Source organism: Enterobacter sp. C3_dUdeg (assembly GCF_057536195.1).
The window spans coordinates 57,672-508,304 of the sequence record NZ_BAAKFX010000002.1; the positions used below are offsets into that span (position 1 = coordinate 57,672).

Sequence of the window (450,633 nt, forward strand, 5' to 3'; positions counted from 1 at the left end):
CTATCTGTATCGTGAAATTTTTGAAGAGCTGTTCCCGGTACCGAGTGCCGCGGAGTGCGTACCGGGTGGCCCGTCCGTCGCCTGCTCTTCTGCCAAAGCGATTGAATGGGATGAATCTTTCAAATCCATGAACGATCCGTCAGGACGCGCGGTAGGCGTTCACCAGTCAGCCTACAAATAATCACTCAGATCGCAATCAGGCCCCTCAGGGGCCTGATTTTTTTGCCTCACATTTCACCGTCTAAATCTGATTAATAACCAATAATTGCCGAATATTCGGCCACGCTGTTCGCAACCTAACCAAACAGTCACATTCCGGCTATTTTCGTTGAAAAAGGTGTTGACGCTGCAAGGGTCTATACGCATAATGCGCCCCGCAACGCCGATAAGGTAACGCGAAAAAAGATGGCTACGTAGCTCAGTTGGTTAGAGCACATCACTCATAATGATGGGGTCACAGGTTCGAATCCCGTCGTAGCCACCAAATTCAGATTGTCGATTTTTCGGTAATCAAGACAAATTGTTGGGGTATCGCCAAGCGGTAAGGCACCGGATTCTGATTCCGGCATTCCGAGGTTCGAATCCTCGTACCCCAGCCAATTTAAAAAGTCGTTAAGCAGTTTGTTTAACGCAATTGGGGTGTCGCCAAGCGGTAAGGCTCTGGTTTCTGATACCAGCATTCCGGGGTTCGAATCCCTGCACCCCAGCCACTTAAGTAACAAAAAAGCCCGCTCTGCGGGCTTTTTTGTTTTTGTTGTTCAGGATGGTGCGGCCTGATGCCCTTACCCTGACCCTCTCCCACTGGGAGAGGGGAAAAAGATTAGAGTCCCAGCGCGTATTTCAGCGCCTGACGCTTCAGACCACCGGCACGTTCCGCTGCCATCAATCCAATATTACGCAGAATGCGCACCGGGGCTAAGTCATTGCTGAACCCGGCATAAAACAGATCCATCCCCGACTGCATAATAAAGTTATCCGCCATGCGTCGCGTCTGGTAACGCTTCAGGATCTGATGGCTGGCCCAGTTTTCCGCGTGCCCGCGGGCGCTGCTCAGCACATCCAGTAACGCATCGACATCACGGTACCCCAGGTTCACGCCCTGCCCGGCCAGCGGATGAATGGTGTGTGCCGCATCGCCCACCAGCGCCAGCCCTTCACGGGCATACTGCAAAGCATGGCGGCGCGTGAGCGGAAATGCACCTGCAGCGACCGGCGTCACGTTGCCCAGACGGCTCGGGAAATGCAGGCGGATTTCCCGCTGCAATTGTTCCATTGTAAGCCCCTGCAGCTGGCGAATGCGTGCCGGTTTGTCGTACCAGACCAGCGATGCCCAGTTATCAAACAGCGGTAAAAAGGCATGCGGGCCATTCGGCGTAAAGTGCTGCCACGTGCTTTCACCCGGCGCATGCTCGCACTCGACGGTAATCAGCATGCAGGACTGCTCATACTGCCAGGCATGAACGCCAATTCCCGCCATCTGTCTGACCTGCGAGTTAGCGCCGTCCGCTCCGACGACGAGCTTCACGGCCAGTTCATCGCCGCTGTCGAGCGTCAGCAAATACCCGCTCTCGTGAGGATGCAGTGCCTTAATCGACGCCGGAACGCGCAGCGTCACCTTCGGATGCGCCTCCAGCGCCAGCCAGAGCGCCTGCTGGAGCACATTGTTTTCCACCATATAACCCAGGCGCGGCAGCTTCAGCTCAGCGGCATCAAACGCGACGTGGGCATTTTCCCACTCCCAGGTTTCAAGACGGCTGTAAGGATGGGCGCGCATCGCCAGCACCGCCTCCCAGACGCCCAGCCCGCGCAGCAGATCGACGGACGCCGCGCTGATCGCGGATATGCGCACATCCGGTTTGCTCGCGGGATCGAAGGCCGGCGGAGCAGCCTGTTCAATTACCGTTACCTCAAATCCCTGCTGCGCCAGCCCCAGCGCCAGCGCGCCGCCGACCATACCGCCGCCGACAACGGCAACTTCGGTGTGTAGGAGTGTCATGGTCAATTTTCCTTATTGGAGAATCCCTTAAGTTTACCGGATTTTTGCGGTCCTGAGACACATAACCTTCATACTGGTCACAACCCCACCAAAGCATTACAATACGCGGCTTGCAATCCTGAGCTGAGCAAGTCGATGACTAAAAAACTCCATATAAAAACCTGGGGCTGTCAGATGAACGAATACGATTCATCCAAGATGGCCGATCTGCTGGATTCAACCCACGGATACCAGCTGACTGAAAATGCGAAAGAAGCGGACGTGCTGCTGCTGAACACCTGTTCGATTCGTGAAAAAGCGCAGGAAAAAGTCTTTCACGTGTTAGGCCGCTGGAAGCTACTCAAACGAAAAAATCCGGATCTGATCATCGGGGTGGGTGGCTGCGTCGCATCGCAGGAAGGTAAGCTGATCCGCCAGAGAGCCCCGTATGTGGATATCGTCTTTGGCCCTCAGACCCTGCACCGCCTGCCGGAGATGATCAATCAGGTTCGAGGCAACCGTAGCCCGGTCGTTGACGTCAGCTTCCCGGAAATCGAAAAGTTTGACCGTCTGCCGGAGCCGCGCGCCGATGGCCCGACCGCCTTCGTCTCCATCATGGAAGGCTGCAACAAATATTGCACTTACTGCGTGGTGCCTTACACCCGTGGTGAAGAAGTCAGCCGTCCGGCAGACGATATTCTGTTTGAAATTGCGCAGCTTGCCGCACAGGGCGTTCGCGAAGTGAACCTGCTGGGCCAGAACGTGAACGCCTGGCGCGGGGAAAACTACGACGGCACCACCGGCAGCTTTGCCGAACTGCTGCGTCTGGTGGCCGCGATTGACGGTATCGACCGCATTCGCTTTACCACCAGCCATCCAATGGAGTTTACCGACGACATCATTGACGTGTATCGCGATACGCCAGAGCTGGTGAGCTTCCTGCACCTGCCGATTCAGTGTGGATCTGACCGCGTGTTGAACCTGATGGGCCGCCCGCATACGGTGCTGGAGTACAAGTCCACCATTCGCAAGCTGCGTGAAGCGCGTCCGGATATCCAGATCAGCTCCGACTTTATCGTCGGCTTCCCTGGCGAAACCGCTGATGACTTCGAGCGCACCATGAAGCTCATCGGTGAAGTGAATTTTGACGTCAGCTACAGCTTCATCTTCTCTGCGCGTCCTGGAACACCTGCGGCCGATATGGTTGACGATGTGCCGGAAGAAGAGAAAAAGCAGCGTCTGTATATTCTGCAGGAGCGTATTAACCAGCAGGCCAACGCGTGGAGCCGCCGTATGCTCGGCACCGTTCAGCGCATTCTGGTGGAAGGCACCTCCCGCAAGAGCATTATGGAACTCTCCGGTCGTACCGAAAACAACCGCGTGGTGAACTTTGAAGGCACCCCGGATATGATCGGTAAATTCGTGGACGTCGAGATTGTCGAAGTGCTGACCAACTCGCTGCGCGCGAAGCTGGTACGCACCGAGGACGAAATGGGCCTGCGTATTGCCGAGTCACCGGAATCCGTAATCTCTCGTACCCGTAAAGAAAACGATTCTGGCGTGGGGATTTACCAGCCTTAATCCTCCTGGCCTGCCTTTCCGGCAGGCCTTGTATTTCCTCTCATCGTCCCCAATATCTTCCGCAACGCTTGCGCCTTTATTCTGTGGCGTGAATAATTTCGGTAATGACCGTTTTATTACGTCCTATAGCAATGGGTCAGTTAACCAATTAAAGAGGAACAGTTTGAATATAGATACGCGTGAAATTAGCCTTGAGCCAGCAGACAACGCTCGCCTGCTGAGCCTGTGCGGGCCGTTTGATGACAACATCAAACAACTGGAGCGACGTCTGGGTATCGAAATCAATCGTCGCGATAATCATTTCAAACTTACCGGACGCCCTATCTGCGTCAACGCCGCTGCGGACATTCTGCGTAGCCTGTATGTGGATACATCACCCATGCGCGGCGAAATTCAGGATATCGAACCGGAACAAATTCACCTCGCCATTAAAGAGGCGCGCGTGCTTGAGCAAAGCGCGGAAAGCGTGCCGGACTACGGCAAGGCCATTAACATCAAGACCAAACGTGGCGTTATTAAGCCGCGTACGCCAAACCAGGCGCAGTACATCGCCAATATCCTCGACCACGACATCACCTTCGGGGTGGGCCCTGCGGGTACGGGTAAAACCTATCTGGCCGTTGCCGCTGCGGTAGATGCGCTGGAACGCCAGGAGATCCGTCGTATTCTGCTGACCCGTCCGGCCGTTGAAGCGGGCGAAAAGCTGGGCTTCCTGCCGGGCGATCTGAGCCAGAAGGTCGACCCGTATCTGCGCCCGTTATACGATGCGCTGTTCGAGATGCTCGGCTTTGAGAAGGTTGAGAAGCTCATTGAGCGTAACGTTATCGAAGTGGCCCCGCTCGCCTACATGCGCGGTCGTACGCTGAACGATGCGTTCATCATTCTCGATGAGAGCCAGAACACCACCATCGAACAGATGAAGATGTTCCTGACGCGTATCGGCTTTAACTCGAAAGCGGTCATTACCGGTGACGTCACCCAGATCGACCTGCCGCGCAGCACCAAATCCGGCCTGCGCCACGCCATTGAGGTGCTGGCCGAGGTCGACGAAATCAGCTTTAACTTCTTCCACAGTGAAGACGTGGTACGCCACCCGGTGGTCGCGCGTATCGTTAACGCCTATGAAGCCTGGGAAGAGGCGGATCAGAAGCGTAAGGCCGAACTGGCCGCAGAACGTAAGCGCGAAGCGCAGGAGCAAGAACAGAAATGAGTCAGGTGATCCTCGATTTACAGCTGGCCTGTGAAGACAATTCCGGCATGCCAGATGAGGCACAGTTTCAGAAATGGCTGGATGCCGTTATTCCTCAGTTTCAGGAAGAATCAGAAGTCACGATTCGCCTGGTGGATGAAGCGGAAAGCCATGAGCTTAACCTGACCTATCGCGGGAAAGATAAGCCGACCAACGTGCTCTCATTCCCGTTCGAAGCGCCGCCGGGCATTGAGATGCCGCTGCTGGGCGATCTGATCATCTGCCGTCAGGTGGTTGAACAGGAAGCCAAAGAACAGCAAAAGCCGCTTGAGGCCCACTGGGCGCATATGGTGGTACACGGCAGCCTGCACCTGCTGGGCTACGATCACATTGAAGATGACGAAGCGGAAGAGATGGAGTCCCTCGAGACAGAGATAATGCTTGCTCTGGGCTATGAGGATCCGTACATTGCCGAGAAAGAATAGTCCGTCACCTGACGGACTCACATGCCGCCACGAAAGGATATCGCGTGGCGGTAAACGTTGAACTAACAAGAGAACCCTTAACAAACGCCATGAGCGACGACAATTCACACAGTAGCGACACGACAACCAGTAAAAAGGGATTTTTCTCCCTCATTCTGAACCAGCTTTTCCACGGCGAACCCAAAAACCGTGATGAACTGCTGGAGCTGATTCGTGATTCCGGGCAGAACGACCTTATCGACGAAGATACGCGCGAAATGCTCGAAGGGGTTATGGACATCGCCGACCAGCGCGTTCGCGATATCATGATCCCCCGCTCGCAGATGATCACCCTGAAACGTAACCAGACCCTGGACGAGTGCCTCGATGTGATCATCGAATCCGCCCACTCGCGTTTCCCGGTCATCAGCGAAGACAAAGATCACATCGAAGGGATTTTGATGGCCAAAGATCTGCTGCCGTTTATGCGCAGCGATGCCGAAGCCTTCAGCATGGAAAAAGTGTTACGCCAGGCCGTGGTTGTGCCGGAGAGTAAACGTGTGGATCGGATGCTGAAAGAGTTTCGCTCTCAGCGTTACCACATGGCGATTGTTATTGATGAGTTTGGTGGCGTTTCCGGTCTGGTCACGATCGAGGATATTCTTGAGCTGATCGTGGGCGAAATCGAAGACGAGTACGACGAAGAAGAAGATATCGACTTCCGGCAGCTTAGCCGCCACACCTGGACCGTGCGCGCGCTGGCCTCGATTGAGGACTTTAACGACGCCTTCGGTACCCACTTCAGCGATGAAGAGGTCGATACCATTGGCGGGCTGGTGATGCAGGCCTTTGGCCACCTCCCGGCGCGCGGTGAGACCGTTGACATCGACGGTTACCAGTTCAAAGTGGCAATGGCCGACAGCCGACGTATTATACAGGTTCACGTCAGAACGCCGGACGACTCACCGGTGCCAAAACTGGAAGATTAATGTAAATGGCATTTGCCCCACTGCTTGAACGCCAGCTCATCCGTTTGCTGCTGGCGCTGTTACTTGGAGCCAGCGGTACGCTGGCTTTTTCTCCTTACGATATCTGGCCCGCCGCCATTCTCTCCCTGATGGGGCTTCAGGGCCTGACCCTGAATCGTCGTCCGGTACAGGCTGCGGCTATCGGTTACTTCTGGGGACTGGGGCTGTTTGGCTCAGGCATCAACTGGGTCTATGTCAGCATCGCCCAATTTGGCGGTATGCCTGGCCCGGTTAACGTCTTCCTGGTGGTATTGCTCGCCGCGTATCTCTCGCTCTATACCGGTCTGTTCGCCGGCATCCTTTCTCGCCTGTGGCCAAAAACCACCTGGCTGCGCGTCGCCATTGCCGCGCCGGTGGTCTGGCAGATAACCGAGTTCCTGCGCGGCTGGGTGCTGACGGGCTTCCCGTGGCTGCAGTTCGGCTACAGCCAGATTGACGGCCCCCTGAAGGGCCTGGCACCGGTAATGGGCGTTGAGGCCATCAACTTCCTGCTGATGGTGGTCAGCGGCCTGCTGGTCCTGGCGCTGGTCCAGCGCTGCTGGAAACCGCTGGCTGTGGCACTGGTGCTGTTTGCCCTGCCCTTCCCGCTGCGCTATATCCAGTGGTTCACGCCCGAGCCAGAGCGCGCCATGCAGGTTTCCATGGTGCAGGGGAATATTCCGCAGTCTATGAAGTGGGATGAGAAAGAGCTGCTGAATACGCTGAAGATCTACGCCAACGCCACCGAAGAGGTGATGGGTAAATCCCAGCTGATTATCTGGCCGGAATCTGCGATCCCCGATCTGGAAATTAACCAGCAGCCGTTCCTCAACATGATGAACGACCTGCTGCTGGCGCGCGGCAGCACGCTGATCACTGGGATTGTCGATGCGCGTCTGAATCAGCAGAACCGCTACGACACCTACAACAGCATCATTACGCTCGGGAAAGATAGCGAGTACAGCTACCACTCCACTGACCGGTACAACAAGAACCACCTGGTGCCGTTTGGTGAATTTGTCCCGCTGGAGTCGATTCTGCGCCCGCTGGCCCCGTTCTTTGACCTGCCGATGTCCTCTTTCAGCCGCGGCCCGTACGTACAGCCTCAGCTGCACGCGCACGGCCTGGCCCTGACGGCGGCCATCTGCTACGAAATCATTCTCGGCGAGCAGGTACGCGATAACTTCCGCCCGGATACTGACTATCTGCTGACCATCTCCAACGACGCCTGGTTTGGTAAGTCAATCGGCCCGTGGCAGCACTTCCAGATGGCACGTATGCGCTCTCTGGAGCTGGCGCGTCCGCTGCTGCGCAGCACCAACAACGGCATCACCGCCGTGATTGGTCCGCAGGGCGAGATTCAGGCGATGATCCCGCAGTTTACTCGCGAGGTACTGACCACTAAAGTCACGCCAACCACCGGGCTGACGCCATACGCGCGCACCGGCAACTGGCCGCTGTGGATACTGACCGTGCTGTTCGGCTTTGGCGCGGTGCTGATGAGCCTGCGTCAGCGTCGGAAATAACCTTCCCTTCTGTTGCCGGGTGGCGTAGCCGCCACCCGACAATTTTCTCCAGAGTCCCATCCTGGCACGCCTATTGCTTTGTTTATTCAGGTAAACGCAGTTTGGCTTAACGTGCAACTTTGTCGCACCAGCGTAGATCATCGGTAGCACCGAAACGGTGCAACGGGAGATATTTGCCTCTGAATGGTGCGGCGCGCTTCGCAAAAATAAACAATAACGCAGCAAAATCTTTACATTAAGCCAGACTAAATGTTAACAAGCTTGCATAACACTGCACTCGCACTGCGCGAGATATAACAACATCACAATGGGTATCAATGCGTCGCTGGCGCTGATAAAAAAGGAGTTGGGTATGCAATTACGTAAACTGGCCACAGCAATGCTGGTTATGGGAATGTCTGCAGGCGTGGTTCACGCTGAAGATGCTCCGGCAGCAGGCAGCACTCTCGACAAGATTGCCAAAAACGGCGTCATCGTGGTCGGCCACCGTGAATCTTCAGTCCCGTTCTCTTACTACGACAACACGCAAAAAGTCGTGGGCTATTCACAGGATTACTCCAACGCCATCGTTGAAGCTGTGAAGAAAAAGCTGAACAAACCTGACCTGCAGGTGAAGCTGATCCCAATCACTTCACAGAACCGTATTCCACTGCTACAAAACGGCACCTTTGACTTCGAGTGTGGCTCCACCACCAACAACCTCGAGCGTCAGAAACAGGCTGCCTTCTCTGACACCATCTTTGTCGTGGGCACCCGTCTGCTGACGAAGAAAGGCGGTGAGATCAAAGACTTCGCTGATCTGAAAGGCAAAGCGGTTGTTGTGACCTCCGGTACCACGTCAGAAGTGCTGCTGCACAAGCTGAACGACGAGAAGAAAATGGATATGCGCATCATCAGCGCGAAAGACCATGGCGACTCCTTCCGTACCCTGGAAAGCGGTCGTGCCGTTGCGTTTATGATGGATGACGCCCTGCTGGCGGGCGAACGTGCGAAAGCGAAGAAACCAGACAACTGGGATATCGTCGGTACCGCGCAGTCCAAAGAAGCCTACGGCTGTATGCTGCGTAAAGACGATCCGCAGTTCAAAAAGCTGATCGATGACACCATCGCTCAGGTGCAGACCTCCGGCGAAGCGGAAAAATGGTTCGACAAATGGTTCAAGAACCCGATTCCACCAAAAAACCTGAACATGAATTTTGAACTGTCTGACGACATGAAGGCGCTGTTCAAATCTCCAAATGACAAGGCTCTTAACTAATTAGAACAACAGGGGCGGGATCTCCTGCCCTCTCGATTGTCGGGAAGCATGGACAGACTATACGTTGAGTGGTCGTTCCCCACTCAGCGCGAAAAATGAGCTTCTCACCAATCTTCGAGGGTAGCGCTGCTACCCTTTTTTTTCTGGAGTTTATTATGTCAATAGACTGGAACTGGGGCATATTCCTGCAACAAGCCCCGTTCGGCAACACCACCTATCTTGGCTGGCTGTGGAGCGGCTTTCAGGTCACCGTGGCACTATCGATAACGGCGTGGATTATCGCGTTTCTTGTCGGTTCTCTGTTCGGTATTCTGCGCACCGTCCCTAACCGTTTTCTTTCAACGCTTGGCACCCTGTATGTGGAACTGTTCCGTAACGTTCCGCTGATCGTGCAATTCTTTACCTGGTATCTGGTCATCCCGGAACTGCTGCCGGAAAATATTGGCATGTGGTTCAAGTCGGAGCTGGATCCGAACGTGCAGTTCTTTGTCTCCTCCATGATGTGTCTGGGGCTGTTTACCGCTGCGCGCGTTTGCGAGCAGGTGCGTGCCGCCATTCAGTCATTGCCGCGCGGACAAAAAAACGCGGGCCTGGCAATGGGCCTGACGCTGCCCCAAACCTACCGCTACGTGCTGCTGCCTAACGCCTACCGCGTTATCGTTCCACCGATGACCTCCGAGATGATGAACCTGGTGAAAAACTCGGCCATCGCCTCGACTATCGGCCTGGTCGACATGGCCGCGCAGGCGGGCAAGCTGCTGGATTATTCCGCTCACGCGTGGGAATCCTTCACCGCGATCACGCTCGCGTATGTTCTGATTAACGCTTTCATCATGCTGGTGATGAACCTGGTTGAACGCAAAATCCGCCTGCCGGGTAATCTGGGGGGCAAATAATGTACGAATTTGACTGGAGTTCTATCGTTCCATCCATGCCTTACCTGCTTGATGGCCTGGTGATTACCTTAAAAATCACCGTTATTGCCATCATCATTGGTATCGTCTGGGGCACCCTGCTGGCCGTCATGCGCCTGTCGAGCTTTAAGCCGCTCGCCTGGTTTGCGACCGCCTACGTTAACGTGTTCCGCTCCATCCCGCTGGTGATGGTGCTGCTGTGGTTTTACCTGATTGTGCCCGGCTTCCTGCAGAACGTGTTGGGGCTGTCGCCGAAAACCGATATCCGTCTGATCTCCGCCATGGTGGCGTTCTCAATGTTCGAGGCCGCTTACTACTCGGAGATTATCCGAGCGGGCATTCAGAGTATCTCCCGCGGGCAATCCAGCGCCGCGCTGGCGCTGGGAATGACGCACTGGCAGTCCATGCAGCTCATTATTCTGCCGCAGGCGTTTCGCGCCATGGTTCCGCTCCTGCTGACCCAGGGCATCGTGCTGTTCCAGGATACCTCGCTGGTCTACGTTCTGAGTCTGGCAGACTTCTTCCGTACCGCGTCAACCATCGGTGAACGTGATGGTACGCAGGTCGAGATGGTGCTCTTTGCGGGTGCGGTCTATTTTGTGATTAGTTTAAGCGCGTCGCTGTTGGTCAGCTGGCTGAAGAAAAGGACGGTATAATGATTTCCCTGAAAAATGTTTCTAAATGGTATGGGCACTTTCAGGTGCTGACCGACTGCTCCACCGAAGTCAAAAAAGGCGACGTAGTGGTGGTATGCGGGCCGTCCGGCTCCGGTAAATCGACGCTGATTAAAACCGTCAACGGACTGGAGCCGGTGCAGCAGGGTGAGATCGTTGTCAACGGCACCAAAGTCAACGATAAGAAAACCAACCTCGCCCAGCTTCGCTCTCACGTTGGCATGGTGTTCCAGCATTTTGAGCTGTTCCCTCACCTCTCCATTATTGAGAACCTGACGCTGGCGCAGGTAAAAGTGCTTAAGCGTGATAAAAAAGCGTCGCGCGAGAAAGGTCTGAAGCTCCTGGAACGCGTTGGGCTTTCGGCGCATGCCGATAAGTTCCCGGCACAGCTTTCTGGCGGCCAACAGCAGCGTGTGGCGATCGCCCGCGCGCTGTGCATGGATCCGGTGGCAATGCTGTTTGATGAGCCAACGTCGGCGCTCGATCCAGAGATGATCAATGAAGTGCTGGACGTAATGGTCGAGCTGGCGCACGAAGGGATGACCATGATGGTGGTGACCCACGAAATGGGCTTTGCCCGTAAAGTGGCCAACCGCGTAATCTTTATGGACGAAGGGAAAATTGTCGAAGACTCACCGAAAGAAGAGTTCTTCGCTAACCCGAAATCAGAGCGTGCGAAAGATTTCCTCGCGAAAATCCTGCACTAACCTTCCCGGTGCGCAATCTGCGGATTGCGCACTGCTTCACGCTTTCACTCAGTTCCTCTCGTCGGCGTCACATTGCAGCGTTAACCTTGTCACAAAATAACGCTACGTATGGAGAACGCTATGGCACAGCCTATTATTCTCGACTGCGATCCGGGTCATGACGACGCGATCGCGCTCGTCCTCGCTCTTGCCTCCCCTGAACTCGAGGTAAAAGCCGTCACCTCGTCCGCCGGAAACCAGACGCCGGACAAAACCCTGCGCAACGTGCTGCGCATGCTCACGCTGCTCAAACGCACCGACATTCCTGTCGCCGGCGGGGCCGTGAAGCCGCTGATGCGCGAGCTGATTATTGCCGACAACGTTCATGGTGAAAGCGGGCTGGACGGTCCGGCACTGCCGGAGCCGGGTTTCACGCCGCAAAACTGTACCGCCGTGGAGCTGATGGCGAAGGTTCTACGTGAGAGTGCAGAACCGGTAACGCTGGTGGCAACCGGACCGCAAACCAACGTTGCGCTGCTGCTGAACAGCCATCCTGAGCTGCATAATAAAATTGCCCGAATTGTGATTATGGGCGGGGCCATGGGGCTGGGGAACTGGACGCCTGCGGCGGAGTTCAACATCTTTGTCGACCCGGAAGCCGCGGAAATCGTCTTCCAGTCCGGCTTACCAATTGTAATGGCGGGACTGGACGTTACCCACCGCGCGCAGATTATGGCGGACGATATTGAGCGATTCCGCTCCGTGGGTAATACGGTCGCGACAACCGTGGCCGAGCTGCTCGACTTCTTTATGGAGTATCACAAAGCCGAGAAGTGGGGATTCCACGGCGCGCCGCTGCATGACCCGTGCACCATTGCCTGGCTACTGAAGCCGGAGATGTTCACCACGGTGGACAGATGGGTTGGTGTTGAGACGCAGGGAAAATACACCCAGGGAATGACGGTGGTGGATTACTACTCGCTGACGGGGAATAAACCGAATACCACGGTGATGGTGGACATCGACCGCGAGGCGTTTGTGGATTTGCTGGCGGAGAGACTTGCTTACTATAGTGCGGCCTGATGCACTCCCCCACGGGGAGAAGGAGCAGACACTAAAAACGGCAACGTGGTTGCCGTTTTGCTTTTATTTATGGCTCAAACGGCCGACGCTGGAACTGATCGTGGCCGCATTTCGGACACAGCGGCAGGACATCCGGCGTATATACCGCAATATGATGGTGGCAATTCTCACATACCAGATTTCCCAAGCCGACCACCTCACCACTGTGATACACACCGTGATGGTTCAAATCCTGAAAGACCTCGCGCCACTCCAGCTGCGTTATATCCGTGATGTCGGCCAGCTCTTGCCACAGGCTCTCTTTAATCACCCGCATAAAAACGCTGTCCGTGACCTCCTCCTGGCTCTCCTGGTAGCTGCGCGCGAACTCTTCCAGATCGCGACGCACGGCGCGCGTCACCTCTTCCACTTCGGTTCGCGTTAACTCACCCGTTTGCGTCACGCGGGCACGCGCCTGCTCCACCAGCGCGTCGATATCTCGCTCGCCGTTACGCAGCCGTTCCGTCAGTGTCGCCACCAGTTCGCGGTAAAATTGAGCAACCTTGTTCATCATTTTGCCTCCCGGGTAAGTAACTATTTCTAATAATAGACCTTATTTCATCGCCGCTTTGTCAGGTGAAGCACAGACCCGGTAAATTCCTGCAAAGCGCATTTGTGCGAAAGGCTGTTTTGACGCGGGCGTTTGGGCTATGCTATGCGGATCTGAATTACCACATCCATTGGCTACATTTGTAGCTGTATTGAAAACAGGACCACTGGCTGCCATGCAAGAGCAATACCGCCCGGAAGAGATAGAATCAAAAGTCCAGCAACACTGGGACGAGAAGCGCACCTTTGAAGTAACCGAAGACGAGAGCAAAGAGAAGTATTACTGCCTGTCGATGCTTCCCTATCCTTCTGGTCGACTACACATGGGCCATGTGCGTAACTACACCATCGGCGATGTGATTGCACGCTACCAGCGCATGCTGGGTAAAAACGTTCTGCAGCCTATCGGCTGGGATGCGTTCGGTCTGCCTGCGGAAGGCGCGGCGGTCAAAAACAACACCGCACCGGCGCCGTGGACGTACGACAATATCGCGTACATGAAAAACCAGCTCAAGATGCTGGGCTTTGGCTATGACTGGAGCCGCGAGCTGGCAACCTGTACCCCGGAATACTATCGCTGGGAGCAGAAGTTCTTCACCGAGCTGTATAAAAAAGGCCTGGTGTATAAGAAAACCTCTGCCGTTAACTGGTGTCCGAATGACCAGACCGTTCTCGCAAACGAACAGGTTATCGACGGCTGCTGCTGGCGCTGCGACACCAAAGTTGAGCGTAAAGAGATCCCACAGTGGTTTATCAAAATCACCGCTTACGCTGATGAGCTGCTGAACGATCTGGATAACCTCGACCACTGGCCAGATACCGTTAAGACCATGCAGCGCAACTGGATCGGCCGTTCTGAAGGCGTGGAGATTACCTTCAACGTTGAGAACTATGACCAGACCCTGACTGTCTACACCACCCGCCCGGACACCTTCATGGGCGCGACCTACCTGGCCGTAGCCGCAGGTCACCCGCTGGCGCAGAAAGCGGCAGAGAACAACCCGGAGCTGGCCACCTTCATCGACGAGTGCCGCAACACCAAAGTGGCCGAAGCCGACATGGCGACGATGGAGAAAAAAGGCGTCGCGACAGGCTTCTATGCGAAGCATCCGCTGACTGGCGAAGCGATCCCTGTCTGGGCAGCGAACTTCGTGCTGATGGAGTACGGTACAGGCGCGGTAATGGCCGTTCCGGGCCACGATCAGCGCGACTACGAGTTTGCCACCAAATACAGCCTGCCGATTAAAGCCGTTATTCTGGCCGCCGATGGTTCTGAACCCGACCTGTCCGAACAAGCGCTGACCGAAAAAGGCACCCTGTTCAACTCTGGTGAATTCAGCGGCCTGAGCTTCGAAGAGGGCTTCAACGCCATCGCCGATAAGCTGGCCTCTCTGGGCGTGGGCGAGCGTAAAGTTAACTTCCGTCTGCGCGACTGGGGCGTGTCCCGTCAGCGTTACTGGGGCGCGCCAATCCCAATGGTGACGCTGGAAGATGGCACCGTGATGCCAACGCCGGAAGATCAGCTCCCGGTGATCCTGCCGGAAGACGTGGTCATGGACGGTATCACCAGCCCGATCAAAGCCGATCCTGAGTGGGCAAAAACCACCGTCAACGGTCAGCCTGCGCTGCGTGAAACCGACACCTTTGACACCTTTATGGAGTCATCCTGGTACTATGCGCGCTACACCTGCCCGCAGTATCAGGACGGTATGCTCGATTCCGATGCGGCAAACTACTGGCTGCCGGTTGATATCTATATCGGCGGCATCGAACACGCCATCATGCACCTGCTCTACTTCCGCTTCTTCCACAAACTGATGCGCGATGCAGGCATGGTGAACTCTGACGAACCAGCAAAACAGCTGCTGTGTCAGGGCATGGTACTGGCAGATGCGTTCTATTACGTCGGTGCTAACGGCGAGCGTAACTGGGTTTCTCCGGTTGATGCGATCGTCGAGCGCGACGAGAAAGGCCGTATCGTTAAGGCGAAAGACGCCGAAGGTCATGAACTGGTCTATACCGGCATGAGCAAGATGTCTAAGTCGAAAAACAACGGCATCGATCCGCAGGTAATGGTTGAGCGTTACGGTGCGGACACCGTGCGTCTGTTCATGATGTTTGCCTCTCCGGCCGACATGACCCTGGAATGGCAGGAGTCTGGCGTGGAAGGGGCGAACCGCTTCCTGAAACGCGTCTGGAAACTGGTTTACGAACACACTGCACTGGGCGATGCCCCGGCGCTGAACGCCGCCGCACTGACTGAAGATCAGCAGGCGCTGCGTCGCGATGTTCATAAAACGATTGCGAAAGTGACCGATGATATTGGTCGTCGTCAGACCTTCAATACCGCAATTGCGGCTATTATGGAACTGATGAACAAGCTGGCGAAGGCTCCGCAGGACGGCGAGCAGGATCGTGCCTTAATGCGTGAAGCGCTGCTGGCCGTCGTTCGCATGCTGAACCCGTTCACTCCGCACGTCAGCTTCACCCTGTGGCAGGAGCTGAAAGGCGAAGGCGATATTGACAACGCGCCGTGGCCGCAGGCTGACGAAGCCGCGATGGTGGAAAACACGACGCTGGTTGTGGTCCAGGTAAACGGCAAAGTCCGCGGTAAAATTACCGTGGCGGTCGATGCAACCGAAGAACAGGTTCGCGAGCGCGCGGGCCAGGAACCTCTGGTCGCAAAATATCTTGAGGGCGTTACCGTACGTAAAGTGATCTACGTACCGGGTAAACTGCTCAATCTGGTCGTTGGCTAAGCGCGGGAGGAAACGTGCGACAACTGGCAACAATACTCTTATCACTGGCGGTGCTTGTCACCGCTGGCTGTGGCTGGCACCTGCGCAATACCACGGCAGTGCCTGCTGAGATGAAAACGATGATTTTCGACTCATCGGATCCGAATGGTCCACTCAGCCGGGCAGTTCGTAATCAGCTGCGTCTGAACGGCGTTGAGCTTGTTGAGAAACAAACGCTGCGCCAGGATGTACCGTCTCTGCGTATCATCGGAGGAGGTCTGTCGAGAGATACGGCCTCTATCTTCCAGGACGGTCGTACAGCTGAATATCAGATGGTGCTGACGGTCAACGCAGCGGTCCTGATCCCGGGTAAAGACATCTATCCGATCAGCACGAAAGTGTTCCGTTCGTTCTTCGATAACCCGCAGACGGCATTGGCAAAAGATGCCGAACAGCAGATTATCATCAACGAAATGTACGACAAGGCGGCGGAACAGCTGATCCGTAAACTGCCAGGTATTGCAGCGTCTACCCGACAAGGCTCTGACATTGTTGAAAAACCAGTTGCCGGCACGCTTCCTGCTGCTAACTCTCTGGGTAAATGATGATCAGGCTGTATCCTGAACAACTCCGCGCGCAGCTCAAAGAAGGGCTGCGCGCGGCGTATCTGCTTCTTGGAAACGATCCGTTATTGCTTCAGGAAAGCCTGGATGCCGTGCGGCATGAAGCCGCCTCTCAGGGCTTCGATGAACACCACACTGTCCAGTTGGATAACAGCACCGACTGGAATGCCCTCTTCTCACTCTGTCAGGCGATGAGCCTTTTTGCGTCGCGCCAGACTATTCAGATCCTGCTGCCGGAAAACGGCCCTAACGCGGCCATCAATGAACAGCTGGCCACGCTGGTCAGCCTGCTTCACAGCGATCTGCTGCTGATTGTGCGCGGCAACAAGCTCACCAAAGCGCAGGAAAATGCGGCGTGGTTCACCCAACTCGCAGCCCACGCGGTGCAGGTCACCTGTCAGACACCTGAACAGGCGCATCTGCCCAAATGGGTGGCAGCGAGAGCGAAGCAGAACAACCTTCAGCTGGATGATGCGGCGAACCAACTGCTCTGCTACTGCTATGAAGGTAACCTGCTGGCCCTGGCGCAGGCGCTGGACAGACTCTCCCTGCTCTGGCCGGATGGCAAGCTGACCTTACCGCGCGTCGAGCAGGCTGTTAACGACGCGGCGCACTTCACGCCGTTCCACTGGGTGGACGCGCTGCTGTCGGCGAAAAGCAAACGCGCCCTGCATATTTTGCAACAGCTGCGTCTCGAAGGGAGCGAACCGGTTATTCTGCTGCGTACGCTGCAGCGCGAATTATTGCTGCTGATTACGCTCAAGCGTCAGTCGGCCCATACGCCGCTGCGTTCGCTGTTTGATAAACACCGCGTGTGGCAAAATCGCCGGGCTTTGATCACCGAGGCCGTCAACCGCCTGAGTCATGAACAGCTTCGTCAGGCAGTGCAGCTTCTGATGCGCGCTGAGCTCACGTTAAAGCAAGATTATGGCCAGTCGGTCTGGGCGGAGCTGGAAAGTCTTTCTCTCCTGCTCTGCCACAAGGCGCTGGCAGACGTTTTTATTGATGGATAGCATGCATTCTTTACAGGCCTTATATGGCGGCACCTTCGACCCGGTACATTACGGGCACCTGAAGCCAGTTGAAATTCTGGCAAATCTGATCGGCCTTCAGCGCGTCACCATCATGCCCAACAATGTCCCGCCCCATCGTCCACAACCCGAGGCGACCAGCGAGCAGCGAAAAGAGATGCTTGCCCTTGCCATCGCAGATAAACCGCTATTCCGACTTGACGAGCGTGAGCTGCGTCGCGACACGCCCTCCTGGACGTCTCAGACGCTTCAGGAGTGGCGCGCCGAACAAGGGCCAGACCAGCCGCTTGCCTTTATCATCGGCCAGGATTCTCTGCTGAATTTCCCTACGTGGCATCAGTATGAAACCATCCTGGAGAACAGCCACCTGCTCGTCTGCCGCCGTCCCGGCTATCCGCTGACCATGCGCGAAGAGCAGTACCAGCAGTGGCTGGAAGACCACCTCACCGATAATGTTGAAGATCTTCACAACCAGCCTGCCGGGAAGATCTATCTGGCGGAAACGCCGTGGTTTGATATCTCTGCAACCCTCATTCGCGAGCGTTTACAGCAGGGTTTAGCGTGTGACGATCTGCTGCCATCTCCGGTGCTGGCCTATATCCATGCGCACGGTTTGTATCAGAAAAGCGCAGATGAATAGCCGGAGAGCATAAAAAGCGGCTTATTGTTTATCCCGCCTTGACAGGGTAAGCCATACTGTTATTCTCCGCTGCCAGACTTTCCCGCCGATCATTGCTTTACAGAAATTGTTTTACAAAAATGGCAATGCAATCTCAGGCGGAGGGTGGGATGATACCCGCCTTCAAAAGCCCGGCCGGAGACATTTGTCCCGACGCAGGCGTGAGTTCAGGTATACTGTCTGGCTACGAATTCAAAGTTTTACAATCTCATTCACCCCAGGGGGAAAACTTGCAGGGTAAAGCACTCCAGGATTTTGTTATTGACAAAATTGATGACCTGAAAGGTCAGGACATCATCGCTATCGACGTTAAGGGTAAATCCAGTATTACCGACTGCATGATCATCTGCACCGGTACATCGACGCGTCATGTTGTTTCAATTGCCGATCACGTGGTTCAGGAATCGCGTGCAGCAGGGCTGTTGCCGCTGGGTGTTGAAGGTGAAGCGACGGCTGACTGGGTGGTAGTCGACCTCGGCGATGTGATTGTCCACGTCATGCAGGACGAGAGCCGTCGCCTGTATGAGCTGGAAAAACTCTGGGGTTAATGCGTGAAGTTGCAGCTGGTCGCCGTCGGCACCAAAATGCCGGACTGGGTACAAACCGGTTTTACTGAATATTTGCGTCGTTTTCCAAAAGACATGCCGTTCGAACTGGTGGAAATTCCCGCCGGGAAGCGCGGCAAGAACGCGGATATCAAACGTATTCTCGATAAAGAGGGCGAACTGATGCTGGCTGCCGCTGGCAAAAACCGCATCGTCACCCTCGATATTCCAGGTAAACCCTGGGATACGCCGCAGCTGGCACAAGAACTGGAGCGCTGGAAGCAGGATGGCCGTGACGTCAGTCTGTTGATTGGCGGACCAGAAGGGTTATCCCCTGCCTGCAAAGCAGCGGCTGAACAAAGTTGGTCCCTCTCCGCGCTGACGCTTCCCCACCCGCTCGTTCGGGTACTGGTGGCAGAAAGCCTGTATCGCGCGTGGAGCATTACTACCAACCACCCCTATCACCGCGAGTAATGACTGACCAGGGTAGATTAAGCAGCGGATGAAACTACAGAATTCTTTTCGCGACTATACGGCTGAGTCCGCGCTGTTTGTGCGCCGGGCGCTGGTCGCCTTTACCGGGATTTTGCTGCTTACCGGCGTGCTGATCGCCAACCTCTATAATCTGCAAATTGTCCGCTTTACCGACTACCAGACGCGTTCAAACGAAAACCGCATTAAGCTGGTGCCTATCGCACCCAGCCGCGGCATTATTTACGATCGTAACGGCACCCCGCTGGCGTTGAACCGAACCATCTATCAAATCGAGATGATGCCGGAAAAAGTCGATAATGTTCAGGATACGCTGGAAGCGCTGAAAAGCGTTGTCGACCTTAACGATGACGATATCGCGGCCTTCAAAAAGGAGCGCGCCCGCTCTCACCGCTTCACCTCGATTCCGGTTAAAACCAATTTGACGGAAGTCCAGGTGGCCCGCTTTGCGGTGAATCAGTACCGTTTCCCCGGCGTGGAAGTGAAGGGATATAAGCGGCGCTACTATCCCTACGGCTCCGCGCTGACGCATGTGATTGGCTACGTTTCCAAGATTAATGACAAAGACGTCGACCGCCTTGATAAAGACGGCAAGCTGGCCAACTACGCTGCAACGCACGATATCGGTAAGCTTGGGATCGAACGTTACTACGAAGACGTTCTGCACGGGCAAACCGGCTATGAAGAGGTTGAGGTTAACAACCGAGGCCGCGTGATCCGTCAGCTAAAAGAAGTGCCGCCTCAGGCGGGGCATGACGTCTATCTGACGCTCGACCTCAAGCTTCAGCAGTATATCGAAACCCTGCTGGCGGGCAGCCGTGCAGCCGTTGTGGTCACCGATCCTCGTACCGGCGGCATCCTGGCAATGGTCTCCATGCCTAGCTATGACCCGAACCTCTTTGTTGACGGCATTTCCAGTAAAGACTATTCCGGTCTGCTGAATGACCCGAACACGCCGCTGGTCAACCGCGCGACGCAAGGGGTTTACCCGCCGGCATCCACGGTTAAACCGTACGTGGCGGTCTCTGCGCTGAGTGCCGGCGTCATCAACCGTAATACCAGCCTGTTTGACCCGGGCTGGTGGCAGCTGCCGGGTTCAGATAAGCGCTATCGTGACTGGAAAAAATGGGGCCACGGTCATCTCAACGTCACCAAATCGCTGGAAGAATCTGCGGATACCTTCTTCTATCAGGTGGCGTATGACATGGGTATCGACCGCCTGTCAGAGTGGATGAGCAAATTCGGCTACGGGCATTACACCGGCGTGGACCTTTCAGAAGAACGTTCTGGCAACATGCCAACGCGTGAATGGAAGCTGAAGCGCTTTAAAAAACCGTGGTATCAGGGTGACACCATTCCGGTAGGTATCGGTCAGGGCTACTGGACGGCAACGCCGCTTCAGATGAACAAAGCCATGATGATCCTCATCAATGACGGCGTGGTAAAAGTGCCGCATCTGCTACAGAGCACGGTTGAAGACGGCAAAAAAGTACCGTGGAACCAGCCGCACGAGGCCCCGGTGGGTGACATCCATTCCGGCTTCTGGGAAATTGCGAAAGACGGTATGTACGGCGTGGCAAACCGCCCGAACGGTACCGCGCATAAGTACTTCACCGGTACGCCGTACAAAGTGGCCGCGAAATCCGGTACTGCGCAGGTGTTTGGTCTGAAAGCCAACGAAACCTATAACGCGCACCGCATTGCTGAACGTCTGCGTGACCATAAGCTGATGACGGCGTTTGCCCCTTATGATAACCCTCAGGTCGCGGTGGCGATGATTCTGGAGAACGGCGGTGCCGGGCCAGCAGTAGGGACCATCATGCGCCAGATCCTTGACCACATTATGCTGGGTGATAACAACACCGAACTGCCGGCTGAAAACCCGGCCGCCGCTGCGGCGGAGGACCAATAATCATGACGGATAATCCAAATAAAAAATCGCTGTGGGATAAAATCCACATCGACCCAGCCATGCTGCTGATCCTGCTGGCTCTGCTGGTGTACAGCGCCCTGGTTATCTGGAGCGCCAGCGGCCAGGACATCGGCATGATGGAGCGCAAAATCGGCCAGATCGCCATGGGTCTGATCATCATGGTGGTGATGGCGCAAATCCCGCCGCGCGTCTACGAAGGCTGGGCGCCCTATCTCTACATCTTCTGTATTATTTTGCTGGTTGCGGTAGATGCGTTTGGCGCCATTTCAAAAGGGGCGCAGCGCTGGCTGGATCTGGGCGTTGTCCGCTTCCAACCCTCGGAAATTGCCAAAATCGCCGTTCCATTGATGGTGGCACGCTTTATCAACCGCGACGTCTGTCCGCCGTCGCTGAAAAACACCGCCATCGCGCTGGTGCTGATTTTTCTGCCGACGCTGCTGGTTGCGGCGCAGCCTGACCTCGGTACCTCAATTCTTATCGCCCTTTCCGGCCTGTTTGTCCTTTTCCTGTCGGGACTGAGCTGGCGCCTGATTGGTATCGCGGTGGTGCTGATTGCAGCGTTCATTCCTATCCTCTGGTTCTTCCTGATGCATGATTACCAGCGCCAGCGCGTCATGATGCTGCTCGATCCGGAAACCGATCCGCTGGGCGCGGGCTATCATATTATTCAGTCCAAGATTGCGATTGGCTCCGGCGGCCTGCGCGGTAAAGGCTGGCTGCACGGCACGCAGTCACAGCTGGAATTTTTACCGGAACGCCACACCGACTTTATCTTCGCCGTACTGGCGGAAGAGCTGGGGCTGGTTGGCATCTTAATATTGCTGGCGCTGTACGTACTGCTGATCATGCGGGGATTGTGGATTGCAGCACGCGCACAAACCACTTTTGGTCGCGTCATGGCCGGCGGGTTGATGCTGATTTTATTCGTTTATGTCTTCGTAAATATTGGTATGGTGAGTGGTATTCTGCCGGTGGTAGGCGTACCGCTGCCGCTGGTGAGTTACGGAGGCTCGGCACTGATCGTGTTGATGGCCGGGTTTGGTATCGTGATGTCGATCCATACCCACAGAAAAATGTTGTCAAAAAGCGTATAAAAATAAGGGGATCGGAATGCGTAAGCAGTGGCTGGGGATCTGCATCGCGGCAAGTTTACTTGCGGCCTGCACAAGTGATGATGGTCAGCAACAGGCAACCGTCGCGCCGCCGCAGCCTGCGGTGTGTAATGGCCCGATCGTTGAAATTAGCGGTGCCGATCCCGTTTATGAACCGCTGAATGCCAGTGCCAATCAGGATTACCAGCGCGACGGCAAAAGCTATAAAATTGTTCAGGATCCTTCCCGTTTCAGTCAGGCGGGCTTTGCCGCCATTTATGATGCCGAGCCAGGCAGTAACCTGACGGCTTCCGGGGAAGTGTTCGACCCAATGCAGCTGACGGCAGCACACCCGACGCTGCCGATCCCGAGCTACGCCCGTATCACCAACCTGGCGAATGGCCGTATGATCGTCGTGCGGATCAACGACCGTGGTCCTTACGGAAATGACCGGGTGATTTCCCTGTCGCGCGCGTCTGCCGATCGCCTGAACACCTCGAACAACACCAAAGTCCGTATTGACCCGATTATCGTCGCACAGGATGGTTCGCTCTCCGGGCCGGGTACCGCGTGTACGACGGTGGCAAAACAGACCTATGCCCTTCCTGACCGCCCAAATCTTGACGGCGGAATGGGAAGCGTCTCGTCTCCGGCAGAGCCTGCTCAGCCGGGGGGAGAAATACGCCCGATCAGCAATGACACGCTGCAAAGCGAGGATTCTACCGGCGCGCCGGTAAAGAGTAGTGGCTTTCTTGGCGCACCGACGACCTTAGCCTCGGGCGTGCTGGAAGGCAGTGAGCCGACTCCAGCCCCTGCTCCCGTTGCGGCACCAGTAACCCAGCCGGCTCCCGTAACGGCGCCTGCAGCCACGCAAAGTGCGGTGGTAGCGGCTCCAGCAGCGGCCAGCGGCAGCTATGTGGTTCAGGTAGGCGCAGTAAGCGATCAGGCCCGGGCCAGGCAGTATCAACAGCGTCTGAGCCAGCAGTTTGGCGTACCGGGACGCGTTGAGCAGAACGGCGCGGTCTGGCGCATTCAGATGGGGCCGTTTGCCAGCAAATCGCAGGCCGCGTCCCTGCAGCAGCGTCTGCAGAATGAAGCTCAACTTCAGTCATTTATCGCTGTTGCGAAATAATTAACCGGCGGTATCCGAATTGTCAGTTAGTGTAAAACACATTCACAAACTCATGCTTAAAGTCGGATGCCTGCCTGAATAGCATTTGCTATAGTAAGGCACTTTTTTTAATTCCATCACGGATGTCGTAGTTCTGACCATGAAGACCACTTTTTCTGCTCGTTTTGTGCAGCGCATGGCGCTGACCACGGCCCTTTGCGCTGCTGCGCTCTCTGCAGCTCACGCCGATGACCTGAATATCAAGACCATGATCCCTGGCGTTCCGCAAATCGACGCGGAATCCTACATCCTGATCGATTACAACTCTGGCAAAGTGCTGGCAGAACAGAATGCCGATGCCCGCCGTGACCCGGCCAGTCTGACCAAAATGATGACCAGCTACGTTATCGGCCAGGCGATGAAAGCAGGTAAATTCAAAGAATCGGATCTGGTCACCATCGGTAACGATGCGTGGGCAACCGGGAACCCTGTTTTCAAAGGTTCCTCTCTGATGTTCCTGAAGCCGGGTATGCAGGTTCCTGTTTCCCAGCTGATTCGCGGTATCAACCTGCAGTCTGGTAACGATGCCTGCGTGGCGATGGCCGACTTCGCCGCCGGGAGCCAGGATGCCTTCGTGGGCCTGATGAACAGCTACGTTAACGCACTGGGTCTGAAAAACAGCCATTTCCAGACCGTACACGGCCTGGATGCAGACGGTCAGTACAGCTCTGCACGTGACATGGCCCTGATTGGCCAGGCGCTGATCCGCGATGTACCGAATGAATACTCTATCTATAAAGAGAAAGAGTTCACCTTCAACGGTATTCGTCAGACCAACCGTAACGGCCTGCTGTGGGATAACAGCCTGAACGTTGACGGCATCAAAACTGGCCACACCGACAAAGCGGGCTACAACCTGGTGGCCTCTGCCACTGAAGGTCAGATGCGTCTGATCTCTGCCGTGATGGGCGGCCGTACCTTTAAAGGTCGTGAAACAGAAAGCAAGAAACTGCTGACCTGGGGCTTCCGATTCTTCGAAACCGTGAACCCACTGAAAGCAGGCAAAGAGTTTGCGTCTGAACCCGTCTGGTTCGGCGACAACGACCGTGCTTCACTCGGCGTTGATAAAGACCTCTACCTGACCATTCCACGCGGTCGCATGAAGGATCTGAAGGCCAGCTACGTGCTGAACAGCACCGAGCTGCATGCCCCGCTGCAGAAAAACCAGGTTGTGGGTACGATCAACTTCCAGCTGGATGGAAAAACGATCGATCAGCGTCCGCTGGTTGTCCTGCAAGAAATTCCTGAAGGCAATTTCTTCGGCAAAATCATTGATTACATTAAATTGATGTTCCACCACTGGTTTGGTTAAAAATTGAACACTTGAAAGTGTGATTTTGATCCCCATATACTAAGTATCCTGATAACTCCCACCTGACGTGGGAGTTATTATTTTTTGACGTTACGCCGGAGCTGACATGAAAACCAAACTTAACGAACTGCTTGAATTCCCAACCTCATTTACCTACAAAGTAATGGGTCTGGCGAAACCTGAGCTGGTTGATCAGGTGGTTGAAGTGGTACAGCGCCATGCGCCGGGTGACTACTCTCCGTCAGTAAAACCAAGCAGCAAGGGCAACTACCACTCGGTTTCTATTACCATCACTGCGACACACATTGAGCAGGTGGAAACGCTGTACGAAGAGCTCGGCAATATCGAAATTGTTCGTATGGTGCTGTAGTCCCTTTGCGGTTACCCGGTTTGCCGGGTAACCCCTCTCCCCCGCTGTGATATACTCCTCCACACCTTTTGTCCCTCGTCTTCGGAGACGCAGTTTTGTATCAGGATAAAATTCTGGTCCGTCACCTCGGGCTGCAACCTTATGAGCCTGTCTCCCAGGCTATGCATGACTTCACCGATTCACGCGATGACAGCACCCCAGATGAGATCTGGCTGGTCGAACACCTGCCGGTATTTACGCAGGGCCAGGCGGGTAAAGCAGAGCATTTGTTAATGACGGGAGATATCCCGGTTATTCAGAGCGATCGCGGCGGTCAGGTCACTTATCATGGGCCCGGTCAGCAGGTGATGTACGTCCTGCTCAATCTGAAGCGCAGAAAGCTGGGCGTGCGTGAACTGGTTACCTTACTGGAACAAACTGTCGTCAACACGCTGGCGGAATATGGTATTGACGCGCATCCACGCGCCGATGCGCCGGGCGTCTACGTTGGGGAAATGAAGATCTGCTCACTGGGGCTGCGTATTCGTAAAGGTTGCTCATTCCATGGCCTGGCCTTGAATATTAATATGGACCTTGCGCCCTTCCAGCGCATTAACCCCTGCGGCTACGCCGGCATGGAAATGACGCAAATGCGTCAGTGGGTTGAAACCGCTACGCCAGAACATATTCGTCCCGTGCTTTTAAAGCAGATGTTAGCGCTACTTAACAATCCCCCATACGAATATATCCCTGCTTAATACATCATACAACATGGCTCGATAATTTGGCGGGCCACTGTTTATTTACAGCTTTTGCACTTTACAATAATCCACAGATTCTATATTTTCGAAGCGCCCGAATATTACCGCCACATATTATTTAGCCTCCAGCAAGCATGGCAAACACGGCATAAGTAAGGTGAGCAATTATCACACAACCGTTTGCCCTTGATAAACAAGTGAAACAAAACCAACACTTTACGAATCTCTACAAGCATAATAAATAAATTCAACTATCATTCATATTGTGAATGTATACGGAGTGAAAGCGTGGAGTATAATAATTTACCAGCCAAACGACTGAATGAACCCGGTGGCGAAGACAAGCCGCAAATTTTTCGGACTTTACGTAATATTGATCTCAATTTACTGACTATTTTTGAGGCGGTATATGTCCATAAGGGTATCGTTAACGCTGCGAAAATTCTTAATCTCACGCCATCAGCAATAAGCCAGTCAATCCAAAAGCTACGCGCTATATTTCCCGACCCGTTATTTATCCGTAAGGGCCAGGGGGTAACGCCGACGGCTTATGCCACGCATCTCCACGAGTACATCAGCCAGGGGCTGGAGTCGATTCTGGGCGCACTGGATTTAACCGGGAGCTATGATAAGCAGAGAACCATCACCATCGGCTGTTCCCCTTCTGTCGGGGTGCTGGTGATGCCGGCGATCTTCCAGGCCGTAAAAGAGCATGCTCCGCAGCTCCTGCTTCGCAATGTGCCTCTCAATGAACCTGACATTCAGCTTGCCCAGTTCCAGACGGACCTGATTATTGAAAGCGGCAGCTTCAGTGCCAGAGCGCTGGGGCAAAATGTGCTTTATGCGGATAACCTGGTACTGGTTTGCCGCCAGCAGCATCCTGCTCTTAGCGAGCCGTTAACCATCGAAAACCTGCGCAACTACGATCACTCGTCTTTCATGACCGAAGGGCAATCTAATCATGCACTTCGTCAGCGTATTGATGAAATTTTCCCGGAACGTCAGATCAGCTTCAGCAGTTACAATATGTTTACCACCGCATCCCTGATCGGCAGCAGCGATATGCTGTGCGTTATGCCATCACGCCTGTACAGCCTGCTACAAAAATGCTGGCCGCTGGAAAGCATCCCGCTCAGCCAGCTTAATGCGGAATCTATCGAGATTTCACTGCATTACAACAAGCTGAGTTTGCGCGATCCGGTCCTGGAAAACGTCATCCGCATCATCCGTCAGGCCTTCTGACAGGTTTAGCCAGCACAAGCCCCTGCAACCCGCAGGGCAAAAGGCACAAAACAACAACTATTTTACAAATTGGCGATCTGGCAGGCTGCTTTAACGACCGTTTCAATGATATACTGCCTGTCGTTCGTTCAAAAATAGTTGATAAATACAACATTCCCTTGAATTGAAACGCTTTCCTTCGATATTCGCAACTGGAACACGCACGCTATGAGTAAACCCATTGTGATGGAACGCGGTGTTAAATACCGCGATGCCGATAAAATGGCCCTTATCCCGGTAAAAAACGTGGCTACAGAGCGCGAGGCGCTGTTAAGAAAACCGGAATGGATGAAAATCAAACTTCCGGCCGACTCTTCGCGTATCCAGGGGATCAAAGCGGCGATGCGCAAGAATGGTCTTCACTCCGTGTGTGAAGAAGCGTCTTGTCCGAACCTTGCTGAATGTTTCAATCACGGTACCGCGACGTTTATGATTCTGGGTGCTATCTGTACCCGCCGCTGCCCATTCTGCGATGTTGCTCATGGCCGTCCAGTCGCGCCTGATGCTAACGAACCCCAGAAACTGGCGCAGACCATCGCCGACATGGCGCTGCGTTATGTGGTTATCACATCCGTTGACCGTGACGACCTGCGTGATGGTGGTGCTCAGCACTTCGCCGACTGTATTACGGCCATTCGCGAGAAAAGCCCTAACATCAAAATCGAGACGCTGGTGCCTGACTTCCGCGGCCGTATGGACCGCGCGCTGGATATCCTGACCGCGACGCCGCCAGATGTGTTTAACCACAACCTGGAGAACGTGCCGCGTCTTTACCGTCAGGTCCGTCCGGGCGCTGACTATAACTGGTCCCTGAAATTGCTGGAGCGTTTCAAAGAAGCGCATCCGCATATTCCGACCAAGTCTGGTCTGATGGTGGGTCTGGGTGAAACCAATGATGAAATCATCGAGGTGATGCGCGATCTTCGCCGCCACGGTGTGACCATGCTGACCCTGGGACAGTATCTGCAGCCAAGCCGTCACCACCTGCCGGTGCAGCGCTACGTGAGCCCGGACGAGTTCGATGAAATGAAAGCCGAAGCGATGGCGATGGGCTTCACCCACGCTGCCTGCGGCCCATTCGTTCGCTCCTCATACCATGCCGATATGCAGGCTAAAGGCGAAGAAGTTAAATAATGCTGTAATATTCATTTACAGTAATACAAAAAAACCGGCCTCATGAGCCGGTTTTTTTTCGCAAGCCCTCAGGCGTTGCTGTCACTCTTTGTGAGAAAGCTTGTCTGCCGGGACGTTATCCTCGGCGCTTTTCTTCGCCGCTGCATCATCATCGTTCATCGCTTTCTTAAAGCCTTTGATGGCAGCCCCCAGGTCACCACCCAGCGTGCGTAACTTCTTGGTACCAAACAGCAGGACGACCAGTGCGGCAACCACCAGCAGTTTGGTAATACTAATCTCACCCATAGATACCTTCTTTACTTAAAACAGGCTGCATTCAGCGCCAAAACCTGACTGTATTAACGGTCATTTTGCGCGTGCACACAATAGCAATCTGTAACAAGGTGAATCAAGCATTGTTGAAAAAAACATCACAATAATTGTGGTGGCGCAAACCGACGATTGCGAAGAACGGGTAATTGCTGACGCGCAAGCGCGATTCTTTCTGAGTTTATCTCCGCCACCAGTAAATGCGGGGCTTCAGCGGCGGCGGCGATCGTCACCCCCAGCGGATCAACCACCCTGCTTTGCCCGATGTTTTTCGTGCCACATTCCCCTGCGGCAACGACATAGCAGGTTGTATCCAGCGCGCGTGCCGCAAGCAGCGTTGCCCAGTGATGCTCTTTTAACGGCCCTTTGACCCACGCGGCAGGCAGTACCAGCACGTCAGCCCCCTGCAGCGCCAGATGGAGCGCCAGCTCGGGAAAACGCAGGTCATAGCAGGTCATCAGTCCGATCTTAAATCCGTCAATCTCCAGCAGCGGAGGGATATTGTCTCCGGGGTCAACGCGTCGCGACTCCTGGATGCTGAACGCATCATAGAGGTGAAGCTTGGCGTAATGTGCCACGATGGCCCCGTCACGAATCGCCACGAGCGTATTCACCGCGCGACCCGGCGTGGAAGGAACATGGATCGTTAAGATCGTCGTCATCGTATTGCCCGCGCTCTGGGCAAGCAGCTGCTGCACAAATTCGCCGTCCAGCGGCTGCGCGGACTTCACGGATAAATCCGGGTCATTTTCATCCCTGGCCAGCAGCGCCTCGGGGAGAACCAGCAGCGACGCGCCTTTCTGCCGGGCCTGCATCATCAGGTTGACGCATGTTCTCGCATTCTCATGCCAGTCAGGCGTGACGGCAAACTGCCCTACCGCTACATACATATTTGTCCCCTCATCATAAACGGCGTTAAACTCGCTACTCTTACACATCAAATAGCAGGTATTTAGCGTGTTACAACTACTTTTAGCCGTTTTTATTGGTGGGGGAACGGGTAGCGTTGCGCGATGGTTTCTGAGTATGCGGTTTAACCCCCTGCATCAGGCGATTCCTATGGGGACACTTGCCGCAAACCTGATTGGTGCCTTTATCATTGGTATGGGGCTGGCCTGGTTTAACCGAATGACGCACATCGACCCAATGTGGAAGGTGTTGATTACCACCGGATTCTGCGGCGGTTTGACCACCTTCTCAACCTTTTCTGCGGAGACGGTTTTTCTCTTTCAGGAAGGCCGTGTCGGCTGGGCGCTGATGAATATGGCTATCAATATGCTCGGCTCCTTTGCGATGACGGGGATCGCATTTTGGCTATTTTCTTCCGCAAGCGCGCATTAACAGCCGAACCGTTAATGTTGGCTTAATTTTTCTCTGTCACTCTGGATGCAGTACTGAACGAGGGTGACAGAATGAAACAGAGTCTGATGAGCGCAGGAATGGTGTTGTTGAGCGTGCTGATCGTTGCCAGCTTCCTGAAAATGTATCTGCTTGGCTGATTCAAAACGAAAAAAACCCGCTCAGTGAGCGGGTTTTGAAATTCTTGCTGACGCGTCTGAATTACAGAGCGATTACGTTAGCAGCAGAAGGGCCTTTGGCACCGTTAGTGATTTCGAACTCTACACGCTGACCTTCAGCCAGAGTTTTGAAACCATTAGACTGGATTGCAGAGAAGTGTACGAACACGTCTTTGCTGCCATCTTCAGGAGTAATGAAACCGAATCCTTTGGACTCATTAAACCACTTAACGTTACCTTTAATCTTAGACATCAAAATTACCTTTACATTAAAAAACGACACAAATGCTGTGTCGGTTATCAGTACATCAATTGTGGGACCTTTTGTCCAGCGGATCTTTGATAAAAAGTGACTAAAGTCGCGTTAATTTTCACTGACAGATTTTTATCGCTTATGAATCAACGCCTGCGCGTTTTTTCACCAGCATGTAACGTTTTGTCAGTTAAAACTGAAAACGCATCCAGGCGAAGTAAACGTTACCGTTGTTGTACGTACCCGGAATGTAGGTCATCTGGAACGTTGCGGGGCCATAGCCAATAGAGGCCAAAGGCAGCAGCACCGGGATTGGAATGTATTTCCAGTTGTCACGTGCAGTAACCCCGGCGGTATAGCCCAAACCGACGTGGAAGTTCTCGTCCGCTAGCGGGCGCCAGGTTTTTTCCCAACCATACCCCCCAATCGGCTCCCATTTATTAAACGAGTCTTTGAAGGCCATCAGATAGATGCCATGCCAGTTTCCCTTTTCATCCCAGCGCGACTGGCCAAAACCCGCGCCCCACGGACGCTCGTTGTATTTATCGGTTTTCTCTTTGTCATAAGCAAAACGCGCATGCCACGTTATTGCCGGGACATAGAGATCATAATGTTCAGGTGCCGTCCATGTCTGGGAAACATTATCCGTAAAGGTTGAGAACCAGCCTTTATCCGTCGCGTTGCCTTCTGCCTGAGCAACAGAACAAAACGTTAACTGCCCAAAAATAAACAACAAAATAGAGAAAAATGTATTACGTACAATCACAATGCAATTACCATTCTTAGTATTCGAGGCAAAGTTTACCATAAAGTAGTTGAATCAAAGCTTAACGACATCGGCGTTATTCCTAATTATTCAGCTTCTTTTCGGGAATATTCTTAAGGAAAGGCGGCGATGCGTTCAAAATAAACCCAAAAGGGGTGTGACTTTACCCATTTAATGTTCTGAATCAGTGACATGTAAAACCACACAAAACATTAACAATTTGTTATCATTATTAGGACATGTTGCGCTATTTCTGACGGTCAAGACCCTCATGACATAAATGTATGGGCCATGGCAAAAAGACGGTTGTTCTGTTCTTTAGTCGTCTGTTTATTGATTTTAATCAGCAAGAACAGGCCAATTATTCGGCACATTTTCATCCTTCTTTTTTTTGATTTTTTGTGCTCCATTGCAGCAGAGATACAGGGGAAATCATGCTTACGTTATTCGAACTCCTTATTGGAGTCGTCGTCATTGTCGGCGTCGCACGCTACATCATTAAAGGCTACTCGGCCACGGGCGTATTATTTGTCGGCGGTCTAACGCTGCTGATTATCAGCGCAATAATGGGGCACCAGGTGTTACCTGCCAGCGCGACCAGCACCGGTTACACGGCTACAGATATTGTTGAATACATTAAAATATTGCTCATGAGCCGCGGCGGTGACCTGGGTATGATGATCATGATGCTGTGCGGTTTTGCAGCCTACATGACCCATATCGGCGCCAACGACATGGTCGTTAAGCTTGCCTCTAAACCCCTGCAATACATCAACTCGCCGTATCTGCTGATGGTCGCCGCCTATTTCCTCGCCTGCCTGATGTCACTGGCCGTTTCGTCGGCTACCGGGCTTGGCGTACTGCTCATGGCGACGCTGTTCCCGGTCATGGTGAACGTCGGTATCAGCCGTGGCGCGGCCGCGGCAATTTGCGCGTCTCCGGCAGCGATTATTCTCTCCCCGACCTCCGGCGACGTTGTGCTGGCGGCAAAGGCGGCGGAGATGTCTCTCATCGACTTCGCCTTTAAAACCACGTTACCGATCTCGATTGTTGCCATCGTGGGCATGGGGATCGCGCATTTCTTCTGGCAGCGCTATCTCGATAAGAAAGAAAACATCAGCCATGAAATGATGGACGTGAGTGAAATCACCACGACCGCTCCCGCGTTCTATGCCATTCTGCCGTTCACCCCGATCGTCGGAGTGCTAATTTTTGACGGAAAATGGGGTCCACAGCTGCACATCATCACCATTCTGGTTATCTGCATGCTGCTGGCCGCCGTGCTGGAGTTTGTGCGCGGTTTTAACACGCAAAAAGTCTTCTCGGGTCTGGAAGTTGCGTATCGCGGTATGGCGGATGCCTTCGCTGGCGTGGTTATCCTGCTGGTTGCAGCGGGCGTTTTTGCCCAGGGTCTGAGCACGATCGGCTTTATCCAGAGCCTGATTTCTATCGCCACCTCGTTCGGCTCCGCCAGTATTATCCTGATGCTGGTTCTGGTGGTGCTCACCATGCTGGCGGCGATGACCACCGGTTCCGGTAATGCGCCTTTCTACGCTTTCGTTGAGATGATCCCGAAACTGGCTCACTCCTCCGGTATTAACCCGGCCTACCTTTCCATTCCCATGCTGCAGGCGTCAAACCTGGGCCGTACCATTTCGCCGGTGTCGGGTGTGGTCGTCGCCGTTGCCGGGATGGCGAAAATCTCGCCATTCGAAGTCGTCAAACGCACCTCAGTGCCCGTTATAGTTGGTCTGATTATCGTGATTATCGCCACGGAAGTGCTGGTACCCGGCGCAGCCTAAGCTAAATTAGGGATATCCAAAAAGCGCCTGCGGGCGCTTTTTGTGCTTTAATAACTTCCAGAAATTAATCGTGCTCATTCGATCAGGAAATCATATGTTCAGGAAGGATATCGTCATCCCGTCTGGCGCAATGGCGCTTGCTCTCTGTCTCTTCTCCGCACAGGCGGAACCGCTGAAGGCAACACAGTATGGCGATTTCGATCGCTATGTGCTGGCTCTGTCCTGGCAAACCGGGTTTTGCCAGAGCATGGTCGAACGCAACCGCAATGAACCTGACGAATGTCGCCTGCAAAAAGAGCGCGATAATAAAGCCGATTTTCTGACCGTCCACGGGCTATGGCCTGGCCTGCCAAAATCTATTGCCGCACGCGGCGTGGATGAACGTCGGTGGATGCGTTTTGGCTGCGCCACGCGCCCCATTCCGAACATGCCGGAAGTGAAGGCCAGCCGCAAATGCGATGCCGCCGAAACCGGACTGTCGCTTTCCGCAGCCGCAAAGCTCAACGACGTGATGCCGGGCGCGGGCGGTAATTCCTGCCTGGAACGTTATGAATATGCCAAACATGGCGTCTGCTTTGGTTTCGATCCGGATGCCTATTTCGGCACGATGGTGCGGATGAATCAGGAAGTTAAAGACAGCGCGGTCGGTAAATTCCTCGCCGATAATTACGGGAAAACCGTCAATCGCAGCGACTTTGACGGTGCCGTTGCCAAAAGCTGGGGAAAAGAAAACATCAAAGCGATTAAGCTCACCTGCAACGGCAATCCGGCGTATCTGACCGAGATGCAGGTTTCGCTGAAGGCGGACACCATTAACAACCCGCTTTCTGCGGCGTCATTTGCCCCGCAGCCACATCCGGGTAACTGCGGAAAACAGTTCGTGATTGATAAAGCCGGCTACTGATCCGCGCCCGGGCGCACCATATCAAACCGGTTTTCGTCACTGATGCCATAATACGCCGTCGGCCCACCCGCACGCAGGATGGGCTGCGCTTTCGCCGTCTGGTAAATCCCCTCTTCCAGCAGCGTTTCGGCAATATGGATACCGACCACCTCCCCCAGCACCAGCCAGGTATCGACCGGTGTGCCGTCAGCACCGGTAAGCTGAATGCACTGCGACAGGCGGCACTCAAAGTTCACCGGGCTTTCTGCGACGCGGGGCGCGTTAACCAGCTGGCTCGCCGCTGGCGTAAGTCCGGCAAAGCTGAATTCATCCCGATCGTGCGGAAGCATCGCAGAGGTTTGGTTCATCGCCTGCGCGAGATCGCGCGTCGCCAGGTTCCAGACAAATTCCTTTGTTTCGGTAATATTACGCACGCTGTCCTTCCAGCCGTTGCTGGAAAAGCCGATGATCGGCGGGCGATAGTTAAAGCAGTTAAAGAAGCTATACGGTGCGAGGTTGAGCTGACCGGCCTTGTCGCATGAGGAGATCCAGCCGATCGGACGTGGACCAATAATGGCGTTCAGCGGATCGTGCGGCAGGCCGTGCCCCTGAGACGGTTGGTAGAAGTACATAGTTCTCTCTCGTTGATGGGCGGACGCGAATAGCGCTTCGCGCAAAGCCCGGGTTCAGGACACTCAGCGTAGCGTATTCCGCCCGGAATGAAGACTGAATAAATTTCAGCGAAAATTCATATGGACCATGAATGTGACCTTCATCACTTCAAACTTGCGCGCTCAGCCAGTATCATCGAGAGAGTTAAACCCTCGCTGCCAGACGGCGAGGGTTTTCTTTTGGATTGGTTTCTGCGTTACGCGCAGCATTAACGACATGGAGTAAAAATGTCCAGACCTACAATTATCATCAACGAGCTCGACGCAGAACGTATCGACAGGCTGCTGGAAAAAGCGGAGTTTGCCTCACTTCCCGTGGCCGACGCCCTGAATGAGGAGCTCGACCGGGCGCAGATGTGCACGCCTGAGACGATGCCGCATGACGTGGTCACCATGAACAGCCAGGTAAAATTCCGCAACCTCACCACCGGTGAAGAGCTGACCCGCACGCTGGTTTACCCGGCTCAGATGACCGACAGCAGCGCACAGCTTTCTGTTCTTGCGCCTGTGGGTGCCGCACTGCTGGGCCTGCGCACGGGCGATACCATCCACTGGGAGTTGCCGGGCGGCGCCTCTGCCCATCTTGAAGTGCTGGCGTTGCTCTACCAGCCAGAAGCCGCGGGCGATTACCTGCGTTAACCACTTCTGAACAAGCGCCCCGCTTTGCACAGAGGATGCAGCCGCATCCTCTTTCCGTAAATTCACCCCATTTTCTTATATCGCGCAAAAAGCCCTTAATCCACGCTTAATCTGTTTTGGTGCCGTGGGGACGGTCATGAGTGAGATACTGGTTATCACACTTATTTTTCTGATTATTGCGGCGATTATCGTCATGGCCGTGCTTTATCTTGAACGCCACAGCTAGGCGAGTACTCATGCAACCCCACCCGGGAAAGCGTTCACCAGGCCCTTAACTTTTTGCTCTGCGGCCTCGGGCGTTTCTGCACCAGGGACCAGAATCACCTTCCGGCACTCCTCCTCCCGTTTTTCGAATACCTTATAGGCGCGTTCCGCATCGGCAAGGGGGAGATAATGGGTCACAATCTCTTCCGGAGTAAGCAGCCCTTTTTCGATCAGCGGCAGCAGTTCACCCAGCCAGGCATGGACGTGCGTCTGGCCCATCTTAAACGTCAGCCCCTTATCAAAGGCATCGCCAAACAGGAAGCCATGAATAAACCCGGCGTACACGCCGGGTACGCTAACCACGCCACCGCGTCGAACGGCAGCAATGCACTGCCGCAGCGCTTTGCCGCTGCTACCTTCAATTTTAAGATTGCTGAGGATCGTTTCGGTGGTGCTGCCTTTCGCTTCGAACCCTACCGCATCAATCACGGCGTCAACGCCGCGCTGGCCAGCGGTTTGCTCGATGATTTTTTCCGCCGCGTCGTTATCATCATCAAAGTTGATGGGGATTGCGCCGTAACGCGCCTCGGCAAATCGCAAACGGTACGGGTGGTGATCGATAACAAAGATCTGCTCAGCGCCTAACAGCCGCGCACAGGCAATAGTCAGTAGCCCCACCGGCCCGGCGCCGAAAACCGCAACGCTTGAGCCTTTTTCAATCTGCGCATTTTTTGCCGCCTGCCAGGCCGTGGGCAAAATATCGGAAAGGAACAGCGCCTTATCATCGGAGAGGAGTTGCGGGACCTTAAACGGCCCGACGTTGCCTTTTGGCACGCGGACATATTCCGCCTGTCCCCCCGGCACGCCGCCGTAGAGATGGCTGTAGCCAAACAGCGCGGCCGGCGCGGGGATTTGCTTTTTGTTCAGCGCGGCGCCCTGCCCGGCATTGGTATTCTCACAGGCCGCGTATTGCTGCAGACGGCAGAAGAAACAGTCTCCGCAGGCAATGACAAAGGGGATCACCACGCGATCGCCTTTTTGCAAATTCTTCACCTCTGCGCCGCACTCGACGATTTCCCCCATAAACTCATGGCCAAAAATGTCGCCGTGCTGCACCTTCGGGATCTTTCCGCGATAGAGATGCAAATCGGAGCCGCAGATAGCCGTGGCCGTGACGCGCAGAATGATATCGTCGGGCTGTTCGATAATGGGATCGGGGACATTCTCGACGCGTACATGGTGCGGACCGTGATACGTAAGTGCTTTCATGCGACCTCCGAAAGGTTCCAGGTAAGTGTATAAGGGTAGCTACCCCTGAAGGTCTGCCCTGGAATACGGGGCTTTTGAGATTTATCCTGGTGAGATAAGAAAACTGACGGGGCGCTTACAGAAACCATTTTTATTTTATGGTTGAATGAATTCAGCGTTTATAAACAAGGAGAAACGGGTATGTATCAGAGAATCATTATGCCGGTTGATGTTTTTGAGATGGAGCTGAGCGACAAGGCCGTACGCCATGCGGAGTTCCTGGCGCAGCAGGACGGTGTTATCCATCTTTTGCACGTACTGCCGGGCTCCGCCAGCCTGAGCCTGCACCGCTTTGCCGCCGACGTGCGTCGCTTCGAGGAGCATTTGCAGCATGAAGCGGAAACTCGCCTGCAAACCATGGTCAGCCACTTCAGCATCGACCCTTCGCGCATCAAAACGCACGTCAGATTCGGCAGCGTTCGCGATGCGGTAAACGAACTGGCGAACGAGCTAAAAGCAGACGTGGTGGTCATCGGTTCGCGCAACCCTTCCATTACCACGCATCTGCTGGGCTCTAACGCCTCCAGCGTGATCCGCCACACCCATATACCGGTGATGGTCGTAAGATAAAAAAAGAGGCCACCTTTCGGTGGCCTCTCGCTATTGCAGGTGTAGCCTTACTTTCTTCTGTTATGCGGTTTTGGTGCGAATCAGGTAGTCAAAGGAACTCAGAGACGCCTTCGCCCCTTCGCCCGTGGCGATAATGATCTGTTTGTACGGCACGGTGGTGCAGTCGCCCGCCGCAAACACGCCTTTCACGCTGGTTTCACATTTCGCATCGATGATGATTTCGCCCATGCGGTTGCGCTCAATCGCGCCTTCCAACCAGGTGGTATTTGGCAGCAGACCAATCTGCACGAAGATCCCTGACAGCTGAACGCTGTGCACGTCGCCGCTCACGCGGTCGCGGTATTCCAGGCCGGTCACTTTGCTGCCGTCGCCCTTCACTTCCGTGGTCTGCGCGTTCAGTACTATGTCGACGTTTTTCAGGCTGCGAACTTTATCCTGCAGAACCTGGTCGGCCTTCATCTCTGGAGCGAACTCCAGAAGGGTAACGTGCTCAACAATCCCCGCCAGGTCGATAGCCGCTTCCACGCCGGAGTTACCGCCGCCGATCACCGCCACGCGTTTACCTTTAAACAGCGGGCCGTCGCAGTGCGGACAGTAGGTCACGCCTTTGGTACGGTACCGATCTTCGCCCGGAACGTTCATGTTGCGCCATTTCGCGCCGGTGGCAATGATAATGCTGCGCGCTTTCAGCACCGCGCCGGACGCGGTTTCAATCTGGTGTAAGCCACCCTCGACCGCTGCCGGAACGAGCTTGCTGGCGCTCTGGCTGTCGATCACGTCTACGTCATAGTCGCTAACGTGCGCCTTCAGCGCCCCCGCCAGCTTCTGGCCTTCGGTCTTCGGCACGGAGATGTAGTTTTCGATGTCCACGGTATCGAGCACCTGGCCGCCAAAACGTTCGCCCATCAGGCCGGTACGAATACCTTTACGCGCAGAGTACACCGCTGCCGCCGCGCCCGCAGGGCCGGAACCGACGATAAGCACGTCGTAAGCATCGCGTTTGTTCAGCTCTTCCGCCGCACGTTTTTCAGCACCGGTATCCACTTTGGCTACGATTTCGGTCAGCGTCATACGGCCCTGGCCGAACTCTTTGCCGTTCATGTAGACCGCCGGAACGCCCATCACGTTGCGATCGGTGATTTCATTCTGGAAGGTACCGCCGTCAATCGCCGTGTGCTTGATGCGCGGGTTCAGAACCGACATCAGGTTCAGCGCCTGCACCACGTCCGGGCAGTTGTGGCAGGAGAGCGAGTAATAGGTTTCAAATTCGAAATCACCGTCGATATCGCGGATCTGCTCCAGCAGCGCCTGCGCTTCTTTTGACGGATGACCACCGGTCCACAGCAGCGCCAGCACCAGTGAGGTAAATTCGTGACCCAGCGGCGAGCCGGCAAAGCGCGGTCCCTGGTCGGATCCTGGGTTGGTAATCAGGAAAGAGGGCTTACGGACCGGCAGCGCGTTGTCTTCTTTGAAGGTCACTTTCGGCGACAGCTCGGCGATCTCCGCCAGCAGTTCCTTGATCTCTGCCGATTTGGCGCTGTCGTCCAGCGTGGCAATCAGCTCAACGGGTTTGGTCAGTTTCTCAAGGTAGGCCTTGAGCTGGGTTTTCATGTTAGTGTCGAGCATTGTTCTTCCCTCTCTTAAGACGTCATCATGCAAGCTGCCTTATACGGGCGGCCTGAATGCAACTTGCATCATGGTGCTGGAATGAAATGGGCGCGGGTGCGCCCATTAATTACCGAATGGGCAAAACTTAGATTTTACCAACCAGATCTAAGGATGGAGCCAGCGTCGCTTCGCCTTCTTTCCATTTCGCTGGGCATACTTCGCCTGGGTGAGAAGCCACGTACTGAGCGGCTTTCACTTTACGCAGCAGGTCAGAAGCATCACGGCCGATACCTTCAGCGGTAACTTCGATAGCCTGGATAATGCCCTGCGGGTCAACAACGAAGGTGGCGCGGTCAGCCAGGCCTTCATCTTCACGCATGTTGTCGAAGTTACGGGTCAGGGCGCCAGTCGGGTCGCCGATCATCGCGTATTTGATTTTCGCGATGGTTTCGGAGCTGCTGTGCCATGCTTTGTGGGTGAAGTGGGTATCGGTAGAGACGGAGTAAACATCTACGCCCAGCTTCTGCAGTTCATCGTAATGGTCTGCAACGTCACCCAGTTCAGTCGGGCAAACGAAGGTAAAGTCAGCCGGATAGAAGAAGAAGACGCTCCAGCGGCCTTCGGTATCTTTCTCGGTAACTTCGATGAACTCACCGTTTTTGAACGCCTGGTTTTTGAAAGGTTTAATTTTGGTGTTAATCAAAGACATCTGTACTTCCTCCGTGTTTTCGTTGAGGTGTAAGGTAACCAACTTTATTCATCGGGGCTAATGCGTATGCTTTATCAAATCAATCAGCCAAACCTTACAACGTCGACAAGACAACAAGGTGAACCTTTTACAGGAAAGCCTGAAAGTAAAAAGGCCGCCTCAACGGGCGGCCCTGATACCTGAATTCCCCGCAGGTACATTCAGTGCCAGCCGAAACTGGCGTTGCGTTGCGCTCTACAACCCTTTATATCAAGGCGGTAACAGCCGTTTGATTACACCACCCGCGCAGGGATTGAGCAATCCATAAGAGAGGCATTCCTGCCTATGGCTGTGATAGGTTGTGCCGAACATCATTACGGTGCGTTATAAATTTATTTTTATTATAAAACTATCGCAATATATAAATGACAGTTGTTATTTAAAATCATTGCTCCCTTTCTTAAGATAAAATTGTCTTAATCGCTTTTGAAGCGCTATTTCAATAATCTGCCACCGTGATATATTAAGATGATTTTAATTTAAAACTAAGAGAGCTAACCTATAGAGTTATAAATGGTTAGCCTTAAACTATTGTTATCAGTTATATGATAACCACAGCAAACGCAGTACCCTCAGGACGAAACATGGCAAACCTGTATGACCTTAAAAAATTCGATCTTAATCTGTTAGTCATTTTCGAGTGCATTTACCAGCACCTTAGTATCAGTAAAGCCGCCGAGACGCTGTATATCACACCCTCTGCCGTGAGCCAGTCACTGCAGCGTCTGAGAGGACAACTCAACGATCCTCTGTTTATCCGTTCCGGTAAAGGGATCACGCCCACGACCGTCGGCGTCAATCTGCATCATCATCTGGAACAGAACCTGAACCAGCTGGAGCAGACTATCAATATCATGCACAGCAGCGGGTTGAAGAAGAACTTTGTCATTTATTGCCCGCATTTTATGAGTACGAAAGCAACGCTTGACCCTATAAAGCTGCTGATGGAAAATCATAACTATTCAATTGAATTACATGATGTTTTTCTTTCGTCTGATTCTGCAGAAGATCTCTTAGCCTACAGAAGAGCCGACCTGATATTTTCGTTTTCTTCTTCTACCAATCATTCTGTCGCCTGTAGCGTCTACCATAAACTTCCTTTCGTCCTCGTTTGTCGGGAGGGCCATCCCCGTCTCAGTGAAAATCCCACGCGTGAAGAGATTCTGAATGAAAACTTCACCGCCTACCTGAACGATGAAAACAGCTTCAAAGACTATCAGGAAAAGGCCGAAAACCTGTTAACCGAAAGAAATATCGTCTATCGCAGCGACTCTTTTATATCCCTTCTGTCGGTGATTGGTTCGTCCGACCTCATAGGATTAGTGCCCGCGCCGGCCTTCGAACAATATGGGCCAGCCCTCAACCTGCGAAAAGTGGAAACTGACATTCAATTCCCCAGCATTGATATTTACATGATGTACAATCGTTCCGCGCTCAATAGCTCGGCATTCGCGAGTTTTATTGAAGAAATATCCTTACCGTGAGATATTGCTGTGGTTCTCGCACAAAATGGGAACCACACCGTTAAAACATACACCACCGTTATAGAATTACGCGGCATAACCGTTACATATCCAATTAATTATTGACTGATATAATCCTCTTATTAGTATTGACGCTACAGTCAGGTATTTATTCCTCAGGATGAGAATAAGCATGTCAATTTATAAATACCCTTTAAATCAGGATGTTCTTACCGCTGCTCGGGAGCGAATAAAATGGACGCTCGAAAACTTACCCAGAATCTGTGTTTCTTTTTCAGGAGGTAAAGACTCCACCGTCATGCTGCATCTGGTTGCCCAGCAGGCGCGACTGATGAACATCAAAATAGATGTGCTCTTTATCGACTGGGAAGCGCAGTTTTCCCATACCATTATCCATGTGGAACATATGCGCGAGTTGTACAGCGATGTCATCGACCATTTCTGGTGGGTCGCGCTCCCCCTGACAACGCAAAATTCACTGTCGCAATTCCAGCCGGAATGGCAATGCTGGGAACCCGGCACACAATGGGTCCGCAAGCCTCCTGACGATGCGATAACCGATCCCACTTTTTTTCCCTTCTACCAGCCAGGCATGACGTTTGAAACCTTTGTCCGCGGTTTCTCCGACTGGTTCTCTCGCAATCGCCCGGCGGCGGTACTGATTGGCATCCGCGCCGATGAGTCATACAACCGTTTTCTGGCTGTCGCGTCGGCGCGTAAACAGCGGTTTGCCGACGATAAACCCTGGACAACCGTCGCACCGGGAGGACATGCCTGGTATATCTACCCTCTCTACGACTGGAAAACCGCCGATATATGGACCTGGTTCGCCAAATCAGGGGGTTGCTATAACCCACTCTATGACCTGATGTTTCAGGCCGGCGTGCCGCTACGCTACATGCGGATTTGTGAACCCTTTGGTCCGGAGCAGCGCCAGGGATTATGGCTCTACCACGTTGTTGAGCCCGATCGCTGGGCGGCCATGTGTGAGCGCGTGAGCGGTGCGCGCAGCGGGGGGATGTACGCCGGACACGATAACCATTTTTATGGTCACCGAAAAATTCTGAAACCCGAACACCTGTGCTGGCGCGAATATGCCATGCTGCTCCTCGACAGCATGCCGCAAAATACGGCTGAGCATTACCGCAATAAAATCGCCATTTATCTGCACTGGTATCAGAAGAGAGGCACAGAGGAGATTCCCGATACGCAGGACGGTGATATCGGTGCCAAAGATGTTCCCTCATGGCGCCGTATTTGTAAGGTTCTCCTGAATAACGACTACTGGTGCAGGGCGCTATCGTTCAGCCCAAATAAACCCAAACATTATCAGCGCTACAGCGACAGAGTGAAGGCGAAACGCAAGGAGTGGGGCATATTATGCGAAAAAAACTAATCAACGAGATGGAAACGTACCTTCAGTCACTTCCCGAAGAGGAACGCATTAACGCCATAAATGCCTTTCGTGAAGCGATCCATAAACACAGTCCGTTTCGTGCACAACCGATAGACTGCGTCCTCTGGATCAGACAGGACGCTATTACCGCTAACGACTACAACCCCAATAATGTTGCCCCGCCAGAAAAACGGCTGCTCAGTAAGTCGCTGGAACTCGATGGATTCACCCAACCTATCGTTGTGACAGAAAGTGAACCGCAACACTATGAAATTGTGGATGGTTTTCATCGCCATGAAATCGGTACAAATCGGGCGGCACTGAAGCACCAGCTCAAGGGTTATCTCCCTGTGACCTTCCTGCGCCAGGACCGACAGGATAAACATGACCGTATGGCTGCCACTATTCGTCACAACCGGGCGCGGGGTCGACACCAGATTAACGCTATGTCGGAGATCGTTCGCGAGCTGGTGCAGCTTGGCTGGAATGACGAGAGAATAAGCAAGGAGCTGGGAATGGACGGCGATGAAGTCTTGCGCCTCAAGCAAATCAACGGTCTGCTGGAGTTGTTTGCAGACCGTCGTTACTCAGAAGCCTGGACGGTGAAATAATCAGAGCGTGTTCAGGCGCTCTGCCGCCGCCAGCAGCGTCGATTCCTGCTTCGCAAAGCAAAGACGAATCAGCTTATGCGGGAAGGGATCGGCGCAGAATACCGACAGCGGAATGGCGGCTACGCCCACCTCTTTCGTCAGCCACTGGCAGAAACTCACGTCGTCCAGATCCGATATCGCGCTGTAGTCGGCGAGCAGGAAATAGGTCCCTTCTGAGGGCAAAATTTCCAGACGACTTTTGCTGAGCGCCGTCACAAACAGATCCCGACGTTCACGATAGAAGTGCGGCAGCTCGCGATAGTGCTCCGGCTCGGCGCGCAGCATATCCGCCAGCGCCAGCTGAGCCGGCGTGTTCACGGCAAAGGTCAGGTACTGGTGCACCTTGCGCAGCTCGGCGCTGATAGCCGCCGGTGCGACGCAGTAGCCCACTTTCCAGCCGGTCATATGGTAAGTCTTACCGAATGACGAGACGGCGATAGCACGCTCGCGAAGCTGTGGATGGGCCAGCACGCTGGCGTGTCCTTCTTCTGCAAAGCAGATGTGCTCGTAGACTTCATCGCTCAGCACGTAAATTTCACGTTCCGCAATCGCCTGCCACAGCGCGGCGAAATCGGCCTTTTGCCACACCGTCGCCGACGGGTTGTGCGGGGTATTCAGGATCACCAGGCGGGTTTTGTCGCTCAGCAGCGCAGCAAACGCCTGCCAGTCAGGGCGAAAATGCGGCGGCTGGAGCGCCACGCGTTTCACCACGCCGCCGGAGAGTTCAACCGCAGGCGCATAGCTGTCGTAGCTCGGATCAAAGCAGATAACTTCATCGCCCGTACGCACCAGCGCGGTGATGGCCGCATAGAGCGCTTCGGTCGCCCCTGCCGTCACCGTAATGTCGCTGTTCGCATCGGGCTTATGGCCGTACAGCTCCGCCGTTTTATCCGCAATGGCTTCCCGCAGCGCCTGCACGCCCGTCATCGGCGCATACTGATTCGCCCCCTGCGCCACGTGGTACGCCAGGCGCTCCCGCAGATAGGTCGGGCCGTCGAAATCCGGGAATCCCTGAGAAAGGTTAATGGCGTTGTGCTGCTGCGCCAGAGCGCTCATCTGCGTAAAGATGGTAGTACCGAGATTGGGAAGTTTACTCTGAGGAATCAATGCGTTATTGCTCATTGTGTCGTGCCTGCTTGTAATACTTATGTTGCTGCCACTATAACACGATGTTAGTCTTTGGCAATCAAGACGCTTAGACGTCTAAACCATATGAATATTCCTGGCCGCGAGGGTAAAAGGAAATGACAGACAACCTGCAACTCACACATCTTGTCGACGCCTGCCGCTGGATTGGCGCCAAAGGCTGGGCACCCGCCACCGGCGGCAACATGTCGGTGCGTCAGGACGAGCGCCTCTGCTGGCTCAGCGAATCCGGCAAAGACAAAGGCAGCCTGACAACGGCGGATTTTCTGCAGGTTGAAATCGCCACCAACCGCGCGCCGTCTGGCCGCAGGCCGTCGGCGGAAACCGGTCTTCACACGCTGATTTATCGCCTGTTCCCGGAAGCCAACGCCGTCCTGCACGTTCATACCGTCAACGCCACGGTGCTGTCGCGTCTGGTCAAAGAAGCCGAGCTCAACATCAGCGGCTTTGAGATGCAAAAATCCCTCACCGGGCAGACCACGCATCTGGATACGGTGGCTATCCCGGTCTTTGATAACGACCAGGATATTGACGCCCTCGCCTCCCGAATCGCCCATTACGCACAGGAACGCCCGCTTAATTATGGTTTTCTTCTGCGCGGTCATGGCTTAACCTGCTGGGGATGCGACGTGGCCGAGGCCCGCCGTCATCTGGAAGGACTAGAATTCTTATTTGAATGCGAAATGCGTTTACGACAACTGGAGAGAGTATGATTCGCGCGATTGTGACGGATATTGAAGGGACCACCAGCGATATCCGTTTTGTCCATGACGTTTTGTTCCCCTACGCGCGTGAGCGGCTGGCGGCCTTCGTGACCGCGCAGCAGTACGCCGAGCCGGTCAAATCCATTCTGGACAACCTGCGTGATGAAATCGGTCACCCGCACGCCAGCGTCAGCGAGCTTATCGACGCCCTGTTTGCCTTTATGGATGAAGACCGCAAATCCACGGCGCTCAAAGCCCTGCAGGGGATCATCTGGCATGACGGCTACGTGAACGGCGACTTTACCGGCCACCTCTACCCGGACGTACTGCCTGCGCTGGAAAAGTGGAAAGCGCAAGGGATTGATCTCTATGTTTATTCCTCTGGCTCCGTCGCCGCGCAGAAACTGTTATTTGGCTACAGCGACGAAGGTGATATTACTCATCTGTTCAGCGGCTATTTTGATACCCACATCGGCGCCAAGCGCGAGGTGCAGTCCTATCAGAACATTGCGGCACAAACGGGCATCGCCCCGTCGCAGATCCTGTTCCTGTCCGATATTCATCAGGAGCTGGACGCGGCTGAACAGGCAGGTTTTCGCACACTGCAGCTGATTCGCGGTGATGATGACGGCGCAAGCCATCACCATCAGGTCCACCAGTTTGACGAGATTAATCCGGAGCAGATCCCTTCATGAGCGCATTGACCATTTATTCCGATAAAGACGCCAGTCAACACCAGTGGCACAGCACCGACGCCGCCGAGATCGCCCAGCAGCTCAATGCCAAAGGCGTGCGGTTTGAACGCTGGGCGGCGGATCGCGATTTAGGACACGATCCCGCGCCCGAAGCCGTGATCGCGGCGTATCAGCATGCGATCGACAAGCTGGTGGCGGAAAAAGGCTACCAAAGCTGGGACGTGATCAGCCTGCGCGCCGACAACCCGCAGAAAGAGGCGCTGCGCGCGAAGTTCCTGAACGAACACACCCACGGCGAAGACGAAGTGCGCTTCTTCGTGGAAGGCGCGGGGCTGTTCTGCCTGCACATTGGCGATGAGGTGTATCAGGTGCTGTGCGAGAAAAACGACCTGATTTCCGTACCCGCGGGCACGCCGCACTGGTTTGATATGGGCTCAGAGCCGAACTTTACCGCCATTCGTATTTTCGACAACCCGGAAGGCTGGGTGGCGCAGTTTACGGGCGATGCCATCGCGGATGCGTATCCACGGTTGGCATAGGTAAAAGCAAAACGGCAGCTAGAGCTGCCGTTTTTAGTGTTTGCTCCCTCTCCCTATGGGAGAGGGTCGGGGTGAGGGCATCAGGCCGCTCGAGCTTCAACGCTCCAGTCCTTTCACATAACCCACCAGCTGATCCAGCACAATCCCCCACCCTTCGTGGAAGCCCATCTGCTCATGCTGCTCGCGGATTTCCTTCGTCGGATGACGCGCAATCGCCGTGTAGCGGGTCTTGCCCTCGCCCACATCCTCCAGCAGCAGGATCGCCGTCATAAACGGCTTTTCGGCCGGTTTCCAGCCTTCGGTATAGCCGTCGGTAAAGACCAGCTTTTTACCCGGGTCGATTTCAAGAAATACGCCCCGGTTATCCATCCGCTGACCGTCCACCTCAAACACGGTGTTGAACCGCCCGCCCACGCGGAGATCGAGATCGCATTCGGTCACCTTATGGGGAGCAGGAATGAAGAAGTTTTTGATGTGTTCCGGCGTGGTCCAGCACAGCCACAGCAGGTCGCGCGGTGCATCCACCACGCGCTCCAGTTTTAAGTCAGTTTCAGGATCCAGCGTCACGATATTGTCCTCTCAAGGGAACCCCTTAAAGGATAGCCGGACTCAGGCGAATTTCCCGTTTGCCACCGCTTCCGGCGTGACTACGCCCGTATCCAGCACCCAGCCGCTGATCAGCGAGGCAGGGGTGACGTCAAACGCCGGGTTATAGACCTGCGCGTTTTCCGGCGCCCACTGCACCGCGCCAAAGCTTCCGGCCACGCCCGTCACCTCGCTGGCGGCGCGCTGCTCAATCGGGATCGCGTCCCCGTTCGGGCAGTCCGGATCGAGGGTCGTTTGCGGGGCGGCAACGTAGAACGGAATGCCGTGGAACTTCGCCAGCACCGCCAGGGAATAGGTGCCGATCTTGTTCGCCACGTCCCCGTTGGCGGCAATGCGGTCTGCGCCCACCCACACGGCGTCCACCAGCCCTTTTGCCATCAGGCTGGCGGCCATGGAATCGGTAATCAGCTGATACGGCACGCCCAGCTCGCCAAGCTCCCACGCGGTCAATCTGCCGCCCTGCAGCAGCGGACGGGTTTCATCCACCCAGACGTTGCTGACGTTACCCTCCTGATGCGCGCGGGCAATCACGCCCAATGCGGTGCCAACGCCCGCCGTTGCCAGCCCGCCGGTGTTGCAGTGGGTCAGCAGACGGCTGCCGGGCTTCACCAGCGCGCTGCCGGCTTTGGCAATCGCGTCGCAAAGCCGTTTGTCTTCGTCAATCAGGCGCAGCGCTTCGGCCACCAGCGCCGGTACAAAATCTTCCTGCCACAGGGCGAGCTTCATGCGGTCAAGATTGTTCATGAGGTTCACCGCCGTCGGGCGGGAGGCGCGCAGGGTTTCCAGCGCCGCCGCCAGCTCGTCGCGGCTTTTGCCGTTTTCCGCCAGCAGCGCCAGCAGCAGGCTTGCAGAGAGACCAATTAGCGGCGCGCCGCGCACGCGCAGGGCGTGGATATGCCCGACCAGCGCCTCTACCGTCGAGGCATCCAGCCAGCGTTTCTCCTGCGGAAGCGCCTGCTGATCGAGAATAAAGAGCTGATTATCCGCCACCCGCAGGCTGGTCGTCTGTAATGTCTGCATGTCGTTAATTCCCTGTTGCGTTGTTGTAGCACATTGTGTCAGGATGAAATCCAGATGTATAGACGTCTACATGTCTTAATTAGAAAACTCGTGAGGAGCAGGCCATGTCGCAATACCGTACCTTTACCGCTCAGGACGCCGTGGAGTATGCCAGGCAGTTTGGCGGACTTGACGATCCTTCATCGCTGGTAGAGGCGCAGGAAGTAGGCGACGGCAACCTCAATCTGGTATTCAAAATTTTCGACGGCGCGGGCGTGAGCCGCATCGTCGTTAAGCAGGCGCTGCCCTACGTCCGCTGCGTCGGCGAGTCCTGGCCGCTGACGCTGGACCGCGCCCGCCTTGAAGCGCAAACGCTGGTCGAGCACTACCAGCACAGCCCGCAGCACACCGTGAAAATCCACCACTTCGACCCGGAGCTGGCGGTGATGGTGATGGAAGACCTCTCCAGCCATCGCATCTGGCGCGGCGAGCTGATTAAAAACATTTACTACCCGCAGGCGGCCCGTCAGCTGGGCGAATACCTCGCGCACGCGCTGTTCCACACCAGCGATTTCTACCTGCACCCGCACGCGAAAAAAGCGCAGGTGGCGAAATTCATCAACCCGGAGATGTGCGAGATCACCGAAGATCTGTTCTTCAACGATCCGTACCAGATCCACGAACGCAACAGCTACCCGGCCGAGCTGGAAAATGACGTAGCGGCCCTGCGCGACGACGCTCAGCTTAAAATTGCCGTGGCCTCCCTGAAGCACCGCTTCTTCTCGCACGCCGAAGCGCTCCTGCACGGCGATATTCACAGCGGCTCGATTTTTGTGGCTGACGGCAGCCTGAAGGCCATCGACGCCGAATTCGGCTACTTTGGCCCGATTGGCTTTGACGTCGGTACCGCCATCGGCAACCTGCTGCTGAACTTCTGCGGCCTGCCGGGGCATCTGGGCATTCGCGATGCCGCCGCCGCGCGCGAGCAGCGCCTGACCGATATTCAGGAGCTGTGGAACACCTTCGCGGAACGCTTCCAGGCGCTGGCAAACGAGAAAACGCGCGACGCCGCGCTCGGCGCGCCGGGCTATGCCTCCGCGTTCCTGAAAAAGGTCTGGCATGACGCCATCGGCTTCTGCGGCACCGAGCTCATTCGCCGCAGCGTCGGGCTTTCCCACGTCGCGGATATCGACACCATCCAGGACGAGGCGATGCGCCACGAGTGCCTGCGCCACGCGATAACGCTCGGTAAAGCGCTGATTGTCATTGCCGACCGCATCGACAGCGCCGAAGATCTGGTGGCACGGGTGCGTCAGTACAGCTGATTACATTTGGTTTTCTCCCTCTCCCTGTGGGAGAGGGCCGGGGTGAGGGCATCAAACCGCACTCATCCCAGAAACTCAATCACCGACAGCCCGCCGTTATAATCCGTGCTGTAAATTATCCCCTGCGCATCCACAAACACGTCGCACGACTGGATCACCTGCGGGCGATTCGGCCTCGTGTCCATCATTCTCTCCGGCGCGGCGGGCACCAGCGCACCGGTTTCCACCGGTCGATACGGATTGGAAATGTCATATGCGCGCACGCCCGCGTTCTGATAGGTCGCAAAAATCAGCGTCGAGCTGATAAAGCTCCCCGGCCGGTTCTCGTGCAGATTATGCGGCCCGAAGTGCGCCCCTTTCGCCACGTAGTCGGTTTCATCCGGCTGCGGGAAGGTCGAGATGCTGACCGGGTTCGACGGCTCGCGGATATCAAACAGCCAGATCAGCTTTTCGCCGTCCTCCTGGTTATCGAGCACCGCTTCGTCCAGCACCACCAGCAAATCGCGGTCCGGCAGCGGCAGCGCGGTGTGCGTCCCGCCGCCAAACGGCGGACTCCAGTTGCGGTGGCTAATCAGCTTCGGCCGGGTGCGGTCCTTCACGTCCAGCAGCGTCAGGCCGCCGTCGCGCCAGCTGCCGTAGGCGGTATCGCCCGCGATAATCGCGTGATGCAGCGCGTAGCGTTTCCCTTCCGGCCAGTTCGGCTTCTCCCCTTCGGCCTGGTTCATCCCCGGCAGCCACCAGCGCCCCGCCACTTCAGGCTTACGCGGATCGGCCAGATCGATGGTCAGGAAAATGTAGTCGGTAAAGCCGTCGATCAGCGCTGACACATACGCCCAGCGGCCGCCGACGTACCAGATGCGGTGGATGCCGATGCCGCTCAGCGACAGAAAGCCGATTTCGCGCGGCCTGTCGGGCGTGGAGATATCAAACACCCGCAGCCCGGCGCTCCAGCCTTTGTCCTGCACATCGCTGACGGTCTCCCCCACCTGGCGTGTGTAGTAGACCTTCTCGTCGGCAAAGCGGGCATCGGCAAACAGATCCCGGGCGTTAATCACCAGCAGCAGGTCGTCATGCGCCTGCAGATGCACGTTCCAGGTGCCGGGCGGCGCGGGCACGTAGCCCGCCGCTTTCGGGTTTTTCGGGTCGCGCACGTCGACAATCGAAAATCCCTGCGACACCATATGGCCGATATAGGCGAAACCGCGATGGACCATCAGCTGCACGCCGTCCGGGCGACCGCCCTGATCGCTATGGCCAATCAGCCGCATATTGCGGCTGTATTCTGGAAGGGGTACTTGCGTCACCGTTAGCTCCTTTGGGTTTTCCCCCTCTCCCTGCGGGAGAGGGCCGGGGTGAGGGCATCAGGCCGCACCTGACGCCACCCGGCCTGGTTTTATTTATTCTTCGCTTCCAGCGTCGCAAACCACGGCGCGATAAAATCTTCCGTCTGGCCCCAGCCCGGAATGATTTTCCCCAGCGACGCCACGTTCACCGGGCCCGGCTGGGCGGTCAGCAGCGCCTGAGGAATGGCCGCCGCTTTGAAATCGTAGGTCGCAGGCGTCGCTTCCCCGGCAATCTTGTTCGCCACCAGACGCACGTTAGTTGCGCCAATCAGCTTCGGATCCACCGCCACGCTCACCTTCCACGCGCTGCCCGGCTCGCGCATCAGCTGCAGATCCTGGTTAGAGATGTCGATGCTGTAGAGCTTAATCTCGGTGCGGCCGTTCTCTTTCAGCGCCTTATACGCGCCCTGGCTGAAGGCGTCCCAGGTTCCCCAGATGGCGTCAATTTTGCCTTTCGGGTATTTCGCCAGGATCGCGCCCACCTTGTTGGCGGTATCGCCCTGCACGTCAGAGGACACGGCGCCGATAGACTCCAGCTCTTTGATGTCCGGATACTGCTTTTGCAGCTCTTTATAGGCCGCCTGACGACGCTCCATCGGCGGGAAGCCCGCCACCCACAGCTTGACGATATTGGCCTTGCCGTTGAAATCTTTCGCCAGCTGGCCGAAGGAGAGGTTCGTCAGGGAGGCATCGTCCTGCTGGGTGACGGTCACGCCAGGGATCTCGCCGTTAACCGCCGTATCAAAGACGGAGACTTTGATCCCGGCATCCACCGCTTTCTTCACCAGCGCGGTGGAGTACGGATCGCGCCCCTGAGAGAGAATAATCCCGTCGTACTTCTGGCTGATGGCCTGGTTCACAAAGTCCTGGAATTTGGCGTCGTCCCCGTTGCTTAAAAAGGTGCTGACCTTAAAGCCGAGCTTTTTCCCTTCCTGAATTGCGCCAGCAATAAACTGCGTGGTGTTGTCGTCTGAGCCGAGGTTACGGATCACCGCGATGCGGATCGGGCCGTCATGGTTCGCAATGGCTGCCGGAAGCGGCGCGGGCGTGGCCGCGAAGCCTGGCAGAGCCGTGAGCAACCCAAGTGCCACCAAAGAGAGTGCAATCTTTTTCATTTTTTTATCCCGTTGTGTTGTCAGCGTTTTTGTATGTAGGTAATCGCCAGCGCTACCGCGAGCACCAGCCCTTTTATAATGTCCATGGCGTAATACGGTACGGAGAGCATCACCAGCCCGTTCGACAGCACGCCGAGAATGACCGCCCCAACCAGGGTTCCCAGCGCGTTCGGCTTGCCGGATCCGGCCAGCGAGAAGCCAATCCACGCCGCCGCCACCGCATCCATCAGGTATCCGCCGCCCGCATTCACCTGCGACGAGCCGATGCGTGAAGCCAGCAAAATCCCGCCCAGACCCGCCAGCAGCGAGGCAATCACGTAGGCCGCCACCTTGTAGCGCGTGGTGCGAATGCCGGAGAGGCGCGCCGCTTCGGGGTTGCCGCCGATGGCGTACATGCGTCGGCCATGCGTAGTGAGCGACAGGCCAAGCTGCGCCAGCACGGTCACCACCAGCATGACGATCACGATGGTCGGCACCTGCCCCAGCAGGCTGAACGCCGCCGGAATGGTCCCTTCCGCCATGTCGCCGCTCGGCAGCACCATGTTCTCGGTAATCGACCCGCCGTAGCTGTAGGTCATCGCCACGCCCTGGATCACAAACAGGCTGGCAAGCGTCGCCAGCATGTCCGGAATGCGCAGGATGACAATGAGAAAAGCGTTAAACAGCCCCACCAGCGTGCAGAGCGCGAGGGTGATCAGAATCGACTCGGTGGTGCCAAAGCCGTGCCAGACGAAAAGGGAAATCACCAGCGCGTTCGCCAGCGAGGCGGTGGATCCCACGGAGAGATCGAACCCGCCGATGGTCAACGAGATCGACACGCCAATGGCAATCACCGTCACGATGGCAATCGAGCGCAGAATATTGATGATGTTGTTCGGATCGAGGAAGCTGTCCGACGCCAGGCCAAAGACGGCCACCAGCGCGACGACGGTTAACAGCATGCCCCACCTGTAGAGAAAATCGAAAATCTGCTGGCGGCCAGACGCCGCCGCGTTCACTGAAAGGGCCTTGCTCACGACGCCGTTCCTCCGGTTGAATAATAAAGTAGTGTCTCTTCGCGGGCCTCGGCCCCGGCGATTTCCGCCACGATGCGCCCGTCCCACAGCACGCAGATGCGGTCGCACAGCCCGACCAGTTCGGCAAATTCGCCCGAGGCGTAAATCACCCCTTTGCCCTCGCGCGCCAGGCCGTCAATCAGCTGGAACAGATCGGTTTTGGCCTTCACGTCCACGCCTTTGGTCGGCTCGTCGAATATCAGCACGCTGGCGTCATTGCGCAGCCATTTACCGATGGCGACCTTCTGCTGGTTGCCGCCGGAGAGACGGCGCAGCACCTGCCCCGGCCCACGCGCGCGCACGCCGACGCGGGCGATGACCTCTTCCGCCCAGCGCCACGCCTGACGATGGCCAAACAGGCTCCAGCGCGAAAAGCTGTTATCGGCGCACACGGCAAGGTTCATGCTCACCGGCTCGTCGATAAAAATGCCCTCTTTCCGCCGCTCCTCCGGCACCAGCGCCAGACCGCGCAGCACGGAGTCGGCCGGGTCGCGCGGCTGCCAGGATTGATGATTCAGCTCACCGCGCGTCACGCGGCTTTTGCTGGCGCCAAACAGCGCCTTGCAGAGTTCGGTTTTTCCCGCCCCCGCCAGCCCGGCAATCCCGAGAATTTCGCCTTTGCGCAGGTGCAGGGAGATATCTTTCAGCAGCGCGTCGTCGTGAAGCCCCTCAACGCGTAACAGCGTTTCGTCGCCGTGCGGCGGCCGCGCGGGCGGATAGATATCGCTCAGCACGTGGCCGAGCATCTTCTCGACGATCGCTTCGCCGCTAAGATCGGCCATCGGGCCGGACTCGATCAGCTTGCCGTCGCGCAGCACCGTCAGGGTGTCGCAGATGGCCTTCAGCTCGTGAATGCGGTGAGAGATAAACACCACGCCGATGCCCTGCTGCTTTAAACGTCTCACTACCGCAAACAGGCGCTCGCTCTCATGCGCGTCCAGCGGCGCGGTGGGTTCATCAAGAATCAAAAAACGGCAGTGATGGGACAGCGCCCGCGCCAGCAAAATCTGCTGCTTTTCGGCCAGCGAACAGCCGTCGATGGAACGGCGAACGTCCAGCGTCACGTCGAGCTGCGCCAGCGCCTGTCTCGCCTGCTGGCGGATAGCGCGCCAGCTGAAGCGATGCCCCGGCTGCGCCAGCTGGTCGAGCATGATGTTTTCGGCAATGCTTAACCCCGGGATCAGCGCCACGTCCACCTCCTGCTGAACGAGGTGGATCCCCAGCCGTTTGGCATCGAGCGGTTCGCGGATGCTCACCGGCTGGTTGTTGATGCTGATCTCACCCTCATAGTGGTCGTGCGTCCCGCACAGCACCGCCATCAGGGTCGATTTTCCCGCGCCGTTGGCACCGGTCAGCGCGTGTACGGATCCGCCGGTTAAGGTGAAATTCACGCGCGACAGCGCCTGAAAGCCGGAAAAGGCCAGGCTGATACCGCGCATCTCAAGGCGACTGGAAACCATCCGCGTAAATCCTTCATTACTCTTCTGATTTATCGAATTTTTCACAGCTCTGGTTGACTGACAACGACGGAAAAGGCATAAGTTAAAGCGAAATATTATTAGCCATCCGGATGTCCAGACATAACATCGGGTTAGCGCTTCCGCAAAAAGGACACCATCATGAGCAACACCGATATCCGCGTCGTGCCTGGCCCGGCGAACTACTTCTCTCATCCCGGAAGCCTTGCGCAGCTGGATAACTTCTTTACCCCGGAACAGCTTTCCCGCGCGGTGTGGATTTACGGCGAGCGCGCTATCGAAGGCGCGCGCCCTTTCCTGCCGGCGAGCTTTAACGCGCCGGGAGCGAAACGCCTGCTGTTTAAAGGCCACTGCAGCGAGCGCGACGTCACCCATCTGGTGAATGAATCCGGCAGTGACGCCAGCGTGGTGATTGGCGTCGGCGGCGGCGCGGTGATGGATACCGTCAAGGCCGTGGCGCGCCGCTTAGGGGTACCGTTTGTGGGCATCCCCACCATTGCCGCCACCTGTGCGGCGTGGACCCCGCTTTCCGTCTGGTACAACGATGCCGGTCAGGCGCTGCATTTTGAGATCTTCGACGACGCCAACTTCCTGGTGCTGGTGGAGCCGCAGATAGTCCTTAACGCCCCGGCGGAGTACCTGCTGGCGGGCATCGGCGATACGCTGGCGAAGTGGTACGAAGCGGTGGTATTGGCACCTGAGCCTGAGAACCTGCCGCTGACGGTGCGGCTGGGCATCAACGGTGCGCTGGCGATCCGCGACGTGCTGCTGGCGCGCAGCGAAGAGGCGCTGGCCGACCAGCAGCGCGGCGAACAGACGCAGGCGTTCCGGGACGTGGTCGATGCAATCATCGCCGGCGGCGGGATGGTCGGCGGCCTGGGCGAACGCTATACGCGCGTGGCGGCGGCGCATGCGGTACACAACGGCTTAACCGTGCTGCCGCAGACGGAGAAATACCTGCACGGCACCAAGGTTGCCTACGGGATTCTGGTGCAGAGCGCCCTGCTCGGTCAGGACGACGTGCTGGCGCAGCTGGTCGCGGCGTACCAGCGTTTTAACCTGCCGACCACGCTTCGCGAGCTGGACGTCGACATCACTAACCGCGACGAGCTGGATAAGGTCATTGCCCACACCCTGCGCCCGGTGGAGTCGATTCACTATTTACCTGTTACGTTAACGCCTGACGTTCTGCGCGCCGCGTTTGAGAAAGTGGAATCCTTCAGCCGTTGATCGCGCCGACAGGCTATACCTAATGATGATTCTTACCACTCTCGTAACGAGGTCATCATGCAGATCGATTTAACAGGTAAAAAGGCGCTGGTTACCGGTGCCAGCCGCGGATTGGGTCGTGCGATTGCCCTGTCGCTGGCGCGCGCCGGTGCGGATGTGATTATTACGTATGAAAAATCTGCCGATAAAGCCCAGGCGGTCGCCGATGAGATTAAGGCGCTGGGACGACACAGCGAAGCCGTACAGGCCGACAGCGCCAGCGCGCAGGCGATTCAGGATGCCGTCACCCATGCGGCGCGTTCTCTTGGCGGGCTGGACATTCTGGTCAACAACGCCGGGATCGCGCGCGGCGGCCCGCTGGAGTCCATGACGCTGGCGGACATTGACGCCCTTATCAACGTCAACATCCGCGGCGTGGTGATCGCCATTCAGGAAGCGCTGGTGCACATGTCCGACGGCGGGCGCATTATCAACATCGGCAGCTGTCTGGCAAACCGCGTGGCGCAGCCGGGCATTGCCGTTTACTCGATGACCAAATCGGCGCTGAATTCCCTCACCCGCGGGCTGGCCCGTGATTTAGGGCCGCGCGGCATTACCGTTAACCTGGTACATCCCGGGCCCACCAACAGCGATATGAACCCGGAAGACGGGGAACAGGCTGACTCTCAGCGTCAGCTTATTGCTTTGGGTCATTACGGTCAGCCGGAAGACGTCGCGGCGGCGGTCACGTTTCTTGCCAGTCCGGCGGCCGGGCAGATCTCCGGTACCGGCCTGGACGTGGACGGCGGTTTGAACGCCTGATCGCAATCTCACTGCAAGCCTCTGTCGTCCGACAGAGGCGTTTCCGAGCGCCCTCGACGGTTTGCGTTTTGCCGCTTTCTCCGGTTATTTCCCCGCTCTACAGTACCCCATTAGAAATTCGGAATTTATCTAATAGCCTTATTATTTCCTTATACTTTGTGTGGACGTACAGTGGAGGTACGGATGAAGATTGTCTGGTCAAAGAATGCAAAGAAAGAGTTTTCCAAAATCGATGGCCGATATCAGCGAAGAATCAAAGCAAAACTTGCTGAGCTGGACGATCGCTCAGCTCCCCGGCCCGATATCAAAAAAATATCGGCAACAGAAAATCATTTCCGGCTACGCGTTGGCGATTACCGCATTCTGATTACACTTCGGGACGATCCCGATAACCATTGTTATGTTTTGGCCGTCAAGCGCAGAACATCAACGACCTACCTTCACGAGGAGAAAGCCCCCTATGGCTGTTCAGCTAATTAAGGACAATGACGGAAAAGCGCAGTACGCCGTAATTCCCTATGATGAATACTTTCGTATGTGCTTACAGATGGCAGAAATCGACGACGAAACCGATGATGATCTAGAGGATATTGAAGTCGAACACGATTGTTATGATGACGTAGGATTACCTGGTGAAGTGTGCGACGTCATGCATAACGAGAACGTCAGCCTGCAGGCCGCGTGGCGTATCCTGCGCGGCATGTCCCAGCAGGAGGTGGCTGAGAAACTCGGCATCACCCAGTCCGCCGTGTCACAGCTTGAGGCCCTCGACTCCCGTCCGCAAAAGCGCACCCGTGAAAAGCTGGCTGCTATCTACGGCTGCAAGCAGGAACAGATCAGCCTCTATTTACCGAAAGAGGGTTAACAGCACTTCGCCCCGCTCTTGCCGCCGTAGCGGGCGTCCTGGCGGTCGCGGAAAAATTCTTCGTAGGTCATGGGCGTCTGGTCCGGATGGTTGACGCGCATATGCTCGACGTAGTTGTCGTAGTCCGGCACGCCAATCATCATTTTGGCGGCCTGGCCCAGGTACTTACCTGCTTTGGATAGAGTGTCGAACATAACCAGTTTCTCGTTTGTTTCCGGCCCTCTCCCGGAGGGAGAGGGCGGAGAAGAAATGTAGGCCGGGTAAGGCGAAGCCGCCACCCGGCACACAGGTTAGTGCGCCCCTTTCGCCTGGGTCACAATCTCTTCCAGGTTTTCAGGCATCGGCTCGTACGGTGTTTCTTTCGCCGTTGGCTGATCGTTTTTCAACGCCGCCAGCGCGGTCTTGAGAGAATACAACGCCAGCACCACGACCACCACCATAAAGAAGATGGTCAGCCCGGCATCCAGACGGTTGTTAAACACCAGCTGGGACAGCTGCGACTCGGTGTACTGCGCCGGGATCTTGCCGCTGTCGATCATCGCCTGGAACTTGTTGGCGATCGCCAGGAAGCCCACCTTGTTGTCCGGGCTGAAGGCTTTCTGCCAGCCCGCCGTCAGGGTACAGATCAGCAGCCACGCGGTTGGCACCAGTGCCACCCACGCGTAACGCTGGCGCTTCATCTTGAACAGCACCACCGCGCAGAGCATCAGCGCCATGCCTGCCAGCATCTGGTTGGCGATACCAAACAGCGGCCACAGGGTGTTAATCCCGCCGAGCGGATCGACCACGCCCTGGTGCAGGAAGTAGCCCCACGCCAGCACGCACAGCGCCGTCGCCAGCAGGTTAGCCGGGAGCGAATCGGTACGCTTCAGGTTCGGGGAGATCACCCCCAGCAGGTCCTGCAGCATAAAGCGCGCCGCACGAGTTCCCGCATCCACCGCCGTCAGGATAAACAGCGCCTCGAACAGGATGGCGAAGTGATACCAGAACGACACGTCCATCAGCCCGCCCAGCGCGCCGTGAAGAATATACGCCATGCCGACCGCCAGCGTCGGCGCCCCGCCCGCACGGGAGATAATCGACTGCTCGCCCACTTCACTGGCGATGCTCGTCAACGTATCAGGGGTAATCGCAAAGCCCCAGCCGCTCACCACCTGCGCGGCGGACGCCACCACGTCAACGGTGCCAGCCGGTGCCAGTACCGCCATCGGGCTGTTCATCGCGAAATACACGCCCGGGTCGATGATACAGGCCGAGACCAGCGCCATGATGGCGACAAAGGATTCCATCAGCATGCCGCCGTAGCCGATCAGGCAGGCCTGATTTTCATTCGCCAGCATCTTCGGCGTGGTTCCGGATGCGATCAGCGCGTGGAAGCCCGACACCGCGCCGCAGGCGATGGTGATAAACAGGAACGGGAACAGGTTACCGGTCCAGACCGGGCCGGTACCGTCGATGAATTTGGTTAACGCAGGCATGGTCAGGGTCGGACGCATAATCAGAATGCCGATCGCCAGCCCGACGATGGTGCCGATTTTCAGGAACGTAGAGAGATAGTCACGCGGAGCCAGCAGCAGCCATACCGGCAGCACCGCCGCCACAAAGCCATAGCCCACCAGCATCCAGGTCAGCTGCACGCCGGTAAAGTCGAAGAACGGCGCCCAGGTCGGGCTTTCCGCCACCCAGCCGCCGGAGATAATGGCGAACACCAGGAATACCAGGCCAATTACCGACACCTCACCAATGCGGCCCGGGCGCAGGTAGCGAATATAAATCCCCATAAACAGCGCCAGCGGAATGGTGAAGGCAACGGTATAGGTCCCCCACGGGCTGTGGGTCAGCGCTTTCACCACGATCATCGCCAGCACCGCGAGGATGATCACCATGATCATAAAGGTCGCCACCAGCGCAATTACCCCGGCGGTTGCCCCCATCTCCTCTTTCACCAACTCACCCAGCGAACGCCCGTCGCGGCGGGTCGAGACGAACAGCACCATAAAGTCCTGCACCGCGCCCGCCAGCACCACGCCCGCGAGGATCCAGATCATCCCCGGCAGGTAGCCCATCTGCGCCGCCAGCACCGGCCCCACCAGCGGACCCGCTCCGGCAATCGCCGCAAAATGGTGACCGAACAGCACTTTTTTGTCGGTCGGCACGTAGTCCAGCCCGTCGTTATGGCGGACGGCAGGCGTCATACGCGTCGCGTCAACGCCCAGAACGTTCTTCGCGATATAGCGGCCATAAAAACGGTACGCGATCAGATAAATGCAGACGGAGGCGACGACGATCCAGAGCGCATTGATCTGTTCCCCCCGGTTGAGGGCGATATAGCCCAGGGCAAAGGCTCCCACAACGGAGAGCCCTGCCCATGTAAGGTATTTCCCTGAGTTGTTCATAGTTGTTGTCCGTTGTTGTGAAACAGTGAGATGTTACATTTTGTTTCTAGAACAACCGGAAAAATTTAACAACTTTGAAACGCAATAATGCGTGGTCAAACCAGAGATTTACACCACAGTGTTAAGCCGATCACTTTGATCTGCCTGGCTTAGCCCAACACCATCGTACTCAACCGACAGGTACAGCACCGCCGCCCCTGCTCGTCGAATACCACAATCTCCCAGCTCTGGCTCGAACGCCCCAGATGCAGCGGCTGGCAAACGCCGCGCACTTTGCCGTGAGAGACCGCACGATGGTGCGTGGCGTTAAGCTCCGTCCCCACCACGCTCTGCCCGTCACGGGTCATCAGAAAGCCGGCCATCGACCCCAGGGTTTCCGCCAGCGCCGCCGACGCGCCGCCGTGCAGCAGGCCAAACGGCTGATGGGTACGCGCATCCACCGGCATCTCCGCTTCCAGCGTGTCGTCGCCGAGGCGGGTATAGACGATACCGAGATGCGCCACCAGGGTGTTCAGGCTGGTCGCGTTCAGCTCCTCGAGCGGTAAATGACGTTTCCAGATCATCTTACGCCCCCAGCGTGGAGCCGCCGTCCACCACGATATCCTGCAGGGTGATATGGCTGGCGGCATCGGAAGCAAGGAACAGCACCGTGCTGGCAATCTCCTGCGGGCGAGCGATTTTGCCCAGCGGAATGCCGAGCTTGAACTGCTCGCCAAAACCGCGAATACGCTGCTGCTCCGCGTCGTCTCTTTTCCACAGCGTGCGCTGCATATCGGTATCCGTTGAGCCCGGCGACACCAGGTTACAGCGCACGCCGCTGCCCGCCAGCTCCAGCCCGACGGTCAGGGCCAGGCTTTTCAGCGCCGCCTTCGACGCGCCGTAGGCGCTCATGCCGATGCGCGGCGTGTGTGCCGCGTCGGACGCCACGGTGACTATCGCCCCGCCCTGCTGACGGCGGAACTGGCCCATCGTCTGCTGGAACAGGTTGAACGCGCCGCCGACGTTGACCGCAAAGGTCTGCTGCCAGTCCTCCTGCGAGAGCTGGTCCGTCGCCCCCATGCGCAGAATGCCCGCCGCGTTGACCAGCACGTCCAGCCGTTCAAGCGACGCCAGCGCGCGCCCGCACACCTCATGCACCTGCGCGGCATCCGCCACGTCCAGGGTTTCAGTGGCGAACGGATAATCCCCCAGCGGAAACGCCAGATCGAAGCCGGTCACACGTGCGCCCGCCTCCACAAACGCCAGCGCCGTCGCGTAGCCAATCCCCTTACCCGCGCCCGTCACCCAGACGGTTTTACCGGTGAAATCCAGACCCATCACTTCACCTCGCGGGACAGCAGCGCCCACCATGCGTCGATGGTTGGATTTTTGGCCAGCATCACGAAGTCGATATCGCCGTGCACTTTGCGCCAGCGGGCGGCCAGCGCCATCATGCGCACCGAGTCCAGACCGTAGTCGATCAGGTTTTCGTCATCCATCGGCTCGTCGGACTCGTCCAGCAGCGGCAGGATCAGCTCACGCAGCGCGGCTTTGGTCGCCGGAACGGACGGCAGCAGCTCGTCGGTCATCACCACGCGGCCCGAGCGTCCGGCCACGTAGTTGAGCGACATCAGGTGCTCGTCGCGGGTGAAATCCGCCAGCGCGTCGGCGATAAAGAACGGCTTGATGTCGCGCATAAAGGCATCGGTGGCGGTGGTCATGCAGCCGATGTGGGCGTACACGCCGGTAATCAGCAGCTGGTTTCGTCCCGTCTCTTTCAGCATCTGCTCCAGCGGCGAGCGGTGAAACGCGCTGTAGCGCCACTTCACCAGCACCGTGTCCGCTTCGTCCGGGGTCAGTTCGCGGACAATGCGCTGCTGCTCCGGCGAGCGGGTCAGGCCCGGCCCCCACATGTCGTTCAGCAGGGCGCGGTCTTCGTCGCTCTGCTCTTTCGGCTGAGCGGTGTAGTACACGGGAATATTGTGCGCTTTGCAGTAAGCGCGCAGTCGGGCGATATTCGCCACCACCTGCTGCATCATCGCGCTGTTTTCGCCCCAGAAGTTCAGGAAATACTCCTGCATATCGTGGATCAGCAGCGCGGCACGTTCAGGCTCAAACGCCCAGTTCACTTTACTGGTCGGCAGCTCTGCGGCGGTCGGCAGCGCGTAAGCGGTTAATTTTGGAATGGCCATACTCTGTTCCTCAGCCCCGGGCGCGTTCAGCAAGCCACAGGCGCAACTGTTTCTTATCGACTTTGCCGACCGGCGTCAGCGGTAGCGCATCCACGCTCTCCACGCGGTCCGGCAGCTTGAATTCGGCAACGCCCTGCTCGCGCAGGAAGCGGCGCACTTCAACCGCGCGCAGCGGCTGTTTCACCACCAGATACGCGCAGCTTTTTTCGCCCAGCAGGCTGTCCTCCATGCTCACCAGCGCGGCGTGGATCACCGCCTCGTGGCGCAGCAGTAGGTTCTCAATCTCTTCGGCGGCGATCTTCTCCCCGCCGCGGTTGATCTGATCCTTCTCTCGCCCCTGCACGGTGATGTAGCCCTGCTCGTCGATGGCGATCAGATCGCCGGAGCAGTAAAAGCCGTCGGCGTCAAAGGCGCTGGCGTTGTGTTCCGGGCTGTTGAAATAGCCGCGGAAGGTGTAAGGCCCGCGCGTCATCAGACGCCCGACCTCACCGCGCGGCAGCGGGTTACCGTGCTCGTCCGCCACCCACACTTCGTCGTCCGGGCTCATCGGGCGGCCCTGAGTGTTGATGATGCGCTCCGGCAAGTCGTCGAGCGCGGTGTAGTTCACCAGCCCTTCCGCCATGCCGAACACCTGCTGAAGCTGGCAGCCGATTTCCGCCGGAATGCGCGCCGCGAGCGTGGCGGAGAGGCGTGCGCCACCCACCTGCAGCAGCCTGAGGGACTTAAGCTGCGCGTTGCCCGCGCCGTCGGTAATCGCCTGCAGCCAGAGGCTCACCGCCGGAGGAACCAGCGAGGTGACGTTAATCTGATGCCGTTCAATCAGCGGGAAGCAGAGCGTGGCGCTCGGATCGTTCGCCAGCACCACGCAGCCGCCGGCGGTGAAGATGCCTAACGATCCCGGCGAGCTCATGGCGTAGTTATGCGCCGCGGGCAGCGCGTTCAGGTAACGGGTGTATGCATTGATTCCGCAGATCTCGTTGCTGCGGCGAATGCTGTAGTCGTAGTCGTTATGCGTGCGCGGGATCAGCTTCGGCGTGCCGGTGCTGCCGCCGGAAAGCTGGAAAAATGCCACTTCGTCAGCGGGCGTCGGGTTCGGAATGAAGTTATCCGCCGGACGCGCAATCGCCGCTTCCAGGGCGTGTTCGCCCTTATCGCCGCGCAGCAGTACAAGGCGTACCGAGCGATGCGCATCCACAAAGGCGTTGAGGAAATCATCGCCCGCAAACAGCGCGTGGTCGCGATCGCCAATCAGCACGGCGGGTTTGATCTGCTCTGCGTAGGCGTTCAGCTCGCTGCGCTGATGGCTAAAGAGCGCGTTAACCGGCGCGACGCCAATTTGCAGCAGCGCAAAGAAAGTGACGTAGAACTCGGCCACGTTGCCAAGCTGCACCAGCGCGGTCTCGCCGCGCTGCAGCCCGCGCGCCTGAAGAGCGGACGCCAGGTTGTTCACCGCCTGATTAAACGCGCGGTAGGTGATGTGCCGCTCGCCGTCGACAATCGCCACGGCATCGCTTTCAGCGCGATCCGTCAGGATGTGGGTCAGCGGCAGATCCTGCCAGTAGCCTTTTTCGCGGTAGCGGCGGGCGAATTCCTCAGGCCAGCGGGTAAAGGGAATGGTCATGAGCGATCCTTAGTGCAAGCCAAACACGTTGAGCATGGTGGAGAGCTTCACGCCCGTTTCGCGCCATTCGCCCACCGGCGAAGAGGCAGGCACAATGCCCGCGCCGGCAAACAGGCGAACGCTATTTTCGCGAAGACGCGCGCAGCGGATGGTCACCACCCACTCGCCGTTGCCTTCGCTGTCGCACCAGCCGACGATGCCGCCGAACAGCTCGCGGTCGAACGGCTCCAGCTCGGCGATCAGCTCTTTTGCCGCCTCATGCGGGAAGCCGCTCAGCGCCGGGGTCGGGTGCAGCAGGCAGGCCAGAGTCAGGGCGTTTTCGTTTTCACGCGCGTCACCTTCAACCGGCGTCGCCAGATGCCACAGCGTCGGCGTGGTGATGAGCTGCGGGGAAGACGGCATGCTCAGGTGGTGGCTGCGCGGTGCCAGAATGGCCTTCATCGCCTGAGTCACCAGGTCGTGCTCGTGGCGGTCTTTTTCGGAGGCCAGCAGCTTATTGCCCGCTTCGCGATCCAGCACATCGTCCGGCTGACGGCGCGCGGAGCCTGCCAGCGGCAGCGAGCTAAAGTGCGCGCCCTCTTTACGCAGCAGCAGTTCGGGGCTGGCGCCGAGCAGCACGCCGCCGTCTTCCAGCGGCACGTGGAAGTTAAAGCTCGCCGGGTTCTGGGCGATCAGCCGCTCCATCAGCGCACCGCTGTCCATGTGTTTGTCGGTCGCGATATCAATCAGACGCGACAGCACCACCTTGTTCACCTGCGGCGTGGCGGTAAGCGACGCGGCGCGCGCGACCATCTCTTCGAACACGGGCTGCGGCGGGATCTCGGTGCGTTGTTCCACCTTCAGCGCCTGCGAGCCGGAAAAATAGCGTGCGGACTGCTGACGTGCCGGACGGGAAAAGGTCTGCCAGCGCTGCGGAATAAACAGAGAAGATGGCTTGCGGGTATCGAACGGAATAGCCCCTACCATCACCGGATGAGCGATACCGTTAGCTTTCGCATTCCGGAAGGCCTGGGCTAATTTTTGCTGGAATTGCCCGGCCGGATCGTCACCGCCGACGGCGGGTTCACTGAAGCGGGTAAAACAGCCTGAGGTAGTAAAACTGCGGTAAGGCGACATAAAGAAAAAGCTGTCTGATTGCAGCGTGGTCGCGGTGTGCTGAACTTCCTCAGCCAGGGACGTGTCCATTTCATCCTCCTCAAAATGATAAAAGAAGCAATAATGATTATCATTTATATTTTCGTCGGCTAACCTAATCCCACATCGCTGCGCTGTCAACCGTCGGACAAATAACTTATGCGACAAAAGCTTGCATCCCTTCGCATCAACCATGAAAATGAGAAGCATTATCTTCAACGAAAACAGGATGTCGCGCTATGAAATTCCCTGCCCTATTCCGTAATACCCTGCTTTTATCTGGACTTTTAGTTTTAGGACTTGCCTCAGCCGCTGCCGCCGACTGGCCGCGTCAGGTGACCGACAGCCGAGGCGTTCACACGCTTGAGAGCAAACCGACGCGCATTGTCTCCACCAGCGTGACCTTAACTGGCTCCCTGCTGGCGATTGACGCGCCGGTCGTTGCCAGCGGCGCGACCACGCCGAACAACCGCATGGCGGATGCGCAGGGCTTTTTGCGTCAGTGGGGCGATATTGCGAAACAGCGCAAGGTTGCGCGGCTGTACATTGGCGAGCCAAGCGCCGAAGCGGTCGCCGCGCAAATGCCGGATCTGATTTTGATCAGCGCTACCGGCGGGGATTCCGCGCTGGCGCTGTACGATCAGCTCTCCGCCATCGCCCCAACGCTTATCATCAACTACGACGACAAGAGCTGGCAGGAACTGCTGACGCAGCTGGGCACCCTCACCGGGCAGGAAAAACAGGCCGCAGAGCGCATTGCCGCGTTTGATAAACAGCTCGCGCAGGTAAAACAGCAGATGAAGCTGCCGCCGCAGCCGGTGAACGCCATCGTCTACACCGCCGCCGCGCACAGCGCCAACCTGTGGACTGCGGAATCGGCGCAAGGCAAGCTGCTGCAACAGCTGGGCTTTACGCTAGCGGATCTACCCGCCGGGCTGCACACCTCAAAAAGCCAGGGCAAACGCCACGACATCATCCAGCTGGGCGGTGAAAACCTGGCGACGGGGCTGAACGGCGAAGGGCTGTTTGTGTTTGCCGGCGATCGGAAAGACGTGGATGCGATTTACGCCAACCCGCTGCTGGCGCATTTGCCGTCGGTGAAAAACAAACGGGTCTGGGCATTGGGAACCGAGACGTTCCGCCTGGATTACTACAGCGCGATGTTGGTGTTAGACAGATTGAATACGTTGTTTAAGTAGGCATTTTCCTCCCTCTCCCTGTGGGAGAGGGCATCAGGCCGCACCGTCGTTCAACACACTCTCCTGCCTGAACCGCCGCAATTCCACCAGCGCCACTAACAAAATCACGCCAATAATAGCCAGTACAAACCCGCCGCAGCTCGCCGAGGCCACCGGAGTCATCATCGCCCCCAGCCCGCCGAGGATCGCCGCACCAATCGCATCCCCCGTGACGTTCTGCGCCGTCCACAGGCCGTTAATGCGCCCGAGCATCCCTTCCGGCGTCTGGGTCTGGATCAGGGTGTACTGCAGCAGCGAACTGATGGCGCTCAGCCAGCCGAAAATCACCAGACACAGCACCCCGAGCGCCCACACCGGCATCAGGCTGAAGAACCCGATGGCGATAAACGACGCCAGCGTGGCAAGCAGCATAATCAGCCCCGGACGCGCGCCCTGCGCCAGGTTGCCGCTGGTCAGCGCCCCGCACGCCGCGCCGAGCGGAATGGCGGCGTAGAGAATGCCAATCTCCGAGGCGCTCATCTGCCACTCTCCCGCCAGCGCCGGGTAGAGCACGCGCACGGCGCTCGCCATGGTCAGCAGGCCGCCGAGCAGCGCAATCCCGCCAATCAGCGGGTTGCTGAACAGGAAACGAATCGCGGCCATCAGCGATTTCAGCGGATGCTCGCGCGGCTGCGGCGGAGGCGGCAGCAGCGGCAGGCGCAGCAGCGTCAGCGTGGTGATGAAGGTTCCCGCCGCCGCCAGCCCGTAGTTCCACGCCACGTTGCCGGTCGCCAGCAGCAGGCCGCCCACCATCGGCGAAATCACCGAGCCCAGACGCACGGTGAGCATGGTAATCGCCCCCGCCTGCATCAGGTTCTCGCGCCCGACCAGCGCGGGCGTCGCCGCCAGCAGCGCCGTCACGCCCAGCGAGGCGAAGAAACCGTCCCACAGCCCCAGGGCATAAATCGCGATCAGCGACGGCTCCGGCAGCATCGCGTTCAGACACAGCCCAATAAAGCCCACGCCGCAGGTGCCGCGCGCCAGCAGGATCAGCTTTTTACGCTCGTAGCGGTCCGCCAGCACGCCGCCGACCATCAGGCCGATGAACATCGCCCCGCCGGTTAAGGTGACGGATAACCCCACCAGCCAGCTGGAGTGCGTCATGGTCTGGATCTGGACCGGCACGGCGACGCCGAGCAGCCCGAGGGACAAAATGGAGATAAAGCGAGCGATAAAAACGGCGCGATACGCCGGGTGCGTTTTAAGCAGGCTGAGATTGAGCAGCCAGGATTTTTGATTCATGACAAAGCCTTGAGTCTATTTCTACCCATTCCATGGGCGCACATGCTAACATAGCCAAATAAGATAGATAACGATAATCACTATCATTATCAAATCATGGATGTTGCTATGTCGTTTTCCTCTTCTTCGGTGCGCGCCGTTGCCGTGCCCGTTTTATTGCTGCTGTTGATCCTTGCGACTGCACTCAGCCTGCTGGTCGGCGCGAAGCCGCTGCCCGCGTCCGTTATCGTTGATGCGCTCTCCGGCACCTGCCAGAGCGCCGACTGCGTCATCGTGCTCGACGCACGACTCCCCCGCACGCTTGCCGGACTGCTGGCCGGTAGCGCGCTGGGCCTTGCCGGCGCCCTGATGCAAACCCTTACCCGTAACCCGCTGGCAGATCCCGGTATTCTCGGCGTTAACTCCGGCGCCAGCTTTGCCATCGTGCTCGGCGCAGCGCTGTTTGGGTTGACCTCGCCCTCCGAACAGCTGGTGATGGCCTTCTGCGGCGCGCTGGCCGCCTCGCTGGTGGTCGCCTTTACCGGCAGCCAGGGCGGCGGGCAGCTGAGTCCGGTACGCCTGACGCTTGCGGGCGTGGCGCTCGCGGCGGTGCTGGAAGGCTTGTCCAACGGTATCGCCCTGCTCAACCCGGACGTCTACGACCAGCTGCGCTTCTGGCAGGCCGGCTCGCTGGATATCCGCACCCTCGAAACCCTAAAAGTGGTGGCGATCCCGGTCATTATCGCCGCCGCCGTGGCGCTGTTTTTAAGCCGGTCACTCAACAGCCTGAGCCTCGGCAGCGACACCGCGACCGCCCTCGGCAACCGGGTGGCGCGCACGCAGCTGATTGGACTTCTGGCGATCACGGTTCTGTGCGGCAGCGCGACCGCGGTAGTCGGCCCGATTGCCTTTATTGGCCTGATGATGCCGCACATGGCGCGCTGGCTGGTGGGCGCGGATCACCGCTGGTCGCTGCCGGTGACGCTGCTTGCCACCCCTGCCCTGCTGCTGTTTGCCGATGTGCTGGGCCGCCTGCTGGTGCCCGGCGAGCTGCGCGTCTCGGTGGTCAGCGCCTTTATCGGCGCGCCGGTGCTGATCTTCCTGGTTCGCCATAAACGCGGAGGTGGCGCATGATGGCCCCGTCCCGTCGTTTACTCACCAGCATCTGCCTGCTGACTATCGTCATTCTGCTGCTGGCGGTCTGGAGCCTGCGCAGCGGCGCGGTGACGCTTGATGTTGTCCAGGTCTTTGACGCCCTGCTCGGCAGCGCGCCGCGCAACATCACCATGGTGGTGACGGAATGGCGCCTCCCGCGCGTAGCGATGGCGATTCTGGTCGGCGCGGCGCTCGGCGTGAGCGGTGCGATATTCCAGTCGCTGATGCGCAACCCGCTCGGCAGCCCGGACGTGATGGGCCTTAACACCGGGGCCTGGAGCGGCGTGCTGGTGGCGATGGTGCTGTTTGGTCAGCACCTGACGGCCATTACCTTTACGGCGATGGCGGGCGGCATTCTGACGTCATTACTGATCTGGGCGCTGGCCTGGCGCAACGGTATCGACACCTTTCGCCTGATCATCATCGGGATCGGCATCCGCGCCATGCTGATGGCCTTTAACACCTGGCTTTTACTGCAGGCCTCGCTGGAAACCGCGCTCTCCGCCGGGCTGTGGTACGCCGGATCGCTCAACGGCCTGACATGGGGCAAAACCTGGCCCGCCGCGCCGCTGATTTTGCTGATGTTTATCGGCGCGCTGCTGCTGGTGCGGCGCATGCGTCTGCTGGAGATGGGCGACGACACCGCCTGCGCGCTGGGCGTGCGCGTCGAGCGCTCGCGCCTGATGCTGATGCTGGTCGCCGTACTGCTGACCGCCGCCTCCACCGCGATTGCCGGGCCAATCTCGTTTATCGCCCTCGTGGCACCGCACATCGCCCGTCGTCTTAGCGGCACGGCGCGCTGGGGATTAACCCAGGCGGCGCTGTGCGGCGCGCTGCTGCTATTGGCCGCCGATCTCTGCGCCCAGCGGCTGTTTATGCCTTATCAACTGCCGGTGGGCGTGGTGACCGTCAGCCTCGGCGGGATTTACCTCATCGTCTTGCTCGTTCAGGAGTCACGCAGGAAATGACTGATTCAACCACCCGCTTGCGCGGCGAAAACTTAACCCTCGGCTACGGCAAAAAAATCATTGCCCGTGACTTATCCGTCGCCATTCCGGACGGCCATTTCACCGCGATTATCGGCCCGAACGGCTGCGGCAAATCGACCCTGCTGCGCACCCTGAGCCGCCTGATGACGCCGGCTGAAGGCAGCGTGTTCCTCGACGGGGAGCAGATCCAGCGCTTCGCCAGCAAAGAGGTGGCACGGCGCATCGGTCTGCTGGCGCAAAACGCCACCACGCCGGGAGACATCACGGTGCAGGAGCTGGTCTCGCGCGGGCGCTACCCGCATCAGCCGCTGTTTACCCGCTGGCGTAAAGAGGATGACGAGGCGGTGAACCGCGCGATGCTGGCGACGGGCATCACCGATCTCGCCCAGCAGAGCGTGGACACCCTCTCCGGCGGGCAGCGTCAGCGGGCGTGGATCGCGATGGTGCTGGCACAGGAAACGTCGATCATGCTGCTGGACGAGCCGACAACCTGGCTCGACATCAGCCATCAGATTGACCTGCTGGAGCTGCTGAGCGAGCTGAACCGCACTCAGGGGTATACCCTGGCGGCGGTGCTGCACGACTTAAACCAGGCGTGCCGCTATGCGACGCATCTGATTGCGCTTCGCGACGGTGAGATCGTGGCGCAGGGTGCGCCGAAGGAGATTGTGACGCCGGAGCTGATCGAGCGGATCTACGGCATGCGCTGCATGATTATTGACGATCCGGTGGCGGGTACGCCGCTGGTGGTGCCGCTGGGGAAGCGTGCGGGCTGATGCCCTCACCCCGGCCCTCTCCCACAGGGAGAGGGAGCACCCCCTCCCCTCGCCCTGTGGGAGAGGCGCTTTTGACGTTACCCCAATATCTCCCTCAACACCGGCCCTATCTTCTCAAACGCCTGCGGTGAAATGATATCCACGTGGGCGCAGTCCTGGCTGTACACCTCAAGCTCCGCCACCCACGGCGCCCAGGCGACCTGCGGATCCATCGTTCGCGTGCGCTCGGCGACAAACAGCGTCGCTTTGCCGTCAAAGCGCGCGCTGCGCGCCGTGGTGAGCAGCCGCACCGCGTCGGCGTAGTTGCCCTCGATAGCGTTAAACAGCTCGCTGGAGCCCTGACCCTGCTGGGCGGCAATAAACGCCTGACGCTCGCGCTCGATTTCCGCCAGCACCTCGGGGTCGAGGCCGTTGGCCTCTTTCTCCGACCAGTTCTGGGTTTCCGGCGGCCAGGTGTCCAGCAGGCCGAGGAAGGCCACCGCTTCACCCTGCTCGCGCAGACGGGCGGCAATACCCTGCGCCAGCGTGCCGCCGAGGGAATAGCCGAACAGGTAATACGGCCCCTGCGGCTGCTGTTTACGCAGCGTAGCCAGGTGATGCTCAATCACCCCATCCAGATCCGCACGCTGCTGCATTGGACCGTCCGGACGCGGCGACTGAATGCCGACGATGGACCAGCGCGGGCTGAGGTAGCGTGCCAGGACGCTAAACTGCCAGGCAAAGCCGGACGCCGGGTGGAAACAGAACAGCGTCGGGCCGTCGCTTTCGCGCAGCGGAAGAAGGGTTTCATACCCCAGTCGCTGCGCCTGCTCGTCGCTCATCTGCGAGTCCAGCAGCGCGCTGAGCTTGCTCACCGTCGAGGCGACCATTATCTGCCCCGGCGTGACCCTGCGGCCAAACGTGCGGCTGAGCTGTGCCGCCAGGCGCATCGCCAGCAGCGAGTGTCCGCCGAGGGCAAAGAAATCGGCGTCGATATCGTTCACCTCGCAGCCCAGCAGGACAGAAAACGCCTGCGCGACGGCGATTTCGGATTCGTTTTCCGGCACGCGTCCGGAGGTTTTACTCGTCAGCTCCGGCAGCGGCAGCGCCTTGCGATCCAGCTTGCCGTTCGCGCTGAGCGGCAGCGCGCTGATTTGCAGCAGCACCACCGGCACCATGTGCGGCGGCAGCTGTGCTTTTAGTGCTTCCATCAGCGCGTCGCGATCCAGCGGTAAGCCGGATTCGGAAACCACATACCCCACCAGCTGGCGGGCATCGCCGCCGGTGGCTGCCGCCTGGTTGAACACGCAGGCGTGCGCCACGGCCTGGGCCACGTCCGGCAGCGACAGCATCGCCCGGTCGATTTCGCCCAGCTCGATGCGCTGTCCGCGGATTTTTAACTGGTCATCGCTGCGGCCGAGATATTCCACCGCGCCGTTGTCCAGCCAGCGGGCAACGTCGCCGGTACGGTACATCCGCTCGCCCGGGGCGAACGGGTCGGCAATAAAGCGGCTGGCGGTGAGCTCCGGACGGCCCAGATACCCCTGCGCCAGCTGAATCCCGGTGAGATAAAGGTCCCCCGCCACGCCAAACGGCACCGGGCGCATCATCGCATCCAGAATGCGCAGCCCCGTGTTCCACACCGGGAAGCCGATCGGCACGCTGTTGCCTTGCACCGCCGCCAGCTCGGGGCCAAACGCCGGATACCAGCTGACGTCAACCGCCGCTTCGGTTGGGCCATACAGGTTGTGCAGCGGCGCACGGGTGAGCTGCTCCCACTCGCGGCACAGCCCGGTCGGCAGCGCTTCGCCGCTGCAGAACACCTGCTTAAGCGTTCTGCAGCAGTCGACGTTTTCCGGCGTCAGCGAGGCGACAAACGCCGCCAGCATCGACGGCACGAAGTGGGTAGTAGTCACGCCGTACTGCGCGAAGAAGCTCTGCATCGCCTGCGGATCGCGGTGCGCGTCCGGCTCGGCCATCACCAGCTTCGCCCCGGCGATAAACGGCCACCAGAACTCCCACACCGACACGTCAAAGCTGCACGGCGTTTTCTGCGCCACCACGTCCGTCGCGTCCAGCGGGTAGTGGTCCTGCATCCACTTCAGGCGGTTAACGATGGCGGTATGGCCAACCATCACCCCTTTCGGACGCCCCGTCGAACCGGAGGTAAAGATGATGTACGCCGTCTGCTCCGGCTTCGCCAGTCGCAGCGGTTTTACATCCGCAGCCGGTAAAAGGGTGTTGTAACTAAAGGCAGTAATCGGCAGATCGCTAAAGCGCGGAAGCTGCTCGTCGGTGGTAATGAGCAGGGATGGCTTCGCGTCTTCCAGCATCATCCGCAGGCGGTCGTCCGGGTAGCCGGTGTCGAGCGGCAGCCACGCGGCGCCGGCCTCGACGATGCCGTGCAGCGCCAGCGTCAGGAACACCGAGCGCGGCAGGGCCACCGCCACGCTGTCGCCCGGCTTCACGCCGCGCGCGCGCAGCAGGTTTGCCAGCGCCACCACCTGCTCGCGCATCTGGCGGTAGCTGAGCTCAATATGCGCGTCCGCCAGCGCGGGGGCGTCCGGCGTTTTGCTCGCCTGCTCCGCCACCAGATCCGCCAGCGTGGTGGCCGGCAGCGCCAGCCCGGTATCGTTGATGCGCGCAAGCCTCTGGTATTCCTGCTCTGAAACGGTTTCCACTTCGCCGCAGCGCAGGTCCGGGTTGGCCGCAAACTGCATCAGCATCGCGTTCAGGCGCGCGACGTGACGGGAAAGCGTCGCCTCATCGTAACGCTGCTTACTGGCGAGGATCTCAATACTCAATCCGCCCTGTTCGTCCGGGAACAGCGCCAGCTCAAGGTCGTTCACCGGGCCTGTGGCCAGCGTGTGGGTGATGGCCTCCACGCCGTCGATATCCAGCTGATAATCAAACACCTTCACGTTCAGCACCGGGCCAAACAGGGCTTCTTCGCCTGCGGCACGCCCGCTGTCGCGCACGATCTGCTCGGCGTCGTAGCGCTGGTGGCGGCGCATTTTTTTCAGCTGGTTGGCCAGGCGTAGCGCCAGCTCCGGCAGGCTCTCCTGCGGGTTGATATTCACCGCCAGCGGCAGGACGTTGAGCACCGGCCCGGTCGCGGTCAGCGCGGCGGAGCCCATGCGTCGCATAAAGATAAACCCGGCGGCGTAGTCCAGCCTTCCGGTCAGGCGGCCCAGCCACAGCGCCACCAGCGCAATAGCCAGATCGGTACGCTGCGCCTGCCCTGCCGCCTGCGCAAGCTGGCTAAAGGCGCGACCGTCGGCGGCGATTTTGAGGCGCAGAATATCGGTAGTGGCGGCGCGTCCCGGCAGCGGCGCGGAAGAGAGCGAGACCGGAGAAGGAAGCTGCCTGCGCTGCTCCGCCCAGAAGGCGCCGTCGCGCTGATACGCCTCGCTGTCGCGATAGCGCTGATACTCTTCCACCACTTCGGCAAATGGCGTAAACGGGGAGTCAGGAGTCGATTCATCCTTTTTCCACGCGGCGTAAATCGCGGCGATCTGGCTGGTAATGGCCGGGAAGCTGAAGCCATCCACCACCAGATGGTGATAGCGCTGATACCAGTACCAGTGGCTTTCACCCACCTGAATCAGCTGGTGAAACGCCAGCGGCTGACCGCTGTCGACGCGCAGGTTTTGATTGAGATCGGCCTCCATCAGCGCCACGGCATCTTCGTGAGAGGCAACGCGAACGATGGACGGCTCCGGCAGAATGAGGGTGTCATCTACCCACTGCCACACCTCGCCGTTATCCTCGGCAAAACGCATTCGCAGGGTATCGGCCTCCATCATGCCCTCAGCGATGGCTTTTGCCAGCAATGGCGCGTCGATATCGCCTTTCAGTTCGGTGTAGTGCGCCACGCTCCAGGCGTTTGGCAGGGAGGACAGCTGCTCCGCCATCCAGATACCCGGCTGGGCGGCGACGAGGGGAAGACGGTTCATGGGTTCCCCCCCGCAAAATGAGACGGTTCAAGCGTGCGCCAGTGCCCGGCCAGCCACTGCTGGCACGCCTCCTGAGACTGCGCTTCGCACACCACGCGCCACCCCGCCGGCAGTTCGCACTGCTGCGGCCACAGGCTGTACTGCCCACGGTCGTTTTGCAAAATGGCGAACTGTCCCTGCGGATTATCGAAAGGATTGCTGAATTCCATACAGACTCCGTTATTGAATGAGCGGCTGCCAGAGGGTCATCAGCCCCTGCGTCAGCCCACCGCGCCAGCAAAGCGCATCGTGTCCGCCGTCAACCTGACGCCAGGTAACCTGCTGCTGCGCGTGTAGTTCGGCGTAAATAGCCTGATTGGCATTGAAAATCAGCGGCTCGTTGCGCCCGGCCTCGAGGACGATACGCAGCCCGCTCGCGGTCAGCTCACCGGCTCTGAGCTGTTCGATGAGGCGCCCTTCCTGCTGCCCACCGCGGTGCGGCCACCAGTACGAGCCGGACTGGCTCAGCACGCAGCCAAACCGCTGCGGCCAGCTGAGGCCAGCATAAAGCGAAGAGAGTCCGCCAAAGCTCTGGCCCGCCACCACGGTACGGTCGGCGCGGTCGCTAAATGGCGCAATATTATTTACAAGAGGGAGAAGTTCTTCCTGTACCGCCAGCCAGAAATCGGGGTTACAGGGCAATTCGCGGTTGCGGTGTTCCATGTCGATCGCATCGATTAATACGTAGACCGCAGGGGGCAGTTGGCGCCCGGTGGTGAGCGACGTCAGCGCAGGCCAGACGGGCATGCTTTCGGCCCAGAACTGCCCGTCGAGCAGCACCGCCAGCGGGCGCTCGGGGCCGTCGTCCCCGGGGGTAAAAATCCACACGCGGCGACGGTTGTTGAGACGCTCGCTGTTCCACTCAATGCAGACCGGCGGCTGATACGGCGTATCGGGACGGTCCCAGCCGGGCTGAACCGGCGCGTCCGGCATCTCCAGCGCCGAAACGGCATGACCGCGCCCGCCGCGCCAGCTCTGCCGATTCAGCGGGTCGGAAACCGCGTGCGGCAGCAGCTTGCGCCAGCCTTCGCGCAGCGCCATGCGGCCCGGCAGTTCGCCTTCAAACACGGTATCGGCAAAATCGTTTTCATTTACAGAAGGGATAAAACAGTAGCTCCCGCGCCACTCGGGGCTGAATTCGCCCTGCCACTGCCAGACGTCGGTATCAGGAATGCGCTCGAGGGACTGCGGGCGGGCATTTTGATGGTGATCGGTCACGCCGGTAACGTAGAGCCAGACGCGTTTGACCAATGAGGTTTTCTGCGTTCCTGCCGGATCCCGCCACCAGAAGGTGACGCGACACTTCTCCTTCTGACGTTCCCATTCAGGTCCGTTTTTCGACTGCCACCACGCTTCACTTCCGGTTGTTAACGTCGTCACCCTTATAACCCCATGTTTCACAGTCTTTTTTGTTTCAGAGCAAATTTTATTGATAATATTATTGATAACTATTTGCATTTGCAATAGCGTAATGCCCGCGCTGTGGGAAGCGCGCTCATTAAATAATCATAAAAGCGGGACGTACAATGAATAAGAAGATTCACTCTCTGGCCTTGCTGGTCAATTTAGGGATTTATGGTGTCGCGTTGCCCGCCATGGCAGACGACAACACCGCCTCTGCGCAGCACGAAGATACGATGGTGATCACCGCCGCCGAGCAGAATTTACAGGCGCCGGGCGTGTCGACCATCACCGCCGACGAGATCCGCAAAAACCCGCCCGCGCGCGACGTGGCGGAAATCATCCGCACCATGCCGGGCGTTAACCTGACCGGGAACTCCACCAGCGGCCAGCGCGGCAACAACCGTCAGATTGACATTCGCGGCATGGGTCCGGAAAACACCCTGATCCTGATCGACGGCAAGCCGGTCACCAGCCGCAACTCTATTCGTCTGGGCTGGCGCGGCGAGCGCGACACCCGCGGCGATACCGGCTGGGTGCCGCCGGAGATGATCGAGCGCATTGAAGTGATCCGCGGTCCGGCCGCCGCGCGCTACGGCAACGGCGCGGCAGGCGGCGTGGTGAACATCATCACCAAAAAATTCGACGACCAGTGGCACGGATCCTGGAACACCTACCTGAACGCGCCAGAACATAAGGACGAAGGTTCCACCAGGCGCACCAACTTCAGCCTGAGCGGCCCCCTGGGCGGCGACTTCAGCTTCCGCATGTTCGGTAACCTCGATAAAACCCAGGCCGACGCGTGGGACATCAACCAGGGTCATCAGTCCGATCGTACCGGTGCCTACGCCAACACCCTGCCGGCTGGCCGCGAGGGCGTGGAAAACAAAGACATCAACGGCGTGGTGCGCTGGGACTTCGCGCCCATGCAGTCACTGGAGTTCGAAGCGGGCTACAGCCGCCAGAACAACCTCTACGCGGGCGACACGCAGAACACGAACAACGACAGCGCGCAGGTGAAGAAGAATTACGGCAAAGAGACTAACCGTATCTACCGCCAGAACTTCGCGGTGACCTGGAACGGCGGCTGGGATAACGGCATCACAACCAGCAGCTGGGCGCAGTACGAACACACCCGCAACTCCCGCCTGGGCGAAGGTCTGGCGGGCGGGACGGAAGGGTTATTCAACAGCAATAAATTCACCGACACCGACCTGGCCGACGTGATGCTGCACAGCGAGATCAACCTGCCGATTGATTTCCTCGTCAACCAGAACCTGACGTTGGGCACCGAGTGGAACCAGCAGCGCATGAAGGACTCCACCTCCTTTACGCAAACCCTGCAGGGCGGCACCGTTCCGGGCATGAGCAACGACCGCAGCCCGTACACCTCGGCGGAGATTTTCTCCCTGTTCGCCGAAAACAACATGGAGCTGACCGACAGCACCATGCTAACCCCTGCCCTGCGCTTCGATCACCACACTATCGTCGGCAACAACTGGAGCCCGTCCCTGAACCTGTCGCAAGGTCTGGGCGATGACTTCACGCTGAAGATGGGGATCGCGCGCGCCTATAAAGCGCCGAGCCTGTACCAGACCAACCCGAACTACCTGCTCTACAGCAAAGGCCAGGGCTGCTACGCCAGCTCGGACGGCGTGGGCTGCTACATGATGGGCAACGACGACCTGAAAGCGGAAACCAGCATCAACAAAGAGATTGGTCTGGAGTGGAAACGTGACGGCTGGCTGGCGGGCGTGACCTGGTTCCGCAACGACTATCGCGACAAGATTGAAGCGGGCTATGCGCCGATCGGTCACACCTCTTCCGGCAAAGTGCAGACGGATATCTACCAGTGGGAAAACGTTCCGAAAGCGGTCGTCGAAGGGCTGGAAGGCTCCCTGAACGTGCCGGTCAGCGACACAATCAACTGGACCAACAACATCACCTGGATGCTGCAGAGCAAGAACAAGGAGACCGGTGACCGTCTGTCGATCATTCCGGAGTACACGCTGAACTCGACCCTGAGCTGGCAGGTTCATCAGGACGTGTCGCTCCAGTCGACCTTTACCTGGTACGGCAAGCAGCAGCCGAAGAAGTACAACTACAAAGGTCAGCCGGTGACCGGGTCTGAGAAAGACGAAATCAGTCCGTACAGCATCGTTGGCCTGAGCGCGACCTGGGACATGACCAAAAACGTCAGCCTGACCGGCGGCGTGGATAACGTCTTCGACAAACGCCAGTGGCGCGCGGGTAATGCCCAGACCACGGGCAACGCCACCACCGGTGCGTATATGTACGGTGCGGGAGCGTATACGTATAATGAGCCGGGTCGCACCTGGTACATGAGCGTGAATACGCGTTTCTGATTCAGGCAGTAACTCCCCCCTCTCCCCGTGGGAGAGGGCCGGGGTGAGGGCATCAGGCCGCACAATTCTGAAGGGAAAAACATGCACACAACCCACACCACGTTCATTATTGCCGGCCACACCGTCCACAACGTCACCTTCGACCCCACCACCTTCACCGACGCCGACCTTCTCTGGCTCCCCCACTACGCTGAGCTTTTAAACGCCGGACGCAAACGCAAAGCCGAGCATCTTGCAGGCCGCATCGCCGCCGCGCATGCGCTCGGCGCGATAAATGAACGCGCGACCCCCGGCATCGGCCCCAGCGGCGAACCGCTCTGGCCGGAAGGAGTTTCGGGGAGCATTACCCACAGCGGCGCGCAGGCGATGGCGGTTGTCGTCCGTCATCAAGATGCGCTCGTAGGTATTGATTGCGAAGCCATTCTTCCAGACCACGAAGCCCGCGAAATCCAGGACGGCATCGTTGATGCGCAGGAAGCGATGTACCTGACGCACTCGGGCTACCCTTTTGCGCTGGCGCTGACGCTGGCTTTTAGCGCCAAGGAGAGTCTGTTTAAGGCGCTCTTTCCACAGGTGAAAACTTATATAGGTTTTGACTGCGCTCGTATTATGACACTCGATGAAAGAACACTTACGCTGGCCCTGACCCGCCCACAGGCTGAGTTTAAAGAAAATACGCTATTTACAGTTCACTGGTTACTTGATGGTAATCAAGTCATCACTTTGCTGTAACGCGCGTCAGGCATCGAAAATCTTTATTCAGCCACTCTTTCACTTCTTTTATTTCTCGCAATGCAAAAAACACTTTTTAGGAATATATCAATCTTCTTTTCCATTTCTGCAGGAGTAGGATAAAAACCCAATAACGATAAAATTTAAATGGATTTATAATGCCGGTAAATGAACGCATTATTCCCACCTCAGGAACCCCGATTAACCCAGGCGGTATCCGACAACTCACCATCGGTGAGATAGCCCTCGCGAAGACGCTTTACGGTTACAGTATCCATTATCATCTGGTGTGGGTGCACAGGGAAGGTTATCTTCCTTTTAATCTCCAGCCTGTCGATATAGCGATGAGTCCCAATGGTGAAATGTGGTACAGAGAGGAAACGTATTCACCAGATTTTTCGTTAGAGAAAAGCCTCCGAAAAAAGCATCGATTCATGCATGAAATGATGCACGTCTGGCAGACACAAAAAGGAATGTTTGTCAGAACCAGGGGATTATTTTCTGGCATTGCTGATTATTCATACAGCTTAGATAAAGCAGATCTAATGCATTATGGTTTAGAGCAACAGGCATCAATAGTAAGTGACTATTGGTTATTGAAATTCCATGGATTAACAAACAATGAGCATTTGTTTGAATATCGTGATTTTAACCGGAATGAGACTATTTATTACCTTCTTCAGAAATACCAAGCGATTTTGAGAGGTTTTCCTGGATGAAAAAAATAATTACCTTGCTTAGTTTATGCATTTTACTGACGGGCTGTCCAGGAGGCAAACGTGCGCCACATCCCAGAGCCACGTACATCAATGGAGATTATCTTTGTTTTAGCGTAAATAAAAAAGACAAACTTAATTACTATACAATTTACTCTAGTGAAGGTAGCGATATAACTATCGTGATGGGCTCCGGAAGAGAACATTTGAATCTTAACTACCCTGATAATTGCATAGATATCAATTGGAAATATGGATATACCTACATAATTAACTATGGACTGAATGGTGAAGATTATGAACATGAGTTTTTTATCGATAACGACGGGCAACTAACTAATCTGGGAGGATTATAATGTCACTACCCGCTTACCTTTTTCTCTACGATGAGCACGGAATGTTCATACAGGGCGACTGTATGATGCCAGGTCGAGAAGGTGCTATAGAAATCATGAACAGCAGTTACGGCATAAAACAAGCCGTCGATAGCCATACCGGAAATATGACCGGAACAAGACAGCATGGTCCGGTTACTCTGCATAAGCAATTAGATAAAGTGAGTCCTTATCTTGCCGTTGTCGCTTGCGAAGGAAGACGCCTGCAAAAAGCAATTATCAAATATTATGAAATTGTTGAAGCGGGAGCGGAAACAGAGATCTACACCATCACACTTGATAGCGTGGTAATCTCATCTCTGGATTTCACGCATGTATACTATCCGGGCAGCTCTGCGCCTAACATGCATGAAGTTGTAGGCCTGCGATTCCGTGGTATTCAATGGAACTATGTGAAAGGAAATATCAGATATGACGATGCATGGATAAAACCTGCGCAGAAAGAAAAAACCAGCACATAACTATCCTGATTCATCTCATTAATAAACATTAATGTATGTGGCTGCGCAGAAATGCGATCCTGGCATTCCCAGGATCGCCGTGATATTTACCGCTACCCTTTTCCACTTTCGTTCACTGGCAAATCCCCCGTATCAATTAACGCTCCCGGAAACGTCTCCAGCCACTTCATCAGCTTCAGCTTATTTGTATACGTTGCGTTGACGCCTTCCAGACAACCCCACAGCTCACGGGAATTTTGCGGCGTAATCACAATACAATCCGGCATCACGCGGATCTTCACGGCTATTCCTGCTTTAAACCCTGCGCGGGTTAACCACGCGCCGGTTAACGGCAGATAGTTGCGCTCCATCCGAGTATAAAGTTCCACACAGGCGGAACCCGCCTCTCCTCTTTCATGAAGATACGCAGAGTGAACCGGCTCGTCATGCAACGCCCGGATGCGTTTTTTGCGTAGCTTCTCGCGATTTTCTTGCTGAATCTCTAGATCTGCATTTTCTGTTTGGGCAATAGCCCGCTCTGGCATAGAATTCTTCGCAGCCATAATCAACTCCCTTTTAGTTGTTTGTGGTTAGCGGTATGGAGGTGGTCGCACACCTTTGTACCGCGATTCCTTTTTGTTGCCTTTTTACATATCTTTCCAGATCTCAGTGCTGGGTTAATTTCGGCCATTATACTTCCATGTATAAATACACAGGGAATTAAAATAAGGGGAATTTGATAAATGCGAGGTAACTCGAGGAATAATAATCTTGAGGTGAAAATCTTTTTAAATATTATGTAAATAAATTAGTCAATACAATACCATTCATGAATGATATAGTTAGATGCGTTAAGAGGGCAAAAATCGCCCTCTTGCGTTAGACTAACGATACTTTTGAGAGAAATTAGACTTAACAACACGACTTATGTAGCTATTGAGTCCATGACCAGCATGAGCTAATTGCTGCATCTTTGCCACTACAGCGAGCCCGGGCTTGCTGGTATCGTAAACATATTTCCATCCATCTCTGAAGTGAACAGTGATTGAATCGTTAGTTGTTTCATAAAAAACGACTCCAGAATCGCCACCCTTGTTTGCATAAACTGGCAATTTGTTACCCTCATTTAATTGCAGTGAAATTTACTGCCAGTCAGTTATATGCTTTATGCTAATGATATTTATTGTAGTTGATCGCACTTTCTGTTTTTTAATGCTTTAAGCAAGAAGCGTTCATTAATTATTCAAAAAGCCCCTTCCGGATAACCATTTAAAAACTCCAATTAATTGTGAGATTTCCCACAAAAAAAACAAATTCATTCCCAGAAAAATGAGTTATGCCATCAATATAAATTATTGATATAAATACACCAATACAAACTCTTCACACATTTTCAAAAATAACGGGGCCAAAGTTTAAACACTCAGCCCCCGCTACCTAACCTTTATGATGCTCATCTAGACATCAAACATCCGGGAACATCACGCTATTTCCCGGCGCTTCCCTGTGCAGATGGATAAAGTTCAGGTGCCGTTCATACTGGTCCAGAATGTCCGTAATCACCTGCTCCTTGCTGTAGTCCATCAAATCATTCCCCTGGCTCCCTTCCAGCAGGAAGGTTTCCAGCCGGTAGTAGGTCGATTTCCCGCTGCGCGCCCGGTAGGTAAACCCGGGTACCGAATACTGCTGCGGCCAGATCTGATAAACAAAGTTCTGCTCGTCGCCCATGTGCACCAGCAGATCCAGGTGCCCCAGGGTCTCGCCCTCCTCCGGCGGCAGGTTTTTCAGCTCCACGTACGCACCGCGCAGCTTCAGCTCCTGCGCGACCTCTTCCATCGCCGGGAAGCAGACCGTCTCCATCATCTGTTTGGTGTAGCGCGTGCCCGGGTAGTTCATCAGGCGCGAGAGACGTTTCTTCCAGCTCAGCCTGTCCTGCGCGCCCATCGGACGCGGCGCGGTGTCGCGGCTGGCGCTGACGCGGCGGTAGTCTTCCACCTTGAGCGATTTATACAGCCCGGCCATCACGAAGAAGATGACGAAGCTGAACGGCAGGCCCATGATCACCGTGGTGTTCTGCAACGCCGAAATGCCGTTGGTCATCAGCATGCCGAGCGTCAGCAGGCCGATGGCGACGGACCAGAAGATGCGCAGCCAGTTCGGCGCGTCGCTGTTGATATCTTTGAGCTTCGAGGTGAAGTTGCCCAGCACCAGCGCGCCGGAATCCGCCGAGGTGACGTAAAACAGCAGGCCGGTGATGGTCGCCACGGAGGCGCTAAAGGTGAACGCCGGGTACTGCGCCAGCAGGCTGTAGAAGCCGCGCTCCGGGTGCGCCATCGCTTCCTGCGCGAAGGTCGCATTGCCGTGGATGATCTCGTGCAGTGCGCTGTTGCCGAAGATAGACAGCCACAGCAGGGTAAAGGTGAACGGGATAATCAGCGTGCCCATCACGAACTGGCGGATGGTGCGGCCACGCGAAATACGCGCCAGGAACAGGCCGACAAACGGCGACCACGCCACCCACCACGCCCAGAAGAACAGCGTCCAATTGTTCATCCACTCCACCGGACGGTCAAAGGCGAAGCTGTTCAGCGTCATGCCCATAAAGCGATTCACGTAGTCGCCCACATTGAGCACTAGGGCATTGAGCAGGAACGAGGTATCGCCCATAAACAGCACGAACAGGATCAGGCCCAGCGCAAGCGCCACGTTCAGCTCGGAGAGCACGCGGATGCCTTTATCGACGCCCGACGTCACCGAAATGGTGGCGATAATGACGGAGAGCGCGATCAGCGCCGCTTTGGCCGCCATCGAATCCGGGATATCAAACAGCACGCTCAGCCCGTAGTTGAGCTGCACCACGCCAATCCCGAGCGTCGTCGCAATACCAAAGATGGTGCCGATCACCGCCGCGATATCGACGCTGTGGCCAATCGGCCCGTTAATCTTTTTACCGAAGATCGGGTACAGCGCGGAGCGGATGGTGAGAGGCAAATTATAACGATAGCTAAAGTATCCGAGCGCCATGCCCATCAGTGCGTACATCGACCAGCCCGTCAGGCCGTAGTGGAACAGCGTCCAGACCATCGCCTGGCGCGCAGCCTCCATCGTCTGCCCCGCCCCTTCCGGCGGCTGCATATACTGCGTGACCGGTTCGGCCACGGAGAAGAACATCAGGTCAATGCCGATGCCGGCGGCAAACAGCATCGCGGCCCAGCTCAGCAGGCTGAATTCGGGCTTGGACTGCTCAGGCCCGAGCTTCACGGAACCAAAGCGCGAGCAGGCAATGCAGACCACGAAGACGATATAGAGCGTCGCGGCCAGCAGATAGTACCAGCCGAAGGTCTTCGACACCCAGTTCAGGGTGCGCCCAATCCACTCGGCAGAAAAATCACGAAAGAAGATGGTCGTCAGGGAAAACAACAAAATCAGCCCGGCGGACGTATAAAAAACGACCGGGTTGATTTTGTCTTTTTCTCTGTCTTGTGAAAGGTCTGTCATCCAGTATCCCCACTGTTTTTGTAACTATTAAAATCCAAATCCGCAACAATTAAGACACATTTTATATTGAACGTCCAATCAAAAACCGCTTTAATGTATTACCAACGCTGATGAATGGAGTGGCAAAAATGCCCAAAGTGGGGATGCAGCCGATCCGGCGCAGGCAGCTTATCGACGCCACGCTGGAAGCAATAAATGAAGTGGGAATGCATGACGCGACGATCGCGCAGATCGCCCGTCGGGCGGGCGTTTCCACGGGGATCATCAGTCACTACTTCAAAGACAAAAACGGTCTGCTGGAAGCGACCATGCGCGACATCACCGGCCAGCTGCGCGACGCGGTTTTGAGCCGCTTACGCGCCCTGCCGGACGGCAGCGCGGAGCAGCGCCTGCAGGCAATTGTCGGCGGCAATTTTGATGAAACCCAGACCAGCGGCGCGGCAATGAAGGCCTGGCTGGCCTTCTGGGCGAGCAGTATGCACCAGCCGATGCTCTACCGCCTGCAGCAGGTGAGCAGCCGTCGTTTATTGTCAAACCTGGTGTACGAGTTCCGCCGTGAGCTGCCGCGCGAACAGGCCGAAGAGGCGGGCTACGGCCTGGCGGCGCTGATCGACGGGCTGTGGCTACGCGCCGCGCTGAGCGGCAAGCCGCTGGATAAAACCCTGGCGCAATCGCTCACCAGCCACTTCATCAGCCAGCATTTACCGACCGAATAACCGAGGAGAATTTATGTCCCGAATGGCAGAACAGCAGCTTTATATCAATGGTGGTTATACCTCCGCCACCAGCGGTCGCACCTTCGAGACCATCAACCCGGCCAACGGTGAAGTTCTGGCGAGCGTACAGGCCGCCGGACGCGAAGACGTCGATCGCGCCGTCGAAAGCGCAAAACGCGGGCAAAAAATCTGGGCGGCGATGACCGCCATGGAGCGCTCGCGCGTTCTGCGTCGCGCCGTCGATATCCTGCGCGAGCGCAACGATGAGCTGGCGAAGCTGGAAACCCTCGACACCGGTAAAGCGTATTCCGAAACCTCCACCGTCGATATCGTCACCGGCGCGGACGTGCTGGAGTACTACGCGGGGCTGATCCCGGCGCTGGAAGGCAGCCAGATCCCGCTGCGTGAGACCTCGTTCGTCTACACCCGCCGCGAGCCGCTGGGCGTAGTGGCGGGCATCGGCGCGTGGAACTACCCGATCCAGATCGCCCTGTGGAAATCCGCCCCGGCGCTGGCGGTGGGCAACGCGATGATCTTCAAGCCTAGCGAGGTGACGCCGCTCACCGCCCTGAAGCTCGCAGAAATCTACACCGAAGCGGGCCTGCCGGACGGCGTGTTTAACGTCCTGCCGGGCGTGGGCGCGGAGACCGGCCAGTACCTGACCGAGCATCCGGGCATCGCGAAAGTCTCCTTCACCGGCGGCGTTGCCAGCGGCAAAAAGGTGATGGCCAACTCGGCGGCCTCGTCCCTGAAAGAGGTGACGATGGAGCTGGGCGGTAAATCTCCGCTGATCGTTTTCGACGACGCCGATCTGGATCTCGCGGCAGACATCGCCATGATGGCGAACTTCTTCAGCTCCGGCCAGGTGTGCACCAACGGCACCCGCGTGTTCGTACCCGCGAAATTCAAGGCCGCGTTTGAGCAGAAAATCGTTGAGCGCGTGGGCCGCATCCGCGCGGGCGATCTCTTCGATGAACGCACCAACTTCGGCCCGATGGTCAGCTTCCCGCACCGCGACAGCGTGCTGCGCTACATCGCCAAAGGCAAAGAGGAAGGTGCGCGCGTGCTGTGCGGCGGCGACGTGCTGAAGGGCGAAGGCTTCGACAACGGCGCGTGGGTCGCCCCGACCGTCTTCACCGACTGCACCGACGAGATGACCATCGTGCGCGAAGAGATCTTCGGCCCGGTGATGTCCATCCTCACCTATGAAAGCGAAGAAGAAGCCATTCGCCGCGCCAACGACACCGACTACGGCCTGGCGGCGGGCATCGTCACTGCCGACCTGAACCGCGCGCACGGCGCCATTCATCAGCTCGAAGCGGGCATCTGCTGGATCAACACCTGGGGTGAATCCGCCGCAGAGATGCCGGTCGGCGGCTATAAACACTCCGGCATTGGCCGCGAGAACGGCGTGATGACGCTGCAGAGCTACACCCAGGTGAAGTCCATCCAGGTTGAGATGGGTAAATTCCAGTCCATATTTTAACCGGGAGGTTTATTTGCAATTTGACTACATCATTATCGGGGCCGGCTCTGCCGGCAACGTACTGGCAACGCGACTGACTGAAGATCCGAATACCACCGTTCTGCTGCTTGAGGCGGGCGGGCCGGATTACCGCTTTGACTTCCGCACCCAAATGCCCGCCGCGCTGGCGTTCCCGCTGCAGGGCAAGCGCTACAACTGGGCGTATGAAACCGAGCCAGAGCCGTACATGAACAACCGCCGCATGGAGTGCGGGCGCGGCAAAGGGCTGGGCGGCTCGTCGCTGATCAACGGCATGTGCTACATCCGCGGTAACGCGATGGACCTCGACAACTGGGCGAAAGAATCTGGCCTTGAGCACTGGAGCTACCTCAACTGCCTGCCCTACTACCGCAAGGCGGAGACGCGCGACGTGGGGCCGAACGACTACCACGGCGGCGACGGTCCGGTGAGCGTCACCACCTCGAAGCCGGGCGTGAACCCGCTGTTTGAGGCAATGGTGGAAGCCGGCGTGCAGGCGGGCTACCCGCGCACAGACGATCTCAACGGCTATCAGCAGGAAGGCTTCGGCCCGATGGACCGCACGGTCACGCCGCAGGGTCGACGCGCCAGCACCGCGCGCGGCTATCTTGACCAGGCCAAAAAGCGCCCGAACCTGACCATCCGCACCCACGCCATGACCGATCGCATTATCTTTGACGGAAAACGCGCGGTAGGCGTCGAGTGGCTGGAAGGCGAAAGCACTATCCCAACCAGAGCGACGGCGAACAAAGAGGTGCTGCTGTGCGCGGGGGCCATTGCCTCCCCGCAGATCCTCCAGCGCTCCGGCGTGGGCAACGCGGAGCTGCTGAAGCAGTTCGATATTCCGCTGGCACACGACCTGCCCGGCGTGGGCGAAAACCTGCAGGATCACCTGGAGATGTACCTCCAGTACGAATGCAAAGAGCCGGTCTCCCTTTACCCTGCCCTGCAGTGGTGGAACCAGCCGAAGATTGGCGCCGAGTGGCTGTTTGGCGGCACCGGCGTGGGCGCGAGCAACCATTTCGAAGCGGGCGGTTTTATCCGCAGCCGTGAAGAGTTCGAATGGCCAAACATTCAGTACCACTTCCTGCCGGTAGCGATTAACTATAACGGTTCGAACGCGGTAAAAGAGCACGGCTTCCAGTGCCACGTCGGCTCCATGCGCTCCCCGAGCCGCGGCCACGTGCGCATCAAGTCGCGCGATCCGCACCAGCATCCGGCGATTCTGTTCAACTATATGTCACACGAGCAGGACTGGCAGGAGTTCCGCGACGCAATCCGCATCACCCGCGAGATCATGCACCAGCCCGCGCTGGACAAATATCGCGGCCGCGAAATCAGCCCGGGCGTCGAATGCCAGACCGACGAGCAGCTCGACGAGTTCGTGCGTAACCACGCTGAAACCGCCTTCCACCCGTGCGGCACCTGCAAGATGGGTTACGACGAGATGGCGGTGGTCGACGGCGAAGGCCGCGTTCACGGACTGGAAGGGCTGCGCGTGGTGGATGCGTCGATCATGCCGCAGATCATCACCGGCAACCTGAACGCCACCACTATTATGATTGGCGAGAAGATTGCCGACGCCATCCGCGGGCGCGAGCCGCTGGCGAAGAGCACGGCGGCGTATTATGTGGCGAACGGGGCGCCGGTTCGACGCTAAAAATATTTCTCCTTACACTGGCCCTCTCCCCATAGGCTGAGGGATCCCCAGTAATTTTTAAGCAGCAGCAATAACGTTGTTTAAGAACGACTTAAGCCTTTCAGCGATGCCCTGGTCCGGCTGTAAATCGCTGAGGCGTTTGCCTTCCGGCCGGGGCGAGGCGCATGGATGCGCCGAGAGGGCGGGCTTTACAGGGACGTTACCTCCGCCCGTTCCCGATAAGCCGGAAGGAATAAGCCGAAGGGACCGCGAAGCGGCGATTTACCGCCGGGAGCCCGGGTCGCCAGGGTGGTGGCGACTGAGCCACCCTGGCACGTTCACCAGTCATGTTGTTACAGAGTAGCAAGGAACATAAAGTGAACGGAATGACCACTACAGCCTTATGTTCCCCTCACCCTAACCCTCTCCCCGAAGGGGAGAGGGGACTGTTCCGTGCTGGCATTACTTTGTGGTGCCCCCTCAGCCCATAGGGGAGAGGGGATTAACCTACCCCGCCCAAAATTTATTTTCATTTGCCTGCATCCAGTTTCCCCCCTGCCCTCGTATGTGAGTATGTGAGCAACGCCTTTGCTCCTTAATCCGAGGATAAATGATGAAAAAGCTACTCAGTGTTGCATTCGTATCCAGCGCTTTACTCTTCTGTGCAGGCGCATCAGCGGCCATGACGTCTGGCTCCGTGATGGTGGGCGGAGCGGAAATGTTCCCGAGCAAAAACATTGTTGAAAACGCCGTGAACTCTAAAGATCACACCACGCTGGTGGCGGCGGTTAAAGCGGCCGGGCTGGTGGATACGCTGCAGAGCAAAGGGCCATTCACCGTCTTTGCGCCCACCGATGCGGCGTTTGCGAAATTGCCTGCGGGTACGGTCGACAATATGGTGAAGCCGGAAAATAAAGCTCTGCTCACCAGTATTCTGACCTATCACGTGGTCGCCGGTAATTACGATATGAAAGCGCTGGAGCAGAAAATTAAACAGGGCGGCGGCCACGCGGAGCTGAAAACCGTTAACGGTCAACCGCTGTGGATCATGAGTAACGGCCCGCACAATATTCAGCTCAAGGATGGTAAAGGCAACGTGGCGAATATCAGCACCTACGACGTCCATCAGAAAAATGGCGTGATCGATGTGATCGATACCGTCCTGATGCCTAAGTAGTTGTCTATACTTCGGAAGTGTGACGTTGCCTTCCGGGAAAAACATGGATAACGCGCTGGCTGAACAGCAGTTGAAATTAATGCAGGCGGTCGCAAACGGCGATCGCCGCGCATTTGAACAGCTTTACCGACTCACATCGCCTCACCTGTTTGCCGTCGCGCTGCGCATGCTACGCCATCGCGCCTGGGCAGAAGAAATCCTTCACGACTGTTTTGTCACCGTCTGGAGTAAAGCCGACACCTATAACGCCGCCCTGAGCTCTCCGATGACCTGGCTTACGCATATTGTTCGCAACCGCTGCATTGACTGGCTGCGCAGCGGGCAAACCCGGGCTGCCGCCCGCGAGGAGTCGTATTCCGAAGAGAGTCTGCTGAGCGAAAACGATGAGCAAAACAACTGGTACGACGACGCGCAGGCAGCACGGCTCAGGCATTGTCTGGATCATCTGAGTCAGGAACAGCGCCAGAGCATTACGCTCGCCTACTATCAGGGCATGTCCCACAGCGACATTGCCGACTGGCTCCAGCAGCCCGTGGGCTCGGTAAAAAGCTGGATCCGCCGCGCGATGGATCATCTTCGGGAGTGCGTGGGCCTATGAATGACAGCGAAAAACGCGATGACATGCTGGCTGCAGAATATGCCCTCGGCACCCTGCGCGGAGGGGCGCGGCTTCAGTTCCAGAAGAGGCTTGCCGCTGAGCCCGGTCTGGCTGCCCGCGTGGCGTACTGGCAGGAAATGTTCAGCACGCTCGACAGTCATCTCGCGCCCGTTCACCCACCCGAGACGGTGTGGAAGAGAATCGCCCTCGATCTGCCACCGAAAAAGCCTTTGCGCCAAAGCCGGCCCTATCTCGGCTGGATGGTCGCGGCCGGCCTCGCCGCCGTTACCGTCGTGACCTGGTATTCCACCCGCACGCCGGAACTCGCACCGCTGATGGTGCTCAACGATGCCCAACAGCACGGGCAATGGATCGTCAGTGCGGACAGCCGCCGCCAGTATCTGAGCATCACCCCTCTCAGACCGAACGCTGTCGCGGCGCAAAACAGCCTGCAGCTTTGGCTTATTCCTGCCGGGAAGGCCCCGATATCCCTTGGGCTGCTGCAAAGTGATATACCGACTGATGTTGCCCTCAGGAACAACACCCTTACCCCTGACGCGATGATAGCCATAAGCCTTGAACCTAAAGGGGGATCACCCACCGGTCAACCCACCGGCCCCGTGCTGTACAGTGGCAAGATTTAATCCTCCGGCCTTGTTCGCAGGGCCGCGGGGGTCACCAAATTTTATTCTGTTCATATGATTGTTACATATAAGAATTAAATATTAAGCTTGCAATTAATTTAATTATTAAAAAACGTCATTGACATTTTCTTCCGCACTCCATTAAGTTTTAAGCGAGCATTATTTCATTCCAGATACAGAATATATCAAAAAACGAGCGTTTAAGAATTTTTCATAATTCTTAAACCGCTCCCTTATTTTTATTTATTTTAATCACACAACAGTGAGATAAGATCATGAATAATAGTGCAAACAAAGTTGTTGTTATCACCGGTGCCAGCAGCGGTATTGGTGAGGCCATTGCCCTTCATCTGGCAAATAAACCGTTTTCACTGGTGCTGGTTGCCCGTCGTCTGGAGAGAATTAACGCCCTGGTGGATCGCATTATTCAGCAGGGCGGCCAGGCGATTGCCGTGAAGGCGGACGTGACCCGACAGGAGGAGGTTCAGCGCGCGATTGACGCTGCCGTTGCCGCATACCAGCGCGTCGACGTGCTGATCAACAACGCGGGCTTTATGGCGATTGCCCCCCTCAGCGAGCTGAAAACCGACGAGTGGGACCGGATGATCGATACCAATATCAAAGGCGTGCTGTACGGTATCGCAGCGGCATTTCCGGTATTCCAGCGCCAGGGGAGCGGACACTTTATTAACGTGGCCTCCGTGGCGGGTATCAAGGTCCTTGCCCCCGGCGGCGTGGTGTACAGCGCCACGAAATTCGCCGTCCGCGCCCTGAGTGAAGGCTTACGTCAGGAAGCGGGGAAAACCGTTCGGACGACCCTTATTTCCCCCGGCGCCGTTGAAAGCGAGCTGCAGTTTGGCAGCTCTGATGCCCCGAGCAAACAGTTCCTGCATGAATTTTATAAGCAGGCTATTCCGGCAGAGTCGATTGCCAGAGCCGTATTATTTGCTATCGAACAGCCTGGCGACGTTGATGTAAATGAAATAATTGTCCGTCCTACGCAGGAAGAATTTTAGCATGAGTTAAATAACGCTGAACGAGGTGTCATTATGATTAAATCATTAACGTCCCTGTCAGAATTAAATATGCGATCGGGTGCCGATATTCTCCTTGAAGTGCTGGAGAGTGAAGGTGTGGAATATATTTATGGCAATCCCGGCACCACCGAACTCCCGCTCATTGATGCCCTTCTTCGCCATGAAAATATTCACTATATTCTGGCACTCCAGGAGAGCAGCGTGGTCGCCATTGCCGACGGCTACGCGAAAGCCTCCGGCAAGACCGGTTTTATCAATTTGCATACCGCCAGCGGTCTCGGACACGGGATGGGGAATCTCATTAACTCGCGGATCATGAAAACGCCGCTGGTTGTCACCGTCGGGCAACAGGATACCCGCCACTACGTGCGCGACCCGCTCCTGTATGATGACATAGTCTCCATTGGGTCGCCGGTGGTGAAATGGGCGCAGGAGGTCACCAGCGCCGACCAGCTACCGGTTCTTGTGCGCCGGGCCTTTCATGCCGCCAGCTACCCTCCCGCGGGTCCGGTGCTGCTATCCCTGCCAATGAACGTCATGGAAGAGCTCAGCGACGCCGGGATACAAACGGCCTCTAAAGTGAACTACCACACCGTGGCGGGCTCGCTGGACGAGCTGGCGCAGGCGCTAAGCGAAGTCACCCCCGGCAGGATCATGATTGTGGCGGGGGATGAAGTTCACTCCAGCGGCTCGACGCAGGAGATTGTCCAGCTTGCTGAAGCCCTGGGCGCCCACGTCTACGGCTCCTCCTGGCCGCTGAATTTACCCTTCCCCACGCAGCACGCGCTCTGGCGAGGCAATATGCCCACCACCGCAAAGGAAATCGCCAGCGTCGTTAATGCCTACGATGCGGTGTTTATCATTGGCGGCAGAAGCCTGATTACCATTTTGTATAGCGAGGGCGAGGCCATTCCGGAAACCTGCGCGGTGTATCAGCTCTCGGCGGATATGAACGAGCTGGGACGCACCTACGCCACCCGCCTCTCGGTGATGGGGGATATCACACTCTCCCTGAAGGAACTGTTGCCGAAGCTTGAGCAGCGCCGGGTGGCAAGCAAATTGACGCATCAGCGGCTGCTCAAAGCGGCACGCGCTGAACGTGAAAAAGAGTGGCAACTGCAGGAAGAGCGTCTGGCAGCCGAGCGGCTGCGCCCGGCGATTTCGCCGATGGTCGCGGCCTACGAGGTGATAAAGTCCGCTCCACCGGGCATAACGATTGTCGACGAAGCGATTGCAACGGCCAGACACGTTCGCCGGTTTATCTCCGACCAGCAGCACCCGCGCTACTACTTTATGCGCGGCGGCGGTCTGGGCTGGGGAATGCCTGCAGCAGTAGGTCACTCGCTGGGGCTGGGGCGCGAGCCGGTTGTTTGTCTGGTTGGCGACGGCGCCTCCCTGTACTCGCCGCAGGCGCTCTGGACGGCGGCGCACGAAAATCTGCCCGTCACCTTTATCGTGATGAATAACCTGGAGTACAACATCCTGAAAAACTTCATGAAAGGACAGCCGGGCTACAGTTCGACAAAGCTGGGTCGTTTTATCGGGATGGATCTGATTAACCCGCAAATTGATTTCCAGTCGCTGGGCACCGCGATGGGTATCCGCTGCTGCCGGGTGACCCAGGCCGCGGATATCGCCACGGCGGTGACGCAGGGGCTACAGTCAGGAAAAACCAATTTGATTGAAATTGCCATTTCCGCAGATTGATCGACCGTTTCAGATGTACCCTACATAAAACACTTATAACCGAAACGCCTCAAGCCGCTTAATCTGCCGCCCTTCTCCGTCAAAATTCTCCGCCGCCAGCCAGGCGCGCAGTTCGGCATCGCGCTGCGGCCACTCGCCGTCAATAATAGAAAGCATATCGCTGTCGCGGTTGCGCCCTTTGCGCACCAGCTTCTGGCGCAGGCGTCCTTCCCAGACAAACCCCAGCCGCTCCGCCGCATTTCGTGACGCAACGTTCATGGAATCGCACTTCCACTCGACGCGCCGGTAGCCGTGCTCAAACGCATTTTTCAGCAGCAGCCACACCGTTTCGGTGCCCATCCGGGTTCCTTTCATCCTGCGCGACCAGGTCACGTGCCCGATCTCCACCGACCCCAGCAGCCGCTCGTTAGCCATATAGCTCACCAGCCCCACCGCGCGTTCGGTGCGTAAATCAATGACGGCAAACGGCACCAGCTCATCGTCCATCACCTTACCCACGATCCAGTGCACGGTGGCTTCCACGCTCGCTGGCTGCGTGCTGGCAAGCCACGTCCAGTCGCTGTCGTCGCCCAGCGCATAGGCCTCGTAGAGATCGGCCGCGTGGCGATCGGCATCCAGCGGCTCCAGGCGGCAATACTGGCCGAACAGCGGCGTGCGGGTTAATACGCGCGCGCCTCTCCAGTCGGGAACGATATCGTTAACGGTTTGACCATGTTGATTGATTTCGGGCACGGCGGTGACTCCCTGAAAGGTAAGGAGTTTGTTATAGCAGGTTAAAAAGCGGGCGAAAAGCAGCGTATTTTAATAGCCCGAACGCATGCGATATTCCTGGAAGGCATAAGCAAAGCTGAATTTCGACTTTGCGGAATGTCAGAGTCGCCCTAACGTAGCGGAGCATAAAACAATCACAATATATTCTTCTCAGGGATCGCTATGACGAAAAAACTGTTGCCGTTACTGGTGCTGGCTGCGCTCTCAGGCGCTGTCCACGCCGCTACACCGCCCACCACGCTGGTTGTTGCCCAGGGGCTGGATGACATCGTGAGCCTCGACCCGGCCGAAGCCAACGAGCTTTCCAGCATCCAGACCGTGCCGAGCCTGTATCAGCGTCTGGTACAGCCGGACCGCGATAACCCGGAAAAAATCACCCCGATTCTGGCAGACAGCTGGGAAGCGGACGCGGCAGCCAAAACCCTGACGATTAAGCTTAAGCCCGATGCCAGATTCGCCTCCGGTAACCCGCTGCGCCCGGAAGACGTGATTTTCTCGTACACCCGCGCCGTGACGCTCAACAAATCCCCGGCCTTTATCCTCAACGTGCTGGGCTGGGACGCGAGCAACATCGCCAGCCAGCTGAAAAAGGTGGACGACCATACCCTCCAGCTTCACTGGACGGCGGACGTTAGCCCGTCGGTGGCGCTGAATATTCTCTCAACGCCGATTGCCTCCATCGTCGATGAAAAGCAGGTTGCGGCGAACGTGAAGGATAACGACTTCGGTAACGCCTGGCTGAAAATGCACTCGGCGGGCAGCGGCGCGTTCAAAATGCGCGTCTATCAGCCGCATCAGGCTATCGTGCTGGAAGCTAACGAATCGGCGCCCGGCGGCGCGCCGAAGCTCAAAAGCATCATCATTAAAAACGTCCCCGATCCGGCCTCACGCCGCCTGCTGATCCAGCAGGGTGATGCGGACGTGGCGCGCGATCTCGGTGCAGATCAGATAAGCGCCCTGGACGGCAAGCCGGGCGTGAAGGTACTGAGCATTCCGTCCGCCGAGCAAAATTACCTGGTGTTTAACACCGGCAACAGCGCCAACCCGCTGCTGAACAACCCGGCGTTCTGGGAAGCCTCGCGCTGGCTGGTCGATTATGAAGGCATCACCAAAAATCTGCTGAAAGGCCAGTACTTTGTTCATCAGAGCTTCCTGCCGGTCGGCCTGCCGGGCGCGCTGGAAGACAACCCGTTTAAATTTGACCCGGCAAAAGCGAAAGCCATTCTCGCCAAAGCGGGCATTAAAGACGCGCACTTCACGCTGGACGTGGAGAACAAGCCGCCGTTTATCACCCTCGCCCAGTCGATGCAGGCGAGCTTTGCTCAGGGCGGCGTGAAGGTCGATCTGCTGCCTGCCGCCGGGAGCCAGGTCTATGCCCGCGTGCGCGCAAAGCAGCATCAGGCGGCGATTCGTCTGTGGATCCCGGACTACTTCGACGCGCACTCAAACGCCAGCGCCTTTGCGTGGAACGACGGCAAATCCAGCACCGTGGCCGGGCTTAACGGCTGGAAAATTCCCGAGCTGAACAAAGCCACGCTGGCGGCGGTAGCCGAGCCGGATCCGGCGAAGCGTCTGGATCTCTACAAAAAGATGCAGGAACAGCTGCAGCAGAATTCGCCGTACGTGTTCGTCGATCAGGGGAAAACCCAGATCGTGGTGCGCGATAACGTGAAGGGGTATCAGCAGGGGCTGAACGCGGATATGGTCTGGTACGATCGCGTCACGAAGTAGCCCTTCTCCCTCTCCCGTGGGAGAGGGTTGGGGTGAGGGCAACATCGTGCAACAGAGCCACCTGTTCCCCCTCACCCCCGCCCTCTCCCACAGGGAGAGGGGGTCGTCCGTGCATATTTTCAGGATAACGATTTTCCCATGCCACATCTTTCCACCCGCGTTCTCCAGGGGCTGCTGACCCTGCTGCTCACGCTCTTCGGGCTGCTGCTCGTCACGTTTGCGCTCTCGGCGTTTTCACCGGTCGATCGCGTGCTGCAGATCGTGGGCGATCACGCCAGCCAGTCAACCTACGATCAGGTTCGCCATCAGCTTGGGCTGGATCGGCCTCTGCCCGTGCAGTTCTGGCACTACCTGCAAAACCTTGCCCACGGTGATTTAGGCACCGCCAGCGCCACCGGGCAGCCGGTGCTGCAGGATCTGCTGCACGCGTTCCCCGCCACGCTGGAGCTGGCCACGCTGGCGTTAATCATCGGCGCCGTGCTCGGCGTGATTGCCGGGGTGCTGTGCGCCCGCTACGCCGGTTCGCCGCTCGATCTCGCCATCAGAACGCTCACCCTGCTCGGCAACTCGGTACCGATTTTCTGGCTCGGCCTGCTGATGCTGGCCCTGTTCTACGCGAAGCTGCAGTGGAGCGCGGGTCCCGGCAGGCTGGATGATATCTGGCAGTTCACCGTCGAGCCGCGTACCGGCTTTGCGCTGGTGGATACCTGGCTTTCCGGCGATCGCGAGGCGTTCCGCAACGCCCTCAGCCACCTGGTGCTGCCGGTGCTGCTGCTGGCCTATTATTCGCTGGCGAGCATCACGCGCCTGACGCGTTCCGCCTGCCTGAGCGAAATGAACAAAGAGTACATCCTGCTTGCCCGCGCCAAGGGCGCCGGGGAGATGACCATCCTGCTGCGCCACGTGCTGCCGAACATTCGCGGCACCCTGCTGACGGTGATCGCCCTCGCCTACACCAGCATGCTGGAAGGCGCGGTACTGACTGAAACCGTCTTCTCCTGGCCGGGGATCGGGCGCTACCTCACCACCGTCCTGTTCGCCGGAGACACCACCGCCGTCATGGGCGGCACGCTGCTGATTGGCGTCTGCTTTGTGCTGATCAATAACCTTACCGACCTGCTTGTGCGGGCGACCGATCCCAGGGTGCGCTGATGCCGTTTTATCTTTTCTTACGCCGCCTGCGCCGCTCCCCCGCCGCGTTTTGCGGGCTGGCTGCCATCGCGCTGCTGGTGGTTATCGCCCTGTTCGCGCCGTGGCTCGCGCCGCTTGACCCGAACTGGCAGGACGCCGCCGCACGCCTGCAGGCACCGAACAGCCAGCACTGGCTGGGCACCGACAGCTACGGGCGCGATCTGCTTTCACGCCTGATTTACGGCACCCGTCCGGCGCTCGGGCTGGTGGCATTAGTTACCGTAATCACCCTGCCCACCGGGCTGCTGGTGGGGATTTTGTCCGGCTACTACGGCGGCTGGCTGGAGCGCATCCTGATGCGTTTTACCGACGTGGTAATGTCGATGCCGCGCCTGATCCTCGCCTTCGCGTTTGTGGCGATGCTTGGCCCCGGGCTGGTCAACGGCGCGCTGGCGCTGGCCTTAACCACCTGGCCGGCCTACGCGCGTCAGGCGCGGAGTGAAATTCAGCGTCTGCGCCACAGCGATTATCTGGCCGCCGCCGAGATGATGGGCATTCGCGGCCCGCGCCTGCTGGTCGGCCATATTCTGCCCCTGTGCCTGCCGTCCGCGATTGTGCGGCTGGCGCTGGATCTGGCGGGGATTATTCTGGCGGCCGCCGGTCTGGGCTTCCTCGGCCTTGGCGCGCGTCCGCCGATGGCCGAATGGGGCGCGATGATCGCCGACGGCATGCAGGTGATTTTCGACCAGTGGTGGATTGCCGCCATTCCGGGCGGAGCGATTCTGTTTGCCAGCCTCGCCTTTAACCTGCTGGGCGACGGCCTGCGCGACGTACTGGAGCCACAGCATGACTGAACACCGCGTCATCGTCGATGCGCTGAATATCGACTACCCCGCCGCGCGCGTGGTCAACAACCTCAGCTTCACGCTAGGCAACGAGCGGCTGGCGCTGGTGGGGGAATCCGGCTCGGGCAAATCAATGTCCGCCCGCGCCCTGATGGGGCTGGTGCGTAAGCCCGGCATCGTGAGCGCGAACCGGCTTAACGTGCTCGGCAACGACCTACTGAGCATGAATAACCGCCGCTGGCAGGCGCTGCGCGGCAACGGGATTGCGATGGTCCTGCAGGACCCGCGCTACGCGCTGAATCCGGCGAAAAACGTCGCCGCTCAGCTCGATGAAGCGCTGACCCTGCACCAGCGCCTGCCCCGCGCCGAGCGCCTGGGGCGCATTCACGACATCATCCGCGCCGTCGGGCTCAACGAACACGTCCTCCAGCGCTACCCCGGCGAGCTCTCCGGGGGCATGGGCCAGCGGGTGATGATCGCCATTGCGCTGATCAACAACCCGCAGGTGCTGATTGCCGACGAACCCACCTCCGCGCTGGACGCCCGCCTGCGCAACCAGATCCTCGAACTGCTGGTGCAGCAGAGCGAAGAGCGCCGGATGGCGATGCTGTTAATCAGCCACGATCTGCCGCTGGTGGCGGAACACTGCGACCGCGTGCTGGTGATGTATCAGGGCGAGAAGGTCGATGAGATGGCGGCGAACCGGCTTCCGCAGGCGACGCACCCGTATACGCGAACCCTGTGGACCTGCCGACCCAATGCGCAAACGTTCGGCCAGATGCTGCCGACGCTGGACCGCACGCAGCCGTGGAAGGAGGCCGATAATGGCGCTCGTTGAAGTTAAGGATCTCCAGGTGAGATTCGGGGAGAAAACGGCGGTGTCCGCCGCCAGCTTTGCCATTGAAAAAGGCGAAACCTTCAGCCTGATAGGCGAATCCGGCTGCGGGAAATCAACTATTCTGCGCGTGCTGGCGGGATTGCAGCGCGAGTGGAACGGGCGCATTTCGATCCTGGGAGACGCGCTACGGCCAGGACGGCGTTTTGAAGGCGAGCTTCGCCGCAACGTGCAGATGGTGTTTCAGGATCCGTGGGCGTCGCTGCACCCGAACCACACCGTTGCGCGCACCCTGTCGGAGCCGTTAAACATCCACGGCGAAACGCAGATTGCCGAAAAGGTAGCGGATGCGCTGCAGCAGGTGGGGCTTTCCGCCGACGCGGGCAAGCGTTATCCGCACCAGCTTTCCGGCGGGCAGCGTCAGCGCGTGGCCATTGCCCGCGCGCTGCTGCTGCGCCCGCAGCTTCTGCTGCTGGACGAGCCGACTTCGGCGCTGGATATGTCCGTGCAGGCGGAAATTCTGAACCTGCTCAACCGCCTGAAAGCCGAGCACGGCATGACCTACCTGCTGGTGAGCCACGATGCGGACGTGATTGCCCATATGTCCGACCGGGCGGCATTTATGGCGCACGGGGAGATCCAGAAAGTGTTTGACCGTGAAGCGATGTTGCGGGGTGAGCACAGGATGGGGTAAATGCGCGCGGCGGTGCCCGGTGGCGCTGCGCTTACCGGGCCTACGTTTCGTGCCGCGTTGATGGTTTTTCGTAGGCCGGGTAAGGCGTCGCCGCCACCCGGCAAAACGTTACTTAAGCAGCTTCACCGTGGCATCAATGTCGATCTCATCTTCGGTGAAGATCAGCGTCGTGTTCTGGAAAGTGGTGATCGCCAGCTTCTTCACCGTGCGCATTTCGCCCGGCTTTTTCTCGGATTTAGGCTTGATGCTGTTCATCAGCAGCCCAACCGACAGCACCGCGTTCTCTTTGTCGATTTTGGTATCAGCCGGCTCTTCTTCGTTAAACACCACGAAGGATTTGATGGAGGAGAGCTTCACGCGCTCGCCGGCAATAAAGAGATGTTTGCTTTCGGGGATCACCTTCACCGCGTAGGCGGAAAGGCCTTTGTTGTTGGTGGTTGGCTCAAAGGTCACCGCGGCATCTTTCTTAATCAGATCGGGGTTCGCGACCTTAATCACATGAAAATAGCGGTTGTCGCCGTTTTCATCTTTGATAAATCCAAAGCCTTTATCTTTAAACCACGTTGTGATTGTACCGTTCATCGCTGTTACCGCCTGTCAGATCGTAATGACTAAAGTTTTGCAGCGCGCAGTGTAATGCACAATGACGGAGGAGACAAAAAAAAGCCCCTGCACGGGTGCAGGGGAAAACTCATGTCAGAGCTTTTACCCTAAATAATTCGAGTTGCATGAAGGCGGCGACGCAGCGAATCCCCGGGAGCGTACATCAGTACGTGACTGGGGTGAGCGAGGAAAGCCAACGCACAGGCAACTTGAAGTATGACGGGTATATTAGTATTTAGTTGAACACCATCCCTCCATCGATTAAGAGCGACTGGCCGGTCATGTAGTCGGAATCCGGGCCTGCCAGGTATGAGACGCAGGCGGCGACATCTTCCGGCTCGGACAGGCGGCCAAGCGTAATGCGTTTGGCAAAGGTTTCGGTCCCGTAGCCGAGCGGTTTACCCGCCGCCTCGGAGACCTGACGGTCGATTTCCGCCCACATCGGCGTTTTGACGATGCCAGGACAGTAGGCGTTAACGGTGATCCCCAGCGGCGCGAGATCCCGTGCCGCGGTCTGGGTTAAGCCGCGCACCGCGAACTTGCTGGAACTGTAGACCGCCAGTTCCGGGTTGCCGGTGTGTCCCGCCTGGGAGCAGGCGTTGATGATCTTGCCGCCGTGTCCCTCTTTGCGGAAGGCGTCAATCGCGGCCTGGATCCCCCAGATCACCCCTTTCACGTTGATGTTGTAGACCTTGTCGACAATGTCCGGCGTGATGGATTCGATGGGGGTAGACGGCGCAATCCCGGCGTTATTCACGATCACGTTAAAGCCGCCCAGCGCGGTGCGCGCTTTCTCCACCGCCGCAAATACCTGTTCGCGGTCAGAGACATCGACCTTCACGGCGACGGCGTTGCCGCCGTTACGGATGATTTCATCGGCGACGGCTCTTGCCGTCTCGACGTTATAGTCGGCGATGGCGACGGCAAAGCCATCTTTCACCAGGCGAAGCGCGATCGCTTTACCAATCCCCTGGCCTGAGCCTGTTACGAGAGCAACTTTTTGCATTTCTCTGTCCTTATATTGAGTCACAAAATCTGGCTGAGATGGAGCTGACCCATCAGCAGCGGGTTATCGCTGTAGTCGACGGGAATGGCCACCACGGCCGGGCCATCCACATCCATCGCCGCACGCAGCGTCGGCTCAAGCGCCTCGGCGCTCTCCACGGCAAAGCCTTTCGCACCGAAGGCGTCGGCATACGCTTTGAAATCGACCGGGCCGAACTCGACGCCGGAAAGGCGCTGGTATTTTTTCTCTTCCTGAATCGCCACCATGTTGTAGGCGTTATCCACCCAGATGATATGCAGCACGTTGGCGTTGAGGCGCACCGCGGTTTCCAGCTCCATGCTCGACTGCAGGAAGCCGCCGTCGCCGGAGACTGAAACCACCTTGCGGCCCGGGTTCACCAGCCACGCGCCAATCGCCCACGGCAGCGCGACGCCCATGGTCTGCTGACCGTTGGAGATCATCACCTGACGCGCCCGGAAGCTGTAGAGGTAGCGGGCGATCCAGATGTGGAAGCTGCCCATGTCCACGGTGAGCGTCACGTCGTTATTCACGATGTCCTGCATGGCGCGAACGATGCGCAGCGGGTGCAGGGCAAACTGGTTGAGCGAGGCGCCGCGGCGGTCGAGCAGATCGCGCTGATGCTGGCGATCGACCAGAATTTCGGAGGCCCGTTGGCTCAGCTCGAGCTTACGGTCGATCCGGTTAGCAAGCAGGTTCAGCGTTTCGGCGATGTCCCCCACCAGCTCCAGATCTGGGACGTAGTTACGCTCTTCATAAGCGGGCAGCACGTCGATGTGCACCAGCGTCGCGTCGCCGCTGTTCCACATGGACGGCTCGTACTCCACCGGGCTGTAGCCGATGCAGATAATCAGGTCCGCCAGATGCAGCAGCCGGTCGCCCGCCTGGTTATTGAACAGGCCGACGCGTCCGGCGAAGCGGGTGAAGTGTTCCTGGTTTACCGCCCCGGCGGCCTGATAGGTGCTGGTCACCGGAATGCGGCTTTTCTCCAGCAGCTTGCGCAGCGCGGCGCTGTTCGCGGGCTGGCTGGCCATCAGGCCGAGTAAAATGACCGGATTTTTGGCGTTTTCGATAAGCTTCGCCACGTCGTTAATCGCTGACTCCGGTGCCGGGCCCATCAGCGCCGGGCCGCTGGCGGGTAAAATCGCCCCCGTCGCGGGCTGGTCGACAATATCCTGCGGCAGGCTGACGAACGCGCCCCCCGGCCTGCCGTGCTCGGCGGCGCGAAACGCGTTCGATACCACCTCGGCAATCGCGTCCGGCGAACTGACCTCCACGGCGTATTTAGTGACAGGGCTGAACATGGCGACGGTGTCCATACTCTGGTGCACCAGCTTGGCTTTATCCGCCCGCTTCACCGCCCCGCCCAACGCCACCACCGGGTCGCCTTCGCTGTTGGCGGTGGCGATGCCGGTGATCAGGTTAGAACAGCCCGGCCCGGAGGTGACCAGCGCCACCCCGGCCTTGCCGGTCAGCCGCCCGACCGCCGCCGCCATAAACGCCGCGTTGGCCTCGTGGCGTACCGGGATGATCTCGATGGAGGAGTCCAGCAGGGAGTCAAAGACCTTGTCGATTTTCGCACCCGGGATCCCGAACACCTGCTTCACGCCCTGCGCTTCCAGCTGGCCGACAACCATATCGGCGCCGTGCGCCCACTGACGTGACTGTTTCTCACTGTTCACGGTAGTTCTCCTGTTAGTTTTCGACGGAACGGATCGCTGCATCAAGATTGCTGGGGTGAAGGTTGGCCTGTAAGAACGCGCTGTCGGCGGGCAGATCAATCATCAGCTTGTGAATTTCACCGAAGGTGAGCACGCCGCTCTCCAGCTGATAGTCGAGCAGATGGCCCCCGCCCTGACGGTCGTCGGTGATGAAATGCTCGTGATAGCCGGCCACGTTAATACCCTGCATATGCTGCGGCGTGCGGAACCCGACCAGCACCCCTTCGCGCTGGTTAAAGCGGAACACCGGCTGGTCGTCCAGCACGTCGGTCATCGCGCGGTACGGCGGCTTCTGGCGCGGTACCGTGCGGGTATGGGCGTGGCGGAAGTTGCCGTCAATGCGCAGCGCGCAGAACAGGTTGTCGGAGGGGATCTGCTGGTCGATGACGTCGTGGATCTGCTGACGGCTGACCGGTGCATCGAAGGTTTTGCGGTACTGCGGCTGGAACCAGGTCATCACCGCGAACGGCGTTTTCTGTTCTGGCTTCGCGGCCCGGGCGCTGCCGTCGGCGCGCAGCTGGTACACCTGGCTGCTGAAGGCAATCATTTCACCGTCCAGCTCGTTGAAGGTACCCAGACCAAAATCGCCGTGTGCCAGCAGATCGGCGATGGTGGTCTCTCCTTCGTACACGCCGCTTAGCAGGGCGCTCATTAGCGATGTCTGATAGATCACGCTGTCAGGATGCTTGGCGGAGAACCCCCGCAGGGTCTCGCACAGGCTGGCCTCACAGTCGCAGGCAGATGAATGCATCATCGTGCTCGTCCTCTTCAACTTTATTTAGAAAGGTTAAATAAATGTTGACCCGATTCAGCAGAGAGTTCCAATATAGAAACCATGCTGGTTTGAGACGTTTTAGATATGGAACTTCGTTATCTGCGGTATTTTGTCGCGGTTGCACGCGAGCGACACTTCACCAGGGCGGCCGAAGCGCTGGGTATTTCACAGCCTCCTCTGAGTCAGCAGATCAAACGGCTCGAAGAGGAAGTGGGCACGCCGCTGTTCAGACGCCTGACGCGGGGCGTGGAGTTGACCGAGGCGGGAGAAGCCTTCTACGAGGACGCCTGCAAAATTCTGGCGCTGAGCGATGCCGCGCTGGAAAAAGCCCGCGGCATCGCGCGCGGGCTGAACGGCAACCTGTCGATTGGCATCACCAGCTCCGACGCTTTTCATCCCAAAATTTTCGCGCTGATCCGCCAGTTTCAGGTGCAGAACATGGCGGTGCAGGTTCACCAGGTGGAAGCCAATATGTCGTCGCTGACGACAATGCTGGCGGAGGGTGAACTGGATATCGCCTTCGTGCGCCTGCCGTGCGAGAGCAGCAAGGCGTTCGAGTTAAAAATCCTCGACCGGGAGCCGATGGTGGTGGCGCTGCATCGCGATCATCCGCTGGCGGCGTGCGATTCGCTGGCGTTAGAGCAGCTTCGGGATACGCCGGTGGTGCTGTTCCCGCAGGAGGTCGCGCCGGGGCTGTACGAACGGGTTCACGGCTGCTGCGAGCGGGCCGGAATTGACGTGCAGCACGCGCTGCAGTCGTCGCAGCTTTCCTCCTCCCTGAGCATGGTTTCCGCAGGCGGCGGGTTCGCGCTGGTGCCGAAATCCATGGCGGCCATTTCACCGCCGAATGTCACCTATCACGCGCTGAGCTCGCCGGAGCTTTATACCGATATCGCGCTCTGCTGGCGGCGCTTTGAACGCTCGCGGACGGTGAAGCGGTTTTTGATGATGATGAGCGAGGGGTGACGGCAATAGAGGGGTTTTGGTTTTTGCAGGCCGGGTAAGGCGTAGCCGCCTCCCGGCAATGCCCTTCTGGAAGCCGCCTCGCAAACTTTCAAGAAACCTTATGTAATTCAGGGTGATCCCTTTCCTTCCCTTTTTCGCCGCCGTAAAGTGCCTGCGTTGCGGCACATCCGTAACCGGGCGTAGGAACCCGTTAGCATAACATGACGTTTTTTTGGACAAAGAGGATGCTAAATGGCGACTACCCCTGGATTTTCTTACGCGCTTTCTGAGGAAAGCGCAGTTCATCACCTCATCAACACTTCAATTTCCGATTCTGCGGATCTCTTCGAACTGGTCGATGCCTGCACTGCGTATGTCAGCGTGCTGGTGGAAACTGACGACGCGGTGACGTTTGCCACGCTCTGTAAGAGATTGCTGGTTGCGCTTAAGCGACTGCGGGAGTGCTGTGACTCGGAACTTCCGCCGTACCTGGTTGAACAGTTGATTGCGGGTGAAAAGATAACCTCGTGTGTACCGGACTGCTGGCAGGAGACGACGCTGCAGGTGGATTATGCCGTAGCGTTAACGCTGGCGGTTATGGGCGGAACGTTGCCTGCGAGCGTGGCGAAAGAACTCACCGGGCTGCTGCATGATATGGTCTGGTTGCTGGCGGAATTTGTAAAGGAGCCTTATATTTCGGCACATTGAGGTGGGTGATAGGTGGCCGGAATCCTGCTGGTTAGAAGCAGGATTTCGACCTTACGCTAACGTTGAATGTCTGCTAAAAGCGAGGAGCGGACATCTTAAGTAAGTTGTTTTTTTATGCTACTACCTCTATATAGCAATGTTATATGGCTACATTTATACAGAAGTAAGGATTAGTCTTTTCCCGGGCCATAATTGAATTTTGTACCTTTACCAATGGCGTAAAACTGTCCGCCAGCTACGTAATGGACAGTACGTAATTCATCTGGAGCATCATCAAAAATCCAGTGCCCATTTCTGAAAACGCGGTCATCACTCCATGCTCCGACAATTTCCCCCATGAACAAGTTGTGCTGCTTTTCATTTTCTTCATTGGGTATGACCTTACATACTAACCAGCCAGCGCAACCTTCAACTAAAGGCAGATCAAACTCTTTTTGATAAAATAGTGGAATTTTACTGTTTTTATCGGGTGTGTCGGAATAACTGTGGCCTCCAGCATATAAGACCATATCCATCTGATTTACTACTGGGATCTGTACAACGTAATATCCGCTTTTTTCTACAAGCCCGCGAGTAAATGCCTGTGGACCTATAAAAGCCATCACTTTGTTATTGCCTACTAATCCCACCCAGGCCGCTGCCATGACATTTTCAATGCCATCATTTTTAGCCGATATCATCGTCGTTGGCCCGATCTGTAATAGCCGATAGGCTTTGTTTAACTCTACTGGTTGAATTGACATAATTTACTCTTTTGAGTTCTGATAAAAAGTAAGACAGGTTACTTATTTTATTGTTCGATTATATGACTGGAATAGTTGCAAATTAATTGCTATTATCAAAATATATTAATGCAAATTTCACAACAATCATGAACAAACTTGATGCTCTAAAATTTTTCATCATCGCCTCTGAGACCTTGAACTTCCGCGAAGCAGCAATCAAGCTGTCGGTTTCACCATCAGTAGTAAGCCGAACAGTCGCTGAGTTGGAGAAACAACTTGGTGAACCTCTATTCAAACGCAATACGCGTTCGATCTTTCTCACCAGTTTCGGTGAACTATTTTTACCCCAAGCGAAACGACTGCTGGAGGATTCAGAAAAACTATTTCAGACGGCAAAAGATGATAATGAAATGAAGGGCATTGTTCGTATCACATTACTTCGACTTCCAAATCATGAACAAATCTTGTATGAACTATTGACTGCACTACGTCCCTATCCTGAGTTATTTATCGACTGGCGTTTAGATATGATGAAACTTGATACTATCGAGCATCGTATTGATATAGGTATACGCGTAGGGCGAGAACCTAATCCAAACTTTATCATTAAAAATATTGGGCAAGTTGAACATATTTTAGTCGCATCCCCTGAACTCATTGCGCGCCTGGGGGCACCTACTGATTTAGAAGATCTTCGACAGCGTTATCCATTTAGTGGTTTAATTAATCCTGAGACGGGAAAATCATTTGAGTTTATGAGTGACGCAGTAAATACTTTTGTCCCTCGTCATATTGAATTTTATACTACAGATCCATATGCCGAAATTCAGGCCGCATTGGCCGGAAAAATGGTTGTACAGTCAAGCGACTTTATCTGTAGAGAGTACTTAGCAAGCGGCCAACTTGTTCCCCCACTGCCAGAATTGCGACAGGAGAAATGGCAATTTTATTTATACCGGCCTTACCAGCTGATTACTCCAAAAAGGGTGACGGTCGTTTTCTCGCTATTAGAAAAGATATTACGCAAATATTTCGAATCAAATTAACATTCTCCTCCACGTCCGCTTCTGGCACAAAGCGGACATTTTTTTCACAGTCACCTCATACAGTGTTCACACTCATTAAATGACCGCCGTCAGCACGAGCATTTGAAAACTGTACTCCATCACTTTTTCCATATTATCAACCCACCAACTATCACCTATTATATTTCCAATATGGAAACACGGGGCAAGGATGCACGTAGTCTCAAGAGCGCCTTTCGACGCGACTACCAGACAATTTCCTAATCAAGCACAAGCCCTGGACGATCTTTACCGAGTACTAAAGAGGAACACTACCCGTCACCGGACGATATGCGAAAGCGATTCCCCAGCCTGGACAGGATGAAATACCGGGTGAAATGGTGGGTCATTGATGTTGGCAGCGGGCATTTAAGAGTGATGTTTTTTGCTGATTTTGAGCGAGGAAAGATTTTCATCAAACACATCAGCACACACGCAGAATATGACAAGCTCACGGACCTCTACCGGAGAACGAAAGAATGAATTATGCAGCAGCCATCAAAGCGGCAAAGGATCTGACAAACGCGCTCCCTTTCCTGGGCTCAAGCCCGTCGCGGCATGATTACGAGGATGCGCTGACGTTGGTGAAGATGCTCACCACTAAAATCGATAAATACGAAAACAAGTCTCCGGTGTTTGCAAAATTTAACGCGCGTGTTGCCAGCATTCCGTCAGGCGTTGCGTTATTGCGAACGCTGATGGATCAGTACCAACGTTAACGCTGGATCATATGCGTGCGCTGGCGAAGGGTTTTGGTTTGCCGGTGAGTGCGTTTGTGGGGAAGTGATCGAGAGCAGGCGCTTTGTACCCAATCCGCGATAATGCGTCGTTTACATACAAGAACAAAGAGCTATTTATGAAAACAATTGAAGAACTACGAAACGAGCTTCTAAAAATAGGTGAGCAACTAGGGGGAGGCACAAGGCCAAACCATTACTTCTTTATCCCTGACCAACCCGATGGGGTTGCAACTCCCTATCTTGAAATTCATGGCAAAGAATATCATTTTATCGTCAGTGAAAGAGGCCTTGAAATACAGCGGAAAGTAACGCTCAGTGACGATGAAATTCTGTATTGGTTTGTGGAGAGTGCCGTGGCGGGGCTCGCCTCAACGTATGCAGCAAGCCATTCATCTGAACGAGAATTTAGAGAGGTTTATTTCAGAAGACAATACAGTTTAATGCTCTCTATCAAACCTGAATGGGCAACAAGAAAGCGCAAAGAAATCACTGAGCTCCTCCATTCGCAAAGAAGCGAACGTGGTTAACCCAACCGGCTCGTTACATTTACTTCCCTGTTGCCCTCTCTTTTCCTGGTAATTGCCTGCGACACACCATCTGTTACTCTGGCAGGACGCAAGGGATGACAAGGAAGAGAGATGCTTAACCCAGGATTCGTTACCCGCAAAGCGCTTGCTCAGTGGCAGGATGTTCCCGCTTTTCTCCCCCAGTTCCAGTTTCATGAAAAACACCTGACGGTCATTCACACTAGCCGCCCTGAAAATATTCTGCCGATGATTGCCAGCTTTGACGTCCGGCAAGATGCCGTGATTCGGCGGTTAATGTCATTGCGTCAAATACCGCAAAAATTTCTGCGCAACCAGAAGCCACAGTCGATCGGCAACTTTGGTTTGCACAGTTTTACCCTTTTGAAGAACTCTGCATCTGAGCTCTGCTATGGCTTAAGAGGGCAATTCTGGCGTACCGATTTCGGTCTGGAAAACGTGCCGGATGCCAGTGCTTTTCAGACCCCAGCCGAGCCGGGCAGCGCGAAACTGTTGCTGCGCTACAAGGTAACGGAGCTGGCGCCCGGCAAACATGAGCTCTCTACGGAAACATTCATCTATTGTCCGAACAGACGCACTCGACTAAAAATGTCGGCTTACTGGCTGATAATACGGGCGGGAAGCGGCTGGATCCGTAAAAGGACGCTGAAGGCTGTTAAATCGAATATTGAAGGACGGGAGTCATAAGATGCTGGCTTATATCACAATAGGTACAAACAACTTTCAGCGCTCCGTGAATTTTTATGACGCTGTTTTTAACGTTCTGGGCTACTCGCGTCTGCCGGCATGGACTGAAAGCTGGGCAATGTGGGGAGATGAAAATAATCCCGGCGAGGGGTTCAGCTTCTGTCTTTGTCCTCCTTTTGACCAGCAGCCCGCGACGGCGGGAAACGGGACAATGTTCGCATTCAGTGCAGATAATGCGGATCTTGTCAGACGGTTCCATGCAGCTGGCCTCCTTGCGGGAGGAACGGATGAAGGCGAGCCTGGTACGCGAAGCGCGTACGGCCCCGACTTTTATGTTGCCTATCTGCGCGATCCTGACGGGCATAAGCTCGCATGCGTTTATCAGCATTACTCTCCTGAAGCCGATAAGTTTGTAGGCGGGGAATAGTCGCTTCAATCCTTATCTATCGCCCCACCGCCACGCTCGCCGACAGCCCTGCCACCAGCTCAACGCCCTCCGGTAACCTGTCGATATGAATGCGCACCGGCACGCGCTGCGCCAGGCGCACCCAGCTAAAGGTGGGCTCGACGTCGGGCAGGCCCAGCCCGCCCGCCTCATCGTTGCTGTCCCCGATCCCATGCCCGATGCTCTCCACATGGCCCGTGATGACCGGCTCGTACCCCATCAGCACCACCTGCGCGGCATCCCCGACGCGAATATGGCGCAGCTTGGTCTCCTCAAAGTACCCGACCACCCAGAAGCTATGGGCATCAACGATGGCGACCTTCGTCTCCCCCGCCGTCGCGTAGTCTCCGGGGCGAAGCCGCAGGTGCGTGACGTACCCCGAGACCGGCGCGCGCACGGTGGCGTGCGCCAGATTCAGCTCTGCCAGATCCAGCGCGGCCAGCGCGCCGTGATAATTGGCCGCCGCGACGTTCGCCGCGCTGCCGGTTTGCTGTAAATCCTCGCTCGAGATGGCGTTTTTAATCAGCGTGCGTCGGTGGGCCGCGTCCTGGCGCATCAGCATCTCATGGCGTTTCGACTCGACGTCCGCCTGCGCGCTGACCACCGCCAGCTTAAGCCAGCGCGGATCGATGGTGTAAAGCACATCGCCCCGGTTCACCCACTGATTGTCCCGCACGGCCACGCTGATGACCGGCCCGGAGACGTCCGGCGCAATCTGCACCACGTCCGCCCGCACGCGGCCGTCGCGGGTCCACGGCGTTTGTGCATAGTGTTTCCACATCATAAAGGCCAGAAGCATGGCCGCCGCGACCGCGATTAAGGTCAGCGCATAGCGAGCCAGTAAAGAGAGCAGTGATTTCATGACAATAACCCCAACGCGGTCAGACCCTGCATCAGCAGGAAAAAAGTGACAATCCAGGTTGAAACATCCATCAGCGGGCGAAACGGCAAGCGCCGGTAGAGCCTGCTGAGCGAGAAAAGCGCGACGAGGCCCAGCGTGCAGACCAGCGCCGCGAGGGCGACCATCAGCAGCCCCGGAATAAAAACCCCGCCGATATTGAGATCGTTAACCATGGTCTGGCTCCCGTAATGCGCAGTGCAGATCCACCAGCCTGAAGACCAACTGGCGCGTATGTTCATCTGCTGCAGGCAGTTGGCGCTCGATAAGGGCAGCGATGCGTTCGCGCAAGGCGTTGCGGTCCGCGGCGTTTAACCGATGAAAAAGCGCGTCAACCTCCCTGCCGGGCGGTGCGTCACTTCGGCGTAAATGCATGACCGCCAGCCCCAGACGCAGCGCGTGCAGCAGCCGATCGAGCGCCTGCTCCGGCGCGCGCGCGCTGCGCTGCAGGCGCGGCAGCAACAGGGCGGTTCGGTCCATCATCAGGTTGATCCAGTGCGTTTCATCAACCCGCAGCGTGCCCTTCACGCTGCGGCGAATGTCGCGCCGGCAGAGGTTCAGCAGACGCGCGATGGCGCCGTCCGCCTGCACGGTTTGCAGCAGGCTCATGCTGACGACGGCAAAGCCGGTCGCGGCAAAGAGCGCGATGGCGGTGTTGGCCGCGACGGCGAAGTCTCCGCTGTAGTGCGCCCCCAGCTCGCACAGAATGGGCAGCGTCAGGGTGATGCCCATCGCCATAAACGTGGTGGGCGGGCGCGCCTGAAGCGACCCGGCCAGCAGATACGCCGGGGCAAGCACCGCCACCAGCACCGGGAAATCGCTTACCTGCGGCAGCAGCGCAAAGCTGTAGAACAGGCTAATGACCACGCCCCAGAATGAGCCAATGATGTATTTCACGATGTGCGGCGCCGGGGTGTCGAAGCTGCCAAACAGCGTGCAGCAGACGCCGAGTATCGAAACCGCCGTACCGCCATCCGGCCACGCCGAGAAGATCCAGACCAGACAGCCGCTCAGGATGATGCCGAAAGCCCCCAGCGCCGTGCGGGCGGCAGTTAGGGGATCGCGATGGAAAACGTAGCCTTTCGCCGCGCGGGTTTGCACCTCCCCAAACACGGGTTTTGCACGGTGGATGGCCCCGGAAAGACGTTCGCACTGCTGCAGAAGCGCGATCGCCTCCGAGAGGTAGCGGATAAAACTGACCTGCAGCGCGTCGTCAAACGTCTGCGCCTGCGCGGCATACCGATCGATGAGAAGCGCACAGCGGAGCCGCAGCGACTCTGCCGTACTGCCGGCATCAGCGCCTTCAGCGGTAAGCCAGGCCTGAACGTCGCCCATCAACGCCTGCACGTCGGCGGGCAGGGTTCCGCTCGCTGGCAGGCGATCGTGTAGTTCACAGTTGACGATAACCAGCCGCGCCAGCCGGTCGTGGATCGCTTTTCTGGCCTGCCGCACCGGGGCTGAAAGGGCAAAGTCATACGGAATATGGTGGCTGATGCCCTGCAGGAACTGCAGCGCCAGAGCCAGATGCAGGGGGCCGGAAGCCGCGTCGGGTTTGCCTGATAGGGTGTCCGCCACCCGCCCGCGCGCGGCCTGTAGCGTCTGGGATAATTTAGCGTTGAACTGGCCCGATACGCGCGCGGGCAGCACGTAGCGGTGGATCAGCGCCGCGCAGAAAATCCCAATCGAGATCTCCTGCACGCGGACAATGGCGACGTTAAAGATGCCGCCGGGATCGGACACCGCAGGAAAACCAATCAGGCTCGCGGTGTAGCCCGCCAGCACAAACGCGTAAGCCCGGGGCGTGCGTTCCAGCAGGGAGAGCCACAGGCAGAATACGATCCAGCCCGTCAGCACCACGCTGCACAGGACTGGCGTATTTGCGAAGGCAGGTACAATCACAACGGTCGCGCTGGCACCCGCCACGGTGCCGGCCAGCCGGTAGAGGCTTCTGCTCAGCGATGCGCCGACCGACGTCTGCGACACGATGTAAACCGTAATAATGGCCCACGAGGGACGCTCAAGACCGATCGACAGCGCGAGGTAATAAGCCAGCATCGCCGCGGCAAAGCTCTTCGCAGAGTAGATCAGCGCGCCCGCATCGTTTCGCAGCGCGGCGGGGAGACGCACGGGATGAGAGAAAATGTTTTTCATGCCGGAATTATTACCGGCTTGCAGATCCGCTTAAATACTCTATTCTGTCAAAAAATACCTAAATGTTGCCAGAATCGTGAAGCCTCAACCCGCTACTACGCTGTATGACCCCGACTCTACCGCCAGCCCGGCGTTGGCGCGTCATCTGGACTTCGTGGACTACGCCGCGGAAGTGCCGGTGCATACCCACCGCAAGGGCCAGCTGATTATTGCCCGATACGGCGCGGTCAGCTGTTACGCGGAAAATGACATCTGGATCGTGCCGCCGGACTGCGCCGTCTGGATCCCCGGCGGGATCCCGCACAGCGCCAAAGCGACCTGGAACGCGCATCTTAACTATCTGTTTATTGAGCCCGGCGCGGCGGCGCTGCCGGAGAGATGCTGCACCCTGGCGATCTCGCCGCTGATTAAGGAGCTGGTCGATCGTCTGACGCGCGAGGGCGTGGATTATCCCCCCGACGGCCACGTCGCCAGATTGACCCGGGTCACGCTTGACGAGCTCGCCAGCATGCCGCAGCAGAAGCTAAGCCTGCCGGTCTCAACCGATCCGAAAATTCGCGCCATGGCGGACGCGCTGGTCAGCCGTCCTGAGGACAGAAGCACCCTGAAGGACTGGGCGAAACGGCTCGCCCTCAGCGAGCGATCGTTTGCCCGCCTGATGCAGCGCGAAACCGGGCTGAGCTTCGGGCGCTGGCGGCAGCAGCTGCATTTGATTATTGCCCTGCGGGAGCTGGCCAGCGGCGTGCCCGTCCAGAACGTGGCGGCAACGCTCGGGTATGAATCGGTGAATGCGTTTATCACCATGTTCCGAAAAGCGATGGGCAGCACGCCCGCCAACTACTTTGCCGAACGGAAAAACAGCGGCCGTTAGCCCGGCCCCTCGCTCCCCGCCGCCAGCAGCGGCACCACCACGTCGCTGATGGGCACCGCAATCCCGTGCTTGCGGCCGTAGCGCTGGATCACGCCGTTGCGGATATCCCACTCCATCGGGCGATTGGCCTGACGGTCGGCCAGGATCGAGGTGCCCAGGTCTTCAGGCGCACGCTGAAAGTTTGCCAGGATCTCCTGCGCCACGTCATCGTCCAGCTTCGCCCCTTCGGCGCGGGCGACGGTAAGCCCCTCGCGCAGGTAGGCCAGCGCAAGCTCGCTGATATCCTCGCGCCTGAACATCCCGGCGCGGCGGTTAGAAAGCACCATCAGCCCGGCGACCGCGTTTTGCAGCAGCTTGCGCCAGGCGACGGAGGCGAAATCTGTCGAGAGTTCAACCGCGCAGCGCGTACCGCGAAGCGCCTCCACCACCCGCTGCGCCTGCGGCACGTCCGGCAGCGTCAGGCGCGGTTTGGCGCGCAGCCAGACGGAGGCATCCGGCTCGCGCTGGGCCGGGAACCAGACCACCGACGGCAGCACCGTCGCGCCGTTAACCCACGGCTCAAGCTGGGCTTTTTGCTCCACGCCGTTTTGCAGGGCGCAGACCACGGTGTTTTCATCGCACAGCGCGCGCAGCCACCCGGCGCTGTCGGCGTTCTGGGTAGTTTTCACTGCGATGAAAACCAGAGCCACTGGCTGCCTGATGACGGCCGGATCGGTTAATACCGGACCGGGTACCACGGTTTCACCCTCGTCGTGGCGCAGGCGTAATTCCGGGTGCGCGGTGCGTCCGCACAGCAGCGGCGTGCGGCCAACGTCATGCAGCACCGCGGCGATGGTGGTACCAATTGCGCCAGGCCCAATCAGCGCAATCACTGGATTGTCAGACATGGTTAACTCCCCTTTTCGCTAAGCCTGCTAACAGTTATACCACCCTGAAAAGTGAGCGCCACGTCGTTGTCTATACTCAACACACTACAGACAACGGAGTGCGCCATGCCTTTACCCGATTTTAAGTCCTCTGAACCTTTCACCCTCGGCATCGAACTCGAACTGCAGGTGGTTAACCCGCCGGGCTACGATCTGAGCCAGGACTCCTCCGCGCTCATCGCCGCCGTCAAAGACGACATCAAAGGCGGCGAGGTCAAACACGATATCACCGAAAGCATGCTCGAAATCGCCACCGGCGTGTGCCAGAACATCGATCAGGCGGCGGCGCAGTTCTCGGTGATGCAGCAGAGCATCCTGCGCGCGGCGGCGGAGCAGCATATCCAGATCTGCGGTGGCGGGACGCACCCGTTCCAGAAGTGGCAGCGTCAGGAGGTGTGCGACGACGAGCGCTATAACGTCACGCTGGAGCGCTTTGGCTACCTGATTTTGCAGGCGACGGTGTTCGGCCAGCACGTGCACGTCGGCTGCAGGACCGGGGACGACGCGATTTACCTGCTGCACGGCCTGTCGCGATTCGTGCCGCACTTTATCGCCCTGGCGGCCGCCTCGCCGTATATGCAGGGCACGGACACGAAGTTCTCCTCGTCGCGGCTCAACATCTTCTCGGGATTTCCGGATAACGGCCAGATGCCGTGGGTCAACAGCTGGCAGGAGTTCGAGGGGCTGTTCCGCCGCCTGAGTTCCACCAGCATGATCGACAGCATTAAGGATCTGCACTGGGATATTCGCCCCAGCCCGCACTTCGGCACCGTCGAGGTCCGGGTGATGGATACGCCGCTGACGCTCGGCCACGCCATTAACATCGCCGGGCTTATCCAGGCGACGTCGCACTGGCTGCTGACTACGCGGCCCTATAAGCATCAGGAAAAAGATTTTCTGCTGTACCGCTTTAACCGTTTTCAGGCCTGTCGCTACGGGCTGGAGGGGATCCTGACGGATGTGCATACCGGCGAGCACAAAACCTTGGCGGAAGACATTGCGTGGCTGCTGGAGCAGGTTGCGCCGTCGGCCGAGAAGCTCGGCGCGACGAGCGCAATCAATGAAATTGCCCTGCTGTTAAAGCAGGGCAAGAGCGAGGCGCAGCGCATGCGGGAGTTTATCGCCGACGGCGGCTCGCTGATTTCTCTGGTTCAGAAGCACTGCGAGCTGTGGGCGACGAGTCCGTAAGGCCGTGCCCCCACTCCCGCAGGCGCTGGAACAGCACGAACAGCGCGGGGATAAACACAATCCCCACCACGGTCGCCACCAGCATGCCGCTGAAGACCGTGGTGCCGATGATGCGGCGGCTCTGGGCCCCCGCCCCGGTCGCCAGCATCATCGGCAAAACGCCGATAATGAACGACACGGCGGTCATCATCACCGCGCGGAAGCGGCGCGAGGCCCCTTCCCGCGCGGCATCGACAATCGCCATTCCGTCCATACGCCGCGCGCGGGCGAACTCGACGATAAGAATCGCGTTCTTGGCCGCTAACGCGATCAGCAATACCAGACCAATCTGCACGTACACGTCGTTGGCGTAGCCCGCCAGCCACAGCCAGACCAGCGCCCCACCGAGGGCGAACAGCACCGAGAGCATCACGCTCGCCGGGAGCGTCCAGCTCTCGTACTGGGCGACGAGGAACAGCCACGCCATCACCACCGCCGCCAGCACGATCCACATCGCCTGATTGCCGGTCTGCTGCTCCTGGTACGACATGCCGCTCCAGGCGTAGTCGTAGCCGGCTGGCAGGCTCTGCGCCAGAATCTCGCCCATCGCCGCCATGGCGGTGCTGCTGCTCACTCCAGCCGCTGCCGAGCCGCTCACCGACACGGACGGGAACTGGTTGTACTGCTGCAGGAACGGCGCCCCGACGGTCGGCGTGATGGTGACGAGGTTGCTCAGGCGCACCCGCTCGCCGCTGTTGCTGCGCACGAACAGCTCGCCGATCTGCTCGGCGCGCTCGCGCCACTGCATCTCGTTCTGCATCACCACGTGGTAGACGCGGTTGTTGATGCTGAAATCCCCGGCGCGGGTGCCGCCAAAGGCGGTTTGCAGGCTGCTAAAGATGCGCGATACCGGCACGTCGAGGCGGGCGGCGCGCTCGCGGTCAACGGTCAGCGTCAGCTGCGGCACGTTGCTGCTCCAGGTGGTGAACACGCGGCTCAGCTGCGGGTGCTGGTTGGCTTTCATCAGCACCTCGCGGGTGACGCGCTCCAGCTCCGCCGGGCTCTGCCCCGCCTGAGACTGGATACGCAGGTCGAAGCCCGAGGCGTTGCCCAGCCCCGGCAGCGTCGGCGGCGCGAAGGTCATGATGGTCGCCTCCGGCAGGGCCAGCAGCTGGCGCTGAAGGGTACCCATCACCTCATCCAGCGGCGGACGCTCGCTCCAGTCTTTGAGCATGATGGAGATAAACCCGCCGTTGGAGGCGCTGGTGCCGTTGAGGATGTTAAACCCGGAGACCTGAATCACGTCTTCCACCGCCGGATTTTGGGCGATCAGCTCCCGCGCGGTGGTCATCACCGCTTCGGTGCGCTCCAGCGAAGCCGCTTCCGGCAGCTGAACGCTGGCGAAGAAGTAGCCCTGGTCCTCCTGCGGCAGGAAGCCTTTTGGCATCGACGTAAAGCTGAACGCCACCACGGCCGCCGCGCCTGCGGTGGCCAGCAGCGCCAGCCACGGGCGAAGGTTGAAGACAGTCACGATGCGGGTGTAGACGCCACGCGTGGCCTCCAGCCCCCGGTTGAACCCACGGAAAATCGCCGCGGGCTGCACCGGGCGCGGACGCAGGAGCATCGCGCACAGGGCGGGCGTCAGGGTCAGCGCCACGAGGCTTGAGAGCGTGACGGCGGTGGAGAGCGTCACCGCAAACTGGCGGTACAGCTCGCCGACAATCCCCGGCAGGAGCGCTACCGGCACAAACACCGCCAGCAGCACCAGCGTCGTGGCGATGACCGGCCCGGCGATCTGGCGCAGCGCCAGCGCGGTCGCCGCCGTGCGGCTCTGCCCTTCCGCCATCAGCGTTTCGACGCTCTCCACCACCACGATGGCGTCATCCACCACCATGGTCAGCGCCAGAATAATGGCGAACAGGCTGAGCGTGTTGGCGGAGTAGCCGAGCGTGTAGAGCACCGCGAAGGTGCCCACCAGCGATACCGGAATGGCGAGCGCGACAATCAGCGTCGCGCGCCAGCTTTGCAGGAACAGGGACACCACGACCACCACCGCCAGCATCGTCAGCGCCAGCGAGACGCCGATCTCTTTAATGGTGGCGGCCACAAAGGAGGTGGTGTCGAATTTCACCTCGTAGACCAGATCGTCCGGGAAGCGTGTGGACAACCGTTCCAGCTCCGCGCGCACCGCGTCGGCCACGCGCAGGGCGTTGGCGGACGGCGTCGGGTAGATGCCGAGATAGGCGGAGTCGTGCCCGTTCAGCTGCGCGCCGGAGCTGTAGCTGCGCGAGCCGAGCTCAATGGTGGCGACGTCCTTCAGTCGCACCAGCTGGCCCATCTCGCCCGCGCGGATGATAATGTCGGCAAAGTCTTCGGCCTGGCTTAAGCGCCCCAGGCCGTTGATGGTCAGGGTCTGCTGCTGGCCGTTAAACACCGGCGGCGTGCCGACCTGGCCTGCCGCACCCTGCACGTTCTGCTCGCGCAGCGCCTGCGCCACGTCGTCGGTGGTGACGTTCAGGGCATTCATGCGGTCCGGACGCAGCCAGATGCGCATGCTGTAGTCGCGCGCGCCAAACATCTGCACCTGCCCGACGCCCGGCAGGCGAGACAGCGCCTCGCGCACCTGGGTGCTGGCGTAGTTGCTCACAAACAGCGGCGTGTGGGTGTTGTCCGGTGAGTAAAGACTTACCCCCATCATCAGGTTGGTGGCGCGCTTGCGCACCTGCACGCCGTTTTGCTGCGCCTCGGTCGGGAGCTGCGCCACGGCCTGCGCCACGCGGTTCTGTACGTCGATGGCGGCGAGGTCCGGATCGGTGCCCGCCGCGAAGGTGATGTTCAGGCTGTACGAGCCTTCGTCCGAGCTGGTGGACTCCATGTAGAGCATGTGATCCACGCCGTTCAGCTGGGTCTCCAGCGGCGTGGCGATAGCCTCCGCCACGTCAGCCGAGCTGGCGCCCGGCCAGCTGGCAGACACATTCACCACCGGCGGCGCGATCTGCGGGTACTGCTCCACCGGGATAATCCTCAGCGCAATGGCCCCCGCCAGGGTGATGACCAGCGCAATCACCATCGCGAAGCGCGGGCGTTTGATGAAAAACGTCAGCATGATGGCTCCTTAATTCAGTATCTGGACGGCCGTGCCTGGCTGCACGCGCTGCGCGCCGTCAGTAATCGCTCGCTCACCGGACTTCACGCCGGATGAAATCCGGAACTGCTGGCCGATCTGTCCGGCGACCTTCAGCGGCCGCATTTCGGCTTTTCCGTCGGCGTTAACCACCCAGGCAAAGAACCCGTCGCCGTTCTGCTGGACCGCCGCGGCGGGCAGGGTCAGAACCGGCTGCTCGCTGGCCGGGCGCAGCGTCACGTTCACGCTGCCGCCGGGCAGCAGCTGATGGCGCGGGTTGGCAAACTCGGCGCGCAGCATCACGCTGGCGGTGCGCGGATCGATGCGGTTGTCCACGGACGTCAGCTCGCCGCTGACGCGCTGGCCGTTGCTGTCTATGAACGCCTGCCAGGCCTGCTTCATGGCGCTGATATCCGCATGCTGTCCGGCTTTGGTGGCAAACGCGCCCTCTTCCAGCGCAAAGGCGATGCGGATGGGATCGAGCTGCACCACCTCCACCAGCACGCCGCTGGCAGGGTTGACCAGGCTGCCGACGTGGAACTGGCTGTGCCCCACGCGACCGTCGATCGGCGAGGTAATGCGGGTGTAGTTCAGGGTGACATTACGGGTTTCGAGCCGGGCTTTGGCCTGCTCCAGCGCGGCGCTGGCGACGTCCCTTTGCATGCGGGCGTTGTCCACGTCGTGACGGCTGATGGCGTTGCTGCTGCCCAGGCTTTCAAAGCGGGACAGCTGCTGCTGCGCCTGGCGCAGCGTGGCTTCGGCGCTTCTCACCTCAGCCTGCGCCAGACGCAGGGCGGCGCGCGGCTCGGCGTCGTCCAGCTCGAACAGCAGGTCGCCTTTTTTCACGTACTGCCCGTCGCGGAAGTGGATTTTGGCGATCGCGCCTTCGGTACGCGCGCGCAGCTCAACGGTGTGGATGGCTTCGATGCGGCCCGGGATCTGGCGCTCGGCGGCGTGGGCGGTCTGCTCCACGGTGGCGACACGAACGGGGATGGCGGCAGCGAATACGGGTTGCAGGGTGCAGGCGAGGAGCGCGAACAGGAGTGGGAGTTTCATTAAGAGGTACCTTAGATGTGTTCCCCTCACCCCGGCCCTCTCCCACAGGGAGAGGGAGGTCAGAGTCCCCTCTCCCCGTGGGAGAGGGTTAGGGTGAGGGCAAAAGGTTATGCAGCCTTACGGAATCTGCGGGTCAGTCGCTTCTCGATTTCGACGACGAAGAACATCACGCCCGCTACCGCCAGGGTCACAAACCAGTAGCGCAGCGGCAGGGCTTCGGTGCCGAACAGCATCTGCATCAACGGCAGGTAGATAATCGCCGCCTGGAGCAGGAACAGCACGCCCGTCACCAGCCAGATCCCTTTGTTCGCCAGCAGGCCGCGGTTCAGGGAGAACCCTTCGGTGTTGCGGCAGTTAATCATGTACACCCACTGGGCGCAGACCAGCATCTGCAGCAGCACGGTGCGGATGAACTCCGCGCTGTGGCCGCGCGGGGCCAGCCAGGCTTCCAGCGCAAAGGCGGCGATGGCAATCATGGTGCCGACGAAGGCCACGCGCCAGACGGCGTAGGCGTCCATCACGTGCTGCCCGGTCTGACGCGGCGGACGACGCATGATGTTGCGCTCGGCGGCTTCGAAGGCCAGGCCGAAGGAGAGCGTGGCGGAAGTGGCCATGTTCATCCACAGGATCAGCACCGGCGTCAGCGGAATGATGTTCCCCGCCAGCAGCGCAATTACAATCAGCAGCCCCTGCGCGAGGTTGGTCGGCATGATGAACAGAATCGTCTTCTTCAGGTTGTCGTAAACGCGACGCCCCTCTTTCACCGCGCTGGCGATGGTGGCGAAGTTGTCGTCCGTCAGGACCATGTCCGCCGCCTCTTTGGTCACTTCCGTGCCCTTGATGCCCATCGCGATGCCGACGTCAGCCTGACGCAGCGCCGGGGCGTCGTTCACGCCGTCGCCGGTCATGCCGACGATTTCACCCTTGTCCTGCAGCGCTTTCACCAGGCGCAGCTTATGCTCCGGGCTGGTACGGGCGAAGATGTCATACTTCACCGCCGCTTCCGCCAGCGCGGCGTCGTCCATCTTCTCCAGCTCGTAGCCGGTGACCGCTTGCTCGCTGTTGGCGATCCCCAGCATCTGGCCGATGCTCATCGCCGTCTGCGGGTGATCCCCGGTGATCATCTTCACGCGGATCCCCGCCTGCTGGCAGGCGTTAATCGCATCAATGGCTTCCGGACGCGGCGGATCCATCATCCCGGCGATGCCGAGGAAGATCAGGCCGTGGCTCAGGTCGTCATGGGTCAGTTCCTGCTCGCCGTTCGCTGGCTTAAACGCCGCGGCGACCATGCGCAGCCCCTGACGCGCATAACGCTCCATCTCGGTTTCCCAGTACGCGCGGTTGAAGGCTTCCGCACCGTTGCGGGTCTGCTGCTGCGCGCACAGGGCGAAAATGACGTCCGGCGCGCCGGTGATCAGGATCTGCTCCTCACCGCCAATCTGGTAGTGGGTGCTCATGTACTTGTACTGCGAGTCGAACGGGATTTTGTTAACCAGCGTGGTCATGACCGACTCAAGGCTGGCCTTCGCCGCCAGCACCTTCAGCGCGCCCTCGGTCGGCCCACCGGTGATGCCCCACAGGCCGCGCTCGTCCTGAATCAGCTGGCTGTCGTTGCACAGGTCGATGGTGCGCAGGTACTGTTCCAGCACGGTGCCCGGCTGGATGTGGACCGGCTCGTCGCTGCCTTCCAGATAGATGTTGCCTACCGGCTCGTAGCTGTTGCCGTCCACGCGGTAGCAGGCGTCAGCGGTGATAATGGCTTTAACCGTCATCTCGTTCATGGTCAGGGTGCCGGTTTTATCCGAACAGACCACGGTCATCGCGCCGAGCGTTTCCACCGTCGGCAGCTTGCGGATAATCGCCCGCTTGCGCGCCATCGCCTGCACGCCCAGCGAGAGGATGATGGAGATAATCGCCGGCAGACCTTCCGGCACGGAGGCCACCGCCAGGCTAATCAGGGAGAGCAGCAGTTCGCCCATCGGGATCTCGCGGAACACCAGGCTGAAGACAAACAGCGCGGCCATCATCGCCAGAATAATCGCGAAGATCGCTTTACCCAGCTTGTCCATCTGAACCAGCAGCGGCGTGCGGTGCTTTTCGATACCCGCCATCATCTGGTTGATGTGGCCGAGTTCCGTATCCTTACCGGTCGCGGTGACCACGCCGACGCCGCCGCCCGCGCTTACGGTCGTCCCGGAGAAGACCATATTGGTGCGATCGCCCAGCGGCAGTTCGCCGCTCAGCGGATTAATATGTTTATCCACCACGGTGGATTCACCGGTCAGAATCGCCTCTTCCACGCGTAAATTATGCGCTTCGATTAAACGCATATCCGCCGGAATACGATCTCCCGCGCGTAATACAATAATATCGCCCGGGACTATTTCAGTTGTGGGTAGAGTTTCGTGATTGCCGTTACGAATAACGCGCGCCTCGCTGGAGAGCATATTGCGAATACTCTTCAGGGATTTTTCCGCGTTGCTTTCCTGAATATGGCCAATTAAAGCATTGATTACCGCCACGCCCAGAATAACCAGCGTATCAACCCAGTGGCCCATTACTGCCGTTAATACGGCGGCGGCCAGCAGGACATAAATCAGCACATCATTAAAATGGGCCAGGAAACGCAGCCAGGCGGGTTTGCCTTTTTTCTCCGGCAGCGCGTTCGGCCCTGTTTTTTGCAGACGCGCCTGCGCCTCTGCACGATCCAGACCGCTGGCCTGGCTCTGCGTGTGGGTGAGCACCTGCTCTACGGTCTGCTGGTATGCCAGCCCGCCGGAAGGCGGCACGTTTGAGGACAATTTTTTTTCGGTCATCGTATTTTTCCTTCAATATCCGGTGAACAGAAGCCTGAATTCCTTTCTGGCTAAATAAATTCATTTTTAAGTCTTGCGGGTAAAATTGATCTACCGCAATATAATGACTTCTCGGTTATTCAAAACTGATTAAAACTATTTCGATGGCCTGATTTTTACAAAATATTTCTAAACCAACACTAAACGAGGGGGAACCATGTGGGGTATTTATCGCGGACGCCGACTGGTGTTATACGTTATCGCGGCCATTGTTATTGCCACGTTAATTGGTTATAGCACCTATACATTTGTAAAATTATTTTCCTGACAAAGACATTTATTTACATAACGCGATATTAATATAAATGCCGGGTCGTATTTTGTTATTTATTCCCCAAATAATATCTTCGTTTTATTCAATAACGTCTTAGTCGCTGATATTGCTTTACGTTACAGGATGCCGGACAATGACATTTTTAACTGACGATTAACATTACGATGAAACACCCGTTAGAATCGCTGCTTACGGCAGGCGGCATTTTATTGCTGGCCCTGCTCTCCTGTCTGCTATTGCCCGCGCCGTCGCTGGGTCTGGTGCTGGCGCAGAAGCTGGTTCAGACCTTTCACATGGTCGATCTGAACCAGCTTTACACCATTTTGTTCTGCGTGTGGTTTTTACTGCTGGGTGCCATCGAATTCTTCGTGCTGCGTTTCGTCTGGCGCCGCTGGTTTTCACTGGCGTCGTAAGCCAATAAAAAAGCCGGGTGGCGACTTCGCCTTACCCGGCCTGTGATGGCAATTTTTGTGACCCGCCAGGGCGGAAAACAGCTCAGTGCGTCTGACTGTGGTTCTCCTTGCGGTACGCCCCAGGCGGCTGGTTGAACGTGCGGGTGAAGATACGGGTAAACGTCTGCTGCGAGTCAAACCCGTAACGCAGGCAGATGTCGTACACCCGAGCGTCGGATTCACGCAGATCGCGCGCCGCCAGCAGCAGCTTGCGCTCACGGATATAACGCCCCAGGCTCTCCCCTTTGTACTGCATAAACAACCGCTGCAGGTGCCACTTCGAGTAGCCCGCGTGGCGGGCAATCTCTTCTATACGTAATGGCTGGTGCAGATTGTCGTCGATCCATTCGACGATAGTGTCGATGACTTGAGCGGAAATGGTCATGCTGCTGTCCCCCTCTGCTTCTCGCTTAAACATTATTCCCACCACGCGCGAAAGGTTTGCGTGGCGTCATTCACCCGGACGGGCTCGCCCAGCGCCGGTGTCAGTAGCCGATAGTTTTTATCCTTGCTGGCTTTAGCCAGCTGGATCAGCGGATCGTTCCACGTATGTTTCGCCAGCACGAAGCGTCCGTTATGCCCGGGCACTACGGCTTTCGCGTTCAGATCCACCGAGGCCTGCGCCGTTTCCTCCGGCAGCATGTGGATGTACTTCCAGTCCTGGTCGTACTGGCCGTTTTCCATGATGGCAACATCCACGCCATCAAACTGCTCGCCGATGGCCTTAAAGTGCGGGCCGTAGCCGGAATCCCCGCTGTAATAAACCTTCCGATCTGGCGTGACGAACATAAAGCTGCCCCACAGGGTTCGATCGCGCTTGATGCCGCGCCCGGAGAAGTGACGCGCCGGCAGAACATGCACCGTCAGTTCATCGCTGATGCGTACCGACTGGTTCCAGTCGCGTTCGTCAATAATCTCAGGCTTCATCCCCCAGTAGCGCAGATGGGATCCCACGCCCAGCGGCGTCACCACGCGCTTCACCTTCGGCAGTAGCGCCCGGATGGTGGCGTAATCCAGATGATCGTAGTGATCGTGCGAGATAATCAGCAGGTCGATTTCCGGCATGCTTTCAGCGCGCCACGGATATTCCCCGGCAAAGGCTTTATTCAGGAACGAGAACGGCGCGGCATAGTTGCCGAGCACCGGGTCGATCAGGATGCGTTTGCCCGCGAGCTGCAGGTACCACGAGGAGTGGCCGAGCCACACCAGGGTGTCCTGCTCCAGCGGCAGGCTCGCAAGATCGGTTTTCACCAGCGGCAGCGGCTGGGCCGGGCGCGCGTTTTCGGTTTTTTTGGTCAGAAAATCCCACGTCGCGACCAGCATGTTTTTGTCGCCGTTATAGCCCGGCGTCGGCAGCGTATTGTGGAATTTCCCGTCGCGATACTGGGGAGAGGCCTCCACTTCAGTGAGCTGCTCACCCTGCGGCGGCTGGCCGAATCCGGCATTCAGAACAAACGGTAAACTCGCAGCTGAAGCAATAATCATGATTAACACCACGCAGATGAAGAGAGGTTTTTTCATATCCAGACCCGAAAACGCGCCCCATCCGATAGTTTGCGCGGGGTAAACTTGATTATGAGTGAGTAAGCACTCATTATAGATATGATGATAAAGTCGTCAAGACGTTTTCGATCTTTGACATTCCGCGTTGCAGCGTGTCAAAGCACGTGTTTCAATCAGGGTTTTTATAATTGACAGGGGGAAAAATTTAGTGGCACGTCCGAAGAGTGAAGATAAAAAACAGGCCTTACTGGAAGCCGCAACGGTAGCGTTTGCACAGTCAGGTATTGCCGCCTCAACGTCGTTAATCGCCCGTAACGCGGGCGTCGCCGAAGGGACCCTGTTTCGCTACTTTCCCACTAAAGACGATCTGCTGAATGCCCTCTATCTGCACCTGAAGCAGGATCTCTGCCAGGCCATGCTGGCAAACCTCGATCGCACCATCACGCTGCCCAAAGAACATACCCGCAATATCTGGAACAGCTACGTGGACTGGGGTATTCGTAACCCCGTTTCTCATGCGGCTATCCGCCAGATTGGCGTCAGTGAAAAGCTGAGCGCCGAAACCGAACAGGCGGTGAAAGAGATGTTCCCGGAACTCCATGAACTGTGCCGCCGCTCGGTGCGTCAGGTGTTTATGTCAGATGAATTTAAAACCTTTGGCGATGCGCTTTTCTTATCGCTGGCCGAATCCACGATGGAATTTGCCACTCGCGACCCTTCCCGCGCCGTTGATTTTAAAGCGCTCGGTTTTGAAGTGATGTGGCGCGGGCTGGCCCAGGAAGAGAGCGATGGACAGTAAATCCTTGCAGGAGCACGCAATGCGCGTGGCCCTTGAGTTGCCCTTCACCGAACACTGCTGGCCGTTTGGGCCGGAGTTTGACGTGTTTAAAGTGGGCGGAAAGATTTTCATGATCGCCGCGGTCGCGCACGGGCGACCGCACGTCAGCCTGAAGTCAGACCCGGAGAAATCGCTCTTAAATCAGCAGATCTATCGCGGGATCGAGCCGGGCTACCATCTGAGTAAAAAGCACTGGATTTCCCTTTACGGCACCGACGACGTGACGCCGGAACTGGTTACCGACCTCATCCGTGACTCCTGGAATCTGGTAGTGGATAAGCTGCCGAAAAAAGACCAGAAGTGGATCCGTCCGGTCTGATTGTTCGTCTGAGACGAACAGATTAAGCGCTCGAATTGCACTTATCTTTTTCCGCGTCCCGCTGTAATCTGCTTTCCTTTCGCGCCCGCGAGCGGGCGAATTTCATCACCAGGAGTTGTTATGGATATCATTTCTGTCGCCCTGAAACGCCACTCGACCAAGGCGTTCGACCCAAGCAAAAAACTGACCGCGGAAGAAGCGGAAAAAATCAAAACCCTGCTGCAGTACAGCCCGTCCAGCACCAACTCCCAGCCGTGGCACTTCATTGTGGCCAGCACCGAGGAAGGAAAAGCGCGCGTGGCGAAATCCGCCGCGGGCACCTATGTGTTCAACGAACGCAAAATGCTGGATGCTTCTCACGTGGTGGTGTTCTGCGCGAAAACCGCGCTGGATGACGCCTGGCTGGAGCGCGTCGTGGATCAGGAAGAGGCCGATGGCCGTTTCAACACGCCGGAAGCCAAAGCCGCAAACCACAAGGGCCGCACCTTCTTCGCCGACATGCACCGCGTGGATCTGAAAGATGACGACCAGTGGATGGCGAAGCAGGTTTACCTGAACGTCGGCAACTTCCTGCTGGGCGTAGGCGCGATGGGCCTGGACGCGGTACCGATTGAAGGTTTCGACGCCGCTATTCTCGACGAAGAGTTTGGCCTGAAAGAGAAAGGCTTTACCAGCCTGGTGGTAGTACCGGTTGGGCACCACAGCGTGGAAGATTTCAACGCCACGCTGCCGAAGTCTCGCCTGCCGCTGAGCACGATTGTAACTGAGTGCTGATCTTCTCTGGCACGCTGGGTTCCGGCGTGCCTGTTTTCAATACCGCATACTCCCGTTGTGTATAAATGCATCCGTTAGCAGGCAAATTATTTGTAACAGCATAGAAATACCTATATCGGAAATTTCGCATACAATTTAATAATTAATAATTACGTTCTTCTATGTGATATCAACCAGTTATAGCCTCTCACCATCCCAATCAATAATCCTCAAAAATATATCCATTTATTTTTTGTCACGCTCACGTTAATTAGTCCCTTCTGGTACCGCATTAATTAATGCACATTTTGTATGAATTGTTACATGTCTATTTTTGGAATCGAGGTTCTGCATGTTTTTATGTGCGTCCATTTCGCATGAAGAGAAATGGGAACACTTTTTCAAGGAATTACAAGGATAGATATATGAAAAATAAAAGTGCAGTGAGCACAAAGGCTAATTCAAAGGTATTGCACGCCAAACTGGCGCCGACCTGCTTTGCGACCATGCTTGCGCTGGGCATGATTATGCCAGCTCAGGCTGCCATCGTGGCAGGTAATACCGATAAACCGGCCATTCATACGGATGCAAGTGGCGCAACCATCGTTGATATCAACAAGGCGAGCGCGGGTGGGGTTTCCCATAACGTTTATTCCGAATTTAACGTCGACAGCAACGGCGTGATCCTGAATAACAGCGGCACAGCAACCAACACCCAATTAGCAGGCCAGATCAATGGCAACGCGAATATGGCCGGCGGCAGCGCTAAAGTGATCCTGAACGAAGTGCGTTCATCCGATCCGAGCCAGCTGAACGGCATGGTCGAAGTGGCGGGCCAGTCCGCGCAGGTGATTATCGCCAACCCATCAGGCATTACCTGTGACGGCTGCGGCTTTATCAATACCAACCACGCTACGCTGACCACCGGTACTGCCACCTACGATAACAAGGGTAATGTTAGCGGTCTGGATGTGAGCAAAGGTCAGGTGACCATCACCGGTAAAGGGATGGATACTCGTTCTACGCAGTACACCGACATTATTGCCCGTTCAGTGAAGGTCAATGCGAAACTTCAGGCTAACGAACTGAATATCGTCACGGGTAATAACCACATTGATAAATATGGCCGTGTGCAGAAGAAGTATGACAGCAGCAATGCCCCAGACGTAGCGCTGGATGTGTCTGCGCTGGGCTCCATGTACGCGAATAAAATCTATATGGAAGGCACTGACGCCGGCGTTGGCGTGCATATCGATCGTTCTGACCTGACGGCATCCGACACGCTGTCAATCAACGTTGAGGGTGTGGTCGAAAACAACGGCGGACGTATCAGCGGTAAAAATTCAGTTACCGTGATGGGAAGTGATGTCCTGAACCATAACGGTCAGATTACCTCTGAGGGTATGGTGTTCGTTACCGCAGACAACACGCTGGACAACACTAACGGCGTCATTAAAGCTGCGATGGTGAATGTTTCCGGCAAAAATACCGTTAACAGCCATGGTTCCATTCAGGGCAGCCAGAATACCTTTATTACCGCTGACTCGCTGGACAACAGCGACGGTGAAATTCTCAGCAATGGCGATTTGACGATCGGCCGCGCCTCCTGGAATTACAACGCGCAAGGCGTGAATAACACCCATGGCCGCATTGTTGCTAAGGGTGCCCTCAGCGTTGACGCTGCCAGCCTGAACAACTCCGCTGGCCGCGTAGAAACCAACGGTGCGATGAGCGTCAATGTCGACACGCTGACAAACGACAACGGTCTCATTTCCGCCGGGAACGGCTGGAACATGATTAGCGCCTCCATGCTGAACAACGATAACGGTGTGATTCAGTCTCTGGGATCTGACAGCCAGCTTCAGGTGAGCGGCAACAACATGCTCTCTAACCGCAATGGATCAATCCACAGTGACGGCTCTGTTTCAATCAATGGCGCGCTGGATAATATGTCCGGCACCATCGCAGCCGAAAAAGACCTCTTTATGTACGGCACGTCCTACTATTCTGACCTTGCCAGTAAGATGGAAGCAGGCGGCAATATCGACATGACCGTGACCGGTACGTTCCAGAACGCCGGAACCCTTAAAGCGGGTCAGGATATGATGTTAACCATCGGTTCTAATGGCTGGAATAACTATGGCGGCCCGGCGCAAAACAGCGGTTCCATCGCGGCTGGCGGTCGCCTGGCGCTGCAGATGAACAGCAGTCAGTTCGACAACAGCGGCGACATTACCGCTAATCAGATGGATCTTCAGCTGGCAGACCTGTCCAACAGCGGCTCGATCGTCAGCAAGAATGATATCAACCTGAACACCACTAGCCTGGAAAACCGGGGCAACGGTACGCTCGTCGCAGACCATAACATCAACATTACCGCCTCTTATCTGATGACCGATGCAGGCAGCCAGATCAACGCGGGTTCTGATGCCATGCTGTTTGTCATGAACAATCTGGACAACAGCGGTGACATCCGCGCGGCGCATGACATTAATCTCGACGTAATGGGCAGCTACGGCTGGTCTCAAAGCACCGCGTATAACTACGGCACGATTGTGGCGGGTAATACCCTGAACGCACAGATGGACCGCGTAACCCTCATCAACGGCGGTACGCTGTCTGCTGATAACGGTATTACCCTGGTCAGCAACTACCTGACCAACAGCGGTAACATCACCAGTGCAAGCGGTATTACGCTGAACACGGCTAACGGCATTAACAACGAAGCCAGCGGTAATATTACCGGCGATCGCGTGTACACCATGGGTTACGTCAATAACATGGGTGTGATTAACGAGACCAGTACAGCAAATCAAGACAACGGTAGTAACACTGCTGATAACAATAATACCAACCCAGATTCAGATACCACGGCGAATAATAGTGGAAATACCACCGTTAAGCCAAACGGTACACCTGAAGGTAATGGCGTTTGGGAAAACGGCGTTGTCTATTATCCGGGCGATCTGTATTACGGGTATCCCATTCAGGATATCGTTTATTACCCAGGCGGCTACTCCATTTATACCGCGTAATCGTTTGAAATAAACCAAAGCCCCATTCCTGCAATGGGGCTATCTATTTTTTTCGTTAAATTCAGGATCCTTCGCGGTCCATAAAGTTATTTACATGACTAATTATCGATCTGGCCTCGTTCTGCTATCACTGCTCGCGTCACTTCCCGACACTGTACATGCCGAACCGGCCACCACTCAGCAGCAGGATCAGGCGAGGCACGAACAGCTTGCACCGCCTGGGAAGTCAGTCCTTTCATCAGAAGGCATGCTCGCAACTGATGCGCTTGCACTGCCACATGAGACAGTGTGCTACGACATTCGGCATCTGAACATCGACAATACGCAGTCGCTTCCTCACTGGCTCACTTTTCGCGATATCATTCGTCAGGCTGAGAATAACTGTATCGGCGTGAAGGGAATTAAAGCCATACATACGGCCGTGCAGAATCGATTAATATCCCACGGATTTATTACTACCCGCGTATTAATACCGGAGCAAAATTTGCACAAGGGAACGTTAACCCTGCGAATTCTGCCTGGACGCGTCAGTGATGTCATTATTCAGGATGAAAGCGGCCTCTCCGTTCATAGCTGGAATAACGTCCCACAAGGGACGGACGATCTCCTCGATTTACGCGGTCTGGAACAGGGGCTGGAAAACCTGCAGCGCATTCCCGGTTCGCAGGCCAGTATTCGTCTGGTGCCGGGGGAAAATCCTGGCGATACCCGCGTTGAGATCAAGCGCGACCAGCGTAAAGCCTGGCGACTGGGCAGCTGGTTTGATGATTCCGGTAGTAAATACACCGGACGGTACCAGGGGGGCCTGGCGCTGTATCTGGATAACCCCACCTCGCTCAACGATATGTTTTATGCCGCGTATGGCGGTGGTTTCAAAAATGAAAACGGCAAGCGTAACGATAATACCTCGGCGTTTTACTCCGTTCCCTGGGGATACTGGGCGCTTGAACTTTATGCCAGCCAGTACAGAACGACGCAGACTCTCCATAGCGGTGATTTTAACTACCGGTACAGTAGCGATGAAAAGTTAATGACCGCCGCGCTTAACCGCGTGGTTTACCGCAGCGCGAGCCAGAAAACCACGCTGGGCTTTAAAGGGATCAAGCGGGATTCCCGCTACGATCTTAACGACGTGGAAGTGGAGGTTCAGCACCGGGACACCAGCAGCTGGCAGCTTAGCCTGGAACATTTAGCCTATCTTCCCTTCGGTCAGCTTACGGCAAGCCTCGGTTATCAACATGCCGCACCGTGGTTTGGTGAAGAACCCGATGCTGAAGAGATGGTGGGCAGTGCCGACGCGCAGGCGCGCATTATTACGCTGAGTGCAGACGGTACTTTCCCGTTCAAACTGGGCAAGTTTGCCTTCAGCTATGAACCGCACTTCAAGCAACAGACCTCTCCGGACAGGCTGACCCAGCCCGATAAGTTCACCATCGGCAACCGCTGGACGGTGCGCGGCTTTGACGGAGAGTCCTCATTGTATGCCGACAAAGGCTGGTATCTGCGCAACGATATCAACCTGAATCTGCCGGTATGGGGAATGCAGCCGTATATTGGCGCAGACTATGGCGAAGTCAGCGGCTCAGAAAATGATTACTGGAGCGGGGCGCACATTGCCGGTGCGGTCGCTGGTGTGCGCGGGGTAAAAGGCCATCTGGGGTATGACCTTTTTGCGGGTGTGCCTCTGGCAAAACCGGATGAGATGCATACCAGTCCCGTCACGCTTGGGTTTTCGGTGCAATGGCAGTACTGACACTGAAAGTCTCAGAATGGACGCAGGAGCGTTAGCCCCTGTCGGAGGGGGTAAATACAATCATGATTTACCCTCTTCAGGCTCTAATGAACACGCTGACATCCTCTTTGATTACGCTGGCAAATATATTGCTAAACGCCCGCACGATACGCGTGCTGATACTGTCCACTTTCAGCCTTTACTGGCTGGTGCTACTCCATATCCCCTGGCCTAACAACGGCGATTACGGCATGAACCTGCCGATGAACCTGCTCTGCTGGGGCGTGATGTCCATGCTGTCGCTGCTGGTATGGCTTTTTCTGCGTACGGCAACCGTGAGTATTACACGCACCAGCATACTCATGCTGGCGAGCGCGGTTCTGTTTACGCTGCCGATCCTCTGGTCTCCTTCTGAAGGCTTGCCGACTGCCCTACCCCGGCTGGTCGGGATCTGGGGCGGAGTGATGTGTTACGTGACTCTGCTTCAGGTTCCTCTTCAGGAGAAAGAAACCACAGGGATTTTTTATCTGCTGGCTATCGCTGCCGTTGTGGAATGTCTGATTTCGCTGGCGGGGCTTTACTGCCCGGCATATCTCCCCTTCCCGCTCAATAACCTGGCTGAAAATTATTCTGGCTACGCACCGGGTATATTTCAGCAACTGAATGTCACCGCTTCATTTCTGGCGACGGGGCTGGTCGCCCTGCTGTTTGTTCTTGCCGATGCTCGATGCGTCTGTTACCGGGTTCGCGCAGAATCGTATCGCCTGCTGTTTATTTGTGTCAGCATCATAGTGATATCGGCCACGCTGGTTGTGTTTCACTCACGCACCGGCTGGCTCGGCGGGTTAATCGGCATTCTGTGCGTATCGGTGATGTTCAGCCACCCGCGTTTTCGCGTTCGAACGACAAGTCGCCGCCGCCTGCTGGTGGTCCTTTTGCCGTTCGCGGGAGGGCTTTTAGGCACGCTGCTGCTGAATCAGCCTCTGGCCGCATCCCTCGCGCACGAAAGCTCCAGCAATCAGCGGATGTTAACCCTGGAATACACGCTACGTATGATCGGCGTTCATCCTTGGCGGGGCTGGGGGTTAGGAATGTTTGAACCCGCCTTCCAGAATTTTATGGCCGCGCTGCCGTTCGATAATCCAAGCCGGGAAATGATGCAACACCCGCACAATGAGACGCTGTTTATCTGGGCGGAGGGCGGCGTGATTGCGCTGGCGGGCGGGCTGTGTCTCCTGTGGGGCTGGATAGTTCTTTTCCTGAGGCGAAAAAGCCTGTGGCAGTGGGCGGCACTGCTCACCACCTTGCCGATTCTGCTGCACACTCAGGTGGAGTTTCCACTCTATTATTCCGTGGCGCACTATTTTGCCATTCTGATTTTAATGGCCTCAGCAGACGGAGAACTCCGCACATTTCAGGTTCGCAGTTCGCGGTTACGTTGGCCGCTGGTGTTCATCGCACTGTATGGCTTAGTGCTTTCTGCACAGCTTTTTTTTGCCAGCATTGTGCTGGGAAATTTTGAGACGGGCAGACTTGCTTTCCCTGAGAGCATTACCGGTTTACACGTGCCGGGACTCATGCAGATGCGATATCAGCGTGACCTTAGCCAGCTCCATTTGTTGCATTTCAACCGGTCGGGCGATATCGATGAGCTGGAAAAGTATGCCGTTGAAAACAGGGAGTGGATTACATTGCATATGGTTGAGGATGCCTGGAACGATCAGGTCAATATTATGTCCTTTTTACAGCACCAGAACGAAGCTGAGAAATTAAAAATCCAGGCCCACCGGTTAATGCCATGGGACGATCGTTTTAAGCCATAAGGGATCCAAAACGCTTTCAGCCGCGTTTATTAACGCGGCTTTTTTATATGTGGAATTACGTCCTCAAGGCAGATCCACGTATTCCTCCCTCTCCTCAGAATGTCATCACTCCTGCAGTTTAAAATAGCCTATAGCGAGGTACGTCCCAGCAAAAATACCTTCTGGCATTGCGGCTAGAGACAACAGGTTTTGGCGGTACGCCGTTGAAAAGTATAGTTGAAGCGGGAAGAAGATTGGTATCGACGCTAACTCTGCGTAAATCGCCCGAATCAAACCCGTTCAGGGCAAGAATTGGGAATAAAACGAGGCAGAAAAAATGAGGCCGGGCGTCCTGCCCGGTCGGTCATTGCGGACGTTACTGGTAAATGAGTTCCAGAACTGCCGTGGCATTTGCTACGCCAGGACGAATTGCTTCTTTAGTTTGAATATAGCGAGCGGTAATAGGAAAACTTTCTTTCCCGCCGGAAGATTTTTTCAAAGTAATGAGTTTGTTGATTTCAAGCGGCGTACCATTATAAAGAAGCTGAACGCCTACACCATCTGCAACGCCGTTCTGGCCCTGATTGCCACTGAGTGCCAGAATACTCTTTTCGGTTGAATCAGGGTTCTGTACGCCATTAAGCTTAATATTGATATTTGCGTTGGCATTGCAGTCCAGCTTAAGATCCACCGTGCTCGTCTTATCAGGAGTAGAATTCACCCCTTTAAATTCAGTTGTGAGTATGTCTCCTATTGGAAAGGATAAGCCATTGCCCGATTCAATTGAACATGCCAAAGAGTTAACATTCCCTCCCGATGTATTTATGTTAAAGAGAACAGTGCTTGTTTCTAAATTGGTCACACGGCCTATTTCGCCTGCCGCCAGTCGACCCGAAGTAATATCACCAGTTTTTACTAAATAAACGGTTGCAATATTACTTGCTGTCCAATAAACATACGAACTAGTATTAGTCGGGACAGTCAAAGAAGAATTATTCTTCCCTGGATTCTCAAAATAATCGTAAGCTCCTGCACCTGAATGGGTATAAGTAAACACCTTAATGCCGACGCCTGGGATGTTTGTATTATAAACGGAGGCGAGTGATGTTTTAGTTGCACCGGCATAATTCATCTTCATCTCTTGCGTGCATGTACCGCTGGCTGCCAAGATGCTTATCGTCGCCGGGACGGAAACTTCCTTCTGCAATAACACGGTGCCTACCGGCACATCTCTTTGTATATTAAGATCGTTAAAGGTAAAATCTGCTACCTGGCCTTGACCACCTAGACTACAACTAGCATAGCTATAACTACAAAACAAAAAAGAAATAAGGAAAAAAAAGATATTTCGATTCATAACACATATCTCATAAAAACCTAAAGTCAGATCAATCCTTCTTTAGTTACTGAAAAAGAGAATACAATGAACTTGTATTAAATATGAAACAGAAAAGCCATAAATCTGTCATTGGCCGTTTCACTCATAATTTATGACAAACGTCACCGTCACATTCGTGCTTCCCGCCGTAACGCTGTCTTTTACAGCCGTATAACGCGCCGAGAAATCCAATACCGCCTCAGCCTGCTCCGGTTTCAGTGCTACACCCGTGCTGGTTTTCCCCGGTGGGACAGGCTTACCGTTACCGTCATAGATTCCCAGTGCCAGACCACTGACTGAATCTGAACTGACGTCAATAGCGAATAAATCAGAGTTTAGTGAATCCGCAACGCCCGAAAAGGTAACGGTGGCTTCACTTGCCGCCGGTCCGCAATGTTCCAAATTAATGGAGAATGACTTATCGGGTGAACTGTCTCCTGCTTTCCTGAATTGTTTTTGTGCCATCACCCCCATATCCACAACGAAATTTTGTGAATCAGAAGCAATTTCGCAAGTGTTATCCTGAATAACACCTGCAATATTCACCGTTCCGTCATGGGCCTGTGACAGGCCACAAAAAATCATCACTAACAAGGAAATAAACTGTATCTTATTACATTGAATCATGACCAGTAACTCATTGATATGATAAATCAAAAAATAAAACCGCTGTCGCATCACCAGGCGTCACAGGATATTTTGTTGATTTGTAACGCAACAGAAAGGAGAGCGTATTTTCTCCCTCATCCAATGGAAATGTCTTCGATTCGGACTTATTAAAAGGTATGGTTTTGCCCCCGTTATCCAGCAATTCAATACCAATACCTGTAGCGAGTGTCGTTCCTGTTTCAGTTTCGCTCAGAGCGAGTAATACTGGATTGTCAGCATCGGGCGTACCCGAAAACTTAACCGAAACTGAAGCCAATTTACTGTAACAATTTGAGAGATTAATATTCATCGCTTTGAATGCAGAATTACTGCCGACAGAGGGAAAATCCTTACCTGAAAATGAGCCTATAGTGATTTTTTTTGTGAAAGCAACCTCACAGACGCTTGCCACCACATCGCCAGAGATGGTCAGGGTACTTTCGCTCGCCTTAACCGGAAATATCCCTGCCACAGAAAAAATAAGCAAGAAAAAACATAACACATTATTTTTCATGGTTTCCTTCCCTATTAGCGACAAATCAATTTGATCTGCGTAATCGCTGTATTTTCTGCTTCAACAGGAAGTTGATAGCTTGCGTTACAGGTCATGTTGCTGCCCTCTCCCCACTGCACCGTGAATGTGCCCTTTTGCGCCAGGCCGGATAGATAAACCTGTCCATCCTCTCCAACAATGCTGCCAGTACCATCGTCACGCGTGACGGTCGCCCCAAACGGAACAGGCTGGTTATTATGCAGCAACGTTATCAGTGCACGGCTACCTACATGGGCCTTGAAGGAGACGCGAACCAGAGCACCTTTTGTAGGAACAACATCTGCTACCGTGTCCTCAAGATCAACTTTGTCACCCAGTGTTGTGGTGTCCAGGCCTATACGGTTTTTACGGTAGGTCGTTGCGAAAGGCACAACAGCATATCCACGCCAGTCCGTTTTAACGCCGGTGGAGTTTTCAACTTTAACGTTATCCGCACCCGGCGCTTCAACCAGGACATTCGTTTCCCCTAGCGGCTGGCTCAGAGTAATGCCGTGTCGATGCGCCACGATGCCGCCCGCAACGCCGTAGGTCACCTGCTGAGAATTACTGCTGTCGTAGCTGTAACCTACGTTGGCATTACCATATCCGCCCTGATAAGCAAGGCTGGCATTACCGCTATTACCTGTACCCTGATTACCGTAGCCCTGCTGAACGCTGTAGCTCAGGTTATTGCCTTCCAGCAGAGTACCGCTGATCCCGGCGTTCTGGGTGACGCTACCGTGGTTATCGTGGTTCATGCTGTATGTCGCAAATGCGTTATTTGACGACGAGGCTCCCTGCGCTGAGAGCCATTTACCGATCGGTAACGACAGGTTGAATGCAATCATTTTGTCGGCTACGGGTTGGCCGGACATCTGGCTGTAGTTGTAGCTCAAACCGATATTAATATCCTTCCAGGTGGTGTTATAACCAAACTGCACCAGCGTATCTTTATCATCGTTATGCCAGTAACTTTGCTGGCTTCCGCTGAGATAAATGGAGCCAAAACCACCCAGTTGTTGAGAAATATTGACCTGCAACTTTCCGCGCTTGGTGTAATAGAGGTTGTAGTAGTCGAACCAGTGCGGCACATCGTTGTTATCATCATCATCCTCGTTCAGCGGATTGCTGTTGTAGCCATCCATGTGCTTGTACGTAGTATCCGTAAAGGTGTAATAGCCTGACGTTGAATAGCGATAGCCCAATAACTGGAAGTTAGTTCCTATTTCGTTTAACGATTTTGCATAAAGCAAACGCAATGACTGACCGCTATGCTCGGTCTCATCAATAAGCGTACTTTGGGCGTGAGTGACATCCGCAGACAGCGCGCCCCAGTGGCCCATATTGACCCCCGTCCCAATCGCCATTGACTTGTAGTTGTCAGACAGCTGTGCGCCGCCATACAACGTAAAACCATGCGGCAAGCCCCAGCTTAATGTTCCTTGTGTGAAAGAGACTTGATCTTGCTGTTCGTTGCTGGTGCGGTACTTCGCGGCTGTGGCAGAATATTTCAGACGACCTTCGCGCTGTAGTAACGGGACGGCGGAATAAGGGACAGAATAGGAGGTAATAGCACCATCCTGCTCTTTTACTTCTACCGTCAAATCCCCGCTTGAGGATGTCGGAAAGAGATCGTCTATTGCAAAGGCGCCAGGCGCTACGTAAGTCTGATAAATAACGTATCCGTTTTGTTTGATCGTCACCTGAGCGTTGCTTTTTGCAATACCGCGCACCGTGGGGGCGAAGCCTTTTAGGCTGTCCGGCAACATATTGTCGTCTGAGGCCAGCTGAACACCACGGAAGCTAACGCTGTCAAACACGTCACCACTGGTATAACTGTCACCCACCGTCAGTTCACTTTTCAGCGAGATGATCGTGCGTTCCAGAAAACCACTAATGTGTTGCCACTGGCTGGTTGTCTCTCCATTACTACTGGTGCTACGGTTAAATGTAGAATAGTCACGATAACGCCATGCTCCCAGGTTTACGCCGCCGTTTAGCCCCAGAAAATTGCTGCTACCTTCGCCGCTGCTGTCTTTTCGTCTGGAGCCATTCAGGTTGTAGTTCAGAAGCAGGGCGTTAATCCCCTGATCCCATTTTTCCGGAGGAATGTAGCCCCGTGCGCTATTTTTAAGCGCAACCTGTGGCACACTGAGATCCAGGCGCTGCTTGCTAAAATCAAAACTGGCTTTAGCCCCCTCAATCAAAGTCGCGATGTCGATACACTGTACGTCTACAGACTGTTTTCGGTCTTGCGGAATACTCAGATCGAGCCCCAGGCCGCCCAACACCTTCTCAGATAAACAGGCCGTCAAACCTGTATCATCGGAGGATGACGGGGCACTGGAATTCTGCGTTTGCCGCGCCTGAAACTCGACATCATGACTGGTGATAAAATCATTATTGAGATAGATGTCTACGCGATATATCCCAGGGGCCTGGCTGCCGTCGTTTTCAAAGCGGGATAGATCGGCAACCTGATTTTTGCCATCCGCTAAAAAAGCCGGATTAAAATAGTTCTCTGCATGCAAAACACCGGGAAATAAACCCGTTCCAATAACTAAAGCTAATGGAGATAACCGCCAGCAGACTGCATTAATCATTCGAGCTTGTTTTCGAAGTTTCATAACATCTTATGACCTGTCTGCATTACGCATTGCATGTTAGTGCTGGGGTTACTGCGCCATAGTCATTCATGGTCTGGAAAGAGATACTGCCCTGGGCATTATCCGGCGCCGTTACCTGAAGGTTACCCATTGGGGGAACCATGTTGTTCGGCAATGCTTTCCCTCCAACGCTGAATTTCACCAGCGAAACAAAATAGGGAGAAGGGTTTGTAATGGTGATGCTTTTTCCACTACGCTGGCAACGCAGCGTTGCAGGTGCATCCATTGATTTCATTTTTAAATGCGCAGGGCGAACAAATAATTTGATCACACTTTGCGTAGCGATCTGTAAGGTATTACCCTGAAGTTGTTTTTTATCGAGTGAAGGTATTGCTTTGTTATTGAAGTAAAATACTGACTCGCGATCTTCCGGAAGTTTTGGGCCTACATACATGATGCGCAGAACGTTCGCTTTTTGAGGCTTCATCACAAACAATGGCGGCGTCACGGTAAACTGTGTGGATTTATTACCCTGGAGATCGGACACCCAAGATTGTACCAAAAACGTCTCTTTGTTATTGGTGTTAACAACATTGATGCTGGTTTGTTTTTCACCCAGCGGATAAATGATTCGGGTGGCCCCCAGTGCGATCCCTTCTGCATAAACAAAATGACTATTTCCCAGACAGAGCATTGGCAAGAGTAACATTGAAATAAGGGTTTTCATTTTTAAAAAATCCAAAAAAAAATAAAAAAGCATCCTGGTGAGCACTTATCCATTTTTACTTACTGATAAATCACCGAGAAAGTGACGGCCGCACTGGCATCCCCCGCCGTAACGGGCATCGATACAGAGCGATATCGTGCGGTAAACAGTAATGTGTTCTCTCCGGCAATCAGCGGCATTTTTGCGAGAGGTTGGCTATCAGGAATTACCTGGTTGCCTCTCATATCAAAAATACCAATTCCGACGCCCTTTGCAGCACCAGAGCCAAAACCTGCCTGAAAGACCTGTGGATCCTTAAGATCAGCCAGTCCGTTGAAGGTGACGCCTGCCGACTCGCTGGTTGAAGTGGCACAATTTTCAAGCTTAATCCAGAAGGTGACCGGTTCCGCCCAACTTCCTGGCCCTAAAAATGAACCGGTACGGACTTGACCCATCATGACACTCTGGTCAAAACTCTGCGTATCAATTGAACATGAGCTATTAACCACAGCACCATAGAAATGCACTTTCCCCACGGTTGATATATCGCTGCTAATACCTGGCTGAATAAATAGCAGTTGAACGAAAATTATCAGTGCTATCAGACGAAACATGTTTATCTCAATAAAAAATAATGATGAAGCGCCAGAAATATCCCCCCCGGAATTCCAGAGGGGGATAAATAAAGCAATCAGGAATAGATGATCTGGAATGTAGCAACAGCTTCAACAGCACCCGCAGTTGGTTTATCGCCAGTTGTCAGATAATCAACACTCATAGGAATGGTGTTGTCGCCTTTTGACAGCGGAATGGTGTCAGATGCGATACCAGAGTTAACATTCATCGCCTTACCATCTGGCCCAAACAGGCGCAAAGCCACGCCAGTTGCTCCGCCAGAACCTGCGGTGTTAGCCAAAGCACCTGCAGTTACAGCGTCAGACTGACCGCTGAAACTGATAGCGGCATTCGTATAAGTGCTGACATCGCAGTTAGTCAGGGTCACGTAGAACGGCTTAGACTGGCCAGAAACGGCATCTTTAGCGCCGAGGCTTTTCAACGTAATTTGATCAATATGGACAACCTGGTCTTCAGATTCCAGGGCAACAGCGCACGGTGCGTCTACCACAGAACCCATAAACTTAATATTACCACCGTTGACGGTCGTAGTGCTTGCCGCCTGTGCACAGGTGGCGCTTGCCATAATAGATGCCATAACTACAGCGAACATATGCTTCTTCATTTAAAACTCCAGATACCTATAAGAAAGAAAAATCCTGTTTTCTCAAATAAAACATTATTTTTTCAGCGAAAAAATACTCAGCATGTTGCAACAATGTTTTACTGACATGGGAATTTTTACAATATTAACTTTCCAGTTCAAATGAAATGCGATCCTCTCCTGGCTCCTAAATGGGACAATGTTTAGAAGGACAATACCCTTAGCGGTACTTAGAATTACAGCATCAGCATGGAGAACTGTCTTTTCCCGTTAAGGAGTCATATATTATCTCTTGGAGTTTTACCGTGAAAATTATTTCTATTTTACTGCTTGGCTGCACTATCGCTGCCAACTGCCAGATGGCTCATGCAACGGTCAATATTGGCGGAACACGCCTCGTCTATGCAGGTGCAAAAAAAGAAGTGTCGCTCAGCGTTCGTAATCCGGACAGTAGTCCTTATCTTATCCAGACGGTTATCGATAATCTTGATAGTAGTCCGCAAAAACCGCCCTTTATCATCACCCCTCCGCTTTATCGCCTTGATGGAGGGAAAGAAAACCTGATGCGCGTTATCCAGTCAGGAAATCTTCCACAAGATAAAGAGTCCATGTTCTGGCTACGTGTTAAGGCAATCCCATCTGCGCCACGTGAAAAAAATACGCTACAGATTGCGGTATCAACCAGCATCAAACTGATTTACCGCCCGGACTCGCTGAAAAACCTGGATGTAGAGAAAGAGAGCGACAAACTCAGCTGGCATATCTCTGGCAACCAACTGGATATCAACAATCCGACGCCCTGCTACATTAATTTCAATGAAATCAGTGTTGCCGGAAAAAAACTCACGAATGTCTCCTATGCGTCTCCAGGAAAAACAACATCTTTTACGCTACCTGCGGGTGTTAATTCAGGAAATATTCAATTTAGCGTCATCAGCGACTTCGGCGCTGTGGGTAAGATGCACTCAAAATCTGCTTAAATGGTTATGATTATGTTTAACGTAAATAAATTCTTTTTATCATCAACAGCCTGTATTTTCCTTGCTGCGGGTATTGTCCACTCGGCTTTTGCCGTAGACCCAGTACAAATTACCGTAACGGGGAATATTGTCGCCTCACCTTGTGTAATCGATACGGGAAGCGAGTCATTAAATATTTCTCTGGGAGACCAGTTGCAAAGCGCCGATCTCAATGCAGCAGGAAGCGGTTCTGCATGGGTACCAATTAACGTCGTTTTCAAAAGCTGTCCGGCGGGTACTTCAACCATTACCGCGACATTTCACGGCACAGCCGATGCTGGGGACCCGAATACACTGTACAGCAACACGGCAGTAGATGCGGGTGAAAACAAAGCGGCCAAAAACATCGCTGTTCAGCTTGAAGGTTTGGCTAATGAAGCTTACGGCAACGGCAAAACGGCGACTATTGATATTGCCTCCGCAGGCACGACCCCCACCTTTAAGATGCATACTCGCGCTTTCAGTAAAGACGGTGGCGCGACACCGGGAAAAATCAGCTCCGTTATCACGATGTCATTCACGTATAACTAACAAACGGGTTTTTCTCCCGGATACGGCTCAAGGATGGCCGTTTTCGGTCATTTTTTGATTATAGGGTGCTGAAAGGGGTATCATGATTTTCTCTCGCTTTGCGTCTTTGCTGGCTGCATTCAACGCGTTCTCCCCATCGCCTTTACGTTAAACATCCTTCACCTTTCAGCCTCTATTAAGATAACGTGTTGTTTGTTGCGCGTAGCCCATGGTGTCATTTATAACCTTGTCCTCACGACCACCACTTTTATCAACCTCTGATATACTCGTAGTGATATTTCTCTGGGAATGTTGTACGCTATGAAACCTGAAAATTATATTATAAAACTTATACATGAACTCTCTGAACCGGCGCGCGTAAGGGTAGGACGCCAACGGCAAATCATTTCATTGGATCAGCTTGAAGAACCGATGACATTCATACTGCATTCCGGCATCGTCGCCGTCTACCGAACGAGAGACCGGCTTCTACTGAAGTTTATCGAAGCCCCGATGATCGTTGGTATGAATGATCTTATTGATACCAATGCGGGTTTTTATATGCAGGCCTGCGGTGAAATTAGATATGAAATCAAACCACGAAAATCCACACTTGAAACTATTAACAATCGCAATCTTTGGCAGGAAGCCGCCTATTCGTATATGTATGCCATAAAACGTTTACTACAAGCTCACGAAACTTCGGTTGGGTTGTCTACATACGAGTTGATTCGTTTAAACCTTGTGTCACTAATGACCGAAAAAGAAGACGTTCGTCTGTCAGTTAATGCCTGTGATTACATACAGGAAAAAACCCATCTTTCGCGCAGTCGAATTATGAAGATCCTGAGCGATTTGAAAACAGGCAACTATATTAAAATTGAACGTGGGCTCTTAATGGCAATACACAGGCTTCCGGATCACTACTGACCCGGGTAACCAGGTTTATTTGTTCTGCTTCGCCAACCATGCCATTGCCCTTTCTCCCGCCTCATCCACCGGTAAATACACCAGCAGCCGCGACCCGTTTCGCGGCGCGGAGTACCAGTACATCTGCTGCAGCGTAAAATCCCCCAGCTCGGGATGGGTAAACAGCTTAAGCTGGTTCTCCACGCCGCGCACGTCGTTGCGCTGGTGCCACAGGGTTTTAAACTCTTCCGACACCGCAAAGAAGCGCGCCAGTTTGGCCTCCCACAGCGGATCGCCCCGATGCTCGGCCATCGCCGCCCGGAAATAGGAAACAAATATGGGCAGCACATCGTCACGCCTGCCGAGACGCGCGCGCCACGCCGGATGGGTGAGGAACAGGTAAATACAGTTGCGGTCTTCCGGCGGGATTTCATTGAAATCGACGCCCATCAGGTGCCCGAAGCTGTCGTTCCACGCCACGATGTCGAAATTCGGTTTCTGAATGCTGGCGGGTTTAGGCATCAGCGTATCCAGCAGGCGGCGCGTGCCCTCGCTGATACCCTCGCAGCAAACCGCCTGCGGCGCTTCACCCGGCGGCAGCCCGGCTAACACAAACAGGTGTCGGGCCTCGGTCGGGGTGCATTGCAGCGCTTTTGCCACAGCCGCCATCACCGCGCTGGACGGATTGACGTCCCTGCCCTGCTCAAGCCAGGTGTACCAGGTCACTCCCACGTCCGCGAGCATCGCCACCTCTTCCCGGCGCAGACCCGGCGTGCGGCGACGACCGCTGCGCGGCAGGCCGAGACGCTGCGGATCGAGGCTTTCGCGTCGCGCGCGTAAAAATGCCCCCAGCTGTTTTCGGGTGTCATCCTGAAGTGAGACGACGGGTTCAGACATCAAGGCCATAAATCCCCCTGCATGGTAGTGCCAGTACCAGTATAAGCAAGAACTGGTACCCGTTTATCAGATGGTTGATGCTACGACCATCTGTTGAATGACGCAATGGAGTTACCATGAATACGTCAGTTGTTTCACCGGGCCGCGCTGGCCTGATATTGCTGCTAACCGGCCAGATGCTGCCGATGATTGATACCTCAATCACCAACGTGGCGCTGGACGCCATCACCCATTCGCTGAACGCGACCGCCACCGAGCTGGAGCTGATAGTCGCCCTCTACGGCGTGGCCTTCGCCGTCTGCCTCGCGCTCGGCAGCAAGCTGGGGGATAACTTTGGCCGTCGGCGTCTGTTCATGTGGGGCGTCGCGAGCTTTGGCCTGGCCTCGCTGCTGTGCGGGATGGCGGGGAACATTGAACAGCTGCTGGCCGCGCGCATCGTTCAGGGGGCGGGAGCCGCGCTGATCGTGCCGCAAATTCTTGCTACCCTGCACGTGACGCTGAAAGGTACGGTGCACGCTAAAGCCATCAGCCTGTTTGGCGGCATCGGTGGGATTGCGTTTATCGTCGGCCAGATGGGCGGCGGCTGGCTGGTGTCGGCGGATATCGCCGGGCTGGGCTGGCGTAACGCCTTCTTCATCAACGTGCCGATTTGTCTGGTGGTGCTGGGGCTGAGCCGACATTTCGTACCCGAAACCCGTCGCGAGACGCCGTCACGCATCGACTGGACCGGAACCGTGCTGCTGGCGATCATTCTTTGCTGCCTGCTGTTCCCGATGGCGCTCGGCCCCCAGTGGCACTGGTCGTGGCCGCTGAAGGTTATGCTTCTCGCCATTATTCCGCTGGGCTGGCTGACGGCGCTGAATGCGCGCAAAAAGGAGCGAGAGAATGCCCACCCGCTGATCCCGCCGCGCCTGCTGCAGCTTCGCAGCGTTCGCTTCGGCATTCTGATTGCGATGCTCTTTTTCAGCGTCTGGTCCGGGTTTATGTTCTGTATGGCGCTGACCATGCAAACCGGTCTGGGGATGGCACCGTGGCAGTCCGGAAACAGTTTTATCGCCCTTGGGGTGACGTATTTTATCTCCGCGTGGTTCGCGCCGCGACTGATTGCTCGCTACAGCACCAGTACCATACTGCTGACGGGTCTGGCGATCCAGATTGCCGGCCTGCTGGCGCTGATCGCTACGTTCCGCGTCTGGGGAATGGAGAATACCGCCCTGACGCTGGCGCCCGCGACCGGGCTGGTCGGCTACGGGCAGGCGCTGATCGTGAACAGCTTCTACCGCATCGGGATGCGCGATATTCAGCCTGACGACGCGGGGGCCGCGAGCGCCATTCTCAGCACGCTGCAGCAGGCCGCGCTGGGGCTTGGCCCGGCCATTTTTGGCGCGATTTTGCTGCACGCGCTGCAAAACCATCACGGGGATTACACCCAGGCGGTGAACGTCTTCCTGATGGTGGAAACGGCGATGATGGTGGCGCTTGCCCTGGCGACGCTGCGCATCCGCCATAGCCTGTGCCTGCCGGTGGTGAAGGTCTGCCAGGCCACCAAATAAGCCCGGGAATTTGCATAATAGATCCGCAGCCGCCATTATGGGGCTGCATCAATACAGGAGACGTTATGCAGGAATTAATTGCTCAGGTTGAAGAGTTAGGCATTGAAATTAATCACACCACCTCTTTAGTGATTATCTTTGGTATTATTTTTCTTACCGCCATCATCGTTCATTTTATTCTGCACAAAGTGGTGCTTCGCGCTTTCGAAAAGCGCGCGCAGGCCAGCAGCCATTTATGGCTGCAGATCATTACCCAGAATAAATTATTTCACCGTCTGGCCTTCACCCTTCAGGGGATAATCGTCAACGTTCAGGCGGTACTGTGGCTGCAAAAGGGCAGCGAAGCGGCGGAAATTCTCACTACCTGCGCAAAGCTGTGGGTCATGGTGTATGCCCTGCTCTCCTTCTTCTCGCTGCTGGACGTGATTTTTAATCTGTCGCAGAAAATGGCCACCGCATCACAGCTCCCGCTGAAGGGGATCTTCCAGGGCATCAAGCTGGTGAGCGCCATCCTGGTGGGGATATTGATTATCTCCCTGCTGATCGGCCAGTCCCCGGCGATTCTGATCAGCGGTCTGGGCGCCATGGCCGCCGTTCTGATGCTGGTGTTTAAAGACCCGATACTCGGACTTGTGGCCGGGATCCAGCTTTCCGCCAACGACATGCTCAAGCTCGGCGACTGGCTGGAGATGCCCAAATACGGTGCCAACGGCACGGTAACGGACATCGGTCTGACCACCGTTAAAGTGCGCAATTTTGATAACACCATCACCACCATTCCGACGTGGGCGCTGGTCTCCGACGCCTTTATCAACTGGAGCGGCATGTCGGCCTCCGGCGGGCGACGCATTAAGCGCAGCCTGAATATTGATACCACCAGCATTCATTTTCTCGACGAGCAGGAGCAGCAGAAACTCATTCAGGCGAAGCTGCTGAAGCCCTATCTGGCCGCGCGACATGAGGAAATTAGCCTGTGGAATCAGAAGAACGGTGAAGGGGAGTCAGTATTAAATCTGCGTAAGATGACCAATATTGGGACCTTCCGCGCCTACCTGAATGAATATCTGCGCAACCATCCGCGTATTCGCAAAGATATGACGCTGATGGTGCGCCAGCTAGCGCCTGATGCGAATGGTTTGCCGATTGAAATATATGCCTTCACCAACACGGTGGTCTGGGCAGAATATGAGGAGATTCAGGCCGACATCTTCGACCATATTTTCGCAGTGGTGGATGAATTTGGGCTGCGTATTCACCAGTCCCCGACCGGGAACGATATTCGCTCGTTGACCCTACAGCATCGGTGAGGTGGGTTGCCGGGCGTGAAGGCAGGTGCAGTCTGGTGCCCTCACCCCGGCCCTCTCCCACGGGGAGAGGGAGAAAAGCAGATCACTTTTTGCGGGAAAGCTTAAACGCCACAAACAGGAAGATAACCCACACCGGCAGCAGCATCGCCGAAAGACGCATCTCATCCATGGTGCACATCAGCACCAGAATCAGCCCGAGGAAAGCGATACAGATATAGTTCCCCGCCGGGTAAAGCAGCGCTTTGAACTGCGTCTCGCGTCCCTTGCGGCGCATCGCGGCGCGAAAGCGCAGGTGCGCAAGGCAGATCATGATCCAGTTCAGCAGCAGCGTGGCAACAACCAGCGCCATCAGCAGGCCAAAGGCCTCTTTCGGCAGGAGATAGTTGATCAGCACCACCAGCGACGTAATGGCGCCGGAAAGTAACAAGGAATTCACCGGCACGCCGCGACGGCTGACGCGGGTGAGGAACTTCGGCGCGTTGCCCTGCACGGAGAGGCCGAACAGCATGCGGCTGTTGGAGTAAACGCCGCTGTTATAGACCGACAGAGACGCCACCAGAATGACGAAGTTCAGCGCCGAGGCCACCACGTTGCTGTTCAGATCGTGGAAAATCATCACGAACGGGCTGCTGTCGGACTTCACTTCCACCCACGGATAGAGCGCCAGCAGCACCACCAGCGAGCCGATGTAGAACAGCAGAATCCGGTACACCACCTGGTTGACCGCTTTGGGAATGCTTTTATGCGGGTCGCGCGCTTCCGCGGCGGTAATGCCGATCAGCTCTAGTCCACCGAAGGAGAACATGATCACTGCCAGGGAGAGGATCAGCCCTTTCCAGCCGGTCGCCAGGAAGCCGCCGTGCTGCCACAGGTTGTCGATCGTGGCGCGCTCGCCGCCGTGGCCGGAAAAGAGCAGCCACAGGCCAAAGCCGATCATCCCGATAATCGCCAGCACCTTGATCAGCGCAAACCAGAACTCGGTTTCGCCATACAGGCGCACGTTGACGAGGTTAACGGCGTTAATAATGATGAAGAAGGCCGCCGCCCAGATCCACGTCGGAACATCCGGCAGCCAGTACTGCATGTAAATGCCTGCGGCAGTCAGCTCCGCCATCCCCACCAGCACGAACATCACCCAGTAGTTCCAGCCGGACAGGAAGCCAGCAAACGGGCCCCAGTATTTATAAGCAAAGTGCGCGAAGGAGCCTGAAACCGGCTCTTCAACGACCATTTCGCCAAGCTGACGCATGATCAGGAAGGCGATAATCCCGGCGATACCGTAACCCAGCAGCACCGCCGGGCCAGCCATCTGAATAGCGGGGCCGATGCCGAGAAACAGCCCGGTACCGATCGCGCCGCCAAGGGCAATTAACTGGATATGTCGATTTTGCAAACCACGTTGCAGCGTCGGATTCTGATCCGACGAGGCTTCAGCGCTACCATGGCCTGAAGCGGATGACGCGTCTTTCACGTCCTACCCCTGTCTCTTTTTTAGAAGGGGCACGTTTTAACACTTCATGCTGGAGGTAGCAAGGGATTGGGGCATCCCTGCCCCGGATAACGAGATGGAACGCTTAAAACGCGTAGCCAACCGAGACCTTAAAGGTGCGCGGTTCGCCCTGCGTAATATAGGTACCGGAATCGTCCACGCTGGCCCAGTAGTTTTCATTGGTCACGTTGTCGATGCCCGCGCGAACCGTCATCTGGTTTTCATTGTGGTTCACCGCGAAGCGATAACGCATTCCCAGATCCAGCGTGGTGTAGCTGTCCAGCTTTTTGGTGTTTGCCAGGTCAGCGTACTGCGCGCCGGAGTGGTTCACGCGGGCGGTGGCGGTCAGGCCGTCAATCGGCTTGATGTCGTACTCAGCGCCCAGCACGGCGTAAAAGTTCGGAATCCCGATCGCATCGTTACCCTGATTCACGCCATTTTTGGTTTTGGTCAGTTCGGCCTGCAGCCAGGTAGCGCTGGCGTTCAGACGCATCCCCAGCGCGGGCTCGCCGAAGACGTTCAGCTCCACGCCACGGTTTCGCTGCTCGGCGTCCAGGCCGTAGTGGCCGCTGTCGTCGAGGATCGCCGACGGCATTTTGATTTCGAACAGCGCAAGCGATCCGCCCACGCGGCCGAAGTCTGCCTTCACGCCCACTTCGTTCTGCTTAGAGTGAACGATACCGGTGCTCTGGCCGTAGTTGGTGGCGGTGTTAGGTGCGGTTTTGCCCGGCTGCAGCGCTTCGGTGTGGTTTGCATAAAGGGAGATCGCCTCCCACGGCTTGTAGACCACGCCGTAGGTGGGCATCCAGCGGCTGCCGTCGAAACCGTCCGCCGCGTTTTCCGCCCCGGTGACTTTGTTATACCCGCGAATGACCACCTTCTGATGGCGGGCGCCTGCGGTGAACAGCAGCTTGTCATCCAGCACGCCCAGCGTATCGCTCAGCAGCCAGCCCTGGGTACGGGTGCGCCCGCTGGTCAGCGGATCGCTGTACTTTCCGCCGGAACCGTTGAAGTTGGTGCTATCCGGCATGTCGACGCCGGTGTTGTGGTAGATGTTGGTGGTCGGGTTATCTTTCGTCGCCGACATTTTCCACGCGATTTTTTCATTTTTGGTCATCGCCGAATAGCCAACGTTGACCTTGTGCGAGACGAAGCCTGTAGTGAAATTACCGCGAACGCCCGCCATGCCGCTGACGGAATCGCTGATGCGGTTGGTATCAAGACGGCTGACCGTTGCCTTGCCGCTTTTATCCACCAGCTTCGGCGCGCTGTAGATGCCTTCCTCGTGCGCGTGCTGCGCGCCAAGACCGGTATAGGCGGTCCAGCCGTCGGTGATGTCGTACTCGCTGCGCCACATCCCGAATTCGTTTTCGATGTTGCTGTAGGCCCACTTCTGCGAGAAGTTGCGATCGTTTTTCGGCGGCTCGGGAACGAAATCCACCGCGGAAATATTGACGCTGGTCGGGCTGCCGTGGAAGGTTTTCTTCTGATAGCCCAGATCCAGCGAGGTGCGGAAGCGGTCGCCGGTGTAATCCAGGCCGGTAGAGAGCAGCGTGGTGCGGCGGCGGTCATTCGGTATGCCGGTTTCCCCTTCGCGATGAACCAGGTTCACCCGCGCGCCAAGCTGGTCGCTGTCACCGTAGCGACGGCCCGCATCCAGCGTGGTGCCAATCTGGGAATCCGAGGTGTAGTCCACGCCGACTTTCGCCTGCGGGAGTTCGCCCGCGTGTTTTGGCTCAAGGTTGATCATCCCGCCCACGCCGGAGCTTGCCGCGCCGTTCATCAGCGAGTTGGCCCCTTTGAAGATCTCGATGCGGTCGACCATCTGGGTATCCACCACCTGGCGCGGCAGCACGCCGGACAGGCCGCCAAAGGTCATGTCGTCGCCGTCGAACTTCAGGCCACGGATGCGGTAGGTCTCCGCGCTGTTGCCGTACCCCTGAACGAACTGCACGCCCGCGTCGTTCGCGACGACATCGGCAATGGTTTTCGCCTGCTGATCTTCCACCAGCTTCGAGGTGTAGCTGATGATGTTGAACGGCACGTCCATGGCGTTTTGCTGGCCCAGCATACCCATGCGCCCGCCGTTCGCCACCTGTCCGTCAAGGAAGGCCGGTACCAATTGGTCGCCACCGGGTTTGAAATCGCTGGCTGATGCAGCCTGGACAACGAGGGTGTCCTCTTTTTGATTGTCCGCCGCAAAGGCGGAATGTGTCGCCGCGCCAACGGCGAGCGCCAGCAGCGTCTTGTGTATTTTGGTGTTGTTCATCGTTAACTCATTTTAAAGTGCGCGCAAAAATGACCCGTTGTCGGGCCTTAGAATGTATTGAATGCAATGCAAATGAGAACTATACGCATTATCCATGCGTTAGCAAGTGTAACCGCGTTCATAAGGAGATTTGGCGAGAAAAGAGGGGGAACAGCCACCCCGTTTCGGGGATGGCTGCAATAACATTATTTTTTCTTGTAGATATTGGCCGTACCGTGAATTTTATTGTTGGTGTTCCCTGAAGTGAGCACCAGGACATCCGCGCCTTGCTTATCGGCTTTCTCAATCAGTTCTTTTTTCGCATCATCCACCGATACTTCATTCGAGGTGTTTACCGTACCGATTTTTTTATATTGAGATGCAACTTTCTTGAACTCGCTTTTAGTGAGTAGCTGGGCAGCAAAAGCATTGGTCGTAAACAGTAACGCCGTTCCCAACAAAATAGCAGTCGTCTTTTTCATAACCTTTTTCCTTGAGATTAATCAGCAACTACGAAAAACCTCACGCATTGTGGTGAGGTTTTATGAGCATGGTAGAGAATCTCAGGAATTGCCATGCGTTCGGGAAAAATCTTTTATAACAACCCGTTGCATGAAATTACTAACGAATATTAAGAATATTCGAATACCCGCGCGGTGCCAGCAATATCAATGCGTACAGCCGTGCCCGGGTTCCATCCTGGCTGGCTTACGGTCTTCAGAATTACGGGCTGCTGCTGCCCGGCTAATCCCAGGGTGAGCGTCGACAGCTGGCCGGTGAAGTCCACGTCGAGAATCGAGATCGGGCTTTCATGCGCTGCACATGCCGTCACGCGTAATTGTTCAGGGCGCATCATTACCCTGCCCTGCCCTGTTGCATGCGCGTTGTCCGTCGGCACTTCACCCAGCGCGCACACGGCATACCCGGCAGCGAGCTGAGCAGGGAGGATCACGGCATCGCCAAGAAACAGCGCCGTCTCTTCGTCAACGGGACGGGTGTAGACGTCATAAGGCGTACCGACCTGCGTGAAGCGTCCGGAGCGCATGACGGCGACCTGGGTAGCAAAGGACAACGCTTCGTTCTGGTCGTGGGTGACCAGAATCGAGGCCACGCCCGCTTCGGCCAGCAGATCGGCCGTTGCCTTACGCGTCATCGCGCGAAGGCCGGTATCCAGAGCCGAGAACGGTTCATCCAGCAGCATCAGTGAAGGTCGCTGGGCCAGCGCACGGGCAAGCGCCACGCGCTGCTGCTGTCCGCCGGAAATCTCGTGGGGCCAGTGCGTTGCGAGCTGCCTGTCCAGAGAAACCATCTCCATCAGCGCCTCAACGCGCTGGCGCTTCTCGTGGCGAGTGCCGTCCAGCCCCCAGGCGATGTTGTCTGCCACATTGAGGTGCGGGAACAGCGCACCCTCCTGAGGCACAAAACCGATCCGGCGCAGGTGGGCGGGAACAAAACTGTTTTCATCGAACAGCGTTCTCCCCTGCATGACAACGCGCCCGGTGTCAGGCGTTTCGAACCCGGCCAGAATACGCAGCAGCGTGGTTTTCCCCGACCCGGACGGCCCGACAATCGCCGTCCTGCTCCCCGGCGCCACGCTCAGGTTTAAGCTGTCGAGCACCTGCACATCAGAAAACGATTTAGAAATGGCGGTTAATTCAAGCATGTCATAGCCCTGCAATTTTTTTCGACTGCATATAGAGAATGGCGGTCAGCGGGAGTGAAATCAGGATCATCAGCATCGCGTAAGGCGCGGCGGCCACATAGTCAATTTCACTGGTCAGCGCCCAGAATCCGGTGGAGAGCGTGCGCGTGCCCAGCGGAGAGAGCAGCAGCGTGGCGGTCAACTCGTTGCTGACGCCGAGGAAAACCAGCGCGGCCCCCGCCGCCGCACCCGGCGCGGCCAGCCGCATCGTGACGCTCCAGAGCGCCTTCGCGGGCGTGCTGCCCAGGCTGCGCGCCACGTTCTCCAGTTCGACCGGCGCCTGCGCAATCCCCGCCCGCAGGTTGATGAGCGCACGGGGCATAAACATCAGCAGGTAGGCAAGGAACAGGGTAATTTCCGTCTGGTAAATGGGACGGGCGTAGTGAATGGTGACGGTGACCAGCGCCAGCGCCGTGACGATGCCCGGCAGCGAGCTGGTGATATAGATGCACCCTTCCAGCATCCGGAAGATGCGGTGCGGATAGCGGATACCGAGCCACGCGATGGGGATCACGCACGCCGTCGTCAGAAGCGCGCCGCCCACGCCGAGCATCAGCGTCTGGCGCAGGGAGTGCCAGAGATCGGCACTCATCCAGTTTTGCACGCCGCCGAGCCAAATCCAGCGACACAGGACAATTAACGGCACGCCCAGCGCCAGCACGATCAGCACGATGAAAAACAGCTGGCCCAGCGCGGCGGCCGCAGGCTTCAGCGGCCAGCGTTTCTGCTCGCGCGCGGCCCCGGCGCCAATGCGCGCGTAGCGTGCTTTTCCGCGCGTCACGCCCTCCAGCATTAATATAGCCAGACAGCACAAGGCCAGCACGCCCGCCAGCATGTTCGCCGCCGGGCCGCTGAAGGTAGACTGGAACTGGTCATAAATTGCCGTGGTGAAGGTATCAAAGCGGATCATCACGTACAGGCCATATTCCGCCAGCAGGTGCAGCGCCACCAGCAGCGCGCCGCCGCAGATAGCGAGCTTAAGCTGGGGCAGCACCACGCGGAAAAAGACCCGCCACGGCGGCGTACCCAGCGAAGCGGCGACATCTTCAAGCGTCGGGTCAAGGCGACGCAGCACCGCCGCAACCGGCATATAGATAAACGGATAGTAGGCAAGAACCGAGAGGAACACGCCCGCGGAGAGCCCGTGCATGGACGGGACAGCGCTCACCCAGGCGTAGCTTTGCACAAACGCGGGGATCGCCAGCGGGGCGACCGCCAGTGCGGACCAGATCCCTCGCCCGGCAAGCTGCGTGCGCTCCGTGAGCCAGGCGATTGCCACGCCCGTCACGATACACAGCGGAACCGCTAAAGCCGTCAGCCACAGCGTGTTGCTGAGCAGCTCAGCAACACGCGGGCGAAACACCAGCGCCTTAATGGTTTCCCAGCCGGTCTCAATGCCAATGGCAATGATAAAACCCAAAGGCAGAAGCGCCATTAATGAAAACAACACAGCTAACGCAACCATCGGCAGTGCAGGACGCCTGCGGGCAGGCTCCTGCACTCTGTTTTTTCCGATGTCGAGACTCAGACCAGACATAAGACGTTCACTTCACTCTCAGGATCACAGCAGGCCGGCTTGCGTCATCAGCTCGATAACTTTTTTACTGTTGAGCGTTGAAGGTTCAACTTTCGGCGCATCAAGATCTTTCAGCGGGACCAGTTTCGGGTTTGAGGCCGCGTTCACGCCCACGGCATATTCAAAGGCGTTGTTGGTCCGCAGGCTTTCCTGGCCTTCTTTACCGGTAATGTATTTGATGAAGGCCTGCGCCTGCGCTTTGTGTTTGCTGGACGCCAGCACGCCGCCGCCAGAGAGGCTCACGAACGCGCCCGGATCCTGGTGTTTGAAGTAGTAAAGCTGGGTGTTTTTGCTGTTTTCACCGGTTTTGGACTGATCGACAAAACGGTAGTAGTGATAAATCACGCCACCATCAATCTGACCGGCATTGACCGCTTTCATCACGGTGCTGTTGCCTTTATAGGCAACGAAATTGGCTTTCATCGCCTTGAGCCATTCCAGCGTGGCCTTTTCGCCTTTCAGCGCCAGCATCGCGCTCACGATGGCCTGGAAATCCGCGCCTGACGGTGATGCCGCCCAGCGGCCTTTCCACTCGGGTTTTGCCAGATCCATCAGCGATTCAGGCAGCTGCTTTTCATTCAGCTTTTCCGGGTTATACACAAACACCGTGCTGCGCGCCGCGATGCCAATCCAGCGGCCGTGCGCCGGACGATATTCTGCCGGTACCTGCTTCAGGGTGTCTGCATCCAATGGCGCAAACAGGTTGGCGTTATCCACCAGCACCATTGAAGGCGAGTTCTCCGTCAGGAACACGTCTGCCGGTGACGCGCTGCCTTCCTGAACCAGCTGGTTACCCAGCTCGCTGTCATCGCCATTACGCAGAGTGACTTTAATGCCGGTTTCTTTGGTAAAACCGTCAACCCACGACTTCACCAGGTTTTCGTGCTGCGCGTTATAAACAACGATACCTTCGTTGTTATCAGCGGCAACCGCTTGTGTGGAAAGGAAAAGGGATGAAGACAACAAGGCAAGCGAGAAGCAGGACAGCAGGCGAGAATTCATGAACATATCCTTTATAGACCAACGGGATTAACGACTCATAGCTTTGTGGGACAGGATTAAAGCATACAACAACGCTAATGATAATTAGTATCAATCGAGTTTAGTCGTAAAAGTGTAAAATTTCTTTTTAGCAGATTTTAGAATGATAAAAATCCAAATTTTAATGAGAGATAATTTTTAGATTAAGAAAACCTTAAGCCTGCCTACAGTGAAATTCATTAGCCTTCTATTCATTATGACGCGAAGGTAAATCTGTTATTCATGCGCCCGGCAGATATAAAAGCCCCGATCTTGCGGGGCTTTTTATGCTTATCCGGAGGTCGCTAAATTTATAAGGCGACTAATTTAAAAAGCATCACATAACCGCATGAGGGGCATACATAGGATAGGTGAAGAACAATAAATGCACGCAGTTCAGCCCAAAATGGAATAACGTTGCAACCCAGAGCCTGCCGCTCCACATCCACGCCAGGCCGTAAATAATGCCGGAGAGGCTGGCAAAAATAATCAGTAGTAAACCGCCGCTATAATGCATCAGTCCAAAGATGACTGAGGCAATCAACAGCGCGACAACAGGATGAATAATCCGGGACAAGCGTTGCTGCAGGTAGCCTCTGAACAAGGCTTCCTCAGCCAAAGAGACGAAAAAAATATTCGCAAGGGCAAATTGAGCGAACCATTCTGGCGCATGCGGCTCAATTCTAAGTCCGCCCAACGCAACAGCCAGAAGTAACAGCGCGGGTATCGCAAGAACCAATATTCCCCAGCCGACCTTGCCCGCTTTATAGAGGGGTTTTGCGACGAATAACGTTGGCATGCACGTAATTAAAAAGAACGGCACCACTGCCTTGTCCATATTAAAGTACATACTGAACGGTATGCTTTGCGGACCTACGACGACAGCATCCAGCACTTTGGGGTTATGAAAACCAGGGATCAGATGCAAAACCAGGGCAACGGCGATGGCCACGCACAGGCCTTCGACCAGATATGTATATTTATTATTTTTATTACGTAGCCATTCAACAACAGACCAGCCAACAACGATTGATGCAATAACCAGCAGCGCCGGGGCGTCAAGAATGCCCTGTTTCCAGCCCAGAAATGCCGTTAATCCCAGCATCAGGTAAGCCAGGCTTTTATTAAGGGAGAGTGCGGCAAGCGAAGTTGCGAGTAGATACCACATAAATGTCCTTCTTGACCGGTAAATTTTAGGGGCGATGTCCCAAATATGTCCCACAACGGAAATCAGGAGGATGTGAAAGAGGCGTAACTCTATGAAATGAAATGGCACGCCCTGTAGGATTCGAACCTACGACCTACGGCTTAGAAGAACGTAGAGTACTATTTAACACACTGTAATGTAATTAGTTTTTCCGCGCTCGCACGTGGTTTGTGTCATTACGTGTCGTTATATGCTCCTGCGTTTCGTTATGATTCATCCATGCATGACACATCCGTGACACAGAGAGTGCACAGCCATGCCTCCGGGCATAGCTATGCCTTTTCCCCATCACATCACCGGGCAGTCGTCGAACTCGCCCGAGCGCGCATCATTGATGCTGTACGTGATCACCCCAAACACTGGCCGTGAAGAATCGCTGGCCTCATCCCTTAATGGTAACGGCTCCCTCCTTCCATTTTCAGGGTTTTCAAGATACGGCTGCGGATGTGTTCTGTAGCGCATGATCCTGAACTCACCATCAACGGCACAGACAAGCAGAGAACCGTCTTTCGGTGTCAGTGATGAATCAACGATGAGCATGGCGCCCTTCATGATCCCCGCACGTAGGTATGTCGTGCCGGCTACCATCATGTAGGTAGCTGAAGGATGAGCAATAAGCCGCTTGTCGAGTGATATACGCTCTTCAACGTAGTCTTGTGCAGGGCTCGGGAATCCCATAATGCACCTCCGATAAATACTGTTCATGCATACAGTATTATTGATCGATGGCGTCGATCAAGTCCCTCTTCGTCTGATTTTTGTGATCTGCTTTGATGTGGTTGATACGACTGGTTATGTCCGGATGACGACCTTTATAAAAAGGTCTATCATCCGTTATCTTAATTTCGCCATGCCTGGCGCTTTTGAATGATGGTTACAAAATGACCTATAAACAATTCAGGCTCGATATAAATGGTTTGAGAGCCTTTGCAGTGATTAGTGTTGTCCTTTATCACTTTGGCGTTCCCTACGTATCAGGGGGATTTGTTGGCGTAGATGTATTCTTTGTGATTTCTGGTTTTCTTATGACAGGAATCGTGCTTGAGCGCGTAGATCACAAAGGAGTGCTTGATTTCTATATAGCCAGATTTCTGAGGATAGTTCCTGCCTTGTTGGTAGTTGTCATCACCCTGATGGCTTTCGGCATGCTTGCTTTAAGCACAAATGAATATGAGGTACTCAGCAAGAATGCTATAGCTTCATTGCTTTTTTATTCAAATAATTATTATGCTATTCATTCTAGCTACTTCGACCCATCATCTGAATTAAATTTTCTGCTTCACACATGGTCGCTATCAGCAGAGTGGCAATTCTACATTCTGTACCCTTTACTGGTTATTCTAATTAAAAAATTACGACTTCCTGTAGGGTTGTCATTATCAGCGATATTTACCATGTCACTCGCCATTACCCTTATGCGCGTAACGGGAACTCGAGAGGATATCTTCTATTTGCTCCCTACAAGGGCCTGGGAGATGCTGTCAGGAGGTCTTGTTTACATGGCGTCTGTGCGTTACAAAACGCCAGAGTGGATAAAGCATTGTGATGGCTACGGTATAGCGCTCATCGTTGTCGCCGTTACCATCTTACACAGTAACGGGTACTGGCCAAGCTATTCGACTTTTGCTCCCGTTCTGGGGGCTTCTATGGTTATTCTGGCTAATGACCAGAATTCGATATTCACATCAAACAGAGTGGCCCAATGGGCTGGCAAGACATCTTATTCAGTTTATTTATGGCACTGGCCAGTAGTTGTTGCAATGAGGTATTACCATATCGACTTCAGCGCCATAAATATTTTTATCGGAGTTGTAACATCCTTCGCGCTAGGAGACCTTTCCTACCGAATTATTGAAAGCACTCTGAGAAAGAGAGCCAGGTTAATATTTAATATTTCTCTTTTTGCTGTCGCCCTGTCGGCATGCATGTTTGTTATGATAACAAAAGGCTTAAGCTTTAGATTTTCAGATGCTCTGAAGCAGGTTGTTGAGTATCGCATGGATAACTCTTCATGGAGGCCAGATACATGCTTCCTGAATCCAGAGCAGGATTACACGGCGTTCTCAAAATGCCAGGACAAAATGACTTCAAAATCATTTGTTGTATGGGGTGACTCGCATGCTGCACATCTCATGCCTGGCTTAAGGTCGGTTTTTGGTAATGACCTAAATATTACTCAGAGAAGCGCGAGTCTTTGCCCGCCTATCATTGGCCTTCAGATAGATGGAAGACCGCACTGCAAGACTATCAATGATATGGTTGCAAGAGAGATTTCAGATAACAAACCTAACACGGTATTGATGTCTGCATTGTGGTCTGTCTACCCTATGCGTGAATATCTTCCCTGGACGATTAAATTCCTGAAGGATAATGGCGTTAAAAACATCATTCTTGTAGGTCCTTTCCCTGTCTGGAAAAAAACTTTGATTGATACTATAGAAGAGACCGGAGTTAATGCCGGGAGGACAGTTCCATGGGCCATGACTGATGAAACCAGAAATCTCAGGGATAATGATGTCTACCTAAGAGGTTTGGCGAAAGATAACTCGCTTACTTATATTTCACCACTTGATACGATGTGCACGGAGAGTTATTGCAAGGCAATAATCGGGCATAAACACGCTTACCCTGTGCAGTTTGACTTTGCGCACCTTACGCCAGAAGGCTCAAGGTGGTTTATTGAGGAAGTTGAAAAGCAGGTATCAAAATAAATAAGAGGGGCAAATGCCCCTCTTTGTTTTACAAAGCTATATTTTGCTTGAGAGGATCACACCGGTTCATCAAAATCACACTCAGGGCAAATCCAGCACATGAAACCATAGCGCATCCCCTGGTACATCTGAGCACCACAGATAGGACAAAATCTTTTTGAGGATGTATTTGAAGATTGGTCATTATTTGTTGTTGGGGCACTGTTATCTGACATGATTTTCTCCATTAAACTGGATATTTGGCAATAATTGCCGCCCTATCATTTTGAAACTTTAACTTCAAGGCATCAAGTTGAGCCTCAACTATGGTTTTTTTTGGTTGCTCACTGTCGCCATCGTTAACCGAGGCGGCTAGCCATGCCATATTTAATAAATAAGTTTCTTCTTTGTAAGAGTTACTCAACGAGGCCAGTTCTGCTTTTCTCAATTCAGAATTAGGCTGTACAGGAATATCAACCCACGCTGGCATTCCATTTTCATCTCCCCCTCTCACCTTTCCTGAAGGCGGCTCAGAAGTGAATTCATTATACACCTCTGAGCTAACCAAAACCGCATCGCTAGGCCAGGTTCCTGCAAGGTCATAACGCGGCTTTAGGTCATACAGATAAAATGTATTGTTTGACTTGCTGAAGTAAATATCATTATTTTCCATTTCAGAACCCCACCGCAAACCATCTAATTGAACGACCGTTAAAGAAGATACTCCCGCCAGAACTTAAAATACCAACAGTCATGTTTGTGCTTGTAGGTACAATTGCCACTTCGAAAGGAGTCTGGCTATATGTGCCGTCCTCAAAAATCGCAAATGCAGCTATACAACCGTTAGGGAATGCCTGAGGGAAGTTAACCACCAAAAAGTTTCCTGTCCCACCAGGGGCTGTGACCTTGCCTCCCTGCTGGATCATCAGACCAGGTCCATGCGATACAAAGCTTAATGTCGTTCCTGAAAAAGTTAAACCAAGCGTGTTCTGCATAGAGCCAGAATCAGCACTCGAGAGAATGGTCCTTGAAAATGCTGATAAATCAGTTAATGCCATAGTGTCAGTGCCATTAAAATACGGAATCTTATTGGCCGTTCCTGTCAGGGACGCTAAAGCGGTTAATGTTGGATCGAGAGGTTGTAGATTCGTTAAGAGATAATCAATTGTTCCGGCTGTCATCATGTTTGCTGCAATGTCATTTGCAGACCACGCCCGGGCGGTCGTTCCTTCCTGGCCGCGACTGATGGTCATAGTGTCGCCGGAACGTGCTGTGACATGAACGATTTCGGTTATTTGCCCTGTTGCGGCATCAATTAAAGTAAGCTTGAAAAAGCTGGTACCAGATACTGGTGATGGAAACAGTGCGCCCGTTCCGGTATTTACAGTCATTGAAGTTGCACTGGAGCTAATTCCTGCTGCCAGCACTGTCTGTGCATTGTTGGCGGCCAAAAGTGTAAGTGCCATTTATCCTCCGGGATTTCGGCAATAAAAAACCCGCACAAGGCGGGCTCTTAGTGTTAATATCAATTAAAAATGAATGAGGATTTCAGAATGAATAGTCTACCGGTGTTTATTGCTAAGTTTCTCTTGTCATCCGTCAGCGCAATAACAATTCTACTTTCGGCTTTTCTGATATTTTTAATTTTCGACATGTGGATTCATGAAGGAATACCACCATTCGAAAACATTAAATTCAGTGTCGCGATTTTTTTTACAAACACTATGCTTCTGGTTATATGCCAGTGCCTTAAGTATTACACTGACATGGCTATAGATCGCCGTGATAACACTACCCGATGATAGTGACGGTAACAGGCTGATAAAATGGCATATGGAGCAATCCACTATCAAAGGCCTGCTTGAAGAGTGAGGCGTACTCGTAATTATCACTCTTTATAAGCAGGCTGTTCTTCTGATTGTAAATTCGTGAGTTGAAAGAAAAGCGATTAAACATGGATGTATCAGTAAGCTTTCTGTATCCCTTTATAATCGATATGCTTGCGCCAGAACCAGAGAAGAGAACAGAAATACTCCACCTCTGGTCATTAACAACATCGACACCGTCAATGCCAGTCAAGAACCTCATGATGCGGCGCTTCAGCCATGGGATGGTGAAGTAGTAACCGTCACCTTTGTAGAAATTCCATGTCATTATGCGTTTGAACAGATCATCAGAGACAACAACCTGCTCAGACTGATTTACCACCTTCCGCCCATTGAATGGTAGTTGGTTAAACAGCATGGCATTGTATGGACCATAAACGCTTCGCTTCCCACTTATAAGCACCGGTGGTTTTACGCCATAAATCCCTCTGGCTATCCATTTTAGCTGGTCGCCAGCATTGTACCCGCCGACAAAGATCGGAAGGTTGGCGTTAATCATCCATGAATAAATTTCCTGAGCCATGGTGTTATACGCAGTGACGAACGCCTGAAGATCATCATCGTCGTTATACTGCGTATACAGGTATGATTTAATGATATCTTCCAGCATGTTATATCCCGTCAACAATCACCCCATCTGAGGCGATGTACCAGTAACTGTATGGGTCGCCGCTGATGATATTCGTCCCGGCGTCCACACCTGTGATAACGCCGTTCACAGTCACAATAACATTCAGGGTTGAGATAAGGCTCATATCCAGCGTGCCGTTAATCGCCTGAAGGAATACATCCTTAACGTTATTGATGTTCATCGGGTTTCCAGCAAATATCCCATTCACATAGTTAATCACCGGCTGCGACACAAGGGAGGCGATTGTGGCATCCGTCAGGTAATTCGCGCGTTCTGTCGCCCATTCAAACTTGATAGTCACCAGTTGCTGGAGCGGTACAACAAACGGGATCAGGTAGTTATCTGGCCAGTCGTTTATTGTCACGATGTTATTTCTAAGATTAGGCGTGACCACCCCGCCACCGGTCCAGGTGCCTGAGGAAGTGGTGTTAATGCCTATAGAGAAAGTGTGTGGGCTCAACACGGTGACGGTAAGAGGCACGTTATTGATGCCGCTCATTCCGGTGACGCCGGTGATGTTGATAAGCTGCCCTGTGCTGAATCCGTGAGTGATGTCAGTCGTTACAACGCCAGGGTTAGCATTTGTAATTCCCGTGACATTCAGGTCTGTGCCTTTAAGTCTGCTGATATCGCCAGCTGACTTATAAATGGCCCCGGCCATTTCATAGATATCGCCACCACCGCACATCACAATCCATGCATTGCCGCTCTGAACCACGGAAACCAGCCTGGCCTGAACATTGCTCAGGTCGGTTAGCTTCTGACGGATAAAGCCAGGATAACCCTGAACAGTTGACATCTGACCTTCCCAGACGCGCTCGCGAAACTCGTAGTTAGTTTCTGGCGCCCCGCCAGGCGTGCCGGCAACAGGGTTGGTACAGGTCAAGGTAATATCCGACGGCAGACTGGTCAGTATCTGGTTAACAGATCCTGCGGGTACAGCCCACGACCCGGTATTTGTCGCAACACCAGTTACCATCGAGCTGACACCTGATGACAAAATTATTGTAGCGTCGGCGATCTGATAGGTATAGGTGCCATCACTGACCAGAAACCCCTGGGGTATTACGAATCCAGCCGGTCCCGAGAAGGTCACTGGAACTGTGGTTGACCCTTCAGTTTTTTGCGGGCTGATACCTGACTGCTGAGCCAGGAGGTTCAGCATGTACATATTCGCTTTAAGCGGGCCAACAGAGTTTATGAGGTCGACGCGGATCTGATCGGCAATGAGCAGCGCGCCAACGTCGGTACCGACTATATCCTCAATCAGCGAGCCCGGGAGGTCCGTAGTAATACCGGGTGATAACTCAGTGGCTCTGGAAACCAAATCTGCGCGCAGTTCTTCGGATGTTTTCGGCACTGGCCCGGCTGCGTCATAGCTTACGGACAAATCACTCATACGTTCACCGTTGTGATAATTTTAGAACCGGCGTTCGTTATCGCCGAAATGTTGTATACGGGCGGGTCATCACTCACCAGGGCGATCTGCAGCGATGAGAAATACTGGCTAAATTGCCGCTGAAGCCTGTCAACATAGTAGGTTGGCAGCACCTGCTGAATGACCGAGCTCTGCGCCGGAATGCCATTATTTGCAAAAAATGGTGACTCCTGCGGAGCCAGCTTCAGATTCTGGATCAGCGTCGTAAGATAAATGGAGTCGTTGAAGCCATTTTCATCCGGCACCACCAGCACCCACTTGCCATTTGCATCTCTCCCGTAGGTTCTCATTGCGTGATGTTCCCGTTGAAAGTGGTGGTTGGGCCGCCGGTGTTTGAACCGCCATTACCGTTCGAATGCTGATGAGAATTCACCCATGCAACCAGAGCGGCCCAGCCAGTATGCATAATCGCCGGGCTGGTGCTGGCGGTTGAGTCCTGCAACTTCCCGGAAGTCCCCGTGATGCTCCACATACCCTGTGTTAGGGTTAGCACCGTGCTGCCGACTGTCACCTTAAACAAATCTACTGCCGCAATCGTCACGCTGTCAGGCGTTAACAGAAACGTCGTGTTGCTTCCCTGATCCCGGATGGTTACGCCCTCGGGCCCGTAGATGGTGACAACGTTCCCGTCGACAGCCTCCCATTCCGTATTGCTGATCGGCAGGTACACCAGGGCGCTCAGGTTGGCGGGAGGGGTTAGGTCAGCAACCCCCCCGCCTTGACCGCTGACGCCGCCGAGGTAAGTGTCGGCAGGGATGACAATGCCTTTATCCCCTGGCTGCATCGGATAGCGGATGTACTGCGGGCCGAAGAGTGGGATGGTGACATTAGGGAAAACGTATGGCGTGTCATGCAACTCGAAAGACACGGTGACCATGTTTCCCTGCTGCTCAACAATGCTGGCCGGCAGGATTTTACCGGCGGCCTGGAAAGCCTCATTAAACTTCTGCTCGGCGAACCTGTTCATGTTTCGGCCGAAATTAAGCTTCTGGTCAACACTCATTTTGTCTTAACCGCCTCCGCTGGGTATGCCTCAATCACAGTGATCCACGCTTCAGCTGTTGGCTGCCTGCTGTTACCCAGCAACCTCACCGATTGCACTACAAATTCACCGTTAAAGGCTGAGTCATCGCGAAACTGCGAGTAAGAGGATGCCTGAATCATCGGCCTGGCCTTTTCTGGCATCAGGATATGGTCGCCAGTCTGCAGGTCTGCGCGCATGACGCAGACGACACTGACAACGCCGAAACTGATCCATGTTGGCTGGCCGATCAGGTCATTGAATTTTATCTGGACAGGATTTTTACTCCTTTCCGTCGCGCTGATTTTCGATCCCTGATCTGGATGGTTAGCGTAATCGTTATCCCACACCCGGATTTCGTTGCCGTTCACCACGGCAATTTCCACCCCCGTATAGCCTGGGTCTTTGATGCGGGACAGCGAAAACGCCCGCAGGTTTTTTGCCAGCTCAGCGAGGGAGCCGCAAAACATGGGGCGATCGTAATTCAATGTCAGCCTGTCGCTGATGCTTATGTTCGGCGTAAATCCGCCCATCGTCATGATACATTGTGTCAGCGCAACGGAGAGTTTCTGCCCCATAGACCATGGCATGGTGAGCTGCAGAGGCACCATTTGCCCGCGGGCAGTGGTATTAACCGGACCAGCGACAATGATGAAGTCCAGCCGCAGCTCTGTACCCTGCCAGTTGCCGAACACCTGAAAAATGGTTCCCTCAATGGCAAGCTTTTTATCCCATACGCCCGCAAGCGGCAATCCTTTCGACATCCCGGCAAAGATCTGAATTCGCTTACCGTAAAGGTTCTGTCTGGCCTGCTGCATGTCTTTAGGGCCGATACCCCATACAGTGAGATGGGTTTCCCCTGCTGGCGTGGATTCACCAAAGCGCATGATGTCGAATTCCACCATCAGCGCGCCGGGGTTATAGACTCCATTCTTCAGGCTGGAATATTGCTGGATTAAGGTGTCGCCATCAAAAATGTTAATTTCGTAGTAGCGCATCAGCTCGTTACCTCAATCTGCCCGTTCTTTTCACGCCAGATCATGGTCGTCGATGTAAACACCCCATTCAGAAGGTTTATTCCCCCGGTGGATGTCGAGCCCACAACAGCAGTATTCAGCACCGGATTTCCGGCGCTGTTGGTGATCAGCAAATACCAGCGCTGCGCGGCGATGTTCCACTTCATCTGGCAGGTGTACACCGTACCGTCGAGAACAGGCGCGAACGTCATGCTCTTCCTTTCAAGCCCGGTAAACGGGTAATTGACAGTGCTCATATGCCAAATACCCCCTGCAGCTTGCCAATCACGCCTGTCACCGCTTCAGTAACCGAACCACCGAGAGATGTGTTGCCAAGAGCGCTGACTGTGTTTGTCCATGCGCTGCTGTTGTTCTGGTCCCCGCCGTCAATTTTGCTGAGGAAGCTGTTTACGGCCTGATCTGCAGCAGTTTCGGTAATCAGTGGCTGCTCGAAATCCCATAGCCACGACCGCTGAGGAAGCGGGTCATTACCGGTAGAGCTGTCCTTAACCGTTTTCAGGATGCAGTTGTTGTATATCAGCGAAGGGGTGGCAACGATGTAAGTCCCGCCCAGGTTGGCATGTGCCTGAAGCACCGCCTGCAGTGCGCTCAGAGTAACAAGCTTTGTCATGGCTCCGGTATTCTCGTTCACTGGCGCATCCATCATCAGGCTGACCCTCAGCGGCTGAGCCAGAAGCGCGTTGGCCGCGACTGTCTGGTTAGCAAATGGATATTTAGCAATGTCGTAGTCGACCATTGTCGAGCCCAGAACAGGCCGCCAGTGGCAGAAATATTTGTCCAGATCGGTAAGGTTGATTGCCCCGCCGAGCAGCCCGGTCACAAAGCTGGCGCTCTGGGTAAGCGCAACTATGGGCAGCATGCCGCCGGGGATGGCCTCCGCAACTCCATTGCAGAGGATGACCGGTGAGATTTCAAACCCGAGCCGGTAGAGTTCGCGAGTAAATGCCATTATCCAGTCACTCCAAGCTGTGATGATGAAACGATGGCATTGCCGCCTGTGTTGTTGAATATCTGGATAACTGCGCCCTCGCTGACCCGGTTTCCGGCGCCCTCTTTCGTTGACATGGCGGAAATGAGTTTTGCCAGAATTGCAGGGTCGTTAAGGTTCAGCCTGTCGTTAGCGCCAAGCCCGGTCGTTTTAACGACGTGACGGATGTACTCCTCTGTATCGTTCTCGTTCGACGGGGCCCATTTTTTCGCTATATCAGTGACCGTGTTGATGCCACGGGTACCATAAATTTGCAGTTGCTTCGCCGACGCCAGCACGCCCTCATCGAGTGTAGGGAAGACCGCAAATTTCCCGCTCTGTGTGTTGTGCGTTCCGTACCCCTCTGCCCAGCGCAGATTGGTCGGGTTGTTGAACCGGTCGGCGATAGTCCTGCCTTTCGCGGAGACATCAGCAGGGGTTGGATCGACTGGCTTAATATCCCCACTGGAGAAGAACCGCTTAACACCCTTCAACCATCCCCACACCCTGGGGTCATCTTCGGAACCTGGCGTGTAAGTCTGCCCTGTCTTCGGGTCCGTAACTTTCTTATTGCTCAGTATTGAGGATCCGGAAGTCAAATCCGATACTGAGATGTCGGTTTTACCGACAACCCAGTCGTAAACCTTCCCGATTAGCGCCCCAAGCTTTTCGATACCAGCCATGAAGTCGTCAACGTCTTTGGTGAACTCTGGCGATGCGAGGTATTTCCCGAAGCGTTCAATACCTCCCGCCAGCCCGTCAATCCACTTACCGAGTTCTGGAGACTGCAGCACCGTATCAATAGCGCCAGCAAGCGCATCAGAAAGCTTGCTCAGCTGCGGGGTTAACGGGCCGAGCCCGCGCACGAACGTGTTCCGGATGCTCTGCTCGCTGTAATCCAGCTGGACGTTGAAATCCTGCCACTGCCGAGCCTGCCGATCGGTGATCTGCAGTAACTTCGCATCCTTCTGCGCCCGGCGTTCCATGGCATCGATTTCTTCATCGCTCATGTTTTTAAAGCGATTCAGGTCATCAAGGCTGAAGAAATTCGTCAGGCCGTAGGCGTTTGCACCCTGCAGGGTGCTTCCGTTTTTGACAAAGATATCTCGAGCATTGCGAATCATCTGCGGCAGGAGTTTGGCCGGGTCTTGGTCTGGGTTGTTGATGCCCATAGCCTGGAATGCCCAGCGCTTTGACAGATCCATCTGGCTGTCGCGGATAGCGCCCAGCGCTCCCGTCGGGTTTCCAAGCGCTTTCTGGTAGTTAATGGCTGTCGAGTCCAGCGCGCCGATGCTCGTCCCGATCCCGAGAGAGGTGAAGCGCTGGGAGCCGGTTGTGGCCGCCAGGCGGTTAAGCCCGAAAAGACCGCCGACACCCAGCACGCCGGTAAACAGACCGACAATTCCACCCCATGACAGCAGGCTTGTGGTTGCATCCCTGATGTGCCCGGCCAGAGACTTAGCATCCTTCGTTGCATCACTCAAAAAACCCTTTGATGAGCGGGTTTTCTTGTTGAAGTCTTCCTGACTTTTATTCGCCCGGTCCAGGCTGTCGGTAAGCCGCTCAAGTCCGCTGTTTATCGACAGAATCGCGCTTGCTCCCTCAGAAAAAGCTTTAGCCAGAAGGTCACCTTCTGTTTTGGCTTTCACCGTCTCTTTGGTAGCATCCGAGGCGCCATGCGCCAGCCCGCGCCATGCTTCAGGAAGATCCTCAAGTGCAGCCTGATATTCTTTAAACCTCTCCATAAATGCGACAAACTTGTCGTCATTTACGTCAATATCGACAATAGACTTAGCCACCATTGAAGGAACCCCTGTCTTTTAACGCGGAAATGATGTAACGCTGGCGGTACTGCGCCGGGCTGGCGAACTCTTCGCCTGTGATTTCCCTGATCACCCGCCAGAAACCCTCATTCGACGCCCAGTCTAGGAGGGTATATGCGACGTTTCCGGCTGGGCACTCTGGGTCTGGGTATCGGTAGGAGGATTCGACGTCTGCAAGGAATCGCGGAACGCCGTAACGCTCAATGATACGAGTTGCCCACCGAACATGCCGATCACTGATCCCACTGTCGGGGCGATCAGATGGGCTTTCTGAATGGCAGAGGTAACCATAAAAAAAACCACCTCACCTTCAACTTCGCGGTATTCGTCAGGAGAGATAACCCCCTGCTTCATCGCCACTTCGAATGATGCAGTTTTCCAGGTTCCACCGTCATTCCAGACCACAGATGTAAGGCGCTGGATCTCGTCAACGATGGTTGGAGCCTGCTGAGCCTGCTGGTTAGCTTCGTCCATCAGCTCCTGCTCGCGCTTGAGCTTTTTACGGAGCATCATTGCGGCGACGCGCGCCGCGCCCAGACCGCCGACCTGCGAGATGAAGTTGGTAAAGAGGTTGCCCAGCAGCAGGCAGTGCTCCTCCACCACCTCATACGGGAACGGGGTAACGTGCAGGTACACGATTGACCCGTCTTCCCGGGTGATGTTTGTTACCAGGTTGAGCTTTTTGTCAATTTTCACAATCAGACCCACATGTTGTCGTTAGCCAGGATGTAGCCGCTGATGGTCACCACGTACCCGGCATCCATGCCGGTAAACGGCAGTTCGTTGAAGTTAACCAGATAAGCGTTCAGCACGGTGAAATTGCTGAGCGTGTTCGCGTCAGGGGTGATCACCACCTCGCCCAGTGCCGTATCGGTGGCGAAGCGGTTTTTGTAGCTGTCGCTCAGGCCCTGCGTGCGCAGCAGATGGACGGTGACAGTCACCTGCTGATATGGCGCCTGACTGCCTACGGTGCCGGTCAGCGTCGGGATAATGTCCGTCGCCGGGCCATCAGGACGCATGCTGATGGCGTCCTTGCCAAGGTAAGAGGCGGTGATGTTCAGCGCCGGAACGTCAGTTACTGACACCGCGCCGCGTACACGATTGAGGAATCCCTGCGGTACTAATGGGTTTGCCATTTTTTACGCCCCTACAAAGTTGGTTACGTTCACGTTAAACGTGATGGATTCGAAGCCGCGGCGCGGCGTCATTACGGCGCTCAGGCCAGCGTATTTTCCAGCGGCGTAATCGGACGGATTCAGGCTGGTGTAATTCGCGAACGGCACGGCGTTGATCACCGCGTTACCGGCATACGTGCCTTTCTCGTATTCGGTGTTGAAGTCCTGCTGCGTCAGCCCGGTACCAATCACTCGACCCAGGATCAGGCCGTAACTGATGCCATTGCGCAGCGTCTTCAGCGCGCGACGTTGCAGACGGTCGATGCCGTTCTGCTCGTAGTACAGCGGATTAACGCTGGTGTTTGACCCGTTGATGATTTCGTTGGCCAGATCCAGCTCGAGGTTGATTGCAGTCCACGCCACTGAATACCAGTAGTTGAACGGATTGCCGTCCAGCATGTGGCCTGCCACCAGCATTTTGTTGCTCAACCCACCTTCCGCAGCGGTGCCGACGTAGTTGATGCTGTTGTCCTGGAGCTGTTTAAGCAGCGTGCCATTGCCTTCTACCGGGTACTCGGTTACGCCATAACCAAAGCGGTACGCCATCGGCGGCACCATGTTTGACGAGCCAGGGTCGTTTGCCAGAGAGGACTGGAACGGGAACGCCATGGAAAACTCGCCTGCCGGGATATTTGTCGATTCCACACCTGCAAACACTGACTTGTTTTTGGTGGCGACCCACGCCGGGTAGGTGGCGATCGTGGTGGTGACAAAGAAATACACCAGTGACGCCGGGCTGGTATACAGGCCAGTCAGGGTTTTAAACGTCGTCTCACCGTCCCACTCTCGCGGCACCAGATACGAGAAGAATTTCTGGTAGGTGTTACCCAGAGAAATGTCTTCATCGATGAAGTCGGCCAGTGCAGCCACAGCAGCAGCGACGGACACATCACCCAGCTCAAGCACGTAGACCGCACGGGTTGTGCCCTGCGCCCAGAACGTGGTGTTCATCTCGATGATTTCGTTTGCTGCTACGGTTTTCACCGTACCCATAACTGTTGCCGTGCCCGGGTCTGTTGCCAGTGGGTAAGTGAAGGCGGTAGAAGTGGTCACAGTGGCTGTTACGGCGCGGTTATACGATGCCGGGGTAACGCCAGAGACAACCAGCGGGATAGTATCGCCAACGTTCCATCCATGCGCCGCCGAGAGGGTCACCGTAACCACGCCAGTTGCCCAGGTGATCGTTGAAATGGTTTTTGCTGGTGAGGTAATAGCCTTCAGATCGTCTTTGGTCGTCAGGAGCTGATACTCGCCTGCAGCCAGGGTTGTTCCGCCCATAGAGATCATCGCGCCGGATTTAAGCAGCTGAGAGGGCTTCGGTGGGTTTGTCACCGAGACGTTAATGTTAACAATTGCCATTTATTTATTTCTCCGGGTAAATGGACGGAATCGCTGACGTGATTAGCTTGCGCGCGACGTTCCGCATGCGCTGCTGGTAATAGTTGACTTTGAACTTAATGGTTTTTCTCATGGCGATGATGTTCAGTTCGTTCTGCGTGACGCGTTCGTCCTGAACGACAGGGATATTCATCACGCCCATTTCCGCGTCATCGCCGAGCGTGTACTGCTGCACGTACCTCAGGAAATCTTCAACCCCGGCATTACGCAGGCCAGTGATGGATATCGTCACATCCTCGGAAACCAGTTGATACTGGTTCTGCTGCTCATCGAGGTAAAAGCTCCCGGCAATCGGCGCAGTGTTGCTGCACTTCACCGTTGCATACGGCGGAGACAGATTCTGTGTCGACAGCATGGCCGGGAACATCGGCATGTACTGGCTCAGCGCCAGCCATACCGGCAATGAGCTCGAAACCACAACGTCCGACAGGTCGATATCGTCGGCAGAGTTGATGATCTGCGATCTCATGTAGGGGAATATGGCCTCCCCTGTGTAGTGATAGAGATTGGCCGGTTCGTTCAGCCCGGTACGCCGGGAGAAGGAAAACTGGAGGCCAAAGAACTCGCCGATATACAGGACGTCAGAACCGATATCGTTGAACGGGTCGATGTCCGCCTGAGCGGTAAACGTCACGACGTTCCGGTCGTAAAGCTGTTCATCGTCCTGGATGGTTTCGGTCGTCAGGTGCAGATAGCCCTTAACGTTCACCGTATCGGGCTCGCTGCTCGGGTCGTCCGACAGAACAGACGCTTTCACCCAGAAGACGAAACCATCGAGGGGCAGCACCTTGCGGATATACTTCGTGAACGTGACCACCTGAAAGCGGCTCAGGTCATCAAGACCCTGCGTCAGCGTGGCGTTAAGCTCGGTTTTTGCAGTTTGCTGCAACTCATCCAGGGAAGGCATTTAGCACCCCGCTCACCCAGGCGCGCATCGCGGCCTGATAGGTTCCGGTATCGATGAATGACGGGCGCGGAGGCCCCTTTTTGTTCTTGAATCGCCGGGATATACCCTCCAGCGCGCGGCGCGTAGGCACGCCCGGCAATCCGTTCATTTCGGTGTTGTCGAGGAAGGCGACAAATAGGTCATGGATCCGTGACATCGACTCTGCCAGAGGGTCTTTCGCTGGCGGCGCGCCGGCCATCATATTCTCAAGCGACGCTGCCAGGTCGTTCGCCATCAGGTCAGCGATGTCGTTGCTGTACCTGTCGAAAAACGTCTGCATGATCTGGTACTTTTCCTCCAGATACTCGGCGACGTCTCCGGTTGTGGTGTTCTCATCCTCATACGGGACATCAATCACCCCCAGGTGGAAGGTGATCATGACAGCCCCCACAGGCTGCCGAACTGCTGGGCAATCATCAGGTACCGTCGGCCCCATGGGTCCTGCAGCATCTGCAGGTCAGCCAGTGACAGGTCTTTGAAGAAGTCCGGCACCAGGCGCTGAGCGCTGGTTGAGTTATCTCCTGCACCAGTAATCACGCCAGCCTTGAAATCGTTCAGGCCATACGTTTTCCTGAACTCGGCGAATACCGATTCCGTGCCATAGTTGACCAGGAAAGACGCGCCCAGGTTGTACACGGCAACAGTGTACAAGTTCGGCGTGACGCACGCGATATCAGGGTTTACCCACTCAACCGCGCCGCCATACGCCAGAGTGAAAGACGGCGAGTCGTCGGGAACCTGCGCGGCGGTCACGCCCATGTCAGTTCGAACGAATTCGATGAATCCCGACAGGCTCGTTGTCATTTTTTCTTGCTCCCGGATTTTTCAGTAACAATTGTTTCGTTAACCGTTGGGGTGTCTTCGCTGTCTTCGCGGCCTTTCGCCTGCTCAGCGCTGACTTCCATCTCGCCGGAATAGCCGGTACCGCTTTCGCGCAGAGAACTATCCAGAGCCGCTACGGATGCCTGGCGACGGCCGTGGGCGCCACGGGTCAGGTGAATATCGTTATCGCGGATTGCTTTTTCGATTACCGACGCTGATACAGGCTTGTTCAGGCTGTAGCACAGGCCGACAAACGCCTGGCTCTGGTCGATTTTTGTCGAGTCAACCAGACCATAAACCTGATGGTGCTGCACCACCGCTTCAATCTCTTCAGTTGTGCCATCCAGTACCATCATCTGGTCGCCGTGGTTAATCGGTATCTGAATAAGGCGGCCGGTCTCCAGCTTGCGATAGGCGAAAATCTGGCGCTGCTTGGTGGTGTTAGCGATATAGAGTTTCATTGGTTACCCTCGTAAAAAAGCCCCTGCTGAGTCTCCCCGGCAGAGGCTTAACCACTTCAAAGAATGGATCAGGCGCTGTACGCCATGGACAGGATGGTGATTGCTTCCGGACGAACTGCCCAGCCTGCGGTAGAACGCATTTCGGACAGAACATCGATGGCACCACCAGCGATCGGCGTCGGAATCTCGCGCGGCGCGGCCATGTCGGTAAACATCAGCGCGTTCGCGGCAAGAGACGGGGTCAGCTTGGCGAATTCGTTGGTGTTCACGGTAGAGTTGACCATTGGCACTTCGACCTCAGGGATGGTGATTACCACCGCGTCGGTACCGCCAGCGCCAGCGCCGATCAGGGTATCGTCATACACCCAGTCAACCTGGACGTTTGCGCCTTTCAGCACTTCTTTCACCGTGCCGCCGACGGTGTCAGTACCACCACCAGGACGCTGGTAAGAAGTCAGCTGAACGATCTGCTGAATCTCCATGGCGCCTAGGACGCGTTGCGGCCCCAGGATGACGACGCGCTGCTGGCGGCCAAGTTGCATGGTGCGGGTCAGTGCTGCCTGTACGTGGCCCAGCAGGTATACCGCCATCTGGCCGTGGTCATAGGTCAGCACGGTTGTGTTACCGTTGCTGTCCGGAGGCAGGGACTCGGTAGTCGCACCAGCGGTGTTCAGCAGGCCTTCACCGCCAGCAGGGTTCATGCCATACAGCAGAGCAGAGCGCAGCTGCTGGAAAATACCCTGACGCATGCCCAGGCGCTGAGCTTCCGGCAGTGCAAAGTTCCAGTTACCGGCAGCCGCCATGTCATGGTGATCGTAGATACCACGGCAGCGGAACAGGTAGGTTGGGGTTGAAATCATCTTCGCATCCAGCGCCACGCTCGGCAGCTGGTTACCGTTACCGGACTGGCTGGAAGTCGTCTGGGTGCGGATGTCCAGGCGGCGCATGTAGACGTACTGATCGCCTACGCCGAGACGGACTTGCGGGTTACCGCTGGCGATGGTTTCAAACGCACCTGATGCCTGCTGGTAACCAATGATCATCTCCGGCGCGATGTACGACGGATTGACGATGGTGTAGCTGGGGGTAATTGCAGCCATTTAATTCAGCTCCCGATTAAAGTAAGACCAGCGCGCAGCTGTCGGTGTTATTCCAGGTCAGGAAACCCGTCGCGCTGTCATAGTTGACAGTCTTGGAGTTGCCTGATTCGATGGCGAGCACTTTTACCGGCAGCGTGATGTCGGAAAGCGTAACTGCGCCGATGGTGCCCTGCGTTGTTGCAGCGCCGCCTGGTGCAGTTGCCGGGGCATAGGTGAAAGTCGTTGTGTTCACGACTGAAAGCACAACCACAGTGCCGTTGTACGCAGCAGGAGCGACGCCGCTGATTTTCACGTACTGACCAGCAGTCAGGCCATGAGCTGAAGCGGTTACCGCTGTCGCCACACCATTGGCATACGTCACTGCAGTTGTCGCAATATCAGAACCGGCGAAACCGGCCGCCGCCGCGGTGGTGATCTGGTTGTTCACAAAATCCCAGGCCAGCGGCGTTTTCACCGACGCGCCGGAAGTGCCCAGCGCAACAACCTGTGCAGAGGCTTTCAGCGGTACGCGCATGTTAGAGCCCAGGCGATAGTACGAAACGCTCATGCCTGATGCGTACAGCGGAACCGGTGACTGAGGAGTGGTCAGGCCGTTGTGAGCCTGATTGAAGACGGTAAAGCCTTCCAGTTCGGTAACAGACACAGCGCGACGGATGTAAGAACCGCGCGGGCTTGAACTGGTGCCAGGCAGAAGCTCAGCAACCGGCAGACCGCCCCAGAGAGGTTTGGTTTCCGTTGCCGCCACAGTACCCGCCGCCAGGTTAAAGCGGTTAGCCGGGTCATCGAGCGCCACGCCCTGAATATAACCGTCGGACTGCACACCGAAGGAGCCCAGCGCATTCGTGGTTGCCATCGGGTTAAGAGATAAGTTAGCCATGCTTGAGAGCTCCCGTTAAGCCTGGTTGTTGAAACTGGTGACCTGACGCTTGCCGGACTGGAACGGAGCCCAGGTGGCAGCAGGATCGCCTTCGAAGGTGCTGATCTGGCGACCGGTCGCATCAGCGCGTTTAATTTCGCGCAGCATACCAGGGCCAACAGACAGGCTTGCCGATTTCTGCGCGTCGGCGTAGATCGTCTTCTCGGCTACGCTCAGCAGGGCTGAGTCAGCGATGGAGGACAGGTCGACGGATTTGAAGTCAGGCGAATGCTCCTGAAGCTGGATCATCAGGCGGCGGCGATATGCCAGCGGCTTTTCACCAGACAGCGGCACCGGCGCGCGCTTGCCGAAGCAGGAGAACACGCTATCGGCCTTCACCTGTGCGTCGGCGACTTCGTTGCGCTCTTCATCGCTCAACTCGGTTGGGATGCGGGAGCGCAGGTCGGCGATCTGCTGACGCAGTTCTGAATCAGCCTTTTCTTTCGCCATGCGTTCTGCCTCTTCCGCGTCGGCCTTCTCTTTGGCTTCTGCGTCTGCTTTTTCTTTTGCGGCTTTCTCTTCCGCGTCAGCTTTGGCTTTCGCCTCTTCGGCCTCTTTTGCCTCAGCATCAGCCTTTTCTTTCTTGGCTGCTTCTTCGGCATCGGCCTTGGCTTTACGGTCTGCTTCTTCTGAGTCAGCCTTAGCCATGCGAGCATCCATACACTTATTGAATAGCTCTACGAATTTTTCCTCGTCCATCTTTTCAGCCTCGTTTGGAATGGAATCAGATTTAACACCAGTAGGGGCAAGGAGCTTGTCCCATACGCCCTGTTCACAAATTGCAACGTGGTCGAGCAATACCGGGGAACCTTCCACCAATAGAGGCTGACCGTCGATTTTGATGATTGAGTCCTGCGCTTCGCTGTACGTGACGGTTGGCGAGGTACTTAGCTGCCGTGTCGCCATAATTTCGGCGGCTTCAGCGTCGTACACCCGGCCAATAGTCCAGACCTCGCCATTATCAGCAACCCAACTATTCGTCAGGGTGCCGATAACACGCTTCGCAAATTCATCGCTATCGAGCTTGTTTTTCTCCGGGTGCAGCCAGATAAGCGGTACACCGGCAACTCGCTGGAGAAACTCTGGGGTGAGATAGTCATCCGGGTTACGGAAGGCCATCTGTTGATCTGCAGAGCGCCAGGTAACCCCTGTTCCGGTTACCCGGATGGCGAACATCCACATGTTGATAAAGAATTGCGGGCTGCTTAGCGTCCCGTCAGCGATGAGCGCGGCCACTTCGGTCTCATTGAGCGCCTGCTGCGCCAGCATCTCAGCGAAGGGCTGATGAAGCGGTTTGGGCAGATCGTCAATGTGGAACCATCCGGCGGCCAGCGATTCATCGTTAAGCTTCGCCTCGAACCTCTCCGGCACCTCGGCGCGAAACGTCAGATAATCGCCGTATACGCTGTGTGGAGTGAGCGGGCCATCGTACTGATAACCCACCTCTTCCAGCACCTCGCGGCGCGCGGCATCAATAGCCAGCTCGCCCGGCTCTACCGTTCCGCCAGGCTGGCACCACGTGCCATCATCCGAGCGCTGGATCAGGAAGACGTACTTACCCTGACGGAACATTATCCCGCTGCCAAAAATAGCCACGTTTTAATGCTCCTATGCTGCTTTCTTCATCGACTCCATGAACTTCTGCCCCTTCTGGGTCAGCATGTATTCAGGAATGCTTCGGAGGTTGTAGATGTAGGTCACGTAGCACTGACAAAAAACCTCTTCGCCAGGCTGAGTGATTTCGTCAAGGTAACCGGCTGGACCGGCTTTCACGTACCCGTTTTTTTGCGCCCAGTTCCCACGGATCAGGTAATACAGTTGATCGCGTTCCTTGTGGTCCTCGCGGAAGTCGTAACCCGGCCGCCGCCAGGGGCTGTGCCAAATCGCCGCAATCGCGTTGTTGCTCGTTGCGATCACGTTGTCGATATTGGCTATCAGCTTATGGTTCTGGTCGATCATCACCCTGCGCGCTTCATAGTCCACCTTCTCGGCGGCCTTCTGAATGTGCGCTGCCGTCTCACGCATCGTTCCCTGAATGCCGGTCAGCGCAATGCTGTCGGCTGAGGGAATGCTGCTCGCCCATCCGCTAAACCGCGACAACGTGGTGTCGATGGCTTTTTTGCGGTTGAGCTGGATAAGGTCGGCACTGGCGAGGATCCGCCTGTCGAGCTCCGTCCTCAGCTTCGGCTCAAGGTAGTTGAGCGTAAACCTGGATATGCCATGATGGCGCTTCAGCGCGCCAGCGCGGCCCACCTGCAGGTCGTAAGCTTTAGTCAGGTTGCGGGTGACCATCGCCATGTAGTCATCGGCGGTTTCGCTTTCGGCTGCCTGGCGGATAATCGTCTGCCAGCGCTCCAGCTCTTCCCGGGACGAGTAGCCGTTGCGGAGAAAGAACTTCACCGCGTCTCTCACTGTTCGGGTGAAAGTGTTCATAGCATCATCCCGCCGCCCGGCTCTTCAGCTTTCGGCGGCTCCGGCGGTGGGTTTTCCTTCAGCGAGTCGTAATCGAGATTAAGACGCTGAGGGAAGAGGTTCTCGTTGGCATTGGCGTTTTCGCACGCCCACTCGATCAGCGTCGCCCGGTTTTCGGGGTCAGCCGTGAGCTGCGGAAGCACCACTTCCAGCATGCTGACAATAGCCTTAAAGCGCGTCTCGTCGACCTTCACCTTCTCGCTTTCCGGCTCTTTCAGGGAGGACGGCCAGCGATATTCGAAGTTGTTTATCCAGCTGGCGAAATACACGCTGTAGGTGTTTTTCAGCTCCGGGAAGTCGGCACGCAGCGACTGGAAGAACTCAATGCTCCAGGCGCGGTACTGGCACACGCGGATGAAGAATGCGTAAAGTGGGTCAAGCCACTCTCGGATGTTGTCGATGTATACCGCCACGGCGCGGGCATCTTCCGTGCCTTCACCGAAGCCTTGGGCGAACGTCTCGGAGTTGAGGATGATCGCTGGCATGTCGGCGGCGGCCGCTATGTTCTCCAGAATATGCTTACGCGCAGAGTCGAGAGGCTTTTCAAGGTTGCTCAGGTCGATTGACTCAATGCCATCCTGCGGTCCAATCTGCAGGACCTCGCCAGTTTTACCTCTCTTCAGCAGCATGCGCTTGAACCCACCCAGCGCCTGCATAACTTTGTTAACAACAGCTCCAGCTCCTGCAATTTTGGTAATTAGCAGGCCCCCTTTAACCGCAACCATGTCATCAGTGCGCATGGTCTGAATGAAGGATTTCAGCGGGAAAAGCGCACGCTGATACACGCTGCGACCGGTGAACCCGAACGCTGCAGGGTTGTAAGCGAGATAAATTGGATCTTCGTTCTGCGCGACTATGCAGCGCGATTTGTGGTATGGCTTGCCAGCCACACGAATGCCTTCGACCTTCTGGAAGTCATGGGCATTCGGGTCCTGATTCAGCACGATGCTGCCCGCGGTGTTCAGCGGGTCCAGGATGTTAAAGCTGACGTTGTGCTTATACAGCGTGCGGTAGTCCAGCGATTCATTGGGTTCTTGGTTATCAACCAGCATTGCGATCGCTGATACACCGTAAATACGCGCGATGCGCGCGGCGTTGGCAATGTGCTGGTTCGCACCCATCGCTTTCCATTCGCGTTCGAACGCGTCGCGCAGGCGCTGCTCAAGTCCATAGGACTGGGCAACATGCACGGTGCGCGGCTCATTCATCGCCATTTTAATCGGTCGATCGACCATCTTGCCGCCCAGGGGGTGGAAGAGATAAATCGTCTTGCAGGCCTGATACCCAGCCGAGGAGCCTGGCTGAATGTCGTCACTGTCCAGCAATGCCATCAACTCTGGAGAGCAGCTGCCGATTTCGAAATCGTCTTCGTTCATTGGTTCTCTCGTCAGATTGCATCGCCGCTGCCGAAGGCGATGATCAGCCCGTAGGTGTAATCATCGAGCAGGTCATCGGCGCGCTTATGCGCTTTCTTGTCGGCAAGGTGGAATCGGGAAACCTGCTTGTGCAGATGGTTTGCTGTCTCGCCCTTGAAGACGGCTGTCTTCTCGTAGGCGTGTCGGGATATTTTCGCCAGGCCGCGGTAGTGGTAACCGGAGGCCATAATGGCGCGTTCGTCCTTTCCTTTGCTGGTAAGGGCGGACTCAATTTTGTTGACCGGCCATCCCAGGCTTTCACCTTTCTGCAGGAGGATGCTGCCCATGCTGGCGTCTTCGATGAACACGCCGAGGCTGCCGTTGATGGCAACGCACTGGCCGGAAAGCTCGTTGAGGCGGTCGAACACCGACGGCATCCACGTCTCCAGCAGCGCGCCGTCAATCTGCACGACATCCCAGTCCAGAATGGTGAGGCGCTGAATGCCGGGCCGGGTGTCGACGGCGTAATACACCACCGCCGTGCCGTCATGCTCAGAACCACCCTTGACGGCGGTATCCATGACAGCGAAGACGGCCTGGCACATTTCAGGGTAATCGACAGGCTGATCCTGATTCTCACCCTCAAACCATTTGCGGACGTCGAACAGCGAAGCGGCTGACCAGTCGACGAACTCGGCCAGAAACTCCTGGCGGAACACGCGTGGGTCGTTGTTGGCCTTCTCCTTCTCGAGTTCTTCCGGCGGAACGAACGGGTTGGAGGATGTCGGCGCGTGATGCTCGATGAATCCGAGATTCTTGTCGTGGCAGATGGCGTAGAAGAAGTTCTCTTCGTCCACCCCGTCCGGCGTTGAAAATACGTAGGCCCGGCCTTTCGTCGTCAGCAGCGTTGGCTTAATCGACTTCGGCCAGATCTCCCTCAGCATCTCCGGCGACTTGGTAAATGCCGCCTCGTCTATCAGGATGATTTCGTACTCACGGCCACGTCCAGCCAGTTTGTTGTCGTTGGTGACCCAGAAGTCGATCTTCCCGCCGTTCTTCAGCAGCAGGCGCTTCTCCTGGCGGCTAAAGCTTTTCTTCAGCGGCAGCAGGATTTCTTCGAGCTTGTCGTAGATTTCCTGATACTGGCGATACTCCGCGGTGAAGATACCGACGCGGCCACCGAGTTCAATGTCCATGCCCGGGCGCTTAAACGGCGCTGTAGCGTAGGTCACCGCAGCGCTGGACAGCATGAAAGTCTTACCCCAGCGGCGACCACACCGGACCGCATGCAGCTGACCATCCCAGGAATCAGACCAGACTTTTAACTGCCCGTCATGCAGCGTCGGGAGGTAAATGTCGGCCATATCATCTTCCAGGTATCGGCAGGGTGTTGTGTACGACGATCGCGTTGTCTTTGTCGCCGTCTTTCAGAGCACTAATTTCGTGACGTAGTTTCTCGTTCTGCAACTCGAGACGCTCTACATCGAGCAGCGATTGACGCTCGCTTGTATTCCGCAAGAGGATTAGTCGGGCCAGCTCTTTGCGGGCGCTGTCTTTGTCGGCAGTAAGGATTTCAATACCGAACTTGCCAAGCTTCACGCCTTGCAGCAAATAGCGAGCATCGCCTTCCAGATCCCGGGTATCGGCAAAGAATGGTTCTCCAACGCCTTCACCATTGCAGCGCGGGCATTCTGGGTTTGGGTCACCGTTATCGACAAATCCAATACCCCCCGATGTGTCCGGGGGATGCGCACCGTCAGCCTCAGCTTTACGCTCAGCAGCAAGTTGCTCGGCAATATCCCGCCACTGATATTTGTGCTCGTTCCCCCAGCAGTACCGACAGTTAACGCGTCGATACTGAGCTATCTCGTTAGGGTCCGCGTTGATGATTGCAGTCAACTGCCCGATCACATCATCAAGCTCTGCTGCGTATCGTCTCTGTCGCTCATTGCGCAGGTGATGCACATAGCGTGAAACCTTAGGGTTTCTGAGGAGCTGGCTAGCTGTCACGTAGGCGGCATTTCCCGTCCCCGTGTAACCGGCGAGACGATATGCCTCGACGCGAGTTTTACCTTCGACGACATGCTGGGCAAATATCATCTGCTGGTCTGAAAGACCGAAATCATCAGGCGCTGAGAGCGGAGTAACCGAGCGCTCTGGTGCAGTTTTTTTTTGCACCTCAGGCTCTGGCTTTGCGCTCTCCTGCGCGTATTTTCCCTTTTGCGAATTCGCATTTTTTTTCGCAGCTTCTTTCTGCGATTTCGCACCATACGACGTTACTTTGATGTAGCGTTTCGCAGATGCGTAATTCAGTCCCTGAGCCTGGCACCAGTCTTTGGGGGAAATACCTGTTTTGGCATGCTCGGCGAGGAACTGGTCTTGCAGTGCTCCCCAGTCCGGTTTTGCCATAATACTTACCTCACGTTGACATTATCGAAGCCCCTCAGTGAAGGGCTTCTGTAATGCCTGCTCAGTCTTTCAGGAACTCTTTCGTGTTGACGGAAATTTCCCCGGTAAAGAGCACTGCACTGGTGCAATCAACGATGACCGATGCGTGAGGGTTGGCGTTTTCGTTCAGCCATTGGATCAGCGGCTTTGAGGCTGCCTCGAAGCTTGCCTGGTCATAACGCGGTGCATTGCTTTGTTCTTTTTCCACTTTCTCATCCTCATTGTGAAATCCCCGCTACTGCGAGGCTCGTTGTGCTTCTATCTGCCTAATGGCATCAATCTGGCCGTTGCAGTTCTCAATCGAAAGCAGTAGTGCAACGTTTAGTTGCACGCTGTCTCCGAATGTCATTTGTTCTGGTACTTCAGGCACAACGCAATCAATCAGTAGATTTGCGGGTATCGGCGGATTTTTTACCTTTATGGCCTCGCGCACTATCTGCTGCTTTGCGCACCCCGATAACAGCATTAGCAGGGATATACTCAACAGCACATGCATTGCCTTTGAGCGCATCCTTCACCTCTTCTTGCAGTTTCTGGGCTTTCATTTCAGCTGCAGCACGACGACGCGCTTCAGTTGCCACTATCTTGTTCATTACGCCGATCTGCTCTACCAGGCCGTCAATCGAGTTGGCCAGGCCTTCGTTCTTCTGGCCGACGTCTTTAATCTGCTCTGACAGCTTTCCGTTATCTACGCTGAGCTTTTTATTGTCTGAGGCAAGGCGAAGCGTCAGAAGAATTACGATGACTATCGCTGCTATGGTGATGATCTCGCCTATAGGCCACTTCTTAAGCATTCTTCTGGCTCCATGTGCAAACCTGGTACTCAACATCGCGGCGGTTAATCAAGCCTTTCCACTTTTGACCACCTGCAAATACCCAACGCTTCAGCTCATCACACGCGCCAGAGTAATCTTTGGCGTTGAGCTTTTTCATGAGCGTTGAGTTAATGGCGGCGTTTGCTCCAACGTTGTAGGCGAAGGAGTAAATGGCGGCGCGTTGTGTTTCAGTGGTGGGAACTTTGATGGCCGGGTCGACCTGTCTTGCTATGCGAGTCAGATCGCTCTTCGTAATCGCATCGCATTCTTTGTCTGTGTATCGCTTGCCGGGAATGATGTCTTTGCCGGTGTGTCCGTCACAAACAGTGAGAACGCCAACGACATCTTTGTAGGCGACGTATTCCCTACCCTCAAGCCCCCCCTTTCCGGAAAGCATTGCGGTGGCTATAGCGATTGCGCCAGCGCCAATTGCGCCAGCTATTTTATTTCTGAGCGCGCTATCCATCAGAGTTCCTTCGGAGCTTTTTGTCCGAGTTCAGCAATCACTCTGGCAGTTGCGGAGGGATTGTCTGTGTCTGTTTTGTTTAGGATGTCCTGCAGGATCTTCGTTCGCTTCATCTGCTCACGTTTATTGAGCCGGTAGGTAAGTACGCCGAGGGTGATACTGAATGCGACGCCGATAATGAAGCCCCAATCCTGCAAAGACAGGCTGGCGAAGAAAGCTGCAAGACCAGCGCTACCGTAGGAAGCATTGCTGTATCTCTCATCCATCTTCATGTCTCACCCCCAGAGTTCGGGGATCTGTTCAAAATAGGAATTAACGTGGTTGTTGAGTGAACAAATCCAGGATACATTTTGCGGTAACGTGGTTTGTTCGTGACTAAAGGCATGAGCAAATCAGGCAAGAGGCTGTTCGAGCAGTCTCTTGCCACCCATTTTCACGAAGCCCAGCTCAATGCTGGGTTTTCTTTTTTGCAAAGCGCACCGGCACCGTAGCCACAGCGGATAAGGTGAGGGTATTGTCTGTCTGGTATTTGGTCGGATGCGCTTTCAGAAAGGTCGTGCAATAAAAAAAGGCCGCCAGATGGCAGCCAATGGAGAGTTTTTGGATTGCTTATCGTTTGGCTTTAGCTTCTTCTAGCGCAGAGACAACGCGCTCTTTCCACTCTACAAAATCAAATGTAAATTCGCCAAGCTCTATTGCAGATCTATAGAAATCACCATTTTCTAATATCTCTTCTAGGAGAGATATCAACTCTTGCTCTGTTTTATCGCTCATAACAACCTCGTCTAGTTGCTCGTCAATGTTCGCTATGGCAGGAGATGACGATATCTCTTTTCACGCGGCCACGCTAGCCATAGCTGAAGGGGACCGGTTACGTTTATCCGGCGTCTTTCGACCGATTGCCTGAGGTAGCAGGTTTGGATGTGGTGGCCGGCGCTGATCTCCGGCTTTCCTTCATTTCGATGAGAAACACTTCGGCGTATTGCTAGTTTCACTCTCATCAGGTTGCATTACAGAAGGTACACCTTGGCGGCCAGCGCATCAGCCTGCGCATTCACCACAACGGAAAGAGCACTGTTAGTTGCCGGGCCAGATGTCGGCTGCATAGGTAGTCGTCGCCGACCCACGCCCTAAACACACTCGTAAATGCGCTTAGGGTTGACTACCCTGGCATCCAGTTATTCCCCGGCTGGGGATACTCTGCGCGACGCTAATGCGTTTCGTCCCTTACGGACTCTTCAGGCGCGCAGTGCTCTTGCCTGTTGTGCAGATACGAAAAAGCCCAAGTCGTTACCTCGGGCTTGAATTCTTTGTGTCGACAATCAAAGCTATGGCGACGATATCAGATTTACATGAAATATATGCGTTTTAATCCAGTTTTGCAAGACTTGAGTCTAAATTTGTCGCCTTTTGTTGTGAACGTGATCGCGTAACCTGCAATAAAGCCCCGCTATCCAGGCGCAGGAAGATGCGGCGCATCTCAACCCAGCGGTCCGTAAACGTCTCTGACCAGTTCTTTGGTGTTACGCCAACCAGCGAAGCCAGCGCCTGATATTCGTACGTCTCACGGCCAGCCAACTCTGCTTTCACGTCCTGCGCCGCCAGCCATATCAGTTTCTTCAGGCGCTCCATTGTCTTGCCGGCCACCTTCTTCGTGCCGAGTTGCTCCCGGAACTCTGCCCACGCCCATTGAGTTATCGCCACCTGGTACTCAAAGCGGATGTTCTCGCTGTAGTTCCACAGCAGCCACGCTTTCTGATGGTCTTCCAGCGACAGGACAGCGCGGCGCCAGGATGCGGTAACGAACTCAACCGGGCCCACCAGCGCGATAGATGATCCCTTGGCGCGGGACTGACTGCCGCTCATCGCCGGACCGTCCGGGTTCACTTTCCGACCGGTGACCGGGTCGGTGATTTTCTTCCGTCCCCGACTGCGCGCCGTCGCGGTGAATTGCGCGTTCTCGGCGAAAGCTACCAACTGCCCTTTTGTCGCCCCGCTCAGATCTGCGGTCGCCACAATGAGCTGCTGACGGACGTATTCCAGTTGCTGACTGTTCATGCGGCTTCCTTCTGTGGCTGATTGGTTTTGTTCTGGTTGTGCTTTGCTACTGGTGGCATGCTGGCGCGCTTAACGCTTTCTGCCTGGTAACGCAGGAAGTCGGCGTGGTTCATGCGGCCTCCCGCTGTTTCAGTGCTTTGAGTTTGGCGCGGTACTCATCGCGGATCCGGATGAAGTCTTCACGGCGGTAGTTGGTCATTTCGTGGGGGCCGTTGAGCCAGTCGACGTATTCCTGGCCGTAACGAGCGACCAGGCCAGCTTCGTATTGCTGCGCGACCGTCGCCTCTTTGGCGGTGTACTTCCCAGCCCCGGCATTACACGATTTGCACTGCTTATGGGCGTTGCGTTCTTCAAAGCGCAGCTCAGGGTTGGCGCCGACCGTTTTGAAGTGGCCGCAGTCCCATTGGCCGCCATGCAGATCTGGCGGGTTGGTCTCGCCGCAACTGATGCATGGCAAATCAGCATCACGCGCGCGGATGTAGGCGTTGAAAGCTTGCTGAGCCTGGGCTTTGTAGTAACCGTTAGGTCTGAGCTCTGCCAATCGCGCTTTACGGCGCTGTCGCCCTACCTTCTCTTCGGTTCGCTGGCGCTGCGCTTCCTTCTTCTGAGCGGCTTCGCGGGCTTTTGCGGTCTGTTCTTTGCCGATCGCGCTGGCGCACTCGAATGAGCAAACTACCTGCCCGTCGCGGACCGGGTGGAACCACTGGCGACAAGCTTTATGGGCGCACTTGCGGCGCGGTAACTTAGCCATGCGCCCTCCGTGCCGCGAGACGCAGCCATTTCTGATCCACCAGGCGGGCGGTATAGCCCTTCAGTGTCGGGATGTCGGACGGCTTAACCGCGGGCTTGCGCTGGCGGCGCGCCGGAACACGGAAGATTTCGTTTGTGATGACGCGGGAAAGTGGAGTAGACATCAGGCCTCCTGCTTATCGCGCAGCTGCTGGTATTCACAGCTCTGCGGGATTGTCAGGTGACAGCCGATATTCATCGCCCAGGCTTCAACTTTGCACAGGAAGATGTACATCTCGCCGGTTTCCAGATCGGCGGTATGGCGGAGGGATTGGACGGTGGTGACCTCTCCGGACACCACGTCCACGCGGTCTTTGCTTTCGTAGCCGAGATAGGTGTGCTTCATCGCGTCCTTGACCCACTCGGGTGTAGCGAAGGTCTTGCCGCGGGCGATGAGGTATTCGCTGATTTCGGTGTACCACATGTGGCTGAGCGCGTTCTGCGACAGGCTGCGTTTCTCTCGCCATGGCTTAACCTGAAGGCGGAAGCATTGCCCGGCATCCAGCAATGGCTGAATCTGCTGGCCTATGGCCGCGAAGTTGCCGCGATGGAGTTTGATGCCGTCTACTGGAAGTGTCATACGGCCTCCTTAACGGAAACCGCAGAATGCAGGAAATCGCAGGTGCATTTCTGCATCTGTGACAAGGTGAGGAGTTCAGATTGTGGTCGCATTTAAGTCCCCTTAAATGCGCAGAAGTCACCGGAGTTGTTCAGGCTCCGATGACTTAATTATGGATGGATGATTATTGGAAATCAAACGTTGCTTGACGTTTAGTTATGCGTCGAATTGACTGGGTGTCACACCTCCGGCTTCGGCGCTGCCTCTATCATCGCCGCCCAACACAACTTCGCCCGATGCGCCGCCTGCTGACATCCGGTCATGGCGTCGTAGGCTTCCCACACCTCCGCATCGCTAAAGAACTCGTCTGGCTCAGACTCAAAACCTTCGACGATCATGTGTTCTGTAGGCTCAACCGGCACCAGTTTCCAACCATCCGGAATCACCGGAGAGTTGCCGCTGGTCGACTCGGCAATTTTTGGCGAAGAATCCAGAGCTGGCGCTGTCTGCATGGTGGTGGTCGACTCGGCGTTTTCGGCACCCTGAAGCATGGCGGCGCGGCAGGTGCGAATAGCGGTATTCCATGCGCATCCCGCTGTGGTGCTGTACCTTTCCCCCTCGTATTCATACCCTACGATTTGATGCCCATCTTTCAGGATTGGTTTCATTTCCAGGTCATCCGGCACAGATACCGGCGCTGGAGGGGCGGTGTATAGCGGTTGATACAGCCCCAACAAGCTCGCATCTTCGGAAAATGACCAGCGCGGATTGGGGTTGCCTTTAATATCAGTGGTGCGATAACGCCACGCCACAGCCTCCGCTTCGAGCGATGCCAGCGCGATACGCGCCAGCTCCACTACATCATCGTGCGTATAGCATTTCTCACCGCTGGCGATACCAGCAACGCGTTCTTTGGTAATAGTGCTCATGGTAAATTCCTCTCAACGTCGAGCATTTCGTCGTAGTCATATTCAGTTTCAGAACCATCAGTTCCGAACAGGGTAACGGTGTCATCCTCCATCCAGAATGATTCGACCGTGTATTGCTTTCCTTGAGAGGTGATAATTACATCGCCAGGCTCAACATCTTCGGCGCGTATCTGCAGTTTGTCGATGTTGCTCATTGGGCGGCCTCCGACTTAAGCAGTTCGCCACACTCGCGGCAGTATTTATCCCAGCCATCGGCTTTACGGTGCTGACATTTGGTTGTATCCCACCCGCATATAGCGCAAATTGCGTCTGATTCACCGTTAAACATGCGACCACCATCGTGCTTGCAATAAGACTGGAAACGGCGTTCGAGTTCTTCGTATGTTGGTTTGCCGACTTTGCTCATGAATGCACTCCTTTGCGAAGGTTTGCTGCGATACTTACGCATATCTCTGCAGACCTAATCAGCCCAGGAACATTCTCGTTTGGTCCCACTTCTCCCTCAACGAAATCAATCATCGCGTTACGCGCCACATCCACACCCTGCGCCCGCACTTCAGCCAGGAAAGCGTCGGTGGCTGGAGTTTCTACTGACAGTGATTTAGCCCGGTAGTCGTTCCAGCCTCTTGCGTAGATTGGGTTAACTGACATGCCATCTTTCACGCAATACGCCTGGCCGCCGCGGTTGATGACCTCAATTTCTTCCAATGCTGCAGACTTCACAGCCTGAACTTCCGCAGCCAGCGCCGCGCATCTGGCTTCAAGCTCGGACAATCTGTCACTGCATTCCGCCAGCACCATATCAACATCGGTATCAAGAGGAGGAACATGCATGCTGGCACGGCCTTTGGTGAAGTCCTCAAGTGCATTTTCGATTCGTTCTTTCAGTGCTGGCTGTGTATTATTTTTCATGCTCTCACCCCGTATACGCTTAAAATTCGTTTCATCACCGCGCTGTTGCGGCATTCCTGGCAGATCACGTTTGTGTCCGTCCGCTGAATTAACTTCGACTTGCCATGCCTCATGCCCGGTATCGTGTCCGGGGCGAAGCGCATGCCGTAACTGGTCAGGCTGTACAGGCGCTGTCCGTGCTTTCCTTCGCAGCTGATCAGGCCGTCGGCCAGCAGAGTGCTAACCGTGCCGGATATCTTTTTGGTGTCCATGCCGATAAGCTCGGCCATCTTCAGGCTGTTCAGGCCCGGGTTATTGCGCAGGGCTGCCATCACCTGCTCACGGATTGTTATGGTCATTGGATAAGCCCCCTCTCTTTCCCGCGCTGATACTCTTCCCAGAGCCATTGAGCTGGGGTTAGAGCCCCGAGGGTCGCTGCGTTTGGCATGCACCCGAAGCTTTTCCCTTCCGGGTGATAACCGGCTTGACGGCTCACGTGATTTGTCGGGATCACTTCATCAGAGTTCTCGAGCGCCAGGACGGGAGACGGTATTTTTTCCCCGCCGGCAACTTTCAGCGCCCATTCCTCAAGTTTTTTTGACGCGTATTTTTCAGTTTCCGCCTCGCTCAGTTGCCGCTGGTACATCGCTCTGCGCGTATCGGTCACAATCCAGTACATGACGTCATGAGACCACGGGAAAGATTCTGCTCCGCCGGTATGCAGACCTTTTTCGCGGCTATACCGATGGAACTCATTCATCACATCGGCCAGGCCAATGCCAAGCACAGTGCCGCTATCCTTGCACCATTTGATGAATTGCCCCGGCGACGGCCAGAAAGGTGATTCACTGGCGCGGGCGTGCCGTACTCCGGCAGAAAGCTGTTCGCGTGTGCGGATCCCATTCTCTGAAAACGCGGCGATCCACTGACGTTTTGCCGTTTTCTCGTCTGCGTCAGTTTTCAGGTTTGTCTGCGTAGACGCAGGGAAAATCTGCTTCAGCTGCCGAAAGAGAGAGTCAACAAGCCCCTCTGCCTCAGGGTTGATAACCTTCTGCTGGTCGGTACTTCCGTTCGCCATTCTGGAAAGTAGCGCGCCATCACGGCCGTTAACGGCTTGCATAATCTGATTATTCACAGGAAGTCCTCCCATCCCTCACGGCTGTTCCAGTGCGGCGTTTCCTGCTCGGCTCGACCACGCTTAGCCAGCGGGTTAACCCGGGCGTTTCGAATCCAGACTCTGAAGGCCGAATTCCAGTCGATCAGCAGCGTTCCGCGGGAAAGGTGATAGTCCCGGAAGTTCAGCAACTCAGTTTCAATGCTCACCCCCTTCTCGGCAGCCATGGCAATGTGATCTGCTGATGGCTTAAACAGGGGCGGGAATGGAATCTCCCCGTTTGGTGAAATCCCGATCCGCCGCTTTGCGGCTTCGCTCATAAAACCTTCGCGCCCAGAGAGAGAGTTAGGTTCAGTGACTGGTTCAAAAGAGTGACTGGTTCTGGTGCCATCTGGTGGCATAGGGGGTGTGCCATCAGATGGCATAGGGTGTGCTACGTCGTGGCATACCCCTGTGCCATTTAATGGCATAGGGGTGGTATCTAGTTTCAGGTAATACACATTTGACGTGTTACCTTTTCCGTTATTGACGCCAACGCGGTTCTCACGCTTGATAAGCCCCATTTCTTCAAGCGCATCAATATGGTTACGAACAGCCGTTCGGCTGCATTCGCATTGATCGGCGATGTGTTGATACGAAGGCCAGCATTCGCCTTTGTCGTTGGCGTTATCAGCCAGCTTAATCAGGACGAGCTTACGCAGTGAGTTTCCCACTTTGACCCCCATTGCTTTCGCCATAAGTGACATGCTCACGTGCTACCTCCGGTTTGTTTACTCTCTTCGCTTTACCTGGCATAATTGCCTCGCAATTGACTGACGTTTATTGCACCTGAAAGCCGTTGGTGTTAGCGCACCGCGGCTTTCGCCCTTTCTGCGTTCATGCTTCAAAATCTCCCTTCACTCCATCCCTGCTAGAAATCAGGATGGCGAGAAGCAGCGACATGTTCGGAACCAGATTCTCCCGCCACCGGCTTACGGTTGATTTGTTCACGCCAGCTACTTCGGCGATCCTGGTGGTCCCAAGATCTGCGATTTGCCGCTGCACCCAGCTCTCAATTCGTCGCGCCTCCGCTTTGTTGCGTGTTGTTAAGGTCTCCATTTGCGATACTTCCTCTGATGTAATTGGTTATGGCCGCCGGTCAGGCGGCTGTTGATTTATTTGGCTCATCGCCAAAGAGAAGCCATTCAGGTTCGCACTTAAGAGCGCGAGCCAGCTCAACCAGGTAACGTGGACGCTTTGTTGTCCCGGCCTCAATGGCCTGCAGAGATTGCTGTTTCATTCCAGCCAGCTTCGCCAGCTGATCCTGAGACAGGTTCATCTCTTCACGTTTTTGCTTGAGTCGTTGAGAAATTGTTTCCATATCTCCTCCACAGTTTTATCTGTATTCTCTGACAGTTATTTCTGTTTGTCAATTACAGTTTTAACTGTGATCATCAGGGAGGACAGAGAGAGGTATTTATGAGTCTTGCGGACCGCGTAAAGCAGAAGAGAATTGAGCTGGGGTTAACCCAGGCAGAAGCAGCTGAAAAAGCCGGAATACGTCAACAGTCCTGGCAGAGCATTGAAGACGGGAAAACACTTAAGCCACGGAATATAATTGGTATAGCCAAGGCTCTGAAATCCGATGCTGACTGGCTGATGAATGGCGGCGCTTTTATGCCGGTGGCAGAGGTTAACAGCAGGAGAGTTCCGTTGATAAGCTATGTTCAGGCAGGCGCATTAGCCGAAAAAAATCCCATTGAGGCTTTCGACGGGAACCTCGAGTACATCCTCACGGACTCTGATATTTCTGAATATACCTTCGCGCTGCGCATAGAAGGTGATTCGATGGAGCCTGATTTCAAGGCCGGGGACATTATCATCGTTGATCCCGAGGTTGAGCCAACTCCCGGGGAGTTTGTTGTGGCAAGGAACGGCGGAGCGCAGGCAACTTTCAAAAAATATCGCCCAACATACATTGACCCCATGGGCTGCCAGCATTTTGAGTTGGTCCCCCTAAATGATGATTACCCTGTCATTAACAGTGATCATCAGCCATTGACCATCATTGGCGTTATGATTGAGCATCGTATCTACCGCAGAAAGCGATAGCAGACCTTCCCTCCTATAAAAAATGACCGGCTTCGGCCGGTTTTTTTTCGTCTGAACAAAAATATTTTCCAATCAAATACAGAAACATATGTATTTTACGCCATTAAATACAGTTTTGTCTGTTGACGATAATACAGTTTTATCTGTATCTTTAATCCATCGAAACGAAACATCGACAGCTGAGCGAAGTTAGCCAGCGGCGGACAGCAAGTCGCCTGCTCATTAAGAATTCAACCAAGCAGCAAATCACCCGGAGCGCTCCTGGCAAATTGAAATGGCGCCCAATGGGATTGAGGCAGGTGTGTAACGCGTGGCGGGTATAGCACACGAAGAGGACTCCGCACCGGAATGGTTTGCTGCTCAGTTCCCGAACATCGGGGAATCTTCAATAGGAATGTTTTGGGATTGGATGAATGCGCAGGCTGATGCGCGGGGTGGAGCGGCCCGGGTGGCTACTGAATCAAGACAGGCTGTAAGACAAGCTGTGTAAATAACTGGTAAGCCGTAGTAGCCAATAAAGCAGGTGAAAATCATAACGTCTATCCCGCTTCGGCGGTGGCAGCTAACACCTGTGATAGTCAATGCCGGAGATCAGCGCCGGCCATCCAATCACCAAAGCCAATCATCGGAGGTCAACATGATAATCGTTACTTACCTGGCTGATGATAACGCCAGAAATCGCCGCAGAGCACGCAGACAGGCTCAACGTGAACAGGCAATGCAGGACTCCTCTCTTGCACGCCGGGTAGCAAATAGCACATGCAGTACACGCGTAACCAAAGCCATTTCGCTTGCTGGAACGCGTCAGAAGGAAGTTGAAGGTGGAGCAGTATGTCTGCCGGAGGTGGCGCTTTTCGCAGCTGGTCATCGTAAGAGTAAACAGGTAACAGCGAGGTGAGATATGAAAACTTTGAAAATTAAATGGCTGTCTTGTGAGTCATGTGATGGCGGAAATCAGCCAGGGTCATTTGTCAGCGTCACCACAGAAAAGGGGTGTGGATTCAGGTTGTACCAGGGCGATAAAGCTGAATGCCCATGCTGCGGAGCAAAAGGTGTAATCGACGCGGATGGTGATAGCGCTTGGGTAGAGTGGGAATCTGAGGCCGCATAGTCGGCCTTCTTTTGGCAGCAAGCCACAGAGGTGAATATGACATTAATTACGCAATATGACCTGAACATGGTTCTGTCGCATCATTTTCACAATCCATATTCATCGGTTTTAACCATGAAGAAAGCCATACGGATTTATTGGCCTAATCGCGGTAATGCAATTGCAAAGTCGAGAATCTATTCCGCCATTTCTATCATAAGATCAATAAAGTTAAGGGGTGATTATGTGGAGTGATACAGCTTTTCCTACCGATGAGAGCAATTATGAAAAAATATGGTCATCACCTGGAATGACATTGCGTGACTACTTTGCTGCAAAGGCCATGCAGGGTCGATTATCAAATCCTGACTGGTTGTGTAGCGATGACCGAACGGCAATCGAAGCATACCAGATAGCTGATGCAATGCTCAAAGCGCGCGAATAGCAGCTTATAGCTAATTCTCTGAGTTAGCTATTGGGTGTAATACCGCACCGTACTATCGGAGACGATTCGATAGTTCTGATAGATGGAAATCCCTCGTTATGTCTTTACCGCCAGCAGTCAGGTCGGCATTCTTTTTGCCTGGAGGAAAGTATGGAATTAGACCTCGGTTATTTTCAGAGGATTTATTTTAACGTCGCCACAGAGTTCCAAAATACAGCCGAATGCATGAGAGAGCCAAGCGTTATGTATAAGCCGACGCTTTCGCAAGATGGAAATAAGTGGCTTGCCATTTATGGCGATTTGCCTACCGGAGTAGTAGGTGTCGGAAACTCTCCAGAAGAAGCTATGCGCGACTTCAATCGCGCATGGTCGGCATCTACCAATCAGGCCGCCTAACCAGCGGCTTTTTTCATACCTCAGTCGCTTCACCGAGGCGGCTTAGTTATGACAACCGGCGGCCATCCACCGCCCTCACATTTTTTTGCAAGCGCAGAAGTCTTGTTTAACGTTCGGCGGCGCGGCCTTAAGCGCGGAGATGATTATGAAATACACCATGAAGGTTTATAAAAACTCTGATGACCATGCTGCTTATCTGAAAGCGCGATCCGACAGCGCCAGAAATGGCCAGTCATTTGAATGGGCGGGTCACCGCTGGGCGTACGAAGTCACCAGTTTTGACGATGCCGGCGATTACGACCTGCTTTACCGGTTTGATGACAAGCCATATCCAGAAGAAGTTTCAGTCACTACAGATGACATGACGATCCGTGACTACTTTGCGGCTAAGGCTATGCAGGGAATCATCAGCAGCGAATGCAACTATGGAGCGTTTAGTGATTTAGCAAGCGATGCATACAGCATTGCCGACGCCATGCTCCGCGCCCGGGAGGCATCATGACAGTAACCCACAACGGCAAGCAGTACACCGCCAAAAAGCTCAACGATAACGAGTGGCAGCTGACGTCGGTATCTGCACCGCGTGAAAAACTGGTGCTGAACCGCTGGCAGATGCATATCGCTGGCCTCCTGGAACAGGTTGAGGTGAAGGTATGATTGGAATGCACTACGGCACCGCATCAGTGCCACGTAGCGAGGTTTTACCGGGCACAATGCTGCAACACCACGGCAAAACTTATCGCGCCTCTGCGAACGTTGAGAAGGGCCTGTACGCCTTCAACATCTTCGAGAAAACCATCATTAAAAGTGATTCCGTTGTTGTGCTGCTGAATGAACGCGGCGAGCCGATGGTTCACTGATACCAACCCCCCTATTCAACCGATCGGCCTGGCTAAAAGCGGGCGGGATCTGCACATCCAAATTTCAGGAGAAACCATGAGCGAAGTAACGGACTTAGTCGTCATTGAGAAACAGAACGCAATGGCGGTATTCACCACCAAAGAGCAGCTCGACCCGATTATTGAGGCGATCGAGAAAGAAGCTCGCAGCCTGGTGCCGGATGTGTCGACCCGCAAAGGCCGCGACGCTATCGCATCCATGGCGCATAAGGTTGCCCGTTCCAAAACTTACATCGACAACGCGGGCAAGGATCTGGTTGCTGAGCTTAAAGCCTTGCCTAAGCAGATCGACGAAAGCCGCCGCATTGTGCGTGAGCGGCTGGACGCGCTTAAGGATGAAGTGCGCCGTCCTCTAACCGAATGGGAAGCTGAGCAGGAACGAATCCGGGTGGAAGAAGCCTGGAACGCTATGCACGAAGAAGCATTGGTGATGAACAAGATGTTCGATGACCAGCGCGCCGCGCAGATCGAAGCAGACCACGAAATGGCTCTGCTGATGAATGACGCTTTCGATCGTGACCGCGAAGAGCAGCGCCGCCTGGCGGAACAGGCTCAGCGTGAACGTGACGAGCGTCTGAAGCAGGAAGCGGCAGAACAAGCCCGCCGCGATGCCGAAGCGAAGCACAAAGCAGAGATAGAAGCTGCAGCGCGCCGTGAAGCTGAAGAGAAAGCGCGTGCAGAGCAGGCTGAACGCCAGCGCGTAGAAGCGGAACAGCGTGCAGCTCGCGAGAAGCAGGAAGCGGAAGCCCGGGCGGAACGCGAAAAAGCCGCGGCGGTTGAAGCCGAGCGCCTGAAGGCAAAACAGGCCGAAGATGCTCGCCTGGCCGAAGAGAAGCGCAAAGCCGACGAGCAAGCCAAGCGCGAAGCTGATGTGAAGCATCGCAAGACGGTCGGCACCAACATCGTTAACGCGCTCACCAGCAACACCAGCTTAACCCGTGAACAGGCTATCGAAGTGCTTACCGCCCTCAAAGATGACCTGATCCCCTGCGCGAAAATTCATTACTGAGGCAACCATGAACGCATACCTCACTTACGACCGGATCGAAGATCGGCGCTGGGCTGAGCAACAGCTCACCGACGAGAAAGAGAAGTGGATCGGTGACCGGGCTCGGGAAATCATCGACATGATGCCAAAAGAGCCATCCTGCCTCTTCCACTTCACGGTCCCGATTGACTCCAGCCCATACGAAGGACTTCGCAGCGATGACGCTGGTAAGGCCTACAACGATTTCATTTCGGCAGTTGCTTACGCCCAGGCGGAATACGACTGGGAACACCGTACCGGCTGCCCGTTTTAATTTTTGAGGGGATTAACGATGGCAAACGAATTAACAATCACAGCGACGTCGCTTCAGGAGATAGGCGTCGACGTCTCCACCTGGAGCGCGCTGAAGAACAGCATCTATCCTGGCGCCAAAGACGAATCGGTAATGATGGCGCTTGACTACTGCCGCGCCCGCCAGCTGGATCCGTTGCTCAAACCTGTCCACCTCGTTCCGATGTACGTCAAAGACTCGAAAACAGGTAAAGGCGAATGGCGCGACGTCGTCATGCCGGGCATCGGACTTTACCGCATTCAGGCAGACCGCTCCGGCGATTATGCCGGGGCTCGCGAACCAGAGTTCGGTCCAGACGTAACTCAGACGCTTACTGGTGTCGAGGTGACCTTCCCTCAGTGGTGCAAATACACCGTTTTCAAGCGCATGCCCAGCGGCGAGATCGTCGAGTTCAGCGCTAAAGAATACTGGATTGAAAACTACGCCACCGGCGGCCGCGACACTACGGCGCCGAACGCGATGTGGAAAAAGCGCCCATATGGCCAGCTGGCGAAATGCGCGGAAGCTCAGGCGTTGCGTAAGGCATGGCCTGAGATTGGACAGCAGCCTACCGCAGAAGAAATGGAAGGCAAATCACTGGACGTTGATATGCGTGACGTCACGCCGCGCACCACCACAGAAGCACTTCCACCAGCAGCAAGCGAAGAAACGCTCCAGGCGATCACCGATCTCTTAACAGCCCTGGATAAAGACTGGGAGAAAGACTTCCTCCCACTGTGCAGCGACATCTTCAAACGGCAAATTCTTGAGGCGTCAGAACTCACTGAAGAAGAGGCGCAGAAAGGGTTTGGCTTCCTTCAGAAAAGGGCTAAGGCGGCAGCATGACACCAGAAATTATCCTGTCCAGGACCGGCATTGACGTAACCACTATCCAACAGGGCGATGAGGCGTGGCACCGGCTGCGCCTCGGCGTTATCACCGCCTCTGAAGTGCACAACGTCATTTCCAAGCCAAGATCGGGAAAGAAGTGGACAGACATGAAAATGTCCTACTTCCACACGCTACTCGCCGAGGTATGCACCGGCGTGGCGCCAGAGGTTAACGCCAAGGCGCTGGCCTGGGGCAAGCAGTACGAAGAAGACGCCCGAACCCTCTTCGAGTTCACCACCGACGTGAAAGTCACGGAGTCTCCGATCCTGTTCCGTGACGAGAGCATGCGCACCGCGTGCTCCCCTGACGGCCTGTGCAGTAACGATTTCGGCCTCGAATTGAAATGCCCGTTCACCTCCCGCGACTTCATGAAGTTCCGCCTTGGCGGTTTCGAAGCCATCAAGTCTGCGTACATGGCCCAGGTGCAGTACAGCATGTGGGTGACCGGGAAAGACGCCTGGTTCTTTGCTAACTACGACCCGCGGATGAAGCGCGAAGGTATTCACCACGTCGTTGTTGAGCGGGATCCACAGTACATGACCGACTTCAACGAAATGGTGCCGGAGTTCATCGAGAAGATGGATGAGGCGCTGGCGGAAATCGGCTTTACGTTCGGGGAACAGTGGAAATGAAACGCACACCCTTCTACCGCCGGCCCGGGCGAACCGGGCAATTCTCCGGCCTACGTGAACGCGTTATCTGGATGATTCAGACGCGCGGCCGCCCGGTAACCGGCAGCGAAATCGCCGAGAAGTTTGGCGTAACGCTCATCGAGTTTAACCGGGTCGCCAACGGCATTACCCGCGGCACCGGACAGATAGCGCAGATCGTTGAGTCGGAAAAATGGCTCAACGATGACGGCATCTGTGACCGTACTTTCGACCTCGTCACGAAGCCGAAGGTTGTAACGCCGCAAGGCAAATCACGGCTGTTCACCCGGCGCGCCATAGAGCAGTCGCAGGAAGGCAGACGGCAGGAGTGCATTGCTCGCGCCGCCCGCCGTAGCCGACTGATTGCTCAGGGCCTCTACATCGACGAAATGGAGTCCATCTTATGACTCACGCTCACGACGACATCAGGGTTGGCACACTGTGCCTTCCCTTCATTGGTAACGGCTGGCTAATGCCATGGGGTGAAGTGGTCAGCAATCCATTAAAGGCGCAGCGGCTCGCTGAGGAATTTCGGGAAAGGCAGGAGGCGGCATGACAGATTCAACAATCTTGGACATGTGCTGCGGTTCTCGCATGTTCTGGTTCGATAAGCAGGATGATCGCGCTGTTTTCAGTGATATCCGCGCCGAGCAGCATGAACTTTGCGACGGCCGCCAGTTAATCATAAGCCCGGACCTTATAGCTGATTTCCGCGCCCTCCCCTTTGCCGACAACACTTTCCCTGTAGTCGTGTTCGATCCGCCACACCTTGAGCGCGTCGGAGATAACGCGTGGATGGGGAAAAAGTACGGCCGGCTGAACAAAGAAACGTGGCGCGATGATCTGCGTGCCGGCTTCGCAGAAGCATTTCGGGTGTTGTGGCCACATGGCGTGCTCATCTTCAAATGGAACGAAACGCAGATCCCGGTAAGCAATATTTTGGCGCTGACTGACGAGAAGCCGGCCATATGGCAACGAACAGGAAAAGCCGACAAAACCCACTGGGTTATTTTTGTGAAAGGCGGCGCAAAATGACAGGAAAATACTCTCTTATCTACGCAGACCCGCCCTGGGCTTACGGAAACACCATCAGTAACGGTGCCGCTGCCGATCACTACTCCACCATGAAGCTCATCGACATCAAGCGCCTGCCAGTGTGGGAACTTGCCGCCGAAAACGCGGTGCTGGCGATGTGGTACACCGGCACGCACAACCAGGAGGCTATCGAACTGGCTGAGGCCTGGGGTTTTACCGTTCGCACGATGAAGGGATTTACCTGGGTGAAGCTGAATCAGAACGCGGAACTGCGCATCAACAAGGCGCTGGCCGAGGGTGAAATCACCGACTTTTACGACTTCCTTGATCTGCTGAACGCCGAGACGCGCATGAACGGCGGCAACCACACCCGGGCCAATACCGAAGATCTGCTGATTGCTACCCGCGGCGCCGGGCTGGAACGAAAGCACGCCGGGATTAAGCAGGTGGTCTACAGCCCGCTCGGAGCACACAGCGAAAAGCCGTGGGAAGTTCGCCACCGGCTGGAACTGCTCTACGGAGATGTGCCGCGCATTGAGCTGTTTAGCCGCTGCGCGGCGCCGGGCTGGCATCACTGGGGCAATCAGTGCGCCACCGCCGCGGTTGAACTGCTGCCCGGCTGCGCAATCGACGTTTTGAAAACGGAGGCCGTATGACGCCAGAAACAGACAACGCCATCCGTGCTGCCTGCCGACGCTGCACCGAGGAAATACAGCAGGTCATGCGCAAGAAGCCAAAGCCTAACCGGAACGAAACGGTGCCTCCCATCATCAACAAGCATCACAAGAAAATTGAAGCTCTGGGAGTTAGCCTCCTGGAGTTCGTCGTATACACAGGGCGGCTTAATCGCCGCTTCGGAGTTGAATCGTGACCAAATACGCGAAACTGGATAGCGAAGTGTTAAGCGCTATCGGTGCTCAGCCAACCTCTTTTTCTGAGCTATTCAGCCCTTCCGTCAGGCAGGAGTGCCTCGTCATTGCTGAAGCAGAAGGAAAGCACCCGATGGACGTCTTCCGCATCCTTGATCGCCGACTCCAGTCGCTCAGGAAGCTTGGCGTTATTCAGCACGTCAAAGGTAAAGGGTGGATACAGCCATGACATCGCAAATAACCAGGTCGCTAAAGCGGCCTTTTTTATTGCTGGCGTTCACATTCAACCGAATTAACCGACAGTTTCAGGAGTAGTGATTATGAAAGAGTTTAAGGGTACGCCTGGCGAATGGAATTACAGCCATGCTCGCGGCGAGGTGGTAAGTAAGCCTGAAGGCCTCATAGCAGAGCTTGTCGTTAACGGGCGTGAGGATAATAACGGCAGCCTGATAGCAGCAGCTCCTGATTTGCTCGAAGCTTTGCAATCAATCATTGAGCTGCAGACTCGCGGCTATGTTGTTCTTGGTGACAAATACACAGACATGGCTCGTGCTGCCATCAGCAAGGCTCTTGGGGAGGAGTGATCATGGCTGACATCATCGATACCGCAGCAGAGATTGAAGAGCTTCAGCGTAACGCTGCCCTTTCCGCTCACCGCATCGACCGCAACGCCGTATCAGCTGAGCATTGCGCGGAGTGCGGCGAGGATATCCCGGCGCCGCGGCGCTCTGCCGTTCCCGGCTGCCAGACCTGCGCTGAGTGCCAGGTCGTCATCGAGTTGAGGAATAAACAGAGGGGGATCCAGTGAAAGAGCGCGGAATGATTTTTAACGGAGAGATGGTGCGCGCCATCCTCGACGGCAGGAAGACGCAGACGCGGCGCATCATGAAGGTTCAGCCGTCTGATGGTTTCCACCCAACACATAACGGTTACGATCTGGATTTAAACGCCCACTGGTACACGCCTGGCGTGGTCGATAAAAACGGATACCTGCAGCCTGCTAAGAAAGATGTATTTGGCGTTGCTGATGAGAATGAAGGTTATAGCTGCCCATTCGGTGCCGTCGGCGATCGCATCTGGGTGCGCGAAACGTGGGCAGAAGCTGGAGCTGGCGCGCCGGACCTGAAACTTTATCGCGCGAATTACCCTGAGCACGTTCCAACTCATTACGAGAATGTGCCGCCGGCTGATGAAATACGCTGGAAGCCATCTATCCATATGCCTCGCGCAGCCTGTCGCATTCTGCTGGAAGTTACCGGCGTGCGCGTGCAGCGCTTGAACTCTATCAGCCAGGAAGATGCGCAGGCTGAAGGCATGGAACTTACCGGATGGCGGCCAACATACTCTGATCCGGATAGCGGCGGTGAAGTATGGACTCCATATGACAACTTTGCGCAGCTGTGGGAATCCATCTACGGCGAAGAAAGTTGGAAAGCCAACCCTTGGGTCTGGGTAATCGAATTTAAGGTGGTGCCCAATGTTCAGGATAATCCAGCCTAATACCTGGTACGCCGATCCCCACGGCGCACCCTGCAAAATCCTCCGGGCTACCCACGAAGTCATCCACTACATCCGCAACGGTCGCACCTGCATCGCCAGCATGGGCCGCTTTCAACATGAATTCGAACCGCTGACCAAAGCACAGGCCGAGCGGATCGCAGAAGAAATCGAAACAGCAGAACACCTGAAGAAGCTGCGCGCTCAGCGTGCGGCGTAAGGAGGAATGATGCGGATTGAAGAGTTACCGAGGCTACCGAAGCTTTTCCGCGTTATCGAGGTTGATTTGGACGTGCTACGCAATGGCATTGGTTCAGGCTGGGGAGTGATTTTCGACCAGGATGCCATCGTTAAGCGAAAGGTCCGCCGAGTCAAGCACGACGGCGGCTGGAAGTGGCAACTGGTTCGCGAATATCACGGATGGCAAGCGCGCTATGACTACTGTTTCGAGCAAGACCGGGAATGTCTTGAGCACCTCAACTATGACCTTGGTCTTATGCATTGACGCAACTGATAGCCAGTTATGAGCTGGCTATTGGGTGCGAAAGCACTGCCACGTAATCCCTTTTGCCCGGCCCCGCGCCGGGCTTCTTTTTACAGGTGACAAAATGAAAAAAGGTTTACTGCTACTGGCTGTTCTGGCGCTGTCGGCGTGTGATGTTAATGATGCGGATGTGGCCAGCCGTAACGTCAGCAAAGCCGCTGACAATTTCGAAGCACAGCGTCGCTTTGTTTTTTATAACGGAATTACCGGCGAATTCATGCTGGAGATCACCGGGCTTTGCTCCAAAGACAACACCAGCACCGATCGTACCCTGGGCGTCATCTGCAAGACCGGTCCTGGCATCTACAAGAAGCACATGCTCGGCCTGTCAGATAACGTGACCTGGTTCATGGAAGATCTGAGCGGCACGAACGCCAGCGTGAACCATTATCGAGTCACCTTCAAACCTTCAGTAATCATCCCCGATATCGATATCCGCTAACCGCTTAACAGCAGGAGCGCCCTATGCATTAAAACCCCATGACCTGGCTCATCGCCGCACTTATGGCGCTGGGCGCTCTCATCTCATTTCTTCACGAACCGGAAGGTGTGCAATGGCTGCTTTTAATGTGGGAGCAATAGTCCAGAAGAAGAAAGGCGGACTGACGGGGATAGTCGAAACCCTGCTGGAGCCGGAAAACGATAAGGCTCGGGTATATGTCGCATGGGACGGCGGCACTTATCAGATCCATTACGAATACGAATTGCGCGCGGCCACGCCAGACCAGCCGCAGTTTTATAAAACGATGTCATAGGAGGGGGAATGGTTACAGCAGAGCCACTCACTGCGCAGAAGGCGGCAAAACTCCTGAAGGTCTCTCCGAGGACTGTCTACCGTCTCATCGACTCCGGCCAGCTCGCCGGGAAGAAGATCGGGAACAAATACCGCACGACCGACGTCGCCTGTATTGCGTATTTACATGACCCGCGCGATCCTGTTTCCGCGAGCGCGGGTGAACATAAAGGAGAAATTTTATGTCAATCACCCTCAGAGGCGGCGTCTGGCACTGTCATTTCGTTACGCCGTCAGGGAAAAGAATTAGACGATCTCTTGGCACGGGGGACAAGAAACAAGCGCAGGAGCTGCACGACAAGCTGAAGGCTGAAGCGTGGCGGGTGGATAAAATCGGGGAACTGCCGACGAGGACGTTTGAGGAATGTTGCATCAGGTGGATCCGTGAGAAAGAGCATAAGCGATCCCTCGATGACGATAAGACCAAAATCGAATACTTCCTTCGGCATTTCTCCGGCCGGGATATTTCGACCATCACGGCGGACCAGGTAAACGAAGCAGTTTCGAAGATGGTCAACCGCAAGCACATCCAGGTGTGGGAGTCACGCCGGGACGCTGCTATACGCCGGGGAAAGGAGCCGCCGCCGTACACTGAAAAGCCAGTAAGCCAGGCTACAAAGAGCCAGCACCTTTCTTTTATGCGATCGCTGCTGAAAACTGCAGCCAATGACTGGGGATGGATAAAGTCGGCCCCCGTCATTAAGACCAAAAAGCCAATCAGCAAACGCATCCGCTGGCTGACCAGGGAAGAGGCAGAACGGCTTATCGCCTGCATGCCGGAGTCGATAAAGCCGGTGGTGATATTTGCGCTGGCAACCGGCCTGCGCCGCTCCAACATCATTGATCTGGAGTGGCAGCAGGTCGATATGCAGAGAAAGGTTGCATGGGTAAATCCGGAGAACGCGAAGGCGGGCAAAGCTATCGGCGTAGCTCTGAATGATACCGCATGCAGGGTGTTAAGGGATCAGATCGGGAAAAGTTCCAGGTGGGTATTCGTTCACACGAAACCATCGACGCGCCCGGATAAAACTGTCACTCCGGCGGTCCGGAAGATGCGCGTGGACGATAACAGCGCCTGGCGAATTGGCCTGGCAAAAGCGGGTATAGAGGACTTCCGTTTTCACGACCTCCGGCATACCTGGGCGAGCTGGTTAATTCAGTCCGGCGTACCACTGTCCGTTCTGCAGGAAATGGGTGGCTGGGAGTCGATCGAAATGGTCCGTCGTTATGCACACCTGGCACCGAACCATTTAAGCGAACACGCACGGAAAATAGATGCCATTTTTGGCAACCATGACACAAATACGACACAAGGAGAAAATCAGGCTGGTTTGAAACTGGCGTAAGCGCCTGTTTTTAAATGGCACGCCCTGTAGGATTCGAACCTACGACCTACGGCTTAGAAGGCCGTTGCTCTATCCAACTGAGCTAAGGGCGCACTGATATGCGTGTACTTCGCGGTGGTGAAACGCGAAGAATTATACGGTCAATGGCAGGTGAGTCAATGCCTTTTCCGTTTTCAGGGCCAATTACCGCTAGCCGATTGTAAATACGGCTATTTTCTCAACATTTCGTCCTGTTTCACCGTAAAATTTAGCGCTGCGAAAAGGCTTAGTTGCATTTAAGTAACGCCTGCTGTTTTCCTGACCGTCAGCTCGTCACACTAGAGTCAGGTATCCCGGCCGCCTGGAGGCTGACAGACAACAGGACAATGGAGTGACAGCGCAAAACCTGATCGATACGCCCCCCCGGTTACAGTACATTTCTCAGGACATCGTCGGCATTAAGCTTGAGCCCATCGTCGCCCTTTCCTCCTTGCGCCAGGTTGGCGTGGAGGTCCTTAGCGTTCTGTCCGACACGCGGGACAGCGAGAACTTTTTTTGCGATCGCTCCGCAGAGTGGTCGATAACGCTGCTTGAAGCGCAGCTTGCCGCGTTAAAAAATACGCCGCACGGTCATAATCTTTTTATTAATCTGCCGATAACCGTCCTGACAGAGCCCGCGTCTTTTCAGCGACTTATCCGGTTGCCAGGCGTGCCGCTCAATATTGAGATTGTCGACCTCGCGTCCTTTTTGGCGCTTTCCCTCGTAGAGAAGCAGCATGTCGTTCAAAATTTGCGGCAACTTTGCAAACAGGGACACGCTATCTGGCTTGATGACGTGGATGACGTCACAGTGCAGTCGTTTTTATCCTGCCGACTCCCGTTAAGCGGCATCAAAATAGATAAGGAAGCATTCTGGCGTTTACGCGACACCCCTGCGCTGAGGCAACTGGTTTCCCTTTGCTTTCAGCTTGCCGGGAAAGTGCTTATTGAAGGTATTGAGACTGAACGCGATCGTACCTGGGCACTGCAGGCAGGCGCAGACCTCGGCCAGGGATATTACTGGCCGTCCTGGACATGGCCGGAGGATTAAAAAGCCATTTCCAGGAGGGAGACCATGCGAATGACAGTGCGCCGTTACCGGCGGCGGCGTACAGGAAGTGATGCACTGGGATTTACGCGCTCACCTTTTGCTCCCCCCTTTTTCGACCGGCTCGAATTTTTGAGCCAGTCCATCAGCCAGCCCCGCAAAACCGACGCCCCGTTTATCCTTCTGGTGACGGAGGATCACTACCTGCGCACCGGTTTTCTCCACGGGCAGTTTCCCCTGAGCAGCTGCTGCGACTACGCCACGCTGGACGACGCCCTTATCGCTCAGACGCAGTGGCCCTCAGCCCGTCTGGTCGTGGATATTGAAAGCCGATCCACGGGGCTTCTGGAGAAACTGGATCAGTTGAGACGGCATAGCCTGTTTTCTCCGTTCCTGACGCCCTGGCTGTTGGTCCGGGCCGATAATTACGACACCCGCCTCTTCTGCAAAGCGGCAGGTCCCTTTCATGTGCTCGAACGTCAGCTGAACGCCGCCGCGCTCCAGCACAGCCTGCAGGATCCCCTCCCTCCGCCGGGTACCGAGAAAGACTGGTTCTCGCGCAACGAATGGCCCATTCTGCAGGAGCTTTCCCGGGGCAAGACATTGCGTCAGATTGCCCTTATGCAGAATAGCCCCTATAGCCGCATTATCTATCGTCTCAGCTGCATCCTCCTAAAGCTGGGGCTAAGCCATCGCCAGGAATTGCTGCATCTTCTTAATAACCTCTCAGACTGCACGTTTTCACTCACCTCCTAACCCCTTATTTCCTAAAGCGGTTTAAGAATTTACTTACCACTTGCGTTGCGAAAATGTTAATTTTTAACAATATAATCGAATTTATAACTATTCCTAATTTATGGGCGCGAACCTTGTGAAATGCCACAGATTAGCGGAACGGCAGCACTTTCCTCCATCCGTTAAGCGAATGCAGAAGGCGTTAACAAGATGATAATGATGTAAAAACAAGCAGCTTAGCGACAACTGCCAGGAGTAAAAAGCAAAGCGGGCAGCACGTTCTCCTGTGCACCAGACGCCGTTATCCGGATCGGCGTAAGCACTTTCAGATGAAGGTCAGACGGCCTGCGAGGGCAATTTTCAACCTCACTTTTGCGGGTTCGTCCCTTTCAAAGAGGCGTATTTTTGTTAACAATTAATCAACATACAGAGATATCTGTTATTTTTTGTTATTACATAAAGATGAAAAAATGCGGTAAATGAGATAACAGGATATTTCCGCTAAATTTAAAAAAATAGCGATTCAGATCCAGAAGATAATACAAACCAATACCCTCATATTAATTTACAGGGTTTTCGGAAAAAACTTACCCTGTATAATAAGATGCGTATCAAATATGAATAAGAAAAACCTTTTTGCCAACACCAGCCTAATGAGATGACCGCGCTGAGGCATAGTTCTTTTCATTACGTAAACAAGGATGCTTTCGCTCTTTCCAGGGAAATACTACGGTATAGGGATCTGCACATTATATCCTTCCGGCATTTCGAGAGTTTTACCAAACTCTGCATAACGCTTTTAACAATCTGAGGCATTAAAAATGAAACCGGCATCCGTTATCATTATGGACGAACATCCTATCGTCAGAATGTCGATAGAAGTCCTGCTACAGAAAAATAAGAATATCACAGTCAAGCTCAAGTCTGGCGATAGCCATGAAGTCCTTGACTGTATCCGCAATCACCCTATCGATCTGGTGATCCTTGACATTGAACTCACGGGCACGGATGCTTTCGCTTTACTTAAGAGAATCAGAAACTTAAACAAGAACATTAAGGTTCTGTTCCTCTCGTCTAAATCAGAGTTATTTTACGCGGGTCGCGCCATTCGCGCCGGGGCAAATGGCTTCGTCAGTAAACGAAAAGATTTAGGTGAGATCTACAACGCCGTAGAAATGATCCTGATGGGCTATTCCTTTTTCCCGTCGGAAACGCTGAACTTTATAAACCACCTGGGTTCAGGGAAAGGGATGGCAGTAGATATGCCATTATCGAATCGCGAGGTCACGGTATTACGGTATCTGGCGAATGGATTATCCAACAAGGAAATTGCTGAACAGCTACTATTAAGCAACAAGACCATTAGCGCGCACAAATCCAATATTTATTCCAAGCTGGGTGTGCAAAGCATCGTGGAATTAATTGATTACGCCAAAGCCCACGAGCTGCTATAACCTGAATTCACTCCCTGCAGCTTATCTGAGCTGCAGGGAGTGCGGTCAGTGCTAATTATAATTAATCATGAAGGTGGCATCCGCATCAGCCCGTCCGGGCTGAGGGTTATCGGCAGTGGCAATATAATTGGCATAAAATGACAGAATCGCATTTCCCTGCGCATCAACCGAGACCGGCTGGCTGGCCTGCTGAAGCGCCAGCCGCGTTTTATCCGCATCCCTGATCTCAACGGCGACATTGCTTGCAGTACTGGCGTCATTCAGCGCCAGCAGGCCGCTATTGCTTCCGTCGGCTTTACCCGAAAACGTAATGGACGCCGCGCCCGGCGGGCAGCCGGTCAGCTTCAGCGTAAACGGCATCGGCTGCGTGCGGCTCCCGGTGGTGCTGAGCTGTTTCGTGGGCCAGGTGCCCAGCGGGACGGCCTTGTCGCTGTCGCTGCCCTCGGCAACGCAGGTAAAATCGACGATATTGCCGTAGAGCCGAATATTAATCTCGCCCAACGCGGTGTCCGCCTGAGCCTGCGTGCAAAGCGCAAAGAGCGCTACGGTGAGAAAACGGATCCTGTTTCGCATATCGGCTCCTTAGTCGTAATCCACGCGCAAATACCCGCGCGAGGTGAAGCGCCCTTCCGCTGGCTTATTGCCCGTCACGCTCACCGGCCAGACCCGGATCCCCACCTGCGCCTGCGCGCTGTCGTCGAGACGGAACGGAATTTTGCTCGTCAGGTTGTTGGGCGTCAGCGGCGCCCCGCTCTCGTTGGCAATGATGAACCCCACATCCGGGTTATCCGACACCAGCACATTATCAGAGACTTTTTCCGCCTCGATCCGCATCGTCAGCATGGCGTTAGCCTCCACGTTGGTGCATTTGATGGCGATGGTTTTGCTTTGCGATGAGACCCCCTCCGGCTTGTTACCCACGCCCGCCTTGCTGAACAAGGAGGCGCCAATGTCGCCGAAATCAAACTCCACCACGTTACCGGCATTGATGGCGCAGCTTTGCGGCACCTGAATGGTTCCGCTGTAGCTGATGGTATAGACCGGCGTGGTTAACGGATCGGAAGAGGTAGTGGTGACGTAAACGCGGAACATGGTGGCACGCGGGATCACCACCATGTTGATAAAACGCCGGGTCACCTTAAGACGGAAGACCAGGCTGGAGTCCTGAACGCCAAACGGTTTGTTTTTGGAGACGTTAGGATGGCTCCCCATCTGGATATAGCTTTTTGGCGGGTAAAACACGCCAGCATAGCTGTCCGTGATTTTCATCGCCCCGTCCAGATAGTCGTTAAGCTTCAGATACTGATAGCCATCGCTGGTCCCCGTGACCGGATAATCGGTCACATAGCTGCGCTTGGTGGTATTCCCGGTCGTGCCCTTCGGGCAGACGGCATTCACCCCTACCCACTGCGATTTCTCGCTGAGCGTCACGACCTGCCCAATCTGGTTATTCGAGCTGTTGAATTTATCCGTCAGGTCGTAATGCACTTCCGTCGGCACGCCTTTTTCATTGACGCACACGGTCGCTAATGCGTTTGTCGCGGGCAGTAGCGCCAGCAGCGACAAGGCAAAGAGTTGAGTTTTAATCACAGCCGATCCCCTTAAGTGTGATTGCCTGTTGCAGGCTCTGTTCAGATAAGCTGTAAGGTGCGCGACACTGGGACTGCGCCCCGTCGCCCCACTGGATCAGCAGTTCGCCCTCCAGCGGCAGCCCACTCAGGTAAATTTGCCCGTCATCCCCCACCATGCTGGTCACGCCGCTTTTGGTCTCACGCACCACCGCGCCGAACGGCACCGGCTGGTTGCCGCGCGTTACCGTCAGCAGGGCGCGCACGCCAATGCGGGTATCAAAGCTGGCGCGCACCAGCGCGCCTTTGGTCGGCACCACGCTGCTCACGTTGTTTTCGATATCGGTGTTATTGCTCATGGTGTTGGTATCCAGCGCCACGCGGTTGTAGCGATAGACGGTGGCATACGGCATCACCGCGTAGCCTCGCCAGTCGGTTTTCACGCCGGTCTGGTTTTCAATACTGACGCCCGATGCTCCCGGCGCTTTGATCAGCACGTTGGTGTCGCCCAGCGGCTGGCTGAAGGTCACGCCGTCGGCGTGGCCGACCACCCCGCCGGAGAGCTGCCAGTTGAGATCGTGCTGATCGCGGGAATAGTTGTAGCCAACGCCCAGCGTGCCGTAGGTCGCCTGCCAGTTGGCGCTGGCGCTTCCGCTTGCGCCGTTGGTGCTGGCGTGTCCCTGGGTCACGCTGTAGTTCAGGTTGCGGTCCTCCAGCAGCGTTCCGCTGACGCCGGTTTGCCAGCTTGTGTCGCCATCGCTGTTTCGACTGGCGGATGCCGTAGCGTAGGCGCGGTCAATCGCGCTGTCCCGGCGATAGCCCTGACGGGTAAAGAGGCTGAACGGCACGGAGACGTTAAACGACGCGATCCGATCGGTGCCGTCTATCCCAACGGATTTGTTCCACGACCACGAGACGGAGTAGTTGATCCCCTTCACGCCGCCCGCATAGCCCAGCTGGTACCAGAGGTTCGTCTCGTCTGTTCCCCAGTAGGTCTGCTCGCTACCGGAGATATAGACCGAGCCGTAGTCCCCCAGCGACTGAGAGACGTTGAGCTGAAAGCGGCCTTTTTTATTCCACGTCAGGTTGTGATAGCTCTGCACGTCCGGCACATCGTTATCGTTCTGGCTCTCGGCATACTGATAGCCCTCCATTGAGCGCCAGGCGACATCGTCGAGGGTGTAAAACCCTTTTGTGGAGTAGCGGTAGCCCAGCAGCTGGAAGTTAGTGCCGAAGCCGTTAAGGGATTTCGCGTAGAGGAAGCGCAGAGACTGCCCTTCGTGCCTGCTGTCGTCCGCGAGCTGGCTGCGGGCGTGGGTGATATCGAGCGAGACCGCGCCCCAGTCGCCCAAGTTTTTCCCGGCCCCGACGGCCACCGCGGTATAGCGTGACGCCAGCTGCGTCCCGCCGTAGAGCGTGTAACCGTTGGCAAGACCGGTAATCAGGGTGCCCTGAGTGAAGAACGGCGTATCCTGATCGCTGTTACCGCTGCGGTAATCCCCGGCAACGAGGTCATACTTCCAGCGCCCTTCACGCTGCAGAAGCGGCACGGTGGAGTACGGCACGGTATAGCGCTGCTGGGTGCCGTCTTTCTCTTCGACCGTGACTTCCAGGTCACCGCTTGAGGAGGTCGGGTTAAGATCGGTAATCGCAAATGCGCCCGGCTGGACATAGCTTTGATAGATAACGTAGCCGTTCTGGCGAACCACCACTTTGGCAGGCGTACGGGCGATCCCCCGCACGGTCGGCGCGTAGCCCTGCATGCTGTCCGGGTACATGCTGTCAGACGAGAAGAGCCGCCCACCTCGAAAACCCATGCTGTCGAAGACGTCATTCCCGGTATTGCTGTCGCCCAGCACCAGTTCGCTTTTGAGCGGGATGACGGTGCGCTGCGCCCAGGTGCCAATATTCTGCCACTCGCTGTGCCGCTGCCCGTTATTCTGCGTGTACCGCCATGCGCCGTTGTTACGTAAACGCCAGGCGCCATAGTTCAACCCGCTCTGCAGGTTCAGATAATAGCTGTCGTCTTCGCTTCCCCGGTTACCGGTGAAGCTGTAGTTCACCAGCGCGGCGGGAATGCCTTCATCCCACTGTTCAGGCGGAATGTAGCCCCGGGCGCTGTTTTGCAACGCCACCTGCGGCAGGCTGACGTCCAGACGCTGAGAGGCAAAATTGAATACCGTTTCGCTGCCGGGTATGGCCGTGGCCAACGGAACGCAGGTGTCGCCCTGCACCTTAGCCAGCTCGGGAAACGCCGCGACGTTGACGCCAAAGCGATCGAGCATCGCGCGCGTAATGCACGCCGACAAACCGCCCGCCACCGGCGGCGTGTTCTCGGCCTGCTCGAAACGCACGTCCTGGGTACCGATAAACTCATCGTTACGCCAGATATCCACGCGATAAACGCCGGGTGCCTGCTGGTGTCCTTGTTCAAAACGCGACAAATCCGCCACGCTGGCGGTGTCGTCCGACAAGAAGGCCGGGTTGAAATAACTTTCGCTCCAGCCAGCCTGCGGCCAGAGCGCAGCCATCAGCGCCAGTGCAACCGGGCAGTAACGTCTCTGGTGCTTTTTCATCGCCCTGACTCTGCTCACAGGTTGACGCTACGCGCCGGAGTGATGGCACCGTAGTCATTCACGCTCTGCCAGGAAAGCGTACCGCCAGCACCGGCTGGCAGCACCTGCTGAGCCGAGCTTTTCGGCGCAACCATCAGGTTATCCAGCTGCTGCCCGCCCAGCTTCAGGTTGACGAGGGTGATGTAATACGGGGAAGCGTTGCTGACTTTGAGATGGCTGCCCGCGCGCTCAAACCGCAGCTGGGAAAGCGCCTCTTCCGGCTGCATCGCCAGGTTGTTCGGGCGCACAAACAGCTTGATGCGTGAGAGGATCGCCAGCTGCAGCACGTTATTGTTTTCCGTTTTCGCTTTGTTCACCGACGGGATCGCCTTCACGTTCATGTAAAAGAGCGATTCGCGATCGGCAGGCAGCGCTGGCCCGGCGTAAATAATACGCAGCGTGTTTTCACTGTTCGGCTCGCTGACAAACAGGGGCGGAGTGACGGCAAAGGTTTTTTCTTTTTGCCCGCTCGCATTTTCGATCCACGCGTTAATTAAATAGCGTTCCTGTTTGTTGCTGTTGGTGATCGCCAGCGACGTTTGCTTCGCCTCTGCGGGATAAATAACGCGCGTGGCCCCCAGCGCAATACCGCCGGAAGCATTTGCGCAGGCAGAAACCATCATCAAAATAAACGATAAAAAAAGTCCTGGTTTAATTAGGGTATTCATCACAACCGTACCTTTAATAATGTGTTCGCAGGTGTTATGGATAAATCAACGTAAACCAGACATCCGACTGAATTTTGCCTGGCTCGAGGTGTTCGGAAATAGCCCGATAGCGGGCGCTAAAATGGAACGCGAGCTCGCGGGTATCGATCGGCAGCCAGCTGACGGCCGTGGCATTTGGGATAATCTGACGCTGCTGTTCGTCAAAAAGCGCCAGCCCCACGCCGCTGCTGACGGGCGTTTCACCCGGCCGCGAGGTCGCCAGAAAGACCTGCGGATCTTCTGCGGGCGTCACGCCCTGAAACTGGATCCCCACGGTGCGCGAAACATCAACGCTGCAATCCAGCAGCCGCACGGTAAAAGGCACGTTAACCGTGGAAAAACTGCCCACACCGGAAAATGAATTGGTTCGGTACTGCCCCATGTCGATGCGCATATTCTGGCTGTCGGGCGCCACGGCGCAGCCGCCGTTCACCAGTTCACCTCTGAGATGAACCTTGCCACCTTCGATCACCACGGTATGCGCCGATGCCGGGCAAGCCATCGCAAGGGTTAACAGCAGTAGTGTTCCAGTCCTTGTCATCCTTCGTTCCTGGCATTAGCGTATGACGGGCCTCGTCCGTGAGGCCTGAACATCCCTGTGCGGAGGAATTACTCGTATTTCATTACGAAGGTGGCGTCAGCGTTTGCCTGGCCTGGCTCAGTGGTGGCAGCCGTTGATTTGTAACGTGCGGTGAACTTCAGGGTGTTGGTCCCTTCGATCAGCGTCTGCGCAGCAGAGAAGGTCGCGCCGTCTGGGGTCAGAACGCTGGATTTGCTGTCGAGGATCTCGATACCCACGCCTTTCGCGGTGTTGTCGTTGTTACCGGAGGTCACGGCCAGAAGGGTTTTGTCGGTTGGGTCGATCTGACCGGTGAACGCAACAGCGGCAGTTTTGGCAACCAGCGGATCGCAATCATTCAGTTCAATGTTGAATGGAATATTAGAGGTGGTGTCGCCCACTTTGGTAAATTTCGCGGTACGATACTGACCCAGATTAACGGTCTGCTCGGAAGAATCAGTATTTACTGAACAAGCCGCATTAACCAGCTCACCTTTAAAATGTACGGTACCGCCATTTACGGAAACCGGCGCAGCAGGATCTGCTGCATTTGCGGCACCTGCAACCAGGGCCAAAGTAGCAATAACAGTAGAAGCAATGTTGCTGAGTTTCATGTCTATTCCTTTAAAATGTAAATAACCCTTCCCGCGAATAATCGGGAATAAGAAATACGTTTAATTGATTAATTGAAAGCTTATTTCGGAGGAGACAAAGTAGCTCAGGACGCGTTTTTTAAATATGTCAAAACGCTGCTATTTCGCCAGGTCACATCCTAATCCCGCCTAAGAAATTGACCATCCCTTAAGAAGGGTTTTTGCGTCTCACTGATAAAAACGCGTAAAGGGTGACTGACAGCGACGCTCGCTTCTGACAAAATACACGCCATCCCCCCTTTCAAACGTTACAGACGGAATCTTCTCTCTGATGGCAGCAAAGATTATTGACGGTAAAACGATTGCGCAGCAGGTGCGCTCTGAGGTCGCGGAAAAAGTGAAGGCGCGTAAAGCTGCCGGAAAACGCGCCCCCGGGCTGGCCGTTGTGCTGGTTGGCAGCAACCCGGCATCGCAGATTTATGTCGGCAGCAAGCGCAAAGCGTGTGAAGAGGTGGGCTTCGTCTCCCGCTCTTACGATTTGCCGGAAACCACCAGCGAAGCAGAGCTGCTGGAACTTATTGACACCCTGAATGCCGATAAAGAGATCGACGGTATTCTGGTTCAGCTGCCGCTGCCGGCGGGTATCGACAACGTGAAGGTGCTGGAGCGTATCGCGCCGGATAAAGACGTGGACGGTTTCCATCCGTACAACGTTGGCCGCCTGTGCCAGCGCGCGCCGCGTCTGCGCCCGTGCACGCCGCGCGGCATTGTGACGCTGCTGGAGCGCTATAACATCGACACCTACGGTCTGAACGCCGTGGTTATCGGTGCGTCCAACATCGTGGGCCGCCCGATGAGCATGGAGCTGCTGCTGGCGGGCTGCACCACCACCGTGACCCACCGCTTCACCAAAAACCTGCGTCACCACGTCGAAAACGCCGATCTGCTGATCGTCGCGGTCGGCAAGCCGGGCTTTATTCCGGGCGAGTGGATCAAAGAGGGCGCGATTGTCGTGGACGTCGGGATTAACCGTCTGGAAAACGGCAAAGTGGTCGGCGACGTGGTGTACGAAGATGCCGCCGCGCGCGCGTCTTACATCACCCCCGTACCGGGCGGCGTAGGCCCGATGACCGTAGCAACGCTGATTCAGAACACGCTGCAGGCGTGCGAAGAATATCACGACGTAGAGGACGCGTAAGATGGCGACTTTTTCATTAGGTAAACACCCGCACGTTGAGCTGTGCGATCTGCTGAAGCTGGAAGGCTGGAGCGAAAGCGGCGCGCAGGCGAAAATCGTTATCGCCGACGGGCTGGTAAAAGTCGACGGCGTGGTAGAAACGCGCAAGCGCTGCAAGATTGTCGCGGGTCAGACCGTGAGCTTTGAAGGACAGAGCGTAACCGTTACGGCCTGAGCCGTTTTATGCCCTCACCCTAACCCTCTCCCACAGGGAGAGGGGATATAAAATCCCCTCACAACCATCGCGGTTATTTATCGATCAACTTCAAATAATCACTATTTCATCTGTTGAAACGTGAGAATTCAGTTGCGCGTTTTTCACTCTTTGCCCACGATAAGTAGAACGTTCTACTAAAACGTTCTACTTACAATAACAGCGCCAAGAAAGCGCTACTCGGGGGAAATCAGCATGAGTCTGATATCAGGGTTTGTTAAATCGCTGTCTAAGTTATCGATGATTGGTCGCGCCTTAATGCTGCCAATTTCACTGCTTCCCGCTGCGGGCCTGCTGCTGGCCTTCGGCGATAAGTTCCATCTGCCGCTGATGATGAACGCGGGCGGGGTTATTTTTGATAACCTGCCGATGCTGTTTGCCATTGGCTCCGCCGTGGGTCTGGCGTCAGAATCTGGCATCGCGGCGCTGTCTGCGGCGGTGTCGGTGTTTGTCACGAATATCACCATCAGCACCGTGCTGAGCATCACGCCGGAAATGGCCTCCCAGGGTGGGAAATACGCCATGGTGGTCGGCATCCCGACGCTGCAGATGGGCGTCTTCGGCGGCCTGATCTGCGGTATTCTCGCGGCCTGGTGCTATAACCGCTTCCACACCATGCAGCTGCCGGAGTTCCTGGGCTTCTTCTCCGGCAAGCGCTTCGTGGCCATTGCAACGGCGTTTCTGTCGTTCCTGATGGGGCTGCTGCTGCCGTACGTATGGCAGCATATCCAGGCCGGTATCGACGCGCTCTCCGTGGTGGTGAACGGCGATAATCAGGCGGCATCGACCTTTATCTTCGGTCTGGTAGAGCGCGCGCTGATCCCGCTCGGCCTGCACCACATCTGGTATCCGTCCTTCTGGTACTCGTTCGGGGATTACACCACTCAGGCAGGACAGGTGATCCACGGCGACCAGACCATCTGGTTCAAGATGCTGGAAGAAGGTGTGAAGTCCTTCAGCAGCGATACCTACCAGAATGCCGGTAAATTCATGCAGGGCGAATTCCCGCTGATGCTGTTCGCGCTGCCCGCCGCGTGCCTGGCGATGTATCACGAAGCCCATACGAAGAATAAGAAAATCGCGGCTGGTATTCTGTTCTCTGCGGCGCTGACCTGCTTCCTGACGGGGATCACTGAACCGGTAGAGTTTACCTTTATCTTCGTGGCGCCGATCCTGTACGTCTTTAACGCCATCATGGCGGGCCTGGCCTACATGACCATGTATCTACTGCATGCGCATATCGCCAAGTCGTTCTCAGCGGGCTTTATCGACTATCTGTCATTCGGGATCCTGCCGTCCTTTAACGGCTACAAGACCAACTTCCTGAATGCGATTATCATCGGCATTCCAATGGGCCTGATTTATTACTTCACGTTCCGCTTTGTGATCCGTCGTTTCGACGTGAAAACGCCGGGCCGCACTGAAGTGACCGCCAACGCGGATGATAAGTCTGATTCAGAACTCGCAACTGAGATCATCTCCCTGCTGGGCGGGGCGCATAACATCGACTCCGTTGGTTCCTGTATCACCCGTCTGCGTCTGGAAGTGGCAAAAAGCGAGGTGGTCGATAAGGACGGCCTGAACGGACTGGGTGCGCGCGGCGTGGTCTTCGTCGGCGACAACGGTATTCAGGTGATATTCGGTGCCAGAGCACAGTTTATCGCCCAGACCATGTCCACCATGATCGGCAAATAATAAGATGCCTGAACGACGCGTCTCCTGTAGTCTGGGAGACGCATTGTCGTATCTGACTGATAATCGGTGAATTTCAGGGAGCGGTTTTGAAGAAAGTCAGCATTATTGATGTCGCAAAGCACGCGGGCGTATCGGTCTCAACGGTCTCGCTGGTTTTGCGCCAGAAAGGGAAAATCTCAGAGGCAACGATCGAGAAGGTCAACGCTGCCATCAATACGCTGGGCTATGTTCATAACGTTGCCGCTGCCAATCTCCGCGCCAATACGTCCAATCTGATTGGCCTGATCCTCCGCGACTTTAGCGACAGTTTCTCCATCAAGGTGATGGCGAGCATCGTCCAGGATCTTGAAAAACAGGGGTATATGGTTTTTCTCGGCCAGCCCCAGAACGACCATGACCATCTAGAGCGCTGCCTGCTGTCGTTTAAGCAGCAGGGCGTCGCCGGGGTTATCTATCTGGCCTCGGATACCCGCACCTCCACCCTGCCGGAGCAAATTCGCCGCTGCCCGCTGCCGCTGGTGGTGGTTTCTCAGTCGCTGCTGGATGAAAAATGCAATCTGGTGATGCGCGATAACCGTCAGGCGGCAAATCTGGCGGTGCGTTATCTTATCGAGCGCGGCCATCGCAATATTGCCTACATTGGCGGACGTGAAGGCTGCCTTATCCGCGAGCAGCGCCTGCTCGGTTTTCGCAGCGCGATGACGCAGAACGGGCTGGTCTGGCGCGATGAATACTCTCCGGCCTGCAGCGATGACACGCTGGCGGCGGGTTTCGCCACCCGCCAGCTGCTGGAAAAAAACAACACCATCACCGCCCTGCTCTGCCACTCGCCGGATGCCATGATCGGCTCCATCTCCGGTATTCATCAGGTTGGACGAACGGTGGGTAAAGATGTGTTTTTGACGCAGCAGGTCGCGCTGGTCGGTTTCGAAGATATGCTCCACGTTAACCTCACCTCGCCGTCCTTTACCTACGTGTCGTCCGCCAGCGAAGAGACGGGGCGTCAGGCTGCCGGGCTGATTATTCGCACGCTGAAGGAGCCGACGCTGCAAACCCAGCGCATTACGCTTTCCGGACAGCTTATCGCGCGCGAGTCGGCGTAAAAATAAGAATTTGACGCGGGTCTGCCGGCGCGGGATTACTGCTATATTTCCATGATTTGCCATGGATAATCGCAATGCCTACCGTTATTACACACGCTGCTGTTCCGCTTTGTCTGGGCTTAGGCCTGGGAACCAAAGTGATTCCTCCCCGCCTGCTTTTTGCAGGGATTGTCCTCGCCATGCTGCCGGATGCCGACGTGCTGGCGTTCAAGTTCGGCGTCGCGTACGGCAATGTTTTCGGCCATCGCGGCTTTACCCACTCCCTGCTGTTCGCCTTTGTGGTGCCGATACTCTGCGTGCTGACTGGACGACGGTGGTTCCGGGCCAGCCTGACGCGGTGCTGGCTGTTTTTAACCGTGTCATTGCTTTCGCACAGCCTGCTGGATTCGATTACCACGGGCGGGAAAGGCGTCGGCTGGCTGTGGCCGTGGTCAGATGAACGCTTCTTTGCGCCGTGGCAGGTGATTAAGGTCGCGCCGTTTGCGCTGTCGCGCTATACCACGCCGTACGGGCATCAGGTGATCGTTTCAGAACTGCTGTGGGTGTGGCTGCCGGGAGTCGTGCTGATGGGGTTGCTTTGGTGGAGAAAACGTGGGCGCTGATGCCCTCACCCCGGCCCTCTCCCACGGGGAGAGGGAGAAAACCTAATAATTCCCTCTCCCTTTGGGAGAGGGTTAGGGTGAGGGGAAAATTACTTACGGCGCCAGGTGGTGCCCTGCGGGCCATCTTCCAGAATGATGCCCATCTCGGTCAGACGGTTGCGCGCCGCATCTGCCGCCGCCCAGTCTTTTGCCTGACGCGCTTCCAGACGCGCTTTGATCAACGCTTCAATTTCCGCCACTTCACCGTCGTCCGCCTGCGCACCGCTCTGCAGGAACGCGTCCGGGTCCTGCTCCAGCAGGCCGAGCACGGAGGAGAGCTTACGCAGATGGGACGCCAGCGCATTCGCCGCGGCCATATCTTCTGACTTCAGGCGGTTCACTTCGCGCGCCATGTCGAACAGCACGGAGTAGGCTTCCGGGGTGTTGAAGTCGTCGTTCATCACCTCAACAAAGCGGGCTTCGAACGCTTCGCCGCCTGCAGCAGGAACAGACCTGTCGGTACCGCGCAGCGCGGTATACAGACGCTCCAGCGCCGAGCGCGCCTGTTTCAGGTTCTCTTCGCTGTAGTTCAGCTGGCTACGATAGTGGCCGGACATCAGGAAGTAGCGCACGGTTTCCGCGTCGTAATACTTCAGCACGTCGCGCACGGTGAAGAAGTTACCCAGCGATTTAGACATCTTCTCGCGGTCAACCATTACCATGCCGGAGTGCATCCAGTAGTTCACGTACTCGCCGCCGTGGGCGCAGGTGGACTGCGCGATTTCGTTTTCGTGGTGCGGGAACATCAGGTCTGAACCGCCGCCGTGGATATCGAAGTGCTTGCCCAGCTGCTTGCAGTTCATCGCGGAACATTCAATGTGCCAGCCCGGACGGCCTTCGCCCCACGGTGATGGCCAGCTTGGCTCGCCCTCTTTGGACATTTTCCACAGCACGAAGTCCATCGGGTTACGCTTCACGTCAACCACGTCAACGCGCGCGCCGGCCTGGAGCTGGTCCAGATCCTGACGGGAAAGCGAACCGTAGGTTGGGTCCGTCGGCACCGAGAACATCACGTCACCGTTGTCCGCAACGTAGGCATGACCGCGAGCGATCAGCTTTTCGGTGATCTCGATGATTTCGTGAATATGGTGGGTCGCGCGCGGCTCGCTGTCCGGGCGCTGAATATTCAGGGCGTCGAAATCTTTGTGCATTTCGACGATCATGCGATCGACCAGCGCAACGAAGCTTTCGCCGTTTTCATTAGCGCGCTTGATGATTTTGTCGTCGATGTCGGTGATATTACGCACGTATTTCAGGGTGTAGCCCAGAAAACGCAGGTAGCGTGACACCACGTCGAAGGCGACAAAGGTACGGCCATGGCCAATGTGACAGAGATCGTAAACCGTAATACCACACACGTACATGCCGACTTCCCCGGCATGGATAGGTTTAAATTCCTCTTTCTGGCGCGTCATTGTATTAAAGATTTTTAACATCGAAGATTCCATGTAAACACGTGTGTGGTTGAAAACCGGCTATTCTACCCGTAATTCAAACCCGAAGCAGCACACAATGCAAGGTGATCGCATCCTGTGGTTATGCTATAACAAGCCCCTATAGATGACCCGAACGCGGGTCGACGTACCACAATAACGGAACAGGATGCAAAAATGGTTACTTTCCACACTAATCATGGCGATATCGTAATCAAAACCTTTGATGACAAAGCGCCTGAAACAGTTAAAAACTTCCTGGACTACTGCCGCGAAGGTTTCTACAACAACACCATTTTCCACCGCGTGATCAACGGCTTTATGATCCAGGGCGGCGGTTTCGAACCTGGCATGAACCAGAAAGAGACCAAAGAAGCGATTAAAAACGAAGCGAACAACGGTCTGAAAAACACCCGCGGTACGCTGGCAATGGCCCGTACTCAGGCGCCACACTCTGCCACCGCGCAGTTCTTCATCAACGTGGCGGACAACGACTTCCTGAACTTCTCCGGCGAAAGCCTGCAGGGTTGGGGCTACTGCGTATTCGCAGAAGTGGTTGAAGGGATGGACGTGGTTGACAAGATCAAAGCCGTCGCTACTGGCCGCAGCGGTATGCACCAGGACGTTCCTAAAGAAGACGTTGTGATTACAAGCGTGACCGTCAGCGAGTAATTCGTGGCGACACTCTTTATTGCGGATCTGCATCTGCAAACAGAAGAACCGGCGATAACCGCCGGTTTTCTGCGTTTTTTACGCGGTGAAGCGAAAAGCGCCGATGCGCTGTACATCCTGGGCGACCTATTTGAAGCCTGGATTGGCGACGACGACCCTAACCCGCTGCACCGTGAAATGGCAGACGCCATTCACGCCCTCGTGGATTCCGGCGTTCCCTGCTATTTCATTCACGGCAACCGTGATTTCCTGATCGGCAAGCGCTACGCCCGCGAAAGCGGCATGACGCTGCTGCCGGAAGAGCAGGTGCTCGACCTCTATGGCCGCAGGGTTCTGATCATGCACGGCGACACGCTCTGCACCGACGATACCGGCTACCTGGCGTTTCGCGCCAAAGTCCACACCCCGTGGATCCAAAAGGTGTTCCTTGCGCTGCCGCTGTTTATCCGTAACCGCATAGCTGCCAGAATGCGCGCGGGCAGTAAAGCCGCCAACAGCAGCAAATCCATGACCATCATGGACGTGAACCCGCAGGCCGTGGTGAGCGTGATGGAAAAGCATGGCGTTCAGTGGTTGATCCACGGTCATACCCATCGTCCTGACGTCCATTCCCTTATCGCCAACGGCGAACCGGCCCATCGCGTGGTATTAGGTGCCTGGCACACCGAAGGCTCCATGGTCAAAGTCACGCCAGAGGGCGTGGAGCTGATCGCCTTTCCGTTTTAACCCCTCGCACCATCATTCTATTTTTTTGAACAATATCGGCAAATTGTTTCGATTTTAATCAGCCCGTGGTCGGCCTATTATTTATCACATCAGGGCAATACGCCCTATCCCAGATAAAATACTTAAGGAATACGACCATGAAATCTATCAAAACTTTCGTTGCAGTTGCCGCTCTTTCCCTGGTTTCTTTCGGTTCTTTCGCTCAAAGCGTGAGCGCAACCGCCTCTACCCTTGACCGCGCAGAAGCGAAAATTGCCGCGCAGGCCGCCGAGCAGAATGCCTCTTATAAAATCACGAGCGCGAAGGTCAACAACCGCGTGTACATGACCGCAGAACTGACTAAATAAAAACCCTGATTGCCGTGCCGCCAGCGAAGACGTGCGACAGCGACAATACGATGAGGAAGGAACAGAGAATGAAAAACATCAGCATCGTAAGTACCCTGCTGCTGGCAGTCGTGGTGTCCACTGGCGCACAGGCCGCGGAGAATCGCTTCTCCGTGCCAAAATCGGGCTCGAATGCCGACACCGGCATGGTGAATCATATCGATGTCAGCCGCGCGTTCGACAACGAGAACCTGTCCGCAGGGGATCTTCAGTAACATCACATAAAAGACCGCTATCGTGCGGTCTTTTTTGTTATCGCTTTCTCGCCATAAGTGCTCGCCTTTTAACCGCGCAACCGTTTTCCTTGCCCGTATAACATGCTATTCTCTGTGCCCTCGAAAGCAGTGTGTTTCGCACCACAGGAGTTTTAAGACGCATGTCTTCCCGCAATAATCCGGCGCGTGTCGCCATCGTGATGGGGTCCAAAAGCGACTGGGCTACCATGCAGTTCGCCGCCGAAATCTTTGAAATCCTGAATGTTCCGCACCACGTTGAAGTGGTCTCCGCGCACCGTACACCGGACAAACTGTTCAGCTTCGCCGAAAGCGCCGAAGAGAACGGTTATGAGGTGATCGTTGCCGGCGCGGGCGGCGCAGCACATCTGCCAGGCATGATTGCCGCCAAAACCCTGGTGCCGGTACTGGGCGTTCCGGTCCAAAGCGCCGCGTTAAGCGGTGTGGATAGCCTCTACTCAATCGTCCAGATGCCGCGCGGTATTCCTGTCGGCACGCTGGCGATTGGTAAAGCGGGTGCTGCCAATGCCGCCCTGCTGGCGGCGCAAATTCTTGCGACGCACGATAAAGCATTACACCAGCGTCTGGCGGAGTGGCGTAAAGCCCAGACAGACGAGGTGCTGGACAATCCGGACCCGCGGGGTGCGGCATGAAGCAGGTTTGCGTCCTCGGTAACGGCCAGCTAGGCCGCATGCTGCGTCAGGCCGGTGAGCCGCTGGGTATTGCCGTCTGGCCCGTCGGGCTGGACGCCGAACCGGAAGCCGTACCGTTCCACCAGAGCGTGATCACCGCCGAGATCGAACGCTGGCCAGAAACGGCTCTGACCCGCGAGCTGGCGCGTCATAACTCCTTCGTTAACCGCGACGTGTTCCCGATCATCGCCGACCGTCTGACGCAAAAGCAGCTGTTCGACAAGCTCGGTCTGCCGACCGCGCCGTGGCAGCTCCTGTCCGATAAAAGCGAGTGGAATGACGTTTTCGCGATGCTGGGCGAGCTGGCAATCGTGAAGCGCCGCGTGGGCGGCTATGACGGCCGCGGCCAGTGGCGCCTGCGTGCAGATGAAACGGCAGAACTGCCGGACGATTGCTACGGCGAGTGCATCGTTGAGCAGGGCATCAACTTCAGCGGTGAAGTGTCGCTGGTTGGCGCGCGCGGGCACGACGGGCATACCGTCTTTTATCCGCTGACGCATAACCTGCATCAGGACGGCATTCTGCGCACCAGCGTCGCCTTCCCGCACGCCAATGCTGACCAGCAGGCGCAGGCGGAAGATATGCTCTCTGCCATCATGCACGAACTCGGGTATGTGGGCGTCATGGCGATGGAGTGCTTTATCACCCCGTCCGGTCTGCTGATCAACGAACTTGCGCCGCGCGTGCACAACAGCGGCCACTGGACGCAAAACGGCGCGTCCATCAGCCAGTTCGAGCTGCACCTGCGCGCGATTACGGACCTGCCGCTGCCGCAGCCCGTGGTGAACAGCCCGTCGGTGATGATCAACCTGATCGGCACCGATCTGAACTACGACTGGCTGAAGCTGCCGCTCGTGCATCTGCACTGGTATGACAAAGAGGTTCGCGCGGGTCGTAAGGTCGGTCACCTGAACCTGAACGACAGCGACACGGGCCGCCTGAGCGCCACCCTGGAAGCAATGATCCCGCTCCTGCCGCCGGAATATGCGAGCGGTATTGTCTGGGCACAGTCTAAGCTCAAGTAAGACATCTGCGCCGGGGAGTTGATCTTCCCCTTCCCCGGCGTACAATCCCCGCCCATTGCTGCTGAGTTTTCTTCTGGAATAACCATGAACGATGGAACGGACTATCGCGCGATCCTCGCGTCTGATACCCCTTTAATCGACGTTCGCGCGCCGATCGAATTTGCCCAGGGCGCGATGCCTGCGGCGATCAACCTGCCCTTAATGAACGACAACGAGCGCGCCGCCGTCGGTACCTGCTATAAACGCCAGGGCCCCGAGGCCGCGCTGGCGCTCGGCCATCAGCTGGTAAGCGGCGAGACGCGTGAGGCACGCATCAACGCCTGGCGGGAAGCCAGCCTTGCCCATCCTGAGGGCTATCTCTGCTGCGCGCGCGGCGGCCAGCGCTCGCATATCTCTCAGGCCTGGCTGAAAGAGGCGGGCGTTGACTACCCGCTGATCCGCGGCGGCTACAAAGCCCTGCGTCAGACGGCGATTCAGGTGACTATCGAGCAGTCGCAAAAGCCGATGGTGCTTATTGGCGGCTGCACCGGAAACGGCAAAACCCTGCTGGTGAAGCAGCACGCGCAGGGTATCGATCTGGAAGGGCTGGCGCACCATCGCGGTTCGTCGTTTGGCCGCACGCTCACGCCGCAGCTTTCCCAGGCCAGCTTTGAAAACCACCTTGCGGTTGAGCTCCTGAAAAAAGACGCCGCGCGCTGGGTGCTGGAAGACGAGGGCCGGATGATTGGCTCCAACCACCTGCCGGAGTGCCTGCGCGACCGCATGGCTGAAGCCCCTATCGTTGTCGTCGAAGACCCGTTTGACGTCCGCCTTGAGCGCCTGCGCGAAGAGTATTTCGACCACATGTGGGCGGACTTTTCTGCCGCATACGGCGAGGAAGCGGGCTGGAAAGAATACAGCGAGTATCTGCACCACGGCCTGTTCGCCATTCGCCGCCGTCTGGGGCTGCAGCGGTATGCAGAATTCACCGCGCTGTTAGATTCCGCGCTGCTGGAACAGCAACGCTCTGGCAGCACAGAGGCGCACTTTAGCTGGCTTGCGCCGCTGCTGAAGGACTATTACGACCCGATGTACGGCTATCAGCTGGAGAAAAAAGCGGAGAAGATTGTGTATCGCGGGACGTACGAAGAGGTCGCTGAGTGGCTTAATCGCTAAAACAAAGCCGGGTGGCGAGGTAAAAGCAAAACGGCAACCTGGGTTGCCGTTTTTAATGTTCATTCCCTCTCCCCGTGGGAGAGGGTCAGGGTGAGGGCATCAGGCCGCACCCAACAAGACGACTTAGAAGTCGTAACGCAGACGCACCAGGTTCATGTCGCCCAGGTTGTCGGTGCTGGAGGTGAACGCGTGTTCGTAATCCACGCGGAAACCGTAATCCAGCTGGAAGCTGATACCCACGCCGTTGTCGATGCGCTGGTAGTTACGGCCGTTCACGTACTCAATACGGTCGCCCATGAAGTAAGGCTGGATGGATTTAACCGCGTACTGGCCGACCGGGAACTTGTAGCCCGCAAAGTATTCAATACCCCATGCATCACCCGCAAAGTAGTCGTTAACCGACACTTTTTTGGTGGTCATGAAGTTCTGGTACCAGCCGCCGCCTGCGGAGAAGGTCCAGTTGTCCGGGGTCCAGCTCAGCGCGGTACCGAGAATGTTCTGGTCGTAGGTTTTGCTGTCGCCGTTGTCCGGGTTACGCATGTCCGCGCGGGTGTAGTTCCACGCCGCGCCCCAGGTCAGGTCGGTAGTCAGGTGGTAATCCAGACCCAGCGAGCCGCCGCCTTTACGCTTGTAGCGCAGGCCGTTGCCCGGCAGGTATTCGCTGTCTTCAAACAGGTAAGATGCGTAGATGTCGGCATCGCCCACGGTTTTCTTATATTTCAGCATCTGGCGTGAACGGTAAGAACCGTCGTAATCACCGTTGATCCCGTTACCCGGAGCCTGACCAATCATGTCGTAGTCCCAGATATCGGTTTTCGCGCCCACCACATCATAGTAAACGCTGTTCTGTTGACCGAAGGTCAGCGTACCCCAGGTATCGCTCTTCAGACCGGTGTAGAGCATACGACGCGTGGTGTCGTGTGCGCCGTCGGCGTAGTGGTGATCCCAGTTAAACTGCGCAGGAATATTGACACCCAGCTCGTAGTAGCTGATCCAGCTGATGTCATCAAACAGGTAGTAATCAGCCGCGAAACGGAAACGGGTGCCGCCGTCAAAGCCGTTACGCTTGTAGCTGTTTTTACCGTCGTCGCCGGTCATGTTCTGGAACTGAGGACGAATACTGCCGCCAACGGTAAAGTTCAGGCGGCTCAGCGGGTTACCCGCCTGAGGCTCCTGCTTAAGAACGGTGATTTCCGCCTGAGAAGCGAAGGTAGTCAATGCCACTGCCGCGCCGATCGTTGCCGCCAGCGCTGATTTTTTTATAGTCATTATTTTTCCTTAATAGACACGCTGCTAAATATTTAGCGGGTGAATATTAACTGGAAATAATCGGGCCGTGTGGTCGGGTTTTTAATGTTTTGTGCTACTAAATGAGTGGGTATTATCAGTTTGTGCTATTTAAACGCTGCGCACCGGCATTAAAACCCGGTGCGCAACTATCACCGTGCTAAATCAACTCGCAAACTGACGGAACAGGGCTTTGCCCTTTAACAGCCGCGTGCCGAGCCAGCCTCCGCAGAGAGAAAGCAGCACCGCGCCGCTGAGAGGCAGGATCAACCAGAGACGCCAGTCAGGCTCCCACGGGAAGTCGAAAACCTTTGTCTGCAGCACCGCCAGCGCCGTTTCCGCGCCAATGGCCGCTACCAGACCCGCCACCAGCCCCAGCAGCGCAAACTCGCTCCAGAGCGTCATCCGCAGCAGCCGCTTTCCGGCACCCAGCGTGCGGTAGACCACCAGCTCCTGATGGCGCTGGCGCATGCCCACCTGCACCTGGGCCAGCAGCAACAGCACGCCGCAGAGGGTCACCAGCACCACCATGACCTCCAGCGCGCGGCTCACCTGCTCCAGCACCTGCCCCACCTGCTTCAGGATCGCCCCAATATCCAGCAGGCTGACCGTCGGAAACTCCCGGTTGAGCTGGGTCAGCATGCCGTTGCCATTTTCCCAGCGGAAACTGGTCAGCCAGCTCTGCGGCTGCCCGTCCAGCGCGCCCGGCGGGAAAATAAAGAAGAAGTTTGGCCGCAGGCTTTCCCAGTCCACTTTACGCAGGCTGGTGACTTTCGCGGTAAAATCCTGGGTATCGCCGGTAAAGGTCACGCTGTCCCCGAGCTTCACGTTCAGCCGCGTCGCCAGCCCCTCTTCCATCGACACCTCACCCGCTTTCGGCGGCCAGGTGCCCGCGGTTAGCGGGTTGTGGTCAGGGCGTTTCTCCTGCCAGGTCAGGTTCAGCTCGCGGTTCAGCGACTCGTCCTTGTTTCCGTCCGCTGGCTGGCCGTTGATCTGCGTCAGACGCGCGCGCACGATGGGATAGAACGACTCAGGGATAATGTGATGCTCCGACAGGAAGCCCTTCAGCGGCGTGACCTGCTCAGGGGCAATGTTGATCAGGAAATAGTTCGGGCTTTCCGGGGGAAGCTGCTGCTGCCAGCGATCCAGCAGATCGCCGCGCAGCACTAACAGCAGCGCCAGCAGCATAAACGACAGCGAAAACGCCGACAGCTGGCTGAGCGTTGACCACGGCTGATGCAGCAGGCGGTTGACCGCCAGGCGCACGGGCAGCGATTTCACCGTGAGCCGCTTCAGGACGTTGAGCAGTATCCAGCCCAGCACGCCGCACAGCAGCGCCAGCACAACCGCGCCGGCCAGCACCGCCCACAGCAGCGTGCTGCCCCCCATCAGCCACGCCAGCAGCCCCACCGCCACGGCAATAATCACCGGAAGGTAGAACTTCAGCGGCCAGACGTTCGCCACCACATCGTTGCGAAGCACGCGCAGCGGCTGCGTCGCGAGCAGCAGGCGGTAGGGGCGTAGCCCCACCAGCAGCGAAATCACCGTCATTGCGCCCATCGCCCACAGCCACGGCCAGAGGCTGGCCGGCGGCAAGGCGGCCGGGAGCACCGGCTTCAGCATCACCATCAGCAGTTTTTCAAACAGCAGCCCGATTATTCCGCCAGTAATCGCGGAGAGGACCAGCAGCATCAGCCACTGGCCGACAATCAGCTTGCGCAGCTGCGCCCTGCCCGCCCCCAGGGTTTTGAGGATCGCCACCAGGTCGTAACGGCTGCGGCAGTAGTGCCCCATCGCCACGGCAACCGCCGCCACCGCCAGCAGCAGGGTCAACAGTGCCGAAAGCAGCAGGAACTGCTGAGAACGTTCAAGTGATTTACCGAGCGCCCCTTCGTCCTGCTCCAGCCCGTACCAGCGGTGCTCCGGCTTGAGCTGCGGCAGAAGCCATTTTTCATACGCGTCAAGCTGGGCAGGCGTGCCGCCAAACTTATAGCGCCAGGTGACGCGGCTGCCCGGCTGTACCGCATGGGTTGCCGCGACATCCGCGGTGTTCATCAGCAGGCGCGGCGCGAGCTGGAAGGGGTTAAAGCCGGAATCGGGCTCCTGCACCACTTCCCCGGCAATGTTGAGGGTGGCGTCGCCGACGTCGATGCTGTCGCCGGGTTTCAGGTTCAGAAGCGCCATCAGACGTGATGCCAGCAGCACCGTGCCGGGCTTTGGCTTCAGCCCTGGCGGGTTGGTCTGCAGTTCGCCGTACATCGGATAGATATCATCGACGGCTTTAACGCTGGCGAGCTGCGGCGTGTCGCCCGCAAAGGTCATGGTCTGGAAGCTTATCTGCTCCCCCACCTTCAGCCCTTGTTTACGCGCTTCGTCAATCCAGCCCGACGGCACCGGGCGGGAGCTTTGCAGCGCCCGGTCACCCGCCATAAACTCCCGGCTCTGCTGGCTAAGCCCTTTTTCCATGCGGTCGCTGACGCTGCCGAGCGCCAGCACGCAGGCCACCGCCAGGCTTAGCGCCAGCCAGACAATCAGCAGCGAGGGCGAGCGCCACTCGCGCCAGAACCAGCGGGTAATCATGCCTCCTCCTGAAGAATACCGTTCACCAGCCGCAGGCGGCGGTCGCAGCGGGCGGCGAGCTGCGGATCGTGGGTGACGAGGATCAGCGTGGTGCCGTGCTCGCGGTTGAGCGAAAACAGCAGGTCGGCAATCCGGTCACCGGTTTTACGGTCAAGGTTACCTGTGGGCTCATCGGCAAACAGGACTTCGGGACGACCGTTAAACGCCCGCGCCAGCGCCACGCGCTGCTGCTCACCGCCGGAAAGCTGTGCGGGAAGGTGGTCGAGACGCTTGCCCAGACCGAGCTGTTCCAGCAGCGCCTTCGCGTGCGCCCGGCTTTCACGGCTGTTTTCACCGCGCAACAGCGCCGGGAGTTCGACGTTTTCCAGCGCGTTCAGGGTTGGGATCAGCATGAAGGACTGGAAGACAAAACCAACGTGACGCGCGCGCAGCGCGGCCCGCGCCTCTTCATCAAGCTGATGCAGCGGTTGCCCGACAAGGTGGACTTCGCCGCTGCTGCCGTCGTCCAGACCGGCCAAAATCGCCAGCAGCGTGGACTTGCCGGAGCCGGATTCGCCAATCAGCGCGATGGTTTCAGCGCGTTTGACAACGAGTTCAACTCCAGTAAGGATGGAAAGCTCGTGTTCCCCCTGACCGACGGACTTCTTAAGATGATGAACTTCAACACTGTTTTCCGCTGGCATTTGCCCTTCCTGTTTTTGATTCTGATGACCTTCCGCGCGGCGGCAGCGGACACGTTACTGGTTCTCGGCGACAGCCTGAGCGCAGGCTATCGCATGGCGGCGAGCGCGGCCTGGCCCGCTCTGCTCAACGACAAATGGCAGAGCAAGACGTCGGTAATTAACGCCAGCATCAGCGGCGATACCTCGCAGCAGGGCCTGTCGCGCCTGCCTGCACTGCTCAAACAGCATCAGCCGCGCTGGGTGCTGGTGGAGCTTGGCGGTAACGATGGATTGCGCGGTTTTCAGCCTCAGCAAACCGAGCAAACGCTGCGCACCATTTTGCAGGATATCAAAGCGGTAAACGCCCAGCCGCTGCTGATGCAAATTCGCCTGCCCGCTAACTACGGTCGTCGGTATAATGAAGCCTTTAGCGCGATCTACCCTAAGCTTGCCAAAGAGTTTGATATTCCGCTGCTGCCATTTTTCATGGAAGAGGTCTATCTCAAACCCCAGTGGATGCAAGACGACGGGATCCACCCCAATCGCGATGCTCAGCCGTTTATTGCCGACTGGATGGCAACGCGACTGGCTCCTTTAGTTAAACATGACTCCTGATTAAGCGGAGATCCTGACAGGTAAAGTTATGCAAAAATCGGTCTTAATTACAGGATGTTCCAGTGGAATCGGCCTGGAAAGCGCGCTCGAACTGAAGCGCCAGGGGTTTCGGGTGCTGGCGGCGTGTCGCAAACCCGACGATGTCGAACGCATGAACGGGCTGGGCTTTACCGGCGTGCTGCTGGATATGGACTCGCCGGAGAGCGTTGAACGCGCCGCCGATGAGGTGATCGCGCTGACCGACAATCGTCTGTACGGGCTCTTTAACAATGCCGGCTACGGCGTGTATGGCCCGCTGGATACGCTCTCCCGCGAAACGCTGGAGAAACAGTTTTCGACCAACTTCTTCGGCGTGCATCAGCTCACCATGCGTCTGCTCCCCGCGATGCTGCCGCACGGTGAAGGGCGCATCGTGATGACATCGTCAGTGATGGGGCTGATTTCCACCCCGGGCCGCGGCGCCTACGCCGCCAGCAAATATGCGCTGGAGGCCTGGTCCGACGCCCTGCGCATGGAGCTGCGCCACAGCGGCATCAAGGTCAGCCTGATTGAGCCCGGCCCGATCCGCACCCGCTTTACCGAAAACGTGAACCAGACCCAGGCGGATAAACCGGTCGAGAACCCCGGCATTGCCGCACGTTTTACCCTCGGGCCAGAGGCGGTGGTGGCCAAAGTGCGCCATGCTTTTGAGAGCGAACATCCTAAAATGCGCTATCCGGTGACGCTGGTCACCCATGCCGTAGGCTGGTTAAAACGCCTGCTGCCGGGCCGGATGATGGACAAAATTTTGCACGGTTGAGTTGAAGCGACGACGCTCATCCCCATGTAAAGAACAAACCGACAAAAGAGAAAGCCGCATGTCCGTACAGAATATCGTCAATATTACAGAAGCTAACCTGCAACAGACCCTTGAACAGTCGATGACCAAACCGGTCCTGTTCTACTTCTGGTCTGAACGCAGCCAACACTGCCTGCAGCTGACGCCGGTGCTGGAAAGCCTTGCCGCGCAGTACAACGGTCAGTTCATTCTCGCCAAGCTGGACTGTGACGCCGAGCCGATGGTGGCGTCTCAGTTTGGTCTGCGCGCCATCCCAACCGTCTATCTGTTCCAGAACGGCCAGCCCGTTGACGGTTTCCAGGGGCCGCAGCCGGAAGAGGCTATCCGCGCCCTGCTGGATAAAGTGCTGCCGCGTGAAGAAGAGCTGAAAGCGCAGGAAGGCATGGCGCTGATGCAGGAAGGTAAATACGACGAGGCGCTGCCGCTGCTCAAAGAGGCGTGGCAGCTGTCGAATCAGAACAGCCAGATTGGCCTGCTGCTGGCGGAAACGCAGATCGCCCTGCACCGTTCAGAAGACGCGGAAGCCGTACTCAAGACGGTTCCGCTGCAGGATCAGGACACCCGCTATCAGGGTCTGGTCGCGCAGATTGAGCTGCTGAAACAGGCCGCGGACACCCCGGAAATTCAGCAGCTGCAGCAGCAGGTTGCCGACAACCCGGCCGATGCCGCGCTGGCAAGCCAGCTGGCGCTGCAGCTGCACCAGGTGGGGCGTAACGAAGAGGCGCTGGAGCTGCTGTTCAGCCACCTGCAAAAAGACCTGGCAGCAGCAGACGGTCAGGCGCGCAAGATGTTCCAGGAAATTCTGGCCGCGCTGGGCACCGGAGACGCGCTGGCGTCGAAGTATCGTCGTCAGCTGTACGCGTTGCTCTACTAACAAAAAAATGCCCGGTGGCGCTAACGCTTACCGGGCCTACAAAACAGGCTTAACCCGTTTTCTTTAATTGCGTTACCACCAGCTGGTGGCGCGTGTTGTAGAACTTCCGATAGGTCAGGTAGCAGGCAATGATGGTTGACAGGCTTGCCGTGGAGAGCAGCATAAACGTCACCATGATCTGATACTTAATCGCTTTGACCGGATCGATACCGGCAAAAATCAGCCCCGACATCATGCCCGGCAGGCTCACCAGCCCCACCGTTTTGGCTGAATCGACCGTTGGGATCAGCGATGAGCGAATGCTCTCACGGATCAGCCGCGCCGAGGCCACTTTAGGCGTCGCTCCCAGGCTTAATTTCTCCTGCAGCTGCTGCTGTTCACTGCTGAAGCGCTGGCCGAGATTGTTATAACAGAGCCCAACGGCCACCATGGCGTTCCCCGCAATCATCCCGGAGATAGGGATAACCTGCATCGGCGTAAAGGCAATCGAGCCGGAGAGCACCAGCACCGCCAGCGTGAGCGCCGTCCCGGTGGTAATGGCGATAAACGACGAGATAAAGGCCTTATCTATGTATTTACTGCGTTTTTTTGCATTCCACGCCGCGTTGAAACAGATAAAGAGCACCATCAGCAGCGTCAGCACCGCGTGGTTGACGTTGAAAATATACTTCAGCACATAGCCGACGATGATGAGCTGAACCACCGCGCGGCAGATACTCCACACAATATCTTTTTCCAGCCCCAGCTTTTCCCGGTAGCTGACTACAATCGCAATCAGCACCAGCACCATCGAAAACGCCAGTGATTCATTGGTAATGTTATGCTCACCCACGGTTAGCCTCCTGCATTTTCCCGCCGTGCGGCTGAAGCGTAATCACGTCATCAGCATGGGTTATTTCATTAGCGTCGTGCGTCACCCACAGCACGGCAATGTTCTGCTCCCGGGCGTAGCGATGGATAATCTCGTTAACGTTGCGCTTGTTGACGTCATCGAGCGCGCTGGTAATTTCGTCCAGCAAAAGCACCTTCGGTAAAAACTGCAGGTTGCGGATCAGCGAGACGCGCTGCTTTTCTCCGCCCGACAGCGCGGTGATGGATTTGGTTAACGTCTCCTGCGCCAGGCCAAAGTGGGCCAGATCGCTGATAAACTTTTCCGGCTCCGGCGTTTTATTGCGGATTTGCCACGGGAAAATCAGGTTGTCATAAACCGTATCGCCAAACAGCGCGGGGGTTTGCACGCAGTAGGAGACCTGCTGGCGATAGTTTTCCGGGGACAGGGTTGAGATATCCTGTCCTTCAAACAGAATGGTGCCCTCCGTCGGGCTGAGGAGTGAGGCCACAATTTTCAGCAGCGTGCTTTTACCGCAGCCTGAAGGGCCCGTGATTAATTTAAACTCGCCCGGCGACAGGCTAAACCCGACGTGCTGAAGAATAATGTTTTCTCCAACACGAAATCCGATATCCCTGAGATGTAATAGTTCTTTTTTATCGTTCATTACGCTTCCGTTAACCGCTTCGTGTAATAACCGCCTGTAGCATAATCCTTTCGTGCGCACAGAGCGAATAGCCTCACGCTAAAGCAAGTGTTAAACTTTTTGTTTGTCATTTGTCTCCACCATCACTACAGGAAGTAAGCAGCATGGCACATATCTTTTATGAGTTTCCTTCCCTGAAGCCTGGTGTTCCTGATGTCGAAACATTAATGGAAGTCATCAAATCGTCGGAACTCACGCGTTTTGTCATCGGTGCAGAGGTGGTGGATTTTGTTAAGAAGGCGCTCATCGTGAACACCACGATCGGCAGTTTCAAAAATTGCTATTTCGCCTTCGACAACGGGACACACTTCCTGGAATTTGACGGCAAGGGAAAATCCAAACGTTTCAATGAGGTACCCGACTGGTTCGTCTCTCCGGCTGAATTTTCTCGTACCCAGTGGCTTATCAACCACGATCTTGCGGATGTAAAGGCCACCCAATTCATTGACGTGCTGATGTCCTATCCGCTGAAAGAGCGCCGTGCGCACTGTAATTTGTTATTCGGGCTGGAGCTGGAAAAGGTGAATGCGGTTCCGGCCGCAGCGTCAGCCGCAGGGAAAATCGGCAATAAAAACGGTAAAACGACCAAACCGCGCGTCACCGATCTGGGATCGTTTGAATTGTTCAGCCAGTTCTTTGCGCGCATGAAAACCGCCGTGCTGGCCGATGAGTTTCCCACCCTGCAGGTTCTGACGGGCATGGATAACCTGACTAAAGCGCCGCATAATTTAAAGCAGGGTATCAGAACGTGGTTCAAAGCCATCGCGGGCGATCTTCCTCCCAATAACAAGCGCGTTGAAGCGGGAAATGCCGTTCTGTTCTGCGCCCCCATTCGCGAACAGATCCAGCGTATCGAAGCGCTGGGGCTGGAGAAGTACTACCAGGGATTATCCAAAGCCATTGCCGAAGCGGGTGATGGATTCATCTCTGACTTTACCTATACTTACGAGCAATAAACACACACTTTCACTCATCACAGCATGCAAAACAGGAGGTTTTTATGCTTATCGTTGTTCCTGTCCTTATTTTCGTTGCGCTGGTTATTGTGGGCGCAGGCGTCAAAATTGTCCCTCAGGGCTATCAGTGGACCGTCGAGCGTTTCGGTCGCTACACCAATACCCTCCAGCCAGGCTTAAGCCTGATTGTTCCGTTCATGGATCGGATTGGTCGCAAGATCAACATGATGGAGCAGGTACTGGACATTCCTTCTCAGGAGATCATCTCCAAGGATAACGCCAACGTCACCATCGACGCCGTCTGCTTTATTCAGGTGATTGATGCGCCGAAAGCGGCCTATGAGGTCAGCAACCTGGAGCTGGCGATCGTCAACCTGACGATGACCAACATCCGTACCGTGCTCGGCTCAATGGAGCTGGACGAGATGCTTTCCCAGCGCGACAGCATCAATACCCGCCTGCTGCACATTGTCGATGAGGCAACGAACCCGTGGGGGATCAAGGTCACCCGTATCGAGATCCGCGACGTGCGCCCGCCGGCGGAGCTGATCGCCTCCATGAACGCCCAGATGAAGGCCGAGCGAACCAAGCGCGCCTACATTCTGGAAGCCGAAGGGGTGCGTCAGGCGGAGATCCTCAAAGCGGAAGGGGAAAAACAGTCGCAGATCCTGAAAGCGGAAGGCGATCGTCAGTCCGCATTCTTACAGGCGGAAGCGCGTGAACGTTCAGCCGAGGCGGAAGCCCGCGCCACCCAGATGGTGTCCGAGGCAATCGCCGCCGGTGATATCCAGGCCGTGAACTACTTTGTCGCGCAAAAATATACCGACGCGCTAAAACAGATCGGCTCGGCGAACAACAGCAAAGTGGTGATGATGCCGCTGGAGGCCAGCAGCCTGATGGGCTCTATCGCCGGTATTGCCGAACTGATTAAAGACAGCGGAAACGAGCGTAAAAAATGATTGAGCTGATCGCTGCACATCCTCATGCCTTCTGGCTAAGCCTCGGCGGCTTATTGCTGGCGGCGGAGATGCTGGGCGGCAACGGCTACCTGCTCTGGAGCGGTGTTGCCGCCGTCATTACGGGCCTTCTGGTCTGGATCCTTCCCCTGGACTGGGCGTGGCAGGGTGCGCTATTTGCCGTGCTCACGCTGGTGGCCGCGTGGCTGTGGTGGCGCTGGCTAAACCGGCGGGTTACCGAGCAAAAGCCGCTGGACGCGCACCTCAACCAGCGCGGACAGCAGATTGTCGGCAAGCGTTTTACGCTCGACACCGCGCTGGTAAACGGGCGCGGGCATATGCGCGTGGGCGACAGCTCGTGGCCGGTAGTCGCCGACGACGACCTCAGCGCCGGCACGCGGGTTGAGGTCATTGCGGTGGAAGGCATTACCCTGCGGGTGAAGGCCTGTTAGACAGAGGCCTTACGATGACAGCAGCCGGCAAGATTATCGATAATCGGGCAGTCGGCGCTGTCATCCCCCGGACAGGATTCCGCGAGCTGTAGCAGCTGTTCGCGCATCGACTGCAGCTCGATGATGTGGCGTTCAATTTCGGCCACTTTTTCCAGCGTGCGTTTTTTCACGTCGGCGCTGTGACGCTTCGGATCGTTAAACAGGTTAACCAGCTCGCCGCACTCTTCCAGATTAAAACCGACCTGCCTTGCCTGGCGCAGCAGCGTCAGCTCATCAATATGCAGTTTCGTATAGCTGCGGTAGCCGTTTTCGCTGCGCAGCGGTGGCGTCACCAGCCCCTTCTCTTCATAAAAGCGGATTGCCTTGCTGGTTAAGCCGGTTTTTTTTGCCACGTCACTGATATTCACATTTCCCCCTTGACCTTCCCCTTGATGGAAGGTTTAACCTTCATAACAGTTAGCGAAAAGCGTTACTCCGGTCAACTACTGACCAGTTCATTATACGGGAGTTTTACTATGTCTCACACTATCGACCTGACGCTGGACGGCCTCTCCTGCGGCCACTGCGTCAAACGCGTTAAAGAAAGCCTGGAACAGCGCCCTGACGTTGAAAGCGCTGACGTGACTATCGATCATGCAGCCGTCACCGGCAGCGCCAGCGCGGATGCGCTGATTGATACCATCAAGCAGGCCGGTTACGGGGCGGAGTTAAGCCACCCAAAGGCTAAACCGCTGGCAGAGTCATCATCCCCGTCGGAAGCGCTGACAGCGGCCACTCCTGAGCTTCCGGCAGCTGATGATATTGACGACAGCCAACAGCTGCTGATCAACGGCATGAGCTGCGCCAGCTGCCTCTCCCGGGTACAAAACGCCTTGCAGGCCGTACCGGGCGTCGCGCAGGCACGGGTAAACCTCGCGGAGCGCACTGCGCTGGTGATGGGCAGCGCCTCCGCCGCAGATTTAGTGCAGGCCGTTGAGAAAGCGGGCTACGGCGCAGAGGCCATCGAAGATGATGCCGAGCGCCGCGAGCGCCAGCAGGAAACGGCTATCGCCACCATGAAACGCTTCCGCTGGCAGGCGATTGTCGCCCTGCTGGTGGGTATTCCGGTGATGGTGTGGGGCATGATGGGTGACAACATGATGGTCACCGCTGACAACCGCACGCTGTGGCTGGTGATTGGTCTGATTACCCTTGCGGTGATGGTGTTTGCAGGCGGGCATTTTTACACCAGCGCCTGGAAGAGCCTGAAAAACCGCACCGCGACGATGGATACGCTGGTGGCGCTCGGTACCGGCGCGGCGTGGCTCTATTCGATGAGCGTGAACGTCTGGCCGCAGTGGTTCCCGATGGAGGCGCGCCATCTCTACTATGAAGCCAGCGCGATGATTATCGGCCTGATTAACCTGGGCCACATGCTGGAAGCCCGCGCCCGCCAGCGCTCCTCGAAAGCGCTGGAAAGGTTGCTTGATTTAACCCCGCCGACGGCCCGCGTGGTCTCGGACGAGGGGGAGAAAAGCGTCCCGCTGGCGGAAGTTCAGCCCGGCATGACGCTGCGCCTGACGACGGGCGATCGCGTTCCCGTTGACGGCAAGATAACCCAGGGCGAAGCCTGGCTGGATGAAGCAATGCTGACCGGCGAGCCCATTCCCCAGCAGAAATCAGACGGCGACGCCGTTCATGCCGGCACGGTGGTGCAGGACGGCAGCGTGCTGTTTACCGCCAGCGCCGTCGGCAGCCACACGACGCTGTCGCGTATCATCCGCATGGTGCGCCAGGCGCAGAGCAGCAAGCCGGAAATTGGCCAGCTTGCTGACAGAATCTCGGCCATTTTTGTGCCGGTGGTGGTCGGCATTGCCCTGCTGAGCGCGGCGATCTGGTATTTCTTCGGCCCCGCACCGCAGATTGTTTACACCCTGGTGATTGCCACTACGGTGCTGATCATCGCCTGTCCTTGCGCCCTTGGCCTGGCGACCCCAATGTCGATTATCTCCGGCGTAGGCCGCGCGGCCGAATTTGGCGTACTGGTACGGGATGCGGACGCGCTGCAGCGGGCCAGCACCCTCGACACGCTGGTGTTTGATAAAACCGGGACGCTGACCGAAGGCAAACCGCAGGTGGTGGCCGTCACTACCGCAGGCATTACGCAAGAGGAGGCGCTGCGTCTCGCCGCCGCGCTGGAGCAAGGATCCAGCCATCCGCTGGCGCGCGCCATTCTCGATAAAGCGAATGCTTCTGCCCTGCCGCAGGTCAGCAATTTCCGCACCCTGCGCGGGCTCGGCGTCAGCGGTGAAGCAGAAGGCCACGCGCTGCTGCTGGGTAACCAGGCATTGCTTAATGAAAACGGTATTGATACCGCCGCGCTGGAAAGCGAGCTGAAGGCGCAGGCGTCTCAGGGCGCCACGCCGGTTCTGCTGGCGGTGGATGGCAAAGCCGCCGCGCTGCTGGCCGTGCGCGATCCGCTTCGCCAGGACAGCGTGGACGCCCTGCAGCGTCTGCACCGCGCGGGCTATCGTCTGGTGATGCTGACCGGAGACAATCCGACAACGGCCAACGCCATCGCGAAAGAGGCCGGAATTGATGAGGTCATTGCAGGCGTACTGCCGGACGGGAAAGCGGACGCCATCAAGAAACTGCAAAGTCAGGGCCGTCAGGTGGCGATGGTCGGCGACGGCATCAACGATGCCCCGGCGCTGGCCCAGGCGGACGTCGGGATTGCCATGGGTGGCGGGAGCGATGTCGCCATCGAAACCGCTGCGATTACGCTGATGCGCCATAGCCTGATGGGCGTTGCCGACGCGCTGGCCATTTCAAAAGCCACGCTGCGCAACATGAAGCAGAACTTACTGGGAGCGTTCGTCTATAACACCCTCGGTATCCCAATCGCGGCCGGTATTCTGTGGCCGCTGACCGGCACGCTGCTTAACCCGGTGGTCGCGGGCGCGGCGATGGCGCTCTCCTCCATTACCGTGGTGAGCAACGCCAACCGCCTGCTGCGCTTTAAACCGAAGGATTGAACCTTGTACCCGTACGCGCTAGCATGAACCTTTCCATTCATGGAGCGCGTATGGGTCTGTTTAATCGTATAAAAGCATCGTTTCGCGCCCTCTTTCCTCGCCGTTATGCCTGGCCCGGTCTGGATATCTCTCTCCCCGGCGGGCAGCACCTGCATCTGGTCGGCAGTATTCATATGGGTACGCAGGATATGTCTCCCCTGCCACCCGGGCTGATTAAACTGCTGAAACGCGCCGACGCGCTGGTCGTTGAGGCGGACATTTCGGGTCAGGAGTCGCCGTTTGCCGGGCTGGAAAGCGATCTCAGCCTGGCGGAACGTCTGGATGATCCCCGGCTTGCGGAACTGACGCGCGTCGCGGATGAAACCGGCGTGTCGCTCTCCATGATTGACACCCTGCCGCTCTGGCAAATTGCGATGGTGCTGCAGGCCACGCAGGCGCAGCGTCTGGGACTGCGCGGTGACTACGGCATTGATTACCAGCTGCTGAACGCGGCAAGGGCGCGCAGCCTGCCCATCATCGAGCTGGAAGGGACGGACAGCCAGATTGCGCTTCTGCGCCAGCTTCCCGACGACGGCCTGATGCTGCTGGATGATACGTTGACCCACTGGCACACCAACGCGCGCCTGCTGCAGACCATGATTGGCTGGTGGCTGGACGCGCCGCCTGAGGACGGTAAGCTGGCATTGCCCTCGACGTTCAGCGAATCGCTGTATGATGTGCTGATGAATGCGCGCAACAAAGCCTGGCGGCAGACGCTGCATGCTTTGCCCGCGGGGCATTACGTGGTGGCGGTTGGGGCGTTACATTTGTACGGAGAAGGGAATTTGCCGTCACTGTTGAAATAAAAAAATGGCCAATATTTCTATTGGCCCGTCAAAGAGGAATTTCATCGTTTTTATTATGCCGAAGGAGACCTTCGGTTGAGCCGATTGTCGCTCAAAGTGACCATCACTGCCAATACTATTGCGCAAGATGGTGCTATTTTTTAGACAAACGTCAGGCGTATGCTGATGGCATGATTTGTCTGTCGTAAGAAGGATAGCTATGACTCCCGCCGTTAAATTACTCGAAAAAAACAACATTTCTTTCCGGATCCACACTTACGATCACGATCCGAATGAAACTAACTTTGGTGATGAAGTGGTGCGCAAGCTGGGGCTGAATGCTGACCAGGTTTATAAAACGCTGCTGGTGGCGGTGAATGGCGATATGAAACACCTCGCCGTCGCGGTTACTCCGGTGGCGGGACAGCTGGATCTGAAGAAAGTCGCCAAAGCCCTGGGGGCGAAGAAGGTGGATATGGCGGATCCGATGGTGGCGCAACGCACCACGGGCTATCTGGTGGGCGGGATCAGTCCGCTCGGGCAGAAAAAACGCCTGCCGACGCTGATTGATGCCCCTTCGCAGGAGTTTGAAACCATCTTTATATCCGGCGGCAAACGCGGGCTGGATATCGAGCTGGCGGCGGGCGACCTGGCGAAAATGCTGGACGCGAAGTTTGCGGATATTGCGCGCCGGGATTGAGAAAATTGCCCGGTGGCGGCTGCGAGGTAAAAGCAAAACGGTAACAGGCGTTACCGTTTTTTGTGTTCGCGCCCTCTCCCGGTGGGAGAGGGTTGGGGTGAGGGCATCAGGCCGCACACCACTACTGCCAGCTCACCTCACCCTTCGGCTCGTAGGCATTCACGTCAATCGGCGAATTCTGCTCGATGAACTGCTTCAGCACTTCCGCGTCGATAAAGCCGGTATTCACGTATCCCGGTTTATTATCGATATGCGGATAGCCGTCGCCGCCGGTGGCGTTAAAGCTTAACGTCGCCAGACGGTAGGTCTTAGCCGGATCAACCGGTTCGCCTTTGATCTTCAGGTCGTTAAGCTTGCCGTCTTTCGCCACAAAGCTGACGTTGGCAAACTGCGGATAGGCCCCGGAATCCGGCTTCATCTGCGCCACGGCGGTCAGGTAGTCAATCACCTCTTTCCCGCTCATGTCCGCATAGACCACCACGTTGCCGAACGGCTGCACCTTCAGGACGTCCTTATAGGTAATGTTTCCGCCCTCGATGGAATCACGAATACCGCCGCCGCTCATCACGCCGAAGTCAGCGCCGGTGCGCGCCATTTGCGCCGCCAGCACCAGGTGGCCCATGTTGGTCTGCACGAAGCGAACTTTGCTGCGGTCCCCCTCCAGACGACCGTTCAGCGTGCCGATTTTCACGTCCAGCTGCGCCTTGCCCTTGTTCTGGAACGGCGTCAGCAGGGAGAGCATCTGCTGGTTTTCAGCGATCTCCGGCGTGTAGAGTACACGCTCGCTTTTCCCGTCCGGGTAGGTGACTTTCTTCTTCAGGTTGACCGGGATGAGCTGATAGTGAACCAGCTTCATCTCGCCGTTACGGAACTCGAAATCCGCCCGGCCCACGTATTTGCCCCACTCGTGCGCCTGAACTATCCAGATACCGTTCTGACGGTCCGGCGCGCACGGCGTGCCCGGCACGTAGTCCACCTGCTTTTTGTTCTCCGAGGCCATACACACCGGATCCTGTGAGTGACCGCCCACAATCATTGCCAGCGAGCCCGCGGGCAGGCTGCGCGCCATTTCCACGTCGCCGGGCGCGTTAGAACCGTGCTCGCCGTTGTCGTAGTGCCCCATGTGCGTGGTGGCGATAATCACGTCCGGCTTCTCGTTTTGCTGCAGCTCCTGAATCACCAGCTTCGCTTCGTCTGCCGGTTTGCGGAATTCGATATCGGTAAAGAACTCGGGGTTACCAATTTTCGCCGTATCGTCAGTGGTTAAGCCGATGACCGCGATCTTCAGATCCTGACGCTTAAAAAGCGCCCACGGCTTAAACAGGCGTTCGCCGGTGCTTTTCTGGTAAATATTGGCGGAGAGGAAGGGGAATTTGGCCCATTTTTCCTGCTGACGCAGCACGGTCAGCGGATTATCGAACTCGTGGTTACCCACGGCCATCGCATCGTAGCCAATCAGGTTCATGCCGCGAAAATCAGGTTCCGCGTCCTGTAAATCGGATTCCGGCACGCCGGTATTGATATCGCCACCCGACAGCAGCAGCACGCTGCCGCCCTGGGCAGACACCTCTTTACGAATGCCGTCCACCAGCGTTTTTTGCGCCGACAGGCCATATTCGCCGTATTCGCTGCGCCAGAAATGACCGTGGTGATCGTTGGTATGCAGAATGGTGATTTTATAGGTTTTGTCTTTTTCATACGCCTGCGCGGGCAGGCTTACCAGGCCCCATGCGGCGATGAGCGCCAGCGCGACGCCCCGCTTCATTAACTTCATCTTCTCTCTCCCTGACCAATAGACAAAGGCAAAAATTACAGTGACTAACAAGAATAGACAAATAAGTTTTCAGAATTGCGACTTTCTTCAAATGTCCCGGACGGGTATGTTAGTCGGATAATAATTACACCCTGCATCTCTAATAACGAAAAACGTGGTACTTCTCTCTATGGCAATCAGTGAATCAACCCAGCCCGTTCCGGGCGCGCCGGCGTCGCGCACCTCCTTTAAAGTCTTAGGCGCAATTAGTCTCTCGCACCTGCTCAACGATATGATCCAGTCGTTGATTCTGGCCATTTATCCGCTGCTGCAGTCCGAGTTCTCACTCACCTTCGTGCAGATCGGGATGATCACCCTGACCTTCCAGCTGGCTTCCTCACTGCTGCAGCCGGTGGTGGGCTACTGGACGGATAAATATCCGATGCCGTGGTCGCTGCCGATAGGCATGTGCTTCACCCTCAGCGGGCTGGTGCTGCTGGCCATGGCGGGCAGCTTTGAAGCGGTGCTGATTGCCGCCGCGCTGGTGGGCACCGGCTCGTCCGTTTTCCATCCGGAGTCCTCCCGCGTGGCGCGTATGGCCTCCGGGGGACGTCACGGTCTGGCGCAGTCTCTCTTCCAGGTGGGCGGTAACTTTGGTAGCTCTCTCGGCCCGCTGCTGGCCGCGGTGATTATTGCCCCTTACGGTAAAGGCAACGTGGCATGGTTTGTACTGGCCGCGCTGCTGGCGATCATCGTGCTGGCGCAGATCAGTCGCTGGTATGCCGCTCAGCATCGCGTGAATAAAGGTAAACCTAAAGCGAAGGTTATCAATCCCCTTCCGCGCAACAAGGTTATCCTGGCGGTTTCCGTGCTGCTGATACTGATTTTCTCGAAATACTTCTATATGGCGAGCATCAGCAGCTATTACACCTTTTATCTGATGCAAAAATTCGGATTATCGGTGCAGAATGCGCAGATCCACCTGTTTGCCTTCCTGTTCGCCGTTGCGGCCGGCACGGTCATTGGCGGGCCTGTGGGTGATAAGATTGGGCGTAAATACGTCATTTGGGGCTCTATCCTCGGCGTGGCGCCGTTTACCCTTATTTTGCCGTACGCGAGCCTTGAATGGACGGGGATTTTAACCGTGATCATTGGTTTTATTCTCGCATCCGCGTTTTCCGCCATTCTGGTCTATGCCCAGGAGCTGCTGCCTGGCCGTATCGGTATGGTTTCCGGGCTCTTTTTCGGTTTCGCCTTCGGCATGGGCGGGCTTGGCGCGGCGGTGTTGGGGATGGTGGCGGATCACACCAGCATCTTCCTGGTTTATAAAATCTGCGCTTTCCTGCCACTTCTTGGGATGTTGACCATATTCCTGCCTGATAACCGTCATAAAGCGTAAATTACGGGTAGCCAAAGTTTTACTTTGGCTACCTGATACCCTGATGCCATAAGGGTTTCTTCTTCTTCCCCTCGCTGAATTTATCAAAACGCGCTTTTTTACGTGCATATTGCTGTTTTATTCAAACTTCAACAATAATTCATAAACATAAGGGTAAAAATTGTCATAAACTATTACTCGGTTTTTTGGTTTTCGCCAAAAAGGAACACCCACAACGAAAGGAGACGGAATGCACCACGCCACACCGCTTATCACCACCATTGTTGGTGGACTTGTGCTCGCTTTTATCCTCGGCATGATTGCCAATAAGCTGCGTATTTCTCCTCTTGTCGGCTATCTGTTAGCGGGTGTACTGGCGGGACCGTTTACGCCAGGCTTCGTGGCGGATACCAAGCTGGCCCCTGAGCTGGCGGAATTGGGCGTGATTCTGCTGATGTTTGGCGTCGGCCTGCACTTCTCCCTGAAGGATCTGATGGCGGTAAAGTCGATCGCCATACCGGGAGCGATCGCCCAGATTGGGGTGGCGACGCTGCTGGGGATGGCGCTTTCGGCGGTGCTGGGCTGGTCGTTAATGACCGGTATCGTATTTGGGCTGTGTCTCTCAACCGCCAGTACCGTGGTGCTGCTGCGCGCGCTTGAAGAGAGACAGCTGATAGACAGCCAGCGCGGGCAAATCGCGATAGGCTGGCTGATTGTTGAAGACCTGGTGATGGTCCTGACGCTGGTGCTGCTGCCAGCCGTCGCCGGGATGATGGAAAAAGACAACGTCGGCTTTGCCTCGCTGGCGCTGGATATGAGTATCACCATCGGTAAGGTGGTGGCATTTATCGCCATCATGATGCTGGTGGGACGCCGTCTGGTGCCGTGGATCATGTCCCGCAGCGCGGCAACCGGCTCCCGCGAGCTGTTCACCCTCTCCGTGCTGGCGCTGGCGCTGGGTATCGCTTTTGGTGCCGTAGAGCTGTTTGACGTCTCCTTTGCCCTGGGCGCGTTCTTCGCCGGGATGGTGCTGAACGAGTCCGAGCTGAGCCACCGCGCGGCGCATGACACTCTGCCGCTGCGCGATGCCTTCGCCGTGCTGTTCTTCGTCTCCGTCGGGATGCTGTTTGACCCGATGGTCCTGATTCACCAGCCGCTGGCCGTGCTGGGCACGCTGGCGATCATCATCTTTGGTAAGTCGCTTGCCGCCTTCTTCCTGGTGCGGATGTTCGGTCACTCCCCGCGCACGGCGTTGACCATCGCTGCCAGCCTGGCGCAGATCGGTGAGTTCGCCTTTATTCTGGCCGGTCTGGGCATGGCCCTGAACCTGCTGCCGCAGGCGGGGCAAAACCTGGTGCTGGCGGGGGCGATTCTGTCGATTATGCTGAACCCGGTACTGTTTGCCCTGCTGGAAAAATACCTCGATAAAACCGAAACGCTGGAAGAACAGACGCTCGAAGAGGCCATCGAAGAAGAGAAGCAGATCCCGGTGGATATTTGCAATCACGCCCTGCTGGTCGGCTTTGGCCGCGTGGGCAGCCTGCTCGGTGAGAAGCTGATGGCGCAGGGCATTCCGCTGGTGGTGATTGAGACCTCACGCACCCGCGTCGACGAGCTGCGCGAGCGCGGCATTCGTGCGGTACTGGGCAATGCGGCAAACGAAGAGATCATGAATCTGGCGCATCTGGACTGCGCGCGCTGGCTGCTGCTGACCATACCTAACGGCTATGAAGCGGGCGAGATTGTGGCCTCCGCGCGCGAGAAGTGCCCAACGATTGAGATTATCGCCCGGGCGCACTATGACGACGAGGTGGAGTACATTACCGAGCGCGGTGCAAATAAGGTGGTGATGGGCGAGCGCGAGATTGCGAATACGATGCTGACGCTGCTGGAGAAACCGCCGGTTGAAGAAGGGGTGACGGGGTAAGTTTGGTGCGGCCTGATGCCCTCACCCTGACCCTCTCCCACAGGGAGAGGGAACAAACACTAAAAACGGCAACCAGGGTTGCCGTTTTGCTTTTACCTGTCCCAGTAAGCCTCTTCGAGGCTGTCTTCACGTTCCGGCAGCCCACGCGTTAAGCGCGGGGAGTGCTGGTTCAGTACCTGATAGCTCACGCGGTTGGCATATTTACACACCTGTGCCAGCGAGGAATAGGTCAGCCAGCTGAACTTGTGCTTGCTGGAGTTCGGCACGTTGGTTTTATGATAGGCGTTAGCGGTGATGTCGTGCAGCAGTGCGGCCAGCGCGCCGTCGCCCGCACCGTTGGTGTTCATGATCTTCTCCGGCCCGCCCATATACGGCGCGATATGAGAGTAGATTCGCAGCGGATTCACGCAATCTTTGTAGCGCATGCCGCGGCTGAACTCGTACTGGTTGAACTCGGCAATCGCACCGGGCAGCAGCGGGTGCTGGGTTTTGCGCTTGCTCTCTTCTTCCGTGAAGCCCGCCATATAGAGCCCAACCGGGCCGGCGGTACAGAGCACCAGATCCACCCAGTCCAGCGCTTTGTCAGACGCCAGCAGCGGATCGCTTTCGCCGGTCAGCGCTTCGGCCTCTTCTTCGTTCATTGCCAGAATCGAGACGTGCTCTTTCAGGAACGCCTGCCACCAATCCGGGTTATCGGCGATAACGAATTTTGTGCCCAGCGTCAGAACGACAGGCACGTTGTATTTCTTCGCGTACTCGATCGCTTTCATGGTCGCTTCCGGCATCGGCTCGCCCGGCTTACAGCGTACCAGGTAGGAGGTCAGCACCAGCGCCGAGGCGCCCGCGATCACCTCTTCCGGAATACTCTCGGCGCGCAGCTTGTTCATATGGCCCGGGCTGATGGCAAAAGTACGCTCGCCGGAATCGCTAATCAGCGTAAAGCAGCGGCCAATAGGCCCGTCGACGCCCTGAAGATAGTTCAGGTCGGTACGGCTGGAGGTGTTGCAGAGATAGCGGTAGGCATAGCCACCGATTTCGATATTGCTGCACATCACGCCGAGCAGCACGGAGCGATCGTCGGCCAGCACGGAGTAGTTATGCATGGTATTTCCGATGGTGCCACCGGCGAACTGATGGGTAATCAGGTTTTCGCGCACCAGCTCCTGGTACAGCGCTTCGGCAACGTCGTCCTCAATCACCAGCGAGTGACCGGCGCTCAGACCGTAACGGGCGACAAACGCATCATCCACTTTCGCTTCAATGTCCACCAGCGTCTGATCGATACCGACGACCCATGCCGCGCTGGTTTCGTTTTCTGGCTGGATTTGCTGCAGAAGCGGGTCGCGGGCATCGACGGGGAAGTAGTGTTTGGATTTGCGTTTACCGGGAAATTTCATGGTCTGAACTGTACGAAGAATATGGGCCGGGAATGGTAGCACAAACCCGGCCCGGAGTGCGATCAGCGGCTGTTCGTTACCAGCGAGACCATCATATCGATATGCTCAGGCGAGTCGTTAAGCGCCGGAATGTACTCGTACTTTTCGCCGCCAGCCTCAAGGAAAAATTCCCGGTTTTGCACCGCGATCTCCTCCAGCGTTTCCAGACAGTCTGCCGAGAAGCCCGGCGACATCACCTGAATGTGCTTCACGCCCTTCTCACCCAGCATTTTGAGGGTTTCATCGGTGTACGGCGTCAGCCACGGCTCGCGACCGAAGCGCGACTGGAAGGTCATCATCACCTTCTCCGGCGGCAGGCCAAGGGCGGAAACCAGCTCGCGCGTAGTATCGCGGCAGCGCTGCGGATAATCATCCCCTTCATTGGCGAAACGCTGCGGGATCCCGTGATAGGAAAGCAGCAGCAGATCCGGCTCGCCGTGCTTTTCAAACGACGCGCGCGCGCTGTTGGCAAGCGCCTGGATGTAGAGATCGTTATCCGCGTAGTCGCGAATAAAAGTCACGCCCGGAATGCGGCGGCGGGTCGCCAGAATGCGGGCCAGCTCGTCCCAGACGGCGGCCACCGTCGAGCAGGAGTACTGCGGGTAGAGCGCCAGCACGACGATATGGTCCACGCCCTGCGCCAGCAGTGATTCCACCGCGCTTTGCAGGGACGGTTTTCCGTAGCTCATGCCAAGCGCGACGGGCATATCCGGCAGGCGGGCGGCCAGCGCTTTTTCCTGGCGACGGCTGTAAACCATCAGCGGCGAGCCCTCTTCCATCCAGACGGACTGATAGAGTTTGGCGACGCGCGGGGAACGAATCGGCAGAATGACGCCACGCAGCAGCGGCCACCACAGCAGTCTCGGGAAATCCACGACGCGCGTGTCGCTTAAAAATTGTCGCAGGTAGCGTTTTACCGCGTCTGATGTAGGTGCTTCTGGAGTGCCCAGATTGGCAAGCAGGATGCCGGTTTTCGCCTGACTCATTCACGCCTCTTAACCATTTGATAGGTTGTCAATTGTAGCGGAAATGCGTTTAAACGAAACCCATTGCTGTAATAGGTAAGATGAGAATATTTCTCACCCGGGAGCCCGGGTGAGAGGCGCGCGATTAGCCGAGGATTTTTTCCAGCTCTGCACGTACGTCAGCCACGGCTTTGGTGCCGTCAACTTTGGCGTATTTGGTGTTACCCGCCTGCGCTTCTTTGGTGTAGTAGCCGATCAGCGGCGCGGTCATCTGATGGTATTCCACCAGGCGTTTACGCACGGTCTCTTCCTGATCGTCTTTACGGGTAGTCAGCTCTTCGCCGGTCACGTCGTCTTTGCCTTCAACCTTAGGCGGGTTGAATTTGATGTGGTAAACGCGGCCAGAAGCAGCGTGTACGCGACGGCCAACGATACGGTCAACGATCAGCTCGTCCGGTACGTCGAACTCCAGAACGTAGTCCACGTTGATGCCCGCTTCTTTCATGGCGTCAGCCTGAGGAATGGTGCGTGGGAAGCCGTCCAGCAGGAAACCGTTACGGCAGTCTTCCTGCGCAATGCGCTCTTTGACCAGAGCAATAACCAGCTCGTCGGTCACCAGCTTGCCTGCGTCCATGATGTCTTTCGCTTGTTTACCCAGCTCGGAGCCAGATTTTACAGCGGCGCGCAGCATGTCACCGGTGGAGATTTGCGGAATACCGTATTTCTCCATGATGAACTGAGCCTGAGTTCCTTTACCCGCGCCCGGAGCGCCAAGCAGAATAATACGCATTGCGAAAATCCCCTCAAAAGTCGTTTCAATTTTTCAAAAGCGCTAAACAATACCACCAGAACGGGCATCGCTCAAGGAAGGCGGGAAGGCTGAAACGGTTAACGGGGGGAGATTATTTGCATTAGTGCGGTTGTTTCCCCTCACCCTAACCCTCTCCCCAAAGGGGAGAGGGAATTTGAACACCCTCTCCCCTTTGGGGAGAGGGCAGGGTGAGGGGCAGGTGTTTAATTACGCCAGCAGTAGCGCATTCACACGTTTAATGAACAGGTTAGGATCTTCCAGCGTGCCGCGCTCGGCCAGCAGGGACTGATCCAGCAGCAGTTCAACCCACTCGGCAAAGCGGGCGTCGTCCTGGGTATCCGCCGCGCGTTTCACCAGAGGATGATCCGGATTAAGCTCAAAGATATATTTCACTTCCGGCATCGCCTGGCCCGCCGCCGCGAACAGTTTCGCCATCTGGGTGCTCATTTCGTCCGCATCGGTGGTGACAATCGCCGGGGTGTCGGTCAGACGGTGCGTGAAGCGTACCTCTTTCACGCGCTCGCCCAGCAGGTTTTTCACGCGCTCAACGAACGGCTCCAGCGCCTTCTCGGCTTCTTTCGCGCTTTCGTCCACTTCATCCGCCAGCTTGTCGATGGACTCGTCGGCCTTGGCTACGGACTGGAACGCCTTACCGTCGAACTCGGTCAGGTAGTTCATCATCCACTCGTCGATGCGGTCAGAAAGCAGCAGCACTTCGATGCCTTTCTTGCGCAGCAGCTCCAGGTGCGGACTGCTCTTCGCCGCCGCGTAGCTGTCGGCGGTGATGTAGTAGATCTTCTCCTGCCCTTCTTTCATGCGGGAGACGTACTCTTCCAGCGACACGGTCTGCGCGGAGGAGTCGTTGTGCGTAGAGGCGAAGCGCAGCAGTTTAGCGATCGTTTCAACGTTCGCGGTGTCTTCTGCCGGACCTTCTTTCAGCACCAGGCCAAACTGTTTCCAGAAGGTCTGATATTTTTCCGCATCGTCTTTCGCCAGTTTTTCCAGCATCTGCAGCGCACGTTTGGTCAGGGCGTTGCGCAGGTTACGGGTGACGGTGCTGTCCTGAAGGATCTCACGGGAGACGTTCAGCGGCAGATCGTTGGAATCGATCAGACCACGCACGAAGCGCAGGTAGTTCGGCATGAACTGCTCGGCGTCGTCCATGATGAATACGCGCTGCACGTACAGCTTCAGGCCGTGCTTGTGATCGCGGTTCCACATGTCCCACGGCGCCTGTGCCGGGATGTACAGCAGGCTGGTGTACTCCTGCTTACCTTCCACGCGGTTGTGGCTCCAGGTCAGCGGGTCGGTAAAGTCGTGGGCGATGTGCTTGTAGAACTCGTTATATTCGTCGTCTTTAATTTCAGACTTGTTGCGCGTCCACAGCGCCTGCGCCTTGTTGATCTTCTCCCAGGAAACCACGGTTTCACCGTCTTTCTCTTCCTGTTTTTCAATCTCTACCGGCAGGGCGATGTGATCGGAATATTTGCTGATGATGGAGCGCACGCGCCAGTCGTTCAGGAAATCATCTTCCCCTTCACGCAGGTGCAGGGTGATTTCGGTACCGCGATCCGCTTTGGTGATGTCATCAACGGTATATTCGCCTTCCCCTTTGGATTCCCACAGCACGCCGTTCTCGGCGCTGTCGCCTGCCGCACGGGTACGGACGGTAACTTTGTCGGCCACGATAAACGCCGAGTAGAAACCGACGCCGAACTGACCAATGAGCTGGCTGTCTTTCGCCTGGTCAGAGCCCATGGACTCAAGGAACGCTTTGGTGCCGGATTTGGCGATGGTACCGAGGTGGTCGATCACCTCGTCGCGGTTCATCCCGATGCCGTTATCGGCGATGGTCAGGGTGCGGTTCTCTTTATTGAACGAGACGCGCACGCGCAGCTCGCCGTCACCTTCGTACAGGTCCGGGTTAGACAGCGCGCGGAAGCGCAGCTTGTCCGCCGCGTCCGAGGCGTTGGAAATCAGCTCACGCAGGAAAATTTCTTTGTTGGAATACAGGGAATGGATCATCAGGTGCAGAAGCTGTTTTACTTCTGACTGGAAACCACGGGTTTCTTGTCCTTTCATCTATGTCGACCTCAACAATGCCATTTAATGGGGTTTTAAAACGTTGAGTGAGAGATGGGGATAAGGGAGGAAATTTTCAAGCGGAGGCCGCGCGCGCAGCCTCCGTTTGGTCAGAAAATAATCTTGTGACGCCCGGCCAGAGAGTGCGACAGCGTGGTGCCGTCGACCATTTCCAGTTCGCCGCCCACCGGCACGCCGTGGGCAATGCGGCTGGCGTCAACGCCGTACTGCGAGCACAGTTCGGCGATGTAGTTGGCGGTTGCCTCCCCTTCCACCGTCGGGTTGGTGGCGAGGATCACCTCTTTGATGGTTTCGGACTCAAGACGCTGTTCAAGGCGGTCAAGACCGATATCATCCGGGCCAATACCGTCCAGCGGGGAGAGATGCCCCATCAGCACGAAGTAGCGACCGGAAAACTGCCCGGTTTGTTCGATGGCGTAGATGTCCGCCGGACTCTCCACCACGCAAATCTGACCGTTTTCCTGACGACGCGGGTTCGTACAGATGTTACACACGTCCTGCTCGGTAAAGGTGCGGCAATCCGCACAGTGACCAATTTCTGACATGGCGCGGGTTAAAGCCTGCGCCAGGCGCATCCCGCCGCTGCGGTCGCGCTGCAATAGCGTAAACGCCATGCGCTGCGCCGACTTCGGGCCAACGCCCGGCAGGCAGCGCAGTGCTTCCATTAACTGCGTGAGCAGCGGACTGGTTTGCATCAGAATGGCATCTTGAAGCCAGGCGGAAGCTGCATACCGCTGGAAACAGAGGCCATTTTCTCTTTCTGAGTTTCGTCGATACGGCGAGCGGCATCGTTAAACGCGGCTGCAACCAGATCTTCCAGCATCTCTTTGTCGTCTTCGAGCAGGCTCGGGTCGATTTCCACGCGACGGCAGTTGTGCGCACCGTTGATGGTCACTTTGACCAGACCGGCACCGGATTCACCCGTGACTTCCAGCTGAGCGATCTCTTCCTGCATCTTCTGCATTTTTTCCTGCATCTGCTGAGCCTGCTTCATCAGGCCACCCAGACCGCCTTTTCCACCAAACATAGGCTTCTCTCTTCTTTCACGTTTAAGGATTACAACCGTAAGTCAGACTCACGATCAAATGGGGCGAATACTCTCTTCATCCAGATCGGCGTCGAAGAACCGGCGCAGGGTCTGAATGTTGTTATCCGCAATAATCGCCTCGCGCGCCTGCGCGAGCTTTTCTTCATAAATGGCCTGGCGCCACTCGAGCGGCGTTTTCACTGCCGGATTATCATCTTCAATGATAGTCAATTCAACCGGCGCACCCTGTAATGCGGTGAGCGCCTCGGCCAGCGCCTTTTGCGCACCAGGGGAATTGAGGTGCCGCTGGCCCGGACGCAGGTGTAAACGCACCTGATTACCGTCCTGCTCTTTCCAGGCATTCAGCGCGACCTGCTCGACCAGCTTCGGCAGCTGGAGTTTGCTGACCTCGGCGGCCCAGGCGTCGCGCGCAATGGACTCTTCAGCAAGCTTCGCGGAAAGCTCCGGCGTTTTCTCATGCTCCAGCGCCTTTTTCAGCGCTTTCGGCGTGGCGACCTCTTCCTTCACCTCTTCGGTGATGGTGGTTGCCTTCCAGCGGTAAGCCTCTTCTTTCACCGGGGCTTTCTGCTCAAGCGCGGACGGTGCCGGACGCGACTGTACGCGCTCCGTTACCGAGGCCAGTCGTTCAAGCGCGGCGTTGTTCACCGGCCGCGCTCTTCCTGGCGCTGCCGGTTCACTCTTTTTTGGTTTGGTTACTCCCTGCGCACGCTGCAGCTGGCTGCGTGCGGCAAGCACCGAACTGGTGGCATCCGACAGCGGCACGTTTTGCGGCGGCGGTGTCGGCTGCGGTGGCACCTGCTGCGGCGACATCACCGCCGTAGGGGCGACCGGCGCGAAAGACTGCCGCGGCGCTTCCGGCTCCGGCAATGGCATGCGCGGGTGGAACGCCAGCGCGCGCAGCAGCGTCATTTCAACGCCCATTCGTGGATCCGGCGCGAACGGTAACTCTTTGCGGCCAATCAGCAGCGTCTGGTAGTACAGCTGCACGTCGGCAGGCGGCACGGTGCGGGCAAGTTCACGCATCCGCTGTTCAATGGCGGCCATATCCGCTCCGATGGCGGACGGTGAAAGCTGCAGCATCGCCACGCGGTGCAGCAGGCTGAGCATCTCAACCAGCAGTCCTTCCCATTCGATACCCCGGGCAGCGGCCGCGTTCACCTGCGACATCACGCGTTCGCCGTTGGCGGCAATCATCGCCTCGATAAGCGACAGCGCCTGATCGTCATCCAGCGTGCCGAGCATGGTGCTGACCGCCTCGGTGGAGAGCTTGCCGTCACCGCTGGCAATCGCCTGGTCGGTCAGGCTGAGCGCATCACGCAGGCTGCCGTCCGCCGCGCGTGCCAGCAGCTGCAGGGCGCGCGGCTCGTGAACGATCTTCTCTTCATCAAGAATGTGCTCAAGCTGCGCGCGGATCTGCTCAACGTCTAGCGCCTTCAGGTGGAACTGCAGGCAGCGCGACAAAATCGTGACCGGCAGCTTTTGCGGATCGGTGGTCGCCAGCAGGAACTTCACATGCGCGGGCGGCTCTTCCAGCGTTTTCAGCAGGGCGTTGAAGCTGTGGCGCGACAGCATGTGCACTTCATCGATCAGGTAGACCTTGAAGCGGCCGCGCGCCGGGGCGTACTGCACGTTATCGAGCAGATCGCGGGTATCTTCCACTTTGGTACGCGAGGCGGCGTCGATCTCGATCAGATCGACAAAACGCCCCTGCTCGATCTCCCGGCAGTTATCGCACACGCCGCACGGCGTGGCGGTGATCCCGGTTTCGCAGTTGAGACCTTTTGCCAGCAAACGGGCAATAGAGGTCTTACCGACGCCGCGGGTGCCGGAGAAAAGATAGGCGTGATGGATGCGACCTAGCGACAAGCCGTTCGCCAGGGCCGTCAGCACATGTTCCTGACCGACAACGTCAGCAAAGGTTTGTGGTCGCCATTTACGGGCTAACACCTGATAACTCATGGGCAGGCTCTGCAACGCTGGAAGGTGAATTTATGGAGGGGAATGCTATCACAACCTCACCCATTGAGCGAGGTTGTGAAAACCGGGATTAATGACCCGGGAAAGGCACCAGGCTGTAGCTGGTGATGCCCTGTTTTTCCAGGCGCTGTTCACCGCCGAGATCGAACAGGTTGATGATGAATGCCGCGTCGGTCACTTCACCACCCAGACGACGGATCAGCTTCACGGTCGCTTCAATGGTGCCGCCGGTTGCCAGCAGATCGTCGACCACCAGCACCTTGTCGCCAGGTTTGATCGCATCAATGTGGATCTCCAGCTGATCGGTGCCGTACTCCAGCTCGTAGCTCTCAGCAATGGTTTCACGCGGCAGTTTGCGCGGCTTACGCACCGGCACAAAACCCACGCCCATTGCCAGCGCAACCGGTGCGCCAAACAGGAAGCCACGGGCTTCGGTACCTACTACTTTGGTGATCCCGGCGTTTTTATAACGCTCGACCAGCAGTTCAATGCTGAGCGCGTACGCTTTCGGGTCTTCCAGCAAGCTGGTGACATCACGGAAAAGAATGCCAGGCTTTGGATAGTCCTGGATGCTTTTGATGCTGTTTTTCAGATATTCAAGCTGCTGTGCAGTTGCGGTCATCGGTTTTGCCTAAATGAAACAGTGTTACTCACAGCGCGCAACGAGTCGGCCAAGGCAACAATTGTTTAACCTTTGACCAGGCGCACCTGTGCTCGAAAACGGTCGAATTTACTGGCTGCGCGTGATAATTGCAACAGCCATGATGAGGCTTCAGTGCTTTTGTTGCTTTTCATCAACCACGGGGATCCGCCACATAAAGAAAAGCAGGCAGGAGAGGATCGCCAGCAGCAGAATACGTACCCACATCATTTTCACCAGCCATAATGAAATAGCGAAGGTGATGAGGATCACCGCGATCGCGCGCGGCTTCGCGCCTGGCGGCATGGCCCGGTGTTTTTGCCAGTGCCGCAGATAGCCGCCAAACCACGAGCGATAGAGCAGCCAGTGGTGAAAACGCGGCGACGAGCGGGCGAAGCACCAGGCCGCCAGCAGGATAAACGGGGTGGTCGGCAGCAAGGGTAAAAACACACCCAGCGTGCCAAGCACTACCGCGAGCCAGCCAATGATGATTAAAATAGTACGCTTCATAATGCGAATCGTTATCAAACTGAACGGCTACTTTACCACTGGAGAGCGCCTTGAAAACAGCACTGCTTCTTGAGAGGCTGCAAAATCAGCTTATTGTTCTGCGGGAGCAGGCTACACCGCTGATGGGCCACGCCACGCTGAAACCGCGCTTTGACCGGCAGCTTTTTCGTACCCGCAGCACCGTCATTCAGGATTACCTGGCGGAAGCGCAGACCAACCTCGACGAGCTTCGCCATGCGGTTGAGAGTGAACAGCAGGAACAGGTGGCGTGGCTCGCAGAGCATCTCACAGAGCAGATCACCGCTCTGCATCGCGAAATCGCCGCCTGGCCGCTGCGCGCCTGGGACAGCGCCTCGCCGGGGCTCGGTAAATGGCAGCGCAAGCGGCTGGAGAACCAGGAGTTTGAGCGCAGGCTGTTTGAGATGAAGCGCGAGCGCGAGACGCGGCTAAACAACAGCGAGACGCTGGAAGAGCAGCAGCTATTGATGCGCGAGATTAGCGCGCTGGAAGGACGTATCGTCCGCTGCCGTCAGGCGCGGGACGAGATTGAGCGCGTCATTGAACGTTTGACCCGTTAACAGGAGCCACACCCATGTCACTGGAAAATGCACCCGATGAGGTCAAGCTGGCCGTCGATTTGATTATGCTTCTCGAGAATCATGAGATCCCCGCCGAGACGGTGCTTAAGGCGCTGGAGATTGTGCGGCGGGATTTTGAAGGTAAATTACCCTCACCCCAGCCCTCTCCCTGAGGGAGAGGGGGAAAATCGCTCCCTCGCCCCTGAGGGCTGAGAGAAAATAGATTAAGCAGGCGTAGGATCGTCACCCTTAATGTCGCGCTTCACTTCCGTATGCTCATCACCTTTCTCGTTACGCAGGTGAACCTCAAGCTGGTTGAAGGCGATATTAATATCGTTTTCACGGCACAGACGATCGATAGAACGGTTGAGTTCATCCACCGTGTAGCTGCGGTCACGCAGCTCGCGCACGTATAAACGCAGCTCGTGATCCAGCGTGCTCGGCCCAAAGGTGGTGAAGAAGACCGCCGGAGCCGGATCGTGCATCACTTTCGGGTGTTCTGACGCCGCCTTGAGCAGCACCTCTTTCACCTTCTCCAGATCCGATCCATAGGCTACGCCCAGGCGGATCACCACGCGCGTCACCGTATCGGAAAGCGACCAGTTGATCAGGCGCTCGGTCACGAACGCTTTGTTCGGGATGATCACCTCTTTGCGATCGAAGTCGGTGATGGTGGTGGCACGAATACGGATCTTGCTGACCGTACCGGAGAAGGTGCCGATGGTAACGGTATCGCCGATTCGTACCGGACGTTCGAACAGGATGATCAGGCCGGACACGAAGTTACCGAAGATCTCCTGCAGGCCAAAACCAAGACCGACCGAGAGGGCGGCCGCCAGCCACTGCAGTTTATCCCACGAGACGCCAAGCGAGCCAAAGACCGTCATCGCCCCGACAATAATGATCACGTAGTTGAGGATCGTGGTAATGGCGTAGGACGCCCCCTGGCGGAGATTCAGACGTGACAGGAGCAACACTTCAAGCAGGCCTGGCAGGTTGCGAATCAGCGCCCAGGCCACCACCGACGACACCAGCGCAAACAGCAGGCTGCCCATGGTCACGCTTTTCATGACCGCCGCGCCCGCTTCGGTACCGTTGTATTGCCAGAGGGTAATACTGTCGAGATAGGCGAAAACGGTAATAAGATCGGACCAGATAGCCCAGAACATCACCGCAAACAGGGCGATCATCACCAGCATGGTGATGCGCAGCGTCTGCTGGTTAACCTGCTCCAGGGCAATGGTCGGCTCTTCCTGAGGCTCCGCGCCTTCGGCCCCCTCTTTCACCTGATGCTGACGACGCGCGATAGCACGGCGATAGGCGATGCGGCGGGCCGCCACGCTCAGGCCGCGCAGCACGGTCTGATAGAGCAGGTTCCAGACGATCACCAGATAGACCGTTTCAATCCAGCGCCCGGACAGGCGCAGCGTGGTATAGAAGTAGCCCGTTGCCGTCAGCACCATTAGCGCCAGCGGAATGATCGCCAGCACCGTCACGGTGGCCAGGCGAATATTGTGGGACTCTTTATCACGCCAGCTGTCGCGGCACATCGGCCACATCAGGATCGCAATCAGCAGCAGGTTCAGCAGAATGACCAGCTGGCCCAGCACGTCATCCATCAGGTGCAGCGGAGAAAGCTCAGAGACAACCGACCAGAAGTGCAGCGGCAGGAGCGCCAGGCTGATGCGCACAATCTGACGACGCCAGTGGCTGGTCAGCTGCGCAGGCATGTTGAAATGACGCACCGCCACGCCGTCTTTTTCCAGCACCTTCCAGCACACGCCAAAGACCAGCCAGAACAGCGCCAGTTTTTTACTGAACGCCCACAGCAGGTCGCTGACGTTGAGCTGCATCGTGAGCAGAATCAGGCCCACGGCCAGAATAATCAGGCACACCGGCAGGGCGCGGATGAGATCGATCAGAATCGCTTTTGGCGTATGGAGCTGGCTATCGTTGCGCAGCTGACCCACTTCGGAGGCCAGCTTCGCCTGGTATTTTTTCAGCCAGCCCAGACGCCAGCGGATCAGGCCGGCAATCAGCAGCAGCGGTAATCCAGCCAGCAGGGCAATCGTCACCGCAGGCCAGGCTTTCTCCCAGTTTACGGTGACCTTCATGCTCTTAATTTGCGTTTTCAGCGTCTCCGGGAAGGATTTGACCCAGTCCCAGTCCATCGGCTTGTTGCTGTTCACCCAGAAAATCTGCTGGGTCAGGATCTCCTGCAGACTTTTCGAGACGCTCACCAGCTGCTGCTGGTTGATTTGCAGGTTAATGGCCATCATCAGCTGGTTGCCCAGCTGTTTGTTGAGCTGGTCCAGCAGCTCGCGACGCATATCGACGACCTGGAGCAGCGCGTCATGCACTTCCGGGTTCACGTCGCTGGAATGCCCCTCTTCAATTTTGGCGACAAAGGCATCGCTCTGGAAAAGGGCATCGCGCTGCTGGTTGACGTCAAACTGTTCCAGACGTAAATCCGCAATGCGGTTGGTCATGTCCTCCAGCTCATCGGCGGACGGGAGCGTCTGCTGCTGCTGGTAGAGAATACGCGACAGCAGGAGGCTGCCCTTCAGGACCGCGATCTGCTCTTTGATGTTGCGTTCAGCCTGCAGCGCGCGATCCAGCCAGTTCTTCACTTTGATATTTTGCTGAACCAGCGAGTTGCCGTTTTCCGTCGCCAGTATCAGGCGCTGGCTAAGCTGGTGGTTGGCCTCGAGCTCCTGTTTCACCAGCGGATTCGCCTGAATGCGGGCAGTTTCATCAGGCGATACGGCCTCCTGGGCGGTTTTTTCCGTCAGGGTCAGGCGTTTGCTGTTGACCGCCTCCTGCAACAGCTGAAGCTGGTGTTCCAGGCGGTTAATATTCGCGGTGACGTAATCACGCTGTTTCTGAAGCGTGTCCTGCAGCACCGTATTCCCTTCCAGGCTTTTACGCTGCTGTTCGATTTGCGCATTAAGCAAGGTCTGCTGTACCAGCAGCAGGGTTTGCTGCGTCGGGCGCAGCGTGCCTTCGCCTACCGTCGTGCCGTTCAGACGGTTGCGGATCTGCTGCAGCTGCTGAGACGCGGCGTACATCGCGTTTTGCACGCGCTCGGGCTGGGTCTGCAGCGAGACAAGCTGGCTGTTATAGGTGGCGAGATCCGACTGCGCGGTTTGCAGGTCGTCGAGCAGTTGCGCGACGCGGGACTCCAGCTGGCGTAAAGAGAGCGTCGAGAGCGTCTTGCGCGTCTCGTCGTCGTTATCCACATCGCTGAGGGCATTCAGCGCGTCGGTGGCCTTACGCATGTTTTCAGGCGCCTGCGCCACCTTCTGGCGAAGCTGGACGGTTTCCGCTTTGATGCGTTCAATTTTATCCAGCGTTTCCAGCGTTTCAGTCAGATCCTGCTGGACGAGTTTATCCTGAGGGGAGAGATCTTTTTGTTTATTCAGCGTGTCGAGCTGCGACTGAACATCGCTGCGCGAGGGAATATCGTTGCTGTTATCGGCGCGGGCCCAGGTCAGCGGCGCCGTGGCGAAGAAAAACAGCATCGCAAAGAGCAATGCAAAAACAGGATGTTGCGAGCGATTGATGGGCAGCATAGTTGTGAATGATGTCAGAAGATGACCGAAAATAGTCCGGCGTGAAGAATATCACGCTCGCTGAAAGCAGAATAGCGCGAACGTTATCCTCTGAGATAAATCCTGGAAAGGGCTCAGGCCGTTAGCGAAGGCGCGTCGCTGCGCAGCGTGGGGCAGAGCTGTAGCATTTCCAGTAAAATCGCCACGTAGCTGCGGGCTTCCTCTTTGAGGTCAAAGGATTGCGGCGAGAAAAGCCAGTTTTCCATCAGACCTGAAATGTAGCTGCGCATCAGGATTGCCGCCCGTCGGGTCAAGAGATTGGCCGGTAAGAGTTTTGCCTGCATACACAGGTTCAGATTCTGTTCAATACGATCATAGCTCTCCAGGCTAAGGCTGCGTTGCGCCTGCTGCACCACCGCCATCTCGCCCACGAACTCGCATTTATGAAAAATAATCTCCATCATTAATCTGCGACGTTCTTCAACTACCGTTGCTTCAAGGATATATACTAATATTTCTCTCAATACTGAGAGTGGATCGTCAGGGAATTTTGCCCGATACTCACTCTCGAGATCGCTAATGCTGGACTCTGAAAGCTCCCAGATTTCACTGAACAGATCTGACTTATCTTTAAAATGCCAGTAAATCGCTCCTCGCGTCACACCGGCAGCCTGAGCAATCTGCGCCAGCGAGGTGGATGAAACACCCTGCTGCGAGAACAAACGTATTGCCACATCCAGAATGTGTTGTCGGGTTTCCAGCGCTTGTTGTTTAGTTTTTCGTGCCATAGGTGGGTGAATTTACAGGAGTCAGATTTACATACATTTGTGAATGTATGTACCATAGCATGACGATAATATAAACGCAGCAATGGGTTTTTAGACTCAGGACCCTTGATCAATTTGAAATCGGACACTCGAGGTTTACATATGAACAAAAACAGAGGGTTAACGCCTCTGGCGGTCGTTCTGATGCTCTCAGGCAGCTTAGCGCTAACAGGATGTGACGACAAACCAGCTCAACAAGGAGCTCAGCAGGCGCCAGAAGTAGGCGTCGTGACGCTCAAATCTGAACCTCTACAAATCACCACCGAATTACCAGGCCGTACCAATGCTTACCGCATTGCGGAAGTGCGTCCTCAGGTCAGCGGCATTATCCTGAAGCGTAACTTCACCGAAGGTGGTGATGTGAAAGCCGGTGAGTCTCTGTATCAGATTGATCCAGCAACCTATCAGGCCTCTTATGAAAGTGCGAAAGGCGACCTGGCGAAAGCACAAGCCGCGGCCAAAATTGCTCAGCTGACGTTGAACCGCTACCAAAAGCTGCTCGGTACCAAGTACATCAGCCAACAGGATTACGATACCGCTCTGGCCGATGCACAGCAGGCTAACGCGGCCGTGGTGGCAGCCAAAGCGGCCGTCGAAACCGCGCGCATTAACCTGGCCTATACCAAAGTGACCTCCCCTATCAGCGGTCGTATTGGTAAATCTTCCGTCACGGAAGGGGCGCTGGTGCAGAACGGTCAGACCAATGCGCTGGCAACCGTGCAGCAGCTTGATCCGATCTACGTTGACGTGACGCAGTCCAGCAACGATTTCCTGCGCCTGAAACAGGAGCTGGCTAACGGCACCCTGAAACAGGAAAACGGCAAAGCCAAGGTGGAGCTGATTACCAACGACGGTATTAAGTTCCCGCAGGAAGGTACCCTGGAATTCTCTGACGTGACGGTCGACCAGACTACCGGTTCCATCACCTTACGTGCGATTTTCCCGAACCCTGACAAAAATCTGCTGCCAGGTATGTTCGTTCGCGCGCGTCTGGAAGAAGGAACGAATCCAACCGCACTTCTGGTTCCACAGCAGGGTGTGACCCGTACGCCACGCGGCGATGCGAGCGCGCTGGTTGTTGGGGCTGATGACAAAGTCGAAACGCGCAATATCACCGCCACTCAGGCGATTGGCGATAAATGGCTGGTGACGGAAGGTCTGAAAGATGGCGATCGCGTGATTGTTACTGGTTTGCAAAAAGTTCGTCCTGGCGCGCAGGTTAAAGCACAGGAAGTGAAATCTGACGATAAACAACAAGCTTCGGCCGCTGGCCAGTCAGAACAAACCAAGTCTTAACTTAAACAGGAGCCGTTAAGACATGCCTAATTTCTTTATCGATCGCCCCATATTTGCGTGGGTGATCGCCATAATCATCATGCTGGCCGGGGGACTTGCGATCCTGAAGCTGCCTGTCGCGCAATATCCAACGATTGCGCCACCGGCGGTGACAATTTCCGCAACCTACCCGGGGGCTGATGCGAAAACGGTGCAGGACACCGTCACCCAGGTTATCGAACAGAACATGAACGGTATCGATAACCTGATGTACATGTCCTCAAACAGTGACTCCACCGGTACGGTGCAGATCACCCTGACCTTCCAGTCAGGTACGGATGCTGACATTGCGCAGGTTCAGGTGCAGAACAAACTGCAGCTGGCAATGCCTTTGCTGCCGCAGGAAGTACAACAGCAGGGTGTGAGCGTCGAGAAATCGTCCAGTAGCTTCCTGATGGTTGTCGGCGTTATCAACACCAACGGCACCATGACGCAGGAGGATATTTCCGACTACGTGGGCGCCAACATGAAGGACGCCATCAGCCGTACTTCCGGTGTGGGTGACGTGCAGCTGTTCGGTTCCCAGTACGCGATGCGTATCTGGATGGATCCGAACAAGCTGAACAACTTCCAGCTGACGCCGGTTGACGTGATCAGCGCGATTAAAGCGCAGAACGCCCAGGTAGCGGCCGGTCAGTTAGGCGGTACGCCGCCGGTGAAAGGCCAGCAGCTTAACGCCTCGATCATCGCGCAGACCCGTCTGACCTCTGCTGATGAATTCAGCAAAATTCTGCTGAAGGTGAATCAGGACGGTTCGCAGGTTCGCCTGCGCGACGTGGCGAAAGTTGAGCTGGGCGGTGAGAACTACGACATCATCGCGAAGTTTAACGGTAAACCGGCTTCCGGTCTGGGTATCAAACTGGCGACCGGCGCTAACGCCCTGGACACCGCCACGGCGATCCGCGCAGAGCTGAAGAAGATGGAACCGTTCTTCCCGTCAGGTCTGAAAATCGTTTACCCGTACGACACCACGCCGTTCGTCAAAATCTCGATTCATGAAGTGGTTAAGACGCTGGTTGAGGCGATCATCCTGGTATTCCTGGTGATGTACCTGTTCCTGCAAAACTTCCGCGCGACGCTTATCCCAACGATTGCCGTGCCGGTGGTATTGCTCGGGACCTTTGCGATCCTGTCGATATTCGGCTACTCGATAAACACCCTGACGATGTTCGGGATGGTGCTCGCCATCGGCCTGCTGGTGGATGACGCCATCGTCGTGGTCGAGAACGTCGAACGCGTGATGGCGGAAGAAGGTTTGCCGCCGAAGGAAGCGACCCGTAAATCAATGGGCCAGATCCAGGGCGCGCTGGTCGGTATCGCGATGGTACTGTCTGCGGTATTTATCCCGATGGCCTTCTTCGGAGGCTCTACCGGTGCGATTTACCGTCAGTTCTCCATTACCATCGTTTCCGCGATGGCGCTGTCGGTGCTGGTCGCGTTGATCCTGACTCCTGCCCTGTGTGCCACCATGCTGAAGCCAATTCAGAAAGGCGGTCACGGCGAGCACAAAGGGTTCTTCGGCTGGTTTAACCGCATGTTCGATAAGAGCACGCACCACTACACCGACAGCGTGGGCAACATCCTGCGCAGCACCGGTCGTTACCTGCTGCTCTATATCATCATCGTGGTGGGCATGGCTTTCCTGTTCGTCCGTCTGCCAAGCTCGTTCCTGCCAGATGAAGACCAGGGCGTGTTCCTGACGATGGCACAGCTTCCGGCGGGTGCCTCGCAAGAGCGTACCCAGAAAGTGCTGGATGAAGTGACGGACTACTATCTCACCAAAGAGAAAGACAACGTTGAGTCCGTGTTTGCGGTTAACGGCTTTGGCTTTGCGGGTCGTGGTCAGAACACCGGTATTGCCTTCGTTTCTCTGAAAGACTGGTCTGAACGTCCGGGCGAAAAGAACAAGGTTGAAGCCATCACTGGTCGTGCAATGGGCACCTTCTCGCAGATTAAAGATGCGATGGTCTTTGCCTTTAACCTGCCAGCGATTGTTGAACTGGGTACCGCGACCGGCTTCGACTTCCAGCTGATTGACCAGGGCGGTCTGGGTCACGAGAAACTGACGCAGGCGCGTAACCAGCTGTTTGGTGAAGTCGCTAAACACCCTGACCTGCTGGTTGGCGTGCGTCCAAACGGCCTGGAAGATACGCCGCAGTACAAGATCGATATCGACCAGGAGAAAGCCCAGGCGCTGGGCGTATCCATCAGTGACATCAACACCACGCTGGGCGCTGCCTGGGGCGGTAGCTACGTTAACGACTTCATCGACCGCGGTCGTGTGAAGAAAGTGTACGTGATGTCCGAGGCGCAGTACCGTATGTTGCCTAACGATATCAACAGCTGGTTCGTGCGCGGCAGCAATGGTCAGATGGTACCGTTCTCGGCGTTCTCAACCTCACGCTGGGAATACGGTTCGCCGCGTCTGGAACGCTATAACGGTCTGCCATCGATGGAGATCCTGGGTCAGGCTGCTCCGGGCCGAAGCACCGGTGAAGCCATGAACCTGATGGAAGAACTGGCAAGCAAACTGCCTGCGGGTATCGGCTATGACTGGACCGGTATGTCCTATCAGGAACGTCTGTCCGGTAACCAGGCTCCAGCCCTGTACGCCATTTCACTGATTGTGGTCTTCCTGTGTCTGGCGGCACTGTACGAGAGCTGGTCGATTCCGTTCTCCGTTATGCTGGTGGTTCCGCTCGGGGTTATCGGTGCGCTGCTTGCGGCAACGTTCCGTGGACTGACCAACGACGTTTACTTCCAGGTAGGCCTGCTGACAACCATTGGCTTGTCGGCGAAGAACGCGATACTTATCGTTGAATTCGCCAAAGATCTGATGGAGAAAGAAGGCAAAGGTCTTATTGAGGCGACGCTTGAAGCGGTTCGTATGCGTCTGCGCCCAATCCTGATGACGTCGCTGGCGTTCATCCTCGGCGTACTGCCGCTGGTTATCAGCTCCGGTGCGGGCTCCGGCGCGCAGAACGCGGTAGGTACAGGCGTGATGGGCGGTATGGTTACCGCGACCGTACTGGCTATCTTCTTCGTACCGGTGTTCTTCGTGGTGGTTCGCCGCCGCTTTAGCCGCAAGAATGAAGATGTTGAACACAGTCATTCGGTAGAACCTCACTGATACCGGTTCCACATGATAAAAAGGCCGCATTAGCGGCCTTTTTCATTTTCAGAAAAAATCATAAATTACGCTTATTGTGGCTCTATTTATTTTCTGCCATCTTAAATAGACATATCATAATTAACTGATACCTTAATCGGTGAATTCAGGATTTTTTTAATTTCATTTCCCCGCTTAAGATATTAGGAATATTCCTAATAAGATGTTCTTACAAAGATAAGTCTGAATCTGAACTTTTCTCATCATTTTTGCTAAGCCGATGAAACGTAAGGAAGCGATAAAACCCCGTCGTTAATTTGGATAAAAACGTTGAGTCCAGGGTGACCATTTGCGTACACGCTCCCAGCCTGCGGTTTTTATTTGTAATTTTTCGTAATAGCGCGGTGAAATCCAGGAAGGAGTGGCTTATAGTTAGGTTATCAGGAACACAGCACTCATGTAGCTAAGTCAGTTGTATCCATCCCGACAATGATGTTCGGTGAGTAAGAAATCACTCAGAAGGGGATGCGCTATGGACGAGTACTCGCCAAAAAGGCATGATATCGCGCAGTTGAAATTTCTCTGCGAATCCTTGTACCATGACTGCCTTGCCAATCTTGATGAAAGTAACCATGGCTGGGTAAACGACCCAACGTCTGCCATCAATTTACAGTTGAATGAGCTGATAGAGCATATCGCAACCTTCGCACTTAATTATAAAATTAAGTACAATGAAGATAATAAGCTCATTGAGCAAATTGATGAATACCTGGACGACACCTTTATGTTGTTCAGCAGTTACGGCATTAACGCTCAGGATTTGCAAAAATGGCGTAAATCGGGAAATCGGCTATTCCGCTGTTTCGTCAACGTGAGCAGAGCTAACCCGGTGAGTCTTTCCTGTTAAAATTATTACAATTACTAAGGTGAATTTATGTCTGATAAACCACTCACAAAAATCGATTATTTGATGCGCTTACGACGTTGTCAGTCAATTGACACGCTTGAGCGCGTCATTGAAAAGAATAAATACGAGCTTTCTGATAATGAACTGGCGGTATTTTATTCAGCCGCTGACCATCGTCTTGCTGAACTGACAATGAATAAACTGTATGACAAAATCCCTACTTCTGTGTGGAAATTTGTCCGTTAATCTTTGAAGGGTGTCTGTAGAGTTCTACGCCTCGTTCTGAGTATTTACCTGTCCCGTTATGCTCCCTGTGCCCAGGCCAGGTCTCCGTGTAAAACGTGTTCATCAGCAGCAATGTTGTGACGTCAGTCACATCGGCTTTTCGGGAACGTTCCCCTTCTGGCCTGTTCCGATTACCCTTCGGTAATAACATCCAGAGAGGTTTCCAATGAGCTTAGAAAAACAGAAAATGATTGCCGGTGAACATTACCGCCCCGGCGATGAGACGTTACGGGCTGACCGACTGCACGCCCGCCATCTGGTTTACCGCTATAACCACACCGCGCCTGATGAAAAAACAGAACGCCAGAACATTCTGGCGGAACTTCTGGGACAAAGCGCAGGCGCTTATATTGAGCCGAGCTTCCGCTGCGACTACGGATATAACATTTATCTGGGCAAAAACTTTTACGCTAACTTCGACTGCGTGATGCTGGATGTCTGCCCTGTTCATATTGGCGATAACTGTATGCTCGCACCGGGTGTTCATATTTATACGGCTACCCATCCCCTGGACGCGGAAGAACGAAACAGCGGCGTGGAGTTTGGAAAACCCGTCAATATTGGCAATAACGTCTGGATTGGCGGCAGGGCTGTCATTAACCCTGGCGTCACCATTGGTGATAATGTGGTCGTGGCCTCCGGCGCCGTCGTGACGAAAGACGTCCCGGCTAACGTCGTCGTTGGCGGCAATCCGGCAAAAATCATCAAAACGCTGTGAGGTTGCGGGGAGTCAACTGTTATAGTCTTTTAGCGCCAGACTGTTACTTTTTTCAGCCTGATGGCTCCCCTAAAATTGGCAGACCCCCTGTATTGTCAACTCTTATGAAGGCAAAAAATGACCGAGATACAGCGCCTGCTTACCGCCACCATCGACGATCTTAACCTCCGCGAAAAGCGCGACAATCGCCCGCGCTTTAGCATTAGCTTTATTCGCAAACATCCTGGACTGTTTGTCGCCATGTATGCCGCCTGGCTGGCGACGCTTGTTGTGATGCTGAAGTCCGAAACGCTGGTGGACTCCGTCTGGCTGCTGGTTGTACTGTTTGTCGTCTTTAACGCCTTTTTCTTTTTCGACGTGAATCCGCGCTACCGTTACGAAGATATCGACGTGCTCGATTTTCGGGTCTGCTATAACGGCGAATGGTACAACACGCGTTACGTGCCAGAAGAGCTGATCGAGAACATTATGCACTCTCCGGCGGTTGAAGCCGGGCAAAAAGAGAAGCTGCAGAAAATGGTCTCCACCAAAGGTCAGCTCTCTTTCTATGATGTTTTTACCCTTTCCCGCCCTGCTGCTGCGTAATTAACGCCTGCAGGCGTCGGATCCCCGGCGCAAACTGAGAAGCAGAGGTATTGCCGTAACCTAAAACCAGACCGGTTTGCCCCTGCTTCGCCTCCAGGTAGTACCCGCTCAGCGCAGCGGGTGCCAGCTGAAACGCCCTCGCCTGCTCCACCAGCTTCTGGTCGTCAATACCGTCTATCGCCAGCGTCAGATGCATTCCCCCTTCGCCTGCCAGAATGCGGTGCGGAGAATAAAGCTCTGCGCCCAGCACCTCACGCAGCTGGCGGTAGCGTTTACGGTAGAGCCGACGCATGGCGGCAAGATGACGGGCGTAATGACCTTCTTCAATAAACAGCGCCAGGGTACGCTGCTCCGCACGATGCCCTCCGCGCAACAGCGAGCCGATAGCCGGGCGAGCCGCTTTCGCCAGCGCTGGCGGTAAAACCATAAACCCCATTCTGAGCGAGGGAAACAGCGTTTTACTGAACGTCCCCAGATACACAACGAGCGCATTGTTGACCATTCCCAGCATCGCCGGTACGGGCTCACCGGCATAGCGGAACTCGCTGTCGTAATCGTCTTCAATGATCCACGCGTTGTGCTGCCGGGCCAGCTCCAGCAGCGCCAGCCGCCGCCGCGCGCTGAGCACACTTCCGTAAGGGAACTGATGCGAAGGTGAGGTAAAAATCATTGAGGGCGCAGGCGCATCCAGCCCTTCCCAGCACATTCCCTCGTCATCAACCGGTATTCCCGTCATTGCCAGGCCAGTTTTAACAAACGCACTCTTTGCCCCGCTATAGCCGGGGTTTTCTACCCAGGCGACATCGCCAGGCTCGCTTAACAGCATCGTGCAGAGGTTGACGCCTTCAAGCGCCCCTTCGGTTATCGCAATCTGGCTGGCGTCGCAGTCGATACCGCGGGACAGGGCGAGATGCCGGGCAATCGCGGCGCGCAGCGACGGCTCGCCGGCCGGGTCGCCATAGCCTAACAGGGCACTCCCCTCCTCGCGCAGGACGCGATCGTACAATCGCCGCCACAGCGGCAAGGGGAAATAGTTAATGGCAGGCGTTCCCGGCGTAAACGCCATCACCGGGGTGTCGCGCGGCACGGGCGCGGGCAGCAGGGCGACCCGTTTTGTCAGACTGACGTCAGGATCCGGCAATGTCCGGGCAATCGTACGATGAGCGAATTGCCCCACCCGCGTTCCCTGACGGTTACGCAGTAAATAACCTTCGAGCGTGAGCTGGTCCAGCGCCGCATTGACGGTGTTTCGGGAAACCGAGATCTGCTGCGCCAGCGTTCGCGAACCGGGCAGCTGGCTGCCGGACCGAAGCCTTCCGCCCAGTATGGCCTCCCGCAAAGCGAGATAGAGCGCGCGCTGAAGCGTCTCCTGCCCACGCTTTTTCAGCGCAGCATGGAGCAAAGTGTAAAACTCATCACCCGGTATATTCATCTTCCCTCCTTGTGGTACCAGAAAAACATAGCCTGGTGGTTCTTTTTAAGGAACCAGCAATTCACTAATCTGGAGATCTTTTCAACGTCATGGAAATAAAGATGAATACATTCAACGAGTTTGGACAGCCTGTAGGCGAAGCCCTTATCGACTGGCAGCCTCGTCAGCACCCGTCCCGGGTGGTCCTTCAGGGTCACTATTGTCGGCTTGAGCCGCTGCGCGTGGAGCATGCCCACGCGTTGTTCTCCGCCTATTCCCTGGCCGAAGATACCCGCAGCTGGACGTGGCTGCTGCGTGAACCCGATGCCACCGCAGAGGAGTTTGCCAACTGGGTGGCGAGCGTAAGTGAGTTATCCGATCCCATCCACTTTACCGTTATGGACAACCGGACCCAGTCTCCTGTCGGGACGCTGTCCCTGATGCGGATCGATCCTAAAAACGGGGTCGTGGAAGTGGGGCACGTTCACTTCTCTCCTCTGTTAAGCCGCACGCCAGGGTCGACAGAAGCGCAGTATCTGCTGATGCGATACGTGTTCGATTCCCTGGGGTACCGGCGTTATGAATGGAAGTGCAATAGCCTGAACGAGCCTTCCCGTAAAGCGGCGCTGCGTCTGGGCTTTCAGTTTGAGGGGCGCTTTCGTCAGGCGCTGGTCATAAAAGGCCGTAACCGAGATACCGACTGGTTTTCGATTCTCGACAAAGAGTGGCCGGCGCTGGCGAGCGCCTTTGAAAGCTGGCTTGCCACCGACAATTTTACCGCCGATGGCAAACAGATTAGATCCCTGGAAAGCTGGCGAGAAACGCGCGTTTAGCGTCTTTTTTTACGTCCCTGAACCGCCTTAAAGCGCGGATTAGATTTGCAAATCACGTATAAGCGTCCCTTGCGTTTGACAATCTGGCAATCCGGGTGGCGCTGCTTTGCACTGCGTAATGAGTTAAGTACCTGCATGATTAGCCCCGCTTCGCATTGAGAAAACCGCCAAAACGCTTGCGGAAGCGCGCTGCGCTGCCGTCCGTGGAGAACGTTTTTTGCTTACCGGTATAAAACGGGTGCGATTTTGAAGAAACCTCGATGGTGATGTACGGATACGTTTCACCGTCGAGTTCAATTTCGCGGTCGGTCCTAATGGTTGAGCCAACTTTAAAGTATTCATTAGCGCTGGTGTCGTGGAATACCACGGTGCGATAGGCTGGGTGGATATCGGGTTTCATCGTAAATCCTTTATGTTTTGTTATAACATAACAAAATAATATCCAGGCGAGGTTGAAAAAACAACCCCTCTCTTCTGACGATAATTTCTCGTATGCCTGAGATAAAATGAAAACCATGCCAACCACGTGCTATAACTATATCATTTCGCGGTAAAATCTTTCTCTTCAGGCAGGGAACTCAATGCCCAGGAACGGGTATACGAGGAAGGACACGACAGCATGAAAACCCGACATCTGGTCAGTCTGGTGACTGGCGTACTTATCTTTTCTGTGCTGGTCCCCATTTGCCTGAGCATCTGGCTGGCCCATCGCCAGGCGGAAGATAAATTCGCCGATGCGCTGGATAACTATGCCTCCCGCGTGCTGGTACGCACCGACAGGGTTGTGGATCAGGCAAAAGAAGCGCTCGATCACCTGCAGGCCTTTGAGGGCGTGCCGTGTAGCCCCTTGCAATTGCGGGAAATGCGCCGGGTCGCTTTCTCGTGGCGATATGTCCAGGAAGTGATTTATATCGACAACCTTCGACCGCTCTGCTCCTCCCTGGAGCAAACCAGCCATGCGTCCCCTTTCCCTCCTCCAATGCGCATTACCGAAGATGGTTACAGCGCGTGGCTGACCACGCAAAACGATCTTGGGTTTAACCGCTACATGACGGTGCTGGGAAAAGGCCACTACCTTGTCATGATCGATCCTGCCTCGCTGGTGGACGTGATCCCTTTCGGCGAGATAGCGATTGATGCCGCCCTGGTAGGAAGCGCAACGCACCGCATATTTGCCAGCAGCAGCAAGCTCGACTCTCATATCCGCGACATGGTTCAGGAGCGGGGTGTGAAAAGCGTGCAGTACAACGGTTCAATGTACGTCATGAAGTCTGTACCTGAGCTTGGGTTTACCGTTGTCGCATGGGCAACGCTCAAACCGCTGGCTGAAACCTGGCACCGGCAGCTTCTTTTCTGGTTACCGTTCGGCATGTTGATAAGCCTGCTCGCCGCACTGTTTGTCCTGCGGATCCTGCGGCGTATCCAGTCGCCGCGCAATCGCCTGCTTGACGCAATTAACAGCCGGGATTTTGTGGTCCACTATCAGCCCATCGTGGCGCTCTGTAGCGGAAAAATTGTGGGCGCTGAGGCGCTAACGCGCTGGCCGCAGCCGGACGGAAGCTGCCTCTCGCCGGATATTTTTGTCCCTCTTGCCGAGCAAACGGGGCTCATCTCGAAGCTGACGCAGTTAGTCATCGAAAAGGTGTTTGAAGATATGGGCCACTGGCTGCAACGCTATCCGGATCAGCATATCTCCATTAACCTCGCCCCTGCCGATTTAACCTCCGGCATCCTGCCGCCTCTGTTGAGCCAGCTCCTGAACAAGTGGCAGATCCACCCCCGGCAAATCGCCCTTGAGCTCACCGAGCGCGGCTTTGCCGATCCCAAAATTAGCGCACCGGCTATCGCCGCATTCCGTCGTTCGGGCCACCCTGTCTATATTGATGATTTTGGCACGGGCTATTCCAGCCTGAGCTATCTGCAGGATCTGGACGTCGATACGCTAAAAATTGATAAATCGTTCGTGGATGCGCTGGAGTATAAAAATGTGACGCCGCACATCATTGAAATAGCGAAGTCGCTGAAGCTGGCGATGGTAGCGGAGGGCGTCGAAACCGCAGGGCAACTCGCCTGGCTACACCGCCACGGCGTGCAGTACGGGCAGGGGTGGTACTACAGCAAAGCGCTGCCAAAAACGGAATTTATTCTCTGGGCAGAAAATAACCTCGGCATGCATTCTACTTAAGATAGGATTTCATCACCCGCAACACCACGCCAAGATCGGCTTCACGCTGCGCTTCTTCAGGCTCTTTCACCACATGATCGGTTAAATGCCCTTCGATCACCTGCATCATCATGCCATTCACCGCCCCGCGGATCGCCGCCAGCTGCTGTAACACCTCGGCGCATTCGTGATCGCTGTTGAGCATTTTTTCCAGCGCGGTGCTCTGCCCCTGAATTTTCTTCAGGCGAGTCAGTAACATCTTCTTGTCGCGAACGGTATGTGACATCTCTGTATCCCTTATTTTTTGGCTTTTAAAGCATACCACGCTCTACTCCCCCTGAGTATTTTTCTACTGGGGGGTAGTATTACGCTACTGGGGGGGAGTAGTATCTCCGCACGCTTTCCACTCCGGAATTTCCCATGACCGATTTTGCTTCACTCCTTCAGCAGGGCAACGCCTGGCTGTTTGTTCCCAGCGCTATCCTGCTCGGTGCGCTACATGGCCTGGAACCGGGCCATTCAAAAACAATGATGGCCGCCTTTATTGTTGCCATCCGAGGCACGCTGAAACAGGCGGTGCTGCTCGGCCTGGCGGCAACGCTCTCCCATACGGCGGTGGTCTGGCTCGTTGCGATGGCGGGATTATGGTTTGGTCGGGGCTGGGATGCACACACGTCCGAACCCTGGTTCCAGCTGATTTCCGGGGTGCTGATCGTTGCGATCGCCCTGTGGATGGCGTGGCGAACCTGGAAAGAAAGCCGGCCGCACGATCGTCATCACCACCACGCCCACCATGACCATGACCATGACCATGACCATGACCATGACCACCATCATAATCATCATCACCACCACGAACACACGCTGGTTGAAGAAGAGTGGCAGGACGCCCACCAGCGCGCTCACGCGCAGGATATTAACCGGCGCTTCAGCGGTCAAAACGTCACCACCGGCCAGATCGTGATGTTTGGCCTGACCGGCGGGCTTATCCCCTGTCCGGCGTCCATCACCGTGCTGCTGATCTGCCTGCAGCTGAAGCATTTCGCCCTCGGCGCGACGCTGGTGTTCAGCTTCAGCATTGGTCTGGCGTTAACGCTGGTCGCTTCCGGCGCGATTGCGGCCTTAAGCCTCAAGCACGCGACCAAACGCTGGCCCGGGTTTAGCGAATTCTCCCGTAAAGCGCCGTGGATCTCCGCTGCGCTGATTACCGTAGTAGGGATTTACATGAGCCTGCATGGCCTGAGCGGCATTCTGGCGTAAGACTGCGGCCACGCTCTGTGGCCGCATCTTCATGGTCAGCTAAGGGTCTGCTGCCAGCTGAAGGTATAGCGAAGCTGGCGTGTCTGCAGGAGGAATTCCGGAGAGACGCTGGGGCTCCAGGAGTCGTCGCCGCCCACGCCCATATGGAACGCATCGAGATTGAGCCAGCATCCCGGCTCTTCGCGCAGCAGATGATGATGGGTTGTCTCACGCAGCTGCTGCTGGCCGTAGCGGCTCACCGAGAAATGGAACCGGCCGTTCAGCTGATGCGTTCCCACCACAAGTTCCCGGGTATCGCAGCGCAAACCATTTTCCGTCGGGAAGATATACGGCGTGTGCATGGCCTCGAGAGGTAATGTCCAGCGCCCCTGCTGCGCCGCCAGCTTTCTGTCCGGGTAGTTTTCATGCGGCCCCAGCCCCAGCCAGTGAACGTTTTCCGGCGTTTCGGCAAGATGAACGCTCAGGCCAACGCGCGCGGGTTCAGGAATATCAGACGCAACATCAATCTGAATATCGCCATGCAGAACGCCCCGATCGTCCACCCGCCAGACTTTACGGCTCATGAACAGGGCTTTGCCGCGATACTCAAGCACGTGCTGGGTTGTGACCACCACGTCGCCTGCGTGCTGCTTTGCCTCACAGTGCAGAACGCGCGAGGTGAGTTCGTACATGCCCGCCGCTTTCCAGCGTTCAACCCAGGCGTTCGGATCGATCTGCGTCGCTTCACTCACGCCAATGTCGTTATCCAGCGGCGCGCGGCTGACGTTATCCGTCAGAGGTGAAAGCAGCGTTTCAACGCCGTTTCGCCACCATTGGGACAGGTTTCCGGTTGCGCGATCGAACTGCCAGCGCTGTTGACGATGGGCGATCTCCAGAATGCGATCGCTTTGCGTTAACACCGGCGGCTCGCCCGCCGGGACTGGCGGAGCAATAAAGAGGGGAGCTGGAAGCGGCCACTGCTCCCACGCGCAGCGATGGTCAGCCGGAGACCACGGCGTTGCCCGCGGCTGGCGTACTTCAACGTTCAGCCAGACCTCACCCGGCACGGCTTTCAGCGCCGGCAGGTCAATCTCCAGACGCTGGGTGCCTTCAGGCGCCATCGAGAGCGTCACCTCGCCCGCGGCCAGCACGTCCCCGTCCCGGGCAACCGTCCAGTTCAGCACTTCGTTATCGGTGTGGCGGAACAGATAGCCGCTTTGCACCTCAATCACCAGCGGAGAGGTGCTGACCCGCGTAAAGGTAAAGAACTGCTGGGCGCGCTGCGCCTCGAACAGCGCCGGGTGCGGCGAGCGATCGGGGAACACCAGCCCGTTAAGACAGAACTGCCGATCGTTCGGCTTATCGCCGAAGTCTCCGCCGTAGGCCCAGAACGCGTTGCCCTTTTCGTCCCGTTTCGTCAGGGCCTGATCGACCCAGTCCCAGACAAACCCACCCTGCAGGCGAGGATGGCTGCGAAACGCTTCCCAGTATTTCGCAAACCCGCCAAAGCTATTTCCCATCGCGTGGGCGTATTCACAGAGGATCAGCGGGCGCGTTTCGTCCGGCATGCCGATCCATTTCTTGATTGACCATTTAGGCACTGCCGGGAAGGGCTGATCCCGATCGACCCGGGCGTACATCGGACAGACAATATCGGTCGCCGCCGTGTTCGCGCCGCCGCCTTCATACTGCACCGGACGCGTAGGATCGGTGGTTTTCAGCCAGCGGTAGAGCGCATCGTGATTCGCGCCGTGGCCCGACTCATTGCCCAGGGACCAGATGATAACCGAGGGATGATTACGATCGCGCTGCACCATGCGGGTCACGCGTTCGCTCATGGCGGGCAGCCAGCGCGGATCGTCAGCAAGGCGGCTCATCGGCACCATGCCGTGCGTTTCGATATTGGCTTCGTCAACGACGTACAGCCCGTAGCGGTCGCAAAGCCGGTACCACAGCGGATGGTTCGGATAGTGCGAGCAGCGCACGGCGTTGAAGTTGTGCTGCTTCATGATTTCGATATCGCGGCGCATGGTCGCTTCGTCCATCACCTGGCCGTTTTCCGGGTGATGCTCGTGCCGGTTAACCCCGCGGATCAGCAGCGGTTTACCGTTAAGCTTCAGCAGGCCATTGCCGATCTCAACGCGGCGGAAGCCCACGTCGCACGCCTCAACCTCCAGCACCTCCCCCTGCGGGTCAAGAAGCGCAATCGTCAGGCGATACAGTTCTGGCGTTTCAGCGCTCCAGAGCGCGGGCTGGTCAACAGGGATCGTCGCCGTTAGCCGCTCTGCCCAGCTGCCGCGCTCGTCGACGATGGCAGATCCTGGCCGCCGGGAAACGCTGGCGCATTTTTCACCCGTGCGCCACAGGGTCATGACCACCTCGCAGTCTGCAAAGCCAGCGCCTGCCAGCGCGACATCCACCTTCAGCACCGCGCGATCCAGCTCCGCATTCAGGTCCGTCACCACGTGATAATCGGCAATCTGCGTCTTGGGTTTATGCAGCAGCGTCACATCGCGGAAGATGCCGCTCATGCGCCACATGTCCTGATCTTCCAGATAGCTGCCGTCGCACCAGCGCAATACCATGACCGCCAGCCGGTTCTGCCCGGGGCGCAAGGCCGCCGAGAGGTCAAATTCGGCGGGCAATCGGCTGTCCTGGGAATAGCCCATCCACTGCCCGTTGCACCAGAGATGGAACGCCGAGTTCACACCGTCGAAGATGATGCGGGTCTGCCCGCTTCGAAGCCAGGCGTCATCCACCTCAAATGTGAGCGAGTAACAACCGGTCGGGTTTTCCTGCGGCACGAAAGGCGGGTTAACGGGAATAGGATAGGTAACATTGGTATAGATGGGCGTGTCGAACCCCTGCATCTGCCAGTTAGACGGCACGGGCATCGCAACGGCATCGGCGCAATCTTCGGTTACCCATGCCTGAGGAACCTGCTCCGGCGCGGTAAAGTAGCTAAACCGCCACACTCCGTTCAGAGTGTGCCTGCTGATGGATCCAGCCTCCTCTCTGGCAGAGGGTTCATTGCGCCAGCTGTGTAACGGCGCGTGTGCGGCCAGACGGTTCCACTGGGTGACGCCAGGATTTTCCCAGTCCCGACGGGCCAGAATGGCGCTGAGGGTCAGCGGTGAAGTGGTGGACATAGTAACCTCTTTGCGAAGCGCTCACAATTTTGGTTAACATGCCCTGGCACCCGGCAACGGTAAAGCGTTCAATCGCGGGGTAGCGAGTCCGATCACAAAGTTTTATTTGCGGGCAATCTGCTCGGCAAGCAGTGCCAGGCTTCTGAGCTGCTGCGCCAGATCCTCGCGTTCGGCCTGCTTAGGGTTGCGCCGTGCGCTGGAATGACGGGTAACCAGCGTCACCGGCAGCTGAACCTGCCGGCACGCTTCGCCCCCGGAAGGCGCCAGCAGCCACTCCACGCTGCGTTCGCCCGCCTCGCGAAACGCCTGACGAATGGTCGTCAGCGGCGGGGAAAACCAGGCGCTGTCGGCCGTATCGTCAAACCCTACCACCGAAAGCTGGCCAGGGATCGCGATCCCTTTTTCCGCGCAGGCGCGCATCACCCCGAGCGCCATCTGATCGTTCGCCACCAGAAGCGCGTCCGGTAATGCCGCCCCCGACAGCAGCACGTGTCCCTTCTCATAACCGCTGGCCGCGCTCCAGTCACCGTAGGCCACAGCCGTCGCGTTAAGACCCGCCTGCGCCAGCGTCGCTTTCCAGCCCGCCAGGCGCGCCCGCGCAGAGACCGAGCTTTCCGGCCCGCTCAGCAGGGCAATGCGCTGATGCCCCAGCGAAAGCAGATGCTCAACGCCCAGACGCGCCCCCTGCTCCGCGTTAAACACGAGGCTGTTTACCCGCGCTGAGGGCGCCACATCGAGGAACAGCACCGGGACGGGCGACGCCAGCGCCCCGAGCTCTTCGGCGTGCGGATCGTCAAGCGGCACATTCACCAGCAGCGCGTCCACCCGCTGTGCCAGCAGCGCCTGAAGCGCGGCCTGACACTGCTGGGGTTGCTCCACCATGGAGATAAGGACGCTCGCCCCCTGTTCCGCCGCACGCGATTTGACTGCCGACACAATTTGCGAAGGCGCGTGCAGGGCCAGGTCGGTGGTGATGAGGCCCAGCGTACGGGTGCGTTTCCCCGCCAGCTGCTGCGCCCGAAGGTTAGGAACGTAGTGCAGCTCCGCCATCGCCTGCTGCACCTTTTCTCGCGTGCGGGCAGACACATGTTCCGCGTCGTTAATGACGCGGGAAACGGTCTGATAAGAAACCCCCGCAAGGAGGGCGACATCATAGAGAGTGATTGCTTTCATGCTTTCTGGCATCGCGATTTTCGAAGCGTCTATTCTGGCACAGCGACGCCGTTAAAACATGTGAGCGCTTCGCAAAATTAAACAACCCGCTCCGGCTGGCGTATTTCCGCAATGCGTGGCTTCTGGCGGAACCAGGGCAGGCAGAGCTGGATAAGCGGGCCAATGGTCAGTGCATACAGTACGGTTCCCACCCCAAACGTGCCGCCAAGCACGCACCCAATCAGCAGAACGGACACCTCAATTGAGGTACGCACGCTGCGAATGGACCAACCCAGTCGGGCGTGAATGCCGGTCATCAGGCCGTCGCGCGGGCCTGGCCCGAAACCGGCCCCGATGTACATGCTGGTCGCAATCGCATTCATCACGATGCCCGACACCAGGAAAGCAATTCGAACGGGTAACGAATCCAGCTCCGGGATAAGCGCCATGCTGGCGTCCGCCGCCAGACCGATACAAATCACGTTGCTGATCGTGCCAAGCCCCGGCATCTGGCGCAGCGGGATCCACAGCAGCAGCACCGCAGCGCCGACTAAAATGATCACCGTCCCGATAGTCATCCCCAGCTGCATCCCCACCCCGAGGTGAAAAACATCCCAGGGATCGACCCCCAAATCGGAACGAATAAACATTGCGGTGGAAAGGCCATACAGTCCTAAACCGACATAGAGTTGTAGCAGACGACGTACCATTTTTATCTTCTCCAGTGAACCAGGCTTTCATCCTGACCTAAAATGGCACTATGATTAATGTCCAGTTTTCAAATAGTGGACTGCATATGTCATCACGTCGCTTCGGAAGCCAGTCTCTGGTACGCCTTTTAGGCCACTGGCAGCAAGCCTCATCCCGCACCCCGCTCTGGCGACAGCTGGCCGACGCGCTGCGTTTGTTAATTCTTGATGGGCGTCTGGCACTGAATACGCGGCTGCCGGGCGAGCGTGAGCTGGCCACGGCGCTGGACGTGAGCCGAACCACCATCAGCAGCGCGCTCGCCCACCTGCGTGAAGAGGGGTACCTTGAAAGCCGCCACGGCAGCGGGTCACGGGTCATTCTCCCTGACACGCGCGCCGTTCCCACCCTTTCCGCGGCGAGCGCCGCACTGGATCTCTCCACTGCCGCCCTGAATGCCGGGCCGGAGATCCATCAGGCTTATGCCCATGCGCTCACGGCCATTACCCCGCATCTCTCGCTGACGGGCTACGATCAGCTGGGGCTACCGACGCTGCGGGAGGCCATCGCTGCGCGCTATACCGCGCGGGGTCTTCCCACCCGCGCAGATGAAGTGATGGTGGTTAATGGCGCCGTCAGCGGCTTTGCGCTGATACTGCGGATGATGACCGGGCCGGGGGACCGCGTCGTGGTCGATCATCCCACCTATCCGCTGGCGATTGCCGCCATTCAGGGGGCGCAGTGTCGGCCAGTCGGGGTGTCGCTGCCGGAAACCGGCTGGGATACGGATGGCTTTGCCGCAACGCTTGCCCAGACGGCGCCGCGTCTGGCCTACCTGATGCCAGATTTTCATAATCCGACCGGGCGCTGTATGGATATCGCCACCCGTCAGGCCATCACGGATATTGCAGCCCAAACCCGCACGGCGCTGGTGGTGGATGAAACGATGGTGGATCTCTGGTTTGATGCGCCTCCCCCGCCACCGCTGGCCGCCTTTAACCCGCAGGCCACCGTCATCACCTTAGGCTCTGCCGGAAAAAGCTTCTGGGGCGGGCTGCGTCTCGGCTGGATCCGCGCCTCATCGCGCACCATCGCCCCCCTTGCCCAGACGCGGGATACTCTGGATTTAGGCTCGCCGCTGCTCGAACAGCTGGCAATGCAGTGGCTCATTAACAACAGCGAGACGTTTCTGCCCGCACGCCGGAAGATGCTGGCGGAACGGCGCGATCGATGCGGTGACCTGCTGCGCGAACATTTCCCGGAGTGGAAATTCCACGAGGCGGAAGGCGGGCTCTCTTACTGGATAGAGCTTCCGGGCATGCTGGCGACACAGCTTGCCGCACGGGCAGAAATAATCGGGATTAACCTGGGAACCGGGACGCGGTTTGGTTTATCGGGGGCGTTTGACCGCTATTTACGGATGCCCTTCTCGCTCGAATCGACAGAGCTTGAGCAGGCGTTGCTGAGGATCAAACCGTTATGGCTCGCCTTGAATAAAAACGTGCCATCGTTAAAACGCAGCGTGATCTAATATTAAAATATTTGAAGCAGATCATAAAATAAAAACTGCTGACTGTAATATATGCAGTCAGCAGTTTTCACTGGTCAGGATTTAATGCTGAGGAGGAATAGGAAAGCCTTTTAGTGAAATAACGAAGTTATCACCGTCTTTCTTTATTTTTGCACCGGTATCACACCAGTCAGACGCAATACGAAAGAACTCATCGCTTCCAACATTCCAGCCAAGACGTACATGCTTCACGTAGCCTGAACGCAACAGATCGCAGGCCTCGTTGTAGTCACTGGCGGTTGACAGTTGTTGTTTCATTTTCTCTTCTTCAGAAGTTTACGTAGAGCCTTGATTTCTTTAGGAGTAAAAGGAGAAACACTCTCTTCTTCCGTATGCTGATTATCAATATCCTCTTCCGATACTCCCGCCTCTTCTACTGCTTCGAACGCCAGCAGCAGCAGTTTCTCTGTCGTCACGCTTAAATTCTCGTTATTGACTTCCGCATAGTGGCGAAGCCTTTCTTTTAGCGCGTCATCAATCTTAACGTTTAATACCGCTGTAGCCATGTTTGTCACTTCCCTTCGGAATAAGTACTTTATTTAATACACGAACTTAACAATGTTATCCAGATATATATTTTTTTGAGTTATGGAACAAAATAACCGTCCGATTATAAAATGACAGTCTATTATTACAGGTTTATGACAATAATATTTCAGTGCAATGAAATATATATTACACGATACAGGCGTAGTTTTATTGTGGAGTAATGCTTTGAGGGAGAGGTGAAGCTGAAGAATCTTATGAGGCCACAAATGGGTGGGGGCCCTGCCAGCTACATCCCGGCACACACGTCGTCTGCCCTGGCTGCTTCCTTCCGGACCTGACCTGGTGAACAGAGTAGCGTTGCGGGAGAACCAACAGAGCCCCCATTGAGAGCGTTGATAACCAACGCGCTGGCGCATTATCCCTGTGCTAAAGCCCAATTGCAAGCGACCAGCAACCGGATGCTGGTTTCTTGCGCAAACAGGCGCAGCAATCATGAAGATCTTCGTTTACCATAGCTTTCCAGAAACTCCCCACAGGTAAAGGTATGGACGAACACGACTCCTTTCCACAGCGCGTATGGCAAATCGTGGCCTCAATCCCGGAAGGCTACGTCACCACCTATGGTGATGTCGCGCGTCTGGCCGGTTCCCCGCGCGCGGCGCGACAGGTTGGAGGCGTCCTGAAACGGCTGCCGGAAGGCAGTACGCTGCCCTGGCATCGGGTGGTGAACCGTCATGGCGCCATTTCACTCACCGGGCCGGATCTTCAGCGTCAGCGTCAGGCGTTACTTTCAGAGGGTGTGCAGGTGTCAGGGTCGGGTCAGATCGATTTGCAGAAGTTTCGCTGGGTATATTGACCCCTCTCCCGGAGGAGAGGGGAAATGCAGAAATTACATCTGAGTCGGTGGAGTTGGCAGAGACGGCTGATTGGTCTGCGGTGCGACCGGCACTTCGGTCTGCTGCACCGGCACCAGGTTCAGATCGATTTTTGTCCCACCGTTGTTGATCGCTTCCTGGACCGTATCGGTGATAAAGACCAGCTTGCCGTTGATGGTTACCGCTGCGCTCAGCAGGATACGGGCGTTAGGCTGCACGTCCGACGGGTTATACGGCAATACGAAGCTAAACGGCGCCTGCTTGCCTTCAGTACGAACGGCACGCTGGGCAACGACTTTCGACGGCGCGTCGGCCAGAGAAGCATCAGACAGCGTTACGGTTAATACCGCATCCGGCGGCAACGCCACTTTCTGTTTAATCCAGATGGTACCGGAAACATTAGGCTGCTGAATGGATTGCTGTGAAAGGGTATTAATCCCGTTCGGGTCGGCTGCTGGTACTGGCACTTGGGCGCTTTTACCGGCACAGGCGGACAACGCCACCGCAATAGCTACACCACTTAGCATGGGCACGAGTTTCATTGAAGTCTCCTTATCAATGCACCAGCGGGATCGATCCCATCCGATGTCGTTTCAATCACATAACGTATTCAAGTGTGGCACAGATCACCGATTTATGCCTGAAAACGTGCCGATATTCAGATTATTCTACCCATCGGACCACTTTCATTTCTGCGTTATACTCTGCCTATCTTTCGCTACGGCGTTTATTGAGGACAACTATGAGTCAGGCACTGAACAATCTGCTGACATTACTGAATCTGGAAAAAATTGAGGAAGGACTCTTTCGCGGACAGAGCGAAGATCTCGGCTTACGCCAGGTCTTCGGGGGGCAAGTCGTTGGACAAGCTCTGTACGCAGCAAAGGAGACTGTCCCGGCAGACCGTCTGGTGCATTCGTTCCACAGCTACTTCTTACGCCCTGGCGATAGCGCAAGACCGATTGTGTATGACGTTGAAGTCCTGCGAGACGGCAACAGCTTCAGCGCGCGCCGCGTAGCAGCTATTCAGAACGGCAAGCCGATCTTTTACATGACCGCCTCTTTCCAGGCGCCGGAATCCGGCTACGAGCATCAAAAAGTGATGCCCCCGGCTCCGTCGCCCGACTCTTTAAAATCAGAGACGGATATCGCCCGCGCGCTGGCGCATCTGCTTCCGCCGCAGGTCAAAGAGAAGTTTCTCTGCGATAAGCCGCTGGAGATCCGCCCGGTTGAGTTCCACAACCCGATGAAAGGCCATGCCGCCGAGCCGAAACGCCAGGCCTGGATCCGTGCCAACGGGACCGTGCCGGAAGATTTCCGCGTGCATCAGTATCTGCTCGGCTATGCGTCAGATTTCAACTTCCTGCCGGTGGCGCTGCAGCCGCACGGGGTTGGTTTCCTGGAAAAAGGGATGCAGGTCGCGACGATCGATCACTCCATGTGGTTCCACCGTCCGTTCAACATGAATGAGTGGCTGCTTTACAGCGTGGAGAGTACCTCAGCGTCGAGCGCGCGAGGGTTTGTGCGCGGGGAGTTTTATACTCAGGATGGCGTGCTGGTCGCGTCGACTGTGCAGGAAGGGGTGATGCGTAATCGCGGGTGATTGTGTGCGGCCTGATGCCCTCACCCTGACCCTCTCCCACGGGGAGAGGGAATACACACTAAAAACGGCAACCGAAGTTGCCGTTTTGCTGTTTATCAGGCGTTATACGCATTCTCGCCGTGGCTGTTGACGTCCAGGCCTTCGCGCTCCTGCTCTTCCGGTACGCGCAGACCCACCGTCATATCCGCCAGCTTATAGCCAATGAAGGCCACAACGGCAGACCAGACAACGGTGATTGCAATACTTTCCAGCTGCACCAGCACCTGATGAACCATGGTCACGCCTTCTGCGTAGCCCACGCCACCGAGCGACTTCGCGGCAAAGATACCGGTCATGATACAACCCACGATGCCGCACACGCCGTGAACACCAAACACATCGCATGGGTCGTCAACGCGCAGCACACGTTTCAGTGCGGTCACGCCCCACAGACCCGCCAGACCGGACACCAGACCGACCAGCAGCGCGCCACCCACGCCGACATAACCACACGCTGGCGTAATGCCAACCAGACCGGCAATGGCACCCGAGCAGGCACCCAGCAGTGACGGTTTACCGCGTACCGCCCACTCGCCAAACACCCAGGAGAGGATTGCACCCGCCGTGGCCACAACGGTGTTCACGAAGGCCAGCGCGGCGATTTCGTTTGCTGCACTTGCCGAGCCGGCGTTGAAGCCAAACCAGCCAAAGTAGAGGATAGCCGTACCGGTAAACACCATCGGCAGGTTGTGCGGTTTAAACGCTTCTTTACCGAAGCCCACGCGTTTGCCAATCAGGTAGGCACCCACCAGACCCGCTACCGCGGCGTTGATGTGTACAACGGTACCGCCCGCGAAGTCCAGCGCGCCGTGCGTTGCCAGCAGACCGCCACCCCAGACCATGTGCGCAATCGGCACATAGGAGAGCGTCATCCAGACCACCACGAAGATCAGCACGGCAGAGAAACGGATACGCTCGGCGAGCGCGCCCACAATCAGCCCGACGGTAATACAGGCGAAGGAGCCCTGGAACGCAACGTGGATGTACTGATAGAAACTGCCCATCAGCGCGGTCAGCTCAATATTTTTCAGCATCACCCAGTCGAAGTTACCAAAGAACGCGTTGCCCGTACCGAACGCCAGCGAGTAACCGTAAACCACCCACAGCACGCAGACCAGTGCGAACGTCACGGCAACCTGCGTCAGCATGGAGAGAACGTTTTTGCCACGGATCAGGCCGCCGTAGAACAGCGCAATGCCCGGAATTGACATGAACAGCACCAGCGCGGTGCTGATCATCATAAAGGCGTTATCGGCTTTGTCGACCACCGCAGGGGTAGCAGCCAGCGCCAGGCCCGGCAGCAGCGCCAGCGAACCCAGACCCGTTTTAAGTGTTGCTATCTTCATTTTCTCGATCCCTATCACTGTGTGCCAGGCGTTATTTACAATGCCGCTTCGTCAGATTCGCCGGTACGGATGCGAATGACGCGCTGCAGTTCGGCAACGAAAATTTTGCCGTCGCCAATTTTGCCGGTATAGGCCGCTTTGCTAATGACATCAATGACTTCATCAAGCTGATCGTCAGCAATCGCGACATCAATTTTTACTTTTGGCAGAAAGTTAACGCTGTATTCCGCCCCGCGATAAAGCTCGGCATGACCCTTCTGACGACCAAAGCCTTTCACTTCGGTGACAGTCAGTCCCTGAATACCCATTGAAGACAACGCTTCACGCACGTCTTCGAGTTTGAATGGTTTGATTACAACCGTAACCAGCTTCATAGATCCCCTCCAGTCAGAATTCGGTAATGGCCGCAGCTTACGCAGAAGGTATTGCAAGGGGTGTGCCAGAAATGAAAACGAGGGGGAACGGCGGCGCACAGAGCATTACGCGGCCGTAATAAACGAACAGGCGAAAAAAAACGCACCATGCCGGTGCAGGGTGCGTTTCAGTTTTGCACCAACAGGAATGACTGTTAGCGCGTCGCCTCATTTTGGTGCATCAGGCGCTAAGCGACTCTTCATCACGCACGCTGGCCGCCAGCTCCTCGCCCGCCAGCTGCAGCTGGTACATCTGCCAGTAGCGCCCTTTTGCTTCCAGCAGTTCACGGTGCGTACCGCGTTCAACGGCCTGTCCGCGATGTAGCACCAGAATGGTATCGGCATCGACGATGGTGGAAAGACGGTGGGCAATCACCACCAGCGTCGTATGGTCGCGTACGGCGGCCAGCGCCTGCTGAATGGCCTGTTCGGTGCCGGAGTCAATACTGGCCGTGGCTTCATCCAGAATCAGTATCTGCGGCGTTTCAATCAGCACCCGCGCCATCGCCAGGAGCTGCTTTTGCCCGACGGAGAGATTGTTCCCCTGCTCGCCCAGTTTGGTATTGATCCCATCGCTAAACCCGCGCGCCAGCTCTGCCAGCTGCACTTTTTCCAGCACGTCCCAGACCTGCTCCTGGGAGTAGTCTCGCCCCAGGGTCACGTTGGCGTAGAAGGTATCGGCCAGCACGACCGGATCCTGCTGCACCATCGCGACGCCTTTACGCAACACGGTGTGGCTGAGAGACGCGAGCGGGCGCCCATCGAGGCGGATTTCGCCGTGCGTGACCGGGTAATAGCCCATCAACAGGCTGGCAAGCGTGCTCTTACCGCTGCCGGTATGCCCTACCAGCGCCACGAAACCGCGCGACGGAACGTCAAGCGTGATGTCCTGCAGCACCAGCCGGTCTTCGCGATAGGCAAACGAGACGTTATCAAAGGCGATAGTCCCGCTTTGCAGAGGTCGCTCGTCATTGCCGTAGGCCTGGCGCGGCCTGTCCATCAGCTCAAACACGCGCTCACCGGCGACCACCGCCTGCTGCAGCATCGATTGCTGGGTGGTAAGCTCGATCAACGGCTCGTTAAGACGCCCGAGATAGCTGATAAAGGCGTACAGCACGCCCACTTCAATCGTACCGTTTGAGCTCAGCCCAAAGAGCATCAGCAGCCCGCAAAGCACCAGCGCCGAGAAAAGGCTCAGCAGCGGACGCAGCAGGAAACCATCAAGCCGCAGCGTCTGCATACGCGCCATGTAGTGCGAACGGCTGGCTTCCCCCATGCGTTCGCCAAAGCGCGCCTGCTGGCGGAACTGCTGGATGACGCTCATGCCGTTGATCACTTCGTTGAAGCCATCGTTAATGTCGGCCAGATACGCGCGCACCCGACGCACGATCGGCGTGCTGTAGCGCTGGTAAATGACCATGACAATCAGCACCGCCGGGAAGATGGTGATCGCCACCAGCGCCATGCGCCAGTCGAGGCTGAACATCGCCACCAGCATCGCGCCAATCAGCGCCGCGCTGCGTAACACCGTCGCGACCACGGTAACGTACAGATCGCGGATTACCTCGGTATCGTTGGTCACGCGCGAAATCACCTGCCCGACCGGCTGGATATCAAACTCGCTGAGCGGCTGGCGAAGCGCCGCGTCCATCACATCCGTACGCAGCTGCTGAACAACGCCCACGGCAGCACGGTTAAACAGCAGCGACTGCGCATAGTGCAGCCCTGCCGCCGCCAGCTGCAGGCCAACGTAGGCCACGCCTAAGCCCGCCACCAGCCCCAGCGGAAGGTAGCTTTTGGCAACCATGTTGTCGATAAAATAGCTGATGAGCAGCGGACCGCTCACTTCAGCAATCGCCGCAATCCAGAGTAGAAGCACGGCCACGGAGAGCGGTTTACGCCACGGCGAGCCGTAGGCCAGCAGACGCTTGAGCGTCGGCCACATCGTTCCGAGCTTACGCATTGGCGGCCTCCTCATCCTGCTCCGGCGCATCATCCAGCGCCGCCTCAAGCTGTTGATAGCGGTACATATCGCGATACCAGCCCGGCTGCTCGGCAAGGGTTTCATGCTGCCCGCGCTGGGCAATGTGCCCGTGCTGTAAGACCACAATTTCGCTGGCTTCGGTGAGCGCCGACAAGCGGTGGGCGCTGATAATCACCGTGCGTCCGTCGCCCCACTGGCGCAGGTTATGCAGAATTTGATGCTCGGTACGGCCGTCCACGGCGGAAAGCGCATCATCCAGGATCAGAATTTCAGCATTCAGCAGCAGCGCGCGGGCAATCGAGATACGCTGCTTTTGCCCGCCGGACAGCATGACGCCGCGTTCCCCGACTTCCGTTTCGTACCCCTGCGGCAGACGCAAAATATCATCATGAACGCTGGCCAGACGCGCCACATGTTCAATTTCTTCCTGCGTCGCCCCGGGGCGTCCCAGGGCAATGTTGTTCGCCACGGTGTCCGAAAATAAAAACGGCGTCTGGCTGACGACCGCCAGGCGACCGCGCCACTCGTCCAGCAGCAGTCTGGTCAGGGGAATATCGTGGAAGCGGATATCGCCCTCGGTGACGTCAAAGTGGCGCTGAAGCAGAGAGAGCACGGTACTTTTGCCGGATCCCGTAGGGCCGCAGATCCCCAGCATCTGGCCCGGCTGAAGCGTAAAGCTAACGTTCTCCAGCACCGGATGCTCCGTATGCGGATAGACAAACTTGCGGACGTCGACGGTCATGACGCCGCGCCCTTCCGGTACGGCCTCGCTACCGTCGATGACCACCGGCGCTTCGGCCAGCATGGCGCGAATGCGGCTGTAGGCGGCGCTGCCGCGCTCCACGATGTTAAACATCCAGGCCAGCGCCAGCATCGGCCAGATCATGAGCCCCAGATACATCGCAAAGCTGGTCAATTGCCCCAGGGTAAGCGTGCCCTGCACCACCATCCAGCTTCCGCCGCCAATCGCCAGCATATTTGCCATGCCGATTGCGATATAAATCGTCGGGTCAAAACGGGCGTCGATACGCGCGACGCGCATGTTTTTCGCCCCCGTGTCTGCCGCATCGGCGGCAAACAGCGCAGACTGACGGTCTTCCAGGCCAAACGCTTTGATCATGCGGATGCTGGTCATGCTCTCCTGGGTGCGATCGTTCAGAGACGAAAACGCCGCCTGCGCCAGCTTAAAGCGCTCGTGCAGCTGTTCGCCATAGCGATTGATCGCCAGCGCCATGATCGGCATCGGCAGCAGGGCGAGCAGGGTCAGCTGCCAGCTGATCTGCGTGGACATAACGATCAGCACCGCACAGCCCATCACCAGCGAGTCCACCAGCGTCAGCACTCCTTCCCCGGCGGCAAAGACCACGCGATCGACGTCGTTCGTCGCGCGGGCGATGAGATCCCCGGTGCGATGACGAAGATAAAATTCGGGATGCTGTCGGCTCAGCTGGCGGTAAAAATCTTCACGTAGCTCAACGGCCAGCTGATAGGACGCACCAAACAGCAGCACGCGCCAGACGTAGCGCAGCAGATAAACAATGACCGCCGTCAGCACCAGCGTGCCGACCCACATCAACACCCGTGCGGTGGTGTAATGCTGCTCGGTGACGCCATCCACGACGTACCCCACCACTTTCGGCGGGATCAGCTGCAGGATGGCAATAATAATAAGCAGGGCGACTGCACCGAGGTAGCGTTGCCACTCCCGACGAAAGTACCAGCTTAGTTGGGCAAATAATCGCACGCGGTTTGTTCCTGAAGGTATTTTACGAAGTTATTCAATGGGTAATGCTGTGGTGTATTTAATCTGTTCCATGGCAAAGCTTGAGGTGACGTCCGACAAACCCGGAACGCTGTTCACCAGCCGCTTGTAGAAATCATCATAGCGCTTCATGTCGGCCACCTGGACGCGCATCAGGTAATCATACTCTCCGGCCATACGCCAGAAACCGAGCACCTCGGGCATCTCAGACACCTGAGTAACGAAGCGGCAATACCACTCGCTGCTGTGATGCTGGGTTTTTATCAGCACAAATGCCGTCAGCCCAAGCCCCAGTTTTTCGGGATCTAACAACGCGACGCGCCCCAGAAGAATGCCGTCATCTTCCAGCTTCTTAAGCCGCTTCCAGCACGGAGTGGTGGTCAGATTAACGGCATCTGCCAGCGCCTGCAAAGAGAGGGTACAGTCATTTTGCAGCAATGAAAGGAGCTTGCGGTCAATTTTATCTAGCATACCCACCTCACAGAGAAAATTTTTCTCTCTTCATTCTATTTTAAAGGCCAGATAGCAACAATTTTTTCTGTGCTTTTCGCTATCCTAGGCACAAAATGACAAACGGATAACGATGATGAATAGCACCTGGGTTAAACATGCGATCAGCGAAATCAATGCCGACTATCAGCGCTCGGCGGATACGCACCTGATTCGCCTTTCCCTGCCGGGATTTGACGGCATTCAGCTCTATCTGAAAGATGAAAGCACCCATCCCACCGGTAGCCTGAAGCATCGCCTGGCGCGTTCGCTGTTTTTATACGGTTTATGTAACGGCTGGATTAAAGAAGGCACCACTATTATTGAATCTTCGTCCGGTTCAACGGCGGTGTCAGAAGCCTATTTCGCCCGCCTGCTGGGCCTGCCGTTTATCGCGGTAATGCCGTCCTGCACCGCAAAACGCAAAATCGAACAGATCGAATTTTACGGCGGACGCTGCCACTTTGTGGAAAGCGCCTGCGAAATCTACGCCGCCTCCGAAATGCTGGCCCGTGAGCTGAACGGCCACTATATGGACCAGTTCACCTTCGCCGAGCGCGCGACCGACTGGCGCGGCAATAACAACATTGCCGACAGTATTTTCCGCCAGATGACCCACGAACCGCATCCGGTTCCGTCCTGTATCGTCATGAGCGCCGGTACCGGCGGCACGTCAGCCACGATTGGACGCTACATCCGCTGTCAGGGATACGATACCCAACTGATGGTGGTTGACCCGCAGAACTCCGTGTTCCTCGACTACTGGCAAAACCGCAATGCGGAGCTGCGCAGCCCGGTGGGCAGTAAAATTGAAGGGATTGGCCGCCCGCGCGTGGAGCCCTCTTTCATCCCCGACGTCGTGGATGAGATGATGCGCGTGCCGGATGCCGCAAGCGTGGCAACGGCGCACTGGCTGGAAACGCAGCTGGGGCGCAAAGTGGGCGCATCGACGGGCACAAATATGTGGGGCGCACTGCAGCTTGCCGCCCGTATGCGCGAAGAGGGCCGTACCGGTTCCATCGTCACGCTGCTGTGCGACAGCGGCGAACGCTACCTTGAAACTTACTACAACGCGGAGTGGGTGCAGGCCAACATCGGCGATATCGCTCCGTGGAAAGCGCAGATTGCAGAACTGGTGAAATAAAAAAAGCCAGACCGAAGTCTGGCTTGCTGGAAGGGTCTCACTATTCGGGGGAATACGGGAGATTGTTGTTGTCCAGCCAATGCGTCAAAAAATGGGACACTGCTTCATTGCGGCAGTGGCCAATAACCGGCAGATGGGGAAGTTCTGCTTTCAGCTGCGCCATCGCATTCCCCATGATCAGACCGCGACCTACACTACCCAGCATTTCGCGGTCGTTCATGGCGTCACCAAACGCCATACACTCCTGCAGCGTTAAGCCCAGGTGGTCGCTCAGCACCGCCAGAGCGGAGCCTTTGTTACAACCCACCGGCAGCACTTCCAGACAATCCACCGCCGAGAAAGTCAAGTGCGCCCGGTTGCCCAGCGCCTCATTCAGCTGAATCCGTAAGCGACACAGATCGTCATGATCGCCGCAGAAGCAGATCTTGGTTACCGCATGGGCGGGGATCCGACGCAGATCGATAAGCTGATATTTGAAACCGCTGTATACATGCGCGTGCAGCAGTTCAGGAATTTCACGTCCGGTAAACCAGCCCCGATCGTTAAAGACGTGGATACTGGCCTGCGTGTCCCAGGTGCTGTGCAGCACGATGTCCGCCACTTCCGGGTTGAGATCCTGCCGGTGCAGCACATCCCCTTCTACGGAGTGAATTCGCGTCCCGTTGCCGGTGATCAGAAAGGCGTTGAGGGAAAACGCGCCCAGCAAATGGCGCATCTCCAGCACATGGCGGCCAGTGGCAAACGTCAGGGTGACATCACGCTCGCGCAGGCGCTTCAGCGTGTTCAGGGTTTTTTCCCCTAAACGGTGATCCGGCATTAACAGCGTACCGTCCATATCAAATGCAGCGAGCCGAGCCATGATTACTCCCGAAATGTGATGCGGTTAACTTGTGCAACAGTATCGTGTGAGATATACGGAAGTAATAGTGAATAGATGAAAATTATTGTTCCGGGTTTCTTATGCGCCAGCTCAATCGACTCAACCAGTATCACCGCCTCTGGCAGCCTTCGCAGGGTGCAACGCAACAGGTCACCATCAGCGAGCTGGCCGCCCGCTGTTTTTGTAGCGAGCGGCATGTCCGAACCCTGCTGCGCCAGGCCCAGGAGGCGGGCTGGCTCAGCTGGCGAGCGCAGTCTGGCCGCGGTAAGCGCGGTGAGCTCACGTTCCATGTCGCCCCGGAGTCACTGCGCAATGCGATGATGGAAGAAGCGCTGAAAAGCGGGCAGCAGCATAACGCGCTGGAACTGGCGCAGCTTGCCCCTGAAGCGCTGCGGTCATTACTGCATCCTTTTTTGGGCGGGCAGTGGCAAAACGACACGCCGACGCTGCGCATCCCCTACTATCGCTCGCTGGAACCGCTTCAGCCGGGTTTTTTACCGGGCCGGGCAGAGCAGCATCTGGCGGGAGAAGTGTTCTCAGGCCTGACGCGTTTTAACGGTAACAGCAGTGAACCTACGGGCGATCTGGCGCATCACTGGGATGTCTCTGCTGACGGCCTGCGCTGGCATTTCTACATTCGCTCCACACTGCACTGGCATAACGGCGATAAAATAGAAACGCCGCAACTCCAGCGAAGTCTGACAGCGCTGTTGACGCTTCCCGCCCTGCGCACTCTGTTTCAGAGCGTCTTATGTATCGAAACAACGCATCCACAGTGTCTGACGTTTACGCTGCATCAACCGGACTACTGGCTGCCGCACAGGCTGGCAACCTACTGTAGCCGTCTGGCGCATCCCGACCATCCTGCGGTTGGCAGTGGCCCGTTTCGGCTGGCCGCCTTTGAGCCCGACCTGGTTCGTCTGGAAAGCCATGAGCAGTATCACCTGAGCCATCCGCTGCTCAAAGCCATCGAATACTGGATCACTCCCCAGCTTTTTGATTACAGCCTGGGCACCAGCTGTCGCCACCCGGTGCAAATCGCGATCGGCGAGGCCGACGAGCTGGAAAGTCTGCGGCTGGTAAGCAGCAGCACCAGCCTGGGGTTCTGTTACCTCACGCTAAAACAGAGCGCGCGCCTGAGTGAGATTCAGGCAAAGCGGCTTATCAATATCATTCATCTCTCCAGGCTTCTTCACACACTTCCGCTAAACGAAGGGCTCATCACGCCCACCCAGGAACTGCTTCCCGGCTGGACCATCCCCGAATGGCCTGATTTATCGGACGTCACCCTCCCTGAAGCGTTGACGCTGGTTTACCATCTCCCTGTTGAGCTTCACACCATGGCCAGCCAGTTGAAGGCATACCTGGCGCTACAGGGGTGTGAACTGACCGTCATCTTTCACGACGCCAAGACGTGGGACGGATGCCTGGAGCTTGCCGATGCAGACATCATGATGGGGGACAGGCTGATTGGCGAAGCGCCGGAATATACGCTTGAACAGTGGCTGCGCTGCGATGCCCTCTGGCCGCACGTTCTTAGCGCACCGGCTTACGCCCATCTGCAAGCCACGCTGGATGCGGTACAGACTCAGGCCGAGGCTCGGGATAGACACGCGGGACTACAAGCCATCTTTAACCGGCTAATGGAGAGTGCGGTGCTGACGCCACTCTTTAATTATCAATACCAAATCAGTGCTCCGCCTGGCGTGAATGGTATACGCCTCAACACCCGCGGCTGGTTTGACTTTACCGAAGCCTGGCTGCCCGCGCCCAAATCGTGAAGAAGCTGGTCGCCGTCGTGGTCAGACGGTAACATAACGTTTTTACCGTAACAGTCGAGATGATTTATGAAACGTGCCGTCGTCGTGTTCAGCGGAGGACAAGACTCTACTACCTGCCTGGTCCAGGCCCTTCATCAGTACGATGAAGTTCACTGTGTCACTTTCGATTATGGTCAGCGTCATCGCGCTGAAATCGACGTTGCCCGTGAACTAGCCCTGAAACTGGGCGCACGCGCGCACAAGGTGCTGGACGTTACGCTGTTAAATGAACTGGCCGTGAGCAGCCTCACCCGCGACAGTATTCCTGTGCCAGACTATGAACCCGATGCCAGCGGCATTCCAAATACCTTCGTGCCGGGCCGTAATATCCTGTTCCTGACTCTGACGGCGATCTACGCCTACCAGGTAAAAGCCGAAGCGGTGATCACGGGCGTGTGCGAGACCGACTTCTCCGGCTACCCGGACTGTCGTGATGAGTTCGTAAAAGCGTTAAACCACGCCGTCAATCTGGGGATGGCGAAAGAGACGCGCTTTGAAACTCCGCTCATGTGGCTGGATAAAGCCGAAACCTGGGCGCTGGCGGACTACTGGGGCAAGCTGGACCTTGTTCGCAGCGAAACGCTTACCTGCTATAACGGTATCAAAGGCGACGGTTGCGGCCAGTGCGCGGCTTGTAATCTGCGCGCTAACGGGCTGAACCACTATCTTGCCGATAAATCCGGCGTGATGGCCGCGATGCAGAAAAAGACCGGTCTTAAATAGGGCTACTTGACCGTGCTGTCGCAAACAGGTGTCGACAGCACGAGTACGCCTTAACATGTCTTACACGATCATCAACTCCAGCTTTTCCCGCAATTCCCCTTCCAGCGGTAGCGCTTTCTGCGTTTTCAGATCGATACAGACAAACGTGATCAACGCATCTGCGACCACCTGCCCTTCTGGATCGAGCGTCACCACCTGGCTTAATACGCCACTTTTGCCATTGATCTGTTGCACCTGGCTGGTTACCGTGAGCACGTCACCCAGCACGGCCGGACGGCGGTAGTTGATGTTGATATTGACAACCACAAACGCGATGTTGTGCGCGGTCAGCCACTGAAAGCTTTCGCTGTTTTCCAGCCCGTCCCAGCGCGCTTCTTCAAGAAACTCAAGATAGCGAGCATTGTTCACATGCTGATAAACGTCGAGATGAAAACCGCGTACTTTGATTTTTGTCTGCATAGCGCAATAGCCTTTACTGTTATTGTAGGAAGAGAGGTCATAACTGGTATGACCTCTTTATCCTGGCAAAATTTTGCCGCAGTGCAAGAAATTGCGTAATTACAGCGTCAGGTGTAAGAGGTTGCGCTCAACCAGCGCGCTGCCCATGCCCGGCACCTGCTTGAGATCGTCGACCGTTTTGAAAGGACCATACTCTTCGCGGTAGCTGACGATGGCCTGCGCTTTTTTCAGGCCCACGCCGTTCAACGCACGGGCGAGATCTTCCGCTGAGGCCGAATTGATACTGACCCGCGTACCTTCATCATCCGCATTTTTACCGGCATCTGTCGCTTTGGTTTGCCCCTGCACCGGCGCTGCCGCATCGGACTTGCTCTGCGTAGCCTGTGCTTTGGCAGCAGGCGTCGCCGCCAGCGCGCCCGCGCTCATCCCGGTGGTGGCAATAGCCAGCGTAATTAACAGTGCTTTGATTCCACATTTCATGCTGTTATCTCCTTGTTTGTTGACAGCCACGTCACGATAGCCGCCAGTTAAAACCGGCACAAACAGCAGATTGCAGAAATGGAAAAGGCCGCGAAAGCGGCCTTTAGTTTTTGCAGAGCGTTACGAAAATCTGCGAGCAGACACGTAATTACTGCTGCTGAGTCATTACATCACCCAGCTTGATTTTGGCTTCTTTACGCAGGTTGCTCATCATGGCTTCGAAGGCAATCTGAGCATTGTTCTGGGTAATCCCCTGAACCATCGCTTTCTTCTGCGCTTCTGGCAGGGTACCGGCTTTCACTTCATCCAGCGCCAGCAGAACGACGTTACCCTGCGTATCGGTGGTGGTACCAAAGCTTGGCTTGTCCTTCGCAGGCAGAGTCAGACCAAACGCGGCCTGGCTGATTGGGTCCTGGCCGGTACGGCTCAGCGTTTTCGCTTCACCGAAGCTCAGGCCAGCCGCTTTCAGCGCGTCTTCTTTACCCGCTTTCAGATCGGACAGAATCTTCTCAGCATCCAGTTTCGCCTGCTGTTCCGCTTTGTTGTGCTTAACCTGAGCGACGACCTGATCCTTCACTTCCGCCAGCGGTTTGACCGCTTCTGGCTTGTGCTCGCTGACGCGCAACACAAACGCACGATCGCCGTCGACGGTAATGATGTCAGAGTTACTGCCCGGCGTACCGTTCTCGCCCACCAGACCACCGTTGAAGATGGCATCGGAAACCGGTTTGAAATTCAGCTCTTCCGGAAGGTTGTCACGACCAAACCAGCCTGTCTCAACCGCCTTCACGCCAGCCGCCTGCTCTGCGCCTGCCAGAGATTCGTTGTCGTTGCTGGCAGCATCGCTTACCTTCTGCTGCAGCGCGTAGTAGGCATCCAGCGCTTTTTCCTGTTTCACTTTCGCCGCGATATCATCACGAACGTCAGCCAGCGGCTTGGTTTTCGCCGCGGTGATGTCGTCCAGACGCACGACCAGGAAACCAACGGAAGACTTAATGACGCCAGAAAGCTGGCCTTTCTCTTTCAGACCGGCATTTTTCAGCTCGTCAGGCGTGGTCGCATCTTCCAGCCAGCCCATATCACCGCCGTTTTTCGCAGAGATAATGTCGGTGGATTTCGCTTTCGCAACGGTCGCGAAATCAGCGCCTTTGCTCAGCTCATCCAGCGCCGCTTTAGCATCAGCCTCGGTTTTCGTCTGAATTACGCTGTAGCGGTTACGCTGCGGCTGAGTGAACTGATCCTGATGCTGATCGTAGTAAGACTGGATTTCAGCATCAGACGCGGTTTCCTGCAGCGCGGCCGCATCCAGCTTGATGTAGCTTACGCGGAACTGCTCTGGAGAAACAAAGGAATTCTTGTTCTGCTCGTAGTAAGCGTTGACGTCAGCGTCGCTCACCTGCTGTTTCGCCGCCAGGGCGTTCACATCAATGGTCGCTTCGCGTACAACACGCTGCTGCGCCACCAGCGCGGCCAGTTCATCCGTTTCACCTTTGAGCATGAAATCGGTGCCCACGACGGCATTGATGAGCTGCTGGGTGGTCAGCTGGTTACGCAGCGCCTGAGCGTACTGGTCGGCCGTCATCCCCATTTGATTGACGATGCTGTTGTAACGCGCGTTGTCGAATTTACCGTTAGACTGGAAGGCTTGCGTGGAGAAGATGGCTTTTTTCACCTGCTCATCGCTGATGCCAAGGCCCAGTTTTTTGGCATACTGATCAAGCAGCGCTTCGTCGATAAGACGGTTCAGTGTCTGTTGGCGCAGGGTCTTCATGTACCCTTCGTTCGCCGCCAGTTCAGAGAATTGGTCGCCCAGCTGTTGCTGCATACGGTTACGTTCACCGGCAAAAGCATTCTCGAACTGACCACGGCTGATTTCCTGGCCATTCACTTTTGCGGCATAGTTTGCGCCACCGCCAATAAGGTAACTGCTCACGCCGGTCAATATGAACGACACGATAATGATACCGAAAATAATCTTGAGCACGAGACTGTTAGCAGCCGTGCGTAAGCTGTCCATCATGGTGTAACAACACTCCGCTGTAGGTGACTGGTTACCTGACGCTGACGGAAAATCCTGCCCGTCGCGCGTGAAGGCGTATTGTGACAAGAAAACGGGGCGATTGTCAGCCCACAACTCGCATAAACTCGCACAAATCAGGTCTGGACAAACAAAAAAGGCACATCAAATGATGCGCCCTTGTACTTTCCGGCTTCCCTGAAACGGGAAAGCAATCAGTTTACTGCGTCTTTCAGCGCTTTACCTGCACGGAAACCCGGCACTTTAGCAGCAGCAATGGTGATCTCTTTACCGGTCTGAGGGTTGCGGCCAGTACGGGCAGCACGCTCTTTAACAGCAAAAGTACCGAAACCTACCAGTGCAACGTCGTCCCCAGCCTGCAGAGATTCAGTAACAGAAGCAATTAAGGCATCTAACGCACGTCCAGCTGCAGCTTTAGAAATATCAGCACCCGCAGCAATTTTGTCAATCAGTTGAGATTTATTCACTGTTCTCTTCCTCTCTTTATAATTTATATCGCGCCTGAATCCTTCACAACGCGACCGCGCAGCAGTTATATCAGGCCTGCCATGACCTTACAACACCCGTTGTTGATGACGGACCTAATCAGCAATCTAAATTAGCTATACAAAAAAAGGCTGGCAAGTGCGAAATGACTTACCAGCCTTGTTTTTATTGACGCTCTTTGCGCGAGGTCACTATTTTGCGGTTACAACCTGCATTCCGGAGGGTTCATTCTGCAGTGCGAGACTGAGAACTTCCTCAATTCGCTTCACAGGATGGATCTGCAGGTCGGCAATCACATTGTCCGGAATCTCTTCCAGATCGCGTTTGTTTTCGTAAGGGATCAATACGGTTTTGATCCCACCGCGGTGTGCCGCCAGCAGTTTTTCTTTTAAACCACCAATCGGCAGAACCTGACCACGCAGCGTAATTTCACCGGTCATTGCCACATCGGCACGCACCGGGTTACCTGTCAGGCAGGAAACCAGAGCGGTACACATAGCAATACCCGCGCTTGGGCCATCTTTCGGCGTCGCCCCTTCCGGAACGTGCACGTGGATGTCGCGTTTTTCGTAGAAATCAGGGTTGATACCCAGTTTCTCCGCGCGCGCGCGCACCACGGTCAGCGCTGCCTGGATGGATTCCTGCATCACTTCACCCAGCGAGCCGGTGTAGGTCAGCTTGCCTTTGCCAGGGACACAGGCGGTTTCGATGGTCAGCAGATCGCCGCCCACTTCCGTCCATGCCAGGCCGGTCACCTGACCAACGCGGTTTTCGTTGTCCGCGCGACCGTAGTCGAAGCGCTGAACGCCGAGATAGGCATGCAGATTGTCGCCGTTAATCACAATGTGCTTCAGGCTCTTATCCAGCAGCAGCTGTTTCACCGCTTTACGACACAGTTTCGAGATTTCACGCTCAAGGCTACGCACGCCCGCTTCACGGGTGTAGTAGCGAATGATGCCGATAATCGCGCTGTCCTCGACGGTCAGCTCGTTGGCTTTCAGCGCGTTACGCTCAATCTGTTTCGGCAGCAGGTGCTGCTTAGCGATGTTCAGCTTCTCATCTTCGGTATAACCGGAGAGACGGATCACTTCCATACGGTCCAGCAGCGGGGCCGGAATATTCATGGAGTTGGAGGTCGCCACGAACATCACATCGCTCAGATCGTAGTCCACTTCCAGGTAGTGATCGCTGAACGCTACGTTCTGTTCTGGATCAAGCACTTCCAGCAGTGCAGACGCAGGGTCGCCACGCATGTCCGACGACATCTTGTCGATCTCATCGAGCAGGAACAGCGGGTTTTTAACCCCCACTTTCGCCATCTTCTGGATCAGTTTACCCGGCATAGAACCGATGTAGGTACGGCGGTGACCGCGGATTTCCGCTTCATCACGTACGCCACCCAGCGCCATACGGATATACTTACGTCCGGTCGCTTTGGCGATGGACTGACCCAGAGAGGTTTTACCCACCCCCGGCGGTCCAACCAGGCACAGAATTGGGCCTTTAATTTTGTTTACACGGCTTTGTACCGCGAGGTACTCAAGAATGCGGTCTTTCACGCGTTCCAGACCGTAGTGGTCGGTATCCAGGATTTCCTGCGCCTGACGCAGGTCTTTTTTGACCTTGCTGCGGGCGTTCCACGGAACCTGCACCATCCACTCAATGTAGCCGCGTACAACGGTCGCTTCAGCCGACATTGGAGACATCATTTTCAGCTTCTGCAGTTCTGCTTCAGCCTTCTCTTTCGCCTCTTTCGGCATCTTCGCCGCGTCGATCTTACGCTTCAGCGCTTCGTTTTCGTCCGGCGCGTCGTCCATCTCGCCCAGTTCTTTCTGAATGGCCTTCATTTGCTCGTTCAGATAGTACTCACGCTGAGATTTCTCCATCTGCTTTTTCACGCGGTTACGAATGCGCTTCTCAACCTGCAGCAGATCGATTTCAGACTCCATCATCGCCATCAGGTATTCCAGACGTTCGTTAACGTCGGACATTTCCAGCACGGACTGCTTGTCAGCCAGCTTCAGCGGCATATGTGCAGCGATGGTGTCCGCCAGACGCGCAGGATCGTCGATGCTGTTCAGCGACGTCAGCACTTCTGGTGGAATTTTCTTGTTCAGCTTGATATAGCCTTCAAACTGGCTAATCGCGGTGCGAACCAGCACTTCCTGTTCGCGCTCATCAAGCTCAGGCGAATCAAGGTACTCTGCCTTTGCAGAGAAGTGCTCGCCGTCATCTGACAGAGTAGTAATACGCGCACGCTGCAGGCCTTCTACCAGCACCTTCACGGTGCCGTCAGGCAGCTTCAGCATCTGCAAAATAGAGGCCACGGTCCCGACGGTGAAAAGATCGTTTACACCCGGCTCATCCGTTGATGCTTCTTTCTGCGCGACCAGCATGATTTTTTTATCATGATCCATGGCGGCTTCAAGGCAACGGATAGATTTTTCCCGCCCTACAAATAAGGGTATGACCATGTGCGGATAAACCACCACATCGCGCAACGGCAATACGGGGATTTCAATGCGTTCAGAACGCTCAGGATTCATAGAGCTCTCTCTTAGTTAGTGTCCGCCAGGTAAGCTGGTCATGTCACTGTGCTTCACATAACCATTAACATGTATCCAGTATATGGGGATGTTTCCCACACATTCAACGCTATGAATACGGAAAAAGTAAAGGGGAGATAAAATCCCCCCTTTTTGATTAACTGCTTGTATGATTTGGTTAATTATTCGCCAGATGCCTGCTGCGCTTCCGGTTTGCCGTAAATCAGCAGCGGCTTGGTTTGACCGCTAATGACGGACTCGTCAATCACCACTTTCTCAACGTCTTCCATCGACGGCAGATCGTACATGGTGTCGAGCAGTGCCGCTTCAACAATTGAACGCAGACCACGCGCACCGGTTTTACGGACCATCGCTTTCTTGGCAATAGCATCCAGCGCTTCGTCGCGGAATTCCAGATCAACGCCTTCCAGATTGAACAGCGCCTGATACTGCTTGGTCAGCGCATTTTTCGGCTCTTTCAGGATCTGGATCAGCGCGTCTTCGCTCAGCTCATTCAGCGTTGCCACAACCGGCAGACGGCCGATGAATTCAGGGATCAGACCGAATTTGATCAGATCTTCCGGTTCAACCTGAGACAGCAGTTCGCCTTCGTTTGGTTTTTCGGATGTCGATTTCACCGTGGCGCCAAAACCAATGCCGGAGCCGGTTTCAACACGGTGGGAGATGACTTTGTCCAGACCAGCAAACGCGCCACCACAGATGAACAGGATCTTGGAGGTATCAACCTGCAGGAACTCCTGCTGCGGATGTTTACGACCACCCTGTGGCGGAACGGCAGCAACCGTACCTTCAATCAGCTTCAGCAGTGCCTGCTGTACGCCTTCACCCGATACGTCACGGGTAATGGACGGGTTGTCAGATTTACGGGAGATCTTGTCGATCTCATCGATGTAAACAATCCCGCGCTGGGCTTTCTGTACGTCGTAATCGCACTTCTGCAGCAGTTTCTGAATGATGTTTTCGACGTCCTCACCCACATAACCGGCCTCGGTCAGGGTGGTGGCATCCGCCATCGTGAACGGAACATCAAGCAGGCGCGCCAGGGTTTCAGCCAGCAGCGTTTTACCGGAACCGGTTGGGCCGATCAGCAGAATGTTACTTTTACCCAGTTCTACGCCATTGCTGGTGTCGCCGTTACGCAGACGTTTGTAGTGGTTATAGACCGCTACCGCCAGCACTTTCTTGGCCTGCTCCTGTCCGATGACGTAGTCGTCAAGGTGATGACGAATTTCATGCGGCGTTGGCAGCGCGCTGCGCTCACGGTGCGGTGCGACTTCTTTAATCTCTTCGCGAATGATGTCGTTACATAAATCGACACATTCGTCGCAGATATACACGGACGGCCCGGCAATCAGTTTACGCACTTCATGCTGGCTTTTGCCGCAAAAAGAGCAGTACAGCAGTTTGCCCGAACCATCTTTGCGTTTATCTGTCATGAGTCCAAACCTCTTTTTAAGTTCTTTGTGCCGCACATGACGACGCAAATGCCATTCTAAGACGCAAGCTGCAATCAGCAGCGTGCCGCCCTACCTTAGTATAGCGGCACACTCGCGTCGCGGGCATCAATTACGATGGGTCAACACGGAGTCGACTAAGCCGTACTCAACTGCCTCTGGAGCAGAGAGGAAGCGATCGCGCTCGGTATCGTGCTCGATCTGCTCGAGTGGTTGACCCGTATGCTGCGCCATAAGTTCATTCATGCGCGCTTTTACTTTCAGAATTTCGCGGGCGTGGATTTCGATATCCGTCGCCTGCCCCTGGTAACCGCCCAGCGGCTGGTGAATCATCACGCGGGAATTTGGCAAGCAGAAACGCTTACCTTTCGCCCCTGCTGTTAACAGGAACGCGCCCATTGATGCAGCCTGACCCATACAGATAGTGCTTACATCAGGCTTGATGAATTGCATGGTGTCATAAATGGACATTCCTGCTGTAATCACGCCACCCGGGGAGTTAATGTACAGGTAAATGTCTTTTTCCGGGTTTTCCGCTTCCAGAAACAGCATCTGCGCCACTATCAGGTTAGCCATGTGGTCTTCCACCTGGCCGGTCAAAAAGATAACGCGTTCCTTGAGCAGACGGGAATAGATATCAAAAGAACGCTCACCACGTGAGGTCTGTTCAATAACCATTGGCACCAGAGCCATATGGGGTGCAAAGTTATCTCGTTCGCCACTGTATGACATTTCCGTCTCCTGGATCAAAATTGAAAACACCTGCTGTACTGATTGTAACCTTACGGACGGATTATCAGCCAGTCTCATTCATCATGATTACGTACTTATGGGGTTCACAGTGCCCTATTTCAAGCATAACAACCTTTTGTTGTTACGCTAACACCGAAAGGGCGTTTTAGCACTCTTCCTGGGCTATCGCTGCGATAAAAAAAACCCGCTGCCGCAAGGCAACGGGTTTTCTGTTCAAACTTTAAACCGTTGGGCGAAATTACGCCTGCTGGTTCATCAGTTCGTTGAAAGAGGTCGCTTTTTCGGTCACTTTCGCTTTCGCCAGTACCGCTTCAACAGCCTGCTCTTCCAGGGCAACGTTGCGCATGTTGTCCATCAGCTCTTTGTTCTTACCGTAGAACTCGATCACTTCTGATGGATCTTCGTATGCAGAAGCCATCTCTTCGATCAGGCCTTTCACACGCTCTTCGTCAGCTTTCAGCTCGTGGGTACGAATTACTTCGCCCAGCAGCAGGCCAACAACAACGCGGCGTTTCGCTTGCTCTTCGAACAGCTCGCGTGGCAGTTCCATCGCTTGCTGCTGGTTGCCACCGAAACGCTGTGCAGCCTGACGGCGCAGAACGTCGATTTCGCTGTCGATCAGGGCAGCTGGAACGTCGATTTCGTTGGCTTTCACCAGACCTTCGATCGCCTGAGATTTCACACGGTTACGTACAGCGCCGTTCAGTTCGCGTTCCATGTTCTTACGTACTTCGGTACGCAGACCCGCTACGGAACCATCTTCCACGCCGAAACGCTTGATGAATTCTTCAGTCAGTTCTGGCAGTTCGCGCTCTTCAACTTTTTTCAGGTTGATAGCGAACTTCGCTGCTTTCCCTTTCAGGTTTTCAGCGTGGTATTCTTCCGGGAAGGTCACGTCGATGGTGAACTCTTCGCCAGCCTTGTGGCCTTTGATACCGTCTTCGAAGCCTGGGATCATACGACCCTGGCCCATCGCCAGTACGAAGTCAGACGCTTTACCGCCTTCGAACTCTTCGCCGTCTACAGAACCGGTGAAGTCGATGGTGACACGGTCTTCAGCGTCAACAGCGCCTTCTTTCTCTTTCCAGTTCGCCTGCTGTTTGCGCAGGGTATCCAGCATGCCGTCAACGTCTTCGTCAGTCACGGAAACAACTGGTTTTTCAACTTCGATAGATTCTAGACCTTTCAGCTCAACTTCCGGGTACACTTCGAACTCAACGGAGTAGGTGAAGTCTTCGCCCAGTTTGTATTCGCCTGGAACGTAGTTCGGCGCGCCGGCCGGATTGATTTTTTCTTTGATGATCGCATCAATAAAGTTACGGCTCATCAGTTCACCCAGCACATCCTGACGCACGGAAGCGCCATAACGCTGAGCAACAACATTCATTGGTACTTTGCCCTTGCGGAAGCCGTCAATACGTACTTTTTTTGCTACGTTGACCAGCTCGCTTTTCACAGCAGTTTCGATGCTGTCAGCAGCGATAGTAATCGTTACACGGCGGCCAAGGCCTTGAGTGGTTTCAACTGAAACTTGCATCTTGTTACCTCAAAAAAATCACAGTGCTCGGTCAACTCTGAATCTGTCTGTTATACCGGGATGCTCTCTTAGTGCAGATTCACATTCCCTGTCGCCAGAATCATCCCGAAGACATTCAATAAGACGCGGCATTATAGCGGCATCACTTAGGTGAGTCGAGAACGGTTGGGGCATGTTGCTGCGGCTTTTTTCACACTTTAAGGCTATTTTTAGCCTTAAAATCGCACCATCCGCTCAAAACTCAGACAAAACAAAACGGCCCGGAGGCCGTTTTGAGGAAATCTGTAAGCAACATACTGGAAAAGCTCCAGCCGTTGCAAATCCGATTTATCAGGCGATAGTGCCTGCACCGCGACAGGGCGGCGATGCGAAAACCGTATCCTGCAGGCCTTCCCATTCCTTAATGGTGTAGGTATGCAGTGCCAGCGCATGCACGGTCGTGGAGAGTTCTTCCGTCAAGGTGCTGTAGATCAAGCGATGTCGATTCAGGAAACGTTCTCCCGTGAAGCGATCGCTAACCAGAACCACTTTAAAGTGGCTTTCAGAACCTGCCGGCACGTTATGACGATAGCTTTCGTCGACGACTTCGAGGAACACAGGGTTGAACGCTGCCCTTAATTTATCTTCTATATGCTCACGTATCATCATGAAATTACTCCTCCGACAACGCCAGGATGTCACCCATCCCTTTAAATGTTAGCCGCTTTTACCGTTTCCATTACACCTTGACAACAAATATTTAGCTTTCGTCTGATTTTCTCATTCAAACGAATGAAGTTCACTGTGAGACTCATACGTTTTGTCATACACGGATTGGGAAAAACGGTGAACTGGTCAGTTTTCGGACAAGGCGATGAATTTACATGCGTTGACCACTTCCCCTCGCCGTTGGCGATGTTATGATGGCGGCAATTTTTCTCTTTATATGCTTACGATTCGTTGAGAACCCGAAAATGTTAAAAAAACTCTTCTTTCCGTTGGTAGCCCTTTTTATGCTGGCAGGCTGTGCTACCCCGCCTACCACCATTGATGTCTCACCAAAAATCACTCTGCCTCAGCAGGACCCAAGCCTGATGGGCGTCACCGTGAGCATTAACGGTGCCGATCAGCGTCAGGATCAGGCGCTGGCTAAAGTGACCCGCGATAACCAGCAGGTTACTCTCACCGCCTCCCGCGACCTGCGCTTCCTGCTCCAGGAAGTGCTGGAGAAACAGATGACCGCTCGCGGCTATATGATTGGCCCAAGCGGCGCGGTTGATCTGCAGATCATCGTGAATAACCTGTACGCTGACGTGTCTCAGGGCAACGTGCGCTACAACATTGCGACCAAAGCGGATATCGCCATCATTGCCACCGCGAAGAATGGCAACAAGATGACTAAAAACTACCGCGCCAGCTACTCTGTTGAAGGTGCCTTCCAGGCTTCTAACCAGAACATTGCTAACGCCGTGAACAGCGTGCTGACCGATACCATCGCCGATATGGCGCAGGACACCAGCATTCACGACTTCATCAAGCAGAACGCGCGTTAATCCCGCTCTCTGACCCGGTGTATCACCGGGTCAGTTTTATAAGAACATGTCCAGCCATTACTTACGCATTTTCCAGCAACCGAAATCAGCGATCCTGCTGATCCTCGGCTTCGCCTCGGGTTTACCCCTCGCACTCACTTCCGGCACGCTTCAGGCGTGGATGACGGTTGAGAACATCGATCTTAAAACCATCGGTTTCTTCTCGCTTGTCGGCCAGGCCTATGTCTTTAAGTTCCTGTGGTCTCCGGTCATGGATCGCTACACGCCGCCTTTCCTCGGACGTCGACGCGGCTGGCTAGTGATGACGCAGATCCTGCTGCTGCTGGCCATTGCGGCGATGGGTTTTCTTGAACCCACCACCCAGCTTCGCTGGATGGCCGCGCTTGCGGTAGTGATTGCCTTCTGCTCCGCCTCTCAGGATATCGTGTTCGACGCCTGGAAGACGGACGTGCTACCTGCGGAAGAGCGCGGCGCCGGCGCGGCAATCAGCGTGCTGGGCTATCGCCTCGGGATGCTGGTCTCCGGCGGGCTGGCACTGTGGCTCGCCGACCGTTACCTAGGCTGGCAGGGCATGTACTGGCTGATGGCCGCCCTGCTGATCCCCTGCATTATCGCGACGCTGTTCGCGCCCGAACCGAGTGACGTCATCCCGGTTCCCCGCTCGCTGGAGCAGGCCGTCGCCGAACCGCTCCGTGACTTCTTTGGCCGCAACAACGCCTGGCTGATCCTGCTGCTCATCGTCCTTTATAAGCTGGGCGATGCCTTTGCCATGAGTTTGACCACCACCTTCCTGATCCGGGGCGTCGGTTTTGACGCCGGTGAAGTGGGTGTGGTGAATAAAACGCTGGGGCTGTTTGCGACGATTGTCGGCGCGCTTTATGGCGGCGTGCTGATGCAGCGCCTGACACTGTTTCGCGCGCTGCTGATTTTCGGCATCCTTCAGGGCGCCTCTAACGCAGGCTACTGGCTGCTGTCGATTACCGACAAACATACGATCAGCATGGCCGCGGCGGTGTTCTTCGAAAACCTCTGCGGCGGCATGGGAACCGCGGCGTTTGTTGCCCTGCTGATGACCCTGTGCAATAAGTCGTTTTCCGCTACCCAGTTCGCTCTGCTCTCTGCGCTTTCCGCAGTTGGCCGCGTGTACGTTGGCCCGATTGCCGGCTGGTTCGTGGAAGCCCACGGCTGGCCAACATTTTATCTCTTCTCGGTCGTGGCTGCCGTGCCGGGGATTTTATTGCTGCTGGTCTGCCGTCAGACGCTGGAATATACCCAGCGGACAGAACATTTTATGCCGCGCACCGAATATCGCCGCGCCTACCGTTTTGCGCTGCGTCTGTTAATGGCGGGTTGCATTGCTCTGGCGCTCTGGCTTGTGGTGCTTATTATCAATGCCAGCACCTCTCTGGTACTCCCTTTCGAAGCCCTTCTGCTGGACGCAGGCGCCCTGCTGGCTATCGCCGGGATCCTGACCGGAGGTCTGCTTGATTTCATGGCGTTGCGTAAAACGCAGATGACCTGAAGAAAAATGCGAAAGGTTATTTCCCGTTGTAATCACTAACCGAAATTATAACGGCGAAATAGCCGCCAGGCGCAAAAAAAATATTTGTTGTTTTGTGCGGGATAAGATTTGGAAATTATTGGCTCCCATTCCAAAACGCTATTTTTCATTAAACGATTCAGCATACGAGAGTTTGATTTTTCGTTTTTCAGATGTCTTTTTATTGATAATTAATTGTTAATTTTTTGTTTATTTTCAACAATGGTTATACCAATTGCCCCTTTTAGGGTATGCTTGGGGGTCCTTTCGTTATAAAGCCCATGCCATGCGGCTTCGGTCATAAAAACCGACATAATTTGCAACACTTGTGACACGTGCGGCAGAACCCGGTAACACCTTCCTGACACAGGCCTAATGATGTTTACAGTAATGTAACCTTCCCGTAAAATGCCCGCACACTTTAAACGCCACCAGACTCCGTGGAATTGAGGTCGTTAAATGAGACTCGGGAAATACAATAAAAGTTTGGGATGGTTGTCATTATTCGCGGGCACTGTATTACTCAGTGGCTGCGATTCTGCACTACTAGACCCCAAAGGACAGATTGGACTGGAACAACGTTCACTGATATTGACGGCTTTTGGCCTGATGTTGATTGTGGTTATTCCTGCCATTTTGATGGCTGTTGGTTTCGCCTGGAAGTATCGTGCGAGCAATAAAGATGCGAAGTATAGCCCTAACTGGTCACACTCCAATAAAGTGGAAGCTGTGGTCTGGACGGTACCTATTCTGATCATCCTGTTCCTTGCCGTACTGACCTGGAAAACCACTCACGCACTTGAGCCAAGCAAACCGCTGGTTCACGATGAGAAACCTATTACCATTGAAGTGGTCTCCATGGACTGGAAATGGTTCTTCATCTATCCAGAGCAGGGTATTGCTACCGTGAATGAAATCGCCTTCCCGGCGAACACTCCGGTTCAGTTCAAAGTGACCTCCAACTCCGTAATGAACTCCTTCTTCATCCCACGTCTGGGTAGCCAGATTTACGCGATGGCCGGTATGCAGACCAACCTGCACCTGATCGCGAATGAAGCAGGCACCTATGATGGTATCTCCGCCAGCTATAGCGGCCCGGGCTTCTCAGGTATGAAGTTCAAAGCTATTGCGACGCCAGACCGTGCCGCTTTCGACCAGTGGGTTGAAAAAGCGAAGCAGTCTCCAAACACCATGTCTGACATGGCGGCGTTCGAAAAAGTGGCTGCACCAAGCGAATACAACAAGGTGGAGTACTTCTCTAATGTGAAACCTGATTTGTTCAAAGACGTTATTGGCAAATTTATGGATCACGGCAAGAGCATGGACATGACCCAGCCTGAAGGCGAGCACAGCGCGCACGAAGGTATGGAAGGCATGGACATGAGCCACGCGGAAACCGCTCACTAAGGGGCCGAGGAAGAAAATGTTCGGAAAATTGACACTGGATGCAGTGCCCTACCATGAACCGATTATCGTGGTTACGGTGGCTGCAATTATCATTGGTGGCGCGGCCTTACTGGCCCTGATCACTTACTTCGGTAAGTGGAGCTACCTGTGGAACGAGTGGCTGACTTCGGTTGACCACAAAAAACTCGGTATCATGTACTGCATCGTCGGTATCGTCATGTTAATTCGTGGCTTTGCGGATGCGATCATGATGCGTAGCCAGCAGGCACTCGCTTCTGCGGGTGAAGCCGGCTTCCTGCCACCGCACCACTACGATCAGATCTTTACCGCCCACGGCGTTATCATGATCTTCTTCGTGGCGATGCCGCTGGTTATCGGTCTGATGAACGTTGTCGTTCCGCTGCAAATCGGCGCGCGCGACGTGGCGTTCCCGTTCCTGAACAACCTGAGCTTCTGGTTCACTGTTGTCGGCGTTATCCTGGTTAACCTGTCACTGGGTGTGGGCGAATTCGCGCAGACCGGCTGGCTGGCTTACCCGCCGCTGTCAGGAATTGAGTACAGTCCGGGCGTTGGCGTCGACTACTGGATTTGGGCGCTTCAGCTCTCCGGTGTCGGTACTACCCTGACCGGTATCAACTTCTTCGTGACCATTATCAAGATGCGTGCCCCTGGCATGACCATGTTCAAGATGCCGGTATTTACCTGGGCATCTCTGTGCGCCAACATCCTGATTATTGCCTCCTTCCCAATTCTGACCGTTACCATCGCGCTGCTGACCCTGGACCGCTACCTGGGCACCCATTTCTTCACGAATGATATGGGTGGCAACATGATGATGTACATCAACCTGATTTGGGCCTGGGGTCACCCGGAAGTGTACATTCTGGTTCTGCCTGTGTTCGGTGTGTTCTCCGAAATCGCGGCAACCTTCTCGCGTAAACGTCTGTTTGGTTACACTTCTCTGGTGTGGGCAACCGTGTGTATTACCGTTCTGTCGTTCATCGTTTGGCTGCACCACTTCTTCACCATGGGTGCGGGCGCGAACGTAAACGCCTTCTTCGGTATTACCACCATGATTATCGCCATCCCTACCGGGGTGAAGATCTTCAACTGGCTGTTCACCATGTATCAGGGCCGTATCGTGTTCCACTCAGCGATGCTGTGGACCATCGGCTTCATCGTGACCTTCTCCGTAGGTGGGATGACCGGCGTACTGCTGGCGGTACCAGGTGCTGACTTCGTTCTGCACAACAGCCTGTTCCTGATTGCGCACTTCCATAACGTTATCATCGGTGGCGTGGTCTTCGGCTGCTTCGCTGGCGTAACCTACTGGTGGCCAAAAGCGTTCGGCTTCACGCTGAACGAAAAATGGGGTAAACGCGCTTTCTGGTTCTGGATCATCGGCTTCTTCGTAGCATTTATGCCGCTGTACGTGCTGGGCTTCATGGGTATGACCCGTCGTCTGAGCCAGCAGATCGATCCGCAGTTCCACCCAATGCTGATGGTTGCAGCGGGCGGTGCGGTGCTGATTGCCTGCGGTATCGCGTCTCAGCTGATTCAGTTCTACGTGTCTATTCGCGACCGCGACCAGAACCGTGACCTGACCGGTGACCCATGGGGTGGCCGTACGCTGGAGTGGGCGACCTCTTCTCCACCTCCTTTCTATAACTTTGCCATCGTGCCGCAGGTTCATGAACGCGACGCATTCTGGGAAATGAAAGAAAAAGGTGAAGCGTACAAGCAACCTGCTCATTACGAAGAAATCCACATGCCGAAAAACAGCGGTGCGGGCATTGTGATTGCCGCCTTCGCAACGGTATTTGGTTTCGCAATGATCTGGCACATCTGGTGGATGGCGATTGTTGGCTTCGCCGGCATCGTAATCAGCTGGATTGTGAAGAGCTTTGACGAGGACGTGGACTACTACGTACCAGTCCGTGAAGTTGAGAAGCTGGAAAATCAGCATTTCGACGAGATTTCTAAAGCGGGGCTGAAAAATGGCAACTGATACTCTGGCGCACTCAACTGCCCACGCGCATGAACATGCGCACCACGATACAGGACCGACCAAAGTCTTCGGTTTCTGGATCTACCTGATGAGCGACTGCATTCTGTTCTGCTGTCTGTTCGCGACCTACGCCGTTCTGGTGAACGGCACGGCGGGCGGCCCGGCTGGCAAGGACATCTTTGAACTGCCGTTCGTTCTGGTTGAAACCGCACTGCTGTTATTCAGCTCCATCACTTACGGCATGGCGGCTATCGCCATGTACAAAAACAACAAGAGCCAGGTTGTGTCCTGGCTGGCGTTGACCTGGCTGTTTGGTGCTGGATTTATCGGGATGGAAATCTATGAATTCCATCACCTGATTCTGGAAGGTTTCGGTCCGGATCGCAGTGGCTTCCTGTCAGCGTTCTTCGCGCTGGTCGGTACCCACGGTCTGCACGTGACCTCTGGTCTGATCTGGATGGCGGTACTGATGTTCCAGGTATCCCGTCGCGGCCTGACCAGCACTAACCGTACCCGTATCATGTGCCTGAGCCTGTTCTGGCACTTCCTGGACGTGGTGTGGATCTGTGTGTTCTCTGTTGTATATCTGATGGGGGCGATGTAATGAGTCATTCAAACGATCATGGCGCTTCCCACGGTAGCGTAAAAACCTACATGACAGGTTTCATCCTGTCGATCATCCTGACGGTGATCCCGTTCTGGATGGTGATGAGCGGTTCTGCGTCTAAGCCGGTTATTCTGGGTGCAATCCTGGTGACCGCGGTGATTCAGATTCTGGTGCATCTGGTTTGCTTCCTGCACATGAACACCAAGTCCGATGAAGGCTGGAATATGACCGCCTTTATCTTTACCGTGATTATCATCGCTATCCTGGTAGTCGGTTCCATCTGGATTATGTGGAACCTCAACTACAACATGATGGTTCACTAAGAGCGGCGAGTATGTTTAAGCAATACCTGCAAGTAACGAAACCAGGCATCATCTTTGGCAACCTGATCTCCGTGATCGGAGGGTTCCTGCTGGCCTCTAAGGGCAGCATTGATTACACCCTCTTTATCTACACGCTGGTCGGTGTGTCACTGGTTGTTGCGTCCGGTTGTGTATTTAACAACTACATCGACATGGATATCGACAAGAAGATGGAAAGGACCAAAAATCGGGTGCTGGTGAAAGGCCTGATCGCCCCTTCCGTCTCGCTGGTGTACGCCACCTTGCTGGGTATTGCTGGCTTTATGCTGCTGTGGTTTGGTGCTAACCCGCTGGCCTGCTGGCTGGGGGTGATGGGGTTCGTGGTGTATGTGGGCGTCTACAGCCTGTATATGAAACGCCACTCCGTCTACGGCACGCTGATTGGTTCTCTCTCCGGCGCTGCGCCGCCGGTGATTGGCTACTGCGCGGTCACGAACGAGTTCGACAGCGGTGCGCTGATCCTGCTGGCTATCTTTAGCCTGTGGCAGATGCCGCACTCCTATGCCATCGCGATTTTCCGCTTTAAGGATTATCAGGCAGCGAACATCCCGGTTCTGCCGGTCGTGAAAGGCATTTCTGTTGCCAAGAACCACATCACGCTGTACATCATCGCCTTTGCCGTGGCAACGCTGATGCTCTCTCTGGGTGGTTACGCTGGGTATAAATATCTGGCGGTAGCGGCTGCGGTGAGCGTCTGGTGGCTCGGTATGGCGCTGCGCGGTTACAAAGTGGAAGATGACAAAGTCTGGGCGCGCAAGCTGTTTGTGTTCTCGATTGTGGCCATCACCTCGCTGTCCGTGATGATGTCCGTGGACTTCATGGTGCCAGATTCACACAACCTGCTGACTTACGTCTGGTAAGCCAAACAGGTCAATAAAAGGGTGCTTCGGCACCCTTTTTTATTCACTGAATCTACTAATAACGCATGTAATATTTGTTAAATAACCCTTTATTTACCCCGCCCCTTCCCCGCACTACACTATGGCCTGCTTTTGAACTGAGGTGGTAATGAACGATTATAAAATGACGCCAGGCGAGCTACGCGCGACCTGGGGCTTAGGGACTGTCTTCTCGCTACGGATGCTTGGCATGTTTATGGTCCTGCCTGTTCTGACCACGTACGGTATGGCGCTGCAGGGGGCCAGCGAGGCGCTGATTGGACTCGCGATCGGCATCTACGGTCTGGCGCAGGCGGTTTTCCAGATCCCGTTTGGCCTGCTCTCTGATCGGGTGGGCCGAAAGCCGCTGATCGTCGGCGGGCTGCTGGTCTTTGTGCTCGGAAGCGTGATTGCCGCCCTCTCCCACTCCATCTGGGGGATTATTCTCGGCCGCGCCCTGCAGGGTTCCGGCGCGATTGCCGCAGCGGTGATGGCGCTGCTGTCAGACTTAACCCGTGAGCAGAACCGTACCAAAGCAATGGCGTTCATCGGCGTGAGCTTTGGCGTGACCTTTGCGATTGCGATGGTGCTGGGCCCCATCATTACGCACACGCTGGGTCTGCACGCCCTGTTCTGGATGATTGCCGTACTGGCGACCATCGGTATTGCCTTAACCCTGTGGGTCGTGCCGGACAGCAAAAACCACGTTCTGAACCGCGAATCAGGGATGGTAAAAGGCTGCTTCAGCAAAGTGATTGTCGAGCCGCGCCTGCTGAAGCTCAATTTTGGCATTATGTGCCTGCATATCCTGCTGATGTCGACCTTTGTCGCCCTGCCCGGCCAGCTTGCCGCAGCGGGTTTCCCGGCGGCTGAGCACTGGAAAATCTATCTGGTCACGATGCTGATTTCGTTTGTCTCCGTCGTGCCGTTCATCATCTACGCCGAAGTGAAGCGCAAAATGAAGCGCGTCTTCGTGGGCTGCGTGGCGGTCCTGCTGATTGCCGAAATTGTGCTCTGGGGTGCCGGCCCGCACTTCTGGGAGCTGATTGCAGGCGTGCAGCTTTTCTTCCTGGCCTTTAACCTGATGGAAGCGCTGCTGCCGTCGCTGATCAGCAAAGAGTCCCCCGCCGGTTACAAAGGCACGGCGATGGGCATCTACTCCACCAGCCAGTTTCTCGGCGTGGCGATCGGCGGCTCGCTCGGCGGCTGGGTGGACGGCCTGTTTGATTCACAAACCGTGTTTCTCGCAGGTGCGCTATTGGCGACAGTCTGGCTGCTGGTCGCCAGCACCATGAAAGAGCCGCGCTACGTGAGCAGCCTGCGCGTGGAAATCCCGGATGATGTTGAGATTAGCGATACGCTGAAACAGCGTCTGGAAGCCAAAGAGGGTGTAACAGAGGTGCTCATTGTCCCGGAAGAGCGCAGCGCTTACGTCAAAATAGACAGTAAAATGACCAACCGCTTCGAGGTCGAGCAGGCGCTCAAAGCGTGAAAAAAAGCCCGGTTAAACCGGGCTTTTTTATATCAATCGCGGAAGTTTTTAAACTGGAACGGTTGCCCCAGATCGCCGCCGCGCACCAGCGCCATTACGGACTGGAGGTCATCGCGGGACTTACCGGTCACGCGAATTTCTTCGCCCTGGATCTGCGCCTGCACCTTCAGCTTGCTGTCTTTAATAAGCTTAACGATCTTCTTCTGCACCGCGCTCTCGATGCCCTGCTTCAGCCTGGCTTCAACAAACCAGTTTTTACCGCTGTGCACAAACTCTTCCGGCACGTCCAGAGACGTCCCTTCGATGCCGCGCTTTAACAGCTTGGCGCGCAGAATGTCGAGCAGCTGATTCACCTGGAAATCAGACTCGCTCAGCACCTTAATAGTCTTATTTGCGTCGTTCAGCTCAAACGACGCCTCAACGCCACGAAAATCGAAACGTGACTCAACTTCGCGGGTTGCGTTCTCAACGCCGTTGCGAACTTCCTGGATATCAACTTCGGAAACAATATCGAAAGATGGCATCTTTTCTTCTCCCTTCACTTTTGTTGCGTTGCATAATACCCGCTACGAGGCATAACTCAACAGAAGCTTAGCTGTATAATTAAGCTGTAACACCTGGCGCAGTTGCAGGTGAGGAGGAACAATGAAAATTACGGTGCTCGGATGCGGAGCGCTTGGTCAGCTGTGGCTGACCGCGCTGTGCAAGCACGGACATGAGGTTCAGGGCTGGCTGCGCGTGCCCCAGCCCTATTGCAGTGTAAACCTGATAGGTGAAGACGGAAGCATCTTTAACGAATCCCTCACCGCGAACGATCCTGATTTCCTGGCGCAAAGCGATCTTTTACTGGTGACGCTCAAAGCGTGGCAGGTCTCAGACGCGGTAAAGACACTGGCCGCGCAGCTCCCCCCCACTTCGCCCATACTGCTGCTGCATAACGGCATGGGGACCCTTGATGAGCTGAAAAGCGTCCCGCAGCCCCTGCTGATGGCGACGACCACGCACGCTGCCCGTCGCGACGGCAACATCATCGTGCATGTCGCCAGCGGCGTGACGCACATCGGGCCCGCCAGAACTCAGGATGGAGATTACAGCTATCTTGCCGATGTGCTGCAGAAGGTGCTGCCGGACGTCGCCTGGCACAACAACATCCGCCCTCAGCTGTGGCGCAAGCTGGCGGTAAATTGCGTAATCAACCCGCTGACGGCGCTGTGGAACTGCCCGAACGGGGAGCTGAAAAATCATCCGCAGGACGTTGCGATTTTGTGTGCGGAAGTCGCGGCGGTCGTTGAGCGGGAAGGCCTGCATACCTCGGCCGACGATTTGCGCTGTTATGTCGAGCAGGTCATTGAGAGCACGGCAGAAAACATCTCCTCGATGCTGCAGGATGTTCGGGCTTTACGCCACACGGAGATCGACTACATTACCGGCTATCTGCTAAAACGCGCCCGCGCGCACGGCATTTCCGTGCCGGAAAACGCCCGTCTGTATGACCTGGTTAAACGTAAGGAGAGTGAATATGAGCGCGTCAGCACTGATCTGCCTCGCCCCTGGTAGCGAAGAGATGGAAGCGGTCACCACCATTGATTTGATGGTGCGCGGCGGCATTAAGGTCACCACCGCCAGCGTCGCCAGCGACGGTAATCTGGCAATCACCTGCTCGCGCGGGGTGAAAATCCTTGCGGATGCCCCCCTCGTTCAGGTGGCTGACGGCGATTACGACATCATCGTGCTGCCCGGCGGCTTAAAAGGCGCGGAATGTTTTCGCGATAGCCCGCTGCTGGTCGAGACCGTGCGTCAGTTTCATTTATCCGGCCGCATCGTCGCGGCAATCTGTGCCGCAGCAGGAACGGTTCTGGTTCCGCACGATATCTTCCCCATCGGCAACATGACCGGCTTCCCGGGGCTGAAGGATACGATCCCGGAAGAGCACTGGGTGGATAAACGCGTCGTCTGGGATCCGCGCGTCAACTTGCTGACCAGCCAGGGGCCAGGCACCGCGATTGATTTTGGCTTAAAGATTATTGACCTGCTGGTCGGGCGCGAGAAAGCGTACGAAGTGGCGTCGTCGCTGGTGATGCCGGCGGGGATTTATAATTATTACGAATAGGTGTTCTCCCTCTCCCTGTGGGAGAGGGCCGGGGGTGAGGGCTTCAGGCCGCACTCCCCGGCAATGAACTACGGGCGATACACCTTCACGTTCGCAAAGCCCTGCTCGCGCAGATACAGCGCCTGCAGGCGACTCATCACCCCGCGCTCACACCACAGCAGATACGTTTTGCTCTGGTCGAGATCGCCAAACTTGGTGCTCAGCTTATAGAACGGCAGAGAAACCACGTCGACGCCTTCAACCTGCAGCGGCTTGTCATCCTGCTCGTCAATGGAGCGGATATCCAGAATCGCATCGTTAGCGCCGAAACCGCTCACGGTTTCAACTTCAACGACTTCCTGCTCGGTCTGCTGGGCAATCTCGCGGATGTCGATGTTGGAGGCTTCCTCCACCACTTTTTCCAGAATGCTGAAATCGAAGTTCTCTTCTTCCGCTTCGATCTTCGCCTTCACCGCTTTCACCGTTGGGCTTTTTGAGATCACGCCGCAGTATTCCGGCATGGTGCGGGCAAAATCTTCGGTACCGATTTCGCGCGCCAGATCGATGATGTGCTCTTTATCGTGGGAGATCAGCGGGCGCAGGATCAGCGTATCAGACACGTTGTCGATCAGACGCAGGTTGGTCAGCGTCTGGCTGGAGACCTGGCCCAGCGCTTCACCGGTGACCAGCGCCTGTACGCCATAGCGCTCGGCAACTTTGGACGCCGCACGCACCATCATGCGCTTCAGCACCACGCCCATTTGGCCGTCGTCCACTTTTTCGAGAATTTCGCCGACCACAGGTTCGAAGTTGATCGCCACGAAACGCACGCGGTGGGAGCTGCCGAAGCGGTTCCACAGGTAATGCGCGACCTGACGAACGCCGATTTCGTGCGCCGCGCCGCCCAGGTTAAAGAAGCAGTAGTGCACGCGGCAGCCGCGACGCATCAGCATATAGCTGGAAACGCCGGAGTCGAAGCCGCCGGAGATGAGGGACAATACGTCTTCCTGGGTGCCAATCGGGAAGCCGCCGATACCTTCATAGCGCCCTTTCACCAGCAGCAGGCGATCGTTTTCGATCTCCAGGTTCACGGTTACGTCCGGGTTGGTCAGACGAACGCGCGCCGTTTCAACGTGCTGGTTCAAACCGCCGCCGACGTAACGTTCCACTTCAATCGAGCTGAACTCGTGCTTGCCGCGACGCTTCACGCGCACGCAGAAGGTTTTGCCTTCGATCTGGTCGCGGTACTGGACCAGCGCTTTCTCGAAGATGTCGTGCATATCGCTGAACGGAACATCTTCCACTTCCAGGATATGGTGGATCCCCGGAATACGGGTCAGCGCGTCGCGAATATCCTGACGTTTGTTTTCGTCTTTGGCGCGCACTTCAACGTGGTCCCAGTGGCGCACCACGGCGAGGGTTTCGTCGTAGTGCTTTAATACGTTACGAATGTTCCCGGTGAGAATTTTAATAAAGCGCAAACGCACAGATTGGCTTTTGATGGTGATTTCAGGGAACAATTTAATGATAAACTTCATGGCGGCAATGTTTCTTAGGCAAGCGTATTAAGGCTTGTAATGGAAAAGAGTACAGCAGCCCACACCCGTGGCTGCATCCAGGCGCGCAAGTATACCACCATCGCGCCGCTCCTGTGCACATTGCGCGTTATTTGATAATTGCCCTGAGTCCGTTACCATGTCGGGGCTGAGAATATAAGAGTCAATTCACTATGCCGAAGAAGAACGACGCACCGGCCAGTTTCGAAACTGCGCTGAGTGAACTGGAGCAAATCGTTACCCGTCTTGAGAGCGGCGATCTCCCGCTGGAAGAGGCGCTCAACGAATTCGAGCGTGGCGTGCAGCTGGCGCGCCAGGGGCAGGTCAAACTGCAGCAGGCCGAGCAGCGCGTGCAGATCCTGCTTTCCGACAGCGAAGACGCGAAAACCACGCCTTTCACACCGGACGCCGAGTAAATGGATTTTGCCAACGAGCTTCAGGCGCGTGTCGTACGCGCCAACGACGCCCTGCGCCGTTTTATTGCGCCACAGCCTTTTCAGAACACTCCACTGGTTGAAGCCATGCACTATGGCGCACTCTTGGGTGGAAAACGCCTGCGCCCGTTCCTGGTGTACGCCACAGGCAATATGTTTGGCATCAGCGATAACACGCTGGACGCCCCGGCAGCCGCCGTGGAGTGTATCCACGCCTACTCGCTGATCCACGACGATCTCCCGGCCATGGACGACGACGATTTGCGTCGGGGTCAACCCACCTGCCATATCAAGTTTGGCGAGGCGAATGCCATTCTGGCGGGTGATGCCCTGCAAACGCTGGCGTTCTCGATTCTGAGCGACGCGCCGATGGCGGAAGTGGCCGACCGCGACCGCCTGGCGATGATCTCCGAACTGGCAATGGCCAGCGGCGTGGCCGGCATGTGCGGCGGACAGGCGCTGGATCTTGAAGCGGAAGGACGTCAGGTTAATCTGGAACAGCTGGAGCGTATTCATCGCCATAAAACCGGGGCGTTGATTCGTTCCGCCGTTCGCCTGGGCGCGCTGAGCGCGGGTGAACAAGGGCGCAAAGCCCTGCCGATTCTGGACAGATACGCAGAAAGTATCGGTCTGGCGTTCCAGGTTCAGGATGACATTCTGGATGTGGTGGGCGATACTGCAACATTGGGTAAACGTCAGGGTGCGGACCAGCAGCTTGGCAAAAGTACCTACCCCGCCCTGCTGGGTCTTGAGCAAGCCCAACGTAAAGCCCGGGATCTGATTGACGATGCCCGCCAGTCGCTAAATGAACTGGCCGCGCAATCGCTGGATACCTCGGCACTGGAAGCGCTAGCGGACTATATAATCCAGCGTGATAAATAAACTATATATCTCGATGAGCCTTTGATGAGTTTTGATATTGCCAAATACCCGACACTGGCGTTAGTTGACTCCACCCAGGAGTTACGTCTGTTGCCGAAAGAGAGCCTGCCGAAGCTGTGCGACGAGCTGCGTCGCTACCTGCTCGACAGCGTAAGCCGCTCCAGCGGCCATTTCGCCTCCGGGCTTGGCACGGTAGAGCTGACCGTGGCGCTGCACTACGTCTATAACACGCCGTTCGATCAGCTCATCTGGGACGTGGGACACCAGGCCTATCCGCACAAAATTCTGACCGGACGTCGCGATAAAATTGGCACCATTCGTCAGAAAGGCGGCCTGCACCCGTTCCCGTGGCGCGGTGAGAGCGAGTATGACGTGCTGAGCGTCGGCCACTCCTCCACCTCCATTTCTGCGGGCATCGGTATTGCCGTTGCCGCCGAGAAAGAGAACAAGCAGCGCCGCACCGTCTGCGTGATTGGCGACGGCGCCATTACCGCCGGTATGGCCTTCGAAGCCATGAACCACGCGGGCGATATCAAGCCGGACATGCTGGTTATCCTCAACGATAACGAAATGTCGATCTCCGAGAACGTCGGCGCGCTTAACAACCATCTGGCCCAGCTGCTCTCCGGCAAGCTTTACTCCTCGCTGCGCGAAGGCGGCAAGAAAGTCTTCTCCGGCGTACCGCCGATTAAAGAGCTGCTCAAGCGTACCGAAGAACACATCAAAGGCATGGTGGTGCCGGGCACCCTGTTTGAAGAGCTGGGCTTTAACTATATTGGCCCGGTTGACGGTCACGACGTGCTGGGACTGGTGACCACGCTCAAGAACATGCGCGACCTGAAAGGCCCGCAGTTCCTGCATATCATGACCAAAAAAGGGCGCGGTTACGAACCGGCGGAAAAAGATCCGATCACCTTCCACGCGGTACCGAAATTTGACCCGTCCAGCGGCTGTCTGCCAAAAAGCAGCGGCGGCATGCCGAGCTATTCCAAAATCTTCGGCGACTGGCTGTGCGAAACCGCAGCCAAAGACAACAAGCTGATGGCGATCACCCCGGCCATGCGTGAAGGCTCTGGCATGGTGGAGTTCTCCAGAAAATACCCTGACCAGTATTTTGACGTCGCCATTGCCGAGCAGCATGCGGTGACGTTTGCTGCGGGCCTGGCCATTGGCGGCTACAAGCCGGTTGTCGCGATCTATTCCACCTTCCTGCAGCGCGCCTACGATCAGGTGATCCACGACGTGGCGATTCAGAAGCTGCCGGTACTGTTTGCTATCGATCGTGCGGGCATCGTCGGTGCCGACGGCCAGACGCACCAGGGCGCGTTTGATCTGTCGTTCCTGCGCTGTATTCCGGATATGGTTGTCATGACGCCAAGCGACGAGAACGAATGTCGTCAGATGCTGTTTACCGGCTACCACTATCAGGATGGCCCAAGCGCCGTTCGCTACCCGCGCGGCAATGCGGTAGGCGTTGAGCTTCAGCCGCTGGAAAAACTGCCGATCGGTAAAGGTCTGGTTAAGCGTCGCGGTGAAAAAGTGGCGATCATGAACTTCGGCACGCTGATGCCCGAGGCCGCGAAAGCGGCTGAAGCGCTGAATGCCACCCTGGTGGACATGCGCTTTGTGAAGCCCCTCGATGAATCTCTGATCCTGAGTATGGCTGAGACCCACGACGTGCTGGTCACGCTGGAAGAAAACGCCATCATGGGCGGCGCGGGCAGCGGCGTGAATGAGGTGCTGATGGCGAACCGTAAAGCCGTGCCGGTGCTGAACCTCGGCCTGCCGGATCGCTTCATTCCGCAAGGTACTCAGGACGAAGCCCGTGCGGCGATAGGCCTGGACGCCGCCGGTATCGAAGCCAAAATCCGTACCTGGCTGGACTGACCCTTCCCCCTTTTCCGCTCCTGCTATGCTTAAACCTGGTGTTTAAACAGCAGGAGCGGAACCGTGCAATACACAACATTAGGAAAAACGGACCTTAAGGTTTCCCGACTTTGCCTGGGCTGCATGACCTTTGGCGAGCCCGATCGGGGAAACCACGCCTGGACGCTGCCGGAAGAGAGCAGCCGTCCGATTATCAAACGCGCCATCGAGGGCGGCATTAACTTCTTTGACACCGCCAACAGCTACTCAGACGGCAGCAGCGAGGAAATTGTCGGCCGCGCCCTGCGCGATTTTGCCCGCCGTGATGACGTCGTCGTCGCCACCAAGGTCTACTACCCGGTGGGCGATCTGGCTGAGGGCCTTTCTCGCGCGCAGATCCTGCGCTCCATTGATGACAGCCTCAGACGCCTGAACATGGATTACGTCGACCTGCTGCAAATTCACCGCTGGGATTACAACACGCCGATCGAGGAGACGCTTGAAGCGCTGAACGACGTGGTCAAAGCCGGTAAAGCACGCTACATCGGCGCGTCGTCTATGCACGCGTCGCAGTTTGCTCAGGCGCTGGATCTCCAGGCGCAGCACGGCTGGGCGCGCTTTGTCACCATGCAGGATCACTACAATCTGATTTATCGTGAAGAAGAACGCGAGATGCTGCCGCTATGCCATCAGGAAGGCGTGGCGGTGATCCCGTGGAGCCCGCTGGCGCGCGGTCGCCTGACCCGTCCGTGGGGTGAAACCACGGCTCGGCTGGTATCGGATGAAGTGGGAAAGAATCTCTATGGCGGTACAGAAGCCAGCGATGCGCTGATTGCCGAACGTTTAGCCGGAATCGCCGACGATACCGGTGCAACCCGCGCTCAGGTGGCGCTGGCGTGGCTGCTGGGCAAGCGCGGGGTCGCGGCACCGATTATTGGAACGTCGCGGGAAGAACAGCTTGATGAGCTGCTGAATGCGGTGGATATCACGCTGACGCCGGAGCAGATTGCCGAGCTGGAAACACCGTATCAGCCGCATCCGGTGGTGGGGTTTAAGTAAACACTTGCCGGGTGACGGCTCCGCCTTACCCGGCCTACGATCGCACCCTGTTTGTAGGCCGGGTAAGCGCAGCGCCACCCGGCAATACAGAGCGCACAAACTCACGCGAAGTGATCGTACCCTTTCCAGTCCAGCGTAACGGGCGCACCGTCTTTCACAAACTTCAGCCCTTCACTCTCCGGCATGACCTGACCGATGCAGGTAAACTTCGCGCCGAGATGCGCTAACGCCACGTCCAGCGTTCCACGGTTGAGCTCTGGCACCGTGAAGCACAGCTCATAGTCTTCACCACCGGACAGCGCCCAGCGCAGGGCCTGCTCAGGCTCTACATGGCGAAGCAGTTGCTCCGACAGCGGGAAGAGATCCAGGTCAACGCGCGCGCCTACGCCACTGGCCTTCAGGATATGCCCGAGATCCGAGATCAGCCCGTCAGAGAGATCGATAGCCGAGCTTGCCCGTTCGCGCAGCGCCTGGCCGTGCAAAATACGCGGCGTTGGCCGCAGATGGCGTTTCACCAGATATGCCGCGTCGTCAGCATCATCAACCGTTAAACGGTTTTGCAGGAGCGCCAGCCCTGCCGCGCTGTCGCCCGGCGTACCGGTCACGTAGATCCAGTCGCCCGGTTTTGCACCTGAGCGCTTCAGCGCGCGGCCGAGCGGCACGTAGCCGTGGATCGCCAGCGTCATCGACAGCGGACCGGCAGTCGTGTCGCCGCCAATCAGCTGCATATCGTAATAGCTAAGCTGCTCAAACAGCGCATCGCTAAAGGCTTCCAGCCAGGCTTCATCCACCTCTGGCAGGGTCAGAGCCAGCGTCAGCCACGCGGGATCGGCACCCATCGCCGCCAGATCGCTGACGTTAACAGCCAGGGCTTTATACGCCAGATCGGCAGGATCGATATCCGGTAAGAAATGACGGCCGCACACCAGGGTGTCGGTGCTGATTGCCAGCGTCTGTTTTTCGGGAATATTGAGAAGTGCACAGTCATCGCCAATGCCGGTTTCAACATCAAGACGAGAGGTTCTGACACGGTCGAAATAACGGGCAATCAGGGAGAATTCGCCGCATGCCATACGTTATGCCTCAGCAAATAAAAGAAAAAACCGGAGCCGCACTGCCCGTCAGGCAATGCAGGACTCCGGTTTGCGGATCACTTTTTGTGGGGACGGATCGCAGGTGCAGCTTTATCAAGTACGCCGTTTACAAACTTGTGGCTGTCTTCAGCGCCGAAGGTTTTCGCCAGCTCGATCGCTTCGTTGATGGCCACTTTATACGGCACATCATCACGTTTAGACAGCTCAAACAGCGCGATACGCAACACTGCTTTTTCCACCTGGCCCAGCTCTTCGAGCAGACGGGACAGGTATGGCTTCATCAGGCCATCGAGATACGCGCTATTAGTCGCCACTCCCGACAGCAGTTCGCGGAAGTACAGAACGTCAACGTCTTTTACGTCCTGTTCTGACAGGAACTGGTATTCAACATCAGCGATGTCGTTCTGGGACAACTGCCAGGAGTAAAGTGCCTGGACGGCACATTCACGGGCGCGGCGACGAGCAGCAGGTTTCACGGAATTCCCCTTACAAAAAAATCAGGCCTTGATGGCTTTCAATACATTGATCATTTCAAGCGCGGTCAGTGCAGCTTCTGCACCTTTGTTACCGGCTTTGGTGCCAGCACGTTCGATGGCTTGTTCAATACTTTCGGTGGTCAGCACGCCGAACGCGACAGGAATTTCAGCATCCTGCGCAACGTGTGCCAGACCGTTGCTTGCACCGCCCGCAACGTATTCGAAGTGCGCAGTGCCGCCACGAATAACGGTACCCAGCGCAATCACCGCGTCGTATTTACCGGTTTTCGCCAGCGCGCCCGCCGCCAGTGGCAGTTCGTAAGCGCCTGGAACCCAAACAACGGTAATGTTGTCATCTTTAACCTGGCCGATACGTTTCAGGGCGTCAATCGCACCTTCCAGCAGGCTGTCGTTGATGAAGTTGTTGAAACGCGCAATGGTGATGGCGACGCGAGCGTCCGGGGTAGCTACAGCAGCTTCAATAATGTTCATACTCTTCCTTTACGGGTTCATTTGGCCCCGCAGGGGGGCGGATTTTATCATAATACTTTGCGCACTGCTTCCCTATTTCAGGAGCAATTACGCTGTCGTTAAGTGGAGGCAGACATCCGGGCCTACCGGACGAATCTCGCTAAATTTGAGTTGCGGTGCGTCGGCCAGTTTTTCAAGGCCGGGCAGCACAAACAGGCCGCGCGCGTCGTGACCTAACAGTTTAGGCGCAACGTAAACAATCAGTTCATCCACCAGTCCGGCCTGTAAAAGCGCACCGGCGAGCGTTGGCCCCGCTTCAACCCAGATGCTGTTCACCTGCTGCTTGCCGAGCAGCATCATCAGCACCACCAGATCCAGATGACCGTTATGCTCCGGCACCATAATGCTGCGCACGCCTTCCGGCCATTCGCGCGCATCTTCTTTAGTGCGGGCAATCCAGGTTTCACCCGGCTGCTGCACGATGCGGTGCTCCGGCGTCACGCGGTTCTGGCTATCAATGATAATACGCAGCGGCTGGCGCAGGTTCTCCTGCGGGTACAGCGCCTGGGTATCGGCATTCAGTTCGTCCCAGCGCACGGTCATGGCCGGATCGTCAGCCAGAACGGTTTCACTGCTGGTGAGAATAGCATGGCTTTGCGCGCGAAGACGTTGCACATCGCGCCTTGCCTGTGGTGAGGTTACCCACTGGCTTTCGCCGTTTGCCATCGCCGTACGACCGTCCAGCGAGGCGCCCAGCTTGAGCTGAATATACGGGAACCCCGTGCGCATGCGCTTCAGAAAGCCTTTGTTGATCGCTTCCGCGTCCTGCATCATCAGCCCATGGCTGACGTCGATGCCTTCCTGCTGCAGGCGATACAGACCGCGTCCGGCAACCTGCGGATTCGGGTCCTGCATCGATGCGACCACGCGTGAAACGCCTGCCGCGATCAGCGCTTCGCAGCACGGCGGCGTACGCCCGTGATGGCTGCAGGGCTCCAGCGTGACGTAGGCTGTGGCGCCGCGCGCCTTCTCACCGGCCATGCGCAACGCATGAACCTCGGCATGCGGCTCGCCGGCACGATAGTGAAACCCCTCCCCCACGATCTCGCCATCTTTAACGATAACGCACCCGACGTTCGGGTTGGGATGGGTGGTAAAACGACCGCGCTGCGCCAGCTTCATGGCTCGCGCCATGTAAATCTCATCCTGCATGAGCTTAATCCTGTAAGCGGGCGATCTCTTCGCCAAACTCTTTGATGTCTTCGAAGCTGCGGTAGACCGAGGCGAAGCGGATATAGGCAACCTTATCGAGCTTTTTCAGCTGCTCCATCACCAGGTTACCGATCATTTTGCTCGGCACTTCACGCTCACCCAAACCACGAAGGTAAGATTTTATGTGGTTTAACGCCATCTCAACGTCATCCGCGCTGACGGGACGTTTTTCCAGGGCCTTCAGCATCCCGCTGCGCAGTTTCTCTTCGTTAAACGGCTCGCGCACGTCGTTGCTTTTCACCACGCGCGGCATTACCAGCTCTGCAACCTCAAAGGTCGTGAAACGCTCGTTGCACACCAGACACTGCCGACGACGGCGTACGGAGGACCCTTCGCCCACAAGACGAGAGTCGATGACTTTGGTATCCACAGCGGAGCAGAATGGGCAATGCATACGGTATCCCTGTTATGTGGTTAACTAATTTTCATTTTACCCTGATCTGGCCTGACAACAAAGTAAGAGCTTTTTGAGACAAAGGATCTATGTCTGACACGTCGAGTCTGGCTACCATTAAGGCGATCCGTTATTTCAAGGAAATAAACGCAATGACAAGACGTTACCTTAAAATTTTGCTGGTGGGGAGCCTCTTCACCCTTAGCGCCTGTGCACAGCAAACCGAAGTCCGCCAGATGAAACAGAGCGTGAACACGCTCAATGCGGCGATGGACAAACTGAACAAAGAAACGGTGAAGATCACCCAGCAAAACGCGCTAAACGCCAAATCCAGCAGCGGGGTTTATCTGCTGCCGGGAGCGAATACGCCTGCGCGTCTCAATAGTCAGATTGGCACGCTAAAAATGTCTCTGGTGAATGTGGCGGCGAATGCAAATGGTACTCGCGCAACATTACGCATTCATGGCGAGTCCAACGATCCGTTGCCTGCCTTCAGTGGTACCGTCGAATGGGGACAGATCCAGGGCACCACTGAGAGCTACCAGGAGGTGAATGTTAACAGTCAGCTGTTCACCGCACCGGCCAGCGTGCTGGCTCCGAGCGATGTTGACATTCCGCTGCAGCTTAACGGACTCACTCCGGATCGGTTAGATTTCATCCGCATTCACGATATCCAGCCCGCCGCGCAATAACCCTCCCTTTAGCGGAGTGAAATGTCACTCCGCTAACATTTACATTTCGTATGGATTGGCAACATAAATGATTGCCGCTACAATCCCGCCCGTTTAAAGTACGCAAACGTGAACGCAATCGATTACGCGTGTGAGAGATATGTGAAACAACACATATTTTTGTGAGCAGGGATTCCTATAATAGGCACCGCAGAAACACGAAATATTTAGAAACGCAATTCGCGCATTTTTCACTCCCGGAAGGGAATTTCAATCAGTGGCATGATTATGAAAAAAACATTACTCGCAGCCGGCGCCGTGCTGGCACTTTCTTCCTCTTTCACTGTTAACGCAGCGGAAAACGATAAACCACAATACCTCTCCGACTGGTGGCACCAGAGCGTTAACGTGGTCGGCAGCTACCACACCCGTTTCGGACCTCAGATCCGCAACGATACCTACCTGGAGTACGAAGCATTCGCCAAGAAAGACTGGTTTGATTTCTACGGCTATATGGATGCACCGGTCTTCTTCGGCGGTAACTCGCAGGCTAAAGGTATCTGGAACCACGGTTCTCCACTGTTCATGGAGATCGAACCGCGCTTCTCCATCGACAAGCTGACCGGCACAGACCTGAGCTTCGGCCCGTTCAAAGAGTGGTACTTCGCGAACAACTATATCTACGACATGGGCCGCAACGAGTCCGGTCGTCAGAGCACCTGGTATATGGGTCTGGGTACCGACGTTGACACCGGCCTGCCAATGAGCCTGTCCCTGAACGTGTACGCGAAATACCAGTGGCAGAACTACGGTGCCGAAAACCAGAATGAGTGGGATGGCTACCGTTTCAAAGTGAAATACTTTGTGCCAATCACTCAGCTGTGGGGCGGTAACCTGAGCTATATCGGCTTCACCAACTTCGACTGGGGTTCAGAGCTGGGCGATAAGAGCGGTTACGCAGAGAACGGTATCAAGCAGCGTACCAACAATTCCATCGCCTCCAGCCACATCCTGGCGCTGAACTACGATCACTGGCACTACTCTGTTGTTGCGCGTTACTGGCACAACGGCGGTCAGTGGAACGACGACGCGAAACTGGTATGGATGAACGAAAACGTCCGTTCTACCGGTTGGGGTGGCTACCTGGTTGTAGGTTATAACTTCTAACCTGTTCGGGACTGTGCGGGCTGATGCCCTCACCCTGACCCTCTCCCACAGGGAGAGGGAACAAATACAAAAAACGGCAACATTCGTTGCCGTTTTACTTTTACCTCGCCGCCGGGCAAAAAAAGCCAGCTCAAGAGCTGGCTTTTTACTGCTTAACCTTCCGCAAAAAATCCGCCAGCGATCTGTCCGCACTCTCGCTAAACCGCCTCTCCGTCTGCACAATATTGAGACAGCGGTCGAGCCGGAAACAGCGATAGTCGTCGCGCCGTTCGCACCACGCCGCCAGCAGCCAGCGCTCCCCCCAGAAGAACAAGCCCAGCGGCTGAACCTCGCGCTTTGAGAGCTGTCCGGCTTCATCACGGTAATGCAGCGCCAGCACGCGCTGGGCGGAAATCGCCTGATGGATCATGTCAAAATCGCTGCGGGAGTGGCTTTGCATGCAAAAATCCGGGGCGTAGATCCGCGTCTGCTCCGCCTTTCGACGACTCTCCTCGGGCAGGATAGCCAGCACCTTCTCCTGAGCCGACTCCAGCTCGCGCGAAAGCGATTCCCCTCCCCAGGTTTTGAGCAGGCGAATCGCGACGATCAGCGCCTCTGACTCCTTATTTGTCAGCATCAGCGGCGGCAGGTCAAAACCCGACATCAGCCGATATCCGCTCCCCGCCTCACCTTCCACCGGCACGCCGGAAAGCGACAGATCGCGGATATCGCGGTAGACCGTGCGCTCGGACACGCCAAGCCGGTCCGCCAGATGCGCTGCCGTTGTCAGACGCCTGCCCCGCAGGATCTGCACAATCTGAAACAAACGGTCAGCGCGTCGGGTCATATCTTATTCCGCTCTCAGGCAGGTTGATGGAGGCCGACGCGGTTACCCTCGCTGTCGGTAAACAATGCGATAGTGCCAATGCCATGCGGCAGTTCCAGCGGGCCAAACACGCACTCGCCGCCCACAGAGGCGATACGATCGAGCGTGGCCGCCAGATTGTCAGTATGCAGGTAGATAATAGCGCCCTGCAAAGACGGTGTAACGCCGTCAAATTTTGCCAGCGCCCCGCCGGTATACGGATCCTCATGCGGGAAAACGGCCAGCTCCGCACAGTCCATTTTCTCGCGACGCAGCGCGAGCTGCATCACCGGCTCATAAAATTTGATGGCGCGATCCATATCCGCGACCGGAATTTCAAACCAGTTAATGACGCTTTTCATATATTCTCCTGCTGTTGTTTGGGTTCAGAAGAAGTCTACGACAGGGCTCCTGACAGCATACTGTCAGGAGTGTTTGTCAGGAGCAGATAAAAAAAATCCCGGTCAACAGACCGGGATTTCAATAACGCGCTAAACGTCGCCTTACGGCAGAATGGACGGCTGATCCGCCCCTTCTTTCTCGACTTTCTGCTGGAGCAGGTGCTCGCGCTTCATGCCGAGTTTCAGTGCCAGAGCGGATGCGACGTAGATAGACGACGCCGTACCGATGGTGACACCGATCAGCATGGTCAGCGAGAAGCCTTCCAGTACCGGACCACCGAAGAGGAACAGCATCAGGATCACCATCAGGGTGGTACCGGATGTGATCAAGGTACGGTGCAGCGTCTGGGTCAACGACACGTTAAAGATTTCGTACGGCGTACCGCGACGGATCTTACGGAAGTTTTCACGGATACGGTCAGATACCACGATACTGTCGTTCAGTGAGTAACCGATAACGGACATCAGGGATGCCACAATCGTCAGGTCAATCTCAATGTGGAACAGCGACAGTATGCCCATGGTGATCACCACGTCGTGCGCCAGAGCGATAACCACACCGGCCGCCAGTCGCCACTCAAAGCGGAAACCGACGTATACCAGAATGGAGATCAGCGCTACCAGCAGCGCCATCGCACCGGTCTGCGCCAGGTCAGCACCCACGCTTGGGCCGACGAACTCAATACGCTTGACCGCCGCGTTCTGGCTGGTTGTTTCGTTAATCACGCTAACAACCTTACTGCCCAGCTCCTGGCTGCCGTTGGCATCGTGCACCGGCGGCATACGCACCATGATGTCGCGGCTGCTGCCGAAGTTCTGCAGCAGCGGCTCTTCAAAGCCCGCTTTCTGCAGCGATTCGCGCATCTGGTCCATATCGACCGGTTTTTCCAGGGAGATCTCGATGACCGTACCGCCGGTGAAATCCAGCCCCCAGTTAAAGCCTTTCACGCTCATAATGCCGATGGACAGAATCAGCAGGAAACCTGAAATGCCGAAGGCCCAGTAGTCCCAGCGCATAAAGTCCCAGACTTTACGGCCGTGGTTCAATTGTTCAACAGTATATTCCTGTGCCACAACGCACTCCTCAGATAGACAGCTTTTTGACGCGCTTGCCGCCGTACAGCAGGTTCACGATGGCACGGGTGCCGACAATAGCGGTAAACATTGACGTTGCGACACCGATACCGGTTGTAATCGCAAAGCCTTTGATCGCGCCAGTACCCACTGCATACAGGATAAGAACCTTAATCAGTGTTGTTACGTTCGCATCGAAGATGGAGCTGAACGCGCCTTTATAGCCTTCGTCAATCGCCTGCTGAATAGAGCGACCGTTGCTCAACTCTTCTTTGATACGTTCGTTAATCAGTACGTTGGCGTCGACCGCCACCGCAAGGGTAAGAACGATACCCGCAATGCCCGGCATGGTCAGCGTCGCCCCCGGCAGCAGGGACATAATGCCGATGATCAGCACCAGGTTGGCGATCAGCGCGGAGGTCGCAATCAGACCAAACTTCTTGTAGAAGAAGATCATGAAGAGGATAGAGACCACCAGACCGGCCAGACACGCTTCCAGACCCTGCTGGATGTTTTGCATACCCAGAGTTGGACCAATGGTACGTTCTTCAACAATCTGAATTGGCGCAATCAGCGCACCGGCACGCAGCAGCAGAGAAAGCTGACGCGCTTCGTTCGGGTTGTTGATACCGGTAATACGGAAGCTGTTACCCAGACGAGACTGGATGTTGGCGATGTTAATCACCTCTTCCTCTTTCACCAGCACCGCACGACCGTTTGCATCTTTCTTACCGCTGTCTTTGTACTCCACGAACAGGGTCGCCATCGGTTTGCCGATGTTGTCCTTGGTGAAGTTAGACATGATGTTACCACCCGCGCTATCCAGCGAGATGTTAACCTGCGGCTGGTTGTATTCGTCCTGGCTCGAGGTGGAGTCGGTGATGTGGTCACCGGTCAGAATCACGCGTTTGTACAGCACAACTGGCTGACCTTCGCGGGTCTGTTTCACTTCGGAGTCACCCGGAATACGCCCTGCGGCAGCAGCGGACTGATCTACGTTGGAGTTCACCAGACGGAATTCCAGGGTTGCAGTCGCACCCAGAATCTCTTTCGCACGCGCGGTATCCTGGATACCCGGCAGTTCAACCACGATACGGTCAGCACCCTGACGCTGCACCAGCGGCTCAGCCACGCCCAGCTGGTTTACACGGTTGCGCAGAATGTTGATGTTCTGCTGAACGGCATATTCGCGCGCTTCTTTCAGACGCGCATCGGTCATCACCGCGCGCAGCTGGTTGCTGCCCTGAGAGGTGATTACCAGGTCACGGTGACGTTGGGTCAGGTAATCTACAGCCTGATCGCGCGCCGCGCTGTCGCGGAACGTGATGCTCATGCCGTAGTTATCTTCTTTACGCACGGTGGTGTAAGCGATGCCTTTATCACGCAGATCGCTGCGCAGGCTGTCGATATTCTGTTCCTGCAGCTTGCCGAGCGCGGTATCCATATCCACTTCCATCAGGAAGTGAACGCCGCCACGCAGGTCAAGGCCGAGTTTCATTGGCTCTGCTTTCATCGCAGCCAGCCAACGCGGGGTTGCAGGGGCAAGGTTAAGCGCCACGACGTATTTGTCACCCAGCACGCCCATCAGCGCTTCGCGAGCGCGGAGCTGCGTGTCGGTGGTGTCGAAGCGAGCAAGAATTGCACCCTCTTCCAGAGCCACAGACTTAGCGGTAATTTTTTCTTCTTGTAACGTTTTCTGGACCTGGATCAGCGTTTGCTCACTGGCGGCAACACCGCGCGCGCCAGTGATTTGAACAGCCGGATCCTCACCATACAGGTTGGGAAGCGCGTACAGCAGGCCGACGAGAATCACGACGACCAGCATGATGTACTTCCACAAAGGATAACGGTTTAACACGGCAGTTCCCTTTGGGAAAAGTTGGGATTACAGCGCCTTCATGGTGCCTTTCGGCAGAACGGCAGCTACGAAGTCACGTTTGATGACCACTTCAGTGGTGTCGTTCAGGGCGATAGCAATGTAGCCGTTTTCAGCCACTTTGGTTACGCGACCCACCAGACCACCGTTAGTCAGTACTTCATCGCCTTTGGCAATGGAGTTCATCAGGTTTTTGTGCTCTTTGGTGCGCTTCTGCTGTGGACGCAGGATCATGAAGTAGAAGATCAGACCGAACACAACCAGCATCAGAATCAGAGACATCGGGCTGCCCTGCGCTGGAGCACCTGTTGCCGCTACCGCATCAGAAATAAAAAAGCTCATTCAAATTCCCTCATTATTAAAATTAATCAACGTTCAACGGTGGAACATCCCGCCCCTGACGTTGGTAGAAATCGGTCACGAAGCTCTCTAATTTACCCTCTTCGATAGCCTTACGTAAACCAGCCATTAAGCGCTGATAATAACGAAGATTATGAATGGTATTGAGACGCGCGCCCAAAATCTCGTTGCAACGATCGAGATGATGCAGATACGCGCGAGAATAATTGCGACAGGTATAGCAATCGCACTCGGAATCGAGCGGGCTGGTGTCACTCTTATGCTTCGCGTTACGGATTTTCACCACGCCATCGGTAACGAACAAATGGCCGTTACGCGCGTTGCGGGTTGGCATGACGCAGTCGAACATATCAATGCCGCGGCGTACGCCTTCAACCAGATCTTCTGGTTTACCCACGCCCATCAGGTATCGTGGTTTATCCACCGGGATTTGCGGGCAGACATGCTCCAGAATGCGGTGCATGTCTTCCTTCGGCTCACCCACAGCCAAACCGCCGACAGCGTAGCCATCAAAACCTATCTCTACCAGACCTTTAACAGAGATATCGCGTAAATCTTCGTAAACGCTGCCCTGGATAATGCCGAACAGCGCATTTTTGTTCTGCAGGGAGTCAAAACGGTCACGGCTACGCTTCGCCCAGCGCAGAGACATCTCCATGGAGCGTTTTGCGTAATCCCAGTCGGCCGGATACGGCGTACATTCGTCGAAGATCATCACGATGTCAGAGCCGAGATCGTACTGAATCTCCATCGATTTTTCGGGATCGAGGAAAATCGGATCGCCGTTGATCGGGTTACGGAAGTGTACGCCCTGCTCGGTGATCTTGCGGATATCGCCCAGGCTGAAGACCTGGAAGCCGCCGGAGTCGGTCAGGATTGGGCCTTTCCACTGCATGAAATCGTGCAGGTCGCCGTGGAGCTTCATGATCTCCTGACCCGGACGCAGCCACAGGTGGAAGGTGTTGCCGAGGATAATCTGTGCGCCAGTGGCTTCTACTTCTTCCGGCGTCATCCCTTTTACGGTGCCGTACGTGCCCACAGGCATAAACGCGGGGGTTTCCACCACGCCGCGCTCAAACACCAGGCGACCGCGACGCGCGCGGCCATCGGTGGTATCGAGTTCAAATTTCATTTTTTCTCCGACGTCAGAAAAACAGTCCAACGTTGTAAAACGGTGCCGCGGACTTATTCCCCGACACGCTCATTCAAAGCCAGCGGATTGTACGTGATAAACATCGCGTCCCCGTAGCTAAAAAAGCGATATTTTTGTTCTACCGCAGACTTGTAGGCCGCCATCGTGTTCTGATAACCGGCAAATGCCGACACCAGCATAATCAACGTCGATTCAGGCAGATGGAAGTTGGTCACCAGCGCGTCAATCACTTTGTACTGATAGCCCGGGTAGATAAAGATCTGCGTATCGCCAAAGAACGGCTCGATAAGATTGCGCTTCGCCTCCTGCGCGGCGCTCTCGAGTGAGCGCACGGACGTTGTACCGACCGCCACGACGCGGCTACCGCGCGCTTTCGCCGCCAGCACCGCGTCCACCACGTCCTGAGGCACTTCAGCATACTCAGAGTGCATGATGTGATCTTCAATGCTGTCCACGCGCACCGGCTGGAAGGTTCCCGCGCCGACGTGCAGCGTCACGAACGCCATCTCCACGCCCTTCGCGCGCAGTTTCTCCAGCAGCGGCTCATCAAAATGCAGGCCCGCGGTCGGCGCAGCGACGGCGCCAGGCTTCTGGCTGTAGACGGTCTGGTACAGCTCGCGGTCGGCCTCTTCGTCCGGACGCTCAATATACGGCGGCAGCGGCATGTGGCCGATGGCGTTCAGGATATCGAGCACCGTGCGTTCGTCATCGAACGCCACCTCAAACAGCGCATCGTGGCGCGCGGTCATGGTCGCTTTGATGCTCTCATCATCGCCCAGCAGCAGCTCAGCGCCCGGCTTCGGCGCCTTAGACGCGCGAATATGTGCCAGAATACGTTTATCATCGAGCATACGTTCGACCAGCACTTCAATCTTGCCGCCGCTGGCTTTACGGCCAAACAGGCGCGCCGGGATCACGCGGGTATTATTAAAGACCAGCAGATCGCCAGGGTTGAGCTTGTCGAGCAAATCGGTGAAAGTACCGTGCGTCAGCTCGCCCGTTGGCCCATCCAGTGACAGTAAGCGACAGCTGCTGCGCTCAGGCATGGGATAGTGAGCAATCAGGGATTCAGGTAGTTCAAAGGAGAAATCGGCGACGCGCATGACGTATACTCGTGACTTAAAAACAGGCGGCATAGTCTAGTGCTCACACCCTTTTGCTGCAACAACTAGCCGCCCCCGGACAAATAAAACGCATGAATTTTCTCGCTCACTTGCATCTCGCTCACCTCGCTGACAGCTCCCTGTCCGGCAATTTGCTGGCCGATTTCGTACGCGGCAACCCCGCTGAGGACTATTCCCCTGAGGTTGTCGACGGGATTTTTATGCACCGCCGCATCGACGTACTGACGGATAAGCTGCCGGAAGTGACGGAAGCCAAAGCGTGGTTTCGCCCTGAAACGCGCCGCGTTGCGCCGATCACGCTCGACGTGATGTGGGATCACTTTCTGTCGCGCCACTGGGAACAGCTGTCGCCGGAGATGCCCTTGCCGGCGTTTGTGCGCTATGCCCACCAGCAGGTGTCGATCATTCTGCCCGACTCGCCGCCGCGCTTTGTGAATCTGAATAACTATTTATGGTCGGAACGCTGGCTGGAGCGCTATCGCGAGATGGATTTCATCCAGAACGTGCTGAACGGGATGGCGAGCCGCCGACCGCGACTGGATGCGCTGCGGGATTCCTGGTATGACCTGGATGAACATTACGATGCCCTGGAAGCGCGTTTCTGGCAGTTTTACCCGCGGATGATGGTGCAGGCGAAAAACAAACAGCTCTGACAGAATTCACATTGATAGGTAAAAGCTGGCGGAACGATTGTCACCACCTCTTTGTCTTATCCATGAACACTCTCTATACTGGCTCGCGTTGCGTTCTAAATAACCTTAGTATCTACAGGAGAATCATATGGTTCTGGTAACTCGTCCGGCTCCGGATTTTACAGCTGCAGCAGTTCTGGGCAACGGTGAAATCGTTGAAAACTTCAACTTCAAACAGCATACCAACGGTAAAGCGACCGTTCTGTTCTTCTGGCCAATGGACTTCACTTTCGTTTGCCCGTCTGAGCTGATTGCCTTCGACAAACGTTATGAAGAATTCCAGAAGCGTGGCGTGGAAGTTGTTGGCGTCTCCTTCGACTCTGAATTTGTACACAACGCATGGCGTAACACCCCTGTCGACAAAGGCGGCATCGGTGCGGTGAAATACGCAATGGTTGCGGACATCAAACGCGAAATCCAGCAGGCTTACGGTATCGAACATCCGGACGCTGGCGTTGCGCTGCGTGGTTCCTTCCTGATCGACGCAAACGGCATCGTTCGTCACCAGGTTGTGAACGATCTGCCGCTGGGTCGTAACATCGACGAAATGCTGCGCATGGTTGACGCGCTGCAGTTCCACGAAGAGCACGGCGAAGTGTGCCCGGCTCAGTGGGAAAAAGGTAAAGAAGGCATGAACGCGTCTCCAGACGGCGTTGCTAAATACCTGTCTGAGAACGTATCCAGCCTGTAATCGGCACGGTTTACGAAAAAGGCCCGCTTATGCGGGCCTTTTTTTATGCCTTACGCTGCGTCTCTCGCCAGATACGCCAGGCCATGCCCGCCAGCAGAATCACCCCCGCAATCAGCACGCCCCATACCAGCAGCGTGTTCATCCTGCTCTCCCGCTCGGCCGCAGAGGTAGCGGTCAGACGCTCCTGGCCGCCTAACGCGACATCATCCAGCATGTCGGCCTGCGGCAGGTTCGCCATATCATAAGTCTTGCGCAGGTCGGTCGGGATCAGCATGCCGGGCTCCACGCTGGCAGGCTTCGCGGCGCCGTTGCCCCAGGCGAGCAGGTACGGCGCTTTCCCCTGCGCGTTGAACACCAGGTCATAGCGGTCGCGATGTCCCGTGACGCTCGGCAGGTATTCTGGCAGACGCGCATTCAGCGTCGTGATTTTCACGGCCTGCACCAGCCCCCCGTTAAGCGAAACCGGTGGCGACGTTTTTCCCTCAAGACGGTAAAGGACCTCTTTCTTCAGAGGATGCCATGCGTCTTTTTCCGTACTCCGCCACGCGATCTCCACGGGAAGGACGCCATCGCCATTCAGTGAGAGGCTGACAGCACTCAGCGGCTGCGGGCGCGCCCAGTGCCACTGCGCTTCGCTTGTCGATAGCTGCTCCACTTCGCCCTCAAGGTCGACCGCTTCCGGGGCTGCCTGCGCAGGTGCGCTGATTGCGTTTACGCCGGTCAAGGTTATCCCCTGGCTCTGCGCATTCAGCACCACCATGAGATAGCGATTCGCATCGGGAGATAAAACGGTATCGGTATCGATCCGATCGAGCTTAAGACTATCCTGACCGCTGACGACGTCCAGCAATGGCATATCCTCGCGCAGGGTATACCAGCGCTTAAGATCCTCGCTGTAATAGACCGACGCCGTTCCCTGCCACGGCGTCTGCGGGGTATTCCAGAGCAGCTGCAGCTGGGATATAGCGAGCTCGCCCGTCGCCTGTTCCGGCAGGGTCAGCAGATAATGTTGCCCGGCTGCGGCGGCTTTTTGCCCCTCCAGCACAATCTCAACGCCGCTTCCGGAACGAAGCAGGATCTTATCGCTATCACCGGATCCTCGAGAAGCCGCAAGCGGCGAGGCGTCCAGCGGGAAAAGGCGCAGCGCGGTGGATTGCGCTGGCACCTGCGGACGCGTCGCGCTGACCAGGCTGAAGGGAACCGCCTCGCCCGACTGGTTAAAGACGCGGACATCATGCAGATCCGGCGACGTGCTTTGCTCATAGACGGCGAGCGGCAGCATCACCCGATACCACTGGGAAGGAACAGACGTATCCAGTGAAAGACCAAAGGCATAGTCCCGGGGCGATTCCGTTTGTCCTTCGTCGCAGAACGCCGGGCCAGAAAGCGCCAGCAGCGCGGTACAGGCTACCGCTTTCATCCATTTCATTTTTCATCTCCTGTTTTGGGCGGTAGCGGTGAGAAATACCCCACGATCAGAACCAGTATCGCCACGCCGATAAACGCCACCGCGCGCGACAAACCGCCTCCGCCCGCGCTGTCCACCAGCATCAGTTTAACCATCACCACGCCCAGCAGCGCGGCACCGCAGAGCCACTCCTGCCGGGAAGCCCGACGGGTGGCATGGATCATGACCACCAGCGCGCTCAGCATCCAGAACAGGGCAAAACTGGTCTGGATAAGCCGCGAATCCCACAGCGATGCCATATTCCAGGCCACGTCGCCGTACCAGGCCAGGGCGCGCATCAGCGCACCGTTAAGCCACCAGAAGCCAAACGCCATCATCGCGACGGCAGGCCACGGGCGGGCCTGCGAGAGCCACGCCGGGTAGTAGCGATCCACCGCCCGATAAAAGACCACCAGCCCCAGCAATGCGAACGCCGCGCCTTCCTCAAGCGGATTTATCAGCGGCAGCCAGGTCTGACGATAGACCACGCCGTCCTGGAAATTGGTCACCACCAGCAGTACCAGCAGCGCCACGACCACGGGGATCGGTGCCAGGCAGGCGTAGAGCGCAGGCCACTCCCGGAACGGCCACCCTTGACGCCGTACGGCTGCAGAGAGCCCCATAATCACCCCGCCGCCTGCTGCCATCGCCAGTCCGCTGCCCCAGGCCGCCATGCCCCACGGCAATGAACGGGCAAACCAGTAAAGCTCCGCGGCCAGCGCCAGCAAAATCATCCAGAACAGCGACAAATGCAGCCCCATCGCGATGCGCGGCAGGAGTCTTTCACCGTCGCGCCGCAGCAGCATCAGCGCGGCAGGAAGCGCAACGCACCAGGCGAGATTTGACCAGCCGGCGGCAACGATCTGCTGGTGCCAGAGCTGATAACCCACCATCAGCAGCATAACCGGCCACAGCAGCCATTTGCTGGCATCCAGCTCCCGCCACGCCAGACGAGCAGCTGCCTGCCGCCAGCCCCAGACCGACGCCGCCGTCAGCGCCAGCACGCCCGCCAGAATCGGTAATTCCTTCGTCAGTGCCAGCTGTGACGCGCCCAATAGCGCCACGAGCCAGAACAGCAGCCCGCCTGCCAGCAGCGCCCAGCTGACCGGCAGAAAGAGAGTCCGCCACAGCCAGGCCGCAGCCAGCCAGCAAAGGCTGAGGATGGTGAAGATCAGCAGCAGGCTCAGGGACGTAACGCCGTTCGTCTGCGCCCACAGCGCGCTGCCGAGCGCCAGCACCAGCAGCGCCGTCCCGCTATAGCACATGCGACGCTGGTGCTGCTGTACGCCCAGCCAGAGGATACCCAGCCCTTCCAGCGCCCAGGCCATCGCCGTCCAGCGCGCCGACAGCGCCAGCGGAATGGCGAGCGTGGTAAATCCGCCGCCGATTGCCAGCGCCGCCATGACCAGCGGTCGTCCGATGGAGGGATAGCGCCGCAGCGCAAGGAACGCGAGGGTAAGATAAAATGCGCCGTATCCCAGCGCGCTCAGGGCCGGGCCATACTCCCAGTGCCGGGTCATGCCGTACTGCATCCCGAAACCGATCAGCGGCGGGGCAAACAGCAACACGCCGTCGATAATCTGCTTCCCTTTCTCCTGCGCCCGCAGCGACAGCGCCACGCTCAGGACGCCGAATATCAGCGTATTGGCAATCAGGAACAGCTGGCAGATCCAATAGTCTTCAGGCTGATAGTAATTCAGCCCCCACAGGCCGCCCACGCCGAACGTAAACAGCAGCCCGAGCAGGTTCAGCTCGCGCCAGTGCTGCCAGATGCTGATAGCGAGAATCCCGATGGAAAGCAGGAGATAGAATGAGAACAGCGCCACAAAGCTGCCGCCCCCGGTGGACAACAGCAGCGGCGCAAGATACCCGCCGAGGCTCGCCAGCATGGCCAGGCTCAGCGCCTTCTGCAGCACCGCCAGCCCAACGCTCGCCGCGCAAATCACCACCAGCAGCGCAAAGGCCAGCGTCATCGGCAGCATTTGCCAGAACCGGAATGCGCCAAACACCGTCAGGTAGAGCACGCCGGTCGCCCCGCCCTGGAGGATCAGCGCATAGACACGCTGCTTATGCCGCAGCCGCCACCCGACCGCCAGAAGCACGATGGCAAACAGCGCCGTTGCCACGAGGCGTAGCTCAAGCGGGAACAGGGAATGTTCCACGGTATAGCGCAGCAGGAATGAAAGACCGAGGAAGAGCAGCAGGATCCCAAGCTTCGCCAGCGGATTACCCTGCATAAACCAGCGCACCAGCGACGTCAGGATGCCGCCAAAGGCAGAAGGCTGTTTTGCCGCAGGCGTCGGGGCCGGAGCGGGTTCTGCCACGGCTGCGGGAATATCGGAACGCCAGGGGTCGACAGGCGCGGGAGCGTCCTCAACCACCGGCGCGGTCACAGCCACTGGCGCGGTAGGCTGCACGGGCTCCGGCGCGCTTTCAGGTACGTCGCGCTGCTCAAGCGCCTCAATGCGCTGGCGTAGCCGGGCGATCTCCTGTCGCGCCGCCGTACTTCGATTAAAGCCAATAACCGCAAGCACGGGCGCAACCACCAGCGCAAAAACCAGGAACAAACAGCCAAGGATGTAAAGCTCGTCCATGTTTCCACCTTCACCGTAAACGATCCGTTAAGATTGACACAAATAGTTGCATTTGCGCCATCTTAAAAGGTGGAAACATTAGCAGGTCTTAACTGCCGAACCAGATCGTCGCGGATACCGCAGGCAGCGCCAGCACGCCGTCCTGTATCGTCGCCTTGCCCTCTTTATTCTTCCACGTAGTCACCTTCAGCAGCGGTGAATCATCCAGCACCACTTCGCAGGCCTCGCCCCGGTTAACGGCCACCAGCACGCGCTGCTGGTTGTAGACGCGAGCAAACACCACCACGTTATCGTGCGCATAGACCACCTGACAGCCGCCGTAGCGCAGGGCGAGACTCTGCTTACGCAGCTTCGCCAGCCGCTGATACAGGCTGAACAGCACCTTGTCCTGCTTCTCTGGCTCCCACGGGAAGGTTTTGCGGCAGAACGGATCGTTGTTGCCGTCCAGCCCCACTTCGTCTCCATAATAGATGCACGGCACGCCCGGCCAGGTGAAGAGCCAGATCACCGCCAGCGGCAGACGCGCCACATCCTTGCCGAGCAGGGATTTAAAGCGGGCGGTATCGTGACTATCGAGCTGGTTGAACATCCGCAGCTGCTGCTGATGGGACAGACCGGCGCGATAGTTCTCCATCCACGCCATGCAGGTTTCAGCGTCGATATGATTCGGATCGTAGGAGATGTCGGTGTTAGCGAGGAATCCCCACAGCGGGAAGGTAAAGCCGCGATAGTTCATCGCCGCATCTTCCGCATCGTTCTGCAGCCACTGGCGCGCGTCGCCAAAGTGCTCGCCAAAGACGAACGCCTCCGGCTGGGCCGCTTTCGCCGAGCGCGTAATCCCGGCGACGTGCTGAAGGTTATTCCGCGCTCCGCCGGCTTCACCGAGCATATGCACCACGTCCAGCCGCCAGCCGTCCATATTCCACGGCGCCTTCAGCCAGTGACGGACGATGCTGTCTTCACCGCCGTAGATTTCATTCACGAGCGTTGGCGACTGGAAATCCAGCTTCGGCAGGCTCGCGTAGCCCAGCCAGTCCAGCGCGCGGCCCTCCTCGTTAAAGCTGTACCAGTCGCGCTGCGGCGAGTCCGGGTTATGACACGCCCCGCCCATCGACTGGTTATGGCGGTCAAACCAGGCGTGCGAATCTCCACTGTGGTTGAACACGCCGTCCAGAATCAGGCGCATGCCTTCGTTTTGGGTATTCTTTCGCAGGCGCAGCAGCGCCTCGTCACCACCAAACTGTTCGTCAACGTGGCGATAATCTTCGGTATCGTATTTGTGCACGCTCGGGGCTTTAAACACCGGGTTGAGATACAGCGCCGTCACGCCGAGCTTTTTCAGGTACGGCAGCTTTTCGCTGATGCCGTCGAGATCGCCGCCGTAAAAAGTGGATCCACCCGCCTGCGCGGTTAACGGCTCGTCCCACGCTTTCAGGATAATGTCGTGGCCCGCCGCATGGTGGTGATAGATCTTATCCTGGTCGGCGGTGCGTTTTTCGCTGCGCGCAAAACGGTCCGGGAAAATCTGGTAAAACACCTGATCGTTAACCCACTGCGGGCCGTTATCCGGGTAATCGACCGCAAACTGCTCCAGCCGTGCGGGCGGGAAACGGCTAAACCCCTGCGGGGTAAACCACAGCTGGCGGTTATTCCACAAAAGCTTAAAGCTGTAACGGCGGCGCGGCTGCCCGCTATTCAGGTCGATATTCGCCCGCCACGCCGTGATCCCCGGCTGCGGCTGGCTGCGCAGCTTGTGCATTTTCAGGCCGGTCTCTTCGTTATCTATTTCGGCGCGGAGCGTCACGCGTTCAGGCTGATTTTCCCCCGCCAGCCAGAGCGTAATCACAAGGTTGTCTTTGTTTTGCTTAACAAATGGGGCAACCGGAAGGTGCCAGGCGTTTAACATCACGAATCCCCTCTGATGAAATTGACGTCACCTTGCCACAGGGAGGTTAAGGATAGCTCATCACGTTCGGGATTATTGGGGGAGGAGAAAGGAGGATGAGGCAAAATTCCCTCTCCCAAGGGGAGAGGGGAAAAGGATATTACTGCGCTTCCGCCAGCTGACGGTCACGGCGGCATTTAAACACCCACCCCACCAGCAGCAGGACGATCCACGCGCAGCCCACGTACAGGGAAATGCGGGTATCCGGATGGTAGCCAATCAGGGCAATGATAAACACCAGGAAGATCAGCCCGACGACGGTCGTCGCAACGCCGCCCGGTACTTTGAACTTCAGCGCTTTCGCCTCATCCGGCGACAGACGACGGCGGAACGCAATCTGCGACAGCAGGATCATAATCCACACCCACACCGTCGCGAAGGTCGCCAGCGATGCGATCACCAGGAAGACGTTCTCCGGCATGATGTAGTTCAGGTAAACCGAGAACAGCAGCGCCACGGTCATCACCACAACGGTTACCCACGGCGTGCCGCGGCGTGAGGTTTTGGCGAACACCTTCGGCGCACTGCCCTGCTCCGCCATGCCGTGCAGCATACGGCCCACGCCAAAGACGTCACTGTTGATCGCGGAGAGTGACGCGGTGAGCACCACAAAGTTCAGGATGCTGGCCGCAAAGGCAATTCCCATATGCTGGAAGGTCAGAACAAACGGGCTACCGTTGGTGCCGACCTGATTCCACGGGTAGATGGACATAATCACGAACAGCGTGCCCACGTAGAACACCAGAATACGCATCGGCACCGAGTTGATGGCGCGCGGAATGGATTTCTCCGGATCTTTCGCTTCCCCGGCGGTGATACCGATAATCTCGATACCGCCGTAGGCGAACATCACCATCTGCAGCGACATGACCATTCCGAGCCAGCCGTTACTGAAGAAGCCGCCGTTGCTCCAGAGGTTATGGATGCCGGTCGGCTGCCCGCCGTTGCCGATTCCCCAGATGATGATGCCGAAACCGGCCACGATCATGATGATGATGGTGGCGACCTTGAAGAAGGAGAACCAGAATTCGAGCTCGCCGAACACCTTCACGCTCATCAGGTTGACGGCGCAAATGATCAGCACCACGCTCAGCACCCAAATCCAGTGCGGCACCGCCGGGAACCAGACGCCCATATAGATGCCAAACGCCGTCACGTCGGCAATCGCCACAATCAGGATTTCAAAGCAGTAGGTCCAGCCGGTGATAAACCCGGCCAGCGGGCCGAGGTTTTCCTGCGCGTATCGGGAGAAGGAGCTGGCGGACGGGTTGTGAACCGACATTTCGCCGAGGGCGCGCATGATGATATACGCCGCCACGCCGCCGATGATGTACGCCAGCAGAACGCTGGGACCGGCCATTTTGATGGCATCTGCCGAGCCATAAAAAAGACCGGTGCCGATAGCAGAGCCCAGCGCCATAAAGCGGATGTGGCGCGTGCTCAATCCACGTTTAAGTTTGTTAGTGCTTTCCATTTAAATCTTGCCATTCAACACGAAAAAAACAAAAAACCACGGGGCCTTAAGCCCCGTGGTTAAACAGTTTGTTGCCGTTGATTAATGAGCGTTCGATGCGACCTGACGCCCTGCAGCACGGTCCCAGATAATCGCCAGAACCAGTGCAACAACGGTAGGCATCAGCCAGGCCAGACCCTGCTCGGACAGCGGCAGACGCTGTGTCCATGCCGGCAGTATGTGCGCGAAAGCTGATGCTTTAATCCCGTCAAGGATACCAAAAATCAGGCTGATAAACATGGCTGGCGCAATAATTCGTGAAGAGTTGTTCCACCACGGGCGAGTAAAGCTCAGCACCACCAGCACGATACACGGCGGGTAAATCGCCGTCAGCACCGGAATAGAGACCTGAATCAGGTGGCTCAGACCGAGGTTGGACACCGCCATGGAGAAGATACCGAGGATAAACACCAGGGTGCGGTAAGAGAGCGGCAGATACTGTGCAAAGAACTCTGCGCAGGCGCAGGTCAGGCCAACCGCCGTCACCAGACAGGCAAGGAAGATGAGCGCTGCCAGCAGCATACTGCCCGCACCGCCGAAGGTGTGCTGAACGTAGGCGTGCAGGATAGCCGCACCGTTGGCGTTCTGATCGACCAGCATGGCGCTGTCGGAGCCCAGACGGAACAGCGCCAGATACAGCAGCGTCAGCCCCACGCCGGCCATCAGGCCAGCCCAGATGGTATAGCGGGTCAGCAGACGCGCTTCGGTCACACCGCGGGAACGCGCGGCGTTAACGATAACGATACCAAACACCATGGCGCCCAGCGTATCCATCGTCAGGTAGCCGTTCACAAAGCCGTTAGAGAACGCGGCGTTTTTATAGGCGTCCATCGCGTCGCTAATCGGGCCCGCTGGCCAGACGATGGCCGCAACCGCCAGAACAATCAGCGCCACAATTTTCAGCGGAGCCAGGAAGTTACCCACGGTATCCAGCAGCTTGCCCGGATAGAGGGAAACCAGAATCACGATCGCGAAGTAGATCAGGCTGTAGATAAACAGCGGCATCGCACCGTCGCCGGTCAGGGGAGCAATACCCACTTCGAAGGACACGGTCGCCGTACGCGGGGTCGCAAACAGCGGGCCAACGGCCAGATAGCAGACGGTTGCCAGCAGAACGCCCGCCACTTTGCCAATCGGGGTGCTGAGGCTATCCACACCGCCGCCGACTTTCGCCAGCGCGACGACGGTCAGAACCGGCAGACCCACGGCAGTAATCAGGAAACCAAACGCGGCGGTCCAGACGTGTTCACCCGCCTGTAAGCCAACCATTGGAGGGAAAATGATGTTGCCTGCGCCAACGAACAGCGCAAATGTCATAAAGCCCAGCGCGATGATGTCACGCGATTTTAAGTGATGGGTCATAAAACCTTACTGCCTGTGGATGTGGTGTTGAAAACATTGAGATTTTCGATATCCCTGACGGGACGATACAGCCGAAAATTTGCTCAATTTCAGCGGGAAATGCTCCCGTCCTGGCGTGGAGAAGAATAGTTTTTCGATTTACCACGCAAATACAGTCGGTCTGACAGTATCTGGGGCGCAATTTAAACGCTTATAACGTTTAAAGGCAAGGTGGGATCGTAAAACCAGAACAATATGCCAGCATGAAAATACACGTCAGAACAATACGCTATTTATAAGAAAAACCCATGGCTAATCATGCGAACAAAAAACAGTCAGCCGTATAAAATTCATCCGCGTTTCGCTTGACTGCAAAGCAAACGGGCCAGCAGACGCTGACCCGTGGAAAGGTAAAATGACACGCCTGCCGTCAGGCGATCTTTTTGGCAATTAATCGTTCCGGAATAACGAAACTGAAGCGGGTTCCTTTACCCAGCGTACTCTGAATATCGAGACGGCTTTCATGGTGATTCACCGCGTGTTTCACAATTGCCAGCCCCAGGCCGCTTCCGCCTGTTTGCCGGGATCGCGCTTTATCCACACGGTAAAAGCGCTCGGTCAGACGCGGAATATGCTCAGGCGCGATCCCCGGCCCGTTGTCTTCCACGCTAAACTCAGCCCCCGTTGGGGCATGGTGCCAGCGCACCACGATATTCGTCCCCTCCGGCGTATGATTCACCGCGTTATACACCAGGTTGGAAATGGCGCTCCGCAGTTCATCTTCGCTGCCCAGCACCTTCAGCGTATTGTCGACCTCAAAGGTCAGGTGATGCTTTTTGTGGCTTAGCGTCTGCGCTTCACGCTCAACTACCCGCAGCATCATCGGGACATCAATGGTCTCATTTAGCGCGAGCGTTGGCGCCGCTTCAATCTTCGAGAGCGTCAGCAGCTGCTTCACCAGCCCTTCCATCCGGTGCGTTTGCTCGCGCATGGTGTGCAGCGCTTTTTCACGCGGCGCGCCTTCAAGCGTTTGCTCCTGCATCATCTCCAGGTAGCCCTGAAGCACGGTCAGCGGGGTACGCAGTTCGTGACTGACGTTGGCGAAGAAGTTGCGACGCGCCCCTTCCAGCTGGTGCATCTGGGTGACATCTCGCGCCACCATCAGCCACTGCTTATCGCTGTAGGGCATCACGCGGATTTCCAGATGGCGACCATTATTAAGCTTCAGATTGTGCGGGCGGGTAAAATCACGCTTTTTCAGATACAGCGTGAACTCGGGATAGCGCAGAAGGTTGAGGATATTCTGACCATTATCATCGGGCCAGCGCAGGCCCAGCAGCTGTTGCGCAAGGCCGTTACACCAGAAGATCGTCCCTTCTTCGGTCGTCAGAATAACGGCATCCGGCAGCGACTCTGCACCGCTGCGAAAACGCTTAATCAGGCTTCCCAGCTCGCGGCGACGCTTTTTATTACGCATCTGCATCTGATGTAGACCGTACAGCAGCGGCTCCCAGCTGCCGCTTCCCGGCGGCGGCGTCATACTTCGGTCAACCCACAGCCACCACGAGAGGCGCAGCAGGTTCCAGAAATGCCAGATCAGCAGCCCGGTGACCGACGCCAGCAGAAACCACGGCAGGTGTCCAAGAAAGGCCCCCAGAAGGAAGGCCGGAATACAGCATAAGATCAGTTCAAAGACGAGCCTTTTCCATGACAGACGTTCCAGCACGCGTCACACTCCTGTCATTGTTCAGAAACGGGTAGAAAAACGATAACCCGTGCCGCGGACCGTCTGCACCATGCGATCGTGGCCGCTCAGTTCCAGTGCTTTTCGCAGGCGGCGAATATGTACGTCAACCGTCCGGTCTTCGACATACACGTTAGTTCCCCAGACGTTATTCAGCAACTGCTCGCGGCTGTAAACGCGTTCCGGGTGGGTCATAAAGAAGTGCAGGAGTTTAAATTCGGTAGGCCCCATGTCGAGGGGATTTTCACCGGTCATGACGCGGTGTGAGGTGGGGTCAAGGCTCAGCCCCTGCATCTCTATCACCTCTTCCACCGCCATCGGCGAAATACGGCGCATCACGGCTTTAATGCGGGCAACCAGCTCTTTTGGAGAGAACGGTTTAGTAATGTAATCGTCCGCGCCGGTCTCCAGACCGCGAACGCGATCCTCTTCTTCTCCGCGCGCCGTGAGCATCACAACCGGGATGTCGCGAGTCAGCGCTTCACGCTTCAGGTGTTTAATAAACTGCAGTCCGGAGCCGCCGGGCAACATCCAGTCCAGCAGAATCAGATCGGGCCAGGGTTCATTCAGCTGGTTCACTGCGCTGTCATAATCTTCCGCTTCAACCGGCTGGAAGCCGTTTTGCTCGAGCACGAAGCACACCATTTCACGAATTGGAGCTTCATCTTCTACGACCAGAATACGTCTCGCCATACTTTGCCCTGTCTTATCTTATTTAAGTTACAAGTTTGTAATTCGGCGCCATTATGCGTCAGATTTATGACAGATTTATGAAAAACAGTACCACGATAACGGGCAAACCGTTGTTTTATTACAGCGGTTATTTTCCCGTCTCTGAACGTTTATAATCCTGCTTTCTCTTTTTTGCCACGGATCAGCTATGCGCATACTTCACACCTCGGACTGGCATCTGGGTCAAAATTTTTACAGCAAAAGCCGTGCGGCTGAACATGAAGCTTTCCTGAACTGGCTGCTGGAAACGGCCCGGACACACGAGGTGGACGCGATTATTGTGGCGGGTGACATCTTTGATACCGGCTCGCCCCCCAGCTATGCGCGTGAACTGTACAACCGCTTCGTGGTGAATTTGCAGCAAACCGGCTGTCATCTGGTGATTGTCGCCGGTAACCATGATTCCGTCGCGACGCTCAATGAATCCCGCGACATCCTGGCATTTCTCAATACCACCGTCGTCGCCAGCGCCGGGCACGCCCCGCAGATCCTGAAAAAACGCGACGGCACGCCGGGGGCGGTGCTGTGCCCCATTCCCTTTTTGCGTCCGCGGGACATCGTGCAAAGTCAGGCGGGGCTGTCGGGCGCGGAAAAACAGCAGCATCTCCTGCAGGCCATCACCGACTATTATCACCAGCAGCACGCCGATGCCTGCGCCCTACGGGGCGAGCAGCGGATTCCAGTGATTGCGACCGGCCATCTCACCACCGTCGGGGCCAGTAAAAGTGACGCCGTACGTGAGATCTATATCGGCACGCTGGATGCCTTTCCGGCGCAGAACTTCCCGCCAGCCGACTACATTGCGCTCGGACATATTCACCGGGCGCAGATCGTCGGCGGCAGCGAGCACATCCGCTACTGCGGCTCGCCTCTTTCGCTCAGCTTTGACGAAACGGGCAAAGCCAAGTCCGTCCATCTGGTGAGCTTCTCCGAGGGAAAACTTCACGCCGTCGAGACGCTGGAGGTCCCGGTCACCCAGCCGCTGGCGGTGCTGAAGGGCGATCTTGCCGCCATTACCGCCCAGCTTGAGCAGTGGCGCGGAACAGCGCTTAACCCGCCCGTCTGGCTGGATATCGAAATCACCACCGACGACTACCTGCACGATATGCAGCGTAAAATACAGGCGCTGACGGAAGATTTACCCGTCGAAGTCTTACTGGTACGCCGCAGCCGCGAGCAGCGCGAGAAAATTCTGTTAAGCGCTCAACGTGAAACGCTCAGTGAGCTTCGGGTTGAAGAGGTGTTTGAACGCAGGCTCTCGCAGGAGGAAATTGACGACGCGAAGCGCGCAAGACTCAGCGAACTGTTCAGCCATACCCTGCATGCGCTCAATGATGAGGAAGAAAACGCATGAAAATTTTGAGCCTGCGCCTGAAAAATCTCAACTCCCTCAAGGGCGAGTGGAAAATTGACTTTACCGCGGAGCCGTTTGCCAGCAACGGGCTGTTTGCCATTACCGGCGCGACCGGGGCAGGTAAAACCACCCTGCTCGACGCCATCTGTCTGGCGCTTTATCACGAAACGCCGCGCCTGCAGAAGGTCTCTCAGGCGCAAAACGACCTGATGACGCGCGACACCGCCGAGTGCCTGGCGGAAGTGGAGTTCGAGGTAAAAGGCACCGCCTATCGCGCATTCTGGAGCCAGAACCGCGCGCGCAACCAGCCGGACGGCAACCTGCAGGCGCCGCGCGTGGAGCTGGCGCGCTGCGAAGATGGCAAAATCCTGGCCGACAAAGTGACGGATAAGCTGGAGCAAACCGCTGCGCTCACCGGGCTGGACTATGGCCGCTTCACCCGCTCGATGCTGCTCTCACAGGGGCAGTTTGCCGCCTTCCTTAATGCCAGGCCGAGCGATCGCGCCGAATTGCTGGAAGAGCTGACCGGCACCGAGATCTACGGCCAGATTTCCGCCATGGTGTTTGAGAAACACAAAGCCGCCCGCAGCGTGCTTGAAAAGTGCGAGGCGCAGGCGGCGGGCGTCGTGCTGTTGAGCGAAGAACAGCAGCAGCAGTTGCAGCAAAGTTTGCAGGCGCTTACTGACGAAGAGAAAACCCTGCTGGTTCAGCAGCAAAGCCAGCAGAAAGATTTTCAGTGGCTTACGCGCCATGATGAGCTCGTGCTTGAGCAACAGCGCGTCACTGTGATGCAGCAGCAGGCGCAGCAGGCGCTGACGAACGCTGCGCCAGAGCTGGCAAAGCTCCAGCTTGCTCTGCCCGCCGCCCAGCTTCGACCGCTTTGGGAGCACCAGCAGGAGCAAACCGCGCGTCTGACGCAAACCCAGCAGCGAATTGTTGAAGTAAATACTCGCTTACAAGCCAAAACCGCACTGCGCGCGCGGATCCGTCATACCGCCCAGCGTAATCATGGGCAGCTTCAGACCGAACTGAAGGCGCTGGCGCAGTGGCTGGCGGAGCACGAGCGCTATCGCCTGCTGGGGCAGGAGATTGCCGGCTGGCGTGCCCAGTTCTCACAGCTTAACCGCGACAAAACGCAGTTATCCTCGCTTGCTGCGCGGATGGGTGAATTACGCAACAGGCTGGCTGAGATGCCGGAAAATGCGCTTACGCTGACGGCGGATGAGGTCAGCGCGGCCATGGAGCAGCAGTCCCGGTCACGCACGTTGCGCCAGCGGCTAACGTCGCTGCATGCCCGCTATCAGCCGCTGCAAAAGCGCCTGCGCCAGAGCGGTGAAAGCGTGCAGAAGGCCCAGGCCGATCAAAACAAACTCAATGAAACGCTGACGCTGCGTCGCCAGCAGTACAAAGAGAAACACCAGCACTTTCTGGATCTTAAAGCCCTCTGCGAACGCGAAGCGACGATTAAAGACCTGGAAAGCTATCGTTCCCGGCTTGAGGCCGGCAAACCCTGTCCGCTGTGCGGCTCCAGCGAACACCCCGCCGTTGCGCAATACCAGTCGCTTGAGCTGACGGATAACCAGCGCCGCCGCGATACCCTGGAAAAAGAGGTCGCCGCGCTTAAAGAGGAAGGCCTGCTGGTGCTGGGACAGGTTAATGCCCTGACGCAGCAGATCCAGCGCGAGACAGACGAAGCGCAGACTCTCTCTCAGGAAGAGCAAGCGCTCACTAAAGAGTGGATGGAGGCCTGCGCTTCCCTGAACATAGCGTTGAATATTCAGGAAGATATCACGCCATGGATGAACGAGCAGGAACAGTACGAGCGCCAGCTTTATCAGTTGAGCCAGCGTCTGACCCTGCAAAACCAGCTAAACGAGCAGGAAGTGCTGGAGCGACAGTATCAGCAGCAGCTGACGGCCGCGCGCCAGGCGCTGGAAAACACCCTGCTCTCGCTATCGCTTAACGTACCTGAAGACGGCAATGAAGCCGCCTGGCTGCACGCCCGCGAAGCGGAATTCGCGCAGTGGCAGGAGAAACAAACGCAGCACGGCGTGCTTCTGGAACGCATAAACGCGCTGAAGCCGCTGCTCGACACGCTTCCGGAAACGAACGGCGAAGAGGCCGAACCGGCCATTCCTGACGGCTGGCGCGACGTTCACGATGAATGCGTGTCGCTACAAAGCCAGCTCAGCGCGCAGCAGCAGCAGGAAAAGCTGGAGCAAGAGCGCCTGCAGCAGTCGCAGACGCAGTTCACCGCGGCGCTCGCAGCGAGCTGCTTTGCCGATCGGGACGCGTTCCTTGCCGCGCTGCTGGATGACGACGCTATTCGCCACCTCGAACAGCTGAAGCAGTCGCTGGAAAGCCAGATACAGCAGGCCGCGGCCCTTTCCGGCCAGGCTAACCAGCAGCTGCAGGCTCATCTGGCGCTGCGGCCGGAAGGGCTCAACGCCGATGCTCCTGCGCTGCAAAGCCAGCTGCAGCAGCTGGCGGAAAGGCTTCGCGAGAACACCACGCATCAGGGCGAGATCCGCCAGCAGCTGAAGCAGGACAGCGATAACCGTCAGCACCAGCTGGCGTTGATGCAGCAAATTGAAGAGGCCGCGCGCCAGGCGGATGACTGGGGTTATCTGAACGCGCTGATCGGCTCCAGCACCGGCGACAAGTTCCGCAAGTTCGCGCAGGGGCTGACGCTGGATAATCTCGTCTGGCTTGCTAACCAGCAGCTTAACCGTCTGCACGGGCGTTATCTGCTGCAGCGCAAGGCCAGCGACGCGCTGGAGCTGGAAGTGGTCGATACCTGGCAGGCGGATGCGGTTCGCGATACCCGAACGCTCTCGGGCGGCGAGAGCTTCCTGGTCAGCCTGGCGCTGGCGCTGGCTCTTTCCGATCTGGTGAGCCATAAGACGCGGATCGATTCCCTGTTCCTGGATGAAGGGTTCGGCACGCTCGACAGTGAAACGCTGGATACCGCGCTGGATGCGCTCGACGCGCTGAACGCCACCGGGAAAACCATCGGCGTGATCAGCCACGTAGAGGCAATGAAAGAGCGCATTCCGGTGCAGATCAAGGTGAAGAAGATCAACGGGCTGGGTTATAGCAGGCTGGATAAGGAATTTGCGGTGGGCTGAATGGTAGGTCGGTGCGGTCTGATGCCCTCACCCTAGCCCTCTCCCACAGGGAGAGGGTAAAAACACCAAAAACAGCAACTTGCGTTGCTGTTTTGCTTTTACCTTGCCCCACCCTGGCCCTATCCCACAGGGAGAGGGAATAAACATTATTTGCTTTTATTCCGGCCACAGCCACGCCGCGCCGCGCACGCCGCTGGAGTCACCGTGGACAGCTTTGCGGATCGGGGTTTCACACTCGCCGCCAAACACCCACTGTTTCACCAGATTCGGTACCGTGGCGTACAGCCGGTCGACGTTGCTCATGCCGCCGCCGAGCACAATCACGTCCGGATCGAGAATATTCACCACGTGCGCCAGGGATTTCGCCAGCCGCATTTCGTAGCGGCTAAGGGCCAGCTCGGCGACCGGATCCTGTTCTTCGACCAGACGCATGATTTCGTTGCCCTTAAGCGGCTGGCCGCTTAAGCGGTGGTAGTCGGTCGCAAAACCGGTGCCGGAGATAAACGTCTCAATACAGCCCTGCTTTCCGCAGTAGCACGGCACCTCAGCGCGGTATTTAAGCTCGTCTTCATCCATCCACGGCAGCGGGTTGTGTCCCCACTCGCCCGCGGTGCCGTTACCGCCGATATGGGCGCGCCCGCCGAACGCCACGCCCGCTCCGCAGCCGGTACCGATAATCACGGCAAACACGGTCTGAGCACCGGCCGCCGCGCCGTCGATGGCCTCAGAGACCGCCAGGCAGTTGGCGTCGTTAGCCAGACGCACTTCCCGGTTCAGACGTTGGCTCAAATCTTTATCAAACGGCTGACCGTTGAGCCAGGTGGAGTTGGCATTTTTAACCACCCCGGTATACGGCGAGATCGACCCCGGGATCCCCATCCCGACGCTGCCGGTTTGCCCTGTCGCCTGCTCTGCCATCTCAACCAGGCTGGCAATCGTCTCGATAGTCTGGTGATAATCATCGCGCGGCGTCGGCAGACGGTGGCGGAACAGCTGCTCCCCCTGCTCGCTCAGTGCGATAACTTCTGTTTTGGTGCCGCCCAAATCGATCCCAATACGCACAAGACTCTCCTCATTATTTTGATTATCAACAGAGTAGAAGCACGCTTCCCGATTAGCAATGCAAGCGATGCGACAATTCGTTATCATGCCCGCTGATTTAACGACAAGGCCGTGGAAATTATCATGCTGTGGTTCAAAAATTTGATGGTTTACCGTCTCAGCCGCGACGTTTCGCTGCGTGCAGAAGAGATGGAAAAACAGTTAGCCGCTTATACCTTTTCCCCTTGCGGTAGCCAGGATATGGCGAAAACCGGCTGGGTTCCGCCAATGGGTTCACAAAGCGATGCACTGACCCACGCCAGCAGCACGGGTCAAATCATCGTCTGCGCCCGTAAAGAAGAGAAAATCCTGCCGACGCCGGTGGTTAAGCAGGCGCTCGAAGCGAAAATTTTCAAGCTGGAAGCCGAACAGGGGCGCAAGCTGAAAAAGACCGAGAAAGATTCGCTGAAAGACGAAGTGCTGCACTCCCTGCTGCCGCGCGCCTTCAGCCGCTTCAGCCAGACCATGATGTGGATCGACACCGTCAACGGGCTGATCATGGTGGACTGCGCCAGCGCCAAGAAAGCAGAAGATACGCTGGCCCTGCTGCGTAAAAGCATCGGATCTTTACCGGTCGTTCCGCTGGCGCTGGAAACGCCGATCGAGCTGACGCTGACCGAATGGGTACGCAGCGGCGCTGCGGCTCAGGGTTTCCAGATCCTTGATGAAGCCGAGCTGAAAGCCCTGCTGGAAGATGGCGGCGTGATCCGCGCGAAGAAGCAGGATCTGGTGAGCGACGAGATCGCCGTCCACATCGAAGCGGGTAAAGTGGTCACTAAACTGGCGCTCGACTGGCAGCAGCGCATTCAGTTCGTGATGTGCGACGACGGCTCCGTGAAGCGTCTGAAGTTCTGCGACGAGCTGCGCGATCAGAACGAAGATATCGACAGGGAAGATTATGCCCAGCGCTTTGACGCGGACTTCATCCTGATGACCGGCGAGCTGGCCGCGTTGATTCAGAATCTGGTGGAAGGTCTCGGCGGCGAAGCGCAGAGATAACAGGCAAAACGCAGGCCGGGTAAGCGTTAGCGCCACCCGGCTTATTTTTTATTTCAGGTAGCGGCACAGATAAGAGGTAGGTTCAGCGACCTGCAAATGGAACTCGCTGTGGCCAGGGACGTTGAAAACTTGCCCGGCAGCGTAAACTTTCCATTCCGTTTCACCCGGCAGTAAGACGTTCAGCGCACCGCTGACGACCGTCATTTCTTCAGCTTCCGCCGTGCCAAAGGTGTATTCCCCTTCCGCCATAACGCCGACACTGGCGCGGCCAGTGCTGCTGCTGGTAAAACCAATGGATTTCACTTTACCGGAAAAGTATTCGTTACTTTGAAGCATGAACTGGCCCTTATATTTTTAGATAAAAATTCACTATAGGGGCCATGCTCATCACCTGTCACGAAAAATCATTACATGAGGAGTTCCGAGGCCAGGCGAGCCATCAGAACGTTGGATAACAGCACGGGCACATCCAGCGCTTTTTGCAGCAGATCACGATGGTGCTGATGGAAACCGAGGCAGTCCAGAATCAAGACATCTGCTCCTCTCTCAAGCAGTTCCTTCCCGGCAGCAATAAGTTTTGCCTCACTGTCCCAGAACGGATTTGCCAGCGCATACAAGGGCACTTTTTCCAGCACGTGCCATTTTGCTTCCTGGTTATCCATGAGCTCCTCAATGGGCACAATCACCCCCACCTGATGACCATCCACGATGGAGGCCACCAGCGGTGGAATGATCCGCATCGGCTCAAGCAAAATCGCATTACGCGCCGTAAGCCCCTTAATGGGCGCGGTGCTCATCAGCAAAATAACGTCATAACCTTGATTATCGAGCACTTCTATTACGCCCTGCAGCGAGCGCTCGATTTTCTGACGCGAAACGTGCGCCAGTTTACCGTCGCTTAATAACGTCGCCAGGGGATCCTCCCCCGCCTCGACAGCGTAGTCTTCCATGACCTCTTCCCGACTCATCTTCCCCAGCAGGCTAAGATGCGTTATCTGTTGTTCAGATACATGCTCGGTTAAGAGCGGTAACACTTCGCTTACAGGGACCACACCAATGGTGAGGATCGCCAACGTTGCCTTCATCTTGATCGCCTTCCATTACTCCAACATCGTGCATACAGGTACAGGCTCACTACGCTGCACAGTTCATTTTTTCAACAAAACAGCACCAAGCGTAGCAGGTGATCCCGACATCGAAATGTAAAGATCGCCTGCCGATACCGGAGTTACTTGTAATAACTAAATATTAACTCCTGCTTAACTTTCCCGATGAGTAAAAAGTGTGATTCAGGCACGATACTGGAACGTTTAGGAAAAGGGTCAGGTTTTATCGGGATCTTCATAGCGCCGTTTCGCATCCAGCGCTTCCTGTTCAGTCTCGTGTTCACTGATCAGCGAGTCCGGCTTGGGGTGATCGGCACGCAGTTGATACCAGGTCACGGTATGACCCGTCTGGCCTTTTTCAACGGTAACAATGCGTGCTTCACGCGGATAGGGAGGTCTGGTTGGCATAGCTCATCCTTTTTTTATGTCTGAGCTATAAGTATAGACGCCGGTTAGCTGGCACAAGCCAAACGCAGGGCGGTAATAATCTGAATCACAACGTCTTCGGGAGAGGCTGACGCATCCACCACGTGGTGAGCCGCTTCGCGGTATAGCGCATCGCGTTCGGCCAGCACTTCGCTCACCTCTTCGTTGAGCGGCCTGGAGGTCAGCGCGGGGCGTTGCCCTTCTTCCGGAAAGGCTTCCAGACGCCCAACCAGGGCCGACACCGGCGCGCTGAGATAAATCACAATCCCCTTTTCGCGCATAAAGTGGCGATTACACTCAGCCAGAACAATGCCGCCACCGGTCGCGATCACGGCTGACGGGGTGGTGACCGCTTTCAGCGCGGCGGTTTCGCGCGCGCGAAAGCTCTCCCATCCCTCTTGCTCAACAATCTCGGCGATGGTTTTTCCGGCCTCGGTTTGCAGCCAGTGGTCGGTATCAACAAACTGGCGATGACACACGCGTGCCAGCTCCAGGCCAACGGTGGTTTTCCCACAGCCGCGGGGGCCAACTAAAAAGATGGGTTGGGTCATGCCAGGTGTTCCCCTTGATGCCGAATGGCTGAAGAGTGTAAAGAAATAATTGCAGAAGATGTTGCGATTACTTTACTGCAAAGCGGTACGGGATGACAACCCTGTGGAGGCCACACTGTACCACAAATTGACAATAATTATCATTACGCTGTGCGGCGCTTCACTTCCAGCAGCCATTTATCCAGCTCGGCAGCGAACTGCTGGCGATCGCGCTGGGACAGGCTGTCCGGTCCACCGGTCTGCACGCCGCTGGCCCGCATCGTATCCATAAAATCGCGCATGGTGAGCTTTTCCCGAATGGTCGAAGGCGAGTAACGCTCCCCGCGCGGATTGAGCGCCGCCGCCCCTTTCTCCAGCACTTCGGCAGCCAGCGGAATATCCGCCGTGATCACCAGATCCTCCACGCTGCACAGGCGAACAATTTCGTTATCCGCCACGTCGAACCCGGCCGGCACGCGCAAGGAGCGGATGAACCGCGAAGGCGGTACGCGAATATTCTGGTTCGCCACCAGCGTCAGCGGCATCTGAACGCGCTCGGCGGCGCGAAATAAAATCTCTTTAATCACGTTCGGACACGCGTCCGCATCAACCCAAATCGCCATATTGTCTCCCCATAATGAGTCTGCCGACTATTGTCGCCTGCATTTCGTTGTTAAGCTATCAATCAGAGAAAACAACGCATAATGACGGAGAATCGTGATGGACAAGAAAATCGGGTTTATCGGCTGCGGTAACATGGGCAAAGCCATCCTGGGCGGTCTGATCGCCAGCGGGCAGGTGCTGCCGGGTCAGATTTGGGTCTATACCCCGTCACCGGACAAAGTCGCCGAGTTGCGCGATCAATATGGGATCAACGCCGCCGAAAGCGCGCAGGAAGTCGCCCAGGTCGCCGATATCGTCTTTGGCGCCGTCAAGCCAAACATCATGATCAAAGTGCTGAGCGATATCACCTCCAGCCTGAATAAAGAGACGCTGGTCGTGTCGATTGCCGCAGGCGTCACGCTCGATCAGCTGGCGCGCGCGCTGGGTCACGATCGTAAAATCGTCCGCGCCATGCCCAATACCCCCTCGCTGGTCAATGCCGGAATGACCTCCGTCACGCCTAACGCGCTGGTGACCACAGAAGAAGTGGCCGACGTGCTGAATATTTTCCGCTGCTTCGGTGAGGCAGAAGTGATTGCCGAATCGATGATCCATCCGGTGGTCGGCGTGAGTGGCTCAGCCCCTGCCTATGTGTTCATGTTTTTAGAAGCGATGGCCGACGCCGCCGTGCTTGGCGGAATGCCGCGCGCGCAGGCGTATAAGTTCGCCGCGCAGGCCGTCATGGGCTCCGCCAAAATGGTGCTGGAAACCGGCAAACACCCGGGTGAACTGAAAGATATGGTCTGCTCCCCGGGCGGTACCACCATCGAAGCGGTGCGGGTGCTGGAAGAGCGCGGATTCCGCTCGGCCGTCATTGAAGCGATGGCAAAATGCATGGAAAAATCAGAGAAGCTGAGTAAATCCTGATTTCTGACCGGGCGTCAGGCAGCCACTTCGGTGCGGCCGCGCCCGGCATTTTTCGCCCTGTACAGCGCCACGTCCGCCGCCTTCAGCCATTCCCGATAATGTCCAAACTGCGGCCCCCAGGGGGCAACGCCTACGCTGATGCGCAGCGCTTCTTTTGGCGCGCACGGTAACGTCAGTTTTTCCAGCCGCTCATGCAGTCGCGACATCACGGCGATGGCGCTTTCCGCCGCGGTCTGCGACATGATCACCGCAAACTCATCCCCGCCAAACCGACCGATCGCATCGCCTGACCGTACCGACCGCTGGAGCTGACGCGTAATAGCAATGATCGCCTCGTCGCCCACGTCGTGCCCCCAGGTGTCGTTGATGTTTTTAAAGTGGTCGATATCAATCAGCAATATCGTGGCGGTGCTGTGGTCGCGCCGACAATGCTCAAATTCATTTCGCAGCAGCATTTCCCAGTGCCGACGGTTAAAGACCCCGGTCATCCCGTCGCGGGTGCTCATCATTTCCAGCCGCTGCTTATGTTCCGCAAGCCTGACGGCGGTTCGGTGGCTGAGCCAGGCAAACAGCATGGGATACAGCACGAGCACGGGTAACGTTAAGCCCCACTCCACGAGGTCGGGGTTGAAGACGGCCACTTTCCCGACGAGTGGCAGGGTCACCAGCGCGGAGAGCAGCGTCAACGCGATCCCCGGGATAAACAGACGACAGCCGCCGGAACCCATCATATTCATCCCCACCATCATCACCAGCGCTGCGGTGGGTAATGCATTCATCCCCATCACGCCTATCCAGAGCCCGGCGATAATGGCATCGATTTTAAGATTGAAAATTTCCTGCTGATGAGGTGAAGCGGCGCGGCAGGACAGCTGCCAGGCAAAATGGGGCCAGACGAACGCCCACCCCACCAGTAAAAGCCACCAGCCACCGGGTAAAAAATGGGTGACCAGCATCCCCGCAACGGGGAAAAACATCGCCGCCAGCCCGACGGCGCGCGCCAGCCGAACTCGCCGGGCAAACTGAATGCCGGCGCGGTGAGGGTCATCCTGAGAAAGGGTTAAATTCCACTCTTCCCGAATGCGCTTTTTGTTGTAATACGTTTCATCATTCATCATTTTTGGGAATATTCTGAAACATTTTCCCAAATTATAGAGAGGGGGTCTGCGGGGAAAGTATGAAATTTCGGGTGAGCCGCCGAAGCCGCTCACCCGTTTGAACTACACTTTTTTCTTCAGGCACGCGCTCATGAACTTGCTGCGGTCGTCCCCCTTCAGGGACTGTTCGGTTGCTTTCGCATTACACTCGCGCATTTTTTGCTGCTGCGGCGTCAGGCTTTTTTCAGCCGGCTTCGCGGCGCCATTTTTAAGGCAGTCGCTCATGTAGGTCTTGCGGGCGTCTCCCTTCAGACTCTGCGACGTCGCCTGTTGATTACAGGTGGTCATACGCTGTTGTTGCGGCGTTAGCGTCTTCTCTTCCGCGTTCGCCGATGCGACCAGGAACAGGCCGGAGAGCAGAGTAACCAGTAATGTTGTTTTCATTGCACCATCCTTTTGTGAACATTCCCTGTAAGTCTGGTTCGTGACAGGAAAAAAACCAGCCGACAGATGTGATTTCCGCCGGGATTTTATCATTTAAAACCCAGCGCCGCCTTCATGGTGTAGAACAGATCCGTTTGATCGGTCAGGCCTACCACGTTTGCCGCGTGCGGGCCGTAGGCCGCAATGCGCAGCTGGGTGCCGGTGTGCTCCATGGACTCTTCCTCAGAGTTGCCGTAGCTCAACACCATAACGGCGCCATCTTTGGTATTCAGCGCCTGCGTCAGGCCCGGGGCCTTAGTATCTGCCGGAATGATCTGGCTGGCATGGGCATGGTCCGCGGTGACGATCACCAGGGTGTTGCCGTCTTTTTTCGCGAACTCAAGCGCCTTCTGCACCGCTTCGTCCAGATCGACGGTTTCGCCAATCTGACCGCACGGATTCGCCGCATGATCCTGCTTATCGATCGACGCGCCCTCAACCTGCAGGAAGAACCCTTTTTCGCTCTTGCTCAGCAGAGAGATGGCTTTATCGGTCATCGCCGCCAGCGTCGGTACGCTGTCCGTGCGTTTCGGGTTAGGCGTACAGGTTACGGCAGGTTTATCGATATTGCCGTGATAAGAGGCTTTTGGTCCTTCCCAGCGCACAGGCATGTTGCCGTCAGAGAATAGCCCCAGCAGCGGCTTGTCCTGGTTCGCCTCGGTGATGGCTGCCAGAGAATTTGCGTCACTCACCAGCTGATAGCCGCGGGCCTGCGCCTGCTCGCGCAGCGTTTTGCCCTGCCACTCGCCCGCCGTTGCGGTTTCTGCGAAGGTTTTCGCGCCGCCGCCGAGGGTCACGTCAGGACGCGCGTTCAGCAGCTGTTCCGTAATCGAGCCTTTGCCGCCTTTTTCCAGCGCGTTCGTCGGGCATTTTTCGCTGGTCACTGACGGACCGTAGCATTTACGCGAGGTCACGTGCGCCACCAGCGCCGCGGGCGTTGCATCCTGAAGTTCAGCGGTGGAGACGTTGCCGGTCGCCAGGCCCGCCGCTTTTGCCATCTCAAGAAGGGTTTGATGATCTTTTTCGTGAATATCCACACCCAGCGCGCCATTATAGGTTTTCACGCCGGTGGACCACGCCGTAGCAGAGGCCGCGGAGTCCGTGACGTAATCCGGTTTACCGGTTTTTTTATCCAGCGCGTAATGGGTATATTGTCCGGTCAGCGGTAATGCGTCGATGCCTTTAAAAAAGCCGCCCGCACCCTCGGCATAATTTCGCGCCGCCGTGATTTCGGAATCCCCCATTCCATCGCCAATAAGCAGAATAATATTTTTCGCCGCCTTATCATTCAGCGAAGCGCGAATAGCGGCAGTTTGATCTTCTGATAAACGGCGTGCGCCGCCAGGCTGGGTGATATCCCCTTTTGCCGCGCGATTATCCAGCACGCTGGTTTGGGCAGTATCGGCATAAATGGCAGGGGTAATTAACAGGGGAAGTAATGCGATGAAAAGTGCGCTCTGTTTCAATTTATTTTCTCCATGTACAAATACATAAAAATAAAAACAGAGCGACTATAGGCATCCTGCATGACAATTCTATGACACGTCGTTACGTCCTGTGACGGTTTAGCTGCGCGGATGCCTTAACAGCTTCTTTACGTACTGGTGGAGCATCTCGGCATCCTCAACCGGAACCTGCGATTCAGGCCTGACGCTGTCCAGCGCGCCTTCCACGCTCTCAATCAACGCCTGTTGATCGGTTTTCGCCATTTGTCGCAGCAGCGCGGTGACCACAATTTCCAGCGCTTCGACCTGGGCTACCAGCTCTTTTGACTCCTCTTCCTTTTGTGCCAGCTTGACCAGCAATTCAGCAATGAGATTTTTCATCGTGCCAGTTCCTTTTTCAGTTTTGTCTGAAGTTAGCATTCTGAATCCATAATGCAAAGAGAAGAAATTTATTATGGTATGCAAAATTGATTCAGGAATGAAAATAAAGGACCGCCGCGGTGAGCGAAACGTTTTTCTATAAAGAAGCGCCGCATTTTGTTATATAAAAATGCGGCTACCATAAGAATATATAATACATCAACGAAACGATTATCTCGCCGATTTCGCTTCCGCCATTTGTCTGCGGCGACGCAGCGCAATAGCCAGCTGGATAATATTGATTAAAACGACAATCGCCGTGGCCGCAAATACCCAACGAAAACCGGCCATCGCGGAAACGGATGCGCCAATAAGCGGACCGGCAACATTCCCCAGATACATAAATGACTGGTTATATCCAAAAATACGCCCCGTCACCTGGTCGCTGGAATATTTAACCAGCAGGGTCTGCACCGCAGGCAACATTGCACCATCAGCAAACCCGAGCAGAAATCGCAATACGCCAAGCTGAAGCGGAGAGGTGACAAACGACATCGCGAAGAAGAGCACGACCGCAAAGATCAGCGTCGCCATCAGGATGCGCGCCGTGCCGATCCTGTCACCCAGTTTTCCCAGACGCGGCGCGGAAATCAGAGCGGATACGCCCGGCACGGCGGCAATCATGCCGCTCAGAAAAGCGATATTTGTACTTTCCGGCTCCATCGACTTGATAAACAGCGCCAGAATCGGACCGACCGAACCGTTACAAAGCTGGATAACCATAGTGGTCACAAACAGGCTGATCATCAGTCCAGGATAGGGCAGCGAGGCGAAGACGGCCTTGCCGCTCAGGCGTTCAGATTTACTGATAACCGGGCGGCCTCCCTCTTTGATAAGAAAGAGCGTGACCAGAAAACTGACCACCAGCAGGATCGCGGTGATGATAAATACCGCGCGCAGCCCGACGTGGTCCGCCAGAAAACCGCCCAGCAGCGGACCGCCGATGACGCCGCTGATCTGTGCCGTGGAGAGCGTACTCAGCGCCCAGCCGCTACGCTCGCGCGGCACCTGAGAGGCGACCAGCGCCATGGCATTCGGAATGTACCCTGACGTCAGCCCCATCACCGCACGCAGGAAAAACAGCTGCCAGACGTTGGTGGCGAAGGCCTGGAGCAGAATGGCAATCGCCATCCCGAGCGAGGCGCGCAGCAGCATCAGTTTTCGGCCTTTACGATCCGCCAGGCTGCCCCACATCGGTGACACAATGGCGGAGACCAGAAACGTGACGCTGAACGTCAGGCCGGACCACATGGAGAGCGCTTCATGCGAGGTCACCCCCAGCTGCGAGACGTACAGCGGCAGGAACGGCAGGATCTGGCTGATGGCCAGCCCGGTAAAGAAGCAGCCGAACCAGACCGAGATAAGATTAACTTTCCAGGATTCCATAAAGAAATAGTCTTCATTTTTAGGCGAATTCGCCTACAGATTAGCAAGTTACGCGTTTTGACGTCGCACCAGAGATGCGGCCCGACTGACTTTGGTGTTTTATCTTCCCAGTCATCATATTTGTGAAATAAGTCACAATTCATCCATTTTCTGGCGGAATATTATGCTTCACCGACAGAGTCCGAAACCGCGCATTCCCAGATGAAAATGGTTGGCATGCGCCGCGTTATACTCCGGCCCCAGGCCGTTTCCGTAGTAGCCGCAGCTTGCCGCCAGCATGGCCTTCAGCCATGGCTGCGTTGTTGCCGCCTTCCAGCCGTTCAGCACCGTGACGCGTTCCCCGTTCGCCAGCCGAAAGGCTGCGATATCCAGCGCCTCCGCCGTGGCATGCTCACTGCGTCGCGCGTCAGGGCGGTGGTAAATATTGCGGCAGGCAAAGCTGCCGAGGTGGTCGATACGCGCCAGGTCGCTGCCCGTATAGCGTTTTGTCAGCGGCCGGGCCTGCTGGCTGATAAACAGCGCAGAGCTGAGCGCCAGCGGACAGCTGGCAAGAAAGCTGCTGTTCAGGCCGACCGGGCCGAAGTCACGCACGCGCACAACGTTGTTGAGCGGGCACGCGCCGCCGCTGTCGGCCACCGGCTGGGTGCGGATAAGATCTCTTTGGTTAGCCTGCGAAAGCAGCGTCGCGCACGCCTCGGGAGTTAAGCGCCGGAGCTTATACTGGGTGATACGGCCCGGCGGGTCGTCAAGCGTCAGCGGCATGAAAGGGTTGTAGTAAGGCGGCAACCAGCGGTAACCCACCGTTGCAACGGCCACAATGATGAATACGGTCAGCAGCGTTTTTCCTTTCACTCTCCCCCCTCAACATTCCCCAAAACATTATGGCAGAAGGCCGCGAAACCCGCCGGGCATCGTGGTATGTTATTGGCTTTTCGTCAGACTGGAAGAGAGTGAGATGGCTAAGCAGCGCGTAGGTATTGTCTTTGGGGGAAAATCAGCGGAGCACGAAGTGTCATTGCAATCGGCCAAAAATATCGTCGATGCGATCGATAAAAGCCGTTTCGACGTGGTGCTGCTGGGCATTGATAAACAGGGCCAGTGGCACGTTAATGATGCCAGCCAGTATCTGCTGAATGCTCACGACCCGGCGCATATCGCCCTTAATCCTTCGGAAGTGAGCGTCGCCACCGTACCCGGCGTCCTGAAGGGGCAGCTCATCGACGCCGGCAACGCTCAGGCTCTCGCCCAGATCGACGTTGTCTTCCCTATCGTTCACGGCACCCTGGGCGAAGATGGTTCCCTGCAGGGGATGCTGCGCATGGCCAACCTGCCGTTCGTCGGCTCGGACGTCCTCGGCTCTGCCGCGTGCATGGACAAAGACGTCACCAAACGCCTGCTGCGCGATGCCGGGCTGAATATTGCGCCATTTGTGACCCTCACCCGCGCCAACCGCGACAAGCACAGCTTCGCGCAAATTAGCGGAGAGCTGGGTCTGCCGCTGTTTGTGAAGCCGGCAAACCAGGGCTCCTCCGTGGGCGTCAGCAAAGTCACCAGCGAAGCAGAGTTCACGCAGGCCGTCCGTCTGGCGTTTGAGTTCGACCATAAAGTGGTGGTTGAGCAGGGCATCAAAGGCCGTGAAATTGAGTGCGCCGTGCTGGGCAACGATTTTCCACAGGCGAGCACCTGCGGCGAAGTGGTCTTAAACAGCGACTTCTACTCGTACGACACCAAATACATTGATGACAAAGGCGCGCAGGTTGTCGTTCCTGCGGATATCGATCCGGCGATTAACGATAAGATCCGGGCGATCGCCATTCGCGCTTATCAGACGCTCGGCTGCTGCGGCATGGCGCGCGTGGATGTGTTCCTGACGCCGGAAAACGAAGTGGTGATCAATGAAATCAACACGCTGCCGGGGTTCACAAACATCAGCATGTATCCGAAACTGTGGCAGGCCAGCGGCCTGAGCTACCCGGAACTGATCACCCGCCTGATCGAACTGGCGCTGGAGCGTCACGCCGCCGACAGCGCGCTTAAAAGTTCCGTAAACGGTTAATCGACGCCCTTCGCCTCATCCGCTGTCGTCTCTTCAGGACGACGGCGGATAATCAGCCCCGCCAGCCAGAAACTTATCACCCAGGTCACCAGCCCGACGGCATAGGTTTGCCATCCTTTTGCTTCAAACCCCAACAGGCCCACGACACCATTAAGAATAAAGATCAGCCCGATAGCAAAGGCGTAATAGTGCCAGTCACGGCGTAGTTTGGACGTGAGCTTCATAACAACTCCGGCAGGAAAAAAAGACATCCTCTCACAGTTTTACGGCCAGGTCTGTGGCAGATACGGAAATTCTGAAACGCGACGCAATTTCACTTAAGTGACGAAATTGTGATGTGCTGCAGAAATCGGCAATCCAGGAGGATTCCGGCGCGTAAATTACCACGATTCTGATATTGACAAATGCGATGACCTGTCAAACTCACCCCGTAAGACGCGTATTAAAACAGAGTGATACCACGGGAGGTCAACATGGCTGACTTTACATTGTCGAAACCGATTTTTGGCGGCAAACCAAAAACCTCCACGGCGGGTAATATCGCTTATGCCCTGTTTGTCCTGTTCTGCTTCTGGGCCGGTTCCCAGCTGCTCAATATGCTGGTCCATGCGCCTGGCGTTTATGAACACCTGATGCAGGTGCAGGATAACGGACGCCCGCGAGTTGAGATTGGCTTTGGCGTCAGCACCCTGTTCGGCCTGATCCCCTTCCTCGCGGGATGTATGATTCTGGGCGTTGTAGCGTTAGTTTTGCGCTTTCGCCGTCGCCGTTAAAGCCCCATACAGCGCGCCCGACGATCGTCCACGCGTTTTGCGAACCATGCGGTGGTCAGGTTACGCGTGATCTTCGGGCTTTCCAGCAGGATCCCCGGCAGGATAGCCCTCGGTAACGCTTTCCCACTCTTCTTCTCTGCAAGCGCAAACACCTTGTTGTACAGATCCGTTTTCTCAAATGCCATGCTATCGCCTTTCTCAAGCTGATGACGAATGTCACTATTGCTCAAGCCAAGCGTGGTGGATAATTTCCGTACTGCCAGCTCGGTGCTTCCCGCCTCGCTGCTGCCATAAGCGATGAGATCGCCGTCCAGTGCGAGCTTGACGCCGCTTGCGCGGCTGACCGCACTCTGGAATGCCGCGTTACGGCTGGCGTACCAGCCCGCGTTAAAGTCGGCAAAGCGGTACAGCGGCTCATTGTAGTTCGCCGGATAGTTCAGCAGATGATACGTGCCAAACCACAGCCCACCGCGCAGGGAGAAGACCTCCTGACGTACCGTACCGTCGATTTTCCACGGGTAGCCGTCGGTATGCTTCTCCGCGAACGCAATGCTCACCTGCATCGGGCCACCGGTATGTACCGGGTTCAGTGAGCCAAACAGCTTCTGCCCCATCGGGACCATACTGATGAAATCATCAAAGATGGCGCTGAGCTGTTTTTCGGTTTTCACCGCGTCCAGCCGTTCGCTGTAGCTTTTGCCGTTCGGCGAGGTGATTTTAAGCGCGGTATGCACGAGGAAAACCGGGATATGCATGGACTCCGCGCGGCGGTCGATCTCTTTCCAGGCAATTTTGTTCAGGCCCGGCACCACCGGGTCTGACTGATACATCGACTCCTGCTGCGCCACCGCCAGCACCGAGCAGATATTCTCCTCGGTCGGCGCGATCTTTTGGCTTTCAAAGGTTTTTGCCAGCGCATCTGCCCACGCGTTGCGATCCTTCACGCTGGCGGGCATTTTCTGCCGCACAACGCTCGCCACATCGACGGGCTTCTCCCCCTTTTTGAGCGGAGCGGCCCCTTTTTCGGCACAGCCTGCCAGCACAAGAGCGGCCAGCAAGGACAACGGTAACGCGCGCGGTACGACAAAAGACATAGCAACTTCCTGTATTAGCTAAATGTGTTAGTGACTTCCTGCAGGTCACGATCGTCCAGCTCACGTTCAAAACTGCGCAGACGTTTGTAGATGGACATCAGTTCTACCAGGGTGGTCCAGGAGCTGATCAGGTACTGGAACGACCCGCGAACCTGACCGAAAACGTTGGTGATCTGCGTCATCAGACCGAGCGTAATCGTACCCGCAACAATCGACGGGAACAGCAGGAACAAACCGAAAACGTTATCCACCTGTAGATACAAAATACGGGCAATGTTGAAATACATATAGTGGAAGTAGAGTCGGAAGTAGTTACGACGCACGGCGCCAAACAGCTCGCGGACGGTTGGCGGCGAGGCGCGGTTGGCGTCATCTTCGCCGTAAACCAGTTCTTTACGGTAAGCGGCTTCCACGCGTTGATTTTTAAACTCCAGGCCCGGCAGTTTGATCCCCACCACCGCCAGCAGGCCCGTGCCCATCAGCGACCAGACGATCGCGGCAATCACCAGACCATAAGGAATATGGCCGACAATCGGCAGATCCGGCACGTGCGCCGAGAGCGTCACCAGCACCGGCAGGAAGGCGATTAGCGTCATGATGGCGTTGATAAAGCTGACGCCCATGTCTTCAAGGGTGGAGGCAAAACGCATGGTGTCTTCCTGCACACGCTGTGCGGCACCTTCGATATGGCGCAGGTGCTGCCAGTGCGCCATATAATGTTCGTTCATCGCGGTACGCCAGCGGAAAACGTAGTGGCTGACGAAGAAGTTGTTCATCACGCCGATAATCACCGCAATAAGGGCGATACCGAGGAAGACGCCGACTTCATGATAGAACTGGTTGATGGTCACCTTATGCGGCGAGCTCAGCGCGGTCTGGATCAGATCGTAGAACGGCGCATACCAGGCGTTAACCGCCACGCCCACCTCCACGAGGAACCAGGTGACAAAGATAATTAGCGATGTGCCGAGGATAGACCAGTACTGCCAGCGGTGCGGAGAATACATAAACCAGAACAGCGCAAACAGCCCCACGCATACCGTGTAATAGGCGTAAAACAGCAGATAGCTCAGCGACCAGAAGCGCGCCGCGCTAATCGGCACCTCGCCCGTTGCTCCCGTGATGCGCGTCAGCCATGCGCCGCCGCCCGCCTGCCAGAAAATGACAGCGATGAGTGCCCAAATAAATGCCGACAGGAAAAAAGGCCCCGGCTTTGGGAAAAAAGACTTAAACATAATGCTTCCTTCTTGTTGTTATGGCTGTTGCTGTGCACAACACGTTACCACACGAAAAACCTGCCCGAGCCAGCCTCCCGACTCAGGCAAAAAGGTCAGACCCGAGGGTTGATTATTAGTTCGCTTTCCAGTTTTCGAGAATTGTTTCGGTGCGTTTCACCGCGAGAGGATTCGCCGGCGCGATGAAGTTACGCCAGACGTCGTTGTGGTGGTTAATCAGGATCCGCGCATCTGCCGCCGGGCGATTGGCGGTAGTATGGGCATCTTCCGCCACGGTGATGTGATAACCCCGGCTGACGCCGTTCTTGATCGTCGCATCGACGCAGTAATCGGTGGCGCAGCCGCAGATGACAAACTCGCGAATGCCCTGCTCACGCAGCAGCGCCTCAAGCACGGTGTTATAGAAGGCATCACAGGCGGTTTTGGTCACATACAGCGCGTCAGCTGGCTGATGGAGTTCAGGCAGTAGCGCAAACCCTTCACTTCCCTCTTCCAGGCCCCCTGCCTCGGTATGCTGAATAAAAATGACCTTGTCGGCTGCCTGCGTAAGCTGGTTGATCAGAGAGACACATTTTTCGCGCTGATGACGAGGGGTTTCAAATACCCCGTTCTGCATATCGACAACCATAACCACACGCTTCTCAGACATACCGTTCTCCGTAAGATTGAGTGACACTGGTGCCTATCATAAGCCCGATGTCACAAAATGGGAGATGGCTCGTAAGTAAATTGTTCATATTTACCCATGGTTACGTTTTTCTCGCTATCGTTATGCAATTCGGGCATTGCGCGGTACCGATTAGTAGTATAAATACCCATTACTTTCTTCATTCACTTCATGGATGCTTTTCGTTGAAACGTTGTCTGCTCTCTTTTGCCGCGCTGTGTGCGGTGAGCTTTTCTACCGCCCAGGCAGCCCAACCGCTGACGGCGCCCGTTTTAGCTTCAGATATTGCCGATCGCTACGCGAACCTTATCTATTACGGCAGCGGCGCGACCGGGATGGCGATGGTCGTCATCGACGGCAACCAGCGTGTATTCCGCAGCTTTGGCGAGACGCGCCCAGGAAATAACGTTCACCCGCAGCTGGATTCCGTTATCCGCATCGCGTCCTTAACCAAGCTGATGACCAGCGAAATGCTGGTGAAATTGCTCGATCAGGGCGTGGTAAAACTCGACGACCCGCTCAGCAAATACGCGCCTCCAGGCGCCCGGGTTCCAACCTATCAGGGTACGCCGATTCGGCTTGTGAACCTTGCCACCCACACCAGCGCCCTGCCGCGTGAGCAGCCAGGCGGGGCGGCGCACCGTGACGTATTTGTCTGGCCAACGCGCGACCAGCGCTGGAGCTACCTGAGTACCGCCACGCTGAAGGCGGCGCCGGGTTCGCAGGCCTCTTATTCAAACCTGGCCTTTGACCTACTGGCGGACGCCCTTTCAACGGCGGCTGGCAAACCCTACACGCAGCTTTTTGAAGAGCAGATAACCCGTCCGCTGGGTATGAAAGACACCACCTTTACCCCGTCTCCGGATCAGTGTCGTCGCCTGATGGTGGCTGAGAAAGGTGCTAGCCCCTGTAATAATACGCTCGCGGCCGTGGGCAGCGGCGGGGTCTATTCCACGCCTGGCGACATGATGCGCTGGATGCAGCAGTTCCTTTCCTCAGATTTCTACGCACGCAGCAGCCAGGCCGATCGCATGCAGACCCTGATTTATCAGCGCACTCAGCTGCAACGCGTCATCGGGATGGACGTGCCGGGTAAAGCCGACGCGCTCGGTATGGGCTGGGTCTATATGGCACCGAAAAATGGCCGTCCGGGTATTATTCAGAAAACCGGCGGCGGCGGTGGATTCATCACCTATATGGCCATGATCCCGCAGTCAAACGTGGGCGCATTTGTGGTGGTCACCCGCTCCCCGCATACGCGTTTCGTCAATATGAGTGACGGGATTAATAACTTAGTGGCTGAACTGAGCGCCAATAAAGCCCAGGTTCTCACCGCGTCTAACTAATTTTAATATTCCGTGGGCAAGCGGTTGATGCTGACCAGCTTGCCCCGGCTCATGTTGATATAGTTTCCCTGCCTCAGGGCGGCAAGCACCTCGGCAACAACGGAGCGTGAAATTCGTGTGCTCTGTTGAATATGATTCATCACACCGATTTTTGAACGCAGCGTTTCATCCCATTCCGCCATATTCAGCAGCATCGAGCGGATCTGGTGATAGGAGTTATTTCCCACCAGCTGCTTATCGCGTTTCTCGAGAATGTAAGTTATCCAGGATAACCAGCAGAAGGCCTCTTTCCAGAGTGAATACTGCTGGATGAGTTGACGGGTGGTTTCCGTGGGCAAATAAAAACCGGTACAGGCCGTTTTAGCAATCACCCTGTATTCGTGAGAGTGATTAATCACCACCGTAGACAGCCCGAATATAAAAGGGGCAGTCGCAATCCCCACCAGCAATTCATCAGAAGTTCGATAAACCTCAATAACGCCGGTTTGTAATACGATCGTACAAGGCTCATTCCATTCCCCTGACGTAATTAATTGCTGGGGCGCACATGTAAAAGGGGTGCTGGCCGCTGTTAAATACTGTTCGAGCCGGCGTAATTCAGAAAGCGGTTTCGCATTAACGTTCATGCAGACCTCAAGTCATCCGTATTTTTCGGTCCAATATTATTTTTATTGCTTCTATAAAAAGCGGGGGAGATAACCACTCCCCCGCTTTTATTCATTACCAGGTATATTTCACGCCCAGATTTGCGCCCCAGTTCTGATCAACGTCGCCGCCGCCCAGATAAGTGGCATCGGTGTACGCACTGAAGTTCTTCGTGAAGCTAAACTGGGTGCCCAGCCCTACCCGCACAGCGGAGCCTTTCACGCCGTTATCAATGCTGTCACCGTTAATATCGGCATTGTTATCAGCATCGTCATAGACGTAGGCCAGTTTGAAGTAAGGCGTCAGAGCCTGTTCGCCGCCGTAGTTGAAGGTGTAACCCGTATCAACACCGAGTTCATAACGCAGGCTATCGTATGATTGTCCATCTACGCGCATGTCATTGCTCAGACGATAATCATCGCCAGACTGGAACAGGCCAGAGACGGCTGCATATGGCGTAACGTAGCCAGAGAGGTTTGGCTTCCAGTCATAGCCCAGCTTCAGCCCAAAACCAACAGCATCATTCGTGGTATTGCCGTCAACGTACTCACCGTTGCTCATGTTGGCAGAGAGATCGCTGTTGAAGCGGGTGTAGCTCAGGGAGCTGTCGAGGAACAGATCGTTCATGAACTTCGCTGACGCATAGATCATCGCTGTCTGGCTATCCTGATCGACCTGACCGGTACGATCGCTGATATCACCCTTCGCGAAACCTGCCGCACCACCGACGATCCACTTCGCGTTATTACCGTCAATCTGGGTGTCCAGACCCACCATAATACCACTCACGTCCTGATCGTAGCTGATAACGCTATTGTCACCGTCGAAGTTGCCACCGAAGTAGCTCACCCACGCCCCGCCGTTATCCGTCAGGCCGTGACGGCTGTTGGTCAGACGCGTGCCGACGGTATCCTGCTGCAGATTCCAGATATTGGTATTGGCAGATGGGATGCTCAGCGCCATGTTGGCAGAGTCAGTCAGCTCTTTCTGCTGAAGGACAACGGCGTCACCCTGCTGCTGCGCCTGATAGGTGTAAGCACCTAAATCGGCTTTGTTTGCGGCAGTAAAGCTGGCTGTGGTATCCGCGTTATTGTCATAGACGCGAATAATCTCTTTGTTTTTGTAATCGGCAACGGAACCGGCACCGGTCGCATCGTCGATGCGCACCTGGTAGTTACCTGCAACATCACCGTTTACTGACAGATGGCCATCTGAGTTAATCGCCACAACACCATAGTCGTAATCGGCATTGTACTTATCGTTAGTGATATAGCGTGCGTTGTTCAGATCGCTGTTCAGGACGTAATCACGACTGGCAACGTTCAGCACCCCGCCATCGGTCAGTTCCATATTATGCGTATCAACCTGACCCAGCCCCAGCGCCAGCTCAGCACCGTTATCCACGGTGATGGTGTTGGCATACAGTTGGGCCGTTTCTTCCGTCAGTGCCGCACGGCTATAGCTGTCCAGATACAGATGGTCGGTCGCCACAGCACCGCTGTCTCCAATATTCATTGATGAAGCATTGGTCAGGGTGATGGAGTCCGCCAGCAGACCAGAGTCTTCAACGTTAACCTGAGACTGGTTGTTTACCGTCAGCGTGTCGATATTAGAAAGCTTGCGGGTATCCCACTCAGAGCCATTATCCAGCGCGATGTTAAACAGCCCGCTCTGATACACCGCTTCACCCGCAACGTGTCCGTTGCTGTCATAAATGGAATCCGGCCAAATGCTGTTAGGGGATAAGCTACTCCAGTCTACGTTGCTGTAGCCCAGGCCATACATCTGCGCTGGGCCAATAGCCTCGACGCTGGACTGTGCTGCACCGACCCATTTGCTGCCGTTGGTCAGGGTGACATCCAGCTTATCGGTGCCATCCCAGCCGTTGGTGGTTGGGTTATAGACACCGTCTGCAGTCGTATCCGTTGCCGGATCGCCGTTCGGATAGAAGTTGTTGTCGAAGGTGCTGGAGAACAGAATATCGCCAGTAACGGTGGAATGATCGAACGTGGCAGTGGTCTGCATCGCGTTATCAGACGCGCTAGCGGCAACGATCAGCGCCGCATCATCTGCTGCCGTGGCATTCGTTTCACCGTAGTCGCTCGGCTTCGCGGTTTGACCGTAGAACCCGCTGGTCCCCAGATCGCGGTACGCGCCTGAGGTCAGAACGGAGTCTTTCACCACCAGCGTGTCGGTAAATACTTTGCTGCTGTTGGCTACGCCTTCAACACCGTCGTAAGGAGTGTTATCCGACTCCTGATAACCCTGCGTCAGGGTAATACCGGCAATGTGGGAATTATTCTGGATAACAATATCGGACTCTACATCCAGGGTGATCGCATTACCCAGATTATACGTGTCCAGATAGTGTCTTTCCGTATTTTCCCCATTCACGACATCATACGCATAATGCTCATAGGTATCGTTAATGGTGGAATTATCTACGGTCAGGCTAAAACGATCGTATTGAGAATGGTTGGTGCCATCGGTATCCAGGCCTTCAGCACACGAGGAGGTCATACACTTAGAGGTAATCATGCCATTAATGGTGCTGTTGGAAATGCTTAACGCATTCGCCCGACCATTGATGCCATCATCCAGATAGTATGTTGAAATAACACCATTCACGGTGCTTTTATTAATCACCGGATAAATATCACCGTCATGGGTAGCGCCTGAGTAATCCCAGTCGGCATAGCCATAATACCAGGGGGTGGAAGCGGTATTATCGTATCCGAATGTATTATATGTCGTACCGGAAATATCCTTCGCATTTGCCTGAGAAGCGATAGCCAGGGTGCAGGCTAATGCAAGTTGAGATACAACGAGTTTCTTTTTCCATGTTTGCATTGGGTCATCCCTCCTCAGGGACGTAAGCAAGTTTGTCCATCAATGATTTTGCAATGTTTAATTGCGGAGGGAATTATGCATTTTCATTTCGAAAAGGTTCAATGAATGTTTCCATTAAGTCCGTATCCAGACTAATAACACATCAAAACCGAGAAAGCATCTGCCACTACAGATAAATATTATAAAAACAAAGCATTAAAATACAGACACAACAATAAGACACATATAAAAATATATAATGAATCATTTTCAATGATGTTTTCTATTTAATATAAAAACAATATGAATAACTCATCTCCATTTCGGCGTTATACTGCCCTGCATTATATATTGATGCCAGAAAGTCAAACCCATCACATTTTACAAAAATAAAATGCCCATTTTTACCAAAACACCTGTCTTCACTTTGAGGTACACTAGCCTTCTTTGTTCCACAAACATCAGGCATACCATGACCGATTTAATTGCACGTCCCCGCCGCCTGCGCAAGTCACCTGCACTGCGCGCTATGTTTGAAGAGACAACCCTGACCTTAAACGATCTGGTGTTGCCGATTTTTGTCGAAGAAGAGATCGATGACTACAAAGCCATCGAAGCCATGCCGGGCGTAATGCGCATTCCGGAGAAATATCTGGCGCGTGAGATTGAACGCATCGCCAACGCGGGGATCCGCTCGGTGATGACCTTCGGCATCTCTCACCATACCGATGCCACCGGCAGCGACGCGTGGAAAGAAGATGGCCTCGTCGCGCGCATGTCGCGCATCTGCAAAGAGACCGTGCCGGAAATGGTGGTTATGTCAGACACCTGCTTCTGCGAATATACCTCTCACGGCCACTGCGGCGTGCTGTGCGATCACGGCGTGGACAACGATGCCACCCTGCTGAACCTCGGCAAACAGGCGGTCGTGGCTGCCGCTGCAGGTGCGGACTTCATCGCGCCCTCTGCCGCAATGGACGGACAGGTTCAGGCGATCCGTCAGGCGCTGGACGCGGCGGGCTTTACCGACACCGCCATCATGTCTTACTCCACCAAATTTGCCTCCTCCTTCTACGGCCCGTTCCGCGAAGCTGCGGGCACGGCGCTGAAGGGCGATCGTAAAACCTATCAGATGAACCCGCTGAACCGTCGGGAAGCGATTCGCGAATCCCTGCTCGACGAAGCCCAGGGCGCAGACTGCCTGATGGTGAAACCAGCGGGCGCGTATCTCGATATCCTGCGCGACATCCGCGAGCGCACCGAGCTGCCATTGGGCGCTTACCAGGTCAGCGGCGAGTACGCGATGATCAAATTCGCCGCGCTGGCCGGTGCGATTGACGAAGAGAAAGTGGTCCTCGAAAGCCTCGGCGCCATCAAACGCGCAGGCGCGGATCTGATCTTCAGCTACTTCGCGCTGGATCTGGCCGAGAAGAAAATCCTGCGTTAATCCGCTCTAGCGCCGGGTAGCGGCTTCACCTTACCCGGCCTGCTCTCTGCGCTAATCTTCACCAAACTGCAATACAACCGACATCTGCGCCTTCTACTGTCTTCGCAAGACGGCAGGAGGAGTAACCATGTTTAGCCTCGATAGCGTTCTCGACGATCTTTGGCCTCAGGCGAGGCCTGCACCCTGGCAAAAAAGTCTGTTAAAAAGACTGTTTTACGAAGACGAATTTCAGCAATTTGCCGCAGCACACCGCCACCTGAAAGGACTGGATATGGTGGAGCAAGTTCTGGAACACCTTGATATTCTTTGCACCGTTTCCGCCCGCGATCTTGAACAAATCCCCGAACATGGCCCGCTGGTCATTATTGCTAACCACCCGACGGGCACGCTGGACGGCCTGGCGCTGATGTACGCCGTCTCCCGCGTGCGACGCGACGTTAAAGTCGTGACCAACCGGATGCTGACCCACCTTGAGCCCCTCAGCTCGCTGTTTATTCCGGTGGATAACATGGGCGGCAGGACGGCGAAATCGTCCCTGGTGCAGATGGAACAGCATCTGCAAAACGCGGGCGTGCTGATCTTCTTCCCGGCCGGGGAAGTTTCCCGCCCCACGCGCAAAGGCATTCGCGACAAAAAGTGGCACTCTGGCTTTATCAAACTCGCCAGCAAGCTGCGCGCCCCGCTGCTGCCTGTGCATATTCAGGCGCATAACAGCCTGCTCTTCTATGCCAGCACGCTGGTCTCCCCGACGCTGTCGATGCTGTTGCTGATGCAGCAGATGTTCCGCCGCCGCCACAGCCAGCTGCCGATTAAAATCGGCCAGCAGATTGCCTGGCATCACTGGCACAGCGCCACCCTTTCGTCGCGTGAGATGGCCGAACAGTGCCGTCAGCACGTGATGCGTCTTGGCAAGGGATTGCCTGGCGTCTTTAAAACCCAGTGCGCCATTGCCCGTCCGGAAGACCGGGCCACCCTTAAACGCGCGCTGGCGCAGGCCGAATGTCTGGGCAATACCAGCGACGGTAAAACCATTTATCTTTGGCAACGCAACGGTCAGGAAGACGCCCCGCTGCTGCGCGAGCTGGGCCGCCTGCGCGAGATTGCCTTTCGCGCGGTCGAGGAAGGGAGCGGCAAACGCCGTGACACCGACTGCTACGATGATGATTATCTGCACCTGATCCTGTGGGATGATGAGGATCTGGAGATCGTCGGCGCGTATCGCTTTATGCCGACCGCCAGACAGGTTGAACGTCGCGGTCTGGAAGGGTTGTATAGCTATAGCCTGTTCCACTACGACGACAAAATGCAGGACGTGCTGGAGCACGGCATTGAGCTGGGGCGCAGCTTTATTCAGCCCCGCTACTGGGGACGCCGCGGCCTGGACTATTTATGGTCCGGCATTGGGGCTTACCTGGCGCGTTATCCGAACTACCGCTACCTGTTTGGCCCGGTCTCCATTTCCGGCGGCTTACCGCCTGCCGCGCGGGATCTGCTGGTGGCCTTTTACCGCCTGTGGTTCCCGGCAACGCATCCGCTCGCCGCGTCACGTCAGCCGTATCCCGCATCACTGCCGGACGTGCTCGCGCAGTTTGGCGGCGTGGATTACGTGGACGATCTGACAAAGCTCAAATCCCTGCTCGGCAATCTGGGCTGCGGCATTCCGCCGCTCTACAAGCAGTATTCCGAGCTGTGTGAACCCGGCGGCGTGCAGTTTATTGATTTTGGCAGCGACCCGGCATTTAACGACTGCGTCGACGGACTGGTGCTGGTGGATTTGTGTTACCTGAAGGCGAACCGGTATCAGCGGTATATAGAGGCGCATTTAATACCCTCACCCCAGCCCTCTCCCTAACAGGGAGAGGGTGAAAACCGCACCGGGCAGTCCCCTCGCCTCTTTGGGGAGAGGGTTAGGGTGAGGGGATCAAGGCGCACGGTAGAACGGCTTATCCCCCAGGATCGTCGCCCGCTGCATAATCCGGCGCTGCGGAAGATAGTCCGCATTGGCATAGTGCTGCGTCACGCGGTTATCCCAGATCGCCAGGTCATTCTCCTGCCAGCGCCAGCGCACCTGAAACTCCGGCCTGGTGATATGCGCGAAGAGGAAGCTTAACAGCGCCTCGCTCTCTTTCTCCGTCACATCCACAATGCGCGTCGTGAACCCTTCGTTCACGAACAGCGCCTGCTTGCCGGTGACCGGATGGGTCCGCACGACCGGGTGCAGCAATGGAGGATGTTTCGCAACCGCCTCCTGCCAGCGCTGATGCTCCTCTTCCGTTTTGCGGTACTTGTACTCCTGGAACGATTTTTTGAAGTCGTGCTCCGCCCGCAGCCCGCTCAGCAGCGTCCGGAACGGCGCGGAGAGCGCCTCATACGCCGCAATCCCGCTGGTCCACAGCGTATCCCCCCCGGTTTCCGGCAGCAGCTTCGCCGCCAGAATCGCCCCGGCGGGCGGCGTCTCGATAAAGGTCACGTCGGTATGCCAGTTGTCGTTGTCCGGCGGGTTATCGTTGTGGGTATCCAGAACGATAATCTCCTCCACCCCCTCCGCATGCGGATAGACAGGGTGGATATGCAGATCGCCAAAGCGCAGGGCCAGCGCGCGCTGCTGCTGCGGGGTGATCGCCTGTTCGCGCAGGAAAACGACCTGATGGCGCAGCACCGCGTGGTACAGCTGCTCGAACTGGTTATCGCTCAGCGGACGGGTCACATCCAGGCCCGACACCTGCGCGCCAATGTACGGCCCCAGCGGGGTAATGGTCAGACGTTCACTCATTGTATTTCTCCATGCCAGGGCGTCAGGCGACGCTGTAACGCGCGCAGCCCCAGTTCTAATCCGAAGGCGATCGCGGCGATCACCGCAATCCCTGCCAGCACCACGTCAGTCGCAAGAAACTCTCCCGCCGACTGCACCATAAACCCAAGGCCGCGCGTGGCCGCAATCAGCTCTGCCGCCACCAGCGTGGACCAGCCCACGCCGAGGCCGATGCGCAGCCCGGTTAAAATTTCCGGCAGCGCGCCCGGTAAAATCACGAACAGCAGCACCTGCGTGCGGCTGGCCCCCAGCGACTGCGCCGCGCGGATCCGCACCTGCTGGGCGCTCTTCACGCCCGCCAGCGCCGACATGGCAACCGGGGCGAAAATCGCCAGATAAATCAGCAGGATTTTTGACGTTTCACCGATGCCAAACCAGATAACCATCAGCGGCAGATAGGCCAGCGGCGGCACCGGGCGGTAAAGCTCGATCAGCGGGTCGAGAATACCGCGCACCGTCGGGCTCAGCCCCATCGCAATGCCCACGGGAATGCCGATGATGACGGCAGCCAGAAGCGCCACCAGAATACGCGCCAGACTTGCACCTAAGTGCTGCCACAGCGTGGCATCCATAAAGCCCTGCGGCCCGGCGATGGTAATGAGTTTGGCCAGCACCTGGCCCGGCGGCGGCAGAAACAGCGGGCTGACCCACTGCTGGGCAGCAACCGCCCACCACACCGCCAGCAGTACCAGCAGCGTACCGACGCTCAACGTGATTTGGCGCGAGAAAGGCCAGCGCAGCGCCAGACGCGTGCGGCGCGTTTTTTCACTGAAGACGATGCTCATGAGAAAGCCTCCCGTTGTTCAAACACGCGGCTTAAGACGTATTCACGCTGTTCGATAAACAGCGGATCGGATTTGATGCTGCGCACGGGCTCTCCCGCGACGTAGCGGCGGGCGAAATCCAGCGGCAAGCGCTCCAGCACGCGGCCCGGCCCCGGCGAGAGCAGCACCAGCTCCGTCGCCATAAACACCGCCTCTTCGATATCGTGGGTAATCAACAGCACCTGCTTGCCCGTCTCGTGCCACAGGCGCAGCAGCAGGGTTTGCATCTGCTCGCGGGTGAAGGCATCCAGCGCCCCGAACGGCTCGTCCAGCAGCAACAGCTGCGGATTCGCGGCCAGCGCGCGGGCAATACCGACGCGCTGCCGCTGGCCGCCGGAAAGCTGCCAGATAAAGCGTTTTTCCGCCCCTTCCAGCCCCACTTTTTTCAGCATCGCCCGCGCCGTTTCCAGCCGCTGTTCGCGGTTGATGCCCGCAAGCTGTAGCCCAAACGCCACGTTTTCCTGCACGTTGCGCCAGGGAAGCAACCCTTCGTTCTGGAAGACCACGCCGCGCTCGGCGCCCGGGCCTTCCACCTTTTTGCCTTCCAGTTGAATGGTGCCATGCTGATAAGGGACAAACCCGGCGATCAGATTCAGCAGCGTGGTTTTTCCGCACCCGGACGGGCCCAGCACCACCAGCAGTTCACCGCTGTCCAGCGTCAGGTTGATGTCCTCCAGCGCGGGTTTCCCGCCGTAATCGGCGTACAGGTTCGTAATATTCAGCATGGCGTACTCCTTATTTCACAAAACGATCGGTCACGTACTGGCTGTAATCCGCCGCTACCGCAGGCACTTTGCCCTGCTCTTTCAGGAAGGTGGCGGTATCCACAATCGCTTTGTTCACCGGCCCGGTCAGCTGCTGCACCTGCTGCGCGGGGGTCAGATAGGTATTGCCTTTCACCAGCCCCGGCACGTCCGCTTCCGGCACGCCGCTCAGGCGAGAGAGTTTTTCCAGGTTGGCGGGCTGCTTCAGCCATTCATCCGGGTTGCTGATATACGGCTGCTGGGCGTCAATCGCGCTTTTGGCGAAGGCTTTCACCACATCAGGATGTTTCTCGGCGAAGTCCTTGCGCACGACCCACACGTCGAGGGTTGGTGCGCCCCACTGGCCCACTTTTTCAGAGTCGGTCAGCACGGTGCCGTCTTTTTCCAGTTCGTTTACTGCCGGTGCCCACACATAGGCCCCGTCAATATCCCCGCGCTGCCAGGCGGCGATAATCGCCGGCGGCTGCAGGTTAATGATTTGTACCTGACCCGGCTTGATGCCCCAGTGTTTTAGCGCCGCCAGCAGGCTGTAGTGGGTGGTGGAGATAAACGGCACGGCGATACGTTTGCCGATCAGATCTTCCGGTTTGGTGATGTTTTTCTTCACCACCAGCGCTTCAGAGTTACCGAGCTGCGAGGCGAGCAGGAAAACCTCGATCGGCACCTGCTGGCTGGCCGCAACCGCCAGCGGGCTGGAGCCGATATTGCCGATCTGCACGTCGCCGGAGGCTAACGCACGCACAACGGACGCCCCGCTGTCGAACTTGCGCCAGTCGACTTTCGCGCCGCTCTCTTTCGCAAAGGTGTTGTCCGCCTGCGCGACTTTCGCCGGTTCCGCAGAGGTTTGATACGCGACGGTGACGTCCACCGCCTGCGCCTGAAATGCCCACAGCGCCAGGGCGCCGAGAAGTGTGATTCGCGATGAAATTGCCATAATGTCTGCTCCCCTTGTTGTTATGAGGGCAGTATTTCCGGCGCGGGAATTTTGATAAAGGAATAAAAATGAATCGCTCATAACGATTCGTTTTTAGATAAAAAGCGGGAAAGGATAGTTGGTTTTGTGCGGTTCGTTTTTTCCCCTCTCTCTGTGAGAGAGGGTCAGGGTGAGGGCATCAGCGCTGCGCGTTCAGCTCAGCAATGTCTTTCGGCGTGGTGCGACAGCATCCGCCAATCAGCTTCGCGCCAGCCTCAAGCCACTGCGGCAGATACCCTACCAGCGTCTCGCACGCTTCACCGTGGTGGTGCCAGGTTTTGGTTACCGCATCATAATGCTCGCCCGAGTTCGGATAGACCACCAGCGGCAGCGACGTCAGGCTTTGCAGATGCTTCAGCGCCGCCGTAGTGTTTTCCAGGGCGATGCAGTTAATGCCCAGCGCGACAATCTGCGGAGAGTTTGCCAGCGCGCTGACCACCTCACGCAGCGGCGTGCCGTCGCTCAGGTGTTCGCTGTCGCGCAGGGTAAAGGAGAACCACGCCCGGGCGCGGGGGTACCCGGCCAGAAGCGCCGCCAGCGCCTTGATCTCCACAAACGAAGGCAGCGTTTCGCAGGCCAGCAGGTCAGCGCCCGCATCCAGCAGCGCTTCCACGCGCGGGCGGTGGAAGGCAGTAAACTCCCCGGCGCTGCGCACGTAGTCGCCGCGATACTCTGAGCCATCCGCCAGATACGCGCCATACGGCCCAACGGATCCCGCCACCAGCAGCGTGCCCGCGTGCGGGTTTTCGGCCAGATACGCTTCGCGCGCCTTACGCGCCAGCTCCACGCTTTTACCGATCAGCGCGCGGGACTGCGCCTCGTCCAGACCGCGCGCCGCAAAGCCCGCAGGCGTGGCCTGATAGCTGGCGGTGATCGCCACCTGTGCCCCCGCGCGGTAGTAATCGAGATGCACTTCGCGAATGAGTTCCGGGTTTTCCACCAGCACTTTGGCTGACCAGAGGCTGTCTGCCAGGTTACAGCCGCGCGCTTCCAGCTCCGTCGCCATCGCGCCATCCAGCACCACAAACGGCTGTTTTTCAAGGATGGCGGTAAGCGGGTTATTCTGCGACATGTTCAGGCTCCTGCGATGTCATATTTCGGGTCAGGTAGTACGCACCATAACACAGGGCGACAAACGGAAGCCCGCAATAAAGGGCAATGCGCTGGCTCGGGTCAAACCACAGGCCGACACAGGCCACCACGCAGAGGATAAAACCGAGCACCGGCACCAGCGGATACCACGGCGCGCGGTACTGCAGCGCAGAGAGCGGCTGCCCGGACTGCAGATGACGGCGACGGAAAACGAAGTGCGACGCGCAGATGCTGATCCACACCGCCACCACCGCAAAGCCAGAAATCGCGGAGAGCGCGACAAACACCGTGTCCGGGGTCACGACGCTTGAGAACAGCGCCAGCACGCCGCCGAGCATAGAAACCGAGAGCGCCGTCAGCGGCACGCCGTTTTTGTTCACGCGGGCAAAGCAGCGCGGCAGCGTTTTCTCATTCGACAGCGACCACAGCATGCGCCCGGAAGCGTACAGGCCCGAGTTCGCCGCCGAGAGGATCGCCGTCAGGATCACGAAGTTAACGATGTCTGCCGCGTAAGGAATACCAACCTTTTCAAACACCAGCACGAACGGGCTCTTTTCCACGCCCGCCTGCTGCATCGGGATCAGCGCCGCCAGCACAAACACGGTGCCGATAAAGAAGATAATCAGGCGCGCGATGGTGGTGCGGATCGCAACCGGAATCACCTTGTGCGGATTTTCCGTTTCCCCCGCCGCGATGCCGATAAGCTCCGTCCCGGAGAAGGCAAAGTTCACCGCCACCATGGTCATCAGGATCGGCAGGCCGCCGTGCGGGAACCAGCCTTCGGCGGTAATGTTGCTTAAGCCCGGCGCGGGGGAACCGTCCTGCATCGGGATAAAGCCAAAGACCGCCGCCCCGCCAAGGATAATAAAGGCGATGATGGTGATGACTTTCACCAGGGAGAACCAGAATTCGCCTTCCGCAAAGAAGCGCGTCGAGATGACGTTCAGGCCAAAAATCACCACGCAGAAGACCACGCACCACGCCCAGACGGGCACCTGCGGGAACCAGTACTGCATGCAAAACCCGGCGGCGGTGAAGCTAGAGCCGAGCGCCACCGTCCAGGTGAGCCAGTAGAGCCACGCCACGGTGTAGCCTGTCGCCGGGCCAAGATAGCGGGCAGCATAGACGTGGAACGCGCCGGTTTCCGGCATCGCCACGGAAAGCTCGCCCAGACACTGCATCACCAGCCAGACCACCAGCGCGCCTATCAGGTACGCCAGCAGCGTGCCCGCCGCCCCGGTCGTTGAAATGATGTATCCGGTATTGAAGAATAACCCTGTCCCAATCACGCCACCCAGCGAGAGCATAATCAGGTGGCGTGTTTTCATGGTGCGCTTAAGCTGCCCATTTTCTTGTTGTGTTTGCATATTACCTTCTATACGTATGGACATCTAAACATCCAAAGAAGGTGTGTTATACCGCGATTGTTAATAAAAAGCTAGATGACCAGACGCAAACGGGCACGCCTCGCGCTGAGTCTGGGGTGGGTCGTGAGGATCACATAGAGAATCGGACGCCAGGCCATAAGCACCTCCGCAAGCAGATACTTACAGCATGGTGCGGGAAGCGGCGATCTTCGGTCAGTCGAAAGTGGTATCCGCGAAGAGCGGATTCATACCGCAACACTGCCCGCAGGACGGGTAAGGCGCAGCCGCTACCCGGTACAGGGTTGGTAATTCTCACAATCAGTTCTATAGTCGACACAGTTTCTTAGTAACAGGACTGACTGATGCGCTTTAACGGACTGACCAAAGGTTTCTTCATTTTTATTCTCGCCCTCGTCACCTGGGCCTTCTTCGACATACTGTCGCCCTACTTCTCCGCGATACTGTGGGCCGCCATTCTGACCGTCATCTTTAACCCGGTAAAAAACAGGCTGCGCGCCGCGCTGGGGGATCGCAACGGGCTTGCCTCGCTGTTGACCATTGGCATTATCTGCCTGATCGTCTTTATACCGTTGATGGTTATCCTCTCCTCGCTCGCCATTGAGCTGAACGTGGTTTACACGAAGCTTCAGGAGAACAACACCCAGTTTCCGGAAGTGGTGGCGAGCATCTTCAACCATCTGCCTGACTGGGCCAGCGGCTTCCTGGCGGATCACAACCTCACCAACGCGGCGCAGATCCAGAAAAAACTCTCTGATGTCGCCCTGCAGGGCGGGCAATATCTCGCCGGCAGCGCGTTCCTGATTGGCAAGGGCACGTTTGGCTTTGCGATTAGCTTCGGCATCATGCTTTATCTGCTGTTCTTCCTGCTGAAAGACGGCCCGTATCTGGTGCGCCAGATCCTCGACTCCCTGCCGCTGTCTGATTTCGCCAAGCAACACCTGTTCGCCAAATTCGTCGGCGTGTCGCGAGCCACGGTAAAAGGTACGGCGGCGGTGGCGGTGGTTCAGGGCATCCTCGGCGGGATTGCGTTTGCTATTGCCGGTATTGACGGCAGCGTGCTCTGGGGGGCGCTGATGGCCTTCCTCTCGCTGGTGCCCGCCATCGGCTCGGCGATTGTCTGGGTTCCCGCCGCCATCTTCCTGTTCGCCACCCATCAGCTTTGGCAAGGGCTGTTTATTGTCGGCTTCTTCGTGATTATCGTCGGGCTGGTGGACAATATCCTGCGCCCGCTGCTGGTCGGGAAAGACACCAAAATGCCCGACTACCTGATACTGATCTCCACCCTCGGCGGCATGGAGCTGTACGGCATTAACGGCTTTGTGATTGGGCCGCTCATTGCCGCGCTGTTTATCGCCTGCTGGAACCTCTTCTCAGGGCGCGATCACGAAGGTAACGCCGAAGAGCTGGACCCCGACTTCATCGAAGAAGGAAAAAATCCTCCAGAATTGTGAGGATGTGACGATATAGACCACACCAGGCGGCGCTGTGCCGCCTTTTTTTTCGCCTTAAATCAAACGTTTTCTATAATTTGAAAGAACGCCATCCTACTCATGTCGTAAAAGGATCATCAGGTGCGAATCGCAACGATAACAAACTGGGCCTATGGTGCCACGGTCTGCCTGACCATCGCCTCCGGCATCATCATGCTGATGGCGTCCAGCGCTGATACCCTCGAGCGTCAGGCCGTTGAACAACGGCAGAAATTTGATCAGCTCACGGAAGATATCGAAACCGATATCTGGGCCCAGTCTGATTTAGCACGGCTGTACGTCATTAAAAAAGATCCTCAGGTTCTCAAGGAATATAACCAGGCGGAAAACAGCCTGAAGAGCATCGAGCTTCGGCTGGAAAAGTTGCAGGATAACGGCGCATCGGATGAAGAACTGGCCCTGCTGCATGAAGGAATAAAGATCGTCGACGAGCTGCAGGACGAACAGCAAACCGCCCTTTCCAGCCTTGAGCGAGGAGAAGACGCGCAGGCCGTTGCGCTACTCTACGGTGCGCCCTATGAGCAGGAGCTGGAGCGCGCGCAGAACCAGCTCGATCACTTCCGCCAGATACTCGACAAACGCGTCATCGCCTCCGTTCAGGACGCGACAAAAAAATCGAAAGCGCTGCGTACGGCCTCTGAGCTGATGGTCGGCCTGACCGCCCTGCTGTTCCTGTTTGTTCTCGGCTTTATATTAAAGCGCCGCGTGCTGCGTCCCGTGGTGCGTCTGAGCGACGTGGTGCACCGCCTGGCATCCCAGGATTACGCGGTTGAAACGCCCAATTTCAACCAGATTGATGAGATTGGCGACATGGCCCAGGCCATCCGCATCTTCCGCGAAAACGGCCTGGCGCGACAGCGTCTGGAAAAAGAGCGCGATGCCGACTGGGCCATCCGCGAGCTGCTGGCCCGCATGACGCAGCGGCTGCAGGGGTGTGAGAACTTTAACGATGTGATTAACGTGGCGGAGCTGTTTGCGCCTAATATCGCGCCGGGTATCGCGGGCCGACTTTACGTCCTTGACCGCGATCCGTGGCAGATGCGCTGCGTCGCGCACTGGCTTTCACCGGTTGGTGAAGAGACGACGTTCCACCCTGACGAGTGCTGGGCCGTGCGCCGCGGGCAGAGCCACCCGCCGGTAAACGGTGAGCCGGATATCGCCTGCTACCATCTTCCGGCATCGCAAGCTGAAAGCTCGCTGTGCGTGCCGCTTATCGCCCAGGGCGAGGCCATTGGCCTGCTCTCATTCCAGAATATTACGGCGGACAACGCCCCATCCCGCGCCTATCTGGAACTGATGGCCGAAGCGCTCGGTCTGGCGCTGGCCAACCAGCGTCTGCGCGACGCGTTGCTGGAAAAAGCCTTGTTCGACCCGCTCACCGGCCTGCGTAATCGTCATCATCTGGAAGATACCCTGCAAACCCAAACGGCACAGGCGTTGCGCACCGGCGAACCGTTAAGCTGCATGATGATCGACATCGATCACTTCAAGAGCATCAATGACCGCTTCGGCCATGAAGCGGGCGATCAGGTGATTAAAAGCGTGGCGTCAATTGTTCAGCGGGCCGCACATGACAACGGACTCGCATTCCGCTACGGGGGCGAGGAGTTTCTGGTCCTGCTTCCCGGTGCCGATGAACCAGAGGCGCACGCCTGCGCGCAGAAGATTTACAATAGCGTGCATGAGCTGTCGCTTCGCTACGGGCTGACCGAGATTGGGCCGGTGGATGTGTCGATTGGCATTGCCAGCTACCCGCAACATGCCCAGACTGACAACCTGCTGCGCGCCGCGGATGTGGCCTTGTACCGGGCGAAAGAGCTGGGCCGCGCGCGGATTGTGAGCTTTGGGATGCTGGAGGCGGGTTAGCTATTATTTTCACGCCACTGCTTTACCGTCTCATCCGTAACTTCATTTTTATAACAAATGGGAGCATAGCCTCCCGCTTTACTCCATGCGCTGCGTCTGCCGCAGGCGCTTCCGTTTCTGGCCCGGTTAAAAGGACAGGCGCATACTCCGGGATAAGATGCGATCGACTCTGCAATAACGTTCTCTTTAACCTGTTCACTGGAAACTGAACTGTTTTTTGCCATAGCGATGTCCGCAACAAAAAAGCAGCACACAGCGCAAAGCACCATCAAGAATGGTCTTTTTTTCATTTTTTGATTCGTTTTAAGGAAGGGTGTGCACACGATAAGCGGCGAATGAAAGAGATAATCTGATTTACATCAATGAATCTAATTCGTCAGGAACAACAAACCTTACACGTTCTCGCTTGAGAAATAGAAAACTTTAAATTACATATTTCGTCACTATTTCTCAGTAAGAACCTGTCCTGCCACAATTACCGTTGTGATAAGTAGCCCTCCTTTGTGACGGCGAAAAGGTTTAAACTTTTCGTGATATTCTTTCTTTACGCCCCTTAATTTTTATACTCAAACCATATTCGCCACTGTATTAACACATGTCACGCGCAATACGTTGTGCATGACATGTGAAGATATTTTGTTATGGAAAAACGTCTATGTCGAAACTGGATTTGAGATCCAAAAAAACCTGGGGCGCGCTGGCATCGATCGCCGTTGTCGCCGGTACGCTGGCATTTGCTTTTGCATGGACGGCGGGCTGGCTTGGTTCACGCACGGTCAGCCAGGCATTGGTGGGTGAAACACCGAAACCCTTCCCGCCGGGTTTTCGCCGCGCGCATGGAAAAGGCATCTGCTTTGCTGGCACCTTTACGCCAAACGGCTCGGCAAATTCTCTTTCAACCTCCCGCCTCTTCTCACAGCAGGAAGTGCCCGTGGTGGGCCGATTCTCTATTGGTACTGGCGATCCCCATGCCCCGGATAGTACGACCAAAACCCTGAGCATGGCGCTGCTGCTGAAGACAGATGACAAGCAGCAATGGCGAATGGCGATGAACAACGAGCCTTTCTTCGCCACGCACAGTCCGGAAGGTTTTCTGGCCTTGCGAAAAGCCACGGCTGTCGATGCAGCCACTGGCAAACCGGATCCACAGCGTCTCGCAGACTTTTTGAAAGCGTACCCGGAGGCGGAGAAATACCTTAAATGGGCGGCACAAAAACCCGCGCCCGGCAGCTTCGCGGGCGCGACGTTTTACAGCATTAACGCCTTTTATCTTGTGAACTCGCAGGGAGATCGCCAGGCCGTTCGCTGGATGATGCGTCCGCACGAGCCTTTCCTTTCTATGAGCGATGAACAACGACAGAAAGCCGATGACAACTTCCTGTTCGAAAACCTGCGTCAGCGCCTGGCGCAGAAGCCACTCTATTGGGATTACGTTTTGCAGCTCGCACAGCGGGGCGATCCGGTGGATGACCCTTCCCAGCCATGGCCGGACGAACGCAAACAGATGGTTGCCGGCACGCTGGAAGTGACGCGTGTCGAAGCACAATCCGAGGGCGTGTGCCGCGACGTTAACTTTGACCCTTCGATTGTTCCTGCAGGCGTTGCAGTGTCTGATGATCCCATCTTAAACGCCCGTTCCGCTGCCTATTCCCACTCTTTCAGTCGCCGTGAGCGGGAAATCGGCTACGGCAAGGCCACCGAAGCTGTGCAAAAGCAGGAGGTAAAATGAGCTCGAATAAAGATATGCGAGAGCACGTGCCGCAGCATTTCAATATCCTGGCGCGAAGCCTGCATTGGCTGATGGCGGTGATGATCCTGGCCATGCTTTTCATCGGTGCCGCAATGATGACGTCGTTACATCACCGGATTTGGTTAATCGACCTGCACCGGCCGCTGGGTGTCGCCATTTTACTGCTGGCACTGGTGCGTCTGGTCAACCGGCTCCTTAGCCGGACGCCCCCACTTCCTGCTGATTTGCCCGTCTGGCAGGTGCTTGCAGCAAAGGCATCACACTGGATGCTGTATGGGTTAATGCTGGCAATGCCGCTGCTGGGCTGGGCGCAACTGTCGGCAGCCGGGCTGCCGATTGTGATGTTTAGTGGCGTCAACCTGCCGGCGATTGCCCCGAACAGTCCAGCACTGTATGCCTGGTGTCACGACGCCCATAGCCTTCTGGCAAAGTTGCTTTTTGCTGTGGTGCTGGTCCATATCTCTGCCGCACTCGTTCATGCGTGGATCTACCGGGACGCAGTGTTTTCCAGCATGGCGAAAGGGGGGAAGTCGGCGTCAGCCATCCAGGATGACATGAAGTAAGGCAAGCGATATGGGACACGCACCATCAGAATGGTCGTGTTCTCGCTTATCGTCGTCATCCTGAAACAACGGACACAACCGGGGTGCGTATTTAGCCTCCAGATTCGCGCCCCAAAAACCAAGGACATCCTAAAATTGTCGCGGAAGTTAATATCCATCAATTAAAGCGATTATTTTTTAAACAGAAGAGCATTTATGCCCGCAATTTTAGCTTTTATCAAAAAGTTAAGCGTCGCTCTAGTATCAAACACCCTGTCACCCGCAACACCTAACCCATTGATTAAAATGGGTTTATATCAACAAAAACGATAAAACCCCTTACTCCTCAACAAAATATATAAACTCGTGTGATATCTAAATTATAATTCTTATACTTATGTTCAAAAGGTGGAGGTCAAAATGCGATTAACCCTACTGCTGTTATGCTGTCTCGTACAAAGTGTAACCTGGGCTGGCGACCTGCCAAAACCAGTTGGTAAACCCATTTTAACGATTTACGGTAATATAGAAAATACCAATGAAAATGGAAAAGCAGTGTTTGATCTCGCCAGCCTTGAAAAACTCGGAGTAGTGAGTTTCGAGACGACATCTCCCTGGTATAATGGTCGTACGAAGTTTGAGGGTGTTCCAATGAACAAACTCATGGAGTATGTGGGTGCGAAGGGAACTAACGTCAATGTTATTGCGCTCAATGATTACTCTACCGTGATCCCTCTCAGCGACTTTAAAAAATACAACGCCATACTTGCCTTAAAGGTCAATGGCGAATATATGCGCATCCGCGATAAAGGCCCATCGTTCATTGTATACCCCTATGACAGTCTTCCTGAGTTGAATAATCAGATTTATTACTCACGATCAGCATGGCAGGTTAGCAAAATGAAGATTGAGTAGTCGTTCAGGAGAACATAATGAACAGGATACTGGTTGGTATCATTTTTTCTCTTTTTATCACGACAGGATATATTGCATTCCTTGTTTACGATCGACAGCAGGAATTGCAAAAACTGACTCAATACACTGAGTCCTGGTCCGTGGCACAACTGGTATCAGAGTATTACCGTTTTGAATCATGGCTTGGTCTATACGCAACCGATACCGATGACGTTACGATAGACCAGGTCCGCATGCGTCTTGAAATTATGCTAAGCCAGAGCGATTTAATGAAAGGGGGTGATTTAGGTCGCTATATTGACAGTGATAAAGCGCATCAGGAGCTCGCTTTGCGCTTAGAGAAAATACTGGCCTATCTGGATAGCCATCTTGAAAAAATGAGCCACCCAGAGCTACAGGCATACCTGACAAATATGCATGACCTTGATGCGCCGCTGAGCCAGCTTTCAGCAACGGCATTGACGAAAGATATTAACACGGTTAATGAATCCAACCATAAAATACAGATTCTTTATTATATTTATTCGGTGCTTTCATTATTACTGGTGATATTAAGCTTTATTCTGGGTTTCTTAATGATCTACCAGAATAAAAACATTCTCAAAGCGCACATGCAGGTTAAAAGCCTTGCTGACGAGCTTCAGATATCAAAAGAAACGCTGCAAATTCAGAACTCGAAGCTGGAATATGATGTTTATCATGACTCCCTCACCGGCATGAAAAACCGCCTTTTCTTCTGGGACGATCTCAACAAAATTAATCTTCAGGCAGATAAAAACCACATCCCCGTCACGGTGATGTTATTTGATTTAGACCGCTTCAAAGAGGTCAACGATACCTATGGCCATGATGCCGGAGATTTGCTGCTGAATCAGGTATCCAGACGCCTCACCTCAATGAGCAGCGCCACTGATACGTTTTACCGTTTGGGCGGAGACGAGTTTGCCCTGCTTTCCAGTGGCCTCACTGAAGCAGCCGCCGTTTCGCGCGCCAAAGAAATCAGCGAACATATCAGCCAGCCCTATACGATTAATAACCAGCTGATAAAAATTGCTACCTGTGTGGGGATCGTTTTATCTGATAATGAACGGCGTTCTGACTACCTTTATAAATTTGCCGATCTGGCGCTCTACGAAGCCAAAAAAGAGGGTTCACAGCAGATAAAAGTTTTCCGTCAGTGGATGCTGCAAAAGTTACAGGAAAGCCGAACCCTTGAACATGATATGGCACTGGCGATCGATAACCATGAATTCGTTGTTTATTACCAGCCTATTGTCGATTCATTCAGCAATGAAATTTACGGCTATGAAGCGCTTATTCGCTGGATACACCCCGTGAAGGGGATACTGTCACCCGATTACTTTATTTCCGTCGCTGAGAAAACGGGGATGATCAACCAAATCGGCAAAACCGTGCTGGAGCTTGCCTGCCGGGAAGCGGTTTCCTGGGCGGTTCCGGCAAGGATCTCTGTGAACGTCTCACCCGTTCAGCTGGGCACGAAATCCTTTACGGCAATGGTACAGTCCATCCTGAAGGAGACTGGACTTCCGGCAAATCGTCTTGAATTAGAGGTTACGGAGTCATCGCTCTTCAGCGACAGCAACACGCCGATCACTATTCTCAAAAAGCTGAGAACGCTGGGTGTAAGAATTTCAATCGATGATTTCGGGACGGGTTATTCGTCGCTCTCACGTCTGAGTGAACTGAATTTTGATAAAATTAAAATCGACAAATCCTTTGTGAACCCGATATCCACGCAGGATGATGCCCTTAATATCGTTAAATTGATAACCGGCATGGCGAAGAGCCTCAATATGAGGGTCATTGCAGAAGGTGTTGAAACCGAAGCGCAGCTCGAACGTCTTCAGGCGCTAGGCTGCGATCTCGTCCAGGGATATCTGTTCGGAAAACCACAGGCTGAGATTGACAGGAAGATTAGATACGGTTGAAATGGTTGCGCGGCTTTTTCTGGCCCAAAACCCTTTAATCGATTGATAATCAAAGGTTAAACAATGAAAAAAACAGCCCCGGAATATACGCCTGTTGATTTATCTCGTTGGGCCAGGAAGGAGCATTTTGAAGTATTCCAGTCATTTGCTGAGTGTACAATTAACCAAACGGTTCTGATCGACATCACCGCGCTGCGGAAACATATCAAAAAGGTCGGCTGGAAGTTTTACCCGACGATTATTTTCCTCCTCTCTAAAATCATGAACCGGCATCCGGAATTCCGTATGGCCATGAAGGACAATGAGCTTGTCATATGGAATGAAATTCATCCCAGCTATACCATTTTCCACCCTGACACAGAGACCTTTTCGTCATTGTGGAGCCATTTCGACGGCAATATTCATCACTTCCAGAACACCTATGCAGAAGATGTTGCGCGTTATGGCAATAACCTTTCTTATTGGCCGAAAGAAGAGTCCCGGGAAAATGTCTTTTTCGTATCGTCTATTCCCTGGGTGACGTTTACGAACTTTACGATGAACATTGCGCACATGAAGAACTTCTTTTCCCCTATGTTCACGTTTGGAAAATACTACGAGCAGGATGGGAAAGTGTTGTTGCCGCTCGCGGTGCAGGTCCATCACTCGGTGTGCGATGGTTTCCATGTGGCAAGGATGTTTAATGAGTTGCAGGAGATGTGTGATGGTTTGCCGGAGCTGTCGGAGGGGCTAAATAGCTGATACGCCGAAGGCAATTTTAAAAGGATAATAGGAATAAAACACAACTTTAACGCATTGTTTTTATTGTTTTTTTAATTTTCGCATCTTTAAAATGCCCCCATAAATGCCCCCAATTGGTTACTGCTTAGGGGCATTATGATCAAGTATGGTCTCTCTTGTAGTTGCGGGTAAACTCGACAAACATATTGTGAGCAGCCTGCTCATCTCCTAACGCAACTTCGCGCATGACTTGTAAGAGAAGTACGGTCATAGGCATCACTTCATCAAGATCCAGATCTGCGGGATAGCTATCTGGGTCAATGGCCATATCGAGATTATAAAACCACCATAACTCAATCTTTCGTGTGAGAGAAATTATTGTATTAATCTCATCAGTTACATTAAGTAAATCAGCCTCAGGAATTAAATCAAACATTTCATGAGAAAGTTTATTCCTGATTTTTTTTAGGCGTTCAAATGTTTCGATATCACACTGTTCTAAAGCGTTATGTTCCGTCAACCAGCTTATCGATGCATAAAGTCTACTTTTATTTCTATTTAAGACTTTTTCCCTGTAGTCTACGAATTCATCTTCGTTTCCAAAACTTAAGTAAAAACGCTCTAATTTTCCAATTACAATTTCTTTTAGAAGCTCAAAGGATGCAATAAAAATAGAATAAGAAATAACTCTTTCCTTTAATGCTTTTGGCTCTAATATTCTCGCCCATTTTTTATAATTCTCATCGCCATGCATTGTTCAATCCCTTTTAAATAAATCAACATATTCAATCAACATTATTTCATTAAGATCTTTAGGTTTTTTAAATAATGTGTACTTGTCATCAATAAAAATGGGTTTATTATTAACAAGGCATTGATAAAACTTATTGCCATTGATAAGCACGCTATCAACATACTTAGATACATCCCCCATTCCGAATTGCCTAAACTTGGTAAAAAACACCAACCAAAGAACATCGAAAACAGAATCTTTTGCTGAAGAACGCTTAACATCATCGATAATAATACCTTTAATAAAGTCTTTTATTTCAGGGTGTGACTTTTTGTGCTCTAGAAAAATAAGGTCGATAATAGCAAGAACATTCCCCATTACTTTTTCAGACTCTCTTTTTATCATGAAAAGCAGGCTTATTAATTTTTTGATTTCCTTGAGTTGCTTGGCCTTATCTTTGGAGAAAATAATCTTCAATCTATCTTTTTTAGTTAATTCAGAAATAAACTTATTTAGTATACTTGTGCCAGGATACTCATAATGAATATCCAACGCCTTGAGTGCCGCTTGCTCAAACTCTCTGAATGAAAAAGACTCTGCTCCTGACAATGAATACGGGTAGTACTTTTTAGAATGCTCTCTGTAAAGCCCATTCGGTAGCTTATTTATTTTTGTTTTGGACTCATTGATATTTAAGTTGTATTTATTCAATTCATCAGAAATATTTTTTAATACTTTCTTTGCATCAGATTCACTATTGCAGAGAATTCGATAATCATCTTTAAATCTAACACCAACAAAGTCGATATCCTTGAGCTTTAATGATACATCTCTATCTACTTTGGCAAGAATTATTTCCGCAATCAAATCACTTAGAGCAGACCCTACTGATAAACCATTTGTTTTTTTATCATTTGAATATTGTAGCAATCTATCAAGCTTGTTACCTAACAGAGTGTATTCTTTATCATTACGTGACATATTTTTGTCATGTAATGCCCAAGGAATGCTGTGAGTGTATATTGAGGCATAAAAATTGGTAATATCAGTTCTAACTAAGTAACTATAGTTTACTGCATCAACAATCAGATCCCTTTCAGCCATCTCAATCCACTCATATATCATCCTCCCAGAACGTATGGGTGACAGAGACAACCCCTCAGTTTTAGTAACAGGAATAGGCAAGCTGTATGTGAAAATTTTAGTTTCATCATTAAAAAGATGGTTTACTACTAACTGCCAATCTTTGACAAGCCAGTAAACCATATCATGATAAAACTTGGGATGCTGTATACCAAAAATACGATGAGTGAGTGATGTTTTAGGATACGATACATTAACAATCTCTTTCTCTTTGAGATTATTAAGATTATCAAAATACGGCTCTCGATTTAGTTTAATCCCTCCGGCTTTGAAGCTAGGGGGTAAAACGTATTCCTCTGGAAAATAGCCATCATTCAATAACCATCGACCAACTACTCTTGGCTTAATATTATTGAGAAGCTTTTTAGTTTCAAGATAGTGCTCCCTAACCAGCATGCAACCCCCGCCTACTCAAACGTTATTGTTTTATCATGAAAATGGTAGTTTTATTCTACAACATTTTTCAAGTGACACATCACCATAGTTACTGACTGACATTGATTTTTTACCAACACATTAAAAGCATGCAATGCGTCATACTGACAAAAAATACTTCCCTGACCAAAATCGCACTACACCGCGCCCGCCTGCGGTTTTCAGATCGCAAAAATTTTTCAGTTGGGATTTTTTACAAATGATAGCGCCAGACCGCGCCACAACTGGGGATATACAGCGAGCAGGGAACTGAAAAGAGTGAAAAGAATTTCAGGTTTTTCAGTTTAGCTTTACTCCAACATCTTCATCAATTGAGTTAAGATATTGATAGTAAAGAGATATAAAATTTTAAGTGAGATTTTTTATGTTAACTAACGGTACACTTAAAAGTTAACAAACTGATTCTTATATACATTTTTTCTTAAGCAGCTGAAATTTAATGAACCGAAGCCAGGAAAATTTTAGTTACTCCCGGCGAACCGTTCACTGGCTCTCTTTGGCTGCCAGTAGAAGTTCAAATGCTTTTTGTCGCTCGTCCGGTGGCAGGGCATCCATTAGCTCTTTAATCCGTCCCTGGCCGCGAAAAGCGTGGGATTAATCGTGTGTGAATTGAGGATGGTGCGATAATAGGAGTCGAACCTACGACCTTCGCATTACGAATGCGTAAATTGATCTTGTAAAATCAATGCCTATCGAATTTAAATGGATTTTTTGCCACAATATTGCCACAGTTCGTTAGGAATCAGACAGAAATGGCGACTATACGCAAACGTGGTAACTACCAATGGGAAGCTCAAATCCGTAAACGTGGTTTTCCCTCTCAAACCAAAACCTTTAACACCAAAGTGGAAGCAGAAGCTTGGGCCAAAATGATCGAGTCAGAAATGGCGAGAGGAGTTTGGCTTAGCCGCAGCGAAGCGGAATCTACGACATTGTATGAAGCCCTAACGCGATATGAAAAAGAGATTGTTCCCGACAAAAAAGGGGCAGTGCAAGACCGATCATTGGTGCGGATACTAAAAAGCACTCAGCTGGCGAAAAACTATATGGCCAGCATCAGGAGTGCCGATGTCGCCAAGCTGAGAGATGAATGGTTGAAAATCTATGCTCCTGCAACCGTTTTAAGGCGTTTGGCCTTACTTTCTCATGTATTCAATGTTTCGCGGAAAGAATGGGGCATGGAGAGCCTGCTGAACCCCGTAGAGGCCATTCGCAAACCCCAACCCAAGAACTCCAGGACCAGACGCTTGGAAGCGCTGCCTGTAGTTTCTGAGAAAACCTGTGTTACGTCAGGAAAGGAAATAGCCAACGAGATCGAACATATCATCGCCGCAACACATTCATTAGTATTGCCAGCAATCATTCTTCTGGCGTTAGAGACAGCCATGCGCCGTAGCGAAATCGCAGAACTTCGATGGCGCTTTATTGATCTTGATCGGCGAGTTGCACATCTGCCGGATACTAAGAATGGTAATGCCCGCGATGTCCCTTTATCAACGAAAGCCATTACGATACTGTCCAGTCTCAAGGAACATTCTAAGCCAGCTGCTGATAAGGTTTTTGATATGCGTGCAGACGCGATTACCCGAGCTTTTGACCGAGCTGTAAAACGAGCCAGAGAACGATACGAGAAAACAAACTCATTATGTGATGAATCTTTCCTTAAAGATTTAAGATTTCATGACCTTCGACATGAGGCAACATCTCGACTAGCTGAAATTTTCCCTATGCATGAACTAACCAAAATTACAGGACATAAAGATCCAAGAATGCTAATGCGGTATTATCATCCAAAAGCTGAAGATTTAGCGTTAAAGTTGAAATAAGGACGTTGTATGGAATATAAAAATAAGTTGGTTGACGCATCACCCAAATTAAACAACCCTCAACTATTGGCTATAATATACTTAATACCTTTTGGATACTTGATTGTAGAAAACCCATTATGGCTAGAAAATATATACATTGCCGCTCCAATTTTTCTATCATCTATAGCTTTATTAACCAGTGTATACATAGGATATCGTGATTTATTAAATAAAGTATTTAATAATACAGTGGTTAAGTGGGGCGTAACTGGCTTTACATATTCAGTATGCTTATGGATCGCAAAGTTTAAGCTTGACATAGCTTATGGTATAGCCCCAGAAAATCTTAATTACTCAACATTAGCTTATGCTTTCATGCTCTCATTTCCAATAGGAGCAATGATTTGTGCAACTACAGTCTATATATACATATTTTTGCGAGATGTATCCCCAGCAAAAATAGTAATATCCTCTATGATTTCAGTATATATTGGAAACTTGGCTCAACATCATATACAGGTGAACAATCTTCCTGAAAAAATAATATTGATAGGACTCATAATTATGGTCCCCTTTAACATGGTCAATCTAGCCAGTTCATTAGTTATTAAAAGGAAATTTAATTTTAATCGTTTAGTATCAGGCTTATCCCTTTTTGCTGTGTCAGTTGCTCTTTTTATTATTAGCATGACAGCAATGAAATATATTGAAAGATTTCAAGAAAAGTTTATTTTTCTTGATGCAAGAACATCTACGACATGTGGTAGCCCAGAAAGCAAATCTCTTTATATTGAAAAAAATGAAAATCAGTGTTATAAAATATCAGGAAATAAATTCTCGGAGTTAAGACTAACTCTTGTAGATAAAAACATCCCGAATATAAATAATAAGGGCACTTCAACTTATGAACAAAAATAACCCTGCTAATTCATTTTCCATAGAAGCAAGGAAAGAAGCTTTTCGGAGAGCTGAAGCCAGTCTTTTTTTATCAAGTAAAGATCCCAAAGGCTCCTCATTTTTTAATGAAATAAAAAATAAGGTAATCAATGGAGAGCTAACCTATGAAGAGGCAAAGAGAGAAGTGTTAAATCATCACATTGAACAATCTAAAAATAAAATTAAAAAAGGCTAACATCCAGTTAGCCTCTTCTCACTAGTGAGCCATTTTATAGTCCCTTAGCGCATTTTTAAGTAACTCAGCTTGCTCATCAGCATCATCATAATTATAAATGCCGGTAGCAGAATAATATTCTTCGATACATAGAATATTTATCAATGGTTCACAAATCTCTTTAATAAACTCTTTATTGTTATCGGCAAAAATAATTTTTATTCCTTCCAAAACAAAGCTATTATAATCAGCCATTATCCACCTCCTTACAGGTGTTTAGTGGAAGCGTCAGTTAACGTTACCGCGCTAACTGACGCGTCTAAATCAAGATTTTTTACTGCCAGTTAAACTATCACCCTCAAACTCATCCTGTTCGTGGTTACTCTGACGATCGGCTGTGTGTTTACGTATTTGATTCGCTATTTCCCCACCAACGGTCTGTTGTGATCGGATAGAATTAGTACTTCCCTTCATCATCTGATACTCCGCAGCTCCATTAGACAGCCCGCTCGCCATGTGAGAAGCCATGCGGCCAGCTCGTGAGAATGATGAAGCAAACCCCTGGCTTCCTCCGCTGGCGCTACCTGTATTGCTCCCTGCAGACGAACCACCGGAATTGCCTGATGGTTGTCCTCCAGAAGTATCTACGGAACCGGTATCTTCCCCGCCGCCAAATCCTCCACCTGAACCGCCTCTATCACCGGAACCAGATTCTTCGGCCATCGCCGCTTGTGCAGATTCAAATGCTGCTTTTAGAGCGGAAGCACCACCACTGACTTGAGCTGTAGCGCTCATTGCCATTGCCCCAGCGCCACTCATTGCAGTAGTAGCAGCGCCAGTAATCATACCTGCTCCAAACCCACCAATCCCTTGTAAGGACGCTCCTCCTACAACGCCTGATAACAACAACGGTAATTTATTCGTCAATACTAAAAGAATGATTGACGCCAGAAGTAAAACAATAAGACTATTAAGATCAGGAATATCATTTTTAATAATAGAAAAATACTGATCTATAAATGATTGCCCAATCCCAATAATTAATGTCATCGTAAACAACTGAATACCAATCGATAATACAGTGCGTAAGTAATTTATTGCAATATCAGAAGTCCATTTCGAGCCACCAAACCCAAGCAATATAACTCCTGCATAACACAACACCCATGCAGAAACTAACATTACTAGCATATTTATCGCGATAAGTGCCATTACGACTAATACTATTATCGCGACGGTTATCATAATGGTCGAAATCATTGGTGACCAAATTGATGCTGCTGAACTGACCTTTGTTAATATCACAAAGGCTATGTCAACTATGCTTGAGGGTGAAATACCAGTACTTGTTCCTAAAGCATTTGCTGCAAGTTGTCTCATTGAGTTAATTATAGATTGTGATATGGCTGGGCCGTTGATTAAAAGATAATAAAAAAAACCAATCACGGCAAAAAAACGAACTATCTCTGCAAGTGCACTGGTTAAACCTTCCCCTTGCATCGCCAACATACCAAATGTCCAAACCATACTTATTAATACCAGCCCCCAGAAGAGCCAATTTGCATAATCACCAATTACTAATGACCATGTGCTGGCTACTTGCTGAAACTTATCTAATAACGTATCAAGTAATCCGCTACTATCTAATTGACCAGCATAAGCATTTACAGAAAACAAAAAAATCATGCCGAAAAAAGTGAGTTTGCTTACTATTCTCATAATTACCATTCTCGCTTAGGGCTAGGATTGTTATTACTGCGCAGGGCACATTTATCGTATTTATGTTCGTTCAATTTATTCTCTGGCGTCGATAAACAATCTTCATCTTTTTTATCGCAAGAGCATAGAATCAATGAAATGATTAGAATAAAAATGACCAAAATTTTATCTTTCATTCAGCTATCCCTCACCAAATTCGCTTCGGGCTTGGCGTGTTCTCGCCAGCTAACGCTTTTTCATCAGCGACTATTTGTTGGGCTTCTTTATCAGCCTGAGCCTGTGCCAGTGTTGCTGCAGCGTTTTGTTGGGATACCAGAAGCGAGCGGATTTGCAGCAACTGGTTCGTTTGAGCACTGGCAAGCTGGTTAGCGGCCTGAATAGCTTCCATTTGCCCTTGTGCGCTGGTTGCCTGAGTTTGCAAATCTGCAAGGTTATCAGCATCGCTTTGCAGTGTTTCCTGCTGTTCGTCGAGAGCCTTAAACACGGCGTCATTGGCCTTTTTACGTGCCTCAGAACTGTTCTGTTCAGCTTTGCGCAGTGCGCTTATTTGATCCGCAGTACAATCAACATTACTGTTAAAGCACGGTGCTGAGCGGTAGTAATTCACGTCCTGATAACGTTTCAGATATGAATCAAGACTCCCGGCTTGATTTTTGTAGTAATTAAGAGTGTCCTGCGCCTGCAACAATTTGTTGATGGTTGAATTGGCCTGATCCCAGATATAGGCTGCAGGTGCGACTGTATTTTTGAGCATGTTTTCATACTGTTGCAGCTGCGTCTGGTACTGCTGGATCTGTTTTGCCACAGCCTGAACGTTGTTGACTGCGCTGATTGTGGTCTGCACCACATTAGTACCATCGATTACAGGGATACCGGCTGTCGCCGGTAATGCCATGATGGACGCCAGGAAGGAAGCTGCTAATGATTTTTTAGCTGCTAAAATCCCTCTCAGTGATGAAAATACTCGGAGCATTAACTTCATTTGCTCACCTCAAATTTAACTGATTATTAATATTGAAAACTCGTACTTTTAACAAATACAGATATTTAGGAAACCATAAAATTATTTATCCAAGATTCTATCCATAATATTTCTTAGTTCTTGTCTGGTTGATTCTATTTTAGCAAGCAACGTTTCTATCAATGAGGGTGAAAAATCAACTGTGCGTGGATCGTTAGCTAACCACAGTTTAAGTAACCCACCAAGTCGACCAAGATCAGCATTTACTCGGCTAAGCTCTACAACCTGTTCAATATCTACCATAGACTCAACCTGATAACCCATTGCTACTTTACGAATGAAACTCGCTACACTTAAGCCAGATGCTTCTGCATTTTCCTGGATTTGCGCTTTTTCATCTGGCAAACAATAAACTTTAATTGGTGTACTATTTTTTCTAGTCTGAGAAACGGTCATATCATTCTCCATACAGGCGGTAGCCGATCAGCCTCGCAGAGCAGGACTCCGTTGAGCAGCTCAGCTGCGAATAAGAGAAGGTAAAGTAGAAGCACCGTTTACGGTGGGCCTACTTTACATGTCCTGCCCTACATTTGCCGTTGTGAATCTGTGTACGTATTGTGTATTCCTGTGTACTCAGTGTGTTTTCGTAAAGCATTTGTGCAGTATTAGTCGTGTAAAAGTGTGCAGCATATGTGTTTATTGAAAGGAAACTTATCTGAATACCCCAAGGAATATTTTTATTCTCGCGGCTTGGGTTTTAGCGGCCTGCCACGTTTCCTTTGAAACCTATTTATCTCTTTCGCTATATCGTCATTTTCTGTCTTTGACTCAACAGATTTATCTATCCAGTCCTTAACATCCTCTCTACGCCAGAGAAGACGTTTATTACCGGGAAGACGGCATCTTGGTGGAAGACATTTTGGATTTCGTGTTGCATCACTGCGGATACTTTTTACAGTTTTCTTTAATGCAAAAGCCAACTCTTCAACGGTTATAAGTTCTGGCATAACTGATTTCATCGAAGAACCCATCTCTCAGTAGAAATTTGAGGATTTTAGCGGCTAAAATTTTAGGCGCTAAAGTTTGCTAACCAACGTTATGAATTGAGAATAATTAAAACTTACTGCCAAAAAGAATAATGTCAACAGGGTTTTTATTCATCGGGTTCTTACTTCATATGAAATTGGTTTTATTTACCAATTTCTGAATGACACTAAGGTTTTAATAATTCCTTTAATCTTTTTGGTTATATATAAGGTTAAAGATCAGGTTAGAGGGGGGTGGAAAAGCGATATATTTATTTGTTTATTATAAAAATTTTAAATTATACCCGTACCTCAAATGTCATGGAAGCGTACCTCATATGTCATAAAAGCGTACCTCATATGTCATATAATAAAAAATTAACAAACAAGTTATGCACAATATTATCAACAGAATCTGTGGGTAAATACACAGATTATACATGATGAAATAGATTGTTTAGCTAAACTAAATAGCAATAAATAAAATGAAACAAAATGTAAATAACAGAGGATTGTAGATGACTTATAAATTTGGTTAGCTAACCTTTATAAGAACTACTGTTTGCAAATGATTCATTCCTGACAGCGGATATATCGAATTTGAGTAAGAAAAACACTTAAACCAACCTTACTCTATGATTTGTTTAGCTAAACAAATTACTATAATGAATCCGATGACGTTTAAAAAAAAGGAGGGGGGATGAGGACGATAAGTGCTGCACCTTCAACTGTCGGAGAGATTTTATACGAAGAATTCTTGAAACCATTGGATATGCCTCCCGCAAGACTTGCTGAACTGATGGATACATCATATGAAAAAATTTTGGAAATAATAAAAAATGAGCGAAATATAACTCTTGAGGAAGCTTTTCAACTCGCGATAATTTTCAATACAGATGCATATTTTTGGGTGAAACTGCAAGAACTACATGAGGCATGGTTTAATAAAAAAAAGTAATGGTATTCAATTAGATTGCTTAGTCCTAATACATAATATGCTTTGAATAATACTCATGTATTACTAGTGACTCATTAAAACATGATAACACCAGGAGGACTGAGGATTGAGAAATTTGATCCTGGATGATGGGACACAGTCCTGACCGGACAAATCATTTTAGCCGTGGTAGAGGCGACACTGAAAACCGACATAAAGAAGCCCGACTGGTAAGTTCGGGCTTTGTTTGACGCTCTGGCCTGAATGGAACATTCCTACATTAGACGTTAATATCTTACATCTAATTAGCCGCAAATACTAATGGATACATAGTTCCATTTGACTTGACTACCCATTTGCAGATTACTCCACCATCACTAATAAAATTCAACCACTTAGATTCGGAAGTGTCAGGCTGTAGGTCTTAAACCCGAAAGACTGCTTTTGGCCAGGAGCGGACAGTCCAACCCATCCCTGAAGAGCCTAGATTATATATGGTAATTCAGTCATCAAAATAACGTTGGTCACCATCACAAAATTCACATCCTCGGATATGGCTCAGTTCAGGAACGCTATCGCTCAGGTGACCGCAACAACCACATACATGAAGCTCGGTGTAATAGATGAAACACTGAGTGCAAAGATAGCCGTCTCCAAATTTACATACGCTTTCAGGAGTCATGCAATTGGTACATCCAGCAGGAAATACGGAGAGTAGCTGTTCATCCACACTGTGGAACAACTCCTCATCCAGCAGTTTATACCTATCCGAAGTGTAGTCGCAGTGTTCGCATTCAAAATCACCATCTCCCTCAGGTAGCAATTGAGGTATTTCGCAGTCTGGACAAACCAGGGTAATTTGCCTTACAGCACTGGTGCAAACCTTACACCGCGTAACTTCAAGCTTACGGTTTTCATTACCGGTCGTTTCAGTCCCTGTTACCGTCGCATGCTGATGGCACTCATTGCAGTTACCGATTTGAATATTCTTTTCAGAGAGCTGCTCGAGTTCAGGCTTAACCTGTTTAAACCGCACCTCGGCATAAAATTTGTTTCCCCTAATCAGACGAGTTTCACCGAAAGCCAGCTTCCAATTATGTTTGACACCGAAGATAACTTTCCATTCATCCCTTAATAACCGGTTCAGGGCAAACCAAGCGTCAGCTTGTTCTTTGAGTATTTGACGTTGTTCAGCCTCGGTGAAAGTGGGGTGGTAGAAATGAACTACGCGGTTGCGGTGCTTTCTGACCTTATCAAAAGCACTGTCCGTTTCTCTGTCTAGGGGTCTTTCAAGTACGTCCTTAAGCCTTTCACGGGTTTCTTCGTAGGTCACCGACTGAAAATCACCGGCTAGGTAAGCCTGCTTTTTTATTGGCTTTTTCGGGCTGCAGACCAACGACCAGTGTTCGTGCGCCAGCGGAACTTTCAGTAAAATCTCGACCGCAGTCCAGAAACTGACGACGGAGAACTTCGGCTTCGAGGCCTCCAACTCTTCACGGGCTTTATCCAGAAAATCCAGACCATTGTTGATCAGCGCCTGCACATCCTGACTGAGTTCACGGGGGTCGGGAGTATCGGGTGCAGTATCGTCAACATCGAACATCATTATCTCCTTTAATCAGCTTCCACCACGCAGTTGCTACAGCGCGTTAGTTGTATCCAGTGTAAACTGGACTTGGTAGCTGGCAGCCACATCGAGCGCAAAAAACCGTAAATTAACTTCTGTAGACTCGTACTTTTCGTGACCCATGCGTACCCGCAGGATCTTCGGGTGCACGTGACCATAAAGCAGGTGCCTACCAAAGCTGTGGCGATTCAGATCCCTAAACTGATGGGGTCCCAAAAAGTATGCCATAGCAAGTGTAAGTATCCATAAAATCTGCACTATTCTCTTTTTATAAATCCTCTGACATGTGAATTAGATTGCCCTAAAGTGAGCTTCCGCTCCTCGCTCATAAGGACAACCATACTCAAATCTCCCACATTGCAGGAGATTTGAGTATGAACACGTCACCGTGGAACAAAGACCGTATCATAGGCCAAAAAAGACCACTTCAGATATCTCATATCTGGGGTATCCGAATCCGACTTGAACTGGAAGGTAAAACGCGCGATTTAGCTCTGTTCAACATGGCCCTGGACAGTAAGCTTCGAGGCTGTGATCTGGTCAAACTCAAAGTATCTGATGTTGCATATGGTAGCTCTGTTTCAAGCAGAGCTACGGTTCTACAACAGAAAACCGGCAGCCCTGTCCAATTTGAGATAACCAAAGGGACAAGAGAAGCTGTTTCTGCATTGATAAAGCTTGGCAATTTACGCAGTAAAGACTATTTGTTCCGATCTCGGGTCGATACTAACCAACACATATCAACCCGGCAATACAACCGAATTTTTCATGGGTGGGTAGCAAAACTTGGTCTCGAAGATTCGCTTTACAGTACACATTCCTTGAGAAGAACAAAACCTTACCTGATTTACAAGAAAACTAAGAATCTCAGGGTGATCCAACTTCTGTTAGGCCATAAGAAACTGGAAAGCACAGTCCGTTATCTGGGCATTGAAGTCGATGATGCATTAGAGATCTCTGAATCGATTAAAGTCTAAGGTTGCCAGGGCTGCAACAGCAGTCCTGTGCCAATAACGGACGTTGTTAAGCTTATGCAGTATGGATTCACGAAGAACATACATTATATATTGTCCTGATTGACTCGGGATGAAAGCTCCTGATGGCTCTTTTTAGCTGATTTCAAAATCTTTTAATTCCCCACCTTCAGCAATCAGATTTGAGATCCGCTTCGGCATTCGCCCCTGACCTGACCATGTTTTTGACTCTCCAGTTTCGTCAGTATATCGATACTTCGCGGGGCGGGGAGAGCGCGTCCTTTTAACCTTACCCGGAGAGCCAACAACAGCCATAAGTTCGGATGGGTCGATACCCTCATCAAGCATCATCTGACGAAGTGATTCCAGTTTATCGCGGCGCTGACTTTCATTTGCAAGACGTAATATCTCTTCTTCTCGTCGTTCTATAAGAATAATTTTAAACTTTTCCAGAACATCTTCCAGTACATCTAATGACATTTCACGAGTCTGGGAACGTAAGGTACGGATATTATTTAACTGTGTGAGAGCATCTGACATAAAGAGACCTCTTAAAGTTTCAGCAAATACCAATGTCGACGGTTGCTCATCAACCCGATTTTTCTTACTGAGCATTTTAATCCGATTGGTACATATTGTTATTAACGAGGTTTAGACTACTGATATAAATATCTTATCGCAAGACAAAACTAAGAAGAATGTGCAAGAACTAAATTCTAACTCCTACGAAATGTCCATGCATTTTTGAAGGTACTTAAAACTATGATGCCAGGAGTCATCCGGAGAGCCTTTTTATACCCTCATAACTTATTGCTTCAGTCACACCTGATGAGATTTAAAATGAGGAGAGACAGCGCCGCCACTTAGCAAGTTTTTTCACAAATGGCAAGATGGCACGCAGGGGGGAGACACCTGCATTTTGTCAGAGGATAGCGAATTACTCTCTCTTAATAGAGGTGTTTCTAAAAAAGTAATGTAAAAAAAAAGCCTGCTGTTAGCAGGCCATAAATGCTTTTAACTCATTTTTTGTTCGATTCTGATAAATAGGGTAAGCATGCAATTAAACGTGGAGCAGAGAGCATGACAAAAATACTATAAATATTTCCTAGCCGCATCAAGTATCTCCTGTGACGTTAACTCTCTGTCAGTAGCCACGTAAACAATACCATGATCGCCAGTTAAGGAAGGAAAACCTGCAGACATAATCTGAAGATGTGTTTCTTCACCGTTTGGATATTCCTGCCTGATAGAGGATATACCTTCCAGAACGGTCATAACTTTACAGGATTCAGCATTAAAGAAAACAAGGACTTTAATCATATTCTATTACCCTGTTCTCTCGTGGATATTAACGCAGATGCCATTAAGTTCAAAGCCATTACGCACTTCTTATTTAACTTGCGGTTTGCTTGTGCTTTTAGACTTTTTATGCAGTAGTACTGCACTTCATCACATCGGTTAGCATGCTAATAATTTTGAAAAATAGGCTGACTAGATATTAAGAATAAACGACTTTCATCTGATTTAAGTTATGGATCTGACTACTCAGGAATAATCCTTCATCGTTGTCGCAGACCCACAGATATTCATTTATCGCAAAGTATTACGTTTGTAGCAGCAGGCCCTTTTTCACCACTCTGCATGGCGAACTCAACTTTCTGTCCTTCAAATAAGGTATTGAAATTCTCACCATGGAGTGCGGAGAAATGGACGAAGACATCTTTGCTTCCGTCAAGAGGTGAAATAAAACCAAAACCTTTATCTTCGTTAAACCATTTTACCAAACCTTTAATTCTTGTGGTCATACTGACTCCCATTAAACATAATAGCATTAATAGCAAACGTATAAGATTAAACGTATGGACTCAAAAGAGGAGATATCAACGATAGCACCTGGTAATGAGAACTGCCCGGAAAACTTCAAAATTTCATTCGTACATCGAACTGATGGGATTCATTAAGGCACATGGAATCGATATAAGCAAATTATCTTTTAGCCGCCCAGAGGTCCTGTAGGAAAAATAAAAATGGCTGAATGCCATTTTCAATGTATAGTCTTTACGTGTTTTCAGTAAGGAATTGACTTGTCCCATAAAATGACAGGAATTGTCAAAAGCTTTGACATTCTTAGTGGTAAAGGCCTCATCATCCCATCTGATGGCCGAAAAGACGTTCTGCTTCACATTTCAGCCGTTAACTTTCGCGAATCAGAATTACTCATCCCTGGAAGCCGCATAGAATTTTGCCGGATCAACGGTCTCAGGGGGCCTGTGGCTGCAAACATTTATCTTTCCTGATTTTCAGCGTGACAAAATTAACAGATCAAAACTTAACCACACGTGGTACAGTGAATCTCATTCATTGAAAGGTTAATGGTTATGTCTGTTATCAATTACGCAATGAAACTCTTCAGCAGTGCGTCTACTGCCACTGCTGCCTGTCCTGTTTGTGGCTTAAAATCAGCACAACCGTTGTCAAAAATCCGGCTCAACCAGACCATGCTTTGCCCCGGATGTAAGGCTCTGTTTATCTCCCGACGCTAGCTCGACCAAAACCGCAGAACAGAGCTCATGTCCTATACTTATGTTAGATTCCGGCAGCTGTAAAATCCCTGATGCCTGACGCACATCCTGAGAGAACGTTTCTGAACTGATTTCGCAACTGCTCCTGCGCGCTAATGTCGCATCAGAGCAATGCTATGAAAATGAACCCCAGAGCGTGGTTTAACCGCTCCCATATTCCGATGAATGCTGCCGAAAACCTAACGTTTTCGGCGAACGATCCTGCAAGCGAAAGCACTCCGCGGTCAGAACTCTTTTCGACTGCCCAGATGGAACGCTATGGTCAGAAGCTGGCACGGACCCATAAAGTATCACCGGATAAACATCCCTATTATCTTCTGAAACGGCTTGGCGACAATGAGGCCGTTATCACCCAAAACTGCTATGAGCTTAATGCAGGTAAAAAGACCAGTATCATGCCCGCCGGGGAGTGGTTGCTGGACAATTATTATCTGATTGAGGAACAAATCCGTACCGTCCGCCAGCACTTGCCGAAAAGTTTTGGTAAAGGTCTCCCGTCGCTGATGTCGCCGCTGAATTGCCCAAGAATTTATCATATCGCATCAGAGGCCATTGCTCACGGTGATGGCCGCTGGGATGCCACCAGTCTGACCAGCTATCTCGCTGCCTATCAACAGGTGACTCCGCTGACACTAGGTGAAATCTGGGCATTACCGGGAATGCTGCGCCTGGCGCTGATTGAAAATCTTCGTCGTATCAGTATGGAAGTGATAAAAGCGCAACAGGACAGAAACCTGGCAGATACGTGGATAACCAGGATTTTCGAATGTGCAGAGAGTGCGCCTGGTGATTTAATTATGGTGGTTGCCGATTTGGCGCGCTCCCGTCCTCCGTTATCCAGCGCGTTTGTCGCAGAACTGGTGCGGCGTCTGCAGGGGCACGGCAACGCGCTGTCGTTACCTCTTACCTGGGTTGATCAGTGCCTTCGGGAACAGGGAGTCACCACTGACATTCTCATAAATAACTTCAATCAACAGCTTGCCGCCAGCCAGCTGTCTGTCAGTAACAGCATCGCAGGTCTGCGATTACTGGGTGAAACGGACTGGGCTGATTTCGCCGAAACGATAAGCGTCGTCGAACAGGCATTAAGAAATGATCCTGCCGGTATCTATCCCCGGATGCACTTCAATACCCGGGATCATTACCGGCACGTAGTTGAGGTCCTGGCCAGAGACAGTGGGCTCAGCGAGCCTGAGGTTGCTGACAGGGTGCTGGCGCTTTCAGAGGAAAAAGCCCCCAATACACCGGAACATCATATTGGTTATTATCTCGCCGGCGAAGGTCGACAGGCACTGGATATACATCTTCTGGCAGACACCTCAAGACTCATACGCTTGCGGCACAGTTTCAACAGAATAACCCTGCTGTCATGGCTTGGCAGCCTGGCGTTGTTGACAACCGCAGCGACCGCGGCAATATTGCACGAAACTGCCATGCAGGGAGCAGGTTGGTTGTTAATCGCGGTGATATTACCTCTGGTTATCGCTTTAACTCAGTTAATGAGTGATTTACTCAGTGACGCAACCACCCGTTTTCGCGTTCCTCGCCCCTTGCCGGGGATGGATTTTTCAGCCGGTATTCCCGCTGACAGTGCCACTATGTTAGTCATTCCCTGCATGTTGACCAGCCACGAAAGTTTCAGCCAGCTCCTCACCAGTCTTGAAGTTTGCTGGTTGGGGAATGAAAACGAAAATCTCAGGTTCGCGCTGCTCACTGATTTTGCAGATTCTGAAAATGAACCCTCGCCGGAAAGTCACGCGCTGCTCAGACAGGCTATCGCTGATACGCAGGCGCTGAATCGGCGCTACCCCTCCGGCCGACCACGTTTTTATCTGTTACATCGTCAGCCTGAATGGAACCCCTCGGAAGGAGTGTGGATGGGCTACGAACGCAAGCGGGGAAAACTGGCGTTGCTGAACAGCTGGTTGCGCCATCCGGGAACGCAATTCGTCAGCGTTGCAGACATGCCGGCCCACCTTTTACCGGATCACATTAAATACGTCATTACCCTGGACAGTGATACGGTGTTGCCGCGCGATACGGCTCACAAACTGGTCGCGGCGATGGCCCATCCGTTGAATACGCCAGAGTATGATCCGGTACGCCAGAGGGTGGTCAAAGGATTTGGTATTTTACAACCCGGTCTTGCGGAGGAGATACCACGTAACGGTCAGGGGCGTTACGCCGCCCTGCGCAGCAGCATACCGGGTAATAACCCCTATACTATGATGTCTTCGGATATCTATCAGGATCTCTTTGGGGAAGGCTCGTTTGTGGGCAAAGGGATTTACGATGTTGACATTTTTATGCAGGCCACTGCCAATACCTGCCCGGAAAATCTGGTACTCAGCCACGATCTGCTTGAAGGATGCTATGCACGTTCGGGTCTGCTGAGCGAAGTGTTACTGTACGAACAGTACCCTAATAATTATCTGTCGGATGTTGCACGACGTTCACGCTGGATCCGGGGTGACTGGCAACTGCTTAACTGGCTAAAACCACGCGTCAGAAAAGCCGATGGTACCCGGGTCAGGAATCCGCTGACCGCGCTTTCTTATTGGAAATTACTCGATAATCTACGTCGCAGTCTGGTCGCCCCCTCCTTACTGATATTGCTGTTCTTCGCTCTGCTTTGGGTACCCAATCCGGTTTACTGGCTGGGCATACTGTTGCTGATATGGCTGTTGCCAGCCCTCCTCTGCATTAGCCACGACCTTCTGCATAAACCTCTGCGTCGCCGCGTGAAGTCGCATCTGTTACTGGTGGGGGCGGGCGCGCTAAAGCGTCTGTCAGGTATCAGCCTTAATTTTGCGATACTGCCGCACGAAGCCGGATATTCGCTGAAAGCGATCGCCGAGACGCTATGGCGACTGGGGATAAGCAGGCGTCACCTCAGCCAGTGGGTCAGCCACAGCCAGGACAGCAGTCAGGCCAGACCCACTGTTGCACGTTTTTATCAGGCGATGTGGCTGAACGTTGCCGGTGGCGTGGCGCTGACAATACTGACCGGACAATTTGCCCCACAGCTGCTGGGGATTGCGTTACCGATCGGTTTGGTATGGTGTGTGGCACCGCTGCTGATGAGCTGGCTGAGTCGCCAGCCCGTGCGTAAGGTTTTTTCGCCTAATCAGGAACAAAAACAGCTGTTACGCCAGACAAGCCGTGAAATCTGGGCTTTTTTTGAAACATTTGCCACAGCAAAAGAGAACTGGCTTCCGCCTGATAATTATCAGGAAATACCACAACCGACGGTGGCACACCGAACCTCTCCTACCAATATTGGTCTTTCACTTATGGCTAACCTGACGGCATGGGACTTTGGCTACCTGCCTGGCGGAGAGGTACTCCGGCGCGTGTCGCTCACGCTCGACACGATGGATAAAATGGAGCACTACCGGGGCCATCTCTACAACTGGTATGACACCCGTACGCTGGTCCCCCTAAGTCCACGCTATATCTCCAGCGTCGACAGCGGCAATATGGCCGGGCATTTATTGACACTGCGTGCAGGCCTGTCCGCCATGCGTCATCAGCCTGTTTTAAGCAGCCAACAGATACTGACAGGACTGAACGATACGCTGGATATTCTGGAAAAACAGTGGGGTAAGAACCCACCTGACAGCCTGAGACTGCTGCGCAAGCATTGCCTGAACGCGGTGTCGCTCTCTCCGCAGGCGCTTTTCAGCGAACTGAAAAGCATGCGCACCCAGTGCAACCATCTGACCAGCGCATGCCATCAGGGATCTCCTCTTCAGATGCGCTGGGCTGGACATCTGGAGCATCAACTGGTTCAGCTTTGCCATGAGTGGTCTCTGTTGCTTGGCTGGTTGCCTGCATCTTGGAATGAACAGACGCTGCCGACGCTGAGCGAGCTTGCCCGTCCGACATTAACCGGTACAGGAACGCCTCCGGCGTCAGTGGCGGAGCAGGCCCGAATGCGACTCAATATTATCACCGAGCTGGAACAGCGGCTGGATGAGCATGCCCGGATGGATTTCGCCTTTCTGTACAGTGAAGCAACCAGTCTGCTCAGCGTCGGTTATAACTGTGACACCAATATGCCTGACAAGAGCCACTACGATCTCCTGCCGTCTGAAATTCGCCTGACCAGTTTTCTTGCCATTGCGACTAATCAGCTGCCTCTTAAAAGCTGGTACGCGCTGGGTCGATTGTTTACCACGATTGATAATGAAACTGCCCTGATGTCATGGAGCGGATCCATGTTTGAATATCTGATGCCGAATCTGGTGATGCCCACCTGGCCCGGAAGCCTGCTCGATGAAATGAGTCAGTCGGCGGTTATGCGCCAGATTCACTGGGGGAAAGAACGCGGGGTACCATGGGGTGTTTCAGAGTCTGGCTATCATGCTTTTGATGTTCAGCATAATTATCAGTATCAGGCATTTGGCGTACCGGGGCTCGGTCTGCGCAGGGGACTTGCCGATGACATGGTTGTTGCTCCTTACGCCACGCTGCTGGCGCTGATGGTTTCCCCACAGAGAGCCTGTGAGAACCTGTTCAGGCTGCAAAAAAATGGTGCACGCGGAGAATACGGTTTTTATGAAGCGCTGGACTATACCCCCTCACGTCTTGCAACCGGTCAGCTCTATGCGGTGGTACAGTCCTGGATGGCACATCACCAGGGTATGGCATTTCAGGCGCTGGCTCATGTGCTGCTTGACGCCCCCATGACTGAACGCTTTATGTCCAGCACGGTATTCCGGTCAGCGAGTCTGCTGTTACAGGAGCGCGTGCCGGATGCGGTCGATCTGTACAGTCCGCGCCGTCATTTTGAATCTCATGAGGGCATGGTCAAACCCGTTCGCTATGAACCCCGTATTTTCTATAGCGTGGATACCCCCGCCCCGGATATTCAACTCCTGTCCAACGGCCATTATCATCTGATGTTGACCGCGGGCGGCGGTGGTTACAGTCGCTGGAATGATATTGCACTAACGCGCTGGCGCAGTGATACCACCCGTGATAACTGGGGAGCATTCTGCTACATCCGCGATACCCAGACGGGAGATGTGTGGAGCAATACCTGGCAACCGACAGGCTACACCAGCGGACAAGACGAGGAAGTGTTGTTCACCGATGCGGGGGCAGAATTCAGACGCAGCTTAGGGGGACTCAGCGTCAAAACTCAGGTGGTGATCTCTCCGGAGGATGATGTTGAATTGCGACGGCTCACACTGATTCATCGTGGTCGCAAGCCTCGCTCTCTGGAGCTGACAACCTATGCTGAAGTGGTACTGGCACCTGATGCCAGCGATCTGGCACACCCAGCATTCAGCAATTTGTTTATTCAGACTGAGCTGGCTCCTGAGCGTGACGCTATTCTTTGCCACCGGCGCCCGCGTTCACCGGATGAACCGGGCCCTTGCCTGTTTCACATGATGGTGGTGCACGGCGATAACCGACATAACGTGTCGTTTGAAACGGACAGGGCAAGGTTTATTGGACGTGGCAGAAACCCTGCGAATGCACAGGCAATAGAGACGGGAGGGATGCTAGGCAACACGTCGGGCTCGGTGCTGGATCCGATACTGGCAATTCGCAACGCCATCATTCTGCAGCCGGGGCAGCCGGTTACGATTGATATCATTTATGGCATCAGCGAGACCCGTCAGCAGAGCCTGGCGTTGCTGGAGAAATATCGCGATTACCCTATCGCCGATCGCGTCTTTGAACTGGCCTGGTCTCATAGTCTGGTGGTATTGCGCCAGATGAACGCCAGTGAAGATGATGCCACGTTGTTCAATAGTCTCGCCAGCGCTGTGCTTTACCCTGTCCAGGAGCTGCGCGCCGAAGACCAGGCGATCGGCCGCAACCGGCGTGGCCAGTCCGGACTGTGGGGCTGGGCAATTTCAGGGGATCTGCCGATAGTGCTGCTGAGTATAACCAGCGAGGAAAGTATCACCTCAGTGACCACACTGATTCAGGCACACCGTTACTGGAGACAGAAAGGGCTGGATGTTGATTTAGTTATCCTGAATAACAGCCCCGGCGGCTACCAGCAGGGATTACAAAATCAGATTATGGAGTTAATTTATGCCGGGTCTGAAGCCAGTCTGCTGGATAAAAAGGGCGGGCTTTTTGTCCGCAACGGTGAGCATCTCTCCGCTGAAGATAAGTTGCTTTTGATGAGCGTGGCCTGTCTTTATCTTGATGACCGCGCAGGGGGTATTAATGAGCAGCTTAACCAGCGTATTCATACCCTGAAATCGCCGGCAAGGGCATTCATTCCGCGTGCTGTGCGCGAGCGTAATCAACATACTGACTGGAGCCCTGATACCAGTCAGTTATGCCATTTCAATGGGTACGGTGGATTTTCTCAGGATGGGCGGGAGTATCAGATCGTCCTTCGGGAAAATGCGCTTACACCGGCTCCCTGGTCGAACATACTGGCAAATTCTCGTTTTGGCAGTGTGATCTCAGAGACAGGGCAGGCCTATACCTGGTCTGAGAATGCCCATGAATACCGGTTGACGCCGTGGGAGAACGATCCGGTGAGCGATCGCAGCGGCGAGGCATTTTACCTGCGCGATGAAGAGAGCGGGGAGTGCTGGTCGCCGACGGCTTTACCTGTTCGCGGACACGGTGATTACCTGACCCGCCATGGTTTTGGCTACAGCGTTTTTGCCCATCGTGAGAGTGGTATAGACAGCGAGTTGACGGTCCTGGTTGCTGAAGAAGATCCGGTTAAACTGGTGCTCCTGACGCTCAGTAACTCTTCGGGACGGACACGTCAACTTTCCGTCACAGGCTATGTAGAGTGGACGCTCGGAGAAACACGAACGCGCTCAGCCCCTCACATTGTGACACATGTGGCCAGAACGCCCGGCGGCTGCGGGATACTTGCGAATAACTTTTATGGTGATAATGGTGGCGGCCGAACTGCATTTTTTGCCGTCAGCGGTAATGACTGTTCTCTGACAGGGGACCGCCGGGAGTTTATTGGCCGTAATGGTTCCCTTCACGCCCCTTCGGCCATGAAACTGCAAAAGCTTTCTGGTAAGACGGGGGCCGGTCTGGATCCCTGCGGAGCGGTGCAATCGGCGGTTACATTAATTGACGGGGACCAGAGGACGTTTATTTTTATCCTCGGCGCAGAGGAGAATGATGTTTGTGCTCAGGAGATGCTGGCCCGCTACATGAACGAGGATACGGTCCGCCAGGAGCTGAACCGGATTCATAATCACTGGCACAATGTTCTCGATAAAATCGTAGTTAACACCCCCGACACGTCCGTAAATTTACTGGTTAATGGCTGGCTGTTGTATCAGACGGTCGCCTGCCGTCTTATGGCCCGGAGTGGCTACTATCAGTCTGGCGGTGCATTTGGTTTTCGCGATCAGCTGCAGGATACGCTGGCTCTGAGCCACGCTGCTCCGGACCGGATGCGTGAACAGATAATACTCTGCGCATCGCGGCAGTTTATCGAGGGGGATGTGCAGCACTGGTGGCACCCGCCACACGGCAACGGTGTGCGTACCCGCTGTTCCGATGACTATCTTTGGCTGCCGCTTGCTGTTTGCTACTATGTTGAAACGACGGGGGATATGGATGCACTGGAAATACGCATTCCTTATCTGGAGGGACGCTCGCTTCAGCCTGGTGAAGAGTCTGTCTATGACACGCCGGTCATCAGCGGCACCGAAGAGACACTCTGGTTACACTGCGTCAAAGCTATTCACTATGGACTTCGCTTCGGGGAGCATGGCCTGCCGCTGATGGGTGCTGGTGACTGGAATGACGGGATGAACCGGGTGGGTATCGAAGGCAAAGGTGAAAGCGTCTGGCTGGGCTTCTTCCTGTACGACATTTTGCAGCGGTTTGCAGCGCTGGCGGAGCGCAGGCTGGATGAAAGCGTCGCCGCGATGTGCCGTTCACAGGCTCTGCGCCTGCAAAGTAATCTCGAAGCCCACGCCTGGGATGGGGAATGGTACCGGCGCGGGTATTTTGACGATGGTACTCCCCTGGGATCGAAAACCTCACAGGACTGCCGGATTGATGCGATTGCTCAGAGCTGGTCTGTATTGTCCGGCGCCGCGAACCCGGGACGGTGCGCAAAGGCCATGCAGGCGCTGGATAAGCACCTTGTGGATAACGAAGGAGGGCTGATCAAACTGTTAACGCCTCCTTTCGACGGACACGGTCCAAATCCGGGCTACATACAGGGGTACCTGCCAGGCGTGCGGGAAAACGGAGGGCAGTATACGCATGGCGCCATCTGGGCAGTGATGGCCTTTGCCCGAATGGGGAATGCCGGACGAGCCTGGCAACTCTGGTCAATGCTCAACCCTATAAATCATACCCTGAATGCGGACTCTGTCGGGATTTATAAAGCTGAGCCTTATGTCATGAGTGCTGATGTCTACAGCGTCGCTCCTCATACCGGACGTGCAGGGTGGAGCTGGTATACCGGTTCCGCAGGCTGGGCCTGGCGTTTACTTACCGAGGAATTACTGGGGATAAAACGTTCCGGCACTGAGTTTAGTGTTCATGCCCGGTTACCGGATGAGTGGTCGTCTTTTTCTATGGCATATCAATATGGTGAAAGCCATTATCAGATTAGTGTTTCACGCGGCGATGCAGAATATTGCGTGACACTGGATGGTGTTCTCCTCCCTGATGACAGAATACCGCTGAAGGATGATGGACAAAACCATACGGTTGAGATCATTCAGAACTGACACTGAGCCCGGAGGTGCATTAACATCTGCCGTTAATGCGCTGATTATCCCTGAGAACATCAATCGCAGTCTGCATGGCGATTTTGTCATCCCGCCTTTTTTGTTTGTCCTGCATGACCTGAAGGTATTCCAGCAAGGTGCGGGTATTAATCGGCCGGCCCTGTTTACCCACAGCCAGCACGGCTTCGCCAAGAATAATTTTCACAGGCGGTAGTTGTGCCGGATACCAGTCAAGGGTGTCTTCTGATTTCATCTTAAATTTCTCACGGAAGGGTAGTGTACCATAAATCAGACGTTCAATTTTCAATATCTGATATACTGATTCAGACACAACTTAACATAACTTATGCCAGTTATTTTTATATTAAAGCGTATAATAATTACTGTATTCCTCAGAGAATTATTTATGTCTTATACAAATGGGCTCAGGTATTTTAAAGAAAGACCGGTTCATGTTGCCTGCCCGGCATGCGCACACAGAGCCGATCAGAAAGCAGGTAAACTAAGAAAAGATGCGGTTCTTGAGTGCCCTGCCTGCGGACTGCTCTTCAGACCATCAGAATGCTGGTGTATCGGCGGCTGATCAGCTTCTGCCACTTAACGTCAGTGATGTCGGGAAATGACAACATTTCTCCTGTACTGCAGTTGTCGAGGGTATGATAATGAAATCTAAAAAAACTGTTTTTATTGAAGGACATATCCTGTCAAACAGCTGTCACGGGCAGGCCGGTCAACCTTTCTGTATTCACCGGGTCAGGTTTAGTAATGGTAAATATGCGATTATACGGGTGGCATCCGGGATATGTTTCAAACCAGGCGAAATTATTCAACGAAACGATTGTGAGTGGTTTTATAAATTTACCAAAATTCGGCTTCTTTCTTTTGAGTACCTTGATGATGATGAATCAAGAAGACAATTTCTTGAGTATCAATGATAAAACATGGATTTATAACAGAATAACTTTACTGGCTTACAATTCATTCCTGACTCTTTAAATTCTTTACTAGTCATTGCAAAGTTATTTTTTCTGAATTTAGATGGCTTTAAATTGTCTAAAACAAAATGTATCGCTCAAGACGAATTGCTTCATTGTTTTCCTTTTGCGTTATAACCTTCATTAGCATTAAGGAAATTTATGGCACAGACTTTTACTCATAATTTACTCCATCCCCGCTACTGGCTTACCTGGACTGGTTTGGGTCTGCTGTGGCTTCTCGTTCAACTTCCTTACCCGGTTTTACATACTCTGGGCTCTGGTCTTGGAAAAATATCCAGACCCTTTCTGAAACGCCGGGAAGGGATTGCGAGTAGAAATATCGAACTGTGCTTTCCCGAGATGACACCGTTTGCCCGGAGCCAGATGGTCAATAAAAACTTTGTTTCTCTCGGGCTGGGACTAATGGAAACAGGAATGGCCTGGTTCTGGAGCGATTCGAGAGTCAAAAAATGGTTTGATGTCGAAGGGCTTGAAAACCTGACCGGTGCGACCAGAGGGGTAATGGTTGTCGGGATACATTTTATGTCCCTTGAATTGTGTGGAAGAGTAATGGGGTTATGCCATCCTATGATGGCAACGTATCGTCCACACAATAATCCATTAATGGAATGGGTACAGACAAAAGGGCGTATGCGTTCAAATAAGGCGATGATTAATCGACGTAATTTATCCGGTTTTGTTCATGCGCTAAAAGCTGGTGAAGCCGTGTGGTTTGCACCAGACCAAGATTATGGGTCTAAGGGAAGCGTTTTTGCACCTTTTTTCTCGGTAAAAAAAGCAGCCACGACGAACGGAACGTATGCTCTGTCAAAACTCGCTGGTGCAGACTTGCTCACACTTAGCATGATTCGACGTAGCGATAAAAAAGGTTATCACATGTATATCAGCAATCCGCTGTCAGGCTATCCAGGGGAGGACAAGGTCGCCGCAGCGGCTTATGTAAACAAGATTATCGAGCGTGAAATTCTCCGTGCCCCTGAGCAATACCTGTGGATGCATCGCAGGTTCAAAACGCGTCCCGAAGGCGAAGCCTCTTTATATAATTGAACCATTCTACTTGTCATGAGCCAGAATCTATCTTTCTTGCCACTGCGTATTTGTAAAAAATGCGATAAGGAATTTTCGATCGGATTCATGTTAACGATGGCTTGACTGACAGCCAAGGTTAATCAATTGAACCGGTTCGGATTTGAAGGTCCGTTTTTCGCTCAAAGCTGCCTGTCAATAGTAGGGTATCGGATGCATTTTTTTGTTAGATATGACTAAGTGAAATGCAAATGGGTCGTCAAGTGAATGCAATAACCTAAATGGCAGACTAAACGTGTTTGAATGCCTGCGTAGGTTATTGTAATAACATCCTTTAGGTCAAACCGTGCTGGCTGCGAACTGGACTGACAACATCCGTAACCAGAAACCATCAAAGTAGTAATATTGCTCAAAAGACAAGATCGACGGGAGCTACAAGGTAACACGTGCCGTTAGCATACCCTTGCATTGAGCCACAAACAATCTCACTGTACTTGCCACAATTTTGCCACATCTACAACGCGCAAAATTGCACATTTGTGTTGAACAAAGCAAAACAATGCAATAATAACTTGATGATTTTATTATAAAAGATGGTGCCGATAATAGGAGTCGAACCTACGACCTTCGCATTACGAATGCGCTGCTCTACCAACTGAGCTATATCGGCCCTGAGAGGCCGGTTACGAGCGTAACCACGGGGCAAAAGGTTAGATCTATCCGGGTGATGCGTCAATGCCCTTTTGAATCAAACGGCTATTTTTGCATCACCCGTGATTATTTACGCACGAATCGTATCGTCACCGAAGCCGATCCACTTGTACGTGGTCAGCGCTTCCAGCCCCATCGGGCCGCGCGCGTGCAGTTTCTGCGTGCTGACCGCCACCTCGGCGCCGAGGCCGAACTGGCCGCCGTCGGTGAAGCGGGTGGAGGCATTCACATATACCGCTGAAGAATCCACTTCGTTCACGAAGCGATCGGCATTGCGCAGGGTGCGCGTCAGGATCGCGTCAGAATGCTGCGTGCCGTGTTCACGGATGTGCGCAATGGCGTCGTCGAGATCGGCAACGATTTTCACGTTTAGATCCAGTGACAGGAACTCGTCGTCGTACTGCTCCGCTTTTACGGGAACAACGTTAGCCGGGCCATCCTGAAGCAGTGCGAGCGCGCTGGCGTCAGCATGCAGCGTCACGCCGCTCTCTGCCATCTGTTTGCTCAGGGCCGGCAGGAAGGTGTTCGCAATATCCTGATGCACCAGCAGCGTTTCAACGGTGTTACAGGTGCTTGGACGCTGGGTTTTCGCGTTAACGATTATCTTCAGCGCCGGTTCAAGCTCAGCGCTGTCGTCCACCACGATATGGCACACGCCGATACCGCCGGTGATCACCGGGATCGTCGACTGCTCGCGGCACAGCTTGTGCAGGCCCGCGCCACCGCGTGGGATCAGCATGTCGATATATTTGTCCATGCGCAGCATTTCGTTGACCAGCGCGCGGTCTGGGCTCTCGATCGCCTGTACGGCCCCCGCCGGTAAGCCACACTCTTCCAGCGCCTGCTGAATGACTTTCACCGTCGCGGCGTTGGTGCGCCAGGTCTCTTTCCCACCGCGCAGAATAGCGGCGTTACCGGTTTTCAGGCACAGGGAGGCGACATCCACCGTCACGTTTGGACGGGCTTCATAAATAACGCCAATGACGCCGAGCGGCACGCGACGGCGCTCCAGGCGTAAACCGCTGTCGAGCAGCCCGCCGTCGATCACCTGCCCTACCGGGTCGGCCAGATTACAGACCTGACGCACATCGTCGGCGATGCCTTTCAGGCGTGCTGGCGTCAGCGCCAGACGGTCGAGCATCGCTTCGCTCAAGCCGTTACGACGGGCTTCCAGCAGATCCTGCTCGTTGGCGAGCAAAATTTCCTGAGACTGGGATTCCAGATAATCAGCGATTTTTTCCAGCACGCGGTTTTTCTCGCGGCTGGAAAGGAGCGCCAGTTTGTAAGAGGCAGCCTTCGCGGCTGCGCCCATTTGTTCCAGCATGTTCTGGCTCCTTAACGAATAATCATGTCATCGCGATGCACGGCAACCGGGCCATATTCATAGCCCAGAATGGCGTCGATCTGCTGCGAGTGGTGACCCGCGATGCGGCGCAGCGCGTCGCTGTTGTAACGGCTTACGCCGTGGGCGATGTCGCGGCCTTCGAGGTTACGGATACGGATCACTTCACCACGGGAGAAGTTGCCTGTCACGCTTTTAATTCCTTTAGGAAGCAATGAACTTCCTCGTTCCAGAATCGCGGCGGTTGCCCCTTCATCGACGACGAGTTCGCCAGCAGGAGGCGCGCCAAATATCCAGCGCTTGCGGTTTTCCAGCGGGGATTCCTGGGCGTGGAAGCGGGTGCCGACGGAGATACCTTCCATTACGTCGCCAATCACGCCGGGGCGGCTGCCCGCTGCAATGATGGTGTCGATACCGGCGCGGCACGCTACGTCAGCGGCCTGCAGCTTGGTCCCCATACCGCCCGTTCCGAGGCCTGAAACGCTGTCACCGGCGATGGCGCGCAGCGCATCGTCGATGCCTTGAACGTCGGTAATCAGCTCGGCTTCCGGATTCGAGCGCGGGTCGGCGGTAAACAGCCCCTGCTGATCGGTCAGAAGCAGTAATTTATCGGCACCGGCCAGAATCGCAGCCAGCGCCGAGAGGTTATCGTTATCACCCACTTTGATTTCAGCGGTAGCAACGGCATCGTTCTCGTTAATGACCGGAACAATGTTGTTGTCCAGCAGCGCGCGCAGGGTATCGCGGGCGTTCAGGAAGCGCTCTCTGTCTTCCATATCCGCACGCGTCAGCAGCATCTGCCCGACGTGAATACCATATATGGAGAACAGCTGTTCCCAGAGTTGAATGAGTCGGCTTTGCCCCACGGCGGCCAGCAGCTGTTTGGAAGCGATCGTCGCGGGGAGTTCGGGGTAACCCAGGTGTTCACGCCCGGCGGCAATCGCCCCGGAGGTCACAATCACAATACGATGCCCTGCGGCATGTAGCTGAGCGCACTGACGTACAAGCTCAACAATGTGGGCGCGATTTAGGCGGCGCGATCCGCCTGTTAAAACACTGGTACCGAGTTTTACCACCAGCGTCTGGCTGTCACTCATGATTCTCTGCCGTTCAACGATAAGGGAAAGTAATGTCGAACGAACGTTTTAACAGGAGTCAGCCCCGTTGCCAACTGCCTTAGCACATCGCGAAACACTTTGTTGCGCGGGATCAGGAAGCCTAGCGGGAAATTTTGACAATTTTATTACCGAAATAATAAATCACATTTTTTTAAAATTATTCTTAGTTTGTCATAAAAGTTTCATTCCAGAACGATAAAACCCTTCCTGTTTTTTCACGGGACTTAAGCATGAGCTTATCGTCCAGCGAATTTTTTAGCGCGTTTATAAGACAGGATCGAAAATGAAAAAGAGCACTCTGGCATTAATGGTTATGGGCGTAGTGGCTTCTGCATCCGTTCACGCAGCTGAAGTTTATAATAAAGATGGTAATAAACTGGATGTGTACGGCAAAGTGAAAGCCATGCACTACATCAGTGATGATGCCACCAAAGATGGCGATCAGACTTACGTTCGTTTCGGTTTTAAAGGCGAAACGCAGATTAACGATCAGCTGACGGGCTATGGCCGTTGGGAATCTGAATTTGCAGGTAACAAAGCCGAGAGCGACTCTACTCAGAAAACGCGTCTGGCGTTTGCGGGCCTGAAGCTGAAAAACTTTGGTTCACTGGATTACGGTCGTAACCTGGGCGCCCTGTATGACGTCGAAGCATGGACCGATATGTTCCCTGAGTTCGGCGGCGACTCTTCCGCGCAGACCGATAACTTCATGACCAAGCGCGCTACCGGCCTGGCCACCTACCGTAACACCGATTTCTTCGGCGTGGTTGACGGTCTGGACATGACGCTGCAGTACCAGGGCAAAAACGAAAACCGTGACGCCAAAAAACAGAACGGTGACGGTTTTGGTACCTCTCTGACCTATGACTTCGGCGGCAGCGACTTCGCCGTCAGCGGCGCCTACACCAACTCTGACCGCACCAATGCTCAGAACCTGCTGGCGCGTGGCCAGGGTCAGAAAGCAGAAGCCTGGGCAAGCGGTCTGAAATATGATGCGAACGATATTTATCTGGCTGCAATGTATTCTGAAACCCGCAATATGACGCCAATTTCTGGCGGGTTTGCAAATAAAGCGCAGAACTTTGAAGTTGTCGCACAATATCAGTTCGACTTTGGTCTGCGCCCGTCCCTGGGCTATGTCCAGTCTAAAGGCAAAGATATCGAAGGTATTGGCGACGAAGATCTGGTGAAATATATTGACGTTGGCGCGACCTATTACTTCAACAAAAATATGTCCACCTTTGTTGATTATAAAATCAACCAGATTGACGACAAAAATAAACTGGGCGTGAGCAGCGATGACATCGTTGCTGTAGGTATGACCTACCAGTTCTGATGATGTGAAATAAAAAAACCGGCTTGATGCCGGTTTTTTTATTGTCGGGGATTCATGCAGTCTGGTGCCCTCTCCCACGGTGAGAGGGAGAATTTGTAGGCCGGGCAAGGCGAAGCCGCCACCCGGCGCTGTGACACCATCAGGCAGTCAGCTTCACCGCTTCGCTGGAAAAGTCATCCGCCGGTTCGAACTTGAGATCCAGGGTGGCCAGCAGTGCGCGTGCCTTATCGTGAAACTCTTTTAGCGTATATTCCAGGCGGTCAATCACTTCCTGATCTTTAATCGTGGTCGCCTGCCAGTTGCCGTCTTTATTAAACAGGCCAAACTGGTAGCTATACGTAAAGCGTTTCTCCTCTGCTTCCATTTCCATCCACCAGCCCCAGAATTCACGTTTTTCGGGTGCAGGCTTCACGTTGACGCATACAGCCAGGCAGTCGAAAAAAAAGCGATTCTCTTCACACTGCTCTTCTCGAATATACGGGCCGAGAGCCATAAACTTCTTAATCAGTCTACTTTTCGGGTGTCCACTCGGTAACGTCATTGCGATCTCCTTTTGTGAAGCCACTGTTTTACCAAACCAGCGAAATTTAGCAATCTATTAACACAATCTCTGAGCGATCCAGCGCGTAATCTCTTTAAGTGATTTGTCGAAATTCTGATAGACCGGGCTGAACGGCACCTCAAGCAATTTGCCATCCGCAGATGACGAAGTGATTAATCGTGACTCTTCTTCCGGGCTGAACGGATCGTTTTTCCAGAACCCTGACAGCATCGGCGTTGGGCAGCGACGTCCCAGCAACCCCTGCGTTTTTAACGAGTAGCGATTGAGCTCAACGCGCAGCGCTTCGTCTGATGCATCATGCATGCCAAGGCGGCTGGCCAGCACATCAAGGTACATTTCAGGTACGCTCCCCTGGCGTGCAGGATCGCTGAGCAGAGCGTGTACGACCGGGCCGAGGCAGGCGACGGCTTTCAGACGAGAAGATTCAAGATAAGCCAGACGCACCGCGACGTTCGCGCCGAAACGGAAGCCGAATGCCGCCACGCGGGTGTGGTCAACCCACGGAATATTTTCCAGCGCTTTTAGCGCATGCTGGTGCAGCAGGCTGGAATCCTGAGTCAGTTTCCATTTGGATGAGAAACCAATTGAAGGCATATCAAGCGTCAGCATCGCGATCCCTTTTGGTGCGAAGTAACGCTCATACAGGCTGTAATAATCAATTTGCAGCGAATCCAGCCCGCCGCACATGAGGACGGTCGGGAACGGGCCGTCGCCTTCCGGCATATGCAGGAACCCGGTGACGGACGCGCCCCCTGAAATGGTGAATTCAAGTTCACGCATCCGGCCCGGCAGACGTTGAGCCGCCTCCTGATAGGCGCGATTCGCCAGCGCCTGAGCCTGCTCCGCCAGTTCATCCCCTTTTAAATGGGGGTAAGCGGCAATGCCGTAAAGATTAGCGGCGTGCAGCCAGTGCTTGCCGCTGCGCGTGGCATCCTCTTCCTGGCTGGCTTTTTGCTGCCAGAGCATCGCCTGTTTAGACCACTCGTAGATCCAGTTTCCGCCACGGTAGCCCACCACCGTATCGTAGAGTTCGCTGTCGGTACGTTCGGCTTCACTCATCACGATACGTGCCTGCACATCGAGGATTTCACGAGGGTCGATACCGCGCCAGATCCACATCAGGCGGTTAATCATGCGATACCAGTGAGGCACGTTTTTTCCGTCTAACGCGGACTGGACGGCAGGCTGGGTACCCGGATTGAAGCGACGCACCAGCGTCGACGTTTCAGGGTGTTTGAAACGGGGTTTGAAGAGAGTCTCGGTGAGATTCGCCTGCGTCATTGCGTTGCCTCCATGAATACGTCGTATAGAGACTATTGTAACGCGTGGCAGGCCAAAAAGAACAACGCCCGACATAGTCGGGCGTGTAAAGTTACGTACTGGTATTAACGGCCTGAAATAGGCGGTACGAAGACCACGCCCATATCCCATGGCTGTTCAATCCAGGTGTCCTGCGGGATATCAATCACGTAATCGTCAACCAGCGGGCGGCCAGCAGGCTTCGCGAAGATAGTGACGAAATGTGCTTTCGGATACATTTCGCGGATAGCGACCGCAGTACCGCCGGTATCCACCAGGTCATCAATAACGATGAAACCTTCACCGTCGCCTTCCGCACGTTTCAGCACGGTCAGCTCGCGCTGGTTGTCATGGTCATAGCTGGAGATGCAAACGGTATCGACATGACGAATACCCAGCTCACGTGCCAGCAGCGCCCCCGGTACCAGTCCGCCACGGCTGACGGCAATAATGCCTTTCCACTGTTCGGAAGGCATCAGACGCGCAGCCAGTTTGCGTGCGTGAATCTGCAACATGTCCCAGGTGACGACGTATTTTTCGCTCATGTGAAGTGTCCCAGCCTGTTTTTATACGGCTTAAAAAGTGTTCGAGGGGGAAATAGGTTGCGCGAGATTATAGAGATCTGACGCACTAAAAACCAGTGTTTAGCGCCCTCTGCCTGAGTTTTTACATGCTTTATGCTACCAGCCAGCAGAGAAAGTGGTATTCTCAGTTTCATCTCGCAAGCCTGACTTGTGGTAACTATTAACCTGCTAACCCTGTGACCTGCAACCCTGTTTGCAGCGCCTCGACAAGGAGACTTATCGTGTCTGAACTGTCTCAATTATCTCCGCAGCCGCTGTGGGATATTTTTGCGAAAATCTGCTCCATTCCACACCCTTCCTACCACGAAGAACAGCTTGCCGAACATATTATGGGCTGGGCGAAGGAAAAAGGTCTGCACGCTGAACGTGACCAGGTTGGCAACATTCTGATCCGCAAACCGGCTACCGCAGGCATGGAAAACCGCAAACCGGTTGTGCTGCAGGCGCACCTGGACATGGTGCCACAGAAGAACAACGACACCGTTCACGACTTCACCAAAGACCCGATTCAACCGTACATCGACGGCGACTGGGTGAAAGCACGCGGCACCACGCTGGGCGCGGATAACGGCATCGGTATGGCCTCTGCGCTGGCCGTGCTGGCCGACGACAGCGTTGAACACGGTCCGCTGGAAGTGCTGCTGACCATGACCGAAGAAGCGGGCATGGACGGCGCGTTTGGTCTGCAGGCGAACTGGCTGCAGGCGGACATCCTGATCAACACCGACTCTGAAGAAGAAGGCGAGATCTACATGGGCTGCGCGGGCGGGATTGATTTCATCTCTACCCTGCCGCTGAAGCGCGAAGCGATTCCTGCTGGCTTCCAGACCTTCAAGCTGACGCTGAAAGGGCTGAAAGGCGGCCACTCCGGCGGTGATATTCACCTGGGTCTGGGTAACGCCAACAAGCTGCTGGCGCGCTTCCTGGCAGGCCATGCGGCCGAGCTGGATCTGCGTCTGGTAGACTTCAACGGCGGTACCCTGCGTAACGCGATCCCACGCGAAGCCTTCGCCACCGTAGCGGTTCCAGCGGCAAAAGCGGACGAGCTGAAAAAACTCTCCACCGTATATCTGGATATCCTGAAAAACGAACTGTCGGCGAAAGAGAAAAACCTGACCGTGGTGCTGGAATCCGTATCTACGGATAAAGACGCGCTGACCGCGCAGTCTCGTGACACCTTCGTTCAGCTGCTGAACGCGACGCCAAACGGCGTGATCCGTAACTCTGACGTGGCGAAAGGCGTGGTGGAAACCTCGCTGAACGTGGGCGTGGTGACCATGAGCGACGACAGCGCGGAAATCATCTGCCTGATCCGCTCCCTTATCGACAGCGGTAAAGAGTACGTGGTGAGCATGCTGGAATCTCTGGGCACGCTGGCGGGCGCAAAAACGTCTGCCAAAGGCAGCTACCCGGGCTGGCAGCCGGATGCAAGTTCTCCGGTGATGGCGCTGGTGCGTGAAACCTATCAGCGTCTGTTCAACAGCACGCCGAACATTCAGGTGATCCACGCCGGTCTGGAATGTGGTCTGTTCAAGAAACCGTATCCGGACATGGACATGGTGTCCATCGGGCCAACCATTACCGGTCCGCACTCGCCGGATGAGCAGGTCCATATCGAAAGCGTCGGTCACTACTGGACGCTGCTGACTGAGCTGCTGAAAGCGATCCCCGTTAAGTAATACCCTCACTCCAGCCCTCTCCCACAGGGAGAGGGTGAAAAACGTAGGCCCGGTAAGCGTAGCGCCACCGGGCTTTTTTACAACCCCAGAACCAGCTGGCGCTCTAGCTGCGGATCCAGCAGCGTAACGTGCAACCCCACCAGCCTCACCCCTCGTCCGCCCCGGCGCTCTTCCCATGCCTTTTTCGCCGTCGCGATAAGATCGTCTTTATTCAGACGCGGCCAGACGTGTTCCTGCGTGGTCTGCTGGAAGTCGTTGAATTTAAGCTTGATGCCCTGACGGGCAATGAGCAGATCCGGCTTCACCTTGCTTAAGCGTCGTTCCAGCTCCGGGTAAAGCTGTTCCGTGATAATGGTTTCGCATTCGGACCAGTCATGAATATCTTCAATGAGGGTGCGCTCAACGCCGACGGATTTCCGCAGCCGCTCGCTGTTCACATCGCGATCGTCAATTCCCTGGCTGCGCTCCCACAGCACGCGGCCAAACTTCCCGAAGCGCTTGAGCAGCATAGCGAGATCGCTTCGCTGCACGTCTTCGCAGGTCCGTAGCCCCATGCTTTCCAGCTTTGCGGCGGAGACTTTTCCCACGCCGGGTATTTTGCCGAGCGGCAGCGTTTTCAAAAACGCCGGCACCTCGTCAGGCGTGATGACGTATTGACCGTTGGGCTTATTTAAATCGGAGGCAATTTTGGCGAGGAATTTAACGGGCGCGACGCCCGCCGATGCCGTCAGATTCAGCTCGTTGAAAATCCTCTGGCGGATCTCCTGCGCCATCAGCGTGGCGGAGCCGTGGCAGTGCACGCTGTCGGTCACATCCAGATAGGCTTCGTCCAGCGACAGCGGCTCTATCAGAGAGGTATAGCGGGAGAAGATTTCCCGAATATGGAGGGAAGCCTCTTTATAGGCTTCAAACCGGCCGGGCAGAAGCGTGAGATGAGGGCAAAGCTTTAAGGCCATCGCCGTCGGCATCGCGCTGCGCACGCCAAATTTGCGCGCAGGATAATTGGCGGTGCTGATGACACCACGCTGAACGCGGCTGCCGCCAATGGCGATGGGAATATCCCGCAGCGCCGGGTTGTCACGCATCTCCACTGCGGCAAAAAAGCAGTCCATATCGACATGGATTATTTTGCGCATAGTAAGCCCTCACTCATCACTGGATAAGTATACAGTAAACAAATGAGGATTGAGAAGCAGATGTGATAACGCCGGGTGGCGGCTTTGCCTTACCCGGCCTACAAAAAAATTAAATAATGCGCTGCTGTTCGAGGGCCATCCTTTTCTTCCGCGCATCGCACGGTTCCGGACAGTCGCAAACCTTTTCCATCCCAATAGAGGAAATACCGCCGCAGCTGCCCTGAATGCTTTTCCGCTTAACGATCCAGCCTAACGACATGCCGAAGACGACAAGCACAAAAACCACAAAGGTTGCCAGAAACGTCAGCATCATCAGCCTCCAAAGTCATCGAGCATGATGTTCTCATCTTCGACACCGAGATCTTTCAGCATCTTAATCACGGCGGCGTTCATCATCGGCGGACCACACATATAGAACTCGCAGTCCTCAGGCGCTGGGTGCTGTTTGAGGTAGTTTTCATACAGCACGTTGTGGATGAACCCCGTATAGCCCGTCCAGTTATCTTCCGGCTGCGGATCGGAAAGCGCCACATGGAAGGTAAAGTTCGGGTTTTCACGCGCCAGCTGTTCAAACTCATCTTCATAGAACATCTCGCGCAGCGAGCGCGCCCCGTACCAGAAGCTGATCTTACGCTGGCTCCCCAGCCGCTTGAGCTGGTCAAAGATGTGCGAGCGCATCGGGGCCATACCGGCACCGCCGCCGATAAACACCATTTCCGCGTCGGTATCTTTCGCGAAGAACTCCCCGAACGGGCCGGAGATCGTCACCTTATCGCCAGGCTTCAGAGACCAGATGTATGACGACATGACGCCCGGCGGTGCATCCGGCACATTCGGTGGCGGCGTGGCGATACGCACGTTGAGCATGATGATGCCCTTCTCTTCCGGGTAGTTGGCCATCGAGTAGGCGCGCAGCGTCGGCTCTTTCACCTCAGATACAAAGCGGAAGAGATTGAATTTGTCCCAGTCGGCGCGGTACTCATGCGGAACGTCAAAGTCCGCATAGGCCACAGCGTGCTCCGGGCACTCAATCTGAATGTATCCTCCGGCGCGGAACGGGACATGCTCGCCTTCCGGCACCCGCAGCTTCAGCTCTTTAATAAAGGTGGCTTTGTTATCATTAGAGATAACCTCGCACTCCCATTTTTTGACGCCGAAGATCTCTTCCGGCAGCTCAATCTTCATGTTCTGACGTACCGCGACCTGGCAGGCCAGACGACAGCCCTCTTTTGCCTCACGCTTTGTGATATGCGCCAGTTCGGTTGGCAGAATATCGCCGCCGCCCTCTTTTACCGTCACGCGGCACTGCCCGCAGGAACCGCCGCCGCCGCAGGCTGAGGAGACAAAAATGCCGTTACCGGAGAGCGTGTTGAGCAGCTTGTCTCCGGCCGGCGTGCGGATCTGATTCTGCGGCTCGTCGTTAATATCAATGACCACGTCGCCGGAATTCACCAGCTTCGCGCGCGCCGCCAGAATAAGCCCTGACAGCACCAGTACAATCAGCGTGAACATCACCACGCCAAGGATAATTTCCATCTGTTTGCCCTTATAGCTGCACACCGGAGAAGGACATAAAGCCCAGCGCCATCAGCCCGGTGGTGATAAAGGTGATCCCCAGGCCACGCAGACCAGCAGGCACGTTGGCATATTTCATTTTCTCGCGGATCCCCGCCATGGTGACAATCGCCAGCATCCAGCCGATGCCGGAACCAAAACCGTACACCACGGATTCGCTGAAGTTGTAATCACGCTGCACCATAAACGAGACGCCACCGAAGATGGCGCAGTTCACCGCGATCAGCGGCAGGAAGATCCCCAGCGCGTTGTAGAGCGACGGGAAATACTTATCGAGGATCATCTCGAGGATTTGCACCAGCGCCGCGATCACCCCGATAAAGGTGATGAAGTTCAGGAAGCTGAGATCAACCCCTTCCACCAGCGCGCCGTCCCGCAGCACAAAGTTGTACACCAGATTGTTGATCGGTACAGATAAGCCGAGCACCACGGTGACCGCGATACCGAGACCAAATGCCGTCGACACTTTTTTGGAAACCGCAAGGAACGTACACATGCCGAGGAAAAACGCGAGCGCCATGTTTTCAACAAACACCGCCCGCACAAACAAACTCAGGTAATGAGCCATCGTCGGTTACTCCTTTTCCTGCTGTTCTGGCTTCAGCGTACGAATCAGCCAGATCAACAAACCGATAATGAAAAATGCGCTAGGGGCCAGCAGGAACAGGCCGTTTGGCAGATACCAGCCGCCGTTCTGCACCGTGTCCAGCACCGTGATGCCAAACAGCTTGCCGCTGCCAATCAGCTCGCGCAGGAACCCCACGGTCAGCAGGATCACGCCGTAGCCCAGGCCGTTGCCGATGCCGTCCATAAAGCTCGCCAGCGGCGGCATTTTCATGGCGTAGGCTTCCGCACGCCCCATGACGATACAGTTGGTTATAATCAGCCCGACAAACACCGAGAGCTGTTTGGAGGTTTCATAGGCAAAGGCGCGCAGCAGCTGATCGACTACGATCACCAGCGAGGCGATGATCGCCATCTGTACGATGATCCTCACGCTGTTGGGGATGTGGTGGCGGATCATCGAGATAAACATGCTGGAGAACGCCGTGACCAGCGTGACCGCCAGCGTCATCACGACTGCCGTTTCCAGCTTGGTCGTCACCGCCAGAGCAGAACAGACACCCAGCACCTGGAGCGTGATCGGGTTATTGGCTAACAGTGGGCCAACGAGCACCTTTTTAACTTCTTTCAGTTCACCGGTATCAGCCATTGTTCAGCGCTCCTTCACGTACGTTTTTCAGGAAAGGACCAAAGCCCAGCTCGCCCATCCAGAAATCAAAACTGTGCTGCACGCCTTTTGAGGTGAGCGTGGCGCCGGAAAGCCCGTCAACGGCGTAGTCGTCACCGGGACGTGCCGCCCCTTTCATCACCTTCAGCGCAGGCAGGCCGTTATCGTCGAGCACTTTCTTGCCGACAAACTGTGCCCTCCAGTTAGGGTTCTCAACTTCGCCACCCAGCCCCGGCGTTTCGCCCTGGTCGTAATACGTAATGCCTTTGACCGTGCGGCCGTCGGTATCAAGGGCCACAAAGGCATACATCATTGACCACAGACCGTTACCGTAAACAGGCAGTACCACTTCCTGAATGCGTTTTTGGGGATCGCGAACCAGATAGATTTCGGCCAGGTTGCTGCGACGCTTAATCCCGGCGGGATCTTGTGATGCCTCCAGCGTCAGGCTCATCTGCGGATCTTTCAGCGCCAGCGCCTGGTTGAATTTTGCCGGGTCTTTATCCAGCAGTTCACCCGTTTTTAAATCCACCAGACGCGCCGAAATACGTTCAGCAAAGACGGCCGAAACGTCGTCCGCGCTCATTCCTTCCTGCATCAGCCCGGCGACGGCCAGGATGTTGCGCTGTTTATCCAGCGCACGTTGCTCCTGCTGCAGGGGTTTTAACCCCACGGCAGAGCCGGCCACGACAATAGAACAGACCAGACAGAGCACCAGCACCACCAGCAGCGTTTTGCTGATGCTGTCGTTATTTTTAACCTCAGCCACGCGCCTTCCTCCGCTTGATATTGGCCCGCACCACCAGGTAATCGAACAACGGCGCAAACAGGTTGGCAAACAGAATGGCCAACATCATCCCTTCCGGGTACGCCGGGTTGACCACGCGGATCAGAACGCACATCGCGCCAATGAGCACGCCATAGCTCCATTTACCTTTGTCTGTAAACGAGGCAGAGACGGGGTCCGTCGCCATGAACATCATGCCGAACGCGAAGCCACCCAGCACCAGATGCCAGTACCACGGCATGGAGAACATCGGATTGGTGGTCGAACCGATAACGTTGAACAGGGTGGCGGTCAGCACCATGCCGATCATCACGCCCGCAACGATCCGCCAGGAGGCCACGCGACCAAAAAGAATGATCGCGCCGCCAAGCAAAATCATCAGCGTAGAGACTTCTCCGATGGAGCCCGGAATGTTGCCAATAAAGGCATCAAACCAGGTGACTGGCTGACCCGTCGCGTTGTTAACCAGCGTTTCGCCGCCGTGTGCCGCCCACTGTGAAAGCGGCGTCGCGCCGGAAAAACCGTCTGCCGCCGTCCACACCAGGTCGCCCGAGATTTGCGCCGGATAAGCAAAGAACAGAAACGCGCGTCCCGCCAGCGCCGGGTTGAGGAAGTTCCGCCCGGTGCCGCCGAAGATCTCTTTGGCAATCACCACGCCGAAACTGATGCCAAGCGCCGCCTGCCAGAGCGGTAGCGTCGGGGGAACAATCAGGGCAAACAGAATAGAGGTCACGAAGAAGCCTTCGTTGATCTCATGTTTACGGATGATGGCAAACAGCACTTCCCAGAAGCCGCCCACGACAAATACCGTGATGTAAATCGGCAGGAAGAACACCGCGCCCAGCGTCATCATGCTCAGCCAGCCCGCGTCTGCGGTGAAGCTTACCCCTAACGACTGGGCCAGACGGTAGTGCCAGTCGGCCTGGATCACCTGCGCCAGCTGCTGTGCATCGTACATGTGGTGCAGCGCCGGAATGGTCTGCAGGCCGACGTTGTACATTCCCCAGAACATCGCAGGGAAGACCGCAAACCACACCAGGATCATCATGCGTTTCAGGTCGATAGCATCGCGAACGTGCGCCGCCCCTTTCGTCACCAGCCCCGGCGTGTAGAAAATGGTCGTCGTTGCTTCATACAGCGGGTAGTACTTTTTGAGCTTTCCTTCGGTAAAGTGCGGCTCAATTTTTTCAAAGAGGTGTTTTAAGCCCATCGGTTATCCTTCCTGCTCAATGCGGGTTAACACCTCGCGCAATACCGGTCCATATTCATATTTGCCCGGACAGACATAGGTACAGAGCGCCAGATCTTCTTCGTCAAGCTCCAGACAGCCCAGAGCCTGCGCGCCGTCGGTATCGCCAGCAAGCAGATCGCGCAGCAGCACGGTGGGCAGAATATCCAGCGGCATGACGCGCTCGTAGTTGCCAATCGGGACCATGGCGCGCTCGCCGCCGTGGGTGCTGGTTGAGAAGCTAAACAGCTTATTACGCAGGAAGTGGCCCAGCGTGGTTCGGGTGACGGAGTATTTTTCCGCGCCTGGCAGAACCCAGCCAAACAGCTCTTTCTCACGCCCTTCCTGCACAATGCTGACCTGCAAATGGAAGCGTCCCAGGTACGCGTGCGCATTGGCCGCATGGCGGCCGCTGAGGACCGAGCCGGAAATCAGGCGGTTTTCGCCCTCTTTCGTTTCCCCCACCAGCAGTTCGTTGATGTCAGCACCCAGCAGCGTCTTCACCAGGCGCGGATTTGCAGCCTGCGGTCCGCCGATGGCGATTATCCGTTCAGCGCAGAGCTCACCCGTAGTAAAGAGCTTACCGATGGCGATGACGTCCTGATAGTTAAGGTGCCAGACCTGTTTCGTCAGGCTGACTGGCTCAAGGAAATGGATGTGCGTCCCGACCAGCCCCGCCGGATGCGGGCCAGAAAATTCATTAAACGTGACCTGCCCCAGCGGATGCCCGCCAGGCTTGCCGCCGCCGGCCTGGCAAACGTGCACTTTTCCGGACGTGAGGCGGGTTAAAATAGTTAATCCAGCATCAAAAGCTTTTCGCTGCGCCAGGATAACCGGTTCCGGGTCCACGCTGAGCGGGTTGGTGTCGATGGCCGTGACGAAAATCGCGGCAGGCTCCGTGCCCGGAACAGGGGTTTTGCTGAAGGGACGCGTACGAAGCGAGGTCCATAAACCGGATGCCAGGAGCTGATCCTGAACGGCGTCACGGTTCAGCGACGCGAGTTCTGCGGTGTCGTAATGGGCAAACTCACGCTTTTCATCGCCCTCAATGCGGATAACCACCGACTGCAGAACGCGCCGTTCGCCACGGTTGATGGCCACAACGGTGCCGCTCGCGGGGGCCGTGAACATCACGCCGGGATTTTTTTTGTCCTCAAAGAGCGTCTGTCCTTTGATAACGCGATCGCCCTCCTGTACCAGCATTGAAGGACGCATACCCAGGTAGTCTTCGCCCAAAATGGCGACATGACGGACACTTGCGCCTGTCGAAACGTGCTGCGCTGGCACGCCTGCAATCGGCAGATCAAGTCCTTTTTTAATTTTAAACATGTGGTTAGCAGGTTTCCATGAACAACAATCCAGTGGGCGCGAAGTGTAGCATTTTCCCCTTCACGCGGGCAGGGAATCCGCCGTCGCGCGCGCCAAATTGCGAGCTAATGCGCAAAGTTCCTGGAGCCATCGCAATTTTGATGGTTTATAAAGTAAAACTAATTTGTAAACTCACCGCCCGGCTCTTGCGAAAATCTATAGCGGTGCTAATGTGAGCGCTCCTAACAGAATAATCTGATTTCGGGTCTCTTTTGCCGTCCTGGCAAGTTGGTCATGGTTTTATCAAGGAACTAGTAGTATGCGTAAAATCGCATTGTTCATTGCGATGCTTCTGATGCCGTGCATGTCGTTTGCCGGACTGCTCAGCAGTAATAGCTCAACGACGCCGGTCAGCAAGGAATATAAACAGCAGTTAATGGGATCGCCGGTTTATATTCAGATCTTCAAGGAAGAGCGCACTCTCGATCTGTTTGTCAAAATGGGTGAGACATATCAGCTGCTTGATAGTTACAAAATTTGTAACTACTCCGGCGGACTGGGGCCAAAACAGCGTCAGGGCGACTTCAAAAGTCCGGAAGGGTTCTACAACGTTCAGCGCAGCCAGCTCAAGCCTGACAGCCGCTTCTATAAAGCCATTAATATCGGCTTCCCGAATGCCTATGACCGTGCACACGGTTATGAAGGTAAATATCTGATGATCCACGGCGCCTGCGTGTCTATCGGCTGTTATGCGATGACCGACTCCGGCATTGATGAGATTTTCCAGTTCGTGACGGGCGCGCTGGTCTTTGGGCAGCCTAACGTACAGGTCAGCATCTATCCGTTCCGCATGACGGACGCCAACATGACGCGTCACAAGTACTCATACTACGCGGATTTCTGGAAACAGATGAAGCCGGGTTACGACTACTTTGAGCAGACCCACAAGCCACCCGTGGTCTCTATCGTCGATGGCCGTTACGTGGTCAGCAAACCGCTGAGCCACGAAGTCGTCCATCCACAGCTGGCGTCAAATTACACGGTCCCCGAGACAAAATAGCACCCACTCGCCTGGCATAATCTTTTGCCAGGTTTCGTTGCCCGTCAGCGGCTGCGTTGCGATAACAGTGACCACATCGTTCGGTGTGGTCTCCTTCTGAAAGTCTATCTCCACATCCTGATCGAGCAGCGTCGCAACGCCAAACGGCGCACGGCGGGTGATCCAGAACAGATTCGTCGAGCAGAACGCCATCACATAGCGGCCATCAGAGAGCAGCATGTTGAACACGCCTTTTTCACGCAGTTCAGATGCCAGCGTCGCGATGTATTTGAACACGGCAGTCATGTTGCCGGGCGTGCGGGGATAGCGCTCCGTCAGCTTGTGCAGCAGCCAGCAGAAGGCTTTTTCGCTGTCCGTCTCGCCGACCGGGCGGAAATTGCCCGTCTCCAGCGACTTATAGCCCGTGAGCTGCCCGTTGTGTGCATAGGTCCAGTTACGGCCCCACAGCTCGCGGGTAAACGGATGGGTATTTTCCAGCGCTACTTCGCCACGGTTAGCCTGACGGATGTGGGCGATCACCGAGCGGGACTTGATGGGATAGTCCTGCACCAGTTTGGCAATCGGTGAGTTAAAGCTGGGCTGTGGATCTTTGAACGTGCGACACCCTTTGCCTTCGTAAAAGGTGATGCCCCAGCCGTCTTTATGCGGCCCGGTTCCTCCACCGCGCTGAACCAGCCCGGTGAAGCTAAAACAGATATCGGTTGGCACATTGGCGCTCATCCCGAGCAGTTCGCACATAACAACACCTCCACAACAGCGGGGGGCACCGGAGCCCCCCAGCGAAGTCTTACTTAACCATCTCTTTTTCGATCAGCTGGATCAGGATGTGGATCACTTTGATGTGAATTTCCTGAATACGGTCAGCATAACCGAAGTGCGGAACGCGAATTTCGACATCCGCTGTACCGTCCATCTTACCGCCATCTTTACCGGTCAGGGTGATGACCTTCATCCCTTTTTCACGCGCGGCGGCGATCGCTTTGATCACGTTGCCGGAGTTACCAGAGGTAGAGATCCCCAGCAGCACGTCGCCTTCACGGCCTACCGCTTCAACGTAGCGGGAGAAGATGTGGTCGTAACCGAAGTCGTTGCCTACGCAGGAGATGTGGCTCACGTCTGAAATCGCAATCGCCGGGTAGCCCGGGCGGTTTTCGCGATAGCGTCCGGTCAGCTCTTCTGCGAAGTGCATAGCGTCGCAGTGGGAACCGCCGTTACCGCAGGAAAGCACTTTGCCACCGGCTTTGAAGCTGTCGGCCAGCAGGACCGCTGCGCGCTGAATAGCGTGAATATTGGCATCATCTTTCAGAAAGTTCGCCAGCGTTTCCGCCGCTTCGTTCAGTTCGTTACGAATAAGATCCTGGTACATGAGGATAATCCTTCAGTATTGATGAAATAACACAGTGGAGTGTACCGGATAGCGGGAAAAGCGAGAAGCTAAAGCCATGCGAAACGTCCGGCGTTTTGATTTTTTGTGCCGGCTAAAACGCGAACAATGTGAACCAGGTTGTAATTATTTTGTAAACACATTGCTAAAGGAAATAACATCAACTACAACCATATCATCACAAGTGGTCAGACCTCCTACAAGCAAGGGAGCTTTTCTTTATGATGATTTTGAGCATTCTCGCAACCGTTGTTCTACTCGGTGTGCTGTTCTATCACCGCGTAAGTTTATTCCTGAGCAGCCTGATTCTTCTGGCCTGGACGGCTGCGCTTGGCGTCGCAGGTCTCTGGAATATTTGGCTTTTAGTCCCTCTTGCCATCATCCTTCTGCCGTTTAACCTGGCCCCGATGCGTAAATCAATGATCTCTGCGCCGGTGTTCAAGGGCTTTCGCAAAGTGATGCCGCCCATGTCGCGTACTGAAAAAGAAGCGATTGACGCGGGCACCACCTGGTGGGAAGGCGATCTGTTCCAGGGCAACCCGGACTGGAAAAAGCTGCATAACTATCCGCAGCCGCGTCTGACCGCTGAAGAGCAGGCCTTTATTGACGGCCCGGTGGAAGAAGCGTGCCGCATGGCAAACGACTTTGCCATCACCCATGAAATGGCCGATCTGCCGCCAGAGCTGTGGGCATATCTGAAAGAACATCGCTTCTTCGCGATGATCATCAAGAAAGAGTATGGCGGCCTGGAATTCTCCGCTTACGCTCAGGCTCGCGTCCTGCAAAAGCTGGCTGGCGTCTCCGGGATCCTGGCGATTACCGTTGGCGTGCCTAACTCCTTAGGCCCGGGCGAACTGCTGCAGCATTACGGTACGGAAGAGCAGAAAGATCACTACCTGCCGCGTCTGGCACGCGGTCAGGAAATCCCTTGCTTCGCGCTGACCAGCCCGGAAGCGGGCTCCGATGCGGGTGCGATCCCGGATACCGGCGTAGTCTGCATGGGCGAGTGGCAGGGCGAGCAGGTGCTGGGTATGCGCCTGACCTGGAACAAGCGTTATATCACCCTGGCGCCAATCGCCACCGTGCTGGGTCTGGCCTTTAAGCTCTCTGACCCGGAAAAACTGCTGGGCGGCGAAGAAGATCTTGGCATTACCTGTGCGCTGATCCCAACCTCTACCCCAGGCGTTGAAATTGGTCGCCGTCACTTCCCGCTGAACGTGCCGTTCCAGAACGGTCCGACCCGCGGTCAGGACATCTTTGTGCCGATTGACTACATCATCGGTGGCCCGAAAATGGCCGGTCAGGGCTGGCGTATGCTGGTGGAATGCCTGTCCGTGGGCCGCGGAATTACCCTGCCGTCGAACTCAACCGGCGGTCTGAAGTCGGTCGCGATGGGGATTGGCGCGTACGCCCACATCCGCCGTCAGTTCAAAATCTCCATCGGCAAGATGGAAGGTATCGAAGAGCCGCTGGCGCGTATCGCGGGCAATGCCTACGTGATGGATGCCGCTGCATCGCTGATTACCTACGGCATCATGCTGGGCGAAAAACCGGCCGTGCTGTCCGCGATTGTGAAGTACCACTGTACCCACCGCGCGCAGCAGTCGATCATTGACGCGATGGATATCGCAGGCGGTAAAGGCATTATGCTCGGCGAAGGCAACTTCCTGGCGCGCGGCTACCAGGGCGCACCGATTGCCATCACCGTGGAAGGGGCAAACATCCTGACCCGCAGCATGATGATCTTTGGTCAGGGCGCAATTCGCTGCCATCCGTACGTGCTGGAAGAGATGGCTGCCGCGCAGAACAACGACGTGGATGCCTTCGATAAGCTGCTGTTCAAACATATCGGTCACGTGGGCAGCAACAAGGTGCGCAGCTTCTGGCTGGGCCTGACGCGCGGTCTTACCAGCGCGACGCCGACCGGCGATGCGACCAAACGTTACTACCAGCATCTGAACCGTCTGAGCGCCAACCTGGCTCTGCTGTCTGACGTCTCCATGGCGGTGTTGGGCGGCAGCCTGAAGCGTCGCGAGCGTATCTCTGCCCGTCTGGGGGATGTGCTGAGCCAGATCTTCCTGGCCTCTGCGGTCCTGAAGCGCTACGACGACGAAGGCCGTCAGGAAGCGGATCTGCCGCTGGTGCACTGGGGCGTTCAGGATGCGATGTATCAGGCTGAACAGGCGATTGACGACCTGCTGGCGAACTTCCCGAACCGCTTCGTGGCGGGAGCCCTGCGCGCGGTGATCTTCCCGACCGGACGTCACCACCTTGCGCCGTCCGACAAGCTGGACCACAAGGTAGCGAAGATCCTGCAGGTACCGAGCGCAACCCGCTCCCGTATCGGTCGTGGTCAGTATCTGACGCCGACGCCGCATAACCCGGTGGGTCTGCTGGAAGAGGCGCTGCTGGACGTGATGGCTGCCGATCCGATTCACCAGAAGATCTGTAAACAGCTGGGCAAAAACCTGCCGTTTACCCGTCTGGACGAACTGGCAAAACAGGCGCTGGCCGGCGGCATTATCAATAAAGATGAAGCCGCTCTGCTGGTGAAAGCCGAAGAGAGCCGTCTGCGCAGCATTAACGTGGATGATTTCGAACCGGACGAGCTGGCGACGCAGCCGGTAAAGCTGCCGGAGAAGCACCGCAAACCTGAAGCGGCGTAACGCGTTTCGCTTATACAAACCCCGCCTCGCGCGGGGTTTTTTATTGCCACATTTTCTCGTAATGACGTGCTACAGTGTCAAAAAGCGGTCTTTTAAGGAGTCTGTATCGTGCCTGGTTTGAAGATTTCTATTTTGCAGCAACCTTTAGTGTGGATGGATGGCCCCGCCAACCTGCGCCACTTTGATCGTCAACTGGAAGAGATTACCGGGCGTGATGTGATTGTCCTGCCGGAGATGTTCACCACCGGCTTCGCCATGGAAGCGGCACAACAGTCAATGCCGCAGGATGAGGTGGTGGCCTGGATGCATGCCAAAGCGCAGCAGACCAACGCGCTGATCGCCGGGAGCGCCGCCCTGCAAACGGATCGCGGGCCGGTGAACCGCTTCCTGCTGGTGGAGCCGGAAGGGAAAGTGCATTTTTACGATAAACGCCACCTGTTCCGCATGGCGGATGAGCATCATCACTATGAAGCGGGTCACGAGCGCGTGGTGTTCGAGTGGCGCGGCTGGCGTATTTTGCCGCTGGTCTGCTACGACCTGCGCTTCCCGGTGTGGTCGCGCAACCGCAACGATTACGACCTGGCGCTGTATGTTGCCAACTGGCCTGCACCGCGCTCCCTCCACTGGCAGTCGCTGCTGGTAGCGCGCGCGATTGAGAACCAGGCGTACGTGGTGGGCTGTAACCGCGTGGGAACCGACGGCAACGGGCATCACTACCGCGGCGACAGCCGGGTGGTGAACCCGCAGGGCGAGATCATTGCCACCGCCGAGCCGCATCAGGCGACGCGCATTGATGCCGAGCTGTCGTTGACGGCGCTGCAGGAGTATCGCGAGAAGTTTCCGGCCTGGCAGGATGCGGATCCGTTTAGCATTGGCTGAAATTTTCCCCTCACCCCGCCCCTCTCCCAACGGGAGAGGGAGGATAAAACATTAACTCACCAGCGCCTGCCCGTCTTTGCGGCTTTCCGTCGCGGCCACGTAGTGTCCTTCCGGCAGGCGATAAATCACCTGCGCCCCGCCGAAGTTGTAATCCTGAAGCGGATCTTCCACCACGATCTGATGACCCCGCTCGCGCAGCGCGGCGATGGTATTGCGATCGAAGGTCGATTCAACGATCACCTCCCTGCCCTGCACCACGCGCCAGCGCGGGGCATCGATTGCCGCCTGTGGGTTTTGCCCGTGCAGCATAATGCGCAGCGCCATCTGCATGTGCCCCTGCGCCTGCATCGGGCCACCCATCACGCCGAAAGACATCAGCGGCTGGCCGCTGCCGTCCATCGCAAAGCCCGGAATGATGGTGTGGAACGGTCGCTTGCTGCCCGCCAGCGCGTTCGGGTGATTGGGATCCAGCACAAACCCGCAGCCCCGGTTTTGCAGGCTGATCCCCGTATCCGGCACCACAATGCCTGAACCAAAGCCCATGTAGTTGGACTGAATAAACGAAACCATCATCCCGCTGGCGTCGGCGGTGCTGATGTAGACCGTGCCGCTCTGCGTCGGGGAACCGTAAACGAAATCAGAGGCGTGCTCGTGATTGATAAGCGCCGCGCGCGACTTCAGATAATGGTCGCTCAGCAGCTCTTTCGCAGCGAACGCCATATGGTCTTCATCCGCCACGTAGCGGTCGAGATCCGCCAGCGCCAGCTTCATCGCCTCAATGGACAGGTGCAGGGACTGCACTGAATCCGGATGATGCTTCTCAATGCCGCACTGCTCCAGAATACCGAGCGCAATCAGCGTGGCGATCCCCTGGCCGTTTGGTGGCAATTCCTGCACCGAACCGCCCGCGAAGTCGCGCGACAGCAGCTCTACCCAGTCCACACGATGGTTTGCCAGATCTTCAGCCGTCAGGTGCGCGCCGTGTTCTTTGGCGAAAGCGGCAATTTTCTGCGCCAGCTCGCCGCGGTAAAAGGCTTCACCGTTGGTGCGGGCAATCAGCTCCAGCGAGTTCGCCTGCGCCGGGTTACGGAAGATTTCCCCCACGCGCGGGGCGCGGCCTTCCGGCGCGAAGCAGGCGCTGAAGCCCGGCTGATCTTTCAGCTTGCTATAGCCGCGCTGCCAGAGATGGCCAATCAGCGGGGAGACAGGGAAACCGTTGCGCGCGTAGTCAATGGCTGGCTGCGCCAGGGTGGTCAGCGGCAGCGTGCCGAAGCGTTCCGCCAGCGCGACCCAGCCGGATACCGCACCCGGCACGGTCACCGCGTCCCAGCCAATTTCCGGCACCGCGTTTTTACCGGCAAACAGATCCGCATGCCAGCTTGCAGGCGAACGACCGGACGCGTTGAGGCCGTGCAGCTTTTCACCGTCCCAGACGATGGCAAAGGCGTCGCTGCCGATCCCGTTGCCGGTCGGCTCAACCACCGTCAGCGCCATCGCGGTGGCAATGGCCGCATCCACGGCGTTGCCGCCCAGCTGCAGCATTTTCATTCCCGCCTGCGCCGCCAGCGGTTGCGACGTGGCGACGGCGTTACGGCCCATCATTGGCGGGCGGCGTGAAGCGTAACCGGATGTAAAATCAAGCGCTTTGGTCATCATGACTCCTTAGTCGTGGCGCGGATCGAGCGCATCGCGCAGCCCGTCACCGAGTAAATTAAAGCCCTGCACGGCAAGGAAAATCGCCACGCCGGGGAAAACGGACATCCACGGCGCCTGCTCCAGAAACCCTTTCGCGGTGTTGAGCATAGAGCCCCAGGAAGGATTGGGCGGCTGCTGCCCCAGCCCCAAAAACGACAGGCTGGCTTCGGCGATAATTGCCGAGGCGATGGCCAGCGTGGCCTGCACCAGGATCGGCGACATCACGTTTGGCAGGACGTATTTGATGATGATCCAGCGGTCCGGCAGGCCAATCGCCCGCGCGCCGTCGATGTACTCTTCGTTGCGAATGGCGATCACCTGCCCGCGCGTCAGGCGGGCGAAGATCGGCATCGCCGAAAGACCGATGGCAATCATGGCGTTGGTCAGGCTCGGACCCAAAAATGCCCCCAGCGCGATCGCCATGATCAGGAACGGACAGGCCAGCAGCGCCTCGATAAACCGCGAGATCACCCCGTCCCACATCTTCTGGAAGTAACCCGCCACCAGCCCCAGCGGCACGCCGATGACCACCGCGATAACGACCGACATACAGCCTGCCATCAGCGAAGTGCGCGCACCCCAGATAATGCGGGATAAAATGTCGCGCCCCAGCTCGTCGGTGCCGAACCAGTACATCGCCGACGGCGCTTTGCGCACCGCCAGGAAGTTGGCTTTGACCGGGTCGAACGGGGCAATCCACGGCGCCAGCAGCGCCACCAGCACAAAGAATCCCACCACCACCGCGCCAATCACCGCACTTTTGTTGGCGAGGAATTTCTTCAGCACCCGGTTCTGCGCGCGCGGCAGCGCGGGCGTAACGGTTTGCGTCGTCAGTTCCGCCATGGTTAACCTCGCATTTTCGGGTTGATAAGGACGTAAAGCACGTCGGCCAGCAGGTTCAGCATCAGGAAGCCGATCGCCACGATCAGCACTACGCCCTGCACCACCGCGTAGTCACGGTTAAATACCGAGTCGACGATCATCTTGCCGAAGCCCGGAATAGTGAAGACCTGCTCGGTCAGCACCGCGCCGCCCAGCAGCTCGCCGAACAGCAGCGTGGTGAGGGTGATGACCGGCACCAGCGCGTTGCGAAACGCGTGCTTCAGGATCACCGCCTTTGGCAGCAGCCCCTTAGCGCGCGCGGTGCGGATGTAATCCGCCTTCAGGACCGCAATCATCGAGGCGCGGGTATGGCGCATCAGCGTCGCCGCAAGGCCCGTTCCGAGCACGGACGCGGGCAGCAGCAGCGTGCGCAGGTTCTGGAGCGGATCTTCACTGAACGGCACGTAGCCGGACGCGGGCAGCCACTGCAGGTTCACCGAAAAGACCAGAATCAGCAGGATCCCCAGCCAGAAGTGCGGGATCGAGATCCCCGAGATCGCCACGAAGTTCGCCCCGTGATCGACCCAGCTGTTTTTGTTCACCGCCGCGAGGATCCCCATGCTGATGCCAAACACCAGCGCGATAATCATCGCCAGCAGGGACAGCTCCAGCGTAACCGGCAGCTTGCTGGCGATCAGCTGCGTCACCGGTTCGTGCGTGCGTAAGGAGACGCCCAGATCGCCCTGCAGCGCGCGCGTCAGCCAGTGGAAATACTGCACGGGGATTGGCGCATCGAGGTTCAGCTCCGCGCGCAGCTGGGCGATGACCGCCGGGTCGCGCTCCTCCCCGGCCATGGCAATCAGCGGGTCGCCGGGCAGCAGCTTTTGCAGCCCGAACACCATCATGCTCACCAGTAGCAGGGTTGGTATAGCCAGCAGCAGACGTTTGCAAATCAGTTCCAGCATGGGTTCTCCTCGGGACCTTTATTTCGCCAGCGTCAAACCCGCCAGACGCACGATGCCGTCCGGGTACGGCTTAAAGCCCTGTACGCTTTTGTTCAGCCCGAAAATGCGCGGCTCGAAGTAGAGGTAGGCAATCGGCATGTCGGTTTGCAGCTGCTTCACCACCTTGTCGTACAGCGGTTGGCGTGCGGCCTGGTCGGTGCTCTGGCGCGCCTGGGTCAGCCACTCATCGACCTGCGCGTTGCTGTAGCGGCCGTCGTTAAGGGTGCCTTTGCTGTTGATAAAGCCGTAGATGCTGCCGTCCGGATCCGGGCGTCCCGACCAGCCGGAGAAGCTCAGCTGATAGTCACCGCTCTGCTGGCGATCGAGCAGCGTGGCGAATTCGGTCATCTGCAGGTTCAGGTTAAATCCGGCCTCGGCGACCATCGCCTGCAATACCTGGCCCACCTGCTGCGAGGTTGGGTTGTTCGGCACCAGCAGGTTGACGGTCAGCGGCGCGGCGACGCCTGCCGCCTTCAGCAGCGCTTTGGCTTTGTCAACGTCACGCGGCGGGACCGGCAGGTTAACGTGATACGGGCTGACCGGGGAAAACGCCTGGTTTGCCGGGGTGTAAAGCCCTTCGAAGACCACCTGGTTTAACGCATCGCGGTCGATGGCCTGAGAAAACGCCTCGCGCACGCGGGCGTCCTTGAACGGATCGTTGGCCGGCACCTTGCCGTTGTTGATGTTGAAGGTAATGCCCTGATAGCCGAGACCGGTTACCTTCGCCAGCGCCAGCTTGCTGTCGGCTTCGACCGTTTTAACGTCGCTGGCGGCGATGCCTTCGGTCAGGTCAAGATCGCCCGCGCGCAGGTTCGCGAGGCGCACGGAGGCGTCCGGGATCGGCAGATAGATAATTTTGTCGAAGTGGTAAGCGTCTTTGTTCCAGTAGTTGTCGAAGCGGGTCAGAACGATGCGGTCCTGGGACACGCGGCTGTCGAATTTATACGGGCCGGAGCAGACCGGGTGGGCGGCAAAGTCCGGCTTTTTCGCCGCCTCCGGGGCCATCATTGCCCCGGCGCGGTCGGTGAGCTGCATCAGCAGCGCGGCATCGGGGGTCTTCAGGTGCAGCGCAATCTGCATCGGGCCGGTGACCTCGACCGATTCAACGGAGGAGATCTCGCTCTTACGCAGGGATCCTTTCAGGGTCAGGGCGCGGTCGAGGTTGTATTTTGCCGCGGCGGCATCGAATTTCTCACCGTCGTGGAAGGTGACGCCTTCGCGCAGATTGAGCGTCAGGGTTTTACCGTCGTCACTCCACGCCCAGTCTTTAGCCAGGCCGGGGACGACCTTCAGATTTTCATCCACGTCCACCAGCCTGTCGCACAGGGAGGCAAAGACGAAGCGGCCATAGTAGGTGCGCGCCAGATGCGGGTCGAGCATGTCCGGGTCAGCGCCCAGGCCGATTCGCAGCACGCTTTCAGAATGGGCGGGCAGCGCCGCGCCAAGCAACATAACACTTCCCAGTACGGTCAAAAGAGAATTACGCATTGTCATTATCATGAGTTCCTTGAAGGAAGGGACGAGTGAGTGGCCGCGTGTTCAAACAGCGCGCGGCGGCGCAGAAAGGCGGCGGATGGCGGTGCGATCTGAATAACGCTGCGATCGCGGTTGATCTCCTGCCAGCGGTGGCAGGCAACCTGACGTCCGCCGTCGAGCACCTGATTGATCGGCTCAACCTGGCGGCATTCATCGGTGACGTACGGGCAGCGGGTGTGGAAACGGCAGCCGGACGGCGGGCTGGCCGGGTTGGGCAGATCCCCCTGCAGCAGCGGCGCATCTCGCTCAACGCCCGGCTGCATCTGCGGTGCCGAGGCAATCAGCGCCTGGGTGTAGGGGTGCAGCGGCGCGTCAAAAATCTCGTCGACGGTGGCAAGCTCGACGATTTGCCCGAGATACATGACCGCCACTCGGTCGCTCATATGGCGGATCACCGCCAGACCGTGGGCGACAATCACCATCGTCAGCCCCAGCTGGTGCTTCAGGCTCTCCAGCAGATTAACCACCTGCGCCTGAACGGACACATCCAGCGCGGATACCGGCTCATCGCCCAGCAGCAGCTTCGGCCCGGAAGCCAGCGCACGCGCAATGCCGATACGCTGGCGCTGCCCGCCGGAAAACTCGTGCGGATAGCGCCCGGCCCAGGCGGCAGGCAGGCCCACGGTTTTAAGCAGCTCGGCAACGCGGTACTGGCGATCCGCTTTTTTCATGTTCTGATGCAGCCACAGCGGCTCACCGACGATCTGCTCCACCGTCATGCGCGGGTTGAGCGAGGCGAAGGGATCCTGAAAAATAATCTGCAGCTCGCGCCGGAGCTGGTTCAGGCGGGCACCGGAGGCGTCGGTGATCTCTTCCCCCTGATAGAACACGCGCCCTTCACTGGCGGCCAGCAGGCGCAGCAGCAGGCGGCCGAGGGTAGATTTCCCGGAGCCGGACTCGCCGACAATCGCCAGCGTTTCGCCCGGCATCACGGCAAGCGAAACGCGATCGACCGCCGTGACAAAGCGTGCCGGAGTAAAGAGTTTTTTGGGGCCGGGGAAAAGCTTGCTGAGGTCACGGGCTTCAAGAATGGGCGTGGTCATGCGGTCTCTCCCAGGGCAATGTGGTGTTCGAGCGGCACGCGGAAGCAGGCTACCTGATGGCCCGCGCCGAGCGCGGTGAGCTGCGGTTTTTCATCATGGCAGCGCGACTGCGCAAACGGGCAGCGGGTGGCAAAACGGCAGCCTTTCGGCATGGATTCCGGGAGCGGGACCGCGCCGGGAATTGTGGAGAGCTGGCCCTTGCGTGCGCCCAGCGAGGGGATCGACCCCATCAGGCCGATGGTGTACGGGTGCTGCGGGTCGGCGAATATTGCCTCCACGCTCCCCTGCTCCACCACCTGTCCGGCATACATCACGGCGACCTGCTGGGCGACTTCTGCCACCACGCCCAAATCGTGGGTGATCATCAGCACCGCCGTGCCGGTTTCCTCTTTTAAGGCGTTGAGCAAGGCGAGGATTTGCGCCTGGATGGTGACGTCGAGCGCGGTGGTTGGCTCGTCGGCAATCAGCAGTTTAGGGTGGTTAATCAGCGCCATGGCAATCATCACGCGCTGGCGCATGCCGCCGGAAAGCTGGTGGGGATATGCTTTCAGGCGCATCTCTGCCGCCGGGATCTGCACCTTCTCGAGGATCTGCAGCGCGGCCTTCATCGCCTCTTCGCGCGAGACGTTCTGGTGTCGCATAACCGCCTCGCTCAGCTGATCCCCCAGCGTGAACGCCGGATTGAGCGAGGTCATTGGCTCCTGAAAAATCATCGCCAGCTCGCTGCCGCGCAGATCGGCATACTCCCGCGGTGAGAGCTTTCGCAGATTGTGGCGGCGAAACTGCATCTCGCCGCTGACAATCTGCGCGCTGGCGGGCAGTAACCCCATCAGCGCCAGTGAGGTAATACTTTTCCCGCAGCCGGACTCCCCCACCAGCGCCAGCGTTTCGCCCGCCCTGACGGTCAGCGAGATACCATCAAGCACGCTAACCGGCGAGCCAGCAAACGTAACGTTGAGGTTTTGCACTCGCAATACGGGTGTAGCGTCCTTAAAGGGTATTGTCGTCATGGCGTGAAGTCGTCCTCAAGGTGGATCGCCTGAATCAGGGCGGTTTGCAGGCTGAGCAAGTGTTCGCGCATGGCGGCCGCGGCTTCATTAGGCTGGCGATGGATAATCGCAGACATGATCTTATGGTGGTGGTCGTTATAGGTGTCGACACGTTCGGGGGTGCGTGCCAGCTCGCGCAGATGCTGCCAGCCCGGTTCGCGCCGAACGGCATCAATGGCATCAAACAGGCCGAGCATCAGACGGTTGCCCGCCGCCTCGGCAATCGCCCGGTGAAAGGCGCTGTCCCAGAGTTCGTTGAGATCGCGGTCGTCCGGACTGACCTTGTCGATGCGTTCCAGCATGCGCTGCATAAGCGCGAGGTTTTCCCTGGTGGCACGCAGTGCCGCAAGCCGGGCTAAGCCGGGTTCGAGCTGCAGACGAGCTTCCATCACTTCCAGAAGGTTGGTTTGCTGAACCAATCCCTGAAGGGCCAGCGGTTCAACAGGTGCCGCCGGGCCAATAAAGGTCCCTTTGCCCTGCTTACGCCAGATGCGCCCCTCTTCTTCCAGCACGTCCAGCGCACGACGCACTTCGCGTCGTCCTACGCCGAGAGTGTCCGACAGCTCACGTTCCGTGGGCAGCGATATGCCTGGTGTTGACTCATGCTGGTTGATAAGCCCGCGCAACTGCTCAAGCGCGGTGCTGGAATTGGCCAGAAACCGTGACGGTTTTTCCATATTGGTTCGCTCGCTTTCATCATGACTTTATTTTTATTAACGATAAGTTATTGATATGGAATGAAGCTTATCGTGCTAATGATTAAGCAATAACCAAACCAATACGCAATTGGTTCGGTATATTTTTGGAAAGCAGGAGATAACCAGATGATTCTGCGTGAATTATTTTTACAGAAAGAAACATTCTGAATGAGGTGCGAAGAGAGGAGTGATGGAGAAATGCACAATTACAGTGCAAATTATGCACTATATCCGTGCAATTGTTAATAAATTGCACTATGCATATTAACTTTTTGTTAACGATAAGAGAGAGAGAATGAGATTACTGAAGGCTGAAACGACGAAAGCCTGAATCATTTCTGATTCAGGCTTTCTGAATAGTGGCGGAACGGACGGGACTCGAACCCGCGACCCCCTGCGTGACAGGCAGGTATTCTAACCGACTGAACTACCGCTCCACTGTTCCCGTTTGGGGAACGAGGCGCATATTACGGTGCGCCTCCGATCTCGTCAACGCTTTTTCTCACGTTTTGAATCGTTTGCTGCAAAAATCGCCCAAACGATGATTTTACAGGCATTAAGGCGTTTTTTCAGGCGCGCCACAAACAGCTGCCGCCCTTCTTCTGGACCAGATCAAGCCGGGATTCGTGGTTAAGAAGCTCTTCGTCACTGGCTAAAATAACCCGCAACCGACTGGCCTGACGGACAACACGCTGAATGCCCGCTTCGCCTTGCGTCTGCTGGGATTCATTTTCCATACTGAACTTCATTGACGTCTGCCCGCCGGTCATCGTCAGATAGACATCGGCCAGGATCTGGGCATCGAGCAACGCCCCGTGGAGCGTTCGCTTGGTATTGTCTATCTCGTAGCGCGAGCAGAGTGCATCCAGGCTGTTACGCTTGCCGGGGAACATCTTCCTTGCCAGCGCCAGGCTGTCCGTCACCTTACAGAAGGTGTTCGTCTTCGGAATATCACGATTAAGCTTGCTGAATTCATAATCCATAAAGCCGATATCGAACGATGCGTTATGGATGACAAGCTCGGCGCCCTTGATGTATTCCAGGAACTCGTCAGCGACATCCGCAAAAGTCGGCTTATCCAGCAAGAACTCATCGGCAATCCCGTGAACGCCGAATGCTTCCGGATCAACCAGCCGATCGGGTTTGAGGTAGACGTGGAAGTTGTTCCCCGTAAGACGACGGTTCACCACTTCAACGGCACCGATCTCGATGATCTTATGCCCTTCGTAGTGCGCGCCGATCTGGTTCATACCGGTGGTTTCGGTATCGAGGACAATCTGGCGAGTAATTGCAGTGCTCATAGCGGTCATTTATGTCAGACTTATCGTTTAACTGAACGTTTCGAATACAGGAAGTCTACCAGAGATGCGTAAACAGGTAGAAATTTTCACCGATGGATCTTGTCTCGGTAACCCAGGACCCGGCGGCTACGGCGCGATTATGCGCTATCGCCAGCACGAAAAAACCTTTAGCGAAGGCTATTTTCTGACCACCAACAACCGGATGGAGTTGATGGCGGCCATCGTGGCGCTGGAGGCGTTAAAAGAACATTGTGACGTGGTGCTAAGCACCGACAGTCAGTACGTGCGTCAGGGGATCACCCAGTGGATCCATAACTGGAAAAAACGCGGCTGGAAAACCGCCGATAAGAAGCCGGTCAAGAACGTCGATCTCTGGAAACGTCTTGATGCTGCGCTGGGCCAGCACCAGATTAAGTGGGAGTGGGTTAAAGGCCACGCAGGCCACCCGGAAAACGAACGCTGCGACGAACTGGCGCGTGCTGCGGCATCCAATCCCGCACATGAAGATGCGGGCTATCAGCCCGACGTCTAATCGGTTTTTTTGTACTGCCGCGTGGCGCCCACGGTCTGGCGGATGGGCGTTTTCGACTTGCTCTGCTTCATGGGGTTAAGCGTAAGGGGAATGGTTCGCTTACGCGCAACGATAAACTGCAAACAGCCCAACGCGGGGAGATGGGTGCTCAGTACCACGCCCCCCTGCCGCGCCCAGGGCAGCACCTGAAAACCACCGTAGCAGAGCACTTCAAAATTCAGCAGTGAAAGCCAGTCGAGCTGACGCATCATCGTGAACATCCGGCTGTTGTAAGGTGGAGTCCGGCGTAGCACCGGTACCAGCTTACGCAGGCCCATCAGGCTTAGCGGATTGAATCCGCTAAGTACCAGCCAGCCGTCATCAATCAGCACGCGATCGGCTTCGCGAAGCAGACGATGCGGATCGCTGCACCAGGGTAGCGTATGAGCGAGCAAACATGCATCGACGGATTTTTCCGCAAACGGCAGATGCAACGGGTCTGCTTTCACCTGAACCGGCGATCCGCCGAGAGAGACGTTAACCTGATGCGAGATAGCGCAGCTTTCGGTATTGATTTCCGCGCTGAGATTGCCAATCTTAAGCAGGTGAAAGCCATACATTTTCGCGAGCCAGGGCTTCAGCTGCTGTTCTAACGCTTCGCGATAGTATTCACCCCAGGGCAATTCCGCCCAACGTTCCGGTGCTGCGACAGTCTGAGGTATCCTTGCCGGTTTCATCAAAACACCCGCCACGCTCTAAGAGGTAATGTATGAATCTTATCAGTATTCCAGCGTTTCAGGACAATTACATCTGGGTTTTGGTTGACGACGATCGCCGCTGCGTCATTGTCGATCCCGGAGAATCCGCCCCTGTACTGCACGCCATAAAAGAGAACGGCTGGCAGCCAGAAGCCATTCTGTTGACGCATCATCATAACGATCACACTGGCGGCGTGCCTGAGCTGCGCGCTCATTTTCCGCATCTTGTGGTTTACGGACCGGCAGAGGCACAAGATAAGGGAATCACGCATGTAGCCGAAGAAGGCGAAAATATCCTCATACGCGAGTGGGAGTTTTCCGTATTTGCCACACCAGGTCACACTTTGGGACATCTGTGTTTCTACAGTAAGCCTTATCTTTTTTGCGGCGATACGCTGTTCTCCGGAGGCTGCGGAAGACTGTTTGAAGGCACGCCAGCTCAAATGTATCAGTCTTTACAGAAGATTAACGCGCTACCCGATGAGACGCTCATTTGTTGCGCCCATGAGTATACATTAGGAAATATGAAGTTTGCAGTGAGCCTCTTACCCGAGGATCGAGCGATTCAGGATTATTATCACAAAGTGAAGGAGTTACGTGCAAAAAACCAAAAAACACTCCCCGTAATTCTGAAAAATGAGCGCCAAATTAATTTATTTTTACGCACAGATGATATTGATTTAATTAATAAAATTAACCAAGAAACAAATTTGCAACAACCAGAACAACGATTTGCATGGTTAAGGTCAAAGAAAGATAACTTCAGATAATTGCGGGTTGCCTTTTCAAAATTTCGCCGTTATCATCGCTCGTCTTTTAAGCAACTATTGACACACACATGAAGGCAAAAGCGATATTACTCGCCTCTGTCCTGCTTGTAGGTTGCCAGTCGCAAAACGGCAGCAACGTACAACAGCACGCACAGAGCCTTTCTGCAGCTGGTCAAGGGGAAGCAGGGAAGTTTGCAAGTTCGGCGCGCTGGATGGACGATGGAACATCTTACGCGCAGGATCAAGACTTGTGGACCTCTATTGGCGACGAGCTAAAGATGGGAATTCCGGAAAATCCCCGGATTCGCGAACAGAAACAGAAGTATTTAAGTAATAAGAGCTATCTCCACGATGTAACGTTACGGGCAGAGCCGTATATGTACTGGATAGCCGGGCAAGTTAAGAAACGTAACATGCCTATGGAGCTGGTACTCCTACCCATAGTGGAGAGCGCTTTTGACCCACACGCGACGTCTGGCGCCAATGCCGCAGGCATTTGGCAGATCATTCCGAGCACCGGGCGAAACTATGGTCTGAAACAGACCCGCAACTATGATGCGCGTCGCGATGTTGTCGCTTCAACGACAGCCGCTCTCGACATGATGCAACGTCTGAACAAGATGTTTGACGGCGACTGGCTGTTAACGGTCGCAGCGTATAATAGTGGCGAAGGTCGTGTACTGAAGGCAATGAAAGCGAATAAAGCACGGGGTAAATCCACCGATTTTTGGTCGCTCTCACTGCCACAGGAAACAAAGATTTACGTACCGAAAATGCTGGCATTGAGCGATATTCTCAAGAACAGCAAGCGTTACGGTGTACAACTGCCAACACCAGACGAAAGTCGTGCACTGGCGCGTGTTCGCCTCAGCAATCCAGTTGATATTCAACAGGTTGCTGATATGACGGGTATGTCGGTAAGTAAATTGAAAACCTTTAATGCTGGCGTTAAAGGCTCAACCCTGGGGGCAAGTGGCCCGCAGTATGTAATGGTTCCGCAGAAACATGCCGAGCAGTTACGTGAGTCTTTAGCTTCTGGTGAAATCGCCGCCGTTCAGTCAACGCTGATCGCGGATGCATCATCAGTTAACAGCCGCAGCTATAAGGTTCGTTCAGGTGATACGCTTTCGGGCATCGCGTCACGTCTTGGCGTGAATGCGAAAGATCTGCAGCAGTGGAATAATCTGCGCAGTTCCGGCCTGAAAGTGGGTCAGACTCTGACGGTAGGTGCAGGTAGCAGCGCACAGCGTCTCGCCAGCAACAGCGATAGCATTACCTATCGCGTGCGCAAGGGCGATTCACTGTCCAGTATCGCAAAACGGCACGGCGTGAACATCAAGGATGTGATGCGCTGGAACAATGATACTGACAATCTGAAACCTGGCGACCAGCTGACGCTGTTTGTGAAGAACAGCGCGACGCCAGACTCCTGATAGCACGATCGAAAGATAAAAAGGCACCGATTCCCCTCGGTGCCTTTTTTGTTTATTCCGCTTTTTGCGCTTCAGCCATGATGGTATCGCTGGTAAACGAGCCATCGTCCTGCAGTTCAAAGTACGCCTTTACCTCCGCGGACGCACTCTCCTGATACAGTCTGATCGCCTGGCTCAATGCTTCCGGGGTGCGCATACGCGCGATCCAGGAGCTGAACTCCAGCGGTAAACGATCGGTAATCAACGCGCGCGCGATCAGCCCCGCTTCAGTGATAAGCGACAACCACTCTCCGCTGGCGTAATTTTGCACGTGCGAGGTATCGCGCAGCGCTTCTACCGTCTGCAGCCAGATATTGCGCACCGGGTGTCCGGGAGACATCACATCCATAATGATGAAGGTGCCGCCCGGCTTCAGAACACGTTTGACCTCGCGCAATGCCTGGCCGACATCGTGCCAGTGGTGCGCGGAATAACGGCTGATCACCACCTCAAACGATGCATCATCGAACGGTAAGGATTCGGCATAGCCCTGGCGCGTATCGATGTTGTTCAGCCCTTTCGCTTTTGCCGCCCCGGCAACGACGTCCAGCATCTGGCTGGATAAGTCATACGCGGTAACGTGCGCGACCCGCTGCGCAGCCGTAAAGCTGGCATGCCCTGCCCCGCAGCCTAAATCCAGCACGTGCGCCTGCGGGAACGCCGCCAGACGTTCACCGAGACGCACCAGATCGCGGCCAGAAGCATGCACGGCACTGCTCAGATAGGCACTTGCCTGAGAACCAAACTGTTTTTCTACGTTGTCATGATGGGAGCGTGTTGTTGTCATCGTACTGTCCTTTGTGAGTGAAAAATAAAGGGCAGCACCCGCACAGGCCTGCCCCACGGCAGACCTGACACACCATTATTTATCAGGTTTGCCGGGACTGAATTCGACTAGTAGAGGGTTATGATCCGAGGCGCGCGTCACCAGAACCGAGGCGTCGTGCACGCTCAAACCACGATAGAAGACAAAATCGAGAGGACGACCAAAGGCTTTTTTGCGCTGGTCATCGCTAAAACGAACTTCACGCAGCGACATTTCGCGCGCAAAGCGATACAGCGCATTCATGCGCGGACGACTCCAGGCATTGAAATCGCCAGCCATAATGATGGGACCGCTGTGATGGGCAATCTGATCGCCGATCGGAAGTAACTGCTTACTGTAAACATCCACGCCCAGGCTGAAGTTTACCGCGTGGATATTCACGACCATCAGCATTCGGGTATCCGGCAGCGGATAGACCGTCACCAGCGCCGATTTTGCCAGACGCAGGATAGGTTCACGTTCGCGCAGTGGACAGCAATAGACCGGATGTGCTGCTGAAAGCGTCATCACACCTGAGGGGTGTTGTGGCAGGACAAACGCAGGCACCTGGTCGGCGGCAAGATAGTTCGTGGTGGCAAAGCGTACCAGTTCAGGGGTGGTTTGTGCCTCCTGGAGCAGAACCAGGTGGGCATCTTTTCCAAAATTCTTGAGTACCGATAACCATTCGGCACGCTGCTGCTTAAAGATATTCCACACCAGTACACGGATTTTCTCATCGCTGCTTAACGGTGTGCCGGCGGGTAATGCCTGGCTTATGCTCGCAAATGACCCCGGAGGCAAGATCCTCTCCGCGGGCATTCCGGCAACATAACGCATGGCATAGGTATTTTTTCGCACTTTTGGAAACAGCCTCTGTAACATGAACCAGCCCGGAAAACGGACTGGTTCTAATGTTATAGGGACTTTAGGTCATACTTTCAACGCAATTTCTGAGAAACCGCTTTCCAGTTTTGTAAGCAAGCACTTACTGATGTTAACCCAGCGCGACCCTGGCTGGCTTATCGAGACGTCCACTCAGTCCAATCAGCAGGAAGGCGACCAGGACAATCACCGCGCCAATCCACGGAGTCTGGGCTAATCCAATATGCGCTACGGTTTGTCCGCCAATGATGGAGCCCAGCGCGATGCCAATATTAAATGCGGCAATGTTCAGACCGGACGCCACATCCACCGCATTTGGCGTATAGAGCTCGGCTTTCTGGACAACGTAAACCTGAAGCCCGGGGACATTACCAAAGGCAAAGATCCCCATGACCAGCACGGCGTAGTGTACCGAAGCCGTGAACTGGAAAATCATCAGCAGAACCACCAGGGCGGCGAAGATGAATTTCAGCGCCGGTACCGCACCATGCTTATCCGCAAGCTTGCCGCCCCAGATATTGCCAACGGCAACGGAAATACCGTATCCCAGCAAAATCCAGCTCACGGCATTAGGTGAAAAGCCTGCCAGGTCCTGCATCATCGGCGCCAGGAAGGTGAAAGCCGTGAATACGCCGCCATAGCCCAATGCAGTTACCGCGTAGATAATCAGCAAACGGGGATGCGTGAGCACCTTCAGCTGATCGCGCAGGCTGGCGCTCGCCCGGCCTGGGATATTCGACGGTACCAGCAGCAGGCTGGTCACCAGGGCGATGGCACCCAGTAAGGAGACGGCAAGGAACGTTTCACGCCAGCCGAAGTGTTGTCCGATAAACGTTCCCAGCGGTACGCCCGTAACGAGTGCAACGGTCAGTCCACCAAACATGATCGCAATCGCTGAAGCCGCTTTCTCTTTGGGCACCAGGCTGGTTGCAATGGTGGAACCAATCGAGAAGAACACGCCGTGTGCAAGGCCGGTTAACAGACGCGCAATCACCAGCGTGGTGTAGTCCGGCGCCTGCCAGGCCAGAATGTTGCCAGCGGTGAACAGCACCATCAGCGCGACTAACAGCTGCTTACGCGGAAAACGTCCGGTCAGGGCCGTCAGCACTGGCGCACCGACGGCGACGCCCAGGGCGTAGATAGACACCAGCAATCCGGCGGAAGGCAACGAGATCGCAAGCTGGTTAGCAATAGTGGGAACCAGACCCACGATAACAAATTCGGTCGTGCCAATTGCGAAGGCACTGATCGTCAGGGCAAGTAGCGCCAGTGGCATAAAATACTCCGTATCATCAGGATTAAGATGACAGGCAGTATGCGCCAGTGCTTAAATAACAAAAATGGTCAAAATCTCAATAGAATTTTGCAGGTGGTGCAAAAATGAAAGCAACATCGGAAGAGCTGACAATCTTTGTCGCCGTCGTTGAAAGCGGCAGCTTTAGCCGCGCGGCCGAACAGCTGGGTCAGGCTAACTCAGCCATCAGCCGTTCGGTAAAAAAACTGGAGATGAAGCTTGGAGTGAGTCTGCTTAACCGAACGACGCGGCAGCTGAGCCTGACGGAAGAAGGAGAGCGTTACTTCCGCCGCGTGCAGTCGGTACTGCAGGAGATGGCTGCAGCAGAGACGGAGATTATGGAGACCCGCAGCACGCCGCGTGGATTGCTGCGCATTGATGCGGCCACGCCGGTTGTGCTTCACTTTCTGATGCCGCTGATCAAACCTTTCCGCGAACGCTATCCGGAGATGACGCTATCGCTGGTCTCCTCAGAGACGTTTATCAACCTCATCGAACGGAAAGTGGATGTGGCTATCCGGGCGGGAACCCTGACAGATTCAAGCTTGCGTGCCCGCCCTCTGTTTGCCAGCTACCGCAAAATTATCGCATCGCCAGAGTATATTGCCGAGCATGGGAAACCGGAGACGGTTGAAGATTTGAAGCAGCATTTGTGCCTTGGCTTTACGGAGCCGGTGTCGCTGAACACCTGGCCTGTCGCCTGTCATGATGGTCAACTTCATGAAATTACCTGCGGATTATCGTCAAACAGCGGGGAAACGCTGAAGCAGCTGTGTCTCGAAGGAAATGGTATCGCCTGCTTGTCAGACTATATGATTGACAAGGAGATAGCCCAGGGTGAACTGGTGGAGCTAATGGCCGATAAACGTCTGCCGGTCGAAATGCCTTTTAGCGCGGTGTATTACAGTGACAGAGCGGTAAGTACGCGCATTCGTGCCTTTATTGACTTCCTGAGTGAACATATAAAAACAGCTCCCGGAGGAGCTGTATGAGGGTTCAGGTTACAGAGGGCGGGTCAAACTTAATCCCAGTCAGGAGCTAAACCTTCCGGGCTTACCAGGCGATCGTTGCACTCCAGCGCTGCGATCGCTTTTTTATCGTCTGCATCCAGATGAAGATCCGTTGCTAACAGGTTGCTGGCCAGGTTTTCACGCTTAGTTGATGATGGGATCACGGCATAACCTTCACCGATTGCCCATGCCAGAATCACCTGCGCAGCAGTCGCGTTATGTTTCTCTGCGATACGCGTAATTACCTCATCTTTCAGCGCTTTACCGTAGGCCAGCGTCATGTAGGAGGTGATGTGGATCCCGTGCTGTTTTGCCCAGTCCACGACTTTGCTGTTTTGCAGGTATGGCGACAGCTCAATCTGGTTAGTCGCAATATTTTCTGCGCCAACAGCAGCAATGGCTTTTTCCATCAGCGGAATGGTGAAGTTGGAGATCCCAATTTCACGGGTTAAGCCCTGCTTTTTCGCTTCCAGCAGCGCCTGCATGTATTCTTCTACTGAGACGGCATCATTCGGTGATGGCCAGTGGATAAGGGTCAGATCTACGTAGTCAGTACGCAGTTTTTTCAGACTCTCTTTCAGGCTAGGGATCAGCTTATCTTTGCTGAGATTCTCAATCCAGATTTTCGTGGTGATAAACAGTTCGTTACGCGGTACACCACTCTCTTCGAGAGCTTGTCCAACGGCAGCTTCGTTTTCATAGATCTGTGCCGTATCAACTGCACGATAGCCCAGTTCGAGTGCTGTTTTAACCGATGCGATAACAACGTCGTCTTTCAGGCGGAAAGTGCCCAGACCAAATGCAGGGAGAGTCATACTATTCCTCAATCATTATGTTCGTAAACTGAGGAAGATTATCGCTGGCGTTGTTTTAGAGAAAAAGAGCGCAAAACGCAGAGGATTTTTGCTAATTTCGCAATAATTAAACGACAGATAAGAAAAAATCCCTGAGCGTTAGCTCAGGGCTTCTAATAAGTGGCGGAACGGACGGGACTCGAACCCGCGACCCCCTGCGTGACAGGCAGGTATTCTAACCGACTGAACTACCGCTCCACCGAAGACTGCTGTAACCACCGGATTTATGCACCGGCTTACTACTTAATTTGATGCCTGGCAGTTCCCTACTCTCACATGGGGAGACCCCACACTACCATCGGCGCTACGGCGTTTCACTTCTG

General features: G+C 55.4%; 449 protein-coding genes, 7 tRNA genes, 1 other RNA gene, 2 pseudogenes and 1 other annotated feature (1 of these 460 cut by a window edge). Of the genes and pseudogenes, 212 read left to right on the forward strand and 247 right to left on the reverse strand.

All coding sequences use genetic code 11. The features are described from left to right. The 4 genes from asnB to AC27FC_RS07775 all read left to right on the forward strand — a co-directional run. Positions 1 to 181, forward strand: partial view of an asparagine synthase B gene (gene asnB / locus AC27FC_RS07760; RefSeq protein WP_023310762.1) — the 3' end only. It extends 1,484 nt beyond the left edge of the window; 181 of the gene's 1,665 nt are visible here — the last part of the coding sequence; the start codon falls outside the window, past its left edge; its stop codon occupies positions 179 to 181. Positions 182 to 407: 226 nt separating this feature from the next. Beyond that, positions 408 to 484, forward strand: a tRNA-Met gene (locus AC27FC_RS07765). Between the two features lie 40 nt (positions 485 to 524). Beyond that, a tRNA-Gln gene (locus AC27FC_RS07770) sits at positions 525 to 599 on the forward strand. Positions 600 to 635: 36 nt separating this feature from the next. Beyond that, a tRNA-Gln gene (locus AC27FC_RS07775) sits at positions 636 to 710 on the forward strand. 110 nt (positions 711 to 820) lie between these two features. On the opposite strand, the gene ubiF is transcribed toward AC27FC_RS07775, so the two are convergent. Beyond that, entirely contained in the window at positions 821 to 1,996 is a 1,176-nt protein-coding gene (ubiF, locus tag AC27FC_RS07780; RefSeq protein ID WP_048977179.1) for a 3-demethoxyubiquinol 3-hydroxylase, read from the reverse strand. 135 nt (positions 1,997 to 2,131) lie between these two features. Between ubiF and miaB the strand changes: the two genes are divergently transcribed. From miaB to rihA, 10 genes are all read left to right on the forward strand, one after another. Then, positions 2,132 to 3,556, forward strand: coding sequence for a tRNA (N6-isopentenyl adenosine(37)-C2)-methylthiotransferase MiaB (gene miaB / locus AC27FC_RS07785; protein WP_033144935.1), 1,425 nt, complete (start codon positions 2,132 to 2,134; stop codon positions 3,554 to 3,556). 163 nt (positions 3,557 to 3,719) lie between these two features. Then, a complete protein-coding gene (locus AC27FC_RS07790; RefSeq protein ID WP_008501053.1) occupies positions 3,720 to 4,766 on the forward strand; it encodes a PhoH family protein in 1,047 nt (348 codons plus the stop codon). Further along, a complete protein-coding gene (ybeY, locus tag AC27FC_RS07795; protein ID WP_008501052.1) occupies positions 4,763 to 5,230 on the forward strand; it encodes an rRNA maturation RNase YbeY in 468 nt (155 codons plus the stop codon). The genes AC27FC_RS07790 and ybeY overlap by 4 nt, the downstream gene beginning before the upstream one ends. Before the next feature lie 89 nt (positions 5,231 to 5,319). Then, positions 5,320 to 6,198: a CNNM family magnesium/cobalt transport protein CorC gene (gene corC / locus AC27FC_RS07800; RefSeq protein ID WP_021242574.1), complete on the forward strand. Its 879-nt coding sequence runs from the start codon at positions 5,320 to 5,322 to the stop codon at positions 6,196 to 6,198. A 5-nt stretch (positions 6,199 to 6,203) separates the two neighbouring features. Beyond that, complete coding sequence (gene lnt, locus AC27FC_RS07805) at positions 6,204 to 7,742, forward strand: apolipoprotein N-acyltransferase (protein WP_094934391.1); 1,539 nt, start codon at positions 6,204 to 6,206, stop codon at positions 7,740 to 7,742. A gap of 352 nt (positions 7,743 to 8,094) precedes the next feature. Beyond that, positions 8,095 to 9,000, forward strand: a complete 906-nt coding sequence (locus tag AC27FC_RS07810) for an amino acid ABC transporter substrate-binding protein (protein ID WP_008501049.1) — start codon at positions 8,095 to 8,097, stop codon at positions 8,998 to 9,000. A 155-nt stretch (positions 9,001 to 9,155) separates the two neighbouring features. Continuing rightward, positions 9,156 to 9,896 (forward strand): amino acid ABC transporter permease, encoded by a 741-nt coding sequence (locus tag AC27FC_RS07815; RefSeq protein ID WP_023310756.1) that lies wholly within the window; start codon positions 9,156 to 9,158, stop codon positions 9,894 to 9,896. Next, the gene (gene gltK, locus AC27FC_RS07820; RefSeq protein ID WP_014883002.1) at positions 9,896 to 10,570 is read left to right on the forward strand and encodes a glutamate/aspartate ABC transporter permease GltK; all 675 of its coding nucleotides are present in this window, start codon (positions 9,896 to 9,898) and stop codon (positions 10,568 to 10,570) included. The genes AC27FC_RS07815 and gltK overlap by 1 nt, the downstream gene beginning before the upstream one ends. After that, on the forward strand, positions 10,570 to 11,295 hold the full coding sequence (locus tag AC27FC_RS07825) for an amino acid ABC transporter ATP-binding protein (RefSeq protein WP_014883001.1): 726 nt from the start codon (positions 10,570 to 10,572) through the stop codon (positions 11,293 to 11,295). The genes gltK and AC27FC_RS07825 overlap by 1 nt, the downstream gene beginning before the upstream one ends. 120 nt (positions 11,296 to 11,415) lie before the next feature. Next, entirely contained in the window at positions 11,416 to 12,357 is a 942-nt protein-coding gene (gene rihA / locus AC27FC_RS07830) for a pyrimidine-specific ribonucleoside hydrolase RihA (RefSeq protein ID WP_045887719.1), read from the forward strand. Positions 12,358 to 12,424: 67 nt separating this feature from the next. On the opposite strand, the gene AC27FC_RS07835 is transcribed toward rihA, so the two are convergent. Continuing rightward, on the reverse strand, positions 12,425 to 12,907 hold the full coding sequence (locus AC27FC_RS07835; RefSeq protein ID WP_094934433.1) for a zinc ribbon-containing protein: 483 nt from the start codon (positions 12,905 to 12,907) through the stop codon (positions 12,425 to 12,427). Positions 12,908 to 13,121: 214 nt separating this feature from the next. Between AC27FC_RS07835 and leuS the strand changes: the two genes are divergently transcribed. The 14 genes from leuS (at position 13,122) to lipA (ending at position 28,085) form a co-directional block, all read left to right on the forward strand. Continuing rightward, positions 13,122 to 15,704, forward strand: a complete 2,583-nt coding sequence (leuS, locus tag AC27FC_RS07840; RefSeq protein ID WP_033144930.1) for a leucine--tRNA ligase — start codon at positions 13,122 to 13,124, stop codon at positions 15,702 to 15,704. Between the two features lie 14 nt (positions 15,705 to 15,718). Next, positions 15,719 to 16,288, forward strand: coding sequence for an LPS assembly lipoprotein LptE (gene lptE, locus AC27FC_RS07845; RefSeq protein WP_039261260.1), 570 nt, complete (start codon positions 15,719 to 15,721; stop codon positions 16,286 to 16,288). Then, a complete protein-coding gene (gene holA, locus AC27FC_RS07850; protein ID WP_058841809.1) occupies positions 16,288 to 17,319 on the forward strand; it encodes a DNA polymerase III subunit delta in 1,032 nt (343 codons plus the stop codon). The genes lptE and holA overlap by 1 nt, the downstream gene beginning before the upstream one ends. Beyond that, positions 17,312 to 17,977 (forward strand): nicotinate-nucleotide adenylyltransferase, encoded by a 666-nt coding sequence (nadD, locus tag AC27FC_RS07855; protein WP_033144928.1) that lies wholly within the window; start codon positions 17,312 to 17,314, stop codon positions 17,975 to 17,977. The genes holA and nadD overlap by 8 nt, the downstream gene beginning before the upstream one ends. 269 nt (positions 17,978 to 18,246) lie before the next feature. Further along, a complete protein-coding gene (gene rsfS / locus AC27FC_RS07860; RefSeq protein WP_023334893.1) occupies positions 18,247 to 18,564 on the forward strand; it encodes a ribosome silencing factor in 318 nt (105 codons plus the stop codon). Between the two features lie 3 nt (positions 18,565 to 18,567). Continuing rightward, positions 18,568 to 19,035: a 23S rRNA (pseudouridine(1915)-N(3))-methyltransferase RlmH gene (gene rlmH, locus AC27FC_RS07865; RefSeq protein ID WP_023310748.1), complete on the forward strand. Its 468-nt coding sequence runs from the start codon at positions 18,568 to 18,570 to the stop codon at positions 19,033 to 19,035. A gap of 28 nt (positions 19,036 to 19,063) precedes the next feature. Then, positions 19,064 to 20,965 carry a peptidoglycan DD-transpeptidase MrdA gene (gene mrdA, locus AC27FC_RS07870; RefSeq protein ID WP_033144927.1) on the forward strand — a complete coding sequence of 634 codons (1,902 nt, stop codon included), beginning with the start codon at positions 19,064 to 19,066 and terminating at the stop codon, positions 20,963 to 20,965. Between the two features lie 2 nt (positions 20,966 to 20,967). Further along, entirely contained in the window at positions 20,968 to 22,080 is a 1,113-nt protein-coding gene (mrdB, locus tag AC27FC_RS07875) for a peptidoglycan glycosyltransferase MrdB (RefSeq protein ID WP_023310746.1), read from the forward strand. A 16-nt stretch (positions 22,081 to 22,096) separates the two neighbouring features. Continuing rightward, a complete protein-coding gene (gene rlpA, locus AC27FC_RS07880) occupies positions 22,097 to 23,209 on the forward strand; it encodes an endolytic peptidoglycan transglycosylase RlpA (protein WP_033144926.1) in 1,113 nt (370 codons plus the stop codon). Positions 23,210 to 23,348: 139 nt separating this feature from the next. Further along, the gene (gene dacA, locus AC27FC_RS07885; protein ID WP_032638844.1) at positions 23,349 to 24,560 is read left to right on the forward strand and encodes a D-alanyl-D-alanine carboxypeptidase DacA; all 1,212 of its coding nucleotides are present in this window, start codon (positions 23,349 to 23,351) and stop codon (positions 24,558 to 24,560) included. Positions 24,561 to 24,666: 106 nt separating this feature from the next. Beyond that, entirely contained in the window at positions 24,667 to 24,930 is a 264-nt protein-coding gene (gene ybeD / locus AC27FC_RS07890) for a DUF493 family protein YbeD (RefSeq protein ID WP_006177135.1), read from the forward strand. Positions 24,931 to 25,025: 95 nt separating this feature from the next. Next, positions 25,026 to 25,667, forward strand: a complete 642-nt coding sequence (gene lipB, locus AC27FC_RS07895; protein ID WP_033144925.1) for a lipoyl(octanoyl) transferase LipB — start codon at positions 25,026 to 25,028, stop codon at positions 25,665 to 25,667. A gap of 291 nt (positions 25,668 to 25,958) precedes the next feature. Continuing rightward, positions 25,959 to 26,912 (forward strand): YbeF family transcriptional regulator, encoded by a 954-nt coding sequence (locus AC27FC_RS07900; RefSeq protein WP_032665064.1) that lies wholly within the window; start codon positions 25,959 to 25,961, stop codon positions 26,910 to 26,912. 207 nt (positions 26,913 to 27,119) lie between these two features. Then, positions 27,120 to 28,085: a lipoyl synthase gene (gene lipA, locus AC27FC_RS07905; RefSeq protein ID WP_013097595.1), complete on the forward strand. Its 966-nt coding sequence runs from the start codon at positions 27,120 to 27,122 to the stop codon at positions 28,083 to 28,085. 81 nt (positions 28,086 to 28,166) lie between these two features. Here the strand turns inward: lipA and tatE are convergent, their stop codons facing one another. Continuing rightward, positions 28,167 to 28,370: a twin-arginine translocase subunit TatE gene (gene tatE, locus AC27FC_RS07910; protein WP_058841807.1), complete on the reverse strand. Its 204-nt coding sequence runs from the start codon at positions 28,368 to 28,370 to the stop codon at positions 28,167 to 28,169. 125 nt (positions 28,371 to 28,495) lie between these two features. Further along, positions 28,496 to 29,284, reverse strand: a complete 789-nt coding sequence (locus AC27FC_RS07915; protein ID WP_196354702.1) for a deaminated glutathione amidase — start codon at positions 29,282 to 29,284, stop codon at positions 28,496 to 28,498. A 67-nt stretch (positions 29,285 to 29,351) separates the two neighbouring features. On the opposite strand from AC27FC_RS07915, the gene crcB reads away from it, so the two are divergent. Continuing rightward, positions 29,352 to 29,735, forward strand: coding sequence for a fluoride efflux transporter CrcB (crcB, locus tag AC27FC_RS07920; protein ID WP_047061340.1), 384 nt, complete (start codon positions 29,352 to 29,354; stop codon positions 29,733 to 29,735). Positions 29,736 to 29,954: 219 nt separating this feature from the next. Here the strand turns inward: crcB and cspE are convergent, their stop codons facing one another. Beyond that, positions 29,955 to 30,164 carry a transcription antiterminator/RNA stability regulator CspE gene (cspE, locus tag AC27FC_RS07925; protein ID WP_002439184.1) on the reverse strand — a complete coding sequence of 70 codons (210 nt, stop codon included), beginning with the start codon at positions 30,162 to 30,164 and terminating at the stop codon, positions 29,955 to 29,957. Between the two features lie 190 nt (positions 30,165 to 30,354). Then, complete coding sequence (gene pagP, locus AC27FC_RS07930; RefSeq protein ID WP_045142917.1) at positions 30,355 to 30,972, reverse strand: lipid IV(A) palmitoyltransferase PagP; 618 nt, start codon at positions 30,970 to 30,972, stop codon at positions 30,355 to 30,357. A 392-nt stretch (positions 30,973 to 31,364) separates the two neighbouring features. On the opposite strand from pagP, the gene dcuC reads away from it, so the two are divergent. Next, positions 31,365 to 32,732 carry an anaerobic C4-dicarboxylate transporter DcuC gene (gene dcuC, locus AC27FC_RS07935; protein ID WP_023310737.1) on the forward strand — a complete coding sequence of 456 codons (1,368 nt, stop codon included), beginning with the start codon at positions 31,365 to 31,367 and terminating at the stop codon, positions 32,730 to 32,732. 130 nt (positions 32,733 to 32,862) lie between these two features. Further along, a complete protein-coding gene (gene rna, locus AC27FC_RS07940; RefSeq protein ID WP_400457684.1) occupies positions 32,863 to 33,636 on the forward strand; it encodes a ribonuclease I in 774 nt (257 codons plus the stop codon). Here the strand turns inward: rna and AC27FC_RS07945 are convergent. Then, positions 33,630 to 34,247, reverse strand: a complete 618-nt coding sequence (locus AC27FC_RS07945) for a flavin reductase family protein (RefSeq protein WP_023310735.1) — start codon at positions 34,245 to 34,247, stop codon at positions 33,630 to 33,632. The genes rna and AC27FC_RS07945 overlap by 7 nt on opposite strands. 267 nt (positions 34,248 to 34,514) lie before the next feature. Here AC27FC_RS07945 and rnk point away from each other — a divergent pair, with 267 nt between their 5' ends. After that, entirely contained in the window at positions 34,515 to 34,925 is a 411-nt protein-coding gene (gene rnk, locus AC27FC_RS07950) for a nucleoside diphosphate kinase regulator (RefSeq protein WP_023310734.1), read from the forward strand. Positions 34,926 to 35,061: 136 nt separating this feature from the next. Beyond that, on the forward strand, positions 35,062 to 35,151 hold the full coding sequence (yldA, locus tag AC27FC_RS07955) for a small membrane protein YldA (RefSeq protein WP_272481390.1): 90 nt from the start codon (positions 35,062 to 35,064) through the stop codon (positions 35,149 to 35,151). A gap of 8 nt (positions 35,152 to 35,159) precedes the next feature. Here yldA and AC27FC_RS07960 read toward each other — a convergent pair whose 3' ends face one another. Beyond that, the gene (locus AC27FC_RS07960) at positions 35,160 to 36,398 is read right to left on the reverse strand and encodes a zinc-dependent alcohol dehydrogenase (protein ID WP_032661072.1); all 1,239 of its coding nucleotides are present in this window, start codon (positions 36,396 to 36,398) and stop codon (positions 35,160 to 35,162) included. Between the two features lie 180 nt (positions 36,399 to 36,578). Between AC27FC_RS07960 and uspG the strand changes: the two genes are divergently transcribed. After that, positions 36,579 to 37,007 carry a universal stress protein UspG gene (gene uspG / locus AC27FC_RS07965; RefSeq protein ID WP_023310731.1) on the forward strand — a complete coding sequence of 143 codons (429 nt, stop codon included), beginning with the start codon at positions 36,579 to 36,581 and terminating at the stop codon, positions 37,005 to 37,007. A 60-nt stretch (positions 37,008 to 37,067) separates the two neighbouring features. On the opposite strand, the gene ahpF is transcribed toward uspG, so the two are convergent. Beyond that, positions 37,068 to 38,633 carry an alkyl hydroperoxide reductase subunit F gene (gene ahpF / locus AC27FC_RS07970; protein WP_047061336.1) on the reverse strand — a complete coding sequence of 522 codons (1,566 nt, stop codon included), beginning with the start codon at positions 38,631 to 38,633 and terminating at the stop codon, positions 37,068 to 37,070. A 127-nt stretch (positions 38,634 to 38,760) separates the two neighbouring features. After that, the gene (gene ahpC, locus AC27FC_RS07975; protein WP_008501015.1) at positions 38,761 to 39,324 is read right to left on the reverse strand and encodes an alkyl hydroperoxide reductase subunit C; all 564 of its coding nucleotides are present in this window, start codon (positions 39,322 to 39,324) and stop codon (positions 38,761 to 38,763) included. 623 nt (positions 39,325 to 39,947) lie between these two features. Here ahpC and citR point away from each other — a divergent pair. From citR to AC27FC_RS07990, 3 genes are all read left to right on the forward strand, one after another. Further along, complete coding sequence (gene citR / locus AC27FC_RS07980; protein WP_196354703.1) at positions 39,948 to 40,847, forward strand: DNA-binding transcriptional repressor CitR; 900 nt, start codon at positions 39,948 to 39,950, stop codon at positions 40,845 to 40,847. A gap of 172 nt (positions 40,848 to 41,019) precedes the next feature. Next, the gene (locus AC27FC_RS07985; RefSeq protein WP_196354704.1) at positions 41,020 to 42,243 is read left to right on the forward strand and encodes a phosphoadenosine phosphosulfate reductase; all 1,224 of its coding nucleotides are present in this window, start codon (positions 41,020 to 41,022) and stop codon (positions 42,241 to 42,243) included. Next, positions 42,228 to 42,854, forward strand: a complete 627-nt coding sequence (locus AC27FC_RS07990) for an IbrB-like domain-containing protein (RefSeq protein WP_196354705.1) — start codon at positions 42,228 to 42,230, stop codon at positions 42,852 to 42,854. Before AC27FC_RS07985 ends, AC27FC_RS07990 begins: the two co-directional genes overlap by 16 nt. Here the strand turns inward: AC27FC_RS07990 and AC27FC_RS07995 are convergent, their stop codons facing one another. After that, entirely contained in the window at positions 42,855 to 44,015 is a 1,161-nt protein-coding gene (locus tag AC27FC_RS07995; RefSeq protein WP_094934400.1) for a pyridoxal phosphate-dependent aminotransferase, read from the reverse strand. It abuts the gene before it with no gap. A gap of 122 nt (positions 44,016 to 44,137) precedes the next feature. On the opposite strand from AC27FC_RS07995, the gene AC27FC_RS08000 reads away from it, so the two are divergent. Genes AC27FC_RS08000 through AC27FC_RS08010 form a run of 3 tightly spaced genes read left to right on the forward strand, consistent with a single transcriptional unit; the run spans position 44,138 to position 45,977 of the window. Further along, positions 44,138 to 44,752 (forward strand): methylthioribulose 1-phosphate dehydratase, encoded by a 615-nt coding sequence (locus AC27FC_RS08000; RefSeq protein ID WP_094934401.1) that lies wholly within the window; start codon positions 44,138 to 44,140, stop codon positions 44,750 to 44,752. After that, complete coding sequence (gene mtnC, locus AC27FC_RS08005; protein ID WP_023334872.1) at positions 44,749 to 45,438, forward strand: acireductone synthase; 690 nt, start codon at positions 44,749 to 44,751, stop codon at positions 45,436 to 45,438. Before AC27FC_RS08000 ends, mtnC begins: the two co-directional genes overlap by 4 nt. Beyond that, positions 45,435 to 45,977, forward strand: a complete 543-nt coding sequence (locus AC27FC_RS08010) for a 1,2-dihydroxy-3-keto-5-methylthiopentene dioxygenase (protein ID WP_023315605.1) — start codon at positions 45,435 to 45,437, stop codon at positions 45,975 to 45,977. The genes mtnC and AC27FC_RS08010 overlap by 4 nt, the downstream gene beginning before the upstream one ends. A 96-nt stretch (positions 45,978 to 46,073) precedes the next feature. Here AC27FC_RS08010 and AC27FC_RS08015 read toward each other — a convergent pair whose 3' ends face one another. Beyond that, a complete protein-coding gene (locus AC27FC_RS08015) occupies positions 46,074 to 46,544 on the reverse strand; it encodes an SRPBCC family protein (protein ID WP_032641748.1) in 471 nt (156 codons plus the stop codon). Between the two features lie 42 nt (positions 46,545 to 46,586). Further along, a complete protein-coding gene (gene mtnA, locus AC27FC_RS08020) occupies positions 46,587 to 47,603 on the reverse strand; it encodes an S-methyl-5-thioribose-1-phosphate isomerase (RefSeq protein WP_048975890.1) in 1,017 nt (338 codons plus the stop codon). Between the two features lie 104 nt (positions 47,604 to 47,707). On the opposite strand from mtnA, the gene mtnK reads away from it, so the two are divergent. Then, positions 47,708 to 48,907 (forward strand): S-methyl-5-thioribose kinase, encoded by a 1,200-nt coding sequence (gene mtnK / locus AC27FC_RS08025; RefSeq protein WP_033144908.1) that lies wholly within the window; start codon positions 47,708 to 47,710, stop codon positions 48,905 to 48,907. A 62-nt stretch (positions 48,908 to 48,969) separates the two neighbouring features. Here the strand turns inward: mtnK and AC27FC_RS08030 are convergent, their stop codons facing one another. The 4 genes from AC27FC_RS08030 to AC27FC_RS08045 form a co-directional block, all read right to left on the reverse strand. Next, a complete protein-coding gene (locus AC27FC_RS08030; RefSeq protein ID WP_196354706.1) occupies positions 48,970 to 50,211 on the reverse strand; it encodes an LVIVD repeat-containing protein in 1,242 nt (413 codons plus the stop codon). A gap of 89 nt (positions 50,212 to 50,300) precedes the next feature. Next, positions 50,301 to 51,365: a sugar ABC transporter substrate-binding protein gene (locus tag AC27FC_RS08035; RefSeq protein WP_023310718.1), complete on the reverse strand. Its 1,065-nt coding sequence runs from the start codon at positions 51,363 to 51,365 to the stop codon at positions 50,301 to 50,303. 20 nt (positions 51,366 to 51,385) lie between these two features. Beyond that, the gene (locus AC27FC_RS08040; RefSeq protein ID WP_023334863.1) at positions 51,386 to 52,381 is read right to left on the reverse strand and encodes an ABC transporter permease; all 996 of its coding nucleotides are present in this window, start codon (positions 52,379 to 52,381) and stop codon (positions 51,386 to 51,388) included. Then, a complete protein-coding gene (locus AC27FC_RS08045; protein WP_196354707.1) occupies positions 52,378 to 53,880 on the reverse strand; it encodes a sugar ABC transporter ATP-binding protein in 1,503 nt (500 codons plus the stop codon). The genes AC27FC_RS08040 and AC27FC_RS08045 overlap by 4 nt, the downstream gene beginning before the upstream one ends. Before the next feature lie 159 nt (positions 53,881 to 54,039). On the opposite strand from AC27FC_RS08045, the gene AC27FC_RS08050 reads away from it, so the two are divergent. From AC27FC_RS08050 to AC27FC_RS08065, 4 genes are all read left to right on the forward strand, one after another. Next, positions 54,040 to 55,128, forward strand: a complete 1,089-nt coding sequence (locus AC27FC_RS08050) for an oxidoreductase (RefSeq protein ID WP_196354708.1) — start codon at positions 54,040 to 54,042, stop codon at positions 55,126 to 55,128. A 57-nt stretch (positions 55,129 to 55,185) separates the two neighbouring features. Continuing rightward, positions 55,186 to 55,929 (forward strand): SDR family NAD(P)-dependent oxidoreductase, encoded by a 744-nt coding sequence (locus tag AC27FC_RS08055; protein ID WP_032661029.1) that lies wholly within the window; start codon positions 55,186 to 55,188, stop codon positions 55,927 to 55,929. A 183-nt stretch (positions 55,930 to 56,112) separates the two neighbouring features. Beyond that, positions 56,113 to 56,409, forward strand: coding sequence for a type II toxin-antitoxin system RelE family toxin (locus tag AC27FC_RS08060; protein ID WP_023303272.1), 297 nt, complete (start codon positions 56,113 to 56,115; stop codon positions 56,407 to 56,409). Beyond that, the gene (locus AC27FC_RS08065; protein ID WP_047061324.1) at positions 56,390 to 56,794 is read left to right on the forward strand and encodes a helix-turn-helix domain-containing protein; all 405 of its coding nucleotides are present in this window, start codon (positions 56,390 to 56,392) and stop codon (positions 56,792 to 56,794) included. Before AC27FC_RS08060 ends, AC27FC_RS08065 begins: the two co-directional genes overlap by 20 nt. Here AC27FC_RS08065 and AC27FC_RS08070 read toward each other — a convergent pair. The 7 genes from AC27FC_RS08070 to entC all read right to left on the reverse strand — a co-directional run bounded on the left by AC27FC_RS08070 (position 56,791) and on the right by entC (position 64,167). Continuing rightward, positions 56,791 to 56,988, reverse strand: a complete 198-nt coding sequence (locus AC27FC_RS08070) for a YbdD/YjiX family protein (RefSeq protein ID WP_196354709.1) — start codon at positions 56,986 to 56,988, stop codon at positions 56,791 to 56,793. The genes AC27FC_RS08065 and AC27FC_RS08070 overlap by 4 nt on opposite strands. 96 nt (positions 56,989 to 57,084) lie before the next feature. After that, complete coding sequence (gene cstA / locus AC27FC_RS08075; protein WP_048975902.1) at positions 57,085 to 59,190, reverse strand: pyruvate/proton symporter CstA; 2,106 nt, start codon at positions 59,188 to 59,190, stop codon at positions 57,085 to 57,087. 149 nt (positions 59,191 to 59,339) lie between these two features. Then, the gene (gene entH / locus AC27FC_RS08080; protein ID WP_023310710.1) at positions 59,340 to 59,753 is read right to left on the reverse strand and encodes a proofreading thioesterase EntH; all 414 of its coding nucleotides are present in this window, start codon (positions 59,751 to 59,753) and stop codon (positions 59,340 to 59,342) included. 1 nt (position 59,754) lies between these two features. Beyond that, positions 59,755 to 60,510: a 2,3-dihydro-2,3-dihydroxybenzoate dehydrogenase EntA gene (gene entA, locus AC27FC_RS08085; RefSeq protein ID WP_094934405.1), complete on the reverse strand. Its 756-nt coding sequence runs from the start codon at positions 60,508 to 60,510 to the stop codon at positions 59,755 to 59,757. Continuing rightward, positions 60,507 to 61,361, reverse strand: a complete 855-nt coding sequence (locus AC27FC_RS08090) for an isochorismatase (protein ID WP_033144898.1) — start codon at positions 61,359 to 61,361, stop codon at positions 60,507 to 60,509. Before AC27FC_RS08090 ends, entA begins: the two co-directional genes overlap by 4 nt. Before the next feature lie 10 nt (positions 61,362 to 61,371). After that, entirely contained in the window at positions 61,372 to 62,982 is a 1,611-nt protein-coding gene (gene entE, locus AC27FC_RS08095) for a (2,3-dihydroxybenzoyl)adenylate synthase EntE (protein WP_094934406.1), read from the reverse strand. A 9-nt stretch (positions 62,983 to 62,991) separates the two neighbouring features. Further along, positions 62,992 to 64,167, reverse strand: a complete 1,176-nt coding sequence (gene entC, locus AC27FC_RS08100) for an isochorismate synthase EntC (protein WP_047061320.1) — start codon at positions 64,165 to 64,167, stop codon at positions 62,992 to 62,994. A gap of 188 nt (positions 64,168 to 64,355) precedes the next feature. Here entC and fepB point away from each other — a divergent pair, with 188 nt between their 5' ends. Then, a complete protein-coding gene (gene fepB, locus AC27FC_RS08105; RefSeq protein ID WP_094934407.1) occupies positions 64,356 to 65,315 on the forward strand; it encodes a Fe2+-enterobactin ABC transporter substrate-binding protein in 960 nt (319 codons plus the stop codon). A gap of 33 nt (positions 65,316 to 65,348) precedes the next feature. Here the strand turns inward: fepB and entS are convergent, their stop codons facing one another. Beyond that, complete coding sequence (entS, locus tag AC27FC_RS08110; RefSeq protein WP_094934408.1) at positions 65,349 to 66,596, reverse strand: enterobactin transporter EntS; 1,248 nt, start codon at positions 66,594 to 66,596, stop codon at positions 65,349 to 65,351. Between the two features lie 108 nt (positions 66,597 to 66,704). Between entS and fepD the strand changes: the two genes are divergently transcribed. Genes fepD through fepC form a run of 3 tightly spaced genes read left to right on the forward strand, consistent with a single transcriptional unit; the run spans position 66,705 to position 69,495 of the window. Then, on the forward strand, positions 66,705 to 67,709 hold the full coding sequence (fepD, locus tag AC27FC_RS08115; RefSeq protein WP_094934409.1) for a Fe(3+)-siderophore ABC transporter permease: 1,005 nt from the start codon (positions 66,705 to 66,707) through the stop codon (positions 67,707 to 67,709). Beyond that, positions 67,709 to 68,698, forward strand: a complete 990-nt coding sequence (gene fepG, locus AC27FC_RS08120; RefSeq protein ID WP_196354810.1) for an iron-enterobactin ABC transporter permease — start codon at positions 67,709 to 67,711, stop codon at positions 68,696 to 68,698. Before fepD ends, fepG begins: the two co-directional genes overlap by 1 nt. After that, positions 68,695 to 69,495 (forward strand): iron-enterobactin ABC transporter ATP-binding protein, encoded by an 801-nt coding sequence (fepC, locus tag AC27FC_RS08125; protein ID WP_094934410.1) that lies wholly within the window; start codon positions 68,695 to 68,697, stop codon positions 69,493 to 69,495. Before fepG ends, fepC begins: the two co-directional genes overlap by 4 nt. A 77-nt stretch (positions 69,496 to 69,572) precedes the next feature. Here the strand turns inward: fepC and entF are convergent, their stop codons facing one another. Genes entF through fes form a run of 3 tightly spaced genes read right to left on the reverse strand, consistent with a single transcriptional unit; the run spans position 69,573 to position 74,849 of the window. Then, positions 69,573 to 73,430 carry an enterobactin non-ribosomal peptide synthetase EntF gene (gene entF, locus AC27FC_RS08130; RefSeq protein ID WP_196354710.1) on the reverse strand — a complete coding sequence of 1,286 codons (3,858 nt, stop codon included), beginning with the start codon at positions 73,428 to 73,430 and terminating at the stop codon, positions 69,573 to 69,575. Then, complete coding sequence (locus AC27FC_RS08135; RefSeq protein WP_087822160.1) at positions 73,427 to 73,639, reverse strand: MbtH family protein; 213 nt, start codon at positions 73,637 to 73,639, stop codon at positions 73,427 to 73,429. Before AC27FC_RS08135 ends, entF begins: the two co-directional genes overlap by 4 nt. A 10-nt stretch (positions 73,640 to 73,649) precedes the next feature. Continuing rightward, positions 73,650 to 74,849, reverse strand: a complete 1,200-nt coding sequence (fes, locus tag AC27FC_RS08140) for an enterochelin esterase (protein ID WP_196354711.1) — start codon at positions 74,847 to 74,849, stop codon at positions 73,650 to 73,652. Positions 74,850 to 74,995: 146 nt separating this feature from the next. Here fes and AC27FC_RS08145 point away from each other — a divergent pair, with 146 nt between their 5' ends. The 5 genes from AC27FC_RS08145 (at position 74,996) to AC27FC_RS08165 (ending at position 79,540) form a co-directional block, all read left to right on the forward strand. Continuing rightward, positions 74,996 to 77,236 (forward strand): TonB-dependent siderophore receptor, encoded by a 2,241-nt coding sequence (locus AC27FC_RS08145; protein WP_487159949.1) that lies wholly within the window; start codon positions 74,996 to 74,998, stop codon positions 77,234 to 77,236. A gap of 81 nt (positions 77,237 to 77,317) precedes the next feature. Then, positions 77,318 to 77,968 carry an enterobactin synthase subunit EntD gene (gene entD, locus AC27FC_RS08150; protein ID WP_196354712.1) on the forward strand — a complete coding sequence of 217 codons (651 nt, stop codon included), beginning with the start codon at positions 77,318 to 77,320 and terminating at the stop codon, positions 77,966 to 77,968. 158 nt (positions 77,969 to 78,126) lie between these two features. Further along, positions 78,127 to 78,687 (forward strand): type IV secretion protein Rhs, encoded by a 561-nt coding sequence (locus AC27FC_RS08155; protein ID WP_232959890.1) that lies wholly within the window; start codon positions 78,127 to 78,129, stop codon positions 78,685 to 78,687. Further along, positions 78,684 to 79,040 carry a putative T6SS immunity periplasmic lipoprotein gene (locus AC27FC_RS08160; protein WP_196354714.1) on the forward strand — a complete coding sequence of 119 codons (357 nt, stop codon included), beginning with the start codon at positions 78,684 to 78,686 and terminating at the stop codon, positions 79,038 to 79,040. The genes AC27FC_RS08155 and AC27FC_RS08160 overlap by 4 nt, the downstream gene beginning before the upstream one ends. Continuing rightward, on the forward strand, positions 79,040 to 79,540 hold the full coding sequence (locus tag AC27FC_RS08165; RefSeq protein ID WP_196354715.1) for an Hcp family type VI secretion system effector: 501 nt from the start codon (positions 79,040 to 79,042) through the stop codon (positions 79,538 to 79,540). The genes AC27FC_RS08160 and AC27FC_RS08165 overlap by 1 nt, the downstream gene beginning before the upstream one ends. A gap of 92 nt (positions 79,541 to 79,632) precedes the next feature. Here AC27FC_RS08165 and AC27FC_RS08170 read toward each other — a convergent pair whose 3' ends face one another. Further along, entirely contained in the window at positions 79,633 to 80,082 is a 450-nt protein-coding gene (locus AC27FC_RS08170) for a SymE family type I addiction module toxin (RefSeq protein ID WP_196354716.1), read from the reverse strand. A gap of 901 nt (positions 80,083 to 80,983) precedes the next feature. Then, positions 80,984 to 83,017: a choline BCCT transporter BetT gene (gene betT / locus AC27FC_RS08175; RefSeq protein WP_029741651.1), complete on the reverse strand. Its 2,034-nt coding sequence runs from the start codon at positions 83,015 to 83,017 to the stop codon at positions 80,984 to 80,986. A gap of 128 nt (positions 83,018 to 83,145) precedes the next feature. Between betT and betI the strand changes: the two genes are divergently transcribed. The 8 genes from betI (at position 83,146) to AC27FC_RS08215 (ending at position 92,039) form a co-directional block, all read left to right on the forward strand. Continuing rightward, a complete protein-coding gene (gene betI / locus AC27FC_RS08180) occupies positions 83,146 to 83,733 on the forward strand; it encodes a transcriptional regulator BetI (protein WP_032662864.1) in 588 nt (195 codons plus the stop codon). A 13-nt stretch (positions 83,734 to 83,746) separates the two neighbouring features. Continuing rightward, entirely contained in the window at positions 83,747 to 85,219 is a 1,473-nt protein-coding gene (gene betB / locus AC27FC_RS08185) for a betaine-aldehyde dehydrogenase (protein ID WP_487159952.1), read from the forward strand. Positions 85,220 to 85,232: 13 nt separating this feature from the next. After that, positions 85,233 to 86,897, forward strand: coding sequence for a choline dehydrogenase (betA, locus tag AC27FC_RS08190; protein WP_196354717.1), 1,665 nt, complete (start codon positions 85,233 to 85,235; stop codon positions 86,895 to 86,897). A 592-nt stretch (positions 86,898 to 87,489) separates the two neighbouring features. Beyond that, positions 87,490 to 88,053, forward strand: coding sequence for a fasciclin domain-containing protein (locus AC27FC_RS08195; RefSeq protein WP_196354811.1), 564 nt, complete (start codon positions 87,490 to 87,492; stop codon positions 88,051 to 88,053). Between the two features lie 43 nt (positions 88,054 to 88,096). Next, entirely contained in the window at positions 88,097 to 88,651 is a 555-nt protein-coding gene (locus AC27FC_RS08200; RefSeq protein WP_048979585.1) for an RNA polymerase sigma factor, read from the forward strand. Further along, the gene (locus tag AC27FC_RS08205; protein WP_196354718.1) at positions 88,648 to 89,295 is read left to right on the forward strand and encodes an anti-sigma factor; all 648 of its coding nucleotides are present in this window, start codon (positions 88,648 to 88,650) and stop codon (positions 89,293 to 89,295) included. Before AC27FC_RS08200 ends, AC27FC_RS08205 begins: the two co-directional genes overlap by 4 nt. 275 nt (positions 89,296 to 89,570) lie before the next feature. Further along, positions 89,571 to 90,311, forward strand: coding sequence for an SDR family oxidoreductase (locus tag AC27FC_RS08210; protein WP_033144879.1), 741 nt, complete (start codon positions 89,571 to 89,573; stop codon positions 90,309 to 90,311). A gap of 33 nt (positions 90,312 to 90,344) precedes the next feature. After that, the gene (locus AC27FC_RS08215; protein ID WP_196354719.1) at positions 90,345 to 92,039 is read left to right on the forward strand and encodes a thiamine pyrophosphate-binding protein; all 1,695 of its coding nucleotides are present in this window, start codon (positions 90,345 to 90,347) and stop codon (positions 92,037 to 92,039) included. 33 nt (positions 92,040 to 92,072) lie between these two features. On the opposite strand, the gene AC27FC_RS08220 is transcribed toward AC27FC_RS08215, so the two are convergent. Further along, positions 92,073 to 92,771: a GNAT family N-acetyltransferase gene (locus AC27FC_RS08220; protein WP_196354720.1), complete on the reverse strand. Its 699-nt coding sequence runs from the start codon at positions 92,769 to 92,771 to the stop codon at positions 92,073 to 92,075. Positions 92,772 to 92,972: 201 nt separating this feature from the next. On the opposite strand from AC27FC_RS08220, the gene AC27FC_RS08225 reads away from it, so the two are divergent. From AC27FC_RS08225 to AC27FC_RS08245, 5 genes are all read left to right on the forward strand, one after another. Continuing rightward, entirely contained in the window at positions 92,973 to 94,541 is a 1,569-nt protein-coding gene (locus tag AC27FC_RS08225) for an ABC transporter substrate-binding protein (protein WP_196354721.1), read from the forward strand. A gap of 138 nt (positions 94,542 to 94,679) precedes the next feature. Further along, entirely contained in the window at positions 94,680 to 95,693 is a 1,014-nt protein-coding gene (locus AC27FC_RS08230; protein WP_196354722.1) for an ABC transporter permease, read from the forward strand. Further along, positions 95,693 to 96,526, forward strand: coding sequence for an ABC transporter permease (locus tag AC27FC_RS08235; protein ID WP_033144874.1), 834 nt, complete (start codon positions 95,693 to 95,695; stop codon positions 96,524 to 96,526). The genes AC27FC_RS08230 and AC27FC_RS08235 overlap by 1 nt, the downstream gene beginning before the upstream one ends. Beyond that, entirely contained in the window at positions 96,519 to 97,355 is an 837-nt protein-coding gene (locus AC27FC_RS08240) for an ABC transporter ATP-binding protein (protein ID WP_232959889.1), read from the forward strand. Before AC27FC_RS08235 ends, AC27FC_RS08240 begins: the two co-directional genes overlap by 8 nt. Then, positions 97,342 to 98,046: an ABC transporter ATP-binding protein gene (locus AC27FC_RS08245; RefSeq protein ID WP_196354724.1), complete on the forward strand. Its 705-nt coding sequence runs from the start codon at positions 97,342 to 97,344 to the stop codon at positions 98,044 to 98,046. Before AC27FC_RS08240 ends, AC27FC_RS08245 begins: the two co-directional genes overlap by 14 nt. A gap of 108 nt (positions 98,047 to 98,154) precedes the next feature. Here the strand turns inward: AC27FC_RS08245 and AC27FC_RS08250 are convergent, their stop codons facing one another. From AC27FC_RS08250 to budA, 4 genes are all read right to left on the reverse strand, one after another. Beyond that, a complete protein-coding gene (locus tag AC27FC_RS08250; protein WP_023310683.1) occupies positions 98,155 to 98,628 on the reverse strand; it encodes a cold-shock protein in 474 nt (157 codons plus the stop codon). Positions 98,629 to 98,884: 256 nt separating this feature from the next. Continuing rightward, entirely contained in the window at positions 98,885 to 99,655 is a 771-nt protein-coding gene (locus AC27FC_RS08255) for a (S)-acetoin forming diacetyl reductase (protein WP_024906954.1), read from the reverse strand. A gap of 20 nt (positions 99,656 to 99,675) precedes the next feature. Beyond that, positions 99,676 to 101,355 carry an acetolactate synthase AlsS gene (gene alsS, locus AC27FC_RS08260; protein ID WP_033144871.1) on the reverse strand — a complete coding sequence of 560 codons (1,680 nt, stop codon included), beginning with the start codon at positions 101,353 to 101,355 and terminating at the stop codon, positions 99,676 to 99,678. A 13-nt stretch (positions 101,356 to 101,368) separates the two neighbouring features. Continuing rightward, the gene (gene budA, locus AC27FC_RS08265) at positions 101,369 to 102,148 is read right to left on the reverse strand and encodes an acetolactate decarboxylase (RefSeq protein WP_196354725.1); all 780 of its coding nucleotides are present in this window, start codon (positions 102,146 to 102,148) and stop codon (positions 101,369 to 101,371) included. 105 nt (positions 102,149 to 102,253) lie between these two features. Here budA and AC27FC_RS08270 point away from each other — a divergent pair, with 105 nt between their 5' ends. Together AC27FC_RS08270 and AC27FC_RS08275 are read left to right on the forward strand one after the other, a co-directional pair. Next, positions 102,254 to 103,135 (forward strand): LysR family transcriptional regulator, encoded by an 882-nt coding sequence (locus tag AC27FC_RS08270; RefSeq protein WP_038417608.1) that lies wholly within the window; start codon positions 102,254 to 102,256, stop codon positions 103,133 to 103,135. 231 nt (positions 103,136 to 103,366) lie between these two features. Then, positions 103,367 to 103,822, forward strand: a complete 456-nt coding sequence (locus tag AC27FC_RS08275; RefSeq protein WP_094934430.1) for a hypothetical protein — start codon at positions 103,367 to 103,369, stop codon at positions 103,820 to 103,822. Positions 103,823 to 103,992: 170 nt separating this feature from the next. Here the strand turns inward: AC27FC_RS08275 and AC27FC_RS08280 are convergent, their stop codons facing one another. Continuing rightward, complete coding sequence (locus tag AC27FC_RS08280) at positions 103,993 to 104,565, reverse strand: flavin reductase family protein (protein ID WP_032410512.1); 573 nt, start codon at positions 104,563 to 104,565, stop codon at positions 103,993 to 103,995. A 128-nt stretch (positions 104,566 to 104,693) separates the two neighbouring features. Here AC27FC_RS08280 and AC27FC_RS08285 point away from each other — a divergent pair, with 128 nt between their 5' ends. The 6 genes and pseudogenes from AC27FC_RS08285 to AC27FC_RS08310 all read left to right on the forward strand — a co-directional run bounded on the left by AC27FC_RS08285 (position 104,694) and on the right by AC27FC_RS08310 (position 108,010). Beyond that, positions 104,694 to 105,593 carry a LysR family transcriptional regulator gene (locus AC27FC_RS08285; RefSeq protein ID WP_032410511.1) on the forward strand — a complete coding sequence of 300 codons (900 nt, stop codon included), beginning with the start codon at positions 104,694 to 104,696 and terminating at the stop codon, positions 105,591 to 105,593. Between the two features lie 190 nt (positions 105,594 to 105,783). Then, a pseudogene (locus AC27FC_RS08290) lies at positions 105,784 to 106,094 on the forward strand (type II toxin-antitoxin system HigB family toxin). After that, positions 106,091 to 106,330 carry a hypothetical protein gene (locus AC27FC_RS08295; protein WP_370650851.1) on the forward strand — a complete coding sequence of 80 codons (240 nt, stop codon included), beginning with the start codon at positions 106,091 to 106,093 and terminating at the stop codon, positions 106,328 to 106,330. The pseudogene AC27FC_RS08290 and the gene AC27FC_RS08295 overlap by 4 nt, the downstream one beginning before the upstream one ends. A 137-nt stretch (positions 106,331 to 106,467) precedes the next feature. Then, on the forward strand, positions 106,468 to 106,878 hold the full coding sequence (locus tag AC27FC_RS08300) for an Imm63 family immunity protein (protein ID WP_112778332.1): 411 nt from the start codon (positions 106,468 to 106,470) through the stop codon (positions 106,876 to 106,878). 111 nt (positions 106,879 to 106,989) lie between these two features. Then, entirely contained in the window at positions 106,990 to 107,583 is a 594-nt protein-coding gene (locus AC27FC_RS08305) for a hypothetical protein (protein ID WP_196354726.1), read from the forward strand. Between the two features lies 1 nt (position 107,584). Continuing rightward, positions 107,585 to 108,010: a VOC family protein gene (locus tag AC27FC_RS08310; protein ID WP_045889078.1), complete on the forward strand. Its 426-nt coding sequence runs from the start codon at positions 107,585 to 107,587 to the stop codon at positions 108,008 to 108,010. A gap of 16 nt (positions 108,011 to 108,026) precedes the next feature. Here AC27FC_RS08310 and AC27FC_RS08315 read toward each other — a convergent pair whose 3' ends face one another. From AC27FC_RS08315 to AC27FC_RS08325, 3 genes are read right to left on the reverse strand one after another with little or no spacing between them, the layout of a single operon-like run. Further along, complete coding sequence (locus tag AC27FC_RS08315) at positions 108,027 to 108,890, reverse strand: efflux RND transporter periplasmic adaptor subunit (RefSeq protein WP_196354727.1); 864 nt, start codon at positions 108,888 to 108,890, stop codon at positions 108,027 to 108,029. Next, on the reverse strand, positions 108,887 to 109,102 hold the full coding sequence (locus AC27FC_RS08320) for a DUF1656 domain-containing protein (protein ID WP_033144858.1): 216 nt from the start codon (positions 109,100 to 109,102) through the stop codon (positions 108,887 to 108,889). Before AC27FC_RS08320 ends, AC27FC_RS08315 begins: the two co-directional genes overlap by 4 nt. After that, on the reverse strand, positions 109,095 to 111,077 hold the full coding sequence (locus tag AC27FC_RS08325) for an FUSC family protein (protein ID WP_196354728.1): 1,983 nt from the start codon (positions 111,075 to 111,077) through the stop codon (positions 109,095 to 109,097). Before AC27FC_RS08325 ends, AC27FC_RS08320 begins: the two co-directional genes overlap by 8 nt. Before the next feature lie 76 nt (positions 111,078 to 111,153). Here AC27FC_RS08325 and AC27FC_RS08330 point away from each other — a divergent pair, with 76 nt between their 5' ends. After that, the gene (locus AC27FC_RS08330; protein WP_196354729.1) at positions 111,154 to 111,948 is read left to right on the forward strand and encodes an AraC family transcriptional regulator; all 795 of its coding nucleotides are present in this window, start codon (positions 111,154 to 111,156) and stop codon (positions 111,946 to 111,948) included. Here AC27FC_RS08330 and AC27FC_RS08335 read toward each other — a convergent pair. Beyond that, entirely contained in the window at positions 111,945 to 112,835 is an 891-nt protein-coding gene (locus tag AC27FC_RS08335) for an oxidoreductase (protein ID WP_196354730.1), read from the reverse strand. The genes AC27FC_RS08330 and AC27FC_RS08335 overlap by 4 nt on opposite strands. Before the next feature lie 105 nt (positions 112,836 to 112,940). Here AC27FC_RS08335 and AC27FC_RS08340 point away from each other — a divergent pair, with 105 nt between their 5' ends. Beyond that, entirely contained in the window at positions 112,941 to 114,062 is a 1,122-nt protein-coding gene (locus AC27FC_RS08340; protein WP_094935788.1) for a YbdK family carboxylate-amine ligase, read from the forward strand. Here the strand turns inward: AC27FC_RS08340 and AC27FC_RS08345 are convergent. The 3 genes from AC27FC_RS08345 to AC27FC_RS08355 all read right to left on the reverse strand — a co-directional run bounded on the left by AC27FC_RS08345 (position 113,992) and on the right by AC27FC_RS08355 (position 121,037). Continuing rightward, on the reverse strand, positions 113,992 to 117,147 hold the full coding sequence (locus AC27FC_RS08345; protein WP_112778335.1) for an efflux RND transporter permease subunit: 3,156 nt from the start codon (positions 117,145 to 117,147) through the stop codon (positions 113,992 to 113,994). The two genes, AC27FC_RS08340 and AC27FC_RS08345, sit on opposite strands and share 71 nt — an antisense overlap. 9 nt (positions 117,148 to 117,156) lie before the next feature. After that, positions 117,157 to 118,221: an efflux RND transporter periplasmic adaptor subunit gene (locus AC27FC_RS08350; RefSeq protein WP_196354732.1), complete on the reverse strand. Its 1,065-nt coding sequence runs from the start codon at positions 118,219 to 118,221 to the stop codon at positions 117,157 to 117,159. A 107-nt stretch (positions 118,222 to 118,328) separates the two neighbouring features. Next, on the reverse strand, positions 118,329 to 121,037 hold the full coding sequence (locus AC27FC_RS08355; protein WP_196354733.1) for a cation-transporting P-type ATPase: 2,709 nt from the start codon (positions 121,035 to 121,037) through the stop codon (positions 118,329 to 118,331). A 477-nt stretch (positions 121,038 to 121,514) separates the two neighbouring features. Here AC27FC_RS08355 and AC27FC_RS08360 point away from each other — a divergent pair, with 477 nt between their 5' ends. Beyond that, on the forward strand, positions 121,515 to 121,763 hold the full coding sequence (locus AC27FC_RS08360) for a DUF1158 domain-containing protein (RefSeq protein WP_013097677.1): 249 nt from the start codon (positions 121,515 to 121,517) through the stop codon (positions 121,761 to 121,763). An 82-nt stretch (positions 121,764 to 121,845) separates the two neighbouring features. On the opposite strand, the gene AC27FC_RS08365 is transcribed toward AC27FC_RS08360, so the two are convergent. Together AC27FC_RS08365 and AC27FC_RS08370 are read right to left on the reverse strand one after the other, a co-directional pair. Then, positions 121,846 to 122,187, reverse strand: coding sequence for a RamA family antibiotic efflux transcriptional regulator (locus tag AC27FC_RS08365; RefSeq protein WP_010428317.1), 342 nt, complete (start codon positions 122,185 to 122,187; stop codon positions 121,846 to 121,848). A gap of 32 nt (positions 122,188 to 122,219) precedes the next feature. Beyond that, positions 122,220 to 123,323 (reverse strand): MBL fold metallo-hydrolase, encoded by a 1,104-nt coding sequence (locus tag AC27FC_RS08370; protein WP_069303773.1) that lies wholly within the window; start codon positions 123,321 to 123,323, stop codon positions 122,220 to 122,222. A 190-nt stretch (positions 123,324 to 123,513) separates the two neighbouring features. Between AC27FC_RS08370 and AC27FC_RS08375 the strand changes: the two genes are divergently transcribed. The 6 genes from AC27FC_RS08375 (at position 123,514) to AC27FC_RS08400 (ending at position 131,805) form a co-directional block, all read left to right on the forward strand. Beyond that, entirely contained in the window at positions 123,514 to 124,104 is a 591-nt protein-coding gene (locus tag AC27FC_RS08375) for a TetR/AcrR family transcriptional regulator (RefSeq protein ID WP_039264021.1), read from the forward strand. Then, positions 124,094 to 124,462 (forward strand): MmcQ/YjbR family DNA-binding protein, encoded by a 369-nt coding sequence (locus AC27FC_RS08380; RefSeq protein ID WP_064673593.1) that lies wholly within the window; start codon positions 124,094 to 124,096, stop codon positions 124,460 to 124,462. Before AC27FC_RS08375 ends, AC27FC_RS08380 begins: the two co-directional genes overlap by 11 nt. A 120-nt stretch (positions 124,463 to 124,582) precedes the next feature. After that, positions 124,583 to 125,236, forward strand: a complete 654-nt coding sequence (gene nfsB / locus AC27FC_RS08385) for an oxygen-insensitive NAD(P)H nitroreductase (RefSeq protein WP_033144849.1) — start codon at positions 124,583 to 124,585, stop codon at positions 125,234 to 125,236. Positions 125,237 to 125,640: 404 nt separating this feature from the next. After that, positions 125,641 to 128,250: a two-partner secretion domain-containing protein gene (locus AC27FC_RS08390; RefSeq protein ID WP_196354735.1), complete on the forward strand. Its 2,610-nt coding sequence runs from the start codon at positions 125,641 to 125,643 to the stop codon at positions 128,248 to 128,250. Between the two features lie 94 nt (positions 128,251 to 128,344). Continuing rightward, on the forward strand, positions 128,345 to 130,003 hold the full coding sequence (locus AC27FC_RS08395) for a ShlB/FhaC/HecB family hemolysin secretion/activation protein (RefSeq protein ID WP_196354736.1): 1,659 nt from the start codon (positions 128,345 to 128,347) through the stop codon (positions 130,001 to 130,003). 86 nt (positions 130,004 to 130,089) lie between these two features. Next, complete coding sequence (locus tag AC27FC_RS08400) at positions 130,090 to 131,805, forward strand: O-antigen ligase family protein (protein WP_196354737.1); 1,716 nt, start codon at positions 130,090 to 130,092, stop codon at positions 131,803 to 131,805. 355 nt (positions 131,806 to 132,160) lie between these two features. Here the strand turns inward: AC27FC_RS08400 and AC27FC_RS08405 are convergent, their stop codons facing one another. The 7 genes from AC27FC_RS08405 to AC27FC_RS08435 all read right to left on the reverse strand — a co-directional run bounded on the left by AC27FC_RS08405 (position 132,161) and on the right by AC27FC_RS08435 (position 138,894). Further along, complete coding sequence (locus AC27FC_RS08405; protein ID WP_196354738.1) at positions 132,161 to 133,141, reverse strand: fimbrial protein; 981 nt, start codon at positions 133,139 to 133,141, stop codon at positions 132,161 to 132,163. A 120-nt stretch (positions 133,142 to 133,261) separates the two neighbouring features. After that, the gene (locus AC27FC_RS08410) at positions 133,262 to 133,819 is read right to left on the reverse strand and encodes a fimbrial protein (protein ID WP_234090095.1); all 558 of its coding nucleotides are present in this window, start codon (positions 133,817 to 133,819) and stop codon (positions 133,262 to 133,264) included. Next, positions 133,800 to 134,324, reverse strand: coding sequence for a fimbrial protein (locus tag AC27FC_RS08415; protein ID WP_232959875.1), 525 nt, complete (start codon positions 134,322 to 134,324; stop codon positions 133,800 to 133,802). The genes AC27FC_RS08410 and AC27FC_RS08415 overlap by 20 nt, the downstream gene beginning before the upstream one ends. A gap of 14 nt (positions 134,325 to 134,338) precedes the next feature. Continuing rightward, positions 134,339 to 136,969, reverse strand: a complete 2,631-nt coding sequence (locus AC27FC_RS08420) for a fimbrial biogenesis usher protein (protein WP_196354741.1) — start codon at positions 136,967 to 136,969, stop codon at positions 134,339 to 134,341. A 22-nt stretch (positions 136,970 to 136,991) separates the two neighbouring features. Continuing rightward, positions 136,992 to 137,675, reverse strand: coding sequence for a fimbria/pilus periplasmic chaperone (locus AC27FC_RS08425; protein WP_112778353.1), 684 nt, complete (start codon positions 137,673 to 137,675; stop codon positions 136,992 to 136,994). 59 nt (positions 137,676 to 137,734) lie between these two features. Further along, entirely contained in the window at positions 137,735 to 138,268 is a 534-nt protein-coding gene (locus tag AC27FC_RS08430) for a fimbrial protein (protein WP_112778348.1), read from the reverse strand. Positions 138,269 to 138,345: 77 nt separating this feature from the next. Beyond that, positions 138,346 to 138,894: a fimbrial protein gene (locus tag AC27FC_RS08435; RefSeq protein WP_196354742.1), complete on the reverse strand. Its 549-nt coding sequence runs from the start codon at positions 138,892 to 138,894 to the stop codon at positions 138,346 to 138,348. A 284-nt stretch (positions 138,895 to 139,178) separates the two neighbouring features. On the opposite strand from AC27FC_RS08435, the gene AC27FC_RS08440 reads away from it, so the two are divergent. The 3 genes from AC27FC_RS08440 to AC27FC_RS08450 all read left to right on the forward strand — a co-directional run bounded on the left by AC27FC_RS08440 (position 139,179) and on the right by AC27FC_RS08450 (position 141,332). After that, positions 139,179 to 139,853 carry a fimbrial biogenesis chaperone gene (locus tag AC27FC_RS08440; RefSeq protein ID WP_375156381.1) on the forward strand — a complete coding sequence of 225 codons (675 nt, stop codon included), beginning with the start codon at positions 139,179 to 139,181 and terminating at the stop codon, positions 139,851 to 139,853. 12 nt (positions 139,854 to 139,865) lie between these two features. Beyond that, complete coding sequence (locus AC27FC_RS08445) at positions 139,866 to 140,423, forward strand: fimbrial protein (protein ID WP_172620524.1); 558 nt, start codon at positions 139,866 to 139,868, stop codon at positions 140,421 to 140,423. Between the two features lie 300 nt (positions 140,424 to 140,723). Continuing rightward, positions 140,724 to 141,332: a helix-turn-helix domain-containing protein gene (locus AC27FC_RS08450; protein WP_165356692.1), complete on the forward strand. Its 609-nt coding sequence runs from the start codon at positions 140,724 to 140,726 to the stop codon at positions 141,330 to 141,332. A gap of 15 nt (positions 141,333 to 141,347) precedes the next feature. Here the strand turns inward: AC27FC_RS08450 and AC27FC_RS08455 are convergent, their stop codons facing one another. Then, on the reverse strand, positions 141,348 to 142,217 hold the full coding sequence (locus AC27FC_RS08455; protein WP_094934726.1) for a helix-turn-helix transcriptional regulator: 870 nt from the start codon (positions 142,215 to 142,217) through the stop codon (positions 141,348 to 141,350). A 107-nt stretch (positions 142,218 to 142,324) separates the two neighbouring features. Between AC27FC_RS08455 and AC27FC_RS08460 the strand changes: the two genes are divergently transcribed. After that, entirely contained in the window at positions 142,325 to 143,761 is a 1,437-nt protein-coding gene (locus AC27FC_RS08460) for an MFS transporter (protein WP_196354743.1), read from the forward strand. 65 nt (positions 143,762 to 143,826) lie between these two features. Further along, positions 143,827 to 145,068, forward strand: coding sequence for a mechanosensitive ion channel family protein (locus AC27FC_RS08465; RefSeq protein ID WP_033144837.1), 1,242 nt, complete (start codon positions 143,827 to 143,829; stop codon positions 145,066 to 145,068). Positions 145,069 to 145,150: 82 nt separating this feature from the next. Here the strand turns inward: AC27FC_RS08465 and pheP are convergent, their stop codons facing one another. The 8 genes from pheP to AC27FC_RS08505 form a co-directional block, all read right to left on the reverse strand. Then, a complete protein-coding gene (gene pheP, locus AC27FC_RS08470) occupies positions 145,151 to 146,539 on the reverse strand; it encodes a phenylalanine transporter (RefSeq protein WP_047061279.1) in 1,389 nt (462 codons plus the stop codon). 103 nt (positions 146,540 to 146,642) lie between these two features. Then, positions 146,643 to 148,826, reverse strand: a complete 2,184-nt coding sequence (locus tag AC27FC_RS08475) for a TonB-dependent receptor (RefSeq protein WP_196354744.1) — start codon at positions 148,824 to 148,826, stop codon at positions 146,643 to 146,645. A gap of 185 nt (positions 148,827 to 149,011) precedes the next feature. Continuing rightward, complete coding sequence (gene yahO, locus AC27FC_RS08480) at positions 149,012 to 149,287, reverse strand: DUF1471 family periplasmic protein YahO (protein ID WP_033144835.1); 276 nt, start codon at positions 149,285 to 149,287, stop codon at positions 149,012 to 149,014. A gap of 149 nt (positions 149,288 to 149,436) precedes the next feature. Beyond that, the gene (locus AC27FC_RS08485) at positions 149,437 to 150,468 is read right to left on the reverse strand and encodes an ABC transporter ATP-binding protein (protein WP_143347444.1); all 1,032 of its coding nucleotides are present in this window, start codon (positions 150,466 to 150,468) and stop codon (positions 149,437 to 149,439) included. Position 150,469: 1 nt separating this feature from the next. Continuing rightward, a complete protein-coding gene (locus AC27FC_RS08490) occupies positions 150,470 to 152,044 on the reverse strand; it encodes an ABC transporter permease (protein ID WP_048976680.1) in 1,575 nt (524 codons plus the stop codon). 24 nt (positions 152,045 to 152,068) lie between these two features. After that, positions 152,069 to 153,085: an iron ABC transporter substrate-binding protein gene (locus tag AC27FC_RS08495; protein ID WP_039263996.1), complete on the reverse strand. Its 1,017-nt coding sequence runs from the start codon at positions 153,083 to 153,085 to the stop codon at positions 152,069 to 152,071. A 355-nt stretch (positions 153,086 to 153,440) separates the two neighbouring features. Beyond that, positions 153,441 to 154,271 carry a CPBP family intramembrane glutamic endopeptidase gene (locus AC27FC_RS08500; protein WP_143347445.1) on the reverse strand — a complete coding sequence of 277 codons (831 nt, stop codon included), beginning with the start codon at positions 154,269 to 154,271 and terminating at the stop codon, positions 153,441 to 153,443. Between the two features lie 327 nt (positions 154,272 to 154,598). Continuing rightward, positions 154,599 to 154,988, reverse strand: a complete 390-nt coding sequence (locus AC27FC_RS08505; RefSeq protein WP_487159970.1) for a HumD family translesion DNA polymerase — start codon at positions 154,986 to 154,988, stop codon at positions 154,599 to 154,601. A gap of 203 nt (positions 154,989 to 155,191) precedes the next feature. On the opposite strand from AC27FC_RS08505, the gene AC27FC_RS08510 reads away from it, so the two are divergent. Next, the gene (locus AC27FC_RS08510; RefSeq protein ID WP_487159971.1) at positions 155,192 to 157,021 is read left to right on the forward strand and encodes an acyltransferase family protein; all 1,830 of its coding nucleotides are present in this window, start codon (positions 155,192 to 155,194) and stop codon (positions 157,019 to 157,021) included. 226 nt (positions 157,022 to 157,247) lie between these two features. Here AC27FC_RS08510 and AC27FC_RS08515 read toward each other — a convergent pair whose 3' ends face one another. The 43 genes from AC27FC_RS08515 to AC27FC_RS08725 all read right to left on the reverse strand — a co-directional run bounded on the left by AC27FC_RS08515 (position 157,248) and on the right by AC27FC_RS08725 (position 187,877). Next, the gene (locus AC27FC_RS08515; protein WP_487159973.1) at positions 157,248 to 157,673 is read right to left on the reverse strand and encodes a tail fiber assembly protein; all 426 of its coding nucleotides are present in this window, start codon (positions 157,671 to 157,673) and stop codon (positions 157,248 to 157,250) included. A gap of 1 nt (position 157,674) precedes the next feature. Then, entirely contained in the window at positions 157,675 to 158,466 is a 792-nt protein-coding gene (locus tag AC27FC_RS08520) for a gp53-like domain-containing protein (RefSeq protein WP_487159975.1), read from the reverse strand. 325 nt (positions 158,467 to 158,791) lie between these two features. Further along, on the reverse strand, positions 158,792 to 159,496 hold the full coding sequence (locus AC27FC_RS08525) for a hypothetical protein (RefSeq protein ID WP_108090049.1): 705 nt from the start codon (positions 159,494 to 159,496) through the stop codon (positions 158,792 to 158,794). A gap of 1 nt (position 159,497) precedes the next feature. Beyond that, the gene (locus tag AC27FC_RS08530) at positions 159,498 to 160,916 is read right to left on the reverse strand and encodes a ubiquitin-activating E1 FCCH domain-containing protein (protein WP_232938017.1); all 1,419 of its coding nucleotides are present in this window, start codon (positions 160,914 to 160,916) and stop codon (positions 159,498 to 159,500) included. Then, on the reverse strand, positions 160,913 to 161,245 hold the full coding sequence (locus AC27FC_RS08535) for a hypothetical protein (protein ID WP_048976622.1): 333 nt from the start codon (positions 161,243 to 161,245) through the stop codon (positions 160,913 to 160,915). Before AC27FC_RS08535 ends, AC27FC_RS08530 begins: the two co-directional genes overlap by 4 nt. Beyond that, positions 161,242 to 161,958, reverse strand: coding sequence for a hypothetical protein (locus AC27FC_RS08540; protein WP_234090129.1), 717 nt, complete (start codon positions 161,956 to 161,958; stop codon positions 161,242 to 161,244). Before AC27FC_RS08540 ends, AC27FC_RS08535 begins: the two co-directional genes overlap by 4 nt. After that, the gene (locus tag AC27FC_RS08545) at positions 161,955 to 162,974 is read right to left on the reverse strand and encodes a hypothetical protein (RefSeq protein WP_059360903.1); all 1,020 of its coding nucleotides are present in this window, start codon (positions 162,972 to 162,974) and stop codon (positions 161,955 to 161,957) included. The genes AC27FC_RS08540 and AC27FC_RS08545 overlap by 4 nt, the downstream gene beginning before the upstream one ends. Beyond that, entirely contained in the window at positions 162,974 to 163,249 is a 276-nt protein-coding gene (locus AC27FC_RS08550) for a phage baseplate plug family protein (RefSeq protein ID WP_232938023.1), read from the reverse strand. The genes AC27FC_RS08545 and AC27FC_RS08550 overlap by 1 nt, the downstream gene beginning before the upstream one ends. Continuing rightward, positions 163,246 to 163,962 carry a hypothetical protein gene (locus AC27FC_RS08555; protein ID WP_487159978.1) on the reverse strand — a complete coding sequence of 239 codons (717 nt, stop codon included), beginning with the start codon at positions 163,960 to 163,962 and terminating at the stop codon, positions 163,246 to 163,248. Before AC27FC_RS08555 ends, AC27FC_RS08550 begins: the two co-directional genes overlap by 4 nt. Next, the gene (locus tag AC27FC_RS08560) at positions 163,962 to 165,782 is read right to left on the reverse strand and encodes a hypothetical protein (RefSeq protein ID WP_487159980.1); all 1,821 of its coding nucleotides are present in this window, start codon (positions 165,780 to 165,782) and stop codon (positions 163,962 to 163,964) included. Before AC27FC_RS08560 ends, AC27FC_RS08555 begins: the two co-directional genes overlap by 1 nt. A gap of 123 nt (positions 165,783 to 165,905) precedes the next feature. Next, positions 165,906 to 166,499, reverse strand: coding sequence for a hypothetical protein (locus AC27FC_RS08565; RefSeq protein ID WP_487159982.1), 594 nt, complete (start codon positions 166,497 to 166,499; stop codon positions 165,906 to 165,908). A 2-nt stretch (positions 166,500 to 166,501) separates the two neighbouring features. Then, positions 166,502 to 166,939, reverse strand: a complete 438-nt coding sequence (locus AC27FC_RS08570; RefSeq protein ID WP_023327272.1) for a hypothetical protein — start codon at positions 166,937 to 166,939, stop codon at positions 166,502 to 166,504. Between the two features lie 3 nt (positions 166,940 to 166,942). Continuing rightward, positions 166,943 to 168,337: a hypothetical protein gene (locus AC27FC_RS08575; protein WP_487159984.1), complete on the reverse strand. Its 1,395-nt coding sequence runs from the start codon at positions 168,335 to 168,337 to the stop codon at positions 166,943 to 166,945. 4 nt (positions 168,338 to 168,341) lie between these two features. After that, on the reverse strand, positions 168,342 to 169,283 hold the full coding sequence (locus AC27FC_RS08580) for a hypothetical protein (RefSeq protein WP_274828993.1): 942 nt from the start codon (positions 169,281 to 169,283) through the stop codon (positions 168,342 to 168,344). Beyond that, entirely contained in the window at positions 169,267 to 169,701 is a 435-nt protein-coding gene (locus AC27FC_RS08585; RefSeq protein WP_219998839.1) for a hypothetical protein, read from the reverse strand. Before AC27FC_RS08585 ends, AC27FC_RS08580 begins: the two co-directional genes overlap by 17 nt. Further along, positions 169,698 to 170,126 (reverse strand): hypothetical protein, encoded by a 429-nt coding sequence (locus tag AC27FC_RS08590; RefSeq protein ID WP_023327268.1) that lies wholly within the window; start codon positions 170,124 to 170,126, stop codon positions 169,698 to 169,700. Before AC27FC_RS08590 ends, AC27FC_RS08585 begins: the two co-directional genes overlap by 4 nt. Then, positions 170,123 to 170,605: a hypothetical protein gene (locus AC27FC_RS08595; RefSeq protein ID WP_032656017.1), complete on the reverse strand. Its 483-nt coding sequence runs from the start codon at positions 170,603 to 170,605 to the stop codon at positions 170,123 to 170,125. Before AC27FC_RS08595 ends, AC27FC_RS08590 begins: the two co-directional genes overlap by 4 nt. A 68-nt stretch (positions 170,606 to 170,673) precedes the next feature. Beyond that, positions 170,674 to 171,705: a hypothetical protein gene (locus AC27FC_RS08600; RefSeq protein WP_045407450.1), complete on the reverse strand. Its 1,032-nt coding sequence runs from the start codon at positions 171,703 to 171,705 to the stop codon at positions 170,674 to 170,676. 16 nt (positions 171,706 to 171,721) lie between these two features. After that, positions 171,722 to 172,582, reverse strand: coding sequence for a hypothetical protein (locus tag AC27FC_RS08605; RefSeq protein WP_487159986.1), 861 nt, complete (start codon positions 172,580 to 172,582; stop codon positions 171,722 to 171,724). 15 nt (positions 172,583 to 172,597) lie between these two features. Further along, complete coding sequence (locus tag AC27FC_RS08610; RefSeq protein ID WP_487159988.1) at positions 172,598 to 174,217, reverse strand: NUDIX hydrolase; 1,620 nt, start codon at positions 174,215 to 174,217, stop codon at positions 172,598 to 172,600. 12 nt (positions 174,218 to 174,229) lie between these two features. Continuing rightward, complete coding sequence (locus AC27FC_RS08615; RefSeq protein ID WP_487159990.1) at positions 174,230 to 175,054, reverse strand: hypothetical protein; 825 nt, start codon at positions 175,052 to 175,054, stop codon at positions 174,230 to 174,232. Continuing rightward, a complete protein-coding gene (locus tag AC27FC_RS08620) occupies positions 175,051 to 176,469 on the reverse strand; it encodes an anti-CBASS protein Acb1 family protein (RefSeq protein ID WP_048976637.1) in 1,419 nt (472 codons plus the stop codon). The genes AC27FC_RS08615 and AC27FC_RS08620 overlap by 4 nt, the downstream gene beginning before the upstream one ends. A gap of 11 nt (positions 176,470 to 176,480) precedes the next feature. Next, a complete protein-coding gene (locus tag AC27FC_RS08625; protein ID WP_108090065.1) occupies positions 176,481 to 177,812 on the reverse strand; it encodes a terminase large subunit domain-containing protein in 1,332 nt (443 codons plus the stop codon). A gap of 1 nt (position 177,813) precedes the next feature. Further along, positions 177,814 to 178,857 carry a terminase small subunit gene (locus tag AC27FC_RS08630; protein WP_487159992.1) on the reverse strand — a complete coding sequence of 348 codons (1,044 nt, stop codon included), beginning with the start codon at positions 178,855 to 178,857 and terminating at the stop codon, positions 177,814 to 177,816. Between the two features lie 61 nt (positions 178,858 to 178,918). After that, a complete protein-coding gene (locus AC27FC_RS08635; protein WP_318155764.1) occupies positions 178,919 to 179,104 on the reverse strand; it encodes a hypothetical protein in 186 nt (61 codons plus the stop codon). A gap of 27 nt (positions 179,105 to 179,131) precedes the next feature. Beyond that, positions 179,132 to 179,392: an Rz1-like lysis system protein LysC gene (gene lysC / locus AC27FC_RS08640; RefSeq protein WP_458102627.1), complete on the reverse strand. Its 261-nt coding sequence runs from the start codon at positions 179,390 to 179,392 to the stop codon at positions 179,132 to 179,134. Then, positions 179,274 to 179,690, reverse strand: coding sequence for a DUF2570 domain-containing protein (locus AC27FC_RS08645; protein ID WP_232938052.1), 417 nt, complete (start codon positions 179,688 to 179,690; stop codon positions 179,274 to 179,276). Before AC27FC_RS08645 ends, lysC begins: the two co-directional genes overlap by 119 nt. After that, entirely contained in the window at positions 179,683 to 180,177 is a 495-nt protein-coding gene (locus AC27FC_RS08650) for a lysozyme (RefSeq protein WP_045408407.1), read from the reverse strand. Before AC27FC_RS08650 ends, AC27FC_RS08645 begins: the two co-directional genes overlap by 8 nt. Further along, positions 180,177 to 180,449 carry a phage holin family protein gene (locus AC27FC_RS08655; RefSeq protein ID WP_021241270.1) on the reverse strand — a complete coding sequence of 91 codons (273 nt, stop codon included), beginning with the start codon at positions 180,447 to 180,449 and terminating at the stop codon, positions 180,177 to 180,179. Before AC27FC_RS08655 ends, AC27FC_RS08650 begins: the two co-directional genes overlap by 1 nt. Positions 180,450 to 180,786: 337 nt before the next feature. Next, complete coding sequence (locus tag AC27FC_RS08660; RefSeq protein ID WP_487159993.1) at positions 180,787 to 180,951, reverse strand: hypothetical protein; 165 nt, start codon at positions 180,949 to 180,951, stop codon at positions 180,787 to 180,789. A 594-nt stretch (positions 180,952 to 181,545) separates the two neighbouring features. Then, positions 181,546 to 182,235 (reverse strand): bacteriophage antitermination protein Q, encoded by a 690-nt coding sequence (locus AC27FC_RS08665; RefSeq protein WP_487159994.1) that lies wholly within the window; start codon positions 182,233 to 182,235, stop codon positions 181,546 to 181,548. 109 nt (positions 182,236 to 182,344) lie between these two features. Beyond that, complete coding sequence (locus AC27FC_RS08670; RefSeq protein ID WP_487159995.1) at positions 182,345 to 182,986, reverse strand: recombination protein NinG; 642 nt, start codon at positions 182,984 to 182,986, stop codon at positions 182,345 to 182,347. Continuing rightward, the gene (locus tag AC27FC_RS08675; protein WP_032644891.1) at positions 182,979 to 183,149 is read right to left on the reverse strand and encodes a NinE family protein; all 171 of its coding nucleotides are present in this window, start codon (positions 183,147 to 183,149) and stop codon (positions 182,979 to 182,981) included. The genes AC27FC_RS08670 and AC27FC_RS08675 overlap by 8 nt, the downstream gene beginning before the upstream one ends. Then, positions 183,149 to 183,604 carry a YbcN family protein gene (locus AC27FC_RS08680; protein WP_032619423.1) on the reverse strand — a complete coding sequence of 152 codons (456 nt, stop codon included), beginning with the start codon at positions 183,602 to 183,604 and terminating at the stop codon, positions 183,149 to 183,151. The genes AC27FC_RS08675 and AC27FC_RS08680 overlap by 1 nt, the downstream gene beginning before the upstream one ends. Before the next feature lie 218 nt (positions 183,605 to 183,822). Continuing rightward, the gene (locus AC27FC_RS08685) at positions 183,823 to 184,512 is read right to left on the reverse strand and encodes a hypothetical protein (RefSeq protein WP_487159998.1); all 690 of its coding nucleotides are present in this window, start codon (positions 184,510 to 184,512) and stop codon (positions 183,823 to 183,825) included. Then, a complete protein-coding gene (locus AC27FC_RS08690) occupies positions 184,509 to 184,706 on the reverse strand; it encodes a hypothetical protein (protein ID WP_487159999.1) in 198 nt (65 codons plus the stop codon). The genes AC27FC_RS08685 and AC27FC_RS08690 overlap by 4 nt, the downstream gene beginning before the upstream one ends. Beyond that, positions 184,703 to 184,918, reverse strand: a complete 216-nt coding sequence (locus AC27FC_RS08695; RefSeq protein ID WP_487160001.1) for a hypothetical protein — start codon at positions 184,916 to 184,918, stop codon at positions 184,703 to 184,705. Before AC27FC_RS08695 ends, AC27FC_RS08690 begins: the two co-directional genes overlap by 4 nt. Continuing rightward, the gene (locus AC27FC_RS08700; protein ID WP_487160003.1) at positions 184,915 to 185,424 is read right to left on the reverse strand and encodes a hypothetical protein; all 510 of its coding nucleotides are present in this window, start codon (positions 185,422 to 185,424) and stop codon (positions 184,915 to 184,917) included. Before AC27FC_RS08700 ends, AC27FC_RS08695 begins: the two co-directional genes overlap by 4 nt. Beyond that, a complete protein-coding gene (locus AC27FC_RS08705; RefSeq protein ID WP_487160005.1) occupies positions 185,421 to 185,762 on the reverse strand; it encodes a transcriptional regulator in 342 nt (113 codons plus the stop codon). Before AC27FC_RS08705 ends, AC27FC_RS08700 begins: the two co-directional genes overlap by 4 nt. Further along, a complete protein-coding gene (locus AC27FC_RS08710; RefSeq protein WP_416172808.1) occupies positions 185,759 to 186,553 on the reverse strand; it encodes a replication protein P in 795 nt (264 codons plus the stop codon). Before AC27FC_RS08710 ends, AC27FC_RS08705 begins: the two co-directional genes overlap by 4 nt. Further along, positions 186,535 to 187,263, reverse strand: a complete 729-nt coding sequence (locus AC27FC_RS08715) for a helix-turn-helix domain-containing protein (protein ID WP_464250849.1) — start codon at positions 187,261 to 187,263, stop codon at positions 186,535 to 186,537. Before AC27FC_RS08715 ends, AC27FC_RS08710 begins: the two co-directional genes overlap by 19 nt. 130 nt (positions 187,264 to 187,393) lie before the next feature. Beyond that, positions 187,394 to 187,615, reverse strand: a complete 222-nt coding sequence (locus AC27FC_RS08720) for a CII family transcriptional regulator (RefSeq protein WP_054626097.1) — start codon at positions 187,613 to 187,615, stop codon at positions 187,394 to 187,396. A gap of 40 nt (positions 187,616 to 187,655) precedes the next feature. Further along, positions 187,656 to 187,877 (reverse strand): helix-turn-helix domain-containing protein, encoded by a 222-nt coding sequence (locus AC27FC_RS08725; protein WP_023296412.1) that lies wholly within the window; start codon positions 187,875 to 187,877, stop codon positions 187,656 to 187,658. Positions 187,878 to 187,975: 98 nt separating this feature from the next. Here AC27FC_RS08725 and AC27FC_RS08730 point away from each other — a divergent pair, with 98 nt between their 5' ends. The 16 genes from AC27FC_RS08730 to AC27FC_RS08805 all read left to right on the forward strand — a co-directional run bounded on the left by AC27FC_RS08730 (position 187,976) and on the right by AC27FC_RS08805 (position 196,204). Further along, positions 187,976 to 188,608, forward strand: a complete 633-nt coding sequence (locus AC27FC_RS08730) for a LexA family protein (RefSeq protein ID WP_487160006.1) — start codon at positions 187,976 to 187,978, stop codon at positions 188,606 to 188,608. Between the two features lie 637 nt (positions 188,609 to 189,245). Further along, positions 189,246 to 189,506 carry a transcriptional antitermination N peptide gene (locus AC27FC_RS08735; protein ID WP_487160007.1) on the forward strand — a complete coding sequence of 87 codons (261 nt, stop codon included), beginning with the start codon at positions 189,246 to 189,248 and terminating at the stop codon, positions 189,504 to 189,506. A gap of 436 nt (positions 189,507 to 189,942) precedes the next feature. Continuing rightward, positions 189,943 to 190,143 carry a hypothetical protein gene (locus AC27FC_RS08740; RefSeq protein ID WP_487160008.1) on the forward strand — a complete coding sequence of 67 codons (201 nt, stop codon included), beginning with the start codon at positions 189,943 to 189,945 and terminating at the stop codon, positions 190,141 to 190,143. 150 nt (positions 190,144 to 190,293) lie between these two features. Then, a complete protein-coding gene (locus AC27FC_RS08745) occupies positions 190,294 to 190,539 on the forward strand; it encodes a hypothetical protein (RefSeq protein WP_487160010.1) in 246 nt (81 codons plus the stop codon). Between the two features lie 145 nt (positions 190,540 to 190,684). Next, positions 190,685 to 191,041 carry a hypothetical protein gene (locus AC27FC_RS08750; RefSeq protein WP_032676442.1) on the forward strand — a complete coding sequence of 119 codons (357 nt, stop codon included), beginning with the start codon at positions 190,685 to 190,687 and terminating at the stop codon, positions 191,039 to 191,041. Further along, positions 191,038 to 191,196: a hypothetical protein gene (locus AC27FC_RS08755; protein WP_023330205.1), complete on the forward strand. Its 159-nt coding sequence runs from the start codon at positions 191,038 to 191,040 to the stop codon at positions 191,194 to 191,196. The genes AC27FC_RS08750 and AC27FC_RS08755 overlap by 4 nt, the downstream gene beginning before the upstream one ends. After that, the gene (locus AC27FC_RS08760; protein ID WP_001752704.1) at positions 191,193 to 191,399 is read left to right on the forward strand and encodes a cell division protein FtsZ; all 207 of its coding nucleotides are present in this window, start codon (positions 191,193 to 191,195) and stop codon (positions 191,397 to 191,399) included. Before AC27FC_RS08755 ends, AC27FC_RS08760 begins: the two co-directional genes overlap by 4 nt. Positions 191,400 to 191,475: 76 nt before the next feature. Next, on the forward strand, positions 191,476 to 192,447 hold the full coding sequence (locus tag AC27FC_RS08765; RefSeq protein WP_487160013.1) for a hypothetical protein: 972 nt from the start codon (positions 191,476 to 191,478) through the stop codon (positions 192,445 to 192,447). Positions 192,448 to 192,454: 7 nt separating this feature from the next. Then, positions 192,455 to 192,739 (forward strand): host nuclease inhibitor GamL, encoded by a 285-nt coding sequence (gene gamL, locus AC27FC_RS08770; RefSeq protein ID WP_487160014.1) that lies wholly within the window; start codon positions 192,455 to 192,457, stop codon positions 192,737 to 192,739. Between the two features lie 18 nt (positions 192,740 to 192,757). Beyond that, positions 192,758 to 193,603 carry a phage recombination protein Bet gene (bet, locus tag AC27FC_RS08775; protein WP_233002167.1) on the forward strand — a complete coding sequence of 282 codons (846 nt, stop codon included), beginning with the start codon at positions 192,758 to 192,760 and terminating at the stop codon, positions 193,601 to 193,603. After that, positions 193,600 to 194,280: a lambda exonuclease family protein gene (locus tag AC27FC_RS08780; protein WP_039025574.1), complete on the forward strand. Its 681-nt coding sequence runs from the start codon at positions 193,600 to 193,602 to the stop codon at positions 194,278 to 194,280. Before bet ends, AC27FC_RS08780 begins: the two co-directional genes overlap by 4 nt. Next, on the forward strand, positions 194,277 to 194,705 hold the full coding sequence (locus AC27FC_RS08785; protein WP_487160016.1) for a regulator: 429 nt from the start codon (positions 194,277 to 194,279) through the stop codon (positions 194,703 to 194,705). Before AC27FC_RS08780 ends, AC27FC_RS08785 begins: the two co-directional genes overlap by 4 nt. After that, positions 194,702 to 194,854, forward strand: coding sequence for a DUF1317 family protein (locus tag AC27FC_RS08790; protein WP_284952554.1), 153 nt, complete (start codon positions 194,702 to 194,704; stop codon positions 194,852 to 194,854). Before AC27FC_RS08785 ends, AC27FC_RS08790 begins: the two co-directional genes overlap by 4 nt. Next, positions 194,851 to 195,333, forward strand: coding sequence for a class I SAM-dependent methyltransferase (locus AC27FC_RS08795; protein ID WP_047028423.1), 483 nt, complete (start codon positions 194,851 to 194,853; stop codon positions 195,331 to 195,333). Before AC27FC_RS08790 ends, AC27FC_RS08795 begins: the two co-directional genes overlap by 4 nt. Next, positions 195,330 to 195,989, forward strand: coding sequence for an MT-A70 family methyltransferase (locus AC27FC_RS08800; RefSeq protein WP_487160019.1), 660 nt, complete (start codon positions 195,330 to 195,332; stop codon positions 195,987 to 195,989). The genes AC27FC_RS08795 and AC27FC_RS08800 overlap by 4 nt, the downstream gene beginning before the upstream one ends. Next, positions 195,986 to 196,204, forward strand: a complete 219-nt coding sequence (locus AC27FC_RS08805; protein ID WP_487160020.1) for a hypothetical protein — start codon at positions 195,986 to 195,988, stop codon at positions 196,202 to 196,204. The genes AC27FC_RS08800 and AC27FC_RS08805 overlap by 4 nt, the downstream gene beginning before the upstream one ends. 68 nt (positions 196,205 to 196,272) lie before the next feature. Here the strand turns inward: AC27FC_RS08805 and AC27FC_RS08810 are convergent, their stop codons facing one another. Continuing rightward, complete coding sequence (locus tag AC27FC_RS08810) at positions 196,273 to 196,434, reverse strand: hypothetical protein (protein WP_487160022.1); 162 nt, start codon at positions 196,432 to 196,434, stop codon at positions 196,273 to 196,275. Between the two features lie 88 nt (positions 196,435 to 196,522). On the opposite strand from AC27FC_RS08810, the gene AC27FC_RS08815 reads away from it, so the two are divergent. The 9 genes from AC27FC_RS08815 to AC27FC_RS08855 all read left to right on the forward strand — a co-directional run bounded on the left by AC27FC_RS08815 (position 196,523) and on the right by AC27FC_RS08855 (position 200,382). Further along, positions 196,523 to 196,786, forward strand: coding sequence for a hypothetical protein (locus AC27FC_RS08815; protein WP_232960044.1), 264 nt, complete (start codon positions 196,523 to 196,525; stop codon positions 196,784 to 196,786). 2 nt (positions 196,787 to 196,788) lie between these two features. Continuing rightward, entirely contained in the window at positions 196,789 to 197,010 is a 222-nt protein-coding gene (locus AC27FC_RS08820) for a TraR/DksA family transcriptional regulator (RefSeq protein WP_487160024.1), read from the forward strand. Next, on the forward strand, positions 197,007 to 197,702 hold the full coding sequence (locus AC27FC_RS08825; protein WP_232960048.1) for an ASCH domain-containing protein: 696 nt from the start codon (positions 197,007 to 197,009) through the stop codon (positions 197,700 to 197,702). Before AC27FC_RS08820 ends, AC27FC_RS08825 begins: the two co-directional genes overlap by 4 nt. Then, positions 197,680 to 197,919: a DUF4222 domain-containing protein gene (locus AC27FC_RS08830; RefSeq protein ID WP_032103556.1), complete on the forward strand. Its 240-nt coding sequence runs from the start codon at positions 197,680 to 197,682 to the stop codon at positions 197,917 to 197,919. Before AC27FC_RS08825 ends, AC27FC_RS08830 begins: the two co-directional genes overlap by 23 nt. Positions 197,920 to 197,925: 6 nt before the next feature. Then, positions 197,926 to 198,204, forward strand: coding sequence for a hypothetical protein (locus AC27FC_RS08835; protein WP_232960051.1), 279 nt, complete (start codon positions 197,926 to 197,928; stop codon positions 198,202 to 198,204). A 103-nt stretch (positions 198,205 to 198,307) separates the two neighbouring features. Continuing rightward, a complete protein-coding gene (locus AC27FC_RS08840; RefSeq protein ID WP_062932836.1) occupies positions 198,308 to 198,685 on the forward strand; it encodes a beta-sandwich lipoprotein in 378 nt (125 codons plus the stop codon). Between the two features lie 112 nt (positions 198,686 to 198,797). After that, positions 198,798 to 198,998, forward strand: a complete 201-nt coding sequence (locus AC27FC_RS08845; RefSeq protein WP_487160026.1) for a hypothetical protein — start codon at positions 198,798 to 198,800, stop codon at positions 198,996 to 198,998. An 8-nt stretch (positions 198,999 to 199,006) separates the two neighbouring features. Next, complete coding sequence (locus tag AC27FC_RS08850) at positions 199,007 to 199,342, forward strand: helix-turn-helix domain-containing protein (RefSeq protein WP_072058545.1); 336 nt, start codon at positions 199,007 to 199,009, stop codon at positions 199,340 to 199,342. Next, positions 199,225 to 200,382, forward strand: coding sequence for a tyrosine-type recombinase/integrase (locus AC27FC_RS08855; RefSeq protein WP_233441314.1), 1,158 nt, complete (start codon positions 199,225 to 199,227; stop codon positions 200,380 to 200,382). Before AC27FC_RS08850 ends, AC27FC_RS08855 begins: the two co-directional genes overlap by 118 nt. Positions 200,383 to 200,397: 15 nt before the next feature. Here AC27FC_RS08855 and AC27FC_RS08860 read toward each other — a convergent pair. After that, positions 200,398 to 200,474 (reverse strand) — tRNA-Arg (locus AC27FC_RS08860). A gap of 278 nt (positions 200,475 to 200,752) precedes the next feature. Here AC27FC_RS08860 and AC27FC_RS08865 point away from each other — a divergent pair. From AC27FC_RS08865 to fimZ, 3 genes are all read left to right on the forward strand, one after another. Beyond that, positions 200,753 to 201,451, forward strand: a complete 699-nt coding sequence (locus AC27FC_RS08865; protein ID WP_033144830.1) for an EAL domain-containing protein — start codon at positions 200,753 to 200,755, stop codon at positions 201,449 to 201,451. A 24-nt stretch (positions 201,452 to 201,475) separates the two neighbouring features. After that, entirely contained in the window at positions 201,476 to 202,204 is a 729-nt protein-coding gene (locus tag AC27FC_RS08870; protein ID WP_487160028.1) for a helix-turn-helix transcriptional regulator, read from the forward strand. An 800-nt stretch (positions 202,205 to 203,004) separates the two neighbouring features. Further along, positions 203,005 to 203,637 (forward strand): fimbria biosynthesis transcriptional regulator FimZ, encoded by a 633-nt coding sequence (fimZ, locus tag AC27FC_RS08875; protein WP_033144828.1) that lies wholly within the window; start codon positions 203,005 to 203,007, stop codon positions 203,635 to 203,637. Positions 203,638 to 203,688: 51 nt separating this feature from the next. Here the strand turns inward: fimZ and sfmF are convergent, their stop codons facing one another. The 6 genes from sfmF to fimA all read right to left on the reverse strand — a co-directional run bounded on the left by sfmF (position 203,689) and on the right by fimA (position 209,700). Further along, complete coding sequence (gene sfmF / locus AC27FC_RS08880) at positions 203,689 to 204,210, reverse strand: fimbria assembly protein (protein WP_033144827.1); 522 nt, start codon at positions 204,208 to 204,210, stop codon at positions 203,689 to 203,691. Between the two features lie 9 nt (positions 204,211 to 204,219). Beyond that, positions 204,220 to 205,227, reverse strand: coding sequence for a type 1 fimbria D-mannose specific adhesin FimH (gene fimH / locus AC27FC_RS08885; RefSeq protein WP_232959873.1), 1,008 nt, complete (start codon positions 205,225 to 205,227; stop codon positions 204,220 to 204,222). Continuing rightward, a complete protein-coding gene (locus AC27FC_RS08890; RefSeq protein ID WP_232959871.1) occupies positions 205,220 to 207,781 on the reverse strand; it encodes a fimbrial biogenesis usher protein in 2,562 nt (853 codons plus the stop codon). The genes fimH and AC27FC_RS08890 overlap by 8 nt, the downstream gene beginning before the upstream one ends. Before the next feature lie 14 nt (positions 207,782 to 207,795). Beyond that, positions 207,796 to 208,488, reverse strand: a complete 693-nt coding sequence (gene fimC, locus AC27FC_RS08895) for a type 1 fimbria chaperone FimC (RefSeq protein WP_032661434.1) — start codon at positions 208,486 to 208,488, stop codon at positions 207,796 to 207,798. Between the two features lie 34 nt (positions 208,489 to 208,522). After that, complete coding sequence (gene fimI, locus AC27FC_RS08900) at positions 208,523 to 209,068, reverse strand: type 1 fimbrial protein subunit FimI (RefSeq protein ID WP_023310642.1); 546 nt, start codon at positions 209,066 to 209,068, stop codon at positions 208,523 to 208,525. 68 nt (positions 209,069 to 209,136) lie between these two features. Next, positions 209,137 to 209,700, reverse strand: coding sequence for a type 1 fimbrial major subunit FimA (fimA, locus tag AC27FC_RS08905; protein ID WP_023310641.1), 564 nt, complete (start codon positions 209,698 to 209,700; stop codon positions 209,137 to 209,139). 310 nt (positions 209,701 to 210,010) lie between these two features. Between fimA and folD the strand changes: the two genes are divergently transcribed. From folD to AC27FC_RS08930, 5 genes are all read left to right on the forward strand, one after another. Further along, entirely contained in the window at positions 210,011 to 210,877 is an 867-nt protein-coding gene (gene folD / locus AC27FC_RS08910) for a bifunctional methylenetetrahydrofolate dehydrogenase/methenyltetrahydrofolate cyclohydrolase FolD (RefSeq protein ID WP_008499332.1), read from the forward strand. Between the two features lies 1 nt (position 210,878). After that, positions 210,879 to 211,091: a ribosome-associated protein YbcJ gene (gene ybcJ, locus AC27FC_RS08915; RefSeq protein WP_023334767.1), complete on the forward strand. Its 213-nt coding sequence runs from the start codon at positions 210,879 to 210,881 to the stop codon at positions 211,089 to 211,091. Between the two features lie 234 nt (positions 211,092 to 211,325). After that, on the forward strand, positions 211,326 to 212,825 hold the full coding sequence (locus AC27FC_RS08920) for a PTS transporter subunit EIIC (RefSeq protein WP_148243963.1): 1,500 nt from the start codon (positions 211,326 to 211,328) through the stop codon (positions 212,823 to 212,825). Between the two features lie 86 nt (positions 212,826 to 212,911). Then, on the forward strand, positions 212,912 to 213,928 hold the full coding sequence (gene malI, locus AC27FC_RS08925) for a Mal regulon transcriptional regulator MalI (protein ID WP_023310638.1): 1,017 nt from the start codon (positions 212,912 to 212,914) through the stop codon (positions 213,926 to 213,928). 74 nt (positions 213,929 to 214,002) lie between these two features. After that, positions 214,003 to 214,530 carry a metal-dependent hydrolase gene (locus AC27FC_RS08930; protein ID WP_039263988.1) on the forward strand — a complete coding sequence of 176 codons (528 nt, stop codon included), beginning with the start codon at positions 214,003 to 214,005 and terminating at the stop codon, positions 214,528 to 214,530. 89 nt (positions 214,531 to 214,619) lie between these two features. Here the strand turns inward: AC27FC_RS08930 and cysS are convergent, their stop codons facing one another. Further along, positions 214,620 to 216,005 (reverse strand): cysteine--tRNA ligase, encoded by a 1,386-nt coding sequence (cysS, locus tag AC27FC_RS08935; RefSeq protein ID WP_029741052.1) that lies wholly within the window; start codon positions 216,003 to 216,005, stop codon positions 214,620 to 214,622. Positions 216,006 to 216,179: 174 nt separating this feature from the next. Between cysS and ppiB the strand changes: the two genes are divergently transcribed. From ppiB to mnmH, 7 genes are all read left to right on the forward strand, one after another. After that, positions 216,180 to 216,674, forward strand: coding sequence for a peptidylprolyl isomerase B (ppiB, locus tag AC27FC_RS08940; RefSeq protein ID WP_023310635.1), 495 nt, complete (start codon positions 216,180 to 216,182; stop codon positions 216,672 to 216,674). A 3-nt stretch (positions 216,675 to 216,677) separates the two neighbouring features. Next, positions 216,678 to 217,400: a UDP-2,3-diacylglucosamine diphosphatase gene (lpxH, locus tag AC27FC_RS08945; protein WP_196354746.1), complete on the forward strand. Its 723-nt coding sequence runs from the start codon at positions 216,678 to 216,680 to the stop codon at positions 217,398 to 217,400. A gap of 137 nt (positions 217,401 to 217,537) precedes the next feature. Then, positions 217,538 to 217,747, forward strand: a complete 210-nt coding sequence (locus AC27FC_RS08950; protein ID WP_023310633.1) for a YdgH/BhsA/McbA-like domain containing protein — start codon at positions 217,538 to 217,540, stop codon at positions 217,745 to 217,747. A gap of 68 nt (positions 217,748 to 217,815) precedes the next feature. Next, complete coding sequence (locus AC27FC_RS08955; protein ID WP_045887960.1) at positions 217,816 to 218,001, forward strand: hypothetical protein; 186 nt, start codon at positions 217,816 to 217,818, stop codon at positions 217,999 to 218,001. A gap of 161 nt (positions 218,002 to 218,162) precedes the next feature. Next, positions 218,163 to 218,672 carry a 5-(carboxyamino)imidazole ribonucleotide mutase gene (gene purE / locus AC27FC_RS08960; RefSeq protein WP_023310631.1) on the forward strand — a complete coding sequence of 170 codons (510 nt, stop codon included), beginning with the start codon at positions 218,163 to 218,165 and terminating at the stop codon, positions 218,670 to 218,672. Then, positions 218,669 to 219,736, forward strand: a complete 1,068-nt coding sequence (gene purK, locus AC27FC_RS08965) for a 5-(carboxyamino)imidazole ribonucleotide synthase (protein ID WP_196354747.1) — start codon at positions 218,669 to 218,671, stop codon at positions 219,734 to 219,736. Before purE ends, purK begins: the two co-directional genes overlap by 4 nt. A gap of 84 nt (positions 219,737 to 219,820) precedes the next feature. Beyond that, complete coding sequence (gene mnmH, locus AC27FC_RS08970; RefSeq protein ID WP_094934735.1) at positions 219,821 to 220,891, forward strand: tRNA 2-selenouridine(34) synthase MnmH; 1,071 nt, start codon at positions 219,821 to 219,823, stop codon at positions 220,889 to 220,891. A 123-nt stretch (positions 220,892 to 221,014) separates the two neighbouring features. Here mnmH and AC27FC_RS08975 read toward each other — a convergent pair whose 3' ends face one another. The 3 genes from AC27FC_RS08975 to ybbA form a co-directional block, all read right to left on the reverse strand. Further along, positions 221,015 to 222,160: a porin gene (locus AC27FC_RS08975; protein ID WP_094934736.1), complete on the reverse strand. Its 1,146-nt coding sequence runs from the start codon at positions 222,158 to 222,160 to the stop codon at positions 221,015 to 221,017. A gap of 183 nt (positions 222,161 to 222,343) precedes the next feature. Next, positions 222,344 to 224,758: a putative ABC transporter permease subunit YbbP gene (ybbP, locus tag AC27FC_RS08980; protein ID WP_182383126.1), complete on the reverse strand. Its 2,415-nt coding sequence runs from the start codon at positions 224,756 to 224,758 to the stop codon at positions 222,344 to 222,346. Beyond that, a complete protein-coding gene (gene ybbA, locus AC27FC_RS08985; protein WP_023617272.1) occupies positions 224,755 to 225,441 on the reverse strand; it encodes a putative ABC transporter ATP-binding protein YbbA in 687 nt (228 codons plus the stop codon). Before ybbA ends, ybbP begins: the two co-directional genes overlap by 4 nt. On the opposite strand from ybbA, the gene tesA reads away from it, so the two are divergent. Genes tesA through AC27FC_RS09000 form a run of 3 tightly spaced genes read left to right on the forward strand, consistent with a single transcriptional unit; the run spans position 225,412 to position 227,747 of the window. Continuing rightward, a complete protein-coding gene (gene tesA, locus AC27FC_RS08990) occupies positions 225,412 to 226,035 on the forward strand; it encodes a multifunctional acyl-CoA thioesterase I/protease I/lysophospholipase L1 (RefSeq protein WP_033144811.1) in 624 nt (207 codons plus the stop codon). The genes ybbA and tesA overlap by 30 nt on opposite strands. A 28-nt stretch (positions 226,036 to 226,063) precedes the next feature. Further along, entirely contained in the window at positions 226,064 to 226,834 is a 771-nt protein-coding gene (locus AC27FC_RS08995) for an SDR family oxidoreductase (RefSeq protein WP_014882827.1), read from the forward strand. 58 nt (positions 226,835 to 226,892) lie between these two features. After that, entirely contained in the window at positions 226,893 to 227,747 is an 855-nt protein-coding gene (locus AC27FC_RS09000) for a co-chaperone YbbN (RefSeq protein WP_023310624.1), read from the forward strand. A 49-nt stretch (positions 227,748 to 227,796) separates the two neighbouring features. On the opposite strand, the gene fetB is transcribed toward AC27FC_RS09000, so the two are convergent. Both fetB and fetA read right to left on the reverse strand, forming a co-directional pair. Continuing rightward, entirely contained in the window at positions 227,797 to 228,579 is a 783-nt protein-coding gene (gene fetB, locus AC27FC_RS09005) for an iron efflux ABC transporter permease subunit FetB (RefSeq protein WP_039263980.1), read from the reverse strand. Next, positions 228,572 to 229,243: an iron efflux ABC transporter ATP-binding subunit FetA gene (gene fetA, locus AC27FC_RS09010; RefSeq protein ID WP_094934739.1), complete on the reverse strand. Its 672-nt coding sequence runs from the start codon at positions 229,241 to 229,243 to the stop codon at positions 228,572 to 228,574. Before fetA ends, fetB begins: the two co-directional genes overlap by 8 nt. A 143-nt stretch (positions 229,244 to 229,386) precedes the next feature. On the opposite strand from fetA, the gene AC27FC_RS09015 reads away from it, so the two are divergent. From AC27FC_RS09015 to AC27FC_RS09025, 3 genes are read left to right on the forward strand one after another with little or no spacing between them, the layout of a single operon-like run. Continuing rightward, complete coding sequence (locus tag AC27FC_RS09015) at positions 229,387 to 230,238, forward strand: hypothetical protein (RefSeq protein ID WP_048975507.1); 852 nt, start codon at positions 229,387 to 229,389, stop codon at positions 230,236 to 230,238. A gap of 44 nt (positions 230,239 to 230,282) precedes the next feature. Continuing rightward, positions 230,283 to 231,197 (forward strand): SPFH domain-containing protein, encoded by a 915-nt coding sequence (locus AC27FC_RS09020; protein WP_023310620.1) that lies wholly within the window; start codon positions 230,283 to 230,285, stop codon positions 231,195 to 231,197. Next, complete coding sequence (locus AC27FC_RS09025) at positions 231,194 to 231,646, forward strand: NfeD family protein (protein ID WP_039263977.1); 453 nt, start codon at positions 231,194 to 231,196, stop codon at positions 231,644 to 231,646. The genes AC27FC_RS09020 and AC27FC_RS09025 overlap by 4 nt, the downstream gene beginning before the upstream one ends. Here the strand turns inward: AC27FC_RS09025 and cueR are convergent. Beyond that, positions 231,643 to 232,053 (reverse strand): Cu(I)-responsive transcriptional regulator, encoded by a 411-nt coding sequence (gene cueR, locus AC27FC_RS09030; RefSeq protein ID WP_196354748.1) that lies wholly within the window; start codon positions 232,051 to 232,053, stop codon positions 231,643 to 231,645. The two genes, AC27FC_RS09025 and cueR, sit on opposite strands and share 4 nt — an antisense overlap. 108 nt (positions 232,054 to 232,161) lie before the next feature. Here cueR and copA point away from each other — a divergent pair, with 108 nt between their 5' ends. The 3 genes from copA (at position 232,162) to ybaK (ending at position 236,184) form a co-directional block, all read left to right on the forward strand. Next, entirely contained in the window at positions 232,162 to 234,660 is a 2,499-nt protein-coding gene (gene copA, locus AC27FC_RS09035) for a copper-exporting P-type ATPase CopA (RefSeq protein ID WP_196354749.1), read from the forward strand. Positions 234,661 to 234,710: 50 nt separating this feature from the next. Next, positions 234,711 to 235,505: a TraB/GumN family protein gene (locus tag AC27FC_RS09040; protein ID WP_094934741.1), complete on the forward strand. Its 795-nt coding sequence runs from the start codon at positions 234,711 to 234,713 to the stop codon at positions 235,503 to 235,505. 199 nt (positions 235,506 to 235,704) lie between these two features. After that, entirely contained in the window at positions 235,705 to 236,184 is a 480-nt protein-coding gene (gene ybaK, locus AC27FC_RS09045) for a Cys-tRNA(Pro)/Cys-tRNA(Cys) deacylase YbaK (protein WP_023310615.1), read from the forward strand. A 121-nt stretch (positions 236,185 to 236,305) separates the two neighbouring features. Here the strand turns inward: ybaK and ushA are convergent, their stop codons facing one another. Continuing rightward, positions 236,306 to 237,958, reverse strand: a complete 1,653-nt coding sequence (gene ushA / locus AC27FC_RS09050; protein ID WP_094934742.1) for a bifunctional UDP-sugar hydrolase/5'-nucleotidase UshA — start codon at positions 237,956 to 237,958, stop codon at positions 236,306 to 236,308. A gap of 169 nt (positions 237,959 to 238,127) precedes the next feature. On the opposite strand from ushA, the gene AC27FC_RS09055 reads away from it, so the two are divergent. Further along, complete coding sequence (locus tag AC27FC_RS09055) at positions 238,128 to 239,336, forward strand: MFS transporter (protein WP_196354750.1); 1,209 nt, start codon at positions 238,128 to 238,130, stop codon at positions 239,334 to 239,336. Positions 239,337 to 239,565: 229 nt separating this feature from the next. After that, a complete protein-coding gene (gene ybaL / locus AC27FC_RS09060; RefSeq protein WP_047061258.1) occupies positions 239,566 to 241,242 on the forward strand; it encodes a YbaL family putative K(+) efflux transporter in 1,677 nt (558 codons plus the stop codon). A gap of 92 nt (positions 241,243 to 241,334) precedes the next feature. On the opposite strand, the gene AC27FC_RS09065 is transcribed toward ybaL, so the two are convergent. The 9 genes from AC27FC_RS09065 to AC27FC_RS09105 form a co-directional block, all read right to left on the reverse strand. Continuing rightward, on the reverse strand, positions 241,335 to 242,639 hold the full coding sequence (locus AC27FC_RS09065) for an inosine/guanosine kinase (RefSeq protein ID WP_094934743.1): 1,305 nt from the start codon (positions 242,637 to 242,639) through the stop codon (positions 241,335 to 241,337). A gap of 62 nt (positions 242,640 to 242,701) precedes the next feature. After that, the gene (gene hemH, locus AC27FC_RS09070) at positions 242,702 to 243,664 is read right to left on the reverse strand and encodes a ferrochelatase (protein ID WP_033144798.1); all 963 of its coding nucleotides are present in this window, start codon (positions 243,662 to 243,664) and stop codon (positions 242,702 to 242,704) included. Between the two features lie 124 nt (positions 243,665 to 243,788). Continuing rightward, positions 243,789 to 244,433: an adenylate kinase gene (adk, locus tag AC27FC_RS09075; RefSeq protein ID WP_006809841.1), complete on the reverse strand. Its 645-nt coding sequence runs from the start codon at positions 244,431 to 244,433 to the stop codon at positions 243,789 to 243,791. Positions 244,434 to 244,661: 228 nt separating this feature from the next. Beyond that, complete coding sequence (gene htpG, locus AC27FC_RS09080) at positions 244,662 to 246,536, reverse strand: molecular chaperone HtpG (RefSeq protein ID WP_112778342.1); 1,875 nt, start codon at positions 246,534 to 246,536, stop codon at positions 244,662 to 244,664. A gap of 110 nt (positions 246,537 to 246,646) precedes the next feature. Further along, positions 246,647 to 247,252 (reverse strand): recombination mediator RecR, encoded by a 606-nt coding sequence (gene recR, locus AC27FC_RS09085; protein WP_008499298.1) that lies wholly within the window; start codon positions 247,250 to 247,252, stop codon positions 246,647 to 246,649. After that, on the reverse strand, positions 247,252 to 247,584 hold the full coding sequence (locus AC27FC_RS09090) for a YbaB/EbfC family nucleoid-associated protein (RefSeq protein WP_003858972.1): 333 nt from the start codon (positions 247,582 to 247,584) through the stop codon (positions 247,252 to 247,254). Before AC27FC_RS09090 ends, recR begins: the two co-directional genes overlap by 1 nt. Before the next feature lie 54 nt (positions 247,585 to 247,638). After that, positions 247,639 to 249,564, reverse strand: coding sequence for a DNA polymerase III subunit gamma/tau (gene dnaX, locus AC27FC_RS09095; protein ID WP_087822109.1), 1,926 nt, complete (start codon positions 249,562 to 249,564; stop codon positions 247,639 to 247,641). Continuing rightward, positions 248,245 to 248,309, reverse strand: a sequence feature (DnaX frameshifting element). Its footprint overlaps the gene before it by 65 nt. Before the next feature lie 88 nt (positions 249,565 to 249,652). Further along, on the reverse strand, positions 249,653 to 250,204 hold the full coding sequence (gene apt, locus AC27FC_RS09100; protein ID WP_069303751.1) for an adenine phosphoribosyltransferase: 552 nt from the start codon (positions 250,202 to 250,204) through the stop codon (positions 249,653 to 249,655). 150 nt (positions 250,205 to 250,354) lie between these two features. Continuing rightward, entirely contained in the window at positions 250,355 to 250,732 is a 378-nt protein-coding gene (locus tag AC27FC_RS09105; RefSeq protein ID WP_033144794.1) for a DUF454 family protein, read from the reverse strand. Positions 250,733 to 250,782: 50 nt separating this feature from the next. On the opposite strand from AC27FC_RS09105, the gene priC reads away from it, so the two are divergent. Both priC and rsmS read left to right on the forward strand, forming a co-directional pair. Continuing rightward, entirely contained in the window at positions 250,783 to 251,310 is a 528-nt protein-coding gene (gene priC / locus AC27FC_RS09110) for a primosomal replication protein N'' (protein WP_064673431.1), read from the forward strand. A 14-nt stretch (positions 251,311 to 251,324) separates the two neighbouring features. Further along, a pseudogene (gene rsmS, locus AC27FC_RS09115) lies at positions 251,325 to 251,523 on the forward strand (pleiotropic regulatory protein RsmS). 11 nt (positions 251,524 to 251,534) lie between these two features. Here rsmS and mscK read toward each other — a convergent pair. Both mscK and acrR read right to left on the reverse strand, forming a co-directional pair. Beyond that, the gene (gene mscK / locus AC27FC_RS09120; protein WP_094934745.1) at positions 251,535 to 254,882 is read right to left on the reverse strand and encodes a mechanosensitive channel MscK; all 3,348 of its coding nucleotides are present in this window, start codon (positions 254,880 to 254,882) and stop codon (positions 251,535 to 251,537) included. A gap of 113 nt (positions 254,883 to 254,995) precedes the next feature. After that, positions 254,996 to 255,649, reverse strand: a complete 654-nt coding sequence (gene acrR, locus AC27FC_RS09125) for a multidrug efflux transporter transcriptional repressor AcrR (protein WP_033144791.1) — start codon at positions 255,647 to 255,649, stop codon at positions 254,996 to 254,998. Positions 255,650 to 255,790: 141 nt separating this feature from the next. Here acrR and acrA point away from each other — a divergent pair, with 141 nt between their 5' ends. From acrA to AC27FC_RS09155, 6 genes are all read left to right on the forward strand, one after another. After that, on the forward strand, positions 255,791 to 256,984 hold the full coding sequence (gene acrA, locus AC27FC_RS09130; RefSeq protein ID WP_029741963.1) for a multidrug efflux RND transporter periplasmic adaptor subunit AcrA: 1,194 nt from the start codon (positions 255,791 to 255,793) through the stop codon (positions 256,982 to 256,984). A gap of 22 nt (positions 256,985 to 257,006) precedes the next feature. Continuing rightward, a complete protein-coding gene (acrB, locus tag AC27FC_RS09135; protein WP_029741964.1) occupies positions 257,007 to 260,153 on the forward strand; it encodes a multidrug efflux RND transporter permease subunit AcrB in 3,147 nt (1,048 codons plus the stop codon). A 511-nt stretch (positions 260,154 to 260,664) separates the two neighbouring features. Then, positions 260,665 to 261,039 (forward strand): Hha toxicity modulator TomB, encoded by a 375-nt coding sequence (tomB, locus tag AC27FC_RS09140; protein ID WP_008499288.1) that lies wholly within the window; start codon positions 260,665 to 260,667, stop codon positions 261,037 to 261,039. Positions 261,040 to 261,066: 27 nt separating this feature from the next. Then, positions 261,067 to 261,285 carry an HHA domain-containing protein gene (locus AC27FC_RS09145; protein WP_008499287.1) on the forward strand — a complete coding sequence of 73 codons (219 nt, stop codon included), beginning with the start codon at positions 261,067 to 261,069 and terminating at the stop codon, positions 261,283 to 261,285. Between the two features lie 205 nt (positions 261,286 to 261,490). Next, the gene (gene maa / locus AC27FC_RS09150; RefSeq protein ID WP_047061252.1) at positions 261,491 to 262,042 is read left to right on the forward strand and encodes a maltose O-acetyltransferase; all 552 of its coding nucleotides are present in this window, start codon (positions 261,491 to 261,493) and stop codon (positions 262,040 to 262,042) included. Between the two features lie 117 nt (positions 262,043 to 262,159). After that, entirely contained in the window at positions 262,160 to 262,627 is a 468-nt protein-coding gene (locus AC27FC_RS09155) for a YlaC family protein (RefSeq protein ID WP_045400719.1), read from the forward strand. Here AC27FC_RS09155 and pdxR read toward each other — a convergent pair. Next, complete coding sequence (gene pdxR, locus AC27FC_RS09160) at positions 262,599 to 264,059, reverse strand: MocR-like pyridoxine biosynthesis transcription factor PdxR (RefSeq protein WP_094934746.1); 1,461 nt, start codon at positions 264,057 to 264,059, stop codon at positions 262,599 to 262,601. The genes AC27FC_RS09155 and pdxR overlap by 29 nt on opposite strands. Positions 264,060 to 264,160: 101 nt before the next feature. On the opposite strand from pdxR, the gene AC27FC_RS09165 reads away from it, so the two are divergent. Then, the gene (locus tag AC27FC_RS09165; protein ID WP_087822105.1) at positions 264,161 to 264,871 is read left to right on the forward strand and encodes a GNAT family N-acetyltransferase; all 711 of its coding nucleotides are present in this window, start codon (positions 264,161 to 264,163) and stop codon (positions 264,869 to 264,871) included. On the opposite strand, the gene ykgO is transcribed toward AC27FC_RS09165, so the two are convergent. Next, positions 264,868 to 265,008, reverse strand: coding sequence for a type B 50S ribosomal protein L36 (gene ykgO / locus AC27FC_RS09170; protein WP_003859006.1), 141 nt, complete (start codon positions 265,006 to 265,008; stop codon positions 264,868 to 264,870). The two genes, AC27FC_RS09165 and ykgO, sit on opposite strands and share 4 nt — an antisense overlap. Positions 265,009 to 265,010: 2 nt before the next feature. Then, positions 265,011 to 265,271 carry a type B 50S ribosomal protein L31 gene (locus AC27FC_RS09175; RefSeq protein WP_045356432.1) on the reverse strand — a complete coding sequence of 87 codons (261 nt, stop codon included), beginning with the start codon at positions 265,269 to 265,271 and terminating at the stop codon, positions 265,011 to 265,013. 219 nt (positions 265,272 to 265,490) lie between these two features. Between AC27FC_RS09175 and AC27FC_RS09180 the strand changes: the two genes are divergently transcribed. Next, a complete protein-coding gene (locus AC27FC_RS09180) occupies positions 265,491 to 267,056 on the forward strand; it encodes an EAL domain-containing protein (protein ID WP_069303748.1) in 1,566 nt (521 codons plus the stop codon). On the opposite strand, the gene AC27FC_RS09185 is transcribed toward AC27FC_RS09180, so the two are convergent. Then, entirely contained in the window at positions 267,049 to 267,321 is a 273-nt protein-coding gene (locus tag AC27FC_RS09185; RefSeq protein ID WP_023310594.1) for a metal-sensing transcriptional repressor, read from the reverse strand. The genes AC27FC_RS09180 and AC27FC_RS09185 overlap by 8 nt on opposite strands. A 134-nt stretch (positions 267,322 to 267,455) precedes the next feature. On the opposite strand from AC27FC_RS09185, the gene AC27FC_RS09190 reads away from it, so the two are divergent. Further along, positions 267,456 to 268,295, forward strand: a complete 840-nt coding sequence (locus AC27FC_RS09190; protein ID WP_196354752.1) for a nickel/cobalt efflux protein RcnA — start codon at positions 267,456 to 267,458, stop codon at positions 268,293 to 268,295. Between the two features lie 35 nt (positions 268,296 to 268,330). Here AC27FC_RS09190 and AC27FC_RS09195 read toward each other — a convergent pair whose 3' ends face one another. From AC27FC_RS09195 to yczE, 3 genes are all read right to left on the reverse strand, one after another. Beyond that, on the reverse strand, positions 268,331 to 271,423 hold the full coding sequence (locus AC27FC_RS09195; RefSeq protein WP_487160046.1) for a beta-galactosidase: 3,093 nt from the start codon (positions 271,421 to 271,423) through the stop codon (positions 268,331 to 268,333). A gap of 102 nt (positions 271,424 to 271,525) precedes the next feature. Beyond that, positions 271,526 to 272,596 (reverse strand): LacI family DNA-binding transcriptional regulator, encoded by a 1,071-nt coding sequence (locus AC27FC_RS09200; RefSeq protein ID WP_094934749.1) that lies wholly within the window; start codon positions 272,594 to 272,596, stop codon positions 271,526 to 271,528. A 77-nt stretch (positions 272,597 to 272,673) separates the two neighbouring features. After that, complete coding sequence (gene yczE, locus AC27FC_RS09205) at positions 272,674 to 273,285, reverse strand: membrane protein YczE (RefSeq protein WP_094934750.1); 612 nt, start codon at positions 273,283 to 273,285, stop codon at positions 272,674 to 272,676. 86 nt (positions 273,286 to 273,371) lie between these two features. Between yczE and yczR the strand changes: the two genes are divergently transcribed. Continuing rightward, positions 273,372 to 274,793 (forward strand): MocR-like transcription factor YczR, encoded by a 1,422-nt coding sequence (gene yczR, locus AC27FC_RS09210; protein ID WP_196354754.1) that lies wholly within the window; start codon positions 273,372 to 273,374, stop codon positions 274,791 to 274,793. Positions 274,794 to 274,874: 81 nt separating this feature from the next. Here the strand turns inward: yczR and AC27FC_RS09215 are convergent, their stop codons facing one another. The 3 genes from AC27FC_RS09215 to ffs all read right to left on the reverse strand — a co-directional run bounded on the left by AC27FC_RS09215 (position 274,875) and on the right by ffs (position 275,695). Next, on the reverse strand, positions 274,875 to 275,090 hold the full coding sequence (locus tag AC27FC_RS09215; RefSeq protein ID WP_023310588.1) for a hypothetical protein: 216 nt from the start codon (positions 275,088 to 275,090) through the stop codon (positions 274,875 to 274,877). Continuing rightward, positions 275,087 to 275,338, reverse strand: coding sequence for a hypothetical protein (locus tag AC27FC_RS09220; RefSeq protein WP_023310587.1), 252 nt, complete (start codon positions 275,336 to 275,338; stop codon positions 275,087 to 275,089). Before AC27FC_RS09220 ends, AC27FC_RS09215 begins: the two co-directional genes overlap by 4 nt. Before the next feature lie 260 nt (positions 275,339 to 275,598). Beyond that, an RNA gene (gene ffs, locus AC27FC_RS09225) (signal recognition particle sRNA small type) lies at positions 275,599 to 275,695 on the reverse strand. 170 nt (positions 275,696 to 275,865) lie between these two features. Between ffs and AC27FC_RS09230 the strand changes: the two genes are divergently transcribed. Further along, positions 275,866 to 276,177, forward strand: a complete 312-nt coding sequence (locus AC27FC_RS09230) for an MGMT family protein (RefSeq protein WP_029741631.1) — start codon at positions 275,866 to 275,868, stop codon at positions 276,175 to 276,177. Positions 276,178 to 276,210: 33 nt separating this feature from the next. Here AC27FC_RS09230 and AC27FC_RS09235 read toward each other — a convergent pair whose 3' ends face one another. Next, complete coding sequence (locus tag AC27FC_RS09235; protein WP_008503301.1) at positions 276,211 to 276,738, reverse strand: YbaY family lipoprotein; 528 nt, start codon at positions 276,736 to 276,738, stop codon at positions 276,211 to 276,213. 200 nt (positions 276,739 to 276,938) lie between these two features. Here AC27FC_RS09235 and tesB point away from each other — a divergent pair, with 200 nt between their 5' ends. Continuing rightward, the gene (gene tesB, locus AC27FC_RS09240; RefSeq protein WP_196354755.1) at positions 276,939 to 277,799 is read left to right on the forward strand and encodes an acyl-CoA thioesterase II; all 861 of its coding nucleotides are present in this window, start codon (positions 276,939 to 276,941) and stop codon (positions 277,797 to 277,799) included. Between the two features lie 95 nt (positions 277,800 to 277,894). Here tesB and amtB read toward each other — a convergent pair whose 3' ends face one another. The 5 genes from amtB to AC27FC_RS09265 all read right to left on the reverse strand — a co-directional run bounded on the left by amtB (position 277,895) and on the right by AC27FC_RS09265 (position 283,814). After that, positions 277,895 to 279,184, reverse strand: coding sequence for an ammonium transporter AmtB (amtB, locus tag AC27FC_RS09245; protein ID WP_023310584.1), 1,290 nt, complete (start codon positions 279,182 to 279,184; stop codon positions 277,895 to 277,897). A gap of 35 nt (positions 279,185 to 279,219) precedes the next feature. Beyond that, positions 279,220 to 279,558, reverse strand: a complete 339-nt coding sequence (glnK, locus tag AC27FC_RS09250) for a P-II family nitrogen regulator (protein ID WP_008503304.1) — start codon at positions 279,556 to 279,558, stop codon at positions 279,220 to 279,222. A gap of 220 nt (positions 279,559 to 279,778) precedes the next feature. Beyond that, complete coding sequence (locus tag AC27FC_RS09255) at positions 279,779 to 281,560, reverse strand: SmdB family multidrug efflux ABC transporter permease/ATP-binding protein (protein WP_048975526.1); 1,782 nt, start codon at positions 281,558 to 281,560, stop codon at positions 279,779 to 279,781. After that, complete coding sequence (locus tag AC27FC_RS09260; protein WP_033144778.1) at positions 281,553 to 283,325, reverse strand: SmdA family multidrug ABC transporter permease/ATP-binding protein; 1,773 nt, start codon at positions 283,323 to 283,325, stop codon at positions 281,553 to 281,555. Before AC27FC_RS09260 ends, AC27FC_RS09255 begins: the two co-directional genes overlap by 8 nt. A gap of 30 nt (positions 283,326 to 283,355) precedes the next feature. Next, positions 283,356 to 283,814, reverse strand: coding sequence for an Lrp/AsnC family transcriptional regulator (locus tag AC27FC_RS09265; protein ID WP_023310581.1), 459 nt, complete (start codon positions 283,812 to 283,814; stop codon positions 283,356 to 283,358). 112 nt (positions 283,815 to 283,926) lie between these two features. On the opposite strand from AC27FC_RS09265, the gene AC27FC_RS09270 reads away from it, so the two are divergent. Continuing rightward, positions 283,927 to 284,976 carry a PLP-dependent cysteine synthase family protein gene (locus AC27FC_RS09270; RefSeq protein WP_219773467.1) on the forward strand — a complete coding sequence of 350 codons (1,050 nt, stop codon included), beginning with the start codon at positions 283,927 to 283,929 and terminating at the stop codon, positions 284,974 to 284,976. Between the two features lie 40 nt (positions 284,977 to 285,016). On the opposite strand, the gene cof is transcribed toward AC27FC_RS09270, so the two are convergent. Next, positions 285,017 to 285,835: an HMP-PP phosphatase gene (cof, locus tag AC27FC_RS09275; protein WP_196354756.1), complete on the reverse strand. Its 819-nt coding sequence runs from the start codon at positions 285,833 to 285,835 to the stop codon at positions 285,017 to 285,019. Between the two features lie 101 nt (positions 285,836 to 285,936). On the opposite strand from cof, the gene AC27FC_RS09280 reads away from it, so the two are divergent. Together AC27FC_RS09280 and queC are read left to right on the forward strand one after the other, a co-directional pair. Further along, on the forward strand, positions 285,937 to 287,637 hold the full coding sequence (locus tag AC27FC_RS09280; protein ID WP_196354757.1) for an SgrR family transcriptional regulator: 1,701 nt from the start codon (positions 285,937 to 285,939) through the stop codon (positions 287,635 to 287,637). A 66-nt stretch (positions 287,638 to 287,703) separates the two neighbouring features. Beyond that, positions 287,704 to 288,399: a 7-cyano-7-deazaguanine synthase QueC gene (gene queC / locus AC27FC_RS09285; protein WP_023310577.1), complete on the forward strand. Its 696-nt coding sequence runs from the start codon at positions 287,704 to 287,706 to the stop codon at positions 288,397 to 288,399. Positions 288,400 to 288,459: 60 nt separating this feature from the next. On the opposite strand, the gene AC27FC_RS09290 is transcribed toward queC, so the two are convergent. The 9 genes from AC27FC_RS09290 to bolA all read right to left on the reverse strand — a co-directional run bounded on the left by AC27FC_RS09290 (position 288,460) and on the right by bolA (position 298,821). After that, positions 288,460 to 288,858: a YbgC/FadM family acyl-CoA thioesterase gene (locus AC27FC_RS09290; protein WP_032646165.1), complete on the reverse strand. Its 399-nt coding sequence runs from the start codon at positions 288,856 to 288,858 to the stop codon at positions 288,460 to 288,462. Between the two features lie 99 nt (positions 288,859 to 288,957). Further along, entirely contained in the window at positions 288,958 to 289,338 is a 381-nt protein-coding gene (locus AC27FC_RS09295) for a helix-hairpin-helix domain-containing protein (protein WP_196354758.1), read from the reverse strand. Positions 289,339 to 289,486: 148 nt separating this feature from the next. Beyond that, positions 289,487 to 291,358 (reverse strand): peptidylprolyl isomerase, encoded by a 1,872-nt coding sequence (ppiD, locus tag AC27FC_RS09300; RefSeq protein ID WP_196354759.1) that lies wholly within the window; start codon positions 291,356 to 291,358, stop codon positions 289,487 to 289,489. A 212-nt stretch (positions 291,359 to 291,570) separates the two neighbouring features. Next, positions 291,571 to 291,843 (reverse strand): nucleoid-associated protein HU-beta, encoded by a 273-nt coding sequence (gene hupB, locus AC27FC_RS09305; RefSeq protein ID WP_002444653.1) that lies wholly within the window; start codon positions 291,841 to 291,843, stop codon positions 291,571 to 291,573. A 210-nt stretch (positions 291,844 to 292,053) separates the two neighbouring features. Then, a complete protein-coding gene (lon, locus tag AC27FC_RS09310; protein ID WP_023334706.1) occupies positions 292,054 to 294,408 on the reverse strand; it encodes an endopeptidase La in 2,355 nt (784 codons plus the stop codon). A 182-nt stretch (positions 294,409 to 294,590) separates the two neighbouring features. Then, positions 294,591 to 295,865 carry an ATP-dependent protease ATP-binding subunit ClpX gene (gene clpX / locus AC27FC_RS09315; RefSeq protein WP_023310570.1) on the reverse strand — a complete coding sequence of 425 codons (1,275 nt, stop codon included), beginning with the start codon at positions 295,863 to 295,865 and terminating at the stop codon, positions 294,591 to 294,593. A 126-nt stretch (positions 295,866 to 295,991) separates the two neighbouring features. Continuing rightward, on the reverse strand, positions 295,992 to 296,615 hold the full coding sequence (gene clpP, locus AC27FC_RS09320; RefSeq protein ID WP_196354760.1) for an ATP-dependent Clp endopeptidase proteolytic subunit ClpP: 624 nt from the start codon (positions 296,613 to 296,615) through the stop codon (positions 295,992 to 295,994). Positions 296,616 to 296,874: 259 nt separating this feature from the next. Continuing rightward, a complete protein-coding gene (gene tig, locus AC27FC_RS09325) occupies positions 296,875 to 298,173 on the reverse strand; it encodes a trigger factor (RefSeq protein ID WP_023310569.1) in 1,299 nt (432 codons plus the stop codon). A 330-nt stretch (positions 298,174 to 298,503) separates the two neighbouring features. Beyond that, complete coding sequence (bolA, locus tag AC27FC_RS09330; RefSeq protein WP_021241655.1) at positions 298,504 to 298,821, reverse strand: transcriptional regulator BolA; 318 nt, start codon at positions 298,819 to 298,821, stop codon at positions 298,504 to 298,506. A 305-nt stretch (positions 298,822 to 299,126) separates the two neighbouring features. Here bolA and AC27FC_RS09335 point away from each other — a divergent pair, with 305 nt between their 5' ends. The 8 genes from AC27FC_RS09335 to AC27FC_RS09370 all read left to right on the forward strand — a co-directional run bounded on the left by AC27FC_RS09335 (position 299,127) and on the right by AC27FC_RS09370 (position 307,999). Next, entirely contained in the window at positions 299,127 to 299,705 is a 579-nt protein-coding gene (locus AC27FC_RS09335; protein ID WP_023310568.1) for a lipoprotein, read from the forward strand. Positions 299,706 to 299,751: 46 nt separating this feature from the next. Continuing rightward, entirely contained in the window at positions 299,752 to 301,227 is a 1,476-nt protein-coding gene (ampG, locus tag AC27FC_RS09340) for a muropeptide MFS transporter AmpG (RefSeq protein ID WP_033144772.1), read from the forward strand. 477 nt (positions 301,228 to 301,704) lie between these two features. Then, positions 301,705 to 302,652: a cytochrome o ubiquinol oxidase subunit II gene (gene cyoA, locus AC27FC_RS09345; RefSeq protein ID WP_014882770.1), complete on the forward strand. Its 948-nt coding sequence runs from the start codon at positions 301,705 to 301,707 to the stop codon at positions 302,650 to 302,652. A 16-nt stretch (positions 302,653 to 302,668) separates the two neighbouring features. Next, positions 302,669 to 304,660 carry a cytochrome o ubiquinol oxidase subunit I gene (gene cyoB / locus AC27FC_RS09350; protein WP_014168864.1) on the forward strand — a complete coding sequence of 664 codons (1,992 nt, stop codon included), beginning with the start codon at positions 302,669 to 302,671 and terminating at the stop codon, positions 304,658 to 304,660. Further along, positions 304,650 to 305,264, forward strand: a complete 615-nt coding sequence (locus tag AC27FC_RS09355) for a cytochrome o ubiquinol oxidase subunit III (protein WP_023334703.1) — start codon at positions 304,650 to 304,652, stop codon at positions 305,262 to 305,264. Before cyoB ends, AC27FC_RS09355 begins: the two co-directional genes overlap by 11 nt. Beyond that, positions 305,264 to 305,590, forward strand: coding sequence for a cytochrome o ubiquinol oxidase subunit IV (locus AC27FC_RS09360; protein WP_006176899.1), 327 nt, complete (start codon positions 305,264 to 305,266; stop codon positions 305,588 to 305,590). Before AC27FC_RS09355 ends, AC27FC_RS09360 begins: the two co-directional genes overlap by 1 nt. Positions 305,591 to 305,601: 11 nt before the next feature. Further along, a complete protein-coding gene (gene cyoE, locus AC27FC_RS09365; protein WP_013095848.1) occupies positions 305,602 to 306,489 on the forward strand; it encodes a heme o synthase in 888 nt (295 codons plus the stop codon). Between the two features lie 148 nt (positions 306,490 to 306,637). Beyond that, on the forward strand, positions 306,638 to 307,999 hold the full coding sequence (locus tag AC27FC_RS09370; protein WP_064673451.1) for an MFS transporter: 1,362 nt from the start codon (positions 306,638 to 306,640) through the stop codon (positions 307,997 to 307,999). A 32-nt stretch (positions 308,000 to 308,031) separates the two neighbouring features. Here the strand turns inward: AC27FC_RS09370 and AC27FC_RS09375 are convergent, their stop codons facing one another. Next, positions 308,032 to 308,523 (reverse strand): YajQ family cyclic di-GMP-binding protein, encoded by a 492-nt coding sequence (locus AC27FC_RS09375; protein ID WP_033144770.1) that lies wholly within the window; start codon positions 308,521 to 308,523, stop codon positions 308,032 to 308,034. A gap of 121 nt (positions 308,524 to 308,644) precedes the next feature. Between AC27FC_RS09375 and panE the strand changes: the two genes are divergently transcribed. Both panE and yajL read left to right on the forward strand, forming a co-directional pair. Further along, complete coding sequence (panE, locus tag AC27FC_RS09380; RefSeq protein WP_045887930.1) at positions 308,645 to 309,556, forward strand: 2-dehydropantoate 2-reductase; 912 nt, start codon at positions 308,645 to 308,647, stop codon at positions 309,554 to 309,556. Further along, positions 309,519 to 310,109: a protein deglycase YajL gene (gene yajL / locus AC27FC_RS09385; RefSeq protein ID WP_033144768.1), complete on the forward strand. Its 591-nt coding sequence runs from the start codon at positions 309,519 to 309,521 to the stop codon at positions 310,107 to 310,109. Before panE ends, yajL begins: the two co-directional genes overlap by 38 nt. A gap of 68 nt (positions 310,110 to 310,177) precedes the next feature. Here the strand turns inward: yajL and thiI are convergent, their stop codons facing one another. Next, positions 310,178 to 311,626 carry a tRNA uracil 4-sulfurtransferase ThiI gene (gene thiI, locus AC27FC_RS09390; RefSeq protein WP_048978945.1) on the reverse strand — a complete coding sequence of 483 codons (1,449 nt, stop codon included), beginning with the start codon at positions 311,624 to 311,626 and terminating at the stop codon, positions 310,178 to 310,180. Positions 311,627 to 311,817: 191 nt separating this feature from the next. Here thiI and xseB point away from each other — a divergent pair, with 191 nt between their 5' ends. From xseB to AC27FC_RS09410, 4 genes are all read left to right on the forward strand, one after another. Continuing rightward, positions 311,818 to 312,060: an exodeoxyribonuclease VII small subunit gene (gene xseB, locus AC27FC_RS09395; protein WP_008503331.1), complete on the forward strand. Its 243-nt coding sequence runs from the start codon at positions 311,818 to 311,820 to the stop codon at positions 312,058 to 312,060. Next, positions 312,061 to 312,960 carry a (2E,6E)-farnesyl diphosphate synthase gene (ispA, locus tag AC27FC_RS09400; RefSeq protein WP_008503332.1) on the forward strand — a complete coding sequence of 300 codons (900 nt, stop codon included), beginning with the start codon at positions 312,061 to 312,063 and terminating at the stop codon, positions 312,958 to 312,960. A gap of 24 nt (positions 312,961 to 312,984) precedes the next feature. Continuing rightward, positions 312,985 to 314,847, forward strand: coding sequence for a 1-deoxy-D-xylulose-5-phosphate synthase (gene dxs / locus AC27FC_RS09405; RefSeq protein WP_033144766.1), 1,863 nt, complete (start codon positions 312,985 to 312,987; stop codon positions 314,845 to 314,847). Between the two features lie 63 nt (positions 314,848 to 314,910). Continuing rightward, complete coding sequence (locus tag AC27FC_RS09410) at positions 314,911 to 315,885, forward strand: aldo/keto reductase (RefSeq protein WP_196354762.1); 975 nt, start codon at positions 314,911 to 314,913, stop codon at positions 315,883 to 315,885. Between the two features lie 101 nt (positions 315,886 to 315,986). Here AC27FC_RS09410 and thiL read toward each other — a convergent pair whose 3' ends face one another. From thiL to nrdR, 5 genes are all read right to left on the reverse strand, one after another. After that, a complete protein-coding gene (gene thiL / locus AC27FC_RS09415) occupies positions 315,987 to 316,958 on the reverse strand; it encodes a thiamine-phosphate kinase (RefSeq protein ID WP_196354763.1) in 972 nt (323 codons plus the stop codon). A 77-nt stretch (positions 316,959 to 317,035) separates the two neighbouring features. Continuing rightward, positions 317,036 to 317,455, reverse strand: coding sequence for a transcription antitermination factor NusB (gene nusB, locus AC27FC_RS09420; RefSeq protein ID WP_006809908.1), 420 nt, complete (start codon positions 317,453 to 317,455; stop codon positions 317,036 to 317,038). Between the two features lie 21 nt (positions 317,456 to 317,476). Further along, positions 317,477 to 317,947: a 6,7-dimethyl-8-ribityllumazine synthase gene (ribH, locus tag AC27FC_RS09425; RefSeq protein WP_006176874.1), complete on the reverse strand. Its 471-nt coding sequence runs from the start codon at positions 317,945 to 317,947 to the stop codon at positions 317,477 to 317,479. 87 nt (positions 317,948 to 318,034) lie between these two features. Then, positions 318,035 to 319,138, reverse strand: coding sequence for a bifunctional diaminohydroxyphosphoribosylaminopyrimidine deaminase/5-amino-6-(5-phosphoribosylamino)uracil reductase RibD (gene ribD, locus AC27FC_RS09430; protein WP_039263923.1), 1,104 nt, complete (start codon positions 319,136 to 319,138; stop codon positions 318,035 to 318,037). A 4-nt stretch (positions 319,139 to 319,142) separates the two neighbouring features. Then, positions 319,143 to 319,592 carry a transcriptional regulator NrdR gene (gene nrdR, locus AC27FC_RS09435; RefSeq protein ID WP_008503337.1) on the reverse strand — a complete coding sequence of 150 codons (450 nt, stop codon included), beginning with the start codon at positions 319,590 to 319,592 and terminating at the stop codon, positions 319,143 to 319,145. 152 nt (positions 319,593 to 319,744) lie between these two features. On the opposite strand from nrdR, the gene AC27FC_RS09440 reads away from it, so the two are divergent. Next, positions 319,745 to 320,284: a SadB/YajI family lipoprotein gene (locus AC27FC_RS09440; protein ID WP_196354764.1), complete on the forward strand. Its 540-nt coding sequence runs from the start codon at positions 319,745 to 319,747 to the stop codon at positions 320,282 to 320,284. A 267-nt stretch (positions 320,285 to 320,551) separates the two neighbouring features. Beyond that, entirely contained in the window at positions 320,552 to 321,430 is an 879-nt protein-coding gene (locus tag AC27FC_RS09445; protein ID WP_039264090.1) for a nucleoside-specific channel-forming protein Tsx, read from the forward strand. A gap of 145 nt (positions 321,431 to 321,575) precedes the next feature. Here AC27FC_RS09445 and AC27FC_RS09450 read toward each other — a convergent pair whose 3' ends face one another. The 7 genes from AC27FC_RS09450 to queA form a co-directional block, all read right to left on the reverse strand. Then, positions 321,576 to 322,256: a helix-turn-helix transcriptional regulator gene (locus AC27FC_RS09450; protein WP_047061231.1), complete on the reverse strand. Its 681-nt coding sequence runs from the start codon at positions 322,254 to 322,256 to the stop codon at positions 321,576 to 321,578. Between the two features lie 14 nt (positions 322,257 to 322,270). After that, complete coding sequence (locus tag AC27FC_RS09455) at positions 322,271 to 322,636, reverse strand: VOC family protein (RefSeq protein ID WP_196354765.1); 366 nt, start codon at positions 322,634 to 322,636, stop codon at positions 322,271 to 322,273. Positions 322,637 to 322,777: 141 nt separating this feature from the next. Further along, positions 322,778 to 323,749, reverse strand: a complete 972-nt coding sequence (gene secF / locus AC27FC_RS09460) for a protein translocase subunit SecF (RefSeq protein WP_033144760.1) — start codon at positions 323,747 to 323,749, stop codon at positions 322,778 to 322,780. Between the two features lie 10 nt (positions 323,750 to 323,759). Next, the gene (gene secD, locus AC27FC_RS09465) at positions 323,760 to 325,607 is read right to left on the reverse strand and encodes a protein translocase subunit SecD (RefSeq protein ID WP_071789390.1); all 1,848 of its coding nucleotides are present in this window, start codon (positions 325,605 to 325,607) and stop codon (positions 323,760 to 323,762) included. Positions 325,608 to 325,634: 27 nt separating this feature from the next. Then, positions 325,635 to 325,967 carry a preprotein translocase subunit YajC gene (gene yajC / locus AC27FC_RS09470; protein WP_003859109.1) on the reverse strand — a complete coding sequence of 111 codons (333 nt, stop codon included), beginning with the start codon at positions 325,965 to 325,967 and terminating at the stop codon, positions 325,635 to 325,637. Between the two features lie 22 nt (positions 325,968 to 325,989). Beyond that, positions 325,990 to 327,117 (reverse strand): tRNA guanosine(34) transglycosylase Tgt, encoded by a 1,128-nt coding sequence (gene tgt, locus AC27FC_RS09475; RefSeq protein WP_196354766.1) that lies wholly within the window; start codon positions 327,115 to 327,117, stop codon positions 325,990 to 325,992. A gap of 53 nt (positions 327,118 to 327,170) precedes the next feature. Then, positions 327,171 to 328,241: a tRNA preQ1(34) S-adenosylmethionine ribosyltransferase-isomerase QueA gene (gene queA, locus AC27FC_RS09480; RefSeq protein WP_196354767.1), complete on the reverse strand. Its 1,071-nt coding sequence runs from the start codon at positions 328,239 to 328,241 to the stop codon at positions 327,171 to 327,173. Positions 328,242 to 328,333: 92 nt separating this feature from the next. Between queA and acpH the strand changes: the two genes are divergently transcribed. Next, positions 328,334 to 328,915, forward strand: a complete 582-nt coding sequence (acpH, locus tag AC27FC_RS09485; protein WP_029741678.1) for an ACP phosphodiesterase — start codon at positions 328,334 to 328,336, stop codon at positions 328,913 to 328,915. Between the two features lie 127 nt (positions 328,916 to 329,042). Then, on the forward strand, positions 329,043 to 329,645 hold the full coding sequence (locus tag AC27FC_RS09490) for a peroxiredoxin (protein ID WP_014168840.1): 603 nt from the start codon (positions 329,043 to 329,045) through the stop codon (positions 329,643 to 329,645). 43 nt (positions 329,646 to 329,688) lie between these two features. Here AC27FC_RS09490 and AC27FC_RS09495 read toward each other — a convergent pair whose 3' ends face one another. From AC27FC_RS09495 to phoB, 7 genes are all read right to left on the reverse strand, one after another. Beyond that, complete coding sequence (locus tag AC27FC_RS09495) at positions 329,689 to 331,074, reverse strand: DUF3999 domain-containing protein (protein WP_196354768.1); 1,386 nt, start codon at positions 331,072 to 331,074, stop codon at positions 329,689 to 329,691. Further along, entirely contained in the window at positions 331,071 to 333,686 is a 2,616-nt protein-coding gene (locus tag AC27FC_RS09500; protein WP_487160063.1) for a DUF2339 domain-containing protein, read from the reverse strand. Before AC27FC_RS09500 ends, AC27FC_RS09495 begins: the two co-directional genes overlap by 4 nt. Before the next feature lie 88 nt (positions 333,687 to 333,774). Further along, positions 333,775 to 335,592, reverse strand: a complete 1,818-nt coding sequence (gene malZ / locus AC27FC_RS09505; protein WP_196354770.1) for a maltodextrin glucosidase — start codon at positions 335,590 to 335,592, stop codon at positions 333,775 to 333,777. A 139-nt stretch (positions 335,593 to 335,731) separates the two neighbouring features. After that, positions 335,732 to 337,105: a proline-specific permease ProY gene (gene proY, locus AC27FC_RS09510; protein ID WP_029739758.1), complete on the reverse strand. Its 1,374-nt coding sequence runs from the start codon at positions 337,103 to 337,105 to the stop codon at positions 335,732 to 335,734. Between the two features lie 81 nt (positions 337,106 to 337,186). Next, positions 337,187 to 338,506 (reverse strand): branched-chain amino acid transporter carrier protein BrnQ, encoded by a 1,320-nt coding sequence (brnQ, locus tag AC27FC_RS09515; protein ID WP_024906795.1) that lies wholly within the window; start codon positions 338,504 to 338,506, stop codon positions 337,187 to 337,189. 409 nt (positions 338,507 to 338,915) lie between these two features. Continuing rightward, positions 338,916 to 340,211 (reverse strand): phosphate regulon sensor histidine kinase PhoR, encoded by a 1,296-nt coding sequence (phoR, locus tag AC27FC_RS09520; RefSeq protein WP_048975262.1) that lies wholly within the window; start codon positions 340,209 to 340,211, stop codon positions 338,916 to 338,918. Positions 340,212 to 340,232: 21 nt separating this feature from the next. Then, on the reverse strand, positions 340,233 to 340,922 hold the full coding sequence (gene phoB / locus AC27FC_RS09525) for a phosphate response regulator transcription factor PhoB (RefSeq protein WP_008503265.1): 690 nt from the start codon (positions 340,920 to 340,922) through the stop codon (positions 340,233 to 340,235). Between the two features lie 187 nt (positions 340,923 to 341,109). On the opposite strand from phoB, the gene sbcD reads away from it, so the two are divergent. Next, positions 341,110 to 342,315: an exonuclease subunit SbcD gene (gene sbcD, locus AC27FC_RS09530; protein WP_196354771.1), complete on the forward strand. Its 1,206-nt coding sequence runs from the start codon at positions 341,110 to 341,112 to the stop codon at positions 342,313 to 342,315. Next, positions 342,312 to 345,443, forward strand: a complete 3,132-nt coding sequence (gene sbcC / locus AC27FC_RS09535) for an exonuclease subunit SbcC (RefSeq protein ID WP_196354772.1) — start codon at positions 342,312 to 342,314, stop codon at positions 345,441 to 345,443. The genes sbcD and sbcC overlap by 4 nt, the downstream gene beginning before the upstream one ends. A 156-nt stretch (positions 345,444 to 345,599) precedes the next feature. Here sbcC and mak read toward each other — a convergent pair whose 3' ends face one another. Further along, complete coding sequence (gene mak, locus AC27FC_RS09540; RefSeq protein ID WP_045400629.1) at positions 345,600 to 346,505, reverse strand: fructokinase; 906 nt, start codon at positions 346,503 to 346,505, stop codon at positions 345,600 to 345,602. A 123-nt stretch (positions 346,506 to 346,628) separates the two neighbouring features. Here mak and rdgC point away from each other — a divergent pair, with 123 nt between their 5' ends. Next, on the forward strand, positions 346,629 to 347,543 hold the full coding sequence (gene rdgC, locus AC27FC_RS09545) for a recombination-associated protein RdgC (protein ID WP_023310540.1): 915 nt from the start codon (positions 346,629 to 346,631) through the stop codon (positions 347,541 to 347,543). A gap of 48 nt (positions 347,544 to 347,591) precedes the next feature. Here the strand turns inward: rdgC and ppnP are convergent, their stop codons facing one another. From ppnP to AC27FC_RS09570, 5 genes are all read right to left on the reverse strand, one after another. Next, a complete protein-coding gene (gene ppnP, locus AC27FC_RS09550; RefSeq protein WP_008503270.1) occupies positions 347,592 to 347,879 on the reverse strand; it encodes a pyrimidine/purine nucleoside phosphorylase in 288 nt (95 codons plus the stop codon). Positions 347,880 to 347,950: 71 nt separating this feature from the next. Further along, positions 347,951 to 348,628, reverse strand: a complete 678-nt coding sequence (locus AC27FC_RS09555) for an AroM family protein (RefSeq protein ID WP_008503271.1) — start codon at positions 348,626 to 348,628, stop codon at positions 347,951 to 347,953. Positions 348,629 to 348,865: 237 nt separating this feature from the next. Further along, positions 348,866 to 349,057 carry a protein YaiA gene (yaiA, locus tag AC27FC_RS09560; RefSeq protein ID WP_032638425.1) on the reverse strand — a complete coding sequence of 64 codons (192 nt, stop codon included), beginning with the start codon at positions 349,055 to 349,057 and terminating at the stop codon, positions 348,866 to 348,868. Positions 349,058 to 349,101: 44 nt separating this feature from the next. Then, positions 349,102 to 349,626 (reverse strand): shikimate kinase AroL, encoded by a 525-nt coding sequence (gene aroL, locus AC27FC_RS09565; protein WP_032639634.1) that lies wholly within the window; start codon positions 349,624 to 349,626, stop codon positions 349,102 to 349,104. A gap of 143 nt (positions 349,627 to 349,769) precedes the next feature. Then, positions 349,770 to 350,228, reverse strand: a complete 459-nt coding sequence (locus AC27FC_RS09570; protein ID WP_033144747.1) for a YaiI/YqxD family protein — start codon at positions 350,226 to 350,228, stop codon at positions 349,770 to 349,772. A gap of 97 nt (positions 350,229 to 350,325) precedes the next feature. Between AC27FC_RS09570 and proC the strand changes: the two genes are divergently transcribed. Continuing rightward, a complete protein-coding gene (gene proC / locus AC27FC_RS09575; protein ID WP_023310536.1) occupies positions 350,326 to 351,135 on the forward strand; it encodes a pyrroline-5-carboxylate reductase in 810 nt (269 codons plus the stop codon). Between the two features lie 14 nt (positions 351,136 to 351,149). On the opposite strand, the gene adrA is transcribed toward proC, so the two are convergent. The 6 genes from adrA to AC27FC_RS09605 all read right to left on the reverse strand — a co-directional run bounded on the left by adrA (position 351,150) and on the right by AC27FC_RS09605 (position 356,818). Next, positions 351,150 to 352,253 (reverse strand): diguanylate cyclase AdrA, encoded by a 1,104-nt coding sequence (gene adrA / locus AC27FC_RS09580; RefSeq protein WP_033144746.1) that lies wholly within the window; start codon positions 352,251 to 352,253, stop codon positions 351,150 to 351,152. A gap of 102 nt (positions 352,254 to 352,355) precedes the next feature. Beyond that, on the reverse strand, positions 352,356 to 352,676 hold the full coding sequence (gene psiF, locus AC27FC_RS09585; protein WP_023334671.1) for a phosphate starvation-inducible protein PsiF: 321 nt from the start codon (positions 352,674 to 352,676) through the stop codon (positions 352,356 to 352,358). Positions 352,677 to 352,765: 89 nt separating this feature from the next. Beyond that, positions 352,766 to 354,181 carry an alkaline phosphatase gene (phoA, locus tag AC27FC_RS09590; protein WP_033144745.1) on the reverse strand — a complete coding sequence of 472 codons (1,416 nt, stop codon included), beginning with the start codon at positions 354,179 to 354,181 and terminating at the stop codon, positions 352,766 to 352,768. Positions 354,182 to 354,280: 99 nt separating this feature from the next. Next, a complete protein-coding gene (gene iraP, locus AC27FC_RS09595) occupies positions 354,281 to 354,541 on the reverse strand; it encodes an anti-adapter protein IraP (protein WP_024906786.1) in 261 nt (86 codons plus the stop codon). A gap of 210 nt (positions 354,542 to 354,751) precedes the next feature. Beyond that, positions 354,752 to 355,966 (reverse strand): multidrug efflux MFS transporter, encoded by a 1,215-nt coding sequence (locus tag AC27FC_RS09600; RefSeq protein ID WP_039263891.1) that lies wholly within the window; start codon positions 355,964 to 355,966, stop codon positions 354,752 to 354,754. 168 nt (positions 355,967 to 356,134) lie between these two features. Further along, entirely contained in the window at positions 356,135 to 356,818 is a 684-nt protein-coding gene (locus AC27FC_RS09605; RefSeq protein WP_196354773.1) for an extensin-like domain-containing protein, read from the reverse strand. A gap of 103 nt (positions 356,819 to 356,921) precedes the next feature. Between AC27FC_RS09605 and ddlA the strand changes: the two genes are divergently transcribed. Continuing rightward, the gene (ddlA, locus tag AC27FC_RS09610; protein WP_196354774.1) at positions 356,922 to 358,022 is read left to right on the forward strand and encodes a D-alanine--D-alanine ligase; all 1,101 of its coding nucleotides are present in this window, start codon (positions 356,922 to 356,924) and stop codon (positions 358,020 to 358,022) included. Here ddlA and AC27FC_RS09615 read toward each other — a convergent pair. Continuing rightward, positions 358,019 to 358,246 (reverse strand): DUF2754 domain-containing protein, encoded by a 228-nt coding sequence (locus tag AC27FC_RS09615; RefSeq protein WP_196354775.1) that lies wholly within the window; start codon positions 358,244 to 358,246, stop codon positions 358,019 to 358,021. The genes ddlA and AC27FC_RS09615 overlap by 4 nt on opposite strands. A gap of 249 nt (positions 358,247 to 358,495) precedes the next feature. On the opposite strand from AC27FC_RS09615, the gene AC27FC_RS09620 reads away from it, so the two are divergent. Continuing rightward, positions 358,496 to 358,795, forward strand: a complete 300-nt coding sequence (locus AC27FC_RS09620; protein ID WP_008503287.1) for a DUF2755 family protein — start codon at positions 358,496 to 358,498, stop codon at positions 358,793 to 358,795. On the opposite strand, the gene AC27FC_RS09625 is transcribed toward AC27FC_RS09620, so the two are convergent. The 3 genes from AC27FC_RS09625 to AC27FC_RS09635 all read right to left on the reverse strand — a co-directional run bounded on the left by AC27FC_RS09625 (position 358,792) and on the right by AC27FC_RS09635 (position 361,773). Further along, positions 358,792 to 359,889: a DUF1615 domain-containing protein gene (locus tag AC27FC_RS09625; RefSeq protein ID WP_196354776.1), complete on the reverse strand. Its 1,098-nt coding sequence runs from the start codon at positions 359,887 to 359,889 to the stop codon at positions 358,792 to 358,794. The genes AC27FC_RS09620 and AC27FC_RS09625 overlap by 4 nt on opposite strands. Before the next feature lie 14 nt (positions 359,890 to 359,903). Further along, positions 359,904 to 361,124, reverse strand: a complete 1,221-nt coding sequence (gene sbmA / locus AC27FC_RS09630; RefSeq protein WP_033144739.1) for a peptide antibiotic transporter SbmA — start codon at positions 361,122 to 361,124, stop codon at positions 359,904 to 359,906. Positions 361,125 to 361,239: 115 nt separating this feature from the next. Continuing rightward, positions 361,240 to 361,773 carry an isochorismatase family protein gene (locus tag AC27FC_RS09635; RefSeq protein WP_033144738.1) on the reverse strand — a complete coding sequence of 178 codons (534 nt, stop codon included), beginning with the start codon at positions 361,771 to 361,773 and terminating at the stop codon, positions 361,240 to 361,242. A gap of 203 nt (positions 361,774 to 361,976) precedes the next feature. On the opposite strand from AC27FC_RS09635, the gene ampH reads away from it, so the two are divergent. Further along, a complete protein-coding gene (gene ampH / locus AC27FC_RS09640) occupies positions 361,977 to 363,137 on the forward strand; it encodes a D-alanyl-D-alanine-carboxypeptidase/endopeptidase AmpH (RefSeq protein WP_023310524.1) in 1,161 nt (386 codons plus the stop codon). A 2-nt stretch (positions 363,138 to 363,139) separates the two neighbouring features. On the opposite strand, the gene AC27FC_RS09645 is transcribed toward ampH, so the two are convergent. Further along, entirely contained in the window at positions 363,140 to 363,763 is a 624-nt protein-coding gene (locus tag AC27FC_RS09645; RefSeq protein ID WP_033144736.1) for a helix-turn-helix domain-containing protein, read from the reverse strand. A 94-nt stretch (positions 363,764 to 363,857) separates the two neighbouring features. After that, positions 363,858 to 366,632 carry an autotransporter outer membrane beta-barrel domain-containing protein gene (locus tag AC27FC_RS09650; protein WP_112778260.1) on the reverse strand — a complete coding sequence of 925 codons (2,775 nt, stop codon included), beginning with the start codon at positions 366,630 to 366,632 and terminating at the stop codon, positions 363,858 to 363,860. A gap of 451 nt (positions 366,633 to 367,083) precedes the next feature. Between AC27FC_RS09650 and hemB the strand changes: the two genes are divergently transcribed. Further along, on the forward strand, positions 367,084 to 368,058 hold the full coding sequence (gene hemB / locus AC27FC_RS09655; protein WP_028017695.1) for a porphobilinogen synthase: 975 nt from the start codon (positions 367,084 to 367,086) through the stop codon (positions 368,056 to 368,058). 127 nt (positions 368,059 to 368,185) lie between these two features. Then, positions 368,186 to 369,910, forward strand: coding sequence for a bifunctional ornithine lipid synthase OlsF (gene olsF / locus AC27FC_RS09660; protein ID WP_033144733.1), 1,725 nt, complete (start codon positions 368,186 to 368,188; stop codon positions 369,908 to 369,910). A gap of 69 nt (positions 369,911 to 369,979) precedes the next feature. On the opposite strand, the gene tauD is transcribed toward olsF, so the two are convergent. The 6 genes from tauD to mmuP form a co-directional block, all read right to left on the reverse strand. Next, the gene (gene tauD / locus AC27FC_RS09665) at positions 369,980 to 370,831 is read right to left on the reverse strand and encodes a taurine dioxygenase (RefSeq protein ID WP_033144732.1); all 852 of its coding nucleotides are present in this window, start codon (positions 370,829 to 370,831) and stop codon (positions 369,980 to 369,982) included. Continuing rightward, positions 370,828 to 371,655 (reverse strand): taurine ABC transporter permease TauC, encoded by an 828-nt coding sequence (tauC, locus tag AC27FC_RS09670; RefSeq protein WP_010427972.1) that lies wholly within the window; start codon positions 371,653 to 371,655, stop codon positions 370,828 to 370,830. Before tauC ends, tauD begins: the two co-directional genes overlap by 4 nt. After that, positions 371,652 to 372,419 carry a taurine ABC transporter ATP-binding subunit gene (tauB, locus tag AC27FC_RS09675; RefSeq protein ID WP_023334655.1) on the reverse strand — a complete coding sequence of 256 codons (768 nt, stop codon included), beginning with the start codon at positions 372,417 to 372,419 and terminating at the stop codon, positions 371,652 to 371,654. The genes tauC and tauB overlap by 4 nt, the downstream gene beginning before the upstream one ends. A gap of 10 nt (positions 372,420 to 372,429) precedes the next feature. Then, positions 372,430 to 373,392, reverse strand: coding sequence for a taurine ABC transporter substrate-binding protein (gene tauA, locus AC27FC_RS09680; RefSeq protein ID WP_126786054.1), 963 nt, complete (start codon positions 373,390 to 373,392; stop codon positions 372,430 to 372,432). A 178-nt stretch (positions 373,393 to 373,570) separates the two neighbouring features. After that, complete coding sequence (gene mmuM, locus AC27FC_RS09685; RefSeq protein WP_196354777.1) at positions 373,571 to 374,503, reverse strand: homocysteine S-methyltransferase; 933 nt, start codon at positions 374,501 to 374,503, stop codon at positions 373,571 to 373,573. Further along, a complete protein-coding gene (gene mmuP / locus AC27FC_RS09690; protein WP_196354778.1) occupies positions 374,490 to 375,890 on the reverse strand; it encodes an S-methylmethionine permease in 1,401 nt (466 codons plus the stop codon). Before mmuP ends, mmuM begins: the two co-directional genes overlap by 14 nt. A 362-nt stretch (positions 375,891 to 376,252) precedes the next feature. On the opposite strand from mmuP, the gene AC27FC_RS09695 reads away from it, so the two are divergent. After that, complete coding sequence (locus AC27FC_RS09695) at positions 376,253 to 377,362, forward strand: AI-2E family transporter (protein ID WP_033144729.1); 1,110 nt, start codon at positions 376,253 to 376,255, stop codon at positions 377,360 to 377,362. A 120-nt stretch (positions 377,363 to 377,482) separates the two neighbouring features. Then, entirely contained in the window at positions 377,483 to 379,267 is a 1,785-nt protein-coding gene (locus AC27FC_RS09700; RefSeq protein WP_094935825.1) for a diguanylate cyclase, read from the forward strand. Here the strand turns inward: AC27FC_RS09700 and AC27FC_RS09705 are convergent. Beyond that, positions 379,264 to 379,557, reverse strand: coding sequence for a hypothetical protein (locus tag AC27FC_RS09705; RefSeq protein WP_196354779.1), 294 nt, complete (start codon positions 379,555 to 379,557; stop codon positions 379,264 to 379,266). The two genes, AC27FC_RS09700 and AC27FC_RS09705, sit on opposite strands and share 4 nt — an antisense overlap. Positions 379,558 to 379,922: 365 nt before the next feature. On the opposite strand from AC27FC_RS09705, the gene AC27FC_RS09710 reads away from it, so the two are divergent. From AC27FC_RS09710 to catA, 5 genes are all read left to right on the forward strand, one after another. Then, positions 379,923 to 380,996, forward strand: coding sequence for a catalase family peroxidase (locus AC27FC_RS09710; protein ID WP_094935826.1), 1,074 nt, complete (start codon positions 379,923 to 379,925; stop codon positions 380,994 to 380,996). Continuing rightward, on the forward strand, positions 380,993 to 381,580 hold the full coding sequence (locus AC27FC_RS09715) for a cytochrome b (RefSeq protein ID WP_094935827.1): 588 nt from the start codon (positions 380,993 to 380,995) through the stop codon (positions 381,578 to 381,580). Before AC27FC_RS09710 ends, AC27FC_RS09715 begins: the two co-directional genes overlap by 4 nt. A gap of 399 nt (positions 381,581 to 381,979) precedes the next feature. After that, entirely contained in the window at positions 381,980 to 382,474 is a 495-nt protein-coding gene (locus AC27FC_RS09720) for a putative pterin-binding protein (RefSeq protein WP_039263874.1), read from the forward strand. A gap of 17 nt (positions 382,475 to 382,491) precedes the next feature. Then, positions 382,492 to 384,423 carry a putative bifunctional diguanylate cyclase/phosphodiesterase gene (locus AC27FC_RS09725; protein ID WP_047061211.1) on the forward strand — a complete coding sequence of 644 codons (1,932 nt, stop codon included), beginning with the start codon at positions 382,492 to 382,494 and terminating at the stop codon, positions 384,421 to 384,423. A 63-nt stretch (positions 384,424 to 384,486) separates the two neighbouring features. Then, on the forward strand, positions 384,487 to 385,164 hold the full coding sequence (gene catA / locus AC27FC_RS09730) for a type A chloramphenicol O-acetyltransferase (protein WP_196354780.1): 678 nt from the start codon (positions 384,487 to 384,489) through the stop codon (positions 385,162 to 385,164). A 139-nt stretch (positions 385,165 to 385,303) separates the two neighbouring features. Here catA and AC27FC_RS09735 read toward each other — a convergent pair whose 3' ends face one another. Together AC27FC_RS09735 and AC27FC_RS09740 are read right to left on the reverse strand one after the other, a co-directional pair. Continuing rightward, a complete protein-coding gene (locus AC27FC_RS09735) occupies positions 385,304 to 385,897 on the reverse strand; it encodes a hypothetical protein (RefSeq protein ID WP_219773466.1) in 594 nt (197 codons plus the stop codon). Positions 385,898 to 385,900: 3 nt separating this feature from the next. Beyond that, entirely contained in the window at positions 385,901 to 387,415 is a 1,515-nt protein-coding gene (locus tag AC27FC_RS09740) for an RNA-directed DNA polymerase (protein ID WP_337037401.1), read from the reverse strand. Between the two features lie 791 nt (positions 387,416 to 388,206). Here AC27FC_RS09740 and AC27FC_RS09745 point away from each other — a divergent pair. The 3 genes from AC27FC_RS09745 to AC27FC_RS09755 are packed head-to-tail and all read left to right on the forward strand — an operon-like array spanning position 388,207 to position 390,394. Beyond that, the gene (locus AC27FC_RS09745) at positions 388,207 to 389,280 is read left to right on the forward strand and encodes a site-specific integrase (protein ID WP_049003923.1); all 1,074 of its coding nucleotides are present in this window, start codon (positions 388,207 to 388,209) and stop codon (positions 389,278 to 389,280) included. A 9-nt stretch (positions 389,281 to 389,289) separates the two neighbouring features. Then, positions 389,290 to 390,180 carry a hypothetical protein gene (locus AC27FC_RS09750; RefSeq protein ID WP_077270276.1) on the forward strand — a complete coding sequence of 297 codons (891 nt, stop codon included), beginning with the start codon at positions 389,290 to 389,292 and terminating at the stop codon, positions 390,178 to 390,180. Continuing rightward, positions 390,167 to 390,394: an antitoxin VbhA family protein gene (locus AC27FC_RS09755; protein WP_001039069.1), complete on the forward strand. Its 228-nt coding sequence runs from the start codon at positions 390,167 to 390,169 to the stop codon at positions 390,392 to 390,394. The genes AC27FC_RS09750 and AC27FC_RS09755 overlap by 14 nt, the downstream gene beginning before the upstream one ends. 21 nt (positions 390,395 to 390,415) lie before the next feature. Here AC27FC_RS09755 and AC27FC_RS09760 read toward each other — a convergent pair whose 3' ends face one another. The 6 genes from AC27FC_RS09760 to AC27FC_RS09785 all read right to left on the reverse strand — a co-directional run bounded on the left by AC27FC_RS09760 (position 390,416) and on the right by AC27FC_RS09785 (position 394,072). Next, on the reverse strand, positions 390,416 to 390,628 hold the full coding sequence (locus AC27FC_RS09760) for a hypothetical protein (protein ID WP_487160076.1): 213 nt from the start codon (positions 390,626 to 390,628) through the stop codon (positions 390,416 to 390,418). A gap of 69 nt (positions 390,629 to 390,697) precedes the next feature. Continuing rightward, on the reverse strand, positions 390,698 to 392,092 hold the full coding sequence (trbL, locus tag AC27FC_RS09765; RefSeq protein WP_077270275.1) for a P-type conjugative transfer protein TrbL: 1,395 nt from the start codon (positions 392,090 to 392,092) through the stop codon (positions 390,698 to 390,700). A 2-nt stretch (positions 392,093 to 392,094) separates the two neighbouring features. Then, positions 392,095 to 392,268 carry a hypothetical protein gene (locus AC27FC_RS09770; protein WP_176747581.1) on the reverse strand — a complete coding sequence of 58 codons (174 nt, stop codon included), beginning with the start codon at positions 392,266 to 392,268 and terminating at the stop codon, positions 392,095 to 392,097. A gap of 11 nt (positions 392,269 to 392,279) precedes the next feature. Continuing rightward, the gene (gene trbJ, locus AC27FC_RS09775) at positions 392,280 to 393,074 is read right to left on the reverse strand and encodes a P-type conjugative transfer protein TrbJ (protein WP_070550206.1); all 795 of its coding nucleotides are present in this window, start codon (positions 393,072 to 393,074) and stop codon (positions 392,280 to 392,282) included. 81 nt (positions 393,075 to 393,155) lie between these two features. Continuing rightward, positions 393,156 to 393,509, reverse strand: a complete 354-nt coding sequence (gene traJ, locus AC27FC_RS09780) for a conjugal transfer transcriptional regulator TraJ (protein ID WP_001575471.1) — start codon at positions 393,507 to 393,509, stop codon at positions 393,156 to 393,158. 281 nt (positions 393,510 to 393,790) lie between these two features. Beyond that, a complete protein-coding gene (locus AC27FC_RS09785) occupies positions 393,791 to 394,072 on the reverse strand; it encodes a hypothetical protein (protein ID WP_000843928.1) in 282 nt (93 codons plus the stop codon). Between the two features lie 706 nt (positions 394,073 to 394,778). Between AC27FC_RS09785 and AC27FC_RS09790 the strand changes: the two genes are divergently transcribed. Beyond that, complete coding sequence (locus AC27FC_RS09790) at positions 394,779 to 395,036, forward strand: HigA family addiction module antitoxin (RefSeq protein ID WP_487160079.1); 258 nt, start codon at positions 394,779 to 394,781, stop codon at positions 395,034 to 395,036. 481 nt (positions 395,037 to 395,517) lie between these two features. On the opposite strand, the gene AC27FC_RS09795 is transcribed toward AC27FC_RS09790, so the two are convergent. After that, a complete protein-coding gene (locus AC27FC_RS09795) occupies positions 395,518 to 396,618 on the reverse strand; it encodes a hsdR (protein ID WP_196354812.1) in 1,101 nt (366 codons plus the stop codon). A 398-nt stretch (positions 396,619 to 397,016) separates the two neighbouring features. On the opposite strand from AC27FC_RS09795, the gene AC27FC_RS09800 reads away from it, so the two are divergent. After that, entirely contained in the window at positions 397,017 to 397,619 is a 603-nt protein-coding gene (locus tag AC27FC_RS09800) for a site-specific integrase (RefSeq protein WP_070550202.1), read from the forward strand. A 132-nt stretch (positions 397,620 to 397,751) separates the two neighbouring features. On the opposite strand, the gene AC27FC_RS09805 is transcribed toward AC27FC_RS09800, so the two are convergent. The 3 genes from AC27FC_RS09805 to AC27FC_RS09815 all read right to left on the reverse strand — a co-directional run bounded on the left by AC27FC_RS09805 (position 397,752) and on the right by AC27FC_RS09815 (position 399,421). Continuing rightward, positions 397,752 to 398,156, reverse strand: coding sequence for an H-NS family histone-like protein (locus AC27FC_RS09805; RefSeq protein WP_165747067.1), 405 nt, complete (start codon positions 398,154 to 398,156; stop codon positions 397,752 to 397,754). A 552-nt stretch (positions 398,157 to 398,708) separates the two neighbouring features. Continuing rightward, positions 398,709 to 398,936 carry a hypothetical protein gene (locus AC27FC_RS09810; RefSeq protein ID WP_059312497.1) on the reverse strand — a complete coding sequence of 76 codons (228 nt, stop codon included), beginning with the start codon at positions 398,934 to 398,936 and terminating at the stop codon, positions 398,709 to 398,711. 266 nt (positions 398,937 to 399,202) lie between these two features. Beyond that, positions 399,203 to 399,421 carry a cold shock domain-containing protein gene (locus AC27FC_RS09815; RefSeq protein ID WP_059312498.1) on the reverse strand — a complete coding sequence of 73 codons (219 nt, stop codon included), beginning with the start codon at positions 399,419 to 399,421 and terminating at the stop codon, positions 399,203 to 399,205. A 279-nt stretch (positions 399,422 to 399,700) separates the two neighbouring features. On the opposite strand from AC27FC_RS09815, the gene cspF reads away from it, so the two are divergent. The 3 genes from cspF (at position 399,701) to AC27FC_RS09830 (ending at position 408,897) form a co-directional block, all read left to right on the forward strand. Then, positions 399,701 to 399,913: a cold shock-like protein CspF gene (gene cspF / locus AC27FC_RS09820; RefSeq protein ID WP_071822061.1), complete on the forward strand. Its 213-nt coding sequence runs from the start codon at positions 399,701 to 399,703 to the stop codon at positions 399,911 to 399,913. 81 nt (positions 399,914 to 399,994) lie between these two features. Then, positions 399,995 to 400,159 carry a YnfU family zinc-binding protein gene (locus AC27FC_RS09825; RefSeq protein ID WP_213076404.1) on the forward strand — a complete coding sequence of 55 codons (165 nt, stop codon included), beginning with the start codon at positions 399,995 to 399,997 and terminating at the stop codon, positions 400,157 to 400,159. 155 nt (positions 400,160 to 400,314) lie between these two features. Next, positions 400,315 to 408,897 (forward strand): GH36-type glycosyl hydrolase domain-containing protein, encoded by an 8,583-nt coding sequence (locus AC27FC_RS09830; protein WP_196354781.1) that lies wholly within the window; start codon positions 400,315 to 400,317, stop codon positions 408,895 to 408,897. Positions 408,898 to 408,916: 19 nt separating this feature from the next. On the opposite strand, the gene AC27FC_RS09835 is transcribed toward AC27FC_RS09830, so the two are convergent. After that, positions 408,917 to 409,150: a hypothetical protein gene (locus AC27FC_RS09835; protein WP_070550197.1), complete on the reverse strand. Its 234-nt coding sequence runs from the start codon at positions 409,148 to 409,150 to the stop codon at positions 408,917 to 408,919. A gap of 153 nt (positions 409,151 to 409,303) precedes the next feature. On the opposite strand from AC27FC_RS09835, the gene AC27FC_RS09840 reads away from it, so the two are divergent. The 3 genes from AC27FC_RS09840 to lpxP all read left to right on the forward strand — a co-directional run bounded on the left by AC27FC_RS09840 (position 409,304) and on the right by lpxP (position 410,942). Beyond that, positions 409,304 to 409,480 (forward strand): YnfU family zinc-binding protein, encoded by a 177-nt coding sequence (locus tag AC27FC_RS09840; protein WP_214579372.1) that lies wholly within the window; start codon positions 409,304 to 409,306, stop codon positions 409,478 to 409,480. A 79-nt stretch (positions 409,481 to 409,559) separates the two neighbouring features. Beyond that, positions 409,560 to 409,832, forward strand: a complete 273-nt coding sequence (locus AC27FC_RS09845; protein WP_023322470.1) for a hypothetical protein — start codon at positions 409,560 to 409,562, stop codon at positions 409,830 to 409,832. Positions 409,833 to 410,033: 201 nt separating this feature from the next. After that, positions 410,034 to 410,942 carry a kdo(2)-lipid IV(A) palmitoleoyltransferase gene (gene lpxP / locus AC27FC_RS09850; protein WP_070550195.1) on the forward strand — a complete coding sequence of 303 codons (909 nt, stop codon included), beginning with the start codon at positions 410,034 to 410,036 and terminating at the stop codon, positions 410,940 to 410,942. A 573-nt stretch (positions 410,943 to 411,515) separates the two neighbouring features. On the opposite strand, the gene AC27FC_RS09855 is transcribed toward lpxP, so the two are convergent. From AC27FC_RS09855 to proB, 3 genes are all read right to left on the reverse strand, one after another. Further along, a tRNA-Thr gene (locus AC27FC_RS09855) sits at positions 411,516 to 411,591 on the reverse strand. A 111-nt stretch (positions 411,592 to 411,702) separates the two neighbouring features. Further along, positions 411,703 to 412,956: a glutamate-5-semialdehyde dehydrogenase gene (gene proA / locus AC27FC_RS09860; protein WP_196354782.1), complete on the reverse strand. Its 1,254-nt coding sequence runs from the start codon at positions 412,954 to 412,956 to the stop codon at positions 411,703 to 411,705. Between the two features lie 11 nt (positions 412,957 to 412,967). Next, the gene (gene proB, locus AC27FC_RS09865) at positions 412,968 to 414,071 is read right to left on the reverse strand and encodes a glutamate 5-kinase (RefSeq protein WP_023310508.1); all 1,104 of its coding nucleotides are present in this window, start codon (positions 414,069 to 414,071) and stop codon (positions 412,968 to 412,970) included. A gap of 304 nt (positions 414,072 to 414,375) precedes the next feature. Here proB and phoE point away from each other — a divergent pair, with 304 nt between their 5' ends. After that, on the forward strand, positions 414,376 to 415,428 hold the full coding sequence (phoE, locus tag AC27FC_RS09870; protein WP_196354783.1) for a phosphoporin PhoE: 1,053 nt from the start codon (positions 414,376 to 414,378) through the stop codon (positions 415,426 to 415,428). A gap of 139 nt (positions 415,429 to 415,567) precedes the next feature. On the opposite strand, the gene crl is transcribed toward phoE, so the two are convergent. The 3 genes from crl to gpt form a co-directional block, all read right to left on the reverse strand. Beyond that, the gene (gene crl, locus AC27FC_RS09875; protein ID WP_023310506.1) at positions 415,568 to 415,969 is read right to left on the reverse strand and encodes a sigma factor-binding protein Crl; all 402 of its coding nucleotides are present in this window, start codon (positions 415,967 to 415,969) and stop codon (positions 415,568 to 415,570) included. 57 nt (positions 415,970 to 416,026) lie between these two features. Continuing rightward, positions 416,027 to 417,271: an esterase FrsA gene (gene frsA, locus AC27FC_RS09880; RefSeq protein ID WP_196354784.1), complete on the reverse strand. Its 1,245-nt coding sequence runs from the start codon at positions 417,269 to 417,271 to the stop codon at positions 416,027 to 416,029. Positions 417,272 to 417,375: 104 nt separating this feature from the next. Then, on the reverse strand, positions 417,376 to 417,834 hold the full coding sequence (gpt, locus tag AC27FC_RS09885; RefSeq protein ID WP_010427903.1) for a xanthine phosphoribosyltransferase: 459 nt from the start codon (positions 417,832 to 417,834) through the stop codon (positions 417,376 to 417,378). A gap of 260 nt (positions 417,835 to 418,094) precedes the next feature. Between gpt and pepD the strand changes: the two genes are divergently transcribed. Continuing rightward, a complete protein-coding gene (pepD, locus tag AC27FC_RS09890) occupies positions 418,095 to 419,552 on the forward strand; it encodes a cytosol nonspecific dipeptidase (protein WP_064673478.1) in 1,458 nt (485 codons plus the stop codon). Between the two features lie 77 nt (positions 419,553 to 419,629). Here pepD and dinB read toward each other — a convergent pair whose 3' ends face one another. The 8 genes from dinB to AC27FC_RS09930 all read right to left on the reverse strand — a co-directional run bounded on the left by dinB (position 419,630) and on the right by AC27FC_RS09930 (position 426,838). Then, on the reverse strand, positions 419,630 to 420,688 hold the full coding sequence (gene dinB / locus AC27FC_RS09895) for a DNA polymerase IV (RefSeq protein ID WP_033144702.1): 1,059 nt from the start codon (positions 420,686 to 420,688) through the stop codon (positions 419,630 to 419,632). 109 nt (positions 420,689 to 420,797) lie between these two features. After that, positions 420,798 to 421,001 carry a (Na+)-NQR maturation NqrM gene (gene nqrM, locus AC27FC_RS09900; RefSeq protein WP_196354785.1) on the reverse strand — a complete coding sequence of 68 codons (204 nt, stop codon included), beginning with the start codon at positions 420,999 to 421,001 and terminating at the stop codon, positions 420,798 to 420,800. Beyond that, positions 421,001 to 422,224 carry an NADH:ubiquinone reductase (Na(+)-transporting) subunit F gene (nqrF, locus tag AC27FC_RS09905; protein WP_048979301.1) on the reverse strand — a complete coding sequence of 408 codons (1,224 nt, stop codon included), beginning with the start codon at positions 422,222 to 422,224 and terminating at the stop codon, positions 421,001 to 421,003. The genes nqrM and nqrF overlap by 1 nt, the downstream gene beginning before the upstream one ends. 10 nt (positions 422,225 to 422,234) lie before the next feature. After that, positions 422,235 to 422,831 (reverse strand): NADH:ubiquinone reductase (Na(+)-transporting) subunit E, encoded by a 597-nt coding sequence (gene nqrE, locus AC27FC_RS09910; RefSeq protein ID WP_008500255.1) that lies wholly within the window; start codon positions 422,829 to 422,831, stop codon positions 422,235 to 422,237. Between the two features lie 6 nt (positions 422,832 to 422,837). Beyond that, the gene (locus AC27FC_RS09915) at positions 422,838 to 423,476 is read right to left on the reverse strand and encodes an NADH:ubiquinone reductase (Na(+)-transporting) subunit D (protein ID WP_033144701.1); all 639 of its coding nucleotides are present in this window, start codon (positions 423,474 to 423,476) and stop codon (positions 422,838 to 422,840) included. After that, positions 423,469 to 424,263, reverse strand: a complete 795-nt coding sequence (locus AC27FC_RS09920; RefSeq protein WP_033144700.1) for a Na(+)-translocating NADH-quinone reductase subunit C — start codon at positions 424,261 to 424,263, stop codon at positions 423,469 to 423,471. The genes AC27FC_RS09915 and AC27FC_RS09920 overlap by 8 nt, the downstream gene beginning before the upstream one ends. Next, complete coding sequence (locus AC27FC_RS09925) at positions 424,256 to 425,491, reverse strand: NADH:ubiquinone reductase (Na(+)-transporting) subunit B (RefSeq protein WP_048976534.1); 1,236 nt, start codon at positions 425,489 to 425,491, stop codon at positions 424,256 to 424,258. The genes AC27FC_RS09920 and AC27FC_RS09925 overlap by 8 nt, the downstream gene beginning before the upstream one ends. Before the next feature lie 3 nt (positions 425,492 to 425,494). Further along, positions 425,495 to 426,838 carry a Na(+)-translocating NADH-quinone reductase subunit A gene (locus AC27FC_RS09930; protein WP_196354787.1) on the reverse strand — a complete coding sequence of 448 codons (1,344 nt, stop codon included), beginning with the start codon at positions 426,836 to 426,838 and terminating at the stop codon, positions 425,495 to 425,497. Positions 426,839 to 427,136: 298 nt separating this feature from the next. On the opposite strand from AC27FC_RS09930, the gene dpaA reads away from it, so the two are divergent. Next, positions 427,137 to 427,877, forward strand: coding sequence for a peptidoglycan meso-diaminopimelic acid protein amidase (dpaA, locus tag AC27FC_RS09935; protein ID WP_487160088.1), 741 nt, complete (start codon positions 427,137 to 427,139; stop codon positions 427,875 to 427,877). Here dpaA and AC27FC_RS09940 read toward each other — a convergent pair. Then, on the reverse strand, positions 427,848 to 428,615 hold the full coding sequence (locus AC27FC_RS09940) for a class II glutamine amidotransferase (RefSeq protein WP_023310496.1): 768 nt from the start codon (positions 428,613 to 428,615) through the stop codon (positions 427,848 to 427,850). The two genes, dpaA and AC27FC_RS09940, sit on opposite strands and share 30 nt — an antisense overlap. A gap of 49 nt (positions 428,616 to 428,664) precedes the next feature. Beyond that, entirely contained in the window at positions 428,665 to 429,243 is a 579-nt protein-coding gene (gene lpcA / locus AC27FC_RS09945) for a D-sedoheptulose 7-phosphate isomerase (protein WP_010427884.1), read from the reverse strand. Between the two features lie 239 nt (positions 429,244 to 429,482). Here lpcA and fadE point away from each other — a divergent pair, with 239 nt between their 5' ends. After that, complete coding sequence (gene fadE, locus AC27FC_RS09950) at positions 429,483 to 431,927, forward strand: acyl-CoA dehydrogenase FadE (protein WP_029739697.1); 2,445 nt, start codon at positions 429,483 to 429,485, stop codon at positions 431,925 to 431,927. 108 nt (positions 431,928 to 432,035) lie between these two features. Then, positions 432,036 to 432,806, forward strand: a complete 771-nt coding sequence (locus AC27FC_RS09955) for an amidohydrolase (RefSeq protein ID WP_039263863.1) — start codon at positions 432,036 to 432,038, stop codon at positions 432,804 to 432,806. A gap of 51 nt (positions 432,807 to 432,857) precedes the next feature. Here AC27FC_RS09955 and AC27FC_RS09960 read toward each other — a convergent pair whose 3' ends face one another. From AC27FC_RS09960 to dnaQ, 9 genes are all read right to left on the reverse strand, one after another. Then, positions 432,858 to 434,459 carry a gamma-glutamyltransferase family protein gene (locus AC27FC_RS09960; RefSeq protein WP_196354813.1) on the reverse strand — a complete coding sequence of 534 codons (1,602 nt, stop codon included), beginning with the start codon at positions 434,457 to 434,459 and terminating at the stop codon, positions 432,858 to 432,860. A gap of 9 nt (positions 434,460 to 434,468) precedes the next feature. Beyond that, positions 434,469 to 435,344: an ABC transporter permease gene (locus AC27FC_RS09965; protein WP_029739694.1), complete on the reverse strand. Its 876-nt coding sequence runs from the start codon at positions 435,342 to 435,344 to the stop codon at positions 434,469 to 434,471. Positions 435,345 to 435,346: 2 nt separating this feature from the next. Then, positions 435,347 to 436,288 (reverse strand): ABC transporter permease, encoded by a 942-nt coding sequence (locus AC27FC_RS09970; protein ID WP_023310491.1) that lies wholly within the window; start codon positions 436,286 to 436,288, stop codon positions 435,347 to 435,349. Between the two features lie 18 nt (positions 436,289 to 436,306). Beyond that, positions 436,307 to 437,821, reverse strand: coding sequence for an ABC transporter substrate-binding protein (locus AC27FC_RS09975; RefSeq protein ID WP_176690098.1), 1,515 nt, complete (start codon positions 437,819 to 437,821; stop codon positions 436,307 to 436,309). Between the two features lie 2 nt (positions 437,822 to 437,823). Beyond that, positions 437,824 to 438,906, reverse strand: a complete 1,083-nt coding sequence (locus tag AC27FC_RS09980) for an ABC transporter ATP-binding protein (protein ID WP_039263859.1) — start codon at positions 438,904 to 438,906, stop codon at positions 437,824 to 437,826. Next, positions 438,903 to 439,916 (reverse strand): ABC transporter ATP-binding protein, encoded by a 1,014-nt coding sequence (locus AC27FC_RS09985; RefSeq protein WP_094935646.1) that lies wholly within the window; start codon positions 439,914 to 439,916, stop codon positions 438,903 to 438,905. Before AC27FC_RS09985 ends, AC27FC_RS09980 begins: the two co-directional genes overlap by 4 nt. Next, the gene (locus AC27FC_RS09990) at positions 439,913 to 440,632 is read right to left on the reverse strand and encodes a FadR/GntR family transcriptional regulator (RefSeq protein ID WP_094935645.1); all 720 of its coding nucleotides are present in this window, start codon (positions 440,630 to 440,632) and stop codon (positions 439,913 to 439,915) included. Before AC27FC_RS09990 ends, AC27FC_RS09985 begins: the two co-directional genes overlap by 4 nt. Positions 440,633 to 441,013: 381 nt before the next feature. After that, positions 441,014 to 441,090: transfer RNA gene (locus AC27FC_RS09995), tRNA-Asp, on the reverse strand. A gap of 132 nt (positions 441,091 to 441,222) precedes the next feature. Then, positions 441,223 to 441,954 (reverse strand): DNA polymerase III subunit epsilon, encoded by a 732-nt coding sequence (dnaQ, locus tag AC27FC_RS10000; RefSeq protein WP_055703371.1) that lies wholly within the window; start codon positions 441,952 to 441,954, stop codon positions 441,223 to 441,225. A gap of 64 nt (positions 441,955 to 442,018) precedes the next feature. Here dnaQ and rnhA point away from each other — a divergent pair, with 64 nt between their 5' ends. After that, a complete protein-coding gene (gene rnhA / locus AC27FC_RS10005) occupies positions 442,019 to 442,486 on the forward strand; it encodes a ribonuclease HI (RefSeq protein WP_023334599.1) in 468 nt (155 codons plus the stop codon). On the opposite strand, the gene AC27FC_RS10010 is transcribed toward rnhA, so the two are convergent. Next, a complete protein-coding gene (locus AC27FC_RS10010; RefSeq protein WP_023310484.1) occupies positions 442,483 to 443,202 on the reverse strand; it encodes a class I SAM-dependent methyltransferase in 720 nt (239 codons plus the stop codon). The two genes, rnhA and AC27FC_RS10010, sit on opposite strands and share 4 nt — an antisense overlap. Positions 443,203 to 443,234: 32 nt before the next feature. Between AC27FC_RS10010 and gloB the strand changes: the two genes are divergently transcribed. Then, complete coding sequence (gene gloB / locus AC27FC_RS10015) at positions 443,235 to 443,993, forward strand: hydroxyacylglutathione hydrolase (RefSeq protein ID WP_048980846.1); 759 nt, start codon at positions 443,235 to 443,237, stop codon at positions 443,991 to 443,993. Between the two features lie 68 nt (positions 443,994 to 444,061). Beyond that, positions 444,062 to 445,426, forward strand: coding sequence for a murein transglycosylase D (mltD, locus tag AC27FC_RS10020; RefSeq protein WP_032661729.1), 1,365 nt, complete (start codon positions 444,062 to 444,064; stop codon positions 445,424 to 445,426). A 52-nt stretch (positions 445,427 to 445,478) separates the two neighbouring features. Here mltD and AC27FC_RS10025 read toward each other — a convergent pair whose 3' ends face one another. The 3 genes from AC27FC_RS10025 to AC27FC_RS10035 all read right to left on the reverse strand — a co-directional run bounded on the left by AC27FC_RS10025 (position 445,479) and on the right by AC27FC_RS10035 (position 448,428). Further along, positions 445,479 to 446,252 (reverse strand): class I SAM-dependent methyltransferase, encoded by a 774-nt coding sequence (locus AC27FC_RS10025; protein ID WP_048980843.1) that lies wholly within the window; start codon positions 446,250 to 446,252, stop codon positions 445,479 to 445,481. A gap of 75 nt (positions 446,253 to 446,327) precedes the next feature. Further along, positions 446,328 to 447,128: an endonuclease/exonuclease/phosphatase family protein gene (locus AC27FC_RS10030; RefSeq protein ID WP_024909448.1), complete on the reverse strand. Its 801-nt coding sequence runs from the start codon at positions 447,126 to 447,128 to the stop codon at positions 446,328 to 446,330. A 136-nt stretch (positions 447,129 to 447,264) separates the two neighbouring features. Continuing rightward, the gene (locus AC27FC_RS10035; RefSeq protein WP_196354790.1) at positions 447,265 to 448,428 is read right to left on the reverse strand and encodes an MFS transporter; all 1,164 of its coding nucleotides are present in this window, start codon (positions 448,426 to 448,428) and stop codon (positions 447,265 to 447,267) included. Between the two features lie 104 nt (positions 448,429 to 448,532). On the opposite strand from AC27FC_RS10035, the gene yafC reads away from it, so the two are divergent. Next, positions 448,533 to 449,438 (forward strand): DNA-binding transcriptional regulator YafC, encoded by a 906-nt coding sequence (gene yafC, locus AC27FC_RS10040; RefSeq protein WP_196354791.1) that lies wholly within the window; start codon positions 448,533 to 448,535, stop codon positions 449,436 to 449,438. 29 nt (positions 449,439 to 449,467) lie between these two features. Here the strand turns inward: yafC and dkgB are convergent, their stop codons facing one another. Beyond that, complete coding sequence (gene dkgB, locus AC27FC_RS10045) at positions 449,468 to 450,271, reverse strand: 2,5-didehydrogluconate reductase DkgB (RefSeq protein WP_196354792.1); 804 nt, start codon at positions 450,269 to 450,271, stop codon at positions 449,468 to 449,470. A 160-nt stretch (positions 450,272 to 450,431) separates the two neighbouring features. Then, positions 450,432 to 450,508: transfer RNA gene (locus AC27FC_RS10050), tRNA-Asp, on the reverse strand. Between the last annotated feature and the right edge of the window lie 125 nt (positions 450,509 to 450,633).

Coding starts and splice junctions, on each gene's coding strand:
- ubiF (WP_048977179.1), bottom strand. CDS start 1,996: ATGACACTCCTACACACCGAAGTTGCCGTTGTCGGCGGCGGTATGGTC.
- miaB (WP_033144935.1), top strand. CDS start 2,132: ATGACTAAAAAACTCCATATAAAAACCTGGGGCTGTCAGATGAACGAA.
- ybeY (WP_008501052.1), top strand. CDS start 4,763: ATGAGTCAGGTGATCCTCGATTTACAGCTGGCCTGTGAAGACAATTCC.
- corC (WP_021242574.1), top strand. CDS start 5,320: ATGAGCGACGACAATTCACACAGTAGCGACACGACAACCAGTAAAAAG.
- lnt (WP_094934391.1), top strand. CDS start 6,204: ATGGCATTTGCCCCACTGCTTGAACGCCAGCTCATCCGTTTGCTGCTG.
- AC27FC_RS07810 (WP_008501049.1), top strand. CDS start 8,095: ATGCAATTACGTAAACTGGCCACAGCAATGCTGGTTATGGGAATGTCT.
- AC27FC_RS07815 (WP_023310756.1), top strand. CDS start 9,156: ATGTCAATAGACTGGAACTGGGGCATATTCCTGCAACAAGCCCCGTTC.
- gltK (WP_014883002.1), top strand. CDS start 9,896: ATGTACGAATTTGACTGGAGTTCTATCGTTCCATCCATGCCTTACCTG.
- AC27FC_RS07825 (WP_014883001.1), top strand. CDS start 10,570: ATGATTTCCCTGAAAAATGTTTCTAAATGGTATGGGCACTTTCAGGTG.
- rihA (WP_045887719.1), top strand. CDS start 11,416: ATGGCACAGCCTATTATTCTCGACTGCGATCCGGGTCATGACGACGCG.
- AC27FC_RS07835 (WP_094934433.1), bottom strand. CDS start 12,907: ATGAACAAGGTTGCTCAATTTTACCGCGAACTGGTGGCGACACTGACG.
- leuS (WP_033144930.1), top strand. CDS start 13,122: ATGCAAGAGCAATACCGCCCGGAAGAGATAGAATCAAAAGTCCAGCAA.
- holA (WP_058841809.1), top strand. CDS start 16,288: ATGATCAGGCTGTATCCTGAACAACTCCGCGCGCAGCTCAAAGAAGGG.
- nadD (WP_033144928.1), top strand. CDS start 17,312: ATGGATAGCATGCATTCTTTACAGGCCTTATATGGCGGCACCTTCGAC.
- mrdA (WP_033144927.1), top strand. CDS start 19,064: ATGAAACTACAGAATTCTTTTCGCGACTATACGGCTGAGTCCGCGCTG.
- mrdB (WP_023310746.1), top strand. CDS start 20,968: ATGACGGATAATCCAAATAAAAAATCGCTGTGGGATAAAATCCACATC.
- rlpA (WP_033144926.1), top strand. CDS start 22,097: ATGCGTAAGCAGTGGCTGGGGATCTGCATCGCGGCAAGTTTACTTGCG.
- dacA (WP_032638844.1), top strand. CDS start 23,349: ATGAAGACCACTTTTTCTGCTCGTTTTGTGCAGCGCATGGCGCTGACC.
- ybeD (WP_006177135.1), top strand. CDS start 24,667: ATGAAAACCAAACTTAACGAACTGCTTGAATTCCCAACCTCATTTACC.
- lipA (WP_013097595.1), top strand. CDS start 27,120: ATGAGTAAACCCATTGTGATGGAACGCGGTGTTAAATACCGCGATGCC.
- tatE (WP_058841807.1), bottom strand. CDS start 28,370: ATGGGTGAGATTAGTATTACCAAACTGCTGGTGGTTGCCGCACTGGTC.
- AC27FC_RS07915 (WP_196354702.1), bottom strand. CDS start 29,284: ATGTATGTAGCGGTAGGGCAGTTTGCCGTCACGCCTGACTGGCATGAG.
- cspE (WP_002439184.1), bottom strand. CDS start 30,164: ATGTCTAAGATTAAAGGTAACGTTAAGTGGTTTAATGAGTCCAAAGGA.
- pagP (WP_045142917.1), bottom strand. CDS start 30,972: ATGGTAAACTTTGCCTCGAATACTAAGAATGGTAATTGCATTGTGATT.
- dcuC (WP_023310737.1), top strand. CDS start 31,365: ATGCTTACGTTATTCGAACTCCTTATTGGAGTCGTCGTCATTGTCGGC.
- rna (WP_400457684.1), top strand. CDS start 32,863: ATGGCGCTTGCTCTCTGTCTCTTCTCCGCACAGGCGGAACCGCTGAAG.
- AC27FC_RS07945 (WP_023310735.1), bottom strand. CDS start 34,247: ATGTACTTCTACCAACCGTCTCAGGGGCACGGCCTGCCGCACGATCCG.
- rnk (WP_023310734.1), top strand. CDS start 34,515: ATGTCCAGACCTACAATTATCATCAACGAGCTCGACGCAGAACGTATC.
- yldA (WP_272481390.1), top strand. CDS start 35,062: ATGAGTGAGATACTGGTTATCACACTTATTTTTCTGATTATTGCGGCG.
- AC27FC_RS07960 (WP_032661072.1), bottom strand. CDS start 36,398: ATGAAAGCACTTACGTATCACGGTCCGCACCATGTACGCGTCGAGAAT.
- uspG (WP_023310731.1), top strand. CDS start 36,579: ATGTATCAGAGAATCATTATGCCGGTTGATGTTTTTGAGATGGAGCTG.
- ahpF (WP_047061336.1), bottom strand. CDS start 38,633: ATGCTCGACACTAACATGAAAACCCAGCTCAAGGCCTACCTTGAGAAA.
- ahpC (WP_008501015.1), bottom strand. CDS start 39,324: ATGTCTTTGATTAACACCAAAATTAAACCTTTCAAAAACCAGGCGTTC.
- citR (WP_196354703.1), top strand. CDS start 39,948: ATGGCAAACCTGTATGACCTTAAAAAATTCGATCTTAATCTGTTAGTC.
- AC27FC_RS07985 (WP_196354704.1), top strand. CDS start 41,020: ATGTCAATTTATAAATACCCTTTAAATCAGGATGTTCTTACCGCTGCT.
- AC27FC_RS07990 (WP_196354705.1), top strand. CDS start 42,228: ATGCGAAAAAAACTAATCAACGAGATGGAAACGTACCTTCAGTCACTT.
- AC27FC_RS07995 (WP_094934400.1), bottom strand. CDS start 44,015: ATGAGCAATAACGCATTGATTCCTCAGAGTAAACTTCCCAATCTCGGT.
- AC27FC_RS08000 (WP_094934401.1), top strand. CDS start 44,138: ATGACAGACAACCTGCAACTCACACATCTTGTCGACGCCTGCCGCTGG.
- mtnC (WP_023334872.1), top strand. CDS start 44,749: ATGATTCGCGCGATTGTGACGGATATTGAAGGGACCACCAGCGATATC.
- AC27FC_RS08010 (WP_023315605.1), top strand. CDS start 45,435: ATGAGCGCATTGACCATTTATTCCGATAAAGACGCCAGTCAACACCAG.
- mtnA (WP_048975890.1), bottom strand. CDS start 47,603: ATGCAGACATTACAGACGACCAGCCTGCGGGTGGCGGATAATCAGCTC.
- mtnK (WP_033144908.1), top strand. CDS start 47,708: ATGTCGCAATACCGTACCTTTACCGCTCAGGACGCCGTGGAGTATGCC.
- AC27FC_RS08035 (WP_023310718.1), bottom strand. CDS start 51,365: ATGAAAAAGATTGCACTCTCTTTGGTGGCACTTGGGTTGCTCACGGCT.
- AC27FC_RS08045 (WP_196354707.1), bottom strand. CDS start 53,880: ATGGTTTCCAGTCGCCTTGAGATGCGCGGTATCAGCCTGGCCTTTTCC.
- AC27FC_RS08050 (WP_196354708.1), top strand. CDS start 54,040: ATGAGCAACACCGATATCCGCGTCGTGCCTGGCCCGGCGAACTACTTC.
- AC27FC_RS08055 (WP_032661029.1), top strand. CDS start 55,186: ATGCAGATCGATTTAACAGGTAAAAAGGCGCTGGTTACCGGTGCCAGC.
- AC27FC_RS08060 (WP_023303272.1), top strand. CDS start 56,113: ATGAAGATTGTCTGGTCAAAGAATGCAAAGAAAGAGTTTTCCAAAATC.
- AC27FC_RS08065 (WP_047061324.1), top strand. CDS start 56,390: ATGGCTGTTCAGCTAATTAAGGACAATGACGGAAAAGCGCAGTACGCC.
- AC27FC_RS08070 (WP_196354709.1), bottom strand. CDS start 56,988: ATGTTCGACACTCTATCCAAAGCAGGTAAGTACCTGGGCCAGGCCGCC.
- cstA (WP_048975902.1), bottom strand. CDS start 59,190: ATGAACAACTCAGGGAAATACCTTACATGGGCAGGGCTCTCCGTTGTG.
- entH (WP_023310710.1), bottom strand. CDS start 59,753: ATGATCTGGAAACGTCATTTACCGCTCGAGGAGCTGAACGCGACCAGC.
- AC27FC_RS08090 (WP_033144898.1), bottom strand. CDS start 61,361: ATGGCCATTCCAAAATTAACCGCTTACGCGCTGCCGACCGCCGCAGAG.
- entE (WP_094934406.1), bottom strand. CDS start 62,982: ATGACCATTCCCTTTACCCGCTGGCCTGAGGAATTCGCCCGCCGCTAC.
- entC (WP_047061320.1), bottom strand. CDS start 64,167: ATGGACACGTCCCTGGCTGAGGAAGTTCAGCACACCGCGACCACGCTG.
- fepB (WP_094934407.1), top strand. CDS start 64,356: ATGAAATTCCCTGCCCTATTCCGTAATACCCTGCTTTTATCTGGACTT.
- entS (WP_094934408.1), bottom strand. CDS start 66,596: ATGAATCAAAAATCCTGGCTGCTCAATCTCAGCCTGCTTAAAACGCAC.
- fepD (WP_094934409.1), top strand. CDS start 66,705: ATGTCGTTTTCCTCTTCTTCGGTGCGCGCCGTTGCCGTGCCCGTTTTA.
- fepG (WP_196354810.1), top strand. CDS start 67,709: ATGGCCCCGTCCCGTCGTTTACTCACCAGCATCTGCCTGCTGACTATC.
- fepC (WP_094934410.1), top strand. CDS start 68,695: ATGACTGATTCAACCACCCGCTTGCGCGGCGAAAACTTAACCCTCGGC.
- entF (WP_196354710.1), bottom strand. CDS start 73,430: ATGAACCGTCTTCCCCTCGTCGCCGCCCAGCCGGGTATCTGGATGGCG.
- AC27FC_RS08135 (WP_087822160.1), bottom strand. CDS start 73,639: ATGGAATTCAGCAATCCTTTCGATAATCCGCAGGGACAGTTCGCCATT.
- AC27FC_RS08145 (WP_487159949.1), top strand. CDS start 74,996: ATGAATAAGAAGATTCACTCTCTGGCCTTGCTGGTCAATTTAGGGATT.
- entD (WP_196354712.1), top strand. CDS start 77,318: ATGCACACAACCCACACCACGTTCATTATTGCCGGCCACACCGTCCAC.
- AC27FC_RS08155 (WP_232959890.1), top strand. CDS start 78,127: ATGCCGGTAAATGAACGCATTATTCCCACCTCAGGAACCCCGATTAAC.
- AC27FC_RS08160 (WP_196354714.1), top strand. CDS start 78,684: ATGAAAAAAATAATTACCTTGCTTAGTTTATGCATTTTACTGACGGGC.
- AC27FC_RS08165 (WP_196354715.1), top strand. CDS start 79,040: ATGTCACTACCCGCTTACCTTTTTCTCTACGATGAGCACGGAATGTTC.
- AC27FC_RS08170 (WP_196354716.1), bottom strand. CDS start 80,082: ATGGCTGCGAAGAATTCTATGCCAGAGCGGGCTATTGCCCAAACAGAA.
- betT (WP_029741651.1), bottom strand. CDS start 83,017: ATGACAGACCTTTCACAAGACAGAGAAAAAGACAAAATCAACCCGGTC.
- betI (WP_032662864.1), top strand. CDS start 83,146: ATGCCCAAAGTGGGGATGCAGCCGATCCGGCGCAGGCAGCTTATCGAC.
- betB (WP_487159952.1), top strand. CDS start 83,747: ATGTCCCGAATGGCAGAACAGCAGCTTTATATCAATGGTGGTTATACC.
- AC27FC_RS08195 (WP_196354811.1), top strand. CDS start 87,490: ATGAAAAAGCTACTCAGTGTTGCATTCGTATCCAGCGCTTTACTCTTC.
- AC27FC_RS08200 (WP_048979585.1), top strand. CDS start 88,097: ATGGATAACGCGCTGGCTGAACAGCAGTTGAAATTAATGCAGGCGGTC.
- AC27FC_RS08205 (WP_196354718.1), top strand. CDS start 88,648: ATGAATGACAGCGAAAAACGCGATGACATGCTGGCTGCAGAATATGCC.
- AC27FC_RS08210 (WP_033144879.1), top strand. CDS start 89,571: ATGAATAATAGTGCAAACAAAGTTGTTGTTATCACCGGTGCCAGCAGC.
- AC27FC_RS08215 (WP_196354719.1), top strand. CDS start 90,345: ATGATTAAATCATTAACGTCCCTGTCAGAATTAAATATGCGATCGGGT.
- AC27FC_RS08225 (WP_196354721.1), top strand. CDS start 92,973: ATGACGAAAAAACTGTTGCCGTTACTGGTGCTGGCTGCGCTCTCAGGC.
- AC27FC_RS08230 (WP_196354722.1), top strand. CDS start 94,680: ATGCCACATCTTTCCACCCGCGTTCTCCAGGGGCTGCTGACCCTGCTG.
- AC27FC_RS08235 (WP_033144874.1), top strand. CDS start 95,693: ATGCCGTTTTATCTTTTCTTACGCCGCCTGCGCCGCTCCCCCGCCGCG.
- AC27FC_RS08240 (WP_232959889.1), top strand. CDS start 96,519: ATGACTGAACACCGCGTCATCGTCGATGCGCTGAATATCGACTACCCC.
- AC27FC_RS08245 (WP_196354724.1), top strand. CDS start 97,342: ATGGCGCTCGTTGAAGTTAAGGATCTCCAGGTGAGATTCGGGGAGAAA.
- AC27FC_RS08250 (WP_023310683.1), bottom strand. CDS start 98,628: ATGAACGGTACAATCACAACGTGGTTTAAAGATAAAGGCTTTGGATTT.
- AC27FC_RS08255 (WP_024906954.1), bottom strand. CDS start 99,655: ATGCAAAAAGTTGCTCTCGTAACAGGCTCAGGCCAGGGGATTGGTAAA.
- budA (WP_196354725.1), bottom strand. CDS start 102,148: ATGATGCATTCATCTGCCTGCGACTGTGAGGCCAGCCTGTGCGAGACC.
- AC27FC_RS08270 (WP_038417608.1), top strand. CDS start 102,254: ATGGAACTTCGTTATCTGCGGTATTTTGTCGCGGTTGCACGCGAGCGA.
- AC27FC_RS08275 (WP_094934430.1), top strand. CDS start 103,367: ATGGCGACTACCCCTGGATTTTCTTACGCGCTTTCTGAGGAAAGCGCA.
- AC27FC_RS08280 (WP_032410512.1), bottom strand. CDS start 104,565: ATGTCAATTCAACCAGTAGAGTTAAACAAAGCCTATCGGCTATTACAG.
- AC27FC_RS08285 (WP_032410511.1), top strand. CDS start 104,694: ATGAACAAACTTGATGCTCTAAAATTTTTCATCATCGCCTCTGAGACC.
- AC27FC_RS08295 (WP_370650851.1), top strand. CDS start 106,091: ATGAATTATGCAGCAGCCATCAAAGCGGCAAAGGATCTGACAAACGCG.
- AC27FC_RS08300 (WP_112778332.1), top strand. CDS start 106,468: ATGAAAACAATTGAAGAACTACGAAACGAGCTTCTAAAAATAGGTGAG.
- AC27FC_RS08305 (WP_196354726.1), top strand. CDS start 106,990: ATGCTTAACCCAGGATTCGTTACCCGCAAAGCGCTTGCTCAGTGGCAG.
- AC27FC_RS08310 (WP_045889078.1), top strand. CDS start 107,585: ATGCTGGCTTATATCACAATAGGTACAAACAACTTTCAGCGCTCCGTG.
- AC27FC_RS08315 (WP_196354727.1), bottom strand. CDS start 108,890: ATGAAATCACTGCTCTCTTTACTGGCTCGCTATGCGCTGACCTTAATC.
- AC27FC_RS08320 (WP_033144858.1), bottom strand. CDS start 109,102: ATGGTTAACGATCTCAATATCGGCGGGGTTTTTATTCCGGGGCTGCTG.
- AC27FC_RS08325 (WP_196354728.1), bottom strand. CDS start 111,077: ATGAAAAACATTTTCTCTCATCCCGTGCGTCTCCCCGCCGCGCTGCGA.
- AC27FC_RS08335 (WP_196354730.1), bottom strand. CDS start 112,835: ATGTCTGACAATCCAGTGATTGCGCTGATTGGGCCTGGCGCAATTGGT.
- AC27FC_RS08340 (WP_094935788.1), top strand. CDS start 112,941: ATGCCTTTACCCGATTTTAAGTCCTCTGAACCTTTCACCCTCGGCATC.
- AC27FC_RS08345 (WP_112778335.1), bottom strand. CDS start 117,147: ATGCTGACGTTTTTCATCAAACGCCCGCGCTTCGCGATGGTGATTGCG.
- AC27FC_RS08350 (WP_196354732.1), bottom strand. CDS start 118,221: ATGAAACTCCCACTCCTGTTCGCGCTCCTCGCCTGCACCCTGCAACCC.
- AC27FC_RS08355 (WP_196354733.1), bottom strand. CDS start 121,037: ATGACCGAAAAAAAATTGTCCTCAAACGTGCCGCCTTCCGGCGGGCTG.
- AC27FC_RS08360 (WP_013097677.1), top strand. CDS start 121,515: ATGAAACACCCGTTAGAATCGCTGCTTACGGCAGGCGGCATTTTATTG.
- AC27FC_RS08365 (WP_010428317.1), bottom strand. CDS start 122,187: ATGACCATTTCCGCTCAAGTCATCGACACTATCGTCGAATGGATCGAC.
- AC27FC_RS08370 (WP_069303773.1), bottom strand. CDS start 123,323: ATGAAAAAACCTCTCTTCATCTGCGTGGTGTTAATCATGATTATTGCT.
- AC27FC_RS08380 (WP_064673593.1), top strand. CDS start 124,094: ATGGACAGTAAATCCTTGCAGGAGCACGCAATGCGCGTGGCCCTTGAG.
- nfsB (WP_033144849.1), top strand. CDS start 124,583: ATGGATATCATTTCTGTCGCCCTGAAACGCCACTCGACCAAGGCGTTC.
- AC27FC_RS08390 (WP_196354735.1), top strand. CDS start 125,641: ATGAAAAATAAAAGTGCAGTGAGCACAAAGGCTAATTCAAAGGTATTG.
- AC27FC_RS08395 (WP_196354736.1), top strand. CDS start 128,345: ATGACTAATTATCGATCTGGCCTCGTTCTGCTATCACTGCTCGCGTCA.
- AC27FC_RS08400 (WP_196354737.1), top strand. CDS start 130,090: ATGAACACGCTGACATCCTCTTTGATTACGCTGGCAAATATATTGCTA.
- AC27FC_RS08405 (WP_196354738.1), bottom strand. CDS start 133,141: ATGAATCGAAATATCTTTTTTTTCCTTATTTCTTTTTTGTTTTGTAGT.
- AC27FC_RS08415 (WP_232959875.1), bottom strand. CDS start 134,324: ATGAAAAATAATGTGTTATGTTTTTTCTTGCTTATTTTTTCTGTGGCA.
- AC27FC_RS08420 (WP_196354741.1), bottom strand. CDS start 136,969: ATGAAACTTCGAAAACAAGCTCGAATGATTAATGCAGTCTGCTGGCGG.
- AC27FC_RS08425 (WP_112778353.1), bottom strand. CDS start 137,675: ATGAAAACCCTTATTTCAATGTTACTCTTGCCAATGCTCTGTCTGGGA.
- AC27FC_RS08430 (WP_112778348.1), bottom strand. CDS start 138,268: ATGTTTCGTCTGATAGCACTGATAATTTTCGTTCAACTGCTATTTATT.
- AC27FC_RS08435 (WP_196354742.1), bottom strand. CDS start 138,894: ATGAAGAAGCATATGTTCGCTGTAGTTATGGCATCTATTATGGCAAGC.
- AC27FC_RS08445 (WP_172620524.1), top strand. CDS start 139,866: ATGTTTAACGTAAATAAATTCTTTTTATCATCAACAGCCTGTATTTTC.
- AC27FC_RS08450 (WP_165356692.1), top strand. CDS start 140,724: ATGAAACCTGAAAATTATATTATAAAACTTATACATGAACTCTCTGAA.
- AC27FC_RS08455 (WP_094934726.1), bottom strand. CDS start 142,217: ATGGCCTTGATGTCTGAACCCGTCGTCTCACTTCAGGATGACACCCGA.
- AC27FC_RS08460 (WP_196354743.1), top strand. CDS start 142,325: ATGAATACGTCAGTTGTTTCACCGGGCCGCGCTGGCCTGATATTGCTG.
- AC27FC_RS08465 (WP_033144837.1), top strand. CDS start 143,827: ATGCAGGAATTAATTGCTCAGGTTGAAGAGTTAGGCATTGAAATTAAT.
- AC27FC_RS08475 (WP_196354744.1), bottom strand. CDS start 148,826: ATGAACAACACCAAAATACACAAGACGCTGCTGGCGCTCGCCGTTGGC.
- yahO (WP_033144835.1), bottom strand. CDS start 149,287: ATGAAAAAGACGACTGCTATTTTGTTGGGAACGGCGTTACTGTTTACG.
- AC27FC_RS08485 (WP_143347444.1), bottom strand. CDS start 150,468: ATGCTTGAATTAACCGCCATTTCTAAATCGTTTTCTGATGTGCAGGTG.
- AC27FC_RS08490 (WP_048976680.1), bottom strand. CDS start 152,044: ATGTCTGGTCTGAGTCTCGACATCGGAAAAAACAGAGTGCAGGAGCCT.
- AC27FC_RS08495 (WP_039263996.1), bottom strand. CDS start 153,085: ATGAATTCTCGCCTGCTGTCCTGCTTCTCGCTTGCCTTGTTGTCTTCA.
- AC27FC_RS08500 (WP_143347445.1), bottom strand. CDS start 154,271: ATGTGGTATCTACTCGCAACTTCGCTTGCCGCACTCTCCCTTAATAAA.
- AC27FC_RS08505 (WP_487159970.1), bottom strand. CDS start 154,988: ATGGGATTCCCGAGCCCTGCACAAGACTACGTTGAAGAGCGTATATCA.
- AC27FC_RS08510 (WP_487159971.1), top strand. CDS start 155,192: ATGACCTATAAACAATTCAGGCTCGATATAAATGGTTTGAGAGCCTTT.
- AC27FC_RS08515 (WP_487159973.1), bottom strand. CDS start 157,673: ATGGAAAATAATGATATTTACTTCAGCAAGTCAAACAATACATTTTAT.
- AC27FC_RS08520 (WP_487159975.1), bottom strand. CDS start 158,466: ATGGCACTTACACTTTTGGCCGCCAACAATGCACAGACAGTGCTGGCA.
- AC27FC_RS08525 (WP_108090049.1), bottom strand. CDS start 159,496: ATGCTGGAAGATATCATTAAATCATACCTGTATACGCAGTATAACGAC.
- AC27FC_RS08530 (WP_232938017.1), bottom strand. CDS start 160,916: ATGAGTGATTTGTCCGTAAGCTATGACGCAGCCGGGCCAGTGCCGAAA.
- AC27FC_RS08535 (WP_048976622.1), bottom strand. CDS start 161,245: ATGAGAACCTACGGGAGAGATGCAAATGGCAAGTGGGTGCTGGTGGTG.
- AC27FC_RS08540 (WP_234090129.1), bottom strand. CDS start 161,958: ATGAGTGTTGACCAGAAGCTTAATTTCGGCCGAAACATGAACAGGTTC.
- AC27FC_RS08545 (WP_059360903.1), bottom strand. CDS start 162,974: ATGCGCTACTACGAAATTAACATTTTTGATGGCGACACCTTAATCCAG.
- AC27FC_RS08550 (WP_232938023.1), bottom strand. CDS start 163,249: ATGAGCACTGTCAATTACCCGTTTACCGGGCTTGAAAGGAAGAGCATG.
- AC27FC_RS08555 (WP_487159978.1), bottom strand. CDS start 163,962: ATGGCATTTACTCGCGAACTCTACCGGCTCGGGTTTGAAATCTCACCG.
- AC27FC_RS08560 (WP_487159980.1), bottom strand. CDS start 165,782: ATGGTGGCTAAGTCTATTGTCGATATTGACGTAAATGACGACAAGTTT.
- AC27FC_RS08570 (WP_023327272.1), bottom strand. CDS start 166,939: ATGGCAAACCCATTAGTACCGCAGGGATTCCTCAATCGTGTACGCGGC.
- AC27FC_RS08575 (WP_487159984.1), bottom strand. CDS start 168,337: ATGGCAATTGTTAACATTAACGTCTCGGTGACAAACCCACCGAAGCCC.
- AC27FC_RS08580 (WP_274828993.1), bottom strand. CDS start 169,283: ATGCCTTCCCTGGATGAGTTGCAGCAAACTGCAAAAACCGAGCTTAAC.
- AC27FC_RS08585 (WP_219998839.1), bottom strand. CDS start 169,701: ATGATCACCTTCCACCTGGGGGTGATTGATGTCCCGTATGAGGATGAG.
- AC27FC_RS08590 (WP_023327268.1), bottom strand. CDS start 170,126: ATGACAACGAGCCTGTCGGGATTCATCGAATTCGTTCGAACTGACATG.
- AC27FC_RS08595 (WP_032656017.1), bottom strand. CDS start 170,605: ATGAAACTCTATATCGCTAACACCACCAAGCAGCGCCAGATTTTCGCC.
- AC27FC_RS08600 (WP_045407450.1), bottom strand. CDS start 171,705: ATGGCTGCAATTACCCCCAGCTACACCATCGTCAATCCGTCGTACATC.
- AC27FC_RS08605 (WP_487159986.1), bottom strand. CDS start 172,582: ATGGCTAACTTATCTCTTAACCCGATGGCAACCACGAATGCGCTGGGC.
- AC27FC_RS08615 (WP_487159990.1), bottom strand. CDS start 175,054: ATGAACACTTTCACCCGAACAGTGAGAGACGCGGTGAAGTTCTTTCTC.
- AC27FC_RS08620 (WP_048976637.1), bottom strand. CDS start 176,469: ATGAACGAAGACGATTTCGAAATCGGCAGCTGCTCTCCAGAGTTGATG.
- AC27FC_RS08625 (WP_108090065.1), bottom strand. CDS start 177,812: ATGGCCGACATTTACCTCCCGACGCTGCATGACGGGCAGTTAAAAGTC.
- AC27FC_RS08630 (WP_487159992.1), bottom strand. CDS start 178,857: ATGGCAAAACCGGACTGGGGAGCACTGCAAGACCAGTTCCTCGCCGAG.
- lysC (WP_458102627.1), bottom strand. CDS start 179,392: ATGCATGTGCTGTTGAGTATATCCCTGCTAATGCTGTTATCGGGGTGC.
- AC27FC_RS08645 (WP_232938052.1), bottom strand. CDS start 179,690: ATGCTTAAGAAGTGGCCTATAGGCGAGATCATCACCATAGCAGCGATA.
- AC27FC_RS08650 (WP_045408407.1), bottom strand. CDS start 180,177: ATGGATAGCGCGCTCAGAAATAAAATAGCTGGCGCAATTGGCGCTGGC.
- AC27FC_RS08655 (WP_021241270.1), bottom strand. CDS start 180,449: ATGAAGATGGATGAGAGATACAGCAATGCTTCCTACGGTAGCGCTGGT.
- AC27FC_RS08660 (WP_487159993.1), bottom strand. CDS start 180,951: ATGAGCGATAAAACAGAGCAAGAGTTGATATCTCTCCTAGAAGAGATA.
- AC27FC_RS08665 (WP_487159994.1), bottom strand. CDS start 182,235: ATGAACAGTCAGCAACTGGAATACGTCCGTCAGCAGCTCATTGTGGCG.
- AC27FC_RS08670 (WP_487159995.1), bottom strand. CDS start 182,986: ATGGCTAAGTTACCGCGCCGCAAGTGCGCCCATAAAGCTTGTCGCCAG.
- AC27FC_RS08675 (WP_032644891.1), bottom strand. CDS start 183,149: ATGTCTACTCCACTTTCCCGCGTCATCACAAACGAAATCTTCCGTGTT.
- AC27FC_RS08680 (WP_032619423.1), bottom strand. CDS start 183,604: ATGACACTTCCAGTAGACGGCATCAAACTCCATCGCGGCAACTTCGCG.
- AC27FC_RS08685 (WP_487159998.1), bottom strand. CDS start 184,512: ATGAGCACTATTACCAAAGAACGCGTTGCTGGTATCGCCAGCGGTGAG.
- AC27FC_RS08690 (WP_487159999.1), bottom strand. CDS start 184,706: ATGAGCAACATCGACAAACTGCAGATACGCGCCGAAGATGTTGAGCCT.
- AC27FC_RS08695 (WP_487160001.1), bottom strand. CDS start 184,918: ATGAGCAAAGTCGGCAAACCAACATACGAAGAACTCGAACGCCGTTTC.
- AC27FC_RS08700 (WP_487160003.1), bottom strand. CDS start 185,424: ATGAAAAATAATACACAGCCAGCACTGAAAGAACGAATCGAAAATGCA.
- AC27FC_RS08705 (WP_487160005.1), bottom strand. CDS start 185,762: ATGACCATAACAATCCGTGAGCAGGTGATGGCAGCCCTGCGCAATAAC.
- AC27FC_RS08710 (WP_416172808.1), bottom strand. CDS start 186,553: ATGGGAGGACTTCCTGTGAATAATCAGATTATGCAAGCCGTTAACGGC.
- AC27FC_RS08715 (WP_464250849.1), bottom strand. CDS start 187,263: ATGTCACTTATGGCGAAAGCAATGGGGGTCAAAGTGGGAAACTCACTG.
- AC27FC_RS08720 (WP_054626097.1), bottom strand. CDS start 187,615: ATGGAGACCTTAACAACACGCAACAAAGCGGAGGCGCGACGAATTGAG.
- AC27FC_RS08725 (WP_023296412.1), bottom strand. CDS start 187,877: ATGGAAACAATTTCTCAACGACTCAAGCAAAAACGTGAAGAGATGAAC.
- AC27FC_RS08730 (WP_487160006.1), top strand. CDS start 187,976: ATGAGTCTTGCGGACCGCGTAAAGCAGAAGAGAATTGAGCTGGGGTTA.
- AC27FC_RS08735 (WP_487160007.1), top strand. CDS start 189,246: ATGATAATCGTTACTTACCTGGCTGATGATAACGCCAGAAATCGCCGC.
- AC27FC_RS08740 (WP_487160008.1), top strand. CDS start 189,943: ATGTGGAGTGATACAGCTTTTCCTACCGATGAGAGCAATTATGAAAAA.
- AC27FC_RS08745 (WP_487160010.1), top strand. CDS start 190,294: ATGGAATTAGACCTCGGTTATTTTCAGAGGATTTATTTTAACGTCGCC.
- AC27FC_RS08750 (WP_032676442.1), top strand. CDS start 190,685: ATGAAATACACCATGAAGGTTTATAAAAACTCTGATGACCATGCTGCT.
- AC27FC_RS08755 (WP_023330205.1), top strand. CDS start 191,038: ATGACAGTAACCCACAACGGCAAGCAGTACACCGCCAAAAAGCTCAAC.
- AC27FC_RS08760 (WP_001752704.1), top strand. CDS start 191,193: ATGATTGGAATGCACTACGGCACCGCATCAGTGCCACGTAGCGAGGTT.
- AC27FC_RS08765 (WP_487160013.1), top strand. CDS start 191,476: ATGAGCGAAGTAACGGACTTAGTCGTCATTGAGAAACAGAACGCAATG.
- gamL (WP_487160014.1), top strand. CDS start 192,455: ATGAACGCATACCTCACTTACGACCGGATCGAAGATCGGCGCTGGGCT.
- bet (WP_233002167.1), top strand. CDS start 192,758: ATGGCAAACGAATTAACAATCACAGCGACGTCGCTTCAGGAGATAGGC.
- AC27FC_RS08780 (WP_039025574.1), top strand. CDS start 193,600: ATGACACCAGAAATTATCCTGTCCAGGACCGGCATTGACGTAACCACT.
- AC27FC_RS08785 (WP_487160016.1), top strand. CDS start 194,277: ATGAAACGCACACCCTTCTACCGCCGGCCCGGGCGAACCGGGCAATTC.
- AC27FC_RS08790 (WP_284952554.1), top strand. CDS start 194,702: ATGACTCACGCTCACGACGACATCAGGGTTGGCACACTGTGCCTTCCC.
- AC27FC_RS08795 (WP_047028423.1), top strand. CDS start 194,851: ATGACAGATTCAACAATCTTGGACATGTGCTGCGGTTCTCGCATGTTC.
- AC27FC_RS08800 (WP_487160019.1), top strand. CDS start 195,330: ATGACAGGAAAATACTCTCTTATCTACGCAGACCCGCCCTGGGCTTAC.
- AC27FC_RS08805 (WP_487160020.1), top strand. CDS start 195,986: ATGACGCCAGAAACAGACAACGCCATCCGTGCTGCCTGCCGACGCTGC.
- AC27FC_RS08810 (WP_487160022.1), bottom strand. CDS start 196,434: ATGTCATGGCTGTATCCACCCTTTACCTTTGACGTGCTGAATAACGCC.
- AC27FC_RS08815 (WP_232960044.1), top strand. CDS start 196,523: ATGAAAGAGTTTAAGGGTACGCCTGGCGAATGGAATTACAGCCATGCT.
- AC27FC_RS08820 (WP_487160024.1), top strand. CDS start 196,789: ATGGCTGACATCATCGATACCGCAGCAGAGATTGAAGAGCTTCAGCGT.
- AC27FC_RS08830 (WP_032103556.1), top strand. CDS start 197,680: ATGTTCAGGATAATCCAGCCTAATACCTGGTACGCCGATCCCCACGGC.
- AC27FC_RS08835 (WP_232960051.1), top strand. CDS start 197,926: ATGATGCGGATTGAAGAGTTACCGAGGCTACCGAAGCTTTTCCGCGTT.
- AC27FC_RS08840 (WP_062932836.1), top strand. CDS start 198,308: ATGAAAAAAGGTTTACTGCTACTGGCTGTTCTGGCGCTGTCGGCGTGT.
- AC27FC_RS08845 (WP_487160026.1), top strand. CDS start 198,798: ATGGCTGCTTTTAATGTGGGAGCAATAGTCCAGAAGAAGAAAGGCGGA.
- AC27FC_RS08850 (WP_072058545.1), top strand. CDS start 199,007: ATGGTTACAGCAGAGCCACTCACTGCGCAGAAGGCGGCAAAACTCCTG.
- AC27FC_RS08870 (WP_487160028.1), top strand. CDS start 201,476: ATGCGAATGACAGTGCGCCGTTACCGGCGGCGGCGTACAGGAAGTGAT.
- fimZ (WP_033144828.1), top strand. CDS start 203,005: ATGAAACCGGCATCCGTTATCATTATGGACGAACATCCTATCGTCAGA.
- sfmF (WP_033144827.1), bottom strand. CDS start 204,210: ATGCGAAACAGGATCCGTTTTCTCACCGTAGCGCTCTTTGCGCTTTGC.
- AC27FC_RS08890 (WP_232959871.1), bottom strand. CDS start 207,781: ATGAAAAAGCACCAGAGACGTTACTGCCCGGTTGCACTGGCGCTGATG.
- fimC (WP_032661434.1), bottom strand. CDS start 208,488: ATGAATACCCTAATTAAACCAGGACTTTTTTTATCGTTTATTTTGATG.
- fimI (WP_023310642.1), bottom strand. CDS start 209,068: ATGACAAGGACTGGAACACTACTGCTGTTAACCCTTGCGATGGCTTGC.
- fimA (WP_023310641.1), bottom strand. CDS start 209,700: ATGAAACTCAGCAACATTGCTTCTACTGTTATTGCTACTTTGGCCCTG.
- folD (WP_008499332.1), top strand. CDS start 210,011: ATGGCAGCAAAGATTATTGACGGTAAAACGATTGCGCAGCAGGTGCGC.
- ybcJ (WP_023334767.1), top strand. CDS start 210,879: ATGGCGACTTTTTCATTAGGTAAACACCCGCACGTTGAGCTGTGCGAT.
- AC27FC_RS08920 (WP_148243963.1), top strand. CDS start 211,326: ATGAGTCTGATATCAGGGTTTGTTAAATCGCTGTCTAAGTTATCGATG.
- AC27FC_RS08930 (WP_039263988.1), top strand. CDS start 214,003: ATGCCTACCGTTATTACACACGCTGCTGTTCCGCTTTGTCTGGGCTTA.
- cysS (WP_029741052.1), bottom strand. CDS start 216,005: ATGTTAAAAATCTTTAATACAATGACGCGCCAGAAAGAGGAATTTAAA.
- ppiB (WP_023310635.1), top strand. CDS start 216,180: ATGGTTACTTTCCACACTAATCATGGCGATATCGTAATCAAAACCTTT.
- AC27FC_RS08950 (WP_023310633.1), top strand. CDS start 217,538: ATGAAATCTATCAAAACTTTCGTTGCAGTTGCCGCTCTTTCCCTGGTT.
- AC27FC_RS08955 (WP_045887960.1), top strand. CDS start 217,816: ATGAAAAACATCAGCATCGTAAGTACCCTGCTGCTGGCAGTCGTGGTG.
- purE (WP_023310631.1), top strand. CDS start 218,163: ATGTCTTCCCGCAATAATCCGGCGCGTGTCGCCATCGTGATGGGGTCC.
- purK (WP_196354747.1), top strand. CDS start 218,669: ATGAAGCAGGTTTGCGTCCTCGGTAACGGCCAGCTAGGCCGCATGCTG.
- mnmH (WP_094934735.1), top strand. CDS start 219,821: ATGAACGATGGAACGGACTATCGCGCGATCCTCGCGTCTGATACCCCT.
- AC27FC_RS08975 (WP_094934736.1), bottom strand. CDS start 222,160: ATGACTATAAAAAAATCAGCGCTGGCGGCAACGATCGGCGCGGCAGTG.
- ybbP (WP_182383126.1), bottom strand. CDS start 224,758: ATGATTACCCGCTGGTTCTGGCGCGAGTGGCGCTCGCCCTCGCTGCTG.
- tesA (WP_033144811.1), top strand. CDS start 225,412: ATGAACTTCAACACTGTTTTCCGCTGGCATTTGCCCTTCCTGTTTTTG.
- ybbA (WP_023617272.1), bottom strand. CDS start 225,441: ATGCCAGCGGAAAACAGTGTTGAAGTTCATCATCTTAAGAAGTCCGTC.
- AC27FC_RS08995 (WP_014882827.1), top strand. CDS start 226,064: ATGCAAAAATCGGTCTTAATTACAGGATGTTCCAGTGGAATCGGCCTG.
- AC27FC_RS09000 (WP_023310624.1), top strand. CDS start 226,893: ATGTCCGTACAGAATATCGTCAATATTACAGAAGCTAACCTGCAACAG.
- fetA (WP_094934739.1), bottom strand. CDS start 229,243: ATGAACGATAAAAAAGAACTATTACATCTCAGGGATATCGGATTTCGT.
- AC27FC_RS09015 (WP_048975507.1), top strand. CDS start 229,387: ATGGCACATATCTTTTATGAGTTTCCTTCCCTGAAGCCTGGTGTTCCT.
- AC27FC_RS09020 (WP_023310620.1), top strand. CDS start 230,283: ATGCTTATCGTTGTTCCTGTCCTTATTTTCGTTGCGCTGGTTATTGTG.
- AC27FC_RS09025 (WP_039263977.1), top strand. CDS start 231,194: ATGATTGAGCTGATCGCTGCACATCCTCATGCCTTCTGGCTAAGCCTC.
- copA (WP_196354749.1), top strand. CDS start 232,162: ATGTCTCACACTATCGACCTGACGCTGGACGGCCTCTCCTGCGGCCAC.
- AC27FC_RS09040 (WP_094934741.1), top strand. CDS start 234,711: ATGGGTCTGTTTAATCGTATAAAAGCATCGTTTCGCGCCCTCTTTCCT.
- ybaK (WP_023310615.1), top strand. CDS start 235,705: ATGACTCCCGCCGTTAAATTACTCGAAAAAAACAACATTTCTTTCCGG.
- ushA (WP_094934742.1), bottom strand. CDS start 237,958: ATGAAGTTAATGAAGCGGGGCGTCGCGCTGGCGCTCATCGCCGCATGG.
- AC27FC_RS09055 (WP_196354750.1), top strand. CDS start 238,128: ATGGCAATCAGTGAATCAACCCAGCCCGTTCCGGGCGCGCCGGCGTCG.
- ybaL (WP_047061258.1), top strand. CDS start 239,566: ATGCACCACGCCACACCGCTTATCACCACCATTGTTGGTGGACTTGTG.
- AC27FC_RS09065 (WP_094934743.1), bottom strand. CDS start 242,639: ATGAAATTTCCCGGTAAACGCAAATCCAAACACTACTTCCCCGTCGAT.
- hemH (WP_033144798.1), bottom strand. CDS start 243,664: ATGAGTCAGGCGAAAACCGGCATCCTGCTTGCCAATCTGGGCACTCCA.
- adk (WP_006809841.1), bottom strand. CDS start 244,433: ATGCGTATTATTCTGCTTGGCGCTCCGGGCGCGGGTAAAGGAACTCAG.
- htpG (WP_112778342.1), bottom strand. CDS start 246,536: ATGAAAGGACAAGAAACCCGTGGTTTCCAGTCAGAAGTAAAACAGCTT.
- recR (WP_008499298.1), bottom strand. CDS start 247,252: ATGCAAACCAGTCCGCTGCTCACGCAGTTAATGGAAGCACTGCGCTGC.
- AC27FC_RS09090 (WP_003858972.1), bottom strand. CDS start 247,584: ATGTTTGGTGGAAAAGGCGGTCTGGGTGGCCTGATGAAGCAGGCTCAG.
- dnaX (WP_087822109.1), bottom strand. CDS start 249,564: ATGAGTTATCAGGTGTTAGCCCGTAAATGGCGACCACAAACCTTTGCT.
- apt (WP_069303751.1), bottom strand. CDS start 250,204: ATGACCGCAACTGCACAGCAGCTTGAATATCTGAAAAACAGCATCAAA.
- AC27FC_RS09105 (WP_033144794.1), bottom strand. CDS start 250,732: ATGAAGCGTACTATTTTAATCATCATTGGCTGGCTCGCGGTAGTGCTT.
- mscK (WP_094934745.1), bottom strand. CDS start 254,882: ATGCTGCCCATCAATCGCTCGCAACATCCTGTTTTTGCATTGCTCTTT.
- acrR (WP_033144791.1), bottom strand. CDS start 255,649: ATGGCACGAAAAACTAAACAACAAGCGCTGGAAACCCGACAACACATT.
- acrA (WP_029741963.1), top strand. CDS start 255,791: ATGAACAAAAACAGAGGGTTAACGCCTCTGGCGGTCGTTCTGATGCTC.
- acrB (WP_029741964.1), top strand. CDS start 257,007: ATGCCTAATTTCTTTATCGATCGCCCCATATTTGCGTGGGTGATCGCC.
- tomB (WP_008499288.1), top strand. CDS start 260,665: ATGGACGAGTACTCGCCAAAAAGGCATGATATCGCGCAGTTGAAATTT.
- AC27FC_RS09145 (WP_008499287.1), top strand. CDS start 261,067: ATGTCTGATAAACCACTCACAAAAATCGATTATTTGATGCGCTTACGA.
- maa (WP_047061252.1), top strand. CDS start 261,491: ATGAGCTTAGAAAAACAGAAAATGATTGCCGGTGAACATTACCGCCCC.
- AC27FC_RS09155 (WP_045400719.1), top strand. CDS start 262,160: ATGACCGAGATACAGCGCCTGCTTACCGCCACCATCGACGATCTTAAC.
- pdxR (WP_094934746.1), bottom strand. CDS start 264,059: ATGAATATACCGGGTGATGAGTTTTACACTTTGCTCCATGCTGCGCTG.
- AC27FC_RS09165 (WP_087822105.1), top strand. CDS start 264,161: ATGAATACATTCAACGAGTTTGGACAGCCTGTAGGCGAAGCCCTTATC.
- ykgO (WP_003859006.1), bottom strand. CDS start 265,008: ATGCAGGTACTTAACTCATTACGCAGTGCAAAGCAGCGCCACCCGGAT.
- AC27FC_RS09175 (WP_045356432.1), bottom strand. CDS start 265,271: ATGAAACCCGATATCCACCCAGCCTATCGCACCGTGGTATTCCACGAC.
- AC27FC_RS09180 (WP_069303748.1), top strand. CDS start 265,491: ATGAAAACCCGACATCTGGTCAGTCTGGTGACTGGCGTACTTATCTTT.
- AC27FC_RS09185 (WP_023310594.1), bottom strand. CDS start 267,321: ATGTCACATACCGTTCGCGACAAGAAGATGTTACTGACTCGCCTGAAG.
- AC27FC_RS09190 (WP_196354752.1), top strand. CDS start 267,456: ATGACCGATTTTGCTTCACTCCTTCAGCAGGGCAACGCCTGGCTGTTT.
- AC27FC_RS09195 (WP_487160046.1), bottom strand. CDS start 271,423: ATGTCCACCACTTCACCGCTGACCCTCAGCGCCATTCTGGCCCGTCGG.
- AC27FC_RS09200 (WP_094934749.1), bottom strand. CDS start 272,596: ATGAAAGCAATCACTCTCTATGATGTCGCCCTCCTTGCGGGGGTTTCT.
- yczE (WP_094934750.1), bottom strand. CDS start 273,285: ATGGTACGTCGTCTGCTACAACTCTATGTCGGTTTAGGACTGTATGGC.
- yczR (WP_196354754.1), top strand. CDS start 273,372: ATGTCATCACGTCGCTTCGGAAGCCAGTCTCTGGTACGCCTTTTAGGC.
- AC27FC_RS09215 (WP_023310588.1), bottom strand. CDS start 275,090: ATGAAACAACAACTGTCAACCGCCAGTGACTACAACGAGGCCTGCGAT.
- AC27FC_RS09220 (WP_023310587.1), bottom strand. CDS start 275,338: ATGGCTACAGCGGTATTAAACGTTAAGATTGATGACGCGCTAAAAGAA.
- AC27FC_RS09230 (WP_029741631.1), top strand. CDS start 275,866: ATGGACGAACACGACTCCTTTCCACAGCGCGTATGGCAAATCGTGGCC.
- AC27FC_RS09235 (WP_008503301.1), bottom strand. CDS start 276,738: ATGAAACTCGTGCCCATGCTAAGTGGTGTAGCTATTGCGGTGGCGTTG.
- tesB (WP_196354755.1), top strand. CDS start 276,939: ATGAGTCAGGCACTGAACAATCTGCTGACATTACTGAATCTGGAAAAA.
- amtB (WP_023310584.1), bottom strand. CDS start 279,184: ATGAAGATAGCAACACTTAAAACGGGTCTGGGTTCGCTGGCGCTGCTG.
- glnK (WP_008503304.1), bottom strand. CDS start 279,558: ATGAAGCTGGTTACGGTTGTAATCAAACCATTCAAACTCGAAGACGTG.
- AC27FC_RS09255 (WP_048975526.1), bottom strand. CDS start 281,560: ATGCGTAAGCTCGGAACGATGTGGCCGACGCTCAAGCGTCTGCTGGCC.
- AC27FC_RS09265 (WP_023310581.1), bottom strand. CDS start 283,814: ATGCTAGATAAAATTGACCGCAAGCTCCTTTCATTGCTGCAAAATGAC.
- AC27FC_RS09270 (WP_219773467.1), top strand. CDS start 283,927: ATGATGAATAGCACCTGGGTTAAACATGCGATCAGCGAAATCAATGCC.
- cof (WP_196354756.1), bottom strand. CDS start 285,835: ATGGCTCGGCTCGCTGCATTTGATATGGACGGTACGCTGTTAATGCCG.
- AC27FC_RS09280 (WP_196354757.1), top strand. CDS start 285,937: ATGCGCCAGCTCAATCGACTCAACCAGTATCACCGCCTCTGGCAGCCT.
- queC (WP_023310577.1), top strand. CDS start 287,704: ATGAAACGTGCCGTCGTCGTGTTCAGCGGAGGACAAGACTCTACTACC.
- AC27FC_RS09290 (WP_032646165.1), bottom strand. CDS start 288,858: ATGCAGACAAAAATCAAAGTACGCGGTTTTCATCTCGACGTTTATCAG.
- AC27FC_RS09295 (WP_196354758.1), bottom strand. CDS start 289,338: ATGAAATGTGGAATCAAAGCACTGTTAATTACGCTGGCTATTGCCACC.
- ppiD (WP_196354759.1), bottom strand. CDS start 291,358: ATGATGGACAGCTTACGCACGGCTGCTAACAGTCTCGTGCTCAAGATT.
- lon (WP_023334706.1), bottom strand. CDS start 294,408: ATGAATCCTGAGCGTTCTGAACGCATTGAAATCCCCGTATTGCCGTTG.
- clpX (WP_023310570.1), bottom strand. CDS start 295,865: ATGACAGATAAACGCAAAGATGGTTCGGGCAAACTGCTGTACTGCTCT.
- clpP (WP_196354760.1), bottom strand. CDS start 296,615: ATGTCATACAGTGGCGAACGAGATAACTTTGCACCCCATATGGCTCTG.
- tig (WP_023310569.1), bottom strand. CDS start 298,173: ATGCAAGTTTCAGTTGAAACCACTCAAGGCCTTGGCCGCCGTGTAACG.
- bolA (WP_021241655.1), bottom strand. CDS start 298,821: ATGATGATACGTGAGCATATAGAAGATAAATTAAGGGCAGCGTTCAAC.
- AC27FC_RS09335 (WP_023310568.1), top strand. CDS start 299,127: ATGTTAAAAAAACTCTTCTTTCCGTTGGTAGCCCTTTTTATGCTGGCA.
- ampG (WP_033144772.1), top strand. CDS start 299,752: ATGTCCAGCCATTACTTACGCATTTTCCAGCAACCGAAATCAGCGATC.
- cyoA (WP_014882770.1), top strand. CDS start 301,705: ATGAGACTCGGGAAATACAATAAAAGTTTGGGATGGTTGTCATTATTC.
- cyoB (WP_014168864.1), top strand. CDS start 302,669: ATGTTCGGAAAATTGACACTGGATGCAGTGCCCTACCATGAACCGATT.
- AC27FC_RS09355 (WP_023334703.1), top strand. CDS start 304,650: ATGGCAACTGATACTCTGGCGCACTCAACTGCCCACGCGCATGAACAT.
- AC27FC_RS09360 (WP_006176899.1), top strand. CDS start 305,264: ATGAGTCATTCAAACGATCATGGCGCTTCCCACGGTAGCGTAAAAACC.
- cyoE (WP_013095848.1), top strand. CDS start 305,602: ATGTTTAAGCAATACCTGCAAGTAACGAAACCAGGCATCATCTTTGGC.
- AC27FC_RS09370 (WP_064673451.1), top strand. CDS start 306,638: ATGAACGATTATAAAATGACGCCAGGCGAGCTACGCGCGACCTGGGGC.
- AC27FC_RS09375 (WP_033144770.1), bottom strand. CDS start 308,523: ATGCCATCTTTCGATATTGTTTCCGAAGTTGATATCCAGGAAGTTCGC.
- panE (WP_045887930.1), top strand. CDS start 308,645: ATGAAAATTACGGTGCTCGGATGCGGAGCGCTTGGTCAGCTGTGGCTG.
- yajL (WP_033144768.1), top strand. CDS start 309,519: ATGAGCGCGTCAGCACTGATCTGCCTCGCCCCTGGTAGCGAAGAGATG.
- thiI (WP_048978945.1), bottom strand. CDS start 311,626: ATGAAGTTTATCATTAAATTGTTCCCTGAAATCACCATCAAAAGCCAA.
- xseB (WP_008503331.1), top strand. CDS start 311,818: ATGCCGAAGAAGAACGACGCACCGGCCAGTTTCGAAACTGCGCTGAGT.
- ispA (WP_008503332.1), top strand. CDS start 312,061: ATGGATTTTGCCAACGAGCTTCAGGCGCGTGTCGTACGCGCCAACGAC.
- dxs (WP_033144766.1), top strand. CDS start 312,985: ATGAGTTTTGATATTGCCAAATACCCGACACTGGCGTTAGTTGACTCC.
- thiL (WP_196354763.1), bottom strand. CDS start 316,958: ATGGCATGCGGCGAATTCTCCCTGATTGCCCGTTATTTCGACCGTGTC.
- ribH (WP_006176874.1), bottom strand. CDS start 317,947: ATGAACATTATTGAAGCTGCTGTAGCTACCCCGGACGCTCGCGTCGCC.
- ribD (WP_039263923.1), bottom strand. CDS start 319,138: ATGCAGGATGAGATTTACATGGCGCGAGCCATGAAGCTGGCGCAGCGC.
- nrdR (WP_008503337.1), bottom strand. CDS start 319,592: ATGCATTGCCCATTCTGCTCCGCTGTGGATACCAAAGTCATCGACTCT.
- AC27FC_RS09440 (WP_196354764.1), top strand. CDS start 319,745: ATGACAAGACGTTACCTTAAAATTTTGCTGGTGGGGAGCCTCTTCACC.
- AC27FC_RS09445 (WP_039264090.1), top strand. CDS start 320,552: ATGAAAAAAACATTACTCGCAGCCGGCGCCGTGCTGGCACTTTCTTCC.
- AC27FC_RS09450 (WP_047061231.1), bottom strand. CDS start 322,256: ATGACCCGACGCGCTGACCGTTTGTTTCAGATTGTGCAGATCCTGCGG.
- AC27FC_RS09455 (WP_196354765.1), bottom strand. CDS start 322,636: ATGAAAAGCGTCATTAACTGGTTTGAAATTCCGGTCGCGGATATGGAT.
- yajC (WP_003859109.1), bottom strand. CDS start 325,967: ATGAGCTTTTTTATTTCTGATGCGGTAGCGGCAACAGGTGCTCCAGCG.
- tgt (WP_196354766.1), bottom strand. CDS start 327,117: ATGAAATTTGAACTCGATACCACCGATGGCCGCGCGCGTCGCGGTCGC.
- queA (WP_196354767.1), bottom strand. CDS start 328,241: ATGCGCGTCGCCGATTTCTCCTTTGAACTACCTGAATCCCTGATTGCT.
- acpH (WP_029741678.1), top strand. CDS start 328,334: ATGAATTTTCTCGCTCACTTGCATCTCGCTCACCTCGCTGACAGCTCC.
- AC27FC_RS09490 (WP_014168840.1), top strand. CDS start 329,043: ATGGTTCTGGTAACTCGTCCGGCTCCGGATTTTACAGCTGCAGCAGTT.
- AC27FC_RS09495 (WP_196354768.1), bottom strand. CDS start 331,074: ATGAAATGGATGAAAGCGGTAGCCTGTACCGCGCTGCTGGCGCTTTCT.
- AC27FC_RS09500 (WP_487160063.1), bottom strand. CDS start 333,686: ATGGACGAGCTTTACATCCTTGGCTGTTTGTTCCTGGTTTTTGCGCTG.
- malZ (WP_196354770.1), bottom strand. CDS start 335,592: ATGTTAAACGCCTGGCACCTTCCGGTTGCCCCATTTGTTAAGCAAAAC.
- proY (WP_029739758.1), bottom strand. CDS start 337,105: ATGGAAAGCACTAACAAACTTAAACGTGGATTGAGCACGCGCCACATC.
- brnQ (WP_024906795.1), bottom strand. CDS start 338,506: ATGACCCATCACTTAAAATCGCGTGACATCATCGCGCTGGGCTTTATG.
- phoB (WP_008503265.1), bottom strand. CDS start 340,922: ATGGCGAGACGTATTCTGGTCGTAGAAGATGAAGCTCCAATTCGTGAA.
- sbcD (WP_196354771.1), top strand. CDS start 341,110: ATGCGCATACTTCACACCTCGGACTGGCATCTGGGTCAAAATTTTTAC.
- sbcC (WP_196354772.1), top strand. CDS start 342,312: ATGAAAATTTTGAGCCTGCGCCTGAAAAATCTCAACTCCCTCAAGGGC.
- rdgC (WP_023310540.1), top strand. CDS start 346,629: ATGCTGTGGTTCAAAAATTTGATGGTTTACCGTCTCAGCCGCGACGTT.
- ppnP (WP_008503270.1), bottom strand. CDS start 347,879: ATGCTTCAAAGTAACGAATACTTTTCCGGTAAAGTGAAATCCATTGGT.
- AC27FC_RS09555 (WP_008503271.1), bottom strand. CDS start 348,628: ATGAAGGCAACGTTGGCGATCCTCACCATTGGTGTGGTCCCTGTAAGC.
- yaiA (WP_032638425.1), bottom strand. CDS start 349,057: ATGCCAACCAGACCTCCCTATCCGCGTGAAGCACGCATTGTTACCGTT.
- aroL (WP_032639634.1), bottom strand. CDS start 349,626: ATGACCCAACCCATCTTTTTAGTTGGCCCCCGCGGCTGTGGGAAAACC.
- AC27FC_RS09570 (WP_033144747.1), bottom strand. CDS start 350,228: ATGGCGATTTGGGTTGATGCGGACGCGTGTCCGAACGTGATTAAAGAG.
- proC (WP_023310536.1), top strand. CDS start 350,326: ATGGACAAGAAAATCGGGTTTATCGGCTGCGGTAACATGGGCAAAGCC.
- adrA (WP_033144746.1), bottom strand. CDS start 352,253: ATGATGAATGATGAAACGTATTACAACAAAAAGCGCATTCGGGAAGAG.
- psiF (WP_023334671.1), bottom strand. CDS start 352,676: ATGAAAACAACATTACTGGTTACTCTGCTCTCCGGCCTGTTCCTGGTC.
- iraP (WP_024906786.1), bottom strand. CDS start 354,541: ATGAAAAATCTCATTGCTGAATTGCTGGTCAAGCTGGCACAAAAGGAA.
- AC27FC_RS09600 (WP_039263891.1), bottom strand. CDS start 355,966: ATGGAATCCTGGAAAGTTAATCTTATCTCGGTCTGGTTCGGCTGCTTC.
- ddlA (WP_196354774.1), top strand. CDS start 356,922: ATGGCTAAGCAGCGCGTAGGTATTGTCTTTGGGGGAAAATCAGCGGAG.
- AC27FC_RS09615 (WP_196354775.1), bottom strand. CDS start 358,246: ATGAAGCTCACGTCCAAACTACGCCGTGACTGGCACTATTACGCCTTT.
- AC27FC_RS09620 (WP_008503287.1), top strand. CDS start 358,496: ATGGCTGACTTTACATTGTCGAAACCGATTTTTGGCGGCAAACCAAAA.
- AC27FC_RS09625 (WP_196354776.1), bottom strand. CDS start 359,889: ATGTCTTTTGTCGTACCGCGCGCGTTACCGTTGTCCTTGCTGGCCGCT.
- sbmA (WP_033144739.1), bottom strand. CDS start 361,124: ATGTTTAAGTCTTTTTTCCCAAAGCCGGGGCCTTTTTTCCTGTCGGCA.
- AC27FC_RS09635 (WP_033144738.1), bottom strand. CDS start 361,773: ATGTCTGAGAAGCGTGTGGTTATGGTTGTCGATATGCAGAACGGGGTA.
- AC27FC_RS09645 (WP_033144736.1), bottom strand. CDS start 363,763: ATGAACGTTAATGCGAAACCGCTTTCTGAATTACGCCGGCTCGAACAG.
- AC27FC_RS09650 (WP_112778260.1), bottom strand. CDS start 366,632: ATGCAAACATGGAAAAAGAAACTCGTTGTATCTCAACTTGCATTAGCC.
- hemB (WP_028017695.1), top strand. CDS start 367,084: ATGACCGATTTAATTGCACGTCCCCGCCGCCTGCGCAAGTCACCTGCA.
- olsF (WP_033144733.1), top strand. CDS start 368,186: ATGTTTAGCCTCGATAGCGTTCTCGACGATCTTTGGCCTCAGGCGAGG.
- tauD (WP_033144732.1), bottom strand. CDS start 370,831: ATGAGTGAACGTCTGACCATTACCCCGCTGGGGCCGTACATTGGCGCG.
- tauC (WP_010427972.1), bottom strand. CDS start 371,655: ATGAGCATCGTCTTCAGTGAAAAAACGCGCCGCACGCGTCTGGCGCTG.
- tauB (WP_023334655.1), bottom strand. CDS start 372,419: ATGCTGAATATTACGAACCTGTACGCCGATTACGGCGGGAAACCCGCG.
- tauA (WP_126786054.1), bottom strand. CDS start 373,392: ATGGCAATTTCATCGCGAATCACACTTCTCGGCGCCCTGGCGCTGTGG.
- mmuM (WP_196354777.1), bottom strand. CDS start 374,503: ATGTCGCAGAATAACCCGCTTACCGCCATCCTTGAAAAACAGCCGTTT.
- mmuP (WP_196354778.1), bottom strand. CDS start 375,890: ATGCAAACACAACAAGAAAATGGGCAGCTTAAGCGCACCATGAAAACA.
- AC27FC_RS09695 (WP_033144729.1), top strand. CDS start 376,253: ATGCGCTTTAACGGACTGACCAAAGGTTTCTTCATTTTTATTCTCGCC.
- AC27FC_RS09705 (WP_196354779.1), bottom strand. CDS start 379,557: ATGAAAAAAAGACCATTCTTGATGGTGCTTTGCGCTGTGTGCTGCTTT.
- AC27FC_RS09710 (WP_094935826.1), top strand. CDS start 379,923: ATGTCGAAACTGGATTTGAGATCCAAAAAAACCTGGGGCGCGCTGGCA.
- AC27FC_RS09715 (WP_094935827.1), top strand. CDS start 380,993: ATGAGCTCGAATAAAGATATGCGAGAGCACGTGCCGCAGCATTTCAAT.
- AC27FC_RS09720 (WP_039263874.1), top strand. CDS start 381,980: ATGCGATTAACCCTACTGCTGTTATGCTGTCTCGTACAAAGTGTAACC.
- AC27FC_RS09725 (WP_047061211.1), top strand. CDS start 382,492: ATGAACAGGATACTGGTTGGTATCATTTTTTCTCTTTTTATCACGACA.
- catA (WP_196354780.1), top strand. CDS start 384,487: ATGAAAAAAACAGCCCCGGAATATACGCCTGTTGATTTATCTCGTTGG.
- AC27FC_RS09735 (WP_219773466.1), bottom strand. CDS start 385,897: ATGCATGGCGATGAGAATTATAAAAAATGGGCGAGAATATTAGAGCCA.
- AC27FC_RS09740 (WP_337037401.1), bottom strand. CDS start 387,415: ATGCTGGTTAGGGAGCACTATCTTGAAACTAAAAAGCTTCTCAATAAT.
- AC27FC_RS09745 (WP_049003923.1), top strand. CDS start 388,207: ATGGCGACTATACGCAAACGTGGTAACTACCAATGGGAAGCTCAAATC.
- AC27FC_RS09750 (WP_077270276.1), top strand. CDS start 389,290: ATGGAATATAAAAATAAGTTGGTTGACGCATCACCCAAATTAAACAAC.
- AC27FC_RS09755 (WP_001039069.1), top strand. CDS start 390,167: ATGAACAAAAATAACCCTGCTAATTCATTTTCCATAGAAGCAAGGAAA.
- AC27FC_RS09760 (WP_487160076.1), bottom strand. CDS start 390,628: ATGGCTGATTATAATAGCTTTGTTTTGGAAGGAATAAAAATTATTTTT.
- trbL (WP_077270275.1), bottom strand. CDS start 392,092: ATGAGAATAGTAAGCAAACTCACTTTTTTCGGCATGATTTTTTTGTTT.
- AC27FC_RS09770 (WP_176747581.1), bottom strand. CDS start 392,268: ATGAAAGATAAAATTTTGGTCATTTTTATTCTAATCATTTCATTGATT.
- trbJ (WP_070550206.1), bottom strand. CDS start 393,074: ATGAAGTTAATGCTCCGAGTATTTTCATCACTGAGAGGGATTTTAGCA.
- traJ (WP_001575471.1), bottom strand. CDS start 393,509: ATGACCGTTTCTCAGACTAGAAAAAATAGTACACCAATTAAAGTTTAT.
- AC27FC_RS09785 (WP_000843928.1), bottom strand. CDS start 394,072: ATGAAATCAGTTATGCCAGAACTTATAACCGTTGAAGAGTTGGCTTTT.
- AC27FC_RS09790 (WP_487160079.1), top strand. CDS start 394,779: ATGAGGACGATAAGTGCTGCACCTTCAACTGTCGGAGAGATTTTATAC.
- AC27FC_RS09795 (WP_196354812.1), bottom strand. CDS start 396,618: ATGTTCGATGTTGACGATACTGCACCCGATACTCCCGACCCCCGTGAA.
- AC27FC_RS09800 (WP_070550202.1), top strand. CDS start 397,017: ATGAACACGTCACCGTGGAACAAAGACCGTATCATAGGCCAAAAAAGA.
- AC27FC_RS09805 (WP_165747067.1), bottom strand. CDS start 398,156: ATGTCAGATGCTCTCACACAGTTAAATAATATCCGTACCTTACGTTCC.
- AC27FC_RS09810 (WP_059312497.1), bottom strand. CDS start 398,936: ATGATTAAAGTCCTTGTTTTCTTTAATGCTGAATCCTGTAAAGTTATG.
- AC27FC_RS09815 (WP_059312498.1), bottom strand. CDS start 399,421: ATGACCACAAGAATTAAAGGTTTGGTAAAATGGTTTAACGAAGATAAA.
- AC27FC_RS09825 (WP_213076404.1), top strand. CDS start 399,995: ATGTCTGTTATCAATTACGCAATGAAACTCTTCAGCAGTGCGTCTACT.
- AC27FC_RS09830 (WP_196354781.1), top strand. CDS start 400,315: ATGAAAATGAACCCCAGAGCGTGGTTTAACCGCTCCCATATTCCGATG.
- AC27FC_RS09835 (WP_070550197.1), bottom strand. CDS start 409,150: ATGAAATCAGAAGACACCCTTGACTGGTATCCGGCACAACTACCGCCT.
- AC27FC_RS09840 (WP_214579372.1), top strand. CDS start 409,304: ATGTCTTATACAAATGGGCTCAGGTATTTTAAAGAAAGACCGGTTCAT.
- AC27FC_RS09845 (WP_023322470.1), top strand. CDS start 409,560: ATGAAATCTAAAAAAACTGTTTTTATTGAAGGACATATCCTGTCAAAC.
- lpxP (WP_070550195.1), top strand. CDS start 410,034: ATGGCACAGACTTTTACTCATAATTTACTCCATCCCCGCTACTGGCTT.
- proA (WP_196354782.1), bottom strand. CDS start 412,956: ATGCTGGAACAAATGGGCGCAGCCGCGAAGGCTGCCTCTTACAAACTG.
- proB (WP_023310508.1), bottom strand. CDS start 414,071: ATGAGTGACAGCCAGACGCTGGTGGTAAAACTCGGTACCAGTGTTTTA.
- phoE (WP_196354783.1), top strand. CDS start 414,376: ATGAAAAAGAGCACTCTGGCATTAATGGTTATGGGCGTAGTGGCTTCT.
- crl (WP_023310506.1), bottom strand. CDS start 415,969: ATGACGTTACCGAGTGGACACCCGAAAAGTAGACTGATTAAGAAGTTT.
- frsA (WP_196354784.1), bottom strand. CDS start 417,271: ATGACGCAGGCGAATCTCACCGAGACTCTCTTCAAACCCCGTTTCAAA.
- gpt (WP_010427903.1), bottom strand. CDS start 417,834: ATGAGCGAAAAATACGTCGTCACCTGGGACATGTTGCAGATTCACGCA.
- dinB (WP_033144702.1), bottom strand. CDS start 420,688: ATGCGCAAAATAATCCATGTCGATATGGACTGCTTTTTTGCCGCAGTG.
- nqrM (WP_196354785.1), bottom strand. CDS start 421,001: ATGATGCTGACGTTTCTGGCAACCTTTGTGGTTTTTGTGCTTGTCGTC.
- nqrF (WP_048979301.1), bottom strand. CDS start 422,224: ATGGAAATTATCCTTGGCGTGGTGATGTTCACGCTGATTGTACTGGTG.
- nqrE (WP_008500255.1), bottom strand. CDS start 422,831: ATGGCTCATTACCTGAGTTTGTTTGTGCGGGCGGTGTTTGTTGAAAAC.
- AC27FC_RS09915 (WP_033144701.1), bottom strand. CDS start 423,476: ATGGCTGATACCGGTGAACTGAAAGAAGTTAAAAAGGTGCTCGTTGGC.
- AC27FC_RS09925 (WP_048976534.1), bottom strand. CDS start 425,491: ATGGGCTTAAAACACCTCTTTGAAAAAATTGAGCCGCACTTTACCGAA.
- AC27FC_RS09930 (WP_196354787.1), bottom strand. CDS start 426,838: ATGTTTAAAATTAAAAAAGGACTTGATCTGCCGATTGCAGGCGTGCCA.
- dpaA (WP_487160088.1), top strand. CDS start 427,137: ATGCGTAAAATCGCATTGTTCATTGCGATGCTTCTGATGCCGTGCATG.
- AC27FC_RS09940 (WP_023310496.1), bottom strand. CDS start 428,615: ATGTGCGAACTGCTCGGGATGAGCGCCAATGTGCCAACCGATATCTGT.
- lpcA (WP_010427884.1), bottom strand. CDS start 429,243: ATGTACCAGGATCTTATTCGTAACGAACTGAACGAAGCGGCGGAAACG.
- fadE (WP_029739697.1), top strand. CDS start 429,483: ATGATGATTTTGAGCATTCTCGCAACCGTTGTTCTACTCGGTGTGCTG.
- AC27FC_RS09960 (WP_196354813.1), bottom strand. CDS start 434,459: ATGACCAAAGCGCTTGATTTTACATCCGGTTACGCTTCACGCCGCCCG.
- AC27FC_RS09965 (WP_029739694.1), bottom strand. CDS start 435,344: ATGGCGGAACTGACGACGCAAACCGTTACGCCCGCGCTGCCGCGCGCG.
- AC27FC_RS09970 (WP_023310491.1), bottom strand. CDS start 436,288: ATGCTGGAACTGATTTGCAAACGTCTGCTGCTGGCTATACCAACCCTG.
- AC27FC_RS09975 (WP_176690098.1), bottom strand. CDS start 437,821: ATGACAATGCGTAATTCTCTTTTGACCGTACTGGGAAGTGTTATGTTG.
- AC27FC_RS09980 (WP_039263859.1), bottom strand. CDS start 438,906: ATGACCACGCCCATTCTTGAAGCCCGTGACCTCAGCAAGCTTTTCCCC.
- AC27FC_RS09985 (WP_094935646.1), bottom strand. CDS start 439,916: ATGACGACAATACCCTTTAAGGACGCTACACCCGTATTGCGAGTGCAA.
- AC27FC_RS09990 (WP_094935645.1), bottom strand. CDS start 440,632: ATGGAAAAACCGTCACGGTTTCTGGCCAATTCCAGCACCGCGCTTGAG.
- dnaQ (WP_055703371.1), bottom strand. CDS start 441,954: ATGAGCACTGCAATTACTCGCCAGATTGTCCTCGATACCGAAACCACC.
- rnhA (WP_023334599.1), top strand. CDS start 442,019: ATGCGTAAACAGGTAGAAATTTTCACCGATGGATCTTGTCTCGGTAAC.
- AC27FC_RS10010 (WP_023310484.1), bottom strand. CDS start 443,202: ATGAAACCGGCAAGGATACCTCAGACTGTCGCAGCACCGGAACGTTGG.
- gloB (WP_048980846.1), top strand. CDS start 443,235: ATGAATCTTATCAGTATTCCAGCGTTTCAGGACAATTACATCTGGGTT.
- mltD (WP_032661729.1), top strand. CDS start 444,062: ATGAAGGCAAAAGCGATATTACTCGCCTCTGTCCTGCTTGTAGGTTGC.
- AC27FC_RS10025 (WP_048980843.1), bottom strand. CDS start 446,252: ATGACAACAACACGCTCCCATCATGACAACGTAGAAAAACAGTTTGGT.
- AC27FC_RS10035 (WP_196354790.1), bottom strand. CDS start 448,428: ATGCCACTGGCGCTACTTGCCCTGACGATCAGTGCCTTCGCAATTGGC.
- yafC (WP_196354791.1), top strand. CDS start 448,533: ATGAAAGCAACATCGGAAGAGCTGACAATCTTTGTCGCCGTCGTTGAA.
- dkgB (WP_196354792.1), bottom strand. CDS start 450,271: ATGACTCTCCCTGCATTTGGTCTGGGCACTTTCCGCCTGAAAGACGAC.